Here is a 461,373-nt window from a genome sequence, read left to right on the forward strand (position 1 = left end):
AAGATGTAGCTATCGGGTCCAAATTGCCGTCCACGCGGCATTGCCACATGACTTCCATTGTGCTGGCATTTACGCAAGATAACAGGCAACCCCATTTACTTGGGTCATCCAGATCGCGGCCATCGTTAGGCAGCGGAATACGGAACTCGGCACCACAGAAGATACGAGTAGTGTAATTAATCGCCGCATCAACCGGGTCGCACTTGTCGGTGAATATGCCGTGGAAACCCTGGACGTTAGGTAGATCGATAATTTTGTCGCACTCCATCGTATCCATGCGGATACGTGCCAGACGCGAATGAATCTTGTCATTGATGAACATCCAGCGGCCATCGTAGGTGCCGTCCTTGTAACTGGCCGTTAGATGGTGCGTATCACCAGTGGTATACCGCAAACTGCCATCGGGCTTAGTACCGATGATCGCCTTGGATTCATTGGTAATGCCCCACCCCACCATGCAATCAATATTGAATACCGGAATATGCTTAAAGGTACGACCGGAAGGAAGGCCTAATATCCGCGCGTCGCCACCGTGTCCTGAACTGGTAAAGGCATAGTATTCATCCAGTAGACCAGGCGCTATTTCGTGTCCTCCTCCAGCAATTGGCTTTACCGCACTTTTGGGTTTCGCCGTTGAAACATCGTCTTTACAACCGATCAAACCAAGCGATACACCGGCGCCAGCCAGTCCCAACAAGGCACTCTTGCCCATAAAGTTGCGGCGCGTTGCCTGCTTCGGCGTATCACCATCCATATGGTTTTTTTCTTTCATTTCCATCTGCTGTTTTCCCGTTTAATCTGGCCGCCAAATTGAATCCGCATCAGGCGAAGCGGTCGGATCGCCGTATACTTTTTTCCTGAATATTGGCAATGCGTCATTCGATAAAAAATGTTATAAATCACCTTGTGCGGATAGCATCAAAATTTTGAATGCATACATGAATCGCAGCGCACTCTTGATTTCCGCTTCCCTGTTGATGTCTCGATTGTCACCGGAACACATCAGAAAAAACAGGCTCAAAAGCCGTGGAAAAAGCCAGAGCAGATTTGTCTCAGAAACACACAAGACCATATGCGAAATTTTTATGGCAACGGTTTACTAAGCATTATTTCTAGTTAGTAGACATCGATAGCTAGCTACCAAAACATCAATACCGGGTGCATTGAACTACCTGCATCAGGAATAGATGACGGAGGAAAGCAGCCTTTTCATCGACCACTTATCGATCAATCGCCGGGCAATTCGATTTCTACCGGTACTGGAGAAAGTGTTCCGCAGGCATAAACGCGCATTGGCGGGATTGCGCATTGGATTGTCTATCGGGCAACCGGAACTCATCGAAGCACTGGAGCGCGTCAAGAACAGCTTCAATTTTTACCCTCATAATCGGTTGGCGATTGCCGGTGCTATTGCTTCCTACGAGGACGAAGCGTGTTTCCAAAAAACCTGGAGCGCTATTATCGAAAATCGGAAGGTGCTGGTGCAAGGCATGCGCGCACTTGGATTTAATGTGTTGCCGTCAACAACCAATTTCATCTTCGCTTGTCATTCATCTCATGACGCTGGCTGCCGGTTTTCCGAATGCTCCATTATCGTGCGCCACTTCGACCAGCCGCGCATCTGCCAATATCTACGCATCAGCGTCGGCAATCCGTCCGAATGCGCTGCACTGGTCAATGCGCTTGCAGCATTGACTCAGTGTCGAGTACTGCTTTGCGAACGCCCCACGCAAGAGGGGGCCGCGCATATAAGGTGACAAACGCGGCCAGGACCTCGCCATATATGACAATTGGTCTGGTATTTTTTCGACAGTCTGCCCCTTTTTTTTACGCCGGATTTCTTTAAAATCACACCATGTTTTTAGACCTCAATGTTAGTAGTTGGAACGTCAACAACACTACTTTCAAGCGATACTTTTACTATAAGGCGATAAAAATGGTGCACTCTGTCACGAAGTTAGATTTGGTCTGCCCAGCCGGCAGCCTACCCGCTTTGAAGGCTGCAGTTGATAACGGTGCTGATTGCGTTTATTTAGGTTTTCGTGATGCGACCAACGCGCGGAACTTTGCCGGCCTTAATTTCGACGATGCCGCCATTGCAGAAGGAATCCGTTACGCACGCAACAGGGGGCGTAAAGTAATGGTCGCTCTGAATACATACCCGCAACCAACCGGATTGGCGCTGTGGCGTACCGCTATTGATCGCGCGGCACGTCTTGGTGTCGATGCCGTGTTCCTCGCTGACCTGGGGCTTATGGAGTATGCAGCAACAACCTATCCCAACCTGCAATTGCATCTTTCCGTACAAGGTTCAGCGACCAATTACGAGGCAATCAATTTTTACCATGAGCGCTTTGGCATTACCCGTGCCGTCTTGCCGCGCGTACTATCGTTGGCGCAAGTAGAACATGTACTGAAAAACACGTCGGTAGAAATCGAAGTATTTGGCTTCGGCAGTCTGTGCGTCATGGTCGAAGGCCGTTGCGCGCTCTCGTCCTACGTAACCGGTGAAGCACCGAACACCCATGGGGTCTGTTCGCCGGCCAAAGCCGTGCGCTGGGAACAAACTCCGAAGGGGCTCGAATCTCGCTTGAACGGCATATTGATCGATCGCTATGCAGATGGAGAAAATGCAAGCTATCCGACGCTGTGCAAGGGGCGATTCGACGTGGGTGGTGAAAATTATTATGCCATCGAGGAGCCGACCAGCCTCAATACGCTAGAACTTTTGCCGCAACTGATGGAAATGGGCGTGCGCGCCGTGAAGATCGAAGGCCGCCAGCGCAGTCCAGCGTATGTAGCCCAAGTAACGCGGGTATGGCGAGAAGCCATCGACAGCTGCTGCGAAAGCGTCCAGCGTTATTCGGTGAAGCCGACCTGGATGACCGAGATGAACAAGGTAGCGGAAGGACAACAACATACATTAGGTGCTTATCACCGCTCATGGAAATGAACACGCACAAATTGACGGAAAAGCCAACGATGAAGCTCGCATTGGGACCATTACTGTACTACTGGCCACGCGACACAGTGTTTCGTTTTTACGAGAACATTGCTAGCACAGCGATCCATACCGTTTATCTCGGTGAGGCAGTGTGTTCGCGTCGGCACGAGCTGCGCCTGTCCGATTGGCTGTCGATTGCCGAGCGACTGGTAGCGGCGGAAAAGGAAGTCGTACTATCTACGCTGCCGTTGATTGAATCCACATCCGATCTGATTGTGCTGCGCAAGATTGCCGATAATGGCCGCTTTCTGGTAGAGGCGAACGACATGGGAGCAGTTCGCTGCCTTGCCAACAAGGTCCCATTCATTGCCGGCCCACACCTGAACCTCTTTAACGCCTCTTCGCTGAAGCTGATTGCACGTCTTGGTGCGAAGCGCTGGGTAATGCCACTTGAATTAGGCCGCGAGGATCTCACGCATATGATGCAAGACATCCCCACCGGCCTTGAAACCGAGGTATTCGGCTATGGCAGGATGCCGCTTGCTTATTCAGCACGCTGTTTCACTGCCCGCCATCACAATTTACCCAAAGACGATTGCCGTTTCAGCTGTATGGATTACCCGGATGGCTTGTCGTTGCGAACGCGGGAAAACCAGCCGTTCCTCGTATTGAACGGTATTCAGACGCAGTCGACCAGGGTGTATAACCTAATCGATGAAATGCAGTCGATGGATAATATTGGCGTTGACGTAGTGCGTATTAGTCCGCAGGCACAGCATACCGAAAAAGTGATCGGCTTGTTCGATGAAGCCATCAGACAGCAAGTGACTCCTGCGGAGGCCTTTGAACAGACGAAAAACTGGATGCCAGATCAGCCGTGCAATGGTTACTGGCACGGCAAGCCGGGCCTGGAACAGATGGTCGCGTAAATACACAAGAATCAACACTGGACCGGTTCAAACTCTTTACCCAAACACCTCGCACGATGGCTGCTTCGCAATCGAAATCTCGCCAGCACGGTACGTACAGCAAGAATAATAGGGCTTACCAAAAAAAGAACGTGGGCCTGTAAAGACCTGTACATGCCAACCCGCCCAGCCCGCCTAGATTATTGCCAGTATTTATTGGCGAATCCGATTAAGCACACGATCACAAATTTTGCCGATCATGTAGGAAATATGAATCTCGATGCCATCAATCTATTTTTGCGGGATGAAAAGATGACGCTCCGCTTGGTGTGGGACAACGTGGGAGGGGAACTTGATTGTGGCGCTGCCAACAGGTTGTGCAGCGTTCGATGACACGATTATTGACAAAGATTTTTCGCACAAAATCGAACAGGTGAGGCGCCAGTACAGTGGTAATTCGCACGAAATTACCTTACCCGTTTTCACAAAATAAAAGGACAAGATGCATAAACGATTGCATCCGCACAGACGATCACATCACTTTATCAAAATAACGCTAGACCGCATTGCGCATATGCCAGCAATGCGTCCTACAACAGGATCAGGAAATGTGGATTTGACATGAAAAAAATACTCCAATGGATATGCCGTTTCAATGCAGTGGATCTAACTGCTTTGGTAAGCTTGCATGGATGGGCTTATTCACATGCACTAATATCGCCTGCTATAGAAATGTGCTTGCGCTCGATCCCTATGATCCAACCAGACAACTCCTGCTGGAAGCAGTTATCGCAAGACCAAGATAACGCAGTGCCAACAATATCGGTTTTGCGACACCATTCGGTGGAGAATGAGTATGCGTAATGACCTGATGCAGCCTGCAACATCTCCCTTTCATCCCTCGGCAAATCGGAAGCGTTGCCAACAGCACTTTGAGGCATGTCGAACAAAATCTTTTCATCAAGGTGAACAGATATATTGTGCCCGCGCATCTGGAATTTCTTGGCGCGTGATCAGTGGATCTGTTCGACTAAATCGAATGGCTAATGATGGAAAAATGCTGTTCGCAAATTTGGCTGTGGAAGGTGATCTGATTGGTGCCGAGACATTATTAATGGGACGCTATGAATTTGGGGCCGTTGCGCTTTCCGATTGCGAACTGGAACCTTGGCCAGATGGTGCATCGAGTGCGTCCCGGGATTCTCTTTTGCACATCCTGGCCGCATCAGAACGTCGAACCGCGGATGTTGTTGCTTTAAGATCAGGGCCCGCAATTGATCGGGTAACGCGATTAATCGTAATGATTGCGCAGCGCGATGAAAACGAAGACTTATGCTTTACATTGCCGAAAGGACAGGACATCTCAGAAATTACTGATCTTACGAAAGAAACTATTTCCAGGACTATTTCCAGTCTGAAACATGATGGAATTTTGCGGAAAAAAGAAATTCACGGTCACGCTAACTATCGAAATTACACCTTTTGCAGCAGCATCGCCTTATCTGTTAATGATGGCAACAATCAATAGTTTCACATTTCCAACACGTTCACATATCCGCAACGAATAAAGTTAGAGTTGGGCCTTTCATCACAATCATTTTCCACATGACAAGTGTGAGAAGCTGTCTTGCAATAATTCTTGCGCACGTGCAGGTCGATATGATTGATGCCCATCCATTAACGTTTCAACCCTCTGCGTGGCTATCAAAAAAAATGAATAAATCGGTATTTTCTTAGTATATTTTTCTTCTTCGTCAATCTGGCCGTACGCAGATCCTTGACCTATTCCGGCTTCCTCTTGCCAGTGCCTTGCGCGGCTGAAACCAGCTTTCCCAGAATTTCGACGGCGGCCTCAATACGCGCATCCCAAGGATGCCCGTAATTAAGACGAATGCAGTTGGTAAACGCTCGTTGCGCAGAAAACATCGGTCCAGGAGCAATGCTGATGCCAAACGATAGCGCCTGTCGGTGGAGATCCAACGCGTTCACGGCGCCGGGTAACTCCAGCCACAGAAAATAGCCGCCATTGGGCCGTGTTGCTCGCGTACCCACTGGAAAATACCGTATCACTGCCTGCATGAATTCGTTTTGCTGGACGGACAGAGCATGACGCAACTGCCGCAGGTGCCGGTCATATCCCCCCTTCGCAAGGTATTCGGCCAGGGCCAGCTGTGCCGGTGCAGAGGTGGACAAGGTAGTCGTCAGCTTGTGACGTGCGACTGCTTTCCGATATCTGCCTGGCACCGCCCATCCTATGCGATACCCGGGTGCCAGGCACTTCGAAAAGGATGAGCAGTGCATGACCAGCCCCTTGGTGTCGAATGCCTTTGCCGGAACTGGTCGCTTGTTTCCGAAATACAGTTCACCGTACACATCGTCCTCGATCAGCGGCACATCGTGCCGCGTCAGCAGTTCCACCAAGTCGCGCTTCTTTTCGTCCGGCATCAAGCTGCCCAGAGGATTCTGAAAGTTCGTCATCAACCAGCATGCCTTCGGCTGATGCTTGATCAAGGCCGACTCCAACGCGGTCAAATCGACCCCCTCGCGCGGATGGGTCGGCACCTCTACCGCCCGCAACCCGACACGCTCAAGCGCTTGTAATGCGCCATAGAACGCTGGTGATTCAATAATCACAGCATCCCCCGGCCGCGTCGCTGCCATCAGACACAAATTCAATGCTTCAAGCGCGCCATTGGTGATGACGATATCGTCGGTATGGACTTGGAGCCCGTCCACCAGATATCGCAAGGCAATCTGGCGGCGAAGGCCAGCATTGCCGGGCGTTAGATCGTCTACCGTGCTCCATGGGTCCATGCGCTGCACGCTCGATGCCATTGCCCGCGCCAACCTCGGTAGGGGAAAAAGTAGCGGGCTCGGGAATGCCGATCCAAACGGCACCACATCTCGGGTTTGCGTTGACTCCAACACCTCGAACACCAACTCGCTGACATCGACCGGTCTCGACTGCTCATCCGAGGGAATCGAAATGTCTGGTTCCTGTGGCAACACAACAGATCCGGCTGTCACGTAATAACCCGAGCGTTCGCGAGCCCGGATCAAGCCTCGTGCCTCAAGCAAGTAATAGGCCTCGAAAACGGTCGACGGACTAACCCCCCTACTCATGCTCGCCCGACGTACGGATGGCAACCGGTCGCCAAATTTCATCACCCCGGTCCTGATCGATTGTGCGATGTCATCTGCTAACGCTTCATACAGTTTCATGTTGCTCATTCTGCTTTCAAAATTAATTGCTATGCACTGTTTCTAAGGAGAACTACTGTACTGCCGTCTTAGTCTGTCTCAAATTAGAGGGTATACGATACTGTAAATTCCCATTTCAACAGTACATGAATTTCCAAAAATAAACAATCTGATCTGCTATTTATGATTCTTACTGAATCTGTTTTTTTTATGCGGATAGTATATTCTTTTGAGGTCATCATCAATCCCAGACTGTGAGAAAAAAATGTTTGGATTCAGCGCACTTGACCTTGCCCGCATTCAATTCGGCTTTACGATTTCGTTCCATATTATCTTTCCCGCAATCACCATTGGGCTGGCAAGCTATCTGATGGTGCTGGAGGCATACTGGCTGCGCACCTGCCAAGGGCTCTATCGCGACCTCTATCATTTTTGGTCGAAGGTATTTGCAGTCAACTTTGGCATGGGGGGTGGTATCCGGCCTTGTGATGGCCTATCAGTTCGGCACCAACTGGAGTGTCTTCTCCGATTTCGCCGGCAGCATTACCGGGCCGCTGCTGACCTATGAGGTGCTGACCGCATTCTTTCTCGAAGCCGGCTTCCTGGGAGTGATGCTGTTTGGCTGGAGTCGAGTCGGCCCCCGTTTGCATTTCTTTTCCACTGCAATGGTCGCGCTGGGAACCCTGATTTCGGCAACCTGGATTCTGGCGTCGAACAGCTGGATGCAGACGCCGCAAGGCTTTGAAATTGTCGACGGCCGCGTGATTCCCACCGATTGGCTGCAAGTCATTTTCAATCCGTCGTTTCCTTACCGCCTCGCGCACATGAGTGTGGCTGCGTTCCTTGCGACCGCGCTGTTAGTCGCTGCATCGTCGGCCTGGCACCTGTTGCGAGGCAACGATAATGCGGCGGTCCGGAAAATGCTTTCGATGGGCCTGTGGATGATCCTGCTTGTCGCGCCGCTACAGGCAGTGATTGGTGATTTTCACGGATTGAATACGCTGCGGCACCAGCCGGCAAAGATTGCGGCGATGGAGGGACACTGGGAAAACAAGGGGAATGCGGGCACGCCGTTGATCCTGTTCGGATGGCCGGACATGGCGCGGGAAGAAACCCGCTTTGCCCTGAAAATTCCGCACTTGGGCAGTTTGATTCTGACGCATAGCTGGGATGGAAAAATTCCCAGCTTGAAGGAATTTGCGCCGCAGGACAGGCCCAATTCGACCGTGGTGTTCTGGTCGTTCCGGCTCATGGTAGGACTCGGATTGCTGATGATTGCACTTGGCCTCTGGGGAACCTGGCTGCGCCGGCGCGGAACGCTGTGGCGTTGCCGTCCGTTTCTTCACTTTGTCGTATGGATGGGGCCATCCGGATTGCTGGCCCTACTGGCGGGTTGGATCACCACCGAGATGGGGCGGCAGCCCTGGACGGTCTACGGATTGCTGCGCACGGCCGATGCTGTGTCCGCGCACGGGGCGATACAGCTTGGCGTGACGTTGAGCATTTTCGTCCTCGTGTATTTTGCCGTCTTCGGCACCGGCATCGGCTATCTGCTGCGCCTGATCCAGATTGGGCCGATATTGCATGAAGGCGAACGCGCCAGCGAGGGCGGCCCGGGCCGGGAACGACAGCCTATGCGCCCGATGTCGGCGGCGAGCGAGCACGATGCCGATGCACAACATTCAACGATAAGGAGCTGAGCCATGGGAATCGATCTTCCGCTCATATGGGCTGTCATCATCTTGTTCGGCATCATGATGTATGTAGTGATGGACGGTTTCGACCTCGGCATCGGCCTCCTCTACCCGTTTTTCAAGAACAAGGAAGACCGCGACGTCATGATGAATACCGTCGCGCCGGTCTGGGATGGCAATGAAACCTGGCTGGTGCTGGGAGGAGCCGGTCTGCTGGCCGCTTTTCCGCTGGCGTATGCGGTGGTGCTCAGTGCGCTCGCTCTGCCGCTGACACTGATGCTGGTGGGATTGATCTTTCGCGGGGTCGCGTTCGAATTCCGTTTCAAGGCGCGCGAGCACGAGCGGCATTTCTGGGACAAGGCGTTCATCGGCGGCTCATTCGCGGCCACCTTTTTCCAGGGTGTCGCGCTGGGTGCATACATCCAGGGCATCCCGGTTTCAAACCGTGCTTATGCCGGCGGTCCGCTTGACTGGATATCGCCGTTCTCCATCTTCACCGGCATCGGCCTGGTGGTCGCGTTCGCCCTGCTCGGCAGTACCTGGCTGATCATGAAAACCGAGGGCAACCTGCAGCAGCGCGCTTACCGCATCACGCGCTGGCTGGCGTGGATACTGCTGGCTGTGATCGCCGTGATCAGCGTCTGGACGCCGCTTGCCGACGACAGGATTGTACAACGCTGGTTCAGCTTCCCCCACTTGCTGTGGTTCGCACCGGTGCCCTTGCTGGTCGTGGCAAGCACCTATATGCTGGTGCGCGCCGTATCCAGAAAAGCACAGGTCGCGCCATTTCTGTTTACCCTGGCGCTGGTGTTCCTCGGTTACAGCGGCCTGGGCATCAGCTTGTGGCCAAACATCATTCCGCCTTCGATTTCGATCTGGGAGGCATCCTCGCCACCGCAAAGCCAGGGATTCACGCTGGTCGGCGCATTGCTGATCATTCCGGTTATTCTTGCCTATACCATTTGGGCATACTACGTCTTTCGCGGTAAGGTTAAGCATGGCGAGGGCTATCATTGATGGCGCCGGATCAGCATAATCCCTGGTGGAAAAAGCTGGGCTGGCTGATTTTCATCTGGGCCGCAAGCGTGGCTGCGCTGGGTCTGGTCGCCTACGGCATGCGGCTCTTCATGAGGGCGGCAGGCCTGACGACCTGAGGCTGGCCGCTGCATATTTCGATTAACCCATTATTAATTTTCTAAAATGAGCCGATTCTGGAGTCCCGTGGTAAGCAGCCTTACCCCTTACGTTCCGGGCGAGCAGCCCAAGCTGCCGAACTTGATAAAACTGAATACAAACGAAAATCCTTACGGACCATCGCCCAGGGTATTGGATGCCATCCGTTCGGCGGCTGCCGATACGCTGCGGCTGTATCCCGATCCAGGCGCAAGCGCACTGAGACAGACACTGGCCGATTATCATGGAGTAGACCCGACTGAAGTCTTCGTCGGAAACGGTTCCGACGAAGTGCTGGCGCTCGCGTTCATGGCTTTGCTCAAGCATGAAGCGCCGTTGCTTTTCCCCGATATTACTTACAGTTTTTACCCGGTCTATTGCAAACTTTACGGTATCGAATGCCGGCAAGTTCTGCTGAACCACAACATGGAAATTCGTCCTGACGACTACCGGCAAGCTTGCGGCGGAATCATCTTTCCGAACCCGAACGCGCCGACCGGCATCGCCCTGCCGTCAGCCACGATCGAAATACTGCTGGCCCAGCATCCCGATGTCGTTGTGGTGGTGGACGAAGCCTATATCGATTTCGGCGGCGAAAGCGTCATCCCATTAATCCGCCGTTATCCCAATCTGCTGGTGGTGCAGACCTTGTCCAAGTCGCGCTCCTTGGCGGGATTGCGCGTCGGATTGGCTATCGGGCAGCCGGAACTCATCGAAGCACTGGAGCGCGTCAAGAACAGCTTCAATTCTTATCCGCTTGACCGACTGGCGATGGCAGGCGCTATCGCTTCTTACGAAGATGAAGCGTATTTCCAAAAAACCTGCAACGCTATCGTTGAAAATCGGGAGCTGCTGGTGCAGGGACTGCGCGCGCTGGGATTTCAGGTATTGCCGTCAAGCGCCAATTTCATCTTCGCCAGCCATCCATCGCATGACGCCGGCCGGCTGGCTGCCGGCTTGCGTGAACGCGCGATCATCGTGCGTCACTTCGAGCAGCCGCGCATCCGCCAATATCTGCGCATCAGCGTCGGCAGCCCGCCCGAATGTGCTGCGCTGGTGAGCGCATTGGCGGAGCTGGTCCGCGGTTGAACATGGCGCTGCTGATGACCCAAGCCAGTCGTATTACTTGCTAAGAAATGAAGTTAGCAGCAGCGCTACCGGAGCAAACGCTACAAAGACTCGTAGCAACAAGGCAATCAAAGGATGGGTCTTGTGCGACTCGATGAAATATCGCGCTACCAGAGTCCCTTTTATCCAGATGATTAGCGCGACAAGTAGCGGCATCCAGGGCGCATGCCCGAATAGGTTCCCAAGCACCAGGCTCACAAAGGTCAGCGCCAGCAAACCCAGCCAGGGGAGGACAAGGGGGAGCATATTGTCGTTTGTTCTGTTCATGACTCAAGCCAGCACGTAAAACAGCGAAAAAATAATCAGCCAGATGATATCGGTCGCATGCCAATAGCTGGCCAGCGCTTCCAAACCATCATGCTGCCCGGCCGAATAAGCGTTCATCGACATGCGCACCAGGACCCAGAGCATGCCGCCGATTCCCCAGCATGCATGGATCAGGTGATTGAAGCTCAGGTAGTAATACACCGCATAGAAGATGCCGGAACTGCCGTCGATCCCATGCGCCAGGTTCCAGCCGATTTCATGAAACTTCATGAGCGGATAACCAAGCGCGGTGATGATGGCGGCGACCAGCCATCGCCGCGATCGCTGCATGGTCCCCGCGCGCATGGCGGCGACAGAGCAAGCGATAAAGAAACTGCTGGTAACCATCAGCACCGTATTGATTGCACCTGCGGTGGTCCAGATTGCCTCCGGCCCCTTTTTGAATGCCTCCGGATAATTTAACCGGGCGACAAAATAGATCACGAACATCACGGTAAACTCGACAAATTCGCAGCTAATGCCAACCCAGATGCCCGTGGTGCCGGGGATGCGGCCGGTGCTTTTTACCGCTGCCTCCGGCATATACGTCGATTCCATCATCATGCTGCGATACTCCTGTCATATCCGGTACGGGCCACGGAATGTTGCCTGCAAAGTCAGCGCGGCACAAAAAAACTTGCTTTTTCTTTCACGCGGACGCTGTCATCGTTGATTGTCTTCAACTCGAAGGCAATCTTGTTTGGGCCTGACGCACCTTTACCGTGTGTAACGCGGACAGTCGCAGGTATTGAACGCGATTCCGCACCTTGAAGTTCCACTTCGTCCGAGGTCGTCAATGCAATGCCATCAATACCGGATACGACGATCCTGTAGCGGTGTGCGATCTCATCGGTATTCATGATATGCAAGCGGTAAACATTTTCAATCGCGCCGTTCTCCACTTCGCGCGCCATGCTGCCGCGATCGCGAATCACATTCATCTTGAGCGGCGTGCGCGTCAGAAGCGAGCCAAAAAACACCACTACTATCGCGACCAGGATCACGCTATATATCAGTACGCGGGGGCGCAATGTATGCTGTCTGATTTGCTTTAGCGAGAACTTGTTTTTCAGCGCATTTTCTGATGTAAAACGCACCAATCCACGCGGTGCACCGATTTTATCCATCACGGAATCGCAGGCGTCCACGCAAGCGGCGCAGCCGATGCAGTCATGTTGCAAGCCGTTGCGGATATCGATGCCAGTCGGACAAACCTGCACGCACATAGAACAGTCGATGCAAGCGCCTTGCGCTGTTTGTTTCTCTACCGTCTTGCTGAGAGGGCTGCGCGGCTCACCGCGGACTTGGTCGTAACTGACGACCAAGGTGTCATGATCGAACATCGAACTTTGAAAGCGCGCGTAAGGGCACATGTGGCGGCAGACCTGCTCCCGCATCCAGCCGGCATTGCCGTAAGTGGCAAATCCATAGAACAGTATCCAGAACGATTGCCACGGCCCGAGCGCCAGCGCCACCACCTCGGCAGCAAGGGTATGAATCGGCGTGAAGTAGCCAACGAAAGTAAAGCCAGTCCACAATCCGAGAGCTGCCCAGAGCGCATGCTTGGTCGATTTTTTGGCAAATTTGGAAAGCGACCACGGTTGCTTGTCGAGGCGCATGCGGGCGCTGCGCGTGCCTTCTATCTTGCGCTCGATCCACATGAAGATCTCGGTATAGACCGTCTGTGGGCAGGAAAAGCCACACCAGACGCGGCCCGCAACCGCGGTAAAAAGAAAGAGCGTATAAGCGCAGATAATCAGCAGCAATGCCAGATAAATAAGATCCTGCGGCCACAAGACGACACCAAACAGATAAAACTTGCGCGAGCCGAGTTCGAATAGAACGGCTTGCCGATCATTCCATGACCACCACGGCAACCCATAGAACACCAATTGCGTCAACCATACGCATACCCAACGCCAGTTGGCATAGCGGCCTTTCACCTCGCGCATATAAACATTTTCGCGGGACTCAAACATTTTGATGACTGAAACGGTTGTGGCAGGTTGGCTCATTGCTGGCACTCGCTAAGCATGATTAATTTGTTCGCATCCACCTGAAGGGCACTGCCCCTTCAGGTACTCTTGTGTCTCATGACGCTGTTATCTGCGCTGGAACAGGGGCAGCGGTTGATCGACAGCCCCCTGGTACTGCACCGTGTAACGGCTGAAACTTTTGAGCGCATCGTCGATGTTTTTGTCGGCTCGCACGGCAAATGCGTCGAAACCGCAGCGGCGCATGTAGTTGAGTTGATCGCGTAACACGTCTCCGATGGCGCGCAGTTCGCCTTTCCATCGGTAGCGGGTCCGAAGCAGGTAGCCGATGCTATAGCCACGCCCGTCGCGAAACGATGGAAAGTCGACCGCAATCAGATCCAATTCGCCCAGTTGCACCGTACGCGATTCAAAGTCGTCGTCTGGAGAAATCCAGATGGCCCTCGGTTTCGCTGAGGCATCGTTTGGATCTAAGTCATTCCAACGGGAGAATGGCAGAATTTTCTGCGTTGTCAGCTGGCTGCCTGCCGCTTCCGCTTCCGGCACAATGACCCACCGGTCTTCGATCACTCGTGGAGTGCCATCGATAATTTTGATGATGTTTGCCATATGCCGTTTCGTTATGCCATAGCTTTGGGCTGGCCATAAATACCGACCTTGAACGGGTCCAGGCCCACGCGCGTCACCGTATCGATAAATGGCTCATCTTGTACCCGCAGTTTGCAGTAGGTGGTGACGATCCGCTCTATGACGCCGGGCATTTCTTGTGCTCGGAATGAGGGGCCGATGACTCTACCCAACATAGAACTATTGCCCTGCGCTCCACCTATAGTGACCTGGTACCACTCCTCACCGTCCTTATCCACGCCGAGAATGCCGATATTCCCCATGTGATGATGTCCGCAGGCATTAATACAGCCCGAAATATTCAAGGATAGGTCGCCCAAGTCGGAAAGAAAATCCAGGTTATCGAACTGTTCAGTAATAGCTTGTGCAATCGGAAGTGACCGCGCATTTGCCAGCGAACAGTAGTCACCACCGGGGCACGCGATCATGTCAGTTAGCAACCCTAGATTAGGCGTACCCAACCTGGCGTTGCACGCCAGCTGCCACAGCGCGTACAGATCTGCTTTTCGAATGTCCGGGAGGATCAAATTTTGTTCGTGGGCAACACGGATTTCGCCGAAGCCGAAGCGCTCTGCCCAATTTGCGACGAACTCCATCTGCTCGGCAGTAACATCGCCTGGAGGGATGGCTGCGCCTGGCTTGGTCGACAGCGTCACGCAGACATAACCTGCCACTTTATGTGGTCTGGTATTTCGCTTTACCCATTGTGCGAAGCGGGGATTCGTCGCCAACTGCGCCTGGAACGATGCATCGTCGCCGATGGTTCGGTCATATCGGGATTCTTCAAAAAAATGCGCAACGCGTTGATATTCGGTTTCGGTCAACGTCGACGGGCCATCTTTAAGGTGTGCCCATTCCTCTTCGACTTCCTTGGCAAACACATCGGCGCCCAGTGCCTTGACCAGGATCTTAATCCTTGCCTTGTACTTGTTGTCGCGCCTGCCATAACGGTTGTATACCCTCAGCACGGCTTCAAGGTACGAAAGCATATGTTGCCACGGCAATTCCTCACGGATCGGCGAACTCAGTATTGGGGTGCGGCCCAGTCCGCCACCCGCAAACAAGCGCAACAACTTGTCGCCCGATGCATTCTTGTGAAGATAAATGCCAACGTCATGCATCCGCACGGCGGCGCGGTCTTGTGCCGATGAGGAAAGCGCGATTTTGAATTTACGCGGCAGGAAGGCGAATTCGGGATTCAGGGTCGACCATTGGCGCAAGATTTCCGCCAATGGTCGCGGATCGATCACCTCGTCATTCGCGACCCCGGCAAACTGTTCTGTCGTTATATTGCGTACGCAGTTGCCGGAAGTCTGGATCGCATGCATCTGCACCGTAGCCAGTTCGGCCAGAATATCCGGCGTCTTCTCAAGCTTGATCCAGTTGTACTGAATGTTCTGACGCGTCGTGAAATGACCATAGCCGCGATCATAGGTGCGTGCGATGTATGCGAGCATCCGCAGCTGTTTGGATGACAGCACGCCATACGGAATGGCGACGCGCAGCATATATGCATGCTTTTGCATGTACAGACCGTTCTGCAGCCGCAGTGGCAGAAATTCCTCTTCACTCAGCTCACCTGAAATTCTTCTGGCAACCTGATCCCGAAATTCGTCTACACGTTCATTGACCAGCAAGGCATCATAATCGTCGTATTGGTACATGGGTTTTCCTATCGACCTGGGTCGGAAACGATGATTGGCTTGCAGCCTAGCGCCCTCGGAATTCAACAGGCGTCTCCTGCTTCCCCCGTGCGACAGCCAGTACCAATTTTCAGGACTGGCTCTTCCGCTGTGCCGTTTTCTTGTTGATGTCCGTATTTTCACCGCAACACGGCATAAAAAACAGATGCAGTAAGTAGATGAAAAACCAGATCAGATTCATCTCAAAAGTCAACATGACATATACGCGGCACTTTTATGGCAACGATTAATGGCAACGATTTGTGGCACATTGCGTCTAGTTCACAGATGTCTGGCGTTACCAAAACATTCAGCTGTGGGAGTGAACAGAGGTATTTCACCCAAGTATTTAGAAGAAAGTCGTGTGCTGGTCATACATCAAAAGTGCATTCTTGATTAGATAGCCGATCTCAGCAGATCACGCAGGCATGACCACACGCATAGAAAAATAGACGGACGTAAGTTAATACGTGGGTATATTTTGGTGAATTCGACTGGCGTTGGAACACTTGGTCGTGCAGCACAAGTGCTTAATTTGGATGAGTAACTGATGTTACGCACCTTCACCATGGTGGAAAACAATGTCCACGAAAAATACGAAAGGCACGAAAAAAGGGGGAATCGATAGCGCAGGAACAGGTGCTCACGCTGAAGAAAGCATTCGGAGTTGCCTATTATTGGCATGAGTATATTTCATATACGCAATTAATATATGCGGGGAATGCCATAAAAATGATGATACTCCATACATTATAAGAAACCCGTTGTGTTGCGACGCATGTGCATTCCTTGCACGGACAATGCGCAACATCGGCACATAACAACAATCAATATGTCTGGCGAATGGAAAGCGACCACATGACCGAAGACAACGGGAACAAGAAACACCCGTCTGGCTGGTCGATGTTGGCTACACCTGCGTCTATGGCCCCGACATCGCGCCGGATGGCAATGTGCCCGAGCTGAACGCTTGCGCGGGGCGATCAAGCGGCTCAATCCTCTGGTTTCGCTAGCCGCTCGTGAAGATGTGTTGCAGCAAGTGTTGAATCTGGATACGCCGGTACTGCTGGCGGCCAATCGCCAGTTTCACCGCTTGTTGATCAACGGTGTGCCGGTGCAATATCAAAAGGATGGCGACGCATCGGGTGAAATTCGAGGCGATTTTGTGCGGAGTGGGCGTAAATTCTTGTATCAGGTGATCAGGTGTATTAGTGGCTATTAAAGCAATGCAAAACGGGCCGCAAATGCGGCCCATTTTATCTTGTTCACATGCTGTTTTTATTTTACAGCTGCTGCTTTTTTAACGCCTTGTGTAAACTGGTCCGATACTTTGACGACTTGCGCTTCTGTTGCTTCGATAGCTTGTTTGGTGGCGTTGTTGACTTGCTCGTAGCCGGCATGTGCGTTAGCGACGGACGATTTCATCATTGCAACCACGTTTTCAGAACCGGCTGGTGCGTTCTTTGTGATGCTTTCTACCAAAGCGTTTACTTTGCTCTGAACTTCGGCAACTTGTGCTTCGGCGATCTTGGTGAACTCCGTTTTTGTGGAGGACACGATGTCCGTCAACTGGCGGCTGTAGGCAGCGACTTTTTCAGAATTTGGTTTGGCGTATGCAGTTGCCAGCGCGAAGAAAGCTTGTGGGTCTTTAGCGGCCAACAAATCTTTTGCTGCAGCTGTGGAGTCTGCGGCAGATGCTTTGGCAACTGCCATATTCAATTCAGCGATCTTTTCCGTTCCTTGAACCGCTATGTTCGCCAGCGCGCTGAGTGCAGCGAATTGTGATTCGAAAAATGCTTTGCTGGCAGCTGTGTATTGGTCTGTGTTTGAAAACATGATTTTCCTAAAAAGGGGTTTGACTACATTGGTACCGGATGCGGCTTGTGCTTCGCAACATTTGCTACTTTTACATAAAGAAATCTCACTGCTTTGATCTGCGACAAATTAAGAACAGATTCCCAATGCGCCAAAGAATGCATATGCTGACTGTGCGATTGGCCGGTTGGGAGGTGTTCTCTATGATGCGATCGAAGCAGCCAGGAAAATTTTTTGCCGGTAACAACGCGGGTGTATGCGATTCATAGAATATGAGCAACCCTTTACTACAGATGCTTTCAAGGCAATATTCAATTCCTTCTATTGCCAAAAACGTGTTTCAAGAAGCCCAAAAAACACCATAAACCCGCGTTTCTACCCGTGAGAGCGTGTGTTTTTGTTGTTTAATCGTTTTTTAACGTTTATTTACATTCGGCATCTTTGGCAGCACTCTTTAGAGCATGCTCACAATGAGAATAAAGGCGTACTTAGATACCCCTCCTAAATGCGTTGCATGTCAGGATGATTGAGCCGGCCAAATTAGCATTTAAAGCACCAAAAGCGCCAGGCAACGGCCCTCTTTGCCTGTCAATTGACTTGGAGGTGGGCGTAAAGGACGAACGTATCCATAGCTTTGCTGCAGTGCGGGGTGATAGCGGGATTTCTTTTGTATTCCAGACCGGCGATCTGCAGAATGCGCTGCTGCAGCTGGATGATTTTGCCGATGCGGTGGCTTTTCTGCTTGGACACAACATCATTGCATTCGACTGGCCGCATCTGTCAACGGCCAAGCCCGATTTGCGCCTGTTAAGGCTACCGTTAGCAAATACTTTGCAACCTAATCCATCGGCATTTTCACGCGATCTTATCGAAAAATAGTAGAAATCAACGGAGTATATTTAATTATCGCAATAAACATATGCGGTAAACGCCATGAAAATTGCAATACTCCATATACTATAAAAAATATCGTAGGGGCAGGCTGCCAACCTGCCCTCTCAGGTTGGTCGCGCAAGGGCAGGTTTGGAACCTGCCCCTACGAATAGCCTGCTGCACCATGAAGCCATCGCGCCGATGTGATAGTCTATTTGCCCTTGTCTCTTCCACATAACGTGTGACTATGTTGCGAATTAATAATGAATAATCAGCAATGAAATCGAGCGATCCCATGCGGACAAAACATTTTCTATCGGCAATCTCGTTGGCAATCTTATTGGCAACATTGACTTATTCTGCCGCAGCCTACGAGCGCCCCTTTCCATCGAATGCCAAACGCGGGACAATGACGCCTGCAATTTATCCGGCCATCATCATCGATGGCAAGCAGCGCATGCTGTCACCGGGTGCGCAAATTTTTAATACCAATAATACGATCGACATGCCTGACACTTTGCGCGTCAGCAATGTGGCAGTGAATTTCACCGAGAACAATCAGGGCCAGATCCACCGGATCTGGATGCTGAACCCGCAAGAAGCCGGCAAGCCTTTGCCGGCCCAGAACCGCTAGAACCTTACAAGCCCAATTCGCACAAAATTCGCACAAAGCCACTCCATGCAAAAAAAAGTATTCATCAAAACCTTTGGCTGCCAGATGAACGAGTACGACTCGGACAAGATGGCCGACGTACTCAACGCCTCCGACGGCATCATCAAGACCGACATCATCGAAGATGCCGATGTAATCCTGCTCAACACCTGCTCGGTGCGCGAAAAAGCGCAAGAAAAAGTATTTTCCGACCTCGGCCGCATTCGTGAATTGAAACTCGCCAAGCCCAATCTGGTGATCGGCGTCGGCGGTTGCGTCGCGTCCCAGGAAGGCGCGGCGATTCTGAAACGCGCGCCGTATGTGGATGTGGTGTTTGGCCCGCAAACCTTGCATCGTTTGCCGGCGCTGATCAATCAACGCCACGCCACCGGCAAATCGCAAGTCGACATCAGCTTTCCTGAAATCGAAAAATTCGATCATTTGCCGCCCGCCAAAGTGGATGGCGCAACCGCCTTTGTATCAATCATGGAAGGCTGCAGCAAATATTGCAGCTACTGCGTGGTGCCTTACACCCGCGGCGAGGAAGTGTCGCGCCGTTTCGATGACGTGCTGACCGAAATCGCCGGCCTGACCGAACAGGGCGTGAAGGAAATCACGCTGTTAGGCCAGAATGTCAACGCGTTTCGCGGCGTGATGGCCGACGGCGAGCTGGCCGATTTTGCACTGCTGATCGAAACCATCGCAGAATTTCCCGGCATCGAACGCATCCGTTTCGTCACCAGCCACCCGAAAGAATTCACCCAGCGCTTGATCGATACCTATGCCAAGGTGCCGAAACTGGTCGATCACTTGTATCTGCCGGCCCAGCATGGCTCCGACCGGATTCTGGCGGCGATGAAACGCGGCTACACCGCGCTGGAATACAAGTCGGTAGTGCGACGCTTGCGTGCAGTGCGGCCGAATATCGCGATATCAAGCGACTTCATCGTCGGCTTCCCCGGCGAGACCGAGGCTGATTTTGAAATCTTGATGCAGCTGATCGACGATATCGGCTTTGACAATAGTTACAGCTTCGTCTTCAGCGCCCGCCCCGGCACGCCGGCTGCCAACCTGCAAGACGACACGCCGCATGAAGTCAAGCTGGCGCGCCTGCAACGGTTGCAGGCTGTTATCAGCGACAACACCAAACGCTATAGCCAGCAAATGATCGGCACCGTTCAGCGCATCCTGGTCGAAGGGCCGTCGGCCAAGAGTCCCGCAGAAATGCAGGGCCGCTCGGAAAACAATCGCGTCGTCAATTTCGACGGCGGCCCGGATGGCGCACGTCTGATCGGCCAGCAGGTCGATATCGACATCACGCACAGCTACACCTATTCACTGCGGGGCGAATTGGTCGCCACAGCATCCACACCGATCCAGCAAAGCGCCATTTGAAAACCAAATCTCCCTCCCCTTCGCAGCATTTCCTGCCGGAACCGCTCGACAATGCGCGGCTGGCGCATTTGTGCGGTCCGCTCGACGAAAACCTGCGGCAAATCTCGGCAGCATTGGATGTGACGATTTTCCGGCGCGGCGACCGTTTCGTGGTTGGCGGCGCCAACGGCGAACGTGCGGTCGCGATCCTGGAACAGTTTTATGCCGCTGCTACAAAACCGATTTCAATTGACGAAGTCCAACTGGCGCTGGTCGAGCAACGGGCAAAACTGGTCGCAAAAGAAATCAATCCGGCTACCGATGCACTCACCTCGGCGATGGTGGAAACCACGCAAGACGCCACTGAAAGCCCGGCACTGAAGACGCGTCGCGCCGATCTGCGCGGCCGCACGCCGCACCAGAACTTGTACCTGAACGCAATCCTGGCGCACGACATCACTTTCGGCGTCGGCCCGGCCGGCACCGGCAAGACTTATCTGGCGGTGGCTTGCGCGGTCGATGCACTGGAGCGCGACGCGGTCAAGCGCATCGTGCTGACGCGCCCGGCGGTCGAAGCCGGTGAGCGTCTCGGCTTCCTGCCCGGCGACATGGCGCAGAAAGTCGATCCTTACCTGCGTCCGTTGTACGACGCGCTATACGATCTGCTGGGTTTCGACAAAACCCAAAAGCTGTTCGAAAAACAAACCATCGAAATTGCACCGCTGGCGTACATGCGCGGCCGCACGCTGAACCACGCTTTCATTATTCTCGACGAAGCGCAAAACACCACGCCCGAGCAAATGAAAATGTTTCTGACCCGGATCGGCTTCGGCAGCAAGGCCGTGGTCACCGGCGACGTCACCCAAGTCGATTTGCAGCGCGGCCAGAGAAGCGGCTTGAACGATGCGCTCGGCGTGCTGAAAGACGTGCGCGGCATCGCTTTCTCGCATTTCACCAGTATCGATGTGGTGCGCCATCCGCTCGTCGGGCACATTGTCGATGCCTACGAATCCGCCAGCAGCCTGGAAGTCGAGCTGCATAAATACGCCCCCGCCAATCATGCCCGCAAAAAATAAACTCGCGCTGTCGGTGCAGTATCCCGACCCGCGCCTGAAAGATATAGTCACCCGCCCCAAACTGCGGCGCTGGGTGCAGGCAGCGCTGTTCGCTCCGGCCGAACTGACGATCCGCTTCGTCGATGCGGCAGAAGGCTGCACGCTGAACCGCGATTATCGCGGCAAGGATTACCCGACCAACGTACTGACTTTTGCGTATACCGAAGACCAGGATGCCGAAATCACGCAGGCCGACATCATCCTGTGTACCGACGTGCTGGAGCGCGAAGCTGCAGAACAGGGCAAGTCGGTCACTGCCCACACCACGCACCTGATCGTACATGGCGTGCTGCATGCGCAGGGTTACGATCACGAGAACGAGGAAGAAGCGCAGGAAATGGAAGCCATCGAAACCGAAATCCTCGCCGCGCTGGGTTTGCCCAACCCGTATGCCGAGGGTTGATGCCAGTCAAATTTAACCGGCAAATTTAACCAGGTATAACGGGGCTTTTGGCGTCCCGTTACATTTGTTGTATCCTATGCCGATCGAAACAACGGCTAATCGCCCCTTATGCAAGATCAACTTACCGGCGTCAGAGTCCCTGACGCCAAGCCTCACCGGTCATTGTTTGAACGCCTGACCGCCCTGATTTCCCCCGAACCCGAAAGTCGCGCCGAACTGCTGGAAGTCTTGCACGACGCGCATGAACGCAACCTGATCGACGCCGATGCACTCTCGATGATCGAAGGCGTGTTCCAGGTCTCGGATCTCTCGGTACGCGACATCATGATTCCGCGCTCGCAAATGGACGTGATCGACATCACCAGGCCGATCGAGGAATGGATGCCGTACGTGTTATCGACCGCGCACTCGCGCTTTCCCGCCATCGAAGGCGAACGCGACAAAGTTGTCGGCATTCTGCTGGCCAAGGATTTGCTGCGCTATTACGCGGAAGAATCATTCGACGTGCGCGACATGTTGCGTCCGGCAATCTTCATTCCCGGATCAAAGCGCCTGAATGTGTTGCTGCGCGACTTCCGCGCCAACCACAACCACATGGCAATCGTAGTCGATGAATACAGCGGCGTGGCCGGCCTGATTACGATTGAAGACGTGCTGGAACAGATCGTCGGCGACATCGAGGACGAATACGATTTCGATGAAGAAGAAGACAATATTCTTTCCATCAAGCATGGCGCTGACGGCCCGCGCTGGCGCGTCAAGGCGCTGACCGAAATCGAACAATTCAATGAAGCGCTGGAAAGCCAGTTGGCCAATGAAGACGTCGATACCATCGGCGGCCTGGTTGCCAACCACCTCAGCCGCGTGCCGCGCAAGGGCGATGTATTCAATATCGAGAACCTGCGTTTTGAAGTGCTGCGCGCCGACGCTCGTCAGGTCCACGTCTTGCTGGTGGAAAAACTGCCGTCAGTTGATCTCGACGAAGCCGATTGAGATAATCTGAATTTATAGGGGGTATATGGAAAAAACCATAGCCTCCCGCATACATCCAGAGCAATTCTAAAAATACATAGTCGTGTATAAAATACGTAGGATGGGTGAAACCCATCGCATATTGAACATGCAAGATGGGTTTCACCCATCCTACGACGCCACTTTCTCCAGCTTGGCAATTCCCAAATCCAGCAACTTGATTCCCACTTGGCGGCCGAAATTGATTTGCGCCCGCGCATTGGTGCCGCTGCCTTCGATGTTGATGATCACGCCTTCGCCGAACTTGGCGTGCGCAACCGATTCACCGATGCGCCAGCCGTGGTCAGGCTTGCTGATGCTTTGCGCAATCCGGTTGGCTCCGGTTTGCGGCGCATCGATCCAGGCCGCCTTCGGTTGGGCGAACCATTGCGGCTGCACTTTCACCTGCGGCGACAGCCATTTCAACGCATCTTCGGGCAGTTCCTCGAAAAAACGCGATTTCACGTTGTAGCGGATTTGGCCGTGCAGCATGCGGGTCTGCGAAAAAGTCATATACAGGCGCTTGCGGGCGCGCGTGATGGCGACATACATCAAGCGCCGCTCTTCCTCGACGCCGCCCTCTTCCCTGGCACTATTCTCATGCGGGAACAGCCCTTCTTCCAGACCGGTGATAAAGACTGCATCGAACTCCAACCCTTTAGCCGAATGGACCGTCATCATTTGCAGCGCGTCTTGTCCGGCCAGCGCCTGATTCTCGCCCGCTTCCAGTGACGCGTGCGACAGGAAAGCCGACAGCGGCGACATCACGGTCGGCAACGCCGCATCGGCGTCGAAAATTGTGATGCCATCGGCGGTGGTAATTGCTGCACCCGCCACCGCTTCCACATTAGGGCCAAGGAAAGCCGGCGCGTCGTGGCCGAAACCCTCTTCGGCGACGAACAGGGAAGCGGCGCTGACTACTTGCTCCAAATTCTCGATCCGGTCCGCGCCTTCTTTTTCTTTCTGGTAGTGCGTCAGCAGACCGCTGGCGTCCAGTACGATTTTGACCATTTCCGGCAAAGGCAGGTTCTGCGCCTCGAAGCGCGCGGCTTCGATCAATTGGATGAAAGCGTTGAGCGACGACCCTGCTTTGCCCGCCACATAAGGCACGGCGGAATACAGCGAAATATCGTATTGCTTCGCTGCATCCTGCAATTGCTCCAGCGCACGCGCACCAATGCCGCGGGTCGGGAAATTCACCACCCGCAGGAAAGCCGAATCGTTGTGCAAATTGTCCAGCAATTGTAAATAGGCAATTGCGTGCTTGACCTCGGCGCGCTCGAAAAAGCGCTGGCCGCCATACACCTTGTATGGGATACCGGCCGAAAACAACGCATGTTCGATCACCCGCGATTGCGCGTTGGAGCGGTACAGCACCGCAATTTCGCTGAGTAAGCCGCCTTCATTGATCAAGCTCTTGGATTCTTCGATAATCCAGCGCGCCTCTTCCAGGTCTGAGGTGACTTCCTGAATCCGCACCAGTTCGCCATGCCCGGCATCGGTGCGCAGATTCTTGCCCAGGCGCTTGCTGTTATGGGCGATCAGCGCATTGGCGCTGTCGAGGATATGGCCGTGCGAGCGGTAATTTTGTTCCAGCTTAATCAGATTCTGCACGTTGAATTCGCGCTCGAACGCAGCCATGTTGCCGACATTGGCGCCCCGAAATGCGTAAATACTCTGATCATCATCGCCGACCGCAAACACCACATTGTGCGGCCCGGCCATCAGCTTCAACCACTTGTATTGCAAGTCATTGGTATCCTGGAATTCATCGACCAGAATGTGCTTGAAGCGGGCTTGATAATGCTCGCGCAGCGGTTGATTACGACTGAGCAATTCATAGCAGCGCAGCAATAATTCAGCGAAATCGACCACACCTTCGCGCTGGCACTGATTTTCATAAATCGCGTACAACTCAGCCATCTTGCGCTCATGCGGGTCGTGCGTTTCCATCTTGTCGGCGCGCAAGCCCTGATCCTTGGCGCCGTTGATGAAGTACATCAAGCTGCGCGGCGGATATTGCTCTTCATCGACATTATTGGCTTTCAGCAAGCGCTTGATGACCGACAGTTGATCGGAAGAATCGAGAATCTGAAACGTCTGCGGCAGGCCGGCGTCGTGGTAATGCGCGCGCAACAGCCGGTTGCACAGGCCGTGGAAAGTGCCGATCCACATGCCGCGGGTCGGGTTTAACAAATGCGTCGGCAGCATCGCGGAGAGCCGCGCGGTCATTTCTTTCGATGCTTTATTGGTAAAAGTCACTGCCAGCAAACCGCTAAGCGACACTTGCTCGCTCTGGATCAGCCACGCGATGCGGGTGGTCAGCACCCGCGTTTTGCCGGAGCCGGCACCGGCCAGAATCAGCGCGGATTGGGCCGGCAGCGTGACTGCGGCGAGTTGTTCGGGATTGAGGTTTTGGAGAAGTTTTTGCATCCGCCGATTATAAGCCGGATGCGGCAGACGAAAGAATCAAAGCCATGATGTGATTTATAAAAATAGGGAGTATCACTATTTTCATGCCATTATCTGCATACATTTATTGCCTATATAAAATATACTCAAGCCCCGTAGGATGGGTGAAACCCATCGCATAGTAAACTTACAAGATGGGTTGCACCCATCCTACGGTATTCCTACGCATCCTAAACGCTTTCCTTCAACAAGCGCAGCAAGGCTGCCGTGTCCATTCTTCCTGCTGCGTCGCCGCCATCGAGCAGGCTGTCGGCCAAGTCCCGTTTCTCTGCGTGCAAGGCGAGAATTTTTTCTTCGATGGTGTCTTGCGCCACCAGCCGATAAATCGTGACCGGCCTTTGCTGTCCCATGCGATGGGCGCGGTCGGAGGCCTGGTCTTCCACCGCCGGGTTCCACCATGGATCGAGATGGATCACGTAATCGGCGGCGGTCAAATTCAAGCCGGTGCCGCCAGCTTTCAAGCTGATCAGGAATATATCGCCCTCGCCGGCCTGGAACGCATTCACGCGTTTGATGCGCTCTGCGGGCGGGGTGCTGCCGTCCAGATATTGGTAACTGATACCTTTTAGGTCCAGCCATTCGCGCACGATAGCCAGATGGTCGACAAACTGGCTGAACACCAGCGCCTTGTGGCGATTCTCCAGCAATTCTTCGACGACATCAGCCAACGCGGCCAGCTTGCTGCCGGGCACGTTGTAATTCTTGAGCACCAGTTTCGGGTTGCAGCAGAAACGGCGCAGCTTGGTGATTTCGGCCAGCACATGCATCGCCTGGCCTTCGCCGGGTTTCAGTTGGGCGATTTTATCGAGGGCTTCCTGACGCAGCGCTTCGTACAAATGGCGTTCTTCGTCGCTCAGTTCGACTAACAATTTAACTTCCGTGCGCGAGGGTAATTCGCTCAAAACCTGGGTCTTGGTACGGCGCAAGATGAAAGGTTGAATCAATTTTTTCAAATGCAAACGTGCCGGTTTGTCGCCGCGTTCAATCGGATTGCTGAAGCGCTGGGCGAAGCGTTCCTTGGAACCCAGCAAGCCGGGATTGATGAAGCGAAACAGATTCCACAATTCGCCCAGATGGTTTTCCACCGGCGTGCCGCTGGCGATCATCTTGAAATCGGCGCTGAGCGCCATCGCGGCCTGACTGCGTTTGGTGGCGGCGTTCTTGATTACCTGCGCTTCATCCAGCACCACGCTATGCCAATGCCGGGCGCTGAAACTTTCCGTGTCCGACTGCAACATGCCGTAGCTGGCGATGACCAGATCGAACGGCCCCAACTCTGCCAGCGAGCGGTTGTTGTGATACGCCCGCACCTTCAGCGTCGGCGCGAAACGTGCCACCTCGGCTTGCCAGTTCATGGCCACCGAAATCGGCGCCACCACCAGCGCCGGGCCATTCGGTGCGCGCTCCAGCAACAGCGCCAGCGCTTGCACGGTTTTGCCCAGTCCCATATCGTCGGCCAGACACGCGCCGACACCCCAGCGCGCCAGTCGCGACAGCCATTGGTAGCCGTCTAGCTGGTAATCGCGCAACTCGGCTTGCAAGGTTGATGGCAACACCGGAATGTAGTCGGCCAGCGAGTCCAGTTTTTCGACATGTTCGCGCCAGGCAGCATCGGCTTTCAGCTCGCCCACTTCAGCGGCCAATTCGGCCAGTGCCGGCGCGGCCAGCGGATTAATACGGACGCCATCTTTGCCAACCGGCTCGCCTAAGGCGCGCAACTCTTCCAGCCGTTTGCGGAAGGCGTCGGTCAGCGCCAGATAATCGTTCTCGCCCAATTTCAGGAAGCGACCAGACGCCCCATCCATTAGTTGCAGCAGTTCGCGCAAGGCCAGCACCCGGCCATCGTCAAGCGTGATGTCGCCGCCCGCCACGAACCATTCACCCTGCCTTTTGATCGTCAGCCGCATTTGCTTGAGGGAACGGCTGCCTTTCAGACGGAAGCGCTCACCCTCCGGCCAGACCAGTTGCAGCGTGTCTTCCGGCAGGATTTTGAGTTCGCCCAATAATTCCAAACAGAGTTCGGGATGCAGCAACACCCACTCATCCCCGTTATCTTCGGCTTCGGCCAGCGTCGGGCAGGAATCCTTCACCTGCTGCAGGCGTTTCTTTTCCTGCTTCAGATTGCGACTGGCTTGCACCGCGCTGCCGCCCTGCTCGCCCAGCACATTGGCGGCACCTTTGCCGGGCGCAAACCAGCCGCCATGTGCCAGCGGACGCACCAGAAATTGCAGACGCAAGCCTTCTTTCAACGGCAGCAAGTGGGCGAATAAGGTGGCATCGGCATCAATGGTGGCGATGTGCGCCGCCAATTCCGGCAAATCGGAATGAATCGCCAGATGCGGCGCGATGGCGGCGATCACATCCACCAATTGCGCCTTGGCAGTGGCCGGCACCGTCAAGCCGCGGCCCAGGATGCCGGCAATCTGCAGGATTTCCGGATTAGACGTAAACACCGCCAGTCGGGTCGGCGTTTCCTTGCGCCAGATGGTGGGCGTATCGGCGCTGATGAGAGGATTCAGTTGCAGGCTGATCTGGCCGTCTTGCTCCTTGAGTTGCAGCGCAACTTCGCCTTTGACGATATCGATCCCCACCTCGGGCGCATCGAACCAGAACACCGCCGGATGGCCGATCAGGTAAGGCAGCGCTTTTTCGCCATCCAATTCGTACCCGCCGCCGTAGTAACTGGCATACGTTTTGTCGACACAGGCAGAGATGCGCTTGTCCTGCTCGCTGATGCCGGGCAAAGCATCTTGCTCCTGCGTCAAACGTCGCAACGCTACTGCGCGGCCCTTGCTCCAGACGCCTTTGGCGCTGCGCTTTTGTTCGCGTGGCTCCAGCTTGATGTGGTTCGGATGCGATTCAAGCAGCCAGGCGATGCGCACATCGCTGCCGCTAACTGCCGCCGCAGCAGCGTCGGGCTTGAGCTTCGCCAGCGCCGTCAATGCGCGTTGCCAGGTTTCTTCGCGCTGCAATGCGGCGACCAGCGGTTGGAATTGATGTTCCGCGTGCCAGTTCGGCAGCTTTTGGATCTCCGCATATTGCCGCTGCAGCAGCGCATCGAGTTCGGCAGCAATCCACGCGTAGCCTGACTGCAGGCACGCGTCGCGCATCTGCAGCAGTTTGTCGTGCATCGGTGGATTGTGCGGTGCATCCTGCCAGTACAACGCGAGTCCTTCAAACAGGACATCGACCGTTTTTTGCGGGCGCACCGACGGCGGCACGCTGTTCAACGGCACGCCTTGCGCCAGGTGATTGACCAAAGGTTGCAGCACATCATAGGCGAAAGAATTGTACTGTTTGGCCCCGTCATCGACCTGTTCCTTGGCGCGTTTCAGGCTGGCGGCATCTTTTTTGGCCAGCATTGCCACGGTGTACAACAAGCCGATCAACCCGGGCAAAAATAGCTTGCGCTTGCCCGCCTGTACTTTCAGCGCCTTGATAAAGACTTCGGAAATCTCGCTGGCGAGCGCAAAATTTCCTCTGAAAATTGCCAGCGCGATCAGCGATTCAGGCTGGAAATGGGTCCGCATCTTTTGCTGAAACAACTGCAATTGCGCGATATCGCCCCGCAATAGCGCTTGCCAGCACAACAATTCCAACAAAGGCGGCCAGTCTTTGGAAAATGCTTCGAAACGCATGCATGCATAATCATAGGCAACGCGGCAATCATCCAGAGTCCAGTTAGCGCGAGAAAACATATCGGCAAGCAGCATCGCCTGCGCCTGATTATCCAGCGTAGCGAACAAAGTGATGCCGTCGTCGCTGCCAAAAAAAACACTGCCGGGCAGCGCTTGCGCGGGTGTTGCCGCATGGAAGAATTTGTCACGCCAGAGTATCAACTCTTCCCTGTTTCCTGCCACCGCCGAGAACACAATCTCGCGCCGGCAAAATGCGGCGTCAGTAGCTTTCCAGTAGGTGTATTGCTGATGCTGTTTCAGTAACGCACGCGCACTTTCAACCCAACTTTTGAGCCGGCCACTTTGCTGGAGTTTTAGTAAAAGCGGCATGCGCACATCGTCGCGCGCCACATAGCCTTGCCCGATTTCCTGGCGCACCAGCGCAGCCTTGCACAAGCTGGCGAGGCAATCCTTGATCTGCTGGATATCGTATGCGCCATCTGTTGCTGCCTTCTGGTGAAGCAGTTGCAACAGTTCCATCAGCCGCGTCTGGCCGATTGGCGCGTCGAACAGCGCCAGCGCGTACATTAAAGGTAACCCGTCGGCAGAAAGTGCGGTGAGATCGGTCATCGGATGAATAGAACTAAAAATTTGAGCTTACGCATGTTCATCATGAAGCAAAACAGTGTCCACGAAAAAAGTGGCAATCGATAGCGCTGGCGCCCAAGCTGCGCTTCGGCGCAGGCCAAGTATTGATATGAGTATATTTTATAACCGCATTAGATATATGCGGAAAATGCCATGAAAATTGTGATACTCCATTTTTTTCAAAAAATTACGCAACTATTCAGCCGACATGGCAATTAAGAGCGAAATGGTACGTTTTTGGTGGAGCGCACCCGGGCGCGATCAACGGCTGCAGTCTGGCGACTACTCTCGTAGGGGCGGGTTCCAAACCCGCCCTTTTGCCGTCAAAGTACAAGGGCGGGTTTGGAACCCGCCCCTACGAACACTCCGACTCTCGCCATCAGGCGGGAAAAAGGATCGTTCATAGTGGGCTGAATAGTTACGAAAATAATTGTATTCTGGGGCCTGTTCGTGCTTTTCGTGTCTTTCGTGGACAATGCCGTCTTGCAAAATGATTCAGACAGGCTCCTGGCCATTGAGCGTTGCGTGATGAAACGACAGATGGTCTTCCATGAAAGTGCTGATGAAGTAGTAGCTGTGGTCATAGCCTGGTTGACGGCGCAATGTCAGCGGTTGATGCGCCGCTGCGCAGGCCGCTTCGAACGCGTGCGGCAGCAACTGTTCCGCTAGAAACTGGTCGTTCAAGCCCTGATCGATCAGAATGCCTCGCGGGAAAGGCGTGGTGCGCGCTTTCATCAATGCGCTGGCGTCATATTGTTGCCAGCCTGCAGCGTCCGGGCCCAGATAATTACCGAAAGCCTTTTGCCCCCACGGACATTGCGTCGGTGCCGCAACCGGCGCGAAAGCCGAAACCGATTGAAATAGTTTTGGATGGCGTAGCGCCAGCACCAGCGCGCCGTGACCGCCCATCGAGTGACCGAAGATGCCGATTTGGTCGGGACGGGCCGGAAAATTCTGCACGATGATATCGCGCAATTCCTGCACGATATAGCTTTCCATCCTGAAATGCGCATTCCACGGCGCTTGCGTTGCGTCCAGATAAAAACCGGCGCCGTTGCCGAAATCCCAGCTGTCGGCAACGCCGGCAATACCGGTGTTGCGCGGGCTGGTGTCTGACGCCACCAGCATGATGCCGTGCTGGGCGGCGAAGCGCTGGGCCCCGGCCTTGATCATGAAAGTTTCTTCGGTGCAGGTCAGCCCGGCTAAGAAGAACAACACCGGCACCGGCCCATCCTTGGCTTGCGGCGGTTGGTACACCGAGAACCGCATCGGCAAGCCGATGGCGCTCGATGCATGTCGATAAAACCCTTGTACGCCGCCGAAGCAGGCATGTTCGCCGATGCGCTCTAACGTTGGCATGGCGGCCTCAGTAGATGACGACCGAACGGATCGATTCGCCGCTCTTCATCAAGTCAAAGCCTTCGTTGATGCGTTCCAGCGGCAGGCGGTGGGTAATCAAGTCGTCGATATTGAGCTTGCCTTCCATGTACCAGTCGACGATTTTCGGCACGTCGGTGCGGCCGCGTGCGCCGCCGAAGGCAGAACCTTTCCAGACCCGGCCGGTGACCAATTGGAATGGCCGGGTGCTGATTTCTTCTCCTGCTGCCGCCACGCCGATGACAATCGACTGGCCCCATCCTTTGTGGCAGCATTCCAGCGCCTGCCGCATGGTATGGACGTTGCCGATGCATTCGAAGCTGTAATCGGCGCCGCCATCGGTAATCCCGATGATGGTATCGACCACGTTTTCGACTTCATGTGCATTGACGAAATGCGTCATGCCGAATTTGCGCGCCATTGCCTGCCGCGCCGGGTTGATGTCAACTCCGATGATCTTGTTGGCGCCCACCATGCGCGCCGCCTGAATCACGTTCAGGCCGATGCCGCCCAGGCCGAACACCACCACGTTCGCGCCCGCTTCGACTTTAGCGGTAAACAACACCGCACCAACGCCGGTCGTCACGCCGCAGCCGATGTAACAGACCTTGTCGAACGGTGCATCTTCGCGAATTTTGGCCAGTGCGATTTCCGGCACCACGATGTAATTTGAAAAGGTCGATGTGCCCATGTAATGGTAAATCGGTTTGCCGTCTATCGAGAAGCGGCTGGTAGCATCCGGCATCAGGCCGCGGCCTTGGGTCGAGCGGATTTTCTGGCACAGATTGGTCTTTTGCGACAGGCAGAATTTGCATTCGCGGCATTCCGGCGTATACAGCGGAATCACATGATCGTCTTTTTTCAGGCTTTTGACGCCGGGGCCGACTTCCAGCACGATGCCAGCGCCTTCATGCCCGAGGATCGCCGGGAAAATGCCTTCCGGGTCCGCGCCGGACAGCGTGTAGTAATCGGTATGGCAAATCCCGGTGGCCTTGATTTCTACCAGGACTTCGCCCTCGCGCGGGCCGCCCAGTTCGACTTCTTCGATCGTCAGCGGCTGTCCCGCTTTCCAAGCTACTGCGGCTTTGGTTTTCATTCTATTTTCCCGTTGAAGTTCAGATCAATCGGTGATTGTAGCCGTTTGGACCGGTTCCAACAGGCGTCAACCCGGCGATGCGGTGTCGACTAACGCGTAAATAGCTCCGTCGCCGACGCACCACGCCGGCGTCTATGCCCCGCCAAAATTGACGCTCGCCACAAGAAAAAGTATGCTACGGCACCGTAAATCTTCGTGTTGCAGCGACCCATCAAGCAGTCGGAAAAAACAGCTTGAACGGCGCAAGCTGCGCACTGTACTTTCGCGTGGCGGACGCCGCCTTCTGACAGGCATCGGCATGGCGACGACAACCGTCAGCGATTGCTTCTGACGATCTGGCAAGCACGGCGCAAGATTGCGTGCTGTGTGCATCCAGCCTCCTTTCATCTAAGAAAAACAGGAAATCAATGAGCTTTTTAATTGTGATTGCAGCACTTTTTCTGCTGATGTTCGCCGCTTACCGTGGCTATAGCGTCATTCTGTTTGCGCCAATTTGTGCGTTGCTGGCAGTGGCATTCACCGACCCGTCTTATGTCTTGCCGATGTTTAGCGGCATCTTCATGGAAAAAATGGTGGGGTTCGTGAAACTGTACTTCCCGGTATTCATGCTCGGCGCAGTGTTCGGCAAGGTCATCGAGCTGTCCGGCTTTTCAAAGTCGATCGTGTCATCGATTATCCAGTTGGTGGGCCGGGAACGGGCCATGTTGGCTATCGTGCTGGTCTGCGCGGTGCTCACTTACGGCGGCGTATCGCTGTTCGTGGTGGTGTTTGCCGTGTATCCGTTTGCCGCCGAAATGTTCAGGCAAAGCGATATTCCGAAACGCCTGATCCCCGGCACCATCGCGCTCGGCGCATTCACCTTCACGATGGATGCGCTGCCCGGAACGCCGCAAATCCAGAACATTATTCCCACCACTTTTTTCAATACCACTACCTGGGCTGCGCCTTGGCTGGGGGTGATCGGTTCAATATTTATTCTGGTTATAGGCATGAATTATTTAGCATGGCGGCGCAGGCAGGCGGTCAATGCAGGCGAGGGTTACGGTAGCGGCCATATCAATGAGCCGGAGCCATTCGAAAAAGAGCAACTGCCGCATCCTTTGCTGGCCATTACGCCGCTGATCCTGGTCGGTGTACTGAACAAATATTTTACCGTTGCGATTCCCGAATATTTTGGCACGACCTTTATCGTTCCCATCCCGGCACATCCGCTGACTGTCGAAGTATCGAAACTGGTTGCGATCTGGGCGGTGGAAGGCGCGCTGCTGGTCGGGATTTTGACGGTGATGGCATTCGCCTACAAGCAAGTCCTTGCGAAATTTTCCGAAGGCTCGAAAGCAGCGATTGGAGGCGCGTTGCTGGCATCCATGAACACCGCTTCCGAATACGGATTTGGCGGCGTCATCGCCGCGCTGCCAGGGTTCGTGGTGGTGTCCGATGCGTTGAAAAGCATCCCCAATCCGCTGGTCAACGAAGCCATCGCGGTCACCGTGCTGGCCGGCATCACCGGCTCGGCATCGGGCGGCATGAGCATTGCGCTGGCGACCATGTCGGATCTGTTTATTCAAGCGGCGAACGCTGCCAACATACCGCTCGAAGTCTTGCACCGGGTCGCTTCGATGGCGAGCGGCGGCATGGACACCCTGCCCCATAACGGCGCGGTAATCACGCTGCTTGCGGTTACCGGCCTCACGCACAAGACTTCGTATCGCGATATTTTTATGGTGACCTTGATTAAATCTGCAGCCGTTTTCGTGGTTATAGGGGTGTATTACGTATTTGGGATTTATTAACTGATGTTATGTACGACGCATACAAAACAGGAAAAGCAAGGCCGTAAGGCGCAATTCGTAGGGCGCAATAAGCGCAGCGCATTGCGCCGTATGTTCTATATATACCTACAAGTGTATTTTTTAATACTGCATGTGAAACATGCGGAAAAATGCCTGTTTTAAGTGATACTCCACTTTTTTTACAAAACCATGAAAGCTGTATAGCGTAGCTCCTAATCCTTGCGCTGCCAGCATGCGGCGCAATGCGCTGCGCTTATTGACGCCCTTGTATGCTGATTTATAAGATGTTTGGTGTTTGTTTGGATAGGCGCCAAAGACATCGGAAGGAGCGCGCAGCGCGACTGCAGAGGTCTTTGGCGCGCCGCCGCAAAATGCAAAATGCACTACCGCGCTAAAACCGTGAAATATCAATTAGCGGAGCGATAAGCATTTTCACTCCAGTATTTGCTTTTTTGCTTCGTGGAGGAAGTCCATCCCAAGATGATCAACTCCTTGGCAATAAGGCGGTTCATGATGCCGTGTCCAACGAGCAAAACAGGTCCCTCTTTAGCAAGGACAATAAGCGTTTGGGCAGCGCGTTTAGCGCGGACTTTCGTGACTTGAACCGAGTCAGAACCCCGCGAGTAGCCGATTAGCCAAAGTAGACGGAAGAATGCCGCCCAAACGAAAGGGGGCAAGCGGGGAAAGTGCCAAAGAGCAAACGGAAGCTGCGCCTCACAAAACACGGCGTCTGTAATATGTACGGTATGGCCCAGCGCCCGCACAGACGATAATGCTCTAGATGCGGTGCTCGCAACGATGATGGCAACCGAATTAGCCAGAGTCAAACTGGCAATTGGTATGTGCTCATGTTCCACCTCGGAAAGATTGTAGTGCTCAATCCATTGCTTCATTTCTGCCGGCGTAATCCAGCCTATTTGATCCAAGACCGGTTTGCCGTGTCGCATGAGGATAATTTCCATTGCAGAAAAACCTTTCACTTTCCTTCTTTGCTGGCTACCAAAACTCGATATACAGCACGGTAGGTTGAGTTGATGGTTAGAAGCTTCCAGCTACCCGATTAAGCGATTGGTAAGCGGACTCAAATTCCTCGCCACCATTCAAGCGTTTTATAAAACCAAGAAGTCCCAAGCTACCCGTCTTAGCGAGCCAAGGGCGAAGCTCATGTCCAGCCGCTGAATAGAGCGGATGCATTTCTGGTTCGCCCTTCGCTTTGCGTTCAATGTTCTTGTCATCGCCGTATTGGTGAACTGCGTCGAGCCACTGCCACAATGACTTGAAGGTATGCAATTCTTCGCGCGTTGGGCGAGGGATGCTGGATGCGACGAGGAATTGCCAGTGTTTTTCAGAGTGTTCCGGTGCCTCGCTTACCGCAACTGCCACGCCTTCATCAAACCATTGCGGCATATACCACCATGCGCTAATGGTCAAACGGGAACGCATTTCAGCGTGTGACCATTCGTGCGCGAGGAAATGCCAGTTCAGCCCTCGAGGTGAAAGCAAGATGCGATCACCATAAACCTTCGCTACGGAACCCCGCCCTCCGAATGCTTCGTAGCATTTTTCGCTGATACATGCATGAACTATAGGGCGTGAATTCACACTCCCGTATGTGGCGCGTATGACGTTTTCTGCTTTTTCCATCGCATCGCGAAGCTTTACCCGTGTCGCCTCGTCTGCGCCAGTCTCGACATAGATATTTGGGGTGATCGGGGTCAAACCAAAGCTTTCTGGCGTAAGGAGTTTGCCTCCTTGAAGAACGCCACATCCGCCGATGAGGCTTGCCAATAGTAGAAAAACAATGATTTTCAAATGATGCATAGGTGGGCAGGTGGGCTGGATTGACGAGAAGGCTGCTAGTTTAGACACACGCCCGAGGAAGTCGCTCGGGTTCTGATCACAGGTAAAGATTTACAAGGCCGTAGGGCGCAATAAGCACAGCGCATTGCGCCGCATGTTCTACATATACCTACAAGTGTATTTTTTAATACTGCATGTGAAACATGCGGAAAAATGCCTGTTTTAAGTGATACTCCACTTTTTTACAAAACCATGAAGGCTGTATAGCACAGCTCCTAATCCTTGCGCTGTCAGCATGCGGCGCAATGCGCTGCACTTATTGACGCCCTACGGTTAGGTGTTACGGCCTTAACGCAACACTACAATCGACATTGGACTAATCCGGACAATTCGTCACTCTTGTTTTCATTCCGTTTTGTATGTGATCATTTCCATCTGCGGCACCGGCAGATTCCGAAAGAGCGCAATACGTGCCACCAGGCCCTATGACTTTCGTCATCTTTCTCCTATCTGCCAAAGTGTATGTTTCCGTCGTCGTGGAGCGAGGCTTCGCCGCAGCAACGAGCGCCTTTTCAAATCTCGATTGTGTCGTATCGGCGCTGGGATTTGATAAAGTTGGAAAAGCTTTACGTAGCTCGCGATCAATTTTTCCGATGTCGCGCTTGGCGTTCATAATCATGCGATCTACATGAATGGCTTCCACTTCTGCCGTCGAGGATAGTTCCCTTTTCTCGACGTTGACGTGCGGTGCGATGGTGTTCGCCGTTGGCACGGTTATCGCTCGCGATACAGTACCGCTTGTTGCTGGAGATTGTTTTCTTATGGCCTGCAATTGAGATGTATGTGGTATTCCAGTGGCTTGAATTTTTTTGGATACATTCTCATTTTTATGTGGCGGGATGAGAAGCACCGTTAGTGTGCCAGGAGCTGCTTTTGGTAAACTCGAATTGCGAGTTACGGTCGGCAAAAAATAAATCGCAAATAGATGCAGACAGATCGTCACGGACAACAGGGTAATTTGGCCCATTTCGTTCTTCTCTTCGTTGTAAGTTGTTGCCATTAAATATAATCACCTTTCCGTAATGGTGAGTGTGGTTTCATAAAACGAAGATAGTAAGCACTTCAACTCATATTTTCTCTCGCTATTTCGCGATAATCAGGTTTATCTCGTTGCCCGTTGGGCTAATAAAACGTTAGCCCAACCGTGCTAGCGATTATTCATTGAGAGTTTTCTCTGTATTGACACCAATGTGCGTCGCCTAATCCATCCGCTCGCAAGACGGATAGCTAACCAGTAAGGCGCAAATAACATTTTTGTCCGTGTATTTGGGCAATACACGAAAGTCTCGGTCCGAAGGGTGCGCATGTCTTTTGGATATTCGATCACCTGGAATCGTAGTACCAACTTTGCGACATTAGGATTATCGAATAATCGGAATTCCTGGGCGTTAGAAATTTCGTAAATACTCAAATCTGGCCGCCAGAAGCGCCCTACCAGACCTAACGAAGTTTCATGGTTATTTCGCCGAAGTAAAGTGAACGCATCAAACCCAAAGGGCGAAGGCTTTTTATTGTATTGATCTTTGCGGAATATTTTTCCGATCTTTAATGGCAGCTCACGAACGGATAAAAGCACATCGGCAACCCGATCGGCCCGCATATCAAGCGTGGAAACTGCAGCAATAATTTCTTCAGACTTCGCACTTATGGCACCTGATTCGTGAACTTCGTAAAAGCTAAAAAATGGAAGAAAAGATGAGCCTGAGATACATTCCAAACTCTCTTTCCTCGTGACAAAACCAAGAATCTTCATGAAATTTTTTTCACAGGTAGTGTTTTCTGTGGAAGGACGGTAGGTTGGGTCACAAATTTGGCTATTTTGAGGCGTTAAACAAATCCGCAAATTCCCGCGCCGCCGCTGCCGGATCGTCGGCCAGATAGATGCTGCTGATCGCCGCCACCATGTCGGCCCCGGCAGCTACCAGCGGCGCAGAATTTTCCTGCGTCATGCCGCCGATCACCACGCTGGGCAGCGGGATTTCCGCCTTCGACTGCGCCAAAATATCAATCGAAGTGGTAAGCGGATATTTTTTCACCTTCGAAGCATAAAAACCACCGTAAGCGACGTAACTGGCGCCGGCCAGATGCGCCGCGTGCGCCAGTTCCAGGCTGCCGTAACACGATGCGCCGACGATTTTATCCGGGCCAACCGCTGCGCGCACCGCTGCCACCGCCGCATCGGTGCCGCCGACATGGATGCCATCGGTATCGAGTTCCAGACACAGCGCGACATAATCATTGATGATGAAAGGCCGGGCGTAGCGGCGGCACAGCGCTTGCAACGCAGCGGCCTGAATCCGGCGTAGTTCCGGGCCGGCGGTTTTGTGGCGATATTGCAGCAGCGCCGCGCCGCCCTGCAATGCTTGCTCGGACACCCGCAGCAAGCGTTCGGTGTCATCCCAATCGGGTGTGACGATATACAGTCCGTTCATGGCTTTTCTTTACTATCAAGGGGCGCGCCAGCCTGTTGCTGCGCCGCGCCGGTCATGTTAAATATACACAATACTGTATTTTTATGAGTCGCTTTATATATATGCGGGAAATGCCATGTTATATGGCATACCCCCCACTATTTAGTATGTCTGCGTGGACACAAGTGGGTGCCCACGCTACGCTACTTGTAGGTGCGAATTTATTCGCATTCTTAACTGTTCCATGCGAATAAATTCGCACCTACAGCGCTACTTCTATGCAACGCGTCCCGCCATCGGCGACGATGGCGACGCTGCAAAACGTTTGGCGATCCGTCCGGCCAGATACGCGTGGCGTCCGGCCTGTACGCCCAGCTTCATCGCTTGCGCCATGCGGATCGGGTCGCGCGCGCCGGCAATCGCGGTATTCATCAGCACGCCGTCGCAACCGAGTTCCATCGCGATTGCGGCGTCCGATGCAGTGCCGACGCCGGCGTCGACGATCACCGGCACTTTCGACTGCTCGATGATCAGCGACAGATTCCACGGGTTCAGGATGCCCATTCCGGAGCCGATCAGGGACGCCAGCGGCATGATGGCGACGCAGCCGATTTGCTCCAGCATCTTGGCCTGGATCGGATCGTCGCTGCAGTACACCATTACGTCGAAACCATCAGCAACCAATATTTCAGCCGCCTTCAGGGTTTCCGGCATGTTGGGGAACAGGGTTTTTTCGTCGCCCAGCACTTCGAGCTTGACCAGCTTGTGGCCGTTCAGTAATTCGCGCGCCAGTTGCAGCGTGTACACCGCATCTTTCGCGTTGTAGCAGCCGCCGGTATTGGGCAGGATGGTGAACTGCGACGGCGGCACGAAATCCAGCAGGCTGGGCTCGTTTGCATCCTGGCCGATATTGACGCGCCGGATGGTGACGGTGACGATGCCGGTGCCGCTGGCGTCGACCGCGGCGCGGGTTTCTGCAAAATCGCGATATTTGCCGGTACCAACCAGCAGGCGTGAATCATAAGTTTTGCCGGCGATGGTCAAGCCATCGACGATTACGTTGTTGTCTTGCATTTCAATATCTCCACAAAAAATTCTACAAGTTACCCGCCGCCGATTGCGCGCACGATATCGACCCGGTCTTTCGGCTGCAACAACCGTTGCGACCACTGCTGGCGCGGCACCACTTCACGATTGATGGCTACCGCGATGCCCTTGCCGGCCAAATCCAGCGACGCTATCAGCGCCTCCAGATTGTGCGCGGCGGGCACCGGATGCGGCACGCCGTTGAGTTCGATTTCAATCATTGCAACCTCGCTCCAAATTTCATTGCTTGCGGTAAATTTCTGCGCCGTTTTTAATGAACTCGACCGACTTGATTTCCATCCCTTTCTTCAGAGCGGCGATTTCGCTGATGCCTTGATTGGCTGCGTATTCGCGCACTTCCTGGGTGATTTTCATCGAGCAGAAATGCGGGCCGCACATGGAGCAGAAGTGTGCCACTTTGGCCGAATCCTTGGGCAAGGTCTCGTCGTGGAATTCGCGCGCCTTGTCGGGGTCGAGTCCGATGTTGAACTGGTCGTCCCAGCGGAATTCGAATCGTGCCTTGGATAAAGCATTGTCGCGGATTTGCGCGCCCGGGTGGCCCTTGGCTAGATCGGCGACATGGGCCGCGATTTTGTAGGTAATGATGCCGTCCTTGACGTCGGCTTTGTTGGGCAAGCCCAGATGTTCTTTCGGTGTCACGTAGCACAGCATCGCGGTGCCGTACCAGCCGATGGTAGCCGCGCCGATGCCGGACGTGATGTGGTCGTAACCCGGTGCGATGTCGGTGGTCAACGGCCCGAGCGTGTAGAACGGTGCTTCGCTGCACTGATCCAATTGCAGATCCATGTTTTCCTTGATCAGATGCAGCGGCACATGGCCGGGGCCTTCGATCATCACTTGCACGTCATGTTTCCAGGCGACTTGCGTCAGTTCGCCGAGGGTTTTCAGTTCGCCCAATTGCGCTTCATCGTTGGCGTCATAAATCGAACCGGGCCGCAAGCCGTCGCCGAGACTGAAGGCGACATCGTAGGCTTTCATGATGGCGCAAATGTCTTCGAAATGCGTGTACAGGAAAGATTCTTCATGGTGCGCCAGACACCATTTGGCCATGATCGAGCCGCCGCGCGAGACGATGCCAGTCAGGCGCGAGGCCGTCATCGGCACATAGCGCAGCAGCACGCCGGCGTGGATCGTGAAGTAATCGACGCCCTGCTCCGCTTGCTCGATCAGGGTGTCGCGGAAAATTTCCCAGGTCAGGTCTTCGGCCTTGCCGTTAACCTTTTCCAGCGCCTGGTAGATCGGCACGGTGCCGATCGGCACCGGGCTGTTGCGGATGATCCACTCGCGCGTTTCATGAATGTGCTTGCCGGTAGACAAGTCCATCACGTTGTCGCCGCCCCAGCGGATGGCCCAGGTCATTTTTTCGACTTCTTCGCCGATGCTGGAGGTGACCGCCGAATTGCCGATGTTGGCGTTGATCTTGACCAGGAAGTTGCGACCGATGATCATCGGCTCGATTTCCGGGTGGTTGATGTTGGCGGGAATGATCGCGCGGCCGCGGGCAATTTCATCGCGCACGAATTCCGGCGTGATTTCGGCTGGGATCGATGCGCCGAACGACTGGCCCGGATGCTGGCGGCCCATCAGGTCGGCCAGCTTGTTGCCCATCGGACCGGAGGCTTTCAGTTCTGCCAGGTATTCGCGACGCCGCAGGTTTTCGCGGATGGCGACAAATTCCATTTCGGGCGTGATGATGCCTTGTCGGGCGTAATGCATCTGCGTGACATTTTTACCGGATTTGGCACGGCGCGGCTTGCGTTGCAGGTTGAAGCGCAACTCGGCCAGTGCCGGATCGTTCAAGCGTTCAACGCCATATGCGGAACTGGGGCCGGATAATTCTTCAGTATCGGCGCGCTCGGCAATCCATGGGCCGCGTACCGATTCCAGACCGGAGCGAATGTCAATCTTGGCAGCCGGATCGGAATACGGGCCGGAAGTGTCATATACATAAATCGGCGGATTTTTTTCTGCACCGAATGAGGCTTCGGTATCGGATTGGCTGATTCTGCGCATCGGCACCCGGATATCGGGGCGCGAACCCTCGATATACACTTTGCTGGAATTCGGCAACGGCTGGATTGCGGCTGCATCTACCGTGGCGGTAGCGGACAGGAATTTCGGATTGGCGTTCATTTTGGCTCCTTTGTATTTCTTTAAAGAAGCCAGCTAAGGAGGATGGGAGCGGTAAAGGTGGAATCACCTTGTGAAATCTCTCAAGCTTCCCTTCGCTGGCATTATCCAGATCAGGTTCGGAGGGTGTTTCTCACCCGATTGCCGCATGCTGCAACTTCTTGCGACTTGCGACAGTCAGGACCCCTAGCATTACGCTGCCTTGACGGCAGCGCGGTTTGAATTATAACGTTTTCAGGATGATTGGGCTTTCGATTTACTCAACGGCCTGTTTGTTTTCCGTGCCAAGCGTGAAAGCAACCGCCTGGTTGCGGCCTGTTTGTTTAGCGCGGAACAGCGCTGCGTCGGCACTGTCGAGCAGTTGAGTAGGGTCGCAATCGGTGTCCGGCACGAAAGTGCAGAAACCGATGCTGACAGTGAGCAGATCGGAGGTACTGGATTTGTTGAGGGGTATGGCCAGATTCAATATCGCACAGCGGAGTTTTTCGGCAAAATCGGCAGCACTTATCTGGGATAGGCTGGGCAATACCAGCACGAATTCCTCGCCGCCATAACGCGCCGCCACATCGGTAGCACGCGACAACTGCGACTTCAAAGCCCTTGCCACCCGTCGCAGTGCCCGGTCGCCTTCGATATGCCCGTAGTAATCGTTGTATTCCTTGAAGTGGTCAATATCCACCACGAACACCGACAGTGGCTGATGTTCCCTTTTGGCATGACCCAGCGCGATCTTGTAGTGCCCATCGAAAAAGCGCCGGTTATAAATTCCGGTCAGGCTATCGGTGATGGTTTCCAGCCGCAATGTCTCTGAATGCGAGCGCAACACTTTTTCGCGCTTGATCGACGTGCTGGAGTCACTCACCTGGATCAGGCAACAACGCTCGCCCAAGCGGGAGAGAATCGGCGTGATGGTGATCGATTGATGCATCCGGAGCCCGGATTGCTGCATCTCGGCGCTGTCGTATAGCGGCAACGGGCAGCGATGCAGCGCGTTCGACAGTACTGCCGGCATGCCGTAGGTCAGCGTATTTTTGATCGCGGCCAGAAACGCCGGCGTCAATGGTTCTGCAAACACGCCGGCGAGTTGCGCATTGATGGCATCGGCCGGATCAATATTGCTGCGCTTGATGATCCATTGGTTCCACAGCAGGATATTGCCGTTGGCATCGACAATGATCAAACCGAGATTGACTGCATTGAAGAGCAGCTCGATATCAAAGCGGTTTGGCTCGGTTGCGTTCATCACAGGCCGTCGATAAAGCGTTGAATTTGCGTCACCAGGTTACCGAGAGAAGTCGAACTCAGCAGAAAAATAAGATGACCCTCAGTATGCCGTTTCTCGATCGCCAGATCGATATGCAGCAACAGAATATAGGGTTGATCGCTGTTATCGGTAATCCTGTGCAAAATATCGGGCAGCGATTCGACCGTGTAGCTGGGCAGCGAGCTGTCCATGCTAATGCTGAGCATATCGGCCATCGCCGACAGGCAGGCATTCAAAATGATGTTGCCAAGTTCACACATGGCTTCCTGCTCGAAGTCGGCCAATTCCTCCAGGCTCATTTGCGAGCCCATCATGTCGCGCACGATTTCGAGAGTATTTTCTTCAGTGAATAACAGCACCGCATCGGCATCAAACGGGCCGCTGAAATGCTGGCTGACTGCGCTGAACTTAACATCGCTCTGCGCCAACAACTTGGCATCGACTTCATCCGACTTGATGATTTCTACCGACGGCACCGACAGCTTGACTTCGTCGCCGACAATCTCGCTCAGACTGGATGCGGCGCGACCGGCACCGACATTGAATATTTCGGTCAGTGCGTCCAGATGCAAATTGGAGAGTAGATTCACTGGGCGCCTGCAAAATGACCCAAGGCCTGGGCAATGGATTTTTCCGTGACTGGCTTGGCAACAAAAATAATGCCCAGCAAACTGGCGCGGGCCTGATTGGCTTCCTGGATGTTGGCCGAGAACATCACCATCCGCAGCGCCGGATATTTGGCCAGAATCTGCTCTGCCGCATCGTGGCCGGAAATCCCCGGCATGTTGATATCCATGGTGCAATAGTCAGGTACATCCTGATCTATCAACGCAATCGCTTCCGTACCGCTAGCCGCCTCGGAAATGATCCAGGCCGGACGCTGTGCCAGCACATGGGCTCGAATAATCATTCTTGATACCTTGCTATCGTCCACGATAAGCAGCTTTTTTACGGTTCCATCCAGTGTCATGGCAGTTCTTAGTTGATATTGGCGCGATTATTTTACATCAGTGCCTCATTGCAATATAGCCCAAAAGAAAGGTTCAGCGTATTTTCTATCCGACGTTCACTCAATCCGGCAGGCTGCTAACCTTTATAATGCGCATTTACGCAAACTCACACGCCAAATCATGGAATTAGCCAAGTCTTTCGAGCCCGCCGACATTGAACAGTTCTGGCGCACAGAGTGGGAACAGCGCGGCTACTTTGCCGCGACAATGGATGCGGGCAAACCGTCATTCTCGATCCAGCTACCGCCGCCGAACGTGACTGGCACCCTGCACATGGGGCACGCGTTCAACCAGACCATCATGGACGGCTTGACGCGCTACCACCGCATGCGCGGCTTCAATACCGCCTGGATTCCGGGCACCGATCACGCCGGCATCGCAACCCAGATCGTGGTGGAACGCCAACTCGACGCGCAAAAGATTACGCGCCACGACCTGGGCCGTGCCAAATTCCTGGAAAAAGTGTGGGAGTGGAAAGAAAAATCCGGCTCCAGCATCACCGGCCAGATGCGCCGCCTGGGCGCGTCGGCCGATTGGAAGCGTGAATATTTCACGATGGACGAACCGCGCTCCAAGACGGTGACCGATGTCTTCGTGCGCCTGTTCGAACAAGGCTTGATCTATCGCGGCAAGCGGCTGGTGAACTGGGACCCGGTGTTGGGCACTGCGGTGTCCGACCTGGAAGTGGTGTCGGAAGAAGAAGACGGCAGCATGTGGTACATCCGCTACCCATTGGCCGACGGTTCCGGCCACTTGACGGTGGCAACCACGCGGCCTGAAACCATGCTGGGCGACGTCGCGGTGGCGGTCGATCCGACCGATGAACGTTACGCCCACCTGATCGGCAAGATGCTGGTGTTACCTCTGTGTGGCCGCGAAATCCCGATCATCAAGGATGAATACGTGGATAAGGAATTCGGCACCGGTTGCGTGAAGATCACGCCGGCGCACGATTTCAATGATTATCAAGTCGGCCAGCGCCACAACCTGGACAAGATCAGCATCCTGACGCTGGACGCGAAGATCAACGAATACGGTCCGGCTGTCTATCAGGGCATGGATCGCTTCGTTGCGCGCAAGCAGATCGTCGCCGACCTCGACGCCCAGGGTTTGCTGGAATCCGTCAAGCCGCACAAGTTGATGGTGCCGCGGGGCGACCGCACAGGCGTGGTGATCGAGCCGATGCTGACCGACCAGTGGTTCGTCGCGATGAGCAAGGCCGCGCCGGAAGGCACGCATTTCCCCGGCAAATCGATTGCCGAAGTGGCGCTGGAAAAAGTCGCGAATGGCGAAATCAAGATGGTGCCGGAAAACTGGACCACTACTTACAACCAGTGGCTCAACAACATTCAGGACTGGTGCATCTCGCGACAATTGTGGTGGGGTCATCAGATTCCGGCATGGTATGACGAAGACGGCACAATTTATGTCGCCAAGACCGAAGCCGAAGCGCAAGCCCAGGCCGGCGACAAAAAAATCACCCGCGATGAAGATGTGCTCGATACCTGGTTCTCCTCCGCGCTGGTGCCGTTCTCCACGCTAGGCTGGCCGGAAGAAACGCCAGACTACAAAATGTTCATGCCGTCATCGGTGCTGGTGACCGGCTTCGACATCATCTTCTTCTGGGTTGCGCGGATGGTGATGATGACCACCCACTTTACCGGCAAAGTCCCATTCAATACCGTCTATGTGCATGGTCTGGTGCGCGACTCCAGCGGCCAGAAGATGTCGAAATCGAAAGGCAATACGCTCGATCCGATCGACCTGATCGACGGCATCGATGTCGAGTCGCTAGTTGCCAAGCGCACTACCGGCTTGATGAATCCGAAGCAGGCCGACAGCATCGCGAAGGCCACACGTAAGGAGTTTGCCAGCGGCATCCCGGCCTACGGCACCGATGCGCTGCGCTTCACGATGGCTAGCTACGCGTCGTTGGGACGCAACATCAACTTCGACCTCGGCCGCTGTGATGGCTATCGCAATTTTTGCAACAAACTGTGGAACGCCACCCGCTTCGTGCTGATGAATACCCAGGGGCATGATTGTGGGCTTGAGAGCCAAGTTGATGGCGTTTGCAAGGATGATTACCTCGACTTCTCGCCAGCCGACCGCTGGATCGTGTCGCAACTGCAGCGCACCGAAGCCGACATCGAAAAAGGCTTCGCCGATTACCGCTTCGACAATATCGCCTCCAGCATCTACAAGTTCGTCTGGGACGAATATTGCGACTGGTATCTGGAAGTAGCGAAGGTACAAGTCCAACACGGCACAGAAGCACAGCAGCGCGCCACCCGCCGCACCTTGTTGCGGGTGCTGGAAACGGTACTCCGCATCGCGCATCCGATCATCCCGTTCATCACCGAAGCGTTGTGGCAAACAGTAGCGCCGCTGGCCGGCAAAGTGCTGAATCCCGCCGGCGACTGCATTATGCTGCAAGCCTATCCGCTGCCGCAGCCGCAAAAAATCGATGAACAGGCCGAAGGCTGGATGACGCAACTCAAGGCGATGACCGACGCCTGCCGCAACCTGCGCGGCGAGATGCAATTGTCGCCGGCACTGCGCGTGCCGCTGATCATGGAAGCCGCCGATGCAGAAGGCAAGGCGCAGTTGCAATCGTTCGCGCCGTATTTGCAAGCGCTGGGCAAACTGTCCGAAGTGCTGGTGGTGGATGCGCTGCCGGAGTCGCCGGCACCGGTATCGATCGTCGGTACAGTCAAGCTGATGCTGAAGGTGGAAATAGATGTTGCCGCCGAACGCGAGCGTCTGAGCAAGGAAATGGCGCGACTGGAGGGCGAAATCAGCAAGATCAACAGCAAACTGGCCAACGAAAGTTTCGTCGCCCGCGCGCCGACAGCCATAGTTACGCAGGAGAAAGAACGCCTGTCAAATTTTTCCTCAACCCTGGAAAAACTGCGCGAACAGCGTGCCAAACTGCCGATTGAATAATCCGGGAGCGCCGAGCAAACGCTCGGCGCTTTCAGTACGCAATCAGACGAAAGTGATACCCATCCCCGCCAGGTCCACGGCTGAAAACGCGGTGGACCAGGTCTGCCCGGCCTCGATCGGGATGGCTGCGGCCCAGGCGCCGGTGGCGACGATTTCCCCGGCCCGCAATGGCGCGCTCTGTGGCTGCATCTGCAATTGCTGGTGCAGATGCAACAGCGCATGCACCGGGCTGCCCATCACATCCGAACTATAACCGGCGGCGCGCAACCAACCGCCGCAGGATAGCGAGACGCTGGCATCGGACAGCATCAGGGCCAGATTGCGGCGTGATGCCGGCGACAGCAGACGCGCTTCGCCAATCAGCAGCGCGCCGTGCAGGCCGAAGGCGGCAATCGCATCGACTGCGGTAAATTTCCAGTCCGGGTATGGACAGATGACAATTTCCAGGCCGTGCGCCATCCATTCGATGCAATCAACCAGCGCATCCAGGTCGGCATCTGCTTCCGGCGTACGGCCCAGACGAAATACCACCGACGCTTCCAGACGCGGCTGTAAAGCGCCGGCCAGGCTCTGGACGCCATGATTTTTTTTCGAGGTGCGCACGGTGGCATCGAACAGCGGAGCCCAGATCAGCGTGCCGCTGGTCACGCTCGGGCCGTGTTCGGGACCGAGCTTGCGGTCGATGAAGCCAATCCGGCGCCCGATGATAGTTTCGCCCTGAGCAATGCGGGCGCTACTGATGCTGTGCGCAATATCGTAGGCATCTTGCAGCGACAGACTGGCGTCGGACGACAACGGCGCAATCAGCCGCGACATGGCGCGTGCATCCAATAATTGATGGGCGTAACGGTTGGCGAGGGAAGACATCAACATGGCATTGGCTTGTAAGACAAACGCTGCTCGGCCTTATATTCTCAGCGTCATTGCGAGTTTATGCAAGAGCGGCGATACGCTAACTAATAAAAAACGCGACCATTCAGCCGGCCATGTACGCCCGCTGTCAGGCGACAGGAACAGGAGCAGGAGCGCGGCGCAGGGGCAGGTTTCAAACTCGTCCCTGGCGCAAACATAAAATCAGCGCAGCTTTGGAAACTGCCCTACGTAAGAATAATACTTGGAGTATCATAAAAAACAGGTATTTTCCCGCATTATTTCAGTGTGACTTGAATAATACAAACTGCAGTATCAGGATTCAGGCGGCTCCATCGCAGCCCATTGCTCGCCGTTTGGCCCGACGCTGGGCGCTGCGAGGCCGAAGTGGGCATAGGCGGCAGGCGTGGCGATGCGCCCGCGCGGGGTGCGCTGCAGAAAACCTTGCTGTATCAGGTACGGTTCCAGCACATCTTCGATGGTGTCGCGCTCCTCGCTGAGGGCGGCCGCCAGATTGTCGACCCCGACCGGGCCGCCGCCGAATTTGAACAGTACCGCTTCCAGCAGCTTGCGATCCATCACATCAAAACCGACCTTATCGACATCGAGCATTACCAGCGCTGCGTCGGCGATGCTTCCGGTGATATCGCCATTGCCCTTGACTTCGGCATAGTCGCGCACCCGGCGCAGCAGGCGGTTCGCGATGCGCGGCGTGCCGCGCGAACGCTTGGCGATCTCGAACGCGCCGTCGTCCTCGATCGGCGCTTTCAGCAGCGCTGCGCTACGCAGCACAATCCGCGTCAACTCGGCGGCGGTATAGTATTCCAGCCGGGCGACGATGCCGAAACGGTCGCGTAAAGGATTGGTCAGCATACCGGCGCGGGTGGTCGCGCCCACCAGCGTAAACGGCTGCAAATCCAGCTTCACGCTGCGCGCAGCCGGACCTTCGCCGATCATGATGTCGATTTGGTAATCCTCCAGCGCCGGGTACAGGATTTCCTCCACTACCGGCGACAGCCGATGGATTTCATCGATGAACAGCACGTCGTTGGCTTCCAGGTTGGTCAGGATCGCCGCCAAGTCGCCGGGACGCTCCAGCACCGGGCCGGAAGTCTGGCGCAGATTGACCCCCATCTCGCGTGCGATGATGTGCGCCAGCGTAGTCTTGCCGAGCCCCGGCGGGCCGAACAGCAGCGTGTGGTCGAGCGCTTCGCTGCGGTTGCGGGCGGCCGTGATGAAAATTTCGAGCTGGCCGCGAATTTTTTCCTGGCCGACATATTCGTCCAGCTGCTTGGGGCGCAACGCACGCTCCATCGCCTCCTCGACATGCGAGACGGGGGTGGTGGCGATGATGCGCTGTTCGGTAAAACTGTCGGTCTGGATGCTCATGGAATACTTTTAACCTTTGGATAAAGCCTTCAGAGCCAGCTTGATGCCATCCGAGACGCCGCTGCCGGCTGGAATCTGCTTGGTGGCTTGCAGCGCTTCCTTGTCCGAATAACCCAGCGCCAGCAGCGCGTTGAGGATATCACTGGCCGAGTCGGCTACCAATATGCCACCGGCAGCGCCGAGATCGGCACCGAGTTTGCCTTTGAGTTCCAGCAGCAGCCGTTCGGCGGTTTTCTTGCCGATGCCTGGCACCCGTGTCAGACGACCGGCTTCCTGCAGCGTGATGGCTTGCGCCAGATCGGCCACCGACATGCCGGACAGAATCGACAGCGCCATGCGCGCGCCGACGCCGGTAATCTTGATCAACTGCTTGAAGACAGTGCGCTCTTCGGCGCTGCCGAAGCCATATAACAGGTGCGCATCTTCGCGCACCGTCAGATGGGTCAGCAGCACCACCTTCTCGCCCAGCGCGGGCAGATTGTAAAAGGTGCTCATCGGCACGCTGACTTCGTAGCCGACGCCGTTGCAATCGATCAATAGTTGGGGCGGATTTTTCTCAAGCAAAATGCCGGAAAGACGACCTATCATGAGGAGTGCTTTCGAAAACAGGTGGGAAAAGAATAAAAATAACAGCGGAAATTGGAAAGAATCATACTGCACAGACCGTAGCCAGCGCAAATAAACTGTATAAATACACAGTAGGGCTGAAGCGTCAAAATTACGCCGGAACGACGCTTCAGCCCACCAGCCGCCCGCCTTTGACCCGCAAGCCGCGCTTGGCCAATGCCGGCGCCAGCTTGCCCAACATCGCCAGCGCTTCGCCGCAATGCGCATGACAAATCGCCACCCCCAGCGCATCGGCCGCATCCGGTCCGGGCAGGCTGGGCAACAGCAGCAAGCGCTGCACCATATCCTGCACCTGCTCTTTCTTGGCCTTGCCATGGCCGACTACCGCTTGCTTGAGTTGCAGCGCGGTGTATTCGGCCACCGCCAGGTCGGCGCTGACCAGCGCGCAAATCGCTGCGCCACGGGCTTGCCCGAGCAACAGAGTCGATTGCGGATTGACGTTGACGAATACTTTTTCGATCGCCGCACAATCCGGCTGATACGTCGCAATCACTTTGGCGACGCTATCGAAGATGACTTTAAGACGCTCCGGCAGACTGGCGTCGGCGGTCTTGATGGTGCCGGAAGCAATATAGGCCAGCTTGTTGCCCTGCTTGTGGATGATGCCAAAACCGGTGATGCGCAGGCCGGGATCAATGCCGAGGATGCGCATCTCAGGCCTGATCAGCCGGCGGCACTGGAATCCGGCGCAATTCAACCGCATTGAAATCCGGCGGCGCATCGAAATCAATCGCTTTCGGCAACAGAAAGGAAGGCAGAATTGTGGTCAGTATCGCGTACACCAGCAAAGCGCCGTACAAAGTATCCGGCACCGCAAAACGCTCGCGCAAGATGCCCGCCAATACCAAAGTAAAGATCAGGGTCGGCATCAAAGTGATCGACACATGCAAACTGCTGCGGAAGGTTTCATTGAAAATGGCGCGCCGCTGCCCCCATACGATCAGCACCCGTAACGGCAGCACCACCGCAGTGATGCCGACGCCCAGCAACAGCGCTTGCCAACTCAATGCTTCAACCGGCACCCCGATGCCGCCATGAAAAAAATAGAACGGCAAGAAGAAGGAAGCAAACAGCTTTACCGCATGCATCATGCTGTCGGACACCAGCGAAGGCATGCGCTCGCGCAACTGACGCGCCAGGAAGCCGGCCAAAAATGCGCCGACCAGGTAATACACGCCCAGTTCCTTGGTGATCGAAGCGGCGATCACACCCATCAGCACCAAAAAAGTGAATTCCGAACCGGGCGCATACGGCAGCACGATGCGGCCGAACAACAGGAACAGGAATGGCATGACGAAAACCATCGCCAGCATAATCGCCGACGACAGCGCCAGATTTCCGACCGAATCCGATTGTAATGCGACGAACATCAATGCCAGCGCCAGCAATTCGCTGGTGATGGCTTTGAGCGTGACCCAGAATCGCTCCGAATCGCTTAAGCCAAATTGTGATAGCGAATCCAGGATGAAACCGGTCGACGGAATAAATAGCGCCAGCGCCACCAATGTTGCCGCCTGCCACGACAGCGCAAGAAACTGCATGCCAAGCAAGGCGCAGGCAGTCACAATCAACAGCGTCAGCAACAAATGGGTAAAAATCGGCCATTTGTGCTTAACCAAGTCGCTCAGGCTGACTTCGAGTCCGGCGAACAGGAACAAGGATGCGATACCGAATACCGACAGCAGCGTCAGGGTTTTGTCATGCTGGTAATCGCCGCCCCACAGCGAAACCACGATGCCGAAGAACAGGCAAGTAACAGGTCCCGGGATGCGAAAGCGCTGCAGTGCTTTCGGCACCACCAGAATGCCCAGCAGCAGCCCCAGATAAATCATCGGCTGCACAAATGACGCCGGCAGGTTTAATTCCATGGAATGGAATTAAATTAATGACGGAAATGACGGATGCCGGTGTACAGCATGACGACGCCACGCTCGTTGGCAGCGTCGATCACTTCCTGATCGCGCATCGAGCCGCCCGGCTGAATCACGCAGGTTGCGCCGGCGTCGATGACGACATCCAGACCATCGCGGAACGGGAAGAATGCATCCGACGCCACGGCAGACCCGATCAGCGACAAGCCGGCGTTCTGCGCCTTGATGGAAGCGATACGGGCCGAATCGACCCGGCTCATCTGACCCGCGCCGACGCCCAGCGTCATGCCGTTGGCACAGAATACGATCGCGTTGGATTTGACGAACTTGGCGACGCGCCAGGCAAACAACATGTCTTGCATTTGCTGCGGTGTCGGTTGCAGTGTGCTGACGACCTTGATATCGGCAATGCCGACATTCTTGGCGTCCGGCGATTGCACCAGCAAGCCGCCGCCGACGCGTTTGATTTCGAATGGATTCAAGCTGGTGCCCAGCGGGATTTCCAGCAAGCGGACGTTCTGTTTCGCGGCAAAAATCTGTTTTGCTTCGGCTGTGAACGAGGGCGCGATCACCATTTCGACGAATTGCTTGGCAATCGCCTCGGCCGCCTTGCCGTCGCAGGCGCAATTGAAGGCGATGATGCCGCCGAAGGCCGAAGTCGGATCGGTCTGCAACGCCTTCGAATACGCTTCCAGCGCATGCGCGCCGACTGCCACGCCGCACGGATTGGCATGTTTGAGAATCACACACGCAGCGGAATTGGCCGATGCGTCGAAAGTTTTTACGCATTCCCACGCGGCATCGGCGTCACCGATATTGTTGTACGATAATTCCTTGCCCTGCAACTGGGTGTAATTAGCCAGCGCACCGTCGAACGGGTTCAGGTCGCGATAGAACGCAGCGGACTGGTGCGGGTTTTCGCCATAGCGCATTTCCTGCACCTTTTCGGCATGGATGTTGAGCGTTTGCGGATAGGCGCTGCGGGTTGCGTGCGCTTTGTCGGCACCCAGGCTGGTCAGGTAATTGGTGATTGCGCCATCGTATTGGGCGGTGTGGGCGAATACTTTCTTGGCTAGCGTGAACTTGGTGTCGTAGCTGACTTCGCCGTTGCCGGCTTTTAATTCCTCTAGCACAACGCTGTAATCGAGCGGGTCGCAGATGACGATCACGTCTTTGTGATTCTTGGCTGCGGAACGCAGCATGGTTGGACCGCCGATGTCGATGTTTTCGATTGCATCTTCCAGAGAGCATTCTTGCTTGGCAACGGTTTGCTGGAACGGGTACAGATTGACCACCACCATGTCGATGGTCGGAATGCCGTGTTGCGCCAGCGCGGTTACGTGCTCGGGAAAATCGCGCCGCGCCAGGATGCCGCCATGCACTTTAGGATGCAGCGTCTTGACGCGGCCATCCAGTATTTCGGGGAAGCCGGTGTAATCGGCCACTTCGGTCACCGCCACGCCATTGTCGGCCAGCAGTTTGGCGGTGCCGCCGGTGGACAGGATATTGACGCCCATGACCGACAACGCGCGCGCGAAATCGAGTACGCCAGCTTTGTCGGAAACGGATAGGAGTGCTTGTTTGATCATGATGAGGTTCTCTGAATCTGAAGCGGCCGTAGTGGCCGTGATGGTCTATGGGGCCGTAATGGTCTATGGGGCCGGAGTGGTCTAAGTGGCCGGGGTGGCCAAAGCGGCTAATGTGAAGGCGGCAGCAAGTTAATAATCTAATAATCTAACTAAGAAGCTAGCCGCGCCCCTCACGTTATCCGCCGTGGATTACAACAGCCCGTGCTGCTGCAACTTCTTGCGCAAGGTATTGCGGTTGATGCCGAGCATGGCGGCAGCCGACGATTGGTTGCCTTCGGCACGCGCCATCACGACCGTCAACATCGGTTTTTCGACGCTCAACACCACCATGTCGTACACGTTCGACGGTTGCAATTCGCCCAAGTCGTCAAAATATTTTTCAAGGCTGTGCTGGACGACTTCCTGGATGCTTTCTTTGCTCATGCTTTTTCTTTTAACGTGTTGATATTTTTGAATAACTTATTTTTAAACTTAATTAGTGCAGGGTGTATTTTTTAATATCGCAATGAATATACGCGGGAAACACCTTATTTTTTCATATACTCCAGCAATATTTCGAACTGGCAAGAACTCCGATGCAGCTTCAAGCTGCCAGCGCGGGTTCGGAGAGGCCATATTGTAACCGCTCGCCATACGCCAATTGCGCCTCAAAAAATGTATTCAGCGCATCCAGTTGCGCCTCAATCGACTCGATCCGGTTCATGCTCTGGCGAAAAACCTCACCGCCGGGCAAGTCGCGCACATACCAGCCGATATGCTTGCGGGCGGTGCGCACGCCCAGATAATCGCCATAAAACGCATAATGGGCGCGCAAATGCGCGATCATCAACGGTTGCACCTCGGTCACCAGCGGCGCCGGCAAATGGCTGCCGGTGCGTAAAAAATACTCGATCTCGCGGAAAATCCACGGCCGGCCTTGCGCCGCGCGGCCTATCATCACCGCATCGGCCCCGGTGGCATCGAGCACGAAGCGGGCTTTTTCCGGGGTCGTGATGTCGCCGTTAGCCACCACCGGAATCGACACCGCCGCTTTTACCGCTGCAATCGTGTCGTATTCCGCCGCGCCGCTATAACCGTCGGCGCGGGTGCGTCCATGCAGCGTCAGCATCGCAATCCCGGCCGACTCCGCCATTTTGGCAATCGTCAGCGCATTCCTGTTTGATCTATCCCAACCAGTACGAAACTTTAGCGTCACCGGCACATCCACCGCCGCCACCACCGCATCCAGAATCCGTCCAACCAGTTTCTCGTCTTGCAACAGTGCCGAACCGCACCAACTGCTGCAGACTTTTTTCACCGGGCAACCCATGTTGATGTCGATGATCTGCGCCCCGCGTTCGACATTGAACCTGGCGCAATCGGCCAGCATGGTTGGATCAGCGCCGGCGATCTGGACCGCTTTCGGCTCCATTTCGCCGGCGTGATTGATGCGGCGCGACGATTTTTCGGTCTGCCACAGCTTCGGGTTCGAGGCCGCCATTTCGGACACCGCATAACCGGCGCCGAGTTCCTTGCACAACTGACGAAACGGCCGATCGGTCACTCCCGCCATCGGCGCGACGAATACATTGTTGCGCAGCAAATAAGGGCCGATATGCACGATGGGCGAGTGGGAATGATTAGGGGGACGCTATTCTATACGAATTATGCCTACAAAATAAGCATAATCAGGGAACGCGCTGATCAACCTCGTCCAGCGCCATCGCATCCAGGTGCGCGACTTCGCCCCAGGACACCAGCCGTAGCGTATCGGCTTCCAGGCGGAAGCGGTTGACGCTGGCATTCAAGATCGGGAAGTTGCGCGGCGTCGAAAGCGGCAGCGCGAGGGCGGCGCGGTATGCGCATTCCAGCACGCCGCCGTGCGCCACCAGCGCGATCTTTTGGCCCGGATATTGGCGCGCCCAATGCAGTATGGCAACCATGATGCGCGCATAAAAATTACGGAAACTCTCGCCGATGCGCGCCCCAGGCGGAAAAACCGCGTCGATATCGCGCGCTTGCCAGGCAGCAAAAGCAGCCGGATAGCGCTGGCTGATTTCGCTGTAGTACAAGCCTTCGAACGCGCCGTAACAGCGCTCGCGCAAGCCGGAGTCGCTGACGACTTCGGACTTTAATCCCGATTGCTGCACAGCTACCGCCTGCGCGGTTTGCCGTGCCCGCTGCAAGTCGCTGCTGATGATGGCCGCCAGCGGCTCATCGCGCAACGCCTGCCCCAACGCATCGGCCTGCGTCTGGCCTTGGGTGTTAAGTGCAATGTCACAATGCCCCTGCAGGCGCTTCGTCGCATTCCAGTCGGTTTCGCCGTGCCGGATCAGCAGTATTTCAGTACTCTTGCCCATACTTCCTTTATTTTTCTTGCCGTAGGATGGGTAAAACCCATCGCATTTGACGGCCGATCATGATGGGTTTCACCCATCCTACGGAGCCGCCAGTTCAGGCGACAGCGTATAAGTGCCGCTGATGCTGGCTTGCGCCAGAATATGACCTTCCATCGCCGCCAGTGCTTGCTGGGCGGTAAAGCTACCTTCGACCAGCAAATGGACGCTATCCAGCGCATACACGGTAAAAATATAGTGATGCACAATCGAATCGTTCCACGGCGGACAGGGACCGTCGTAACCATAATATTCGCCTACCATGTCCTGATCGGCAGCGAACCAGCCGGTGTAATCGTTGATGCCCTGACGCGCCCCGCGCAGAGCTTCCGGCCCCGGCTTGCCGCGCGCCAGCACGCCATCGCAGAATTCGCCCTCGGCAAGCGCCAGCATGGCCGGCGGCAGATCGACCAAGGCCCAGTGGAAAAAATCGACTCGCGGCAGATCGGCCGGAACCTTGCGCCCCAGCTGATTCACATCGTCACCTTGTGAAGGCGCATCGCGGTCATGGCAAATCACCACTAGCGACTGGGTGCCGGGCGGCACGTCGCGCCAGCCCAGATGCGGATTTTTATTGTCGGACAAGGCGACATGGGCCTTGGTATCGATTTTACAAAATGCAAATTTGGCAGGAATGGCGCCACCGTCCTTGAATGAATCGCTCCAGAGTTGCATGATTACTCCTTCATTATCGTTGCCAGGTTTGGATTGCTTCATACCAACATACCTATTACTGTATTTTCATGATCGCATTAAAATACAGCGGAAGAACCAGTATCTTCGGGCATACCCCACTAAAAATAGGTCTTACACAGAAGCATCAGATGGCCGGCCTGACCTGTAGCCAAAAAGTTACCGGCCCGTCGTTGGTCAGCGTAACTTCCATGTCGGCGCCAAAGCGCCCGCTTTCCACCAGCGGATGCCACAAACGCGCCTGCGCCACAAAATAATCGAACAGGCGACGGCCCTCTTCGGGTGGCGCAGCTGGCGTAAACGACGGCCGGGTGCCGGATTTGGTATCGGCTGCCAGTGTGAATTGCGGCACCAGCAATAAACCGCCCTGCACTTGCGCCAAGCTCCGGTTCATCTTACCCGCATCATCGGAAAACACGCGGTAAGCGATCAATTTGGCCAGCAGCGCATCGGCTTGCTTGATGCTGTCGCCGCGCTCGGCGCACAGCAATACCATCAAGCCGGCATCGATGGCGCCGACGGTGACCCGATCGACCACCACGCTGGCATGCGACACCCGCTGCAACAATGCGATCATCGCGGCAACCTCTACGCCAGCGTGACGCGGGCAAACTTGCGCTTGCCGACTTGCAGCACCATGGTGCCAGCTTCGACTTTCAAGCCTTTGTCGGAAATCATATTGCCGTCAATCCGTACCCCGCCCTGCTCCACCATGCGCAGCGCTTCCGAGCTGGAGGCGCACAGATTGGCCTGTTTCAGCAACTGGCCGATACCCAGCGGCGCGCCGCTTAATGCTACCTCTGGAATGTCGTCCGGAATGCCGCCCTTGGAGCGGTTGACGAAATCCGCCAGCGCATCAACGGCTGCCTGCGCCGAATGGAAGCGGGCCACGATTTCCTGCGCCAGCGTCACTTTGACATCGCGCGGATTCTTGCCAGCCGCGACAGCATCCTTGAAGCCGTCAATCTCAGCCAGCGAGTGGAACGACAGCAGCTCGTAATAACGCCACATCATTACATCGGAAATGCTCATTACCTTGGCGAACATGGTATTGGCCGGCTCAGTGATGCCGATGTAATTATTCTTCGACTTCGACATTTTTTCGATGCCGTCCAGCCCTTCCAGCAGCGGCATGGTCAGGATGCACTGCGGCTCCTGGCCGTAATCCTTTTGCAGTTCGCGCCCGACCAGCAGATTGAATTTCTGATCGGTGCCGCCGAGTTCGAGGTCGCTTTTCAAGGCCACCGAATCGTATCCCTGCATCAGCGGGTACAGAAATTCATGCACTGAAATTGGCGTGTTGGCCTTGAAGCGCTTGCTGAAATCGTCGCGCTCCATCATCCGCGCCACCGTCGAATGCGAGGCCAGCTCGATCATGCCGCGCGCGCCCAACGGGTCGCACCATTCGGAGTTGTAGCGGATTTCGGTCCTGGCCGCATCCAGCACCAGACTGGCCTGCTTGAAGTACGTCATCGCATTTTGTTCGATCTGCTCTTTCGTCAACGGCGGGCGCGTCACGTTGCGCCCGGACGGGTCGCCGATCATCGAAGTGAAGTCGCCGATCAAAAAAATCACGTTATGACCCAGATCCTGCAACTGGCGCATCTTGTTCAGCACCACGGTGTGGCCCAGATGCAGGTCGGGCGCGGTCGGGTCCAGCCCGAGCTTGATGCGTAGCGGTATGCCGCTGCGTTCGGCGCGCGCCAGTTTTTGTGCGAATTCAGCTTCGATCAGCAGTTCGTCGGCACCGCGCCGGGTGATGGCAAGCGCTTCTTGCACCATATCCGACAACGGCAACGCTGTGCTTGGTCCGGAAGAATTTGCATGATCGGCTGGAGCTTGGTCTAGGGCAGATTGGGATTGAACGTCCATGTTTTAACTTTGTTTCACTTTCAAAAGGCTAATGAGTGCTTCCGACTTTGTTATAATGCTTGACTATTTTCCACCTTGCCGCTAGTCAATAGCAAGGCAGCAAGAAAACGTACTTGCACTGCATTTACACAAAATTCACACCAACCCGACAAATTTTAACTGATTAGATGCAACCAAATCATAAATACCTGAGCCTCGGCTCGACCGGCAAGCTGTTGCTGGGCACCTCCCGCAAGACCCGAATCATCTCGGCCACCGGTCTATTTCTGGCAGCATGCGCATTCGGCGCAATCGGTGTCGCGCCGCTCGCACCGGACGCCTCCGACCTACCGGTCAGTTTGATCGAACAGCAAATAACGCTGCCCAACCTGTCACAGCAAATCGCGGCGCTCGAACAAGCCTCCCCCCAATATTACATGCGTGAAGAAAAAGTCCGTACTGGCGATACGCTGGCGACTTTACTGGAACGGCTCGGGATCAACGATGCGGCAGCGGAGAATTTCATCAAGTCCGACAGCACCGCACGCAGCGTGATGCAATTGCGCTCCGGCAAAAGCGTGCAGGCGCAAACCAATGGTGACGGCAGCCTGCAATGGTTGCGCACCACCGTCGTCAGCGGCAGCGACAACCCGGTCAAGAACCTGGTGATCGCGCGCAATGGCGACAACTTCAAGGCTGTGGAAGAAACCGCTGCCATCCAGATGCGGGTTGAAATGCGCTCCGGCCTGATCAATTCATCGCTCTTTGCCGCCACCGACGGTGCCGACATCCCGGACACTATCGCAACCCAAATGGTCGACATGTTCTCGACCAATATCGACTTTACCTCCGACTTGCGCAAGGGCGACCGCTTCAATGTGGTCTATGAAACTTTCTGGCAAAACGGTGACTTCGTGCGCACCGGCCGTGTGCTGGCGGGCGAATTCGTCAACAATGGCAGCACCTACCAGTCGGTCTGGTTCCAGGAACCGGGCAGCAAGCAAGGCGGCGGTTATTACGGCTTCGACGGCAAGTCGCTGAAAAAAGCTTTTCTTAAATCTCCGCTCGCATTTTCCCGCATCTCATCGGTCTTCTCGATGCGCAAACACCCGATTTTGGGCCAGTGGAAGCAGCACAAGGGCGTCGATTTCGCCGCGTCGAGCGGCACCCCGATTCGCGCCTCGGGCGATGGCGTGCTCGATTTCGCCGGCACTCAAAACGGCTATGGCAACTTCATCCTCATCAAGCACTGGAACAATTATTCCACCGCTTACGCTCACATGAGCCGCTTGGCGCCCGGCATGCGCAAGGGCAGCAAGGTCAGCCAGGGCGACGTGATCGGTTATGTCGGCTCCACCGGTTGGGCTACCGGCCCGCATTTGCATTACGAATTCCGCGTCAACAATGTAGCGATCAATCCGATGTCGGTCGATGTGCCGAACGCGCAACCGATGACGACGGCCCAGTTGCGGCAATTCCGCAACGTTACCGGCGACATCATGCATCGCTTCGCTTTGATGCAGCCGCAGGAAAACCCAGTCAAACTGGCGTCCATCGATTGATGTGATTGCTTGTACGCAGCAACAACAAACGGTTACTGAAGCACTTCAGTAACCGTTTTTTTAATTAGAAGCTGGTGTTACGCACAAAAAATTCTGTCCACGAAAAACACGAAAGACACGAAAAAAAATTCTCTGCCATAGTCGAAAGAAAGATTTTTGCATTCTTTCGTGCTTTTAGTGTCTTTCGTGGACAATGCTTTGCATGTCTGCATCAGTTCCATAAGTCCTATAGATATCAGCCAAAAATGCGCCCTCCTCTTATGCCCAAACCCTGCCCCGATAGTCTGACCATTGGCCTCATGTCCGGCACCAGCCTGGATGGCGTGGACGGCGTGCTCGCCGCTTTCGCGGCCGATGGCAACAGTAGCAATGGCCAGATCCGTTCCATCTCAAACGCTTACATCCCGTTTCCGGATGCGCTGCGGGCCGAATTGCTGGCCCTGCAAAAGGCGGGCCACAACGAAATCGAGCGCGAAGCGCACAGCGCCAATGCGCTGGCGCACCATTACGCAGCCTGCGTGCAACAGTTGCTGGACAGCGCCGGCAACAGCGCTGGCGAGATTAATGCGATCGGCGTGCATGGGCAGACCATCCGGCACCGGCCCGAGCTGGGCTTTACCCGCCAGACCAACAATCCAGCCCTGCTGGCAGAATTGACCGGAATCGACGTGATCGCCGACTTTCGCAGCCGCGACATCGCAGCCGGCGGCCAGGGCGCACCGCTGGTGCCGGCCTTCCATCAAGCCGCATTCGGCCAGGCCGGCGAGATCCGGGTGGTGGCCAATATCGGCGGCATCAGCAACATCAGCATACTCGACAATAGTGGCAATATCGGCAATACCGGCGATCGCGTTACCGGCTTCGATACCGGTCCGGGCAATATGCTGCTCGATGCATGGATCGCGCGCCACCGGGGTTTGCCTTACGACGCCGACGGCGCCTGGGCCGCCAGCGGCACGGTGATTGCCGGGCTATTGCAAGCGCTGCTGCAGGAACCGTATCTGGCAGCGCCGCCGCCCAAGAGCACCGGGCGCGACCTGTTCCATCTGGCATGGCTGGATGACAAACTGCAAGCTTTCCCCGCCGTGGCGGCTGCAGACGTGCAAGCGACCCTGACCGCGTTCACCGCCCATTCCCTGGCCGACGCCATTGCGCGCTACGCCGGCGGCGCGGCGGCAGTCTATCTGTGCGGCGGCGGCGCTTACAATGCGCAACTGGCGGCGCTGTTGGCAACAGCCCTGCAGGCCCGCGCGCAGCACGCGCGTGTGCTGTCAACCGAGGCGCTTGGCGTAGCGCCCAATCAAGTCGAAGCGCTGGCTTTCGCATGGCTGGCGCAACGCTTCCTGCAACGCCAGCCCGGCAACTTGCCAGCCGTCACCGGCGCCAAAGGATTGCGTGTGCTGGGCGCACTTTACCCACGCTGAAACAATTGCATTTTAATGTGTACTGCTATGTGTGTTTTTGAAGTCACAATATTTACATGCGCAAATAATAGATTTTTACTGCATACCCCCTGATAATTTTAAAACTAGAAAACTATCGAGGCTGCGTTTTTGGGCTTCGCAAGCGCAGCGCCAACCTACGAAGCAGACCACAATCTCGTAGGGGCGGGTTCCAAACCCGCCCTTTCGCCGCCAAAGTGGAAGGGCGGGTTTGGAACCCGCCCCTACAACCTGAACAGGTCCACAATTATTGGTTCACATCGCATCAAAACCGTTCGGACATTAAAAAAGGACGCTTTCGCGTCCTTTTTGCGTTCTGCGCAGAAACTCAGGCAGAAAATGAAGAACCGCAACCGCAGGTGCTGCTGGCGCCCGGATTCTTGATCACGAACTGGGCCCCTTCCAGATCATCCTTGTAATCGATCTCGGCTCCGACCAGATATTGGTAACTCATCGAATCGATCAACAACTGCACCCCGTTCTTGGACATCGTGGTGTCGTCTTCATTGACGACTTCGTCGAAAGTGAAGCCGTACTGGAAGCCAGAGCAGCCGCCGCCCTGCACGAATACGCGCAGCTTCAGATCGGGATTGCCTTCTTCGGCTATCAGGTCAGCGACTTTTTGTGCGGCGCTGTCGGTGAAAATTATCGGCGCAGGCATTTCGGTAACAGCATTCATTTCAGACTCCTACTTAGGGACAATATAAGACGATTATAGACGTTCACCGCAACTCATGCTTTGGACGCGGCCAGCTTAAGTATTGGCTCTTCTGCTAGCTGCTCCACTGACTCTGCTGCCGGTTGCCCGTGCGTCAGTCTGCCGGCGACCAGCGCGCCACCATGCATTTCCAGGGTTTTGTAAAACACATCGCCAGTTATGCGGGCTTTCGGCTGCAATTCAAGCAGCTCGCTAGAATGCACCGCACCGATAATCTCGCCGTTGACCACCAGATGCGCGCCGCGCACCTCGCCGGTGATTCTGGCCAGTTCGGAAATCACCAGCATGCTGGTCTGGCCGGGTTCCGCAATCACGTCGCCGTTGATCTTGCCGTCGATGCGCAAACCGCCCTTGAAATGCACATCGCCCTCGATAGTGGTCGTTACGCCGATCAGGCAATCGATAGTATTACTGGGCTTACGTTTGAACATGCCGCACCTCCTTTACAAATTGGCAGACTGATGGGCCAAGATCTTGCCCTGCTCCAGCACCCGCGCCTCGACTGTTTTTACCACTGCGCCGGCAGGCAACTTCAGCACCCCGTCGATGCGCTGATAATGCTTGAATTGCAGCTTGAATCTGGCAGCTTGCGCCGATTTTTGTTCCGGGTAAAGCAGCACTAGCTCCTTTCCCGCCAGCGACAGCGTCACCGCCAACTGCAAAGTGCCTGAAAAATCACGCACAGCGCGGCCGCCCTGCATTGCCAGCAAGCGGTAACGCAATTGACCGGGCCGCGCCATTTCGAGTGTCAAGCGACGGATACTGATGCCGGCCGGACCCGTTGCGGTGGGCAGCAGACTCTCGAAAAAAGCCAGGTCTTCCTTCATCTGCGCATTGGCAGCGCTCAGATTTTTCACCTGCAACGCCAGTTGCTGCTGTGCCGAACGCTCAATATTCAAGCTGGAATCGGCCGCATCGGCAATCGCCGACAAGCGGTCGCGCTCGCTGGTCAACTGCCGGACTTGTTGCTCCAACTCGGCAATGCGCTGCCGCGACGCACCGGGATCAAAGCCGGTGAAGCTTCGCCCCAGATCGTAAGCCAGCAAGGCCATGACGCCAGCCAGACCGATTGCGACTGCGGCAATCAGGGTTTTCAACGACCAGTGCAATTGACGCTTGATGGTCATCTTCGAGGCCGACACCGACAGCCGCTGAGATCGTAACTTACGCTTCAATGGAACGCGATCCGGATTGCTGTATCAATCACTCACCTCAAGCATCAATTCAAGGCAATACCGGCACATGCAGCAAACCCGTCGTCTCAGCCACATTGAACATCAGATTCATGCATTGCACCGCTTGCCCGGATGCGCCCTTGACCAGATTATCCTGCACCACCAGCACCACCACCATATCGCCGTCGTCGGGCCGGTGCAGCGCCAGACGCAGCATATTGGAAGCGCGGGTGGAGCGGGTTTCCGGATGGCTGCCGAACGGCATCACATCGACGAACGGCTCATCCCGGTAGGCATCCTCGAACAACGCTTGCAACGCTTGATTGTCGATTTCTTTGGTCAGGCGGGCGTACAGGGTCGAATGCATGCCGCGTATCATCGGCACCAGATGCGGCGAGAACAGCAAGCCGACTTTTTCTGTGGTCATGCGCTGCAATTGCTCCACCGTTTCCGGCTTGTGGCGATGGCCCGAGACGCCGTACGCCTTGAAGTTGTCGCTGGCTTCGGCGAACAAGAAACCGATTTCCGCCTTGCGGCCCGCGCCCGAGACGCCGGATTTGCAATCGGCGATCAGGTGCGACGCATCGACCACACCAGCCTTCAGCAAAGGATAAAAACCCAGTTGCATGGTGGTCGGATAACAGCCGGGGTTGCCGACGATACGCGCGCGCGCAATCGCCGCACGGTGCAATTCCGGCAAGCCATACGCTGCTTCCGCCAGCAGACCCGGGCAGCTATGCGGCATGCCGTACCATTTTTCGAACTGCGCGGTGTCCTGCAGCCGGAAATCGGCCGCCAGATCGATCACCTTGACGCCCGCATCCAGCAACGCTGGTGTCTGCGCCATGGCGACGCCGTGCGGAGTGGCGAAGAACACCACATCGCACTCGGCCAAAGGCGCTGTTTCCGGCGCCGAAAATGCCAGCGACACGCGCCCGCGCAACGACGGATACAGTTCCGCCACCGGCAAGCCGTTTTCCTTGCGTGAAGTAATAGCGGTGAACTGCACTTCCGGGTGCGTCGCTAACAGGCGCAACAATTCGACGCCCGTGTAGCCCGTACCGCCGACGATACCGACTTTGATCATGTTTTTTCCTGGGAATGCTTGAACTTGGGCCCATATTTTAACAGCCGAAGCTTACATCGCAATCACCCGGGAAGTGCAGTCGGACAGCCGCAAAGATACATTTTCTGTTCTCTGGCAGGTGTGCGGCAGGGAATTCATGCCGGTCATAGGCATAGCGATCGCGCACAAACGCCCCAGCATTAAAAAACCGGGGCATTCACGCCCCAAGTCGGACTTTATTTTATCGGCACAGCACCAAGCTATCCGATCTGAGCGCCACGCGGCTTGAACTGCTTGTCGCTTATACGAAACTTGTTGCGCCGGTCGCCCATCAACAAACGCAGATCCGCGATGCTCAAATTGGTGACCTCATGCATCCGAATTAACAGTGACGCACCAACCGGTATCCTGCGGTGACGAATCTTGCTGATCATCGGTGGCGCCACCTCCAGCGCACGTGACAGAGCGGCGTCGTTTTTCAGATTGAGTTTTCCGATGACCGATGCTAACAAGTTATCAGGGGCGTATTGAATTTGATCAGGTAGATTTTGAATATTCATACTGGCTCCTCTTACTCTCTCACTATGGGTTGAAGTAACCCAATTGTGATCAATTGTAACAATGAGTCTTTTGATAACTCGCAATACAAATCGCGTAAAACAGCAAGCGCTGTTAATAAATATCAGCTAAAAAGTCAATCACATCTTGCAAAAGATGTGCACAAAGCGTAGCCCAGGTCGGGCTGTTGGCTATTTACGACAGCAAGGCGCTAGATCGCGAGATTATGACGGATGAAGGGTGCTGGAAAAGCCTGGCGGAAAGTCGGGAAATTGGGTGGCGGCGCAGGCTTAGGTAGGGCGTAATAAGCGCAGCGCATTGCGCCGAATGCGCAAACCACAAGCGCCGTCGGTGTTGCGGCACACCGACATACGGCTTTTTGCATGGCGACGCTCAATCATCGGCGCAAACGAAAAAACACCCCACGAATGGGGTGTTTCGGTTTGTCGCCGGTCATGCAGCGCAATACGCTACGCCATTGCGCCGTATGTGGGCTTAAACAGCTGCAACATCAAAGCCAGTTTTAGCCTTTGTGCAATTAGTACCAGTAGTAATATATTGCCAAGTAATGTTGGCGGTATCGACAGTGCCTGTAGCCGTAATTACACAACTGTTTAATGTGGAATTTCCAGTTAGTATGAATATTGCTGTGGTAGAGGTAAATGTTCCGCGTGTAACAGTAATTGCATCTTTTGCCGCTTTTGTCGGCATGGTTATGCCGATCAAAGTATCGGTATTACACTTAGTAGCATCCCCTGCGTTTTCTTGTATGCAAATTGCCGTTGTTGTTTTAACCGAATCAATTGAAGCGACGCCATCCTGGAATTTCGCACGAGTGACGTAATCTTGATACTGCGGAATTGCCACCGCCGCCAAAATACCGATAATCGCAACAACAATCATCAATTCGATCAGCGTAAAACCGCGTTGTGCGCTCTTCATTATTTTCATCGATTTCATTTTATTTCTCTCTGTGGTTAGCAATGCTGACAGTCGGTCTGCCATGCTTACCTATTAGCAAATGTTGTGCCAAAGCAAAAAGCGGCTGATTACAACGTTTTCTGCTTAAAAAATGTGCGCAACAGGAATATTTTTGTCGCTGGCTGACAATAATTGTCAATCCCGGCATGGATTGTCAGATTGTCACAGCACCCGAAGCAGGCTTCACCGGTCTTGGCTGGATGCGCTGCGCCTTGCGAGACCGGTGCACATAAAATAAACATGGGGGTATGCCATTAAATATGCGACTTCCCGCATATTTTTAAAGCGGCGCGAATAAATACATGACAGGGTATTTGTTGCGGCTTGAACACATTCATTATTAGTACGCGTGCAAGCGTCATTCGTTGAACAGTTTGGCGTGCGTGCCTGCACGCACAAAGTTGATGGCGTTGCCCTCGACCTGATAGATCACCAAAAAGTCGCCGCCAATATGGCATTCCCGGCAATCGGTCCAATCGCCCTTGAGCGGGTGATCCAGCCATTCCGGGCCGAGCGGCGCATCGTTCGCGATCAGCAACAGCATCGCCTCCTTGAGACGGATCATGTCGTAGCGCCCCGAGCGTGAAAGGCTGTCCCAGTCTTTGAGGAAAGACTTGGTGTAATCCGATGCACGTGGGAGCGGGGGCGCTTATTTGCGACTGTTCTTTTCGAGGTCATCGAATAGCGCGTTAGCGGCGGCAAAGCCGGTACGGCGAGAGGTCAACATGGCACGAGACTCTTCCATAGCCGCACGGGTCTCCTCGTTTGGCACCTTGAGTTCAAGCGGAAATGCCTGATCGACGACCACGCGGCGTAAAAACAGACGGACAGCATCGGACACCGTCATGCCCATTGCAGCAAGCGCCTGGGTCGCTTGCGCTTTCGTTTCATCGTCCACCCGGACGTGAAGCATTGAAGTTTGTACAGTCATGATTTGATCCTCCTATGGATTTTTCCATAGTGTATCTCATATGCGATACAGTCAAGTCGTTTGGGCTGCTTCAAGGCGCGGGATATCAATGAAGAGATGCATTAATTAACCGGCGCATCAGAAGTGTTTGCAAGTCCCGTTTCTGGTCGCAAATGACATGAATAATAATTCGACTATTTGCAACTTCCACCGCATAGATGATGCGGTTTTTGCTGGTCAGCATTTGACGATAATTTGTTATCCCCAGTGCCGCAAGGTCTTGGCACACGGCACCGGCATAGGGCTGATCTTCAAGAATTGACACTGCATGCCTGATTTGGTCAGATGCAGTTTTCCAGACTTGCTTCGACCAATTTTGAACCACATAGCCTTTCAGTTCCTTGATGTCTGCTTTGGCGTTATTGGTGAACCAGGATTGATAAGTCACTCCGGCGTTCCATTGACGCCATCCATGTCTTCATCGAGTTCTGCAAATACAGACTGCGCCGAACTGAATTCACCGTGTTCAACTTGCTGCCTGCCCAGCGCCAATATTTTAAGTAGTGCGATTGTCTGCTGCGTTTGTTCCCAACTATGGATGTCCTGAACCACACAGGTAGCCTCACCATTTTGGGTAATGATAATGGGTTCGCGTGTTGCCGTGATTTCAGCAATAACTTTGGCAGAATTATCTTTAAAATAACTTATTGGCTTGATTTGCTGTGAGTAAAGCATGATGTTGCTCCAGGGTGTAGGTGGGCATACAAGTCACTTTAAAGACCGAATTAAGTCTTGTCAATGCATGCTTGCTCACGGCGGAGCACGTAGCGCCGGATGATTGTGATGCACGGAAACCTTCTATTCGCGTGGTGCTTTTTTATATAGTCCATGCTTACGCCTGAATTTGCGCAATACAACAAATGGGTTTACCGAGCCCCGCAATATTGATGGCGATTGTGGTCTGCATAATCGGCGCAATGCGCTTCGCTTATTGACGCCCTACTTTTAGGATGGGCGTTCACCTGTCGATTAGCGCATGCGCTATCAAAGAATGTGCAACAAATATTGGCTTTATTTCAAGCTGAACTGCATTTCGGTGCCGGCCAGATCGAACACATCGCCATCCTGCAGCGCTTGGGCTGTGGTGCCTATGGTTTGACCGTTGACAGTCGGCCGGCGGTCGCCTTCGATGTGGGTAATTGCGTAGCCTTGCGGGCTGCGGGTGATGACGGCGACCTGGATGCCGGGGCGGCCGATGGTGGTGAGCGCCTTGGTGAGGTGCATTTCCTTGCCGCTGCCGGTGCCGCTGATGATTTTAATGCTGGCTGGGCGGACGCCGTCGTCGTGCATTTCAGACGGGTTGTAGACCTGCGTGTTTTGTGCGTCTGGTATGACTTGCGTTAGGGTGTTGACGGCGTCGCTGGTATCGGAGTGATTGGCTGCGCTGCTGTCGCGTTGTTGCACTTGGACCTGGGTCTGGTATTTGATCCGGTATCTGGCCAGTTCGATGACGTCGCCATTTTGCAGGAAATGCTTTTTGACCGGCTGGCCGTTGACCTGAGTGCCGTTGGTGCTGCCCAGGTCTTCCAGGAAGGAGTCGTCCTGTATGGTGGTGATAACGGCGTGCTGACCGCTGATGGCGAGGTTGTCGATGACGATGTCGTTGCTGGGTCGGCGTCCGATGGTGATGCGCTCTTTCGAGAGCGTCATTTCCTGCAATACCGCGCCGTCTGCCATGAGAATGATTTTGGCCATGCTGTTTCTCCTGCGATCTATCTGATTCCTAGTAGCCCATTATGGGGCGTAGCCGTGATTGTCGCGTGCTTTCATCAAAACTACCGAGACATTATCCTGCCCGCCATGCGCATTGGCGCAGGCGACCAGTTGCGCGCAAGCGTACGGCAAGTTGGACCGGTTGGCATGCAGCAGACCGGCGATCTGTTGGTCCGGCACCATTTCGGTCAAGCCGTCCGAACATAACAGCGCGATGTCGCCGGCTTGAAAATCGTGGTCGTGCAGTTCGACTTCGAGCAGCGGATCGACGCCCAGCGCACGGGTGATGATGTTGCGGTTTCTGGACAGCGCCGCCTGCCCGGGCGTAATCAGGCCGGCCGTGATTCGCTCCTGCAGCAGCGAATGGTCGCGGGTCAGTTGTTGCAGCGTGCGCCCGCGCAGCCGGTATAGCCGCGAATCGCCGACGTGGGCGACGCTGAGCGTGTTTTCATACTGCAGCGCCAGCACCAGCGTGGTGCCCATGCCGCGGCAACCGATTTGGCTGTGGGCGGCCTGCAGGATGCGGGCGTTGGCCAGACCGATTGCGTCCCGCATCCAGCCATGCAGATGCTGCCGCACTTCGACCGGGGCAGTGTTTGCGTGGTTCAGCAGAATGCCTTCCAGCGCCTGTTGGATGATGGTCACGGCCATGCCGCTAGCCACTTCGCCGGCCAGATGACCGCCCATGCCGTCAGCCAGCAGCGCGAAGCCACAACCCGCGCATGCCGGACTGATGGCGACCGCGTCTTCATTGTGGCGGCGCACCTGACCGATATCGGTCAAGGCGGCGAATTCGAGGTTGCTGTGTGCTGGCTCTGGGGTCATCGGGACAGTTTAGCTAAAAAATGCAAGCGGAAGACACAATAATCTGCCAGCCAAGGGCTGGGCGTCAATAGCGGCCGGGAATGAGTGTTCTTGTAGGATCGCACCCGGGCGCGATCAACGTCTGCAGTCTGGCGACTGCTTTCGCGCCCGGGTGCGCTCCTACAGAAACCACTTCGGTTTAGAAGTCTCTTATAGCGTGCTGAATAATTACTGCCTAATTATTATAGGGGGTATATGCAAAAAATATGATGTTGCCGCTTTGTTTAATTGTGATATTAAAAATACACTTATATGTATATATCGTACAGCAGGCATTGTCGGGCCAAAATAAAACGGGAAGCCGCAGCTCCCCGTTGTTACTTCCGTTACTTCCAGCAACTATGAATTACAGCATTGCCTTGAGCAAACGCGCCATTTCTGACGGGTTTTTGGTGGTTTTGATGCCGCAGGCTTCCATGATGTCGAGCTTGGCTTGCGCAGTGTCGGCGCCGCCGGAGATCAGCGCACCGGCATGGCCCATGCGCTTGCCGGCAGGTGCTGTCACGCCGGCGATGAAGACCACTACCGGCTTCTTCATGTTTTCCTTGATCCAGTAAGCCGCATTGGCTTCGTCCGGGCCGCCGATCTCGCCGATCATGATGACTGCATCGGTGTCTGGATCGTCATTGAACATCTTCATGATGTCGATGTGCTTCAGGCCATTGATCGGGTCGCCGCCGATGCCGACTGCCGACGATTGGCCCAAACCGAGTGCGGTCAGTTGGCCGACTGCTTCATAGGTCAGCGTGCCGGAGCGCGACACCACGCCGATACGGCCTTTCTTGTGGATGTGGCCTGGCATGATGCCGATCTTGATTTCGTCCGGTGTGATCAGGCCTGGGCAGTTCGGGCCCAGCAGCAACGTTTTGCTGTTGGCTTTTGCCATGCGATCTTTCAGGATCATCATGTCGCGCACCGGGATGCCTTCGGTGATGCAGATGGCCAGATCGAGTTCGGCTTCAACCGCTTCCCAGATCGCTGCTGCCGCACCGGCTGGCGGTACGTAGATGACGGAGACTGTCGCGCCGGTGGCGGCTTTGGCGTCGGATACGCTGCCAAAAATCGGGATGCCTTCGAAATCTTCGCCGGCTTTTTTCGGATGCACGCCAGCTACGAAGCAGTTCTTGCCATTGGCGTAATCGCGGCAGCCACGGGTGTGGAACTGCCCGGTCTTGCCGGTAATGCCTTGGGTGATGACTTTTGTATCTTTATTGATCAGGATCGACATATAGGTTCCTTGTGCGATGTTTTAGGCGTTGGCGGCAGCGACGGCTTGCTTGGCTGCATCTTCCATCGTGTCGGCGGCGAGGATAGGCAGACCGGAGTCGGCCAGCATTTTCTTGCCGATGTCTTCGTTGGTGCCCTTCATGCGCACTACCAATGGCACATCGAGCGACACCGCTTTGGCGGCTGCGATCACGCCTTCGGCGATCACATCGCAGCGCATGATGCCGCCAAAGATGTTGACCATGATGGCTTTCAAGCCCGGGTTTCTCAGCATCAGCTTGAAGGCTTCGGTCACTTTCTCGGCTGTCGCACCACCGCCGACGTCGAGGAAGTTGGCCGGTTCGCCGCCGAACAATTTGATCGTATCCATGGTGGCCATCGCCAGACCGGCACCGTTGACCAGGCAGCCGATGTTGCCGTCGAGCGAGATGTAGGCCAGGTCAAATTTGGATGCTTCGACTTCGGCTGGATCTTCTTCGTCCAGATCGCGGTAAGCGACGATTTCGGGTTGACGGAACAGCGCGCTGTCGTCGAAGTTGAACTTGGCGTCGAGCGCGATAACTTTGCCGGAGCCGGTCAGAATCAATGGATTGATTTCGGCCAGCGAAGAATCGGTTTCCCAATACGCTTTGTACAAACCTTGCAACTGCGTGCGGGCGTCGGCAAGCGATGCTGCCGGTACGCCGATTTTGGTGGCGATATTGTCAGCTTCGGCGTCAGTCAGGCCGACGCTAGGGTCGATGGCGACTTGGTGGATCAATTCCGGGTGGCTTGCGGCCACTTCTTCGATGTCCATCCCACCTTCGCTGGAAGCCATCAGGACTACGCGCTGGCTGACACGATCGGTCACCATGCTGACGTACAGTTCTTTCTGGATGTCGGCGCCTTCTTCGATCAGCAGCCGACGTACTTTCTGGCCTTCTGGGCCAGTTTGATGCGTGACCAGTTGCATGCCGAGGATTTGGTTGGCGTATTCGCGTACTTGTTCGAGCGTTTTAGCGACTTTTACGCCGCCGCCCTTGCCACGACCGCCGGCATGGATTTGCGCCTTGACGACCCACACCGGACCACCAAGGGTTTCGGCTGCTTTAACTGCTTCATCTACGGAATTGCACGGAATACCGCGCGGAACCGTGACTCCGAACTTGCGGAGAATTTCTTTGCCCTGATACTCATGGATTTTCATGCGAGGTTCCCTTCAGACGCTTAGGTATGGATAAAAAACTATGGATAAAACTAACTGGCTGGATTGCCTGGGATATCTGCTGGCGAGGTGGCGGCCCAGCGTGGATAGTATTTCGCGACCGCCGCACCATCGGTACGTAATGCATGGCAGCGGTCGAGTTGAAATGGTTTTTGGCTTTGCGGGTCGGCACCATCGCCATCGCGGGTATCGAGCACCTCGCCGGCAAACGCCTGGATCGCGGCAGTCGGCAGAATCTGCGCCAGTTCCGTCAGATGGGTGCAGCCGTGCGTGCCTGACAGCAGTTGCTTGAGCTGATGCCGAAAACCGGACAGCAGATTCAATCCGACCATTTTCTGATAATCGGGGCCAATCGTGTTGCAATAACTGGGATAAGGCACGGCGTCGGAAACCGCTTCGGCCGCAACGATATTGAACTCGATGTCAATCGTCAGGCGCAGCCAAAGTTCATGGATCGGCGTATTGGCCGGGCGCACGCCGGAAGCGAGCGGGATGTCGCGGGTCTTGACATCGGTAATGCAGGCGTCGATGTCCCATAGGCCATCTTCGCGTGCAAACGCTTCGATACGAATGGCGCGCGTGTGCTTGCGGATGCGCGGGACAGCGGGTGGTGAAAGGGGCATAGGGACCAATGCCGAACAAATCGGCGAAATTAATCAAGCCGCAATTGCGTGCGTTACCGCAGCTTCTACGGATTTGTACGATAGCAGCCGCTCATGCGGCACTGCAATAAGCGGAAAAGTGTAGCACATTGAGACAGTGTTACAGAATAATGCTTATTATCATGTCGAATATTGAGTTGCATAAAATACCGTAGTTTTATCGGCCTAAGACCCGCGCATCGACCCGCTCCACAGACAAAAATTCAGGCTTTGATCAGGGTCCTGAGGATGTCCACCAACACCACCGGCAGCCGCTCGGGATGTTGCAACACCGCGTAGCGTCCAGGTCCGAACACGCTGGCCAGATACTGCGGGGCCTGGCGGTCGACCGTCAGGCAAAACGGATGGATCGCCTGCAACCTAGCTTCGGCCACCGCCTGGCGCATGTCTTCCACGCCGTAGCGGCCTTCGTAATGATCGACATCGTTCGGCTTGCCATCGGACAGCACAATCAGCAGGCGGTGCTGGGCCGGGCACGTATTGAGCGAGGCCGTCAGATGACGAATGGCGGCCCCGGCGCGGGTATAGCGTTGCGGTTCCAGCGCCGCGATACGGCGTTCGATCAGGGTGCCGGGGCTCTCGTCAAAACCTTTCAGCGGCCACAGCGCCACGTTATGCGGGCCTTCACCGGAAAACGCCTGGATGCAGAACGGATCGCCCAGCACCACCAGCGCGCGATAGACCAGCAACAGCGCTTCTTTCTCGACGTCGATGATGCGCAAATCCTGCGTCACCCAGCCGTCGGTCGAGCCGCTGATATCGATGAGCAGCGCAATCGCGATATCGCGCCGCGCCGGCCGCGCCGACTGATACCAGCGCTCTTGCAACGGCAAGCCGGCGCGCCGTTCGGCGTAACCATTAACAAAGGCGCTAATATCAATCTCATCGCCATCCGGCTGGCGACCTTGGCGCACCCGACGCGGACGCAAGCCTTCGAAGCGGCGCAAAATCAGTTGCAAGAGCGCATGGCGTTTCTGCAGCACCGCTTCGGCCCAAGCCGGGTCGCCTTGAGCGGGCGCCTGGAGCCGCACAATCGCGCCCTGTCGATGGTAACCGCCGATGCGGCAATCCCATTCCGGATACACGATTCCCGCAGCGACCTCAGCAGCAGGCGCATGCAATATTGCACGCCGCTCCAGCGCATCATCGCAAACCAGGATTTCCGGCGCTGGTCGCGGCGTAGAGATCAGGCGCGCTTCGGCCAATTCGGACAGAGAATCGGCCAGGTCGCCCGGGTCTGCGCTGTCGTCGCGATCGGTCGGGCGCTGCAAACCCATCGGATCTTCCACATGTTGCTGCGGATCGTCCATCTGCAGCATCCACATGCCCTGTTCCTGCTGATCATCTTCATCCTCGCGCGGTTCGCGTACTTCCGGCCGGCGCGCTAACTTTGCCTGACGTTGCGGTTTGGCTGATGCATCCGCTGCCGGTTCGCTGCCGCACTGCAATTGCTGCTGCCCCGACGCCAGCACAGTCGCACCCAGCCACAGACCTTTGCGCATGCCGCGATAGTGCGCATCGATGGTTGCCATTTGTTGTGCCGTGGCAATTGCCCAGGCCAGCGAATCGGCAGCCGTAGATGCCAGCACCAATGGTGCCGGAATAACCGCAGGAAATGCGCACAGCACGCGCGCATACATGTCTTCAATAGCTCGTTCCGGCGCATTGAGCAGCGCCGGTCGCGGGCGTTCTGACAATGTGGCGCGACGCAGCGCTAGTAAATCCGGCACGACGCCGGGGAAATCCCTGGCCAACGCATGATCGACTGCTGCGGCTTCGCTTAAGCAAAACAAATCCTGCACCAGTGCGTTTGCCATGCAAGGCGATGCGGTGCCAGTGCTAGTGTTGCGCAGCGCACGCCCGGCCTGCTGCAAGGCGAGAGCGCGGAATGTCGCCAAGGTCGCCAATGCGGCCGGATTGCCAGGCACCAAGCGCAGCGGAAGGAAAATTTGCGTGCCGTCATGGGCCGGCAGCGCATACGGCTCGATCAAGTGGCTAGCCGTGCGCTTGAACAGTCGCGCTAGCGCAGTCTGCGGCGCAGGCAATTGCGCCACGCGCAAGCCGATATGACGGCCGTATGCGGCCGCCAACAACAGTTCCAGCCGGTGCCGATATGGCAGCAAGGTATGGGAATCAGGCTGATCGCGGTCGCCTCGCTGCCATAACCGCGACACGAATACGGTCGCATGGCGGGCCGCGTCGATGATGAGTTCTTCTGGTTCGGCCATGGCAGTAGGATGGGTGCAACCCATCTTGTAAGTTCAATATGCGATGGGTTGCACCCATCCTACGGCTGCTCAATCGATCAGCACTGCATCGACCAGGTCGCGCATCGCGGCAATCATGCCGGGATCGTCTGACAGCGGCGATACCAGACCGACATAACAGGCCAGACGCGGCGCAATGCCGTTGGCGATCAGGCGTGCGGTGGCGACCAGCAAGCGCGGGCTGGGTACTTCAGCCAGGCCACGGTCGCCAAGATGGCGAATGCGGCCGGCCAGCGCGACCAGATCGTGCACTATCGCGCGGTCGGCACCGCTTTCATGGACGATGATGTCGACTTCGCGCTCTGCTGGCGGGAAATCGAATTCCAGCGCAACGAAGCGCTGCCGCGTGCTGGGTTTTAAATCCTTGGAAACATGCTGGTAGCCCGGATTGTAGGAAATCACCAGCTGGAATCCGGGCGCTGCCTCGATATGTTCACCGGTCTTGTCGACCGGCAAAATCCGGCGGTAATCAGTCAGCGGATGGATCACAACCACCGCATCCTGACGCGCCTCGACCACTTCATCGAGATAACAGATCGCGCCCAATCGCACCGCTCGCGTCAGCGGCCCATCCTGCCAAACGGTGCCATTGTCCCGAATTAAAAAGCGCCCAACCAGATCGGCAGCCGACAGATCATCGTGACATGACACCGTCACCAGAGGACGCTTGAGACGCCAAGCCATATGCTCGATAAATCGGGTTTTGCCGCAGCCGGTGGGGCCTTTCAGCATCACGGCCAGACTACGCAAATGACACTGCGTAAATATGCTGATTTCATCGCCCAGCGGCAGATAGTAAGGTTCAATGCTGGCAGGCTGGAGTTGCGGGTGAGTTTGAGAGTAAAGCAAGCTCTGGCGCGTATCGGCCAATCTGCAGCTTGCTTCTGCCAAGCCTTCCATCGCTTATATTGCCGCTGGTGCCGGCACCACATTGAGCGCATCACTGCTGAGTTTTGGAGCGCTACGAAAAAAATCCCAGATGAACAGGCCTGCGCCAAGCGTAAACATCGTGGCGGTCGTAATCAACATCAAAAAGTGCACCTGCAACTTGAGTTGCGTATCCAGGTAACCCAGGCCAAGAATACGCTCCAGATACACCTGGCCGATACCGGCGGTGCCAAACGACAGCACCATGCCGAACATGCCGGCAATTTGCAGCCAGAAAGCCCCGTAGCCGATACTGCTGCCTTCCACCCGGCGATTGTTGGTCAGGCTGGGCAGCGCATAAGTGATCATAGCCATTACAATCATTGCATACCCACCGTAGAACGCCCCGTGGCCATGCATCGCCGTCACCAGTGTGCCGTGGGTCCACTTGTTGACGTCAGGCAAGGTGTGCGCCAGCCCGAGCAAGCCAGCGCCAAACACGGTAAATACCGCACTGCCTATGGTCCAGTGCACGGCCAGCGCATTAGGATGAGACAGCCCCGAGCGGCGCATCGCAAAATAGGCAAACATCGCCATCCCGAGCAATGCCAGCGGTTCCAGCGCGCTGAAAAAACCCCCAATCGGAAGCCAGTAATGCGGTACGCCAATCCAGTAATAATGGTGGGCGGTGCCGATGATTCCTGCCAAAAAAACCAGGCCGACGATGACGTACAGCCATTTTTCCATCACTTCGCGATCGGCGCCGGACAGGCGTATCAGCAGGTACGCCAGCAAGCCGCCCTGAATCATTTCCCACACACCTTCCACCCACAGATGGATGGTCCACCAGCGGTAAAAGATGGCTACCGTGTAATTATCGTACTCAACCAGGGCTGGCAAATACAGTAATGCCGCCAGCGCCAGACCAGCTACCAGCACGCCTTCGGTGACGGTCCAGCGCCCTGCCTGCCTGATCGTCATCAGGATGTTGTAAAGGAACAGCAACATCACAATCACAATCACGATTTTCAGCGGAAACGGCTGCTCCAGCAACTTGTTGCCGGCAGTCCAGCCGAACATATAACCAACTACGGCGGTCACGCCCATCAGCGTCCAGGCCACCAGTTGCACATACGCGAGTTTGGTACTGTAGATTTCACCGCGCGATTCTTCCGGCACCACGTAATACGTCGCTCCCATGAAGCCGGTTAAGGTCCAGACAATCAACAAATTGGTGTGAATCGCCTTGACCTTGTCGAATGAAAGAATATTCAACAACGGGTCCGGGCCAAGGTATTTTGACGCAGCAAGCAAGCCAAACACCAGCTGCAAACCGAACAGACACATGGCAACAGCAAAATACCAATATGCAACGGATTGTGAGCGATAGCGCATGGCAGCTCCTATTTCAAAGTTTCTAAATAAGCAACGAGAGTGTCGATTTGTTCGGGTGTGAGGTCAGTCGCGAAGCTGCTCGGCATAAAGGACTGGCCGTTGGCCGAATACATCGGGCCGGTGACAAGATACGCGCTGGGTTTGGCGATCGATTCGCGAATATAGTCGGCAGGGGTTTTGGCGCTGCCTTTGTAATCGGGCGAAGCAATGACTGTGGCAGCATGCGCCCCCAGCCCAGCCAGCGAAGGTCCGGCCAGATTCACCCCGGGAGAAACCGAGTGGCAAGCAAAGCAAGCAGGCGGCGTAGATTTGAACAAAGCTTCACCCTTGGCAACCGGTTCCGAGGATGCGGCGACTGCCTTAGTTGGCTGGCCGACATCCGAGCCGGGAATCGCGGCCCCCGACACGATAATCGGGCGAGGCGGCCAGCCCTGATTGTCAATGTGGCCAACCCAGTCGAGGAAAGCGATGACATTGTCGATGTCCGCCGTGCTCAGATTCGGATTTGGCATCAGCCGCCGATGATTTTGCTCCGAATAGAATTTCGATGGATCTTTCAGGAAAGCCTGCAAATAAGGTGCGCCGCGCTGCTGCGTGATCTTGGTCAGATCCGGCGCGTAATATGCACCCTCGCCCATCAAGGTATGGCAATTGATGCAATTGTTGTTGTGCCAGACGTGTTTGCCGCTGATTACCGCAGGTGTAATTTTTTCTGCATGGGTCAGTTCGCTAAAGCGGGTATGGCTGTGAACCGTCATGACGATGAATAGCACGGCCGTGGCGGCAGTGCAAAGAATGAAAAAAAGCCGTCCTTGTCGTTTAGTCATCGCGGCCATCCTTTTTTTTATTGAAACCAGGGCGAATCACAAGCAGCCTGACAGGCAGATTTACACGCTAATACCACTCCAGTTGCTAATTGAAATTACTGCCGCATAGCCGACCGCCAGCACCATCAGTGCCAGAACTACCATGCTGAAAATTTTGAGGGGTGGGAAAAACCGGGAAGTGCGACTTGTCATGGTTGTCTCCATTTCGGTCGGGGGTAAATCTATGCGCTACATTAATATCAATTCGACATTAACTGTTTTTTCGTCGCATGAAATTTGACAAATATCAAAAAAGCAATGAAAAAGACAATCGAAACAACTGTTCAATAACTGGGGTTATGCACGGTCCACTAAAAACAGGAAAGGCACGAAAAAGATGGGAATGAAGTGCCTCGGAACAGCTGTCCAAGTTGCCAATCGAAGGTTCGGCACATTTTCAATACTAGCTTTAGTATATTTTGTTATCGCAATGAATATATGCGAAAAACTCAATAAAAATGGTAATACTCCTTGTTTTTTCACAATTCAATGGATTCTGAATCCTGTTTGTGCTTTGGTGTCTTTCGTGGACATTGTTTTTTGCCGATGGAATCGCCGACCGTTTGCTGGGCTGTTTTTGAAAAAGCCGAGCAGACGCTCGGCACTCCCACACTCCCAGTTACTCGCCGCAATCCCGAATTAATCGTCGCAATCGACAACGCCGCGCATGGCGGCCTGGATGGCGCGATGGGAGAAACCGCGCTGCTGCATGAAGCGCATCTGCTTGGCGCGTTCGGTGGCATCGGTAGCAGGAGTGCCAAACTTTTTGCGCCAGACTGCGCAGGCGCGCGCGACCTCATCCACAGCCAGTTCCGTCTTGATTTCGGTCAGTGCCTCGCCGCCAATGCCGTGGCTCTGCAATTCAGCGAGGATGCGGCTGTTGCCGTAACGTGCCGCACGCCGATTGATCAGGGCTTCGGAAAATCGGGTCTGCGACAACCAGTTTTGCGCTTCCAGAAAATCCAGCAGAGCTTCGATATCATCGGATGCTTCTGCGTAGCGGGCGAGCTTGCGCCCCAACTCCGCACGACTGTGCTCTCGCATAGACAGATATCTAAGCGCACGCGCTTTCAGGCTGATTTTTAATGCGGCCATGATTTTAAATCGGCAAAAGCCGGCGCGTAGGATGGGTGAAACCCATCATTTGCGTTGATAGCGATTGAAAAGTGATGGGTTTCACCCATCCTACGAAACTGTATGTTGTGCTTCGCAAGTTCAGCGCCAACGCTTGTGCTACGGCGCCAACCATTCTCTCGTAGGGGCGGGTTCCAAATCCGCCCGCGCACTTTGGCGGCAAAAGGGCGGGTTTGGAACCCACCCCTACGGACACTCATACTCCTGACAACAGGAAGCGCGTTAAGGCTGCACTGGTTCCGCGTCCTTATCCTTATCCTTGCCCTTGTCTTTATCCTTGTCTTTGTCCTTGGCTTTTAACTTGGCTTGGACATCTGCAGCAATCGGCGGCAACTCCCGCACACCTAGCGATACCCGTACCTTGTTCTCGATTTCGCGCGACAGTTCGGGGCGCTCTTTCAGGTAACTGCGGGCATTATCCTTACCCTGTCCGATGCGTTCGCCGTTATAACTGTACCAGGAACCGCTCTTTTCAACGATCTTGGCATCGGCACCGAGATCGAGTATTTCACCTTCGCGTGAAGTGCCTTCCCCATACAAAATATCGAAATGCGCTTCCCTGAACGGTGGGGCAATTTTGTTCTTGACGACCTTGACCCGAGTTTCGTTGCCGATGACTTCATCGCCGGACTTGATCGATCCGGTGCGACGAATATCCAGTCGCACCGATGCGTAAAATTTCAGCGCATTGCCGCCGGTCGTGGTTTCCGGGTTGCCGAACATGACGCCGATCTTCATGCGGATCTGGTTGATGAAGATCACCAGCGTATTAGTACGGTTGATGCTGCCGGTCAGTTTGCGCAGTGCCTGCGACATCAGTCGCGCCTGCAGGCCTGGCAGCGAATCACCCATGTCGCCTTCGATTTCGGCGCGCGGCGTGAGTGCTGCGACCGAGTCGATGACGATCAGGTCAACGCTGCCGGAACGCACCAGCGCATCGGTAATTTCAAGCGCCTGTTCACCGGTATCCGGCTGAGAAATCAGCAAATCCGACAGGTTAATGCCCAATTTTTTGGCGTAACCGACATCCAGCGCGTGTTCGGCATCGATAAAGGCACAGGTGCCGCCGAGCTTTTGCATTTCTGCAATGACTTGCAGGGTTAGCGTGGTTTTGCCGGAGGATTCCGGTCCGTAAATCTCAACCACGCGGCCGCGTGGCAAGCCGCCGACACCCAGTGCAATATCCAGGCCGAGCGAACCGGTGGAGACCACCTGCACTTCTTCGACCACCGCGCCATCTTCCATGCGCATGACCGAGCCCTTGCCAAACTGTTTCTCGATTTGGGCCAACGCGGCAGCGAGGGCTTTGCTCTTGTCCGTAACGGGAGCGGCTTTCTTATCGTCCATAAGTTTCTTTCAGCAGTGAGGGCGCGGTTGCAGCGTACAGTATTCGCGGTAATGATCGAGTTGAATTATGTCACAAATAGTACTGTATAAAAAAACAGTGAAAATTGCAAGTAAATTTCGATCCCGGTAATCATACTTGAAACTGGAAGCCCGCTGCGCCTTGCTGCCGGGATTGAAACGCAATAGACTGTAAGTCATATCCTGCGAGCATCAAGGCGTTCATTTTCGCTGCGGCTCGCTCATGTTCCTGCTTACTTTTTTATGACTAATTAAAAACCATGCGTATCCTGCTTGCGGAAGACGATAGTGTGCTCGCCGATGGTCTGACCCGTTCTTTGCGTCAGGCCGGTTATGCGACCGATTACGTGCAAAACGGTCTGGAGGCCGATTCTGCCTTGTCCACTCAGGATTTCGATCTGCTGATTCTGGATCTCGGCCTGCCCAAGATGCCGGGCCTGGAAGTGTTGCGGCGTCTGCGCGCCCGCAATTCGCATTTGCCGGTATTGATCCTGACCGCAGCCGATTCGATCGAGCAGCGCGTCAAGGGACTCGATCTGGGGGCTGACGATTACATGGCCAAACCGTTCGCGCTGTCCGAGCTGGAAGCTCGGGTGCGCGCACTCACACGACGCGGCGCCGGCGGCGGCCCGACTGTCATCAAGCATGGCCCGCTGACCTATGACCAGGTTGGCCGTACTGCCTACATCGATGAACAAATGCTGGACCTTTCGGCGCGCGAACTCGGTTTGCTGGAAGTGCTGCTGCAGCGCACCGGACGCCTGGTTTCCAAGGATCAGCTGGTAGATCATCTGTGCGAATGGGGCGAAGAAGTCAGCAATAACGCGATTGAAGTCTACGTACATCGCCTGCGCAAGAAAATCGAGATCGGCGGGGTACGCATCGTAACGGTGCGCGGCATCGGCTACTGCCTTGAAAAATTCCCTGAGACGCCCAACGCCAATACTCCCGGCGCTTCCGGCAACCCTGCTGCATCGACGCCGCGCTAGCACCATCATGATCCAGTCCTGAGCTAGCTATGAGCGACGCTAGAAAAGTGGACGCCAGTGCTGCCGATACCGCATCGACTGCATCACATTCATTGCCCGCTACGCCAGCGGCCCAGCCGATTGAGCCGATCCAGCGCTCCTTGTTCGGTGAAATCCTGGACTGGATGCTGGTGCCTTTATTGCTGCTGTGGCCGATGAGCATCGCCATCACTTACATCGTCACCAAATCGATCGCCAACCAGCCGTTTGATCATGCACTGGAAGACCGGGTCGCGGTGCTGGCGCAGCAAGTCAAGCAGGTGAACGGCAAAGTCGTCACGCAAACCAGCGCCGCTTCACGCGACATGCTGCGGGCCGACGATATCGATTACGTGTATTTCCAGGTTCAGGGACCGCATGCGGAGTTCATCGAAGGCGACCGCGACATGCCGGTGCCGGCGCCGCAGGACGCGGAGAAACCTCTGCCCGGCATCATCGCATTTCGCAACGATACGATGCACGGGACAGAAATTCGGGTCGCCTACACCTATGTCGATTTGTACCGCTGGCAGTCGCAATCGAATATAACCGCCTCGAAAGAAACGGCAACGGCGCTGGTGCAGGTCGGTGAAACTCTGGACAAACGGGCCCAGCTTGCCAATGAAATCATCAAGGGCGTGATCATGCCGCAGTTCATCATTCTGCCAATCGCGCTGGCGCTGGTCTGGCTGGCGCTGTCGCGCGGGCTGCTGCCGCTGGCGGAACTGCAGCAACGCATTCGCAACCGGCGGCTGGACGATTTGAGCCCGATCGACTCGGGCCAGGTGCCGGAAGAAATTTCGCCGCTGATAAATTCTTTCAATGACATGCTGGTGCGGCTATCGCAATCGACCGAGATGCAGAAACGCTTCATCGCCGATGCCGCGCACCAGATGAAAACGCCGCTGGCGGGGATGCGCATGCAATCCGAACTGGCTCTGCGCCAGACCGATCAGGATGAAATCCACCGTTCGCTGCTGCAATTATCGAAAAGCTCGGAATCGGCCACGCGCCTGGTCAATCAATTGCTGGCGCTGGCACGCACCGAAAACCAGACCCCGGCCGCCAAACCGTTCGAGCCGCTGGAATTGTCGGAACTGGCGCGCAATGCGGTGCAGGACTGGGTGCAAACCTCTTTTGCCTATCGCATCGACCTGGGCTTCGAGTCGCCGGGGCACCCGATCATGATCAGCGGCAATCCGCTGATGCTGCGCGAACTGCTCAACAATTTGATCGATAATGCGCTGCGGTATACGCCGCCGCAAGGCTACGTCACCGTACGCGTGCGCAGCGACGCAGACAATGCGCAAGCGTTTCTGGAAGTCGAAGATACCGGGCCGGGCATCCCTGCCATCGACCGCAGCCATATTTTCGAACGCTTTTACCGCATCCTGGGCAGTAATGTCGAAGGCAGCGGACTCGGCCTGGCGATCGTCAAAGAGATCGCCCTGCAACACGATGCAGTAATCGATATTTTCGACAATCCGCATCAGAACGATCCGAAATTTCCCGGCAGCCTGTTTCGCATCACTTTGCACATGAAACCGCGCCCTGCCATCGACATGATCGAGGATCTGGGCTGATATGGCACGCCCCAGCCGGCAATTCGCACCGCGCGCCAATCACTGGCGCGCCACCAAGCGCCTGACAGCGGTGCTGCTCCTGACGTGGCTGATCGTCACTTTCGGTAGTATTTTTTTCGCCCGGGAACTGTCCGGCCTCACCCTGTTCGGCTGGCCGGTGTCGTTTTACATGATGGCCCAGGGCGTGCCGTTAATTTACGTGGTCATTCTAGGCATCTATGCCTGGCGCATGCGCACCCTCGACCGGCGTTGCAGGAGCGAAGACTGATGGCGGACAAGGCTTTCAACCGAAAGCTCCGGCGCTATTATTCCTGGTACACCCTGGGTCTGATCCTGTTCCTGGGCGCACTCTCGATTCTGGAATTCGAAGGTGTGCCGCGGGCCTGGATCGGCTATCTGTTTTTGTTCGCCACCATCGCGCTGTATGCCGGCATTGGCGTGATGAGCCGGACCTCCGATGTGGCGGAATATTATGTGGCCGGACGGCGCGTGCCGGCCATGTTCAACGGCATGGCGACCGCTGCCGACTGGCTGTCGGCGGCCAGTTTCATCAGCCTGGCCGGCGGCCTGTACTTGCAGGGTTTCGACGGCATGGCGTATATCGTCGGCTGGACCGGCGGTTATTGCCTGGTCGCCTTGCTGATCGCACCTTTCCTGCGCAAATTCGGCCAGTACACTATTCCCGACTTTTTGGCGGCACGCTACAGCGGCTACCACGGCGGCAACCCGGTGCGAATCCTGGCGGTGATTGCCACCGTTCTGGTCTCATTTACTTATGTAGTGGCGCAAATTTACGGCGTCGGCCTGATCACATCGCGCTTTACCGGAGTCGATTTTTCGGTCGGAATATTCCTCGGGCTGGCCAGCATCCTGGTGTGCTCCTTCATGGGCGGCATGCGCGCCATCACCTGGACCCAGATTGCGCAATACATCATCATGATTGCCGCCTACATGATCCCGGTGTTCTGGCTATCGGCCAAGCACACCAGCGTGCCAGTGCCGCAAATCGCTTACGGCGCAGTATTGGCGAAAATCGGCCAGGCCGAAAAAAAGCTGGAAAACGATCCGAAAGAACAGCAAGTGCGCACCATCTTCAAGCGCGTCGCCGCCGATTACACACAGAAAATGGAGGCGCTGCCGGCCTCGCTGCAGCAAGGCCGCGCCGTATTGCAGAGCCAGGTTGATCGCCTGAAAAAAAACGGCGCGACCCTGATCGATATCAAGATCGCCGAGCGGGCATTGTCGAGCTACCCAAAAACCAGCGAAGAAGCCCACAGCCTTTGGAGCCAGGCGCGGCGCCATAATCTGGCGCGGGCCGACTCCATCCTCGACCATAGCACGCCCTTTCCGGCCCAGGATGCGGCTGCCTCCGACATCAAGCGCAACAATTTCCTGGCACTGGTGTTTTGCCTGATGGTGGGAACCGCCGCCTTGCCGCACATCCTGCTGCGCTACTACACCACGCCATCGGTGCAGGAAACGCGGGCTTCGGTGTTCTGGTCGCTGTTTTTCATCATGCTGATCTACATCACCATCCCGGCGCTGGCGGTACTGGTGAAATATGAAATCTATACGTCGCTGGTGGGCACCGCCTTCACCAGGCTGCCGGCGTGGGTGTCGTACTGGGCCAACATCGACAAGATCGCGCCGCTGATCTCGATCATCGACATCAACCATGACGGCATCGTGCAACTGGCCGAGATCGCCATCGACGGCGACATCATCGTGCTGGCCACGCCGGAAATCGCCGGGCTGCCGTATGTGGTCTCCGGCCTGATCGCTGCCGGCGGTCTGGCGGCGGCATTATCGACTGCCGACGGCTTGCTGCTGACCATCTCAAACGCGCTGTCGCACGATATTTATTACAAAGTGCTGGACCCGAGCGCATCGACCCAAAAACGTCTGACGATTTCCAAACTGTTGCTGGTGGTGGTGGCGCTGGTGGCCGCCTATACCGCATCGCTGAAACCGGGCGACATCCTGTCGATGGTGGGCGCCGCATTTTCAATGGCGGCTTCGGCGCTATTTCCCGCACTGGTGCTGGGCGTGTTCTGGAAGCGCGCCAACCGGCAAGGCGCCATCGCCGGCATGGTCACCGGCTTTGCCGTATGCGTGTATTACATAGTGCATACGCATCCGGCTCTGGGCGGCAGCAGCGCCGGGCTATGGTTCCATATCGCGCCGATCTCGGCCGGCGTGTTCGGCGTGCCAGCCGGAATGCTGGCGCTGATTGTCGCCAGCCTGGCGACACCGCCACCCACGCAAGAAACGCTAGTCTTTATCGACCATATCCGCGCGCCTTGACCGCCCTCTCCCCCAACCCCTCTCCCGCAAGCGGGAGAGGGGAGCGAAATGAGTCGCTACACGATTTTCACATTAAATTGCAGCGGAAATGAAAAAAACGGCAGAACGAACAAGTTTCGTTCTGCCGTTTTTTATGCTTATTGACGTGCAATTACATGGGCTGAGTATAGCCAAAAATTACATTATTTCCGCATATAAACAGAGCGCCTTTAAATATACTATGCCAACAACCGGTAGGGGCGGGTTCCAAACCCGCCCTCGCACTTTGGCCACGAAAGGACGGGTTTGGAACCCGCCCCTACTTGCTCAACATCACAGCACGATGGTTTGCGCTTCGTCGCCTTGGCGGGCGCGAATGGTGCCGATCTGGCTGACGGTTTCGCCGGCGGCTTGCAGTTGGGCGATGGCGGCGGCAGCGTTCTGTTGCGAGACGATCACGACCATGCCGATGCCGCAGTTGAAGACGCGGTGCATCTCGGCATCGGCCACATTGCCGTGCTGTTGCAGCCAGGTAAACAACGGCGGCATGGTCCATTTTGCGCGATCGAGCTCGGCTGTCAGGTGCGGCTGCAGCACGCGCGGCACGTTTTCGACCAGGCCGCCGCCGGTGATGTGCGCCATGCCCTTGACTTCCATGGAGGCGATCAGCGCCAGCAGCGGCTTGACGTACAAGTGCGTCGGTTCCATCAGCACGTCGGCCAGTTTGCGGCCGTGGAAATCGCTGTCCAGGTCGGGCTTGGCGATTTCGATGATCTTGCGCACCAGCGAGTAACCGTTGGAATGCGCGCCGGACGAGGCCAGGCCCAGCACCACGTCGCCGGGGATGATCGTGCTGCCGTCGATGATTTTCGATTTTTCCACCACGCCGACTGCAAAGCCGGCCAGATCGTATTCGCCGTCCGGATACATGCTCGGCATTTCAGCGGTTTCGCCGCCGATCAGTGCGCAACCGGACAATTCGCAGCCCTTGGCGATACCTTTGATGACATCGGTCGCGCTCGCCACATCGAGCTTGCCGCAGGCGAAATAGTCGAGAAAAAACAACGGTTCGGCGCCCTGCACCAGGATGTCGTTGACGCTCATCGCGACCAGGTCAATGCCGACCGTGTCGTGCCGGTTCAGGTGAAAAGCCAGTTTCAGCTTGGTACCCACGCCATCGGTGCCGGACACCAGCACTGGCTCCTTGAATTTTTTGCTAATTTCAAACAGCGCGCCGAAGCCGCCGATACCGCCCATCACGCCTTCGCGCATGGTGCGTTTGGCAAACGGCTTGATCGCTTCGATCAGCGCATCTCCCGCATCGATGTCAACACCGGCGTCGCGGTAGGAAAGGGAAACGTTTGGAGTCGAGTTCATGGTGTGATTGGCGGCAGAGGCGGTAAAATAAAGGAATGTGACCGCGTCAAACAGGCGCGGCAAAGTGGTATTTTATCAAATTGACCCGAACCGACACCCATTTAATGCCATTTCCCTTCACTTCCGAGCAAAAACAATCCGCAACCTGGCTAGCGCTGGGGATATTACTGATCGTCCTGCTGATCTTGCTGGGGCCGGTTCTGACCCCGTTCATTGCGGCGGCGATTCTGGCGTATGCGCTCAACCCGGGCGTCGACTGGCTCGACCGCAAGCGCATCGGCCGCTTCAGGCTGCCGCGCCCGGTGGCGGCATTGCTGGTGATTGCGCTGCTGTTTGCCACACTGCTGGCGCTGATCCTGATCGTGGTGCCGGTGTTGCAGAGCCAGTTGCCGCTGTTGCGCGAAAAAATACCGGCCTTTCTGGCGCAGGCAAATAATTTTCTGAGCCCACGTCTGACGGCACTGGGAATTCACGTCAATCTGGATATCGATGGCCTGAAAGAACTGGTGTCGTCGAAGATGGCCTCCAGCGGCGACCAGATCTGGGGTACCCTGCTCACCTCGGCCAAACAGGGTAGTTCGGCGGTGCTGGGGTGGACCGCAATGGTGCTGCTGATTCCATTCATCCTGTTCTACCTATTGCTGGACTGGCATCGAATTTTGACATCCACCTTCAGGCTGATACCGCGCCCGTGGATCGACAAAACCCGCGTGATCTCGAACGATGTCGATGGCTTGCTGGCGCAATACCTGCGTGGGCAATTGCTGGTGATGCTGATTTTGGCAGTGTATTACTCGGTGAGCCTGATGCTGGCGGGCTTTGACGTTGGGCTGCCGGTCGGCATCATCACCGGCTTGCTGGCTTTCATTCCCTATCTGGGCTTCGGACTGGGCCTGATACTGGCGCTGATTGCAGCGGTACTACAATTCGACGGCTTGCACGGCTTGCTTCTGGTGGCCTTGATTTACGGAATGGGCCAAGTGATCGAAAGCTATTTCCTGACGCCGCGCCTGATCGGCGAGCGCATCGGCCTGCATCCGCTGGCGGTGATTTTCGCGCTGATGGCGTTCGGTCAGCTGTTCGGTTTTGTCGGCATCCTGCTGGCGCTGCCGATGGCGGCCATTTTTTCAGTCGCGATCAAGCATGTGCGCGCACATTATTTAGAAAGTAGCTTTTACAACCAATGATGCGGCAACTACTACTCGATTTAGGGGCGGAAAAACCGCAGACCTTCGATAACTTCTTCGTCGGACAGAATCCCGAACTGGCCGAGCGCCTGCAGCAAATCGTGGCGCGCGTCTCCAGCGAACGCTTCGTATATGTCTGGGGCCAGCCCGGCGCCGGCAAAACCCATCTGCTGCGTGCGGTGGCGGAAGCGGCCGCGCCCACTGCGCGTTTCATTACATCCGAAGCCGACGCGGCAGCCTTCCAGTTCGACCCTGGCGTCACGCTGTATTTGATCGACGACTGCGACCAGTTATCCCCCGCGCTGCAAATCGAAGCCTTCAACCTGTTCAATCAGGTGCGTGAGCACGGCACTGCGCTGGTGGTCAGCGGCAACCTGCCGCCAGCCACCCTGACGGTGCGGGAAGACTTGCGCACCCGGCTCGGCTGGGGCTTGATTTACCGCCTGCATGAACTCACCGACGAAGAGAAAATTGCCGCCCTGAACCATTCCGCCCAGATGCGCGGCCTGAGTTTATCGCCTGGCGTGCTGCCGTATTTGCTGACACACACCGAGCGCGACATGCGCTCGCTATCGACCATTCTGGACGGTCTGGATAAATATTCCCTGGAAACCCAACGCCCGATTACCTTGTCGCTGTTGCGCAGCCTGCTGCAACTGGGACAACTTGAACCTCCGGAAAGCGCACCGAAAGCACCATGAATTTAGCCCTGTTTGACCTCGATCACACCCTGATTCCGATCGATTCCGATTATGAATGGGGGCAATTTCTGGCCCGCATCGGCGCGGTAGACCCTGCCGCATTCGAGCTGCGCAATGCCGCCTTCTTCGTCCAGTACCAGGCCGGCACGCTGGACCCGGTCGAATACCTGGAATTCGCACTGGGTACGCTGGCGCAATTTTCGCGCCGGCAACTGGACGACTGGCATGCGCAATTCATGGCCGAAGTGATCCTGCCGGTCATCACGCCGGCAGCGCGCGACCTGCTGAAACGCCATCAGGACGCCGACGATCTGGTGGCCATCATCACCGCCACCAACCGTTTCGTCGCCGCGCCGATTGCCAGAGCGCTGGGAGTGCGGCATCTGATCGCAGCCGAGCCGGAAACCCGGCCCGACGGCACCATCACCGGCAAACTGATCGGGATTCCGAGTTCAGGCGCCGGCAAGGTGCGCCATACCCACGACTGGCTCGCTGGCATGGGGAAATCCCTAGCCAGCTTCGATCAGAGCCATTTTTACAGCGATTCGCAAAACGATATTCCGCTGCTGTCGGCCGTCACCCATCCGGTGGCGACCAATCCCAATGCCATACTGGAAGCGCACGCCAGAGCGCTCGGCTGGCCCATCCTGAAGTTATTCCATGATTAAAAAATACATCCGTAAAATATTGGGCATGCACAAGACCGATGCCGCCGGCAACAACATGGAGGCGGACACGCTCGGCCCGAAACAGCACGGCATCGACCCGGCGCTTTTATCGAACAACGCGATCCGCGTCACGAAAACCCTGCAGGACGCCGGCTTCAAGGCGTATGTGGTGGGCGGCGCGGTGCGCGACCTGCTGCTGGGCGTAAAGCCGAAAGATTTCGACATCGCCACCGACGCCACCCCGGAGCAAGTCAAGCGTTTATTCAGGCGCGCCTTCATCATCGGCAAGCGGTTCCAGATCGTGCATGTGATGTTCGGCCAGGATTTGCTGGAAGTGACCACCTTCCGCGGCCCGGCCGCAGTCGAGTCGCCCAAGGACGAGCATGGTCGCGTGCTGCGCGACAATACCTTCGGTGCCCACCACGAGGATGCGGTGCGGCGCGATTTCACCATCAATGCGATGTATTACGATCCGGCAACCCAGACCGTGCTCGACTTTCACGGCGGCATGGCCGACATCCGCAAGAAAACGCTGCGCATCATCGGCGTCCCGGAGGCGCGTTTCCGCGAAGATCCGGTGCGCATGTTGCGGGCGGTGCGCTTCGCAGCCCGGCTGCAGTTTTCGATCGACCCCACCACCGCCGCGCCGATTGCGGTAATGGCGCCGCTGATCAACAACGTGCCCTCGGCCCGGGTATTCGACGAAATGCTCAAGCTGCTGTTGAGCGGCCAGGCGCTGGCCTGCCTGAAACGCTTGCGATCGGAAGGCTTGCATCACGGCTTGCTGCCCTTGCTCGACGTGGTGCTGGAACAGCCGATGGGCGAAAAATTCATCACGCTGGCGCTGGCCGCCACCGACGAGCGGGTCAAGCTGGGCAAACCGGTTTCGCCCGGATTTCTGTTTGCATCGCTGTTGTGGCATCAGGTGCTGGAGAAGTGGACTGCCTACCAGGCCGCCGGCGAAAATCCGATTCCCGCCTTGCATCTGGCCGCCGACGACGTGCTCGACACGCAATCCGACAAGCTGGCGATTCAGCGCAAGATCGGCTCCGACATGCGCGACATCTGGGCCATGCAGCCGCGCTTCGAGCGCCGTGTCGGCAAATCGCCCTACAAACTACTGGAGCATCCGCGCCTGCGCGCCGCTTACGACTTCCTGCTGCTGCGCTGCGCTTCCGGCGAAATCGATGCCGAGATCGGCGTATGGTGGACCAGCTTCATGGCCGCCGATGGCAACGAGCGCGAAGTATTGCTGACCGCAAAACCGCGCAGTGCCAGCGCGCCCGACGGCGCAGCAAAACGCGGCGCATCACGCGGCGGACGCGGCCGCAAGAAAGTCATCGGCAGCACCGAAAGCGCGCAGTGACATTGCAGCCGCCAATGCAAGCTTACATTGGCCTGGGGGCCAATCTGGGCGATGCGCGCAGTCAAGTGCTGCGCGCCATCGAACAACTGCAAACCCTGCCCGATACCCGTGTCAGCGCGCAATCGAGCCTGTTTCGCAGCGCGCCGATTGACGCTGCCGGCGACGATTTCATCAATGCGGTGGTGCAACTGGAAACCCGCTTGCCAGCCGCCGAACTGCTGCTGGCGCTGCAAGCGATCGAACAGGATTTCGGCCGCCAGCGCCCGTATCCGAATGCGCCACGCACGCTCGACCTTGATCTGCTGCTGTACGGCAACCAGACGATTGCCAGCGCGACGCTGCAAGTGCCGCATCCGCGCATGACACAGCGCGCCTTCGTGCTGATCCCGTTGCTGCAAATCGACCCGCTGATCCAGATCCCGGGCCACGGCGCCGCACATCAGTTCGCGCCGGCAGTGGCGGATCAGGTCATTCAGAAGATCTGACGCGAGCACAGTGTAAAAATATACTTTTTGGCTACTATTTAGCCGGCATGGCAATTAAGAACAAAATGGTGCGCTCCACCAAAAACCACTTCCTTCGGAAGTCTCATATGGCAGGCTGAATAGCTACTATTTTTTAAGATATACATCTAGTATTTTTTGAAGCACTCAAAATACATGCGGAAGATGGTATGTTTTAATGCATACCCCATTAATATTTCTTGCATCACCAAAACGTTTCAGGCGACACCATGCCAAATTCCATCACACTGCAAACTGTCAGCCTGCTGTTCTTTTCGAATATTTTCATGACCATAGCCTGGTACGGTCATCTGAAAAACTTGGCCAGCAAGCCGTGGTGGATCGCGGCGTTGGTGAGTTGGGCGATTGCGCTGTTTGAATACATGCTGCAAGTGCCGGCCAACCGCATCGGTTATACCCAGTTCAATCTGGCGCAACTGAAAATCATGCAGGAAGTAATTACACTCGTGGTGTTTGTGCCGTTCGCCATGCTGTACATGGGCCAGTCGTTCAAGCTCGATTTCGTTTGGGCGGGTCTGTGTCTGGTGGGCGCGGTGTATTTCATTTTTCGTGGTTAAGGTGCGCAACAATATTGCTGCGCAGTACCAAGTCCGCGCCAGGGCGCTACACTATTGCAACCAGGTTTTGTAACTTAAAGGATTTTTATGGCTAGTTATTTGCAAGGAAAAGACATGGCCGCTGCCGGCACACCGACGGCTGCCGCCAAACCGGTCGCGACCAAGGCTGTCACGATTCCATCGCTGAACGCGATGCGCGCCGCGGACCAGAAGATCAGCATGCTGACCTGCTACGACGCCAGCTTCGCGGCTCTGATGGATAGCTGCGGGGTCGAAGTGCTGCTGATCGGCGATTCGCTCGGCATGGTGTGCCAGGGCCACCATTCGACCCTGCCCGTCACGGTCGCTGACATCGCCTACCATACCGCCTGCGTCGCGCGCGGCAACCAGGCGGCCATGGTGCTGGCCGACATGCCGTTCGGCAGCTACGCCACGCCTGAATCGGCATTCAACAACGCGGTGCAATTGATCCAGGCCGGCGCCCACATGGTCAAACTTGAAGGCGGCGCATGGCTGGCCGAGACCGTGCGTTTCCTGACCGAACGCGCGGTACCGGTCTGCGCCCATCTTGGTCTGACGCCACAATCGGTGCATCAGTTGGGCGGCTACAAGGTGCAAGGCAAGACGCTGGAAGCGGCTGACACGCTCAAGGCTGACGCACTGGCGCTACAAGCCGCCGGCGCCGCACTGCTGGTGCTGGAAGCGATTCCCGCCGCGCTGGGCCGCAAAGTGACCGAATTACTGGCGATCCCAACTATCGGCATTGGTGCCGGGCCGGATTGTTCCGGCCAGGTGCTGGTAATGCACGACATGCTGGGCGTATTCCCGGGCCGCAAGGCGCGCTTTGTGAAGAACTTCATGGACGGTCAAACCAGCATCGGCGCGGCGGTGCAGGCGTATGTCGCGGCGGTCAAGGATAAATCGTTCCCGGCTGCCGAACACTGCTTCTGACAGCCATGAAAGCACCATGCCCCCTCCCTTGCAGGGCGCACATTCGCTTGCAAGCGAATGCCGTTCAGCAGGCGGGCAGCATGCTGCCCGAAACCCCTGCTTCCCCCCCCAACCCCTCTCCCGCAAGCGGGAGAGGGGAGCGAAATGAGTCGCTGCGCGACTTTCACATTAAGCGCCGCTAGCCGATGGGAATGTTGGAGGCCACCGGCGCTGCGTTCGCGCTGCTGTTTTCGGGCGACGCCGCGCTGTGGCAAATTATCTGGGTATCGCTCAAGACTTCCATCGTCGGGCTGGCGATTGCCACCCCGATCGCACTGCTGGCCGGCTATGCGCTTGCCAGTAGCAACTTTCGCGGCCGCCGCATCCTGATCTGGCTGGCGCAAGTGGCGCTGTCGGTGCCCACCGTGCTGATCGGCCTGCTGCTCTACATGATGCTCACGCGCCAAGGGCCGCTGGGCGATTTGCAATGGCTGTTTTCGCAGTCCGGCGTCATCGCCGGGCAAGCAATCATCGCGCTGCCGGTGCTGATCGCGCTGACGCTGGCTGCGGTGCAGGCGGCCGATCCGCGTCTGGCGGAAACCGCCATCACGCTCGGCGCCTCGCGTCTGCGCGTGATGCTCACGCTGCTGCATGAAGTACGATTCGGCGTGATGGCAGCCGTCATCAACGGTTTCGGCCGGGTGATTTCGGAAGTCGGTTGCGCGATGATGGTCGGCGGCAATATCGCCGGCGCCACCCGCACCATTACCACGGCAATTGCGCTGGAAACCAGCAAGGGCGAATTCGCTCAAGGCATTGCGCTGGGCCTGGTGCTGATCGCGATTGCGCTGGTGATCAATGCCGCGCTGATGCTGCTGCAGGGCGACGCGCAGCGGCAAGGGCAACGGTAATGACACTATGACGCTACTTCTGCAACTGCGGCAGTTGCGCAAGCGCCACGGCCAGCGCATCGTGCTCGATATCGATAGCTTTTCGATCGCCAGCGCCAGCGCCTATGTGCTGACCGGCGTCAATGGGGCCGGAAAAAGCACGCTGCTGCGCATCCTGGCAGGGCTGGAAACCGCCGAATCCGGCGCGCTTGCCCTGCTCGGCGAATCTATGTCCATGCCGATGTCGCTGACGCCCTACCCCACCGCATTGCGCGCCGCGATCATTTACGTGCACCAGCATCCAGTCATGTTTGCCGGCAGCGTCGCGGCCAATATCAACTTCGGCCTGAAGCTGCGCGGCAATTCCAGAGTATTGCGCGCCAAGCAAACCGCAGAAGCAATGGAGTGGGCGGGCGTCGCGCACTTGCGCGACAACCTGGCAACCACTTTATCCGGCGGCGAAAAGCAGCGCGTGGCACTGGCCCGGGCCCGCATCCTGAAACCCCGACTGCTGTTGCTGGACGAGCCCACTTCCAACCTCGACGGCGCCGCGCGCGAACAAGTGATCGAGCTGATTCCAACCCTGCTGAAAGAGGGCAGCAGCGTAATCATGGCCTGCCACGACCGCGACCTGATCGCGCTGCCGCAAGTACAACGCCTGAAATTACGGGATGGCCGGTTGCAGGTGTATTCATAGTCGGCCGGCTCTGCAATTGAAATATACCCGGCAATGTATTTTTTGAGGCCGCATGTAATCATGCGGCTATAGCATCAATTATTGCTATACTCCAATGGATTCCCATGAAGAGTAACTGTTTTTAGCAAGTAAATACGCACAATGTGTGCGATTAAATTGAGCCGCGTGAAATCCGCATTGCAGAGCTGACCGATCCCGGCAAACGGCAACTGCTGCGCTGGGTCTTCACCGATCCCGAAAAACTCCGCCCTGAGAAATCCAACGCCGCCATCATAGCCGAGGCCGCCAGCCAGTTTTCCAGCCTCGCCAAAGCCATGCGCGCACGCGGCACTTGGACGGCCAGCGGGTTGCGCGGATTTTGAATAGCACAAACATCTTTGAGGCGTGGTCGGACGAGAATTGGATCAACGAAGGCGCAGCGGTACGGGTTTCGCTGGTGTGCTTTGGCACACAGCATTCCGTAATTCATCAATCGGTGAATCAATCCGAGCCAAGTATCGGATTACGCGATAAATCGGCTAACTCACCCTGCCAAATCCGGCTCGACGGCCAGCCCGTTTCCGCTATCCATTCAGACCTTACTGGTAGTGCGCAGGCTGAGGCGCTGGACTTGACCAGTGCACGACCGCTGGCAACCCACAAGAATCGTTCGTTCTTCGGCCTCTGTCAATCCGGGCCGTTCAAGGTCGACACGGCAACCGCATTGGTCTGACTGAAAGATACCGGCAATCCGAATAGTCGCCCCAACAGCGACGTGCTGCGGCCTGTCTATAACGGCTCTGACATTACTCGGCGCTGGGCTGGCAACAGGGTGGTGGATTTCGCCGGAAAGAGCTGACCGACGCTGCCGATTACATTGCACCATTCACCTATGTGGAGACACATGTAAAGCCGCTACGGGCAGATAATCGGGAGGCTATTCGCCTTGAAAGCCACTGCCGATCTCAATGGCTGGCGGGGAAAATGGCTCAACCCGGAAGGTTGGCTGGAGTGGGTAATCACGCAGGAAGAAGGAAAACCTGGTTTCCCGAGCGCCCGGTCGCTAAGCCGGAACAAGCTGTGACATGGAAGAAGCGCACTCTGACCAACCTCTGCAACGAAATGCCAGCCAGACTGAATGCGGCATGAAAGCCTCGACAAAGCCGTCGCCGTCGCCTACAACTGGCAGGATTACACACCGGAAATGCCAGACGATGAAATTCTGCGCCGCTTGCTTGCGATGAATCTTGCGAGAACCAAAGCAGCCGCATAACAATTACCAGCAAATACATTTGTCCACGAAATACACGAAAAACTGGACAAATATGGGACCGGATTTTGGTGGTTGGGCTAGGTTTTGTAGGTCGGGTTAGCGGCTTCATCGCTGAACCTACAAAACTGCCCCGACATTTGCGGCTGAGAATGTCGGGTTACGCACTCGCTAACCCGACCTACCGATTTCGGCTCGTTCTGCTGGTGAAGTGCGTAACAGAAGGTTTTTGTGGTATTTGAGATCAACGCAAAGCGCTTGTACCCACATCGCCCACATCCGGGCAAGGAAGCCAAGCGCTATCAAGTTGAGGAATTCCGTGCATTGCTAGAATCAGAAGGAATCAAACCATGAACAACACCATGACCTATAAGGGCTACGGTGCCCGTGTTGAATTCGATCCCCTCGATGCTGTTTTTGTGGGTCGCGTTCTCGGTATTGTCGACATCATCAGCTTCCACGGCGAAACCGTCGCCGAACTGACCTCCGATTTCCATAATGCAATCGACCATTACCTGGCAGATTGCAATGCCGCCGGTCGCCAGCCGCAAAAACCAGCGTCCGGCAAAATAATGCTGCGCGTTCCGCCGGAAGTGCATGCCGCTGCCGCCATCGCTGCCGAGGCATCCGGCAAAAGCTTGAATCAGTGGGCTACTGAAGTGCTGGATCACGCCGCCCACGTGTAGCCTTCATTATTTAATACGCCACACTGTATTTTTACATGCCGCAATGAATACATGCGGTCATAGCATAGTTTATTGATATACCCCCCGTAAAAACCATTATTTCACAGCACTAGTTGATAGCGGTCAAACACCGTCGCCAGCCTTTGCGCCAGTACTTCGGCTGAATCGACTTCCATCCCGAGTTCGCGCAACAAGCCGTCCTGCAAGCCATACACCCAGCCGTGCACCGTCACTGGCTGGCCGCGTTCCCAGGCATCTTGCAGGATGGTGGTCTGGCATAGATTGGTGACTTGCTCGATCACGTTCAATTCGCACAAGCGATCCTGCTGCGCACGGCTGGGCAAGACATCGCCGAAATATTTCTCATGTTTCTGATGCACATCCTGCACATGGCGCAGCCAGTTGTCGGCCAGGCCGATGCGGCGGCGCGTCAATGCTGCATGCACTCCGGAACAGCCATAGTGGCCGCAAATGATCACATGCTTGACGCCCAGCACATCGATGGCAAACTGCAGCACCGAAAGACAGTTGAGGTCGGTATGCACCACCACGTTGGCAATATTGCGATGGACAAACAGTTCGCCCGGCAGCAATCCGAGCAGTTCATTGGCCGGAACGCGGCTGTCGGAGCAGCCGATCCACAAATATTCCGGCGACTGCTGCGCTGCCAACTTCTTGAAATAATCTGCATCCTTGGCCTTGATGGCATCAGCCCAGGCTTGGTTATTCAGAAAAAGCTGGCTGGGCGAAAGGTCGGTTTTTGGTTCTAGCATCTGTCACTGCTCCTGAAAAAATATGACAGCCAGCATCAATTCAGCGGCTGGCACAGTATATTGCGCGCACATATTTTATCGGAATGGGCAGCCTGACGCAGGCAAATTCAAACCCGGTCGTCGGGTCCAGGCTCCGGCAACGGATCTGCCGGCTGCAACGGCAGTGCAAAACGCCGCATGAAACGCCGGTCGATTCCATCCTTCCAGCGCCACACCCAGTCGCCCTGCCACACCAACCCGTGCCAGCAAGCGATTGCATGGCGCGCCCCGGTTGTCAGCAGCGATAAATAATCGCGCTGCGGCCGATGCTCGATCAAGGGTTCGCCAAATACTTGATGCAGCAGGTTTTGCGCCAATATCGGCCCCTGCCGCACCGCAAACACGCCGGCTTTCGGGCGCGACTGCTGCGGATTGCTGGCAATATCGCCGGCGGCAAACAGTTGCGGATGGCTCACCGATTGCAAATGCTGGTTGATCTGCACGAAGCCGCCGTCCACCGTCGCCACTCCAGACTGCGCCAGCCACGGCTGCGCTGCTGCGCCGGTGGCCCAGAGCAGATGATCGAAAGACGCGGTGCTGCCATTATCAAAGTTGAGCCGTCCCGGCGTCACCGAACTTACGCTGGTCCCGGTCAGCAACGCGACTCCGGCAGCTTCCAGATGGCGTGCCGCCAGACGCGCGGCGCGGCGTGGATAAGCAGGCAGCAGAGCGGTACGCGTGACCAGCGACAATTTCACCAAACTGCGCCGGGTCCGCAAACGATGCGCCATGGCCAGCGCCATTTCGACCCCGCCGGCGCCGGCGCCGACCACCACGATATGGATCGGCCGCTGCAGCGCAGCGCTGGTCTGTTCCAGTGCATGCCATCGCTGCAGGAAGACATCGATCGGCTTGATTCCCAGCGCGTGTTCAGCCGCGCCCGGCACCAGCGCCAATGGCGGCGTCGCACCGATGTCAAGCGACACCAGATCGAAGCGCCACTCCCGGCCCTGTGCCATGGCAACATTGCGCTGCAGGTCGATCTGATCTACGCCGACCTGCACCAGCTCGATGCCGGCACTGTTTGCCAGCGGCCGCAAATCGACATGACATTCCGAACTGCGGTAATGCCCGGCGACCAGTCCCGGCAACATGCCGGAATACGGCGTCATGACATCGCGCGACAGCAAGGTTATTTCCAGCCTCTCACGCCACAATGCGCGTTGCAGGCGCAACGCCTCCAGCACGAACAGATGCGCATGGCCGCCGCCCACCAACAACAATCGCTTTCGCATCACGCCCCTGATTTTTTCAAAAAATGCCGTACCGCAATGCATTCTGTCGCAAACGGATAACCCGGGACAGATGCGTCACCACCTTACAACGCATTTCCCCAGACTCCGGATAACGGAAACAGAAGGTAACAATTTCTTTCAATTGGGCCTGTAACCGGCAGCAGCTTTATGACGATTCAGAGTAGAAAAGCTTCTGAATCAGGGCCAGGATAGCACCCGGCCCTAGCGCGAAGCCGAGTCCGCATTTCCAAGCTGCGCAGCGCCAAGCAGCAGGCGCTTGAGCGCATTGTCCAGCGGTTTTTCACCCAGCCAGATCTTTAACAACGCGTGATAAAAATTCTCATCAGGAATAATGTCGCCGATGTTTTTGCCATTGAGCTGCATCTGCGTGCCAATTCCCGGCAGCCAGTCGGTGGTCAGTACATCACCTTTTTTCAGTTCCGGTACTGAGGCGAACAATTCACCGAACTTCATCAACGGGCCGGTGATTTTCATCAGTTCGGCACGGTCGGAATTTTGCCTGATGCCGGCCATGAAGCCGCGTCCAAACTCATCGTTGCTGACATCCCGCAGCATCACGATTCTGACCCGTTTGGGGCCGGCCGCCGCCAGCACTTCAGGCACGCTGGTCTCTTTACCGGCCAGATACAATCCTGCCACATAGACTTTGAAAACCAGCTTGGAGCGTACGCCCAGGCCATTCAGATGCAGTTGCTGCTTGCCTACCGTGACTGCGTCATCCATGCTGACGCCAGCGCTTTCGGCAGCAAAACTTAGAGAACTAAAACAGGATAGACAGGATAGGGCTAATGCCAAAAACAACGATGATTTAATCCCAGGAAGAAAATGCATGTTCGCTCCACTCTGTTTGTCAAAATTGCACAAAAGTAAAAATCAGAACGTTCATTCTATTATGAGTGCGAGCACAAATCGGCCAAATGCGCCATGTGGAATACGCCACTCAGAATACGGAATGCTGCATCATTTCATTACATGACATAGATGCACGATGAAAACGCGAATTCACCTGACATTGGTGAATTTTTAGTTGATTACGTGCATTCTTTGGCAAAATATCCCGGTTTGCACAAAATTAGAGAATCAAATCTAAAACCGCTACAACCGAATACGTACCAGCATCAGCCGGTCTCTGTGGCGGAATCCGCATAATCGCCCTTCGCCATACAGGCCGCAGCCGTAAACAATACGTCAGTGGAGGAGTTCAGCGCCGTTTCCGCCGAATCCTGCACAATACTGATGATGAAGCCGATCGCCACCACCTGCATGGAAACCTCGCTGGGGATGCCGAACAGGCTGCAAGCCAGCGGGATCAGCAACAAGGAACCGCCCGCGACCCCGGACGTTCCGCAGGCGCAAATCGACGCCACCACACTGAGCAAAATTGCAGTCGGAATATCCACCGCAATCCCCAGCGTATGGACTGCCGCCAGGGTGAGTACTGTGATGGTGATTGCTGCGCCGGCCATATTAATGGTCGCGCCCAGCGGGATCGAGACTGAATAGGTGTCTTCATGCAAGCCAAAACGCTCGCAGAGTTGCAGGTTTACCGGAATGTTGGCGGCGGAACTGCGCGTGAAAAACGCGGTAATCCCACTCTCGCGCAAGCAGGTCAAGACCATCGGATAGGGATTGCGGCGAATCTGCCAATAGACGATCACCGGGTTTATCACCAGAGCAACAAACAACATGCAGCCAACCAGTACCAGCAACAGTTGCAGATAGCCCAGCAGCGCACCGAAACCAGATTCGGCCAGAGTCGAGGCAACCAGGCCGAATATTCCCAGAGGAGCAAAGCAGATCACCACCTTGACGATGTACGACACGCCGTCGGAGAGGTCACCAAGCACGACCCGCGTGGTATTGCTGCCATGCCGAAGTGCGATGCCCAGCCCAACGGCCCAGGCCAGGATGCCGATAAAGTTGCCTTTCACTAAAGCGTTGACCGGGTTATCGACCACGCTGAGCAACAGTGTCTTCAAAACTTCAGTAATGGTGCCCGGGGCTGCGACCGCGACATTATCGGCGACTAGCACCAGTGTCGACGGAAACATGAAACTGGCGATGACTGCCACCATCGCGGCGGCGAATGTGCCCAGCAGATAGAGCAGCAGAATCGGCCGAATATGCGTTTTCTGGCCTTTTTTATGGCTGGCAATCGAAGCCATCACCAGGACAAAAACCAGAATGGGCGCTACCGCCTTCAACGCCGAGACAAACACACTACCGATGAAGCCCACGGATACCGCAGCGACAGGAAAGACCAGAGCAAACAAAATCCCGGCGATTAAACCGATGATGATTTGCGTTACAAGGCTGGTACGTTTAATCAGATTCAGAAAAAATTGTTGCGCATAAAACATGGCAGGAATCACTAACTTTAAAAGTTTTTAAAACGTAGCGGGGGCAATCCGGACAAGGCAAAAACGGGCAAAAACGACAAGGGCGTAGGGCGCAATAAGCGCAGCGCATTGCGCCGAACTAGCTCAGACGAAAAAACACCCCACGAACGGGGGTTTCTATCAATCGTCTAGTCATACGGCGCAATGCGCTACGCTTATTGCGCCCTACGGCTACGGGCTATGACGAAAGAGATTCAGAAAACTACTCAAAAAACCCCTTGACCTTGTCCATCCAGGATTTGCTTTGCGGGCTGTGCTTGGCGCCGCCTTCCAAAGTCAGGCGTTCGAATTCACGCAGGCTGGCTTTCTGGGCTTCCGTCAATTTGACCGGTGTTTCCACCACGACGTGGCAAAACAGATCACCCGCATAGCCGGAACGCACTCCCTTGATACCCTTACTGCGCAAACGGAATGTCTTGCCCGACTGGGTGCCTTCGGGAATCGAAAACGACGCCTTGCCGCTGAGAGTCGGCACTTCGATGTCGCCGCCCAACGCCGCCTTGGTGAATGAAATCGGGATTTCGCAATGCAGGTCATCACCATCACGCTGGAATACCGCGTGCTGCTTGATGTGAACTTCGACATACAAGTCGCCCGACGGGCCGCCATTGGTGCCGGGTTCGCCGTTGCCGCTGGAGCGAATCCGCATGCCTTCGTCGATACCGGCCGGAATTTTTACTTCCAGCGTCTTGTTGCGCTTGATCTTGCCGGCGCCACCGCAGGGTGGGCAAGGATCGGTAATAGTCTTGCCGGTGCCATGGCATTTCGGGCAAGTTTGCTGAATACTGAAAAAGCCTTGCTGCATGCGCACCTGACCATGCCCGCCGCAGGTAGAACATGTGCTCGGCGACGTCCCGGCCTTGGCGCCGCTGCCGTGGCAAGTTTCGCAGGCGTCCCAGGTTGGCACCCGGATGGTGGTGTCGAAGCCGTGCGCCGCTTGCTCCAGCGTGATTTCGAGGTTGTAGCGCAAATCGGCACCGCGATAGACTTGCGGCCCGGCACCGCGTCCGCCGCGAGCGCCGCCTCCGAAAATATCGCCGAAGATGTCGCCGAAGGAATCGCCAAAACCACCTGCGCCGCCGCCACCGCCGCCGCCCATGTTTGGGTCCACGCCGGCATGGCCGTAACGATCATAGGCGTCGCGTTTTTGCGCGTCCGACAACATTTCGTACGCTTCCTTGACTTCCTTGAACTTGCCTTCTGCGGTCTTGCTATCCGGATTGCGGTCCGGATGATGCTTCATTGCGAGCTTGCGATACGCCTTCTTGATGTCTTCCTCAGACGCATTTTTCGCTACACCCAGCACTTCATAAAAATCACGCTTCGCCATCTTTTTCCAACCTTTTACTCAGAGCTATTAGTTATTCCAATTTGCATTAAAAAGGAGAGCAAAACAAAGTCAAACACCAGCCAAATACAGCACACAGTGTTTTCAACGCTGCCATCGTTTGTGCCATCTTAATGCGAATGGGAATATGCAAAAAGCCGAGTCAGCATCGCTTGCGCTTTTGCATGAACTCGGCAAGCCATTGCGGCGCATTTGCTGCCTACTCCGCCCGACAGGGGATTACTTGTCTTTGACTTCCTTGAAATCGGCGTCGACTACATCATCTTCCGCCGGTTTTCCTTCTCCATTTGCGCTACCCGCACCTCCGGCTGCGCCGCCAGCGGCTGCACCTGCTGCTGCCTGTTGCGCTTGCATGTCGGCATACATTTTCTCGCCCAGCTTTTGCGATGCGCTCGACAGTGCGGCTGTCTTGGCGTCAATGGCAGCCTTGTCATTGCCCTTGAGCACTTCTTCCAGCTCCTTGATCGCCGCTTCGATTTGCTCTTTTTCACCGGCGGCAAGCTTCTCGCCATACTCGCCCATCGATTTGCGGGTCGAGTGTACCAGTGCATCGCCCTGATTGCGGGCATCTGCCAGCTCTCTGAGCTTATGGTCTTCTTCCGCATTCAACTCGGCGTCTTTGACCATCTTCTGGATTTCTTCCTCGGTCAAGCCGGAATTGGCCTTGATCGTGATCTTGTTTTCCTTGCCGGTCGCCTTGTCTTTTGCGCCGACATGCAAGATACCGTTGGCGTCGATGTCGAAGGTGACTTCAATCTGCGGAGTACCGCGGCTTGACGGCGGGATACCTTCCAGGTTGAATTCGCCCAGCGCCTTGTTGCCGGCAGCGATTTCGCGCTCACCCTGGAATACCTTGATGGTAACTGCAGGCTGATTGTCTTCGGCGGTCGAAAATACCTGGCTGAACTTGGTCGGGATCGTGGTGTTTTTCTGGATCATCTTGGTCATCACGCCGCCCATGGTTTCAATACCCAGCGACAACGGCGTCACATCCAGCAACAACAAATCCTTGCGCTCGCCCGACAATACCGAACCTTGAATCGCAGCGCCGACAGCCACCGCTTCATCGGGATTGACGTCTTTGCGTGGTTCCTTGCCAAAGAATTCCTTGACCTTTTCCTGCACCATCGGCATGCGGGTCATGCCGCCAACCAGGATGATGTCATCGATATCCGTAACCTTGACGCCGGCATCCTTGATCGCGATGCGGCATGGCTCGATGGTACGGATGATCAACTCTTCAACCAGGGATTCCAGCTTGGCACGGGTCATCTTCAGGTTCAAATGCACCGGTGCGCCGTTGGCCATCGCGATGTACGGCTCGTTGATTTCGGTTTGCTGGGCGGAAGACAATTCGATTTTTGCGCGTTCGGCGGAAGCCTTGATGCGCTGCAATGCAATTGGATCTTTTTTCAGATCGAGGCCGTTGATCTTCTTGAACTCGTCGATGATGTAATCGATGATGCGCTGATCGAAATCTTCGCCGCCCAGGAATGTATCGCCATTGGTGGATAGCACTTCAAACTGTTTTTCGCCATCGACATCGGCGATTTCGATAATTGAGACGTCAAACGTGCCGCCGCCCAAGTCGTACACGGCAATCTTGCGATCGCCCTTTTCTGTTTTGTCCAGACCGAACGCCAGCGCTGCCGCAGTCGGTTCGTTGATGATGCGCTTGACATCCAGACCGGCAATGCGTCCGGCGTCTTTAGTTGCCTGACGCTGCGAATCATTGAAGTACGCTGGCACCGTGATGACGGCTTCGGTAACTTCTTCGCCGAGGTAATCTTCAGCGGTTTTTTTCATCTTGCGCAAGACTTCGGCGGAGATTTGTGGTGGCGCCAGCTTCTTGCCGCGCGTGGCGATCCAGGCGTCGCCGTTGTCTGCCTTGATAATCGAAAAAGGCATCAGGCCGATGTCTTTTTGTACTTCTTTCTCGTCAAACTTACGGCCAATCAAACGCTTGACGGCGAACAGGGTATTAGTGGGATTCGTGACTGCTTGGCGCTTGGCCGAAGCGCCAACCAGAATCTCGCCGTCTTCCTGATACGCAATGATGGACGGCGTGGTGCGCGTACCTTCGGAGTTCTCGATTACTTTCGGTTTGCCGTTTTCCATAACGGAAACGCACGAGTTGGTTGTACCCAAGTCAATACCGATAATTTTGGCCATGATGTTTCCCTTTTAAGCTGAATGACTGAAATCTGATGAATGCAACTATGTGGTGAAAAACGCCATTTTCAAGCATTTTTGACCACTATTTTGATTGATTATTTGCCTTGCGATACCGTTACCAGCGCGGGGCGCAGCAAGCGGTCGGAAATCATATAACCTTTTTGCAACACGGTAACTATGGTGTTGGCTTCTTGCTCGGCCGGCACCATCGATATGGCTTGATGGCGAGCCGGATCGAGTTTGTCGCCCGGCTTTGGCGATACTTCAGTCAACTTGTTTTTCTCGAACGCGGTGGCAAGTTGTTTCAGTGTCATTTCGACACCTTCCTTGAGCGAGGCGACCGATGGCGTTTCGATTGCCAGCGCCATTTCCAGGCTATCTCTGACTGGCACCAGCAACTCGGCAAAAGCTTCAATGGCGAATTTGTGCGCCTTGCTGACGTCTTCCTGCGCGCGACGGCGAATATTTTCGGCCTCCGCCTTGGCGCGTAAAAACGCATCCTGCATCTCGGCAATTTTGGCTTGCGCCGCTACAAGTTGTTGCTGCTGCTCCAGCGCCGCATCGCCGGCAACTTGCTCGCCACCTGCTGCTGATGTTTCCTCCCCTGCTTGTAAAGGTTCCAACGTATCCATTTTTTCTGTTTGTTTCTCTGCGTTTTGCATCCAAAGCCTCCGACGATCAATAACGTAATTTCAACACCCGAAATAAATGGGGCTATCCGGATCAGATTCAAGGGGCGCTGCAGTCCGCGAAAGGCATGAAAATAATGCAAGCTTCCGTGCCTTGTCGCGGACCATGTGCAATATCAGTTGGTATATGGAGTATGCATAAAAACACATGTTATTCCGCATGTATCTAAAGCAACTTGAAAAATACTGTCATTTTTACTATGAAATTGCACCCAAACGTTTCGATTCTGCACGGGAAATCGCAGCGGCGGCCTGTTGCGCATCGGGTGACGCTGCAGTGCTCCCGGTAGGCCAGCCGCTGGCATGCTGCAAGACGATATCGGCCAGCGCATCCACCCATACCGCGGACTCGTTGAGGCAGGCAATATAGTTGAATTCGTCTCCGCCGGCGGCCAGAAAGTCGCGGCGCGCTTCGATTGCTATTTCTTCCAGCGTTTCCAGGCAATCGCTGGTGAAGCCGGGGCACATCAGGTCAACTCGCTTGACGCCTTTTTTTGCCAGCTTTTGCAACGTTGGCGCGGTGTACGGTTGCAGCCATTCCGCTTTGCCGAAACGTGACTGGAAGGTGACCAGATATTGCTCTTGCGTCAACCCCAGCGCTTGCGCCAGCAGGCGTGCGGTTTTGTGGCATTCGCAATGGTAAGGGTCGCCCAAACTCAGGGTGCGCTTCGGCACACCGTGAAAGCTCATCACCAGTTGGTCCGGGCGGCCGTTGATCTGCCAATGCGCCAGCACCGATTGTTTCAGGGCGTTGATATAGCCGGGATAGTCGTGATAATGCTTGATCAGGCGCAGTTCCGGAATGTTGCGCACCTTGCGGTAATACGCAAATACCGCGTCGAAAACGGATGCCGTGGTGGTGGCTGAATATTGCGGATAAGCGGGCAAGACCAGGATGCGCTCGCAGCCATCCAGCTTCAACTTGTCGAGTACCGCTGGCAGCGAAGGATTGCCGTAACTCATCGCATACGCCACTTGCACTTGGTGACCGCGCTGGCCCAAAGTGCCTTGCAACAATTTGGCCTGCTTTTCGGTGTGAACCTTCAGCGGCGAGCCTTCCTTGGTCCAGATGGTCGCGTACTTGGCCGCCGATTTGCCGGCGCGCAGCGGCAGGATGATGCCATTGAGAATGCACCACCAGACTATTTTTGGAATTTCGACTACGCGGCTGTCCGACAGGAATTGCTTCAGGTAAGGCCGCACCGCAGCAGCGGTCGGCGCCTCGGGCGTACCGAGGTTTACCAGCACGACGGCGGTTTTAGGCAGCGTGCCGTGCGTGTAGGGCGGTTCTGATTGAAAAGACATGTCGGATGATTTCTGGTGATGGGTTGAACGAATAATGTGCGTAGGATGGGTGAAACTCATCACTTATCAAGTCTGCAAGATGGGTTGCACCCATTCTACTTTTAAAATAACGGGGGTATTTTTTAATACCGCAATCAATCATTGCGGAAAACAAGTGTTTTTATCACATACTAGGCGCAGTTAAAGTGCCAGCAATTCCCGCGCATGCTTGCGGGTGGTGGCGGTAATTTCAATCCCGCCCAGCATGCGGGCGATTTCTTCTATGCGATCTTTTGCTTCGAGTGCATTGATGCGGGAAAGTGTCCTGCCGTCCTGATTCGCCTTGCTGACCTCGAAATGCTGATTGGCTTGGCTGGCGACTTGCGGCAAGTGCGTCACGCACAACACCTGCCGGTCCTGGCCCAGGCGTTTCAACAGACGGCCAACCACTTCGGCCACGCCGCCGCCGATGCCGCTATCGACTTCATCGAAAATCAGCGTCGGCGTCAAAGTGGCGCTGGAAGTGATGACCGAAATCGCCAGCGAGATGCGCGCCAGTTCACCGCCTGACGCGACTTTGGCTAAAGGGCGCGGCGCAGTGCCGGCATGGCCTGCCACCAGAAACTCCACCTGTTCCAGCCCATAAGCGGCTGGCTCGCAGGGGTTCAATCCCACCACGAAGCGCCCGCCGGCCATGCTCAAATCCTGCATCGCGGCAGTCACCGCATCCCCCAGTATCTTGGTGGCTTTGCTGCGGGCTTTGGACAATTTTTGCGCCACTTGCAAGTATGCAGCCTTGATTTTTTCTTCCTGCGCCCGCAGCGCATCGAGGTCGCTGGCGTCCGCCAACTGCTTCAATTGCACCGACAGCGATACGAATTCGCCCGGCAAGTCTTCCGGCGCGACGCGGAATTTGCGGGCGCTGGAATGCAGCGCTTCGAGCCGCGCATCGACTTCGCGCAGGCGATTCGGGTCCAGCTCAACCCGGCTCAGGTAATCGTTGAGCGCGGACACCGCTTCCTGCAATTGAATACGGGCCGGTTCCAGCAATTCCAGCACCGGTTTCAGCGTGCCGTCGATGTCGGCCAGTTTGCCCAGTTTCTGGTTCAGGCTGGAGAGTTGCGACAGAATCGGGTGGTCGGATTCGGAAATCGCGTCCAGCGCTTCCTGCGCGCCTTCGATCAGGCTGGCGGCATGCGACAGACGGCTGTGTTCGGTGCTGACTTCGTCCCATTCGCCCGGTTTGGCGGCGAGTTTTTCCAGTTCGCCCACCTGCCATTCCAGCCGCTCGCGCTCCAGCAGCACGTTTTTGGCGTCTTTTTCATAGGTTTCGCGCTGTTTGGCAATGCCGCGCCAGTCTTTGTAGGCCGCAGCCACTTCCCGCGCCTGCGTCAGCAAACCGGCTTGGCTGTCGAGCAGAACGCGCTGCGCGTCGGGTTTCAGCAGGGACTGGTGGGCGTGCTGGCCGTGAATATCGACCAGCATTTCACCGATTCCGCGCAATTGGGAGGCGGTGGCGGCGATGCCGTTGATGAAGGCCTTGGAGCGCCCGGCGTTGTCGATCACGCGGCGCAGCAACACCGCGCCCTCTTCACTCTGGAATTCGTTGGCGTCCAGCCAGGCGACCGTTTGCCCATTGACCGCGAACTCGGCGCTGATATCCGCCTTGGACGCGCCTTCGCGCACCACGCTGGCGTCGCCGCGTCCGCCCAAAGCCAGCGCCAAAGCATCAATCAGAATCGATTTACCGGCACCTGTCTCGCCGGTAAATACCGAAAAACCGGAGGAAAATTCCAGCTCGATCGAATCGACAATCACGAAATCACGGATGGAAAGTGTACGTAGCATGGTGAGACCTGAAGAATGTAAGACTGGCTGCTGCATTGGCGTGAAAACCGCAATTTAACGCAATTCAGCGCAATTTAAGTTAACTGCCCTTCGGCCGACGGATATTCGTTCCAGTGCAACTTCTCGCGCAGGGTATCGTAATAATTCCAGCCTTGCGGATGCATGAAGGTGATGCGGTGCGCGGAACGCTTGATATGGATACGGTCGTGCAGCAATATGCTGGCAAACGACTGCATGTCGAAGTTGACGCTGGTATCGCGGCCGCTGACGACTTCGATCATGATTTCACTTGAATCGGGCACCACGATCGGACGATTCGACAACGCGTGCGGAGCAATTGGCACCAATACGACGCCGCCCAGGCTGGGATGCAGCAATGGCCCGCCGGCCGACAGCGAATACGCGGTCGAACCGGTCGGCGTGGAAACGATCAAGCCATCGGAGCGCTGGTTGTACATGAAGTGACCATCGACCTCGACCCGCAACTCGACCATGCCGGCGCCGGCCCCGCGCGACACCACCACATCGTTGAATGCCAGGGCGGAAAAGATATTTTCACCATCGCGCATCACACAACCTTCCAGCAGGCTGCGAAATTCCGTCTCGTAATTTCCTGCCAGCATGTCAGCCAACACCGGCAGCATGCCATCGATCGGAATATCGGCCATGAAGCCCAGCCGCCCCTGATTGATCCCAATCATCGGCACGTCATAGGGCGCCAACTGACGTGCGATGCCGAGCATGGTGCCGTCACCGCCGACCACAATCGCAACATTGGCATGCTGGCCGATTTGTGTCGGCGTCATTGCTTCGAAACCGGCCAATTCAATATCGCGCGCGGTTTCTGCTTCCAGCACCACGGTATACCCTGCGTCATCGAAAAAATGGGCAATCTGGGACAGCGATTGCGCGATGCCGGGAGCTTGGGGCTTGCCTATAACAGCGATTGTTTTTGGCGCTAAAGGCATATTGAGTTGGGCTGGAGAAGGGAGGACGAGGTTCACAGATTAGAACATAATTCAGCCATCTCTTGAAGAATGTGAAAGTTAACGACGTTGAACACTCCAATCAAAGCTGTGCTGTTCGACCTCGATGACACCCTGTGGCCAATTGTTCCAGTGCTAGAACAGGCTGAAAAAGTGTTACACGGGTGGCTGCTCGCGCACGCGCCGGCAGTGGCCGAGCGCTATTCGATCGACCTGTTGCGCACCCGGCGGCAAGCGCTGATGCAGACTGAGCCGCGTTACCAGATCGACCTCTGGGGCTTGCGCCATGCAACACTTTGCGAGGCATTCCGCCAGGTAGGCGCAGATGTTGCTCTGGTGGATCATGCGATGGTGTTTTTTTCCACTGCCCGCAATGCGGTCACGCCCTTTGCGGATGTGGTGCCGGGGCTGACCAAGCTCAATACGCGGCTGGCGGTAGGTTCGATCTCGAACGGTTTTGCCGACTTGCAAGCTATCGGCATCGCCCACCATTTCCAGGCCTCGATTGCAGCGCACCGTTTCGGTCGCGCCAAACCCGATCCGCAGATTTTTCATGCGGCCTGCGCAGCCCTCGAAATCCAGCCGCAGCAAGCGGTGTATGTCGGCGACGACCTGATGCTGGATGTGCAGGGTGCGCAAAATGCGGGAATGCATGGCGTCTGGATGAACCGTTTTGAGCGCAGTCTGCCCGAACAGTGCCGTCCGGACGCGGTCTGCACCACTCTGCACGAACTCGACCGCTGGCTGATTGACGCGATGGGCGCATAATATTGCTGGTGGCAACTTGTGAGTTGTATCCGTTGTTCCGATGTCGCTGTTCCAATCCCTGTTTCCATCCATATATCAACTTGCTTCCTATAAACCTATGCAATTCGATATTCGCGCACAAACTCTGCTCAAGGCCCTGGTCGAACGCTATATCGCCGACGGCCAGCCAATCGGCTCGCGTGCCTTGTCGAAACTGTCGGGGCTGGATTTGTCGCCGGCCACCATCCGCAACGTCATGTCAGACCTGGAGGAGATGGGCTTCATCGCCAGCCCGCACACCTCGGCCGGCCGGGTGCCAACGCCGCGCGGCTACCGGGTTTTCGTCGACACCCTATTGACGTTGCAAGCCTTTGACGAAGCCGCGGTCGAGTCCCGGATGCAAACTACGCTGTCCAGAAAATCGCCGCAGAAAATCATTGCCAATGCCGCCCAGGTGCTGTCTTCCCTGTCGCAATTCGCCGGCGTGGTGCTGACGCAGCGGCATGAATCGGTGTTTCAGCAGATCGAATTTTTGCGCCTGTCCGATAAACGGGTGCTGCTAGTCATCGTCAGCCCGAGCGGCGATGTGCAGAACCGCCTGCTACTGACGGACGTTGATTACACGCCGGCGCAATTGGTGCAGGCCGCCAATTACATCAATCAAAATTACGGTGGACTGAGCTTCGACGAAGTGCGCGGGCGGCTGCAAAACGAATTACGCAGCCTGCGCGACGACATGACGCGCCTGATGCAGGCCGCGGTGGAAGCCGGCAGCGAAGCGATGGCGGATGACAGCGAAGATATGGTGATCGCGGGCGAGCGTAACCTGCTGCGCGTAAGCGATCTGGCCGCCAACATGAATTCGCTGCGCAAACTGTTCGACATGTTCGAGCAGAAAACCAGCCTGATGCAATTGCTCAATATTTCCAGCAAGGCCACCGGGGTCCAGATTTTCATTGGTGGCGAATCGCAACTGATGCCGATGGATGACACCAGCATCGTCACCGCGCCCTATGAAGTCAACGGCCGCGTCGTTGGCACATTAGGCGTAATCGGGCCGACCCGCATGGCGTATGAGCGCGTGATACCGATGGTGAATATCACGGCCAAGCTGCTGTCGCATGCGTTGAGTCATTAACATTAAGTCATTAAGTTACGCACGTTGCATTGAAGATTTGAAGCACAGTAGGATGGGTGAAACCCATCGCATATCGAACTTACAAGATGGGTTTCACCCATCCTACGCACTGCATTACTTGGTGCGATGCGGGCAATCGGTCTTGATGCAATTGCTGTACAGCGCCAGCGCATGCTCGGAGATATGAAAACCGCGTTCAGCAGCAATTTTTTGCTGACGTTTCTCGATTTCTTCATCGTAGAACTCTTCCACCCGGCCGCAGTCCAAACACACCAAATGGTCGTGATGCGATCCTTGGTTGAGTTCGAATATGGCTTTGCCGGTCTCGAAGTGGTTGCGATTGAGCAACCCAGCCTGTTCAAATTGTGTCAGGACTCTATACACAGTAGCCAGACCGACATCCATATTTTCAGTCAGCAATATCTTGTATACATCTTCGGCCGTCAGGTGGCGCACTGCACTATTCTGAAAAATATCGAGAATTTTCAGACGCGGCAAGGTTGCCTTGAGCCCGCTGGCTTTTAAATCACTGGGGTTTTTGTTCATGGTTGTCGTAAAACTAAATCCGGTTTGAAACCCCGTCCCTTGGAACGGTACGAAAGTTGAAATCATAACGTGGACTGACAATGCATGCATCCGATATGCAGGGCCGCGATGAGTTAACCAGCCGCTTCAGGTAAGATTCGGGCAGTTCTGTTTTATCATTATGTGTTTTAGCACAATTGAATTGAGATACCTTATGCGATTGCTGCACCCCCACTTCACCCGCGCCCCATCTTCCCTTGCCTTGCTGCTGATCGGCAGTTTGTGCTTGGTGCTAGCAGGATGCGCCTCCAAGAATCCACTGATGGATGATGCGCCTGCGGCCAAGGCAAAGACAACGGATGCAGCCCCGGCCAAAACCGCTGCGGCGGAACCGCTTGACGCCGCCACCGGCACCCGAACCAGCGGCCCGACCGGGATGGCGCGTGTATTGGGCGCTTTCTCGCCCTACAAGATCGATATTCAGCAGGGCAATTTCGTCTCGAAAGAAATGATCTCCCAACTCAAGGAAGGCATGACGCACGATCAGGTGCGCTTCGTGCTGGGGACACCGATGTTGAGCGATATTTTTCACGACGACCGCTGGTATTACCCATTTCGCATGCAAAAAGGCAACGGCGAAGTCACCGCCAGCCGCGTGACGGTGTACTTCAAAAATGATCTGGTGGAACGCTTTGAAGGTGGCGATTTGCCTACCGAAGAGGATTATCTGTCGCGCATAGCGGGCAACCCGCCAAAAGACAAAGCGCCCGAAGCCGCTGCACCCAAAGCCGCTCCCACCAGCGCCGCTGCCCCAAAATAATTACCCGAAAATCGCATGAACCAAATGAAAATCGCCGTCGCCGGCGCATCCGGCCGCATGGGCCGGATGCTGATTGAAGCCATCCACAACGCAGTTGACGCCACCCTAACCGGTGCGCTGGACATCGCGCAAGCGCCTGACATTGGCACCGATGCCAGCGCTTTTCTGGGCGCACAGCAAGGCGTATTAATCGAATCCGATCTGGCCAAGGGCTTGGCCGGCGCGGAATACCTGATTGACTTCACCCGCCCGGAAGGCACGCTCAAGCATCTGGAATACTGCGCTGCACACGACATCAAGATGATTATCGGGACTACCGGTTTCGATGAAGCCGGCAAGGCCGCGATTCTTGCCGCGTCGAAGAAAATCGCCATCATGTCCGCGCCCAACATGAGCGTCGGCGTCAACGTGACGATGAAGTTGCTCGAAATGGCCGCTAAAAGTTTTGCCGAAGGCTACGATATCGAAATCATCGAAGCGCATCACCGCCACAAGGTGGATGCGCCGTCCGGCACTGCGCTGAAGATGGGCGAAGTCATCGCCAGCGCGCTCGGCCGCAATCTCGATGAATGCGCGGTATATGCGCGCGAAGGCGTCACCGGCCCCCGCGACCCGTCCTCGATCGGCTTCGCCACCATTCGCGGCGGCGATATCGTCGGCGACCATACGGTGCTGTTTGCCGGCATTGGCGAGCGCATCGAAATCAGCCACAAATCGTCCAGCCGTGTGACCTATGCGCACGGATCGTTGCGGGCGGCGCGTTTTCTGGCCGATAAATCCACCGGTCTGTACGACATGCAGGACGTGCTCGGACTGCGCTAGGCTTGCATCCGCATGCCGGTTTGGCCGATGACTTCCGTTGAACTTCAATGACTACCGGCAAAAATCCACAGCGCGCCACGATTGTCGCGCTGCTCGGGACCATAGCGCTGCATCTCGCACTGATTGCAGCGGCGGCGATCTGGCTGACACCACCAGCTAAACCGGATCAGCGCGATCCAATTCTAATAGTCGCCCTGCACGCCCCGGCTTTAGCTGCATCGCCCGCGGCAGCCGTAGCTTCCGCCGCAGCCGCCAGCAAGCCGAAAGCAACACCGCAAGCCAAAAACAGCGCGCCACCGAAACGGCCAAAATCCGTGCCAAAAATTGTGCCGCAACAAAAGGCGCAGCCCCGACGACCGACTGCTGCACAGGTTCCAGACAATTTGAACCAGTCGCGGATATTGGCCGCGCCTTCCGCACCACCGCAGCCGCAGTCGCAACAACAAAGCGCTCCGTCCGAGTCGTCTTCAACGCAAAATTCCACGCCAAACGCGCCGCCGGCAGCCGCTCCTGAAGCGCCGCCGATTACTGCCAAAACCGGCGTTGCCAGTGTTGCCAGCGTCACCAGTATGACGATTCCCGCCGCCTATGCGGCCCGCAATCGCAAGCCCGATTACCCGCTGATGTCGCGCCGATACAATGAGCAAGGCACCGTTGTACTGCGCGTACTGGTCAATGCCGGCGGCACTGCCGGTGCCGTGCACATCAAGCAATCCAGCGGTTATCCGCTGCTCGATCAGTCCGCGCTTGCGGCGGCACGAGACTGGCGCTTCGCCGCTGCCACACAAGACGGAAAACCCGTTTCCCAGTGGTATGAAATTTCCATTCCCTATACACTGCGGGATTAATCTATCTTGACTCAAAAACCATGAATCAAACCCTCGGGCTTGCCCACTATTGGTCGCAAGGCGATGCTATTAGCCACGCGGCCGCCTATGTCTTGTTGCTGATGTCGATTAGCAGCTGGTATTACATCCTGTCCAAAGCGTGGAGCGCATGGCGCGTCCGCAAGGCCGCTTCAGCGCTCCCAGGTTTCTGGAAAGCGCCCACGCTGTCCGACGCCGTTACCGTCATCCGGCAGCAAGATAGTGAAAATATTTTCACCCCGCTCGCCACGCAAGGCGTCGAGGCTGCCAATCTGCACCAGCAAACCGACGCTGCCGCTTCGCTCAATACCGCCACCGATCCGAGCGAACTGATTACCCGCACCTTGCGCCAGGAAATCAACCGCGTTTCGTCGCGACTGGAAAATGGTCTGACCCTGCTGGCCTCGGTCGGCTCCACCGCCCCTTTCATCGGCCTGTTCGGCACCGTGTGGGGGATTTACCATGCGCTGATTGCAATATCCGCAGCCGGCACCATCCAGATCGACAAGATTGCCGGGCCGGTCGGCGAATCGCTGATCATGACCGCGCTCGGGCTGGTGGTAGCGATTCCGGCCGTGCTGGCATATAACGCATTCACCCGCATCAACCGGCTCACGCTGGCCGAACTCGATGCCTTTGCCCACGACTTGCACGCCTACCTGACCACCGGCGCACGGGTCGGAAAATAAATCGGTAAATAAACCGCAATCTTCACCCTACACTCTGGAGTACCCCATGACATTCGGCGGATTCAACGACAACCGACACCCGGCCCCGATGGCAGAAATCAATGTCACGCCGATGGTGGACGTGATGCTGGTGCTGCTGGTGATTTTCATCCTGTCGGCGCCGCTCTTCACCCATGCGATCAAGCTCGATCTGCCGAGCGCACAGTCGGCGGCAGCGCCCGAGAAGCCCGAGACGATTTCACTTTCGATCGATGCCGCCGGCAAGATTTTCTGGAACAATCAAGCCATCGATCAGGCCGGACTGCCGGCCAAATTTGCAGCCGCAGCGCAGAAGCAGCCGCAGCCCGAGTTGCAACTGCGCGCCGACAAGGAAACCCGTTACGAAGTCATCGCGCAAGTCATGGCGGCAGCGCAAAGCAACGGCCTCTCCAAGCTCGGCTTCGTTACCGATGCAAAAGCGGCAGAATCAGGGCAATGAGTAAGGTAATGAATCAGGAAAAATCACGTACGGCATACTGCACTACGTATTTTTTAAATACCAATTAAATAGTGCGGAAGATGCCATGTTTGTTGACATACTCCCGTAAATAATATCAACAGAAAGAGAGCCGCAACATGCCGACCGTGAAACTGAACGGTGAAGCCATCACCAACTGGGAGGCTTTCCACAACGAAAGCCAGCGCGTGTTCGGCTTTCCCGACTTTTACGGCCGCAACATGAATGCCTGGGTCGATTGCATGAGTTATCTGCGCGACGATGACAGCATGTCAACATTCCATCTGAAGCCGGATGAAGTCTTGCGTATCGAAGTGCAGCACGCCGATCTTTTGCGCGCGCAGGCGCCTGAAATTCTCGACGATCTGGCTTTTTGCATCGAAGCCATCAACGACCGCTACGCCGATTACGGCGAAAAACCGGCGCTGGAACTGATCCTGCTCTAAAGTCCCTCTCTCGCAAACGGGAGAGGGGAGCAAAATGAACCGGTATAATGTGCGGTTCACAGCCACTTAAAGCCGGACCCGTCATGCAAGAAAAATACAGCCCCGCCGACGTCGAAACATCCGCCCAATCCCACTGGAAAGCGATCGACGCCTACAAAGCGGTCGAACACGACCCGCGTTTCCCGAAAGGCAAGTATTACGCCTGCTCGATGCTGCCCTATCCGTCCGGCAAGCTGCACATGGGCCATGTGCGCAATTACACCATCAATGACGTGATGTACCGCTATCTGCGCATGAACGGCTACAACGTGCTGATGCCGATGGGCTGGGATGCGTTCGGCATGCCGGCTGAAAACGCCGCGATGGCCAACAACGTGCCGCCGGCGCAATGGACCTACGCCAACATCGCGCACATGAAGCAGCAGATGGAATCGATGGGGCTGGCAATCGACTGGTCGCGCGAAATGACCGCATGCACGCCCGAATACTACAAATGGAACCAGTGGATGTTCCTGAAGATGCTGGAAAAAGGCATCATCTATCAAAAAACCGGCACCGTGAACTGGGACCCGATCGACCAGACCGTACTAGCCAATGAACAAGTGATCGACGGTCGCGGCTGGCGCTCCGGCGCGCTGATCGAAAAGCGCGAAATTCCGATGTACTACGCCAAGATCACCGATTACGCCGAAGAACTGCTGGATTACGTCGATAACAAACTGCCCGGCTGGCCCGAGCGCGTGCGGCTGATGCAAACCAACTGGATCGGCAAATCGACCGGGGTGCGCTTCGCCTTCCCGCATGACATCCAGGACGCCGATGGCAAGTTGATTCAGGACGGCAAATTGTGGGTATTTACCACCCGCGTCGACACCATCAAGGGCGTGACTTTCTGCGCAGTGGCGCCGGAACATGCGCTGGCCGTTTTCGCCGCGAAAGACAATCCCGAGCTGACCGAATTCATCGCCGAATGCAAGCTGGGCGGCGTGGCCGAAGCCGACATGGCGACCATGGAAAAGAAAGGCATGCCGACCGGCCTGTTCGTCACCCATCCGTTGACCGGCAAGCTGATCGACGTCTGGGTCGGCAATTACGTACTGATTACCTATGGCGACGGCGCCGTGATGGGCGTGCCGGCGCATGACGAACGCGATTTCGCGTTTGCGCAAAAATACCTGCTGCCGATTCAGCCGGTGATTGCAGTTGAAGACAAAATATTTTCTACTGAGGTCTGGCACGACTGGTATGGCAACAAGGAAATCGGCCATTGCGTGGATTCCGGAAAATACGACGGCCTGGCGTTTCAGGAAGCAGTCGATGCGATTGCCGCCGACTTATCCGCACTCGGTCTGGGCGAAAAGAAAATCACGTACCGGCTGCGCGACTGGGGCATCTCGCGCCAGCGTTACTGGGGTACGCCGATCCCGATCATCCACTGTGCCGATTGCGGCGCGGTGCCGGTGCCTGAAAAGGATTTGCCGGTGGTGTTGCCGGAAGACTGCGTGCCGGACGGCAGCGGCAACCCGCTCAACAAGCACGCGCAATTCCTGCATGTCGATTGCCCGCAATGCGGCAAACCGGCGCGGCGCGAAACCGACACCATGGACACCTTCGTCGATTCGTCCTGGTATTACATGCGCTACACGTCGCCCGGCGCAAGCGCCGGCATGGTCGATGCGCGCAACGATTACTGGATGCCGATGGACCAGTACATCGGCGGCATCGAACATGCGGTGATGCATCTGCTGTATGCGCGTTTCTGGACCAAGATCATGCGCGACTTCGGTCTCGTGAAGTTCGACGAACCGTTCGTCAACCTGCTCACGCAAGGCATGGTGCTCAACGAAACCTATTACCGCGAAGAGGAAAGCGGCAAGAAGACCTGGTACAACCCGGAAGATATCGAGCTGGAACTGGACGAAAAAGGCCGTCCGCTGGCCGCCAAACTGCAATCCGATGGCCAGCCAGTCGCCATCGGCGGCACCGAAAAAATGTCGAAGTCGAAAAACAACGGCATCGATCCACAAGCCCAGATCGACCAGTACGGTGCCGATACTGCCCGCCTGTTTACGATGTTCGCCTCACCACCGGAACAAACGCTGGAATGGTCCGGCAGCGGCGTCGAAGGCGCCAACCGCTTCCTGCGCCGGGTGTGGGCGTTTTCCTATGCGCAATCCGGCCGGCTGACAGTGGCAGCATCGACCAATTGGGCCCAACTGAACAATGCGCAAAAGACCCTGCGCCGCGAAATCCACAAAATTTTGCAGCAGGCCGATCACGACCTCAAACGCATTCAGTACAACACCGTGGTTTCAGCCTGCATGAAAATGCTGAATACGCTGGAAGCCGCCAAGCTCGATGACTGCGCGGCGTCCAATGCGGTCATCTCAGAGTGCTTGTCGATATTCCTGCGCGTGCTGTATCCGGTCGCGCCGCACATCACGCATGCCTTATGGCAGGAACTCGGCTTTGCCGATGTGCATGGCGACATCCTCAATGCAGCCTGGCCGCAAGTCGATCCGGCCGCGCTGGAACAAGCTGAAATCGAGCTGATGATCCAGGTCAATGGCAAGCTGCGCGGTAGCATTACCATGCCCCGGGATGCCGACAAGGCGACGGTAGAAGCCGCCGCTCTGGCCAATGAGAATGTCCAGCGCTATCTGGATGGCACGCCGAAAAAAATCATTGTGGTGCCAGGCAAGCTGGTCAATATCGTTGCCTAATCTTATTGTCTTTCGGAAAAATCCATGATGCCAGCTCGCCCTGCACTACTGAAATACGCCCTTGGCCTGCTGCTGGCCGCAATGCTGTCCGCCTGCGGCTTCCATTTGCGCGGGGCCAGTGATATGGCAATGCCGTTCAAGACGATTTATCTCGGCTTTGCGGACACGTCCACTTTGGGTAATGCACTCAAGCGCAATATCCGGGGCGCCGGCAATACGGTCGTGGTGCCCGACGCCAAGGAGGCAGAGGCGATTCTGGACGTGTTGTCAGAAACGCGCGAAAAATCTGTGCTGTCCCTCAATAGCCAGGGCCGGGTACGCGAATACACGTTGATTTATGTGTTCAAATTCCGCGTCCGGGATGGCAACAGCAATGAATTGCTGCCGCCCACCGAGATCAGGCTGGCGCGCGACATCAACTACGACGACTCGCAAACGCTGGCCAAGGAAAGCGAAGAAGGCATGCTGTATCGCGACATGCAGAGCGATCTGGTGGCGCAAATACTGCGGCGGCTGTCCGCTATCCAAATCCCGCTATGAGGGCATCCGATGCAGTTGCGATCTGATGCAATGGATGCGCATTTAGCCAAGCCGCTGGCGCCGCTGTATGTCGTCACCGGCGACGAGCACTTGCTAGCGCTGGAAGCGGCAGACAAAATCCGCAAAGCGGCGCGCGCCCAGGGCTTCTCCGAACGCGAAGTGCTGACGGTGGAGCGCAACTTCAAGTGGGGCGAATTGCTCGCCGCCAGCCAGTCGCAATCGCTGTTCGGCGACAGGAAATTGATCGAACTGCGCATCCCGACCGGCAAGCCGGGCAAGGACGGCGGCCAAGCGTTGCAACAGTATTGCGCTGCCGTGGGCGGCCACACCGGGGCCGATACCGTCACAATAATCTCGCTGCCGAAGCTCGACTGGGCTACGCAAAAAGCGGCCTGGGTCAACGCCTTGCAGCAAGCCGCCGTATATATCGATATTCCGCTGGTCGAGCGCGCGCAACTGCCGGCCTGGATCGGCATCCGGCTGGCCGCGCAGCAGCAAAGCGCCGACCGTCACAGCGTGGACTTTATCGCGGACCGGGTGGAAGGCAATCTGCTGGCGGCCCACCAGGAAATCCAGAAACTCGGCCTGCTGCATCCGCCGGGCAAACTGAGTTTCGAGCAGATCCAGGATGCGGTGCTGAATGTGGCGCGCTACGATGTGTTTAAGCTGAACGAAGCGATGCTGGGCGGCGATGCGCTGCGACTGGTGCGCATGGTGGAAGGCTTGCAAGGCGAAGGCGAAGCGCTGCCGCTGGTGCTGTGGGCGGTCAGCGAAGAAATCCGCACCTTGCTCAAGCTGAAGTCGGGCATAGAACAAGGCCGGGCGCTGGGCCAGTTGCTCAAGGAATACCGAATCTGGGGCCCGCGTGAAAAATTGATGCAGCCGGCGCTGCGACGGCTGTCGCTGAAAACGCTGGAAGCCGCGCTGCAAGAAGCGGCACAAGTCGATAAGATGATCAAAGGCTTGCGCGCCCCGGCATTTTCCGGCGACGCTTGGGATGCATTACTACAATTGGGCTTGAAAGTGGCACGCGGTTATTAAGAAAACGCAGCAATCAATAAGTAGGGCGGGTGCAACCCGCGCAAAATCCGAGTGTACGCGCGGGTTGCACCCGCCCTACGGTACTTCGTATTAATTGCAGTATTTTTTATAACCGCAACTTTATATGCGGTAACTGCCATAAAAATGATGGTACTCCCTATTTTTTACGAAATGCATTGTGTTCTGACACCTGTTCGTACCTTTCGTGTCTTTCGTGGACAATGCCGTAGCAATAGCCATTAAGAAAACGCTTCAAAAAAAGAGATCATGGATATCAAACACTACATGCACGACCTTGGCCAAAAGGCCCGGACCGCTTCCCGCGCCATGGCCAAAGCCGATACTGCCGCCAAAAATCAGGCGCTGCTGACGATTGCCGGCGCCATCCGGCGCGATGCCGCATTGCTGCGCGCCGCCAACCAACAGGATATGGCGGCGGCACGCGCCAGCGGCCTGACTGACGCAATGCTGGATCGCCTGAACTTGTCCGACCAGGCGATTGCGACTATGGCCGAAGGGCTGGAGAAAATCGTCTCGCTGCCCGACCCGATTGGCGAAATTTCCAACCTGAAGTATCGCCCGAGCGGCATCCAGGTCGGCCAGATGCGGGTGCCGCTGGGCGTGATCGGCATCATTTACGAGGCGCGCCCGAACGTGACGGTGGACGCTGCCGGTTTGTGCATCAAGAGCGGCAATGCGACCATCCTGCGCGGCGGTTCGGAAGCGATTCGCTGCAACCAGGCCTTGGCAAAAATCGTCCAGGAAGGGCTGGCTGCGGCCGGACTGCCGCAGGACGCGGTGCAAATCGTCGAGACCACCGACCGCGCCGCAGTGGGCGAACTGATCACCATGCCGCAATATGTGGACGTGATCGTGCCGCGTGGCGGCAAAGGCTTGATCGAGCGCCTGATGCGCGAATCCCGCGTGCCGATGATCAAGCATCTGGACGGCATCTGCCACGTCTACATCGACGACAAGGCGGACATCGAGAAGGCCACGGCGGTTGCCTTCAACGCCAAATGCCACCGCTACGGCACCTGCAACACCATGGAAACGCTGCTGGTAGCACGCGCACTCGCGCCAGTGATATTGCCAAAACTGGCGGCACTGTATGCCGGCAAGGAAGTGGAATTGCGCGCCGACGATGCGGCCCGCGAAATTCTGGCCGGCTACCCGCATCTGGCTGCCGCCACTGCTGAAGACTGGGAGACCGAATATCTGGCGCCGATCCTGGCGGTCAAGATCGTCGAAGACATGGAGCAAGCCATCGAGCACATCAACAGGTATTCGTCCCGACATACCGACGCCATCATTACCGAAGATTATTCGCGCGCGATGCGCTTTCTGCGCGAAGTCGATTCGGCTTCGGTGATGGTAAATGCATCAACCCGTTTTGCCGACGGTTTCGAATATGGCCTGGGTGCGGAAATCGGCATCTCGAACGATAAATTGCACGCGCGCGGCCCGGTCGGACTGGAAGGCTTGACCTCGCTGAAATACATCGTGCTCGGCCACGGTGAAATTCGCCAATAAAATACATCGTAAAACGCGTGCCTTAAAGGTCACACCCAAGTCATACCGGCAAACAATTAACAAGCTCTATAAGGAATCCGCATGCTCTGGATCAAATCGCTGCACATCGTCTTCGTCGCTTCCTGGTTCGCCGGCCTGTTTTATTTGCCGCGTATCTTCGTCAACCTGGCGCTGGAAACCGAACCGATTGCAACCACTCGCCTGATCATGATGGCGCGCAAGCTGTACCGTTTCATGACCATTCTCGCTATTCCCGCAGTGATTTTCGGCCTGTGGCTATGGCTGGGTTTCGGGATTGGCAAGGGCCCGGGCAATGGCTGGCTCCATGCCAAACTGGCGGTGGTGGTGCTGATGCTGGGCTACCATCACTCCTGCGGCCGGATTCTGAAGAAGTTCGAACTGGGGCGCAACACGCGCAGTCATACCTGGTTCCGCTGGTTCAATGAAATCCCTGTGATCGCCTTGCTGGCGGCCGTCGTATTGGTGGTTGTTAAACCATTCTGAACCTCTAGCTGGAGCCTGCCATGACCAATACTTGTGAATATTACTTCTCGCCGCAATCGCCTTTCGCCTATTTGGGCCATGCGCGCTTTGCCGCGCTGGCAAAAAAATACCGGGTGCAGATTGACCTTAAACCGTGCGACTTGGGCAAGGTGTTCAGCCTCTCCGGCGGGCTGCCGCTGGCCAAACGTGCGCCACAGCGCCAGGCGTACCGGCTGGTCGAATTGCAACGCTGGAGCGATCATCTGGAGTTGCCGCTCAATCTGCAACCGAAATTCTTCCCGGTCGCCGACAATGCCGCAGCCAAGCTCATCATCGCAACACAATTAGCGCACGGCACCGAGGCGGCGATGGTGCTCGCCGGCGCGATCATGCGGGCGGTATGGTCTGAGCAGAAAAACATCGCAGACGCGGATACGCTCGCCGGCATTGCGGCGGAATGCGACCATGACGGCAAAATGTTATTGAAATCCTCCGAGACCGCCAGTGTTCAGGCACAGTTCGACCGTTTCACCGACGATGCGATTGCCGCCAACGTATTCGGCGCGCCGTGGTATGTCGTCAACGGCGAAGGATTCTGGGGCCAGGACCGGCTGGACTTCGTCGAGCGGGCATTTTTGAAATAAACGAAAACGAGAATAATGTAGGGTGCGCCATGCGCACCATCACTGCAGTGGCAGCCGGTGCGCATGGCGCACCCTACCATTTCAGCATGGCGCACCCTCCCATTTCATATAGAGCAGCGCCAACCACCGGGGTTGGCGCTGCGCCTGAATAATTTTGCAACATAACGGATAAAGGGTTCCCCATGGCACATTCCTATTTTTGTCCTTGCCCACGCGGCCTGGAAGCAGCATTAGCCGAAGAACTGCTCGAAATCGGCCAGCAATACACACCGACGCTCAAGGTCCACAATCAGGTTCCCGGCGGCGTCCATTGCTCGGGCGAACTGACCGATGCCTACCAGATCAACCTGCATTCGCGCATCGCTTCACGCGTGCTGATGCGCATGGCGCACATCAGTTACCTGAATGAAAACCATATCTACGACCTGACGCTGGCGCAGGAATGGGAAGACTGGTTTAGCGTCGACCATACGATCCGGGTCGATGTCACGGCGATCAAGTCGCCGCTGCGCAGCCTTGAATTCACCACGCTGAAGATCAAGGATGCGATTTGCGACCGTTTCCGCGACCAGTTCGACAAGCGGCCATCGGTCGACACCCACAACCCGGACATCCGCATCGTCGGCTTTCTCGATGCGCGCCATTTCACGCTGTATCTCGACACTTCCGGCGAGGCCTTATTCAAGCGCGGCTGGCGGCTCGATACCGGCGACGCGCCGCTGCGCGAAAACCTGGCAGCAGGATTGTTGCGGGTGGCCGGCTGGAAACCCGGCATTCCGCTGTTTGACCCGATGTGCGGTTCCGGCACTATCCTGGCCGAAGCGGCGCAAATGATCGCCGGCATTCCACCCGGCTCCCGGCGTTCGTTCGCCTTCGAAAAATTCCACGGCTTCGATAACGCCGCCTGGCTTGCCATCAAAGGCAACGTCAAGCCACATCCGCTGCCGACTGAACCGAGCATTTTCGGCAGCGATATTTCCGGCGACGCGATTGCGATGACGCGCGAAAATCTGCGCAACGCCGGCATCCTGTTCGAGGTGCCGCTCAAACAAATTGAAGCGCAGGAAATCAAACCGCCTACCGAAATTCCCGGCATCCTGCTGACCAACCCGCCGTACGGCGAACGGATCGGCGTGCGCGGCGACAGCACCATCGAAGCCGATGAAATGACCGGTTCTTTTTACAGCGCATTTAGCACCACCTTGAAGCAGCGTTTCGCCGGCTGGAAAGTATTCCTGTTCTCAGCCGACCTGACCGTGCCCAAAATGCTGCGCTTGAAAGAAGCGCGCAAGACGCCATTCTTCAACGGCGCGCTGGAATGCCGGCTGTTCCGCTTCGATATGGTGGCCGGCTTTAACCGGCGCGAAGAAGCCAAACCCAAAGAACATTGAGGCAGCGCTTTTTTCCGGATATTTTGATGCTTAAAATATACTGAATAATGTATTTTTGAAGTGCTGATGAAATAGTGCGGGGACATGGCAATATTTGCATATACTCCCATGTAATTATCTATATTTGCAGCTATTCAGCCGACCTGCTAATGCAGATAGAAGTGGTGCTGCAGCTCTGTAGGAGCGCACCCGGGCGCGAAAGCAGTCGCCAGACTGCGGACGTTGATCGCGCCCGGGTGCGCTCCTACAAAAACCACTTCAGTTTAGAAGTCTCATATATCCGTCTGAACCGTAACGTATATTTTTAAAATTGGGCGAACGGTTCGGCAGCAGCCCGAACCGGCCCTGTCAGAAAGAATCCCCACCATGTCATCTGAAACCAGCCCTCCTCCAGCCATAAACCGGGCCGCGCTGCTGGGCTCCGGCGGTCTGGCATTGATGCTGGCTGCGCTGTCCATGCTCGGTCCGTTTTCGGTCGACACCTACTTGCCGGCTTTCCCCAGCATGCAGGCGGCGCTGCAAGCCAGTCCGATGGAAGTGCAGCAAACGCTCACTGCCTACATGTTTTCGTTCGCCGTCATGATTCTGTGGCATGGCGCGTTGTCCGATGCTTTTGGCCGGCGCAACATCATCCTCGGCGCGCTGGTGGTGTTCGCGCTGGCCTCGCTCGGTTGCGCTGCTTCTCACAGCGTTGAATATTTGTGGGCGTTTCGCATCCTGCAGGGCATGTCGTCCGGTGCCGGCGTGGTGATCGGCCGCGCCATCATCCGCGACCTGTATACCGGCGCTCCGGCGCAGCGGCTGTTGTCGCTGGTGACGATGATTTTTTCGATCGCGCCGGCAATTGCTCCGCTGATTGGCGGCTGGATTGTCCTGTTGCTGGACTGGCGCGCGATTTTTCTGTTCATGTTCGCCTACAGTGCGCTGCTGCTGTGGTATTGCTACCGCAATTTGCCGGAATCGCTGCCGCCTGAAAATAGGCAACCGTTTAATCTACGATTTTTATCGGTGAGCTACCAAAAAGTTTTTCGCTCGCTGCCATTTCATTTCAAGGCGGGCACGCTTGCTTTCAATTTTGCCGGCTTGTTTTTGTATGTTGCTGCGGCACCGGTATTCATTACCCAACATCTCGGATTGAGCACGAGTCAATTCGGCTGGCAATTCATTCCCACCGTGGCAGGGATTTTTCTGGGCGCGTTTAGCGCCAACCGGTTGGCCGGCCGCATCACCATCCCGCAGCAGGTTATGGTCGGATACGCCTTTTTAGTCGGTGCCGGCTTGTTCAACGTGGCATACCATCTATTCTTCCCTCCAGCATTGCCGTGGTCGGTGCTGCCTCTGATGCTGTATACCTTTGGCATGTCGGTCGCGGCTCCCGGAGTGATGCTGATGGTAATGGATCTGTTTCCGGATATTCGCGGCATCGTCGCTTCCTGCCAATCCTTCTTCCAGACCATGCTGGCCGCTTTGGTTGCCGGCATCATCGCACCGCTGCTCAGTGCGTCGGTACTCTGGCTGGCGCTCGGCCAACTCGGTTTTGCCCTTGCCGGGCTAAGCTGCTGGCTGGCCGGCCGCCGTTATCGCACCAAATCTGCATACCCCAGTCTGAACGTCTGAGAAACGGATCAAGAACAAAATAGTGCGATTTTGTAGGAGCGCACCCGGGCGCGAAGCAGTCGCCAGACTGCAGCCGTTGGTCGCGCCCGGGTGCGCTCCTACAAGAACCACCTCGGTTTGGAAGTCCCTTATAGGAGACTCAATAGTAGCGAAGCTTAGCCAAAAAACAGATAAGTCACCGCCACCGCCGCGATAAAACCGACCAGGTCGGCAAACAGTCCGCACTGGACCGCGTGGCGCGTATGCTTGATGCCGACCGAACCGAAGTACACCGCCAGTACATAAAACGTGGTTTCGGTGCTGCCCTGTATCACCGAAACCAGATGACCGGCGAACGAATCCGCGCCTTCGGTTTTCATGGTGTCGATCATCATTCCGCGCGCGCCGCTGCCCGACAGGGTTTTCATCAATGCGGTCGGCACCCCATCGACAAACCGGGTGTCCCAGCCGATGCCGGCTACTGCATACCTGATGGCATTCATCAGCAAATCGAGTGCGCCGCTGGCCCTGAGCACGGCAATCCCGACCAGCATCGCGACCAGATACGGAATAATCCGCACCGCGGTGGCAAAACCTTCCTTGGCGCCGTCGATGAAAGCGTCATACACATTGACCCGTTTCAGCGCTGCGCCACCGATAAACACCACCACCAGCAACAACAGCAGGAAATTGCTGATCAACGAAGATTGCGCCTGCATCTGCGCTGCGGATAAATGCGCAAACCACAACGTCAACCCGCCCACCAGCAGACTTAACACGGCCATGTAAGTCAGAATCACGCGATCGAATAAGTTAATTTTCTGCACCAGCGCCACCGCAATAAAACCGAACAGGGTCGAAATATAGGTCGCGATCAAAATCGGAATGAAGACATCAGTCGGGTCGGCAGCGCCGAGCTGGGCCCGATAGGCAAAGATGGTGACCGGAAACAGCGTCACCGATGCGGTATTGATCACCAAAAACAGGATCTGCGCATTGCTGGCTGTATCCTTGTCCGGATTCAGCGTCTGCAGTTCCTGCATCGCTTTTAATCCCATCGGCGTGGCGGCATTATCCAAACCCAGCATATTGGCCGCAATATTCATCGTCATCGCGCCGAGCGCCGGATGATTGGCCGGAATAGCCGGAAATATCCGGGCGAACAAAGGATTCAGCGCGCGCGCCAACGCCGCCATGAATCCGGCGTTCTCGCCGATTTTCATAATCCCGAGCCAAAGCGTCATCACGCCGGTGAGCCCAAGCGAAATTTCAAACGCTGTTTTGGAGCTATCGAACATCGCCCTGACAATCGCAGAAAAAATATCAAGCTGGCCAAAAAATACCGCTTGCACGCAAGCGGTAAGAAAAGCCACGATAAAAAAACTGATCCAGATAAGATTGAGCATGGACGCGGCTAGGCTTTCATCGGAGCGAAGACCGGGGTAGGAAGCCCAATCACTGAAATGGTCATTACATGGCTTGTTTTGCTCTGCCTATTCATGCAACTACTTCCCAGCCAGCTCATTAGCGATCATTTCCGCCTGCTTCATTACCGTCTCTGTGGCCAGCAACTGCATATCAGGTGGATAGCCAAATTGTCTCAGTGTTCTCTTGACGATCACTTTCAACTTGGCCCGGACGCTCTCCTTAATAGTCCAGTCTATCGACGCATTTTCGCGTACTTTTTGGGTCAAAATCACGGCTAATTCACGCAATTTATCTTGCTGCATCAGCTCTTTGGCGCTGTTATTGCTGGCAACTGCCGTATAAAACGCATACTCAAAATCCGTTAAGCCAAGCGCTTTTGCCTCATCATCAGACGCGACAATTTCTTTACTGATTTTGATCAGCTCGTCCATCACTTCGGCTGCGGTCAGTATTTTATTGTGGTATTTCTTGATGGCGTTTTCCAGCATTTCCATCAATGATTTACTTTGCACCAGGTTCTTTTTAGCTCTCGCCTTTAACTCGTCGTTAAGCAATTTTTTGAGTGTTTCCAGCGCGACATTTTTATGCTCCATGCCTTTAAGTTCAGCCAAAAACTCATCCGACAAAATCGAAATGTCAGGCTTCTTGATCCCTGCTGCATCAAATACATCGATTACCTGTTCAGACACGAGTGCTTTATCAATTACCTGCCGAATCGTTGTTTCTATCTCTTCATTGCTACGACCTGAACCAACGCTGTCAAATTTTGACAATCGTGCTTTTACTGCCTGGAAGAACGCAACTTCATCTTTGGCATCCATCGCCTGCTCATGAGGAATAGCAATTGCAAAAGCTTGGGATAAAGCGGTGACCTGATTGATATAACGTTTCTTGCCCTCATCCAAGCCTAAAATATGCTCTTCGGCCGCTAGGATCAAAGACAGTTTTTGAGACGTATCTGCTGCAAAAAAATCTTCATAAGAAAACCCGTGATACATGGCAGACACCACTTCGATTTTCTCAAGCATCACTTGTACCGCTTGTTCTTGCGCTAAAGTCGGATCACCTTTGCCTCCCGCGTCCGAGTAGAACGACAAGGCTTGCTTCAGGTCAGACGCAATCCCCAGATAATCCACCACCAAACCACCAGGCTTATCTTTATAAACTCGATTGACCCGTGCAATTGCCTGCATCAGGCTATGCCCCTTCATCGGCTTATCGATATACAGCGTGTGCATACTAGGCGCGTCAAAACCGGTTAGCCACATATCTCGCACAATCACAAGCTTTAGCGCGTCATCACACTCTTTCATTCGATCTGCCAAGGTTTTACGCTGCTGCTTGGTAGTGTGATGTTTAGCGAGTTTAGGGCCGTCCGACGATGAAGCCGTCATCACCACTTTGATCATGCCTTTATTCAAATCATCGGAATGCCATTCGGGTTTCAGCTTGATGATTTGTTCATATAAATCAGCCGCAATGCGACGCGACATACTCACGATCATGGCCTTGCCAGAAAACACCTCTTGCCGTGCTTCAAAATGATGCACTATATCTTGCGCAATATTCTTGATGCGGTTTTCGCTACCGACCAAAGCTTCCATTTGTGTCCACTTGGCCTTGGCTTTTTGGGTTTCGTTTAATTCGTCTTGTTCCAGCTCCTCGTCCAGCTCAGCAATCATCTTTTTCCCTTCGTCGCTTAATGCAACTTTGGCCAGACGGCTTTCGTAATAAATACGTACTGTCGCACCGTCTTCTACTGCTTGAGCAATATCGTAAATATCCACATAATTGCCAAATACGGCAGGCGTATTTACATCCGTATTTTCAATCGGTGTGCCGGTAAATCCCAAATAGGTGGCATTGGGCAAGGCATCGCGCAGGTACTTGGCAAAACCGTACACTACTTTTTTACCGATTACTTCACCTTGAGCAGTCTTCTCATCTATGATTTTGGCTTTAAAACCGTATTGGGTGCGATGCGCTTCATCGGCAATCACCACAATATTTCTCCGGGGTGAAAGCTCTTCAAACACATTGCCTTCTTCCGGCTGAAACTTTTGGATGGTAGTAAAAATCACACCACCTGAAGCGACACTCAACAGGCTTTTTAATTGTTGCCGGTCTTCAACCTGCTTAGGCTCCTGCCGCAACAATTGCGACGAAGCCGCGAACGTATCAAACAACTGATCATCCAGATCATTGCGGTCGGTAATCACCAACACCGTAGGGTTATCCAGAGATAACACAATTTTGCCGGTATAAAACACCATTGACAAGGACTTGCCACTGCCTTGGGTGTGCCATACCACGCCAGCCTTTTGGTCGCCTTTGGGTTGTGTCCTGACACTGGGAACGCCATAACTTTCCGGCGATTGTTGAATACAATGCGCATCCGCTTGACTGGCAGCGCGCAAGGTGGACGCCACAGCTGCATTCACCGCGTAATACTGGTGATATGCGGCCAGCTTCTTGACCGTGCTGATGCTAATCATGCCGGTTTGCAGGTCTTCTTTTTTTGATTTTTCAAACACCACGAAATGCCGAATCAAGTCCAGCAACGTGACCTTATTCAACATCCCATAAATCAAGGTTTCAAGTTGACTGATCAGAGGCGATGCCTCCAATTTGCCATCCGCAGTTTTCCACGCCATAAAGCGACTTAGACCCGCCGACAACGAACCCGTTTTAGCTTCCAACCCATCAGAAATCACCAGCAACGCGTTATAGGTAAACAGGCTGGGAATAGTCTCCTTGTAGGTTTGCAACTGATTGAATGCCGATTTAATCGTCGCGTTTTCAGCGGCAGCATTTTTAAGCTCAATCACCACCAGGGGTATGCCATTCACAAACAGCACCAGATCCGGGCGCTTGTTCTGATTGTTTTCAATCACCGTAAATTGATTCGCCACCACAAACTCGTTGTTATCAGGCGTGTCAAAATCAATCAGCCACACCAGATCGCCACGATCATTACCATCACGCTGATAACTTACTTTCACCCCTTCGGTGAGCATGCGGTGAAAGTTTTCATTATTGGCGAGCAGTTCAGGAGAATGAATCCGTTCGACTTCTTTAATCGCTTGTTGCTGTGCCGCCAAAGGAATCGATGCGTTAATACGCCGTACCGCCGTCCGCAGGCGGTCAACCAGCACTACCTCGTCGTAACGACACCGCTCCGGCCGTTCTCCGTCAGGCGCAATGTCGGGTGCATATACGTGGTCATAGCCCAGTTTTTCAAACAGTTTGATCGAGAAGGCTTCAATGGCGTTTTCCGTTAATTTATTCACGCTACTTCTCTTTCTTTTTACTGGTGACCTGTTTCACGACTTTGTCAAAATCAGACAGATGGTTTTTATCCTGCACCACACGAAACGTCTCATACTCATGCGCGGCTTTCAGCTTGGCTGTTTCTGTGCTGATTTTTCCTTTGTCGGCGAGAATGGGATAGTTAGATAGTTCCAGAAAACCATCCAGAAATTTCACCCAATCAGCCATATTCATTACGATTTGTCGTTGCGCCCGGTTCTCTGCCAAATCCAGATACGCCGATACAATTCGTTCAAGTTCTTTAATGTGCTTTTCGTGCAGATAGTTCTTGGCAACGCTGGTGTCGCTTTTTAGAATCTTGCCCTCCGGCCCGTTTTTCCAAGTGGTCAGCCCCATATTCGGCAATGTGGCATCGGCGGCTTGGTAAATGATTTCCGCTGAGGTTTTGCCGGTTATCGCCCAGTGCAATTTGTTTTGTACTGTTGCGAAAAAATCTTGCGTCAGCGGCGCGTTTTTATCGTAATCCAGCGCCAACGCATAGATGTCCGTAATCTTCTGATAAAACCGCCGTTCACTGGCGCGTATCTCGCGTATGCGCTCCAGCAATTCATCGAAGTAATCCTTGCCAAACACTTGATTGCCTTGTTTCAGGCGATCATCATCCAGCACAAAGCCCTTGATGATGAATTCCTTCAGGGTTTGGGTTGCCCAGATGCGAAACTGCGTGGCTTGGTAAGAGTTGACGCGATAGCCAACCGAGATAATGGCATCGAGATTGTAGAAGCGCGTATTGTATTTTTTTGCGTCGGCGGCAGTGTGTTCCAAAATGGAACTAACTGAATTTTCGTCCAACTCGCCCGAATCAAAAATATTCTTTAAGTGCTTGGTGATAGCTGGACGCTGCACCCCAAAGAGCGTTGCAATAGAATTTTGCGTTAACCAGACGCTGTCGTCTTGTAAGTAAACATCGACTTTGATATCGCCACCTGCAGAGGTGTACAGCAAGAAATTGGATTGTTGCGAGGTGTCTTTTTTACTCATTTTTGCTCCTCATCTAATTCTTCCGATTGCGCTGCGCTTTCAGCAAATGTCAGGTATTCGGTTTTATAAGCTTTGTGATCCACCGCAAATAGAATTTCACTGGCGGTAAAAGAATAATCACCCATTTCAAATTCGCCGAAAGACTCATCCCAAGAGTCGTTAAAGTCTGTCGCTTCAAGATAGTCAAGTTGCGCTTCTGCTTGCGCGATGGCCAGTGAAGGTTTTTCATCTTCTCTTCTACCCTCAAAGGCGCGAATCAGAAAAACCGCCACGACCAAGGTGCTATCGATAAGAAACTCGCGTGTGAGCAAATCGACTTTATCGTTGCGCTCCCTGAGTTCTTCCAGTGATTTACCGTGCGATGTCGGGCTTATTTGGTTCCTGAGATTTCCTATCTCTTGCCCAATGTTTGCCAGCGACCCGGAAACTTTATTGACTAAATCATCATTCGAATAGCCGAGAGAGCAAAAGGCTTTTTTTAGCACACCGTTAATGCTTGGAGCGGCAGGCAACGGTTCACCTCGGGCATGGCAAATTTCCTTGCCTATGGTTTCCAGCAATGCCTTGGCGTTTTCCAATGCGAGACTAAAGTCCGATATCAGCGCCGCCTCCATGCGATCAATGTAGGTCGAGAGTCCCGACCAGTGCGCATATTGCTCTATCGCTAACCGTATTTTTTGCATCAGTGTTTCACTCGCACTTCACCGCTCATCAGCTTGGGCAGCAAGCCATCTCGCAGCTTTATCAGTAATTTAATTTGTTTGGAATTCGCAATCGATTTATTCAACAAAGGCTCTATTTGGCTAGTCATTAACTCAAGCTCATCAGGCTTCGGCACTAAGACCATCGCCCTATCTAAATCACTTCTTTTAATATGCCCCATCGTCGTAGCATGGCTTGCGGAAATAGCGATGAACTCTTCCAAATGATGTCTGCACCAAAAGTAGTAAAACCATTTCGGATAATCAACCGAGGTCACCTTAAACAAGTGTTGATTAAGAATGGATTTTTCACCATCCCAAATTTTCACCATTAATGATGCTGACCAAGCAAAAATAACATCACCATTTTCGACAAAATATTCAGGTTTTACGTCAGTTGATGCCCAGTCTGAAGAGTCAGAAATGCCACTACCCAGGTCTTTAATCTTCAAAACAGGCAATCTATCAATGGAATTTTTTGGCGGATATTTCTGGCAAGCCAAACCATTCAGAAAATGCGCAATCCCGCTTAAGAATTTTGCTTCCCACCCTTCCCGAGCATCTTCCACAAACCATTGTCTGAACAGTGTTTCGGCCATCGCTTCTAGGGTTTTGTTTTGGCGATGCAACAGATCGATTTTATCGTCCAGACTGCTGAGGACGGCGGAGATGGCTTTCTGTTCGGGGAGGGCCGGACATAATGCAGGTAAAAGATGAATGTGATTTCTATTTAATGTTGGATTTGAAGAACCGACGTCATAACGTTCAAACTCAAATTTTTTTAGATAGTAATAGATGAAAAAGGGATGATTCCCATGGAAATCTTTAATCCAAAGCGTAGTGTCATGTGGCCAAAAATCTTCCCTCAAATAGAATACTGAACCGAGCGTCCCCTTACGACCAATAACTACCCCAGGTCCATTTACCTTGCTGGCATTATGGTAACTCTTGATGCCAGATGATGAGACGACAGGGTAGCTGCCTAAGCTTTGCTCCTTTTGGGTGATATCGAAACCTCTTTGAAAGGTGACGATTTCCCCCAACTTACCTTCTCGCCATTCACTCATAACTCAACCTTTTGCAAATTTTTCCTAATCGCATCGTTGAGTGCTTCTTCTTCATTTACTTGCGCTTCAAACTCGGCTTTGAGGGCAGCGAACCGTTCAGAAAAATTGAAATCATCTTCTTCATCGGGCAGTCCGACATAACGCCCCGGAGTCAGCACATAGTCCAACTCCTTTACACGCGCAATGCTGGCGGAACAACAAAAGCCTTTTACGTCCTCATAATCACCTTCGGGGTTGCGCCAATTGTGATAAGTGTCGGTAATTTGCTTCAGATCGTCGGAGGACAGTTCGCGGGTACGGCGATTGATCAGATGCCCCAGGTTGCGCGCATCGATAAACAAAATCTCTCCGCTGCGATTCCTGAATTTACCATTCTTCCGATTGCGGCTCATGAACCACAAGGCCGCTGGAATCTGCGTGTTTAAAAACAACTTGGCAGGCAAATTCACGATGCAGTCGATCAGGTTGCCATCTTCAATCAGCGCTTTGCGAATATCGCCTTCGCCACTGGATTTGGAAGTGAGCGCACCTTTGGCCAGCACCACGCCGGCTTGGCCATTTGGCGCGAGATGGAAGGCAAAGTGCTGCAACCAGGCAAAGTTGGCATTGCCTGCGGGCGGCGTGCCATATTGCCAGCGACCATCCTTGCGCAGCAATTCGCCGCTCCAGTCGCTGACGTTAAACGGTGGGTTGGCGATGATGTAATCGGCTTTGAGGTCTTTGTGGGCATCATTTAAAAACGAGCCTTCATTGTTCCATTTCACCTGTGAGCTATCGATGCCGCGAATCGCGAGATTCATTCGCGCCAGGCGCCAGGTGGTCTGATTGCTTTCTTGCCCATAAATGGAAATATCGTTGATGCGGCCTTGATGTTCTGCGACGAATTTTTCTGATTGCACAAACATGCCGCCAGAACCGCAGCAAGGGTCGAACACCCGGCCGTGATAGGGTTCCAGCATTTTCACTAACAGTTCAACGATGCTGCGCGGCGTGTAAAACTGTCCGCCTTGCTTGCCCTCGGCAAGCGCAAACTCACCAAGGAAATACTCAAATACATGACCCAGCACATCGGCACTGCGAGCTTTGGCATCGCCCAATGCGATGTTACCCACCAGATCAATCAGATCGCCCAAACTGGTTGGATCAAGATTTTGCCTGGCAAACACCTTGGGTAATACGCCTTTCAACGAAGCGTTTTCTTTTTCGATAGCATCCATCGCGTCATCGACAAAGACGCCAATATCAGGTTGCTTTGCATGGGATAGTAAAAACGACCAGCGCGCATCCGCAGGAACGAAGAACACGTTCTCGGCTTTGTATTCATCTTTGTCTTCGGGGTCAGCGCCGGCATATTCGCCTTCGCCCGCTTTCAGCTTGGCAAAATGCTCTTCAAACGAATCGGAAATGTATTTTAGAAAAATCAATCCAAGCACGATGTGCTTGTACTCGGCGGCATCAATATTTTTCCGCAGCTTGTCGGCGGCCTTCCAGAGTTGCTTATCTAACGGTTCTTCTTTTACTGCTTTTTCTTTAGCCATGTTGTTTTCTAATATTAATTTTTCGTGCGGGTCGATTGAGATAACGGAGCGCTAAGGTGTGTAGTCTGTTTCTCTGTATAACTTTTACTAACTTCACGTCCGGTTTGGCTACCCTGCATAAGCTCTGTCAAGGGCTAATTCAGCAATATTATCCCTGAAAAAATTACCCATAAAGCACGAATACTAGCAAGATGAGAATAATTCGATCACCTCTTTACAAGCCAAAGACGACACGCTATCTGCCCCAAACCAGCCTTGCATGAAAAGCGACAAAAACCGCGAGTGAAGCATTGTGTCTGGATGTACCCAAGGCAAATTCTGCAGATCTAGGCCGCGATGATACGCTTTCGGATTCACGTATACCCACGCCAGTCGCATGAAATTGTTGCATATAAGGCGGGTATCGGTGATAATTGCGGACGCGTTGCCGGGATGGCGGAATAGGTAGACGCACGGGACTCAAAATCCCGCGGTGGAGACACCGTGCCGGTTCGATTCCGGCTCCCGGCACCAACAGAATGTTTTATACTGTATCGAGTAGTCTCAAAACCCGCATGCCTCCCAGCATAGCGGGTTTTTTGTTGTCTCACGCAGTTGAGCCCGATACCATGAGATACCAACATTTTATTGGTATCTCTGTTGGTACTAATAAAAACCCAAAAACGAGATACCAACATCGCGACCGATTTTGAGACTTTCAATATAGATTGTTGTAATTATGATGCAAAGGCTGTTTTCGGTTCTCCAAAATACATTCTAGAAATGATTTTTGTGAATTTCGCCTAAATATGAGTTTTGAGAATAGCGTCAGGCGCCATTTAAGTTGGTTCACCGTTCCACTGCGCCCCAATCCCTACAGTCACCCATATATCTATAAAAACGGCATTAACTGCGATTATGTTTATTCATCGCATCGAGCCGGGCCGTAAGTTCAGGCGACTTCAGGGATTCGGCGTAATGCGCGCGCAGTACGGTCTCTTCAGCAGTACCCTCCGCCATCGCCATCAGATCGGCTTTTATGGTAGTGACCACCTTGGGTTCGCACGCGAGAATACCGTCCACATATGCGCGCACAGTGGCGTCGAGTTCGTCGGTTGCTACCAGTTCGCTTAGAAAACCTATGCGCAACATCTCTTGATCGCCAATGGTCTGCGCGGTGAGGAATAATTTTTTGGACGCAGCAAGGCCCAATACCGTGACGTAGCGCCGAATTCCGCCGGGGTAATAATGCAAGCCGATGCGGGATGCCGGCATCAGCATGCGACTGCCGTGCAAGCCGATACGAAAATCGCAACAAAGCGCCAGATCGGTGGCGCCGCCATAGACGCTGCCGTTCAGCACGCACAGGGTCGGCAACGCAAACCGTTCGAAATGGTCCAGCATGTCTTCAAAGCGGCTGTCGAGCTGGTCACGGATCGCGCCCAACGTGTAACCGGAGCTAAAGGTTTTTTCTCCGGTGCCAGTGAGGATTAGCAGGCGCAATCCGGGCGTCGTTTCCAACTGCGTCAGGTATTGGCGAATCACGTCTGAATCTTCCGGCGCGATGCGGTTATGCTGACGCGGCCGGCGTAGAGTGATCGTCGCCACCGCACCGTCCAGCGTGAGGCCAGGTGCTTGGTCTTGCATCAAATCGGACATCATTTTCCTCGCTTACTGGTTTCGTCGCCGGTCTCGGCCGGCATCACAAGTTTGGTACGGGCGCGCTTACTCATGCAGGCCCCATTAAGGTTTCGGGTAGCCAGGTGGCGATGCCTGGGAACACTGCCAGCAACACGATGAAGACCAGCATGATGCCAACGAATGGTAAGGCGCCCATCATGATGTCCCGCAATGGAACTTCAGGCGCGACGCCGCGGATCACAAACAGATTAAGTCCCAGCGGCGGATGGATAAGACCGATTTCCAGATTGATCGTCATCATCACGGCGAACCAGACTAGATCTATATTGCTGTGGATTAGCACTGGAAGAATCACCGGCATGCTCATCAGGATAATTGAGACCGCCGGCAGGAAGAAGCCGGCAATCAGCAAGAACACATTCAGGATCAGGATAAGTTCCCAGTTGCCGAGATTCCAGCTGAACATCCATTCCGCCAGGCTTTGCGTGATGTACAGGTAGGACATCATGTACGCATACACTGCAGCGCCGGCCACGATCATCAGGATCATGCAGGATTCGCGCACAGCTTCGCGCATGATGAGCCAGAGTTCAGTCAAGCGCCAGGTCCGGTACACCACCACTACCATCACCAGCGCCAGGAAGGCGGCAATCGCAGCCACTTCGGACGGTGTGGCAAAGCCGCCGTACATCACCACGGTCACCGAGATGATGATCGCCAAAAAGGGGAGAATGCGAATCAATCCTGACATTTTTTCGCTAAGCGTGTAGCTTTCGATGACTTGCAGCGGATTGTTGCGCAGTTGGCGGTAGCTGCTGGCCCAGGCATAGGCGGCGAATATCGTCACCAGCATGATGCCGGGAACGACGCCGGCCAGGAACAAGCGCGCAATCGAGGTGTGGGTGACAATGCCGTAAATAATGAAGGTCAGCGATGGCGGAATCAGGATTCCGAGCGTGCCGCCGGCGGCAATTGCACCGGTTGCCAACCGCGGTGGGACGTTACGCCGGATCATTTCGGGAATGCCTACGCGCCCGATCGCAGCGGCGGTGGCAGGACTGGAGCCGCACATCGCGGCAAACAAGCCGCAGCCAAAAATATTGGCAATGACCAGGCCGCCTGGTATTTTGCACATCCAGCGATGCAGCGAATCGTACAAGTCCTTGCCGGCACGCGAAGCGCCGATGGTGCAGCCCAACAGAACGAATAGCGGTATGGTCAGCAGCGCAAAATTGGACAGTTCGCCTACAAAGGTATTGGGGATCGTTGACAAGCCGCCGGCATCGCCAAAAAAATACAGAAAACCAATGGAAACCAGGATCAACCCGAACGAGATCGGGATACCGGAAAACAGCACGGCGAATGTAACGGCAAACAGCAAAGCGCCAATTTCTAGTTCTGACATGATGCTGCCTCCTTGTGATTGGCATCGCAGCGCACGCAATACTCCGCATCCTTGCTGCTTGCTACTTGATCCTTGCTATTTACCTTCTGAGGCTCGCTGCTAACCTCCTGGTGCATGCTGGTCACATACTGCAAGGCGGTCATGAACATGCCGACCGGAATGGTCGCGTATTTGGGCCAGGACAGCGGCTGCCAGATTCCCAGCGCCCGCTCGCCTGTGACGAAAGCGTGCTGCGCCATGCGCAGCCCTTCCCATCCGAGGTAAAGGCAAATCAGGCATCCGGCCAGCTTGGCGATAAACGCCAGCTTATGCTTGACGCACTCAGGCAGGATAGCGTCCAGCAGATCCATCTTGACGTGGCCGCCGGTTGCTAGCGTGTATGGCGAAGCAAGGAAAATTGCGCCGATCATCAGTTCGATCGAGAGTTCCAGTTCCCATGAATTCTGCATGCCGATACTGCGCTTGACCACCATCCAGGTGATGATCAGCGTCGCAGCCAGCAGCAGCCCGGCAGCGATCACGGCCAGAACGGTACTGGCGCGTGCTACCCAGCGATTAAAATAATGCATTTGTCGTCTCCGTATTTATTCTGGTTGAAACGGACTCGAACGGTCCGTCCAGCTTATTTTGCGAACCCTATTTGCTGAGCTTTTCCACTGCTTCCAGCAAGCCTTTGGCTTCTGGACTGATGCTGGCGTAATCGACCCAGGCGGTTTTCTTAGCCAGATCCAGCCACTGCTTGTACTCCGCCTGCGTCATTTGATGCACATCGACCTTGGCTGACTTGAATTTGGCGACGACCTCAGCCTTGAGCTTGTCCTGCTCAGCGTTAAAGTTGGCCTGGGTAGCGTCGGCGGCCCGTTCGAATATTTTCTTCTGCGCCGGTGTCAGCGCATTCCACGCCTTGGTCGACATGACCAGTGGCTGGAACACCACGAAGATCGTGTAGTCGCCACCCAGCGTCGCATACTTGACCTGCTCATACAGGCGCATGCTCATGAAGGTTTCATACGAGGTCATCAGGCCATCCAGCACACCGGTCTGCATCGCGTTGTACAGCTCGGTGGACGGCATAGCGAAAACCGATGCGCCGGCCTGTTTCAGCATGGTGTCGAGGGTGCGGTCGGCACCGCGGAATTTCAGGCCCTTGACCGTATCGGGCGTGGTAATCGGGCGCACGCGATCGGCAATACCGCCTTCGGTCCACCACCATGTCAGGATATGAAAACCCTGCTTTTCGGCGACCGCCTGCAGCCGTTTTTCATAGTCTGTGCCCTTGAAGCGCATCGCATCCTGCACGCTATTGATTGCTCCCGGCAAAATCGTAATGGAAAACTCAGGGGCCTTGCCGACCGCGTAAATCAGCGGAAAAATCGATAGGTCGACCGAGCCACCGGCCAGCGCATCGATCTGCTTGAGTGGATTGCTGATGAGCGAGGCGCCCGGATAAATCCGGAACTTGAAGGAAGGATCGTGCTTGACCACTTCATCGACAAAGTGGCGCGCGCCTTTGTCGCGACCGTCGCCCTGCGGCCATTGATGCGTCAGTTTCAGTGTGTCGGCATGCACACTGCCCAAGGTCAGGACAGCCGTTGCCAGTAATACTAGGTTCTTGAATTTCATGTTTGTCTCCGTTCATGTTATTCATATCGCTCACACGATCGACGGACAACTTATCCGTCGTCGCACTCGCGGCGTTCAACTGCTTTGGTATACCACTTTTTTTATTATTAATTCCCGTATCGCTTCCGGCGACAGGCCGTAAGCTGCCAATACTTCTTCGGTATGCTGGCCAAACAACGGGGGTGCGCTGCGCACCGAACCCTGCGCGGTTCCAGGCATCTTGATCGGCAAGGCCACTTGCTTCAGCATCCCCAGCAACGGATGGTCGACCGTCTCGACGAGCTTGCAGGCGATGACCTGTTCGTCGACAAATACATCTTCGAGCGTATTGATCGGCCCGGCAGGAATGCCAGCCTTGATCATCAAAGGCGTCCATTCCATGCGGGTCTTCTTGCCCAGGCTGGTTTCCAGCAATTCTTTCAGCACCAAGCGGTTTTGCATGCGCTCGGCATTGGTCTTGAAGCGCGGGTCTGTCGTCAACAACTGCAACCCCAGCACTTCGCACAGGCGAACCCACATGTCCTGGGTGGCCGGCGCCAGATTGAGCGGACCGTCGGCGGTATCGAAGGTGCCGTAAGGCGCGATGACCGGATGCACATTACCGCAAGGCTGCGGGATATCGCCGACGCTCAGATAACGCTGGCCCTGGACGCTGAGCAAACCGAGCAGGCTGGCCAGCAACGAAGTTTCCACATGCTGGCCAAGACCGCTGCGCTGGCGCTCTATATACGCGGCCAGCACGCCAATCGCTACCCACATGCCGGCGGTGAGGTCGCCGATCGCAGTACCAACGCGGGTAGGGCCAGATTCCGGTGTTCCGGTCAGGCTCATGAAGCCCGAATAGCCTTGCGCAATCTGGTCAAAACCGGGCCAGTCGCGCGCTGGACCGGTGCTGCCAAAACCGGAGATGGAGCCGTAAATCAGTTCGGGGCGGACAGCGCAAAGTTCTTCGTAGCCCAAACCCATGGCCGCCATGGTGCCCACTTTGAAGTTTTCGACCACAATATCCGACTTCAACGCCAGCTCTTTAATCAGCGCCAGCCCTTCCGTTTGACGGAAATCGACACCGATACCTTTTTTGTTGCGGTTGGCACTAAGATAATAAACGCTTATGTCTTGATCGAACGGTCCCCACTGACGGATCATGTCGCCGTTCGGAGTGGGTTCTACCTTGATGACTTCGGCTCCCAGATCTGCCAGGATCATGGAGCAAAATGGTCCGGACAATGCACGGGTCAGGTCGAGTACCTTGATGCCGGAAAGGGGTAGTTTCATGTTAGCTTGTCTCCTAGATTAGTCTTTTATGTCTTTTCAAGGATTCTAGGCAGTAATCTAGATAGTTTGAAATACTGTTTTCTGACCATTGCATAAGATTATCTTATGGCCAAAACTGGAGACGCATCGGAAGGTGTCCCATTGCGATAGCCCAGGAGATCCACTTGAACCTGAAACAGCTGAATTATTTCGTCAAGATCGTGGAAGCGCAGAATATGACGCGCGCCGCCGAAGGGCTGCACATTGCGCAACCGGCATTAAGCCAGCAAATCACGTTGCTGGAAGACGAATTGGGAGTAGCGCTGCTGAGCCGCAGCTCGCGCGGCATCCAGGCGACGCAACAAGGTGATTTGCTGTACCGGCATGCCAAGACCATCCTGCGCCAAGTCGACAATACCCGCATCCTGCTTTCGAAAAAAGAAGGCGACGTGACAGGCAACGTCTCGGTTGGCATGCCATCCAGTACCGCCAAGCTGCTGGCACTGCGTTTGATGCGCTGTGTTAAAGAGCGCTATCCCTCCATCGTTTTGGAGATCGTCGACGTTCCCAGCGCCGATCTGACTTCGCTGGTGAGGCATGGGCGCGTGGATTTTTCGCTGGTGCCAGATCCTCAGAAACCCAAGGACATGAGTTTTTTTCCGTTGTTCCGCGAAGAGCTGTATTTAATGACCTATCCGGGTGTTGTCCCCGGGACGAGGGCAGTTTCCTTTAAAAAAATCGCCGAATTTCCTCTGATTCTGCCGAGTGCACCCAACACCTTGCGCTCCCGGCTGGAGCACGCGTTCTTAAAGTCTAATCTGAACTTCAATTTATTTGGCGAGGCCAGCACTTCGGCCATCTTGATTCCAGCGGTCCGGGCCGGATTTGCAGCGACGATTCTGCCTTACTCGGCGGCCCATGAAGAAATTTTGAATCAGCAAATTGAAATGCATTCGATCGGAGCAGGCTTTGCGCGCGATGTGTATCTATGCTCTAGCAATACCCTTCCTGTATCTCCGGCAACTACCACGGTCATCACGCTGTGTAGGGAGGTGTTGCAGGACCTCGTAAGTAGCGGCACATGGAAGGGTTGTAAACTTCTACATTGACACGTATAGGCATTAGACCTGTGCGCTCCACCATACCAAGCCATCGGTGTTGTTGCACGGATATCGGTCTGGTCGAGGGCTCCCCCTCCCCCGAGAATAACGGTATCCGTGCAACAACGCTCTCCTGCAATGGTGGGTATCGGCTTCATCATCATTGGGGTAGTCGTCACAATCTGCTTTCGAAGTCATCTGCCCACTGACTGGGCAGCGGCGGCCCCGTGTAGCCACTATCGGCCAGCACGCTCAGGACTTGTAGCAGGTTCGCGGCGCACCTTTGCGATCCGTGACCTACACCGTTGTAATGGCGATGGCGTGCTGCAACGTTACCGTGAGCACGAGCGGCTTTTCATTTGCAATTAATTTAAATCGAAAAACGCGTCAAACGCGAGCCGTAACAACTAGGTGACGCGACATGGATAGAAACGCGGTAGACGCTAAAGAGTGCTAGTTTTCAGAGACGTCACGCGGACACCGCGTCAGCCGTAACTCTTGGCGCACGCCCAATTTTGGCAAGAACAAATTATTCAAGAAAGTCTCTCAGCAGCTAAATTCGACCACTAGGAAATCAATGAACGCGCGCACCTTCGCCGGCAGATTGCGCCGGCTTAAATAATATACATACAAGTCGGCCGGCGGCAGCGAATATCCCGGCATTACCTCCTTGAGACGACCGCTAGCGAGGTATTTTGCTACGTCCCATTCGGAGCGTTGCACGATGCCGTGGCCATCCAAAGCCCAATTCATTACAACGTCGCCGTCGTTGCTCGATACAGCGCCCCTTACCTTGACCAGTTCAACCTTGCGGCCCTTTTCGAGTCTCCAAGTGCCGTACACATCATCGTTCTGTCGGTGAAGTATGCAACGGTGGCGATGCAACTCGGCAGGTGTCTGCGGCTCGCCTGCTTTTTTCAAATACGCTGGCGAGGCGCACAAGAAACGCCGGTTCGACATGAGCTTGCGTGCACTGAGTCGCGTGTCAGGCAGTTCGCCAAAACGGATCGCAAGGTCGTAGGCCTCCTCGACCAGACTGATCGGCCGGTCGGTCAACTGCAGTTCTACTTCGACTTCTGGATGAGCGTGCGCGAACCGCGACACCAAGGGCGCAATTCGGGTGCGACCAAACCCCGGAGTGCCGTTCACCCGTAACAAGCCTTTCGGAGCGACTCGTCCGCTTGACACAGATTCCTCCATATCGCGGATGCTGCCCAGGATCTGCGTCGCCTGGGCCAAGTAGCTCTCACCCTCGCTTGTCAGGCTGATGCGGCGCGTAGTGCGGTTGACCAGGCGCACGCCAAGGCGCTGCTCCATCATCATCAGGCGCTTTGTGACGGCCGGCGGCGTAAGGCCGAGTTGGCGCGCAGTTGCCGACATACTGCCCAGCTTGGCAAGCAGCACAAAGAACGACAAGTCTGGTGCAGTTTCAATTTTCACTTGAAGTTAATAATGGTTTCAATTGAGGTGAATTATATCTTCATGTTTGAAGAGTAAGCTTGGCACATGCACTGCAAAACCAGCCTCGTCCATAACCCTAAAAGACACTTCATGAGAATCGTTGAAATCCGCGAAAAAACTGTACCTATCAGTTCCCCAATCCGCAACGCCTACATCGACTTCAGCAAAATGACGTTGAGCTTGGTCGCGGTAGTGACCGACGTCATCCGCGATGGCAAACCAGTGATCGGCTATGGCTTTAATTCGAACGGCCGCTACGGCCAAGGCAAGTTGATGCGTGAACGCTTCATTCCGCGTGTGCTAGAAGCGGACCCTGCAAGCCTGATCGACGACAGTGGTGCCAACCTCGACCCGCACAAAATCTGGAACTGCATGTTCACCAATGAGAAGCCGGGCGGCCACGGAGAGCGTTCGGTCGCGATCGGCACCATCGACATGGCGGTCTGGGACGCAGTTGCCAAGATCGAAGGGAAGCCCCTGTTCCAGTTGCTGGCCGATCGCTATGGTAATGGCACGCCAGACCGGAAGATCTTTGTCTATGCAGCCGGCGGCTATTATTACCCGGGCCAGAGCCACGACAAGCTGAAGGACGAAATGCGCAGTTACATCGACCGCGGCTACACGGTGGTCAAGAAGAAAATTGGCGGTGCCTCGCTCGACGAGGATTTGCGCCGCATTGATTCTGTGCTCAGCGTGCTGCAGGACGGCCAGAAGCTGGCGGTCGATGCCAACGGCCGCTTCGACCTCGATACCGCCGTGGCCTACGCCAAGGCGCTCTCACAGTACGACCTGTTCTGGTACGAAGAGCCGGGTGATCCGCTCGACTTCGAGCTCCAGGCGACGCTGCGCAATTATTACAAGAATCCGATGGCGACCGGCGAGGATCTGTTCTCCATGCAGGACGCACGCAATCTGATTCGTTACGGCGGCATGCGCGCGGACCGCGACTGGCTGCAGTTCGATTGCGCCCTGAGCTACGGTCTGGTTGAATACTTGCGCACGCTGGACATGCTGCGTGAGCACGGTTGGTCACCGAAACGCTGCATTCCCCATGGCGGCCATCAGATGTCGCTCAACATCGCAGCCGGCCTTGGCCTCGGCGGCAATGAATCCTATCCCGACCTGTTCCAGCCTTACGGTGGCTTCCCGGATGGCGTCGTGGTCGACAACGGTCATATTCTCCTGCCAGAACTACCGGGTATCGGCTTCGAAGGCAAGGCTGATTTGTATCGTGAGATGGTCAAGCTGGCTGAGTAACAGCCGCTCGCAATATCGCTGAACAAGCCAGCCAAACGAAGCCGGCGAGATTATTTCGATTCATCTGGATGAGACGCGCATGAACGCGCAACGCATTAAGACGTTGCTTCTACGCTATACATCCAAGTCCTCGTCGGCATCACGGCCGGTGTCCTCCTGGGTCACTTTTGCCCCGCCATCGGGGGCGAGCTCAAAACGCCAATGAAAACCATTCCCACCGTGATTACACGAGATATAAATGTATTGAACAATTAGTACGATTGGCAACACACTTACTTCCCATCACATAGTCCTACCTCACAGCAGGTAATTTTTAACGAATATTGCTAGATGTCAATATGCAACCACATCAAGTCGCTACCATAACGACTTGCATGCCTGGGCTTGGAAGATTGAATTAGCAATCTTGGCAAGCAATCGGAGACGTTATACATAAAACAATAACAATAGGCGGCACTACCGGGGCTGGCGGTCGGGAAACATACCAGCACCAATTCAGAAGCCCGCAACCACAAGGTTCGCGGGCTTTTCATTTCTGAAATTCCCTTTGATGATTTTTGGCTCATAAGTTGCACGTCACCCGCATGATGCTGGCCCGCGATACGCCATAAGTCCGAGACAAGGCACTTACGCTGGTGTCCTGGTTGCGCCTGTCGAGGATATCAACGCGTTGGCAGTTGTCTTGGTTGGGCGGCCGAGCGTCTTGCCTTCAGTTTTGGCTCTGGTCAAGCCGGGCTGGGTGCGCTCCGCCAGAAAATCCAGCTCGATCTTAGCCACAGCGGCCAGCATATTGAGCATCATTTTTTCTGCAGGCGAAGCAAAATCCATTTCGAACACGCCAATGAGCAGACATTTTTTAGGTAAATCAGATAACGTAAAGATCAACATATTCATGCACCGGCATCGCTTCCAGTGCGGCCTGGTCGAGCGATGCATCGAGGATGGTCTTTTGCTGCTTGGCCGGGAATCGGCGTGCCAGGTTGGTCTTGAACTTGGCTTCCAGCAGCGGGATACCATCGATACGGCGACGCGCATGGCCGATCGGGTATGCAACGACAACTTCATCAAACTTGCTGCCGTCCTTGAATTCGACCGTCAATGCATTGGCAATCGAACGCTTGTCAGGATCATGATAATCGGCAGTGAAAGCGGGGTCTTCGACGCACACGATCTGGTCGCGCAGCAGGTCGATGCGAGCATCGACGGCAACGCTGTCTTCATAATCGCCGGCAGTCAGACGACCGAAGATCAGTGGCACCGCAACCATGTACTGGATGCAATGATCGCGGTCAGCCGGGTTGTCGAGCGGGCCTTTCTTGTCGATGATGCGGATGCAGGCTTCGTGGGTGCGTATCGTGATCTGCTTGATGTCTGCGACCGATTTGCCGGCTTGCGCCAGTTGACCATGCAGCGTCATCGCCGCTTCCACCGCGGTTTGCGAGTGGAATTCGGCCGGGAACGCAATCTTGAACAGCACGTTTTCCATCACGTAAGAACCGTATGGGCGCTGGAACTTGAACTTGTTTCCTTTGAACAACACATCGTAGAAACCCCAGGTCTTGGCGGAAAGCGCCGATGGGTAACCCATTTCGCCGGTCTTCGCCATCAAGGCCAGGCGCACCGCGCGCGAGGTGGCGTCGCCGGCGGCCCACGATTTGCGCGAGCCGGTATTCGGCGAGTGGCGATAGGTACGCAGCGATTGGCCATCGACCCAGGCCAGCGACACCGCGTTCAGGATTTCTTCGCGGGTCAGGCCCATCATTGCCGCCACCACCGCGGTGGACGCGACCTTTACCAGCACCACATGGTCGAGGCCTACCTTGTTGAACGAATTTTCCAGCGCGATGCAGCCTTGGATCTCATGCGCCTTGATCATCGCAGTCAGCACCTCTTTCATCAGCAGCGGTTGTTTGCCGGCGGCCACCGCATTGCGCGACAGCCAGTCGGCGGTGGCGAGGATTCCGCCCAGGTTGTCCGACGGGTGGCCCCATTCGGCCGCCAGCCAGGTATCGTTGAAGTCGAGCCAGCGGATCATTGCGCCGATGTTGAACGCGGCTTGCACCGGGTCGAGCTGGAATTGGGTACCGGGTACCTTGGCGCCATTTGGCACCAAGGTACCCGGCACGATCGGCCCCATCAATTTGGTGCAGGCCGGATATTCCAGCGCTTCCAGGCCGCAGCCGAGCGTGTCGATCAGGCAGTTGCGCGCAGTGGTGTATGCAATGTTGGAGTCGACTTTGTAATGCATGACGTAATCGACGATATCGATGATTTCCTGATCGAATTCGGTACGAACGTTGGAGATGTGTGCTGACATGCTGATTCCTTTTAATTGAAAAATTAAAGAGTTATCTAAGCTAAGGCTGCAGTTCACGAAACAGTTTAAGCCCAAGGAATAATTGTGTGTAATGGCCTGCATTTGAAACTGAGCAAACATGTATTCAGCGGTTTTTTCGAGCAGTAATAACTGCATCTATCCCCTGTTGCCACCAATGCGTTTTGCCCCAAACCACAGACTGCGGCTGACCCAGATCAGAATCCATGGAACCGTGATGACGCGAACGGTTGCGCCGCCGATCTGTGTCACCGGAAATTTCCGTATTCATTATTATTTTGCGCCCCTCGCAATGCAGGCTGTGATGCCTGGCTCACACCCGCTCCAGCACCACGGCAATGCCCTGCCCCACGCCGATGCACATGGTGCACAGAGCGTAACGCCCGCCGCTGGCGTGTAGCCGGTTCACGGCGGTGGTGACCAGGCGCGCGCCGCTGGCGCCGAGCGGATGACCCAGCGCAATCGCGCCGCCCCAGGCGTTGACGCGCTGGTCGTCGTCCCGCAGGCCGAGCAAGCGCAGCACCGCCAAACCCTGCGCGGCAAAGGCTTCGTTGAGCTCGATGACGTCGATCTGATCAAGGGTGAGGCCGGTGAGGGCCAGCACCTTCTGCGTGGCCGGTGCCGGGCCGATGCCCATGATGCGCGGCGGCACACCCGCAACTGCCATGCCAACTATCCGGGCCTTGGGCACCAGACCATTGCGCACAGCCGCGTGCTCGTTGGCAAGCAGCAACGCGCACGCGCCATCATTTACGCCGCTGGCGTTGCCGGCGGTCACCGTGCCATCGGGCCGCACCACGCCTTTGAGTTTGGCGAGCGTCTCCAGGCTGGTTGCGCGTGGGTACTCGTCCTGACTCACGATGACGGGCTCACCCTTCTTCTGCGGAATGATCACTGGCACGATCTCGCGCGCCAGATGGCCGGCCTGTTGCGCAGCAACGGCATTGCGCTGGCTGGCCAGGGCCATGCGGTCCTGTGCCTCGCGCTCGATCTTGTATTCGGTGGCGACGTTTTCGGCCGTTTCAGGCATGGAGTCCACTCCATACCTGGCCTTCATCAGTTTGTTGATGAAGCGCCAACCGATGGTGGTGTCATAAATTGCGTTGGCGCGGCCAAAGGCGGTCTCTGCCTTAGGCATGACGAACGGTGCACGACTCATACTTTCCACACCGCCGGCAATCATCATCTGCGCCTCGCCGCTCTTGATCGCACGCGCGGCTGTGCCAACCGCATCCAGACTTGAGCCACACAGGCGGTTGAGCGTGACGCCCGGCACCTCGAATGGCAATCCGGCCAACAGGCTGACCATGCGGGCAACGTTGCGATTGTCTTCGCCGGCTTGGTTGGCACAGCCATAGATCACGTCAGTCACGGCCAGCCAGTCCACGTTGGGATTGCGTTCCATCAGGGCTTTGAGTGGAATCGCACCCAGGTCGTCGGTGCGCACGCTAGAGAGTGCGCCGCCGTAGCGGCCAAATGGTGTGCGGATGGCATCGCAGATGTAGGCTTGGTTCATGCTGTGACTCCTTGGAATTTGAGAGAGATATTTTTGTGCACTGTGCGGTCAGTCCATCAGTACGGCCAGGTTTCCTTGCGCAAAGCTGCCGCCGCTGCATCTGGCCAGTTCATCCATACCGGTCTGCAGCGCGGCCGCACCCTGCTGGCGAGCCCAGAACACTGGTCCGCCTTCCCAGCGCGGGAAGCCGTAGCCTTGCACCATCACCACGTCAATATCGGTAGCGCGACTTGCCACGCCTTCGACCAACAACAACGCAGCCTCATTGACCATGGCCAACAGTGCGCGGCGCTGTATCTCCACATCACGCAGCAAACGACGTCCGATACCGCGCTGGGTGGAGGCCTGTTCGATGATGCCGCGCACCGTCTGGTCGGTGGTTGCGGATCGCTTGCCCTCCGGGTAGATGTAGTAGCCAGCGCCGGCCTTCTGACCAAATCGCCCCTGCTCGCACAGGTGATCAAGGATCGCGACATAGCGTTCATCGGGGTTGCGGGTGGCCGCTTGGGCGCGGCGCATGCGCCAGGCAATATCCAGGCCGGACAGGTCGGCCACGGAAAACGGCCCCATGGCGAAGCCAAAAGCCTGTAGCGCAGCGTCAATTTGTTCGGGCCAGGCACCATCTTCGAGCATGAACTCGCATTGCTTTCGATAGGCGTTGTAGATGCGGTTGCCAATGAAGCCGAAGGCGTTGCCCGTTACCACCGGCTGCTTGCCCAAGCGCTTGGCCAGATCCATGCCGGTAGCCAGCACATCCGGTGCGGTCTGCTCACCACGCACCACTTCCAGCAGTTTCATGATGTTGGCCGGGCTGAAGAAGTGCAGACCCAGCACATCCTGGGGGCGGGATGTCGCTTGGGCGATGGCGTCCACATCCAGGTAGGAGGTATTGGTGGCGAGCACGGCACCCGCACGCGCATGGGCGTCGATCTTGGCAAAGACCGCATGCTTGACCGCCATCTCTTCGAACACGGCTTCAATGATCAGATCGGCGCGGCGTAGCTGTTCCCAGTCGGTAGTCGGCGTAAGGCGGGATTCGTTGGCCGCCGCCTGGGCCGCCTTGAGCTTGCCGCTGTCCACGCGGTTTTTGTAGTGCTCGCGGATGCGCTCGCTGCCGCGCTGCAACGCGGCTTCATCCTGTTCCACCAGCAGCACGTCCATGCCAGCGTCGAGGACGCTGATGGCGATGCCAGAGCCCATGGTGCCGGCACCGATGATGGCGACCGTTTGCACAGGCCGGGGCGTTGCCTGAAGCGCCTTCGGCAGCTTCATCGCTTCGCGCTCGGCAAAAAATTGATGGCGCAGCGCGAAGGCTTCGCGCGAAATCCGAAACTGCTGAAATGCCGAACGTTCGTTTGCCAGCGCATCGTCAAAAGGCAATTGAACTGCGGCCCGAATCGCCTCAATCGCAGCCATGACCGCAGGGCGGCGCTTGCCGGTACGCAAGGCGGATTGCACGGCAGATTCAATGATTGCCAAATCGTCCGAAGGTACCGACGCATCGCGGATGCGGCACTTGCGTCCAGCCAGTGAGCGGGCATAGGCGATGGCAGCAGCCCGCAGGTCGGTACTCACCACGTCGTCCACGAGGCCCAACTCCAGCGCTTTGCCACTAGAAATACGCTCGCCGCTACAAATTATTTGTATCGCACGCGCCACGCCGACACGCCGCGGCACACGCTGGGTGCCGCCCGCGCCCGGAATGATGCCCAACCTCACTTCGGGCAGGCCGACTACGGTATTGACCGCCGCGACACGCCCGTCACAACCCAGCGCCAGCTCGAAACCACCGCCCAACGCAGCGCCGTGCAGCGCAGCCACAACCGGCTTGGAGCAAGTCTCGATGGCCGCGATGACGGTCGGTAGCTCCGGCACCGCCAGTGGTTTGCCAAATTCGCGCAAGTCCGAACCAGCAATGAAAGTGCTCCCCGCGCCGATCAGCACTCCTGCAAGCAGATCGGGCGTCGTCTGCAAAGTGGCAATGGCCTGCAGCAGGCCGCGTCGGACTTCAAGCGAACCGGCGTTGACCGGAGGGTTGTTGATGATAACAACGAGCACGTCACCATCACGCTCGGTATGGACTATCGGCTCCAACAGAACCTCACTCGCGCTCATAGTGCGCCAACCAGTTCCGGCACTGCGACGAACAAATCCGCCACCAGGATATGGAATTCGCTGCCGGTATGCAGTGCACTTCCTTTTAACGAAGCGTTGTCGTGTTCAGCAATGATGAGTACGGCCATGATGTGTTCCTAATATGTTCCCGATAAGCAGGATCAAGTGAGCGTTAAACGCATTCCAAATACTGTATTTGGTATATTTTGTATAACCAATAAATATATGCGCAAGATGCCATAAAAATTATGATACCCCCTATTTTTTTAAGAAACGTATCGGATTCCGGAAACGGCAATGGCTTCGCTCGCCACGCCCTTTTCCTTCAGGCGCGCGGCCTCTTCGATAGCAATCTCGTCAAACGAGTTCATGCGCATCTTGACGTTGGCGATCTCGACACCGCTGTTGTCCGACTTGATCCAAACCTTGAGTGTTGTAGTCGACCACGCATTTGACGGGGACTAATATGGCACGTCCCAGAATCAGCGCATGCACATCATGTGTGCCCTCATGGGTGTTGACCACTTCCAGGTTGACCAGATGGCGTATGACGCCAAACACTGGAAGGATGCACGGTTGGGACTTATGGTCATCACAGTCTTTCAATAATAAAAGGGGAAAAAACAGCTCAGTCGCGCCGCATCAACTCGCGGCCGATGATGAGTTGCTGTATCTGCGTAGTGCCCTCGTACAAGCGCAATAGCCGCACATCACGGTAGAAACGCTCTACCGCGTATTCGTTGATATAGCCTGCGCCGCCATGCACTTGAACGCCGCGATCAGCCACACGACCGACCATTTCGGTGCAGAACATCTTGGAGCACGAAGCGCGCATGCTGACATCCGGATCGCTTTGACCCTCTGGTTTGGCGTCATAGCGTTTGGCGCAGTCCTGCACCATGGACCACCCGGCGTACAGTTCGGCCTGGCTGTCAGCCAGCATGGCCTGGACTAGCTGGAAGTCGCCGATGCGCTGGCCGAATTGTTTGCGCTCCCGGGCGTAGGCCACCGACTCGTTCAGTACCCGTTGCGCTACGCCACAGGACAGCGCCGACACATGCAAGCGTCCACGGTCGAGTACTTTCATTGCAGTCTTGAAGCCTTTGCCGGGCACGCCGCCAATGATATTGGCGGCCGGGACCCGCACGTTCTCCAGAATAACGTCGCAAGTCTTGGTGCCGCGCTGGCCCATCTTCTTGTCAGCCTTGCCGAGGCTGAGACCGGGCAGATTGGACGGCACGATGAACGATGAAATGCCACTGGCACCAGCACCACCGGTGCGCGCCATCAGCGTAAATGCGCCGGCACGCGGCGCGTTCGTAATAAACCGTTTGACGCCATTGAGCACATAGAAGTCGCCATCCAGATCGGCTTTGGTATTCAGCGCGGCCGCATCGGACCCTGCATCAGGCTCCGTGAGCGCAAACGACATAATCAATTCACCACTGGCCACACGCGGCAAAAATTCATGCTTTTGCGCTTCGGTACCATCCATCAAAATACCCTGCGAGCCGATGCCCACATTGGTGCCGAACACCGAACGAAATGCCAGCGCGGTCTGCCCCAGCTCGAAGGCCACCTGGCACTCCTGACTCATCGACAGGCCAATGCCGCCGTATTCTTCGGGGATGGACAGGCCGAACAAGCCCATCGTTTTCATGTCCTCGACGATATCTGCAGGCACCTCGTCGAGTTCCTCCACGATGTTTTCAGCAGGCACCAAACGCTCGTGGATGAAGCGCTGGACGGTGGCGAGCAAGAGCTCAAAGGATTCGTTATCTAGTGACATGATGGATGATCCATTCGTAAGTGGTGGTGGGGCGTCAGCGGTGTTGGAACACCGGCTTGCGTTTATTGAGAAAAGCGGCCATGCCTTCGTGTGCGTCAGCGCTGGCAAAGCGCGCATGCAGCTGACGCCGTTCGAATCCGATGCCTTCGGACAGCGACGACTCGTAAGCACGGTTGACCGACTCCTTGATCGCCAGCAGCGCACACCCCAAAGCATCCATCAATGCATGGTTGATGGCATTCATCTGCTGCGGCCGATTCAGCGTAATCATGCCGCCCCGACCGATGGTTTCTACCAGAACTAGGGAATCTTCCATGATTGTTGTCTTCGGGTGTGGTTTGGTGAGATGTGACATGGAACTTCAGATTGCACCGTCGATAAGCATTTGGCGCAGCTTGAATTTCTGGATCTTTCCGGTCGGTGTGCTGGGCATCGCTGCACGCACGATCAGGCGCTCGGGGATGTATTGAATGGCGACCTTCTGTGATTTCAAGAATTCCACAATCGAAGGCAGGTCGACGCATTGACCCGATTTTGGAACAACGATTGCACAGGCCCGCTCACCCAACCGCTGGTCGGGGTAAGCGACGATGACTACCATTTCAATGGCAGGATGCCGGTACAACATCGTTTCGATCTCAACTACCGGAATGTTCTCGCCGCCACGAATGATCACGTCCTTGCTGCGCCCGGTAATGCGGATATAACCCTGCGCATCGATGCACGCCTGGTCTCCTGTGTCGAACCAGCCGTCGGCATCGGTAGCGTTGAACTGTGGGCGATGCAGGTAGCCACCAAAGTTCGAGCAAGAGCGCAGCAGCAACTGGCCTGAGATGCCAGGCGGAAGTGCAGCACCATCAAAATCCACCACCTTCACCTCCACACCGGGAAGTGGGCAACCGTCGCTATTGACTGAGCGCTCATCGTCGTCATCCAGCTTCGTCAGCGTGACTGCCCCATTTTCGGTCATGCCCCAGGCCGAGATGATTTTGGTTCCCATTGCCTGGCGCGCCTGTTCGACCAATGGCCCCGGAATCGGGGCTCCAGCACAGAGGAAGGTGCGCAGCGTGGGGACTGCGCTACCGGATTCCGCCACCGTCTTGGCCAGGTCAGTCAGGAACGGGGTTGAGGCCATAGTGAAAGTGACGCCATGTTCACGTATCAGCTGCACAGCTTTCCTGGGTTCCCATATGTCCTGCAATACCGCACTGGCCTTGAGCATGATGGGCATCAGCAGCCCGTACATGAAGCCCGTCTGGTGCGACATCGGTGATGCCATCAATATCACGTCATCGGAACCCAAGTACAGTCGTGCTGCATAAGGGATGATGTTGGACATGGTTGTGTTGGCGGTGTGCATCACGCCTTTTGGCTCACCCGTGGTGCCCGAGGTGTAGATCAGTTGCGTGATGTCGTCCGGGCTCGGACGGTGACGACTCAGGATGTCCTGCGCATCAGACTCCTGCTCCCATTTCGGGCCGCTGAGCAGAGACTCAAAGCTGTTGGCGCCACTACCGCCCACGATCACGACATGCTGGAGATCAGGCAAGCTCGGCTGTAAAGCCGTCACCATCTCTTCGTAGTCGAATCCGCGAAATATCTTGGGCGCAATCATGACCTTTGCAGCCCCATGCTTGAGCATGAACGACAGCTCGTGTTCGCGGAAAATGTGCATCAACGGATTCATCACCGCGCCAATGCGCGAGCAGGCCAGATATGTCAGCGTGAACTGCCACCAGTTGGGCAACTGGCACGACACCACGTCGTTACGGCCTACGCCCAGGCGCGACAGACCAACGGCTATGCGGTCGGCCATGGCAGCCAATTCGCGGTAAGTGAAGCTCGTGGTTGCGCCACCGTCAACCTGTACGGCCGTAAGTGCGACTTTGTCAGGAGCGACCTCTACACAGGCATCCAGATAGTCGTTGATCGTCCTGTCGTGCCAGAGCCCTTGCGCAATGCTCGCCGCACGGCGCGGCGGAATCAAAACAGCATCGAATTTCATGGTTTGTCTCCTTTAATTGTTGTGTGTTTTATTGCCGTGCCGGAGGCAGGGTTACACCGGAACTGCCGCACGTCCGGCACGAGTGCGGGCAACAATGGTTTTCATGATTTGAGCGGTACCGTCACCGATCTGAAAGCCCAGCACATCCCGTAGCCGTTGCTCCATCAGTCCGTGGTCATAGCCGCCGTGACCGAACATCAGCAGGCACTGGTGTATGACGTCGTAAGCCAGCTTGGGCCCCCACCACTTGCACATCGCGGCTTCGGCGGTGTGCGGCGCACCCTTGTCCTTGAGCCAGAGTGTTTGCAGGCATAGCAGCCGTGCAGCAGTCACCTGCGTGTCGAAATCTGCAAGCGGGTGCGACACACCTTGGAATGCAGACAGGGGCTGGCCAAATGCCTGCCGTTGGGCGACATACTCCCAGGTCTCTTCCAGTGCAACACGAGCCACCGCCAGCACCTGAAGTCCAATCAGGGCACGGGAAAAATCAAATCCTTGCATGACTTGCACGAAGCCCTTGCCCTCCTGTCCCAGCAGGTGATCGGCGGGCACCTTCACGTTCTCAAAAAACAGCGAGCCACGGCCAATGGCGCGCTGACCATGACAATCGAAGCGGTTGCGAGTGATTCCTGGCAAATCCATCGGCACCAGCACCGCAGACACGCCATGCGCACCAGATTCGACCGAGCCGGTGCGGGCGAACACCACGGCGGCATCGGCCTGATCGGCTGCCGAAATTGAGGTTTTTTCACCGTTGAGCACGTAGTGGTCGCCGACGCGCTCCATCTTCAGGCGCAGATTGGCCGCATCGGAACCACCGCGCGGCTCGGTCAGCGCAATCGCAAGCAGCGCCTCACCCTGAGTGAGCTTGTCCAACCAGGGCTTAACAACTTCCAGTTTCCCGTGTTGCGCAAGAATCTGTCCGTTGAGCGAGGCCAGCAAATTAATATAGGAAATACTGAGGTCGGCGCGCGCGATTTCTTCGTGAATCACGCCCGCTGCCAGGCAACCCAACCCTTGTCCACCATACTGCTCCGGCAATTCAGGCGCGATGAAACCCATCTCGCCCATCTCACGCATCAGTGCGCGATCCAGAACGCGAGTTTTGTCGCGTTCAAGAAAGCCCGGTGCCACGCGCCCGGTAGCAAAGCGACGGGCGTGTTCAGCCAGTGTCGCGAGGTCATCGTCAATGTAGGGATTCATCATGTTTCCTGTTTGGATTCAAAAGGCAAGAGCTGGGATACTTTGGCCGACTGGCCTTATTTAGCGTACTTACGGAAGTCAGGCTTGCGCTTTTCTTTCAGCGCATTAACGCCTTCGCGCGACTCTTCTGTGTCGTAGTACAGCTTGAGCGCGTACATGCCCAAACCGGCGATGCCGCTTTGGTGGGCAGTGTCGGCATTGAAGCTGCGCTTGGCAATCGCAATGGCCGTGGGACTGCGTTCACCAATTTCTTCGCCCCACTTCTGCACTTCAGCGTCCAGCTGGTCATGCGGCACGCAGACGTTGGCCAAGCCCATTGCCACCGCTTCGGCACCGGAGTAGCGACGGTTCAAGTACCAGATTTCGCGCGCCTTCTTTTCGCCGACCACGCGCGCCAGGAAAGCGGTGCCGTAGCCGGGGTCGACCGAGCCCATCTTGGGGCCAACCTGGCCGAACTGCGCCTTGTCAGAGCAGATGGTCAGGTCGCAAATCGTGCACAGCACGTTGCCGCCACCGATGGCGAAACCTTGCACGCGGGCAATTACCGGCTTGGGCACGTCGCGGATGGCGGTATGCAACTCTTCCATCGGCAGCCCGATGGTGCCGCGGCCGTCGTAGTTGCCATTGTGGGCAGACTGGTCACCGCCAGTACAGAAAGCGCGATCACCCGCGCCAGCCAGCACGATCGCGCCAACGTTGCGGTCGTAGCCAGCCTTGTTCAGAGCCTTGATGATTTCGTCGCAGGTCTGGCCGCGAAACGAGTTCATCTTTTCAGGACGGTTGATCGTGATCCAGGCAACTGTGTTGCGCACTTCGTAGAGGATGTCTTCGAATTCCATGGTGTTCTCTCTTGAATAGGGTTGTGAAAGTGACCGAACGACTTAGCCGTGCATGGTCAAACCGCCGGACACGCTAATAACCTGGCCGGTGATGAAGCTGGCATCGTCGCTGGCGAAGAAGACAATCGCGCTTGCCAAATCATCTGGTTGGCCGAGGCGGCCGAGCGGAATGGCGCTCTTGAAGGCTTCGATCAGCTTGGCCGGATCACGGGCACCTTCGGCCACACTAGCCAGCAGGGCGGTGTCGGTCGGACCCGGGCACACCACGTTGACGGTGATGCCTTGGCGAGCATGTTCACGTGCCAGTGTCTTGGACAGAGCAACCAGACCACCCTTGCAGGCGGCATAGACTGCTTCACCCGAAGAGCCGCCACGTGCCGCATCCGATGCGATGTTGATGATGTGACCGTACTTGCGTTCGACCATGCCTGGCAGCACCGCGTGGTGCATGTGCAGCGCGCCGGTCAGGTTGATGGCGATCAGTTTGTCCCACTCGGCAGGCACGGTCTTGACGAAGGGCTTGAAAACATCCCAGCCGGCGTTGTTGACCAAAATATCAATCGGGCCGAGTTGAGCCTCGGTCGCGGCGACAGCGGCATCGACCTCAGCCCGGTTGGTGATGTCGCATTTGAACGCCGCCGCCATGCCGCCGGCCGTGACGATGTCGGCCACCACGCTCTGCGCAGCTTCCTGGTTCATGTCAAACACCGCGACACGCGCACCCTCTTGCGCAAAACGCCGGCAGGTAGCGCCACCGATACCACCGCCGCCGCCAGTCACGATTACTGTCTTTCCGTCAAATCGTTGCATAGTTTTCTCCACCAGAGTTATCAAGGTTGGTATCCTTACGCGCCGCGGTCGAAACTTACCGCATATACGTCAATACATTTACATATATTATTTTACGATTAGTGTTTATGCAAGCACTAAATTGAAGAATTATATGCAAATATATTTACGTATTATTCATATAATAATTATTTTCGTAATAGATAAATTACTGGAGAATCCATGAAACACCCAGACAACTCGATCACTACAACGCGCATGGAGTTGGCTAACAGGCTGTTCTTCCGTTTGTATCAATGCGCAAACATGTTGCATAAAACAGGTACCCGGGCAGTTGAGGACCTAGGTCTTACCACGCAACAGTGGGCTGTTCTTGGCGCTCTATCGCGCCCAGAAGCGGAAGGTGGAATGAGCGTGGGGGATCTGGCGCGCTACCTGTTGGTAAGTCGGCAAAATCTGTCCGGATTGATCAGCCGGATGGAGCGCGACGGCCATCTCAGCAGCGACCCGGACGGACGCGACCGGCGCTCACGGCTAATCACCATGACCGAATCAGGCCACGAGGTCTGGAACAACAAAGCGATACCGAGAATCAATGGCTACTATGAGCAGGCGCTCACGGATTTCTCAGTCAGTGATATGACCCACACCCTGCATTACCTGCTCAAGTTGCTGGATAACATGAAGCGACTGGACGGCGACGTTCCAACAGGCGACGGAAATGATGCAGTATGAAATATAAATGGCGTTCCCATTGGGAATTCCAGGCGTTGCAGCATCGGATGGCCGAGATGGCGCTGCACATTGAACAAGCGCGTTCGATGCGTTATCTGACTGCGGTCAGTTGTCTGGAACAGGGTCCTGCGTTGCGCAGGCGGACCATGTCAGCGGCAAAAGTCGTGGTTGGCCAGGCTTGTCGTTTTGTGGGACAGCAAGCGGTGCAACTTCATGGCGGAATGGGGGTCACGGATGAACTCGATGTCAGCCATTACTTTAAACGCCTGATGGCGATAGAACTGCAATTTGGCAGCACCGATCATCATTTGGAATTATTTGCCCGCCAACTGAGCTGACGATCAGATATTGATCGCAGCTATTTTAAATATGATTCACCCCTGCTACCTTGCACCGAGAGGGGAGAATCCAAGCTTATTCGACTAACCTTCCTTGCCATCAAGGCGCGCTCTGTAGAGATACGGGCCATAGATAATCAGGAAGAATACAAATGCCGCCGACCAGCTCGCTGCGGCCACAACCAGCGCACCATCTCGCAATCCGGTGGTATTGATGGCGGCGCAAAACCGCGCGACGACACCAATTTGTATCAATACATACATCAATACTTCATTACGGCCCGCTTTCAGCGGTCTTCCGGTATGACCAAGAGTGGTGCGGGTCATCATGCCCATGATCAGTCCTGCCATCGAGCCAATCGCCAATACATGGAAGGCGGAATTTGCCGGAACCACTTGCAGGGCCGCCAAAGCGATAAGGATAAAGCCGCAGGGAATCCACCCATACGACAGATGCAAAATCCATAGCAATGGGTGTTGCAAAGTCTTATACGGCTTCCATCCACCCAGCCGCAACAGTTGCGAACAGGCTGCTGCAAACGCCAATGCGGCGATCAACCGCGGGGGAAAGGTGAAAATCCATGCCAGGCTTGCCAATGCAGTCAATGCAATGGTCAGGCGGTCACGTTTAGAATTAACAAGGGGCTTGGCTGTGGGAACAGTGCTGGATGTAAAGCCAGGAATTACGCGCCCGCCGATCACGGATTCGATCATCACAACAATCAGAATAGCGGCCTGTATTATCAGTACGGTTGAGGTGGTAATCCAGCCCAGAGCCGCAAGATGAAAGAGTATGTTGACGGTTGTGAGCAGGCTGAGCAAGCCGATTAAAAACATATTGCGCTTGTTGCCAGAGCGTTGCAGTACGCGGTATATGGGCCAGGCTGCAAGCGGCAGAAATAATATATCCACCAGCGCCGCGACCAAGGCCGGAGCGCTCAACATGGCAATGCGCCCTGCCAGCCAGACGCCGGCAAGCAGCGCCAAATGGCCTCTGCGCGGAGTCCACAAACCGGTCCAGTTGCGCCCGGCGGTAAACAGAAAGCCGATAATTACCGCTATCGCAAAGCCGAACACCATTTCGTGCATGTGCCAGTTGACGGTTATATTTGCCAAGCCGGACATCTGGCCGAAATATTTTGCCAGCCACAGCGGAATGCTGACAGCGGCAAAGGCTGCAGCCAACATATAAAAAGGCCGAAACCCCAGCGCCCACAATGGATGGTGTGTCGGCGACGATTTCCCTGGTCGCAACACCTTGGGTTCATCAATAGTCATAAGCGCCATATTGCCCCGCATTTAAAGATATAAATTATATGAATCTTATATTGTGGCTTTGAATAAAGCAACTAATGTTACGCATATGTGCTGTCACGAGAAAAATGAACCAATATTGAAGCAGCTTTTGGTGGTTGGACTAACGCTTTGTCAGATCAACATTATGCGCATAATGCTGGGCTTCGCAAGCTCAGCGCCAAGCTACTAACTGCGGCATGTATTTATGAATACGCATTATATATATGCGGGAAATGGCATGTTTTTGCCTATACTCCAACATATTTCTTGAGCGCACAGGTTGGAATAACGCTTTGCCAGCCCAACATTGCGCCGAGATTTTTCAAGAAATTGCTACCCCTGCTTTTCAGCGCCGCCGGTAGCGACGCCGTGTTCAACAGCAAATACCGCGGCCTGCACACGACTGGATAAATTCAGCTTCTTTAAAATATTTTGCACATGTATTTTCACCGTGCTTTCGGCAACATTCAGAGAGCGCGCGATGTTCTTATTGCTCTCGCCGCGCGCCAGGCAGGCAAGAGTTTCTTTTTCACGCGGCGTCAATATATCGAGTTCGGAGGGCAGAACTTTGGGTTGCACAGCATTGCCACCTTGCCATTGCGCCACCAGTTTGGCCGTCATCGCTTCGGCGATTACCGGCTCGCCTGCTGCAGCGCGCCGGATTGCGCGCACCAGAAAATCGGTATCGATATTTTTGATCAGATAACCGCGTGCGCCCGCCTGCAAGGCCGCAGCCAAATCTTCGGCGTCTTCCGATACGGTCAGCATGATTACCGCCGTATCGGGACGATCCTGCAATAGTAGTTGCAGCGTTTCCAGGCCGGAAATACCGGGCATATTCAGGTCGAGCAAGATTACGTCAGGCTGCAACTGTCTGGCGCGCTTGACACCTTCCACGCCATCGGCCGCTTCGCCGACGACGGTAAAATCCGCATGGCGCTGCAACAGCGAGCGGATGCCGCTGCGAAACAAATTGTGATCATCAACCAACAGTACGCTGATAGGATTGGTAGGCGTGATAGGCGTAATAGGAGCGGCGGTCGGGTTATCCATGGGAATCTTTGTAGGGAGTAATCATGCTGCCAGACGCTGTTCGTGCGGCAAATGCAGTACGACGGTGGTGCCGGAACCGGGCACGGAGGCAATATCAAACGCAGCGCGGAGGCGTTGTGCACGTTCGCGCATGATGTTGATGCCGACATGGCTTTCACCCTTTTGTCGCAAGGTTTCCGCATCGAAACCAATACCGTTATCGCGAATGGTCAAGGCAAAATCCTTCTGGTCCGACAAACTGACTTCGACATGGCTGGCTACCGCATGCTTGCGAATATTCGAAAGCGCCTCTTGCACGATGAACAGAATCTGCAGCTGCTGTTCGCGCGGAAATGGCGCACCATCGACATCGGCGACAAATTCGGCGGTAATACCGGTCTGACGGCGGAATTTATCCACTGTTGTCTGCAGAGACCGCACCAGATCGCCTTCGGCTAAACGGCTGCGGAAATTGAGCAATAATTCGCGCACATCTTCATAACTCTCTTTCACCCCGGCCTGCAATGCAGGCACGATTTCGGTGACTTCCTCGATATTGCCCTGTTGCAGCGAATCCTCCAGCAGTTGCACCTGAATATTCAGGAACGTCAGTCCTTGAGCGATGCTGTCATGCAATCCTTGCGCCACCATATTGCGCTCTTCGGAGATTGCCATTTCGCGCTCGCGCATGGCGAGCCGCAGGTTTTCAATCGCCACTCCGAGCAGTTGACCCAGCGTAGCGAGCAAGTCAGTTTCATGTTGGTTGAAGGTTTTCACTTGCCGGAAATGCATATTAAAAAATCCGAGATGCTGATCGCGAGCGTAAATATGAAACACCGATACTGTGGCAAAACCTTCCCGATGGCATAGCAATTGCTGCGCCGCATCCATCTGTTGCAGATTATGTACAACCGATACGCCTTTTAATGCAGCCTCGCCACACAAACAGTCACCGACTTTGAGGCAGTGCTCCGTTTCCACCATTTTTTCGGAAATCCCCTTATGCACCACCATGTGCAAGTTGCCCCGAATCGGGTCCAGTATCCGCACCGAACCGCCGTCAGCCTGGAAATAGCGGCTGATTCGGTCCAGAAAGCCTTCGCAAATGGCTTCCACCGGCTGCGGCACCTGCAGGAAAGCGGCAATATCGTAAAGCAGCGCCAACTTTTGATTCTGTTCGGCCAGCGCTGCCGTTTTTTCCTGAACACGGCTTTCCAGACTGCTGTACAGATTTTCTAGGCGGTCCGCCATATGATTGAATCCCTCGCTCAAGCGGCCGAATTCATCGTGGCTCTCTACCGGCAAACGCACGCTGAAATCCTTGTCCGTCATGCGCCGCATGCCGTCATACAGGCGCGTAACCGGCTGGATGATTAACAGGAACATCAGGTAAATTACGATCACAGTGCCAGTCAGCGCCAATGCCACCAGTCCCAGTTGCGACGAGCGCAGCCAGAAGGTGCGTTTTTCACTGTCTTTTTCGATCATTTTTACCAGCGCATCGACACTCGCCACGTAATCATCGACTTGCGGGTAATAACGCTGCCAACTCGCTTCTCGTTCAGGATTCTGCTGGGACAGCATGATGTTCACCAGAGGCAGCAACTTTTGATGCCACTGCGCCGAAACAATATTGAACTCGGCATGAATCTCGGCGGCGGGCGGCAAAAACAGCGGGCGCTGCGGATCGCCTTTTTGCAACAGGGAAAACTTGGCTTCGATCGTCTGCAGTTGTTTATCCACCAACTGCCGGGTACCCACGGGCTCCGGCTCATTCACCCAGCGCGATAACACCATGGACAAACGATAGCTCTGCATGCGCAGACTGCCGGCTTCATTGATTGCAGCAGAACTGCCTTCGAGCTGCCACGACAAAAATAGCGTAGCGCCGATTGCCATCAGGGCCAGAACCAGAAATCCCAGCAATACGCTAACGATTTTGGTGGAAAGTTGCTGCCAGGCAGGCAGGATGGTGTCGAGTGTCATGGGGTGCAGATTACGCCATTTTTGGCATAAGTCATCACCCATGCCAAGATCTGCTCGCGCCGCGCCAGGTCAAGCCAGGCAAGCTGGCGCGACAGCAACGGTGGCGCAGCATCGGACGCCACCGCCACGATGTCGATATCGTCCAGATACAGCGCCGGCTTGCCCAGGGCCGGGCGATGAATTTCCAGCTTCGGAATCGGCTCGCGCTTGAATCCCTCCACCAGCGTCAGATCGGCAGCAGACAAGCGCGCCAACTGCTCGGCCAGAGTCGGCTCGGGAGCGCCGCGCAATTCATGGATCAGCGCGAAGCGGTAAGGCGAAGCCAGCAAGACTTCGGCTGCGCCGGCAGCGCGCAAGCGTGCGCTATCCTTGTGCGCCGGTTCCAGCTCCAGATCGTGATGGCTGTGCTTGATCACGTTCACCCGCAAGCCTTGTGCGGCCAATTGCGGCAACAGGTATTCCAGCAGCGTCGTCTTGCCGCTGCCGGACCAACCCACAATGCCTAATACCCGAGATGTCATGGTGTGTCTTGTCGTGTCTTGTCGTTAAAGTGAGTTCAGGCGCAGGATGCTCCGGCAGCCGTCTTGTTGTAATCCGTCTTGTTGTAATCCGTCTTGTTGTAATCCGTCTTGTTGTAATACCGCAGTCAACAAACTGTCCATGCAGTTTTGCAAGGCTTTTCAAAAATTGGTTTTTCGGTGCGTGCCTTTTGACGGCGGGTCCAGCGGGCAGACCAGCGGCAAGAACTCCTGCTGGCGTGGAGAATATGCCAGCAACGCGCCGGTTTCGATATCGAAATACCAGCCGTGCAGCATCAATTTTCCTTCTTCTGCGCGGCGCTTCAACCATGGATATGTCAGCAGATTATCGAGCGAATGCAAAATGCTCGCCATCTCGCACGCCTTGTGCTGGGCCTCTGAAGACTTGTGTGCAAGATCGCGCAATACCCGGTCCCGCACCGGTTCGGCAATGCGCATCCAGCGCGCGACGAAATTGGTCTCTGGCGCAATTTCGGACGGCGACAGCAAAGCCCGGATGCCGCCGCAGCGCGCATGGCCCAGCACGATGATGCGCTTGACCTCCAGATTGCATACGGCAAACTCGATGGCGGAACTGACTCCGGGCGGTGCATCCTCGGCGCAAGGCGGTACCAGATTGGCAATATTACGCACGATAAACAGATCGCCAGGGTCGCTGCCAGTCAGCAGCATCGGGTCCACCCGTGAATCGCAACAGCCAATCAGCAAGGTGCTTGGGTTCTGCGATTCGCGCAAACTATCGAACAGCGTTTGCTGATCGCTGAAGTATTGCTGTTGGAAACGGTGGTAACCGCGCACAAACTTTTCGATATCATTCATATTTTTGCCACATCCTGTTTGTGCGATACGCTAAGGCGACTACCAGCTGCATGCCCGGACATGCAGTCAACGCAGTCACGCAGGTCTCAATCGCGGATCAATGACACAATTTTATTGCATCAGACCGGCCGTGCCTGTCGGCATGAAGGTTTAGCCAAGCTAGTTATTTAGGTGTAAAGCGTACTAGAACAGCGCAGCGCAGGCTCGCCATAATTTTTTGGTGGCTGCAGAAAAATAGAATAATTGGAGTATAGCTAAAAAACACTGGTTCCCGCACGATATAATTGTGGGACTAAAAAATACAATGTGCAGTATTTAAAAAGAAAAGCCACACTCAAGCTTTGCGCAGTCGTGTGCAGATTGCATAGGAAATGCGTGCGCAAAAACAGGTGCAAAGTGCACAGAAAAACATTCTATTGCCAAAAAACAAGAAAAACTTGCATGGACTGCCACAATGGCAGACATAACCGCCTGCTGCCAAAACGGCACAAGGACACAAGGAAAATAATGCCTGATCTTGCTTCGAAACCTGTTTCACCTTCTTCTATCGAAGCTGCCCATAAAAAGCTTGATTTCAATACCGCATCCAAGAAATTACCGATCCCGGCATATTTGCAAAAAATCTATTGGTGGGCGTATGTCCATCCGCGTGCGGTCAGAATTTTCGAACGCGAATGGCTGGTCAACCTGATCCTGTTCGGCAATTATGCAAAGCTGCGCAATGCAGCCCTGGATGAAATCGGCCGGCCGACCAGCGGCCGCACGCTGCAAGTGGCCTGTGTCTATGGCGATCTGACCCCGCGCCTGTGTAAGCGCCATGCCGGCAATGCGACACTGGACGTGATCGACGTGCTGCCGATCCAACTCCAGAATCTGCAGCGCAAGCTGGCACCTGATTCCAACGTTTCGCTATTCCAGCGCGACTCGGCGGCGCTCGGCTTTGCCGATGGCAGCTATGATCGGGTGCTGATTTTTTTCCTGCTGCACGAACAACCGGAAGAGGTACGCCGCGGCACCTTGGCTGAAGCATTCAGGGTCGTGAAGCCCGGTGGAAAAATCGTCATAGTCGACTACCATCGCCCAGGCAAATGGAATCTTCTGCGCCGTCCACTACAGGCGCTATTAAGACGTCTGGAGCCTTTTGCGGACGATCTTTGGCAGCACGATCTTGCGTTCTATTTCCCGCAAAACATCAAGCCATCCAGCCTGCGCAAGCAAACCTTTTTCGGCGGACTGTACCAAAAAATCGTCTTGACGCGTTAAAGAACATGCAAAAACGTGCGGGAACGTGCACGAAATCAGCGCATCGCAGCATTGTCCAGACATGATGATTATTTAAAAAATCGGGAGTATAAGCAATAATGCCATCATTGCCGCATATTATTATTGCGGCATATAAATATACAATAGTGTGTATATAAAAACCTGCAGACGACTGCGTAACAATCGTGTGCAGGTTATTGGATTATTGCACCAGCGGCGTGTCCGCACCTTCGAGCGTGACGCCTTGCACGTCAGCCTTGCCAACCAAAATTTTCAGATACTGATGCACTGCGCTTTGCCACGCCTGTCGCGTCAACTGATCGGCGATTTGCGACTTGACCGCCTCAAACGGCAATAATTCGCCCTCCACGCGGCGCATCACTTGCACGATATGCAAGCCAAAACGGGTTTCCAGCAAGCGCTCGCCCATCTCGCCGGATGCCAGGCGAAACACGAAATCTTCAAATTCAGGCACCGTCTGACCGCGTGAGAGCTGACCCAGATTGCCGCCCATTGCGCCGGAAGAACAGTTCGAATATTCCTTCGCCAATGCATCGAAACGTTCAGGATGGACGTGCAACTCGGCCAGAATGGCTTCTCCGGTGTCGCGCAGCAACTCCAGCGTGACAGACGGCGTGACCTGAAACAGTATATGGCGCGCTTCGACCATTTCGCCGTTGCTAAACAATGCCGGCTGGTTGCGGTAAAAAGTGGCGCAGGTCGCTTCATCGGCTTCCGGCACCCGCACTTCTTGCGCGAACAGGGCTTCGACGCGGGCGTCATCATCCTCTGCGGCAATCTCCAGGCGGTCGGCTTCTTGCAGCAGCAAGGTGCGCAAGATCAATTCGTTTACCGCTTGCTTGACTGGATGCTGTGCCTGTTGGTGATGCGGCAGCTCTTGCTCGATGGCATGGTCGGTGATTTCAACGCCGTTGACTGAAATACTCATGGTATTTGCCTTTCAGTAGGGATTGGCGTGCGCCGTGCAATATTGCCGCAGCGCACACACACATAATTTAACGAGGGCGCACCAGTTGGAAAGCGCGGCCGAGATAAGTAACCGCACCGAAACCGCTCCAGACATGCACCAGACGCGTGAATGGGAAAATCAAGAACAGCGACATGCCCATGAACAGATGCAGCTTGAATACCAGCGGAGCATCGACAATGAAGGAAGCGGCGTCGCCCCGGAAGGTCACGATATGCTGGGCCCAAGTCACCAGCAGCACCATCATGTGGCCATCCATGTGGCCGGCGGAAGCGAAGATCGATGACAATCCCAGCAACAGGGTGACCAGTATCCACAGTATGACGACCTTGTCCTTGATGGTGGTGACGGCCATGATGCGGTCATTGGTGAAGCGCCGCACCAGCAGGATCAGGATGCCGATCAGGCCCAGACTGCCCATGATGCCGCCGGCTACCATGGCAACCAATTGTTTGGTGCCATGCGCGATGCCGAGTGCCTCCCAGACCCAAAGCGGGGTTAGCAAACCTGCCGCATGACCGAAGAACAGGCCGATGATGCCGATATGAAACAGGATATTTCCGGTACGCAAGTTGCCGGTGTGCAGCATCTGGCTGGAGTCGGATTTCCAGCTGTATTGCTCGCGATCAAAACGAATCAGGCTGCCAAGCAGGAAGATGGCCAGCGCGATGTAGGGGTAAATCCCGTAAATGAATTGGTGGAAATATTCCATGATGTACTCCTTTTTTGATGCACAAACGCATCACTATTTTGTCATTGGATCAGCGGGCAGCTTTGAGGTTGCCGGTGGTCCCTTTTGGATAGAAGTTGATCGGTTGCGCACCGCCGACATGGGTTTGCAGCAAGGGTTCCACGCCATCGGCGCCGGGGCCGAAGGTTTCCAGCGCTTCATCCATATTGCGCACCGGTGGCTCGGTCAATTCTTCGGCGGCAATCGGGCTCAATTGCTGCAAAACATCGAAGACGCCGGAATACGGGCTGCCGTTGGCTGCCAGCTTGCGGCCGATGTGCGCCAGCACATGAATCGCGTCCGACAATAAGCGCGCCGCTTCCTGCTCGTCGACTTGCGACAAAAATTCCAGGAACAGCGGAACGAAATCAGGCAAATCCTCACCGGTCATGTCCAGACCGTGTTTTTTGTACTCTTCCATCAAATCCACCATCGCTTGCCCGCGATCCCGGGATTCGCCATGGATATGCTCGAACAAGTGCAGCGAATGCGATGGGTTGCGGTCGAACGTGGTGACATAACGTTCCTGCAGCGTGATCAAATCGTGCGTCGCCAGCATATCCAGCAACGGGCGCAACGGCGCGTGCATCAGCGGTGTTTTTGCCAGTTCCGCTTCGAGTGTGGGTAAATTCTCCAGCAACGCAGGCTCGGGATAGAGCAGCAGCGCGGATAAAATCTGGAAGTGTTGCATAGCGTTTCCTTCATGGATAATCAGAGCGGGGCCAGTGCCGGGCGCAAGCGCCCGACACTAGGCAGTCCTAAAAAACGTTTTCTTCGCGCTTTTTACGGGATTTCGGCATCGCCATGAAAATCGCCGATCCCTGCTTTTTCTTGCCGAACAAGGATGGCTCGCTGACACCGTCGGAACAACCGTTGCCGAAGGTGAAGCCGCACGAACCTTTTTCGTTGAAGCTGTCTTCTGCCATTTCCTTGTGGCTGCTCGGGATCACGAACCGGTCTTCATAGTTGGCAATCGCCATAATGTGGTACATGTCTTCGACTTCTGCCTTGCTCAATCCGACTTGCTGCAACACTGTCAGGTTTTCAACCTTGTCCACCGTCTTGCTGCGCATGTAAGCCCGCATCGCCAGCATCCGGTCCAGCGCGCTGATGACAGGTGCTTCCTTGCCGGCAGTCAGCAGATTGGCAAGATATTTGACGGGAATACGCAAGCTCTTGGTATCTGGAAGAATGCCGTTCAAACCCATTTTTCCGGATTCGGCTGCAGCCTGGATCGGCGACAGTGGCGGGATATACCAGACCATTGGCAGCGTGCGATATTCCGGATGCAGCGGGAATGCGACTTTCCACTCTTTCGCCATTTTGTAGACCGGCGATCTTTTAGCCGATTCCAGCCATGAATCGGGGATGCCCTGTTTGCGCGCTTCCTCGATCACTTCAGGCGAATGCGGGTCCAGGAACAAATCCAGTTGCGCTTCGTACAGATCCTGCACATCCGCCACCGATGCCGCCGCTTCGATCTTGTCGGCGTCGTACAGCAGGACGCCTAAGTAACGGATACGGCCGACGCAGGTTTCAGAACAGACGGTAGGCTGGCCGGCTTCGATACGCGGATAGCAGAACGTGCATTTCTCGGCCTTGCCGGAAGACCAGTTGTAATAAATTTTCTTGTATGGGCAGCCGGAAATACACATGCGCCAGCCGCGGCATTTATCCTGATCGATCAGCACGATGCCATCGTCTTCGCGCTTGTAGACCGAGCCGGATGGGCAGGATGCGACACAGGTCGGATTCAGGCAGTGTTCGCACAGCCGCGGCAAATACATCATGAAGGTGTTCTCGAACGTGCCGTACATCTCTTTTTGCATGTTGTCGAACAGCTTGTCCTTGCTGCGCTTGGCGAATTCGCCGCCCAGATCGTCTTCCCAGTTCGGACCCCAGACGATCTTGTCCATGACCTTGCCGGTGATGACCGAGATCGGACGTGCGGTCGGTGGCGTTTCCGACAAAGGCGCGTTCTGCAAGCGCTCATAGTCGTAGGTGAACGGCTCGTAATATTCGTCGATCTGCGGCAAATTCGGGTTGGCGAAAATATTGGCCAGGATTTTCAGACGGCTGCCTTGACGCGGCTCGATCTTGCCGGCGGCGTTACGACGCCAGCCGCCATTCCATTTATCCTGGTTTTCCCATTCTTTCGGATAACCGATACCCGGCTTGGTTTCAACGTTGTTGAACCACGCGTATTCCACGCCATCGCGGCTGGTCCACACGTTTTTGCAGGTGACGGAACAGGTATGGCAGCCGATACACTTGTCCAGGTTCAGCACCATGCCGATTTGTGCTCTTATTTTCATGCTTTACTCCAGATATTCCGCTTCCGTAGGATGGGTAAAACCCATCGGCACTCAGCGGACGATAATCTCGATGGGTTTCACCCATCCTACGGTGACTACGCGATTTCTTTCAGCGGGCCTTCCAGCCACTCCACATTCTTCATCTTGCGAACCAGCACAAATTCATCGCGGTTGGAACCGACCGTGCCGTAATAGTTGAAGCCATACGACAACTGCGCATAACCGCCAATCATGTGGGTCGGCTTGGTGACGATACGCGTGACTGAGTTATGGATACCGCCGCGCTTGCCCGACATCTCCGCACCTGGCACGTTGATGATTTTTTCCTGTGCGTGATACATCAGGGTCATGCCTTCCGGCACCCGCTGACTGACCACTGCGCGTGCTGTCAGCGTACCGTTGACGTTGAAAACTTCAATCCAGTCGTTATCGACAATGCCGGCTGTCTTGGCATCGGTTTCCGACAACCATACGTGCGGACCGCCACGGGACAGCGTCAACATCCGCAAGTTGTCCGAATAGGTCGAGTGAATGCCCCACTTCTGATGCGGCGTGATGAAGTTCAGCGCGATTTCCTTGTTGCCGTTGGGCTGCGCACCCAGCATTGCCGCCGTGGTTTTGGTATTGATCGCCGGTTTGTAGACACACAAACCCTCGCCGAAATCACGCATCCACAGGTGATCCTGATAGAACTGCTGACGGCCGGTCAGAGTGCGCCATGGGATCAGCTCATGCACATTGGTATAGCCGGCGCTGTAGCTGACTTCATCGCTTTCCAGGCCTGACCAGGTCGGCGATGAAATGATCTTGCGCGGTTGTGCCTGCACATCGCGGAAACGAATCGAATCATGTTCGCGTGGCAGCGCCAGATGGGTATGATCGCGCCCGGTCATCTTGGATAACGCATCCCATGCCTTGACCGCCACATGGCCGTTGGTTTCCGGCGCCAATGACAGAATCATTTCTGCTGCATCGATCGCCGTATCCAGACGCGGCTGGCCTTTCGATACGCCCTCTTCCAGCACCGTGCGGTTGATACCGCGCAACACCTCGACTTCATGTCCGGTTTTCCAGCCGATACCCTTGCCACCGTTGCCGATACTTTCCAGCAATGGGCCAATCGATGTGAATTTCTTGTACACATCACGGTAATTGCGCTCGACTACGGTCATGCTCGGCATGGTTTTGCCTGGAATCGGTTCGCATTCGCCGGCGCGCCAGTCTTTCGGGTCGAACGGTTGTCCCAGTTCGCCGGGAGTGTCATGCATCAGCGGCGACAGGATCAAATCCCTTTGCGTACCCAGATATTCGCCACCAATTTCGGAGAATTTCTCAGCCAGGCCTTTGTAGATTTCCCAGTCCGATTTCGACTGCCACAGCGGCTGTACAGCTTCCGACAATGGATGAATGAACGGATGCATGTCGGACGTATTCAAATCGTCCTTTTCATACCAGGTTGCTGTCGGCAACACGATGTCGCCATACAGGCAAGTGGTCGACATGCGGAAATCCAGTACCACCATCAGATCGAGTTTGCCTTCTGCGGCCGGACGCATTTTTACATCCTTCGGTTTGACGCAGCCGTCTTCATCGCTCATCAAGGCATTTTGCGTACCCAGCAAATATTTCAGGAAATATTCGTGACCTTTGCCGGAACTGCCCAGGATATTCGAGCGCCAGACAAACATATTGCGCGGGAAGTTGGCAGGATTGTCCGGATCGTCGCACGAGAAATTCAACTTGCCAGCCTTGATTTGTTCTACCGCGTAATCCGCCACATCCATGCCGGCAGCTTCCGCTGCGCGGGTAACTTCCAGTGGATTGGTTTCCAGTTGCGGCGCGGATGGCAGCCAGCCCATGCGTTCGGACTTGGCGTTGTAATCGATCAATGCCATCTCGGCCATCTTGCCGTCCGCCGATGGCGACAGGATTTCCGCTGCATGCAGTTTTTCGTGGCGCCACTGGCTGGTGTGGGCATAGAAGAACGAAGTGCCGGCCATTTGGCGCATCGGACGATTCCAGTCGAGTGCGAACGCCAGTGGCGTCCAGCCGGTTTGCGGCCGCAGTTTTTCCTGGCCCACATAATGCGCCCAGCCGCCGCCGGATTGGCCGACGCAACCGCACATCATCAACATATTGATGATGCCGCGATAGGTCATGTCCATGTGATACCAGTGGTTCAGTCCGGCACCGACAATCACCATGCTCTTGCCGTGCGTCTTGTCGGCATTTTCAGCGAACTCGCGCGCAACCGTAATCACATCGGCCGGCTTGACGCCGGTGTGCTTCTCTTGCCAGGCCGGCGTGTACGGTACATCGTCGGCATAATCCACCGCAACATTGCCGCCACCCAGACCACGGTCGATGCCGTAGTTGGCGAGAGTCAAATCGTACACGGTGGTAACCAGCGCGGTGCTGCCGTCTGCCATGTGCACTTTCTTGACCGGCACATTGCGCAGCAACATATCGCTGGCGTCCTTGCCGCCGAAATAGGCAAATCCGACTGGCAGTACTTCGTCGCTGCAGTCGATCAAAGACAAGCGTGGATCGATCACACGGCCGCTAGTGCCGGTTTTCATTTCCAGATTCCACTTGCCGGATTCGCCCCAGCGGAAACCGATCGAGCCGGCCGGCGCGCAGATATCGCCGCTGGCGTCATCAATGACCAACGTTTTCCATTCCGGATTATTGGTTTCGTCTAAATTGTTGTCCAGGTGCGAGGCGCGGAGGAAGTACTCCGGCACCAGTGCGCCGTTTTTCTCTTTCAGCAGCACCAGCATCGGGAAATCGGTGTATTGCTTGGCGTAGTCGCGGAAATAGGCGGATTTTCCGGTAACGTGATATTCCTTGAGGATCACATGGCCCATCGCCATCGCCATCGCGGCATCGGTGCCTTGCTTCGGTGCCAGCCAGATATCGCTGAACTTGGCCATCTCGCCAAAGTCGGAAGATACGGCGACTGTTTTGGTGCCCTTGTAACGCACTTCGGTATAGAAATGGGCATCGGGTGTGCGCGTCATCGGCACGTTGGAGCCCCACACCATCAGATAGGTCGAGTTGTACCAGTCTGCCGACTCCGGCACGTCGGTTTGCTCGCCCCATACTTGCGGGCTGGCTGGCGGCAAATCGCAATACCAGTCGTAAAAACTCAGCGCCACGCCACCGATCAAGCTTAAATAACGGGTGCCGGAAGCATAGCTAATCATCGACATGGCTGGAATCGGCGAAAAACCGACGATACGATCCGGGCCGAATTTCTTGATCGTGAAAGCATTGGCGGCGGCGATGATCTCATTGGTCTCATCCCACTTGGCCCGCACAAAACCGCCGAGCCCGCGTATCGATTTGTACTGTTTCGAGCGCTCCGGGTCTTGGCTGATGTATTCCCAGGCCGCAACAGGCGCCATGGTTTTGCGTGCTTCACGCCACATTTCCATCAGGCGGCCGCGCACCATTGGGTACTTCACGCGCTGGGCCGAATAGACATACCAGGAATAGCTGGCGCCACGCGGACAACCGCGCGGCTCATGATTCGGCAAATCAGGACGGGTACGCGGATAATCGGTTTGCTGGGTTTCCCATGTAATCAGGCCGTTTTTGACATAGACCTTCCAGCTGCACGAACCAGTGCAATTCACACCGTGGGTTGAGCGAACGATCTTGTCGTGCTGCCAGCGCTGCCGATAGGAATTTTCCCAAGTACGGTCTTCGTTGACGACTGCGCCGTGCCCATTGGAAAAAGTTTCCTTGGTCTTGCTGAAGAATTTCAAACGATCCAGAAAGTGACTCATGGTCTCTCCAAACATGCGCCTGACAGGCAGGCGCTAATCATTAAAACTGCTAATCGGGAATGTGTAACTATTATTCTAAACAGGGAGCCCGCCTCTTACCATTCGCAAGAAGTCGGACTCCCACAGGTAGTCCGAACTACTCCCTAGTTCTTAATGACTAGTTTTGCCGGACTACCTTTCAGTGCGCTACTGCTATTAGCAGGGCATTTCTGCATTCTTACGGGAATAAAACCACCAGGTGACAACCACGCAGGTAACGTAAAAACCGATGAAACACCATAACGCCGCATCTGGCCCGCCCGTCAGTGCAATCGAGGTGCCGTAACTTTTCGGTATGAAAAATGCACCGTAGGCAGCAATCGCAGAAGTGAAGCCCAGTACTGCAGCACCTTCTTTGTTGGCGTCCACAATTGCCTGAGCTTGCGCTACCGCGTCCTTGCCTGCTTCACGCTGGCGCTCGGTCAGAAAAATCACTGGAATCATGCGAAAAGTCGATGCGTTGCCAACGCCAGTACCGGCGAACAGCAGCATGAACATCCAGAAGAAACCCCAGAAATTGCCCGTGTTGCCGGCTTCTGGCAGGAAGTTGATAACCCCGATTACGGCTGCGATCATGACAATGAAAGTCCAGAACGTGACCCTTGCGCCACCCAACTTATCTGAAACCCAACCGCCTGCAACACGGGTCAATGCGCCAACCAATGGGCCAAGAAAGGCATATTGCAACGGATTTACATCGGGAAACTGGGTCTTGATCAACAAAGGAAAACCTGCCGAATATCCGATGAAAGATCCAAAAGTGCCGACATACAGCCAGCACATCAACCAGTTATGCTTGCGCTTGAAAATCACCGCCTGATCGGCAAAAGATGCTTTGGCAGAAGCAATATCATTCATGCCGAACCAGGCGGCCAAGGTGGTGATGACAATGAACGGCACCCAGATGAAACCAGCATTTTGCAGCCAGAACTGCTTGGTCTGACCGGCCTTGGCCCAGACTTGCGGCTCGCCGCCCAGCGCACCGAAGACGCCGGCAGTGATTACCAACGGAACCACGAATTGCACTACCGATACGCCGAGATTGCCCAGACCGGCATTCATGCCTAGCGCGTAACCTTTTTGTGACTTAGGAAAAAAGAAACTGATGTTTGCCATCGAAGATGCAAAATTACCGCCGCCGAAACCACACAACAGAGCCAGTATCAACATGGTGGGGTAACCGGTATTGATGTCTTGCACCGCAAAGCCGATGCCAATCGCAGGGATCAGCAACGACGCAGTGGAAATGGTGGTCCACTTACGGCCACCAAAAATAGGCACCATGAACGAGTAAAAAATCCGCAACGTTGCACCCGACAAACCCGGCAAAGCGGTCAGCCAGAACAGCTGATTGGTGCTGTACTTGAAGCCGATATTCGGCAGATTCACAACCACTACGCTCCATACCATCCAGACCGCGAAAGCCAATAGCAATGCCGGAACGGAAATCCATAAATTACGATTTGCGATCGAACTTCCCTGGCTTTTCCAGAAGCTTTTTTCTTCCGGCTCCCATCGATCAATGACATGAGTACTCATCTTTTTCTCCTGATTCACTATTAAGGAACGCGCGCCAAGGCAGCACCAGCCACCCTGGACTTAATTACGCTTAATCACAATTTATGCTGCGAGAGCGACGACCTTCTTGCTTGGCTCTTGCTGCGGCTTGAACGAGAAATACATCCAGACCAGCGACACGCACACCGTCCCGTACAACAACATGAACGTACTGGAACGCACACCTGTCAGATCGACTAACGCGCCGAACATGATCGGCAGGAAGAAGCCGCCCAAGCCACCAGCCAGACCGACAACGCCAGAGACGGCACCGATGTTGTGGGTAAAATCGTTACCAATGAATTTGAAAACGGATGCCTTGCCGATCGCCATTGCGACGCCGACGATGAACAGCAGAATGGTGAACATCGTTGATGACAGACCGATATGAAGATTCACATCGCCGGTAACGGTCTTAATGACCAGATTCGTTTGCGGATAAGACAACAGGAAGAAGCAAACCCAGCACACCCACATCACCGCCCAGGTGACCTTGTGAGCGCCGTATTTATCGGAAATCCAGCCGCCCATCGCGCGCAACACACCACCCGGCAACGAGAAGCAGGCTGCCAACAATGCCGCCAGCTTCAGATCAAAGCCATATTCGGCTACGTAGTACTTGGTCATCCATAGCGCCAGGCCGACATAGCCGCCGAACACCACCGAGTAATACTGGCAATAACGCCAGACGCGCGGATCTTTCAGCACCTTCAACTGATCCGAAAACGAGACGTTTGCGCTGACCTGATGCGACTTGTCCGTAAAGGAAAAAAACCAGAACAGCAGCGCTGTAATGAACATGGCTACCGCGTACACCTTGGGCAACATTTGCCAGCCGAATCCAGCGATAATCGCCGGAGCCACAAATTTGGTCAGCGCGGCTCCCGAATTTCCAGCGCCAAACACGCCCATCGCCAGACCTTTACGGTCCGAGTTGAACCAGCGCGCAACATAAGGCGTACCGACCGAAAACGAACCGCCGACCAGTCCGACAAATAGCCCCAGCACCAAAAAATGCCAATATTCTGTGGCGTAGCTCATCAGGTAAATCGGTGCGACGCAGATCATCATCAGCCAGAAGAAAACCACGCGGCCGCCGAAGCGATCGGTCCAGATGCCAAGCGGCACGCGCACCAACGAACCCGTGAGGACAGGAGTAGCTGCCAACAAACCGAACTGGGTTTCATTGAGTCCCAGTTGTGTCTTGAGCGGAATGCCCAGGACTGCGAACATCATCCACACTGCAAAACAAATGGTGAATGCGAAAGTACTGCCAACTAATACAGAAAGCTGCTTATTCTTGATTTCCACGATACCCCTCCATAGACGCACAATCCAACACACCAAGCTTATGGCTTGCATCGCTAAAGGGCTACTGGTCGAAGGGTTATTCCGGCAAGGCAATCTGCCTAAGCGGCTTCTCCGGAGTATCTAGCCAGTCGTGACACGTTATAGGTCAAAAGGGGTAGAAGGAGGATGACGGCTTTCCGCATATTGCTGCAATGTGTAGTAGCCGTGGGAGAATAGGCGGAAATCAGCAAGGAACTTCTTTTTTCCATTCTGTGCGCAGATCATTTTTTAGCATCAAAACTAAAGCTGCGTAATCTTCAGACGCGCTATTTCGACAAATCGGTTTTTGATAGAATCTCTCTCACTCTGTAAAAAATGCGTCAAAAACCATGAATAAACCCAAAATTAAACCCCAGGATTTCCTTTCCAAGCTCGCTTTATTCAATCAAATGGGACCGCAGGAACTGGATCGCATCGCAAGTGGCACCTCAGAAATGCATGTGCAGCGCGGAGAAACGCTGTTTCAACGCGGCGACGTCTGCACCGGCTTTCACACCGTCATCTATGGACAGGTCAAGCTTGCATTTACTTCTTCGCAAGGCAGCGAAAAAATAGTCGAAATCATTGGTCCCGGCCATAGTTTTGGCGAGGCTATTATGTTCATGGACAAGCCCTACATCGTTGCCGCCCAAGCGCTGGCTGACACTCTGCTGCTGCATATCTCCAAGTCAGCGGTACTGGCAGAACTGGAACGGGACCCGCTGTTTGCGCGCAAAATGCTAGCCGGCCTGAGTCGGCGTTTGCATGGTTTGATTTGTGACGTAGAAGCGTATTCTTTATATTCCGGCACCCAGCGTGTTATCGGCTACTTACTGCAGCACGGTGCAGATGCAGATACGCAGGTCAATGGGCAGGAAATCGTATTGCCGTTTAGCAAGGCGGTGCTGGCATCCAGACTCAATCTGACACCCGAACATTTTTCGCGCATTCTGCATGACTTGTCAGAAAACCAGCTGATTAACGTCAGCGGAAAAAATATTACCATTCTGAATATCGAGAAACTGCGCAACTATGAGGGATAGCAGCCCGAAGGATAAAAACAAGGCATAGCAGCGCGCTTATTTCGTCGCAAGACTATGCGCTGCATGCAGTTTGATGCGTCGATACATGCGTGTTGCGCCAATCAGGTTTACCAGCAGCCAGCATGAAGACATGGCAAAAGCAAGTCCGGCGACATGCGTCAAAACACCCGGCCACTGCACCGCTGCCAGTAATATGAGCAGCGCTGCCAGATGGGCAAAAAATTGTTTGGTAGTCACGCTATCAGGCAAGACCTGCTTCACGTTGGGCACAATTCCGCGCTGTTTTATTGTGCTTTGCAAGTGGTACCACACCAAAAATGGCACGATCTTGTAGAGCATGCCATTGATTACCGAGTAAGCAAATCCGACAATAAATAGCACCCCCAAAAACAGTGCGTACGAAGGAGCGACCGTAATCTGCGGCATCAAGCGCCCGGCAATCCAGAGTACAGCACAGACAATTAAACTTGCCATGCCAGTACGCCAGAACATCACAGCAACATCCGGCTTGGGACGTTTTCTGAACCATAACAAGTACAGGGTAGTCAGCCCGAACAGCATGAATCCGAGCGCAACAAGAATTGACATCGCGGCATTCCAGCCATTGGTCTGCTGCCGCGCTAGCGCATCGACAGCCGACCAAACCAGCAATAGCAGAAACAGCACTGGCGCCAGCCAACGCGTCAAATAAGGTGGATACAGCGGCGTCACCTGAAACATCGGCACCACCTGATAGGCGACCCCGACGACCAGCAAGCCGACCCATCCAAGCAGGCCCCAACGGGCATGCAAATTCGTCAATTCAATCAGCGGCAGCCCAAGCGTCCAGGCAAACGCGCTGGCAAGCGTTGCGCCCAGTATGACGGTACCAAGCAGCGCAATGAGCGCCAGGCGAATTGCCCAAAGCGTGGCGCTGGCATCGGGCACCCGCCACAGGCCAACCACACTCGCACCCAGAAGCCATAGAAAAGCTGAACCAAGAAACAGCAGCGCCAGTTTAAAGAGTAGCGGTTGTGCCAGTAAAAAAGCACTGGCCAATGCGGCAGTGCCGACTGCCAATAAAAAATGTACGATCCCGGCGGTCAACTCCGCACGCGGCAGGTGGACGCCGGCCACCACGGGCAGAATCTGAACCAAGGCTCCGATCATCGCAGTGACCAGAAATCCAAGCGCCAACAAATGCGTCAATGCCAGCGTCAAAGGAGACCAACGGGATTCCAGTGCCTGTGGGCCATACCAAATAAGCAAAAGAGAAGCAAGAATTGCAAACGCGGGTGCCGTCAAAAAAAATCGCAACGGGACTGACAGTGGTGGTGCTTGATCAAACGATAAAATACGCTGCATCAGACCTTGTGCCAAATCAGTATTTCGTAGAGATAATCCGGGCGGGAGTGGGTCTCGTGCGCAAAGCCATTGTTATCAAGAATGCGATACAGCGGACGTGGCTCGCGGTCGATCACCATACGCAAACGCTGGCCCGGAGCCATCAGCGAAATCGCATCGAGTACGCGCTCCATGGGCTCGGGCGGCTCAAGTCCGCAGACGTTTAATTCGATCTCATTATTCACGGCCTCAGTCAGCCTTATCCAGAGACGCAATCACACTATCGATGTGATCCATGGCATCTATGATTTCATGACATTTGGAAGAAAGTGCCCTGTCCGTCATTGGATACAACATGCTTTCTTCTTTCATATTATGCTGCTGCAGCATGATATTCAGCGTTTCCGCATAACCGAAAAAATTCGACGCATTCCGCTCTACTATGGCGTCGTCCATCTGCTCCATCAACTCCAGCATTTGTTTATGCTCGGTACGCATGACGCTAGTCGGACCATCCGTGTTGCCAGTTGCATTTTCAAAGGCTGGAAACAGTATTGCTTCTTCCATCGTCAAGTGGTGCAACTGTGCTTCGCTGAAATGCTGAAATGCAGCTTTCGCCTGCTCCCAATTGCCTTGATCAACACTATGCTCGGCTGCCGCAAACAGTTGATCGCAACGCTTATGATCAGTACCCAAGTATTCACTAATCGTTTTCATGATATGCACCCTAGTGGACGATAGGTCATTCTCACATCAAGCCTTGCCCCATCTCATTGATCTATATTAAGGATTCATAGGCTAATGGCAGTCTAGAATGACCGGGCTGATACGGAATTCCCCTTCGCATGGCCACCCTGCCCTACGCCATATTCGACATCAACCGGTGTATTTTGCAGATAGCTTTTAAATCATGCGCAAATTGCACTAATTTTAATCATACTCCCCTAATTTTATGATATGTCAGAAGTGCTCAGGGCAGATGAAGCACGTCGAGCGTGGCTATCGCCGCCCGTATAACGGGATCGTCATCGTGGTTTTAACCGGTTGCAGCGCGAATAATCGCCCTGCCTTAAATCAATATTAAATCAGTCTTTATCAAGTAGCAGTGCCTGTTCGAGTTATTCGTGCAGGCCGGCAACAACAAGGATCATTGTGCTGCAGATCGCATTACCACACCCTTTACGCAAATTTAAACTCAAAGATACATTGTTGCTGCCGATCGTCCAGGGTGGCATGGGCGTCGGCATCTCGGCGCACCGCTTGGCGGGCAGCGTGGCAAAGCTCGGTGCAGTCGGCACTATTTCCAGCGTCGACCTGCGCCGTCACCATCCGGATCTGATGGCGCAAACCCACCGTTCGCGCGACAAGGCATTGATCGATAGCGTCAACCTGATTGCGCTGGATCGGGAAATCAAGGCGGCGCGCGTGCTGGCCGATGGCCGTGGCATGCTCGCCGTCAACGTCATGCGTGCGGTGTCCGAATATGCATCCTCGGTGCGCCAGGCATGCGCCAGTGGCATCGACGCATTAGTAGTAGGCGCCGGTTTGCCGCTGGATTTGCCGGAACTGACTGCACACTACCCGAAGGTCGCGCTGATTCCGATTCTGTCCGACGTGCGCGGCATCGCGCTGATACTGAAAAAATGGATGCGCAAAAATCGTTTGCCCGACGCCATCGTGATTGAAAACCCGCGTTATGCAGGCGGACATCTGGGCGCGGCAAGTCCGCAAGAGGTAGCCGATCCGCATTTCGCATTTTCTACCGTACTCGAAGGCACACTGGAATTATTCAAGCAGCTTGGTCTTGAGCGCGAACGCATTCCGCTGATTGCTGCCGGCGGCATCAATAGCCACCAGGAAGTGCGCGAGCTATCCGCTCTGGGCGCGAGCGCAGTCCAGCTCGGTACGCCATTCGCGGTAACGAAGGAAGGTGACGCCCATCCCAACTTCAAGAAGGTTCTGCTAGAAGCCCGGCCGGAGGATATCGTGACCTTCATCAGCAACACCGGATTACCAGCGCGCGCGGTACGCACGCCGTGGCTGGCCAACTATCTGGACAAGGAAGCGAAGCTAAAAGGCATCGCCAAGGCCAAGCCCTGCACGATGGGCTTCGAATGTCTGGTCCAGTGCGGCTGGCGTGACGGCATCGCCAAGGCCGGCCAGTTCTGCATCGACACCCAGCTCGCTTTCGCCATGAACGGCGACATCAAACGCGGCTTGTTTTTCCGGGGCTCTGAAGAATTGCCCTTCGGCAGTGCGATCAGATCGGTACAAGAACTGATGCAGTACATGCTCACAGGACAAAGGCCAGCCGATCTGAAGACCCAATCGCTGGAACAGCATCTGCAGCCAAGCTGACGCGCATCGTGCCGTCAATACGCATTCACCGCCACCGCTACATTGCCACTGATAAATTGATCATGACGAATACAACCGTTGATATTTTGCCCGAAGCCACAGCGGCAGCAGCAGCAACTGCAACCGCTGCTACAGAAAAAATGGAATTGGTCTGCCCTGCCGGTAGTTTGCCGGCGCTTAAAGCAGCAGTCGACAACGGTGCCGATTGCGTCTATCTGGGCTTTCGCGATGCCACCAATGCGCGCAACTTTGCCGGCCTGAATTTTGACGATGTCACCATCGCCACCGGCATTCGTTACGCGCATGACCGGGGTTGCAAAGTGTTGCTTGCACTGAATACCTATCCGCAGGCGTCGGGCTGGCAGAAATGGCACACTGCGATTGATCGCGCCGCCCATGCCGGCGTTGACGCCGTGATTCTGGCCGACCCGGGATTGATGCAATACGCGGTATCGCATCATCCAAACTTGCGCCTGCATCTTTCGGTGCAAGGTTCTGCCACCAATTTTGAAGCGATCAATTTCTATTACGAGCACTTTGGCATAGCCCGTGTGGTGCTGCCGCGGGTGCTGTCGCTGGCGCAAGTGGAACAGGTAAGCAAGAAAACGCCGGTTGAAATTGAAGTGTTCGGTTTTGGCAGTTTGTGCGTGATGGTGGAAGGCCGCTGCGCGCTATCGTCGTATGTCACTGGCGAAGCGCCGAACACGCACGGCGTCTGCTCGCCGGCCAAATCGGTACGCTGGCAACAAACGCCAGTAGGACTGGAGTCGCGCCTGAATGGGGTGCTGATCGACCGTTACGCCGATGGCGAAAACGCCGGTTATCCAACCTTGTGCAAAGGCCGCTTCGATGTCCGCGGCGAAAACTATTACGCGATTGAAGAACCCACCAGCCTGAACACGCTGGAATTATTGCCGCAATTGATGCGCATGGGCGTGCGCGCAATCAAGATCGAAGGGCGCCAGCGCAGTCCTGCCTATACCGCACAAGTGACCAAAGTTTGGCGCGAAGCAATCGATAGCTGCCGCGAAAACCTGCAGCGCTATTCGGTAAAGCCGGTCTGGATGACGGACTTGGACAAGGTGGCCGAAGGACAACAACACACATTAGGGGCGTATCACCGCCCTTGGAAATAATTCCATTTCTAAATCAACCGTGCACTTTGTCGGTTTCGCCAGTCGTACTTACTGTACATGCGTACTGTCTGCGCTTCACCTTCGCGTTCACGATTGATGGTAAAAAGGAATAACTGCACAGGAGAATGCATTTTGAAACTTGCTTTAGGTCCGATACTGTATTACTGGGGACGCGATGATGTATTCAAGTTCTATGAAACCATTGCCAACTCCGCCGTCGATATCGTCTATCTGGGCGAAACGGTGTGTTCGCGCCGCCATGAATTGCGCCTGTCCGATTGGCTGACTATTGCCGAACGCCTGCGTGCTGCCGGCAAAGAAGTAGTGCTGTCGACGCTGGTACTGATCGAGTCCGGCGCGGACACCGCCACCTTGCGCAAGATCACCGAAAATGGCGCATTCACGGTCGAGGCCAACGATATGGGCGCGGTGCATTGTCTGAGCGCCAAAACGCCTTTCATTGCCGGACAGCACCTTAATTTATATAACCCACCTTCGCTTGAACTTGTCGCCGGTCTGGGTGCCAAACGCTGGGTAATGCCGCTTGAAATGAACCGCGATGATCTGGCGCAGATGCAGGCCGGCAGGCCGACCGGAATGGAAACCGAAGTATTCGCTTACGGCCGCATGCCGCTGGCATTTTCGGCGCGCTGCTTTACTGCACGCCACCACAACCTGCCGAAAGACAATTGTCAATTCGTCTGCATGGATTATGCAGACGGACTGATGCTGCAAACCCGTGAGAGCAAAGATTTTCTGGTACTCAACGGCATCCAGACCCAATCCGCGCTGGTCTACAATTTGATCAATGAGCTGACGCAGATGCGCGTGTTGGGAGTGGACGTGGTGCGCATTAGCCCGCAATCCCAGCACACCGAGGAAATCATCACACTATTCCATGCGGTGCTGGCGCAACAGGCGTCACCAACCGAGGCGATGGAAACGATGCGTACAATAATGCCGGATCAACCCTGCAACGGTTACTGGTATGGAAAACCGGGTCTGGAATTGCTGGTCGCGTAATCATGAATGGAAGAACGGCTCGACTCCGCCTGAAATCGTGACCTGCGCGTCAGTTCGTGCGCAGCAGATTTTTAGAGGAGCTTTAGCTTTATGTATTACTGTGATTACGGTGAAAAATTCAACAGCATCAGCCATTTGATCGGCGCGGTATTGGCTGCGATCGGATCAGTGCTGCTGATTGTGCTGGCCGCGCGTCTGGGCGACCCGTGGAAAATCGTCAGCTTCAGCATCTATGGGGCGATGCTGCTGACCCTGTATGTCGGCTCCACGCTGTATCACAGCGCACGCGGGCCAGCCAAGGATGTGCTGCGCAAGTTCGATCACTGCGCGATTTACCTGTTAATTGCCGGCACCTATACCCCTTTTGTGCTGGTAACGCTGCGCGGCGCTTGGGGCTGGTCCTTGTTCGGCGCGGTATGGGGCTTGGCAGTGCTGGGAATTGTGCAGGAAATCTGGTTCGCCAAAGGGGCGCGCCTGTTGTCGCTGGTGATTTACGTTCTGATGGGATGGCTGGCGCTGGTCGCGATTATGCCGCTGATATCAGCGCTGACAATGGCAGGATTTGCCTGGTTGGCGGCAGGCGGTCTGCTGTATACGATTGGCATTATTTTTTATGTGTACGACACAAGAATACGCCATGGACATGGCGTCTGGCACCTGTTCGTTCTGGGCGGCAGCGCTTGCCATTACTTTGCCGTATTGCTTTACGTAGTATAAAAATTGGGAGTACTCATGCATCAAAGCCGTTATGTAATACCAAAACAAGTGGGCAAATTGCTGTCGCTGCTGCCCGCATATCCGGGTTCGTTCTTATTCGTCACCGCACTCAATCTGGCGCTTTTAAAGAACTTGCCGGCCGATGTGCGAGAATCGCTTGTCGATAAAAAAATGCGCATTACGGTGCGCGATGCGCAATTGTCATTCGACTTTCAATGGATGCACAAGAGCTTTTCCGCCTGCCGCAACATGGGCGAGGCCGATCTGACCATCAGCGCCAGCGCGCACGATTTTCTGTTGCTGGCGCAGCGCCAGGAAGATCCCGACACCTTGTTTTTCAGCAGACGGCTTTCGATGGAAGGCGACACCGAGCTGGGTCTGTTGATGAAGAACACCATCGATGCGATTGAACTACCGGTTTTTCACCTGAGCCAGTTGTCACCGGAAAACGTGATGGCGCGCATGAAGGCGAAACTGAAAGCGTGATTTTGGCTGCAACAGCAGCGCAGGTTTTTAGAATTTCTGAAGGGAAGGATTTTTTCATGCGTGCGAAAGATGCCGCGAAAGATGCTGCGAAAACTGCAAATCTACCGCTGGTCTACTCGTGCTCCGGCTGTTCCAGCGCGGCGCAACTGGCCAACCACGTCGCCTTGCAACTCGATAGACGCGGCGTGGCCGAAATGTCGTGCATCGCCGGTATCGGGGGCGACGTACCGTACCTGCTGAAAATTGCACAATCCGGGCGCCGCATTATCGCGCTCGACGGTTGCGCACTGGCGTGCGCCAGGAATTGCCTGTCGCGGCACGACATTGCGCCGGATAGTTATCACCAACTGCAAGAATACGGCGTCAAAAAACGTCTTCATGAAGATTTTGACCCGGTGCAGGCAGAGACCGTAATCGACCGCGTGGTGGCGGATCTGAAGCCCTAATTAACTGTGGTTGCGAATTTGTCCGCGGGAAAAGAGCAACAGTGCATAACATCAGCTACCAAGGCGCACATACTCCCTATTAAATTTTAAAAATACGCCATTTTCCGCATTATTTCATTACGTGTATTAATAATACTTATTGCAGTATATTAATACTATGAAATCAAAGGCGCCAAAGATTATTCTTCTCTGAACAGGCGCAACAGGGCGTTTCTATCGGCGCAGAAGTGCAAAGCAATTTTGCATTACCCGATAATCGCTGCCTGCCGGGTCAGCGCCACACCCACGATGTAGGCAAATACCAGCATTGCACTGATAAATGCAGCCACCCGAACCGTCTTGGTTTTGCCGCGTTTTAACGCGATGGTGCCGAGTCCGATATAGGCCACCAATGCGATGACTTTGGCCGTCAGCCAGTTCTGCACAAACGGATACTGGCCGCTCCAGAACACCATGATCAGCGCGCTGGTGAGCAGCAAGGTGTCGATGACATGTGGCGCAATTCTGACCCAGCGCCGCTGCAGGGTCGGCGAATCCACTAGCATCCAAAATCCGCGCAGCAAAAACAAACTGCCGCTGAGTGCGGCACAGGTGACATGGAAGTGTTTAAGAGCAAGGTAACTCATGGGGAAGGTCTCGATTTTGCCGACTTCAGTAGAGTTGCAACGCGCAGATAAGAATCCAGGCACAACATTGAGATGCAAGCCCTGTCGGCAGGGCTTTGCTGGTTAAATCTTGAATTTGCGAATGCGTGCAGCCCGTTAAGCCGGCGAACCCTGGCGGAACACCAGAACCGGGATCGTCGAATGCGCCAGCACTTTTTGCGTTTCGCTGCCGACAAACAATCTGCTCAACCCTTTGCGTCCATGCGAAGCCATGAAAATAACGTCGCAATTGTGTTTGACGGCAACGCTGATGATTTCTTCATGCGGGCTGAACGATTGGCGCACGTAAGTTTCACACAGGACATTCGCTGCTTGTGCCGCATCCGCTATTTTCCGGACGTGCATTTGCGCCATTTCGTGCATTTTTTCTTCATAGTTATTCGCGTCCACCGTAATCGAGCCATCGGTCAACGGCGTGTATGGGTAGGGCTCGGCTACCGACAAACCGACAATTTTTCCACCAGTGGACTGCGCGAATTCGATCGCCGCATTAATTGCCTGATCGGACAAGGATGAACCATCCGTTGGCACCAGAATCGTCTTGAACATATTCTTACCTTCCCTGTTATGACATCGATTATGCAGGCGTATTGGGTTAGGGGTTAGCAATCACATCACGCCCTGCTTTGGCTACGCGTTAGTGTAAATCAAACGCACTACAGCAGCCAAGCGGTACCATTTTTAAATGCAGACAGGCTGGCAAGCTATCGATTACCCGTCACCTGAAAATCGATGACGATTTCGCCCGGTTCACGCGATACATAGGCAATCTTGACGCCAGCACCATAATGTCCATTGATTTGCGCCAGCAGCGGCAGTGGGTCATGATCGTTACAGAAGCGCATGGTTTCGCCCGGCTGCAAGGCTTCCAGCGCGCCAAAAATCGCTGCGTGCCGAAAACGCTTGGCGACGCCGCGTGCATCGAACGGATAAATTCCCTGGGCTATGGTTGGCAGTGAACAATCGTGGGCCATGATAAAACTCCTTTTAAAACGATGAATAAAAAATACGGGAACAGACCGACAGCTACAGCGGCCTGCTCCGGACTGGGACGATCAACCTTTGACCGGACGTACTGCCGATACTGTTTTTTCCTGAGCGCGCCTGGCTCCGGTGAGTAATCGCAGCGCAAAAAATGCCAGGAAAAACACCCCTATCGAAAACACGATATCGCCAGGCACCCGCATCCATACGAATGTTTCCATCAGATGTGAATGCACCACTTCGGCCGAACGTGCGTACCACACGCCCTGGGTAATGCTGGCCCAGGCTTGATAGATACCTGACGGCACCAGTGAGATGAACACCATCATGCCAAGACCGATATTAAGCGACCAGAACATCGGCTGCAACAGCTTGTCGGACCAGGCGGCCCGATCCGACAGACCGCGCAGGCAGAACAGCAGCAAGCCGATGCCCAACATTCCATATACGCCGAACAATGCGGCGTGGCCATGGGCCGCCGTCAGGTTCATGCCTTGCATGTAATACAGTGCGATCGGTGTATTGACCGCAAAACCCAACAAACCCGCGCCGATCACATTCCAGAAACCCACGGCAATGAAGCACAGGATCGGACATTTGTAGGTCTGCACCCAGGGCGCAGCCTTGGAACGCTGATAGTTGCGATATGCCTCAACGCCGATCATTGCCAAGGGAACTACTTCCAGCGCCGAGAACATCGAGCCGATAGCGATCACCGAAGTCGGGGTGCCGGTAAAGTACAGATGATGCAGCGTACCCAGAATGCCGGCGAACAGGAACACGATGGTTTCCAGCACGATCGCGGTATTTGCGGTCGCAGCGTGAATCAATCCAAGACGCGTGAACAACAGTGCAATCACAGCGGTGGCAAACACTTCAAAGAAGCCCTCTACCCACAGATGCACCAACCACCAGCGCCAGTACTCGACAATCGAGTAATGCGTGTCCTGCCCCCAGACCAGCGAAGTCGCATAAAAACCGCCAATGCACAGCGCCGCCAGGAAAACCATCGCAATCAAGCCACGGCTTTCAGAAGGCTTTTTGAGCGCCGGCAGCAAGCCACGGCCCAGCAAGAAGACCCAGAACAGCAGGCCGATAAACAGCAAGATTTGCCAGATGCGACCCATGCTGGTGAATTCGAGCCCCTGATTGCCGATCCAGAAACCGAAATCGGTTCCCAAATGCTGCAAGGTGCCGATCCAGCCGGATACCGTAGAGCCGACCACGATGAATAGCAATGCATAGAACAGCAGATTGACGCCCAATTTCTGGTATTTCGGCTCATGCCCGGAGATTGCCGGCGCAATATACAGACCGGTGGCCAGCCATGCGGTGGCGATCCACAATACAGCGAACTGGGTATGGATGGTCCGACTCACGACAAACGGCAGAATTTCGCCTAATGGGTAACCGAAGAAGCTGGTGCCTTCCACCGCATAGTGTGCGGTGATTACACCCATGCCGACCTGGGCCAGAATCAATCCGATCACTACGAAGAAATATTTCTTGGTGGCGCGCATCGATGGCGTCGGCTTCAGGTCGAACAGCGGATCGGCCTTGGGCGGCGTAGGATCGCTTGCTTCCTTGTTGACCGAATGATAGAAAATCATCCCGGCAATCGCTGCGATCATGAAGATCACACTGGCAATCGACCAGATGCCGGCGCCGGCAGTCGGCGTATTGTCCACCAGCGGTTCGTGCGGCCAGTTGCTGGTGTAACTCAGATCCGATTCGCCAGGACGATCAGTGGCGGCCGACCAGGCGCTCCAGAAAAAGAAGGCGGTCAATGCTTGCCGATCCGCCGGATCTTGCAGCGAACCGGGATTCATCGCATATTGCTCGCGCAATGCGTCCAGCGATTTGTCGTCGCCAAACAAGCCGGCATAATGCCGCGCAACCTGTTGCACCGCTGCGGCCCGTTCCGGCGTCAGCGTAACCACGCCGTTCTCGGCGTCATAAGTATTGCGGCGCATCTCGACCTTCAGCAGACCGTTGAGTTGCCCTTGCTGTCCAACATCCAGTTGCTCGAATGTGTTGCCGAAATCCCGCTGCGCCCAGACTTCACGCAATGCCAAAGCTTCCCGATGCAGCCAGTCGGCAGACCAGTCCGGCGCCAGATAACTGCCATGTCCCCACACCGATCCCAATTGCTGACCGCCGGCAGACAGCCAAGCTTTCTGCCCGCGCTGCACCTGCCCTGCTGAAAAAACCACTTCGCCCTTGGTACTGACGACCTGATTGGGAATCGGTGGAGCCTTAACGTAAATCTCGGACCCGACCCAGCCTAATACGGCGAAGGAAAGAACACAGATTATGGCTAGCCAAGTCCAAAGTTTGCGCGTTGCGTGCATGGCAAATATCCTTTTTCAATTGAATTGAACAATATTTCGGATGAAAAATTATGGGCTTGGTCGCCCGATAAGATGTATTTTATATGCACTTTTTTAAAGATGCAATTAGAATGCATCTTTAACGAGAATCAGTTTAATGGCGTGTGCTGGAGTGGTAACATGATCCGCTGGGATTTCACCATTTTCATCGCGCTGTCGGCGATCTCCATTTCAAGCTGTCCAGCAAGAAAAAAGAGTAACCAGGCCTAAGCCCGGGCCGGCCTTTCCAGCAATTAACGGATATCAAGAGATGCTACAAATGGACGCATTGACGATCCTGATCATCGAGCCGCATGCGGGAATGCGCACCAGCTTGCGCGACATGCTCAAGCAGGGTGGCATGATTAAAATTGATTATTCCGTCGGAGCCAGCGCTGCCATTCGGGCATTCAAGAACCGGAGTTACGACATCGTGTTGTGCGAGTACGATCTCGGCGAAGGACAAGACGGGCAGCAGTTGCTGGAGGATTTGCGACACCATAAATTGATCTCGCTGTCGACGGTATTCTTCATGGTGACGGCCGAACGCGCTTACGAAAAAGTGGTAAGCGCCGCCGAACTGGCTCCGACCGATTACCTGTTGAAGCCCTTTGCCGCCGATGCACTGCTGGCGCGGGTGGAGCGCGCCATCGAGCGGCGCAATATATTCCTGCCGGTACATGCGTTGATGGAGCTTGGCAATCTGCGTGCTGCCATTGCCGTCTGCATTGAAGGGGCCGCCAAATACCGTCGTCATATGGTCGATTTCATGCGCCTGCGCGCCGAGTTACACGTGGCGCTGGGGGAGCCGGTGGAAGCCGAACAGATGTATGCGCAACTGCTGGCCACCCGTGCCGTCGCCTGGGCCCGGCTGGGCCTGGCAAAATCCCTGTACCTGCAGGGGCGGTTTACCGAGGCGGAAAGCAACTTGCAGGCACTGGTAACGGAGAACGGTAAATTTCTGGATGCCTACGACTGGCTGGCCAAGACGCATGTAGCAATTGGCCAGCTGGAATCAGCCAAGGCCGTGTTGCAGGATGCCGTCACCGTATCCCCGCACGCGATCCGGCGCTTACGCAAACTGGGCGAAATCGCACTGGAAACGGGCGACGCCGAGACTGCCGAGCGCAGTCTGCGGCAAGTCATCAGCAAAGCGCGTTATTCGGACTTCCGCGACCCGGAAGATCACGCGCGTCTGGTGCAGAGCCTGCTCAAGAAAGGCGATACGGTGCAGGCTACCGCGGTCATCCGCGATCTAGACAAATCGATGGGTGGGCTGAATAAAACGGCAGTCTGCCGGGCAATATCTAGTGCGATGGTGTACTCCCACACAGGTGATGAAGCGCGCGCCGCACAAGCGTTGGGTGAAGCCGTCAGTGCCTGTCGCGATAGCATCGGCATGTCGAGCGATCTCAAAATTGAACTGGTGCGCAGTTGCCTGGAAAGCAAGCTGGAAGACGGTGCCTCGGAAGTGATGCTCGATGTGATGCGCAACGCGCCGAGCGGCCCGGTGATGGAAAAGGCGATGCGCGTCTTTGCGCAGGCCGGACGGCAAGAGATGGCTGAAAAACTGGTGCAGGACAGCCGCCGCCAAGTCATCGAACTGGTGGCCGCAGGTGCGGAGAAAGCCAAACACGGCGATTATCGTGGCGCAGTGGCATTCATGTTAGAGGCTGTTGACAAATTGCCCGACAATCCGCAGGTTGTTTTCAATGCCGCGTTGGCAGCACTTAAATGTCTGGATAACCTGGGCTGGGAGGATGCACTTGGCCAACAGGCACATTCCCTGATCGAGCGTGCGCGGATTCTGGACCCGGCTAACCCTCGGCTGGCACCACTGACCAGCCTTTATCACGACATGCTGAAAAAATATGGCATCCGGCCTGGCCGCAGCGCGGAAGCGCCAATATCGGCCGCTTAAGCGCGTATTGCGGCAGCCAACCCTACAATGTTCGCACGTGGAAATGTTCGTGTGAGTCTGCAATCCGCATCGTCAAGGCTTGCGCAAAGAAGCTTATCGCCAGTTTAATTGGTGTTTCCAAGTTTCTATGCCAATAACATATATAATAAATACTGCATTATGCATGTTATGCAGCATCACTCTTTAACAGGCTTGGATCCAGCAATGAGATTAACTGCTTATACCGACTACACATTACGCACCCTGATGCACTTGGGCCTGAATCGGGATAAGTTGGTAACGATTCAGGATATAGCCAATATTCACGGCATCTCCAAGAATCATTTGATGAAGGTAGTGCATCAACTGGGCTTGACCGGGATGGTGGAAACCGTACGCGGCCGTAACGGCGGACTGCGGCTCAACAGAGAGCCGGCAGATATCAATATTGGGGAAGTGGTACGCAACACTGAAACCGATTTTTTCATGGCTGAATGTTTTTCACCCGGAAACTTCCAGTGCAGCTATGCCGCAGATTGCACGCTAAAAGGCGTGTTGCATGCTGCTACGGCAGCGTATCTGGAGGTGCTCGATGGCGTTACACTCGAAAATTTAATCAAAAAAGATAGCCGCTACGCCAGCCAAGTCTGCGTGGCCAGCCAAACTACCAAGCTCAAATCGATACGCATCTACCCGACCAAGTCAGAGGCCTGAGAACGACTTTGGTAGCAGCATCGGCGCCTTCGACACCACAATCCGGCGCCCAATAAAAAATGCCGTTTCCCCGTAAGGAGAAACGGCATTTTTATGCCGCGCATCCGGTTGAAGGTTATCGCTCAGCTATCGCATCCACCACGCACAGGGCTGTCATGTTGACAATCCGGCGCACGGTGGCCGACGGCGTCAGGATATGCACCGGTTTGGCGCAACCGAGCAGGATCGGCCCGATCGCGACGCCATTGCCTGACGCTGTCTTCAGCAGGTTATAGGCAATATTGGCGGCATCGATATTCGGCATCACCAGCAAATTGGCGTCGCCGGTCAAAGGCGAATCCGGCATCATCGCTTTGCGCAAAGCCGAATCAAGCGCGACATCGCCATGCATCTCGCCGTCGATTTCGAGATCAGGTGCATTCTTTTGGATAATGGCCAGCGCGGCGCGCATTTTTAGCGCCGACTCGCTGTTGCTGGAGCCGAAATTCGAGTGCGACAGCAGCGCGGCGCGCGGATGCAGACCGAAACGACGCATCTCTTCAGCAGCCAAGATGGTGATTTCCGCCAGCTGTTGCGCAGTCGGATTCTCGTTGACGTGGGTGTCGACTAGAATCAACTGAGTTTGCGGCAGGATCAGGCAGTTCATCGCCGCATACACATTGACCCCTTCGCGCTTGCCCAGAACCTGATCGATATAGTGCAGGTGCAGGTTAGTGGACCCATACGTGCCGCAAATCATGCCGTCGGCATCGCCTTTGTGAATCATCATGGAACCGATCAGGGTGTGACGACGGCGCATTTCCAGCTTTGCGTACTGCTCGTCCACACCTTTGCGCCGTGACATTTTATGAAAGGTTTGCCAGTAATCCCGATAACGCTCGTCAAAATTGGGATTAATCACTTCGAAATCGTCATCCAGTTTCAGGCGCAAGCCGAATTTCTCAATCCGTTGCGCCAGCACCGATGGCCGGCCCACCAGGATCGGTTTGGCCAGCTTTTCATCGACGATGATCTGAACTGCACGTAGCACGCGCTCCTCTTCGCCCTCGGCAAAGACGATGCGTTTTTTGCCAGAAGGGGCTTTTTTCGCGATCTGGAACAACGGCTTCATGAAAGTGCCGCTGCGATACACGAATTGCTGCAAGCGCTCAACGTAAGCCGGCATGTCCTGAATCGGACGCGCGGCAACACCGGATTCTGCCGCCGCCTGGGCTACCGCCGGAGCCACTCGGGTCATCAGACGCGGATCGAACGGCATCGGAATCAGGTATTCGGGGCCGAAGGACAGATTACGGATGCCGTAAGTGGTAGCCACCACATCTGATTGTTCGGCTTGCGCCAGTTCGGCAATCGCATGCACCACCGCGATTTCCATCTGACGCGTGATGGTGGTCGCGCCGCAATCGAGCGCACCGCGGAAGATGTACGGGAAGCACAATACGTTGTTGACCTGGTTCGGATAGTCGGAACGGCCGGTAGCGATGATTGCATCGGGGCGCACCGCCTTGACTTCTTCCGGCAGGATTTCCGGGGTCGGGTTGGCCAGCGCCATCACGATCGGTCTGGCCGCCATGCCAGCCACCATTTCCGGTTTCACGACGCCGCCGGCAGAAAGACCCAGAAAGATATCCGCGCCCGGCATCACTTCAGCCAGTGTGCGGGCACTGGTCGGCTGTGCAAAACGGGCCTTGTCCGGGTCCATCAGTTCAACCCGGCCCTGATACACCACGCCAGCCAGATCGGAGACGAAAATATTTTCAATCGGGAAACCGAGATCGACGATCAGGTCGAGGCAGGCCAGCGCTGCAGCGCCGGCGCCGGACACCACCAGTTTGCAGTGCTTGATATCTTTACCGACTACTTTCAAGCCATTCAGAATGGCGGTGCAGACGATGATCGCAGTGCCGTGCTGATCGTCGTGGAAAACCGGGATCTTCATCCGGTCGCGCAGCTTGCGCTCGATGTAGAAGCATTCCGGCGCCTTGATGTCTTCCAGGTTGATGCCGCCGAAAGTCGGTTCCAGCGCGGCGATGATATCGACCAGTTTGTCCGGATCGAGCTCGTTGATTTCAATGTCGAAGACGTCGATGCCGGCAAACTTCTTGAACAGAACGCCCTTGCCTTCCATCACCGGTTTGGACGCTAGCGGGCCGATATTGCCCAGGCCGAGCACTGCTGTGCCGTTGGTGATGACAGCCACCAAATTGCCGCGTGCGGTGTATTTGAAGACGCTGGCCGGATCGGCGACAATTTCTTCGCAGGGCGAAGCCACGCCGGGAGAATAGGCCAAGGCCAGATCGCGCTGGTTGGACATCTGCTTGGTAGCGGTAACGCTGATCTTGCCAGGAGTCGGAAATTCATGATATTCAAGTGCTGCCCGGCGCAATTCCTGACGCCGCGCCTCCTTTTGATCCAATGTCGATTCCATGCTCTACGGCCTTTCTGTTTTTTTAAAGCTTACCGAAAGCTTACGATTCTAGCAGAGCGGGTGCGCAGACTTTATACGTATTTGTACTAGTCTTATGTGGTTTGAACATAAATCAGCAGCGCCGACTACAGATTAAGGCTGCAATTTTGCAGAAGTGCGTTCCTTGCAACTTCGCCGCAAATACACTCGATTAAACAAAAATATAGGGAGTATATGAAAAAATATGCATATATCCGCATTAATTATATGATGTACGTAAAATACACAATATAGTATATTTTTCGCTACGGAACCGCTATTTTCCAGTAAGCAGAAATCGCTGCTTTTTGCGCGTCTTTGGATTGCAACGGATTCAACTGATACCGGTCCCGTTGTTTGCTAAGATAGATGTTCCCCACAGCCGCTAGATATAGCCTGGGATAACTTTCTTCGGTTTCAAAATTTCGAAATTCCTTTAAAAAAACCTAAAGTTTTCTAAAGAGGGCCCGCTAATGTCATGGGAACCTCTGGTACTTTCTATTACGTTTCCCAACTTAGCCATAACAGCCTTAAATTCATTTCATGCAGTTGTTTGAGCTTCAAAACTGTGGTGATGCGATTTCTGCTTGTATGGACATACCCCATTGCTCATTGTTTGTAAGACAAACAATGACGCGCATGCTGCCGCCCAGACTTACGAAAAATAGCAAAGAGAGCCTATTTACCGGCGCTAATTAAAGCATCACTATTCAGATTATCTGCAACATGAAGAAAATTCTATTTCAACTGGGGGGCAACATGACAGAAAATGATTTAATTGCCGAGATTCGTGATGCCAACCTGAGTTACTTGATGCTTGCACAGCAAATGATTCGGTTTGATAAAACTACTGCAATTTTTCGCCTAGGTTTGAGCATGGAAATTGCGGATCTCATTGATGGATTAAGCAATGCCCAAATTCTCAAACTTGCGAACGCAAACATGATGTTGGCTCGTTTCCGTTTTGACGACAGTGCCATTCTGATGATGCTGACAAATCACAACAAGGAACGCTCACAAGCCCAATCGCATGCCGCAATCTTGATGGCAGGACAACCTATAGAAGAGATAATGTAGCCACGTTGGTATTAACATGGGTAGTTATCACTAAGGAACGAGTGCAAAATGATTTGTGTATTTGTTCCGCCCGGACGAACGCGTTGCTGCTCTCGCTATGACTCTTACAACCGTCCTGCATCGCATCCTGCCAGAAGCGTCCAAATCGACAACTAATCTTTTACATATTTTTAAAAATACAACCATTATGGCCAAGAAAAGCGTCATAACCGAAGCTAATGAAATTAAGATTGCGATCGAACTCATTAACTTAGGGGCGCGACTTCAATTGCTTGAGACCCAAACCTCACTTTCGCGCGAGCGTTTGCTGAAGTTATATAAAGAGATCAAGGGTTCTTCACCACCAAAAGGGATGCTACCCTTCTCTACTGACTGGTTTTTAACTTGGCAACCAAACATTCACGCATCACTATTTATCAATATTCATAAATATCTTATTGATCACGCTGGGGTCTCTGGTGTGATGGCTTTGACTAAAGCGTATAAGCTTTATCTTGAACAGATACAATCTCATACTAAGTCGGGTGAGGAACCGGTGTTTTCTTTAACCCGTGCATGGACATTGGTACGTTTTTTTGATAGCAAGTTGCTTACGACCGCATGCTGCGTCAAATGTGGTGGTAATTTTATTGTGCATACACTTGATTTAAGTAACGACTATGTGTGCGGTCTTTGCCATATCCCTTCACGCGCCGGAAAAACCAAAAAAATCAAAGAAAGCGAATCGATATCCGCGATATCAGATACATCGCAGACTTGATCACCGCAAGGGAATGTATTTTGATTAATAGGGGTTCGTTTTCTACTCTTGCAAGAAACGCTAAATGTTTTGTTAAAATTCCGGCTTCTCAGGCCCTTTTCATTCAATTTATCAGTTTTATTTTCGTATTTATATTGTTTGCCAGCATTGGGCTATTATTTAGCATACGCAGTAACATCATACTAGCCTCCTTGATTCAGGGCGCTGTAGCAATGTCTCTCTCTTATCGCCATCAGATGGCTTCATGGTGGTGGCCGATACAATTCATCTTCCCTTGCGCAATAGTACTGACGCTTGCGCTGCAAATTCCATCCGGATTTTTCCTTGTTTTTTTTATATTTTTACTTGGGTTCTTCTGGACAACTTTCCGTACCCAAGTTCCGTTTTACCCATCAAGCGTCAAAGTTTGGGAATCAATTGAAAAACTGCTCCCTCATGACAAGCAGATTCGGATGATAGACATTGGCAGTGGCTTGGGTGGGGTAATCCTGCATCTGGCTGTGCGACGCCCTGAAAGTATATTCATTGGCATTGAATTGGCACCTCTGCCTTGGCTACTGAGCGCGTTGCGTGCTGCATTCAGAAAAAGCTCTGCGCGCTTTATACGAGGCGATTACGGCCATAGATCCCTTACTGAATATGACGTGGTCTTTGCCTATCTATCACCAGCGGCAATGTCAACCCTGTGGCAAAAAGCTGTTCGTGAAATGAAGCCTGGAGCACTATTGCTTAGTTATGAGTTTTCAATCCCCGAAGCAAATCCCAGCATCATTATCTCTTCAGAATGTGGTGGGCCCAATCTTTACGGCTGGCACCTGTAAAGAACTTTTTTGTTTCGTTCTAGTAAGATTTTTACTCAAGTTTGTGTAGTATGTGCCGTTCACAGCACCATTAAAGCTTTATTACGTCCATAGGCAGTCTGTAGCTGCAAGTCACGTTTTTACATCAAAAATGGTGATGTGTTAATAGATCCCTTTGCCCCGACTTGATTGCTGGAGAGTCCCAACGTGTTAGTAATTTTTGGATACATCATTGTTATCGCCTCCGTTTTTGGTGGCTTTGCCATAGCGGGTGGACATCTAGCCTCACTTTTACAGCCAGTGGAGTTATTGATGATTGGTGGTGCCGCTAGTGGAGCATTCATCGTTGGCAACAATAGCAAAGCAATCAAGTCAACCATTAAGGCATTACCTACTGTATTCAAAGGCTCAAAATACAATAAAGCCCTATACATGGAATTAATGTCCTTGCTTTTTGAAATATTAAGCAAAGTCCGCAAAGAGGGGTTGATGTCTATTGAAGGTGATGTTGAAGTACCGGAGCAAAGTCCAATTTTTAACAAATACCCGAATATTCTCAATGATCACCACATCGTGGAGTTCATGACGGATTACTTAAGATTGATGGTTTCTGGAAATATGGACGCCTTCCAGATCGAAAACCTGATGGACAATGAACTGGAGACGCATCACCACGAAGGCGAAGTTGCTGCAAACTGCATTGCTAAAGTTGGAGACGGCTTACCAGCTTTCGGTATTGTTGCTGCAGTCATGGGTGTAGTACATACAATGGCATCTGTGGGCCTACCTCCTGCCGAGTTGGGCATCCTGATTGCAAATGCGTTGGTAGGAACATTTCTGGGCATTTTGCTAGCATACGGATTTGTGGGTCCACTAGCAGGACTGTTGGAACAAAAACTGCAGGAGTCTTCAAAAATACTGCAGTGTGTAAAAGTAACCTTACTCGCTAGTCTGAATGGCTACGCCCCTGCACTGGCAGTTGAATTTGGCAGAAAAGTATTGTTTTCAACTGAGCGCCCAACTTTTATTGAGTTGGAAGAGCACGTCAAGCAAACCAAATCAAAATAAACATAAGTTTTTTCAGGAATTGATATGGCTGATGACGCACCACGCCCAATAATTGTTAAGCGTATTAAAAAAACTATAGGCGGTCACAATGGAGGGGCCTGGAAAATAGCTTATGCTGACTTTGTTACGGCTATGATGGCATTTTTTCTTTTAATGTGGCTCCTTGGCTCCACCTCAAAAGGCTCATTACAAGGTATTGCCGAATATTTCCAAACACCACTTAAAGTAGCAATGGCAGGTGGCTCTGGGAGCGGCGATAGCTCAAGCATTTTGCCAGGCGGAGGCAAAGACCTGACTCGGCAGGATGGCCAAATCAAACAAACTCGTATTGCTGCAGAAAAGAAAAAATATGACCTGAAAGATGCAGAAAAAGCACTTGAAAAAATTGATGCAAGTCGACTGAAAGGCCTAAAAAATCTTATTGATGCCAACATAGCAGCTCACCCGGTGCTGAATCAATTCAAAAATCAATTATTGCTGGACATTACCACTGAAGGTTTGCGAATTCAAATTGTTGACGAGCAAAACAGACCCATGTTTTCTTCTGCAAAAGCTGATCTGAAACCATACACCAAGGTAATCCTGCACGAAATTGGTGCAGTTCTGAATCAAGTCCCAAATAAGATAAGTTTGTCTGGGCATACTGATTCAGCCCCCTATTCAAGCGGAGAAAAAGGGTACAGCAACTGGGAACTCTCAGCTGATCGTGCCAATGCATCCCGCAGAGAATTAATTGCCGGCGGCATGGAGGAATCAAAAATTGTCCGCGTAGTTGGACTTTCTTCCGCAGTGCTTTTCGATAAAAAAGAACCTCTGAATCCTATTAATAGACGCATCAGTATTATCGTGATGAACAAGAAAGCTGAAGAAACCGCCACTAGGGATGGCGGTGTTATCGAAGTGGCGAATGAACCGTTAAACCAGCAAGAATTTACCAAAACAATTAAAAACTGAACCTTTACGTTCTTTCTTATATTGTTTTTTGCCAAGAACAGGATAAATGCATGGCAAATAATAAAATATTGGCGCCACAACTTAAAGACCTGCTATCCGATGTTTCTAATCATGGCAATCAACATCTTTTGGAAGTAGAAGTTGACTTGATTCAGACTACGAACTTGCTTGGAGAAGCAATTGACAAACTGGTTAATAGTTTTACATCAATTAACGAAGCAGTAAATTTCCAGCAAGAAGCCGTCAATCTGCTTCTTGCTGGAAAACGGCCATCGCCCGAAGATATCGAGCGTCTGAAAAAAATTCATTTAGAAATTGGAATGCATGTTAATGAGGCAGTTACCAGCATGCAGTTTCAGGACATGACGAATCAATTGATTGGCCGAGCGGTAAAGCGTGTGGTAGCACTCAGAGACGCGCTGGCTTCACTGGGCAATACGGGTGCTCAAATGATCCCTGAGAGTGGCGGTGAAGAAATTATTGCATTCTTGAACGGAATAAATAATGCATTAGTTGTACGAAATATTGAGCTTGAAGGTGCGCTACGTAAAGTAGTCAATCAAAGCAAAATGGACAGCGGTGATATTGAATTGTTTTGATGGCCTTGATTTTTATAGCGGCTGATATTTGACCTGTAGATATGCGAAGAAAGTGAAATAAAAATGGGTAAAACAATACTTGCGGTAGATGATTCAAGCTCACTAAGACAGATGGTCTCCTTTAGTTTGAAAGCTGCCGGATATAAGGTAATTGAAGCTGTAGATGGTCGTGATGGACTCGACAAGGCAAAAAACCAGATAGTTGATTTAGTTTTGACTGATCAAAATATGCCGCGCATGGATGGTTTGGCCCTCATTAAGGCATTACGTGAATTAGAGAGTTACCAGAAAGTACCAATTCTGATGCTAACCACGGAGTCGAGCGGCGAAATGAAAGCACAAGGACGAGCGGCAGGCGCGAACGGTTGGCTGGTTAAACCATTTGATCCTCAACGCTTGATAGAAGTGGTAAAGAAAGTGATCGGCTAGTGATCTACTCACCGATCAACGCTATGGCAATCTTGTAAAAGAAAAAAGGCAAAGGCCAATAATGACTATTGATATGAGCCAGTTCTTTCAGGTTTTCTTTGACGAGGCAGAAGAACTGCTTGCAGAAAAAGAGCGCTTACTTCTTGAAGTTGATTTGGCAAACCCCGATAAAGAATATCTAGATGCCATTTTTCGTACTGCGCACTCCCTCAAGGGAGGAGCCTCAACTTTCGGTTTTACCGATATGGCGGACATAACGCATGTACTTGAGTCCCTGCTCGATAAAATTCGCAAGGGTGAAATGACATTAAAAACAGAACATGTGGACGCATTCCTCGCTGCTAAGGATGTTCTGAAAATGCAACTTGATGGTCATAGAAATGGCGCGAAGGTTGATTTGGATGCTGTTGAAGAGGTTCGTACCAGATTGGCATTGCTTTCGCAAAATATTAAACCGAACACGCCATCGGTAGGTGCAGCACCCATTCATGTGATCCCGGCTGAAACACTTCGCCCAAACAAGGGTAAACAGCTTCACAAAATTCATATCGGTCTGCCCAGCATGCCGGAACGCGACTTAAAGTCGCTGGCAGCTGAATTGGCCTTGCTCGGAGAACTGGAACAAACACCACCCGACACACAGCCAGTTGTTTTCACCCTGCTCACAGCGGAGGACACAGAAGAAATCATATCCATTTGTGCTTTCATACTGGACCCTGATGACCTGAAAATATCGGAAGAATCTGTTTCCTCAAATGCAGACGCGACACAATCAGAGAATGACAATGGTTACGGATTCTTCGACTCGATGGCCGAGTTAGGCATAAATACTGAGAAAAGTTCGCCAAATCGGCCTTCCGAACTTACTCAAAACATTTTGGATAATGTCTCCGCTACTCCGAGCGTAGACCTGGATGAAACCGCGCCCGAAAAAAAGCATGATTTCAAATCGCGTGAAACAGAAAAAATCCATGTCAATCACGAATCGTCATCAATTCGCGTCAGCATTGAGAAAGTAGATCAACTGATCAACCTGGTGGGAGAACTGGTCATCACCCATGCAATGATTGAACAACGCATAGACGGACTTGATCCGATTGTGCATGAACGCTTGTTAAACAGTGTCAATCAGTTGACCAGAAATACACACGACCTCCAGGAAGCCGTCATGTCTATCCGCATGCTGCCTATGGACTATGTATTCTCCCGATTTCCACGCATGGTAAGGGACTTGGCAGGCAAGCTCAGTAAAAAAGTTGAATTCATTACGCACGGAGCGTCAACCGAACTCGACAAAGGCTTAATTGAACGAATTGTCGATCCTCTGACGCATCTGGTGCGTAATAGTATTGACCACGGCATAGAAACAACCGATATCCGTCTGGCTGCAGGTAAGAATGAAACTGGAAAACTTTCACTTTCTGCTGGCCATCGAGGAGGAAAAATCGTCATTGAGGTTAGTGATGATGGTGGTGGCCTCAACCGTGAAAAAATTCTAGCTAAGGCAACGCAACAGGGATTAAATATTCCTGATGGTATTTCGGATGCGGAAGTCTGGCAATTAATTTTCGCGCCTGGGTTTTCTACTGCAGAAATAGTCACGGATGTATCGGGACGCGGCGTCGGCATGGATGTCGTCAAACGGAACATTACAGCCATGGGCGGTATTGTCGAAATTCGCTCCGCCAAAGGTTTAGGCACCGCAATTACTATCTCATTACCTTTAACCCTGGCGATTCTGGATGGAATGTCCATTAAAGTCGGTGATGAGATATATATCCTACCGCTCAATTTTGTCGTTGAATCTCTGCAACCGATACCGGGTGACATCAAGGAAATCAGCGGTCAGGGACGTGTCGTCAAGGTTCGGGGCGAATATCTGCCATTGATTGCGCTCTACCAAATATTTGCAATTACTCCACGCTATACCGATCCATCTCAAGGAATAATTGTAATTCTTGAAACGGATGGTCAAAAAATTGGTTTATTAATCGACGAACTTATCGGCCAGCAACAAATCGTCGTTAAAAATCTTGAATCGAATTATCGTAAAGTGAGTGGCATTTCCGGTGCCACCATACTTGGCGATGGCGGAGTGTCCTTGATACTTGATGTAGCAGCACTTTTTTTGTCACATCAAAAACAAAGCGCCGAATCGATGGATTTTTGAAAGCCAACTATTATCCTGAAAAACATAATCCATATTTAATGGCTCTCGCTCATCTTCTATATTTAACAAAAATAGGGAGATAAGATTCAACACTAATCACATATTTAGTCAAAGGACGAATGCCAAGTCTGCTAAATATTGAAGAATACCTACCATGGAGACGTTGTTCTTACTATTTTTACAGGACTGCATAATAAGCAGATATCAAAAAATTAAAAAAATGAGGGGACATATATGAATCTGCGTAATCTGCGTATTGGCAATCGTCTTAATTTAAGTTTTGGCACCATATTAGTGATGTTCATTATTGTTTTATCCGCAGCAACTTTGATGACGAAAAGAAGCAGAACTGAATTGATTGGCGGATTTAACGCAATCAATGAAAAAGTGGCTCTGGCTTCAGCGATGAAAAGTGCTTTACTCGAAGGCGGTATTGCCATGCGCAATATCGGTCTGCAATCTGACCTCCAGAAGATGCAGTCCGAGTATGAAGAAGTTAAAAAACAACGTAAATTGTATATCGGCATGCAAGGCAAACTTGCCGCCATCGGCCTTACGGATGATGAACAGAAACTCATTCATAATCTGACCAAAATAGACAATGAACTTGATGCTCATGTCAAAGAGGTGATTCGAGCAGTACAAGCCTTCGACAGTGATCGAGCCATTAGTGTCATTACGTCCAGCGTGAACCCCTTAAATCATCAGGCTGTAGCTGAAATTAATAAACTTATTGATGCTCAACAGATCAAGAGTCGCCAAATAATCGACCGTAATGTCGCGACCGGAAACAATCTGATGTATATCGTAATTGCGATTGGAATGATTGCTCTGGCGTTCGGTGGCATATTCTCATGGCTTATCACCCGCAGTATCGTATTGCCTTTAAAGTCGGCGCTAGGTGTCGCAAATCACGTCGCAACAGGAGATTTGACAACCGCCATCGAAACCAGTGGAAAAGACGAGATAGCGCAGTTACTTGATGCACTCAAGCTCATGAATACCAGCTTGATCAGCACGGTAGGAAAAGTCCGCCACGGCACCGACACCATCGCCGTCGCCTCGCACGAAATCGCTTCCGGCAATGCCGACTTGTCCTCGCGCACCGAATCCCAGGCCAGTTCGCTGGAAGAAACCGCCAGCTCGATGGAACAACTGACTGGCACCGTAAAGCAGAATGCCGATAACGCGCGCCAAGCCAACCAACTGGCCGCCACCGCCTCCACGGTGGCAGTCAAAGGCGGCCAGGTGGTGTCGCAAGTGGTCGACACCATGGGCTCGATCAAGGCCAGCTCGCGCAAGATCGCCGACATCATCAGCGTCATCGACGGCATCTCGTTCCAGACCAATATCCTGGCGCTGAATGCGGCGGTCGAAGCAGCCCGCGCCGGCGAGCAGGGGCGCGGCTTTGCGGTGGTCGCCACCGAAGTGCGCAACCTGGCGCAGCGCAGCGCCAGTGCCGCGAAGGAAATCAAGACCCTGATCGACGATTCGGTACGACAAGTCGATCAGGGCAGCAAACTGGTGGACGACGCCGGCCACACCATGAATGAAATCGTCAGCTCGGTCAAACGGGTGGCCGACATCATGAGCGAGATTACCGCCGCCAGCCAGGAGCAAAGCGACGGCATCGAACAGGTCAACCAAGCCATCGGCCAGATGGATGAAATGACGCAACAGAATGCGGCGCTGGTGGAACAGGCGGCGGCGGCTGCCGAAAGCCTGCAGGATCAGGCTGCGTCGCTGGCGCAGGCGGTCAGCGTTTTCAAGCTGGGCAGCGAAACTTCGGCGATGCTGTTGCAGCGTGCGCCTGCGGCAAAAATTCCGGCGCCTGCCAAAACCGTCTCAAAGCAAAAAGCCATCACGGCTACAGCCGCGCCAAAATCTGGAAAAAATCCGGCTGGCGCGAACAGTGACGAGTGGGAAGAGTTCTAAACCAGAGCACGAGCAGGACCGCCGTTACATGTGAGAAAGGGAGCCTTCGGCTCCCTTTCTGGTTTTGCTCTCAAAAACTATGTTATCAATCTTTGAATTCTAATAATACAACGTGCCGTATTATTAAAAGCCCAATGATTATATGTGGCAATATACCTATTTCTCGGCATACTCCCATATTAACGTGCGTGCCGGACCGGATACAGAACCGACATCGGAACTTAGGAATTCGCTTGAATTTGAATCCTCAAATAACTCGATGGATTTATCGAAATCCATGGGCTGTCAACTGCAGTTCAGGGCAATTCTTTATTTGGATTTTGCATTATTGAAAGCCTCGACGCCTGCCATGATCTCTGCCTTGGCTTCGTCCGGGCCTGCCCAGCCTTCAATTTTTACCCATTTGCCCTTTTCGAGATCCTTGTAATGCTCGAAAAAATGCTGGATTTGATTCAGGCGTAATACATTCATATCTTCCGGCTTTTGCCAGTGGGTGTATATCGACAGGATCTTGTCCACCGGTACCGCCAATACTTTGGCATCTTCGCCGCCGTCATCCGTCATTTTAAGTACGCCAATTGCACGGCAACGCACCACCACGCCTGGAAAAAGCGGGAATGGTGTAATCACCAGCACATCAACCGGGTCGCCATCACCGGCGATAGTGTTTGGAACATAGCCATAGTTGCAGGGATAGTGCATGGCGGTGCCCATGAAACGGTCAACAAAAATCGCGCCAGATTCCTTATCCACCTCGTACTTGATCGGATCGGCATTCATCGGGATTTCTATAATAACGTTGAAATCGTTGGGTAAATCGCGGCCGGCAGGGACTTTATTCAGGCTCATGGTGTTTTCTCAGAAAGTTTAGAAATTTGATTGGCGAATAATTATAGCGATTTTCAGCAGTAAATTTTGCATTGCAACATAGCAGGCTTACATTCCGATTACAGCATGGTGGCCAGCGCGCAAAGACGGTAATGTGTCGCTGCCTGCTCGGTCTGATTCAAGGCGTCATGCAGTTGCGCCAATTTCAGATGTGCTTCACGCACCAACGTCGCTTCAGTCGCATCCGACAGGGCCTGCTCCAGATAGCGTTGCGCCTTGCCCCATAATTTTTGCTTTAAACACAACGCCCCGAGCGTGAGCACAAGCTCGGCATCGGTTGGACGTTTTTTGATCCAGGCTTCGCAATATTCAATCTGGGCCAGCAATGCAGGATCACCTTTGGCAGCGGCAGATTCGCGATATGCGCGTACCAGGCGCGCATCCCAATCAGCACTCAATGCTTTCTCCACCACTTTGCGGGCATCGTCATGTAAACCCAGGATATTAAATGCGGTGGCAGCACGCACCGCGACAAACGGTTTTTTCTGATCTTCGTCGGGAATATTCCACAACACACGACGGATCGAGTCCGCATCATGGCTGCGATTTGACAGTGCATCAGCATATGCCAACTCGCGCAGACGACCAGACAATGCAGGATGCAATACTTTATTCCTGTCCAGCAATTGCACCAGGCGCAATACTTCAGGCCAATTCTTAGCCTGTTGATTGGCCTTCAGCGCCAGGCGTAACGCATGAATATGCCGGGTACCGCTGGTATTGAGCTCTTTTACCGCCTCCAGAGCAGCTTCAGATTGATGGTCATCGACTAGCAATTCGATGGTTGTCATAAGGCGGGCAGTATTGAGCGACAGATCATGCTGCGTCATGGATAGCCAGGCATCGCGCCGTTCAGGCTGGAGCATTCTGTGCGCGGCCCGAGCACCGATCAAAGCTGCCAAACCGGCATTATCCGGCAAATTTTCAGCCAGCTTAGCTGCTTTTTGAGCTTGGCCAAAACGACCTTCAAATAGTGATTTCAGGGCATCGCGCAGGGCTTGGTTACCGTCATGCTCACGCCGCGCCTGGCGATAAGCAGCAACACGCCCGGGCATTTTCTGCGTCATGCGAATAGTGCGCAGCAAGAAATACAGCGACAGGAACAGCAGTGTAATCAGCAGCAGAAAAAAATTCAGCGACAAATCAATCCGGTACGGCGGATAGAACAGCACGACGTTACCAATATTAAAGCGTGCGGCAACAGCAAGGCCCACGGCAATGGCCAACAATAAGAGAAGCCTGAGAAACAATCCCATATATTACCGCTTCGCTTTGTAGTTACGCACTGCGTTAAGGCTGTTAGTCAGGGTCGGCATCTCAATTGACAAGTTGCTGCCCTGCACTTGCTTAAGCAATGCTTGCACAGTCTGCGTGCGCTTGGCGCGGGTATCGAAGTATTTGGTTATGGCGTCTTGCGAAGCGATCATGTCGCTGCGAAATGCGGATTCGTTACGCGACAATAGCGCCAACCGGGCATTCAGCAAGCGCAGCTTGAGGTTTTCCCTGGCGTAATATTCCTGCGTCGGCGATAGCAATAGCGCCTCGGGCGATTCCACGCTACGTATGCGTACCAACTGCTGCAAATCGCCCCACATCTCGGTTGAAACTTTTTGCCATACATCCTCTAATTTCAGCATCCATTGCGCGCCAACACTTTGATTGACTGCGCTATCTGCCTTGGCTGCCTTGACATTCTTAGGCGCTGCTGATCTTGGCTTCGGTGTTGGTGGCTTTTCATCCGCTAGCAAGGGTATCGTGTCGATTTGTGCGATGACGCTGTCAAGACGCAACGCAATCCCGGTCAGATCCAGGTTGGGCAGGGATTTCAGCTTTTCGAGGTCGCTTGCAATGGCGCGGCGTATCTGGATAAATTGCGGCTTGTCCGAACTGGACAAACGCGTATCGGCATTTTGCAAGGCAATTAAGGCGCCTGACACATTGCCAGCCAATTGCAGTTGCTGGCTGGCAGTAGAGAGGACCTGTTCGATTTCGGCCAGAGCCCATTCATCGCGGGTCCTGGAAAAAGCTTGATACAGTTGTTCCAGTGCCAGTTGCTGGCTCTGTGCCTCCACCTGTTTGCTTTCCAGTACATTTACCTTGGCTTGTATTTCTTTCAAGCTTTCCAGGCTTGTCTTGGCCACTAACCTGGTTTCACTATTGATAGAGTCGGCACTTTGCAGGCGACGCGCGAGCTCTTCGCGCAAATTGCCAAACTCTGTTTTCGCGGTCCACCACTGCGCTGCGATTAAAAGCAGTAGTACCAGTAATCCAATCGGCAGCAGCAATTGCATCAATTTATTGCCCTTGGCCGCAGCGGCAGGCTTGGCTGACGGATTATTTTCCAGAGGTTTCGGGGTCTCATTCATGGCTGGATTGTAACGCGGCTAGCAGTGGTTCGTCGCCTGATCCGGTCAGGGTGACATTGTCGAAACACAAGTTTTTGGCAACTTCCGCAATACGGCTATGCGGAACGATCAGGTGTTGCTGTTGCATTTTTACAACGCTTTCTGTGCCTGCAAGCCGTTCAACCATGGCTAACAGGATGCGCAAAGCTTCGGAGCTGGTGATGATCCAATCGCATTCGACATCCAGCAATCTCTGCAGTTGCTCCAGAACTGCCGCACTCGGTTCCGGAGCGCTGCGCCGGTAAGCGGCAACCTGGGTGACGCTGGCGCCGCTCTGGCGTAACGCGTCCGCCAACAATTCACGCCCGCTCTCGCCGCGCACGATCAGCACCTGGCTGCCGCGCAAGGCCTCGATATCCAGCACTTCCAGCAAAGTTTGCGAATCGGTTCGCAGCGGGTCACGCGGACAATGAATGGTGGCATTGGCGTCACTCACGCCATGCTCGGCCAAAGCGGCCCGACTACCCTCTCCCACCACCGCAATAGCGACTTGCGCCGGCCAATGCGACAGATGGGAAAACGCGGCATGAATCGCATTCGGGCTCACGAACGCCACCATCGAGAACTGCGTCAGATCGGCCAGCGCCGCTTGCAATGCGGTGGTATCCGGCAATGGATGAATTTCCAGCAAGGGGAATATGGCGGCGGCACGGCCCATGGCCGTCACTTGCTGCGCAAGCGCCCCGGCCTGCGCAATCGGGCGGGTAATGACGACCGGCTTACGCACTTTATTCATTCCACGTCGTCTGAAGCGCACGCTGCAAGTATCCCTGCTGCATCTTGCGCAGCCAGTGCTTCAGCCACCTGGCGGCCGAGAGCCTCCGGCGCATCGGCGGGGCCAAATGCCTCTGCTGTTGCCATCCGCTGGCCGTCCGGCGTAGCCACCATCGCACGCAAGCGCAAGGTAGTCCCGTCCAGCGTAGCAAACGCAGCCAGCGGAATCTGGCAACTGCCGCCGAAGACCCGCGATACTGCGCGCTCGGCCAACACGGCCTGGGTCGTTGCCTGGTGCGCCAGCGGCGCCAGCCAGGCTTTCAGGTCGGCGCGCTCGGAATGGATCTCGATTGCCATCGCGCCTTGTCCGGCTGCCGGCAAGCTTTGCTCCGGTTCCAGCACGCAACGGATGCGCGCAGCCGCACCTAGCCGCATCAAGCCCGCAGCAGCCAGGATAATTGCTGCGTATTCGCCGCGGTCGAGTTTGCCCAGCCGGGTATCGAGATTACCGCGCAATGGCCGTATCACCAGATGCGGGTAGCGGGCGGCGATCAAGGCTTGCCGGCGCAAACTGCTAGTGCCCACTACGGCACCGTGCGGCAGCGCGTCCAGCGACGCGTAATCGTTGGAGACGAAAGCATCGCGCGGATCTTCGCGCTGCATCACCGCTGCCAGGCAAAAACCGTCCGGCAGGGTCATCGGCATATCCTTGAGCGAATGCACGGCAAAATCGGCCCGCCCTTCACTCATGGCGACTTCCAGCTCCTTGATGAACAAGCCCTTGCCGCCCACTTTTGACAATGCGCGATCAAGAATCTGGTCGCCGCGCGTGGTCATTCCTAGAATTTCGATGCTGCACTGCGGATATAATTCGGATAAACGGGAGCGCACATACTCGGCCTGCCACATGGCTAGACGGCTTTCGCGCGATGCGATTATCAACTTGGAGGGAGAGGATAGTTTCAACACGGGCTCTTTCGATGAATTATTTTCTATGGATTTTCTACGGATCATTTCGATTTAAAAGGCTTGGATGAATGCTCAAATCCATGCCATTGCGCAAATGCTTGAGGCCAAATGTTATCACGCGTCCACTTGCCATTCATGGCTAAAGGCCATTTCCATCACCAGATCAAAACGGATTGCATTCGTTCACCATGGCTAAAAAAACCACCAGTAACAGTAACGGGCACGCCGCCAACAAAAAGACCGTCGACAAGGATGCCCCGCTCAAGGATGACATAAGGCTGTTAGGCCGCCTGCTAGGCGATGTGCTGCGCGATCAGGAGGGCGATGCTGTCTACGATGTGGTGGAAACCATTCGCCAGACCGCAGTACGTTTTCGCCGCGATGCAGAAACCCAGTCCGGCGCCGATCTGAATAAGCTGCTCAAGAAACTCACCCGCGATCAGACCATTACGGTGGTGCGCGCTTTTTCCTACTTCTCGCATCTGGCCAATATCGCTGAAGACCAGCATCACAACCGGCGTCGCCGCGCACATTTACTGGCCGGTTCCGCGCCGCAACAGGGCAGCGTCGCCTTTGCCTTGTCCAGGCTCGATGATGCCGGCGTATCCGGCGATGCCGTTCGTGATTTTTTCAAGCAGGCATTGATTTCACCGGTATTGACCGCGCATCCAACCGAAGTGCAGCGCAAAAGCATTCTGGATGCGGAGCGCGAAATCGCCCGCCTGCTGGCCGGGCGCGACCATCCGATGACACCCAAAGAGTTGGCCGGCAATACCGAACTGCTGCATGCGTGCGTCGTCACCTTGTGGCAAACCCGCATGCTGCGCAACTCCAAACTGAGCGTTGCCGACGAGATCGAGAATGCGCTGTCCTACTATCGCATCACATTCCTGCACGAGTTGCCTGGCTTGTATAACGATATCGCAACCGAAGTCGCCACCCAGTTCCCATCCCATGCCAAACCGTCCGACACTCCGGCCTATCTGCAGATGGGCAGCTGGATCGGCGGCGACCGGGATGGCAATCCGAACGTCAATGCCGACACCATGCAGCATGCGCTGGGACGCCAATCTACCACCATCATCGAATTTTACCTGGGCGAAATTCATCTGCTCGGGGCAGAACTCTCCAGTTCTGCTGCGCTGGTTGAGGTCTCACCGCAACTGCAAGCGCTGGCGGATGCCTCGCCCGACACTTCGGCCCACCGCGCCGATGAACCTTACCGGCGCGCCCTGGTTGGCATCTATGCACGGCTGGCTGCAACCGCACGCGCGCTGGGCGTAACCAACATCCTGCGCCATGAAATCGGCCACGCGGCACCCTACTCGGCAGCTACCGAACTCACCTTTGACCTCAACATCGTCGCCGAATCGCTGAAATCGCATCATGCCGCCGCCTTGATCAAGCCGCGCCTGTCGTGCTTGAAGCGGGCCACTGAAATATTCGGCTTCCATTTGGCCACCCTGGATATGCGCCAAACTTCAGACGTGCATGAAATCGTTCTGGCCGAACTGTTCGCCCATTCCGGGGTGGAAAAGAATTACACCGCACTGCGCGAAGAACAAAAAATCGCCTTGCTGCGCCAAGAGTTGACCCAGCCGCGCCTGATGTATTCGCCCTACATTGCCTACTCGGACCAGACCAATTCGGAATTGTCGGTGCTGCGTGCGGCACGCGAGATCCGGCACCGTTTCGGCGACCGTGCGATCCGCAATTACATCATCTCGCACACCGAAACCGTGTCCGACCTGCTCGAAGTGCTGCTGCTGCAAAAGGAAACCGGCTTGCTGCGTTCGCAATCGGACCCCGATGTACTGCCGGCAGGCGAAGCCAGGCACGACCTGATGGTGATTCCGCTGTTCGAGACCATCCCCGATCTGCGCCGCGCTGCCGCGATCATGCAGGAATTGATGGCGCTGCCGGAATTTGCCCGGCAACTGGCGCAACAAGGCCAGCTGCAAGAAGTCATGCTGGGCTATTCGGATTCCAACAAGGATGGCGGCTTTCTGACTTCCAACTGGGAACTGTACAAGGCTGAAAACGCGCTGGTCAAAGTATTCGATCACGCCGGCGTCAAGCTGCGCCTGTTCCACGGCCGCGGCGGCACGGTAGGGCGCGGCGGCGGCTCCAGTTACGAAGCGATCCTGGCGCAACCGCATGGCACCGTCAACGGCCAGATCCGCTTGACGGAACAAGGCGAAATCATCGCCTCCAAGTTCTCGAATGCCGAAATCGGCCGCCGCAACCTGGAGCTGCTGGTAGCTGCGACGCTCGAAGCCAGCCTGATGCCGGCCATATCGGATTCGGACGCACGCCATACCAAAAAGCTGCAGGAGTTCGAACACGTGATGGGTGAGCTGTCCGAACGCGCGTATGCGGCCTACCGCAATCTGGTATACGAAACGCCGGGCTTTACCGATTATTTTTTCTCGGCCACGCCGATTGCCGAGATCGCCGAACTCAACATCGGCTCGCGCCCTGCCTCGCGCAAATCGACCCGCCGCATCGAAGACTTGCGGGCAATTCCATGGGGCTTCTCCTGGGGCCAGTGCCGTTTGCTGCTGCCGGGCTGGTATGGTTTCGGCAGCGCCGTATCCGAATGGATGAACGATGGCGATGAAAAAGCGCAAGCCAAGAAAGTCGCCACTCTGCGCGCGATGTTTCGCGAATGGCCGTTTTTTGCCACGCTGCTGTCGAATATGGACATGGTGCTGGCCAAAACCGACCTCGCAGTCGCCTCCCGCTACGCCGGACTGGTAGCCGACAAAAAGCTGCGCACCAGCGTTTTCAACCGGATTGTGGCGGAACACGAACGCACCACGCAATGTCTGGAAACCATCACTGGCGCCACCGAACGGCTAGCCGGCAATCCCTCGCTGGCGCGCTCGATCCAGAGCCGCTTCGCCTATCTCGATCCGCTCAATCACTTGCAGGTCGAACTCATCAAGCGGCACCGCGCCGGGGCCACCGATCCCGACAAAATCGACCAGCGCGTCCATCGCGGCATCCATTTGTCGATCAACGGGATTGCGGCAGGGTTGCGCAATACCGGTTGAGCCAGTAGCGTAGGCCTCCGTGCCTGCGGCCCGGCCGCAGGCACGGAGGCCTACGCTACTTAATATTGCCAACTGCACTTTTCACTTTATCCATTCTGCAAAATACGACGTTTTGCACACTCCCGATTCGGCCGCCATGACCTCAATGCACTGGGTAATAATTTGTACTGCGGCGCTGTTTGCCGGCGGCTTGAATGCGATTGCAGGTGGCGGCAGTTTCTTGACCTTTCCCGCCTTGGTGTTTGTCGGCGTGCCGCCGATTATGGCGAACGCAACCGGAACCACCGCATTACTGCCGGGATACATCACAGGCGCGCTGGCCTTCAAGGACGATCTCGGCAGTCTGCGTTGCATGACCATGAAAAAGCTGATCGTGTTCAGTCTGATCGGCGGCCTGATCGGAGCGTCGCTGCTGCTGGCGACTTCGGATGCCGGCTTTCGCCGCATCATTCCGTGGCTGCTGCTGGCGGCAACCTGCCTGTTTGCGTTTGGCGGAAAACTGGCTAACCGTTATGCAAGCGCTGCCGGATCAGCCGGTTTTGCGCCGGACTCGGTCTGGCCGTCGATTGTCGTGTTTCTGGTGGCCATTTACGGCGGCTATTTCAACGGCGGCCTCGGGATTCTGTTGCTGGCGGCGTTTGCGCTGCTGGGCGAAACCAACATGAACAGCATGAATGGCTTGAAAAATATTGCGTCCGCCGTGTTGACGGCAATCTCGGTGCTGGTCTACGCGGCAGGCGACGCCATCAACTGGCCGCTGGCATTTGCCATGATGGCCTGCTCCACGCTCGGCGGTTATATCGGCGGCAGGCTGGCGCGCAAAATGCCGGCCAAGGCGGTGCGCACGGTGGTAATCATTACCGGCGCTGTGATGACAGTAATTTTCTTTCAGGGATAAAGAATATACATTGCACTGTATTTATACTTACCGCATGGTATATATGCGGGAAATATGGAGTTTTTTGGCATACTCCCTGTATTTCAATAACCACATTAATCAGCGCACCAGTGCCCTGAGCACCGGCCATTGGCGGCGTGAAATCGGCAAGCGCTCTGCCACATCGCGCAGAATCACTTGCCAGAAATCCCCGCCTTTGCCCTGCTCGTCGCCCTCCAGCCCCTGCAAGCCGGTAGCGCGTTCTACGCCGCAGATAGCGCTGCGCGCTACCAATGCATTGCGATGCACGCGCACGAATGTGGCAGCCAACTCGTGCTCCAGCGAGACCAGCGACGCCTCGATCAGATATTCACGCGCCTTGGTATGCAGGGTCACGTACTTCAATTCGGCTTTCAGGTACAGCACATCATCGATCGGCACCAGCACGACCCGGCTGCGTTCCTGTACCGAAAAATGCTGGCGCCGGACTTGTTCTGGATGGTCGGCGGCGGGCGGCAGCTCCTCGCTGCGGTCGAGCATGGGTACCGGCTTGAAGCGCTGAAAACGCTTGAGCGCATCCGCCAGACGGGATGCGCGCACCGGCTTCAACAGGTAATCGAGCGCCTGCACCTCAAAAGCGTCCAGCGCATATTCCTCGTGCGCGCTAATGAAAATAATCGCCGGCGCCTGCACGCCGGTCAAATGTGCCTGACGCGCCAGTTGCGCAGCCAACGCTATCCCGCTCATGCCGGGCATCTGCACATCCAGCAACAGAATATCGGGCTTGCTCCGGACAATGCCGATCAGCGCCTGCGCGGCGTTATCGGCTTCGCCGACGATCAGATGCGGGCATTCTGCGGCGATATCGGCCAGCAGAGTGGTCAACCTTACGCGCGCCGGAGCTTCGTCATCGGCAATGAACAAGCGCAATTTGCTGCTCATGCTGGACTCTTTACATAAGGAAAACGCAGCTGCACCTCGAATTTCCCCGCCACCACGGCGGTGGATAATTGCGCTTCGACATCGAATAACAGCGCCAGCCGCTCGCGGATATTGACTAGCGCCATGTTGTTGCCGGCCTTACCGCCAGCGATCGTGTCCTGTCCATGATAGGGATTGGTGATGACGATTTGAATCCGGTCGATCGAGCGGTTCAGACGCACCGAGATCAGGCAAGGCGCGGATACCGGCTCGACGCCGTAGCGCACCGCGTTTTCCAGCAACGGTTGCAGCAACAGCGCCGGCACTTGCGCCCGGCGCAGCGTCGCATCGCTGACGTTGCCGCGCTCCCAGCGCACCTGCAGGCGCTGGCCCAGGCGAATTTTCTCGATCGACAGGTATTGGCGGCATAACCGGATCTCTTGTTCCAGGCTGGTCATGTTGCGGGTGTCGCGCATGAATACGCGAAACAGGTCAGCCAAATCCTCCAGCGCGGTTTCGGCCTGGCGCGGCGCGGTGCGGATCAGGGACAATACCGCGTTCAGGCTGTTGAACAGGAAATGCGGCCGGATGCGCGCCTGCAACGCTTGCAAGCGCGCCTCTGCCAGAGCCGGCGAAAAGGCGCGGGTACGCAGCTCGAAGTAATGCTGCAGCACAATGCCGAACAAGGCCGCCGCCAGCAAACCGCCCGGCACCGTCAAATGGGGGAAACTGCTGGCGAACCAGTCGAAGGATGACAAGTAGCGGATGATGGCCGCCGTCACCAACGCCGGCACCAGCATGCACAGAATGCGCTGCGCCCACAGGCGAGTGTGGCGCACCGCCCGTAACTGGCGCAGGCTGCACAGCATGAAAAGCGACCACAGGCAAGCCAACTCAATCACGATCGTCGATTCGACGAAATCGATCAAGCCCGCCTGCATGCCGTCATTACGCAGGATGACGGCAGTCAGGATCGCCAGATTGACCGCCAGCATCGAGCGAAACACCACGCCGATATTGCAACAGTCTGGAATGACCGTATCGATTGCTGCACTGGCACTGCGAGGAACCGTAAATAGCGACATAGGCGAGCGTTAATCCGATGCAGAAAAAGTAAGAACCGGCTTCATGGAAGATATACTACTTAATGTATTTTTATAATGCGCATGATAATAATGCGGAAATATGCTTGTTTTTAAGCATACCCCCGCACTATTAATAAATTCCTGAGTACAAATTAAACGCGGCCTGCTGGCTGGACTTATTTCCGCCTGTTATGCACAAGTCCTGCAACTCCTATTTATAATCGCAGGATTCCCCAAGACCAAAACCTGGACCCAATTATGACAGCACAACTCTCCAAAAAAAGCGAAGCGTGGTCAGCGCGTTTCTCCGAACCGGTATCCGATCTGGTCAAGCGCTATACCGCTTCGGTGTTTTTCGACAAGCGCCTGGCCCAGTTCGACATCGAAGGTTCGCTCGCGCATGCCGAAATGCTGTGCGCCACCGGCATCATCAACCCGGCCGATTATGCTGAAATCCAGCGCGGCATGACGCAAATCCGTGCCGAAATCGAGGCCGGCCAGTTCGAATGGCTGCTCGACCTGGAAGACGTGCATCTGAACATCGAAAAACGCTTGACCGAACTGGTCGGCGACGCCGGCAAGCGCTTGCACACCGGCCGCTCGCGCAACGACCAGGTCGCCACCGACATCCGCCTGTATCTGCGCGCGGCGATTGACGACATCACGGCGCTGCTGCACGCGTTTCGCCTGGCGTTGCTGGACCTGGCCGAACAACATGCCGACACCATCATGCCGGGCTTTACCCACATGCAAGTGGCGCAGCCGATCACTTTCGGCCACCACATGCTGGCCTATGTCGAGATGTTCAGCCGCGATGCCGAGCGCATGGCCGACTGCCGCCGCCGCGTCAACCGCCTGCCGCTGGGCGCGGCCGCGCTGGCCGGCACCACGTTCCCGATCGACCGCGAACGCGTCGCCAAAACGCTCGGCTTCGATGAAGTCTGCCGCAATTCGCTCGACGCAGTGTCCGACCGCGACTTCGCCATCGAATTCTGCGCTGCCGCCGCATTGGTGATGACGCACGTCTCGCGCATGGCGGAAGAACTGGTGATCTGGATGAGCCCGCGAGTCGGCTTCATCGACATCGCCGACCGCTTTTGCACCGGTTCGTCGATCATGCCGCAAAAGAAAAACCCGGATGTGCCGGAACTGGCGCGCGGCAAAACCGGCCGCGTCAATGGTCACCTGATCGGCCTCTTGACCCTGATGAAAGGCCAGCCGCTGGCGTACAACAAGGATAATCAGGAAGACAAGGAACCGCTGTTCGATACCGTCGATACCCTGACCGATACGCTGCGCATCTTCGCCGACATGGCAACCGGCATTACGGTGAAGGCCGACACCATGCGCGCGGCCGCGCTGCAAGGCTTCGCCACCGCCACCGATCTGGCCGATTATCTGGTCAAGAAAGGTTTGCCGTTCCGCGATGCACACGAAGCGGTAGCCCGCGCGGTGCGCACTTGCGTCGATCGCGGCTGCGACCTGACCGACCTGACGCTGGACGAACTGCGCGCTTTCTCCGGCTTGGTCGAGGCAGACATCTTCGCGGTGCTAACGCTGGAAGGCTCGGTCGCCGCCCGCGACCATATCGGCGGCACCGCGCCCAAACAGGTGCGTGCAGCCATCGCCCAGATGCGCAATTTGCTCAACTAAGACAGGCATCAACTGGCAGCAGCACTTAATACGCAGCAAAGCACGCAGCACCCAGCCAGCCAGGCAGGGAATCTGATCGCACCGATCACATCCCCTGCTTGGCATCGCTGCGCAAAGGCCGCATTGCGGTCGCGCAAACACTCTCGTTTGTCAAGAAAATCTGCCCATTTTGCTGCCCTTGCGCAAGCATCGTAAGTAGTATCGCGTATCCATGGCTGCAACAATTCATGCGACCATTTCGCGCTTGACATGAAAATTACTAAAGTGAAGCATGCGGCGCTAATTCACAAAGTGAAATGTCATATACTGGCCCGCAAATAAAATGCCGCGCCGGAGCAATATTGCGCATCAGGCATTAACCGTTCATTCCAAACAGGAGACAACCACCATGTCGTTTTTACTTTTGCTGTCGCGAATCATTGACAAATTCAATGATAAAGTCGGGTTAGGCGTCAGCTGGGCGCTGCTCATCGCAGTCCTTATCTGTAGCGGCAATGCCCTCATCAGATATACCTTCGATATCAGTTCCAACGCATGGCTGGAAATCCAGTGGTATCTGTTCTCTGCCATCTTCCTGTTGGCGACTTCGCATACCTTGCACCGCGATGAACACATCCGCATCGACGTCATTTCCGGCCGACTGCCAAAACGGGTTCAGGTCTGGGTCGACATCTTCGGATTCGCCGTTTTTCTGTTGCCGATCTCGCTGATCATCCTGTATTACGCCATTCCCTACGTATATGAATCGATCCAGGGTCAGGAACTCTCCAGCAATGCCGGCGGCCTCATCGTTTGGCCAGCCAAACTGCTGATCCCGATCGGGTTCCTGATGCTGACCTTGCAAGCCCTCTCCGAACTGATCAAACGCATCGGTTACCTGATGGGCAAAGTCGATGCCAGCGCATTCGAACGCCATGTAGCGACTCCCGAAGAAGAAGTCGAGGCCATCAAGGCCGCGAACAAGATCAACTAATTGGCTCAAGACGGCTCAAGACAGGTTAAAAAATGACAGAATTCATCATCATGAACATCGCGCCGATCATGTTCGGCGCGCTGGTAGTTTTTTTGCTATCGGGTTTCCCGGTGGCCTTTGCGCTGGCCGCCAACGGCCTGTTTTTCGCCTTTATCGGCATCGAATTCGGCTTGATCAAGCCGGAACTGCTGCAAGCGTTGCCGAACCGGATTTTCGGCATCATGCAAAACGACACGCTGCTGGCGATCCCGTTCTTTACCTTCATGGGGTTGATACTGGAACGCTCCGGCATGGCCGAGGATTTGCTTGATACCATCGGTCAACTTTTCGGGCCTTTGCGCGGCGGCGTTGCCTTTGCCGTGATTTTTGTCGGTGCCTTGCTGGCAGCGACGACCGGCGTGGTGGCGGCATCGGTGATTTCGATGGGTCTGATTTCCCTGCCGGTGATGTTGCGTTACGGTTACGACAAGCGGCTCGCCAGCGGCGTGATTGCAGCATCCGGCACGCTGGCGCAAATCATTCCGCCCTCGCTGGTATTGATCGTCATGGCCGACCAATTGGGCCGCTCCGTCGGCGACATGTACAAGGCTGCATTCGTGCCTGGCCTGTTGTTGACAGCAATGTATGCGGGCTATGTAGCGGCTGTTGCAATTTTCAAACCGAAAGCATTGCCAGCGCTACCACCGGAAGCACGCAACCTGAGCCAGCCCAACGGTGACAGCGGCGCCAGATCCCTGTTTGTCCTGATTGCCGTTGCGATTGCCGCGTCTTACGTTGGCGCCAAGTATTATGCAAGCGGCCATCCGAATGCACCTGCAGATGAAATCGCTGCAGTGGGCGTGGCAATCGGTGTGGTGGGCTCGTTCATACTGGCACTGATCAACCGCGCACTCAAAATGGGGCTGCTGTCGCGTATGGCTGAGAAAGTCGTATTCGTGCTGATCCCGCCGCTGGCATTGATTTTCCTGGTATTGGGCACTATTTTCCTTGGCATTGCGACCCCCACCGAAGGCGGCGGCATGGGTGCGTTCGGCGCTATCGTCATGGCATTGATGAACCGCCGCTTGTCATGGGACTTGCTCAAACAGGCAATGAATTCAACTACCCGTCTGTCCTGCTTCGTTATCTTTATTCTGATCGGCTCCAGCGTGTTTTCGCTGATCTTCCGCGGCATGAATGGCGATTTATGGGTGGAACATTTGCTGACATCCCTGCCGGGCGGCCAGATGGGTTTCCTGATCGTGGTGAATATCCTGTTTTTTGGACTGGCATTCTTTCTCGACTTCTTTGAGCTGGCGTTCATTCTGGTGCCGTTAGTCGGACCCGTGGCTGAAAAAATGGGAATCGACCTGATCTGGTTCGGCATACTGTTGAGTGTGAACATGCAGACTTCCTTCATGCATCCGCCGTTTGGTTTCGCCCTGTTCTACCTGCGCTCTGTGGCGCCCAAGGAAGTCAAGACCAGCGATATTTACTGGGGGGCGATTCCATTCGTGTGTATCCAGGTCATCATGGTGGGACTGATCATCTTTGTCCCGAGTATCGTGAATATTGGCCAAGCCGAGGATATGCACAGAAAATTAAATCTCAGTATTGAAATTCCCACTGCATCCGAACCAGCATCGGAATCCGTGCCACCCGCATTTACCTTCACTAAATAAGCAACAGCGCACCCCCAATAAAAAACCCTGCAGATGCAGGGTTTTTTTATTTCTAACGAGAATTATTTAAATCCTTATAACACGCTAATTCGTTATTTCAACGCGCGGGTTGCGTTAAAGCGATCGAAAGTACCTTCTGCAACATTGAACCATTGGCCCTCATTGTTGCGGAATACTTTCCAGTCGTCATAGACTTTCTTGAATTTCGGATTCTTTGCCGATTCTTCGGTGAAAGTTTCCTGTGCAGCCTTGAAACAAGCATCCATGACTGCGGGTGGGAATGGCTTGAGTTTGATTCCAGTTTGCAGCAAACGCGCTAATGCAGCTGGATTTTTGGCGTCGTATTTGGCCTGAATATCGACATGCACTTCCATTGACGCAGTTTGAACAGCTGCCTGATACATCTTGGGCAGCTTCTCCCATTCTTTTTTGCCCATGTAAAAAGAAAATTGCGTGCTACCTTCCCACCAGCCGGGATAGTAATAGAATTTCGCGACCTTGTTAAAGCCCAGCTTCTCGTCATCGTAAGGGCCAATCCATTCGGCTGCATCGATCGTGCCTTTTTCCAGCGCAGGATAGATATCGCCGCCAGCAATCTGTTGCGGCACAACACCAAGCTTGGACAACACACGACCGGCAAAACCCCCAACGCGGAATTTCAAGCCATTGAGATCGGCAACTGTCTTGATTTCCTTGCGGAACCAACCACCCATCTGCGTACCACTGTTACCACCGATGAAGTTGACGACATTGTATTCAGCCATCAGTTCACGCATCAATTTCATGCCATTGCCATGCAGCATCCAGGCGGTCTGCTGACGCGAGGACAGGCCGAACGGTACAGACGTATCAAATGCCAGCGTAGGATCTTTGCCGAAATAGTAGTAAGAGCAGGTATGCCCCATCTCAATGGTGCCGGCCTGCACAGCATCGAGTACCTGCGTACCGGGAACGATTTCACCGGCAGCAAAAACACGAATGTTGAACTTGCCATTGGTGAGTTCCTTTATCCGGGCAGCAAACAACTCGGCACCGCCGTACAGGGTATCAAGACTTTTGGGGAAGCTCGAAGCCAAGCGCCAGTTCAGCGTGGGTGTGGACTGCGCCAGAGCAGGTGCAGCGATTGCACCTGCTGTTGCACCTACGGCTGCTTTTTTAAGGAATGAACGTCGTTCCATTTTGTCTCCTGAGGAATTGAACAGCAAAAAAACTGTTAAGCCGAAATCAGTGACCGCACATCGGGCACCCAATCAGTTTCTGTGTAACAAATTGTAGGGGGTGAATACGAATGCAGCAATACAAAGTCTCGCTGCGATGCAGCACGCAGCATCTGTTTCAAATATCGACATGAAATAAATTCACCATTGCAATTGGTGAATATACGGATGCAAGCTGAATACTAAAAATATGCGCAATAGGCTCGATTGAATGCTTATTCAGCTACCCGCAAATGCCAAATATTTTCATGTGGAGCATGCCCGGAATCGGTATACCTGGCGCTCCTGAACCCGCATATTTCAATCTCGATTCCACACATGCTTCGGATCGCGGCTTGTATGCGCCAATCTGCAATAAGCCCTTGATATCAGGCGGAAGATCCATTGCTTCGAAAAAAATCCCCGCACTTCAGTGCAGGGATTGGTATTAAGAGCTGACGCAAAACACTGCTTTTTTCACATCCTAATGGATTGCAGTTGCTGATCTTGCCATCACTTCAGGGGACGCACAAAACTAAAGCGATCAAAAGAGCCTTCTGCGAGATTGAACCACTGACCCTGATTGTTGCGGAACACTTTCCAGTCGTCATAGACCTTCTTGAATTTCGGATTCTTTGCCGCTTCTTCGGTGAAAGTTTCCTGTGCCGCCTTGAAGCAAGCCTCCATGACAGCGGGCGGGAACGGTTTGAGTTTGACTCCACTTTGCAACAAGCGCGCTAATGCAGCGGGGTTTTTAGCATCGTAATTGGCTTGCATGTCCATATGCGCTTCCAGCGATGCCGTTTCAATCGCATCCTGGTACAACTTCGGCAGCTTTTCCCACTCTTTTTTGCCGATGTAAAAAGACAACTGCGCGCCGCCTTCCCACCAGCCTGGGTAATAATAAAATTTTGCAACCTTACTGAATCCCAGCTTCTCGTCATCGACCGGGCCGACCCATTCGGTCGCGTCGATGGTGCCTTTTTCCAGCGCCGGGTAGATATCACCGCCGGCAATCTGTTGCGGCACCACGCCGAGCTTGGACAACACACGGCCGGCGAAACCACCCACGCGGAATTTCAAACCTTTCAAATCATCCACTGTCTTGATTTCTTTGCGAAACCAGCCGCCCATCTGGGTGCCGGTATTGCCGCCCATGAAATTGATGATGTTGTACTCTGCCAGCACTTCGCGCATCAATTTCAAGCCATTGCCATGCAGCATCCATGCGCATTGCTGACGCGAGGTCAAGCCAAACGGCACTGCCGTGTCAAATGCCAGTGTTGGGTCCTTGCCGAAATAATAATAAGAGGCGGAATGACCTATTTCAACGGTGCCAGCCTGCACCGCATCGAGCACCTGCGTGCCGGGAACGATCTCACCGGCGGCAAAGATGCGAATATTGAATTTGCCTTCAGTAAGGTCTTTTACGCGTGCGGCGAACCGTTCTGCAGCGCCATATAAGATAGGCAGGCTTTTGGGAAAGCTCGATGCCAGACGCCAGTTCAGGGTGGGCGCAGCTTGCGCCAGAGAAGGAACTGCAATTGCACCAGCCGCGGCACCTACTGCGGTTTTTTTAAGAAATGAACGTCGTTCCATACTGTCTCCAAAGAATTGAACATCGAAAAAATCATTAAACCCGGCCACCCCGCCGATCTGGCACTCTGACACACCTATTCAGTGCGCTTGTGTACTTGTTGCGCAGGAGATTATAAGCATAGAGTCGGCGCGTAACGCCAGAAAATCATGCCGCGATGCAACATGAAAAATAGCTTAGATGGGCGAATTGGGCTAAATCTTAGCCGCCGGCTACCATCATTTGCTCGATCAGAATGGAGCCGGTTTGTTTCGAGCCGCGCACCAGAGTGTCGGCACCGACCGCCACGATTTGTTGGAATATATCTTTCATGTTGCCGGCAATAGTGATTTCCTCCACCGGATACGCAATCACGCCATTTTCCACCCAGAACCCGGAAGCGCCACGCGAATAGTCACCCGTCACATAATTGGTTCCCTGCCCCATCAGCTCGGTCACAAGCAGGCCGGTGCCCATCTTCTTCAGCATCGCCTTGAAATTATCGGTGCGCTTGGTCAGCTTGGATGTCAGCGACAGATTATGCGAACCGCCGGCGTTGCCAGTGGTTTGCATGCCGAGCTTACGGGCCGAATAAGTAGACAGGAAATAACCCTGCAGCACGCCATCCTTGACCACGTCGCGCCGGTGGGTCTTGACGCCTTCGTCGTCGAACGGCGAAGAACCGACGCCGCCAATGACGTATGGATCTTCCAGAATCTGGACATGCGACGGAAACACTTGCGTGCCCAGTGAATCGAGCAGAAAAGTCGATTTGCGATACAACGCCCCGCCCGACACCGCTTGCACAAAAGCGCCCAGCAAGCCCGCTGCCAGCGGCGCTTCGAACAATACCGGGCACTTGCGGGTATCGAGCTTGCGCGCACTCAGCCGCGCCAATGCACGCTCTGCCGCATAACGGCCGATATCCTCCGGCTTGGCCAGTTTTTTTGGATTGCGCATCGACGAATACCAGTCATCGCGCTGCATGTTGCCACCCTTGCCGGCGATTGGAGACACTGAAATGGTATGGCGGGAATACGGATAGCCACCGATAAAACCACGGCTATTGGCTGAAATGAAATGCGACTGTTGCACATACACGCCAGCGCCTTCGCTGTTGGTAATGCGCTTGTCGACCGCAAACGCCGCTGCTTCGGTGCGCTGCGCGAGCAAGACGGCCTGCTCCGATGAAATCGTCCACGGATAGCACAGGCGCAAATCGCGCGGCGCCATTTCCAGCATGTCGGCTTCGGGCAAGCCGGCGCAATCGTCTTCCGCGGTAAAGCGGGCAATGTTGTAAGCCGCTTCCACGGTGGCGCGCAAGGCTGCTTCCGAGAAATCGGAACTGCTGGCATTGCCGCGTTTTTTGCCGATATACACGGTCACGCCCATGCCTTTATCTTTGTTCTGTTCGATGGTCTCGATCTTGCCCTTACGCACGGACACGGACAGACCGCTGCCTTCGCTGAAGTCGACCGAGGCGTCCGATGCTCCGGTCTCAAGGGCGATGCGCAATACATCTCGCGCTAACTGCTTTAATTGGTCTTGGCTGTGAATGAATAGGGAGTCGCTCATGAGCTGTTTTCTTCGGATGGTCGTATAAACAGTTATGATAGCAGTCGTTTACAGAATGGCTCACTGCCCTACCTCAATTCATTATGCCAAATCCAAACCGAGGCGCTTGCGGCTTCCAGACCAGCGAATTCGAACAAGAATACGACCGCCCATCCAAGTCGCAACTCAAGCGTGATATGACCGCCCTGCAAAAGCTGGGCCAGGAACTGATCGACCAGCCACGCGACCGCGTCAAGCGTGTGCCGATGCCGGAAGATGTCAAAGACGCGATTCTTGATTGCCAACTGATCAAGGACCATGAAGGCCGCCGCCGCCAACTGCAATATGTCGGCAAAAAAATGCGCTCGCTGAATGAAGAAGAACTCGCCATCATCCAGCGCGCGATGGACGGCTGGAAAGGCTTGTCCAAAGCCGATACCAGCGCCATGCATGCACTGGAACGCCATCGCGAACGGCTGCTGAAAGACGATGCCGCGCTGACGCTGTTGCTGCAGCAGCATCCGGAACTTGAGGCGCAACACTTGCGCACGTTGATCCGCAATGCGCGCAAAGAACAGGCCGAGAACAAGCCGCCTAAAGCGTACCGCGAGATTTTCCAGATACTCAAACAACTGCAAACCCAGGCCAAGACCTCTGAGCAAGACGATCAGGACGAGCAGAATGACGACGACGAAAATAAATAACCCTGATCAGTTGCGCATCGGGTTGGTTTCGATTTCCGACCGCGCTTCCAGCGGCGTCTATGCAGATCAGGGAATTCCGGCGCTGCGCGACTGGTTTTCCGCCGCATTGACCAGTCCATGGCAGATGGAAACCCGACTGATACCCGACGAACAGGCCGCGATTGAAAAAGCCTTGATCGAACTGGTCGACGTATTGCACTGCGATTTGGTACTGACCACCGGCGGCACCGGCCCGGCCAAACGCGACGTCACGCCAGAAGCAACGCTGGCAGTCGCCACCAAGGCAATGCCCGGATTCGGCGAACAGATGCGCCAGATCAGCCTGAAGTTCGTGCCGACTGCGATCCTGTCGCGCCAAATCGCGGTGATCCGCGAAACCGCTGACCACGCGGCATTGATCATGAATCTGCCCGGCCAGCCGAAATCCATCAAGGAAACGCTGGAAGGCTTGAAAGACGCCGACGGCAAACAACTTATTGCCGGCATCTTCGCGGCGGTGCCCTACTGCATCGACCTGATGGGCGGACCGTACATCGAAACCGATGAAAACGTCTGCAAGGCATTTCGCCCGAAATCCGCGATCCGCGCTAAGACACCCATCGCACCCATCGCATAAATTGTCAGGAGTCCCGCGCATACGCGGGAACGATGACTGTTTTTGCGCACGCCATCTCCCTGCGACCACGAAGAAGGTTCCAACCATGACACTAGAAACCATTGAAATCGAAACCGCTCCGAACCCGAGCGTATCCGTCATCTGGCTGCACGGCCTGGGCGCAGACGGCAATGACTTCGTGCCGATCGTGCGCGAACTGGATTTGACTGGCTGTCCTCCGATCCGCTTCGTATTCCCGCATGCAACAGCGATACCGGTGACCATCAATGGCGGCTATGTGATGCGCGCCTGGTATGACATTCTCGGTGCCGACATCGCCAAGCGCGAAGATGAAGCCGGCCTGCGCAAGTCGCAAATATCGGTCGAAAATCTGATAGCCAAAGAAATCGCACGCGGCACGCCCGCCAATCGCATCATCCTGGCCGGATTTTCCCAGGGCTGCGCGATGGCACTGCAAACCGGCTTGCGCTATCCGGAACCACTGGCCGGCTTGCTGTGTCTGTCAGGCTACGTTCCTTTAAGCGGCGTCACCGCCGCAGAACGCCACCCGGCCAATCAGCACACGCCGATCTTCATGGCGCATGGCCGCGCCGATCCGGTGATCCCGATTCCGCGTGCGGAACAATCGCGCGACTTGCTGACATCGCTTGGCTATAGCGTCGAATGGCATGAATACATGATGCAGCACGCGGTGTGCACAGAAGAAATCGATGACATCGGCGCTTGGTTCAAACGCGTTCTAGCCTGATTCAAGCGATAAAAAAATGCCACCAGAAGCTTGCATGCGGCTGGTGGCATTCGGTATGTTGTGCAGAACATACTTGATAATGTATTTTTAAATGCCGCATAATAATATGCGGAGATGGCATGGTTTTAAGCCATACCCCCCTAAGAATCAACGCTGCACCGGAGCCTTCAGCGTCTCCAGATCGATCTGCACCGTCTGATCCCCGCCTGTCATCCAGATCTGTCCATCTTGAATCGTGCATTGCAACTGCATATTGCGCTGCGCCAGCTTTTGCAATGCCTGGCTGGTTGCTGCCGGCACATTGAACACCGTCAAATTCTTGGCGCGCTCCAGGCGGCTGCCGATCTGGTTCCACCAAATGCTGCTGTTGCTGGCGTAGCTATAGACCACCACTTGCTCGGCACGCCCGCAGGCTTTGAGCAATCGTTTGTCATCCGGCTGGCCGACCTCGACCCAAAGCTCGATTGCGCCGGTCAAGTCTTTTTGCCATAAATCCGGCTCTTCGGTATCGAACAAACCCTTGGTAAAAGTCAGCGCCTCGTGTGCATGGCGGGCAAAGGCCAGCACCCTCACCATCATGCGTTCGTCGGTTTCGGACGGATGGCGGGCGATAGTCAGGATTTGCGTTTCGTAAAAATTGCGGTCCATATCTGCAATTTGCAGGTCGGCCTTGTAGATGGTTGCTTTGATAGCCATTGCGTCGCTTAAAAATAGGAGGCGGGATACCGGGCGCTAGGCGCACCCGGTGAAAGTTACTTGAAAACCACCGTCTTGTGGCCATTGATCAAAATGCGGTGCTCGACGAACCACTTGACTGCGCGCGCCAGCACCACCGATTCGACATCGCGCCCGACCGCGGTCAGCGTGCTGGTATCCATCGCATGATCGACCCGCGCCACATCCTGCTCGATGATCGGGCCTTCATCGAGGTCGCCGGTGACGAAATGGGCGGTGGCGCCGATCAGTTTCACGCCGCGCTCATGCGCCTGGTAATACGGCTTCGCGCCCTTGAAGCTGGGCAGGAAAGAATGGTGGATATTGATCGCCCGCCCCTTGAGCGCGTCACACAAAGCCGGCGACAAAATCTGCATGTAGCGCGCCAGCACCACCAGGTCGATCTGGTGGGTTTGCATGAGGTCCAGCACGCGCGCTTCCTGCGCTTGCTTGGCTTGTTCGGATGCGCCCAGCGCCAGCGGCAGATGATGAAATGGAATGTTGTAGCTGGCCGCGAGCTGATAAAAATCCATATGATTGGACACGATGGCCGGGATTTCAACCGGCAGCAGGCCGCTCTTGTAACGGAACAGCAAATCATTGAGACAATGGCCGATCTTCGAGACCATCAGCATCATGCGCGGCTTGAGGCGGGCATCGAACAATTGCAAATCCATGTGCCGGGTTGCCGCCAGTGCCGCAAAGCCGTGGCGCAGCGTGGCATCGGTAACGCCGGCATCTTCGGCGGCGAAATGCACCCGCATGAAAAACAGTTGCGACGAAGCGTCGCCGAATTGTGCGGAATCGATGATGTTGCAGCCGTGATCGGCCAGAAAACCGGAAACGCTATGGACGATCCCGCGCTGGTCGGGACAAGACAGGGTCAGAATATATTCGGGATGCATGAGGGTGATGTGGTTGCGAACTGAAGTTACAAACTTAATTTCGAACTTAATTACCAACTTAAGTTACGAGTGAAATCGCGGCGCCCATGCGCCGTGCAATAGCCGTCTATTGTCGCACGCCGGACCTACCAGCAAGGCCGTCCCACACAGCCCAACCGCTTCAAGCCCTCTGCACGCCGTCGGACAGGCCAAGCACTGCCTTGAGCGCCTGGCTGTACATGCCGGTCAGATTGTCCATCGTTTCCAACAAACGCTCGCTGGTGGTGGCGACATTCCTGGCTGCGGTATTCGGAACGCTTCCGCCATTGAGCGCCTGTTCCAGAAACAGCCACTGGTTTTTGGCCAGGGCAAGCTCGCGTTTGATTGCATCAGAGGACAAGGGCGCCGCTTCGAGCGTGGTCATCGCATTCTTGAATTCCTGGCCAAATTTATCGAGATCAGGCTTGGTATTGTTCAGCAATGCGCCGAAATACAGCCGTGCCATGCGTTGCGACAACATCCGCTGACGGCCGGACAGGTTGACAATTTTAGCGGTAGGGATGTTTGCCTGCAGCTGAAAGGCGATGGTCAGCTTATCCGCCGCCGCCACCAGTGCATCGGTAATCTGGTGCGCCGCAGCCACATTATCTCTGCTGGCCGGCTTACCCAGCGCCACACCATAGCGACGATACATTTCGGTTAGGGTCGCCAGTCCGGCCTTCAGTTCCGGCGTGTGCGCACCCTTGCCCAGAAATTGCAAGGCGTCTTCATAACGCTTTTGCGATTGCGTGATCTGCTCAAGGGCTTTCTCGGGCAATATTTTCAGCGCCTGCTGCGCGTACGCCTTGCCCATGCGCTCGGCCAGATAGCGCAAGCGGCCTGATTCATTGATCAGTGCGCCGGCATACGGCAACGCAGCCGGGTGCGCACCAAACGCAGCAGCCGGTTCCGCCGCAGCAGCGCGCAACGGCAAGCTCGATGCGATGCATCCAATCGATAACAGCAGGCTTGCAAGGGTCAGAACATTGGGTCGCAACATAATCTTGATTGCATTGGAAATCAGGCTTTTGATCGGTGCCGAAGCAATTTATTTTTTGCCCAGCATGCGGTTTTTATTTAAAAAATTTAACATTTTCTAAAATTTCTTGCGGGCAAATTTTAGCGCGCGTCACCATCCGACACAAGTTGAAATAGTCCGGCGGCGCTTTAAAGGCTCTTTCGTTGCCGCGCACCAAACCGGCCCCGATACATTCGCGCACGTAAAAAATCGCGCAGCCTGTTTCCAGGCTGCGCGATTTTCGATTCGGGTTATGCGGATTAAGACGATACGGCAGCACCAGTTTCCTTGACCGCCGAAATGGCCGATGCAGCGGACGCGCCGCCGACTTGCACGTCGCCAATCAGTTGCCCACCCTCTTCGATCACAATCTTGCCATAGCGGATCTTGCCAGTGACCTTGCCGGTGGCATAGATCACCAGTTTGACGCGCGCCGTCAGATCACCATTGAATTCGCCCCGGATTTCAGCAATATCGATTTCCGCCGAACCCTTGAAAGCGCCGTTTTCAGCAATCTGTATCACGCGGGAATCCATCGTCGCCTCGACCCGACCCTCGACCACCAGAGTGTCGCAATCGGTGATCTCGACCCCTTTGAGCTTGATGTTCGGGCCGACTATCAGCTTGCTGCCAACTTCATTGGTACTGGCGTTTGAAGTGTTCATATTGTGAGAAGTTGTCGAGGAGACTGGATTGACAGCATTAGGCGCCCTGGGAATATTCAGGCTGCCACCGGAGGTAATGCCGCTGGCGGCACCAAGAGGCGAATTAAGCTTGCTGCTGCTGATTGGAGAATTGTCGGGGCTAGTGGGATTGCGCTTACCAAAAAGCGATTGGGAGCGAAGCATGTCATTTCCTTCAGGGGCTCTGGACGGTTAGCAAGTGTCCTGTCATGTTTGCGCAACGCATTTACAATCCAGGACGCTAGGGAATTATGGCTATCAACTCTGGCATCGCTACGTCGCATTACGTTAATACTGTGGGTGCAAAAATCGATTCCACAAACGCAAGCAACGCAACTCTGCACCAGAGTGGCGGCCCGTAACAAGTATATCAAGCGTGCAACTGCACTGCTGTTTGTCTGTCATATGCGTTAATAGTTCCTGAGTTTTTACGTATTTTCAAAATAGAACGACCGTGCAAATTTACGTTATAGTAAACCCACAATTTTGACTAGAGGAGACTAAACATGAACATCACTGCCTTGCAAAACCAACAATTCCACCTTGCCGCTCGCCCGGTCGGCATGCCCAAACCCAGCGACTGGCAATTTACCAGCGAAGTGGTGCGCGACATCGCCGATGGCGAAATCGTGGTCCAGACGCTTTATCTGTCGCTCGACCCTGCGATGCGCGGCTGGATGAACGAAGGTAAATCCTATATCCGCCCGGTCGCGATCGGCGAAGTGATGCGCGCTGGCGGTATCGGCCGCGTGATCGCCTCTAAATCACCGAAATTCGCGATCGGCGACACCGTTTCTGGCGGCCTTGGCGTGCAAAGCTACTGGGTCGGCGCGGCCGAAGACAAGACTGCCGGTTTCTATAAAATCGATCCGGCACTGGCGCCGCTGCCAAAATATCTGAACGCGCTCGGCATGCCCGGCATGACCGGCTATTTCGGCTTGCTTGAAGTCGGCCAGCCGAAAGCCGGTGAAACCGTGGTGGTCTCCGGTGCCTCCGGCGCAGTCGGTCAGACCGTCGGCCAGGTCGCCAAGCACAAAGGCTGCCGCGTGGTCGGCATCGCCGGCGGCCGCGAGAAATGCGATTTCGTGGTCAATGAACTCGGATTCGACGCCTGCATCGATTACAAGAACGATGCGTTGAAAGATGGCTTGAAACAGCATTGCCCGAACGGCGTCGATATCTATTTCGACAATGTCGGCGGCGAAATCCTCGACACCGTCCTGACCCAGATCAACCTGAAAGCCCGCATCATCATCTGCGGCGCGATCTCGCAATACAACAACACCAGCGCGGTCAAAGGGCCGGCCAACTATCTCTCCTTGCTGGTAAATCGCGCCCGTATGGAAGGCATCGTCGTGTTTGACTACGCCGACCGCTACCAGGTCGGGATGAAAGAAATGGCCAAATGGATGAAAGAAGGCAGCTTTAAAACGCGCGAAGACATCGTCTTTGGCCTGGAAAAATTCCCGGAAGCTCTGCTGATGCTGTTTGAAGGGAAAAACTTCGGGAAACTGGTACTGCAGGTGGCGCAGGAATAAACCGCATCAGTGCTGCTAATCAGGACTTGCGAAAAGTAGGGTGCGACGCGTTGACGCGCCGATGGCGCGCAAAAAATTCCAGCATCATCTTGCTGGCATCAGGCCCGGCCGGGGAATTGAACGCCAGGCTGCCGTCGCCGCCACTCCACGCATGCTCCAGGTGGGCAATCCGGGTAACTCTCAACAGCAGCTTCTTGCGCAGGTAAAAGTCACCAATTTCATACGCGCGGCCCGGGTTTCTGCTGCCAACCCGCCCGGCCGGCTTGGCTACGACTGGCACCGCACTCTCTGCCGCCAAACGATTCAAAAGCAAGGATTGCTGCACCAACTGCGTCTGATTGATCGGACGCACAATTTTATCGCCCTGCCCCTGGATCAGAATTGTCGGCATTGCGGGAAACTCAGGGTGCTTGTGAAAAACTTCAGCGATGGCACTGCCGACACGATTGTTCGCGCCATGCTGCATCACGCCATAGGCACCGATCAGACTATGTCCGGCACCAAACATCGGCCCTGAATGCAGTCCGACCGCGGCAATCAGGTGCGGATGATTCAGCGCCACAATGTTGGCCATCGCCGCACCAGCCGATATGCCGCAAATATAAATGCGCGTCCTGTCAATCGGGTATTTTTCAGCTACTTTTTCTATCATCCCCACGATCATTTTTACATCGCCGCCACCGTCCTGGGTCGCTTTGTCGTACCACTTCCAACACCGATGCCGATGCGTGCGCAAGGATTGCTCCGGATACAGTACCGCGTAACCTTTTTGTTCGGCGCGCTGATTCATGCGCGTGCCTTGCGAAAATTCCGGTGCCGTTTGTTCGCAGCCATGCAGCATCACGATCAGAGGCCAAGTCTTTTCCTGTTGCTGGTCACGCGCCAACTGCGCCGGGAATCGATCGGGAAGATACAAGTAATAGCGCATCCGCCGCAGCGGCATCATCCCGCCATCGGCTAAGGATGAATAATAGGAAGCCAGCCATTTGCCGGGCAACTGGCTCGATCCAGCCTCCGCTTTTGAATTTTTTTGTGCTGACGGCACCCGCATTTTACTAGCTGCCCGAGTGCTAACCAGCGGTGCACTCACCCGCTTGACGGCCCTGGATTTGCGGATAGCCTTGGATTTCGGCTTGACGAGCAAGCTCTTGAGCAATTTTTTGGCCTGGCTCCGTTGCACTCTTCCCGCGCGCGCCAAACCGCTCAACCAAAGGCGACTGAGTCCCTTTAACATCGCGTGCTCACAATAGATCGCAGCTGCATCATTCCATACACAAATGTTGCGCATCCACATTTAATACTACAAAGAAAAATCGTCATCTTTATTTCCTCCATTTGTTATAAAGCATACCAGCGAAGCCTGAAAATTTCAGGGCGCTAAATGCATAAGACTGGAATTGATCAAGTAGTTTCCTCGTGACAATGAGACTCGCCTGTTTGCATCATCAATACTTATTCAAAGCAGAATAAAACAACATCAGTTTTTGTTTTCTTATGTTCGGAACCGAACAGACTTAGCTCCAATTACAGGATCACATTGACGTCTTAAACAGGAGAAACATCATGAACAAAAACCAGATTAAAGGTGCTGCAAAAGAAAGTGTCGGCAAAGCACAGGAAGCAGCAGGTAAATTGGTTGGAAGTGAGAAGCAGCAAGCTAAAGGGCTGGACAAACAGATTACCGGAAAAGTGCAGAAAGCAGTTGGCGATGTGGAAGAAAAAATCAAATCTAAAATGAAACCTACCTGAACAGTGCATTGTCTAACCGATACCACTTTTGAATGGAAGTTATAAAATTTACGCCAATAAATAGAAAGTAGAAGTATTCAACAAAAATAATTCCGAGATTGTTGCCCTACAAGAAAAAAACGTTGCACAGAATCTAAAGGAGATTCAAATGTATATAGGCGTCGGAACCATCATACTAATTATTATTTTGATTCTAATTTTCAATTAAAAATCTCCTGTTATGCACGCCTGATGGGAGAAGGACGATCCACGAAAAATGAAGGATAGAAAATTTGATATGCATATTTGATACGTATAACAATGTCATCCAATACAAGGTGCAAGCACTGAGTACATTAAAGTGGCAGAAATGCACCTGCGTTTGCTAGCCAACGTCTGTTGCTAGCCGAGCGCAACAGCCCAATGATTGGGCTATAAATTCCGTTCGTGCGGTCATCGTAAGCAGCGCTTCCATCCGCGTAAATTACGGAACCTTTTGCATGAATGCATCGGCCGGTCTGCCTATATCGGCTTGATTTTCGGCCTTCATAACGCATGCGATAGTCTTGCTTGTCCCCCTGATTGTGTCGCCAATCGCATTGCCCCTCTGACACATCACGAACGCACGACGCTTGCCACCCAGCCAAGCGACTGATCCATCCAATCTTCTTTTTTGTTCTTCGGGCTTACATGTGCGTTGACAGAGGCAACTCGCGTCCATGTGGTGTGACTGAAAACGGTTTGTGGACTTATCCCTATTTATGTAGAATGTTCACTATTTTCAAGGAACATGCGAGGTTTGCCATGCAAGAAGAATGGAATCAACTGGCGACCAATCTACTCAAGTCGGAAATGGCTCGCGCAGGTCTGGGCTATGAAGAATTGATCAGCCGTTTGCAGAAAATCGGCATCGAAGAAAGCTACAAGGGCATTGCCAACAAAATCAATCGTGGCGCATTCAGCTTTGCTTTTTTTATGCAATGCATGAAAGCATTGGGCGTTACGGATGTGAGATTGTAAAAACGCGTTGGCTAGTTCTGGATTAAAGAATAGTTTTTCTCCCAAAGCGAATACGTAAATTAAATATAAAAATGGAGTATGTACAGTGTCAAAGTATTCTCACCTCAGTCAGGAAGAGTTGATTAGCCTGCTTGAACAGCGCGATGCAGAACTAAAACTCGGCTTAAATTGGGAACGCAATTCCAATGAGCATGAAAGTGCTTTGAATGACGACTTTATTGCGCTGGATTTAGACACTGCCTTATCGTTTGGCGCCAGCCCTTACGATAATCTCCTGATTGAAGGAGATAACTTCGACGCCCTGCGATACTTAAAGAGAGCCTACACAGGGCGGGTCAAATGCATTTATATTGATCCTCCTTACAACACAGGCAATAAAGATTTTATCTACAACGATAATTACGTTGATAAGGACGACAATTTCAAGCATTCAAAATGGCTTGAATACATGTATCGGCGCTTGTCACTGGCAAAGGATTTATTGACCCATGACGGCGTGATTTTCGTCTCTATTGATGACAGTGAGTACGGATATCTGTCGGTGCTTATGGATGAAATATTTTCTAATATGCGGGTGGGCACATTTGTTTGGAAACGCCGTAGCGGCGCCAATGATTCTACCGGCTATTTCACCAGCACCGATCATGAATACGTGCTGTGTTATGCGAACGCCGGATTCTCATTTCAAGGCATTGACAAGGATTTTTCATCCTATAACAATTATGACGATGGATCTTCCGATCCCTGGAAACGCGGCGACTTAACAAAAGCACATACGTATAAAGCCAGGCCGAATTCCTTTTATCCGATTCAAAATCCCGACACCGGCGTCTGGTATCCGGCCAATCCACAGCGGGTATGGGGCCCCATATCTGAAATGTTTATAAAGCCAGGAAAAAAAGCGCCTAAGACGACCATTGAGAAATTGATAAAAAATAATAAAGTGTTGTTCCCGGAAGAAACCAGAATCGTTCAGTATGCATCCATAAATGAATTGATCGATGCAATCCAGTCTGGCACTTCGCCGCAATACATACGGGAAAATCTTTTTGATTCCGATAAAGAGAATCAGGCCTATCTGAATTTTTGGGTGAATAAGCCGATTGGATATGGATCGCCAGGATATAAGCGGAATTTATCCGAAGTAAAACGGACAGAAAAACCGCTGTCCACCTGGATCGTTTCGCCGTCGGACAAATCTGCGCAGGATAATGCCGTGACCTTTATGGAATCCGGTATGACGCAGGAAGGCACGAAATTGATTCAACAAATGCTGGGCAGCAAGGCATTCAGCTACCCCAAGCCGCTATCCCTGATTAAAAATTTGGTAAAACAATCCACTGGTGACGGCGATATCGTCCTGGATTTCTTTGCCGGCAGCGGAACTACAGGACATGCGGTACTGGCGCTCAATGCAGAAAGCGACGATGAGAGAAAGTTCATTCTCGTATCGACCACCGAAGCAACCGAGTCTGATCCAGAAAAGAACGTATGCCGCGACGTTACCCGCCAGCGACTGGTCGCGGCAATTGACGGCTATTCCTACAAGACCAAAACAAAGCAAGAATCAATTGATGGCGTCGGCGGAAATTTTGCATATCTCGTTACCCGCCGCATCGATGTTGGGCACCTCCATGCTGAAATTCAACATGAACAAATCTGGCATTACATTCAACAATTTTATGGTTATGGCTTGCAAGCTTTTGCGCCTTATCAGCCGGTGCAATCGACAGACACAGACCAGGCTCGCCTGATCTATGCGCCGGAAGTTAATGAAATAGCCTTAAAGACTATTGTTGAATTAATGGAAAAACAGTCTGCCGTAGTGGTGTATTCATGGCAGCCGGAACTGTTAAAGGAGCGGATATTGTCAGAGCATGTGAACTTTGAAAAAATCCCTGATTTTCTTGTGAAGAAATTCGGAAAGAATTCCGAGAGGAACACATGATGAGGAACGCATGACGCCGATAAAAATAAACCTGGCAGATTTTTAATATCGATCTGATGACGGGATACTAACGATGATTGCCGATACAGATTTGGTGTATGTGGAGTTAAACAAGGCTGAACTGGATGCGTGCATCGATATAGCGCAACATCTTTCAGCACATATCGTAGACAGAAAGGATTTGCACGAGAGAGATGACCTGGAACGCTTCATCAACGTTCTGATGGGGGAAGTTGCGGAGCAAATGGTCATCAAGTGGTTGACGAGTGCGGGAAAGATCGCCGAATCTACGGTGGATAAGAAATCCGGTCAACCCGATCTCGGTCATGATGTGCGGGTATTCAGGCGTACAGACGGGTCTGAAGCATTTTGCTCCGTGAAGTCATCCTTGTCCTTTAAATTGGATGTGAATGGCATTCTAAATATCTGCAAGATGGCCACGAAAAAATCCGAACTCAGGGATATCAATATCCAAGTGTATTTCTGGCTCTCCACGGAACCAAAAAACGGGGAAAGTCGCGTGACCGTACCATCATTGAAACAGGCTGCAATTATCGGTTGGTTCACTAAAAACGAGCTTATGGGATTTGCCGCATACAAACATGAACCGGGTAGAGAGGCGCCAGTCGAAATTCTGCGAACAGCGAGATCAATGGACTCATTGCTGCATTATTTGAAGTAATTGGCGCTTAAATTCTGGTGCAGCGACTACATAATTCAGGTTATGTGCGCTATCACACGGAACTGCGGCGAATCGTAGTAGACAATCTTTACATTGAGTGGAATTTCGAAACCTGCTCAACCGCTACAGCAGTATGCGGTGCGTTTGAGAAAGTCCAACCATTACGGGAATGCGCGATGTCAGCTACCACCACAAAGTTTTCCACTTTGCGCCTCATCACTGCAACAGTCTTAATCATTTTTTTCTGTGCAGGTACGGCATTCGCCATCGTCGGCTGGATGCCTGGCGCATCCGGGCTTCCTGCTGATATCGCCGCTGTCCAGGAATAAGAATGGAAATTGCAATCGGTAAGCAAAGCAAGTTGGCATAATAATTTTCCAACCTTTCAAGAGGCAAAAAAATGAGCTTAATAATCAGCTTGATTGTGTATCTGGTTGTATTTGGATTGATCTGGTGGTTAATCGGCATGTTGCCGTTGCCGTCACCAGTTGGGCAAATCGTGCGCGTGCTCTTCATCATTTTGTTAATCCTGATCATACTGTCGGTGGCTGGCATTCTGCCTGGCGTAACTGTGCCGCTGATACGCTGGTAAAGCGATAAATTGTGCTTTTTGCCGATCCTGGCGGATTATCGCCGGGACGGCATTGGACGCACACAACAGACGCTCTATCCGAGCCCGAACCAATTGGACAAAGGCTTGCATCATGAGCGCCGCATTTTCTGCCGTGATTACGCCGCAAGGCTGGGAATTTGACGCCCCCGATTCACGCTCGTTGCTGGCGTCGGCACAACTGGCAGGCATTCGCTTGCCCAGTTCCTGCCGAAACGGCACCTGCCGCACTTGCATCTGCCGTCTGCTCAACGGGCGCGTCAGCTACCGCATCGAGTGGCCGGGGCTGAGTGCGGAGGAAAAGGCAGACGGCTTTATTCTGCCCTGCGTCGCCTATCCGGAATCAGACCTTGTCATTGATGTGCCCGGCGCTGTACGACTTACTGCCTTCCGATAGATCCGCTGCGCGGTGCACACTGTAACCAGTAAAAAATATCGGCGATATTCCACAATCCACAATCCACATCGGGATGCCATTTGCTGGTAGGTGCGAATTTATTCGCATCAGTCGCATGGAATCGTTAAAAATGCGAATAAATTCACACCTACGCCGCTGTTGTTTCAACGTGAAAAGACCTGATTTTGAACAGAGTATCTACAAGACAGTGCCACTTCGCTCTTAATTCGCACGCTGGCTGAATAGTTGCAAAATTTTTCAAAAATACGGGAGTATAGTTAAAAACCATATATCTACCGCATATTTATATTAAATAATAAATTTTACTGAATACAGTATATGAATATTCATTCAATGCTGCAGCCCATTACCTTGGCAAATCCCCATCGCCAGCAAATATTTCCTGAACGTTCTATAATTTCAGTAATTCCTGAATATTCAATAATCCAAATCAAGAAAAACGAAAAATTATGGACACACTCAGCCCGCTGACCCAGCGCTTCATCCTCCATTTCGGCGAAATGGGCAGTCGTTGGGGCATCAATCGGACCGTCGGACAGATTTATGCGTTGCTATACGTGCAGGGCAAGCCGCTGAATGCGGACGAGATTGTGGAATACCTGTCGTTTTCGCGCTCCAATGTCAGCATGGGACTCAAAGAGCTGCAATCGTGGCGGCTGGTGAAGTTGTTGCACCAACCGGGCGACCGGCGCGAATATTTCGAGCCGCCGAAGGATATCTGGGACATTTTCAAGGCATTGCTGGAAGAACGCCGCCGGCGCGAGATTGAGCCGACGCTGTCGATGCTGCGCGATGCGTTGCTGGAAAATCCAAGCTCCGAGAGCGACAAGATTGCGCAGCAACGGATGCGCGAAATGTATGACCTGATCGAACTATCGACTTCCTGGTTTGATGATGTGCAGAGGTTGTCACCGGAAACCCTGGCGTCCCTGATGAAGATGGGCTCCAAAGTAAAAAAGCTGCTCGATGTGCGCGACAAATTCCGTATAGGCAGCAGCGAGGACAAGACCGCCGTGCCGGATGATGCCCGCGAATAATCGATGACCAAGCTTACCTCACCGCGCTGGCGGCGCTGGCCGCGACTGACACGCTTGCCGCTGGCGGTTGAAATTGCATTAGCCTTGCTGCTCAAGATCGCGATTTTATTTGCCTTGTGGCAGGCCTTTTTTTCCCGTCCGCAAACCAAGCACATGCTGCTGCCTACCACGCAGGTGGAACAACACTTGCTGGCGGGCGCATCTTCAGGTTCTTCTGCGCTGGAAGATGCGCACGCGGCGCATTCAAACCCCTCATCCCTATCCCAACCCAAGGCGCAACATGGCTCCGATTGAAGCAGTCGTCAACCTGTCGCGGCTGCAGTTCGCTGCCACCGCGATGTATCATTTTCTGTTCGTTCCGCTCACGCTCGGTCTGGCGTGGATATTGGTCATCATGGAATCGGTCTATGTGATGACCGGACGCGAGATTTATCGCGACATGACCAAGTTCTGGGGCAAGCTGTTCGGCATCAATTTTGCGATGGGCATAACCACCGGCATTACGCTGGAATTTCAGTTCGGCACCAACTGGTCGTATTACTCGCACTATGTGGGCGACATTTTCGGCACCCCGCTGGCGGTCGAGGGCATGATGGCTTTCTTCCTGGAATCGACTTTCGTCGGGCTATTCTTCTTCGGCTGGACCCGCTTGTCCAAGGTGCAGCATCTGGGCGTGACCTTTCTGGTGGCGCTGGGGTCGAGCCTGTCGGCGGTATGGATTCTGATCGCCAACGGCTGGATGAATAATCCGGTCGGTGCCGAATTCAATGTCGAAACCATGCGCATGGAATTGGTCAGCATCACGCAGGTGATCCTCAATCCGGTAGCGCAAGTGAAGTTCGTGCATACGGTGGCGGCCGGTTATGTGGCGGCCTCGCTATTCGTGCTGGGCATTTCATCGTATTACCTGCTGAAGGCGCGCGATACCGCGTTCGCGCTGCGCTCGTTCGCGATTGCCGCCGCTTTCGGGCTGGCTTCAACGCTGTCGGTGATCGTACTCGGCGACGAATCGGGATATACCGCCGGTGAAGTCAACAAGGTGAAAATGGCTGTAATCGAGGCCGAATGGGAGACCGCGCCAGCGCCGGCTGCGATTACGGTCTTTGGCTTACCCGACAACAAGACTGAGCGCACCGATTATGCGGTCAAGATTCCGTATCTGCTGGGCCTGATCGGAACCCGCTCAACCGACCAACAGATTACCGGGATCAAAGATCTGAAACTGCAGCATGAGGTGCGCATCCGCAATGGCATGCGCGCTTACGCCGCCCTGACGCGTCTGAAGTCGGGCGACAAATCGCCGGCAGCGCGCGCCGCCTTCGAGCAACTGAAAGGCGATCTCGGCTTCGGCCTGCTGCTGAAGAAATACACGCCGAACGTGATCGATGCCACTCCGCAGCAAATCAGGATGGCGGTCGACGATACGATCCCGAAAGTCGCGCCGCTGTTCTTCGGCTTTCGCCTGATGGTCGCGCTGGGTTTGCTGTTCCTGTTCATCTTCAGCGCCTCGTTCTATTTCCTGATCCGCAAGCGGCTGGCGAAGCAGCGCTGGCTGCTGAAACTGGCGCTGTTCAGTATTCCATTGCCGTGGGTGGCAATCGAGACCGGCTGGATGGTGGCGGAATACGGCCGTCAGCCGTGGACCATTTCCGGCGTGCTGCCGACCCATTTGTCGGCCTCGACGCTACAAACGTCCGACCTGTATTTCAGCCTGGCCGGTTTCATGATTTTTTACACGGTGCTGCTGGTCATCGAACTGATCCTGATGTTCAAGTACGCCCGGCAAGGACCGAGCAGCCTGCATACCGGCAAGTACCATTTTGAACAATCTGAACCATCCAAAGCTTAGGGGCTGCCATGTTCGATTATGAAACCTTGAAAGTCATCTGGTGGGGCTTCGTCGGTGTGCTGCTGATCGGCTTCGCGCTGACCGATGGCTTTGATTTCGGGGTCGGCATGCTGCTGCCCTTTCTGGGCAAAAACGATACCGAGCGCCGCATCATCATCAATGCGATCGGCCCGACCTGGGAAGGGAATCAGACCTGGTTCATCACCGCTGGCGGCGCACTGTTTGCCGCTTGGCCGCTGGTGTATGCGGCAGCATTTTCGGGCTTTTATATTGCGATGATGCTGCTGCTGTTCTCACTATTCCTGCGCCCGGTCGGCTTCGATTATCGTGGCAAAGTGGCTGATCCGCGCTGGCGTAATGCGTGGGACTGGGGATTGTTCACCGGCGGCGTGGTGCCGCCGCTGATCTTCGGCGTCGCGTTCGGGAATCTATTGCTGGGCGTGCCATTCCATTACGACGACAGCATGCGGCTGGAATACATCGGCGGCTTCTTTGGCTTGCTCAATCCGTTCGGGCTGTTGGCCGGAGCGCTCAGTGTGGCGATGCTGGCGATGCATGGCGCGGCGTTTCTGCAGGTAAAAACGGATGGCGTGGTCGCACAGCGGGCGCGCAAGGCCGCTGCCATCGCGTCGCTCATCACATTTGCCCTTTTCGCGCTGGCGGGAGTCTGGATCGCCACCGGCATCGAAGGCTTCCGCATCGTGGCGATGCCGGACATGAATACCGCCTTCATGCCGACAGCCAAGATAGTCGAACTGGTGCGTGGCGCCTGGATGGACAACTATGCGCGCTGGCCCGCGATCTGGGCGTTGCCATTGCTGGGTCTTGCGGGTGCCATGATGTGCCTGTTTTTTACCGCGTCCAAACGCGCGCTGCCGGCTTTTCTCAGCAGCGGCCTGTCGGTGGCGATGGTGATCCTGACTGCGGGCGCCTCGATGTTTCCGTTCGTGATGCCGTCTTCGCTGGACCCGAATAGCAGCCTGACCGCGTGGGATGCGGTGGCCAGCCACAAGAGCTTGGGCATCATGTTCTGGATCGTGGTGATCTTGCTGCCGATCATCATTTTGTACACCGGCTGGGTCTATCGCATCGTGAGCGGCAAGATCGATGAGAAACATATCAGCGACAATGAACACACCGCGTACTAATTAGGAGATCATCATGTGGTATTTCAACTGGATTTTAGGGATCGGCCTGGCGCTGGCTTTCGGCATCATCAACGTGATGTGGCTGGAAGCGAATTACGCTTTCGGCGAGCGCGACGAGGATCAAACCCAGCACAGCTTCGAGCGCGCAAGCGGCGAGCATGAAATGCAAAGCCACCGGGCAATAAAAAAACGTTAATTACTGTTGGAATTTGAATCTTGAACCACCAAAAAATGCATCCGAAAGAGCATCAAACAACATCGCTGGCATTGTTTTGCAAAGTCGTCGATAACTATGGCGACATTGGGATTTGCTGGCGTTTGGCACGGCAACTGGAGCAGGAACATGGCATCACCGTCACCTTGTGGGTGGACGATTTACGGAGTTTTCAGCGGATTTGTCCAGAAGTCGCACTCGACCGCGAGGAACAACAGATCGGTACTGTGACGGTGCGCTATTGGCGCGATCAAAATGGCGTATTTGCAGCCAGTGATGTTGCCGATATCGTGATTGAATTTTTTGCCTGCGACATACCGCCTGCGTATATTGCGGCGATGGCACAGCGTACGCCGCATCCAGTGTGGCTGAATCTGGAAGGCCTGAGCGCGGAAGAATGGGTGGAAGGTTGTCATGCATTGCCATCACCCCAACCACTGTCTTTGACAAAGTATTTTTTCTTTCCTGGCTTTACCAGCAAAACGGGCGGCCTGCTGCTCGAATCCGGATTGCAACAACAGCGCCAGACATTTCGCCATGATCACGCGGCAATGGCAGCTTTTCTCGGGCAATTTGGCGTCACGCCAGCAGAGATGGCAACTCTGAAGGTGTCCTTGTTTTGCTATCCGCAGGCACCGGTTGCGGGATTATTTCAGGCATGGCAAAAGAGCGAGACAGCGATACTCTGTCTGGTGCCAGAAGGTGTTGCCGTCGATGCAGTTGAAACATTTCTTGGGCAAGCTGCGAAAGCGGGGGCAACGGCGACCCACGATGCTTTAACCGTGCGCGTGCTGCCTTTTATTCCCCAGCCTGATTACGACAAACTGTTATGGGCATGCGATCTCAATTTTGTGCGGGGAGAAGATTCCTTCGTCCGCGCACAGTGGGCGGGTCAACCGTTTATCTGGCATATCTACCCGCAAGACAAAGATTTGCATCACGTTAAATTGAACGCATTTTTGCAGCGCTACGCAGCAAAAACAGAGAGCTTGAGCGAATTTTCTTTAGGCTGGAACGCTGCAACGAAAACCACAGTGGATTGGGCCGAGACATGGCCATTGCTTGAAGCCGACATGCAAAAAATTGCCCTAATGTCTACAGATTGGCAGCGCCAATTATGGGAAAATGGCGACTTGACATCCAATTTACTGCAGTTTGCCGAAACAGTTCGGTAAGGAATATTCAAAATATGGGTTAAAATGCACGGTTAAATTTTACGCATTTTAAAATTCAATCAAACGTAGGCTTACGGCGCTTTTTGCCAGCAGGCTACCAATGATTTTTGTGCAACCACCTTTTTACGTATATTCGCTATGAAACCTGCAAAAGAAATTCGTGTTGGCAACATTATCATGGTTGACACTAAGCCTATGATCGTCTTGCGCTCTGATGTCAACGGCTCGAGTCGCACGGGCTTCACCTATAAGTGGAAGATGAAGAATCTTCTGACAAATAGCCCTCTGGAAAATGTTTTTAGGGGTGACGACAAGTTTGAGGTAGTGGTACTCGACAAAAAAGCGGTGACCTATTCTTATTTCGCTGATCCGCTGTATGTGTTCATGGACGCAGACTATGAACAGTTTGAAATTGAAGGCGAGAACCTGGGTGATGCGCTGCACTACCTGAAAGACGGCATGGAATGCGAAGCTGTTTTTTACGACGGCAAAGCAATTTCGGTCGAACTGCCAACGACTATCGTTCGCCAAATCGTGTACTCGGAACCAGCAGTTAAAGGCAACACTTCGGGCAATGTATTGAAAGAAGCCAAGATTGAGAATGCAATCGAAGCGCATCGCCACATCGTTCCAGTGCCATTGTTTGTCAGCCAGGATGACATGATTGAAATTGATACGCGCACCAACGAATTCAAAAAAGTAGTACGCAACTAATTTCATCGAACAAAAAAAAACGCTGCGATTTTCCGCAGCGTTTTTTTTCGTTCATTTTCCGGTAAAACACCAGTTCCGGACCACGGCACCAGATGTCGGACGCCTGCCACTATCGCAGTTTTGTAGGTTGGGTTAGCGGCTTCATCGCGTAACCCGACATTTTCGGCTGAGAACGTCGGGTTACGCTATCGCTAACCCAACCTACGATGTACCGAATTGCAATTACAGTACCTTGGCAATCGACGCGATAACGTAACCAATATTGCGCGTATTCAACGCAGCCACGCAGATGCGGCCGGTATCGACTGCATACACCGAAAACTCTTCGCGCAGGCGATTGACCTGGGGCTTGGTCAGACCGGAATACGAAAACATGCCGCGCTGCTTGATCACGAAATCGAAATCGTTGGATGGCGCTGCTTCCTTCAGATTCGACACCAGCAATTGGCGCATTTCACGGATACGCAGCCGCATGCCGGCCAGTTCCTGCTCCCATAGTGTGCGCAGTTCCGGTGTTGCTAATACGGTGGCAACCACCTGACCGCCGTGGATGGGCGGATTCGAGTAATTGGTGCGAATTACGCGTTTGAGTTGCGACAGCACGCGCGCTGCTTCCTCGGTGCTGGCTGCGACAATACTCAGTGCGCCAACCCGTTCGCCATACAAGGAGAACGACTTGGAAAATGAGTTCGCCACAAACAGCGGACCGCCCGCAGCGGCAAAGCGGCGCACCACTTGACCGTCTTCTGCGATACCGTCGCCAAAGCCCTGATACGCCATGTCGAGGAAAGGCACCAGGCCGCATTGGGCCACGACGGCAATGACTTCATCCCACTGCGCATTGCTCAGATCGGCACCGGTCGGGTTGTGGCAGCATGCATGCAGCACCACAATCGCGCCGGCAGGCATCGATTTCAGCGCAGCCAGCATGCCGGCGAAATTGACGCCACGCGTTGCTGCATCGTAATACGCGTAGTTATTCACGACAAAACCGGCCGACTCAAACAGCGCACGGTGGTTTTCCCAGCTCGGGTCACTGATCCAGACTTGCGCGTCCGGGGCAAAGCGTTTCAGGAAATCGGCACCCAGCTTCAAGGCGCCGGTGCCGCCGATGGCTTGCGCGGTCACCGCACGTTTTTCTTGAATAACCGCGCTATCGGCACCAAATACCAGTTCCTGCACCGCTTTGTCGTAAGCTGCCAGGCCGTCGATTGGCAAATAAGTGCGTGGCGCGAATTTTTCCATCAGGATCGCTTCGGCCTTGCGCACGCATGCCAGCAGCGGAACTTTGCCGTTGTCATCGGAATACACGCCGACGCCCAGATTGACCTTATTAGGGTTTTGATCAGCATTAAAAGCGTCGGTTACGCCAAGAATCGGGTCGCGGGGCGCCAGCGCGATAGCGGCGAATAGGGAGGCAGAAAGAGGTGAGTTCATCGTGATAACATCAAAAGTTGGCAGCGAAAGCACCGAAAGCGCTTCTCAGTACTTCTCAGCATTTCTCGCAGCGGGGTTGAATGGTGCAGAACAAAGCGAAGATATCCGCCAAGCACCATAAACAGTTAACAGTCACCAATTTTACCAAAGGTCGCTATTCATGGCTGAACTATCCGAAGTTTCCCCTCAAATTGATGAATCCAAAATCGTCACTTTTCCGGATTCTCCGTATCGCCTGTTCCAGCCTTTCGCGCCGGCCGGCGATCAACCGCAGGCCATCGACAAGCTAGTCGAAGGCATCGAGGACGGCTTATCGTTCCAGACCTTGCTCGGCGTAACCGGCTCGGGCAAGACGTACACGATGGCCAACGTCATCGCCCGCATGGGCCGGCCCGCCATCGTATTTGCGCCGAACAAGACGCTGGCGGCGCAGTTGTACAGCGAATTCCGCGAGTTTTTCCCGCAGAATGCGGTCGAATACTTCGTCAGTTATTACGATTATTACCAGCCGGAAGCCTACGTGCCGCAGCGCGATTTGTTCATCGAAAAGGATTCGTCGATCAACGAACACATCGAGCAAATGCGCCTGTCCTGCACCAAATCGCTGATGGAACGGCGCGACGTGATCATCGTCGCCACCGTCTCCGCCATCTACGGTATCGGCAACCCGAACGAATACCATCAAATGATCCTGACCTTGCGCGCCAAGGACAAGGTCAGCCAGCGCGACGTGATTGCGCGCCTGATCCAGATGCAATACACCCGCAACGAGATCGATTTCGGCCGCGCCACTTTCCGCGTGCGCGGCGACACCATCGACGTGTTTCCGGCCGAGCATGCGGAATTGGCGATCCGGATTGAAATGTTCGATGACGAAATCGAAAGCCTGCAACTGTTCGATCCGCTGACCGGCCGCGTGCGCCAGAAGATTCCGCGTTTCACCATTTATCCCGGCTCGCATTACGTGACGCCGCGCGCCACCGTGCTGCGCGCGGTCGAAACCATCAAGGATGAATTGCGCGAGCGGCTGACTTTTTTCCGCAAGGAAAACAAGCTGATCGAAGAACAGCGCATCGAGCAACGCACCCGCTTCGACCTGGAAATGATGGCCGAAATCGGCTTCACCAAGGGAATTGAAAATTATTCGCGCCATTTGAGCGGCGCGCAGGCTGGCGAACCGCCGCCGACGCTGGTCGATTACCTGCCGGCGGACGCGCTGATGTTCCTGGACGAATCGCATGTGCTGATCGGCCAGTTCAACGGCATGTACAACGGCGACCGGGCGCGCAAAACCAATCTGGTCGATTACGGTTTCCGGCTGCCGTCGGCGCTGGACAACCGGCCGCTGCGCTTCGACGAATTCGAATCGAAAATGCGCCAAACCGTGTTCGTCTCGGCCACTCCGGCCGCTTACGAGACAGCCCACGCCGATCAGGTGGTGGAACAAGTGGTACGTCCGACCGGCCTGATCGATCCGATGATTCTGGTGCGGCCCGCCAGCAGCCAGATCGATGATTTGACCAATGAAATCAGCGACCGCGTCAAGAAGAACGAACGGGTGCTGGTGACCACGCTGACCAAGCGCATGTCCGAGCAATTGACCGAATATTTGAGCGACAACGGTTTCAAAGTACGCTATTTGCACAGCGATATCGACACCGTCGAACGGGTCGAAATTATCCGCGACTTGCGCCTGGGTACCTTCGACGTGCTGGTCGGCATCAACCTGCTGCGCGAAGGGCTGGATATTCCAGAAGTCTCATTAGTGGCGATTCTGGATGCCGACAAGGAAGGTTTTCTGCGTTCCGAACGCAGCCTGATCCAGACCATCGGCCGCGCCGCCCGCAACCTGAACGGCATGGCGATTCTGTATGGCGACAAGGTGACCGATTCGATGCGGCGGGCGATTGACGAAACCAATCGCCGGCGCGAAAAACAGGTTGCGTTCAATCTCGCCAACAACATCACGCCGGTCGGCATCAAGAAACATATCCGCGACATGATCGACGGCGTCTACAGTCCACAGGAAGCACGCGAAGAGATGCAGGTGGCGCAAGAACACGCCAAATATGAAGCGATGAGCGAGAAACAGGTCAGCCGCGAAATCAAGCGACTGGAAAAGCTGATGCACGATCACGCGAAAAATCTGGAATTCGAACAAGCCGCGCAAGTGCGGGATCAGCTCAGTGTGCTCAAAGACCAAATATTCGGTGCCCACGGAACAGACAATATCGTGTCAATGAACGGATAATATACTCACATCCGTATATTCAGCCTCCGCAATATATATATGCGGAAAGTGGCATGTTTTAAAAATTAAACCGGGAGTATGATTACTTCTCCAGTAAATGCAGCGGAGCAAACAATGCCTGCATCTGCGCGTGTGCGATGAAAGACAGGTTGTACGGATGCTCGGACAATACCTGCGGAAAAGCATTGATCACCGGCAACGGTTGCAAGCACTCGGCGATTTTTCCCCACAGCACTAATGTTGGAGCCGGTACATTTCGCGCTTCGGCCCGCGCCGCCAATGCCTGCAAAACCACGTCCAGAAAAGGCAGCCAGGCGCGCGCATCTTTGACTGGGCCACTTCGGCCCGAAACACCAGCGATGCATTCAGTAGCAAAAAAACTTGCGCCAGCATATTGCGCTACAAGCCAGCCAGTGTTTGCCTTCGACCTGTCTGGCATCTGGGGCTGCTGCCGAGCCAGCTCTTCATCGAGCGCATCAGCCGCCCTTCCGTCCCGCTCAGATAACCGGCCAACGCGGCGCGACCGTATTGCACGCTGTCGTCTTCGGCGTTAATGAAAATCGCCGACGGCAAAGTCGGCTTGCCATCCTCCAGCGCCAACAATGCCGGCTGGCCGGGACGACTCCAGCCCACGGTGGATTTGGATGTTACCAAATCAACTCCGCATGCGTTTGCCATAGCACTCTTATCAACACAAAGGGCGCACATGAAAAGCCATCCATCGGCTGTTGTCTTGAGCCATTGCATCGCGATTTCCCGAATCGGCAACTCACCCTAACTGCCCCTAGCCACTCCACGAAGACACGCTGCCAACGTTACCAAGAATTTTTTGTTGACAATTCTCAAGATTCATTAGTGCAAAATTGTTATCTTATTAGTATGCATTTATGACAACTATAAATCGCAATTGCTAACAAATCCACGAAGACTGAATAGATATCCAGTTAGCCGTTTGAAGCATCAATGCATTGTCAATCGTAATTTTCTTATAAATAATCAGGGAGAAATCACATGGCAACAAATTATCAACTCAAACCATTCCGCTTCAATCTCGACGACTTGAATTTTATCCGGGATCAGATTAACTTCCGTCCATTGTTCGATGCGGATGGCAACGCAATCATCAACTGGGAGGGCACAACTGCCATTTTTGATGCACAACGCAATGGCTACAACACGACGGGTATGAACGCAACGGATGCAATCGCTGCTTACGGACATTCCTATGCGTCCGTTACCGCAGCACAGGGCCTGCGTGAAGTTACCGGTTTTAACAACAATTTGCATTTGGTAAATTCAGCTTGGGGTGCAGTAGACCAGCCGTTTCTGCAAAGAATCACGGCGAACTTCACCAATTACGTACAAGCTTTGCATGCCGGTGATTCAGGAGCTTTTTATGCTAATAAAATTGGGTTGACGGGCAATACTGCTGCCACTCCGGACTACATTAAGTCCGCAGATAATCCTAATACCAGCGTGAGCGAAGCACATCCCGGCATCGACGTGATCGATTACACCCCGCGCATGATCAGCCAGTTAACGACGACAGCTGGTGCGACATTCACGCTAACTGATGGGCACATCACGAAGGACGCGAATGGTTTTACCTCAGTTGCTGATTACGGCATGCTAGAAACATTGGGGCAGCAAGATAAGCAGAATGCGGATAACCATGAATTCTTCATCGGCGCAATCAACCCTGGCGTGGCACCGGCCAATGGCTGGCTGGCATTATTTGGTCAATTTTTTGATCATGGCCTGGATTTCATCGGCAAAGGTGCTGACGGTACAAAAATAACTATCCCTTTAGCCATGGATGATCCCATGTATGGGGTAATTGGTCCGGATGGTCGACCTGCGACAACAATTACCATTTCCCGCGCTGATGTCAGTGGCTTTGATGCTAATGGTAAAGCGCAATGGGTTAACCATTCATCGCCCTATATCGATCAAAGCCAAACTTATGGCTCTAACGAGCAGGTGACGCAAATCTTGCGCGAATGGGTAAAAGACGTAAACGGTGACTACCATGCGGGTGCTGAGATGCTCGATGGTATCACCGCAGTCACCGCATGGAAAAATGCATTTGGCGAAATGACCCATGCCACGTTGCCAACTTTGAATGAGTTACGCGCGCATTTAGTCGCAACAGGCCGTGATGATCTTACTTGGGAAGATGTGCTAAACCTGCGCGACCGTGATGCTAGCGGGCATGTAATCGATTCCGATCTGATTACGGCCGGCGTGCAAAGCACGCATAGTGGGCAAGCCTTATTGTTGGATATGAATCCGCATTTCAACACAGCACATCTATCAAGTGCAACGCAACTGGCATTGCACGATTTGGGAATTGATCCCGGGGTTGACGGTACATATGCCCTAGGAGGCCCTCCTGGCGCAATCACATTGGGCACTATCATTGACTTTCGCACCTTTGGCCCAATGGCTGGCGGTACTCCACAGAATAACGCACTAGCCGCCGAAGTATTGCTCGAATCCGTAGGCGACCACTACATTGCAGGCGATGGCCGCGTAAATGAAAACATTGGGCTAACCACGATTCACCACGTGTTCCATGAAGAGCACAACTATCAGGTTCGCAACATTGAAAATTCCATTTTGGCGCAAGACGCGCGCGCGGTTATTTTGGGCGATACATCTCATTCTGTAGCGCACGATTGGCAAATCAATACAGGTATCCTGGACGCCAACGGCAATTATCTGGATAGCGATGGCAAGATCGCATGGAACGGCGATAAAGTTTTCGATGCCGCCAAACTGACGGTGGAAATGGAATATCAGCATACTGCGGTTGACCAATACGCCCGCTCCATTACCCCTGATTTACCAGAATTTGTGGGCTACAACAGCGGCGTCAATGCCACCGTTTCTCTGGATTATGCGCAGGTGGCTTTCCGCTTCGGTCATTCCACGCTACGTGAATCCATTGACACTATCGATCCTACAGGTGGCATCACTGGAAAAGTAATGAGCCTCGCGCTGGAACAAGCGTTCCTTAGCCCGCAGCTTTTTGCCAGCACAGGTGCTGCTGCTATTGCTCTAGGTATGACGCATCAACAAATGAACGAGGTAGATGAATTTATTACGCCGGCATTGAATCAAGGCTTGCTGGGTCAACCACTGGATTTAGCCGCAATCAATATCGCACGTGGACGTGATGTTGGCATTCCCACCCTCAATGATTTCCGCACCGCGATTAACTTAACCGCCTATACCAGTTGGTCGGATTTTGGTGCCAATATGATTCATCCGGATAACTTGGTGAACTTTATTGCCGCTTATTCGTTTGATGGTGATGTGGCTAAAGCACACGCCATTATCGGACTGGAAAATGGTTCAATAATAGATGGTGCCACAGCAGCAATGGGCTACACATTTAATGACGCGATCGCTTTCCTGAGTGGCGGCGACCAGGGGTATACCAAAATCGATAGCTGGGTAGGCGGGCTTGCCGAGGCCCATGTGCTGGGTGGCTTACTGGGTGAAACCTTCAATGCCGTGTTTCTGGATCAGATTAACCGTTTGATGGATGGCGACCGATTCTATTACCTGTATCGCTTGAACAACATGCAGATGGGCGATGAAATTGCCAATGCGCAGTTCAAGGATATTATCGAGCGCAATACGGGGCTTGAACACCTGAACGGTAGTGCATTCTCTTATGCGGATCAGTATTTTGATCTCTCCCAAAACGCATCTTCGCTTGCAAACGCTGGGAACGAACACAAGTATGGCGGCGATGCAACTGGCACAAATGGCGCGCTCGACCTTCACCCTACGCTAGGGATTTACACCGATGGTGGCAATAGCACAAATGCAAATGGCTCGGTTGTTACGGTCAGTGGCGTGCAATACATTCGCGATGTTCGAACAGTTTTGGCTGGCACTGATGCGCACCCGGTTAACAACATTACAAGCACAAATCTCGATGGCACTCCCGACTCTGGCGCGTACTCCAACGAAGTATTGGTGGGCACTGACAATAACGACCTCATTTACATGCGTGGGGGTGACGACACAGCTTATGGTGAAGGTGGCAACGACATCATCTACGGCGGCGCAGGAATTGACCGTTTGTATGGTGGCGATGGCAATGACGTGATCTACGGCGGTGATGGCCCTGATCTGATCGACGGCGGTAATGGCGATGACATTCTCTGGGGTGAATCCAGCGCTTCTGCTATGGCGGGGGTTGACCAAATCATCGGCGGTGCAGGCAATGACATTATCCATGGTGGTGTAGGTATTGACAAAATTTCCGGCGGTAGCGGCGATGACGTGATCTATGGCGAAGGCGATACGGATGCCTTCACTCACGGCGGCGACGGCAATGACTACATCGACGGCGGCATGGATGGCGACGTGTTGTGGGGCGATGATGGCGACGATTTAATTGTCGGTGGTGACAATCAGGATATCGTGGCGGGCTTGAATGGCGATGATATTTTGCGCCCAGGCAATCCCTCATCCGCCATGGGTGGCGGGCCGGATGAAGTGCTTGGCGGAGATGGCGCCTCTGACTTGGGTAATGGTGGCGTTGGCGTTGGTTTCGACATGATTGACTTCAGCGACTATGTGCTAGCGCCAGCAGGCGGCGTAACTGCAAATTTTGCAACGCAGCAGAACCCGCTGGTGGCCATTGATGGCACTACGCCTTTCCCGGCTTGGGTTGGCATTGAAGGCTTTATCGGCTCGCGTAATAACGATACCGCCATTGGCGACGCCAATGCAAACTGGCTCATAGGGGGTAGCGGCAATGACACCCTGACAGGTGGAATCGGCAACGATGTCATCATCGGTGATGGCATCCGTCTGGATAGTTTGATTGGCACTTATGCTGGAACTTACACCAACGAGTTTGATGGTGCTACGCATCGTGCCCTTGGTTTTATGCAACACAACGGCCTGCTAGACCAAGTAGGCCCAGGCTTTGACAAGCACTACACCGAAATGCTGAAATCGGAAATGTTCAAAGACCTTGAACTCGGCTATGGCGCAAGCAAGACACTTATGGGCGGCGGCACGACTGGTGATGGAGGTACGGCTGGCTTGTCTGACACGGCCGTGTTCACGGGAAATCGCGCTGATTATACGGTCGAGAAAATAACCTTCGCTACGGCACATCAAGGCGACATCACCGCCTATAAGATTATCGACAGCGTTGCTGGTCGTGACAATACGGACGTAGTGGTTGGCGTTGAAAACTTCAAGTTTGCTGATGGCTCATTGAACACGTTACAGCTGCTCAATATTGCCCCTGTCATTACCTCCAACGGTGGTGGCGCGACTGCGGCAATAGCAATGGCAGAAAATACTATAGCAGTCACCACTGTAACGGCAACAGACGCAAATAATATTCCCGTCAACACGCAAACGCTCACTTATTCTATTAATGGCGGTGCAGATGCTGCTCGGTTTGCAATTGACGCAAGTACAGGTGTTTTGAGTTTTGCAAATGCCCCTAATTTTGAGGCACCCACTGACACAGGAAGCAACAATGTGTACGACGTCATCGTCCAGGTCAGTGATTCCATAACGATTGACACGCAAGCGCTTGCAGTAACGGTGCAAAACGTCAATGAGGCTGCAACAGGTGCGCTCCACATCAGTGGCTACACAAGCACTAATAATGCGGCAAGTCTGACCGCAACAAACACTATTGCCGACCCTGATGGCATGACTAACTTTACACAATATCAATGGCAACGATTAGCTGGCGGCACTTGGGTAAATATCGCAGGCGCCACAGCAGCTACGCTTAACAATCAGTCCAATACTACCGTGCGTGTGGTGTCTAGTTATTCTGATCCATTTGGGGCAAATAACTTCATTTCAGATGAAACCGCATTCATCACTGGAAACAGCAACAATAACAACATCGTTGGTACTGCAGGAAATGACGTCATGTTGGGCCTGGGCGGCAACGACACTCTGACCGGTGGCGCTGGAAACGATGTGGTCGATGGTGGCGCGGGCAATGACAAACTGGTTGCAACTGTCAACGACGGCAACGATGTCTTCCTCGGTGGCACTGGTACAGATAGCTACGATTTATCAGGCACTACAGCTAATGCAACGATCAACCTCACTTCAGGTGTAGCTTCCAGTGCACAGACTGGTGCTGATACGCTGGCCGGTATTGAAAATGTGATCGGAAGTTCTGGCAACAACACTATTACAGATGGTGCTGGCAGTAATCAACTCGATGGAAGATCCGGTAGCGATACTTTTATCATGACAGTTGATCATGCCAGAGATGACATTAACGCCGGGACCGGAAACGACACCGTTGACTACTCAGCTTTTGCTGCTAACTTGAGCGTTACGCTGAATGGCAATAGTCAGGCTATTGTCATTGGTACAGATACGAGCACTTTGAACTCTGATCGAATCACAGGCATCGAGAACTTTATCGGAGGTTCAGGTAACGATCAAATTGTGGGTGATATTCTGGCCAATTTGCTAAATGGTGGTGCTGGCAATGACACCATTACCGGCGGACGAGGAGCGGATATATTGACGGGTGGATTGGGTAGCGATATTTTTGATTACAACAACACTAATGAGTCTGGTATGGGTGCTGCAGCACGTGACCTCATCACTGATTTTTTAAGTGGCACTGACAAGCTTGACTTCTCCAGTATTGATGCCAATACGGGGGCAGGTGGAAATCAGGCATTTACCTTCAATGCGGCCGCTGGTGCAGGATTTACAGCAGCCGGACAGCTGGTGTATCACTATGAAGGATCGGGTGCCAATGAAATTACCGTGATCGATGGCAATGTGAATACTAATCTGGGGGCCGACTTCCAAATTGCTTTAATTGGTCACCATGATTTTGTACCTCAGGATATGGTCCTCTAAATCCTAGGCAAATATTCCGATTCTGACGCGATATTGACGCCGGGTGTGAATAGTAATACAGGGCCTGCCGACGGCTGCTGGCAGGCCCTGTTTATTGCATCCCAAAATTCATCAGAGACCCGTAAAATTATCGTTAATTTGATGAGTAAATAAAAAAATAGCTTTACCCCAGGTATTCATTGCCACTTTAAAATACTCGATATAAATTAAAAGGCAGATTCAACTACGAAGTGCAACGGTATCTAGTTTTTAATGGGAGTATCTTCAAGCCAGTTGCACTTCATACCTGAATCCGCGGCATGTTTTAAAATTAATCAGGGAGTATGCTTATTTCTCCAATAAATGCAGCGGTGCAAACAATGTCTGCATCTGCTCATGGGCGATGAAAGACAGGTTGTATGGATGTTCGGACAACACCTGCGGAAAAGCATTGATCACCTGCAACGGTTGCAAGCGCTCGGCGATTTTTCCCCACAGCACTAATGTTGGAGCCGGCACATTTCGCACCTCGGCCCGCGCCGCCAATGCCTGCAAAACCACGTCCAGAAAAGGCAGCCAGGCACGCGCATCCTTGACCGGCGCCACTTCGGCCCGAAACACCAGCGATGCATTCAGTAGCAAAAAACCCTGCGCCAGCATATTGCGCTGCAAGTCAGCCAGCGTTTGCACCAGCGGCGAGCCCATCGCACGCGCCTTCAAAGCCACTTGCGCCATTGCTGCGCCCGACGTATTTGCCACTTGCAACTGACCGTCTGCCACCAGCAGCATCTTGATGAAATTACGCAGCGAAGTCGCCTTGTTCACCGGCTTCGATAAACCGCCGTCCGGCAGCGCCGACCACAAACCCGCCACCGCGCCATCCATAAAACACACGCCAGTCGCACTCCCGGCACGCGGATACGGCCCCTCGCCCACCAGCACAAAACGCACCGCATCCAGCGGTTGCGCAAAGGCCGCGAACAAACGCCCTTGCGTCGGCAGATACGCGCTGCTTGCCAACGCCGGCAAATATCCAGCATCGGTGCGCGCCACCGCCCGCAAGCCGTCACGCAATATCGGCTGCCAGGACGCATGCGCGCCAGTCAGCGCATCCAGTATTGTTGCAGGAATATTAAATGTCATAGGCAACCCAAGAACAAAAGCGGTCCACGAAAAACACGAAAGTCACGAAAAAACCAATCAAATACATTCTGACATGCCGTCCTTTCGTGTTTTTCGTGCCTTTCGTGGACAAAAAAAATAACAACGCAAGACGGGCAATTTATCCAAACTTACGCTGCGCATCCAGCGCCAATCCGGCGCCGATGCTGCCGAAGCGGTCGCCTTCGACTTGTCTTGCATCCGGCACCACGGAAGCGATTCTTTCCCGCAACAACCGCACGCCGCTGGAGCCGCCGGTGAAGAATACGGTATCGACCGCGGCGGCCGTTATGCCGGCGTCGCGCAGCAGACTGGCGACGGTGTTTTCAATGTTGCCGACCAGGCCGTGAATGGCGGCCTCGAAATCGGCCAGGTGAATCGCCAGCGTCTGGGGCGGCGACATGCGGTCGAGATCGAGCTGAATCAGATCGGCGTCCGATAACGCAATTTTGCCCAGTTCCATCTGGCCGGCCAACCAATGGCCGGCGCGCTGGTCGATCAGTGCATGCAGGCGGTCGAGCCGGTCACGCGCCATAGCATCGCGATAAATATCCTGCAACTGAGCCCGGGTTTTTTGGGTGTAGGCAAGATTGATGTTGTGCCAGGTGGAAAGATTGAAATAAATGCTGGACGGTATCGTGCTGCCGTTATTCAGAGCACTGCCATAACCGAGCAGCGGCATCGCGCACGCCAGGCTCAGATATTTGTCGAAGTCGGTGCCGCCCAGATGAACGCCGCCGGTAGCCAGAATATCGCTTCTGCGGTCGACCTTGCCGGCGCGCTGCGGCGACAAGCGCACCAGTGAAAAATCGGAAGTGCCGCCGCCGATATCGGCAATCAGCACCAGTTCCTCCCGCGCAATCTGCGATTCATAATCGAAGGCGGCGGCAATCGGCTCAAACTGGAAATCGATTTCGCTGAAACCGACCATCTGCGCAACTTCGGCCAGCGTATCCTGCGCCAGCCGGTCGGCGGCCGGATTGCCGTCCACAAAAAAGACTGGCCGGCCCAGCACCGCCCGGCTGAATGTGCGCCCGGCCGCGCATTCCGCGCGCTGTTTCAGCTCGCCGATGAATTGCGCCAGCAGCGACTTGAACGCCATCGCGTTGCCTAGCACTTCGGTCTGGCCCTCCATCAGGCCGCTGCCGAGCAAGCTCTTCATCGAGCGCATCAGCCGCCCTTCCGCCCCGCTCAGATAACCGGCCAGCGCGGCGCGACCGTATTGCACGCTATTGTCTTCGGCGTTGAAGAAAATCACCGACGGCAAAGTCGGCTTGCCATCTTCCAGCGCCAGCAAGGCCGGCTGACCAGGACGACTCCAGCCCACGGTGGAATTGGATGTTCCGAAATCAACTCCGCATGCATCTGCCATGGCGCTCTCATCAATCCAAAGGGCGCACATGATAAGCCATCCACCGGCTGCTGTCTTGACGCATCGCAGCGCGAACTGCCGAACGGCCAACTGTGCCAACGCTGCCAACGTCACCAACGTCTCATTTACCGGCGCTTGCCCAGCTGCAATACCGCATCGTTGACTGGGGCACTTCCAGAGATTCATCACGCGAGGCCGAGGCAATTTCGCTCATGATGATGCTCACTTCTTGTAAACAGTCGTTTTATCGACGATCCCAACGTGTATGTTTCGTCGACTTATAAACATCACGCGTATTCGCCATTTACCTCTCCATTTACCTCGCCTTTTAGCTCTGCATCAAGCACAATCCCGCTTGGCTTTCGCGTTTCTCAAGAGCATCATTAGAGGCTGATATTTCTTGTTCTATGAAATTTTGGGTTAGCGCACTAAATTGACAGTACCACCTATGACAATCGTTGCTTTTTTTGCAAAATTCAGGCTAATATGAAAATTTGGGTACAACTCTTGGTTACCATCGGGATCTCGCTGATTGTTGTCTGGTCAGGCGTGATCATTTGGCAAAATTATGTCTCTCGCGAAGTCGCCGTTGATCAGGCGCGCGGTTTTTCCCTTAGCATGCATGAAGTCACCATGGCCGGACTCACCAGCATGATGGTCACCGGCACGGTAAAAGACCGTGCCGTCTTTCTCGACCAAATCAAGCAACTCAATTCCATCCGCGATGTGCGTGTCATACGCGGCGATGGTGTCAGCAAGATGTTCGGAGTCGGCACAGCCAAGGATATATCCACTCCGGACGCACTCGAAAAACAGGTGCTGGACACTGGCAAAGAAATCATTCGCGTCGAATCCGACAGCAACGGCGAATATCTGAGGGCGGTGCGCCCGACTCTGGCCCAAAAAAATTACCTCGGCAAGAATTGCATAATGTGCCACCAGGTGCCAGAAAATACTGTGCTGGGTGTCGTCAGCATGAAAATCTCGCTGGACGAAGCCAACGCGGCCTTGTCCAGGCAGCGCCTCAAATTGATTCTCGCCGCCATTCTCACTTGCATTCCGGTGCTGCTCCTGATCTACCCTTTCATTCGCAAAGTCGTCACGCAGCCGCTGGAAGCGGGAATACGGATCGCCAATGGCATCGCCGCCGGCGATTTGACGCAGGAAATCGAAGTTAACTCGACCAACGAAATGGGGAAACTGCTGCAAGCGTTGAAAGACATGAATGGAAGTCTGGTGCGGATCGTGGGCCAAGTGCGCCAGGGAACCGATACCATTTTCAGCGCTTCCAGCGAAATCGCCAGCGGCAACGCCGATCTTTCCTCCCGTACCGAATTACAAGCCAGCTCACTGGAAAAAACCGCTTCCTCGATGGAAGAACTGACTTCCACCGTCAAGCAAAATGCCGCTAATGCGCACCAAGCCAACCAGCTTGCCATGTCCGCATCGGAAGTCGCGGTCAAAGGCGGTGCGGTCGTCTCGCACGTGGTCGACACCATGGAATCGATCAATGCTTCGTCCAAAAAAATTGTCGATATCATTGGCGTGATCGATGGCATCGCGTTTCAGACCAATATTTTGGCCTTGAATGCCGCAGTGGAAGCCGCCCGCGCCGGCGAACAGGGGCGCGGCTTTGCGGTTGTCGCCGCCGAAGTGCGCAGCCTGGCGCAACGTTCGGCCGCAGCCGCAAAAGAGATCAAGGGCCTGATCGGGGACTCGGTCGAAAAAGTCGATACCGGCAGCGCGCTGGTGCATCAGGCCGGCGCCACCATGACAGAGATCGTCGACAGCATCCGACACGTCACCGACATCATGGGCGACATCAGCACAGCGAGCAACGAACAAACGGCAGGCATCGAGCAAGTCAACAACGCAATTATCGAGATGGACAACGTCACCCAGAAAAATGCCGCGCTGGTGGAAAAAGCCGCCGCTGCAGCACAATCCCTGCAGGACCAGGCAGGTCACCTGGAACAGGTCGTCAGTGTCTTTAAATTGGAAGTGAAGCATGACGAGGTAAATAGTTAAGTATTGGTTTGAATAGATTTACCTTCCGGCATTCGAGGAGTCCCGATGAATTCTGATGAACAAGCCATTCGCAATCTCGTCGCGCTTTGGCACAGCGCGACCGCTGCCGGTGATATTGATACCGTTCTCAATCTGATGGCTGAAGACGTTGTCTTCCTGGTGGTAGGACATCCGCCGATGCGAGGTCGCAGTGCGTTCGAAAGCGGGCTTCGCGCTCTGCTCGCCAAGCATCGCATCGAGTCCACTGGCGACGTGCAAGAAGTCGAAGTTTCAGGCAGCCTCGCCTACTGCTGGACGAATCTCAAGGTCCGAATCATCCCGCTCTCCGGTGGAAGTGCTACCGTCCACACTGGCAGCGCGATGTCTATTCTTCGCAAGCAGGCGAGTGGCGCGTGGGTAGTAGTGCGGGACGCCAACATGTTGTCTCCGGCAGCGTGAGCCCGACCATTCCAGGCGAGAGTCGCAACGTGAAAACTAAGCCCTAATTTTTTAAAGCGTTGTTTGCGTTACTCATAAGCATTTTTATTTCGGCGCAGTCGCTTGCCGATAATGAAATTTCCAGTTTCGCCTTGGTGCAAGACGATGGTTCGCTGAAAATTAGCGGAATTCTCATACACTTGTACGGCGTCTACATTCCGCCCACCGATCAAACCTGCGTTACTTTCATTAGACCGGTAGCTGGTGGGAGCGGCGCATCTTTAGCCCTCGATTTTAAGATCGGCAGTGACTTTGTGCGCTGCCAGCAAAAATTTTCAAGTTTGTACGGCGAAATACACTGGTGGCGTCTTAAGCTAGAATGTGGCCCGGCTCGTGCCCAAGCTGCGAGTCTACGACGGAAATTTTAGGAGACCATGATGCAGTTAATTCTTTCGGCCGGATCGATCCTGGTCATTGTGTTGTGGGGCCTGCTGGCGCCAGCCTCCCTGAGCGGGGTGTTCGACCAAGCGCTCGTATTCATCACCCGCAACTTCGGTTGGCTTTATCTCTGGGTTGTGCTGGGACTCGTGATCTTGGCGATCATACTGGCCTTCAGCCGCTACGGTGACCTGAAGCTCGGCGGCGAAGACGACGAGCCCGAGTTCTCGATTGGCGCCTGGTTCTCAATGCTGTTCGCCGCCGGCATGGGCATCGGACTGGTGTTCTGGGGCGTGGCCGAGCCGATCTCGCATTTCGGCGCAGCGCCGCCCGGCCTCGTCGCAGGCACACCCGAGGCGGCCAACGCCGCCATGCGCTACAGCTTCTTTCACTGGGGACTGCACCCGTGGGCGGTGTACAGCATCGTCGCACTGGCGATCGCGTTCTTCCAGTTCCGTCGCGGCGGCGCGGCGCTCGTCAGTACCGCGGTCGAAGCGCTGCCGTGGCGCTTCGCGCAGCATGCCTCGGTGCTGGTCAATGTGCTGGCGGTGATCGCCACTGCGTTCGGTGTGGCGGCATCGCTAGGCATCGGCGCATTGCAGATCAACAGCGGCTTGCACGCGGTTTTCGGTTTGCCGGTAAGCAATGCATCGCAGGTCGGCATCATCGCGGTAACGACTGCGCTGTTCCTCGTCTCGGCGGTAACGGGTGTCGAGCGCGGCATCAAGTGGCTGTCCACCTTCAACTTGCTGGTAGCGGCCGCACTTGCGTGCGCGGTTTTTGTGCTGGGGCCGACGGTGGCGATCATCGATACTTTCACCAACACGCTGGGCAGCTACATGAGCGAATTCGTGCGCATGAGCCTGCGCATGACGCCGTTCCGCGACAGTAGCTGGGTCGGCGGCTGGACCGTTTTCTACTGGGCCTGGTGGATCTCATGGTCGCCTTTCGTCGGCTTGTTCATCGCGCGCGTGTCGCGTGGACGCACGATCCGCGAGTTCATCATCGGTACTGTTCTCGCGCCTACGCTGGCGGCTTTCGTCTGGTTTTCGGTGTTCGGCGGCACCGCGTTGTACATGGAGATCTGGCAGGGCGTGCCGCTCGCCGAAGCGGTGAAAACCGATGTGTCGACGGCGCTGTTCGCGATGTTCAATGCGCTTCCAATGGGCGGCCTGATGTCGGGCGTGGCCACCGTGCTGGTACTGGTCTTTTTCGTTACGTCAGGCGACTCGGCCACGCTGGTGCTGGGCATGATGAGCACTGGCGGCAATCCAAATCCGCCAGCCCGGGTCAAGGTGCTGTGGGGCTTGCTGGTCTCCGGCATCGCGATCAGCCTGCTGCTGGCGGGCGGCTTGAAGGCGGTGCAGACGGCGACGATTGTGTTTGCGCTGCCCTTCACCATCGTCATCGTATTGATGGCGGTATCGTTGTGGCGCGGAGTACGAGAAGATTGGCGGGAAGAACAGCGGCAAGAGAAGCTGCTGCGCCGGCGCATGCGCGAGATCGCCTCGAAGCAAACCGAGTTGGAGCGCTGACATGGCAGTCGAATTGTTACTGGTGCTTGGCAAAAGCTTCCTATTCGTGCTGGCGGCGATCCTGCCGATCCTCAATCCCGCTGCGACTGCACCATTTTTCCTCGGCCTGACCGAGGGTGCGTCGGCCGCCACGCGGGCGCTGCTGGCACGGCGCATCGCGCTCAACGTATTGGCCCTGCTGGCGGGTTCAATGCTAGTCGGCTCCTACGTGCTGGCTTTCTTCGGTATCTCGCTGCCAATCGTGCGCATTGGCGGCGGAATGATCGTGGCCGCGAACGCATGGCGGTTGCTCAACGCCAGCGCTGTCGGCGCAGATAATCGCACCGAGCTGGCCGAAGCCTTCACCGCCGAACAGGCCAGCAGCAAGGCCTTTTACCCGCTGACGTTCCCGATCAGCTGCGGCCCGGGGTCGATCGCGACAGCGATCACGGTCGGCGTTGCGCTGCACGACGAAAATCTGCCGCTGTCACTGGCGCGCACGGGCGGCGGCGTACTGGCGCTGCTGGTGATCGGCTGCGTGCAGTACCTGGCGTTCCGCTACGCCCAGCGCCTGCTTAAGCCGCTGGGTGAAGCTGGCACCGTCATCTTCCTGCGTCTGTCCGCCTTCATCCTGCTGTGCCTGGGCGTACAGATCGTCTGGGACGGCGCCAGCGAACTGCTGCGTAGCGTGCTGCTGGCGCCGGGCGCCAGTTGAACGAGTCGCGCTGCATGCTCCCGCGCCGTCGAGGCATCGCCTAGCCAATTGGCCCGGCGCGGAATCAACCGGCCAGCCAATGTGGCACATGACATCAGAAGAAGTATGAATAGCGATGGGCCTGCCGACGACTGCCGGCAGGCCCCTTTTGATGCATCCATCAACACATCCGTGAATACCTCCAACCTCCGTGGAAATTATATTTACTATGATGGGTATATCTAAAAACATGTAGTTTTCCGCATATATCTATTAGTAATATAAAATATACTCCATTAATTTTGAATAGGCTTCGAACCTTCGCTGGCACTTTGGCAGCGGTTCCGAGGCACTCCATTGCCACTCTTTTTTCGTGCTTTTCGTGTCTTTCGTGGACAAATGCTTAACGCCAGTGCTTAAAAAAACCGCCGCTTGTTGCCAAGCGGCGGTTTGTGGAGGTTTAAAAAACGCAGGCCAACTTTCGGCCGCTGCTTTTAATCGCTGCTATTGGCAAATCCAAGCAACTGCAGCAGGCTGGTGAACAAGTTGAAAATGGTCACAAACAGCGTCACTGTCGCCATCACGTAGTTGGTTTCGCCACCGCGGATGATTTCACTGGTCTGGTACAGGATCAGGCCCGACATCAGCAATACGAAGACTGCCGATACCGTCAGCGACAATGCCGGAACCTGCATGAAAATGCCTACCAGTCCAGCCAGAAACGCGACCAGAATACCGACCGTCAAAAACCCGCCCATGAAGGAAAAATCGCGCTTGGAAACCAGCGCATAGGCTGACAGCCCCATGAATATGGCTGCGGTGCCGCCCATTGCCATCATCACTGTCTGGCCGCCGTTAGGCAACTTCAGATACATGCTGATGATCGGCCCCAGCGTGTAACCCATGAAGCCGGTCAGGGCAAATACCAGGGCGACGCCGAGACCGCTATCGCGGTTTTTGGTGACCAGATACAGTAGCCCGAAGTAACCCACCATCGTGATGATGAGGCCAGGATGCGGCAATCCCAATGCGATAGAGGCTCCAGCGGTTAATGCACTGAAAGCCAGGCAGACGGAAAGCAGCATGTACGTGTTGCGCAGCACCCGGTGCGCAGAAGCGTCCAGTCCCAGCGTGGCTGACGAAGCCGACGTAATATTGGTACGCATGTCATTAAATCGATTATTCATGTTTATTCCTTTTTGATAATTTCAAACAAATTCAGGCAAATTCCGGTAACGGCATCGTGTGCTTCGTGTGCGAAAACGACTTCGCCCGAGACAAAAGCCGCTGCACCGTGTAAGCCGCCCGATGGATCGCACGGTCAATTGTCGCATTTATAGTATGCCCTGTTTCTGTAACGACGATATCAGGCAGGCCCGGCACGCTCAACTTGATCAGGCAACGCTTGTCGGCTCCACCCTTTGGGCCATTTACATCGCTGATATGGACCGTCACGGCACGAATATTGTGCCGAATCCTGTTTAGCGCAAAATCCAGCCGACGTGTCGCATAATCGCGTAATGCACGGCTCGTTTTCAAACCTTTGGCAACGCCCTTGGCAACAATAACTGGCTTCATTGTGGACTCCTGTCGTTATTCACCAGTTCATGCTATTGGGTTTCTACCTCATGTAAAAGCGAAGATAACATGAATATTACTTCATAAAAACTGAACTATGAAATCAACTGGATTAAATTTTCACCACCTGTACTACTTTTGGGTGGTCGCCAAGGAAGGCGGCGTGACGCGCGCCGCCGAGCGGCTCGGGGTCGCGGTGCAGACCATCAGCATGCAGCTCAGCCTGCTGGAGCAATCGATCGGAAAGTCTTTGCTTACTCAGCAAGGCCGCCGGCTGGTGCTGACCGAAGCCGGCAGAATGGCGCTGGGTTACGCCGACCAGATATTCTTGCTCGGCGAACAAATGCAGGAAGCGCTGGCCGAAAACGATATCGGCCGCACCATTCGTTTAACGGTGGGCATTTCCGACGCCCTGCCGAAACTGGTCGCCTACCGCTTGCTGGAAGCAGTGCTGCAGATGCCGGACCGGGTCAGGCTGACGTGTTATGAAGGCAAGTTCGAGTCCTTGCTGGCCGACCTCGCCTTGCACAAGCTTGATCTGGTGCTAACCGATCGCCCTGTCAGCCCGGGCACCAGTTTGCGGGTGTTCAGCCATTTGCTAGGCGAATGCGAGATCATGCTGTTTGGCATCCCCGCTCTCGCACAGAAATATAAAGAGGGCTTTCCGGCCAATCTGAACGGCGCGCCGCTGCTGATGCCCACCCGCAATAGTGCGGTTCGCGGCCAAGTCGATCAATGGTTTGAACTGAACGACCTGCATCCGGAGATCGTCGGCGAATTTGAAGATAGCGCACTCCTCAAGACTTTCGGGCGCAGTGGGCTGGGCTTGTTTCCGGCCCCATCGTTGCTGGCCAAGGACATCGAAGTGCAATTCGGCGCCGTGCCCATCGGAGATTTGCCGGGTGTGCAGGAACAGTTTTACGGCATCCTGACCGAAAGGAAAATCAAGCATCCTGCGGTGGAAGCGATTCTCTCGGCCGCACATGCGAGCTTTGTCAAACCGGTCTGAGCACGTAAATGCGTAGTTGATGGTCGAATTCGCCTTTGCGCTTACAACTTGTTACAGGGCTTACGCATTGATGCTGGCGCTGTCCGGCGATTCGGACTTTAATAGAATCATATCGGAAGAAAACCAAGGAAACCAACGTGAAAAAGTATCTCACCTTTGCAGCCGGATTATTGACTTGCGCCAGCCTGATGCTGACTAGTGTGCCGGCGTTCGCCCGCTCCGACGTCAGTGTTGGCATAAATATTGGTATTCCGGGCATTTATCCGGGAGCGGTGTATGTGGAACCGCAGCCGGTCTATGTTGAACCGCGGCCGGTGTACGTACAACAACAACCGCGCGTGATCTATACCCAGCCGCGTCCGCTTTATATAGAAAGGGGTCCGGTGTATTACCAGGGGCGGCAATGGGAGGATAGGGAATATCGCGGTCGCCACTGGAAAGACAAGGAACATCGTGGCGGCCATGAGAAACATCGTGGTCATGACCGCGACGATGATTGATAAGCGCCTTTGATTGGATGCATCAGGGTGCATAAAGTTACCCACATCTTTTGTGGATAACTTTGTGTGTAACTATAATTCAAAGTTTCAAGTTATTGAATATAAACGATTTATATTGATTGTCTATAAATCAGGCACTTGTACTAACACTTGTACTAAAGATGTTGAGCAGCGTCGGAAAGTATATAACTGCCGCATTTGTCAAGAGGTCCAGCCATGAAAACATTAGCAAAACGTTTGGCACTTTGTCTCATTACGCTATCCACCTTGGGCGGCTGCGCAGTATATGGACCGCCAAGCTATCCAGCCACCTATTACGACACAGACCCTTACAGCCAGCCGCAGCCGGTATATGCAGCGCCGCCCGTTTATGCAGCGCCGATGTATGTGGGGCCACCATTATTCCTCAATTTCGGATTTCGATCCGGCGGCGGTCATCGTGGACATGGGGGTGGCTTTCGCGGCAATGGTGGCGGTCGCGGCTTTGGTGGCGGCGGTCGCGGTCACAGGTAAGCAGTCACACTCTGCATTTACCGTAGTTGCATCACGATTACTGAGATGCATCTACGGGCGCGGCAACTGGCGCCGGTCGCGCGCGTTACCCCAGTCGCACAAACCCAATTCCGATATATGGTGCATCTCGCCATTGCGGTCTACGCTGTAATTCTTGAAAACGATTTTTTCATGCAACTGCGCGTTGGATGAGATCCGGGTGTATTCAAACAGCACACTGCGCACCACCTCGGCACCGGCACAAAGATGGCTGCCGTGTCCGATCCAGGTCGGGCCTACGATCTTGCAGCCAGCCTCGATATGCGAACCCGAACCGATATACACCGGTCCCTCGATAACCGTGCCTTCCCAATCGATGCGGGTATTGAGCCCGACCCAAAGCCCCTCCTCGATCTGCAATCCCGGCATATCCATCTGCGCCAAGCCGCCCGTCATGACGCTTTGCGAGACCGACCAGAAATCCTTGACGCTACCGATATCGATCCAGTTGAAACGGCGATTCTGCGCATAGAACGCGCCTCCTTGCCGCGCCAGTAACGGGAATAATTCCGAACCGATATCAAACACCTGGCCCGACGGGATCAGATCAAGCACTTCCGGCTCGAAGATATAAATGCCGGTACTGACATGGTTGGACAGCGCGTCTTGCTGCCGGGGTTTTTCCTGGAAGGATTGAATCCGGCCATCGGGGTCGGCCACCACCACCCCATAGTCAGGCACTTTATCCCACGGCACTTCCTTGGTGATGATGCTGGCTAGCGCGCCCTTGCGCTTGTGTTCGAACAGTGCCGACTGGATATCGAGGTCGATCACTGCGTCGCCGCACAGAACGATCGTGGTTTCATCGAAGAAGCCGCCAAATTCCTGAATCTTCTTCATGCCGCCAGCCGAGCCGAGCGGTTGCGGCACCACTTCGCCGGCGTCGTTGGTATAGCCTTCGAACGAGTAGCCGATATGGACCCCGAACTGATTGCCGTCACCAAAGTATTCTTCGATCTTGTCGTGCAGATAACTGACGTTGACCATGATTTCGCGCACGCCATGCTGTGCCAGATGCTTGATCAGATAGGCCATTACCGGCTTGCCAAGGATCGGAATCATCGGTTTCGGCAAATCGTAGGTCAAAGGCCGCACCCGTGTACCCTTGCCGGCAGCCAGAATCATTGCTTTCATGAATTCCTTTCAGGAGCGTTTTTTTGTGCGCTTTGCGCGGTGTGCGTCGATTGTTGCAGGATCGCGGCGACCTCGGTGTCATCCACCGCGGTAAAGTCGCGGTAAAACTGGCTTACCGCACGGAAATCGGCCACTGTCAGCAGGCACACCACCGCATCGGCAAAAGGCGCCACGGCCTTGATGCTCTCGGGAGGTGCGACGGGAGTAACGCAAATGAGTGTGTCGGGGTTTTGCAAGCGGACTGCCTTAAGCGCCGCAATCATGGTCGAACCGGTTGCGATGCCGTCATCCAGCACCAGCACGATGCGCCCCTGCGCACTGATGGCGGGCCGGCGCGGCAGGTACGCGCTGCGGCGTTTTCGCATCAATTCCATCTGCTGCTGTTGTTCCGCTGCCAAGCTGGTGGCGTCGATGTCGCTGACATCCACCTCCAGGTTCATAGTGGTGTTGCCGGCTTCATCGATCGCACCGATCGCATATTCCGGATTGCCGGGCGCTCCCAGTTTGCGCACCAGCACGATATCAAGCTCGCCACCCAAACGTTCAGCAATGATCTTTCCCATCGGCACCGCTCCGCGCGGAATGGCGAGAATGAGCGGATTACATCCTCGATATGCCTGCAGGCAATCAACCAGTTTTTCTGCAGCATCTGCGCGGTCTGCGAAGCCTTGAAACGGTGTATGCATGGCGCTTGATCTCCTTCACACCAAGAATAGTGGCGACAAACCAGACTGTGTTGCGCATCCTCAAACCCGGCGCAAGCAGATGGACAGGTTGCGGGCGAGTCGAGTCTAAGCCGAATGCCAGCGGGCCAGCGGACGTATACCACCGCGCTATCCTTCAGTTTTTTGGAGGATAAAAAAATCCGGCCTGAGCCGGATTGCTTGTTTTGAAGTTCAAATTTTTCAAGTTCAAATCAAACCGCATCCGGCCCGGTTTCGCCGGTGCGGATGCGCACCACTTGCTCGACATTCTGGACAAAAATCTTGCCGTCGCCGATTTTGCCGGTGCGCGCCGCCTTGATCACTGCATCGACCACATTTTCAACCACGCTATCGTCGACCACGATTTCGACCTTTACTTTTGGCAGAAAGTCGACCACGTACTCGGCGCCGCGGTACAGCTCGGTATGGCCTTTCTGGCGGCCGAAGCCTTTGACTTCAGTTACGGTCAGGCCGGCGACGCCGACTTCAGCCAGCGCTTCGCGGACTTCATCCAGTTTGAACGGCTTAATGATGGCGGTAACTTGTTTCATGGGGGCTCCTTTAGGGTATTGTAAAAACGGTGTAGTGGATGATTATTCGGAAAAGCGGGAAGTAATAGGATAGCGCCAGTCGCGCCCAAACGCTCGGTGCGTGATGCGGATGCCTACCGGTGCCTGACGCCGCTTGTATTCGTTGATTTTGATCAGGCGCGTGATGCGTTCCACGTCTTCCTGGCGGTAGCCTGCAGCGAGAATCTCGGCAATGCTCAAATTCTGCTCCATATACATCTGCATGATGGCGTCCAGTATTTCGTAAGGCGGCAATGAATCCTGATCGGTCTGATCGGGCCGCAACTCGGCCGATGGCGCACGGGTCAGAATACGGCTTGGAATGACGTCCGACAGAGTATTGCGATAATCGCACAAACGGTACACCAGCGTCTTGGCGATGTCCTTGATCACCGCGAAGCCGCCCGCCATGTCGCCGTACAGGGTGCAGTAACCGACCGCCATTTCGCTTTTGTTGCCGGTGGTCAGCACAATCGTGCCGTGCTTGTTCGACAGCGCCATCAAAATGGTGCCGCGGATGCGGGCCTGAATGTTTTCTTCGGTGGCGTCTTCCTTGAGTCCCTTGAATTCCTCGGCCAAGGTAGTACGGAAAGCGTCAAAGCAATCGTTAATCGGAATTTCATCGTAGCGCACGCCGATCCGGCGCACCATTTCACGCGAATCCAGCCACGAGATATCGGCCGTATACGGGGACGGCATCATCACCGTGCGCACGCGGTCGGCGCCCAGCGCATCGACTGCAATCGCCAGCGTCAGCGCGGAGTCGACTCCGCCCGAGAGGCCGATAAGCACGCTGGGAAAGCCATTCTTGCCGACATAATCGCGCACGCCCAGCACCAGCGCCTGATACACCTGGGCCTCGATTGGCAACGCATTGGCGACATGGCTGCTCTGCGGCACGCCATCGACGAATTCGATTACTTGCAACGCTTCTTCGCAATGTGGCAATTGCGCGCAAACGCCACCGGCGGCATCCATCACGAACGAATTTCCGTCAAAAATCAGTTCATCCTGGCCACCGACCAGATTCGCATACACCAGCGCCAAGCCTTGCGCGCTGACGTTTTCGCGCATCACATCAAAGCGCACGTCCTGCTTGTTCATGTGATAGGGCGAACCGTTTGGAATCAGCAGCACTTGCGCACCTGCAGCCCTGGCGCGCAACGGCGCATGCGCAGACCAGGCGTCTTCACAGATATTGATGCCGAATGCAACACCTTTTACCTGGAACACCAGCGGCGTGTCGTCCGAAGAAAAATAGCGCTGCTCGTCAAACACGGTGTTATTCGGCAATGCGAACTTGCAATAGGTCGCCAGCACCGCGCCATTGACCAGCACCGAGGCCGCGTTGTACTGCGCGCCATCGCGCATGATCGGATGGCCGACTACCACATGCAAGTCCTGGAACTGGGCCAAATCGGCTGCCAGCGCCGCGAACGTTGCAGCGGTTTTTGCGTAAAATGCCTGACGCAGCAGCAAGTCTTCCGGCGGATAACCGACCAGGGATAGCTCGGGCGTAAGCACGATATCGGCGCCCTGCACGGCAGCGCGGCGGGAAAAATCGAGGATTTTGGCACGATTGCCGGCCAGGTCTCCGACGATGCTGTTGATTTGGGCAATGGCGACTTTAACTGTCATGATAAAAAATAATGGAATCCGGCGAATGATGCTGCAGCAATTGCACAGCGCATGAGTTATTTAACTGATATTACGTATTGTCCACGAAAGACACGAAAAGCACGAACCGACCTCCGTACACAGTGTATTTCGAAAAAACAGGGTGTATCACCATTTTCATGGCATTTCCCGCATATATTGATTGCGACTATAAAATATACTCCAATCAATATGGGACATGCGCCGCAGCCTCACTTGAGCCTGAAGCACTTGTTCCGGCGCATTCCATTGCCACTTTTTTTCGTGCCTTTCGTGTTTTTCGTGGACATTGTTTTTCCACATGATGAACATACAGAACCGCAGTTATTTAAAATTGAATGTGGGCCGGATCAATAAAATCAGGCACAAAAAAAGTACGGAAAAAGGCGAATGAACCTATGAATTATCGCACGCGAATCATCTCTTCCCTGTCGGAGGTTGGCCAACACGATTGGGATGCGTTGGTGCAACTGCAAACCGACGCCAACCCTTTCCTGTCCTTCGCCTTCCTGGACGCGCTGCATGCGACCGGTTGCGCCAGCTTTGATACCGGCTGGAAGCCGCAATACCTGACGCTGTGGCAAGACGATGCGCAGGAAAATGCGCAACTGGCGGCGGCGCTGCCGCTGTATGCGAAATTCCATTCCTACGGCGAATACGTGTTCGACTGGGCCTGGGCCGATGCCTACCAGCGCCACGGCCTGGAATATTACCCAAAGTTGCTGGCGGCGATCCCGTTCACCCCGGTTACCGGCAGCCGCTTGCTGGCGCGCGATGCTGCGGCCCGCGCGGCGCTGATACAGGCATTGCGCGCCTTGCAGGTCGACAGCGCTGTATCGTCCTGCCACATCCTGTACCCGCCGCAAACCCAAGCCTTGCAGCTGGAGCAAGCCGGCTACCTGTTGCGCACCGGCGTGCAATTTCACTGGATCAATGCCGGTTATCGCCATTTCGACGATTTCCTGTCCACGCTGGAGCACAAAAAGCGCAAGAACATCCGTGCCGAGCGGCGCAAAGTCGCTGAAGCTGGCATCACTTTTCGGCATATTGCGGGCAGTTGCGCGACCGAATCGGACTGGGCGTTTTTCAACCGCTGTTATGCCAACACGTATGCCGAACATCACTCTTCGCCCTATCTGAATTTGGAATTTTTCCTGCGCATCGGCGCTGCCATGCCCCACAACATTCTGCTGATCGAAGCGCTGCGCGACGGCCGCCCGATTGCCTGCTCGCTATTGATCCACGATCAAAACACCCTGTACGGCCGTTACTGGGGCGCGCTGGAACATGTGCCGTGCCTGCACTTTGAAACCGCGTATTACCAGCCGCTGGAATTCTGCATTGCGCACCGCATCGGCTGCTTTGAAGGCGGCGCGCAGGGCGAACACAAGATGGCGCGCGGCTTCCTGCCGCAAAAAACCTGGTCGGCGCACTGGCTGGCGCACCCGGCATTTGCCGATGCAATCGAACGTTTCCTGACGCGAGAAAGCGGCGGCATCGAGGCGTATATGGATGAATTGAACGAACGCAATCCGTTCAAACCGGCGCAGACCCGGACGCACCAAACCTGAAGGTTACATTGGGCTAATTCCCTTTAACGTGAAAGTCGCATAGCGACTCACTTCGCTCCCCTCTCCCGCTTGCGGGGGAGAGGGCGGCCATGGCGCTTTCATGTGTTGGAGTGACATTTTCGCCATGGCCGTTAGGGCTTGCCGTAGTTCATTGGCATAAACTGCAACCGCTCCCAGGGGAATCCATTCAAGACAGCGTAGGAAGGTTTGCCGCCGAACAGCGCGATATAGGGATCAATTTGTCCGAGCGCCGTGTAGGATTTTGGATTTTGCGCCCGAATCGAGATTGCGCCCGCCTTGTCCCATACTACGAAACCGTATTTCTGCGCCGCTTTTGCAATGATTTTGCCGGCAGTGGTCATGCCAAGCGCGTCAACATTGACGGCAGGGTCAAGACGAAAGCGCAGCCCTTCCGGAATGCGATTCGGGGCCAGCCCGGGGTTCCATCCGTCGGAGCGCTTGGCCGGCCAGGAGAACACGTTGTAAGACTCCGTTTCGACCAGAGAAATACCGATCGCATGGCGAATTTCGCCACGGCGCAATTCTTCCGCCGTGATTTGCCCGCCGATGAATGGCAATCCGGTCGCGGTAGTGCCATACGGGCGAGACCAGGTTCCATCGCTAGTGTTGGTGTTTACCATCTTGCCGCCCCAGCACCCCTGCCACTGCCCCGCCACATTGCGCGTTACCCAAAATTCCCACAGCGTATTTGTGGATGGCTGATAAATTGTCATCTCGGCATCGGTGCCGTTGGCGGGCACAGCGTAAGACGGTATCGGCACCGCTGTCCACTGCGCCTCCAGTGCCGTTTCAGGATAGGTTTTGTTCTGACAGTTCCAATAAGCCACCTTTGTGGTCGGCGTGTTTGCAGCTGCGATAAAGACCGGGCTGGCGTATGACCATGTGTTGATGTTGACCGTGCCGTAATAGGCCTGTTTCTGGCGCAGGAAATCGGCGACGAAACCGGCCGAGTTGGCGTGTAGCGGTGCATTGAGCGGGAGCGCCGAATACCAAAAGCTGGTAGCTGCAAATACCGCGTCTGTCAGCACGGGTGCAAAAATTGAAACGCCGGCTGATTGCGCACCGCCGGGGAAATTGGCATCGCCATTCACCAATGCACGCACGACAGCCTGCCCCGTCCATGCCGGCGCGGCGGAACAACTTGCGGTCGCGCTATTGCCCGTGCTGCTTCTCAACGCCGACTGGCAAATCGTCGCTTGATTGGCGTCTCGAATTGTCACGGTGCCGCTTGGTGTACCGTTCATCACCTGTGAATCGGTAGCGACGACGGTGGAATATGTCAGCGATATTCCTGGCGCTAGCGGGTTGGGGCTGGCGGTCAGCGTCACGGTGATGGGGCTGACGGTGACGCTTGTATTGACGCTATTGCCGCTGGTCGCAGTAGCAGTGATGACGGTACTGCCGACCGCAATGGCTTGCACAACTCCGGTTGCGGCATCGATGGTTGCCACGGCCGGATTACTCGAGCCCCACTTTGCCGCTGCCGATTCAAGCGACGCAACCGCAGCCGACATCGTGATCGGCTTTCCGACGATCATATAAGGATCTTGCGGCGATATCGTCACACTTGTCTCCGCGGCCTGCGATTGCCTACTTAAAGTTGACGTCTCTTCCGCCAGAAGCTGAGCGCCAGCCCCACCTGAAGCTGACGTCTCTTCCGCCAGAGGCTGAGTGCCAGCAGTGAGATCCTCGCCGCTTCCACCGCCGCAAGAGGATAGCCCGATACTGAGCAGCAGCATCATTGACCAAGTGATCAAGACGCGAAATCCATAAGCATAAGAAACGTTGCGCGGCATGCTGATACCTCTTGAGTAAAATTTGTCTTATTGACCGCCCTCCGATGAATCCAATTGTTTGGAAGGTCGACATTGAGATATTGGCGTGAGACTACCTCTTCAGCATCACCCTTCATTGCGGGAACGCAAGGAAGGGTGATGCTGAAAAATTCCAATGCTGCAAAAACCTGCAACATTCTAAAGAAACTTTTGAAGCAAACTGTTCTCTGCCGTTAAAAAAACAAGCGTCAATACGCTCTGCTGCCAATCAATGAATCAATTCTCAATAAGCCGCATATAAAATATGTCGCACCTCGCATCTCAACTAGACAGGAATACCCATGGACCAACAATTTGAAGACGGCTTGCGCATGCGCAAGCTAGTAATGGGCGACACTTTTGTGGAGAAAGCGTTTGCCGGCGTCGATAGTTTCACTGCGCCGCTGCAGGATTTCGTCACGCGCAACGCCTGGGGCACGGTCTGGTGTCGCGACGGGCTGGACCTGAAAACCCGCAGCCTGATGACGCTCTCGATGCTCACGGCGCTGGGCCGTGCGCATGAAATCCGGGGCCATGTACGGGGCGCGGTCAACAACGGCGCCAGCATGAAGGAAATCCAGGAAGTGCTGCTGCACGCCAGCGTGTATTGCGGCATGCCGCTGGCAATCGACGCATTCCGCTCGGCGCACGAAGTGCTCAAGGAAATGGATATGATCCAGAATGCATTGCCATAAAAGCAGGGGTATTTATGAAGCCACTTTATTTATATGCGGAAAGTATCACAATTTTAGCTATATACCAGGCAGTATAAAATATCCACTGACACTGCGGCGAGCAACCGACGGATGCAACAGCCATCACTTTTACTTATAGCCCTATCCCGATTCAATATTTCCCACCGGGGACCCATCGTCCTACACTGTGTTTCACAGCAGTGCCAGTACCAACATGAGGCGGCCAAACACCATGGCCATAGCGCTCGCACCTTACCGGGTGTCTGCGCATATCCAATCACTTTGGATTACCAATCCAAAAACGCATTGGGTAGTCAACTCAGCGTGGGAACTGCTGGTTTATTTTTCACCCTCCTCCGCCACACTTAGTTACAACACTTACCGCTACGCCATCGCGACGCCCCGCTCCAGAGGTTATGATGCGCCATCATTAACGCGCAAACGGATGGATCGCATGGACCTCAAAAAACTCGCCAATCTCCTGACCGTACTCGGAATTGTATTGCTGCTGGCGGCAATTGCATGGTGGGTCAATTTTTATTCCCCGATCATGAAAGACCTGAATGCGCCGCTGTCGGACGCACTGGATTGCCTGTATTCGAACGCCGGCGCTTGCAACCTGGCATCCGGCATTACCCAGCTATTGGGCAAGACTCCCTACAACCCGACGCTATTCCTGGCCGGTGCCGGCGCAACCTGCGCCGGCGTGTTGCTGCGATTGACGGCCAAGTCGCCCCGATAAATTGCTCCGATGAACGTGCTGCATTTATCTTAAAATTAAGCAAAATCGAACACCGGGTGATTCAGCCCACCATGCAATGAATGCGGAAAGAATAGTTAACATGTCCGATTCTAAAATAGGCACTTCACCCTTGCGCCTCGACCGCTTGAACCAGGTCATCGCATCCCATATCGCCGATGGGCTGATCCCCGGTGCGGTGATGCTGATTGCGCATCGCGGCAAAATCGTCCATCAACAGGCACTCGGACGGCAAGCGCCGAATGACGCGGCGCCGATGCGAATGGACTCGATTTTCCGCATTTTTTCGATGACCAAACCGATCGTCTCGGTAGTGGCGATGATGTTGGTGGAAGAAGGCCGCGTGCTGCTGAGTCACCCGGTATCGCGCTATTTGCCGCAGTTGGCCAATCTACAGGTTGGCCTGACCCTGAGCGGGTCGGATGGCCAGCCGGCGCTGGGCTTGGCGCCCGTGCAGCGCGAGATGACGGTGCAGGATTTGCTACGCCACACGGCAGGTCTGACCTACGGCATCTTCGGTGCATCGCTGGTGAAATCCAGTTACAACGCAGCCGGCATCGGCGGCCCCGACATCACCAATCAGAGCTTGATCGAAAAGCTCGGCACCCTGCCGCTGGAGTCTCAGCCCGGCACCACTTGGGAGTACAGCCGCGCCACCGACGTGCTGGGCGCGCTGCTGGAACGGTTATGCGGCAAGCCGCTCGATGCAATCTTGGAGGAACGCATTTTCGCGCCGCTGGGAATGCACGACACCGGATTCTGGGTGCCACCCGAACAGCAGCACCGTCTGGCCGAAGGCTTTGCGATTGATCCGGTCACGCTGCAGGCAGTGCATCTGCTGAACGTGCGCGAGCGGCCGCAATTTTTGTCCGGCGGCGGCGGGCTGGTGTCAACCGCGCACGATTACTGGCGTTTCGCCAACATGCTGCTGCGCGGCGGCGAACTGGACGGCGTGCGCATCCTGTCACGCAAACTGGTGGCTCTAATGACCAGCGATCATCTGGCCAGCCTGCCGCACGCAAAATCCGGCGCCAATTATTTGCCCGGCCCCGGCTACGGCTTCGGACTTGGCTTTGCGGTACGCACCGCCGCCGGCGAATCGACGATCCCGGGTTCAATCGGCGACTATCACTGGAGCGGCCTGGCAGGCACTTATTTCTGGAACGATCCGCAAGAGCAACTGAGCGCGATCTGGATGGTGCAAGCGCAGGAACAGCGCGAATATTATCGCCAACTGTTTCGCAACCTGGTCTATGCAGCGTTGCCGGACTGAAGAATTGAAGTAGTACGGCCAATCTCCGGCACGCTCGTCTTACAACAGTAACGAAACCCCACATTCAAAAATACCTGATGCCCACCCATACCTTCCTCTGGCACGATTACGAAACCTTCGGCTTGCAAACGCGCCGTGACCGTCCTGCCCAATTTGCCGCTATCCGCACCGATGCCGAGCTCAATGAAATCGGTGAACCGATCATGCTGTACTGCCAACCGGCATCGGACTATTTGCCCGATCCGCAGTCGTGCCTGATTACCCACATCACGCCGCAACACTGCCTGCAAAACGGCGTGCCGGAACATCAATTCGCCGCTCAGATCGAACAAGCGTTCAGCCAGGCCGGCACCATTGGCGTGGGCTATAACACGATCCGTTTCGACGATGAAATCACCCGTTTCCTGTTCTGGCGCAATCTGATTGATCCGTATGCGCGCGAATGGCAAAACAGCTGCGGGCGTTGGGATATTCTCGACATGGTGCGCACCACCTATGCATTGCGCCCGGACGGAATCAACTGGCCGCAGCACGAAGACGGCCGCCCCAGCTTCCGACTCGAACAGCTGACTGCCGCCAACGGCATCAGCCATACGGCCGCGCACGATGCCTTGTCGGATGTGCGCGCCACCATCGCTTTAGCGCGCCTGATTCGTCAGCATCAGCCCAAGCTGTTCGAGTTCTGCCTTGCCCTGCACAAAAAAGAGCGCGTCTCTGCCGAAATCGGCTGGCCGCTGCAAAAACCCTTCTTGCACGTATCCGGCATGTTCGCCGCCGAGCGCGGCTGCATCGCTCCGATGTGGCCGCTGGCCGCGCATCCGGGCAACAAGAATGAAATCATCGCCTGGGATCTGACATACGATCCGGCAGAATTAGCCACGCTGGACGCCGCCATCATCCGCCAGCGCATGTTCAGCAAGACTGAAGATTTGCCGGAAGGCATGACGCGACTGCCGATCAAAACCATCCACCTGAACAAATCGCCGGTCGTGATCGGCAACCTGAAAACTCTGTCGAGCAAGATGGCCAGCCACTGGGGCATCGACATAGGCGCCGCGCAGCAATACGCCGCCACCGCCGCCAGCCTGCCCGACTTGAGCAGCATCTGGCGCGCAGTTTTCCAGCGCCCCGAGGCAGAAGCAGTCATCGATGTGGATGAGGATCTGTATGGCGGCTTTGTCAGCAACGAAGATCGCCGCACTCTGAACCGCTTGCGCACGCTGAACCCGGAACAGTTGGCAAGCACGAAAGTCAGCTTCGCCGATGCCCGGCTGGAAGAACTGCTGTGGCGCTACCGCGCCCGCAACTTCCCGCAATCATTTTCACCCGAAGAAACCGCAAGCTGGGAAGCGCACCGCGCCGCGCGCCTGTTCGACGGTGTCGCCGGCGCGCGCACGATAGATGCCCTGTTTGGCGAAATCGATACATTATCGGAAAGCGCAGACGAACACGGTGAAGAAACCCTGGGCGCACTGTATGACTACGCTGAAATGATTGCCCCGGTACGACGTTAAAACACGGCTGAACAATTCCCGTTATTTGATAATAAATATGGGAGTATGCCGATAAGTAGTGCAATAGCCGCTTTATTCTACTGCAGTGTTAAAAATACATGCTCGTGTATACTTTTTGACATAGAAAGCACAGGATGCGCGCAAAAATGCCGTCAAGCGCAAGGTAACTCTGCTATAATTTTGGACTTTTGCAGTACCCGTATTGCAAAATAGACCGAACAAGGAAAGGTGGCAGAGTGGTCGAATGCACCGGACTCGAAATCCGGCATACGTTTATAACGTATCCAGGGTTCAAATCCCTGCCTTTCCGCCAAAATATCAAGGTCTTACGAAAGTTTTTCCTTAAAGAAAAAGCCCCGGAAACGGGGCTTTTTTTCGTCTGTATGGGGAAAATCTGCCAATACTTCTATTTTGACTTCCTGCCAGCGGCGTTTAATGGTCCGCTCTAAAAGCTTGATGTGCACATGAAAACCATGCGCAAGACAGCTTCTTAGTCGCAACGCTTGCTCGCCGGCATCCTCATTTCAGCCAAAAGCGAACGCGATTTGCGCCATGTCAGTATTCAAGCGAGGGGTCAGTATTTTTACCCGACAACACTGTCTTATATTAGTGTCCTTTGACCTAAAGGAAATAATATGCAACTCAAAGATAAAGTCGCCATCATCACGGGTGCGGCTAGCGGCATCGGCAAGGAAATCGCCTGCGAATATGCACGCCAGGGCGCCAAGGTTGTAATTGCGGATCTGGCGCTGGAAGCGGCAAGCGCGACTGCCAATGAAATTATCCAGGCCGGCGGCAAGGCGATGGCAGTAGCGATGGATGTGACGAATGAAGCGCAAGTGGATCAGGGCGTCGCGGCGGCAGTCGCAGCGTTCGGCGGCGTCGATATCCTCATCAGCAATGCTGGCATCCAAATCATCAGTCCGATTGTCGACTTCGGTTTCGAGCAATGGAAAAAAATGCTCGCCATTCATCTCGATGGGGCGTTTCTGACGACCCGTGCCTGTATGCGCGAGATGATCAAAGCCGGCAAAGGCGGCGCCATCATTTATATGGGTTCAGTACACTCGCATGAAGGTTCCCCCTTCAAGAGCGCTTATGTCGCGGCCAAGCACGGTTTGCTCGGGCTGGCCAAAGTCGTGGCGAAAGAAGGTGCGAAAGACCGTATCCGCGCCAACGTAATCTGCCCCGGCTTCGTGCGCACGCCTCTGGTCGATAAGCAAATTCCGGAACAGGCGGCGCAACTGCATATCAGCGAAGCCGACGTCATCAAAAACGTGATGCTGAAAGAAACCATTGATGGCGAATTCACGACGACGCAAGATGTGGCGCAAACAGCTCTCTGGCTAGCGGCGTTCCCATCGACGGCGCTCAGTGGCCAGTCTATTGTCGTCAGCCACGGCTGGCACATGCAATAGAGCAACACGGCAGCGCTGTCGCCAGCGCTCACTTTCACCCCTCTGCAGTACGCTGCCTTTTTGCGAGCGGCGGCAACTCATGCAGCACCAGGCCCGTCTCTTCCGAGACGGCGGTGAGCCAGCCGGCGTGCTCAATGGCGCGCATCGCATCTTGATACCCCTGATCCCAGCGCCAGGCGATCGAACCCTGCGAGAAATTGATATCTTTCGAAGCCATGTGCCAATCGCGGCCGCCGTATGGCAGTCGTACAACATGCATGGTGCTGGTGCAGCCGAGCGCGGCCAATTCCTCGACCCCGGCATCGGACTTGGCACGCTCGGGCAATAAGGCGTAGAACTCGCGCAACTTGTTCTGCAAGTTGTGGGTACGCTGATAATCTTCGATATGACGCTTGGAGCGCGAGGCGAACATGACGTCCTTTTGCCGCGTCTGCACTTCATCGAGTGTGGTCGGGTCCGGCCCTTCGGCGCTCCACAAATCGACCATGAAACACAAGGAATCGACATGCGGCAGATCGTCGAGCACCGTTTCCAGCGGTGTATTTGAATACAAGCCGCCATCCCAGTACAGTTCGCCATCAATGCGCACCGGTGGGAAACCCGGCGGCAAGGCACCGCTGGCACGGACGTGGTCGGCGCTCATGACTTGCTGGGTGTTATCAAAACTAGCCAGTTCACCGGTCTTTACTTTCATCGCATTGACGGTCAGACGAATGCCGCCAGGCGCATTCAAATAATCGAAATCGACCAGATCGTCCAGCGTGTCGCCCAAGGCCGCCGTATCGTAAAAACTGGCCGCTTCCGGCGCCACCACCAAGCCCGTTGGAAACAAACTGAAAAGACGCGGCGTGAAGAAGCCGGGCACACCGCGCAGTACCGTATCGAGGCTGGACAACCAAACATTGGAACGCCGCTGCGCATCGGGTATCCGCGCCAAATCGATCCCGTCCTGGTGTGATACCCGGTCCCAAAACTGTTTCAGGCGTTGCAAGCGCGTCGCATGATGGTTGCCGGCAAGGAGAGCGGCATTGATGGCGCCGATCGAGGTGCCGACGATCCAGTCCGGCACCAGATCGTGTTCGTGCAGCGCTTGATAGACGCCAGCCTGGTATGCCCCGAGCGCACCGCCGCCTTGCAACACTAAAACGATACGCAAGCCTTCGGGATTCAATTTATTTATTGGTTTCATCAGGACGTTTCAGTGAAGAGGAATAAGGGTGTCGGTCTGGGCGACACGTTGTGGCAAAGAACGCCGGGCCGGGCGCAGATCATACGGATTCAAGCATGCCAAGTCGGTGTCAAAAATCTGCCACCAACGGCGATTACGATATCACGTTCAGTCTTTGTAGCGGCCAGACCGGTCACCCTGTATTTTCCAATGCAGGTATGAACCTGAAGCAATCTGGGTGATTTTCTGGTGCGGATTAATCGGGTTGAAAGAGAGCGAATTTAATGGTTTAATTTTAAAGTATTAAGTAACTGATGTTACGCAGCCCGCAGAGCCTGTAGTTCGGCATAGGCTTGGCGGGTTGCTTTGATAAAGAGCTTTGCTCTTATCGCAAAATGGTTTGTTTTGAGCTTTATATTCAGGCACTCCAGTTTGAATACGGCATAAATTGACATGAACACATGGTTGTTTTGCGTGGTTATTCTGCGTGTGGGCGATCTCGCCAGCGCGGCGTTGGACTTCAATGATTTGTGGAACACTTCCACTTTCCACCGTTTTTTGTAAAGAGCAGTTATCTTCTCGCCATCACACGTCAAATCGCTGCACACCAGTTTCAACAAGCCCGCGCTGTCGTCTTTGTTCGTAAAGGCCTGGCGGACTAAAAGCACTGCATTTGCATAGCCTTTTAACCAACCGCGTACCGCCTGTTTATCCGATAATTCCAGTGCATCTATCCGTACAAAGCGACCTTGTGGTTTGTCTTCCCCGCTCAGCGCAACCAAGCGATTGTCCTTGAGCGCAGCAATTAAATGCTTCTTCTTTTTTACGATGAAATCAAAGTTTTTCACTGAGCCGAACCAGCTATCCATCAATACATAACGGAATTTCAGTGTATTATTGACAATTTTTTCGATAAAAACCGTGTCAGGTGGTCGTGACTCATGTCGCCATCAACCATCGCAGACAACCCTGTCGCCGTCGCCCATCCAAACGTGCTTATCAAATAATCCGCGTACAACTCGAGTTCAGCTTTTTTCATTTCCATACATTAACAATTTCTACCGGGGCCTGCGTAACATCAGATAGTATCTCCAATAATTATTTTTATGATATTTTTTGCAACCATCTATCCTAGATAACACCCCTTCCTTGAGTGCATCAATTCGTGCAGTGTCACAAGCTAAGATATTGGCCTAGGCATCGCCCTGCGTAGTAGTTCGCCGACTACAACCATCTCCGGGATACGTAAAGTAAAGCTGTCAATCGCCGATAGCAACTGGTCTCGATGCAATGCAATCGGTGGCGCGATATTGGGTAGAGGAACCATCAGACTTGCTAACTCTGCTGCCGCGACAACGACATCTTCCCGGAGACGGGCTGCCGCCGCGTCTATCGCACGAAACTCAGGCATTACGATTACTGCGGCAAAGCTGATCATGTTCGGCCAACGGGCCAGATGACGATAAAGGCTTGGCCAGATTCCTGACTCCTTCGATTCCCCGCGTCCAGCGAGCAGCAACACCAATTCGCGAACAGCTGGTTCCATGTCCTGTGGATTGATCATAGCCGGCAATAATGCCAGTACTCGCGGCGCAGACCAACTGCGCACACCCAGGCGATCGGTCGTATTCGCAGAGATTCCATGCAGGTGAAGTGCCAGGCATCGGAGGGCCAGAATATTGATCGGATTCGCACGACCATAAGCATCGAGAATGGCCGTGATCGTCGTTTCGTCAGCCTCCATAATTCCAGCAACGCGCAATGCCGCGCGCGGAATTGCGCGAATGGACGGGATGTCTGCGCGGCAGGCAAACTCCTTCGCCCGCTCCTGGACTATGCCAGCAGCCAGAACAGGTTTCAGCAACGCCCACGCCCATTCGAGGGCGCCCGGTATGGTTGCCAAGTGGCGGTAAATCAGTGCCACCATGGGCACGCCACACAGACTTTTGATCTCATCATAGATCGCGCGTGTATTGCCGCTGGCCTCGGCCTCCGATAATTCGCGGAGCATGCCGTCCGTCGGGCTGGCTTTGGCCGTATTTTCGGTCATCCAATTTCTCCTTGATACGTTGCGGTTGCAACGTGGATTTTGGCGAGATAATCTTTGAGAATATGGAGCCTATTTTGTGGCTGTTTCGTATGCCATCTTTGGAACAACGATGCGTCTTTCATTCAGCTGGACTGGACCATGGCACTGTGGCACGCGTGCCGGACACTTGTGCTACGACCTCTGGCGTTCTCCTTGTCGCATCGAAAGCGGTATAAACCCAAGGTCGGGCACGCCTGTCTTCCTGCTGAAACTGATCGATAGACGCAGCCATATTTAAGGTTTGAGTAATTTCGTCCAGACCATTCAGTAAAGCCTCGCGCTGCGTGTCGGGGAGCGTGAACTCAATTGGGCCCGTGGGAGCGGTGAAAATTCTACATGCTTGCAGATCAACTGCCACTGTGGCTCCGGTCACTGCGGCTCTGGCCAACGCATCAATTTGGCCGCATTCAAGCCTGATCGGCAGTACGCCATTTTGCAAGCAGTTACCGTAGAAAATATCGCCGTAACTTTGTGCGATGATGCAGCGAATACCAAATTCTTCAATTGCCCATACCGCCATTTCGCGCGAACTGCCGCAGCCAAAATTTGCTCCCGCTATGAGTATCTTCGCCTTTCGGAATGGCTCTCGGTTGAGGATAAAGTTTGTATCCTCGCTGCCGTCAGGCAGGTAACGGATTGCCTCGAAGGCCCATGGTGCAAACTGGCCTCGCTTGAGTTTGGCGATCCGTTCGATGCGCACGATGATATCGGTGTCGATGTTGTCCTGCATGATGGGCGCGGCATAGCCCTCGACGACAGTAATTGGCTTCATAAAGGATATCCAATCATTTCGGGGTAAGCGATAGCGCCGGCGATAGCGCTGGCGGCAGCGACTGCGGGGCTGGCCAGGTGCGTCATCGCCCCCGGCCCTTGGCGTCCGACGAAGTTGCGGTTCGATGTTGATACGCAACGTTGTCCCGAAGGTACCAGGTCGCCGTTGGCACCCACGCACATCGAACACCCGGATTCACGCCATTCGAATCCTGCAGCGATAAAAATTTTGTCCAGTCCTTCAATTTCGGCCTGGCGTTTTACAGCCAAGGAACCGGGCACGACCCAACCTGTGACGTTGGTAGCGATGTGGCGTCCTTTGACGACTGCAGCTGCTGCTTGCAAGTCAGACAGGCGACTGTTGGCGCAAGAGCCGATGAAGACGCGGTCAATCCGGATCTGGTCGATACGCTGGCCGGGCTGGAGCTGCATATACGCGAGTGCGCCCATGAGCTGGGTCCGTCGCGCGACATTGGTTTCCAACGATGGATCCGGCACTGTCGCATCAATCGGCGCGACCTGCTCCGGACTGGTGCCCCACGTGACTTGAGGTTTGATGTTGCCTACATCAATCTCAACTTCCTTGTCGAACACCGCATCGCTGCCTGATACAAGCTGTTTCCAGAGGGCGACAGCGTGCTCGAATTGCTCTCCTTGTGGTGCAAAATCGCGACCATGTAGATAGTCAAATGTCACCTGGTCCGGTGCGATCATGCCGATCTTGGCACCCAGTTCAATCGATAGGTTACACACGGTCATGCGGCCTTCCATATCGAGCCTGTGGATGGCCTCGCCGGCAAATTCTACCGCGTAGCCCGTGCCCGCTGAGGTGCCAAGTACGCCAATCGCGTACAAAATCATGTCTTTGGCACCGACTCCGGCGCGCAGCGTTCCATTGAAATTGATGCGCATGGTTTCAGGGCGGCGCTGCCGAATGGTCTGTGTTGCCAATACGTGCACGAGTTCGGACGAACCAATACCCCAGGCAATAGCGCCAAATGCGCCGTGCGTGCAGGTATGGCTGTCGCCGCAAACGATGGTTAGTCCAGGTAGAGTTAATCCGAGCTCGGGTCCGATCACATGCACGATCCCTTGGCGTCCGTCATTGATATCAAAGCGGGCAATCTTCATGCGCGCGGTTTGTTCACGCAAGGTATTGATCATCACTGTGCTCCACTCCTCGTCGCCCGCAGTACTCCCGGGTCGGGTCGATATCACATGGTCGAGTGTGGCAAAGGTAAGCGCAGGATTGCGGATGTCGATCCCGCGCTGTTCCAACTGCGTGATCGCGGCTGCGCCAGTCAGTTCGTGCATCAAGTGACGGTCAACATGCAGCAGGCTGACACCACCAGGTAATTCAGCAATTTGGTGGATATTCCACACCTTCTCAAATAGTGTATTTGCCATCTCAATTCACCTTCTGCGCATAACGTCGTTCGAACTCCAAAATCTCCGGAAATCCCATTAGCTTGTGCAGCTGATCCATGCTGTAGGAAGGCGTGTCAAGGCCAACCGTTGAGCGCTCTGATTGCAGGAACTGGTAGCCTGCGGCCAGCGCCGCAGTAGCTACCCCCATTCCCAGAGCCGGGTAGATGGCGATATTGAAACCCCACTCATGCAGCGTGTCAGCCTTGATTTCCGGAGAAAGTCCGGTTGGTACCATATTGGCCAGCAGCCAGCAGTCAATTTCGGTACCGACGCGGCGAAACTCGTCGGCTGATTCGGGTGATTCGACAAAAATGATATCGGCGCCGGCTTTAGCATAAGCGTTGCCGCGTTTGATCGCCTCATCTAGCCCAAGACTGGTGCGTGCATCGGTACGCGCGATGATCAATGTGTCGTCACTGCGCCTCGCTTCCACCGCAACTTCTATTTTTTTTAGCATGTCTGCCATTGGAATCACTTGGCGGCCAGGCGTGTGGCCGCATTTTTTAGGCGACTCCTGGTCTTCAAACTGGATTGCCTGCACCCCCGCCGCTTCATAGCCGCGCACCGTTCGGCGCAGATTGATCAGACCGCCAAAGCCCGTGTCCGCATCGGCGATCAGGGGTTTGCTGATGCCTTCGGCAATTGTGGCCGCGCGTCCCACCATATCGGTGTATGTGACTAGTCCGGCGTCGGCTACACCGAGATAGGAGCCGGAGACGCCATAGCCGGTCATGTAGAGTGCTTTGAAATCGAGCTGGTCTGCAATACGGGCAGAGAACATGTCAAATACGCCCGGCGCGATAACAAACTCGCCGGCGGTCAGGATTTGCTTGAGTGACTTCGTTGTGCTCATGTGTCGGTTCCAATTAATTAGGCGCTACGGCGCAGGTATTTGTCCCACTGCAGCAAGCCGAGGCTCACTGCAGTGGCGAAGAGAAAAAGCATGACCGCCAGCGCCATGATTGTGGGCGAGTCATTGCGGTCGATCGCACGCATCAGCAAATGACCGATGCCACGCTGCGAGGCAAACATCTCACCGAGCAGAGTGCCAAGAAGGGTCAAGGAAAAACCGATGCGCAAGCCAGCCACGATTTCGGGTACAGCCGCCGGGATCAGTACATACGCAGCACCTTGCCACGCTGTCAGCCGGTGGGTTCGGATCGAACGCATGTAAACTGGGCGAATGTTGCGCACTGCGGTCATCGTAAATATCACCATCGGAATGATCCCGTGGATTGCACCGAACGCGATTTTGGCGGAAATTCCCAGTCCGAACATAAGCAGGATAATCGGATAGAGGGCGATTTTCGGAATGGAGTACAGAGCGATGAGCAGCGGTTCGAACACATCGCCAGCCAAGCGGCGTGAGCCGAGTAGTACACCGATGAAGGTGCCGCCTATCAGTGAAATGCATAGAGCAACTCCGAATGCCTTGCTGGTTTCAGCGAGGTGATCGCCAAATTCGGCGTCACTGATTTCGATCCAAATTTGCCCGAACGTGCGCATCGGATCGGGCCAGACCGTAGCGCCGAAAAACCAGCTGGCGAGCGTCCAGAGACTCAGTATTGCCACTATCAGCAGCACAACATCGCCCCAACGCGGAGAACTGGCGGTCGCTTGCATTTTTGATTGCAGTTTGGTCTGGGATGTCATGCCATCTCCTTTAGCACACGGCGTTGATACAGACGCTGTTCTGCAGTGTGCAACAGAAGATTGAGCGTGCCGACAAAGACCAGCAGCAACATCATCAGTCCGTACATCGTCGGGTTATCAAAATTGTTGTACGCATAGGCGATTTGATAGCCAAAGCCTGCGCCAGACAACACAAACTCCCCACCGATTACGGCGATAAAGGAATAGACGATAGAAAGCTTGATGCCGGTAAAAACAAATGGCAGGCTGGCGGGCAAGGTAATCAGGCAAACCTCTTGTATCCTGCCCATGCGTAGCATGCGGGCGGTACGCAGCAGGACATTGGGTACGCGCTCAAGTCCATTTAGCGTATTGACTGCCATCGCCACCACCGCAAACAGAAAACCAAGCGCAACCAGTGGCCAGCGATTCAGGCCCAGAAGCACAATGAGCATCGGATATAGCACAAAGATTGGCACGGCGTAATAGGACAAGAGCAATGGGTCAAGCACGCGCCGCACCCTTGGCAGCTTAAAGAGCAATACGCCGAATAGAAACCCGAATACCACAGCCAAAATGACGGCAAGGCTGGCGGCAGACAGTGTAAGTAAAATATCTGTTTTATAAGTGCCAGCGATCAAAATGTCCCATGCACTGCGTACCATCTTTGACGGAGGAATGAAGGACACAGGGTTGATCCATCCCAGCCGACTGGCTACTTCCAGCAGCAGCACGCTGAACACCACAACCGCAATGCGCAGCAAGATGACACGATGCGCTAACCATGCCTGCATCATCCTGCTCTGCCTGGCAGGAGCAGGATGGACAATCGCGATCGCTGTCATGACTTTATCCTTAGTGCCTTGATCGACTCTTCACGCAACATGCCCCATATTTTCGCTTGCAAGGCGCCGTAACGCGGATCCATCGCGGTCTGGGAATCACGCTCGCGGCTCCAGCCGGTTTCGACGATATCGATAAACGTACCGGGAAGTGACGACATGACCCCAATCCTGTCAGACAGAAGAACGGCCTCATCGATCGAGTGCGTGATGAGCATGACGGTGGAGCCAGTGTCGCGCCAAAGCTTGAGTGTTTCCTCGCCCATCAGCAGTCGCGTCTGTTGATCGAGCGCACCAAACGGCTCGTCGAGCAGCATCAGGCGTGGTCGCAACACCATCGCTCGGGCGATGCATACGCGCTGGCGCATGCCGCCCGAAAGTTGAGATGGATAGACGCGAGCAAAGCTGGACAGTCCCATGAACGCCAGCGCATGGTCGACACGCTCCTTGATTTCATTTTCCGGCAGACCGCTGCGACGTACACCAAAAGCGGCGTTATCAAAAACGTTAAGCCATGGAAAGCTGGCGTCTTCTTGGAATACCACGGCTACCCCGTCCGGCACCTCGCCGGTCACCGGCTTTCCCTCAAAATGGACGGTACCGCTGGACGGTGCACACAGTCCAGCCAGCAAATCAAGCAATGTCGATTTTCCACAGCCGGATGGTCCCACAACGGAAAAAAATTCTCCCTCGCGCAAATCGAATGTGACTGGGCCAAGCGCGTGAAATGGGAGGCCAGTATCACGCGCGGTGAAGGTCCTGGTTGCTTCATTGATGGCGACGTGCGTCTTGGTATTGCTAGCCATTGCGGAATGCACGGCAGCCCCTCCTGTCGCAAGAGAAGTCATCTTATCCATCCTCATTTACGCTGGTCGGCAGGGAGTTGATTCTCATCAACTATTTTGGACCAATCGAATGGGCCAGGCTCAACTGCCTTTACAAGCACAAGGCCGGACAACATGGTGTTCATTCCCTCGTAGTCAAGTTTGCCCGTACTCCAATAGGTTCCTTTTGATGCGAGGATTTCATTGATGGACATCTTTACAATGTCCGCTGACATTTTGTAGTGTTTCGCAACAATGTCGCCTGCCTCACTCGGATTCTTTAGAACGAATTCGACGCCCTTGCGGCGTGCGGCGATGATCGCCTTGATGACACCCGGATTTTTCTTGAGGTAATCAGTGCGTACGACACCGACAGTCTGGGTGGCATTGGGGATCACATCAGTCGATTTGAATACCATTTTTAGGCTGGCTTTTTCGCGGCTGTAAACTGGTTCCGTCGTATAAATCACATCGATTGCACCCTCGCGCAGAGAGGTAATTGCTGCAGACAGACTACCCACGGCTTTGCGGTCCACATTCGGCAAAATGCCAGCCTTGCTCAAGGACATCGTCGACACCATGTCGGTCACCGATTTCGGGCTGCTGTAGCCGAGCTTCTTACCTTTCAGGTCTTTGATCGAATTGAGCGGAGAATCAGCATTCGCGACCCAATAAATGTCGGCCAAACTCAGCACACCACCGTGCACGATGGTCAGTTCTACCCCTTGCTTGAATGCTGCAATTGCAGCCGGAAGCGCGACCTCGCCGTATGGGATCTCGGACGCCATCGCGTTGCGCACCGTAGTGCCACCGCCCTGTGAAGTGATAAATCCAGTGACATCGATGCCAGCCTCTTTGAAATAACCTTTTTCCAGTGCCACGGCAAAGGGGACGCCGTACATACCGTCAGCCCAATGGGTTACCGTCAGATTTACTGCGGAGGCGGAAGTACCCATCGCGGTGAAGGAAAGGAGCCAGCATGCTGCGGCTGCATGAAAAGGGCGAGTGAGTTTCATTGGTGTGTCTCCTATTGAAATTAAAGGTAAATTTTGCTGACCTTGCAAGCTCGAAAGCTTTAGTCATTTTTATATTATTTTTCGCGTACGGCACAACTTGATGCATGAACCTAAACCACAAGTAAGAACTGCCGAGAGTCCCGAGCAGGCTACTTTTAACGGGGAGTTGATGGCTTTTTTCCATTGAGAACTACTGACTCTGCTGGCGACGTAGCCATGTGCTTGCGTGGCCACCGAGAGCACGTTTCAATTCAATTTCTGCGAAATCGACCGCAGCAAGAAGTCGGTTGAGATCGATGCTGGTGGCGAAGCCGCTCTGCTCCGCCATCAGCACCAAATCTTCTGTTGCAAGGTTGCCAGCCGCACCTGGTGCAAACGGGCAGCCACCAATGCCACCTGTGCTGGAATCAAAGCGGCGAACGCCCACTTCAAGCGCAGCCCAGGCATTGGCGACTGCCATGCCACGCGTGTCATGCAGGTGTATTGCCAGTTGCGAGAGTGGAATTGCATTCGCCAATGCGGTCATCCGCTCCTTGACGTCCAAAGGCGAAGCCGCACCGATGGTGTCGGCAATCACGATTTCATCTGCGCCAGCTTCTCGCATGCTGACCGCCAGCGCCACCACGCGTTCGAGTGCCGGTGTGCCCTCGAACGGACACCCGAAGGCAACGGCAATATAGGCGCGCGTGCGCAAGCCATATTTGCGTGCTTGGCGTAGCGTCTGTTCACTGGCTGTGATGGCACCCGCCAAGCTCATGTTGATGTTCTTTTGGTTCATCGTTTCGGTGACTGACAGCACCACTGCAATTTCCTTAGCTCCTGCAGAGTATGCACGTTCCAGTCCCTTCAGATTCGGCACCAGAACCGAAGTACGCAGGTCGGGAAATGTGAAATTAATCTGCTGCAGCAGATCGGCAGCATCTGCCATTTGAGGGACCGCTTTGGGAGAGACAAAACTGGTCGCTTCGATGCTAGCCACGCCAGCTTCGCGCAACAGGGAAATGAGCTTTAGTTTCGCTTCAGTTGATATCTGTACTGTCTGATTTTGCAATCCATCGCGCGGTGATACGTCTGTAATATAAATAGGTTCCATGATCGTGCATCCTTAACCTATGGCGCCAGTCAAGCGCAATTGTTTCATCGTTTCTTGCGAGTAGCCCAGCAGGCTTTCAAGGACGTCGCTTGTGTGCTCCCCCAAGTCGGGCGGGCGTACATAGCCGGTCTGCTTTGATGCCGAAAGTTTCATTGGATTACCGGGCATGCGCACTTTTTTTCCGGACGCCAGCGTCACTTCCACAACCATGTCTCGCGCTTGGATCTGCGTATCGTTGAGGGCCTGCTCAAGATTATTTACTGGTCCACAAGGAATGCGTGCCGCTTGCAACTTTTCGAGCCAGTAAATGGTCGATTCCGTCTTCAACTTTGCATTAATGATGGCTTCGATCTCCGCTTTGGCCGCGTAGCGTACTGGCTGCTGCAGGAATGCGGGGTTGCGCAATGCTGGTAGGTCCATAGTATTGACGAAACGTTCGAAAAACGCATCGCCGATACAGGCGACAATGACGTGACCGTCGCTGGTTGTAAAACTATTATAGGGAACGTGCACAAAGTGACTGTTACCAATGGCTGTTGGAACAATGCCCGACATTAGGTGCATGGTGGCCATGTAGTTGAGCATCGAGATCTGGGCGTCAAGCATTGAAACGTCCACATGCTGACCGATTCCGGTCTGGTCGCGTTGCACGATCGCAGCCAGTACGCCCATGGAACCGAATATGCCGCCGCACAAGTCGCCAATCGGTATGCCGCTACGCGTCGGTCCATCAGCCTCTGTGCCAGTGATGGACATGCCCCCGCCCATGGCCTGGACGACTTGGTCGAAAGCAGGGCGATGAATTTCTGGCCCGGTCTGGCCAAAACCTGTTACCGAGCAGGTAATGATGCGAGGATTAATCTCGGATAGGGAAGCATAGTCAATGCCAAGGCGTTCAGTGACGCCGACGCTAAAATTGTCGTAGACAATATCTGCCTTGCGGACCATGTCAAAAAAAACGGCCTTGCCGGCTTCTGTCTTCAAGTCAACACACACGCTTTCCTTGTTACGGTTGAGTGTCAGGAAGTAAGCACCCATGCCATCGATGGAATAGTCAGTATCCTGCTCGAGTAGTCGGCGTGTGCCTTCGCCGCTGCCCGGTGGTTCCACTTTGATGGTGCGCGCCCCGAGGTCTGCCAATAGCATGGTGCCGTATGGGCCAGACAGCATGTGGGTAAGGTCCAATACCGTGATGTGTTCGAGTGCCATTATGTGTCTCTAAGGTTGAGGTTTTATCTTCTCTTTATTCTTAGCATGGAGCGTGCCAGCCTTATATATTTTTCTAAGTAATTGATTTTAATGTTTTTTTCACTTTAAAAATTTATGCAGCATGTTTCATGCAACAATATTGCAACAATATTATGTGTCACTGACACGAATTTATTCTATGGCTGAACGTTTAATAACTTCCACTGCCCTTCCTCGTGTTTGCTTCCTGGCGTATCGCCATATCGCACAATTTGCCGGTCCTATCATTGCCGAATATGCGCACAAGGCCGATATCGAAGTCGTCGAGGGTGCGTTTGACGTAGCGCTGTCGATTGCCCGCGAACGTATTAAGTCTGATTCGGTTGACGTTTTTATCAGCGCCGGCTCTAACGGTGCGATTCTGCGAAAAAATATACGCATTCCGGTCGCCATTATTCATCTCGATGGCTTTTCATTGTTGCAGGCCCTGATCAGGGCGCGAAGCATGTCAACACGGGTAGGCGTCGTCATGTACGGGCGCACCATTCCAGAACTTGAGGATGTCAAGGACCTCCTTAAGCTTGATGTCGCTCAATTTGCCTATGAGACACCTGACGATGCGCGACGTTGCTGCGTGCGGCTCAAGGAGGATGGTTTCAATGTGATCGTGGGTTCCAGCGTTGTCGTCGAAATTGCGGAAGAGCAAGGTCTTTCCGGTATTCTGGCCTACTCTCTAAACGGTATTCGGCGTGGCTTTGACGATGCAATTGAACTTGCCCGCGTGAAGAGACTGGAGTCTGGCCGCTACCAGCAGCTCAACGGCGTGCTCGGTAATTTGCAGGATGCGGTGCTCGCGGTTGATCGGCGACATAGGGTGATCGCAATAAATTCGCGCATGCAGCAACTTTTGAATAAGGTGGACACCGTGCTGTTGGGCAAGCCGCTCGATGCAATTGAGCCGGAACTGTCATTAATCCAAACCATGGAAAGCGGGGTAGAGGAGCGTGCAATGGTGCTGCGCTTCGCGCGACGCGACTGGATCGTAAACCGTACACCGATCCGTGAATACGGCGATATTGTCGGCGCGGCATTGACACTATATGACGCGCAAGTGATTGCCGATGCCGATACGAGGTTGCGCATCCAACAGCGCAAGCGTCAGATCGCAGCAAAATACAGCTTTGACGATTTAATTGGTAACAGCCTATTGTTCAAACGCGCGGTGCATACCGCGCGACGTTTTGCGCAAACCGATCTTACCGTGCTCATCGCAGGCGAGAGCGGCTCCGGCAAGGAGTTATTCGCGCAAGCGATCCACAATGCAAGCGCACGTGCCGGCCAACCTTTTGTCGCACTTAATTGTGCAGCATTCCCAGAGGCTTTACTGGAGAGCGAATTATTCGGCTACGAGGAGGGTGCATTTACGGGATCACTGCGGGGCGGCAAACGCGGCCTATTCGAAACGGCTCACACAGGTAGTCTGTTCCTTGATGAAATTGGCGATATGCCGCTCTCGCTGCAAACACGCTTGCTGCGGGTGCTACAGGAGCGCGAAATTATCCGGGTAGGCGGCGTCACCACCATTCCAGTCGATGTGCGTGTGATCGCAGCCACACACCAGCCATTACAGGAAATGATCGCTGAACGCAGTTTCCGTCAGGATTTGTACTATCGTATCAACACGCTGCGGCTGAGGCTTCCCGCATTACGGGAGCGGCCGAGCGACATTGCTCTGCTGGCACAAACGCTCGTGGGACGCTCGCTCAGAAAGCTGTCCAGTGAACTTGATGCGGAGTCCGTATTGAATCCATTGCTGCCTTATCTCGCAGCCTATGCATGGCCAGGGAACGTACGAGAATTGGAAAACATCGCTGACCGGATCGCTGTCTACGTACTGCAGTTCGATGATATTGGATCGATCAATTATGTTGGGTTACGCGAAGATTGTCCTGAATTATTTTTGCCGGATCAGTTCAATGTACAAGGCGACGTCGATATTCTTAAAGTACGTTTAATTGATGCCCTGAAACGTAGCAATGGAAACCGGACGGCCACCGCTCAAAAACTCGGCATCAGCCGCTCAACATTGTGGCGTTGGATGAAGGAACAAGATCTGGACTAGTGGCTTCCCATGTAGAGTGAATTTATACAAGTGACAAAAATGTTTCATCGCTGGCCGGTGGCAACGCCGTAGATGCTGTCATCGCGGCCGCGGCCACGCTCACGGTGGTCGAGCCGATTTCCTGTAGTTTGGGCAGCGATACCTTCACCATTGTATTGGAGGGCAAGCAATTGCATCGTCTCAATCAATGCCTTTTATATTAAGGTTGTAATTCAGCACACTTATTGCATGTACGGCAAGCGAAGTCGACAAAGTGCACAGTTAATTTAGAAATGGAATTACGCACGTTTTTACCCACGCCGCGCATGCGTACATCGGATATCCCCGTTCTCTGCGATTACCACAGGGACAAACCGTTATGTTTTCACTTCATCAAAAAACAATGGAGCACCGCGCCGCTTATCCCATCACAACATCGGATCAGCTTGTTTATAGCAGTATGAAGCGGTTTTAATCCCGTAGGTTTTTAGGAGAACAGCGATGCGCACCATGAAAGCAGCAGTATTCATCCGTCCGGGCAAGATCGCCCTCGAAGAAAAGCCAATACCCGCTGTCGGTGCTGGCGAAGCGTTAATCAAAATCACCACCACCACAATCTGCGGCACCGACGTGCATATCCTCCAGGGAGAATATCCGGTGGAGGCAGGGCTCACTATTGGTCATGAGCCGGTGGGCGTGATTGAGGAATTAGGCGCGGGCGTCACTGGATATACAGTCGGGCAACGGGTTATCGTCGGTGCGATTACGCCGTGCGGACATTGCCATACTTGCCTCGACGGTCATAAATCCCAGTGCGGCGGTAAGGCGGGCGGCGGCTGGCGCTTTGGCAATACGATTGACGGCTGTCAGGCGGAATATCTGCTGGTGCCGGATGCAATGTCGAATCTCGAACCGATTCCGGACGGGCTCACCGATGAACAGGTGTTGATGTGCCCTGACATCATGAGCACGGGTTTCGGCGGTGCCGAAAGCGGCGGGATCAAGATCGGCGACACGGTGGTGATTTTTGCACAGGGACCGATCGGCTTGTGTGCGACAGCCGGCGCAAAACTCAGGGGCGCAAGCCTGATCATCGCGGTGGATGGCGTGGATGCGCGACTGGAAGTGTCGAAGAAGCTGGGCGCCGATGTCACCATCAACTTTACCAAGACTGATCCGCTTACCGAAATCATGCGCCTGACCAACGGGCGTGGCGTCGATGTCGCGATTGAAGCTTTGGGCACACAACAGACGTTTGAAAGTTGCCTGCGCGCGCTCAAGCCAGGCGGAACGCTCTCCAGTCTTGGGGTGTATTCCGGCAAAGTCACCTTGCCGCTCGATGCCTTTGCCGCCGGACTGGGCGATCACAAGATCATCACCACACTCTGCCCCGGCGGCAAAGAACGCATGCGCCGGTTGATGAATGTGGTGGCTTCGGGTCGGGTCGATTTGGAACCCATGGTCACGCATCGATTCAAGCTCGATCAGATCGAGGAAGCCTATGAATTATTCGCAAACCAGCGCGATGGTGTATTGAAGGTTGCGATCACAATGTAACCATGCTGAACGGTTAATTGTTAAGGCTGTCCAGCGGAATTAAAATCTATCAGCTGCAAATCGCGGTCTTGCATGCCAAGACCGCCGGTTCAAGGAATGGGCGGCGCGCCGGTTTGAGTATTGGCTGTGATGCGGCTGGCTGGAAACTTAACTGTGAGGGAATGGCAATGCATAAGCGTTCTTGGTCATACTCTTTGCACTGGTTGAGATGCCTGCTGTTGATCTGGATTGCGGGTATTTCTGGTATTGCGGGTGTTGCGCACGCCGCAATGGCGGAGTCCGATCCGGCTGCGGCACTGCGCGCAAAATACGCGTCGCTAAAGGCGCAATTGCAGCAAAATCAATTCAAGCGGCCACTGGTTCTCGATTCCGCTGAAACGCCGGACCGTTTGAAGGGCGACATCTACGCGATCGTCGATTACCCGTTTGGCGCGGTGAATACTGGCTTGAATAATCCGGATCACTGGTGTGACGTGATGCTGCTACACATCAATACCAAATATTGCCATCCGATGGCAGGGCCGTCCGGCACCACCCTCAGACTCCATGTCGGCAGGAAGACACCCGAAGAACTGGCCGCCGCGCCGCGGCTCGACTTCAATTACAGCGTCGTTGCAAAAACTGCGGAATATGTTGAAATCATGCTGAGTGCCGAAAACGGGCCGCTGGGCACCAGCGACTACCTTATCCTGCTGGAAGCGGTAGCGCTCCCGAACGCCAAAACGTTTTTGCATCTGACCTATTCTTACGCAATGAATATTGCCGCACGGCTGTCCATGCAAACGTATCTCGGCACTATCGGCAGCGACAAAGTGGGATTCACCGTGATTGGCAAGCAGGCCAGTGGCCAGCCTGAATATATCGGTGGGGTGCGTGGCCTGGTGGAGCGCAACACGATGCGTTATTACCTCGCAATCGATACCTTTTTAGAGGCTGCCAGTGCCGCCCCGACAGCGCAGTTCGAGCAACGCTTACAGAGCTGGTTTACGGCTACCGAGCGCTATCCGCGGCAGTTGCATGAGATGGATCGGCAACAGTATATCGAGATGAAACGGGCCGAATATGTGCGGCAGCAGACGGTGCATTAGCAGGCAATGCCGTTATATGAATCTCACTGAATAACACGGCATAAGAGCATCTTGATACCAAGATGCTATCGTGGGCCAGCATCATTTTGGCTTGCATTGGGGGGATCGTCAGTGGTTGCCGAGACTGGCCCGGTTTGCTGTTTCACCGCCTCGAACGTGGTCTTGCTGGCCGGACAAGGCGCTGCATCGCATCTTTGTCCGGCCCGGCCATCAAGAAGATTGCAGCAGCCCTGTCAGCCGGCTTCGTAGCCGCGCGGCACCTCATCGCGCTGGACCTGTGCGGGCGCAAGGCGTAATGCGTAATAGAGCACCGTCAGCAGCACCAGCCATGCCGGTCCGACCACCAGCGCAACGCGCGTGTCGGGAAAATACGCCATCAAACCGATCACCAGTGCCAGGAAGGCCAGCGCGATCCACGAGCCATACGGCCAGAACGGCATGCGGAAAGCGAGTGCCTTACGCTCTGCCGGCGACAGCGACTTGCGAAATTTTATTTGCGTCACCAGAATCACGCCCCAGGTCCAGACTGCGCCGAAGGTCGAGATCGAGGTCACCCACATGAACACTTTTTCCGGCACCAGGTAATTCAGCAGCACGCCGAACAGCAGTGCTGCCATCGACAGCAAGATCGCGCGGCGCGGTACGCCGCTGTCGGTGGTCTGGGCGAACATGCTCAGCGCCTGGCCTTGCTGGGCCAGGTTGTAGAGCATGCGGCCGGTGCTGAAGATGCCGCCGTTGCAGGACGACAGCGCGGCGGTGAGCACGACGAAGTTGATGATGCCGGCGGCAGTCCTGATGCCCAGTCGCTCGAATGTCATCACGAAAGGGCTGCCTTGGGTGCCGATTTCGTTCCATGGATAGATCGACAGGATCACGAACAGCGCGCCGACATAGAAAATCAGGATGCGCCAGAATACCGAGTTGATCGCGTCCGGGATCGACTTCTTCGGGTTGGCCGCTTCGCCTGCCGTCAAGCCGATCATTTCCACGCCAAGATAGGCGAACATCACCATTTGCAGCGACATCAGCACGCCCTGGGCGCCGTTCGGGAAGAATCCACCATGCGCCCATAAGTTGGAGAAGCCGAGCGCGACGCCGTGGTTGCCAAAACCGAACACGATCATGCCGGTGCCGCCGATGATCATCAGCACGATGGTGACGACCTTGATCAAGGCGAACCAGAATTCGAATTCGCCATAGGCTTTGACTGCCAGCAAATTGACCGAACCCATCGCGCCCAGCGCGGCAAGCGCCCAGATCCAGCGCGGCACATCCGGAAACCAGATGCCCATGTAGATACCGACCGCGGTGATTTCGGCGATGCAGGTGACCAGCCATAAGAACCAATAGTTCCAGCCGGTCAGGTAGCCGGCCAATGGCCCGATATAGTCCTGCGCATAGCGGCTGAACGAACCGGCCACCGGATTATGGACCGCCATTTCGCCCAGCGCGCGCATGATCATGAAGATGACGGCGCCGCCGATAATATAGGACAACATGATGCCGGGGCCCGCCATTTTGATCGCATTGGCCGAACCCAGAAACAGGCCGACACCGATCGCCGCGCCCAGTGCCATGAGGCGGATCTGACGCTCACCCAAGCCACGCTGCAGGCCTTGTTTACTCGCTTTCATTGATGAATCTCCTGTTTTATTTGAATCGATGGCTGATTGAATAGCCACGCCTCTAAGGGCTGAATTGACTGCGTCGAGACGCCATGTCAGGCTTGTTGTGGTAACGCAAGGGATGCCTGTTGCCTCTCATCGGCCCCAGTCACATCCATAGGGAGCAAGCGACAAACCAGCGCTGGCTGAGTCACACTGGTGTAAACGATCACACCAGTTCTGCGATCAATTCGATTTCGACGCAGGCGCCCATCGGGATTTGCGCGACGCCGAATGCGGAACGTGCATGCTGACCTTGTTCGCCGAAGATTTCGACTATCAGTTCGGATGCGCCATTGGTGACCAGGTGCTGCTCGATGAAGTCGGGGGTTGAATTGACCAGGCTCATCACCTTGACGATGCGTTTGACGCGGTTCAGATCACCGCCACAAGCCGTTTGCAAGGTCGCCATCAGGTCGATCGCAATGGCACGTGCAGCCTGTTTTCCCTCTTCGGTGGTGATGTTCTTCCCGAGTTGGCCGACCCATACCTTGCCGTCTTTTTTCGCGAGATGCCCGGATAGGAACAGCGTGTTGCCGGCTTGCGCGTACAGCACGTAGGCTGCAGCAGGGGCCGCCACTGGGGGCAGTTCGATGTTGAGCGCTTTCAGTTTTTCGTAAAACGACATACTTTTTTCTCCTAAAAAATAATAATGTCATTCCAACGGAAAGGCTCAGGATCAACAACACCTTGAATCCAGCGGGTTTTTAACAACCCTGGATTCCAGCCTGCGTCGGAATGACGGATTAAACAAATTTACCGATTTTTTTCAACCACGGACCGCACCGATGCGTTGCTCACGAACGCAGGAATCCGGGCTTCACAAAGGCCCTGTCCAGGCAGGGCAGCCTCAAAAACCTAGTGCAACACCTTTTGCGGCAAGGTGCTGACGTCAAGCGTAATGGTATCCATCGAGATGGCGCTGCGGGACCCGGATGCAGCGCCGCTGCGGTTCTTGCGCGCGTTGGACGCCATATCAAGCATCGGCGTAGTTCAGGCGGGGATTGCCACGCTCACCGATAACACCGCTACCCAGAATGACGATACGCATAGAGACCTCAGTTTAGCAAAACCAGATTAACCGCCATGATATTGTGAATACACTAGTAATTGTTCACGTATAAGTCGAAAAACTCAGTAAAAAATCATGAAAATTAAAAGAAAATAGACATGTTGCCTGAATACACTCGACCTGAATATTTTATGAAATTGGTTGATGGCAGGAATGTGGCCGGGATGCAGATCCAGTCGGCGACAGGAAGATGTATTGGGCGAAGTTGGTCCTATCCATGCGAAGCGGGGTCAGCGTCGATCGGGTTGGGCAGTCAATGGAAAGGGCGGGCACCGTTCACGAACTGACGGCCGTAGCACATCGCGGGCAATGGAATGAGGAAGTAACGATCAAGTCGGGCCGAAGCGCAAAGCTTCGGCGGCTATCGGCATCCGGCGTTTCGGCAGGCCGGACGCAGCTGCCGGCGATTAAATATACCCACCCTATGTATTTTTATCTAGCGCAATACATTTATGCGGAAAGTGGCATGATATTGCACATACTCCTGTTATTTTAAAAAAACAGGTATCTATTCAGCCTGCTATGAGGTTGATATCCAAGTGACTGCTTTATGTCATTGGCGGTTGTATTGACGCTGTTTTTGATGTTAGGCCGCTGGGGCCCTGTGTCCCTGTAGGGAGGGAACATTGCCTTGCAAGGCAATGTCGTTACGCAGGCGGATTGCATGCAATCCGAAACCCCTGCTGCACCGCAGCCGTTTGTGTGCTGCAGAAAATGGATCAGAAATGAAGGTTGTCTGAGGTGCAGCAGGGGTTTCGTGGGGCACTGCCCCGCGCCTGCGTAACGGTATCCGCTTGCAAGCGGATATGCGCCCTGCAAGGGAAGCGAGTTCCTTCATTTCCCATTTTTTGCAGCACACAAACGGGTACCCGAAGGGCAAGTCTGCGGTCGCCTTTCTTTTGCTTACTTTTCTTTGGCGAAGCCGGTGTGTGTCAAGGTAGCTGTCGGGCTACCCCGACAAAGCATCCACGAAGAGTACAGCGATTAATTAAGTCGTCGACTTTGCAGTCACCCTCTCCCCAACCCTCTCCCGCAAGCGAATCGCATGGCGATTCGGGCACCAGGGAAGGCCATGCCGGGCAAGGGGGTATTCGTAGCGAGGTGAACAGTTACAAAAACAGCAGGCAGCTGCACCGCCGCGCAAATGCGTCTTGCCAGCACCGCGCTTGATCCATCCCAGCTTTTCTGCATTTGCACCGATGACGCTCAAAGTGCCGCGCTATAATCCGCGGCCATGAGGAACATTCTGAAAACCAAGCCGCTGTTTATCTGGATCGCCTGTTTTGCGATACTGCTGAACGCGCTTGCGCCTTCGATTTCCCATGCGGTTACAGCCTGGGGCAGCGCGCCATCGTCACCGATAATGGAAATCTGCACCATGAATGGCGTCCAGTCCATGGCCGCGATGCCAGGCCAGTTGGCCGGCGACCATTCCGGCCCAGGCGACACTGGCGCCAGCGAACACTGTCCGTTCTGCCTGCCGCACGGCGGCAGCATCGGGCTGCTGCCATCCGACTTGCCGGTGCTTCCGATCATGGCCGGCCATGATTTATTCCCGCACCTGTTCTATCACGCACCGTATCGCCTGTTCTCCTGGACGGCTGCCAATCCACGCGGCCCGCCGCTGGCTTCCTGATTTCACTCTAGTTTCTCTCTAGTCCGCTCCGGGTGCAGTTCTGCGCACTCGCCAGAGCGCTGTGGATTTCTCAACAGGAAGCAAAATCATGTCTCGCATTTGCGTGCGCATTCGGTTCCGGCCGAGCTGTGCGCGATACGGATATGCACTCTCGTATGGCTACTTTCACTTTCGTTTCACCGACTACGCATCTGCGCGGCATAGCCCTGAAATCCTTGCTGACGCTGGTGCTGCATGGCGCGCTGCTGTACTGGACGTTGCAAGCAATGCCCGGTCAAGCGGTGCTGCCGCAAACAGTGCCGGTGCCGATTCAGGCCGTGCTGATCCCGCTGCCACGGCCCGCAATTCCGGCTCCGACTACGCTGCCACGGCCGCTGCCCAGCGCAGTTCCGGTTTTACGGCCAGTCGCACGTCCGGCTGCACGTCCGAAGCCACACAGCGCGCCCAAACCCGCACCGGTAACGCTCCTGACTGCCGCCAGCGGGATCACGGCGATGGCAACCGCGCCGGCAGCACCGGCGACTCCTGTTGCAGCCGAGCCAGTGGCCGTTGCAGTGGCCGCACCTGCTCCACCCACCTTGGAACCGGCCCGCTTTAATGCCGATTACCTGAACAATCCTGCGCCGTCGTATCCGCTATTCTCGCGCCGCAACCGCGAACAAGGCACCGTGCTGTTGAACGTCAAGGTCAGTGCGCAGGGCAAGGCCGAACAGGTGCAGGTCAAGCGCAGCAGCGGCTTTGCCCGACTCGATGAAGCGGCGCTGGAAGCGGTGCGGCAATGGCGCTTCGTGCCGGCGCAGCGCGGTCCGGTGGCGGTCGCCGCCAGCGTGGTAGTGCCGATTGTGTTTCGACTGGACTCCTGAGTTTTTTACCTTCTTTTTATTTGCCTTTTATTCTTAATTTACTGGAATCAAACCCATGATCATTCCTCTGAAACCTTTATCGGCGGCGCTGCTGGCAGCCTGTGCCGGCGGCGCTTTCACACCGGCAGCACAGGCGGCAGGTAACACAGAAAGCGACACCCAACTGCAGGAAGTCGTCGTGCAAGGCGGTTCTACTCCCGGCGTACCGAAAGAATTGCCGGCCGTGGTGGAGGCCGTCACCCGCCAGCAAATGGCAGACAGCATCAACGTGATCAATACTGAAGATGCGCTCAAGTATTTGCCGTCGATACAAATCCGCAAACGCTTCATCGGCGACACCAACGGCATCGTCGCTTCGCGCTCTTCCGGCACGTTGTCCAGCGCCCGTTCGCTGGTGTATGCGGACAATCTGCTGTTGTCCAACTTGCTGGGCAACAGCTACAGCTACCCGCCGCGCTGGGGCATGGTCACGCCCGAGGAAATCGAGCGCGTCGATGTGATTTACGGGCCGTTCTCGGCGCTGTATCCGGGCAATGCGATGGGTGCGGTAATCAACATGACAACCCGCATGCCCGACAAGTTTGAAGCGCACGCCAAGGCGCAAGTGTTTGACCAGCACTTCAAGTTATACGGTACCGACGAGAGTTATTCCGGCAAGCAGTTCAGCGTCGCCTTGGGCAACCGCGCCGGCCCGTTGTCGTGGTGGATCAATGCCAACCATCTCGACAGCCACGGCCAGCCGATGTCGTATCTGACGCAGCCGCTCTCGACTAAAACTGCGCAGCCCGGCGACACGCAGGTCAGCGGCGCGCACACCGATTTGGATACCAATGGCAATCCGCGCACCATTCTGGGCGCTACCAGCATCGCGCATACGATTCAGGATCAGGCCAAAATGAAACTGGCGTATGACATCAGCCCGACTCTTACTGCCAGCTATACGCTGGGTTTGTGGCAGGGCGATAACACGACTGACGTCGCGTCCTATCTGAAGGATGGCGCTGGCAATCCGGTGTATAGCGGCAATGTGAATTTCGCTGGCAAGCAGTACACACTCAAAGATACCGACCTGAATCCCGGCAGCTCCGAACAGCAACACTGGATGCACGGCCTGTCGCTGGCCACCCACAGCGGCGGCAGCTGGGATTGGGAAGCGCTTGCCAGTGTGTACGATTACAGCCGCGATCTGTCGCGTGCGCCGACGACGGCCTTGCCGGCTGCGGCCAGCGGCGGTCCCGGCAGCTTGACCGATATGAGCGGCACCGGCTGGCGCACGCTGGACTTGCGCGGCACCTGGCGTCCGAGTCCTGCGCATGAAGCCAATTTTGGCTATCACTTCGATCAATACCAGCTCGATACGCAAGTCTCCAGCACGGCCAATTGGACCAGCGGCCCGGCAGTAAGCCGCACTTCGGCGTTTGCCGGCAAGACCGAAACCCAGGCGCTGTATGCGCAAGATGCCTGGCGCTTTGCCAAAGACTGGAAAGCCACTGTAGGCGGCCGCTGGGAAAACTGGCAAGCGTTTGACGGTGCGGTATCCAACGCGGCCAGCACCTTGCCGTTCGCTGCGCGCAACGAAACCTTTTTCTCGCCCAAGCTAGCTTTGTCATTTCAACCAGCACCGGCCTGGGCTTTGCGCGCTTCGCTGGCGCAGGCGTATCGGATGCCATCGGTGGCCGAGTTGTATCAGGGCAGCATCAGCAACAATGCCATCGTCAAAAACGACCCGAATCTGAAACCGGAGCAAGCGTTGTCGGGCGAATTGACGGCAGAGCGCGAGCTGGGCAACGGCGTGCTGCGCATCAGCTACTTTCAGGAAAACGCCAGGGATGCGCTGTATTCGCAAACCAACATGACGGTTTCGCCGACCATCACCAACATCCAGAATATCGACGGGATTCGCACCCGCGGGCTGGAACTGGCATATCAGGGCGTAGATGTCGGCTTGCGTGGTCTGGATCTGACTGGCAGCATCACGTACGCCAATTCGATCGTCACCCAAAACGACGCCAATCCGGCCACCGTCGGCAACAAACAGCCGCGCGTGCCGGACTGGCGCGCTACCGTCAGCGCGACTTACCGCCAGAATGCGCAACTATCGTATGCGCTGGCCGCGCGCTACAGCGGGCGGCAATTCAATACGCTCGACAATAGCGACAGCAACGCCGACACCTATGGCGGCACCAGCAAATTCTTCGTGCTCGACCTGCGCCTGCGCTACAAGGTGGACCGTCAATGGAGCGCCGCCGTCGGCATCGACAACCTGACCAACCAGCAGTATTACGTGGCGCACCCGTACACGCAGCGCACGCTGTCGGCCGAACTCAAATACGATTTCTGATTAAGGATTTTCATGATTCTCTCTTTGATCCGCTCTCTGATCCACTCTCTATTACGCATCCCTTTGATCTTCTGCCTGACGCTGCTGCCGCTGGCAGCCCAAGCCCAAGCCCAAGGCGGCCATGAACATCAACCGGCCAAGGCTACAAAAAAATCCGCGCTAGCCATTGGCGCAGCCTTTGCGCCCGATGGCGCGCTATGGGTAGTTGGGCTGGATGCCCAGGCACATTTGGAATTACGCATCAGCCGCGACGACGGCCATAACTGGCAAGCGCCGCGCCTGCTCGATACCGGCGGCGAAGCGGTGGCGGCCGATGGCGAGAGCCGCCCCAAGCTGGCGTTCGGGCCGCAGAATCAGGTAGTGGTGGCCTACACCACGCCGTTGGGAAAACCGTACACCGGCGCGATCCGGCTGTTGCGCTCAATCGATGGTGGCGCGACTTTTGCAGCGCCGGTCACCGTGCATCACGACCGTCAAATCATCACCCACCGTTTTGAGTCAATTGCATTCGACGCGCATGGCCGGCTGCATACGGTCTGGGTCGATAAACGCGATCTGGAATTGGCAAAAATTGCTGCCGTAAAATCGGGCGACGGCAAGCTCGCCTATCGCGGCGCGGCGATTTACCATAATGTTTCGACCGACGGCGGAGCCACTTTCGGGCCGGACACCAAGGTCGCCGATTACAGTTGTGAATGCTGCCGCATCGCGCTGACTCTCACACCAGATGGACAAGTTGCCGCGTTATGGCGGCATGTGTTCGCGCCGAATATCCGCGATCATGCATTTGCGATATTGCGCGACGCATCTGCAACAAGCGCCCCGGCCAAAGCGCCGGTCCGCGCTACTTTCGACAACTGGGCGATTGATGCTTGTCCGCACCACGGCCCCAGCCTGACGCCGGCTGCGGATGGCGGTTATCACGCGGTCTGGTTCGGCGAGAAAACTGGCGTGGCGCAAGTACGTTATGGCCGACTGGATCAAGACGGCAAACCGGTTGGCGCAGTGCTGGCGTTGCCGGACGAGCAAGCCGAACATGCCGATGTGCTAAGTGACGGCAAGCGCGTGGCGATTGTCTGGCGCAGTTTCGACGGCAGCGGCACCAACCTGAAGGCCTGGATATCCGACGACGACGGCGGCCATTTCACGCTCAAACAATTGGCGCGCACCACTGCCAACAACGATCAGCCGCACTTGCTGCGCAAAGGCGCGCAACTGTTTGTGCTTTGGAACCTTACCGGAGAACTCCATGTTGAAGCACTATAAATATTGGGCCGCCTTGTTGCTGACTCTCTCGATGCTGCCGGTACAGGCCGCGCCGCAGAAAATCGAGGCGTTCGATGCGCAGAGCTGGCAGCGCTTCCAGACTGAATTGCCACGACCGTCCGCCGTGGTTTTTTCCACCACAGATTGCACCCATTGCCCAGCCGCCATCGCAGCCGTGGCGCAGCAGCTAAAAAAAGGCAAGAAGCAGATTCCGCTGATCGTGGTGGTGATGGATGGCGACCAGCATCCGGAGCTATTGCAAGACCCGCATTACCGCCAGGCCAGCCGCCTGTTCGTGTTCAACGGCCAGACCGCAGCGCTGCAATATGCGGTCAACCCGAAGTGGCGCGGCATCACGCCGTATGTGGCGCTGCTGCCCCAAAACGGGGCTGCAACGCTGATTACCGGCACGCCCTCGCAGCAGGAATTCGAACATTGGATCGCAGCGGGAGAAAAGCCATAGGAGTACGAAGCGTAGCCGAGACAGCGCCGTAGGTGCGAATTTATTCGCATCAGTTCGTATGAAATCGTTAAAAGTGCGAATAAATTCGCACCTACAAGCAAATGGCATCCCAATGTGGAGTATCGCCGCCCCGCTGTTTTAGTCACTACAGAGCGCCGGAGAACACCCTGCAAACTGATTATTTGCGACTCAGGAGCGCACCCAGCAAAAGTCCGACGCCGGCCGCAATCGTAATCGCACGCAATGGATTTTCTTTCACGTAATCTTCTGTCGTGACTACCATTTCCTTGCCGGCGACGACTGTGCACGCTTGCGCTTCCTGGGCCTTGACCAGCGCCGTATCGAGCAAACCCATGCCGCGGCTGCGTACTTCCTCGGCTTTTTCGCCGGTCAGTGTAGCGGCAACCTGGAGCAGCGCTTGCGCGTCCGCGACCAGGGTTTTCACGTCTTTGCTGATGGCTTTAAAATTTGATTCCAGCATGATCCACTCCTCAAAATAAATACGATATCAATCTAAATATACTGCCACTGATTGGTTCTGTGGTCGAACCGGATAGGCGCACCGGCGTTTCCTGTGCGCCGCGTCAAAATGCAAGTGCGTAAGCTGTCAGGCCAGCAAATCGCGCATGTCGTCAGCATGTTCTTCTTCCATTGCCATGATGCCGACCAGCATTTGACGCGTGGTCGGATCGGTCTCGCCGATTTGTTCGATCATCTGGCGATAGGCTTCGATGGCGATGCGCTCGGCGATCAGATTGGCCTTGATCATGGCCTGAATGTCGTCCGAGTCGTCGTACTCTGCGTGACTGCGTTCGATCAGCGTGGCGGGATTGAAATCGGGGCTGCCATTCAATTGCACGATGCGCTCCGCCAACAAATCCGCATGGCCTTGTTCCTCCAGCGCGTGCTGCAAGAATTCAGCCTTGATCGGCCCGTTCTGCGGCCCGGCTGCCGTGTAGTAATGACGTTTGTAGCGCAAGACGCAGACCAGTTCGGTAGCCAGCGCGCCATTGAGCATCGCAATCATTTCCTCGCGATTCGCCCGGTAGCCGACTGTCACGGCGCCATCATCGTAATTTTGGGCTGCGGCCCTGATTGCGGCAGTGTCGATACCGGCGTGTAGTGGTTGTTTAATTTCTGTCATGATTTTCTTTCAGTGTTTAATTGTCAAGAATACATCTGAATGACAAGACGCGCACATCCATGCGACAGTTGTCAAAGCGCCGCTATGGATGCGCTGGGTTCACGACACTAAGTTATATACGGTGCGGTGTATTATTTTCCACCGCAACATATACATGCGCAAAACAGGTTATTTTGTAAATTTTCATTGGAGTATATCCAATAGTGCATAAAATATGATGAAAATCAACAATTTTTCGGACGTTTTGTCAGGTCTCAAAACTTAATTATCGCGGTGCAATCTTGCCGCCATCGTCAGAAAGAATGATCTCGACGCGCCGGTTCAATTGGCGACTCTGTGCCGTGTTATTGGCAGAGACCGGGTAAGCCTCGCCATATCCGCGCACAGCGACGCGGTCAGGGGCCACGCCCAGTTCCTGCAAGGCGCGGCGCACTGCGGTGGCACGGCGTTCAGACAATTGCTGGTTATACGAAGCTTCGCCGGTGCTGTCGGTAAAACCTTCCACCAGCACGGTACGTTGCGGATTTTGCTGCAAAACATCAGCCAACTTTTGCGCAGTACGCATGCCATCCGGAGTCAAGCGCGCCTGGTCGGTGCCAAACAATACATCGCCTAAGGTAATGACTATTCCGCGCTCAGTTTTTTTTGCGGCCAGATCAGCCAACTGCGCTTCCAGTTGTGCCGCCCGCGTTTGCGCTTCCTGTGTTTTGCGCTGGGCTTCGGCTGTCTCGCCCTGTGCTACCTGGGCTGCCAGCTTGGATTGTTCAGCGTTCATTGTGGCCCGGTTGGCCTCATTCGTGCGTTGGTCCAAACGCATTTGGTCGCGTTCCTTGCCGGCTACAGCAATGCCGGCTTCCGCAGATTTCTGTTTCGCAACTTCTTGCGTCAGTGCGATTTTTTGCTTGGCAAGGTAAGCCAGCTTATCTATTTTTTCAGCGCTATCGTTATGGCTGGCCGCTGCATTGGCTTGCTCCAGCGCTGCACCGGCTTGCCGCATTTCCCCTGGTGCGTAGCTCGCGACTTTTGGGTTGTTTTGCGCTGCCATAAAATCACCGCGCGCCTGTTCCAACAAACTGGTGGTTTTTGGCACGGAGCTGCAAGCACCGACGAGGGCGGCAATGGCTAAAAGAGCGGGTGTAAAGGGAATTTTTTTCATGATGAAATCCTTTGTTTTGCGGCGGCGTCCTGTATCAACGCGGCTGAATGTTGGTGACATTGCGTTTGATCTGTGTTTGATGCGTGTTCTTACTTACTGGTGCGGTTCAGTTCTTCACGCAAGACCCTGATGTCGTCTTGCAAGGCGTCTGCCGCCGTTTGTGCTTTGGCCGAGTTGGCTTTGCTTTGCGCCAGTTTGGCGTCGGCCTGGGCCTGGGTTGCCAAATCATTTGCCAGCTTGTAATTTTTGTCCGCCATCGCTTTATTAGCCAAGGCCATTTTTTCACGCGCCGAATTCATTTCGGCCGGCGCAAATTCTGCACCGCCGGCACCGACGGCATTGTCGACAGCCGCATTGGAGACAGCCACAGATGCGGTCGCCGGCGTCTTCATGCTGCTGCAACCGACAGTCAGAACCACTACTGTGCAGCACAGAACTGTTAGCAATTTTTTTGAATTTCTTGTCATCATTTCTCTCCGGTGAACTTTTCAATCGGGCCAGGTATTGCCCTCGATGTATGATGTTATAAACCCTGTTTTCAACGAGATCAGTACGCAAACGCACATAGGCCAGTTCTTGTGCGCAATCACTGCTTGATGTGGCCAGACCATAATAATGGTTGGGCTGTGTGCGTCAACGCACATAAAATAGCCTCCATTTCGTCTAATCTGATGTACTCCATTGATTCATTACTGAAAGATTCCTGCCATGAATATCACCTTAAGTCTGGTCCCGGTCGTGTCCCTTATCGCCGGCATATTGATCCTTATCATTCCCCGTCTGTTGTCGACGATCGTGGCCATTTATCTGATCATGATTGGCCTGGTAGGATTGTTTGACGTTGGTCACTTTCTGCGATAAATCATGAATATGCCGCGCCGCACGAAAATAGCGCTCGCCGTTGTCGGCAGTCTGATTGTTGTTCTTGCGCTCACGCTGGTGGTGCTGCTCAATTTTGACTGGAACCGCGCCAAGCCGTGGCTCAATGCGCGCACCAGTGAAGCGCTCGGCCGACCGTTCGCAATCGCCGGCGACCTTTCGCTGACCTGGGAACAGCAAGCCGGCGGGCAAGCTGCGGGTCCGATCGAGCCCGATCAAGGTTGGCGCAGCATAATTCCGTGGCCGCATTTGGTGGCGCAGGACGTTCACATCGGCAATCCACCAGCCATGACAGCGCCAGCCTCGGCTCCGTCGGGTAAAGGCGCTGGCGCACCGCCGTCGGTCGAGATTGCAAGCATCCGGCAATTCTCCTTTTCGCTGAATCCCTTGGCATTACTGGGAAAAAAGATCGTCATCCCCGTCCTGCGTTTCGATTCGCCCGTGGTCAGCTTGCGGCGCGACGCCGATGGCAAGAACAACTGGACTTTCAAGAAAGACGAGAAGGCCTCGCCCTGGCAGCTGGAATTGCAACGCGTCGTTTTTGCCAAAGGCAGCGTCCATCTGGTCGACGCCATCAAGCATGCCGATGTGACGAACGATATCGACACGCTCGATTCGGACCCGCGTTATGGCGTAGCGTGGAAATTGCGCGGCAAGTTCAACGGCGAAACAGTCAGCGGCAACGGCCGCGCCGGCGCCGTGTTATCGCTGCAACACCAAACCGTGCCCTATCCGATCATGGCCAATCTGCGCATGGGACAAACCGTGATCGCGGTCGAGGGTACGCTGACCAAGCCGACTGATCTGGCGGCAATCGACATGCGTTTGAAAGCATCCGGCGCGAGCATGGCGCGACTGTATGCACTGACCGGCATCGTCATGCCGGAGACGCCGCCATTTGCCACCGAAGGCCATTTGATCGGCAACCTGAGCCTGCAGGACAGTCGCTGGATTTACGAAAAATTCAGCGGCAAGGTCGGCTCCAGCGATATTGCCGGCAGCCTGGAATATCAATCGAAACAACCACGCGCGCTGGTATCCGGCACGGTCGTGTCGCGCTTGTTGCAATTTTCCGATCTGGCGCCCCTGATCGGTGCCGACTCGAATACCAGCAAGGCCAAACGCGGCGCAGAGGCGGTCCAGCCGACCAACAAAGCATTGCCGGTCGAACCTTTCAAGACGGAACGCTGGACCAGTATCGATGCCGACATACAATTTAGCGCCGAAAAAATTGTTCGCAATAAGGAATTACCGATCAACAAACTGACCACGCACTTGCGCTTGCAAGACGGCGTGGTGTCCTTGTCGCCGCTCAATTTCGACATGGCGGGAGGCAGCCTGAATTCGGACATCACGCTCGACGGTAGCGGGAAAGCCGGCAAGAATGCGATCAAGGCGAGCATGAAAGTGACGGCCCGTCATTTGAAGCTGAAACAATTATTTCCCACTTTGCAACCGCTGCAAGCGAGCGTCGGCGAAATCAATGGCGACGCATCCTTGAGCGCAGTCGGCAATTCAGTGGCCAGCTTGCTGGGCGCGTCCAATGGCGAAATCAAGACCCTGATCAATCAAGGCACGATCAGCAAGCTCTTGCTGGAAGAAATGGGATTGAATATCGGCAACGTGATCCTCACCCGTCTGGTGGGCGACAAGCAAGTCAAGCTCAATTGCATGGCGACCGATTTTGGCGTGACCAGGGGTTTGATGCAAACGCGCAGTTTTATCATCGATACCGACGATGCCATTCTGGATGTCAGCGGCAACATCAATTTGGCGCAGGAACAATTGGATTTGACCATCAAGCCCAATAGCAAGGGGCTGCGCGTGTTCTCGCTCAGAGCCCCGCTGTATGTGCGCGGCAGCTTCAAACAACCGAGCGTGAGTGTTGACAAGGGCGTATTGGCCATGCGGGCGGGCGGTGCAATTGTGCTGGCAGCCTTGGCGCCGATCGCGGCCCTGATCCCTTTGATTAATACCGGGCCGGGAGAAAACAGCGAGTGCGCCAAGCTATTGGCAGATGCGCACGTCAAGCCGGTGGCGCCGCCGCCGGGCAAGACTTACCGTAGCAAAGTCAAACCCAGCGCCCAGTAAATCGATAGTCCCCTCCTTGCTTGGTTGCTGTGCAGCTTGTGAACAAGCTGCACAGCAACCAATCCATACTCTTTCTCTGTGCGGTAACGCAAAATCTAATTCGCCGTTCCGGTGATAATATCAAAAAGTCAATTTTAATGCCGCACCAAAAGGTGCTGCGCTGCATCTTTTTCTGACTCAATTCAATGCGATGGTCGATTTACGGGAGCGCCAAAATCGGAATTTCTGATAACTGACAACACCACGCGCCCGCCGTAATCCGCTTCATTCAGATTCGTCGAATAGAAAGAAACGTCAAAATTGAAACCAGACCGCACATCCCTACGCGATGCGTTAGCTTACTTACTTGGCTTCAAAAAGGCATTGCTGTCCAGCGGCATTTTCGGCCGGCAAGCATATGAAGAGCTGCCGCTGCGCGCAGAATTATTCAGCGCCTTGCAGATGGAGCAACACGGACGCATTCTGGCCAACGCACACAAGCTCAGCACTGGACGTGGACGCGACCAATTGTTAGCGCGCCTCGCCGATAATGAAAACATCATCATCAATACCTGCAATCAGTTGGCCGAGGCAATCAAGGCTGGCCGGCAAATGACCCATGCGTCGGAATGGCTACTCGACAATTTCTATCTGATCGAAGAACAAATTCGCACCGCCAAGCGGCATCTTCCGAAAAATTACAGCAGGGAATTGCCACGTCTGCTACGCGGCAACACCAAAGGCAGGCCACGCGTATACGACATCGCACTGGAAACCATTGCACACGGCGATGGCCGCGTCGATCCTGAAAGCCTGTCCCGCTTCGTCGCCGCCTACCAACAGATCACGACACTCAAGCTTGGCGAACTGTGGGCGATCCCGATCATGCTGCGCCTGGCGCTGATCGAAAACCTGCGGCGCGTCGCCGCCCGGCTGGCAATAACCCGCTTCAACCGCGACCTGGCCTATTCCTGGGCCGACAAAATGGTGGAGGCCGTCGAAAAGAATCCTAGTGATCTGATCCTGCTGGTGGCCGACATGGCCCGTTCCGAGCCGCCGATGGACAGTGCATTCGTGGCCGAACTGGTGCGGCGTCTGCAAGGGCAAAGTCCGGCGCTGACGCTGCCGCTTACATGGCTGTCGCAACATCTGGCGAATTCCGGTCAAATCATCGAACTCATGGTCCAACTCGAAACACAGCAGCAAGCCGCCGACCAGGTGTCGATTAGCAATAGCATCTGCAGCCTGCGCTTTCTCAGTGCAATGGATTGGCGCGAATTTGTCGAAACCATGAGTGTGGTCGACCACACCTTGCGCAAAGACCCGGCCGACGTCTATGCGCGCATGGATTTCGCTACGCGCGACCACTATCGACATGTGGTGGAAAAAATTGCCAGCCACAGCCGCCTGTCCGAAGTTGAAGTCGCCGACAACGCGATTGGACTCGCCAGTGCCAATATGGCCCATGCCGGAGCCGAAGACCGCAGCGCACATGTTGGTTATTACCTGATCGGCAATGGCCTGCCAGAATTGGAAAGTTCGGCAGCTTTCCAATTGCCGCTACTGGAAGCGCTGCAACGGGCCACCAGAGGCGCACCGTTAATGGTCTATCTTGGCAGCATATTGTTGTTCACCCTGGCCGCCACCGGCGTCATCGTTTTTAAAGCCGCTGCCGATGGCGTGGACGAATGGCTGCTGGCCCTGGTCGGATTGATCGCACTAGTGGCCACCAGCCAGCTTGCGCTATCCATGGTCAACTGGTTCGCCACCTTGATCACCCTGCCCTGCCCGCTCCCGCGCATGGATTTTTCTGATGGTATTCCACTTGAATCGCGCACGCTGGTGGTGGTGCCGACGATGCTCATCTCGACCCAAAATATCGACGGCCTGACCGAGGCGCTTGAGGTCCACTTTCTTGCCAACCGCGACGACAGTTTGCACTTTTGTCTGCTGACCGATTTCACCGATGCGAAAACAGAAACGATGCCGGCCGACGGAGTCTTGCTGGAATACGCGAAAAAAAATATTGATGTATTGAATCAGAAATATCGCCCCACCAATGGCGACAATTTTTTGTTATTGCATCGGCCGCGGCGCTGGAACGCACAGGAAAAAACCTGGATGGGTTACGAGCGCAAACGCGGCAAGTTGGGCGACCTCAACGCCTTCTTGCGCGGCGGCGCGGCCGATGCGTTCGCGCTGATCGTTGGCAACACCGACGGCCTGACCAATGTCAGGTATGTGATCACGCTCGACACCGATACCCATTTGCCACGCGACACTGCACGGCAATTCGTGGCCACCATGGCGCATCCATTGAACCAGGCGCAATTTGACGAAACACGCCGCTGCGTGTGCGAAGGCTACGGCATCCTGCAGCCGCGGGTGGCGGTCAGCTTGCCCAGCGCCGAGGCATCGCGCTATGAACTGCTATGCGGTGGCGAAGCAGGTATCGATCCGTACACGCGCACCGTGTCCGATGTCTATCAGGATCTATTCGGCGAAGGTTCTTTCATCGGCAAAGGGATTTACGATGTCGACGTATTCGAACATGCGTTGAACGACCGCATGCCGGAAAACCGCATCCTCAGCCATGACCTGCTCGAAGGATGTTATGCACGTGCCGGTTTATTGAGCGATGTGCAACTCTATGAAGAATATCCATCCTGCTACAGCGCCGACGTCAGCCGTCGCCGGCGCTGGATACGCGGCGACTGGCAACTCGCATCGTGGCTGCTGCCGAGCGTACCCGGCGCACGCGATGCCGCGACCGGCAAGGTCCGCCGCTACCGTAATCCGCTCTCGGCATTGTCGCGCTGGAAGCTGTTCGATAATCTGCGCCGCAGCGTCGTACCGTTTGCGATGATGGCATTATTATTGACAGGCTGGAGCGTCTTGTCGTCAACCTTGTCCTCCGCCTGGTTCTGGAGCGGTGTGGTGCTTGGCATCGTGCTGATTCCATCGGTCTGCGCATTCATCTGGAACCTCGTACGCAAGCCAGTCGATGTGCTGTTCCGTCAGCATTTTTCGGCATTACTGCGCTCGTCCACCCAGCAATTTATCCATGCTGCCCTGACGCTGATCTTCCTGCCGTATGAAGCCTGGTTCACCCTTGACACAATCATCCGAACCCATTGGCGGGTCCTGGTCTCGCACCGGCAACTGCTGGAATGGAATCCATCCAGCGCGGCTAGTCGCAACTCAGGTCCTTCAAACTATGTCTTTGGGCTAGTTTCCTATTATCGATCGATGTGGATCGCACCGGTGGCAGCGCTGGCGAGCGCTGCCTGGCTGACCATGAACAATCTGGTTGCAATGGAAGCGGCTGCGCCGATCCTGCTGCTGTGGTGGGCCTCACCCATAATTGCGTACTGGATCAGCCGGCCGATCGCGCGCCGCAGCGCACATTTGTCCGAGGAGCAGACGCTGTTCCTGAAATCGCTGTCGCGCAAGACATGGCACTTTTTTGAAACCCACGTCGGCCCGGAAGGCAACTGGCTGCCGCCCGACAATGTGCAGGAACATCCGGTGGCGATAATTGCGCGCCGCACCTCGCCCACCAACATCGGCCTGTCGCTGCTTGCCAATCTGGCCGCGTACGACTTCGGCTACATCCCGGCCGGGCAATTAATTGAACGGTCCCAAAACACCTTGCGCACCATGGCTGCGCTGGAACGTTATCAGGGTCATTTCTACAACTGGTACGACACGCAATACCTGACGCCGCTACATCCGATTTATGTCTCGGCGGTGGACAGCGGCAACCTTGCCGGCCACCTGCTTACGCTGGCTCCCGGTCTGACCGGATTGCTCGATACACCGATCCTCGGTAATCGCGTATTTTCCGGCATTCGCGATACCTTTGAAATCCTGCGCGCCATTGCAGACGCTGCAAATAGAACGCAGCCGGGCATCTTGGTCCAGTTCGAGAAAGTCTTCGAGTCAGCCTGCCAGGCTGCACCGAGCACACTGATGGTCAGCCACGATTGCCTGGAACGACTGAGCCACTGCGCTGCGAACTTCGTTACCGGCCTCGACCCCGTACCCGATTTGCCGATCAACGTATGGGCACGCGCCCTCGCAAGCCAGTGCCGTGAAGCGTTAAATGAACTCAGCTTCCTGGCGCCGTGGACACAGATTCTCGAACCTGGCGATTGGCTCGGAGACTTCCCCGAACTGGGCCAGATTCCAACGCTGCGCCAGCTGGCGCGACTCCATGCCAATCTGACGCCGGCATTTGAACAGCGGCTTGCCGGGCACGCCAATCCGCAACAGGCGCACCGCATGTCCGCTCTCCAACAACTGGTGTCCGATGGCAGCCGCCGCGCTGCCGAACGCATACTGTTGATCGACCAGCTGGTGCTGCAATCGTTAGAGTTCGCACGCATGGAATACGGCTTCCTGTACGACCCGGCCACGCACCTGCTGGCGATCGGTTACAACGTCACCGAGCGACGCCTCGATGCCAGCTGCTATGACCTGCTGGCATCCGAAGCAAGATTAACCACCTTCGTCGCCATCGCGCAGGGACAATTACCGCAGGAAAGCTGGTTCGCACTCGGACGCCAACTCACCATCGCCGGTGGCAAACCAATCCTGTTGTCGTGGAGCGGGTCGATGTTCGAATACCTGATGCCGCTGCTGGTGATGCCGACGTTTGAAAACACCCTGCTCGACCAGACCTATCATTCGGCAGTGGCACGGCAGATCGAATACGGCATGCAGCGCAGCGTGCCGTGGGGCATTTCGGAATCGGGCTACAACGCTTTCGATGCCAACCTGAATTATCAGTACCGTGCATTCGGGGTGCCGGGCCTGGGCTTCAAGCGCGGGCTCGGCGACGACCTGGTGATTGCACCGTATGCCTCGATGATGGCATTGATGGTGGCGCCCGAAAAAGCATGTAGCAACCTGCAGCAATTGTCGGCCCAGGGATTCGAAGGCGAGTTCGGTTTCTATGAAGCCGTCGATTACACGCCGTCACGTCTGCCGCGCGGGCAGACCAATGAGGTGATTCGTTCGTTCATGGCGCATCATCAGTGCATGGGATTCCTGTCGTTGGCATATCTGCTACTCGACCGTCCATTGCAAAAACGTTTCGAATCCGATCCGCTGTTCCAGGCCACGATGTCGCTGCTGCATGAGCGCGTGCCGAAAGCCTCCGCGACCTATTCGAATACAACCGAGTTGGCCGACATCCGCACCGTATCGACCACGCAGGAAATGCAGATGCGTGTGCTGCAGCGGCCCGACTCCCGTACACCGGAAGTGCAACTGTTGTCCAACGGTCGTTACCATGTGATGATCTCCAGCGCCGGCGGCAGCTACAGCCGCTGGAACGACCTGTCGATCACCCGCTGGCGGGAAGACTGCACGCGCGATAACTGGGGCACGTTCTGTTATGTACGCGACCTGGAAGACGGCCGCTATTGGTCGACCGCCTTCCAGCCGACACTGACGCAGCCGCAGAATTACGAAGTAATCTTCTCCGAAGGCCGCGCCGAATTCCGCCGTAGCGACAACAACTTCAACATGCACACAGAAATCGTAGTGTCGCCGGAAGACGATATCGAACTGCGCCGCACCCACATCATCAATAGTTCGCGCCAGAGCAGAACCATCGACATCACCAGCTATGCAGAAGTGGTGCTGGCGCCGGCCGCCGCCGATGCGGCGCATCCAGCGTTTTCCAACCTGTTCGTCCAGACTGAAATCATCCATTCGTCCCGCGCCATCCTGTGCACCCGCCGTCCGCGTTCTGCAAATGAAAAAATGCCGTGGATGTTCCATCTGATGGCGGTGCATGGCGCCGACATCGGCGCGGTATCGTATGAAACCGACCGCATGCAATTCATCGGCCGCGGCAATACCGTCGCTGCGCCACAAGCGATGCAGGACGCAGCGCCGCTGGCGGGCACCGAAGGTTCGGTGCTCGATCCGATTGTCGCGATCCGTTATCAGATCACAATCGGCGCAGAACAGACGGCCACCATCGACATGGTGACCGGCGTCGGAGAATCGCGCGCACTCTGTCTCGATTTGATCGAAAAATATCAGGACCGTCATCTGGCAGACCGTGTGGTCGAACTGTCGGTAGCCCACAGCCAGGTGGTGCTGCGCCAGCTGAACGCCAGCGAAGCGGATGCGCAACTATATGGACGTCTGGCGAACTCGATCATTTATGTCAATCCGCTGTTGCGCGCCGATGCCAGTGTCCTCATACGCAATCAACGCGGACAGTCAGGCTTGTGGAGCTACGCAATTTCCGGCGACCTGCCGATCGTGCTGGTGCAGATCAAGAATCAGAAAAATATCGGGCTGGTGCGCCAGTTGGTGCAGGCGCATGTGTATTGGCGCTCGAAAGGGCTGGTGGTCGATCTCGTGATCTGGAACGAAGAACATGCCAGTTACCGGCAGGTCTTGCAGGAACAGATCATGGGGCTGATTGCATCCATCACCGGCGCCCATGCGATTGATATTCCGGGCGGTATTTTCGTGCGGCTAATCGATCAGATCCCCAACGAAGACCGTGTGCTGCTGCAGTCGGTGGCACGGGTTTTTCTGACCGATAGCCGCGGCACACTGGCCCAGCAGATCAACCGCCGCGACCTGGTGGTAGTGCGCGTGCCCCGCCTGAGTCCGGTACGCAGTCCGTCATCCGCAATCCACGAGGTCGCACCCTTGCCGAAGCGCAATCTGATCCTGTCGAACGGCATTGGCGGCTTCACGCCGGATGGACGCGAATATGTAATCACCACCGCAGCCGGCCAAGTTACGCCTGCGCCGTGGGTCAATGTGATGGCCAATCCGCAGTTTGGCAGCGTCATTTCCGAAAGCGGACAAGCGTACAGCTGGGGCGAGAACGCGCATGAATTCCGTCTGACGCCATGGGCCAATGATCCGGTCAGCGACGCCGGCGGCGAAGCGTTCTATCTACGCGACGAAGAGACCGGACTCACCTGGTCTCCTACTGCGCTGCCCCGTCGTGGCGAAGGCGAGTATGTCACGCGGCATGGTTTCGGTTACAGCGTGTTCGAACATAGCGAAGACGGTATCGCATCCGAGCTGACCGTGTATGTCGCAGTAGATGCAGCGGTCAAATATTCGGTGCTGCGCATACGCAACGATTCCGACACGATACGCAAGCTATCCGCCACCGGTTATGTCGAATGGGTGCTGGGCGACCTGCGTCCAAAATCATTGATGCACATCATCACCGAAACGGACCCGGCAACCGGCGCACTGTTTGCGCGCAATCCGTACAACACTGACTTTACCGAGCGCACCGCGTTCTTCGATGTCGATACAACGTCGCGCACCATCAGCGGCGACCGCAATGAATTCATCGGCCGCAACGGATCGTTGCAAAATCCCGCCGCGATGGCGCGGGTACGCTTGTCCGGCAAGGTCGGCGCCGGTCTCGATCCATGTGCTGCGATCCAGGTGCCGTTCGAACTGGTCCAGGGACAACAGCGCGAAATCGTCTTCATGCTCGGCATGGCCGATACCCGCCGCACCAATGTCGGCGATCTGGTGCAGCGTTATCGCGGCGGCGCCGCAGCGCAGCATGCGCTGGAGGCCGTGCATGCCTACTGGAAGCGTACGCTTGGTGCGGTACAAATCGAGACGCCGGACCAATCTCTCAATGTCCTCGCCAACGGCTGGCTGATCTACCAAACCATCGCCTGCCGCTTGTGGGCGCGCAGCGGTTACTACCAGTCCGGCGGCGCATTCGGCTTTCGCGACCAGTTGCAAGACACCATGGCGCTGGTCCATAGCGAGCCGAAACTGGTGCGCGAACATCTGCTGTTGTGCGCTGCGCATCAATACATCGAAGGCGATGCCCAACACTGGTGGCATCCACCGACCAGCCGCGGCGTCCGCACCCATTGTTCCGACGATTACCTGTGGCTGCCGCTTGCGTTGTATCGTTATGTGATCAGCACCGGCGACACTGGCGTACTCGGTGAAGCCGTGCACTTCATCGAAGGCCGTCCGGTCAATCAGGATGAAGATTCTTACTACGACCTGCCGAACCATTCCGAACAGATAGCCACGCTGTATGTGCATTGCGTGCGTGCGATTGAAAGAGGATTGAAATTTGGCGTGCATGGCCTGTCGCTGATCGGCTCCGGCGACTGGAACGATGGCATGGACAAGGTCGGCGAACACGGCAAAGGCGAAAGCATCTGGCTCAGTTTTTTCCTCTATGAAGTGCTGATGCGTTTTGCTGAAGTCGCCACGATCCATAAGGACCCGACGTTCGCCGACCGTTGCCATGCCGAAGCAGCCCAACTACGTCAGAATATCGACAAAAACGGCTGGGATGGCGAATGGTATCGCCGGGCGTATTTCGATGATGGGACACCGCTTGGTTCTGCGCAAAACGCCGAATGCCAGATCGATTCGATTTCGCAAAGCTGGTCGGTACTGTCCGGCGCCGGCGATCCGGAACGCTCAAAGATGGCGATGCTGGCAGTCGATCGCCGGCTGGTGCGGCGTGAAGACGCGATCATCCAGTTGCTCGATCCTCCGTTCGACAAATCCGATCAGAATCCCGGCTATATCCGCGGCTATGTTCCAGGCGTACGCGAGAACGGCGGGCAGTACACGCATGCGGCGATCTGGACCGCGATGGCGTTTGCCAAGATGGGCGACAACGTGCGTGCCTGGGAATTGCTGCAAATGATCAATCCGGTCAACCATGGCAAGACTGCCCAGGATATTGCCACCTACAAGGTAGAGCCTTATGTGGTTGCCGCAGACGTGTATGCGGTATCGCCGCACGTAGGTCGTGGCGGCTGGAGCTGGTACACCGGATCGTCGGGATGGATGTACAGGTTGATTGTGGAGTCGCTGCTGGGCTTGAAGCTGAAAGGCGACAAGCTGATTATCACGCCGTGCCTGCCGGATGACTGGAGCACGTATGGTTTGCATTATCGGTATCGCGACACGATGTACAGGATCGTGGTGACGCAAAGCAGGGACCATGGGGTGAAGGACGCTGTAAAAGTGGATGGCTTTCTGCAGATGGATGGAATGATAACGCTGGTTGACGACAAGCGAGAGCATGCGGTGGAGATACTGGTGCATGCGGGTAGCGTTAATGCATAGTTAATGCATTAAGGAACGCTGAACCAGTAACCGGTCTTCAAGAATCCTGCGACTCCAATCGTTTGCAATCGGCGCTGATGACGCCAACCATGATCCAGTTATCGATCACGCGCAGCGCGCGCCAATCGATCATGGCGGCCAGGGTCGAACCATCTTTGCGGCGCAAGTCCGCCGTTTGCATGTGCGTCGACTCGCCGGCGATGAGCGCATCAAAGATGCGCGCCAAATCCTCGCTGCTGCCGACGCCGAGATCGGCCAGATCCACGGCGAACAACTCGGGCCGGCTATAGCCTGACATGCGGCAAGCCGTTTCATTGACGTCGACCACGCGCAGGCTGACCCGATCGAGCAAACACACACCCTGATCGATCACATCCATGGCGCTGCGAAAACGGATTTGCTCCGGGTCCGGACGCCTGCGGTCGGTGACCTCCATGCCGATTCCGCGATAACCGATAAAGCGGCTGGCCGAATCGAACATCGGCTCCCCGCTTACTTGCAGATATTGCGTGGTGCCATCGGCATTGCTGCGACTGTAGACGAAATCCAGGAAAGGACGCCGCGCTGCAATGTTGGCGTCCAGCAGCGCGCGCTCGGCCGCATTCCAGCGCCCCGCCAACACCGCGCTGGCCGCACCCGGCATACCGTTCGCTTCGATCCCGAGCATGTCAAAAACCGGGCCGGAGATTTTGGTAAATAGTCCTTGTGGGTCTTGCTCCCAATACCAGTCCGATGACAGTTCGGTAAAACTCTTGAAACGAGCCTCGCTCTGGCGCAATTCGACGGTGCGCTCCTGCACCGTCTGTTCCAGCACCTTGTTGTAATTGCCCAGCTTTTGATACAACAGCCGCACTTCCAGCATGTTGTGGATGCGTGTTTGCACTTCGATCAAATCGAATGGTTTGCTGACGAAATCTTTGGCGCCCGCTTGCAGGGCGCGCAGCTTGTGGCCTGGTTGCGCGGTGATGACCAGCACCGGCAGATAACCGTCCGTCTCGATTTCCTTCAAGCCTTCCATGACCTGAAATCCATCCATGTCGGGCATTTGCAAATCGAGCAAAATGAGGTCATAGCGATGCGCCAAATGCAAGGGACAGACCGCGCGCGGGTCCATCGTCGATGTGATGCGCTGGTAACCTGCATTGCGCAGCATTTGTTCCAACAGCATCACATTCGTTTTTTGATCATCAACGATCAGGATGCTGGCGTTTAGAATCTCGGATGCTTCAAGCATTGCGTTCCCTCTATTGATTTGGCCTGGAAAGAGTTTTATTTTCCAGGCCACTATTCTCACCCTCTCCCTCTGGGAGAGGGTTGGGTGAGGGAATCCGGTTCTAACTTTATTTGTTCCGGATCAAAAAAATCGTCCACCTGTTATTCACTGATGTTACGCACTGTCCACGAAAAACACGAAAGACACGAAAAAACTGGCAATGAAGTGCGTCGGAACAGCTGCCAAAGTTGGCCAACCGAGGATGCGGTACATTTCAAATAGTGGCCTGGGTATATTTTGTTATCGCAATTAATATATGCGTAAAATGCAGCAAAAATAGCAATACTCCTTGTTATTATCACCTCGTATAACTGTTCAACCCACAAGGCGAGGACTGTTTGATCCCCTCTCCCACTTGTGGGAGAGGGTTAGGGAGAGGGTCTTAGCAAACATTCCGGCCGCGTTATATGGCAATGCAATCAAGGTTGAGCCTTGTTTTGACCACCTTGCTTATTGCGAGCACCCTCTCCCCGGCCCTCTCCCGCACGCGGGAGAGGAGGCATCCATAGGGGGCTAAATAGTTATCACATCGTTATGTTCTGATTCATGTTCGTGAGTTTCGTGCCTTTCGTGGACAATGTTTTCCACCAAACTGCACTGCGTCACATCAGTTATCCGGCGGCATTACCGTTCCGCTTCACTTGCCAAGCCATTTTCGGCCGCATAATGCAATGCGACATCAAGCGCATCCATAAACGCGCTGACCTCGATTGGTTTTGTCAAATAGCGGAAAAACCCGGCCTTCAACCCCTTCTCGATGTCGCGCGGGACAGCGTTGGCCGACAGTGCCATGACCGGGATGTGAGCGGTTACCGGGTCTTCTCGCAAAATTTTCAAAGCGCCGAAACCACTGATGCCAGGTAAATTGATGTCCATCAAAATGACGTCCGGCTGATGCATACGTGCCAGCTGGATGCCCAGATGACCATCGATGGCCGTCAGCAATTTCAAATCGCTGCGCCGCCCAATCAATTGTTCGACCAGCACCAAATTTGCCGGATTGTCTTCGACATAGAGCAGCGTGCGCTGGAACGACAATGCCTGCGCTGCCAGTGGGTCCGGCGCATTCAGGCCGCTCTCGCCGCTGCCGCCAAACACCAGCTCCGGCGCGCCGGATGCGGGAAATTCGACCCAAAACACGCTGCCGACACCTACATTGCTTTCGACGCCAATTTCACCGCCCATCAACTCGACCAGTTGCTTGGTGACGACCAGGCCGATGCCGGTGCCTTCTTCGGTACTGGACTCTTGCCCAAGCCGATTGAACGGCTGAAATAGTTGCGCCAACTGTTCCGATGCCAGGCCGGCGCCGGTATCGTTGACGCTTAAGCGCACCCGATTTTCGCCGCGCACCACGCATTCGACCATGACTGCGCCGCCGACCCGGTTATATTTGATCGCATTCGACAACAGGTTGATGATCACTTGCTTGACTCTGGTCCGATCGGCATGGACATAGAACGGATGATCGAAATGGGGGAACGTCATCTGTATCCCGCGCTGCTGCGCCTGCGGCTCGATCATGGCCTGACAGTCTTGCAGCACTTCGGTGAGCGACATCGATTCTTGCGACATCGTCACTTTGCCCGATTCGATCATTGCCAGATCGAGGATTTCATTAATCAGGCGCAGCAGATACCAACCGGCTTGCAAAATCTGGTCGATCGACAGTTTCTGCGCCGGTGATGGCGGTGGCGTCTCGGATGCCATCAACTGCGCAAACCCGAGCACCGCATTGAGTGGCGTGCGCAATTCATGGCTCATGCTGGACAAAAATTCCGATTTCGCCAGATTGGCTTTTTCCGCGGCCGCTTTCGCACTTTCCAGTTCAACGTAATTTTCCTGCAGCGCATGCTCGAATTGCTTGTGGTCGGTAACATCGCGTGCCGCCGCGAACACGCCTTGCAAATTGCGGTCGCGGTCATGGAAGGTGGTGGCGTTGTACGACACCACCGTTTCCTTGCCATCCCGGGCGTGCGCGGTCAACTCATAGTTGGTCACCTTGCCATCGCGCAGCACACGCGTGATGGCCGCCTCGGCCCGCGCCGGATCGGTAAAATAATTCTTGAACGGAGCACCAATCAATTCATCGCGGGTGCAACCGGTCAGCGCTTCCATCTGGTGGTTGACGTCGCTGATGATGCCGCGCGGATCGGTGGTTATGATGGCGTCGATATTCGATTCAATCAGTGAGCGCGTGTAGAACTGCTGATCGCGCAAACGCTGGTCAAGCAGCGCCTGCTCCGCTTCGACTTGTTTGCGCGCGGTGTTATCGGTGCCAATCAGCAGGTAACCGATCACCTTGTCTTTTGCGTCGCGTAGCGCGGTGACGGACACGATCGCCGGCAAGCGGCTGCCATCTTTGCGGATATAGGTCAGTTCATAAATATCTTCGATGCCGCGTGAAGCCTTGAACACCAGCGCTTCAAAGCCCGGCTCAATCGGAGTGTCCCATTCCAGGCTCAGGGCCGCTGCCCGCGCGATCACTTCTTGCGCATCCGAAATGCCTGCTGGCGTGATCTGGTCCACCACATCCGCCGCCGTATAACCGAGCATGCGTTCGGCGCCGACGTTGAAAATCTGAATCACGCCTTGGGCGTCAGTGGCAATACTGGAGAAATTGGCGCTGTTGAAAATAGCATCTTGCAATGCGCCCGCTTTCAGCAATGGCTGCCGCAACTCTTGCAATTCCTGTTCGGCCGCCAAACGGCGGCGTATCACCCGCCGTATCCGCACATACAGCAGCGCCAGGAACAGCAGCAGCAAGCCGATGCTGGCCGCGATGACCTTGACCGCGATAACGGATTGCACCGCAGCATTCCACGCGACACCACCGACCAAAAGCAGAACGCCCAGGGTCATCCCGAAACCGATCAAGATCAGTCGCTCGATCGACGTTGTTTCCATTTTGTGCATAATTTTATACGTTGATTAGATTGCAACTGAATTACAAAAAGCGCTAGCCTCGGTGCAAACAAGGTGACCGCGCAGCCGCAACGCCGGCAAGGCGCGGCATCCGGCATTTGATGTCGAGGTTCTGCGTCGTCAGACCGACCGGCCTTGGAGCTGACGCACATCCAGCAACAAGCGCGCAAATTCTTTCTTGACGACGTCATAACATTCGCAGGCATGCTGTTCCAGGCCGGACCGGTCCAACACGGTGATATGGCCACGCCGATAGCGGATAAAACCGCAGCTTTGCAATTTCCCGGCTGCCTCGGTCACACCTTCGCGCCGCACGCCCAACATATTGGCGATTAATTCCTGGGTCATTGTCAATTCATTCGAGGGCAAACGATCCAGTGTTAGCAGGAGGAAGCGGCTCAATTGTTGCTCCACCGAATGATGACGATTGCACACCGAGGTCTGCGACATTTGCGTGATCAGCGCATGGGTATAACGCAGCAGCAGACGCAGCACCGGTCCGGCCCGATAGAATTCTTCCATTAAGATGTGCGCCTTGAGGCGATAGCCGTAGCCGCCTGTCTGCACCACGGCGCGACTGGGCGTGGTGTCGCCGCCCATGAAAAGAGAAACCCCCAATATGCCCTCGTTGCCAACCCCGGCAATTTCAGACGAGCCGCCGTTTTCGAGCAAGTAGTGCAGCGAGACGATGGACGTGGTTGGAAAATAGACGTGCTGCAACTTGCCGCCGGACTCATAGAGTACGTCGCCGAGCAGCATCGGAATCAATTCCAGATGGGGCGACAGGCGGTCGAATTCAGTGTCGAGCAAAGCTGCCAGCAGATGATTTTGATTCGGATCATGCATACAGGACATATCAGAGTTCCTGCTTTTAATCTTAACTAGTTGGAAGGTACAAGGCGTCCGAAAGAACGCCACGGCCGACAGGGTAACACGCCTACCCCGTCCGTCTGTGCTGCATTGCACCTTGCGCATTTTTGTCTGTGCGTTACCACACATTACAAAACTGGAGCGGCGCCAAAAGGCAATATTGCTGTGTGTGTTGGCGCACAGACATGGATGCATCTAAACCATAATCTTGTGTCATCGCAAAGCCACACCACAGCATCGCATTTGCGTTCTGCCGCGACGGGGTCGCCAGGATAATCTCTTCAATCACCAAACCAGGAGTATAAAAATGAAAAATCTTAAAATTGTATCCACACTGATCGCCGCACTCATGTTGACCACTGTCGTCGGTTGCACCACGACAACAAAACATGAAACTACCGGCCAATATATCGATGACACTGTGATCACGACCAACGTCAAGGCCGCGATCCTCAACGAACCGACCTTGAAGGTAGCTGAAATCAATGTCGAAACCTATAAGGGCGCAGTGCAACTGAGCGGCTTTGTGAGTTCCCAAGACAACGCCACCACAGCCGTGAAGGTAACGAGTGCAGTCAAAGGCGTGAAATCAGTCAAAAACGATATGCGTCTGAAGTAGTCGCACGACTGGCGCGCGCAGCGCCGGCCATGGATGGGATGGCAGTACCCGGTACTGCCATCCTATTTTGATTCTTACGAGGGAGTTCAACATGAAACTGATAAAAAAATTAGCAATACATACGGTGGCTATCGCCTTCGTGCTTGGCTTGACGGCTTGTTCCGGCATGTCGCGGCAAGATAAAAATACCGCAGTCGGCGCCGGTGCAGGCGGCGTCCTTGGCGCCGTATTGACTGGCGGCAGCGCAATCGGCACGGTGGGCGGTGCAGCAGTCGGCGGTGTGATCGGCAATCAAGTCAAGCATTAAGCTTGCACCTGATCACAGGACGGCTTAGCTAACGCGCCCGTTCCTGTGTCTTTGGTAATTTCATAATGAATGTACGTATTGCGTTGTCTGCGAAGCACACAAAAAATTTGATGGAGTATGCCGTTAAAAGCAATACTTCCCGCATATATTCATTAGATTTTAAAAAATACAATTGGCAGTATATACATACGCGGCAGCGAGCATGGCCGCACTCCATGGCAGCATGCGGCGCAATGGTGTAGCAGGGGTTTCGTGGGGCATTGCCCCACGCCTGCGAAACGGTATCCGCTTGCAAGCGGATATGCGCCCTGCAAGGGCTGCGCTTATTGACGCCCTGCGGCGGGCCTTGAAACCCATCGTCCAGATGGGTTTCAATCATTGCTAAAGACCGCGCCCTTTGATGAGGCGCAGCAATATCATAATCACGGCTACTACCAATAAAATATGAATGAAGCCACCGATGGCGGTAGACGTGACGAGGCCAAGCAGCCACAGAATGATCAAAACGACAGCGATTGTATAGAGCATGATTTTTCCTTTTTATAAGTGGTGCTTATGTGCGTACCAACATGTGCGTGCCAACCCGTTTCAACGCACTGCGTGAGCCAGCATAAAACTGCTTCCCATGAAAATGATTATCCGCCAGCGTATCCCCCGGGTCTGTACGCTGACGTACACACCGGACATATTTCAAAGTATTTCCCAGCAGCCGGTCACCCAGGATTGCATGCGCAGCACGGCAGGCGGCGCTGGAAAAAGAAGCGTCGGCCTACCGACGAAAAAAAGCCGTTCAGCTTTTGACTGAACGGCTTTCCGCTTGCGCGGATTGCTGGCAATGCGTGAAAACTTATTTCGTTACGGTGCGCGTGCCGACGACTTCCACTGTGACGCGGCGGTTTTTGGCGCGGCCTTGCGCCGTTTTGTTATCGGCAAGAGGCTGTGCTTTACCCTTGCCTTCGGTGTACACGCGCGATGCTTCGATGCCTTTGGAGATCAGGTAAGCCTTGACCGCTTCCGCACGGCGAATCGACAGTTTTTGATTGTAAGTATCGGAGCCGATGGAATCGGTATGACCGACCGTGATCATCACTTCCGTGTCCATGCCTTGCAGCTTGTTCAACAAATCATCGAGGGCGGCCTTGCCTTCAGGCTTGACCGCCGCTTTGTCGAAGTCAAACAAGGCTTCCGCAGCGAACGTGACTTTTTCAGACACCGGCACCGGTATTGGCAGCGGCGCCACCGGCTCGGGTGCAGCGGCAACAGTAACCGGTTCCGGCATCACCGCCAGCGGCGCGGGGGCCGCCGTTTTCCCGCCGAACTGATACAGCAGGCCGACCGAAACCAGATCGATATCGCCTTTGTTGCCGACCGCATCATCGATCCGGTAACGTTCCACCTCGGCGCGCATGGCGAGAGATTCGGTGAAAGCGTATTGCAGTCCCAGGCCAACTTTGAGGTTCGTAGCGCGCTTGCTGGGGTTCGGGTTGACCACATTGACTGCGCCGGTTCCGCTGAACGAGTCTCTGGCTTGGGCGTAATTCACGCCGACCCGGCCAAACGCAGAAAATTTTTCGGTGATCGGCAGCATCCCGACCAGGTCGAGATTCAAGCCTTTGACCTTGCTATTGCCGTTCAGTGTTCCCTGGCCCGTGGTCGCCGCGAAACCGAACTTTCCCAAATCAAAATAGCCGCCTTCAAGGGAAAAATTCTTGTTGAGCTTGTACCCGCCATAAATTTTATAGCCGGTGTCGCGATCGTCATCGTCGATCGAAATTCCGGTGAAACCACTTCCCTGCAGGCTGCTGCCGATTCTCGCGTCATCGATTTTCGCTCTTGACTGGCCAACGTTGGCCCCGGCGTACCAGCCGGAATCTTGCGCCACTGCGAATGGGCTGGCGATGACAGCGAATGCCAGCAAACCCAGCGTCCCTGAGGCTCTTGCTAATTTCATGTTTTTCTCCAGGAGGATTTAAAATCTCTTGCTCCTATTGCAAACGCAACATGAGCAATATTTGTCAGTCCCTTGATAAAGGCCGGCAGAAATGACTCTGCCGGCCTTTGCCTTTGATGCCTCAAGCCTTCTTACTGGCAAGTAGACGGTGCGCTTGAATTACCCGGCACGGAAACGACATTACCGTTCAATACAAACGCGCCATCCGTAGACGCCCCAGCAAACAATCTGCCACAAGAGGTTGCGCCGATCAGCATCGAAACGTCATCACTGGCCAGTACATTGCCCTGCCAAACAGTGTTGGTTCCAAGCGTTGCGGCACTGCCGGCCCACCACCAGATGTTGGAGGCCTTGGCGCCGCCGACCAGGAGGATACGATCGGCGCCGCTGCCTGGCGTGCCGATCGTGCTTGATGACTGGAAGACGAAGACGGCATTCGGGTCGCCTTTGGCGTCGAGCGTGACATCACCGGTGATCGAAATCGACGTCAGGGATTGATAAACGCCAGGCACGAAATAATTATCTCCCTGCACCAAAGCACTCCCGGCCGAGTTTCCTAAAGTAGTGCCAGCCGGTATCGCGGTGGCTCCTGCCAATATAGCGGGAGAGAGGGCGATATACGCTGCTCGCAAATCCGCCTTGACAGCGCCCGAAGTGACTCCTGCATCTGGAAATAAAGGGCTGGCTACCACTCCATTGAGGGTTGGCGCGAAACCATTGCAAAGGCCAAAAGTTCCAGCAGCTAAAACGGACTCACCATTACAGGTAGCATTTGGGTCCAGCACCACATTCCCGTTAATCGTGGTAGCGCCGGCATTAGTTACTCCGGCAGTAGACGCAATCGCGTACGGAGCCGCCAATCCAAGATTTACCGACGGGGCGCCAGCAGCGGCGACAGTTGCGGTCTTGAAGGTCCATACATAGTTGCAGCCGATTGGGGTGCCGGCAGCGCTTGTGACCGTACCCTGGATGACCGCCGTATATTCGGTATTAGCCAGCAGAGCTGATGATGTCTTTAAGGTCGCTACTTTGGCGTCATAGATCACCGACGCTGGTATCAGGGCAGCGCCGCCCACTCGCGCCAGAGTAAAGGTTCCGGGGTTGATCGTTGCGGCGTTCATCACCAGACTGAAAGTGGCAGTGATCGATTTTCCGTTGCCGGCGACGCCAACCGTGCTGGTCGTCACAAGCTGCTTACCATTAACGGGATCGGACGTAGTTACCGTGGGTACTGTTATGTTTCCCGAGGCTGCAGTACATGCAGCGCCTGGGATGATCGCACCCGTTGGCGGAACGAAGATGGCTGCGGCGAGTGGGTCAACGACACCCGCGCCCAGAATCGGATCTCGGCCTTGATCGCTTCCGCCGCCGCATCCGGCCACGAGTGCTGTCATGAGTAATGCTAAAAACCACATGAACGGTTTCGCATAGCGTTGCTGATTTTTCATTTGTGTTCCCTGTGTTTCGATACCAATCCGGCGCCGAAAAATTTCGGTCTGACCGCTGTTTTTGTCGCTATTTTTTGTCGCTATTTTTTACAGTTGCGTCGTGCTTCACAGACGGATTGACCCCACTACGGCACCGGTTGTGCAACATCGCGCAGACAGGCTTTGGCGCAACTATCCGTCACGCATCCGTTATCCGGGTTTCGGCCGGGAAGTTCTGTTCGCTGCCGCACATACGGAGAAAAAATATTGTTTTGCGTAACATGGCCGTCCTGCCGGAATCGTCGAATGACGAAATCGAACGGCTCTTCAATGATGGAATCGTCAGAAAATTATTACCGGGAGAGATAATCTTGGATATCTGCAGCGTGATTTTCATGAAAATTCATGCAAATAATCGGGAACAAACAGGTAAAACTAAAATACATGCAAGCAATTTTTGGTCACCAGTGGCTTGGCTTTTTAATGATTGCATGTCAACCGAGGTTAGAACGCTCGGTAAAAAAACCCGCATCAGCGCTGGGCTTGAGGCGGGTTTATGGACTTCCATCCAGTTCAATCTCTTGGTCAGGGAATCATTCCAGATTCTTTCCAAGGATGGAATTTTTTCGGCGCATTAATGCTTGTGACCGCGGCGCATTAATGCTTGTGGCCGCAAGCGTGAGCGTCGGAGGCGGCGGTCATGGGAGTCGTGCGTCCGGCATCGGCGCTATAGCCGGCGGCCTCCAGACGCGCCAGGTATTCAGCCCAGAGATCAGTCTGGTTGGCGCCCAGCCAATACAGGTAATCCCAGGCGAAGATGCCGGTATTGTGACCATCGGAAAAATGCGGCTGCACCGCGTAGTTGCCGACCGGCTCCAGCGCCGTCAATTCCACCTCGCGTTTGCCGGTTTGCAGCACTTCCTGCCCCGGGCCGTGACCGCGCACTTCGGCCGACGGCGAGTACACGCGCAGCAATTCGAACGGCAGCACGAAAGCAGCGCCATCGTTAAAAGTAATTTCCAGTACCTTTGATTGCTTGCGCACGGTCAATTCGGTCGGAATCGGAGTTGCTGCGGCCTGTTTCGATCCAGCCATGATTTCAGCCATGATAATTATCCAGTTATTGTCCAGTTTAGTTAGATTAGAGAAGCCAGCCGGGCCCGGATCGCGGTGCGCAAGGTCGGCAGCAGATCTCTGCGCTGCGCCAGGGTTTCGGGCGCTGTTGCGCGTTGCGCCTGGGCCCAGACCGGGGCGGGAAACTGCGCATCGTCCTCAAAACGCGGGATCACATGCCAGTGCAAATGCGGCACCATGTTGCCCAGGCTGGCCAGATTGATCTTGTGCGGCTGCATCACGTCGCGCACCGCAGCTTCGACTTGCCACACCGCCGCCATCAGCGAATTGCGCTCTGCCAGCGGCAGATCCGTCATTTCCTGCACATGACCGTTCCAGATCACGCGGCAAAAACCGGGATAGCCGGCATCATCCACCAGCACCACGTGCCAGTGAGCCGCAACATGCACGACTTCACCGCCCTGCAAAGAACATAATTCACAATCGATCTGCATCGTCAAGTCCGGTCCTTATACTGCTTCTTATACTGCTTCTTATACTAATACGCGCTCGATACCGCCTGCATTAGCGCGGGCGACGTATTCGGGCATCCAGTTCTGGCCCAGCAAATGCTTGGCCAGTTCGATCACGATGTAATCAGCATCGGTATCGCTATCGTCGTCGTAGCGCTTCAACCCTTGCAGGCAAGATGGGCAACTGGTCAGAATCTTGACTTCGCCGGTGAAACCATCGGCGCGCAGCTTGTCGGCACCCTTGACCATCTCTTCTTCCTTGCGGAAACGAATCTGGGTCGCGATGTCCGGGCGGCTGACCGCCAGCGTGCCGGATTCGCCGCAGCAACGATCGTTTTTCTCGATCTTGACGTTGTCCACGGTGCTGATCAAGGCATTGATGGTCTTGCCCGAATCTTGCAGTTTCATCGGGTTGTGGCACGGCTCGTGGTACATGTAGCGGGTGCCGGCCACGCCTTCCAATTTGACGCTTTTCTCCAGCAGGTATTCATGGATGTCGATGATCCGGCAACCTGGGAATATCTTGTCGAACTCATAGGTCGCCAGTTGATCGTAGCAAGTGCCGCACGACACGATCACGGTCTTGATATCGAGATAATTGAGCGTATTGGCCATACGATGAAACAGCACGCGATTGCTGGTCATCATTTTTTCGGCCTTGTCATACTCACCGTTGCCGCGTTGCGGATAACCGCAGCACAGATAACCCGGCGGCAATACGGTCTGCACGCCGACGTGCCACAACATCGCTTGCGTCGCAAGTCCTACCTGCGAAAACAGACGTTCCGAGCCGCAACCGGGGAAGTAGAACACCGCTTCGGTATCCGCCGTAGTGGTTTGCGGGTCGCGGATGATCGGCACGATTTTATCGTCTTCGATATCGAGCAACGCGCGCGCGGTTTTCTTGGGCAGATTGCCGGGCATCTTCTTGTTGATGAAGTGGATCACCTGTTCCCTGACCGCCGGTTTGCCGACGGAAGCCGGTGGCGCTTTGGTCTGCTTTTTAGCGAATTTTTTCAGGATGTCGTGACCCAGGCGCTGCGCCTTGTAACCCCAGCCAATCATCACTTGTCGAGTAGCGTTGATGGTGGCCGGATCGGTGGCGTTGAGAAAGAACATCGAGGCAGCGGTGCCGGGATTGAACTTCTTCTGTCCCATCTTGCGCAGCAGGTTGCGCATGTTCATCGACACCTCGCCGAAATCGATATCGACCGGGCATGGTGTTACACACTTGTGGCACACCGTGCAATGGTCGGCCACATCGGAAAACTCATCCCAGTGCTTGATCGAAATACCGCGCCGGGTTTGTTCTTCATACAGGAAGGCTTCCACCAGCAGCGAAGTCGCCAAAATCTTGTTGCGCGGCGAGTACAGCAAATTCGCCCGCGGTACATGGGTGGCGCACACCGGTTTGCACTTGCCGCAGCGCAGGCAATCCTTGATGCTATTCGAAATCGCGCCGATATCGCTTTGCTGCATGATCAGCGATTCGTGGCCCATCAGGCCGAACGACGGCGTGTAAGCGTTGCGCAAATCGGCCCCGGCCAGCAGCTTGCCCTTGTTGAAGCGGCCTTCCGGATCGATGCGCTGTTTGTAATCACGAAATGCGTCGATTTCAGTGTCGGTCAGGTATTCGATCTTGGTGATGCCGATACCGTGTTCGCCGGAAATCACGCCGCCCAGCGAACGCGCCAGCGCCATGATGCGGCTCACCGCTGCGTGGGCATCTTGCAGCATCTGGTAATCGTCGGAATTGACCGGGATATTGGTATGCACATTGCCGTCGCCGGCGTGCATGTGCAGCGCCACGAAAACGCGCCCGCGCAGCACGCGCTGATGGATTGCAGTGCACTCATCGAGGATCAATTTGAATGCAGCGCCGCTGAATATCTGGCGCAGCGCGGCGCGCACTTCCTGCTTCCAGGACACGCGCACGGTGCGATCTTGCAGCACATGAAATACCAGTGCATCCGGCTGCGCAATCAAACGTTGCGCAAACACGGGTGCCAGTTTTTCCAGGCCGAGCGTAAGCAGAATATCTCTCGATTGCGCCAGCGGCTTATCTATGTTTTCCAGCAAATAAGTCCAGCGCGCATGGGCCAGATCGAGCAATTCCATAGCCTGATGGGCGCGGTCTTCCAGCATTTCCGCATCGGGAATCGCCTCGCCTTCGGCATCCTCGCTCTTGCCGAGCGGCAGATTGCCGGCAGCGAAAAAACCGCGCAAGGCATCGATCAATTGCAGCTTGTTGCGAATCGACAGTTCGATATTGATATGCTCGATGCCATTGGTGTATTCGCCCATCCGGTCCAGCGGGATCACCACGTCTTCATTGATCTTGAAGGCGTTGGTATGCTTGGAAATAGCGGCGGTGCGGGCGCGGTCGAGCCAGAATTTCTTGCGCGCTTCAGGCGACACCGCGACGAAACCTTCGCCGACGCGGGTGTTGGCGATGCGCACCACTTCCGAGGCCGCTTGCGCGACCGCATTTTCGTCGTCGCCTACGATGTCGCCGAACAAAGCCATTTTCGGCAATACGCCGCGCTTGGATTTGGTGGCGTAGCCAACCGCACGCAAATAGCGCTCGTCCAGATGTTCCAGGCCGGCCAGCACTGCGCCGCCTTTTTTGGTTTCGGCATCGAGATAATCCTTGATTTCGACGATGCTCGGAATCGCGTCGCTGGCCTGACCGAAAAACTCCAGGCACACGGTGCGGGCGAATTTCGGCATTTTGTGCAAAATCCAGCACGCCGAAGTAATCAATCCGTCGCAGCCTTCTTTCTGAACGCCCGGCAAACCCGACAGGAATTTATCGGTTACATCCTTGCCCAAACCTTCCTTGCGAAATTTGCGGCCTTCGATCTCCAGCATTTCGGTTTTGAACGGTGTACTGCGCCCGCCTTTGGCCCCCGGATGCGACCATTCGAGCTTGAATTTCGCCATGGGCTGATCATGAATCTTGCCCAGATTGTGTTCAATGCGCGTGACTTCGAGCCAGTCGCCATTCGGGTCAACCATGCGCCACGAAGCTAAATTATCCAGCGCCGTGCCCCACAACACCGCCTTTTTGCCGCCGGCGTTCATCGCGACATTGCCGCCGATGCAGGATGCTTCAGCCGAAGTCGGATCGACCGCGAACACGAAACCGGCTTGCTCGGCGGCGTCCGAAACGCGCTTGGTGACTACGCCCGCGCCTGAATAAATGGTTGCGTATTCGCGATCCACGCCGGGCAGCGTGCGCATTTCAACCGCGCCCAGTTGCTCCAGTTTTTCGGTATTGATGACGGCCGAAAAAGGTGTCAGCGGAATCGCGCCGCCGGTATAACCGGTGCCGCCGCCGCGTGGAATGATGGTCAGACCGAGCACGATGCAGGCTTTGACCAGACCGGCCATTTCGTCTTCAGTATCGGGCGTGAGCACCACGAACGGATATTCGACGCGCCAGTCGGTGGCGTCGGTCACATGCGACACCCGGCTCAAACCGTCGAACTTGATATTGTCTTTCTCGGTATAGCGCCGCAGCTCTTTGGTGGCGCGTTTGCGCAAGTCGTAGGTGCGATGGAAATCCTCGGCAAAATCGGCCACCGCCTGGCGCGCCGCTTTCAGCAGCGCCTCCACGCTGACGCTGCGCTTGACCGCCTCGGCGTCGCCGGCATCGGCCAAGTCAGTGGTGACGCGACGGCGCTCGACTTCGGCCAGGCGATGGTTCAGCGCATCGATCAGGCTCTGGCGCCGCTTGGGGTTGTCCAGCATGTCGTCTTGCAGATAAGGATTGCGCTGCACCACCCAGATGTCGCCCAGGACTTCGTACAGCATCCTGGCGGAACGGCCGGTCTGGCGCGCGCCGCGTAGCGTGTCGAGCAGCTTCCAGGCTTCTTCGCCGAGCAAACGGATGACGATTTCGCGGTCGGAAAACGAGGTGTAGTTATAAGGAATTTCGCGCAAACGGGTCGGCGCAGCGCCGGGGCCGGCGGGCGCGTCTGAGAGCAAGGCTTGGATGTGTGCTGGGGCGTTCATGGCGTGGTGTTGGACTGACACTAAAAAAGCATTTTAGCGTATCGCGCCGCAGCACGTCGCAACAGCCTTACGCTTCATACGCCTTAACGCGGTTTGCCTGGAGTTTGGACCGGGCCTCTACATGATCTATTTATAGGTGGAGTATGCATTAAAACATGGCTGTTACCGCATACAATACAAGCGCATACATTTTATACCTGACGCTGTATATAAACTGCTACTAAGCCAGCCAGAGTGCGATTTGGCGCCACACGCCATTGGGTACACTGAGCAGCAGCCAGGTCACCGTGATGTAGCGGCAGAATTTACCCAGCGCCATATATGCAGCGCAAGGCCAGAACGGCAAGCGCAGCCAGCCGCCCAGGGTGCAAATCGGGTCGCCCACGCCGGGCAACCAGGCCAACAGCATCGTTTTCGCGCCGAAACGACGCAACCAGCCGAACCAGCGGCTTTCCCGCTCTTTTGCAAATACGCTCTTGGCGCCATAGCCGATCCAGTAATTGACCATGCCGCCGAGCGTATTGCCGGCGGTAGCCACCAGGATGACTTGCCAGAACAACGCAGTATCGGCCTTGATCACCGCAAAAATCAGCGGCTCCGAGCCCAACGGCAGCAAAGTCGCAGCGATAAATGCGATCACAAAAACCGATGTCAGCCCGATTTTTGGTAGCGCCAGAACGCCTAATAGCCAAGCGATTGCAGATTCGATCATGAAAGACTTTGGACGGTCGCGAAAAAAACGTCCATTATAATAAGCGACCAGCAATGACCACTTGGCATTTTTCACATCCACGTCATGGCTTGGCGCCTATCCGCGCTGATGCCAACTGCGCACCCGACCGGCCACCAGCCCTGTTCGAGCCGGATTGCGAACCAGATGATGCCGCACCCAAATCGACGCCACCCAAACATAATGAATACCGACTACCTGAAGAAAATCCTGACTGCCCGCGTCTATGACGTAGCCTCTGAAACCCCACTGGAATTCGCGCCCACTCTGTCTGAGCGCATGGGCAACAAAATTTATTTCAAGCGCGAAGACATGCAAAGCGTGTTCAGCTTCAAGCTGCGCGGCGCTTACAACAAGATGGCGCACTTAACGCCAGAACAATTGAAACGCGGCGTAATTTGCGCCTCGGCCGGCAACCATGCACAAGGCGTCGCATTGGCGGCGGCAAAGCTCGGCTGCAAGGCGATGATCGTGATGCCCACCACCACGCCGCCGGTCAAGGTCGAGGCGGTCAAGGCGCACGGCGGCGCACTGGTTGAAACCGTGTTGTTCGGCGAGTCCTTCACCGATGCCTGTGACCACGCGCTGACGCTGGAAAAGAAGCACAAGCTGACCTTCATCCACCCGTTCGACGATCCGTATGTGATCGCCGGCGCTGGCACCATTGGGATGGAAATCCTGCGCCAGCATTCCGGCCCGATCCACGCCATTTTCGTCGCCATCGGCGGCGGCGGCCTGATTGCCGGCGTAGCCGCGTATGTCAAGCAAGTGCGCCCCGACATCAAAATCATCGGCGTCCAAACCATCGATTCCGACGCCATGGCGCGCAGTCTGAAAGCCGGCAAACGCATCACGTTGCCCGATGTCGGCCTGTTTTCCGACGGTACTGCGGTCAAACTGGTCGGCGAAGAAACTTTCCGCCTCGCCCAGCAATATGTGGACGAAGTGATCCTGGTCGATACTGACGCCATCTGCGCCGCGATCAAGGATGTATTTACGGATACCCGCAGCATTCTGGAACCGGCCGGCGCATTGGCAGTAGCGGGCGCAAAAGCCTACATTGCACGCGCCAAGGCGGACAAAAAGCCGCTCAAGAACGAAACCCTGGTGACCATCGCCTGCGGCGCCAACATGAATTTCGACCGCCTGCGCTTCGTCGCCGAGCGGGCCGAAGTCGGCGAAGCGCGCGAAGCGGTGTTCGCCGTCACTATTCCAGAAGAGCGCGGCAGTTTCAAGCGCTTCTGCGAACTGATCGGGGAACGCAATGTGACCGAATTCAACTACCGCATCAGCGGCGAAAAAGAGGCGCATATCTTCGTCGGCATCCAGATCGCGAATCGCGACGAAGCCGACAAGATCGCCAAAAAATTCGAGAAACACGGCTTCAAGACGCTCGATTTGACCGATGACGAACTCGGAAAATTGCATATTCGCTACCTGGTCGGCGGCAAAAGCCCGCTGGCGCAAGACGAATTGCTGTACCGCTTCGAATTCCCCGAGCGGCCCGGCGCACTGTGTCGGTTCTTGTCCTGCATGGCGCCGAACTGGAACATCAGCCTGTTTCACTACCGCAACCACGGCGCCGATTACGGCCGCATTTTGATCGGCTTGCAAGTGCCGAAGAAAGAAATGAAAGACTTTCGCGCATTCCTGAACACGGTCGGCTACCGCCATTGGGATGAGAGCGAAAATCCAGTTTATAAACTGTTTTTGGGATAATTTTAGGATAATTTTAGGATAAGCATTGATGCACACGCCCTCCACGCCGGACCAGTCGCCACTGGGCAAACCCGCCAGTTACCAGGCCGAATACGCACCGGCCTTGCTGTTTCCGATCGCCCGCCAGGGCAAAAGGGATGAACTGGGGCTGGGGCCAGAGTTGGGCACCCTGCCCTTTTTCGGCCTCGACATCTGGAATGCTTACGAATTATCCTGGCTCAATCTGCGCGGCAAACCGCAAGTGGCGATTGCCACCATCACGGTGCCGGCCGATTCGCCCAACATCATCGAATCCAAATCCTTCAAGCTGTATCTGAATTCCTTCAACCAGACCCGGCTGGCGGGCACCGATGCGCTGCTGCACTTGCTGCACACCGATCTGTCGGCAGGATTCGGCGCGCCGGTGCAGGTTGCGCTGACCCTGCCGGAATCTTTCGGGACGCTGAAATTCGGCGAACTGGAAGGCCAGTTGCTGGACCGGCTGGATATTGAAGTCAGCGATTACACACCCAATCCGGCGCTACTTAAAACCATCCCCAACACAGCGCCGGTGCAACAAACGCTGGTGTCGCATCTGCTGAAATCGAATTGTCTGGTAACCGGCCAGCCGGACTGGGGCAGCGTGCAGATACGTTATTATGGCGCGCCAATCGATGAAGAAGGCTTGCTGCGATATTTAATCGGATTTCGCACCCACAATGAATTTCATGAGCAATGCGTGGAGCGGATTTTTATCGACATTCTGCGCCAATGCAAACCGCAAAAACTGGCGGTGTATGCACGTTACACGCGGCGCGGCGGACTCGACATCAACCCCTGGCGCAGCAATTTCAGCGCCGGCACACAAGCATTGAACTTACGCAATGCCCGCCAGTGACGCCGGCATTGGCGTCCAATAATCGAAATATCGAAGCAGTCGAGGACAGCACGCAATGACATGGTTCGCAACAAATTTTCTCAGGCAATGCAAGGCGGCAGCCAGCGGTTGCGGCCTTGCTGCGGTGCTGCTGGCCGCGTCCTGCAGCGCGACGGCGGCAGACAACCCAACTGAAAACGTCGAAAACCTCGGCTGGTGGCAGCAAACCAGGAACATGGTGCGCACCAAAGCCGAAGCAATCAACGATCAGGGCAAAACCAGCCTGTTCCTGTCCGGCTACGCGCATCACGGCAGAACCACCTACACGCCTGAACGCATCAGGGAATTCAACGAAAACGCCTGGGGCTTGGGCTACGGCAAAACCCTGCGCAACCCGGATGGAAATGAAGAATACCTGTTCGGGATGGCGATTTCGGATTCCCACTACGACCCGCAACTCATGGCCGGCTACGCCTACCAGTGGATCTGGCCGGTCGCTGGCAGACTGGAGGTCGGCGCCGGCTGGACTGCAATGCTCGTTAGCCGCACCGACACCTGGGGCGGCCTGCCGTTTCCGGCCGTCTTGCCGGTGGCCTCGATCGGTACCCCCGATGCAAAACTGATGGCCGCCTACATACCGCGCATTTCGAACAACAAGGGCAATGGCGACGTATTGTTCCTGTTCGGACGCATTAATTTCAACTGACTGATGTTGCGCACGTCCCTAATCGAAAAAATATGTCCACGAAAAACACGTGATATTTCAGTAATGCAGGCCTGCATACTGATAAATAACAGTCAAAAGAATTGTCATGCAGTTTTTCGTGCTTTTCGTGTTTTTCATGGACAAGTACTTAACATCTGTTGCACATCATTACTCACGCTGCAAAGAAGCTTATAATCGCCGTCACATGGACCGATTGTGCATTGCACCATTACTATTTGCATCATGACAAATCTCGCAAAAATATTGCCACCGAACAATGTCGTGCTCGACCTTGAAGTCTCTAGCAAGAAAAGAGCTTTCGAACAAGTCGGCCTGATTTTTGAAAATAATTGCGGTATCGCGCGCTCCAACGTATCCGACAACTTGTTCGCGCGGGAACGCCTGGGCTCGACCGGTCTCGGCCATGGCGTGGCGGTGCCGCACGGCCGCATCAAGGGCTTGAAAGCGCCGCTAGCCGCTTTCGTGCGCCTGGCCGAGCCAATTCCTTTCGAGTCCCCCGATGGACAACCGGTTAAATTGTTGATTTTCCTGCTGATTCCGGATCATGTGACACAGCAGCATCTGGAAATCCTGTCGGAAATAGCCGAGATGTTTTCCGATGATGCGATTCGTGCGGCGCTCACCGCTGACCCCGACATGGCATCCGTGCACCAACGCATAGTCTCCTGGGAACCACAACAGCAAAAAATTGCCGCCTCCCGCTAGCAGCTAACCGCCAACATTCCCAGCTTGCTGCCCCCCTTTCAAACCAGCACCCATTCCGACCATGCCACCAACAATGCCTCTCACTATTCAGCAACTGTTTGACGACAACCGTGAAGCACTGGAGCTGGGATGGTTTGCCGGCTTCTCCGGCAGCGAACGACTGATATCCGGCGACGCCGCCTCGGCGGCGGACCAGGTCGGCCATCTGAACCTGATTCATCCGGGGCGGATTCAAGTGTTCGGGCATCAGGAAATCGAATATTACAAAAATCTCAGGGTGCAGTCGCGCGACTATCAAACGCACGAACTGATGGCGGGCGAGCCGCCGGCGCTGATCATTGCGCAGGGGCTGGAAACACCAATCGACATCATGGCCGGCTGCGATGAGAAAAACATCCCGTTGTTTTCCACTCCCTTGCCGGCCGCGCAGGTGATCGATTATCTGCGGGTCTATTTGTCCAAAAAACTCGCGCAACACATCACGATGCACGGCGTATTCATGGATGTGCTGGGAGTCGGCGTGCTCATTACCGGCGAGTCGGGGCTCGGCAAAAGCGAGCTGGGGCTGGAACTGATCTCGCGCAGCCACGGCCTGGTAGCGGACGACGCGGTCGAATTTTCGCGCATCGCGCCGAACATGATCGAGGGCCGTTGCCCCAAGTTGTTGCAAAACCTGCTGGAAGTGCGCGGCCTGGGCTTGCTGGACATCAAGACGATCTTTGGCGAGACGGCGGTGCGCCGCAAGATGCGGCTCAAACTGATCGTGCACCTGGTGCGCCGCGGCGTGCTGGAAGATCATATGGACCGGCTGCCGTTCGAATCGCAGACCGAAGACGTGCTGGGACTGCCGGTGCGCAAGGTCATCGTTCCGGTGGCGGCAGGTCGCAACATCGCGGTCTTGCTGGAGGCGGCGGTACGCAACACCATCCTGCAATTGCGCGGCATCGATACGCTGGAACAATTCATGGAACGGCAGCGCAAGGCGATGAGCGAAGATTGACGTTATGATGGAAAGACTAAACGTCTCCCCCATCTCTTTTCCTCTTCCTCTATAAAATCATAGATCCATGCGCATTATTCTCATTACCGGAATTTCCGGCTCCGGCAAATCGGTCGCACTGAATGCGCTGGAGGACGCCGGCGTGTATTGCGTCGACAACCTGCCGCCGACCCTGCTGCGCGCTCTGATTGCAACTCTTAGTGCAGAGGGCGTCGATACTGCAGCGATTGCCATCGATGCGCGCAGCGCCAAATCGTTCGCTGCGCTACCGGCCGACATCGAGCGCCTGAAAAGCGAAGGGCACGACGTCAAGGTCTTGTTTCTGACGGCCAAAACCGAATCGCTGATCACACGATTTTCCGAGACGCGCCGCAGCCACCCGCTGTCGCACCGCGCCGATTTTGGGCAAGGCGCGCAACGACACAGCACCCTGGAAGAATGCATCCGGGAAGAGCGTGAAACATTGGTAGCCTTCGAAGGCTACAGTCAGGTAATCGACACTTCCGGCATGAGTGTCAACAAATTGCGGCTGTGGATCTCCGATCTGGTCGAAATCAAGGGCACACCGCTGACGCTGCTATTCGAATCGTTTGCCTTCAAATTCGGCGTCCCGCTGGATGCCGACCTGGTATTTGACGTGCGCACTCTGTCGAACCCGTTTTACGACAGCAACCTGCGCGCGCTGACGGGCCGCGATGGGCCGGTCATCGCCTTCCTGGATGCAGAACCGGACGCCGCCGACCTGTTCAACGATATTCGCAATTTCGTCGAAAAATGGCTGCCGGCCTTCAAGAAAAATAACCGCAGTTACCTGACGGTGGCCATCGGCTGCACCGGCGGTCAGCACCGCTCGGTGTATATGGCCGAACAGCTGGCACAATACTTTGAACACGCGGAGCACGTGGTATTGCGCCATCGAGAACTTGGACCACGACCAGAGAAAGTGGCAGTATAGGTAAAAACACTGTATTTACCGCATATATTCAGTGTATTTTGTAAAATACAATATACGGTATATTTTTTATCTCAGCCAGTTTGCAGCGCTTTCGCGGCCGCGCCGAACAACGCCAGCAGCAGTTTCTTGACCGGTGCCGGCAGCGGTGCATCAGCCAGTTGGCTCTGTGCATACCAGACGTGACTGCCCTGTCCTGCCGGTGTCAAACGGCGCGCCAGCCTGACCCGATACGGCGTGACCTGCAACTTGAAGTGGGTAAAACCGTGGAAAAACGACGGCAATGGCTGGCAAGACGCGATGCTGCCGAACGGCGCGACGATGCGGGCGACCGATTGCGCAAACTGTGCCGGGTCCGGCAACTGCTCCGGATTCAGCGCGGTTTGCCCATCCACTTCCGGCAACGATAGCAGGCCACCCCAAATTCCATTGTCCGGACGCAACTGCAACAGCACCTGATCTCCGTCGGTAATGATCAGCATCGCGGTCTGCTTATGCGGTACCGGCGGCTTCGGTTTGCGCATCGGCAATAACGCAACCCGATCGCTGGCATACGCCACGCAGCGCGACATCAACGGACATCTGCCGCAGGCCGGTTTGCTGCGCGTGCATAGCGTCGCCCCTAAATCCATCAAACCCTGGGTGTAAGCCTCGATGCCACACTGTGGCAGCAAGGCTTGCGCGCGCAGCCAAAGCGCATCTTCCACCGGTTTGGCGCTGGGATAACCTTCGATCCCGAAGGCGCGCATCAGCACGCGCTTGACGTTGGCGTCCAGGATGGCGGCCCGCACCCCTTGCGAGAATGCGGCAATGGCGGCGGCGGTGGAGCGGCCGATGCCGGGCAATTCGGCCAGCAAGACGGGATCAGCCGGGAAAACCCCGCCATACTCCGCCACCACGCGCTGCGCGCAGCGGTGCAAATTGCGTGCGCGCGAATAATAGCCGAGGCCGCTCCAGTGCGACATCACGGCTTCAGAAGACGCGGCAGCAAGGGAAAACAGGTCGGGAAAACGTATCAGGAAGCGGTTGTAATAAGGAATCACTGCGGCAACCTGGGTCTGCTGCAACATGATTTCCGAGAGCCAGATGCGGTAGGCGTCGTGCGTGTTTTGCCATGGCAGCAGATGGCGGCCGTGTTCTTTTTGCCATCCGATCACGCAGGCGGAAAAGCTCGGATCGATGAAATCATCGATCTGCTGCCTATCAGTATCAGCATTGGCGCCGGCGTCGGCTTTCGCGTATTTGTACAACTATGCAGCCTGCAGCAGCGGTGCGGCGCCAGTTGCCAAGGCTGCCATCAGTGCGTGTTGCAATTGCAGCATGGTGTCTTTATGTACCTGCAAATCAATCTGGATTACCTCGATGGCCTGGATTTTTTCTTCCAGGCTATCGGTCGCCAGATGAATGCGCTGCATCGATTGCAGGCGCCGTTTCAACTGACTCTTGTGCTCGCGGATCTGGGCTTCGAGCGGCGCCATGATGACTTTCAGCCAGGCTTCAACGTCGCGGTTGGCCTGCAAGAAGCTGTGCTTGACGCGCGAGACGATCGAGTCGAAGAATTTCTGCATCAGCACTACCTGTGGCGTGGTCATGATGGCGGCGGCGCCGAACTGCTTTTGATACACGGTCTCGATCAGCTCGATTTCATTGCAGTATTTTTGTAGCGAGAACGGCATCGGCATCGATACCGCCAGGCCGTGTTCGGTCGAAAATTTACGGTACATGACCGTCATCATTTCGGTAATTTCTTCGGTCTTTTGCCCGGATAGCGCCAGATGGTGTTTGGCTCGGCCAAAAAACACCCGCACCGCCTGGCGCAAGCCGATAGAAAAATTACTTTGTTGCATCGCATCGCGCGCGCTCAGGATGTCTTCCTTGAGGATTTCCATGCCGAGGTTAGTGAACACTTCCATCGACAGGCGCGTAAAAACCGCACGCGTGCCCTGCAATTTCAGCAAGCTTTCATCGAATTCCTTTTTCTCGACGTCGATGCGCTGCATCATGTGTTCGATAACCCTGCGATTCTTGCCGCGCAGGTTTTTCAGCTCCATCAGTTGCTCCGTGACATTGCGCGCACGCGTCGACAACACCGTCAGGTGCTCCGCAGTCATCGACTCGATGTCAGCCGTCAACTGGGCTCGGATGATTTCTTTTTTAGCCGGAATCAGCGCGTTCGCCAACGCATCCTCCAGCGCCGGCAAACGGCTCCTGGCCAGCAATTGCGGGTCGCGGTTGATTTTGCCAACCAGCCCTTTTTGTGCCGACACCGGAAAGACCTGCTTATCCGGCAATGCCAGCATCTGTGTAACGCTCTCAATCTGCCGCTCGATTTGCCGTTCCACCTCTTCCGGGCTGCGCAGTTCATCCCACATGCTGTCGATTTTGTTGAGCACTACCATGCGCCCAGGGCCGGAACCGATATGGTTGCGCCAGACCTCGATGTCGCTCTTGGTAACGCCGGTATCGGCGGCCAGCACGAACAGCACCGCGTGGGCGTTCGGAATCAGGTTCAGCGTCAGTTCAGGCTCGGTGCCGATCGCATTCAGGCCCGGCGTATCGATGATGATCAAGCCCTGTTTCAGCAGCGGATGCGGAAAATTCACGATCGCGTGCCTCCAGCGGGAAATTTCGACCTGCCCTTGAGCATCGACCGTCAGGCCGTCATCCGGATTGGCGGCGTCGAACAAGCCATACCTGATCGCTTCCTCGACTGGCACGCGCTTGGTCAGGCTGACCTGCTTGAATGCCTCCAGCATACCGTCGGAGGATGAAATATCCAGCGGCAGCACGGTCCAGACCTTGCTTTGCCCCTTGAAATCGCTGGTGGAAAGGATTTCGGCCCGGGTTTCGATCGGCAACAGGCGGATCGACGGCGGAAAAGTTTCGTCGTACAACAGTTCGGTCGGGCACATGGTGGTGCGGCCAGCCGAAGATGGCAGGATGCGCTGGCCGTAATCGGCAAAGAAAATCGCATTGATCAGCTCCGACTTGCCACGCGAGAATTCGGCCACGAAAGCGATCGACAGCTTGTCATCGGCCAGCTTGCCCAGCAAGCGGGTGATGCGCTGTTCGCTGGCGGTATCCGACAATTGCGACTGCCCGGTCCATGTGCGGTAGCGTCCCAGCGCCACCGTCACGCCGGCGCGCCACTCACTGTAAGCTTCGAATTTTCTGACCAGATTGCTCATGTTGCTCCAAATAAATCTATTTGATTGCGCTCAATCTAGCACTCTCGCTTACTTTTGACAATTTACACAGTAAAACGTCGAACGCTGTCCCTGCTTGATCTGCCGGATCGCCCCGCCGCAGACCCTGCAAGCCACACCGCGACGATCATAGACGCAATACGACTGCTGAAAATATCCGCTTTGGCCGTCGGCACCGATGAAATCGCGCAAAGTGCTACCGCCCTGGATGATCGCGGCGGCCAGTATGTCGCGGATCGCTTGCGCCAGTTTCTCGTAGCGGGCCAGGCCGATGCGGTGGGCCGGCGTTTTCGGATTGATGCCGGCTCGAAACAGACTTTCGGAAGCGTAGATATTGCCCACGCCCACCACGATATCGCCGGCCAGCAACACTTGCTTGATCGCCGCCCGCCGCAGGCGAGTCTGCCGGTACAGCAGCTGGCCTGAAAAGTCGGAGCCGAAGGGTTCCACCCCCAAGCCGCGCAACAACAGATGCTGCTCGACCTCGCCGTCCTGGGCCGGGTGCCACAATACCGCGCCAAAGCGGCGCGGATCGGTCAGGCGCAACAACTGGCTGCCAACCTGCAGATCGAAATGGTCGTGTTTTTGCGGCGCACTTCCCAAGGGCAGGATGCGCAAATGGCCGGACATGCCCAAGTGGATGATCAGCGTGCCATGCGCGAAACCGATCAACAGGTATTTGCCGCGTCGCCCGGTCAGGCCGATGGTGCGCCCACATAACAGTGCAGGCAGATCGTCGGGGAAAGGCCAACGCAAGCCGGCGCGGCGCAACACCACGCCGGTTACGATGTGTCCCTCCAGATAAGGTGCAACGCCGCGGCGGGTAACTTCAACTTCAGGCAGTTCTGGCATGATGGTCTCAATCCGAATAAGCACGCACAATACACAAGTTCCGCAGACAATGCTCAACCCATGGGGATGTGGTTGAGGGTAAAATCGTCGCTCGCACCCCAGTACCCTTGCCAGGATTAATCACTTGAAAAACACCATCGTCATTGCAAGTCTTGCGCTCATGCTATCCGCATGCGCGGCTTTGCAGCCTGAATCCACCACCCTGCAAGAGCAAGTTGTGGCCGAAGCTGCTGCCGAACCGGCCACCGGCAGCGTGCCGCTTGATCCGCCAGACATGGGCGAACCCGGCGCCGAGCCAGACCGGGCGGACAATAAAGACGCGCTACCGGCGACCGTGCTGACGAATGAAATTCTGTTCAAGCTGATGGCGGCCGAAATCGCCTTTCAACGCGGCCAGTGGCAAGCTGCCTACATTACCACCCTGGCCGTGGCCCAGGAAACGCGCGACCCACGCATCGCCCGGCGCGCGGCGGAATTTGCGATGAGCGTGAGCCAACCGGCCGAAGCCCTGTCGGCGATCCGGCTGTGGCGCGAACTGGCGCCGCACTCGGAAGAAGCGACCCAGTATTACCTCGGGTTGGTAATCCTGTCCGACCAACTGGCGCAGGCCCAGCCCCTGCTCGCAGAGCGGCTCAAGGCAGCCAGCCCGCAAGAGCGCGGCGAACTGATCGTCCAGATTCAGCGTCTGCTGCTGCGTGCCAAAAATAAGGCCAGCGCCTTCGACATGCTGGAGCAATTGCTGGCGCCTTACGCCAGCTTGCCGCAGACGCCGCTGGCACTGGCGCAAGGCGCACTTGCCAAGGGCGACCGGGAACGCGCCTTCGAGGAAGCCAGCCGCGCACTCAAGGCCGAACCGGACTCTGAATTGGCGGCGCTGACGCTGGCCCAGATGAGCGCCGACCAGAACGCTTCGGTTGCAGTGCTTACGCAGTTCCTGGACAGTCATCCGCAAGCGCGCGAAGTCCGCATGGCGTATGCGCGCATCCTGGTCGAACAAAAGCAGTTCGAACTGGCGGGCGGGCAGTTTGAAACCCTGCTCAAGGCGCAACCGCATGATCTGGGAGCAATTTACGCGCTGGGTATTCTGGGGGTGCAGGCCCACGATCTGGGCAGTGCCGAAAAATACCTCAGTACTTATATTGCAGCGCTGGAAAACATGCCGCGCGAGCAGCGCGATCCGACCCAGGCGCTGATGATCCTGGCCCAGATCGCCGAAGACCGCAATGACAGCGCAGGCGCGCTGCGCTGGCTGGAAAAAATCGCGCCGGGCGAACTGCAGAGCCCGGCCTACTTCAGCGCATTGCTGAAACGGGCGCAACTGATCGCCAAACAAGGCGACTTGCCGGCTGCCCAAAGTCTGCTGAAGGATTACGCCAGCGAGAACGCCCAGCAGCAGGCACAGATCATCCTGGCGCAAGCACTGATCCTGCGCGAAGCAGGCCAGCACCGCAATGCACTCTCGGTTCTGGAGGCCGGCCGCAAGCGCTTCCCGGACAATACCGAACTGCTGTACGACGCCGCAATGGCTGCAGAAAAACTGCAGCAGTACAAGCAAATGGAGACTACGCTACGCCGCATCATCAAGCTCGAACCCCAGAAACAGCACGCCTACAATGCGCTCGGCTACTCGCTGGCGGAGCGCAATCTGCGCCTGCCGGAAGCCCGTACGCTGATCGCCCGGGCACTGGAACTGGCGCCGGAAGATCCGTTCATCATGGACAGCATGGGCTGGGTCGAATTCCGGCTAGGCAATTTCAAGCAAGCCGAGGCCCTGTTGCGCCGCGCCTACGCGCTGCGGCCGGACGTTGAAATCGGCACCCATCTGGGGGAAGTGCTGTGGATGAGTGGCAAAAAAGACGAGGCGCAACAACTGTGGCGCGCCGCACTTGTCAAGGAACCGGCTAACGCAATACTGAAAAGCACGCTGACCAGACTCAAGGTACAGCTCTAAAGCTGATTCATGGAAACAATATACTACATACCGTATTTTTCAAACCAGCCTAAAATAATGCGGGAAAAGCTCTGTTTATTGCCATACTCCAATACCATACAATCATGCTGAATAAACTCGGAAGCCCGGCGCGGCACTATGTGCTGGCCTGCGGGCTGGCGCTGCTACTGGCCGGCTGCGCCAGCCCGCCCAGTTTGCCCGGCAGCGCGGTCGACACCGTAGGCACCGTCGCCGCACAGAACTATCACGCCGCAATCGAACTCAGCGGCCGGCTCTCGGTACGCTATCAGCGCAATGGCCAGGACGAAGCGCTGCATGGTAGTTTCGCGTGGTCGCAAACCGCCACGCGTACCCTCGTCACGCTACTGTCGCCGCTCGGACAAACCCTCGCCACCATCGAATTGACGCCACAAGGCGCTACCCTGATCCAGCCCGGACAAGCCCCGCGCAGCGCCGCCGACGCCGATGCGCTGGCCGCCGACGCTTTCGGTTGGCCGCTGCCGGTAGCCAACCTGCGCAACTGGCTGCAAGGCTATACGCTCGATACGCACGGCCGGCGCATCGCTGCTGCAGGCAATGATGGCACCATCCGCACGCCCGACGACTGGCAGATCCACTATCCGGCCTGGCAGGAAAGCGACAGCGGACCCGACTACCCAAAACGCATCGACCTTGCGCGCCACACTGCCCAAGCCGGCGAGATCGCGATTCGCATCGTCATCGATAGCTGGCAGCCGCTACCGTGATGACGGTAGCGACAATACCAACGATAGCAACGGCGCGCACACTGAAAAACTGTCCGGCCCCGGCCAAGCTGAACCTGTTTTTGCACGTTACCGGACGCCGCCCGGACGGCTACCATTTGCTGCAAACGGTATTCCAATTGCTCGACTTTGGCGACACGCTGCACTTTGCACTGCGCGACGACAGCCGAATCGAGCGCAGCAATGCCTTGCCCGGCGTACCGCAGGATTCCGATCTGACCGTGCGCGCAGCCCGCCTGCTGCAAGCTGCCGGCAGCGCAAAACTGGGCAAGCCGCTGGCGGGCGCCGACATCGCGCTGGAAAAACGCTTGCCAATGGGCGGTGGCCTGGGGGGCGGCTCGTCGGACGCCGCCACCACCCTGATGGCGCTGAACCATCTTTGGCAAACCGGTTTCAGCCGAACCGAACTGATGACGCTCGGTTTGCAACTCGGCGCCGACGTGCCTTTTTTCCTGTTCGGACAAAACGCCTTTGCAGAAGGCGTGGGCGAAGTTTTGAGTCCAATCGACACCCCCGTTTGCTGGTATGTTGTCATCGAACCCGGCGTATCCATTCCCACCGCAGCAATATTTAATGCAAAGAATTTGACAAGGGATACAAATCTGGTCAAAATATCGAACTTTTCAAAGGCACCAAAAAACTTTGGAAAAAACGATCTGCAAGCGGTAGCCACCGAGTTGTTTCCTGAAGTTTTTAATGCCATAGAGTGGCTAAAAAAATTCGGAGATGCTAGAATGACCGGCTCAGGTTCATGTGTGTTCTGTTCAGTAGAGCAAGAACATCAGGCCAGCGAAGTACTGAAAATGGTACCGCCGCACTGGAGAGCATGGAAAGCCAGGGCCATCGCGCAACATCCGCTGACGGATTTGCTCAGAACGCAGTAAGGAATTGGTTTGACGTTGAATATGATGGTAAATTTTTCACATACAAGACGGCAGACAATCGATCGTGTAGGGGAGTCGCCAAGTTGGTTAAGGCACTGGATTTTGATTCCAGCATTCGAAGGTTCGAGTCCTTCCTTCCCTGCCAGTAAGTCACATAAAGCAAAAACGCATATAGTATAAAAGCTGCCGACGTAAGACTAATCCAGTCCTGCGTCGGTGGCTTTTAATCCTTTTAACGACTGCAATTAGGCATTATTCCATGGCACTCGAAAACTTGATGGTATTTGCCGGCAACGCCACGCCGGATCTCGCTACTGACGTATGCAAACAGCTTGGCCTTTCCTTGGGAAAGGCCAGCGTCACCAAGTTTTCAGACGGTGAAGTAATGGTCGAAATCAACGAAAACGTGCGCGGCAAGGACGTCTTCGTGCTGCAATCGACCTGCGCGCCGACCAACGACAATCTGATGGAACTGATCCTGATGGTCGATGCGCTGAAACGCGCATCGGCCGGCCGCATTACTGCCGCCATACCGTATTTTGGCTATGCCCGCCAGGACCGTCGCCCGCGCTCGGCGCGGGTCGCGATTTCGGCTAAGGTAGTGGCCAACATGCTGGAGCAAGCCGGCGTCGGCCGAGTCCTGATCATGGACTTGCATGCGGACCAGATCCAGGGATTTTTCGACATCCCGGTCGACAACATTTACGCCTCCAAGATTTTACTGGGCGACTTGGTAAAGAAAAATTACGACGATCTGATGGTGGTTTCGCCCGATATCGGCGGCGTAGTGCGCGCCCGTGCGCTGGCCAAACGCCTCAATTGCGATCTCGCCATCATCGACAAGCGCCGTCCGAAAGCCAATGTGTCCGAAGTGATGAACATCATCGGCGAAGTCGAAGGCCGCAACTGCGTGATCATGGATGACATGGTCGATACCGCAGGAACCCTGACCAAGGCGGCCGAAGCGCTGAAAGAGCGCGGCGCCAAAAAGGTGCTGGCTTACTGTACGCATGCAGTACTGTCCGGCCCGGCCATCGAGCGCATAGTAAGTTCGCAGATAGATGAAGTGGTCGTAACCGACACCATTCCGTTGTCGGACGCAGCAAAAGCCTGCAGCAAGATCCGCCAATTATCCTGCGCTCCCCTGCTGGCGGAAACCTTCCGCCGCATCACCAAGGGCGATTCGGTGATGTCGCTGTTCGTGGAATAAGCAAAACTACACATCAAGTTCAGCCCGGTCCAAACCCGGGCTGAACATAATATTAGGGCATGGCAAACGCTATGCCCGCACTTGGAATCCCCTGGTCGCGGGGGATTTATACCGCAAGGCATTGCCTTGCATTATCTGGAGCTTCAAAATGAAAGTTATCGCATTCAAACGCACTCTGCAGGGGACCGGAGCGAGCCGCCGCCTGCGTATTACCGGCCAAACACCTGGTATCGTCTACGGCGGCACCGAGCCTGCAATCAGTCTTACGCTGGATCACAATGCGCTATACCACGCATTGAAAAAAGAAGCATTTCACGCTTCGATCCTGGATCTCGAAATCGACGGCAAAGTTGAAAAAGTCTTGCTGCGCGATTTCCAGGTGCATGCTTTCAAACAACTCGTGTTGCATGTCGATTTCCAGCGCGTCGATGCGAACCAGAAGATCCACGTCAAGGTGCCGCTGCATTTCATCAATGCAGACATCGCCCCGGTCGTCAAACTGTCTGCCGGCATCATCAGCCACGTCATGACAGAATTGGAAATTGCCTGCCTGCCAGCCAACCTGCCTGAATCGATCACCGTCGATTTGTCAACACTGGAAGCCGGCGAATCAATTCACTTGTCTAGCATCGTGTTGCCAGAAGGCGTGAGCGCTATCGTGCATGGCGATGATCAAACCGTCGCAACCGGCACCATTCCTGCCGGCACGGTCGCCAGCACAGAGACAGAAGTAGTTGTCGCTACCGAAGAAAAGCCAGCAGCCTAAGTTTTAAGCTGTTGCATTATTCGGCTGCTACAGCCGGGTACAGGAACCCGTCATTCGTGACGGGTTTTTTATTGTCTTAAAAATTGTAACTATTCACCATTCTCTCTCTCGCGTGCGGGAGATGGAATGCAAACAGTCGTTACCTAGCAGGCTGAACTGTAGCTAAAAATTGTTATTATGTGGAGTATGGCAAAAAACATGCAATTTACCGCAATTATATAAAGCGACTTTAAAAATACTCATCGTTTATTTTCATATCTATCTGACCTGATCCAGCCGCTGCCGGCACAACCAATTGGACGCAACCCCCTTCCTCCGGGATAATCGCTGTTTTGCTCTAAAACCATACCATGTCCATCCGCCTCATCGTCGGCCTCGGCAATCCTGGGCCAGAATACGAACAAACGCGCCACAATGCCGGCTTTTGGCTGCTCGACAATCTGGCCAATTCGGTGGCGCACTGCCGACTGCAACGCGAATCACGCTTTAACGCACTGCTGGCGAAAACCAGCATCGCCGGGCAGGAAGTGTGGCTACTGGAACCGCAAACCTTCATGAACCGTTCCGGCCAGTCAGTCGGCGGCTTGGCGCGGTTCTACAAAATCTTGCCGGACGAAGTGCTGGTGGTGCATGACGAACTCGACATTGCCCCGGGCCTGGCCAAAATCAAGAAAGGCGGCTCGTCCGGCGGCCATAACGGTTTGAAGGATATCAGCGCCGCGCTCGGCAGCCAGGATTACTGGCGCTTGCGGATCGGCATCGGTCATCCGCGCGCGCTGAATTTACAGCAAGATGTAGTCGATTTCGTGCTGCACCGCCCGCGCAAAGAGGAACAAATGCTTATCGATGAAGCCATCGCCAAAAGTATCGATGCCATCCCGCTGCTGTGCGAAGGCAAATTCGAAGCCGCCACGATGCAACTACATACCACCAACTGAGAACTTCGCCGAAGCGCCTCTACGCCTGACCCAAAACCCCTTCATCAAATCTAACAGCAGGCGGTCACGGCGCTTTCATTCATTGGGGCGGCATAATAACTGCCGAACCTCTCAAGCAACAGAGCGCGCGATTGCTATTTCTTCGCATCGTTCGCCGAGTCTTGGATTTTCTCCCCTGCTTTTTCGATTTCCTGGCCTGCTTTCTGGGTCGTCTCATCAATGCTCTTGCCGGCGCGTTCGGCCGGGCCTTCTGGCTTTTGGCAGGCCGACAAGCCGGCCAGCAGAATGATGGCGGCGAATGCTGTAGCTATGGATTTGCTTGCCTGATTCATTTTTTTCTCCTTTGTGATGAATGAAACCCATGTCCCGCCCCGCCATCGAGACAAGTAACGACTGAATGGCGAACAGGGAGGAAGTGAGGCGGCCTAAGCTGCTCCGCTGCAAGCGCAGCAGGGCAACCTGAGACTGTCGATCATACTGGAAAAACGGTATAAAAATGCCGATCAAAAAAGCTTCAGGGCGCCTCGCAGGCGAATGCCTCGACTGCCGGCGCCGCTGCCGGCGGCCCGACCAGTTCCGCCAGTCCGCGGCAACTGCCGTCCCAACAGATGCTGTAATCGGCCACATAATCCGAGCGCGCCAAATGCAGCCGGTCGAGCGGCGCCAGCGGCGGCCGGTAATGCCAGACGCCATCCGCCAGCACCGCATCGGGCGGCGGCTCCATGCCGGCGCCGGAGCCGCGGATGCGCGCCTCGATCAACTGCAGGCGGGCGCCGTCCACCGTTTGCATCACCCGGTAATCCTCTTCCCAGCGGATTTTTTCGATCGAATGGGTCCAGGCCAGGGTGAATTCCTGCAACGGCAGGCTCACCACCAGTCCTGCCGCCGCCAGGCAAACTCCGATCATGCAATCGCTAGCCGACGCTTTTGCCAGACATGCCAGATCATGAACGCCAGCGCCATCGCGAAGCCGATCTGGTCGGTCAGCGGCACCGCTGCCACCAGCATCAGCGCGGCGACACCAGTAAACACCCGTTCGTGTAATTTCAGCGGCGCCAGCAGATAGCCGACTGCGGTGGCGCCCCACAAGGCGATCGCCAGCAACGCTTTGCCGACGATATAGATTACCGCTACCGCGGTCCACTCACCCTGCAGCATCAGCGCCGGCGTGTAGACCGCCATGTACGGAATCACGAAACCGGCGATCGCGATCTGAGTCGCCTTGATGCCGATTTTCATCGGCGACGCCTTGGCGATAGAAGCCGCGGCAAACGCCGCCAGCGCCACCGGCGGCGTCAGATCGGCCATGATGCCGAAATAGAACACGAACATGTGCGAGACGATCAGCGGCACGCCCAAACTGAGCAATGCCGGTGCGGCAATCGAACTGGTGATGATGTAGTTCGGAATGGTTGGAATCCCCATGCCCAGGATCAGGCATACGATCATGGTCAGGAACAGCGACAGGAACAGGCTTTTTTCGCCTACCGTCAAAATGAAGCCGGCAAAACTGGAGGCGGCGCCGGTCAGCGTCAGCACGCCGATAATGACGCCGACGATGGCGCAGGCCACGCCGACCGGCAGCGCCTGCTTGGCGCCATCGATCAGGCTGGCGCGGATCGTGCGCAAGGTGTCGCGGCCGCCCTTGACCCGAAAGCACACCAGCACCAGCAGCGCAATCACCGCCAGGATCGCATAAATGCCGAACTCGAAGAAGGTCGCCGCAGCCAGACCCAGCCCGACCCAGAACACGTAGCGAAATGCCATGCTGGACACGCGCGCCGCCACCGCCGCACCGAGAATCAGAATCGCGGTCAGCGCCAGTCCGGTCAGGCCGGCGAACATCGGCGTGAAACCGTGGAACAGCATGCCGACCAGCGCCGCCAGCGGCAGTACCAGATACCAGCTCTCTTTCAGAGCCTTGAGCGGACTCGGACACTGGTCTTTCGGCAGGCCGACCAGGCCCATGCGGCCCGCCTCCAGATGCACCATCCAGAACGCGGTCACGTAATACAGAGTCGCCGGAATCACCGCCGCCTTGACGATTTCCACATATGGCACGTTCAGCGTCTCGGCCATGATGAACGCCACCGCGCCCATCACCGGCGGCATAATCTGGCCACCCATCGAGGCGGTTGCTTCGACCGCGCCGGCAAACACCGAGCTGTAGCCGAAACGCTTCATCAGCGGGATTGTGAACTGGCCGACGGTCAGCACGTTGGCGACGCCGGAGCCGGAAATGGTGCCCATGAAACCGGATGAAATCACCGCTACCTTGGCCGGTCCGCCCTTGGCCTGGCCGACCAGACCGAGCGCGATCGAATTGAACAACTTGATCATGCCGGCATGTTCCAGAAATGCACCGAACAGGATGAACAAGAAAATATAGGTGGCCGACACCATGATCGGGATGCCGAGAATACCCTCGGTACCGAGAAACAACTGGCTGACGATCTGATCAAAGCCGTAACCACGATGCCCGAGTGGCGACGGCAGATATTGCCCGAATAAGCCATACAGCAGAAACGTGCCGCACACGATCGGCAGCGCCCAGCCGAGCATGCGGCGGGTGGCTTCAAATACCAGCACGATCATGATCGCGCCGACTACCAGATCGGCGCTGCTCGGATCGCCCGAGCGCTGAATCAGGTCGCCCTCGAAAACCCAGTGATAGAACGACAGTCCGAAGCCGGTCGCCCCCAGCAGCCAGTCGTACCAGACGACCGAAGTCAGCTTGCCGCTCTTGAAAGCGGGGTAAATCAAAAAGGTCAGCAACAGCAGAAAACCGACATGCAGCGAACGGATCGTTAGCGACGACAACGGGTGAAAAGCGGCGACGATCAATTGATACGTCGAGAATGCCAGTGCGGCCGCAATCAGGATCTTCAGCGCAGTGCCGCTGAGTGTGCGTTGCGCGCCATGTTCCTGGAATTCTTCGGCAGGGGTATGAAGGGAAGACATTTTTACGGGGCTCCTGAGTACGTGATCGGGGGAAGGTATGACTGCCCTCCCCCGTTATACCTGCTACCTACTTATTTGATCAGGCCGATTTCGCGGTAGTACTTCGTAGCACCCGGATGCAGCGGCAGTGGCATGCCGACCAGCGCAGTTTCCTTGCTGATCGACTTGGCTGCGGCGTGCGCCGCCACCAGATGATCCAGGTTTTCAAACATGCTCTTGGTCATTTTGTAGACGGTGTCGGTCGGTACCCCTTCATGCGTTACCAGGAAGTTCTGCACATACGCGGTCGGCACGTTGCCGGTCTGGCCTTCATAGGTATTGGCCGGCACCACGCCGGACTGGTAGGCCGGATCGCCGACTTTGGACACAACGTCGGCCGGAATCGGCACGACGACGATCTTGACCGAGGTGGCGAGGTCGCGCAGCGACGACACACCCAGACCAGCCGACTGCAGCGTGGCATCGAGTTGGCGATTCTTCATCAGCTCCACCGATTCGCCGAACGGCAAGTATTCCACTTTGGCGAAATCTTTGTAAGTCAGGCCGGCGGCCTTGAAAATTGCGCGCGCGTTCAGTTCGGTGCCGGATTTCGGCGCGCCGACCGCGATGCGCTTGCCCTTCAGGTCAGCCAGAGTTTTGATGCCGGAATCGGCCGATGCCACGATCTGGATATAGTTCGGGTAAATGCCAGCCAGACCGCGCAGTTTTTTGAGCGGCGTCTTGAAACCGGCTTCGGCATCACCCTTCCAGGCGTCCGACAGCGAGTCACCCAGCGTGAAGCCGAGTTCCCCGCGACCGGCTTGCAACAGGTTCAGGTTTTCGGCGGAAGCCTTGGTCGCCTGCACCGAGGTTTTCACGTCCGGCATCGCCTTCACGTAAATCTGCGACAGCGCCACTCCCATCGGGTAATACACGCCGCTGGTACCGCCGGTGAGCACATTGATAAATTGCTGCTGGGCCTGAGCCGGGCCGGCCGCCAGCATTGCGACACCAGCCAACGCCAGCAGTCCGCGCAAAATTTTATTTTTCATTATTGTCTCCTAGAGTTGATAAACCAGGCAAAAGCCTATCTGCATTCTACTGGCAGAAACCGCGCCATCAAGATGAAAAAGTAGGATCACGCCCGCGGAGCAGATCAGGGTTCGCCGATCCGCATGATCTTCAATGCATTGGTGCCGCCGGCCTGCCCCATCGGGTCGCCCCAAGTGACGACGATCAGGTCGCCGTTTTGGACGATCCCTTTCGCCAGCAGCAATGCTTCGGTCGCCTTCAACACTTCTTCGCAATCATTCGATGGCACTATTCCCAGTGTGCGCACATTGCGGTACAAGGCAACCTTGCGTTGCGTTGCAACACTGGAGGTAATGGCAAAAATCGGAATGTCGATGTTGTTGCGGCTCATCCAGAGCGCGGTCGAGCCGGATTCGGTCAAGGCCGCAATTGCCTTGACCCGCAGATGGTATGCAGTAAACAAGGCGCCGTACGCAATCGATTGATCAATGCGGGTGAAGGTCAGATTGAGGAAATCGGCATCGAGCTTGCAGACATCCGATTTTTCCGCTTCAACGCAAATGGCGGCCATTGCGGTGACTGTTTCAATCGGATATTTGCCCACTGCAGTTTCTGCCGAAGTCATCACCGCATCGGTGCCATCGAGCACCGCATTGGCGACGTCCGATACTTCGGCCCGCGTCGGGATCGCATTGACGACCATCGATTCCATCATTTGCGTGGCGGTGATGGTCAGTTTGTTGGATGCACGCGCCATTTTTATCATGCGCTTTTGCAGCCCGGGTACTGTCGCGTTGCCGACTTCCACTGCCAGATCGCCGCGGGCGACCATGATGCCGTCGGAGGCATCGATGATTTCCTGCAATACCGGAATCGCCTCGGCGCGCTCGATCTTGGCAATCATCAGCGGCTTGTGCCCATACGCTTCGCCGGCGCTGTTCGCCAGTTGCCGCGCCATTTCCATGTCGGTGGCATTTTTCGGGAACGACACCGCGACATAATCTGCCTGGAAACGCATCGCAGTCTTGATGTCTTCCATATCCTTGGCGGTCAGCGCCGGAGCAGACAGGCCGCCGCCCTGGCGATTGATGCCCTTGTTGTTCGACAGTACGCCGCCGGTTTTTACCGTGGTGTGGATCGCGCTGCCGATCACCTTGTCCACCACCAGCACGATCAAACCATCGTTCAGTAACAGCACATCCGCCGGCTTCAGGTCGCGCGGCAATTCTTTATAGTCGAGGCCGACACGCTCCTGGTTACCCAGTTCGCAGGCGGCATCAAGGATAAATTGATCACCATCATTGAGTTCGATCTGAGCGTTCTCGAACTTGCCGACCCGAATTTTAGGTCCTTGCAGATCGGCCATGATGGCAACTTCACGCCCGCAGGCTGCAGCTGCCTGACGCACCAGGCTGGCACGATCAATCTGATCCTGTGCCGTGCCGTGGGAAAAATTCAGGCGCACCACATTCACTCCAGCCGCAATCATCCGGATCAGGGTATTCAGATCGCTTGAAGCGGGGCCGATGGTGGCAACTATTTTGGTGGCGCGGGTCAGGGCCATTTCGAAATTTCCTTTAAATTAGCTGAAGCAACACTCTCACTGGCAGTGAGAGTAAATCGTGCTTTAAATGTAACGAATATACGTAAAATTTATTATTCGCCGGGGCAGCTTCCAAACCTGCCCCGGTGGATCAACCAAGGGCGGGTTTGGAACCCGCCCCTACGATGCCGATCGCCGTCTCCCATCTTTGCATCAGCGCCTGCGCCTGATCGCGGCTGATTGCAGGTTCGAATACACGGTCAACGCGCCAGTGCGATTCCAGCTCTGCGGTGTTGCGGTATATGCCGACTGCCAGGCCGGCCAGGTAGGCGGCACCGAGCGCGGTGGTTTCAGTGACTTGCGGCCGGATCACCGGGATGCCGAGCAGGTCAGCCTGAAATTGCAGCAATAACGCATTGGCGCAAGCGCCGCCATCGACCCGTAATTCGGTGATCGGCGACGCTGCATCGCGCATCATCGCCCGCAGCAGCGCGGCACTCTGGAACGCGATCGACTCCAGCGCCGCACGCGCGATATGGGCGACCGTGGTGCCGCGGCTGAGGCCCAGAATTGCGCCCTTGGCGGACGGTATCCAGTACGGCGCGCCCAGGCCGGTAAAGGCGGGCACAAAGACCACGCCATCGGAATCCGGCACCGAGGCAGCAAGCGCTTCGATGTCGGCCGAATCCTGGATTGCCTTGAGGCCGTCGCGCAACCATTGCACCACTGCGCCGCCAATGAAGACGCTGCCTTCCAGCGCATATTGTTTGTTGGCGCCAATCTGGCAGGCGGCGGTGCTGATCAGTCCATTGTGCGAGTCAGCGCAAGCGTCGCCGGTATTGAGCAGCATGAAGCAACCGGTGCCGTAGGTATTCTTGGCCATGCCGGGTTTGAAGCAGGCTTGTCCAAATAGCGCCGCTTGCTGGTCGCCGGCAATGCCGCTGATAGTCACCGACTGGCCTAGCCACTGCGGATCGGTGGCACCAAACAGGTGGCTCGATGGATGCACTTGCGGCAGCACCTCGGGCGGGATATTCAACCATCGCAGCAATTCCTGATCCCAGCAGCCCTCGTGGATATTCCACAGCATGGTGCGCGAGGCGTTGGTCACATCGGTGACGTGCAGACGTCCGCCAGTCAGATTCCAGACCAGCCATGCATCGACGGTGCCGAATGCCAGTTCGCCGCGCTGGGCGCGCTCGCGTGCGCCGCTGACTTGGTCGAGTATCCATCGCAGCTTGGTGGCCGAAAAATACGGATCCAGCACCAGGCCGGTCTTGCGGCGGATGCTGTCGGCCAGTCCTTTGCTGCGCAACTCTTCGCACAATGCTTCGGTACGGCGGTCTTGCCAGACAATTGCGTTGAAGATCGGTTTGCCGCTGCTGCGCTCCCACACCAGCGTGGTTTCGCGCTGGTTGGCGATGCCCAGTGCGGCCAATGCATCGGCCCTGATACCGGCCTTGGCCAGCACCGCCCGGCAGGTCTGGAGCTGGCTTTGCCACAGATCCATCGGGTCATGTTCGACCCAGCCCGGCTGGGGAAAGTGCTGTTTGAATTCCTGCTGTACTGCGGCAACGATTTCGCCGCTATCTTTGAACACGATGCTGCGTGAACTCGACGTGCCCTGATCCAATGCCAGCAAATACGCCATGGCTATTCCAATCGGTCAAAAACTGTAACTGAGGTTACCCACTGTCCACCAAAGACACCAAAAGCACGAAAAAGTCTTCATAACGAAATCCTGTCGGCGGTTGCTTTCAGATAGCAACTGAAATCTGATCACACTCTAATCGGTACCCACAACCACCATCCATCTTTTTTCGTGTCTTTCGGGTTTTTCGTGGACCCAGCCTTTACCACGATGAATGTGCGTCAGTTACTCAAATTTGATTGTCCTAGCTTCGATAAGATGCTTGTTCTATTGCTGCGTCATCAGCCATTCCTGCAATCGCGCGACATGCTGCGGCTGGCAATACAAGCCACATTTGGTTCTGCGCCAGAGGATATCTTCGGCGCTGCGCGCCCATTCCACCTCAAACAGATAGCGCGCCTCCTGTTCGTACATGCCGGGCGTCAACTCCTCACCCAGATCAGAACATTTTTTTGCGGTACCCAGCATGCGACTGGCGCGGCTGCCGTAACAGCGCGCATAGCGTTGCGCCAGCTTACCCGGCAGCCATGGATACTGGGTGCAGAATTCTTCCGAAAAACGCGCAAAGTCATAGGTGTCAACCAGCACGCCGGCTTGCTGCAGGTCGCCGCCCGGCAACGGTGCAGCAGAGGTCCAGTCCGGCGCATGGAGGTCCAGACGCGGCAGCAGCATGGCCAGCGCTTCTTCCGCTAGCTTGCGGTAGGTGGTGATCTTGCCGCCCCATACATTCAGGAACGGTGCATTGTTTTCGTCGCATTCGAGCAAATAATCACGCGTCACTGCAGAGGCGTTTTGCGCGCTGTCGTCCAGCAGCGGCCGCACCCCGGAATAGGTCCAGACCACATCGGCCGCAGAAATCTGTTTGGTGAAATAACGGTTGACCATCGCACACAGGTAGCGCACTTCGTCGTCGCTGATGGTCACCTTGCCGGGATCGCCGGTATATTCCAGGTCGGTGGTGCCGATCAGGGTGAACTCGTCCTGATACGGGATCGCGAAGATGATGCGTTGGTCGGGGTTCTGGAAAATATACGCGTACGGATGATCGAACAGACGCGGCACGACGATGTGGCTGCCTTTGATCAGCCGCAGCCCATGCGTATTTTTGACGCCAAAGGCTGTGTTGGCGAATTGCCCAGTCCAGGGGCCGGCCGCATTCACGATGGCGCGCGCGCTGACCTCGATGCGGCCATGTTGCTGGCTGTCGAGCGTGGCGCGCCAGCCTCCGTCTTCCTGTCGCACCTGCACGCATTTGGTGCGGGTCAGGATGTTGGCGCCGCGTTCGCTGGCGTCCAGTGCATTGAGCACCACCAGCCGCGCATCGTCGACCCAGCCGTCAGAATACACAAAACCCTTGCGGTAATTACCCTTCAGCGGCGCACCTGCGACGTGCTGGCGCAGCGACACGCCTTCCGATGCCGGCAGGAATTCGCGGCGCGCCAGATGGTCATACAGGAACAATCCGGCACGTATCATCCAGGCCGGCCGTTGTCCGGCATCGTGCGGCATCACGAAGCGCAGCGGCCGCATGATATGCGGCGCGGCGCGCAACAGCACTTCGCGTTCCTGCAAGGCCTTGCGCACCAACTTGAATTCAAAGTACTCGAGATAGCGCAAGCCACCGTGGATCAGTTTGGTGCTGGCCGACGAGGTATGCTGGGCCAGGTCGTGCTGCTCGCACAGGATCACGCGCAAGCCACGGCCTGCCGCATCACGTGCGATGCCCGCACCGTTGATGCCGCCGCCGACGATCAAAAGGTCACAGTCCTGTTGCGCTTGCTGCCTGGGTGTCGATTGCATCATGATCCTGGAGACGACGACGGGCCGCTTATGCGCTTCGATAAGTCGATCTGTTGCTTGTGATTTTTCATGTGCCTGCCATGCGCTTAAAATCAAAAATAATACTTTTTTATTTATTTTACCTACGTTCGAGAATATCGATTATGGCCAGCGGCGCATCGGCGGAGGATTCTGACGCAAAAAATACACATGGCTGTATTTTTAACTACGCTTTATTTATAAGCGGCATCATGGGTATTTGTTCTTATACTCCCACTATTTATCAGTACTTATTAAGTGGTTTGAATATCAAGCGTCGCAATCAGGCCTGAAGCACAGACCTCACCAGCATCCGGCTGGCGCCAGATGCCAGTCGAGTTCAGACCAATCACGGCTCTGGAAATTTCAATGTCATCCGAAAATTCACCATCCATCTGTTGCGGCAAGATACCTCCATCAAGCGCAGTATTTCGAAGAAACTATTCTATGCAGCAGTTCCTGATCGCTACCGGGCCGAAGTTGTTGGCTTGGAAACGTTGACAATTTGATGCATTTGCGCTGTGAATCGGGTGGCCGGTTGCACTTCGTGCATGAATCCGCGGTACACTTGCCAAAATTTAACTCAAACCAACAGTTGAGTGCAGTGAGCAGTTTTAATTGGCTCATATATTGGCGATAACTAACTAACAAGGCAATCTATGCTTTACGAACTTCACGAAATGCGACGCTCTTTCCTAGGCCCACTTACACAATGGGCGGAAGCATCTGCCAAACTTTTATCAAATCCAATTTCGCCGCTAGCGCATACGCCACTCTCTCAACGCCTCGCCGCTGGCTACGAGTTGATGTTTCGCATCGGTAAAGATTACAAGAAGCCGGAATTCAAACTTGATCCAGTCTTAATCAATGGCAAACCAGTCGATATTCTGGAAGAAATCGCAGAAAAAAAATCTTTTTGCCAGCTGATTCATTTCAAAAAAGATCTGAATGACAAGGAAATCGCTGCATTAAAACAGCCGAAAGTGTTGTTGGTAGCGCCGCTATCGGGGCATCACTCCACTTTGCTGCGCGACACAGCACAGAAACTGTCAGAAGCACACGATGTCTACATCACCGACTGGATCGATGCGCGCATGGTGCCGCTCTCCGACGGTCCATTCCATTTGCATGACTATATTTATTATGTGCAGGACTTCATCCGGCTATTGAGCCCTGACCTGCATGTGATTTCAGTCTGTCAGCCAACGGTCCCTGTGCTTGCCGCCATCGCGTTAATGGCAACCGCAAATGATCCGTTATTGCCCAAGACCATGACAATGATGGGCGGACCGATAGACGCCCGGAAATCTCCCACCAGCGTCGACAACCTGGCCACCGAAAAGAAATTTTCCTGGTTTGAAAATACAGTGATCTACAGCGTGCCGCAAAATTATCCGGGCTCTGGCCGCAAGGTTTATCCGGGCTTCTTGCAACATGCCGGATTTGTTGCGATGAATCCTGAGCGGCACGCGCAAAGCCACTGGGATTTTTATATGGATCTGGTAAAGGGCGACAACAGCTCGACTGAGAATCATCGAAAATTCTACGATGAATACAATGCTGTGCTGGATATGCCGGCCGAGTACTACCTGGATACCATCAAAACCGTTTTCCAGGAGTTCAGTTTGCCGCTAGGCACCTGGGAAGTCGAAGGAAAACTGGTACGTCCGCAAGACATCAAAACGGTTGCCTTGTTCACGGTCGAAGGCGAACTGGACGATATCTCCGGCGCCGGCCAGACCGAGGCAACGCAAGAATTGTGCAGCGGGATTCCGGAGTCGATGCGACTCGAATTCGTAGCCCCGGATTGCGGTCATTTTGGGATTTTTTCAGGTCGCCGCTGGCGCGAAATAGTTTATCCAAAAATTGCCGAATTCATTAAAGCACAGGCCTGAAACTGCAATCGGCTAACCGGCAACAAAGCTTAGCAAACCAGAAAAGCCGTTTCCTGATACGAGGAAACGGCTTTTTTATTTGAAGCTGTCGGCGTTTGCCCGATAATGACGTTTTATGCCATTGAAACCTGCCGTGTCGAAGCCAGCCTCCAAATCACTCGCGGATCTAATCGAAGATATCCTGCCGCAAACCCAGTGCACTAAATGTGGTTATCCCGCCTGTCGTCCTTATGCGGAAGCGATTGCCAGCTGCACCGCCGATATTAACCAATGCCCGCCGGGTGGCGCCGAGGGCGTCCGCCGGCTGGCGCAATTGCTCGGCAAACCGGCAATTGCGCTCAATCCGGCCAACGGTCTGGAGCGGCCGCGCCCGGTTGCGGTAATTGATGAAGCGCTGTGCATCGGCTGCACTTTATGCATCCAGGCTTGCCCGGTGGATGCGATCGTTGGGGCGGCCAAACAGATGCATACCGTATTGCCTGACCTGTGCACCGGCTGCGATTTGTGCGTTGCGCCGTGCCCGGTCGATTGCATTGCAATGGTCAGCGTCACCGGCACCCGCACCGGCTGGAATGCCTGGTCGCAAGCGCAGGCCGATGCGGCACGCGCGCGCCATGACTTCCGAACCAATCGCTTGCGGCGCGAAAAGGCAGAAAACGAGGCCCGGCTCGCGGCCAAGGCAGATGCAAAACTGAAAAGTGTGGAAGCCGAGTTGAGCGTCACCGAGCAGGAAAAGGTCGAGCAAGCCAGGAAGAAGGCCATCATCCAGGCCGCCATCGCACGGGCGCAAAAAAAGAAAGAAGAAATGGCTGCAGCAGCAAATGCAGATAGCGCTCGATCGACACCACCAAAAAATTGATGAACACCCTAAAACGCCGTGAAATTTTTACCCGCTTTCGTAACGCCAACCCGCATCCAACCACGGAACTGGTATACAGCACACCGTTCGAGCTGTTGATTGCAGTCATGCTGTCGGCGCAAGCGACCGACGTTTCAGTCAACAAGGCGACGCGCATATTGTTTCCCGTGGCTAATACTGCGCAATCGATTTACGCACTCGGCGTTGACGAATTAATTCCCTATATTCAATCGATCGGGCTGTACCGCACCAAGGCCAAAAACGTGATCGAAACATGTCGCCTGCTGCTGGCCGACCACGGCGGCAAAGTGCCATGCACGCGGGAAGCATTGCAAGCGCTTCCGGGCGTTGGGCGCAAAACCGCCAACGTGATGCTGAACACCGCATTTGGGCAGCCGACCATGGCGGTCGATACCCACATTTTCAGGGTGTCGAACCGTACCGGCATAGCGCCCGGCAAGAATGTCGATGCGGTTGAGCAAAAATTATTGAAAGTCATTCCGAAGGAATTCATGCTGGATGCGCATCACTGGCTGATCCTGCACGGCCGCTACACTTGCACCGCGCGCAAGCCGCAATGCTGGAACTGCCTGATTGCCGACTTGTGCGATTACAAGTCGAAAACGCCCACGCCAAAAGGGGCTTGATTCCTTACCGCCACGAGCAAATTTAGCCGCAGCAAAGCCGCGTACAATGTGCCGACTTCATAGCCTTTCAAAATATGTACACACCCTCGCAGCACGACGTTCGGCGCTTCTTTTGCGACACTTACCGCAAGCAGCATGCCAACCAGATATTGACCCCGCTGGAAGCGATTGCGGCTGACTGGATTAACCAGCACCCTGAATATGCGGCGGTGCTGGCCGATCTGGATGCCGCTTTGGCAGCCGATTATTCGGTGGAACAAGGCCAGAGCAACCCCTTCCTGCACCTGTCGATGCACCTGTCGATTGCCGAGCAAGTCTCCATCGACCAGCCGCCAGGAATCCGCGCCGCGCATCGCATCCTGGTGCAAAAGCTGGATTCGGAACATCAAGCGCAACACCAGATGATGGAGTGCCTGGGTGAAATGCTATGGGCTTCGCAACGCAGCGGATTGCCGCCCGACGGTGCCGCGTATATCGCGTGCGTCAAGCGGCGGGCATCGACATAATCATCCTGCGGTCCGCCATAAAAAAAGCCACGTTAGTCGTGGCTTTTTTCATGACGCAATTACAAAAATCCGGCAGCGCGCTTATTTGCGCAACACCAGCGAGCCTGGCAGACTGTGCAGATACGCTGCGATATTTTTGATGTCCTGACGCGACAAGGGTTTGACTTGCCCGCCCATGATCGCGTTGCCGCGGCCGTTGGGGCTTTCGCTGCCGCGCTGGTAGCCTACCAGCGCGTACTCCAGATAGCTCTTCTGCTGTCCGGCCAATTTGGGGTAGCTCGGATCGATCGGCGCATTGAAATTCGCACCATGACAGGCAGCGCAAGAATATTTTACAGTCAAGGCCTTGCCGGCAGCGATATCGTCGGCCGCGAAAACGCTGGAACAAGTCAGTGTCGAAGCGAACACCAGCGCCAAAGAAAGAGTGGTTTTCATAGTGGGCTCCGGTTATTTCTGCTGTGCATAGTAAGCTGCCAGATCGGCGATGTCCTGATCCGACAAGCTGCCTGCAACACCGCGCATCGACGGGTGCTTGCGTTCGCCTTTTCGATATTGGATCAGCGCATTTTCAAGGTATTTCTGCGATTGACCGCCAATCATCGGGACTTGATAAACATCGGGAAAAGCAGTTCTGTAACCGGGAATGCCGTGGCATCCGATACACATGGCATTTTTGTTTTCGGCTGCTTTCGGATCACCAACCAGATCCGCTGCTGCAACACCGCTGGCAACACCCGCCAGTGCGAGAAGTGCGAAGAATTTTTTCATGATAATAGGATAGAAAGTACACAGATATTATTCGGATGTGCGGCAGATGATGATGGCTCTGCGCACACTATTCATGTTTATATCACCCGAAGAATTTTTTATATTTATGCCGAACATCAACGGTCTCCTGCCGGCATATTAAGAACAATATGGCTGTCAATTTTTTGATTATTCGCCATTTGTTCCCCGGGTGATTATCACCGATTGTGAAGTTTGCTGCTCGGCACCCCTAGTTGGCAATAAAAATGCCAGCGGCGCGGCGCTGAAGCGGCGCCAGACCAGCCGCAACACCATGCGCCGCACGCGTGCCGGAACGTTGCGCGCCCGCATAGCAAGCGCCAGAGCGCAGCTGAATGCGACGCCCACATTCAGTGCGCCAATACTCGCCACGCCCGCGGCCGCCAGCCAGAACTGGCTCGACAGCACAGTCTGCCACCCCAAGCTCGCCACGGCGGCCGTCAGCGTGCCGGTCGACAGCGTGACGTGCCGCACGTCCAGCGGCAGCCCGAAAAATTGCGCCAGTACCGGCGTCATCCCCAGCAGTACGCCGATGGCGAGGTTGCCGGCCACGCCGGCAATGTGTTGCTCAAGCCACAACGCGCAACGTGCGGCACGGGTAGCGCCCACCACATGCACCAAGCGGCGCTGATAAGTCAGCGATTCGCGCAATCGACGCAACGCAAACCAGTTGTCGGCATAACCTGCCGCCAGACTGGCCAGCCACAGCAAGACTCCGGTCAGCGCGGCGTATAGCGGAGTTGGGCCTAGCGCGGACAAGGAGTGCAGGCTGGCTTGAGCCTGGTCCGCTGTCAGGATCGGAGCGCCGGAAAACAACGCTACGCCGATCGATATCACGACCATGGCAGGGATCACCGCCATCAGATTGCCGAAGATGGCAGCCGATTGCGCGCGCAGCACCAAGACAATTTCCTGCGCCAGCGCACGCAAGCTATCGACGCTGTCGAGCTGACCCATTTTGGCAGCCAGCGCCGGGGCGGTAACTGCCGGCTGCTTGGCTGCAAGAACGCCGCCCACGGCCTGGATCAGGATGAAGCTCAAGGCATAATTCAGGGATGCGAACAGGCCGACAAAAAAACCCGCCAAGCCGATGCCTGCCAGCAAAAACTTGATGCAAACGGTAAACGCAAGCACCACGCCGCCGCGATAGGCGCACTGCCGCATGGCGCGGTAAGCCGCTTTGTCGCGTGCGATATATTGTTCGCCACGATCTGTGTTGCGCTCCACCATTTTCCTTGCAAGCAATGAAAAACTGCGTTGGAACAGGCCGAACAAGGATGATTTCTTATGATACGCATTGATCAGATCAACCAGCAGCGCCTGCATCTGTCCGGCGCCTTGCTCCGCATCGGCGGCAGCCGAGCGCATCTCGATCAGACGCGACATGCGCGCCAGTTGCGCCCGCATGCGCTCGACGCTGTAGACCAGCCCGACCGAGACGCCGAACTCGTCCAGATGGGCATAGATCTTGTCGGTCCGGGCTTGGCAGACGGCAATCAACATGCGCACGCTGCGCAATACCGCGAGGTCCGGCTGCTGCGCCATCAGATAAACTTCCAGCTCGCGTCGAAGCGCCATGAACGGCGTCGCCGACAGCGGCGTGCGGGGCAAAATCCGATGCCGGAAGCCGGCACTGATGCCGGTGGCCACGACATCCGTTACCAAATGGGTCAGTGCTTCGTCGATTTGTTGCGCATAAGTATGGTTAATGCCATCGTCGCCGCACAATTTCCAGATCCGCGTCAATGTGCCCGCATCGAGCTCCGATAACCACAGGGCGTCGGCAGGATCGGGGAACATGGCGGTGATCAGGTGCGACAGATCCATCCTGGTGGGCATCGCCGGCAGCAGTTTGCTTACCAGGTGTTCGTACAATTCGCCGAAGAAAGCCAGCTTGCCAGGCAAGCCGGTAGCGCAAAAAAGCTCGGGGCCGGCGGCCTCGCGCAAACTTTTTTGCAAAGTCAGCTGCACCAGGCGACGCTCTTCGCGATGCCCATCCAGCCAGTCCAGCAAATACAACAAGCGCTGATTCTTGACGCTGCGCCAGACCGCGTTGCCCTGCAGCGTCACTTTCGGCGCATGCCGCAGCCATTCCGCCACATCCATCAGCCAATTGGCGCGCTCTTGCCAGCGCGCATCCGGATTGGCCCGATGCATCAGGGTTTCCACCCGATGCTGAAATTGGGACGGGTTTTGTGCCAGATGATCGGCGCCGTGACGAAACCGGCGCCACATCACCCTGATTTTTAGTAATGTTACTTTCATATTCTTAGTTCGCTTTTACGGGTGCTTTGAATTGTTCAATATGGCAACTTGTGCAAATTTAAAATGCAGGAAAGAATCTTCTGAATGCCACGCCCGATGGTGCCGTTTTAGCGCTGTTGCATGACGCCTTGGCAGGGGCATTCGATTCTCCCTTATACTGAAATCCGATTTCATTCTGATGACACAAGACTATGCGACACAACAACCGCTTCGAAGGTTCCCAAAGCTACGTCGCCACCGACGACCTGAAACTGGCCGTCAATGCGGCCCTGACACTGCAACGCCCGCTGCTCATCAAAGGCGAACCGGGCACCGGAAAAACCATGCTGGCGGAGGAAGTTGCCGCCGCGCTGGATATGCCCTTGTTGCAGTGGCACATTAAATCGACCACCAAGGCGCAGCAGGGATTATATGAGTACGATGCGGTGTCGCGCCTGCGCGATTCGCAACTGGGCGACGAGCGCGTGCGCGACATCCACAACTACATCGTCAAGGGCGTGCTGTGGCAAGCCTTCACCGCCGACCGGCCGGTGGTGTTGCTGATCGACGAGATCGACAAGGCCGACATCGAATTCCCCAACGATCTGCTGCGCGAACTCGACCGCATGGAATTTTACGTCTACGAAACCCGCGAAATGGTGCGTGCCATCCATCGGCCGCTGGTAATCATCACCTCGAACAACGAAAAGGAATTGCCGGATGCCTTTTTGCGCCGCTGTTTCTTCCACTACATCAAATTCCCCGACAAGGACACGATGCAACAAATTGTCGATGTGCACTTCCCGGCGCTCAAAAAAGATTTGCTGGCGCAAGCGCTACAAACCTTTTATGAAGTGCGCGAAGTGCCGGGCCTGAAGAAGAAACCGTCCACCTCGGAATTGCTGGATTGGCTCAAACTGCTGCTGGCCGAAGATATCCCGCCGCACGCGCTGCACAGCAAGGACGCCAAAACGATCGTGCCGCCGCTACATGGCGCATTGCTCAAAAATGAGCAAGACGTGCATTTATTCGAACGTTTAGTATACATGTCGCGCACCAACCGGTAATAAAATATAGGGGAGTATGTACATAAAGCATGCCCTTACCGCATAATTTACATGCGGAAACTAAAAATACATCAAGTAGTATACTTACTCCCAATGTACATGCCCCCACACATGCCGATTTCGCTCACAGGTACGCACGCGACGCTGCGGTTTCTAGGATTATTGTGCTGATTGATTTTTTCTTTACGCTGAAAAACGCCAAAATTCCGGTCTCGATCAAGGAATTCCTGCTGTTGCTGGAAGCGCTGCAAAAAGGCGTGATCGGCACTTCGGTCGACGATTTCTACTATCTGTCACGCACCCTGCTAGTCAAGGACGAAGCGCATTACGACAAATTCGATCAGGCTTTCGGATTGTATTTCAAAGGCATCCACACGATTTTCGAGAAAAATGCCGAGATCCCGCTCGATTGGCTGATGAAGCGCATCGAGCGCGAATTAACGCCGGAGCAGAAAGCGGCAATCGAAAAGTTCGGCTACGACAAGCTGATGGATCGGCTGAAGGATTTGCTCAACGAGCAAAAGGAGCGCCACGAAGGCGGCAACAAATGGATCGGCACCGGCGGCACGTCGCCGTTCGGCCACAGCGGCACCAACCCGGAAGGCATCCGCATCGGCGGCGAAAGTCGTAACCGCAGCGCGGTCAAGGTGTGGGAAGCGCGCGCCTATCGCGATTACGACAGCGAGCGCGAACTCGGCACCCGCAACATCAAGGTCGCGCTGCGGCGACTGCGCAAATTCGCCCGTCAAGGGGCGGAGGAAGAACTGGCGCTGGACGCCACCATTCACGCCACCGCCAACAATGCCGGCTTTCTTGACATCCGGATGCAACCGGAACGCAAAAACAATATCAAGGTGCTGATGCTGCTGGACGTCGGCGGCACCATGGACGACCATATTGCGCGCACCGAAGAACTGTTTTCTGCTGCCAAAACCGAATTCAAGAATATGGAATTCTTTTATTTCCATAATTGCGTCTACGATTATCTGTGGAAAAACAACCGCCGCCGCCACGCGGAACGCTTCCCGACCTGGGATATTTTGCGCAAATATCCGGCTGACACCAAGCTGATTTTCGTCGGCGACGCCACCATGAGCCCGTATGAAATCCTGCAACCGGGCGGCTCGGTCGAATACAATAACGCCGAAGCCGGCGCCGCCTGGCTGCAGCGCTTCACCCAGGCCTTCCCGAAATTCATCTGGCTCAACCCGGAACCGGAAGGCTTATGGCAATACCGCCAATCGGTCGCCATCATGCAGCAGTTGATGAGCAACCGCATGTTCGGACTCACCATCGACGGCCTGGAACGCGGAATGCGGCTGTTGAGCAAGTGACCGTATTCATGCGTATTCATGCGTATTCATGCGTATTCATGCGGCGCAATGGTGAAGCAGGGGTTTCGTGGGGCAGTGCCCCGCGCCTGTGGAACGGTATCCGCTTGCAAGCGGATATGCGCCCTGCAAGGGCTGCGCTTATTGCACCCTACACATTGCGCCCTACACAGAATTTTCATTAAAATGTTGGCGCACAACATAATCCTGCAACACACCATTTCAGTCTTTAAAAAGTATCGCCCACCGCATGGCAACTAAACAATCCGAATACAACGAATCCTCCATCCGCGTGCTGAAAGGCCTGGAACCTGTCAAACAGCGTCCAGGCATGTACACCCGCACCGAAAACCCGATGCACATCGTGCAGGAAGTCATCGACAATGCTTCCGACGAAGCGCTGGGCGGCTTCAGCAAGACCATTCTGGTCACCATCAATGCCGATAGCAGCGTCAGCGTCGAAGACGATGGCCGCGGCATCCCGGTCGGGCTGCATCCGGAAGAAAATGTGCCGACCGTCGAAATCGTATTCACCCGGCTGCACGCGGGCGGCAAATTCGACAAGGGTAGCGGCGGCGCCTATGCATTCTCGGGCGGCTTGCACGGCGTCGGCGTATCGGTCACTAACGCCTTATCTTCCCGGCTGGAAATTACGGTCTGGCGTAAGGATGATCAAGGCAATGGCGTGCATCAAATGGCGTTTGCCGACGGCGACGTGATCGAACCGCTGATATCGCGCCCGGCTTTTCGCGAAGGAAAAAAATCCGGCACCCGCGTCACCGTCTGGCCTAATCCTAAATATTTCGATTCTCCCAATATCGCGCTGGCCGACTTGCAGCGTTTGCTGCGCTCAAAAGCGGTGCTGCTACCGGGTGTCAAAGTCACGCTGGACAACGCCAAGACCGGCGACAGTCAAACCTGGCAATACGATCAAGGCTTGCGCGGCTACCTGATGGAATCGCTGGCGCAAACTTCCAGCGGCGAAACCCTGATCCCGCTGTTTGAAGATGCACAACATGCGAGCAGCGACACCGAAGGATTTGCCGAAGGCGAAGGTGCGAGCTGGGTGGTAGCCTGGACCGAAGACGGTAGCGTAGTGCGCGAATCGTATGTGAATCTGATCCCGACTCCGGCCGGCGGCACCCACGAATCAGGCTTGCGCGAAGGCTTATATGGCGCGGTGAAAAGCTTCGTCGACATGCATTCGCTGCTGCCGAAAGGTGTCAAATTGTTGCCGGAAGACGTATTTGCCCGCGTTTCCTTTGTGCTGTCGGCCAAGGTGCTCGATCCGCAATTCCAGGGCCAGATCAAGGAAAGATTGAATTCCCGCGATGCAGTCAAGCTGGTGTCGAGTTTCACCAAACCGGCGCTGGAGTTGTGGCTCAATCATCACGTCGAATACGGTAAAAAACTGGCCGAACTGGTGATCAAACAGGCGCAATCGCGGCTGCGCTCGGCCCAAAAAGTCGAGAAAAGGAAATCCTCCGGCGTGGCAGTGCTGCCGGGTAAATTGACCGATTGCGAATCCTCCGACATTGCGCGCAATGAAATTTTCCTGGTCGAAGGCGATTCCGCCGGCGGCTCGGCCAAGATGGGGCGCGACAAGGAATTTCAGGCGATTCTGCCCTTGCGCGGCAAGGTCTTGAACGCGTGGGAAACCGAGCGCGACCGCCTGTTTGCGAACAACGAAATTCACGATATTGCAGTGGCAATCGGCGTCGATCCGCATGGCAGGAACGATGCGATTGATTTCAGCAGCCTGCGCTACGGCAAAATCTGCATTTTGTCCGATGCCGACGTGGATGGCTCGCATATTCAAGTGCTGCTGCTGACGCTGTTTTTCCGCCACTTTCCACAACTGATCGACCGCGGCCACATTTGCGTGGCGCGCCCACCCCTGTTCAGAATCGATGCGCCGGCGCGTGGCAAGAAACCGGCACAGAAAATCTATGCGCTCGACGATGGCGAACTGACCGCAATTGAAGACAAGTTGCGCAAGGAAGGCATCAAGGATGGCGCGTGGACCATTGCGCGCTTCAAGGGTCTGGGCGAAATGAATGCCGAGCAATTGTGGGAAACCACGATGAACCCCGATACCCGCCGCCTGTTGCCGATCACGCTCGGCGCGCTGGACGTGACTGACTCCGAAGCGCGCTTCCACATGCTGATGGGCAAAGGCGAAGCCGCGTCGCGCCGCGCCTGGATCGAAGAGCACGGCAACGAAGCCGAAGCCGATATCTAACAAGAAAAACCATGACCGACCAAACCACGCTATTTGAACCTGCCTCTGCCGACGACGAAACCCTGACGCTGGCCACTTTCGCCGAACGCGCCTATCTCGATTACGCGATCTCGGTCGTCAAGGGCCGTGCGCTGCCCGACGTTTGCGACGGCCAGAAACCGGTGCAGCGCCGCATTTTGTATGCAATGAACGAACTGGGCCTGAACGCGGCCGCCAAACCGCGCAAATCGGCGGCCGTAGTCGGCGACGTGCTGGGCAAACTGCATCCGCATGGCGACCAATCGGTGTATGACGCGCTGGTGCGGATGGCGCAGGATTTCTCGTTGCGCTACCCGCTGATCGACGGCCAGGGCAATTTCGGCTCACGCGACGGCGATGGCGCGGCGGCGATGCGGTATACCGAAGCGCGGCTGACGCCGATTGCCAAATTGCTGCTGGAAGAAATCGGCATGGGCACCATCGATTTCCAGCCCAATTACGACGGCTCAACCGAAGAACCGATGCTGCTGCCGGGCCGCTTGCCTTTCGTGCTACTGAACGGCGCGTCCGGCATCGCGGTCGGCCTGGCGACTGAAATCCCGTCGCACAACCTGCAGGAAATCGCCCGTGCGTGCGTGGCTCTGATCCGCAATCCCCATCTGAGCCATGCCGAATTGATGGAATTCGTGCCGGGACCGGATTTCCCCGGCGGCGGGCAAATCATCAGCGCGCCACAAGCGCTGTCTGAGATGTACCAAAGCGGACGCGGCAGCATGAAGGTGCGCGCTTGCTGGAAAATCGAAGACCTGGCACGTGGTCAGTGGCAGGCAGTCATCACCGAACTGCCGCCGGGCACTTCGTCGCAAAAGATTCTGGAAGAAATCGAAGAACTGACCAACCCGAAGGTCAAACTCGGCAAGAAAACGCTGACGCCGGAACAGGCCAATTTGAAGCAAAGCGTGCTGTCGATGCTCGACACGATACGCGACGAATCCGGCCGCGCTGCGCCGGTACGTCTGGTGCTGGAACCGAAATCCCGGACCCAGGATCAGGCCGCATTCATGCAAATGTTGTTAGCGCACACTTCGCTGGAAACCAGCGCCTCGCTGAATCTGGTGATGATCGGCGGCGATGGCCGGCCGCGCCAGAAAGCACTGGGCGAGATCCTGCGCGAGTGGATAACATTCCGCTTTGCCACGGTAACGCGCCGCACCGAGCATCGCTTGCGCCGTGTCGATGAGCGCATCCATATCCTCGAAGGGCGGGAAGCGATCCTGCTCAACATCGACAAAGTCATCAAAATCATCCGCGCATCGGACGAGCCAAAACCAGCGCTGATCCAGGCGTTTTCGTTGTCCGACCGCCAGGCCGAAGACATCCTGGAAATCCGTCTGCGCCAATTGGCGCGGCTGGAATCGATCAAGATTCAACAGGAACTCGCTACGCTGCGCAGCGAGCGCGCCGGCTTGCAGGAATTGCTCGACAATCCTGCGGTCTTGAAAAAATGCATCATCAAGGAAATCGAAGCCGATGCAAAGCAGTTTGGCGACCCGCGCCGGACCCTGATCGAAGCCGCTGAAAAAGCGGTGATGGAACAGAAAGTGGTGGATGAAGCGGTCAGCATCGTGATTTCACGCCAGGGCTGGATACGGGCCCGCACCGGCCACGGCCACGATGCGGCGCAATTCGCCTTCAAGACCGGCGATGCGCTGTATGGCATCTTCGAATGCCGCACGGTCGACAACTTGCTGGCGTTCGGCTCCAACGGCCGCATCTATTCGGTGCCGGTCTCGGCCCTGCCGAACGCGCGCGGCGACGGCATGCCGATCACCGCTTTTATCGAACTGGCTAACGGGTCGCACATCCTGCATTATTTTGCCAGTGCGGCGGATGTGACGCTATTGCTGACCTCGGACGCCGGTTACGGCTTTACCGCGCAAACAGGCGACATGATCAGCCGCAATAAAGCCGGTAAAACCTTCGTCAAACTGGAAGACGGCGACACCCTGCTGCCGCCTTGCATCGTTAAAAACGATGACAACGCGATCGCCTGCCTGTCGGAACATGGCCGCTTGCTGGTGTTCGGCCTGACTGAAATCAAGTCGCTCTCCAGCGGCGGACGCGGCGTAATCATGATGGCACTGGAAGACCGGGAAAAACTGTTGACTGCGCAGACCATCAATCAGAATGGACTGATCGTCACCGGCATTGGCCGCGGCGGCAAAGCCCAGACCGTGACACTGAAAGCCACCGCTCTCGTAGCCCACATCGCCAAACGCGCGCGCAAAGGAAAAGTGCTGGAAAGCAGGATCAAAGCAGTTGCCCTGGAACCGGCAGCTTGACGATTGACTGGTATTTTCGCTGGAGTATATGCATAAATATGCCTATCTCCGCATATCTTTATTGCGCATAAGAAATATACCGTATTGAGTATATATGGAGTGCTGCAGCAGGCGGTTGTGCTGAGAAAGCCCCAGCGGGGGCGTTGGTCACGGCAACCGATTAGCTCAGAGGCTGTCCGGCAAACGAAATGGATGCCTTGTTAGGTGTCCATTTTTTTCTATTCAGATGGCCAAAGGCATCGGGGACGACTGTCGCAGAATAGCCAGTACCGCACATTCATCGACAGTAGAGCGCAAGGGGGTCGCGCCTCGTGGCCGGCAGCATGGCGCCAGGGAATCGTTTGGTATTCCGCTCGCGCAGAGATGGCGCTATCGGGCAAGTGAAAAGCCAGCCTATCGAGTAGTAATTCCATTAGGCGCTAACGTCGCCATATTGACGTTTCCAGTGATGTATTTCTCCAGGAATAAGGAGGCCGGTTTCCCGTGTCTGACTGACGGTAACGGATTCCTGTTTTAAGACGATATGCGTTTTGGCTTCCGGATCAAAGTAATTTGCATGCTTCATCAAAATCGAGGCGGGGGCTGCGCGGAAAAAGTTTAATCGGATCTCCATAGCCCAGGTTGCACAGGAAGTTGGTCTTGATGTGGCTGTCCGGAAAATACTCATACTCGAAGTTCAATCGCTTCGTGCCCGGGAAGAATTCATGGTCCACTTTCGTTTGGTCGAACCCGGACATCGGACCACAGTCCAATCCGAGGGCACGCGCCGCGATCATGAAGTAGGCTCCCTGCAGCGAACTGTTCCGCCTGGCAGTGACCTCGGCGAGTTCCGGCGTGTCGGCGAACCAGGCGCGTGCGTCCACGTGAGGAAATAGTTTTGGTAATTGCTCAAAGAACTTACCATCGTAGCCGATGATGGCCGTGACCGGCGCCGCCATGGTCTTTTCCACATTGCCCGGCGCCAACGCCGGCCGTAGTCGCTCTTTAGCTTCTGGCGTGCGCAGGAATAAAATTCGCGCCGGAGAACAATTTGCGCTGGTCGGTCCCCATTTCATGATGTCATAGAGTCGACGTAAGACATCGTCGCTCACCGGCTTATCCAGCCAGGCGTTGTGGGTACGCGCCTTGAAAAATAAAAGGTCAAGCCCGTCTTCGTTCAGTTGGTTGCTCATGGTAATTCCATAAATTTTGGTTAGACTTGCCGATGCCCCTGCCCTAAAAGTATAGTTGGCATGAACCAAAATGAAATGACTTTCTTCATGAATCAGTCACACAGCGGAATGGCGTCGGCTGTGGTCCGCAGTATCGACCCGTGCACGCACCTCCTGCGCAAGGTGTTGAGATTGACGAGTCGCAATTCACGCAACATTTAGCAAACATGGCGCGGATCAGTGTCGATGAGCTGCAACAGTTAATGGCGACTGGCGAGAAACCCGTGATTGTTGACGTGCGAGGGTGTCCGCGATTTTGTGTAATCGGAAAATTGCTTAATGCTGCGGCATACGCACATAGATTTCAGTATTTTTGACTCTTTCGTGCTTTTCGTGTCGTTCGTGGACAGCGCAATGGCTTCATGCAATCGCCCTGCATTGGTGTCACTTACGTAGTGAATCCAGTTGTTCGTTCTTGGTCGCGACCTCTTGTGCCTTCGTGTAGCTCTCGATCAGCAACTGATACTCGGGGAATATTTTGGTGTAAACCTCAGCCCACTGGAGTGCATTCTCGCGGTAGTGATCACCGGGATCTTGCACAGCGTCGCCATCTTGGCCAGCGCGGCGGCATCGGCATGTCGTTAATGGTCTGGAACAGGCCGCTCTGGTTCTCTTCTGCTAGTTCAAGCGCGGCCAGCGCGTCACGCACTCATCTGGCCGAACCGGCCGCTGTTGAAATCCTGCATCGCCTGCGTGATTTCGTCCGATGTGTTCATCACGAACGGCCCGTAGGCGACCACTGGCTCGTCGATCGGCTCTCCGCTCAGCAGCAACACCGTGGCATCACTGCTGGCTTCCAACGAGATGTCGGTGCCGTCCCGCTCCAGCATCACCATCTGGGCCTCGTGCGCCGCTTGATTGCCGTTTACCAGCACGCTGCCGCGCAGGACAATCAGCCCGAGCGTCCGATTCTCAGGCACGCTCAGTTCGGTGTAGCCACCCTGCTTCAGGCGCAGATCCCACACGTCGATCGGCGTGAAAGTATGCGCAGGCCCATGGTGACCTTCGTAATTGCCTGCAATGACGCGCACGCGACCGGCTTCGTCAGGCAACGCTACTGATGGAATGTCGCCGTCCAGCACGGTCTGGTAGCCCGGCGCGGCCATCTTGTCCTTGGCCGGCAGATTGACCCACAATTGCACCATCTCCAGAGTGCCACCATTGCGGGTGAACTCCTGCGAATGGAATTCCTGGTGCAGGATGCCGGAGGCGGCAGTCATCCACTGGACGTCGCCAGGACCGATGCGCCCACCACTGCCGGTAGAGTCGCGGTGCTCCACTTCTCCCTGGTAAACGATGGTCACCGTTTCGAAGCCGCGATGCGGGTGCTGGCCCACGCCACGGGGACTGGTTGCCGGTGCGAACTGAGTCGGTCCGGCATAATCCAGCATCAGGAAAGGGCTGATGTGCTGACCTAAAGTGTGGTGCGAGAATAGCGTGCGCACCGGGAAACCATCGCCGACCCAGTGCTGCTTGGGGCTGCTGTAGACGCCGAGAATCTTTTTCATGTCGTGCTCCTTGCTTGAGACCAATCTGATGTGATTGGGATGATATAAGTGTAGTTTTTACCTGATAATTGCGCTAGATAGCCTGATTCATACTCAGCGTCCTATATTCAGAACAATGGGGAAGACATGACACGAGACCTCAATGACCTCTTTTTCTTTGCCCAGGTGGTCGATCATCATGGCTTTGCACCCGCAGGGCGGGCATTGGGCATCCCTAAGTCAAAGTTGAGCCGGCGTATCGCGCTGCTGGAGGAGCGGCTTGGAGTGCGCCTTATCCAGCGCTCGACACGAAGCTTCTCGGTCACTGAAATAGGGCAAAGCTATTACAACCACTGCAAAGCGATGTTGGTGGAAGCCGAAGCGGCGCAGGAAGCCATCGACATGAACCGCTCCGAACCGCAAGGGATAGTGCGGCTGACCTGCCCGGTTGCCTTGCTCCACTCCCGCGTGGGAGTCATTCTGGCCGACTTCATGGCCGATAACCCACGGGTGTCCGTGCATCTCGAAGCCACCAACCGCCGCGTCGACGTGATCGGCGAGGGTATCGATGTGGCGATCCGGGTACGCCCGCCGCCGCTGCAAGATAGCGATTTGGTGATGAAGGTGTTGGGCGAACGCAGATGGTGCCTGGCAGCGAGCCCGGGTTTGCTGCAAAAATACGCCGTACCCGAAGTGCCGGCCGATTTGAATAACTTGCCGAGCCTGGATCTGGGGCCGCAGCAAGCCGAGCATGTGTGGCAGCTTGCGGGGTCAGCAGGCGCAGTGGCGGCAATTCGTCACATCCCGCGCCTTGTCACCGACGATATGATTGCGTTGCGCCTGGCTGCGATCGCAGGCGCGGGAATCGTCAGCCTGCCGACGATGATGCTGACTGACGAGATCAGGGACGGCAAGCTGGTGCAATTAATTCCCGACTGGGCGCCGAAAGGGGGCCTCATCCACGCGGTATTTCCTTCCAGACGCGGACTGCGTCCTGCGGTTCGCTTGCTGATCGATTGTCTGGCTATGCGATTCCAGCAATTGGACGAAGACTAGTTCCCGGATTTTGGCGGCGATCTGCGGCACAGCGGATAAATGCGGACGCAGGGCGTCCGCACGCACATCTTAAAACTCTTCCCACTCGTCAGCCTTGCCTGCTGGCGCATTGACGATTCTTTTGACTTGCAGCGAACCGTTGGCGGCCGGCGGCGCAAGGGTCTTCCGGTTGCGTATTGCGAGGCCGGCATTGGCATCAACCTTGGCCAGCGGCGCCACCGCCAGCGCATGAATTTGATTGAGCTTGAAAATGCCGACAACTTGCGACAGATTGCCGGCCTGATTCTGCAACGATGCGGCGGCGGCAGCAGCTTGTTCCACCAGCGCCGCATTTTGTTGCGTGACCTGATCCATCTGGCTGATGGCTTGATTGATTTGCTCGATGCCGGAAGTCTGTTCCTGGCTGGCGGAACTGATCTCGCCCATGATGTCTGTGACCCGTTTGACGCTCTCCATGATCTCGCTCATGGTGGCGCCGGCCTGGTCGACCAGCCTGGCGCCCTGGTCCACTTTATCTACCGAGTCGCCAATCAGTGTCTTGATTTCCTTCGCGGCACTGGCGCTGCGCTGCGCCAGGCTGCGCACTTCGGTTGCGACTACTGCAAAGCCACGGCCCTGCTCACCGGCGCGGGCCGCTTCGACTGCAGCGTTCAGGGCCAGGATATTGGTCTGGAACGCAATGCCGTCGATGACGCCGATGATGTCGACGATCTTGCGCGACGAGGCATTGATCGAATCCATTGTATCGACCACTTGCGCCACCACCGCGCCGCCCTTGGCGGCAACCTCCGATGCGGATGCTGCCAACTGGTTGGCCTGGTGCGCATTGTCGGCATTCTGCAGCACGGTATTGGTCAATTCTTCCATTGAGGAAGCAGTTTCTTGCAGCGAACTGGCTTGCTGCTCGGTGCGCGACGACAAATCCATGTTGCCGGCTGCAATTTGGTCCGATCCGGTAGCGATGGTGTCGGTGCCGGTGCGCACCTCGCCGACGATCTTCACCAGGCTATCGTTCATGTCCTTCAAGGCTTGCATCAACTGCCCGGTTTCATCCCTGGAACGGACTTCAATCTGCTGCGTCAAATCGCCTGCGGCAACGCCACGCGCAATCTTTACTGCTACCTCCAGCGGGCGTGAAATGGCGCGCACCAGCCAGATGCCGACTATCGCTGCCAGCAACAAGCCAAACAGGATGCCGGCGATGCAGCTAATGAACACCCAGTGATAGATGGTTTGCGATTGTTCAAACTCTTGTTTAGCGCCATCGATCTGATGCTTGATCAGCGCATTGATGTCGGCTTCGACCGGGATGAACAGTTGCGTTATCGGCCCATTCAGAATTTCGGCGGCCAGTTGCCCGCTCCCCGCCCGCAGCGCTGCGACTGCCGGCAACAAGCCATCGGCCACGAATTTATTGCGATTTTCCGTAAATTGATCGGCGATTTTTTTATCTTCCGCAGTGCGCACGTGGGCCTGGTATTCGCCCCACACTGTGCCAATAATTTGTATATTGGCTTCCACCAGATTCATTTGCTTGCCAAGCGCGGCCAAGTCCCCTGTCACTGCTTTGGCAATGATCAACTGGTTGGAGTCAATCAATCGGATCACCTGATCAAGTTGCCCGGTGGATATCAGTCGATCGGCATACAGCGACTTCATCGCGTCATTGGCGAAACCGAGGCTGACGATGCCAATCACGCCGCCGATGATCAATTGAAAAGACAAAAAAGTAATCACGAAAATCAAGCGTGATTTGATGGTGAGATTCTTTAGCATGTATGCATCCTAAATATTGACGGGCACCAATCAGGTGCAAAATTACGTTGAAAATTTTAACCACCGGCACACTTTTTCAGTACTACTTTGTTATTTTCGATCAGACCGGCAATGTTGAGGATGTCCCCGCTACGGGTTGATCATCTGGCTATCATTGCCGGTTATCAACTATGCCTTAAGGGTCTTTCGGTGTCACTTTTTATTTCCGGGTGAGCGCGCATACGCAGCGGAAATGCTTGTAAAAATTACTCTTAACTCAAATTAAGAGTGGGAGTATGCTTAAAAACACGGTAGTTTTCGCATTATATTAATGCACCATCAATAATACATATGCAGGTATAAATAAAATGGGCCTGCGGCACGCCGTTTGACGTGCCGCAGGCCCATTTGATAACGCCAGTTGTTGCGGCTGGCGTTATTACCGCATTTACATGCTGGCCGCGATCAGCTTGCCCAGGATGGCGACACCCTCGCGGATTTTTTCCGGCGGCACGGTCACGAAACTCAGGCGCAACGTATTCGCTACAGGCGCATTGGCATAGAACGGCGCGCCCGGCACGAAGGCGACGTTGTGCGCGATCGCTGCATCCAGCAGCTTCTTGCTGTCGATGTGTTTCGGCAAGGTAACCCAGATGAACATGCCGCCTTCCGGACGGGTCCAGCGCACATCGGACGGGAAAAATTCTTCCAGCGCGGCCAGCATGGCCTGGCATTGGCCGGCGTACAGCGCGCGTATGGTCGGGATGTGTTTATCGAGGAAGCCATCCTTGATGACTTCATACACCGCCATCTGCGTCAGTTGTGCAGTATGCAAATCGGCTGCCTGTTTGGCCTGCTCCAGCTTGCGCACCAGCGGTTGCGGCGCCACCACATAACCGAGCCGGATGCCGGGCGTGAGTACCTTGGAGAACGAACCCATGTAAATCACGCCATCCGGATTCATATTCAGCATCTTCGGCTTCGGCTCGGCGCGGTAACTGAGCGCGCCGTAAGGATCGTCCTCGATCAGCGGCAAACCCAGACGCGCGCAGGTTTCCACCAACTCCTGGCGACGCGCAACCGACAGGCTGCGGCCGGTCGGATTCTGGAAGTTCGGCAATGCGTACAACATGCGCGCATCCTTGCCCATTACGGCCACCGAAGACGGCACCAGACCGGCATCATCGGTGTCGACCGAGACGAATTCCGGGCCATAGACAGAAAATGCCTGCAACGCGCCCAGATAGCTGGGCGTTTCAACCAGCACCCGACTGCCCTCGTCGATCATCACCTTGCCCAGCAAATCCAGCGCCTGCTGCGAGCCCGACACCATCAGCACCTGATCCGGCACAATCACCGAACCCGGAATCGACAGCGAATCGGCAATCCACTCGCGCAGCGGCTGGTAACCGTCGGTCGGGCCGTATTGCAATGCCACTCGTCCCTGGCTAGACAGCACTTTGTCGAAGGCGGCGCGCATCTGCTCGATCGGGAAAGTCGCCGGCGACGGCAGGCCGCCGGCAAACGATATGATTTCCGGGCGCATCGTGATTTTCAGAATTTCACGGATGGCCGAGCTTTCCAACTGTTGTGCGCGTTGGGCAAAGTGCCATTGGATCGGGTTCGGGTTTTCAATTTTCATTTCGTCTCTTTGGAGTGATGGCACTTGCCACCGGGTCGGGCCGGCTTGTGGCTGGCGCTCAGGGCGGCATTGGGTAAATGCCGCCGCTTCGGATCGGACGTGCCGGCACCAGGCACGAGTAATAGTTATTGCGTTATTGCGGCTTTAAGCGATTTCCGCGATCAATTCGATTTCGACGCAAGCGCCCAGCGGCAATTGCGCTACGCCGAAGGCCGAACGCGCATGCTTGCCCTGTTCGCCAAAAATCTCGCCGATCAGTTCGGAGGCGCCATTGGTCACCAGATGCTGCTCGGTATACTCGCCGGTCGAATTGACCAGGCTCATCACTTTGACGATGCGGGTGACGCGGTTCAGATCGCCGCCGCACGCGGCCTGCAGCGTTGCGATCAGGTCGATCGCCACCGCGCGCGCGGCCAGCTTGCCCTCTTCGGTCGAGATATTCTTGCCCAATTGACCCACCCACACTTTGCCGTCTTTCTTGGCAAGATGGCCGGACAAGAAAACGGTATTGCCGGTTTGCGCAAACATCACGTAGGCTGCCGCCGGCGCTGCGACCGCAGGCAGTTCAATGTTGAGTGCGGCGAGTTTTTTGTAAAAAGACATGGTATTCCTCATTGGATTCAAAAAATGGAGCGATTTTCTTGTGAATGGTGTGGGTTACTGCGTCGCAGCTGCGCAGTCCTTTTCATCCATTATGCCCTTGTGTGCCGGTGATTATCTCAAAACGCCGGCATTGCTGCCAAACATTACTGCCAGATCGCCAGCGAAGAATATACCGTCAGCAGAATCATCACCACGCAAAACACGCGCTGCCATTTAGGTTCCTTCAAATGATGACGCAGTGTCGCGCCGGTGCCGGCCCACACCACGATGCAGGGCAGATTGATCGCGCAAAAGACCAGGCAGAACAAAGCGATGGCAAGCCACACCGGCTGCAGCGCCGGCAAAAAGGCCGCAACGCCGGTCAGCGCCATGACCCAGGCTTTCGGGTTGGCGAACTGAAATAGCGAAGCTCCCAGAAACGACATCGGTCTGGCATCCGCAGAAGTATTGTGTTTAAAAGCAATCGAGCGCAGCTGCCAGGCCAGATACAGCAGATAAGCCGAACCCATGACCTTGAGCCCGGTATGTGCGGCCGGCACTGCCAGAATCAGGCTGCCGATACCGACCGCGCACAGCAACAACATCACGCCGAAGCCGAAGGTCACGCCCAGCATGTGCGGGATGGTGCGCTTGAAACCGAACACGATGCCGGACGAAGTCAGCATGATGTTGTTCGGCCCCGGCGTGATGGACGAGACGAAAGCGAACAGGGCTAGCGGAAATAGAGGCTCCATGATGATTCCTTATCCGACCGATGCGTATGCAGTGGTGTCTTCTGTCGATTGCCGATCAGCAGCCTGCAGCGACGGCAGGAAATCGATACGGCTGAAGCCCTGGTCCGCCTCAATCACCACATGCCGTCCAGCGATCAATGCCAGGGTATCGCCATCGAACAGCCAGTAATCGTTCTTGTCTCCTGCAATGGTGACCCAGACGCGGCCGCAATCGACCTGCAGCGTCAGCGCGGCATCGGCGCTGACAGAAATCAACTGACCCGGCTGCAAAACCAGGAAATCATAGACTTCGATGTTTTTCATGCTGACTCCTTGAATGGGTTTGATGTATGCTAATCGAAAAAACCAATACAGTACCAGTACAGTTGACCAGATAAATTGAAGACTGTACTGGCAATATGACCAATACACAGGAAAGCGCGATGGATAGGCAACTCACCCGAGACTCAGGCACTTCGCTGGTAAACCAGATCGTGCGCTCGGTCGAAGCGCGCATTGAGGACAAGCTGCTGCGCACCGGTGCGCGCATGCCGTCGATCCGCCAGTATGCTGACAGCAGTGCGGTGTCGCGCTTTACCGTGGTCGAGGCGTACGACCGGCTGGTGGCCAACGGTTATCTGGAATCGCGCCGCGGCTCCGGCTTTTATGTGCGGGAACGCTCGCCGCTGCTGGCGGCGATCGATCCGAATCACCCGCCCCGCAGCGCGCCGCCGCAGCTCGATGTGGCGTGGTTGGTGCGCAGCATGTTTCGCCCGACGCCGCCGCAAAAAATGCCCGGCATCGGGCTGCTGCCGCATGATTTTCTGGACGGCGAGCTGATCGCCAATGGCTTGCGCGCGGTCAGCCGCCAGCACCAGAACTTGCTGCTGCATTACGGCACGCCGCAAGGATTTTTACCGCTGCGCCAGCAATTGCAGCTGAAACTGGCGGCGCTGGAAATCGCCGCCACGCCGCAACAGATCATCACCACCTCCGGCGTGACGCAGGCGCTGGACCTGATCGCACGCCAGTTCACGCAGCCGGGCGACACCATCTTCGTCGATGATCCGGCCTGGTTCCTGATGTTCGGCTCATTCACGATGCTGGGCGCCAAGGTGATCGGCATCCCGCGCCTGCCGGACGGCCCCGACATCGCCCAACTGGCGGAACTGGCCGCGCTGCACAAACCCAAGCTGTTCGTGATCAATTCGGTGCTGCACAATCCAACCTCGACCTCGCTCTCCAGCGCCAAGGCGTTTCAAGTGCTGAAACTGGCCGAACAACACGACTTCATCATCGTCGAAGACGACATCTATTGCGACATGCACCCCGGCAGCAACGTGCAGCCGGCCACCCGCATCGCCTCGCTCGATCAGCTGAACCGGGTGATTTACCTGGGTGGCTTTTCCAAGACGCTGGCGGCCAATCTGCGCGTCGGCTTCATCGCCACCTCGCGCGAGCGGGCCCAGCAATTGTCGGACCGCAAGATGCTGACCGCGCTGACCACCAGTGAAATCGGCGAGCGCGTGGTCTACAAGATCCTGTCCGAAGGCCATTACCGCAAACACACCGAGCGCCTGCGCAGCCGGCTGGACGCGGTACGCGACCAGAGCATCAAGTGGCTGGAAAGCATCGGCATGACTATCGACATCAGCACCCCGGCCGGCATGTTCGTCTGGGCCGACACCGGCTGCGACACCAATGTGCTGGCGGAAAAGGCGATGAATGAAGATATCCTGCTGGCCCCCGGCTGCCTGTTCTCGCCCAGTCAGCTGCCATCGCGGCGCATGCGCCTCAACGTCGCCACGCTGTCCGACCCGGAGGTGCGGGCGTTCCTGGAACGGGAAAGTGGGGCTGCGCCGCACGCGGGCTTTCCCAGCAATGGATAGTTGGCGAGTATATTTAAAACACTACGTAACATAAGCGGAAACAGCACTGTTTCAGACTATACTCCATTGGTATATGGATTGCGCTGCGGGCACTGAAAAATTGCAACGATTCGTAATATTTTTGAACTATCGACGGGAATCGACTCAAATAATTACACGCTGCCAATTTTAGAATTGGTGGGCGCGAATGTATTTATTCGTTTATTTTTTATAGAGGTGATCTCATGAAAACAATACAAAAATTGGCAGTTAATACGATCGCTGTGGCAGCATTTCTAGCGCTGGCCGGGTGTTCCGGCATGTCGCGGCAGGATAAAAGCACGGCAGTTGGCGCAGGTGTTGGTGCGGTGGGCGGTGCGGTGCTGACTGGCGGCGACGCGCTTGGGACAGTCGGCGGCGCCGCAGTCGGCGGCGTCATCGGGCATGAAGTGAACAAACCCAGAAGATAAGCGAAAAACGCCTGCGGTAGAAGCGTGTGCAGGAGGCAAGGCCGCAGACCTTGCCTCCTGCTCAACTTCTTGATGAACTTCTCAAATTAAGCTGCAGGCTGTCCCAGCACCCGTCGGATAGTGCCGGCCAGATCTTCGGCCACGAATTTAGCCACGTAGGCATCCGCGCCGACGCTTTTGACGTGCTCTTCGTTGGTCGAACCCGTCAGCGAGGAATGAATCACCACCGGGATCGATCTGAAGCGCGGGTCCTGCTTGATTTTTCGGGTCAGGGTAAAGCCATCCATTTCCGGCATTTCCAGATCGGTCAGCACCAGCGCAACCTTGTCTTGCACCGTCTTGCCCTCGGCCAGTGCGGCGTCGGCGATGGTCTGCAGGCGCTCCCAGGCTTCCTTGCCGGTCTTGGTCATGATGAACGGCGCACCCATCGCGTTCAGCCCATGCTCGATCAGAGTGCGCGCCATCATCGAGTCGTCTGCCGCCAAAATCACCGCACCGGGCGGCAACGCTAAGGCCGGACCGACAGTGCCGGGATTGATATCCACCTGAGTTGCCGGCATGACATCGTGCAGGATCTGCTCCACGTCCAGCACTTGCGCCAGGCGAGTGCCGTCGATGTCGCCATCGAGTCGGGCAATGCTGGTTACCATGCCGCCCACCATGCTCGACTCGGCCGACAACACCTGACTCCATTCCAGCCGCACGATCTCTTCCACGGATTCGACCGCAAAGGCTTGGGTGGAACGCGCATATTCGGTCACCAGCAGAATATTCAATCCGCTCTTTGGCGTGCAGCCGACAATCGCCGGCAGGTCGATCACCGGGATGATCTGGCCGCGAATATTCGCCACCCCCATCATGTGCGGCAGCGCGCCGGCGACGCTGGTAATGGTCGGCATCGCGAGAATTTCACGCACTTTGAAGACGTTGATGCCGAACAGTTCGGAGCGATCGGCATTGATCGCGTCCCCCAATCGGAACAGCAGCAGTTCAAACTTGTTGTTTGCTGTCAGATTGGTTCTTTCATCGACTTCCTGCTGCACTGTACTCATATATCCACCCCTGGCGCTGTATGCAATTGACGTTTATTAAAGATTATTGTGGTTGCTGCTGACATTGAACGGAGTTGTCTTCCAGCACTAAAGTATCGCTGAAAATTCGTGATTTATAACGGATTTTTTAAGCATATCTTTAACGAAACAACGCAATTCCTGCAAATCTCCGGGCGCGCAGCACGCTTCCCGGCAAGCTTGCGCTGTGCAATTCGGCCTATCGCCGCAACAGCGCCGGCGCTTTGTCTTGAAATCAATTTCATCACCCCCATTTTTGCACCATCTATTCAACAAAGTTCCACCACGAGGTATACATGACTGTTTCCGAAAAGCAAACCCTGGGATTCCAGGCCGAAGTCACGCAACTGTTGCAGTTGATGATCCATTCCTTGTACTCCAACAAGGAAATTTTCCTGCGCGAATTGGTATCGAATGCGTCGGATGCGTCCGACAAACTACGTTACGAAGCGATCCATAACGCCGATTTGTTCGAGAACGATCCGGAACTGAAGATCAAAATCACTTTCGACAAGGCGGCGCGCACGATTTCGGTCTCCGACAACGGCATCGGCATGAGCCGCGACGAAGCGATTGAACATCTGGGCACGATTGCCAAATCCGGCACAAAGGAATTTTTCGGCCGCCTGTCTGGCGACGAGCAAAAAGATGCAGCGCTGATCGGCCAGTTCGGGGTCGGCTTTTATTCCGGCTTCATCGTGGCCGACAAGATCACGGTCGAAACCCGCCGCGCCGGCGCGCCAGCCAGTGAAGGCGTGCGCTGGGAATCTACCGGCGCCGGCGACTTCAGCGTCGAAGCTATCGACAAGCCATCGCGCGGCACCGACATCACGCTGCATCTGCGCGAAGGCGAGGACGAGTTCCTGTCATCCTGGAAACTGAAAACGATTATCCGCACCTATTCCGACCATATCCCGCTGCCGATCCTGATGCCGAAAGAGGAATGGGACGAAGAGAAGAAGGAAACCGTCGTCAAGGATGAATTCGAAACCGTCAATCAAGCCAGCGCACTGTGGGCGCGCAGCAAGTCCGACATCACGCCGGAACAGTACGACGAATTCTACAAACACGTATCGCACGATTTCCAGGCACCGCTAATCCATACCCACAACCGGGTCGAAGGCCGCAGCGAATACACGCAATTGCTGTACATCCCATCGCACGCGCCGTTCGACATGTGGGACCGCAACAAGCGCGGCGGCATCAAGCTGTACGTGAAGCGCGTCTTCATCATGGACGATGCCGAACAACTGATGCCGGTCTACCTGCGCTTCGTCAAGGGCATCATCGACTCCAACGACCTGCCGCTGAACGTCTCGCGTGAAATCCTGCAAGAGTCGCGCGATGTGAAAGCAATCCGCGAAGGCTCGACCAAGCGCGTGCTGGGCATGCTGGAAGAAATGGCGAACGCCGACGAACAAGAGAAAAAAGACCAGTACGTGACTTTCTGGACCGAATTTGGCCAGGTTCTGAAAGAAGGCATCGGCGAGGACGCCGGCAACAAGGAACGCATCGCCAAACTGTTGCGCATGGCCTCCACCCAGAGCGACAGCGACCAGCAAAATGTCTCGTTTGCCGATTATGTGGCGCGCATGAAAGAAGGCCAGGACAAGATTTATTACGTCACCGGTGAATCGTATGCAGCCGCCAAGAACAGCCCGCACCTGGAAATTTTCCGCAAGAAAGGCGTCGAAGTATTGATTCTGTCCGACCGCGTCGATGAATGGATGCTGTCGTTCCTGACCGAGTTCGAAGGCCGCGAACTGGTATCGGTAGCCAAAGGCGGCCTCGATCTGGGCGCGCTGGAAGACGAAGCCGAGAAGAAGCAGCATGAAGAAACCCAGACCGAATACAAGGACTTGGTTGAAAAAATGAAGGAAGCGCTGACCGACAAGGCCAAGGAAGTGCGCGTCACTTTCCGCCTGACCGATTCGCCGGCCTGTCTGGTAGCGGACGAACACGAACTCTCCGGCAACCTGCTGCGCATGTTGAAGGCAGCGGGACAAGCGGCACCAGAATCGAAGCCGATTCTGGAAATCAACCCGAGCCATCCTCTGGTGCAACGCCTGAAGCTTGAAGATGCCAAGTTTGCCGACTGGGCCAACCTGTTGTTCGATCAAGCAGCGCTGGCAGAAGGCGGCCAATTGGCCGATCCATCAGGCTTCGTCAAGCGCTTGAACGCGATGTTGCTGGACATGGCAAGCAAGTAATAAGTTAGTGTCGAATAGGGGTATGCCGGCCATGTCGGCATACCCGTCGTTGGATTCCTTCCTGCGCTCTATTCTGTGCGCAATATCTCGGTTTTCTGGATGGCAATAGGCTGCTATTGGCAGAAATCGGCCATTTCTATTTTTCTGGCAACCAGACATTTGAATTTAGCCTTGACACACGCAATGACGCCATCAATGTAACGCCAAACTTATCAAGTCTCTTGATCTACTAGAAAAGCGTTCCAGTGCTTGAAGTGTTTCACGATAATCTAGCATTGTGCGCACATACAGTTTGATGTCAAAGTTAGCACTGGTGCGGCTTATGGAGGGTCAAACTAAGGTACTTATCAGTCTTCCAACCTGTATACCGGCTCATCCTATCTGTATAGGTACCAGTTAGCCTTAATTCCGGCGAGGCCATCGGCAGCACACATGAAAAAAAATCATATCAAACAATATCTAAGATGCATTACGCCAACGATAGGCGATCCAACTTTCTCTTTGTTGAAATCACATCTGCTTTTTGAGGAACTTCTACGCGCACACTTGAATCGGGTTCTTCCCCATGCCAACGCTCTGGATGGAGCAAGGTTTACTTTCGCCCAACTCTTGGCGGTTGCCAGGGCGGTTAGCTCAACAGTGGCATCGGACCACTGGATATGGAAAGGGATTGCGGACCTAAATAAGTTGCGGAATCTACTCGCGCATGACATCCAAGCAAGCTCTTTCAACGATAAGATGAAAGCATACATCGAGTTCGTTATAACTAGTATCGGTGTCCCGTTGCCGCCCGCATCAGCACGAATTGAGGAAGGGTTTCCAAGCACTAACCCAGAGCCTCATTACTTGGCAGTCGATATAGCAACAATCGGGCTTTATCACCATGCTGCGTCAGTCCTTGGCTTTGATGTAGGTGTCATGCTTGCTGATGATGTGCAACATACGAGCACTATTCATGTACCCGAACCGAAGTCCGGGTAAGGTCGCAATACGGTCTAACTTTTCATTCCAGCGTACGCCAGCCAGGTAGTGCGGGTGAAACCCGCGCTACTCTAGCGCTAGGTGGGTTTCACCCACCCTACTAAGCTGTATTTGAGGCTTGTGCGACTGGTCCGCTCAGGGTCGGAACCAACCCATTACATCTGCGCCGCACCGGCCTTGAAAACGATGGTTTTTCTCACACACCCCATCCATGTCCATGCAGCGTGCGCCGACAAGGCCAATGCGCGTCACCTTTCGTTTGACCTATTCGCCGGCCTGTCCGGCAGTCTGTCGCGCATGTTGAAGGCGGCAGGAATGTGGAGGAAAATGTAATTATTCAGTTCGCTATGGAAAATCTTTAAACCGAAGCAGTTTCTGTAGGAGCGCACCCGGGCGCGATTCCCCCCGTAGCTATTCGCAATCCGGTCGCGCCCGTGTGCACTCCTACAAGACGCGCCATTGCACTTCACTTTTGATTAATATGCGACTGAACAACTACAGGAAAGCCATGCTTCTCATAATCGTTGGCTTGGTCGTCGCGGCGGCTGCAAGCCTCTACGGAAAATTCCGCTGGGAATCGGGCACGCGAGGACTGCGCGACCGGATCGAAGCCGCCAGACTTCCGATCGAGCCCAAGGTCTTCGATAGACATGAACTGGAGAATCTGCCCGCACCGGTTCAGCGCTATTTTCGCGCCGTGTTGCAGCATGGGCAGCCGATCGTGGCCGCCGTCAGCGTGGAGCACATCGGAACTTTCAACATGGGCGAGACGGACGAACGGTGGAAACCGTTCAGCTCCACCCAGCGCGTGGTCACCCGTCGCCCCGGCTTTGACTGGGACGGCAGCATCGCGATGCTGCCCGGCCTGCCGGTGCGGGTGCATGACGCCTACGTTGCGGGCGAAGGCATCCTGCATGCGGCGGTGCTCGGGCTGGTATCCATGGTTAACCTGCGCGGCACGGGCGCAGTGGCACAGGGCGAATTGATGCGATTTTTTGCCGAAGCCGCCTGGTACCCGACCGCGCTGCTGCCGAGCCAGCACGTACTCTGGGAGGCCGTCGACGACCATTCCGCCCGCGCCACGCTGAAAGATGGCGACCTCACGCTGACGCTGCTGTTCCGCTTCAATGAAGACGGACTGATCGACACCGTGCGCGCCGAAGCGCGCGGCCGGACGGTAGGCGGCGCAATGGTGCCCACACCTTGGCAGGGCCGGTTCTGGAATTATGCAATGCGTGATGGCATGCGCGTGCCCTTGGACGGTGAAGTAGCCTGGTTGCTGCCGGAAGGACCGAAACCCTACTGGCGCGGGCACATCACCAAACTGCGCTACGAGTTCGCACAATGACCGAAAACAGCCGAATCACACATTGCTTAAAGGCCTTGGGCCGCATATGGTAAGGCGCCAATACATGGCAGCCCAGTAACAAGTTAGCGTCACACTGCAGGTATGCCTGCCATGTCGGCATACCCGAAGCGGTATTTGCACTACCGCGTTCTTTCATCGGCAGGAAATATTTCTCCTGCAGACTCCCAATAAAATCAAATCGGCCGGCGACGTCTGTCAATATTGCTGCGCAACAAAAACTTATTCAAGTAATACCATATGTTGCTGATATCATAACTGGCCAATTACAATTATTGTCTCCCTGAAAGCAATGTATGCGTCTGAACACGCCCATCAACGATACCGAATGCCATTTGCAAGATGGTCATGCCATCATTTCCAAAACCGATTTACAGGGCAATATCCACTACGTTAATGCGTATTTCGCTGAAGTCAGCGGCTTTTCGGAAGCGGAGTTGATCGGCGCGCCGCAAAACATCTTGCGCCATCCGGATATGCCCGAGGAAGCTTTTGCCGATATGTGGCGCTGCATCAAAGCCGGCTTGCCCTGGACTGGAATGGTAAAGAATCGTTGCAAAAACGGGAATTTTTACTGGGTATTTTCGACTGTGACGCCGGTGATAGAAAACGGCGTGCCGGTGGGCTATATGTCGGTGCGCGCCAAACCGAGCCGCGAGCAGGTTGTTGCCGCAACCAAACTGTATAAGGAAATCCGGGAAGGCAATCCAAACCGGCTCGCCATCAGACATGGCAGCGCCACCGCAACCGGATTGCGTAGCAAGATTGCTGCCATCCGAGGCATGCCACTGGATTGGCGTATCGGGCTCAACATTGCTCCATTGTTGTTGATTATTGCTGTTCTAGGGATGCTGGCATGGACTGGCGGCAATAACGTCCGCACCGAGAGCAATGGCTGGGTGGCCGGCATCGCCACGCTCGCCATCGCGCTCACTCTGTACCTGTGGTACAGCTTGCATGCAAACGTCATTGCCCCGCTGGCGCTGGCAATCGATACTGCCCACGCCTTGGTCGGCGGCGATCTGACGCAGCAAGTCAATATCGAACGCAACGATGACCTGGGAAAATTGTTACGCGCGTTGGGGCAACTCAGCATCAACATGCGCGCCATCATCGGCGACTTGCATAGCAATTTGGACCAGATCATCGTCGACACCAGTGAAATCGCCAGCGGCAATATGGACTTGTCGGGTCGGACCGAATCGCAGGCAGCCAGCCTGGAAGAAACCGCATCCAGCATGGAAGAACTGGCGTCAACCGTATTGCAAAACGCCGACAATGCGGCCCAGGCCAATGCGCTAGCCGGCGCCGCTTCCACTATCGCGGAAAAAGGCAGCGTGATCGTATCGAGTGTAATCACGACCATGGGCGATATCAGCCTGTCTGCCCGGAGGATAGGCGATATCATCGGGTTGATTGACGGCATCGCGTTCCAGACCAATATCCTGGCATTGAACGCGGCGGTAGAAGCCGCCCGCGCCGGCGAACAGGGGCGCGGCTTTGCGGTGGTGGCCACCGAAGTGCGCAATCTGGCGCAGCGCAGTGCCAGTGCCGCGAAGGAGATCAAGGTGCTGATCGACGACTCGGTCACTAAAGTGGATGCCGGCACCGCTCTGGTCGATCAGGCCGGAGCAACCATGAATGAGGTCATGTCCTCGGTCCAGCGCGTTGCCCGCATCATGGGCGAGATATCCTCGGCCTCGCGCGAACAAAGTGCCGGCATCAGCCAGGTCAATGATGCGGTCACACAAATGGATGAAGCTACGCAGCAAAATGCGGCGCTGGTCGAACAGGCTGCCGCTGCCGCCACGAGTCTGGAACACCAATCGGCCAAGCTGATGCAGGCGATTTTGATCTTCAAATTGTAAGGAGCGTTTTCAGGCCGCGCCCAGCCCAAAATGGTGTCGCGGCAATCTGAATAATGCGCAAGGCCATCTGATACTGGGATCGCTCGCAGCCGCTAACGGCGCGGTTCCAGTAAAATTGCCAGGCGCGTCGGCTCCCAACTACGGCAAGATCGAACCGGGAATAGCGACGAAAAACCCATTCAAGCGGGATCGAGCAGTTGATCCGCCCAACCACGGAACTGAAAAACCATGTCCATCTCCAACTTTGAAGACTTGCTGCAAGCGGCAGCGCAACAACCCGACCCGCAGCGCTTGCTGTTTGTGTTCGCGAAAAAAGAATTGCCGGACGACCATGTCGAAACGGAAGCACAAAATTTCCAGGCCGGCTTGGGCGGCGCATTGACTCCGGTCGTGTGCGTGGACAAGACGCTGGATGCACTGAGTAATTTTGCCGCTCTGGTGCAGGAATCGGAACAGACCGGGCAGCACTGGGATGTGGTGCTGGTCGCTTGCCTGTCGGGCAAGAACGGCATCATGCCGAGCGCGTCCGAAGCGGATCAGGGCTTGAAAAAAATGGTCAGCGCAGTACAGACCGGCGCCAAACTATCGCAGTTTATCGCCTTCGACCGCGCCGGCGATCCGCTGCAGTTCGCCTGATGCACAAATAAATACTGAACGTTGTATTTTTTAATACCGCATGAATATATGCGGTAATAGCATTGTTTTTGCTGATACTCCGGCATAAACCAGCTATCTCGCGGCGCTTACAAGTTCACGTCTGGGCACTGCAGAAAGAAATCAACAGCCCTGGAACATCGAAGCGCCGATCAATGGGTAACCCGTATCGTACGGCCGGACGACAGCAAACGTACCCGGTCGCCGGCACGGAAAAATTCATCGGCGTCCTGGGTGACGGCGCGCAAGCTGCCGTTATCAAGCTTGACGGTGATTTCCAGCCCAGGCCGGTTCACCATATTGGCTTCGACATTCTGACCCACCAGACCGCCGGCGACCGCTCCGATGATGCCGGCCACAATCGCGCCATTGCCGCCGCCGATGCTGGAGCCGGCCGCAACCGCACCGACTGCGCCGCCGGCCAGTTGGCCGACGCCGCTGGAGCCTTTGTCGATCCGCACTTCGCGCACCGACTCGACCACGCCCAGGCGTATGGTTTGCTCGCCCTGCGCTTGTCTGCTGCTGTAAACATTGGCGGAATTCGGCGCCACCGCGCATCCGGCCAGCGCGGTCAAACTGACCAAACTGGCGACTAAAATCTGTTTTTTCATGTTGTGGGCTCCGCTTGGATTGATGATGCAAAATTGTGTACTTATTTATTTTACCGCTTCCAGTCGGACGACTTTTGCGCCAACCGGCAGCAGAACGCGCTATCTGACCGACTTGCTATAAAATCCATCTCCACTCCATGCCTGCGCACATGGCCGCTCACCCATTAAGAAAAATTATGAAACTAGTACGTTACGGCCGTCCCGGCAAAGAAAAACCAGGTTTGATCGACGCCGAAGGCAAATTGCGCGATCTGTCGGGCATCATTGCCGACATCGGCAATGATCAATTGTCCGACAAGGCACTAGCCAAACTGGCAAAACTGCAGCCGGACACGCTGCCGCTGGTGCGCGGCAATCCGCGCTTCGGCGTGCCGCTGGCGCAAGTCGGCAAGTTCATCGCCATCGGCCTGAATTACGCCGATCACGCGGCAGAAGCGGGCTTGCCGAAGCCACCTGAGCCGATCATTTTCATGAAAGCCACGTCCTGCCTGTCCGGTCCGGACGATCCGATCATGCTGCCCAAAGGCTCGAAGAAAACCGACTGGGAAGTGGAGCTGGGCGTGGTCATCGGCAGCAAGGCGCAATCCGTCACCGAAAAGGATGCGCTGCAATATGTGGCCGGCTATTGCGTGGTCAACGATGTGTCGGAACGCAAATATCAACTGGAACTCGGCTCGCAATGGGACAAGGGCAAGGGTTGCGACACTTTCGGCCCGGTCGGTCCGTGGCTGGTGACGCGCGATGAAGTGCCGAATCCGCAGCGGCTGAACCTGTATCTGGACTTGAACGACGAACGGATGCAGACCGGCAGCACCAAAACCATGATTTTTTCGATCGCCAAACTGGTCAGCTATGTCAGCCGCTTCATGACGCTGATGCCGGGCGACATCATCACCACCGGCACCCCGCCGGGTGTCGGCATGGCGCTGACGCCGCAACGTTTCCTCAAGCCGGGCGACCGACTGACGCTGGGAATTGCCGGCTTGGGCGAGCAGCAGCAAGAAGTGATTGCTTATCAGAAACCGTGAGTTAGTCGCAAAAACTTGTGGTTAGTAGTGCAGGCCTCCGTGCCTGCACTACTTTATTCAGCGTCCGGTTGATTCTCGGGCGCTGCAGCGACAAATGCACCCTGTTCCATGCAGGCAGCGCGGATGCGCAACAGGGTCGGCATTGCGCTTAAATTGCAGTCAACGCGCTCGGCATTGTATATCTGCGGAATCAGACAGCAATCGGCCAGCGTCGGCGTTTCGCCATAACAATACGTTCCCACCCGCGCATCGGCGGACAGGGTTTGTTCCAGCGCCGCCAAGCCTTGCTCGCACCAGTGGCGATACCAGGCGTTTCTATCTTCCTGCTCCACCTTCAACTGCCGCGCCAGATAACGCAACACGCGCAAATTGTTGAGCGGATGGATATCGCAGGCAATCGACAACGCGATGCCGCGCACATAGGCGCGCGCCAGCGGCGTCGGCGGCAAGAGCGCCACCGCCGGGTAGGCTTCTTCCAGATACTCGATGATGGCAAGCGATTGCCTGAGCACCGGAGCAGATGATTCGGCCTCGGACTCGGCTCCAGATTCGAGCCCGCTGTCGTCGATCAGCACCGGCACCAGCGCCTCCGGATTGCGTTGCAGATATTCGGGCGAGAATTGCGCGCCGCCCTGCCGCAGCAGATGCACCGGAATTACATCGTAAGCCAAGCCTTTCAGATTCAGTGCGATGCGCACCCGGTACGAAGCTGAGCTGCGGAAATAGCTATACAGTTTCATGGCAAGGGCACCTCATTATGCAAGGGGTATAGTAAAAAATTGTGCGTTTACCGCATAGTTTCATTGACTTGCAAAAAATACATGCAATAGTATATTTTCCACGCAAAAACACGCGGGGGCCGGCAATCACACGATTCTGAGCGATAACGATTCCAGGCCAGCGATCCCGCCTTCCAGCAGATCGCCCGGCACCACTGCCGCCACGCCGGCCGGAGTGCCGGTAAAGATCAGATCGCCCGGCTGCAATGCATAAAATTTCGAACAATGCGCAATGATTTCAGGAACGCTCCAGATCAACTGGTCCAGCGTGCTGTGTTGGCGCACTGTGCCATTCACTTTGAGTTCGATGCGCGCATTGGCAGCCAGCGCGCACTGCGACACCGGATGGATCGGCCCGATCGGTGCTGAACCATCAAAACCCTTGCCGGTACACCACGGCCGGCCCAGTTTCTTGGCTTCACTTTGCAAATCGCGGCGCGTCATGTCCAGCCCGACCGCGTAACCCCACACATGCTGCAAGGCAGCATCGGCGTCGATGTCCTGGCCGCCTTTGCCGATGGCGATCACCAGTTCGATTTCATGCTGCAAGTCGGCAGTCTGGGTCGGATATGCCATCTGCCCTACCGCACCAATCGGCACCGGCAGCACGGCGTCCGCCGGCTTCATGAAGAAAAATGGCGCTTCGCGGCCGGTTCCGCCCATCTCCTGGGCGTGCTCGACATAGTTGCGCCCGACACAATAAATGCGATGGACCGGGAAAAAGACGGAATCTCCGGCTACCGGTACGGCGGCAGGAGCAGGTGGCGGAAAAACGAATTGCATCGGAGCTCCTCGAAAGGGCAGAATTTATCTGACTGCAGATAAGAAAATACCGGCTCAATACTTCCGGCAAAGACGGCTGAAAATAACTTGTATCACAGCATGATGGCTAGCGCCTTATAATAAGCGCCAGAATCACAAAGCATCGTGCGTCCACTATTTTTATTCAAAGTTCAATAATGACCAACAATTTCAGCTGGTGTGTGCGTGTCTATTATGAAGACACCGATGCCGGCGGTGTCGTGTTTTATGCCAATTACCTGAAGTTTTTCGAACGCGCACGTAGCGAATGGCTGCGCGACGCCGGCGTCGGGCAGCAATCGTTGATGGATACTGACGGAGTCATGTTTGTCGTCACCAGCACTGCAGTCGATTATCTTGCTCCCGCAAAACTCGACGATGAACTCAAGCTGACGGTCGTGGTCGAAAAGCTGGGACGGGCCTCGGTGCAATTCGTTCAGCAAGCCTGGCGCGGTGAACAGTTGATGACCACCGGCCGGATCAAGGTCGCTTGCGTAGATGTGAAATTGTTCCAACCGCGCCCGATACCAGCACGCGTTCTGTTGAAAATTACGCCATAAAACATATTGCGACGATATTGCGCTGCCTCAGGCAGCGTGTCCGCCCACCGATGAACCAGCCCCAAACACAACATAATCCATGACTGTCACTCAAGATCTCTCGTTCTTCGCCCTGATTACCAACGCATCCGTCATCGTGCAACTGATCATGGCCTTGCTGTTGGCCGTGTCACTGATGAGTTGGACCTACATTTTCCGCAAAACGTTTGCCATCAGGGCGGCGCGCGCGCAAACCGAAGAATTCGAGCGCGCCTTTTGGTCCGGCGGCAATCTGAGCACGCTGTATCAGGATGCAACTTCCAACCGGCGCCAGAGCAATGGCGAAACCGGCGCGCTGGAACGCATCTTCACCGCCGGCATGGGCGAATATCTGAAGGGGCAAGCGTCCTACACCAAAAAAGACATCACCGACGCCGGCGCGATGCTGGATGGCGCCCGCCGTGCGATGCGCGCAGCCTTTCAGCGCGAAATGGATGCTCTGGAATCGCATCTGGCCTTTCTGGCATCAGTCGGTTCGGTCTCGCCCTATGTCGGCCTGTTCGGCACCGTCTGGGGCATCATGAATGCGTTTCGCGGGCTGGCCAACGTGCAGCAGGCCACGCTGTCGGCGGTGGCGCCGGGGATCGCCGAAGCGCTGATCGCCACCGCGATCGGCCTGTTCGCAGCGATTCCGGCGGTAGTCGCTTATAACCGGTTCTCGCATGACATCGATCGGCTGGCAATCCGTTTTGAGAGCTTCGTCGAGGAATTCTCGAACATCCTGCAACGCCAGGCGCACTAAGGAAAGCCCATATGACCACGTCAATCTCAGGCTCGATGCGCGGCGGTCGCGCCCGCAAGTTCAAATCCGAAATCAATGTCGTGCCCTACATCGACGTGATGCTGGTGCTGCTGGTGATCTTCATGGCGGCAGCCCCGATGCCGAACCCCGGCATGGTGGATTTGCCGAACGCCGGCAAATCGGCGCTGCCGCCGAGCCAATATATCGAAGTGATTCTGAAAAAAGATGCCAACGCACAAATCCGCATCAATGCCCCAAGCCAGAACAGCGCCGGGGGCGACGCCACCACTGCAAAAAACCACCCGGTGCTGCTGGAAAATTTACGCGAACTGCACCAGCAATATCCTGAGATGCCGCTGATGATTTCAGCCGAAAAAAACATCATTTATGACGATGTGGTGCAAGTCATTTCAGACGCAAAAAAAATCGGCATCAATCGCGTCGGACTCGCGGCCAAACAGTGAAAGCCGTCATAAATCCATGAACGAATCGACGCCCTATTCCGTTCCACATGAGCCCGGCCGCTGGCGCGCCTTCGCTCTTGCTGCGGTGGTCCACGTGGCACTGTTCGCCTTCCTGTGGTTCGGCATCCGCTGGCAAAACGAAAAACCGCTTACGGTCGAAGCTGAAATCTGGAGCCCGAACACGCAGGAAGCCGCACCCGTAGCTGTGCAGAAAATACCGGAACCGCAACCAGAGCCCCAGCCAGAACCAGAACCGCCAATCGAAAAAGTGGTTGAAAAACCGGCGCCCATACCTGAGAAACCGGCGCCCATACCTGAGCCGCGTCCCGTGGTTGCAACGCCGCCGGTAGTAAAACCCGATATCGCACTGGAGCAGGAAAAAAAACGCAAGGCACGGCAAGAGCAACAGGAGCGGGAGCAAGAACGGCTGGAGCAAAAGCGCCATGAAAAAGACCTCTTGAATGAAAAGCAGGCACAGAAGGAAAAAGAAGCGTTGCAGCGAAAAGAAGTACAGAAAGAAAAAGACGCGTTAAAGCAAAAAGAAGCGCAGAAAGAAGCGCAAAGGGAAAAAGACGCGGCACAGGCTGAGCAAGAAAAAGCGCTGGCACAGAAAAAACGCGAAGAAAAAGAAGCCAGCAAGATTGCCGCCGCGGCGCAGGAAAAAAAGCACAAGCAGGAACTTGCCAAACAGGCCGCGCTCGCTGCGGATGACGCAAAACTTGCCAAATTGCGCGATGCAGAGATGCGCCGCATGACGGGAGGAACCAGCAGCGCCAGCGGTAGCGGCGGCGCCGGCACTGCCGCCAAATCGCAGGGCAATCGCGGTGACCCGGGGTATGGCGACCGCATCAAGGGGAAAATTAAATCGAACACGATCTTTAACGTGCCCAACGACCTGAATGGCAATCCTGCCGCAGTCTATGAAGTCAACCTGCTTCCCGACGGCTCCATTCAGAGCCTAAAATTGCAGAAATCTTCCGGCGTGCCCGGCTTTGACGACGCAGTCAAGCGCGGCATAGCAAAGTCGGAACCGTTTCCAAAAGATAAATCGGGACAGGTTCCATCCAGCTTCGAATTGACATACAAACCGAAAGACTAATGACCATGACGAAAAAAACCTTACTGCGCGCCGCCATGGCGATGTGCCTCACCGTGTCGGCCTTCGCGCATGCCCAGTTGCGGGTCGAAATTTCCGGCGTAGGCGCCAACCAGATACCGGTCGCCCTCGCCTCCTTCGCCAACGAATCGATCGCGCCGCAACAGGTCAGCGCCATCATCAGGGACGACCTGACCCGCAGCGGCATGTTCAAGATCATCGACACCGGCAGCGTGCTGTCGGAGACGTCGTCCGTCAATCTCGGCGACTGGAAATCGCGCGGCGCCGATGCGCTGGTGGTCGGCAGCGTGCAGCGACTGGCGGACGGCCGCTTCGATGTCCGCTACAAATTGCTCGATACCGTTAAATCGGCGCAACTCTCAGCCTTGGCGCTGGCAGCGCAACCGCAATTCACCCGGGTCACCGCGCACAAGATCGCCGACGATATTTATGAAAAACTGACCGGCAGCCGGGGCGCTTTCTCCACCCGTATCGCGTATGTCACCAAGGCCGGCAACGAGTACCGCCTTGAAGTGGCCGATGCCGATGGCGAAGGCACCCAGATTGCCTTGCGCTCCAAAGAACCGATAATCTCGCCTGCATGGTCGCCGGATGGGACCAAGGTGGCTTATGTGTCATTCGAGGCCAAAAAGCCGGTGATCTATGTGCAAAACCTGATCACCCGCCAAAGAACCGTGCTGGCCGGCTTCAAGGGCAGCAACTCCGCTCCGTCATGGTCGCCGGATGGCAGCAAACTGGCGGTGGCGCTGGCGCGCAACGGCCTGACCCAGGTCTACAGCATCAGCCAGGATGGCAGCAACGTGCGTCGCCTGACCAACACCAATGGCATCGATACCGAACCGCAATTCTCGGCTGACGGCCAAAGCATCTATTTCACCAGCGACCGCAGCGGCGGCCCGCAGATCTACAAGATGGGCGCCAACGGCGGCGAGGCACAGCGCGTCACTTTCAACGGCACCTACAACATCAGTCCGCGCATCTCGCCCGATGGCAAACTGTTGGCCTATATCTCACGCCGCAATGGCCAGTTCCAGCTATACGTTCTGGACCTCGCCAACGCACAAGAACAACGACTGTCTGACACAGCCAAGGACGAATCGCCGAGTTTTTCAGCCAACAGCAAGTACCTGATGTACGCAACCGAAGCCGGCAATCGCGGCTCGCTTGCGGTGGTATCTGTTGATGGCCGTGCCAAATACCGCCTGACCACCAGGGCCGGCGATATCCGGGAACCCACTTGGGGTCCTTTCATGAAATAATGTTTTTATCAACGTTTTACATTTTACAATCAGGGAAATCCAATGCGTACACCAATTACCTTTACTATCATCGCCGCCAGTATCCTGTTACTGGGTGCCTGCAGCTCAACTCCCAAATTGAGCGACAAGGTGCCGGTAGAAGATCGCAGCGACATATCCAGGGCAGGCACCGGGCAGGTTGACCCGCGTACCGTCAGCACTGTCAACGCCGGCGCCACCGACCCGTTGAATGATCCGCAAGGCGTTCTGGCCAAGCGCAGCGTCTACTTCGACACCGACAGCTACGTCGTACAAGGAGAATTCCAGCCGGTAGTCGGAGCACATTCCAAATATCTGGTCAAAAACAACGCGCGCAAGATCATCATCCAGGGCAACACCGATGAACGCGGCGGACGTGAATACAATCTGGCTCTAGGCCAAAAACGTGCCGAAGCAGTACGCAAGTCGCTGTCCTTGCTAGGGGTGCCAGAGTCGCAAATGGAAGCCGTTTCGCTGGGCAAGGAAAAACCAAAAGCGTCCGGCAGCGACGAAGCATCATGGGCTGAAAACCGCCGCGCAGACATCGTCTACCCATAAAACATAGACTATGAAAACGCCCATCCACTCCACACTCGCTGCGGCCTTGATGGTCGTTTTCATCTATGCCGCAGTGCCGGTGCCGGCCCACGCCGGCCTGTTTGACGACGACGAAGCACGCCGTGCCGTGCTTGACCTGCGCAGCAGGATCGATGCCAGCAATGCCCGCATCGATAGCAAGGCCGATAAAAGCAGCGCGCTCGACCTGGCCAATCAGAACGAACAACTGCAAACTGAAATCGCAAAGCTGCGCGGACAAATCGAGCTTTTATCCAACGAACTGGCCAATGCCCAGCGTCGGCAAAAAGATTTTTACGTGGACCTCGATAACCGCATGCGCAAACTGGAACCGCAAAAAGTGACCGTTGACGGCAAGGAAGCCAGCGTCCAGCCGTCCGAACAACTGGCTTATGACGCCGCACTGGCAATCTTCAAGGCCGCTGACTACAAGCGGGCCGGCGTAGCGTTTTCCGACTTCCTGCGGCGCTATCCGCAATCAGGCTACGCACCATCGGCCCAATACTGGCTGGGCAACGCATACTATGCGCAGCGCGACTACAAGAACGCGATTGCAGCGCAACAGCTGGTAGTACAAAATTATCCGGACAATCCCAAGGCCGCCGATGCGATGCTCAATATCGCCAGCTGCTATACGGAGTTGAAAGATAAGACCAATGCCAAAAAAACGCTGGATAAACTGATTGCGCAATATCCGGACTCCCCTACCGCGCAAACCGCCAAAGAGCGCTTGAGCGCACTTCATTAGCGCAACAGGCTGGCATCAAGTGCAGCTTTCTTTATAAATAACGCCCGGCGCATTTGACAGAATCCGGGCACTTACTTATAATTGCGTTCTTCGGGTCGTTAGCTCAGCTGGTAGAGCAGCGGACTTTTAATCCGTTGGTCGCAGGTTCGAATCCCGCACGACCTACCACGAATACTGCAATACTTTAGTACCGCAATAATTTAAAAAGTCTTGCTCTTGCAAGATTTTTTATTCCCCGAAACAGAAAGGGAATAGCAACATTTTTAGGTCGTTAGCTCAGCTGGTAGAGCATCGGACTCTTAATCCGTTGGTCGCAGGTTCGAATCCCGCACGGCCTACCAAGAATACCAAAAAGCCCACGTGACTTACGTCCCGTGGGCTTTTTGCTTTCTGATCCCGCTCTAATCACTTCGGAAAATGTAACTGTAACGCGGCGGTTCATTTGAGACAGATTCGCGGTCTATTTGAGACATCGAATTTGCTATTTATTTGAGATTGACCACAGAAACTGTAACGCGCCGAATGCTTTCGTACTGATTTACGCTTGCTTCTGCACTTACAAAATCTGAAAAATGGTGCAATGCCTACGCAATGCACCCATCTCGAAGCAACCATGGCATAGGACCAATGCTCTACGGCATTACAATACGCCGCAGCGCCACCTTCGCCCCTCGGAACCCATGCTGACACTTGCTTCGATTTTTACCACTACCGCGCTGCTCAGCCTCGGGATGTCTCTGCTGCTGGGGTCGCTGCTGCGCACGGCGGTGCCCGGGGTGCGCGAATGGTTTGCAGCCAACGTCGCAGTGATCGTTGCGCTGCCTTTGATGGTGCTGCGCGGCACGATTCCGGACTTCATCTCTATCGTCGTCGCCAACACCATACTTTCAATGTCGGGGGTCTGCTACTACGCCGGTTGCGCGCGCTTTCTGGGCCGGCCGCCGCACTGGAGCCGGCTGCTCGCGGGTACCGCACTGCTGACCATGGCGATGGTAGCCTGGCGTTACGTGAGCGATAACATTCCGATGCGGGTGCTGGCAAGCACGCTATTTAACAGCTTCGTCTGTATTGCCGTAGCGGCTCTGCTGCTGCGCCATCGCCCCTCCGATCGCAGGCCCTACAACTACTGGTTTGCAGCGACTCTGGCACTGGCCTTTGCGCTGTCCCAAGTGGTGCGCGGGCTTTACTTCATCACACTGGCGCCGCAATCAGGCGCGCTGATGTTCGGCAGCATCTGGAATATTGCGCTGCTGACGATTGGCGCGGTCATCATGCCCACCATGACCATGGCTGCTGTAATGATGATCCATGACGCCATGCTGGCCAAAGTCGAGGATGCCGCCAATCACGACCACATGACAGGTGCGCTATCGCGCAAACGGCTTGAAGCAGTGGCGCGAGAGCAGATCGTGCTGGCGGAAAAATATGGCCGGCCGCTGTCGCTGTTGCTGATCGACCTGGATCATTTCAAGCGCATCAACGACACCCACGGCCACGCCGGCGGAGATGAAGTGCTGCGCGAATTCGTTCGCATGTCGCGCGCCTCCCTGCGCGACGGCGACGCAATGGGCCGGCTGGGCGGCGAGGAGTTCGGGATACTGCTGCCCGATACCAGCACGGCAGGCGCATTGGCAATCGCGGAACGATTGCGCGAACAGTCGGAACGGCATCTGATCTCGGGCGCATTTGGCAGCTGCCATTACAGCATCAGTATCGGCATCGCCAGCTCGCTGGGCGGCGAAACCTTCGATGCCCTCAGCGTACGCGCCGACCGGGCGCTATACACCGCCAAGAATTCCGGGCGCAACCGCGTGCTTGCAGACAGCCAGCCCGCCGACGACCGAGTCCTTTCAGCCTAGGGCGAGACCTTCATGACTGCATGGGCGCATTCCTCAATGCGCCCCTCCGGCATCCACCGACCCGTGCGACTTGATCGGCTTGGCCATCCAGACAAAACCTATCAGCAGCAGGAACATGATGGCCGAGATCCAGAAAATATCGGCAGCGGCCATGGTGCTGGCTTGCACGCTCATCAGGCGATCAATCGCTGACAACGCTTGCCCGTCGCTCAGGCCCTGACTGGTCATGCCTTGCACCGCCTGCTGGAAAGCCGGATTGTGCGGCCCCGAGTATTCCGCCAATTGCGCGTGATGCAAAGCGGTGCGGCTATCCCACAGCGTGGTGGAAACCGAAGCGCCAATGCCACCGAACATGATGCGCACGAAGTTCGACAAGCCGGACGCCGCCGCCATTTTGTCGTGCGGCTGTCCCGATAAAATGATGGAACTGAGCGGGATGAAAAACATCGACATCGCCGCCCCCTGAATCAGGGTTGGAATCATCAATGCCATTGTGTCCACCTCGGGCGTGTATCGGGAACGCAAATAAAACACCAGCGCAAAGATGATGAAGGCACACGACGCCACGATACGACTATCGGTCTTTGGCAGCAATTTGCCGATAATCGGCGACATCACAATGGCGAGTATGCCAACCGGCGCCATGATCTTGCCGGCTTCGGTTGCGGTGTAGCCGATCTGGGTCTGCAGCCACAGCGGCAATATCACCAGACTGCCGAAGAACAAGCCATAGCCGACTGAAATCGCGATCACGCCGGAGCTGAAATTGCGGCCCTTGAACAAGGATAAATCCACCACTGGATGATCGTCGCCCAACTCCCAAATGATGAAATAGATAAAGCCGACCAGCGCCACGGCCGCCAGCAAAACAATCTCACCGGAGTTAAACCAGTCCAGTTCCTTGCCCTTGTCGAGCATCAATTGCAGCGAACCGACCCAAATAACCAGCAATGCCAGACCGATTTTATCGATTGGCAGGCTGCGGGTAACAGACTCCCGCTCACGATAAATCATCCATGTCAGCCACAGGGTGAATGCGCCAACCGGAATATTGATATAAAAAATCCACGGCCAACTGTAATTGTCTGAAATCCAGCCGCCCAAAAGCGGCCCCATGATGGGCGCCACCAACGTGGTCATGCCCCACAACGCCAGCGCCATCGAACTTTTCGCAACCGGGTAACTGGCTAACAGCAGCGTTTGCGACAAGGGAATCATCGGCCCGGCCACCGCACCTTGCAACACGCGTGCGGCGATCAAGGTTTCGATATTCGGCGCCAGGCCGCACATCCAGGAGGCAATCACAAACAACAAGATCGACGTCATGAACAGGCGAACCTGGCCGAAACGCACGGTCAGCCAGCCGGTCAGCGGTACCGAAATCGCGTTGGCAACCGCAAACGAAGTGATGACCCAAGTGCCCTGCTGCGGTGAAATCCCCATGTCGCCGGAGATGGCAGGAATCGACACGTTGGCAATCGATGAATCGAGCACGTTCATGAACACGGCCAGCGACACGGCCAAGGTACCCAGCGCTAACTGGGCACCGGTGAGCGGCTGTATGGCGGGGTGAATAGGTGAGCTCATAGAAACAATCTGGTTGCCTTAATTAATCAAAAAACGTCAATCAAAAAACGTCAATCAAAAACGCTGGCAGAACGCCCTGCGCAATCGGGTTCAATGCGTTCAATGCACTGCAGAATTGGCACTACTGCCCACGTTGGCGGCGATGATGCCGGCAATGCGGACATCCGCTTGCTGCGCGACGGCGTCGAATACGGTAGTTTTATAGGCTGGCTCGGTGCGCGCAAGTCCGGTCGCTGGCAACGGCGCGCCTTTCTGCTGGGCCACTGCCACCCTCACCTGCATCGACAAACCCAGCCGCAGTGGATGTTCTGCCAGTTCCTTCGGATCGAGCGCGATGCGCACTGGCAGACGCTGCACAATCTTGATCCAGTTACCGCTGGCATTTTGTGCCGGCAACAGCGCAAATGCGGAGCCGGTGCCGGCGGAAAAACCGGCAACTTTGCCGTGGTAGACGATTTTGCTGCCATACACATCGGCTTCCAGCGTCACCGGCTGACCGATGCGCATGTGGGCAATCTGCACTTCCTTGAAATTGGCATCCACCCACAAGGCATTGAGCGGCACAATCGACAGCAACGGCGTGCCGGCAGCCACCCGCTGCCCCAACTGCACCGAGCGCTTGGCAATATAGCCGGTCAACGGCGCCGGCAAGGTGGTGCGCGCATAGGCCAGATACGCTTCCCGCACGCGTGCTGCGGCACGCTGGACGTTTGGATGTTTTGCCACGGAAGTGCGGTCGGTCAAGGCGCGATTCGATGCCAATTGCTCGCTTGTCGCCAGCAATGCCGAGGTGGCGCTCTGCAGCGCGCTGCGGGCATGTTCCAGTTCTTCCTTGGATACCGCGCCGGTGCCGACCAATTGCTGACGGCGCGCCAGATCCGCCTTGGCCCGCGCAACTTCGGCGCTGCGCTGCGCCACGCCCGCACTCAGCGCGCCGTTATTTGCATACAGCACGCGCACTTCGCGAATGGTCTGCGCCAATTGCGCATCCGCCTGGTCGAGAGCCAATTTGGCATCGCTGCGGTCAAGTTCGATCAGCGGTTTGCCGGCTTGCACCAGTTCGGTATCGTCCGCATGGATAGCCACCACGGTGCCGCCGACCTGCGGCGTAACTTGCACCACATTGCCGGCGACATAAGCATCGTCGGTGCTCTCGAAATTCTTGGCGTTCAATATCCACCAGACCAGATAGGCGATGAGAACGATTGCCAGCACCAGCGTGACCACAATCAATGGGCCACGGCGTTGGTTTCTGGCGGGGGCAACGGATACAGCTTGACTCGGAGCGTTCATGACGCGGATTCCACAAAAGTTAAATAAAAATAAAGAGGATCTGAGCAGGTTTTGCAACCTGTTTATTACATGCATGAGTATGTTAAATAATTGCCTATCTTCCGCATTATTTCAGTGATTTTTTAAAAATACTCCCGATATATTGCGTATTACAAGGCGTGCTGATTAGCGTCGAAACCGCCGCCCAGCGCCTTGATCATGCCGATCTGCACCTCGGCGCGACGCACCTGCAGATCGAGTGCCAGCTTGCGCTGCGTCAGCCAGATCGATTCGGCCGCCAGCACCTGCAGCTTATTGGCGGTACCGACCTGCCAACGTTGCTGCGCCAGCGTCAAGTTCTGTTGCGCGGCGCGCAGCGCGACGTCCTGATTCTGCAATTGCCGGTCCGATGCCCGCAACGATTGCAGCTGGTCAGCCACCTCATGCAACGCTTGCGTCAGGCTTTGGTTGTAATTTGCGACAGCGCCGTCATAAGCGGCGACCCGACCCTTGAGCTGGGCCCGCAACTGGCCGCCCTCGAAAATCGGTAGCCGGATTGACGGGCCGATGCCGACGATACTGCTGCCGCCATCAAACAAATTCGACAAGCCGAGACTGGACAATCCGGCAAAACCCAGCAAATTCACATTCGGATAAAACTGCGCGCGGCTACTGTCGATATCGCCCTGCGCCGCCTCCACATGCCAGCGCGCTGCAACGATGTCGGGCCGACGCCCCAGCAAAGCCAGCGGCAATTGCGCCGGCAATTGAAACGCTTGCGGTTCCGATAACTCCGGCACCCCCGGACGCGCAATCCTCTGGCCGCGATCCGGGCCCTGACCCATTAAAGCGGCCAGTTGGTTGCGCGTGAGTCCGATGGCTTCCTGCCATTGCAACTGTTCGGCGCGCAAGGCTGCGCTTTGCAGTAGAACTTGTTGCGCATCACTATCCATGTCCAATCCGGCGGCAATGCGTTGCTGCGTCAAGCGATCGACTTGCTGATGCAAGGCTTGCTGCTGCCCGGCCAGATCGAGTTGCGCCGATTGGCGCGCCAATTGCACCCACGCCTGCGCCACGGCCGCAGTCAGTACCAGCCGCGCGCCATGCAGCTCGGCTTCCGCCATTTTTTCCTGCGACAGCGCGGAACGCCATTCGGCTGCATGCTTGCCCCAGAAATCGAATTCATAGGAAAAATTCAGCGCCAACTGGTTATCGCTTTGAAAGCTGCCCTTCAAGGGTGCGGGAACCATGCCGTTTTCCGTAAAGCGCTGGTAGGTGCTGTCAAAACTGGCGCCGACGGTTGGCAGCGCAGCACTGCGCACGGCCTCGGCCAATGCGCGGCTGGCGCTCACGCGGGCTGCGGCAATCGCCATTCCAGGGTTGCCGGCCAGCGCCTCATCGACCAAGCCCTGCAAGGGCGCGCCGCCAATCGTGCCGGCCCAGGGTGCACCGACTGCCGGCCACGCCCCGCTACCGTCAGACAGCGTGCCGGCGGCATAATCGCTCGCGGCGTTTTGTCGGGCGCTAGGGCCGATGCCCTGAAAATTAGCGCAGGAAGAAAGCAGGATGGCGCTGGCACTTGCGGCCAGAATGCGTTTTGAAATGAAAGGAGTCATATCGCGCTATTTAAGTTGTTTGGTCAATTATATTTTTAAGCGTTGTCAGATATTGTTATTGACCAATAATTTACGCAGCAGGCACTTTAGAAAGCCGACTTCCTCGGCACTGAAGCCGGTAAAAAGACGGTTCAGCATATCGACATAAATGACCGGCATTTTTTGCGCCAGCGCATCGCCGGCCGGCGTCAGGCTCAGCAGAATCTGGCGACGGTCATCCGGGTTCGGTTTGCGCTCTATGATCTTGTGCGCTTCCAGCCGATCCAGCGTACGTTTCATGGAGGCCGCATCGATATAAACTTCGCGCGCCAGATCGGCCGCAGAAGAATATTTGCCGGTCGACAACATGTAGATTATGCCGCCCTGGGTATGGGTGATGTCGCAACCGGCCAGCGCCTCATCAATCGACTTCGCCAGCAGCGAACGGGCACGCGAGAGGAGAAAACCGACGCTATCGTCGATCCGATATTTCTCCAAAGTAAACAAAGGGGAATTTTCTTGCATATCGCCGCCAGAAATTAATTGACCAGGCAAGAATATACGCGAAAAGAAAAAAAGCTGCTGGCGATGGCTTATTGGCGGCAACGGCAGCAACAGCAGTACAGCGGCATGGCTACAATAGCGGTAGCGCGCTGGAATATTATTCCATTACATCAATCGTGAACGCGAAGTGCATGATTGATTTAAAAACGGAATTAGACCACCCACAACGGCCCTTCTTCCATCAGAGCAATCTGTTCGCGCAATTCCAGAATCCGGTCCTGCCAGTAGCGCTGCGTGTTAAACCACGGGAACGCCACCGGAAAAGCCGGATCATCCCAGCGCCGCGCCAGCCAGGCCGCATAGTGAATCAGGCGCAGGGTGCGCAGCGCTTCCACCAAATGGAGTTCGTGCGGATTGAAGTCGCAGAAATCTTCGTAGCCGACCAGCAAATCGGCCATCTGGCGCGACCGGTCGGCGCGCTCGCCGGACAGCAGCATCCAGAGATCCTGTATCGCCGGCCCCATCCTGCTATCGTCAAAATCGACGAAATGCGGGCCGGCATCGGTCCACAACACATTACCGACGTGGCAATCGCCGTGCAAACGCAGCATGTGTGGCGCACCGGCACGCTCATAGCAGCGCTGCACGCCTTCCAGCGCCTGCACCATGACGCTGCGGTACGCGGCCAGCAAATCGGGCGGAATAAAGCTGTGCGACAGTAAATATTCTTGCGGTGCGGTACCGAAGCTATGGATATCCAGCGTCGGACGCGCCTGATACGTCTGCAGTGCGCCCACGGCATGAATGCGGCCGATGAAACGCCCCATCCATTCCAACGTAGCGCGGTCCTCCAGTTCCGGCGCGCGACCGCCGTGTCTGGCAAATACCGCGAAGCGAAAGCCGTCGAATACGTGCAGCGAAGCACCGTTTACAACCTGCGCGGGCACCACCGGAATCTCGCGCTCGACCAGTTCCTGTACGAACGCATGTTCTTCCAGTATTGCAGCGTCGTTCCAGCGCTGCGGACGGTAAAACTTGACCACCAGCGGCGGCGCTGCATCCATGCCGATCTGGTACACCCGATTTTCATAGCTATTGAGTGCCAGCATGCGGCCATCGCCCTGCAGGCCGACGCTTTCGAGCGCATCCAGCACGCAGTCGGGAGATAATGTCGCAAATGACGTAATGTTTAAAGGTTTCATAAATACATTGTACGGTTTATGGCGGTTTCTCCGATGTCGCTGTTTCCGTCGCTTAATCCACATCGCCGCTCGTCGGCACATGAGCCAACGCGTTACACTGCGGATCTTGCCGCTTTCACCCTGACAGAAAATCCTTATGCAACTCGACGACCCGTTATCCGATAAAGAATTCAAGGAGCTGGACCAGTTCCTGCTCTCCGACCGCTGCGCCGAAGATGGCATGACCATGGATTCGCTGCATGGTTATTTAACCGCACTGGTGATCGGGCCGGAAATGGTGCTGATGCCGGAATGGCTGCCGAACGTATGGGGGCCGGAACAGAAAAAAGCGCCCGCATTCAAGTCTGAAAAAGAACTGGAACGCATCACCGGCCTGATTGCGCGCGTGATGAACGAAATTGCAGTGACGCTGGAAGTGGCCCCAAAGGAATTCGAGCCGCTGTACTGCGAATATGAATTTGAAGGCCGCTCGGTGATCGACGGCGAAGCCTGGGCCTGGGGATTCTGGGAAGGCATCCAGCTACGCGCACAGGCGTGGGAACCAATTTGGTCATCCAATATCGCGGCTTTGGCGCGCCCGATTTACCTGCTCGGCGCAGAGGAAATCGAAGAAGAAGAAATGGTGCTGGTGGACGACCCGCTCAAGCGCCATAAACTGGCAATCGAAGTCGAGGCGGCGATTCCGGAAATCTACCGCTTCTGGTTGCCGCACAGAAAATCGGCAGTCGCGCCCATCAAACGCGAAGCGCCCAAGGTAGGCAGAAACGACTTGTGCGCCTGCGACAGTGGCAAGAAATTCAAGAAGTGCTGCGGCGCGGAGCCGGCTGCTGAAAACAAGACTGAATGAGCGGTTGCCGCCCATCAAAACGAGATAGCGCGGTTATGTAGATACTCTGCTCATAACCACGTTTTTTTCAGGTTGAGACAGCAGCGCCGTAGGTGCGAATTTATTCGCATGGAATAGTGAAGAATGCGAATAAATTCGCACCTACACAATGGCATTTCAAATATCCACACCGCCAAATAACTGCTCAGTCCGCACCAAGAAACTTCCAAACCGAAGTGGTTTTTTGTAGGAGCGCACCCGGGCGCGAAAGCAGTCGCCAGACTGCAGCCGTTGATCGCGCCCGGGTGCGCTCCTACAACATTGCACCATTTCGCTCTTAATTGTCTTGCTGGCTGAACAGTTACGCCGCCAATAAAAAAATATGGAGTATGCCGATTTATAAGGCAATTCCCGCATTATTTTATTACAAATTGTAAAATACACTGATCCAGTATATTCAATTTACGCAACCCGAACCAGATGACTGCAAGCGAGAAGCGCGATACCGCTTATTCCTTGATGAAATGCTTGCGGTAGTAGCACAGCTCTTCGACCGATTCCAGAATATCGGCCAGCGCGGTATGTTTTTGATGCTTCTTGAAGCCGGTGGCAATTTCTGGTTTCCAACGCTTGCACAGTTCTTTCAGTGTCGATACGTCGAGGTTGCGGTAATGGAAGAATGCTTCCAGTTTCGGCATGCCGCGCGCCATGAAACGGCGATCCTGACAAATCGTATTGCCGCACATCGGCGATTTGCCGGCCGGCACAAAATGCTTCAGAAAATCGATCAGCGCAGATTCGGCATCCGCTTCGCTTATCGTAGATACCTTGACCCGCTCGATCAGACCGGAGCGGCCATGCGTGCCTTGGTTCCACTTATCCATGCCTTTCATGGTTTCATCGGATTGGTGAATCGCAAACACCGGGCCTTCGGCCAGGATGTTGAGTTGCGCATCCGTTACGACGACTGCAACTTCGATGATGCGATCCTTATCCGGGTCCAGACCGGTCATTTCCATATCAACCCAGATCAGGTTAAATTCGTTCGGACGCACAGCAACGGCCGGTTTGTCGGATGATGTTGGTAATTCAGTGGCTTGTGACATAATTCTTCCTTTAGCAAGACGCCATTTTCTCACAGGAACAGAATGTATTCACTCGCGTTTTCAGTTTTGTTCGTCAGCTTCCTGCTGCTCACTTTAGTCGTGCGATTCTGGCTGGCATCGAGGCACATCCGGCATATCCTTGTGCATCGCAGCGCGGTGCCGACTGAATTCGCCGGCAAGATCCCGCTCGCGGCCCATCAGAAAGCAGCTGATTACACCATCGCCAAAACCAAGTTCGGCATCGTAGTGCTGCTGGTGCATGCGGCGGTCCTGATCTGTTTCACCCTTTTGGGCGGCCTGCAATGGCTATCGAGCGCGGTATTTAATGTCACCGGTATCGGCATGATTTACCAGATCGGCCTGATTCTCGCATTTGCCCTCATTTCCAGCCTGATCGACCTGCCTTTCGACTATTACAAGCAGTTCGTGCTGGAGCAGCGCTTCGGCTTCAACAAGATGCGCCTGCATCTGTTCATTGTCGACATGCTGAAAAACACGCTGATCGGCGCAGCCATCGGTCTGCCCTTGCTGTGGGTAGTGCTGATGCTGATGGAAAAATCGGGCAGCCTGTGGTGGCTCTATACCTGGCTGGTCTGGAGCGGTTTCCAGTTGCTGATGCTGGTCCTGTACCCCACCGTGATTGCACCGCTATTCAACAAATTTACGCCATTAGCCGATGCAAGCCTGGTGCAGCGCATCGAAGGATTGATGCAGCGGGTCGGCTTTGCAGCAAAAGGGCTTTATGTGATGGATGGCTCCAAGCGCAGCGCCCACGGCAACGCCTATTTTTCGGGCTTCGGCGCTGCCAAACGCATTGTATTTTTTGATACGCTGCTGTCGCGCCTGGCACCGGAAGAAATTGAGGCGGTGCTGGCCCATGAACTCGGACATTTCAAGCTGAAGCACGTAACTAAACGCATTGCCGTGATGTTTTTGGTGTCGCTAGGTTTCCTGGCGTTATTGGGCTACCTGAAGACGCAGACCTGGTTTTATACCGGTTTGGGGGTTGATCCGATGCTGCTGGCCGGCACCGATGCGATGGCGCTGATCCTGTTCATGCTGGCGTTGCCGGTATTTACCTTCCTGCTGTCGCCGCTGACTTCGATCACTTCGCGCAAACACGAATTTGAGGCCGATGCCTTTGCGGCAAAACATACCCAATCGCAGGATTTGGTCTCGGCACTTGTCAAACTTTACGAAGACAACGCATCCACCCTGACGCCAGACCCGCTGTATTCGGCCTTTTATGATTCGCATCCGTCAGCGAGCGTGCGCATCAGTAAGTTACTTTCAACTTAAATAAGGTGAAGCACATGATGAACACCAATACTTTGCTGCAAAAAAAATGCGCTCCTAATGCAGCGGCGCTGAGCGCAAATGAAATCACCGAATATCTGACTGCGATCAGCGGCTGGCAACAGGATGGCCCGCGCATCGCCAAGACATTCAAGTTCAAGGACTATTATGAAACGCTCGCTTTCATCAAGGCGATTGCCTATGTCATCCATGCCGAAGACCACCATCCGGAACTGACCGTCACTTACAACCACTGTCTGGTGAAATTCGATACCCACACGGCAAACAACGGTCAAGGCGGCATTTCGGAAAATGATTTTATCTGTGCTGCGAAAATCGATGCGATTTTCGAGCAAACCTTTTCCTGATCGAGCGCCACTGAATGACAATTTCATGACACTTCAATCCGGCACCGTGATCGCCGCGCATGGCAGGCACTATCTGGTTGACGCAAATAACCTCAAGCTCCAATGCGTCACTCGGGGCAAAAAAAGCGATGTCGCGGTGGGCGACATCGTCAACCTGAAGCTGACCTCCGCCAACCAGGGCGTGATCGAATCGATAGCCGAGCGCAAGACCTTGCTATACCGCTCGGATCAATACAAATCCAAGTTGCTGGCAGCCAATGTCACGCAACTGTTCATCGTGGTGGCCACTGAACCCGGCTTTGCCGATGACCTGATTTCGCGCTCGCTTGTCGCTGCAGAAGCGGCCGGCGTCACAGCCCACATCGTGCTGAATAAAACCGATGTGGTTGAAGCACTGCCGAAAACACGGGAGCGCCTGAAAGCCTATGCATCGTTGGGTTATCCGATCCATGAAGTATCGGCACGCACCCAGCCGGATGCGGCTTGTGCGACGCTGCAGCCATTACTGGACGGACAATCGACGATTCTGATCGGCCAGTCCGGGATGGGTAAATCGTCTTTAATTAACCTGCTGGTACCTGATGCAGAAATTGCCACGCGCGAAATTTCAGCCGCACTCGATACCGGCAAGCACACGACCACCTTCACCCGCCTGTATAGCACTGACGGCAACACCGCGATCATCGACTCGCCGGGATTTCAGGAATTTGGCCTTTATCATTTGAGCGAAGGAATGCTGGAACGCGCGTTCGTGGAATTTGCGGCGTATCTGGGCCAGTGCAAGTATTACAATTGTCATCACAACAACGAGCCGCACTGCGCGGTTCAAGCCGCAGTAACAGCGGGGCAGATTGCCGAAATGCGTTACGCGTTATACCTGCAATTAGTACATGAGTCGTCTCAGACGCTTTATTAACCGCTGAATTTGGACAATCTGAGATTCGTGCGAGAGGTCCCAGTTAAGGGTTTTTTTATAATTAATCCCTTATAATTAAAACAGACACACAACTACGGCGGCAGGCGACATGCTTGCTGCCGCTTCTATTTATGACAATCAAACCAATCAAACACTTCCTGCAGTTTTCCGACTTTTCGCTGGCCGAGTTCGAGCATGTAATCGAACGCACCCGCATCATCAAACACAAGTTCAAGAATTACGAGCCGTACCACCCGTTGATGGATCGCACGCTGGTGATGGTGTTCGAGAAAAGCTCGACCCGCACCCGCTTGTCTTTCGAGGCCGGCATGCAACAGCTTGGCGGTGCGGCAATCTATCTGAACACGCGTGATAGCCAACTCGGTCGCGGCGAACCGGTGGAAGACGCCGCGCAAGTGGTATCGCGCATGTGCGACATCATCATGATTCGCACCTTCGGTCAGGACATCATCGAACGCTTTGCGAAAAACTCCCGCGTTCCCGTCATCAACGGCCTGACCAATGAGCACCATCCTTGCCAGGTATTGGCCGATATATTCACCTACATCGAACATCGCGGCTCCATCAGCGGCAAGACCGTAGCCTGGATCGGCGACGCCAACAATATGCTGTATTCATGGCTGCAAGCGGCCGAAGTGTTCGGCTTTCACGTCAATGTCTCGACACCAAAAGGTTACGACATCGACCAGAGCCTGGTGTCTGCCTCGAATACGCGCTACACGCTGTTTGGCAATCCTTCCGACGCATGTGAAGATGCACATCTGGTTACCACCGATGTCTGGACCAGCATGGGCTTCGAGGCTGAAAACGCGGCGCGGCTGCAAGCGTTTGACGGCTGGATTGTCGACGCTGAAAAAATGCGCCGGGCAAAATCGGATGCACTATTCATGCACTGCCTGCCGGCGCACCGCGGCGAAGAGGTCTCTGCAGAGGTAATCGATGGGCCACAGTCGGTAGTCTGGGATGAGGCTGAAAACCGGCTGCATGCACAAAAGGCTTTGTTAGAATATCTGGTACTAGGGAAAGTCTAATTTTTCTGCATTGAAACTCGACCGTTGCAATGCGTAATTCCACACCGAATTTAACTCATTAGATTAATAGATTAACAAAAAGGTTGCTTATGTCTGACATCAAAAAAGTTGTGCTCGCCTACTCGGGCGGCCTGGATACATCGGTCATTCTCAAATGGCTGCAAGATAACTATCAATGCGAAATCGTCACTTTTACAGCAGACCTCGGCCAAGGTGAAGAGTTGGAGCCGGCACGGCTGAAAGCCATCAAGTTCGGCATCAAACCGGAAAATATCTATATTGATGACGTGCGTGAAGAATTCGTGCGCGACTTTGTTTTCCCAATGTTCCGCGCCAACACAGTGTATGAAGGCGAATACCTGCTGGGTACCTCCATCGCACGCCCGTTAATCGCCAAACGCCTGATCGAAATCGCGCGCGAAACCGGTGCCGACGCCATCTCTCATGGCGCCACTGGCAAAGGCAACGATCAAGTTCGCTTTGAGCTCGGCGCCTATGCATTGATGCCGAATGTAAAAATCATCGCCCCTTGGCGCGAGTGGGATTTATTGTCACGCGAAAAACTGCTGAAATACGCAGAAGATGCCGGCATTGAAATCGACATGAAGCACAAGAACGGCGGCGCCCCTTACTCAATGGATGCCAATCTGCTGCATATCAGCTTCGAGGGTCGGCACCTTGAGAATCCAAGTGCAGAAGCCGAGGAATCCATGTGGCGCTGGACCGTCAGCCCGGAAGCCGCACCAGATGCAGTAGAGTATTTGGACGTGGAGTTTGAGAAAGGCGACATCGTAGCGCTGAATGGCAAACGCCTGTCGCCGGCACAAGTATTGACGGAACTCAATCGCCTGGGTGGAAAACATGGCATCGGCCGCCTGGACTTGGTGGAAAATCGCTATGTCGGCATGAAATCGCGTGGCTGCTATGAAACCCCAGGCGGGACCATCATGCTCAAAGCGCATCGCGCCATCGAATCCATCACGCTAGATCGAGAAGTAGCGCATTTGAAAGATGACCTGATGCCACGCTATGCAAGCATGATTTATAACGGCTACTGGTGGGCTCCGGAACGCGTTGCATTGCAAACCTTGATCGATAATACCCAACAAAGTGTCAATGGTTGGGTACGTATTAAGCTGTATAAAGGTAATGTAATTGTTGTATCGCGCGATTCCAAGACGGATTCATTATTCGACATGAACATAGCAACCTTTGACGAAGATGGTGGTGCCTACAATCAAGCCGATGCAGGAGGTTTCATCAAATTGAATGCATTGCGCATGCGAATCGCAGCCAATGCAAGGAACCGCCGCAAAATTTAGGTTATTACAATAGCGTCTACCAGATGACGCTGATGTTAAAAGATCCGCTTAGAGCGGATCTTTTAACATCAGCGTCATTTACAACTACCTCGGCATTCAATACCAGCGTCCTAACATTCCCCTGTTGCGCCTGCCTGTTCCTGTCCGATCACAATAGAAGAAATTTTTTGCTCGTCCATGGTCTTTTTGCGCCTTTAGTAGGCATCATAAAAGCGATGCCAGCGGCAGAAGCCTTAAAAAACTGATTGCAGTAATGTGAACCATCCATGATGAGGCGCTTATTACTGCGCGATGCACATGACATGGAGTGGACTTGCATCAAAATCCGCAGCAATCCACACTGTACAATTTGTGTGCACTGATTTCTGGCCGGTTTTGGTTCTTGCGGGCGTATTGCCTATTTTCTGAAAGCGGATGCGGAGTCATGCTGCGGGGGTTTAGTGCGGTAGTTGAGCAAGCGGCGTTGAATACTGAAGGGTATTTACGCGTGGGTGCGCATAAAAAAACCCCCATACGATGAGTACGGGGGTTTTAGGAATAACAGCCTGACGATGACCTACTTTCACACGTGTTGACGCACTATCATCGGCGCGAAGTCGTTTCACGGTCCTGTTCGGGATGGGAAGGGGTGGTACCGACTTGCTATGGTCATCAGGCATAACTTGTAACATCGTTTGCTACTGCGTATATCGTATTTCTACGAGTGTGCATGTCAGCAAGCGACGCAATCTGGAAGAAGTAAAGGTATATTATTTTTTGGGTTGTGACTACCAAAGTTGGCAAACACAAGTGTTACACATTGATTTCTATAACCTGCCAAGGTTATAGGGACAAGCCTTACGGGCAATTAGTACTGGTTAGCTTAACGCATTACTGCGCTTCCACACCCAGCCTATCAACGTCCTGGTCTCGAACGACCCTTCAAGGAGCTCAGGGCTCCAGGGAAATCTCATCTTAAGGCAAGTTTCCCGCTTAGATGCTTTCAGCGGTTATCTCTTCCGAACTTAGCTACCCGGCAATGCCACTGGCGTGACAACCGGTACACCAGAGGTTCGTCCACTCCGGTCCTCTCGTACTAGGAGCAGCCCCCTTCAAATTTCCAACGCCCACGGCAGATAGGGACCAAACTGTCTCACGACGTTTTAAACCCAGCTCACGTACCACTTTAAATGGCGAACAGCCATACCCTTGGGACCGGCTACAGCCCCAGGATGTGATGAGCCGACATCGAGGTGCCAAACTCCCCCGTCGATATGAACTCTTGGGAGGAATCAGCCTGTTATCCCCAGAGTACCTTTTATCCGTTGAGCGATGGCCCTTCCATACAGAACCACCGGATCACTATGTCCTACTTTCGTACCTGCTCGACTTGTCAGTCTCGCAGTTAAGCACGCTTATGCCATTGCACTAACAGCACGATGTCCGACCGTACCTAGCGTACCTTCGAACTCCTCCGTTACACTTTGGGAGGAGACCGCCCCAGTCAAACTGCCTACCATGCACTGTCCCCGATCCGGATAACGGACCAAGGTTAGAATCTCAAACAAACCAGGGTGGTATTTCAAGGTTGGCTCCACGCAAACTAGCGTTCACGCTTCAAAGCCTCCCACCTATCCTACACAGATTGGTTCAAAATTCAATGCAAAGCTACAGTAAAGGTTCATGGGGTCTTTCCGTCTAGCCGCGGGTAGATTGCATCATCACAACCACTTCAACTTCGCTGAGTCTCGGGAGGAGACAGTGTGGCCATCGTTACTCCATTCGTGCAGGTCGGAACTTACCCGACAAGGAATTTCGCTACCTTAGGACCGTTATAGTTACGGCCGCCGTTTACTGGGACTTCAATCAAGAGCTTGCACCCCATCATTTAATCTTCCAGCACCGGGCAGGAGTCACACCATATACGTCCACTTTCGTGTTTGCATAGTGCTGTGTTTTTATTAAACAGTCGCAGCCACCAGTTTATTGCAACCCTTTCATCCTTCCCCCGCAGGGGGGTCAAACTACCAGGGCGTACCTTATCCCGAAGTTACGGTACCAATTTGCCGAGTTCCTTCTCCCGAGTTCTCTCAAGCGCCTTAGAATACTCATCTCGCCCACCTGTGTCGGTTTGCGGTACGGTCTCGTATGACTGAAGCTTAGAGGCTTTTCTTGGAACCACTTCCAATTGCTTCGCGAACAAGTCCGCTCGTCTCAACCCCTTGAATTACGCTGCCGGATTTGCCTAACAGCCTTCTACAAGTCAAGAACCGGCACTTCCAACCGCCGGACAACCTTCTGTGATCCGTCCCCCCATCGCATCATACGACGGTGCAGGAATATTAACCTGCTTCCCATCAGCTACGCATCTCTGCCTCGCCTTAGGGGCCGACTCACCCTGCTCCGATGAACGTTGAACAGGAAACCTTGGGCTTACGGCGTGGAGGCTTTTCACCCCCATTATCGCTACTCATGTCAGCATTCGCACTTCTGATACCTCCAGCATCCTTTACAAGACACCTTCGCAGGCTTACAGAACGCTCTCCTACCATATCCTTACGGATATCCGCAGCTTCGGTGACTGGCTTAGCCCCGTTACATCTTCCGCGCAGGACGACTCGATCAGTGAGCTATTACGCTTTCTTTAAAGGATGGCTGCTTCTAAGCCAACCTCCTGACTGTTTTAGCCTTCCCACTTCGTTTTCCACTTAGCCAATCTTGGGGACCTTAGCTGGCGGTCTGGGTTGTTTCCCTCTTGACGCCGGACGTTAGCACCCGACGTCTGTCTCCCACGCTCGCACTCATCGGTATTCGGAGTTTGCAATGGTTTGGTAAGTCGCGATGACCCCCTAGCCATAACAGTGCTCTACCCCCGATGGTGATACGTGAGGCACTACCTAAATAGTTTTCGGAGAGAACCAGCTATTTCCAAGTTTGTTTAGCCTTTCACCCCTACCCACAGCTCATCCCCTAATTTTTCAACATTAGTGGGTTCGGACCTCCAGTGCGTGTTACCGCACCTTCATCCTGGCCATGAGTAGATCACTTGGTTTCGGGTCTACACCCAGCGACTAAATCGCCCTATTCGGACTCGATTTCTCTACGGCTTCCCTATGCGGTTAACCTTGCCACTGAATGTAAGTCGCTGACCCATTATACAAAAGGTACGCAGTCACGGAACAAGTCCGCTCCTACTGTTTGTATGCACACGGTTTCAGGATCTATTTCACTCCCCTTCCGGGGTTCTTTTCGCCTTTCCCTCACGGTACTGGTTCACTATCGGTCGATATCGAGTATTTAGCCTTGGAGGATGGTCCCCCCATGTTCAGACAGGATTTCTCGTGTCCCGCCCTACTTGTCGCAAGCTTAGTACCACAATAAACATTTCGTGTACGGGGCTATCACCCTCTATGGCAGCCTTTTCCAAAGCTTTCCACTATGTCTACTGCTATTGCTTGCAGGCTCTTCCCATTTCGCTCGCCGCTACTTTGGGAATCTCGGTTGATTTCTTTTCCTGTAGCTACTTAGATGTTTCAGTTCGCCACGTTCGCTTTGCACACCTATGTATTCAGTGTGCAATGACCTTTCGGCCGGGTTTCCCCATTCGGAAATCTGCGGATCAAAGCGTGTTTGCTCGCTCCCCGCAGCTTATCGCAAGCTACTACGTCCTTCATCGCCTGATATCGCCAAGGCATCCACCATGTGCACTTATTCACTTGTCCCTATAACGTTGGCTTCTAACCCGATAGTGCTGTTCATGCACGGATTAAAAACCGGTTATAGGATATTTCTATGAGTATTACTTTAGCGTTTGCCGTATTGCAAGGAATTTGTATTTAAAACATCTTAACAAACTCACTTTTAATACTTTTTTGATTTGATACAATCACAACCCATCAAGTCATACAGGTCTATCCATGTGCACGTCTGGCATTGCTGCCGCGATATTGCTATCAACGTGCGCATCGATTTATCCATACTCCTTGATAAATCTTTACTTCTTCCAAATTTTTAAAGAACGAAACAGCTAATGGCTTAAGAAACCAAACCTGAATTTTTCATGCACTTCTTACTTTCGCATGGGTGACTCAGGTTTGTATTCTTGATCAATTACGTGGTGGAGGTTGACGGGATCGAACCGACGACCCCCTGCTTGCAAAGCAGGTGCTCTCCCAGCTGAGCTAAACCCCCCAGATATGCGCACTTACAATCAACACATAATCTTTGTCGTATGGTAGGTCTGGTTGGACTCGAACCAACGACCCCTGCGTTATCAACACAGTGCTCTAACCAGCTGAGCTACAGACCCGCTTGGATCAGTGCTTGGTCAGCTCTGCGCTGTTGCCTGTGCGGCCTTTCTTGCACAACGCACACGCCGGCAGTCCAATTACTGTTCATTGCTGCTCTTCTTTTTCATAACAGTCGATAAGTGTGAACACTTGACTTGGGCACATACTCTAGAAAGGAGGTGATCCAGCCGCACCTTCCGATACGGCTACCTTGTTACGACTTCACCCCAGTCACGAATCCCACCGTGGTAAGCGCCCTCCTTGCGGTTAAGCTACCTACTTCTGGTGAAACCCGCTCCCATGGTGTGACGGGCGGTGTGTACAAGACCCGGGAACGTATTCACCGCGACATGCTGATCCGCGATTACTAGCGATTCCAACTTCATGTAGTCGAGTTGCAGACTACAATCCGGACTACGATACACTTTCTGGGATTAGCTCCCCCTCGCGGGTTGGCGGCCCTCTGTATGTACCATTGTATGACGTGTGAAGCCCTACCCATAAGGGCCATGAGGACTTGACGTCATCCCCACCTTCCTCCGGCTTGTCACCGGCAGTCTCATTAGAGTGCCCTTTCGTAGCAACTAATGACAAGGGTTGCGCTCGTTGCGGGACTTAACCCAACATCTCACGACACGAGCTGACGACAGCCATGCAGCACCTGTGTTACGGCTCTCTTTCGAGCACCCTCTGATCTCTCAAAGGTTCCGTACATGTCAAGGGTAGGTAAGGTTTTTCGCGTTGCATCGAATTAATCCACATCATCCACCGCTTGTGCGGGTCCCCGTCAATTCCTTTGAGTTTTAATCTTGCGACCGTACTCCCCAGGCGGTCTACTTCACGCGTTAGCTGCGTTACTAAGTCAATTAAGACCCAACAACTAGTAGACATCGTTTAGGGCGTGGACTACCAGGGTATCTAATCCTGTTTGCTCCCCACGCTTTCGTGCATGAGCGTCAGTGTTATCCCAGGGGGCTGCCTTCGCCATCGGTATTCCTCCACATATCTACGCATTTCACTGCTACACGTGGAATTCTACCCCCCTCTGACACACTCTAGCCATGCAGTCACAAATGCAGTTCCCAGGTTGAGCCCGGGCATTTCACATCTGTCTTACATAACCGCCTGCGCACGCTTTACGCCCAGTAATTCCGATTAACGCTTGCACCCTACGTATTACCGCGGCTGCTGGCACGTAGTTAGCCGGTGCTTATTCTTCAGGTACCGTCATTAGTAACCCTTATTAGGAGCCACCGTTTCTTCCCTGACAAAAGAGCTTTACAACCCGAAGGCCTTCTTCACTCACGCGGCATTGCTGGATCAGGGTTGCCCCCATTGTCCAAAATTCCCCACTGCTGCCTCCCGTAGGAGTCTGGACCGTGTCTCAGTTCCAGTGTGGCTGGTCGTCCTCTCAGACCAGCTACTGATCGTGGCCTTGGTAGGCTTTTACCCTACCAACTAGCTAATCAGATATCGGCCGCTCCACGAGCACAAGGTCCTTGCGAATCCCCTGCTTTCCTCCGTAGATCGTATGCGGTATTAGCGCAACTTTCGCTGCGTTATCCCCCACTCGAGGGTACGTTCCGATATATTACTCACCCGTTCGCCACTCGCCACCAGAGCAAGCTCCGTGCTGCCGTTCGACTTGCATGTGTAAGGCATGCCGCCAGCGTTCAATCTGAGCCAGGATCAAACTCTTCAGTTTAATCTCTGTTTTATGTCATTGCTGACATGGTCCGTTTTACCAGACCGGTCGCTCACTCAAAATACTGACAGGCTCTTCCTGAAGTTGCCTCCAAAAAAATCCTATTCTTCTTCTGTGCGAGCATTTGATATTTTAAGTTCACCCCAAACGCTTGCGCGTCTGACGTGGCGCCTTCATCAAGTGCCCACACTTATCGACTGTTAGTTGTTAAAGATCTTTCTTTTCTCCGTCAGCTCTGGTATCTTCACCCGGGCCAACCAGACTGCAAAGCGTTTTGTTTGCAGCACTGAAGAGGGCAGATTATGCAGCGTTTTTCTTACTCAGTCAACATTTCTTTTCCGTCCCGCACCGCGCAAACTCCAACTCCCTGCACTCCGCGTTTCGTCCAATTCCGTCAACTTCCGCTGCCACTTCTCTTCCTGCCTTTACCCCGCCTCTCAGCGGGAGCCGAACTATATCAAACGTTGCGGAACTTTGGCAAGCGCTTTTCTAAAAATGCATGCATCCCTTCCTTTTGGTCGGAAGTGGCGAACGTGCTGTGGAACATACGGCGCTCATATTGAATACCGTCTGCAAGCGACGATTCATAGGCGCGATTGACAGATTCCTTGATCATCATGGCAATCGGCAAAGACATGGAAGCAATCACGGTTGCTGCTGCCAATGTTTCTTCCATCAGTTTATCAGCGGCCACTATGCGCGAAACCAACCCTGCCCGCTCGGCTTCAACGGCATCCATCATGCGTGCGGTCAAGCACATATCCATGGCCTTAGACTTGGACACTGCACGTGGCAGGCGCTGCGTACCGCCAGCGCCGGGCATGGTGCCAAGCTTGATTTCAGGTTGCCCGAATTTGGCCGTATCGGCTGCAATGATGAAATCACACATCATTGCCAACTCACATCCACCGCCCAGTGCATACCCGGCCACGGCTGCAATCACCGGTTTGCGTATTCGCCGGATTTGCTCCCAATTGCGCGTAATGTAATTGCCTTTGTAGGCATCCATATAAGTGTAATTTGACATCGCGCCAATATCGGCACCAGCGGCAAACGCTTTATCGCTACCAGTAAGAATGATGCATCCTACATTTTCATCATCATCGAACTTTGACAGTGCGTCACCAAGCTCATCCATCAGCTGATCATTTAGTGCATTTAATGCCTTCGGCCTATTCAATTGAATCAAGCCTACTTTGCCATGCATTTCAACGAGAATATTTTCGTAAGTCATATCACCCCTTAGTGAAAGTAAAAAATTTATCGCCCCGATAACTTGAAAGGCAGTTTCGGCAGTAACACCCACATCGTGCCGCGCTGTTTCATGCTCCCTGCTTTCTCACCCGCTTCGGCACCGAAACCCCAGAAAAAATCCACCCGCACCGGATTCTTGATTGCGCCTCCAGTATCTTGGGCTAGCATCAGGCGCTGCAGCGCGATTGCACTATTCGGTTGCGTTGTTGCCAAAAAAACTGGCGCACCCATGGGGATGAATTGTGCATCTACCGCAATCGAGCGTTGCGGGGTCAGTGGTAAGCCCATTGCGCCTTTTGGTCCCACTTTTGGATCAGGCAATTTTTCTTCCCTGAAGAAGACATAGCTTGGATTGACATTGAATAACTCCGTTTTGCGGGATGGGTTGGCTGCGGCCCAGCTCTTGATGCCTTGTGCAGAAGCCTGCTCAAGCTTCAACTCGCCTTGATCGACCAAGTATCTACCAATCGATTTATAGGGGTATCCATTCTGCTCAGCATAAGCGACGCGCACCGTTTCTTTTTCATCCATTAATTGCACGCGCCCGGAGCCTTGCACCTGCAGAAAAAATGCCTCGACAGCATCATCGACCCAAAACAGTTCCTTGCCGGACAGAGCGGCGGACTGCACCAGTTCAGCGCGCGCAGGATAAGGGATTACCTTTTTGCCGACAAGGCGCCCGCGCAAACGCATGCCTTTGAGCTCCGGGTATACGCCAGCTAAGTCGATAATGAGCAGATCGTCCGGCACACGATGCAAAGGAGTCTGATAAGGGCCGCCGCGTTTGCGCGAACCGTGCAATAACGGCTCGTAATAACCGGTCACTAGGCCCTGTTCGCTGCCGTCGGCATTCAAAACCTGATGGGGCACGAAAAACGCCTCAAAAAATGTCCGTATCGCAGTTACATCGGAAGCATTCACGTCCCGTGCAATAGTGCATGGTTCACGCCAGTCTTCTTTTTTGACCAGCACCTGGCAAGAAGTCAGGAACGCCGGCCACGCCTGACGCAAATCATCCTGCTCCCAGCCAGATAAGGCGGCAAAAGTGGTCGGCTTGAGCGTTTCCTGCACTTTTTCTATGGGCTTGACGGATGGCACGCCAGGCTTGATGGGAGGCTTGGCCTGTTGTGTTGTGGTGCAAGCGCTGATTGTGAATGCAACCAGAACTGCAGTTACGAGTAAACTAAAACGTGTAAATAACATTTGAAGAGTGTGCCATGTGGCTATTGATAGTTGAAGCAGGCTGCGCGATGCTGATATTGGTGTTTATTGTCTGGTGGACGATGTTTTCAGGCCGCAAACCGCCGCCACTGTCCACACCCGAAAAACCGACACGCAAGGAAGATGAAACGCGCTGAAATCAATGCAAGGCGCGGGGCAAGCACAGGACGAACTCCGGTATCTTGACCTCAAATTGTTCACCGTCTTCGGCCACACAGAAGTACTCCCCAGTCATGGACCCCTGTGGAGTGGCAAGCGCAGTGCCGCTGGTATATTCGAACTGCTCTCCGGGCGCCAAGAACGGTTGATGACCAACCACTCCGAGGCCGCGTACTTGTTCGACATGGTTATTTCCGTCCGTGATGATCCAATGCCGTGAAATCAATTGCGCTGCTATCTTGCCTGTATTCTGGATAGTAATAGCATAAGCGAACACATAACTGGCGCGATCCGGCTCCGACTGCTCTGCCAAATACTGTGTATTTACTGAGACGGTGAACTCATAAGCTGCCATATTAATTCCTTGAATGTAGTCGATACGCAATCGATGTGTATTTGTGCAATTTTTGCAATCCTGCGGTTGCCAATAAATAGTCCATTGCACACCAAAACAGACTGTGACGCAAGGCATGCCGGGTGCTACGGGGTAAAATGGCGGGTCTTTTCTAAACGGTTTTTTCTAAAATATATCGTCATGCCTACTTACCGCATCGCTCCGAGCATCCTTTCCGCCGACTTCGCACGCCTAGGCGAAGAAGTACGCAACGTCATCGCTTCTGGTGCAGACATCATCCACTTTGACGTGATGGACAACCATTACGTTCCCAATTTAACCATTGGCCCTTTGGTTTGCCAGGCTATTCGCCCGCATGTAACAGCAATAATCGATGTGCACCTGATGGTCAAACCGGTGGACCGTATCGTGCCAGATTTTGCCAAAGCCGGTGCAAACATCATCACGTTTCATCCAGAGGCATCAGAACATATCGATCGCACCCTGCAATTGATCCGCGACAATGGTTGCAAAGCGGGACTGGTATTCAATCCAGGCACGTCCTTGCACTATCTGGATCATGTGATGGACAAGTTAGACATCATTTTAATCATGTCGGTCAATCCCGGCTTCGGTGGCCAATCTTTTATCCCGGAATCTCTGCAAAAAATTGCCGAAGTTCGCCGGCGCATCGATGCCTACCAGTCATGCCATCCCGGCCGTGAAATCCTGCTTGAAGTCGACGGTGGTATCAAGGTTGAGAATATCGCCGCTGCAGCCAAAGCCGGTGCGGATACCTTTGTCTCCGGCTCGGCCATCTTCAGCCAAACCGATTACAAGGCCGTGATCGATGCGATGCGCCGCGAACTAGCCGCCGTATGAAATCAGCAAATGCTCTTCTGTTTGGCGATATCCGCGCTGCCATCATCGACCTCGACGGCACCATGCTCGATACTGCAGCCGATTTCCATGTCGCCATCAACCGCATGCGTGACGAATTTGCGCTGGCGCCACTCGGCATCGGCAGCATCAAGGAATTCGTCGGCAAGGGTACGGAAAACCTGATCCGGCGGGTGCTGGCAGTCGATTTCGACGCGCCCGCGGCCGAGCGTCATTTCGAGCCGGCAATGGCGTCCTATCAGCGCCATTATCTGGCGATCAATGGTGATTACAGCAGTCTGTATCCTGGTGTTGTCGCCGGCTTGGAGAAATTGCGCATCGATGGCATACGACTGGCTTGCGTGACCAATAAGCCGCTGGCCTTTGCTTTGCCGCTGCTAAAAAAAACTCGGCTGCATGACTATTTCGAAGTGATTTACGGCGGCGATTCTTTTGCCAAAAAGAAACCAGACCCGATGCCCTTGCTGCAAGTTTTCGCCGATTTCTCCATTGATCCGCAGCAAGCGGTGGCCATTGGCGACTCTTCCAACGATGCGCAAGCCGCGCGTGCGGCCGGTTGCCGTGTTTTGAATGTTCCATATGGCTACAATCATGGGCAATCTATACAAGACGCTGATTCGGATGGTATAGTCGAAACGCTGCTGGAGGCAGCACAATTGATAGCAGCACAGCGCGCAACATACCGAGCAACACATCGTTTTCCCACTGCATCCATTCTTCTATAACGTCATGTTTCTCGTCAATAAACGTCCCGTCACGCAAGCAAGCCAGATTGAGGCTTGGCTTTGGCGACGCTGGCAATCCTGGACTGCATAATCCCTGATCTGCCGTTGCCTATCCCATCCGGGCAACCACGTTGTATAGACAATTTATAGACGCGCCACTCATTGTTACTAACTAATGGCGCGTCGGAGAATCGACATGACCGAACTTGAATTCAATTCACTGGCCGCCCAAGGCTACAACCGTATCCCGCTGATTGTCGAAGCACTGGCCGACCTGGAAACGCCGTTATCGCTGTATCTCAAACTGGCGCAACAAAACAATGTCGGCAAGAATTCGTTCCTGCTCGAATCCGTAGTCGGCGGCGAGCGTTTCGGGCGCTATTCCTTTATCGGCTTGCCGGCCAATACCCTGTTGCGCGCAACCGGCATGCGCACGGAATTGGTCAAGGATGGCGCTGTCATCGAAACCAATGACGGCAATCCGCTCGATTTCATCGCGCAATTCCAGTCCCGTTTCAAGGTTGCGCTACGGCCCGGCATGCCGCGTTTTTGCGGCGGTCTGGCCGGGTATTTCGGCTACGATGCGGTGCGTTACATGGAGCCGCGTCTGGCGCACAGCACGCCGAAAGACGACCTCGGCTTGCCGGACATCCAGTTGCTGCTGACCGAAGAATTGGCGGTAATCGATAACCTGTCCGGCAAGCTGTATCTGATCGTATATGCCGACCCGACCAAGCCGGAAGCGTACAGTCAAGCGCGCCAGCGGCTCAAGGATTTGCGCAATCTGCTGCATCGCCCTGTAGAAGCACCGGTCACCGGCAGCAGCGTGCGCACTGAAACTGTCCGCGATTTCAAGAAGGATGATTATTTAAAGGCAGTTAATACCGCCAAGGAATACATCTTCGCCGGCGACTTAATGCAAGTGCAGATCGGCCAGCGCTTGCGGAAACCTTATGTCGATTCGCCTTTATCGCTATATCGCGCGCTGCGCGCATTGAATCCATCGCCGTACATGTATTTCTACAACTTCGGCGACATGCAAATCATTGGTTCATCGCCGGAAATCCTGGTGCGCAACGAAAATCTCAGCGCCCATCTGCAGAAAATCACGATTCGGCCGCTGGCCGGCACCCGCCCTCGCGGCGCCACGCCGGAGCAGGATGCGGCGCTGGCGAAAGAATTGCTGGCCGATCCGAAAGAAATCGCGGAACACGTAATGCTGATCGACCTGGCGCGCAACGATATCGGCCGCATCGCCGAAACCGGTAGCGTCAATGTTACCGACAAGCTGGTGATCGAAAAATATTCGCATGTGCAGCACATCGTCTCGAATGTCGAAGGCTTGCTCAAACCCGGATTGTCGAATCTGGACGTGCTGAAAGCGACCTTCCCTGCCGGCACCCTGTCCGGTGCACCGAAAGTACGGGCGATGGAAATCATCGACGAACTGGAGCCAGTCAAGCGCGGCATCTACGGCGGCGCCTGCGGCTACCTGAGTTTCGGCGGCGAAATGGATGTCGCGATTGCGATTCGCACCGGCATCCTGAAAGACGGCATGTTGTACGTTCAGGCGGCGGCCGGCATCGTCGCCGATTCGGTGCCGGAAATGGAATGGCAGGAAACCGAAAACAAGGCGCGCGCCGTTTTACGCGCCGCCGAACAAGTGCAAGATGGCCTGGACGGGGAGATTTGACATGCTGCTGATGATCGACAATTACGATTCATTCACCTACAACCTGGTGCAATATTTCGGCGAACTGGGCGAAGACGTGCGCACCTTTCGCAACGACGAAATCACGCTGGACGACATCACCGCGCTGCGGCCGGACCGCATCTGCATTTCACCGGGACCGTGCACTCCGGCAGAAGCGGGGATTTCGGTGTCGCTGCTGCAGCACTTTGCCGGCAAGTTGCCGATTCTCGGCGTCTGTCTCGGGCACCAAAGCATCGGCGCCGCTTTCGGTGGCAAGGTAGTGCGCGCCAAACAGATAATGCACGGCAAGACTTCTCTGATCGCGCACACCGGCGTCGGCGTGTTCCACGGTTTGCCCAGCCCATTCACCGTGACCCGCTACCACTCGCTGGCGATAGAACGCGCTTCGCTTCCGAGCTGCCTGGAAGTCACCGCCTGGACCGATGACGGCGAAATCATGGGCGTGCGTCACAAGACGTTCGATATCCAGGGTGTGCAATTCCACCCCGAATCCATTTTGTCCGAACACGGCCATGCGCTGCTGCGTAACTTTATCGAAGGAAAAGCATGATGCCGCACACTTCAGAATTCACGCCGCAGGAAGCGCTGCTGCGCTGCATCGAACACCGCGAAATTTTCCATGACGAAATGCTGTCGCTATTTCGCAAAATCATGAGCGGCGAAATGTCGCCGGTGATGATTGCGGCGCTGACAATCGGCTTGCGCGTGAAAAAGGAAAGCATCGGAGAAATCACCGCCGCCGCCCAGGTGATGCGCGAATTTTCGACCAAAGTACCGATGGCCGACACCACCAATTTGCTCGATATCGTCGGCACCGGCGGCGATGGCGCGCACACATTCAATATCTCGACCGCCTCAATGTTCGTCGCCGCAGCCGCCGGAGCGCGCGTGGCCAAGCATGGCGGGCGCAGCGTATCGTCGTCTTCCGGCAGCGCCGACGTGCTGGAAGCGCTGGGCGCAAACATCAACTTGAAACCGGAACAGATCGCGCAATCGATCGCGCAAACCGGCATCGGCTTCATGTTTGCTCCGAACCATCATGCGGCGATGAAACATGCGGCTCCGGTACGCCGCGAACTAGGCGTGCGGACAATTTTCAACATCCTGGGACCGCTGACCAATCCGGCCGGCGCACCGAATATCCTGATGGGCGTGTTCCATCCCGATCTGGTCGGAATTCAGGTGCGCGTGCTGCAACGCCTCGGCGCACAACGTGCGATTGTGGTTTGGGGGCGCGACAATATGGATGAAGTTTCGCTCGGCGCGGCCACCATGATCGGCGAACTGATCGATGGCGAAATTCGCGAATACGAAATCCATCCGGAAGATTTTGGCCTGCAAATGGTCGCCAGTCGCAATTTGAAAGTCGCCAATGCGGCCGAATCGAAACAGAAAATTTTTGAAGCGCTGGAGAATCAGCCCGGCGCGGTGGCTGACATCGTCGCCCTGAACGCCGGCACTGGACTGTATGCGGCCGGAATCGTCGCATCGATCGAGGACGGCCTGCAACAGGCGCGCGCGGCGATGGCATCCGGCGCGGCACGCAAGAAGCTGGACCAGTTCGTCGCCGTAACGCAGCAGTTAGGCGCTGCCGCATAATTATGCGATTGCACATGCAACAAACATACTGCATTGTGTAATTTTTAATGCCGCATATAAAACATGCGGAATATTGGTTATTTTTACCTATACTCCATTAAATACCGCTGTTTAAAGGCAGCATGAAAACTGAGTAAAACCATCATGTCCGATATTCTGAACAAAATCCTGGCGGTCAAAGTCGATGAAGTGGCAGCCGCCAAGAAATACCGCGCACTGGCCAGCCTGCGGCGCGAAGTCGAAACCGATACCGCAGCGCGTAATGACTTGCGCGGCTTCGAAGCAAGTCTGCGCGCGAAGATCAAAACCGGCGGCGCTGGCGTGATCGCCGAAGTCAAAAAAGCGTCGCCCTCCAAAGGCGTGATCCGCGCCGATTTCCATCCGGCCCAGATTGCTGTCAGTTATGCGACCCACGGTGCAGCCTGCCTGTCGGTGCTGACCGATGTGCACTTTTTCCAGGGTGCGCCCGATTACCTGAAAGCCGCGCGCGCCGCTTGCGCATTGCCAGCCTTGCGCAAGGATTTCATGATCGACCCGTACCAGATTTACGAGGCACGTTCGTGGGGCGCGGATGCGATTTTGCTGATTGTGGCAGCACTCGATCACGGTTTGATGGCGGAATTGGAAGCCTGCGCGGTGGAACTCGGCATGGGCGTGCTGGTGGAAGTGCACAACGGCATCGAGTTGGATGCGGCACTCAAGCTTAAAACGCATCTGCTCGGCATCAATAACCGCAACCTGCGCACTTTTGAGACTTCACTGCAAACCACGCTCGACCTGTTGCCGCGGATTCCACCCGACAAACTGGTGATTACCGAATCCGCGATCCATACGCCGGACGACGTCAAGCGCATGCGCGACGCCCAGGTACACGCGTTCCTGGTTGGCGAAGCCTTCATGCGCGTCCCGGAACCGGGCGTAGAATTAAGGCGTCTGTTCGCTTAAAAACACCCCAGTTCAGCGAGCGCAATCCAGCATCGGGAGCCGCCATGCGCACCTTGCAAAATGCACTGATCGCCAGTAGCGCGGCCGTGTTGTTCGGCTGCAGTTCGCTTTCAATGTTGCTACCGCAATCATCGGTCACTCCGCCCCAACCCGCCGCCAGCGCAAACCCGACAATGAGCCCGTCCCAGGCCCGTCATCTGGACGCGTACAAGATCGACGTCGCCCAGCATATTTTGACAGCCAATTCCGGCCACACCTTCAGCGGCCAATTGCCGCCGATGCTGCCGGCCATCGTGGTGGTCAGCATCGGCATCGACGCCAATGGCAAGCTGAGCCAAGCGGTAGTGCAGCGTTCGCGCGATCCTGAAGCCTCGCGGGTGGCGCTGGCCAGCCTCAGACGCGTCGGCCCTTACCCGAAACCGGCCCGGCTGCTGCACTCCGGCAGCAAGATGCTGGAATTCTCCGAAACCTTCCTGTTCAACGCCGATTACAAGTTCCAGCTGCGCACGCTGGCTGGGCCGCAATGAATTTTAAAGTAGGCAGTATGCCAATAAACAATGCCATTACCGCATATAAACAGTGCGAATATTAAAAATACTCCAGAATTATTTGCAAATATGAAGTAGTTCAGGCCTCCGTGCCTGCAACCAAATGCAGGCACGGAGGCCTGCACTACTAATCAAGAACTGTCTGCAACCACGCCGCGCGTTTGCGCGCAATCGCCAGCGGCTTCGGTTCGGCCCGCAAAGACCATTGCGGCGCAGAATCGCTGGCCAGCGTGACATCAAATGCCATCAGCACATCGCCCCGGTAAGCATGCAGCACGACCGCATCGCCGACACGGTAGCGCGACAACAGTGCATCCAGATTGCTTGCCGTCACCCGCAAACCGTCCAGCGCCAGCAGTAAATCTCCGGCCGACAAGCCGCCTTGATGCGCGGCGCCGCCTTCATACACGTTGGCGATCTTGCAGAAACTGCCATTGCGCACGCTGCGCAGGCCGAGGTCCGGCTTGTCTTTATGCCGTCCGTCCGACAGGCTCACGCCAAAAGGCACGAGCAATTTCGCCAATGGCACATCCTCGGTGCCGCGCACATAACGCTCAAAAAAGCGCTTCAGCTTGAGGCCGCTGACTTCGTCGACGATGGCTTCAGCTTCCGGTTCAGTAATTCCGGTCAGCTTGCCGGCCTGTTTGCCACGCGTATAAAAATCCTGGCCGTAACGCAGCCACAGCGCACGCATCACGTCATCCAGCGATTTTTTGCCTTTGGTTTCAGTACGGATGGTCAGGTCCAGCGCCAAGGCGATCAATGCACCCTTGGTGTAATAGCTGACAATCGCATTCGGCGCGTTTTCGTCCTGGCGGTAATACTTGCTCCAGGCGTCGAAACTGGATTCGGCCACGCTTTGCTTGCTGCGGCCGCTGCCGCGCAATACATTGTTGATCGTCTTCGCCACCAGTTTGAAGTAAGCCGACTGGTCGATTGTGCCGCTGCGCAGCAACATCAGGTCATCGTAATAACTGGTGAAACCCTCGAACAGCCACAGCAGCGAAGTGTAGTTTTCCACCTGCAAATCATAGGGTGCGAACGCCGCTGGTTTGATGCGCTTGACGTTCCAGGTATGGAAATATTCGTGACTGCACAAGCCGAGGAATGTGCGATAGCCATCGCTCATCTGCTGTGGCACTGCAGTGCTCGGCAAGTCGGCGCGGGCGCAGATCAGCGCGGTCGATGCGCGATGCTCCAGGCCGCCATAGCCGTCGCCCACCGCCGTCGTCAGGAATACGTAACGCGGCATAGGCGCACGCTTGCGCTGCGGGTCGAACAGCGCGATCTGCGCGGTGCAGATTTTCTTCAGATCGACGGTTAGCCGTGCCAGATCGAGGTTTGGCACTTGCCCGCTGATGACGATATCGTGCGGCACGCCGTGCGCCTTGAAAGTCGCTAATGCGAAAGTTCCCATTTCGACCGGATGATCAATCAGCGCATCGTAATCATCGGCCATATAACTACCGAAGCCATAACGCAGCGCGTTAAGTTCCGGCAAGCTGGTCGCAACCCGCCAGTCGGCATATCCATCACCGTCCGGACGAACAATTTCGACAATGTGCTGCGCCGTCTCCTGCCCCGCCACGCACAAGAACACGCTGCTGCCGTTGAAAAATCCGTGGGTCTGATCCAGATGGGCCGCACGTACCGATTGATCCCACGCATAAATTTCGTAATGCACAGTCAATGGACCGGTGCACACCACCGCTTGCCAGCTGTGCTTGTCCAGCTTGCGCAACGCCACCTTCTTGCCGCCAGCCTCGGCCCGGATTTGCACGATGTTGCGGGCAAATTCACGCATCATGTAACTGCCCGGAATCCAGGCCGGCAAGCTCAGAATCTGTCCTTGCGCATCGGGTGCCGGCACCGTCAACACGACGCAGAACAAATGTGCGGCAGGGTCGCCTGGAACAATACGGTAACTGATCGCGCTCTTCATTTCAGTCTTCATCTCAACTTTCATTTCAACCTCTCACGTTGCCGGCAATGACCGTCAATGCCAACAAGACCACCACCGAGCAGGTCAGGATAAAACGCATGCGCAGGAACCACTGCGGCAAGCCATACCATCCGAATACATGCTTATCGACCTGATAGGCGCCGATAAAACCGGCCATCAGGACCGCAAAGCCGAAACCGCCCACGGTAGTCGCAAACAGCGAAATGATCGTCGGCACCACGCCCCACAACAATACTTTCTTGGTCTGCTCAATCGACAGATGGGCGGAAACCAGCGCGCCGCCCCAGTGGATGCCGCCGAGGAAGGACAGAATCGCAATGCTATAAGCCAGTTGCCCGCGCATGAACACCCCAATCCAGTCTGTCTGCACGTTCCAGCTAGCCAGCGTGAACAGGGCAAATGGAATCAGGCCGGCAAAACCGAGGACGTGCGCAAAGCGCTTATTCAGAAAATGCGTATTCATGGAAGGAATTGGGCTGCGCCGGCGCGATGCCGGGCCAGCGCCACATTGAGCGAGTTGGTCAGGCTGATAGTGTAACGGGGATTACTGATAAACAACATGCCGCATGGTGGATGCGGCATGGGGGACAAAGATAAACACAAATTGCGACCGCGCTGCAGCGGCGCACATCAATCGGTATTTATTTGATCGCAGCCAATTTGGCTTCCAGCCCCTGTGCGTCGATGGCGCCAGGGATGCGCGTGCCGTCGGCAAAGAAGATAGTCGGCGTACCGGTCACCTTGAGCTTCTTGCCCAGCGCAAGAACTTTTTCATGCGGGGTGCTGCAGGCCGCTGCCGCAGCGGGCGCCACTTTGCCATTCAGCATCCAGTTATCCCACGCCTTGGAGCGATCCGCACTGCACCAGATATCGCGTGCTTTTGTGATCGAATCTTCTGACAGGATGTTGTAGAGGAAGGTGTACACCGTTATGTTGTCCACCTGCTGCAAGGTTTTGTCGAAGCGTTTGCAATAGCCGCAATTGGGATCTTCGAACACCGCAATCACGCGCTTGCCATTGCCCTTGACTACCTTCATCGCAGAAGCCAGCGGAAGGTCGGAGAATTTGATCTTGCTCAGTTCGTCAACCCGGGTCTTCGTATAATCCTGATAGGTTTTGGTGTCCAGAATACGGCCGATGAAAAGATACTTGGCCTTCTCATCGGTGTACAGGATATCGCTGCCGATACGGACTTCAAATAAACCGGAATAAGGCGTCTTGGTCACCGAATCCACTTTTGCATCCTGCCCCAAACGCGGTTCGATCATTTTCTTTATTGCTATTTCCTGACTGGTCTGGGCCACAGCCCAAGCCGATGACAGTGCCAACATGGCTACAAGTGCCAACTTATGCATTTCATTACTCCGAATTGATTGTGTTACGGCAGGAACACTGCCTGAATTTCTAGAATATCTATATTGATTACTTGCTGCCTAAAGCATGCGATATCAAATGACGCTTTATGACCGGAAATTTGTCGATCAAGTTCAATCCGGCATTCAGAACCATGCGTACCGGTGCAAAATCAGTCGCAAAAAGTCGCGCCAGACTATCGGTCGCCAATTGCATCAGCAGGATGTCTTCCTTGCGGCCGCGCGCATAACGCGCCAGCACGCGCGCATCGCCGCAGTCGCGGTGCGCTTCGCGCGTTGCGACTGCTTCCAGCAATCCGGCAACATCCGCAAAACCCAGATTCATCCCATGTCCAGCCAGCGGATGCACCACATGCGCCGCATCGCCCACCAAAGCCACGCGTGGAGCGACAATCGCATGGGGGCGAATCAATGCCAGTGGAAATGCTTTCACATCCTCCGGCTGAACCGGGCGCAACAGCCCCAGTTTCTCGCCGCAGAACACATTCAAGCGCGCCGCGATCTGGGCCGGCGACTCGCGCATCAAAATTTCCGCCAGCGCCTCCGGCGCCGACCAGACCAGCGACACACGCTGACCCGGCAGTGGCAACAAAGCCACGATCCCTTCGGTGGCGGTAAACCACTGATAGGCCACCCCATGATGCGGCTTGTCACACTCGAAATTGGTCACCACGCCGCGCTGACCATACGACCGGTAATCGATCCCGATATCGCACTGGTTGCGCACCCAGGACTGGCCGCCATCGGCTCCCACCACCAGCGACGCGCACAGTGTCCCGCCATTTTCCAGCGTGATCGTGGCACTCTCGCTAGTATTGCGCAGCGCTGTCGCACGGCCCTGCACGACGCGCACTCTGGGTGCGAATTTCAGCGCCGAATCCAGCGCCGCATTCAGATTGCGATCTTCCACAATCAACGCCAGCGCACCGACGCGCGCGCCATATGCATCAAAGCCGAGCAAACCGGAATGCGTGCCGCCATCACCTTGCACCACCATTTCATCGACAGCCGCGATACGCGATGCATCCAGCGCATCCCACACCTTGAGCGACGACAGCAACACATGTGCGACATGGTTCAATGCATACACCCGCGCATCCCAACCCTGCGTCAAAGCAGATGGATCTTTGGTTGGCGCTACCGCAGGACCAAGTAGCGCAACGCTCAAACCCGCCTGCGCAAAACCCAATGCAGTCGCCTTGCCAATGACGCCATTGCCAACGACACAAACATCACTTTGTATCGGGAACGTGGGCGAAGCAACGACTGAAAATGAAGATGAAGTATTCATGGACGGATTATAACGGCTGCATGAAAAAGAAAATTAACGATCCACTTTGCTTATTGAAAATTCTTTTGCTATAATTCGGCTCCTTGGCCTGGTAGCTCAGTCGGTAGAGCAGAGGATTGAAAATCCTTGTGTCGGTGGTTCGATTCCGCCCCGGGCCACCAAGAAAAAGCATAAATATCAAAGGATTACACGCTTCGGCTTGTAATCCTTTTTTACTTTCTGGTCTCCTACATATCTCCGTGTAGCCACTGTGTAACCCGATTCAATCAACAGCAGACTTCCTTCGGCGTTAAAAATGTTTGCTCTTGGCCTGGTAGGCAGCGCACGTCCATGCGCACCGGATTCGGCATCGGCATTTGCCAGCTTGGTCTCGGTCGTTGCAACCCCAATCTGGTTTCAGTAAGTGCGGCCAGCAGCAGACCTTGGACGTTTTTAGCATTTGTATGTGGTTACCCTGGGGCGTATCCAATACAAACGGCGCACTTGATATCATTGCGTACACCGCACATGAACTCTAGCCTTATGAATCCAAGAATAACTTTGTCGACCGCCTTCTTGCTTACCGTGCCTCCTTTGCTCTGGGCGGGCAATGCCGTCGTCGGTCGAATGGTGCATGAGTGGGTACCTCCAATGACCTTAAACCTGTTGCGATGGGTCATTGCACTGGTCATCCTGTTGCCGCTGGCCGGTTCAATCCTCCGTCCCGGCAGTAGCTTATGGGCCTGCTGGCGGCGCTTTGCATTGCTGGGGTTACTTGGAATAGGTCTTTACAACTCACTTCAGTACCTTGCCCTGCAGAGTTCCACGCCGATTAACGTGACCCTGGTCGCGGCCGGCATGCCAGTCTGGATGCTGCTCGTTGGAAAAATGTTCTTCAGTGCGAAGGTCGGGCGCAAGCAGATGATCGGCGCCATTTTGTCGATAGCCGGAGTGTTGTTGGTGCTCAGTCGCGGCGAATGGCACCAGTTGCTGGCGATGCATTTGGTGTCGGGCGATCTCTTCATGATAGCCGCGACTATCGCATGGTCCTTTTACAGCTGGTTGTTGACACTGCCGAAAGAACCGAAGGATATCCGCAGCAACTGGGCGGCTTTTCTTCTGGCCCAAGTCGCGTTCGGCGTAGTGTGGTCGAGCGTGCTTACAGCGGGTGAATGGACGCTTAGCAATCCGCATATCGTCTGGAGCTGGCCGCTGGCGGCAGCGCTTCTGTATGTCGCGGTCGGGCCGGCAATCATCGCCTTTCGCTGTTGGGGTGCAGGAGTGCAGCGCGCGGGGCCAACTATTGCAGGCTTCTTCAGCAATTTGACACCCCTTTTCGCGGCAATAATGTCGTTGGCATTTTTAGGGGAAATGCCGCATCTTTACCATGTGGTCGCCTTCGCTTTGATCGTCGGAGGAATTGTGTTTTCATCAATGCACTGAGATGTCAGCTGCTTGTAATAATCCGAACAATCAACATTCACGGCAATACCGGGCGCATCGTCTGGTAATCCGACTCGGCCACCCCTGGGTGCGATACCCATTCTTTTTATGTTGGAAATACCGAGCGCTTCATCATGGTTGTTTGAGTAATTTGTCAAACGCACACAATGGCGATAGAGGGAATTTGGCATGGATTGGAGAAGGCAATAGCTCGCCCCTAATGAAATACCTCCCTGAGATGTCAGTCTCTGATTTTGAGCAACAAATTACGGTCTAATCGCAGCAAGGGCTAATTTCCAGGCAAGTTGTTGGCTCTACTGATCTTTCATAGACAGCTTCACATACCGAAATAGTGCCAATGTTTGAAAACGGAAAATTGGAAGCTAAAAGAACTGGAGAAGCCCTTGGGTGATACGAAAAAGAAGTCGACGCCAGTAATACGCAATCAATGTATTTTCTTGGGATCGTGCTTTTTGAAGGTAAGATCGCAAAAAATAATCCTGCAAGAGCTATTGAGATTTTGGAAGAAATTAAAGGAGTGCCATTGTCCCGCTGTCCATACAGGCATTTTTCGATCCAAATGAGATCCTGCCAAAATGGGTTCCGGAAGCGATGATAGCAATCATCGGCGAAGCACAAAAATCCGCACAATTAAGTGTGGAACTCCGTGCTGTCGATATTTTTTAAACCTATTTGGCGACGCCGTACTTCTCGCCGTACTTTTCGATGACAAAATCGATGTCCTTGTCACCTCTTCCGGAGAGGTTGATCAGGATGGTCTGGTCCGGACCTGAATCCTTGGCCAGTTTCATGGCAAAGGCAACGGCATGGGCACTTTCGATGGCCGGAATAATCCCTTCCACGCGGGACAGTTCAAAAAAAGCGTTGATGGCTTCGCTGTCGCTGGCGGTGACGTACTGAACGCGATTAATGTCCTTCAGCAGGCTGTGCTGAGGCCCTACGCCGGGATAGTCCAGGCCGCTGGCTACGGAATAGACCGGCAGCGGTTCTCCCTGATCGTCCTGAAGCAGATAAGACTTGAATCCGTGGAGGATTCCAGGCTTTCCCAAGGAGAGCGTTGCCGCATGGTTCCCATCCTCAAGGCTGAGACCGGCAGGTTCCACACCGTAAATGCTGACCTGTTCATCTTCTAAAAATGCGGTGAAAAGGCCAATGGCGTTAGACCCGCCACCCACGCAGGCGATGATATTGTCGGGAAGTTTGCCGGTTTTTTCGAGAAACTGTTCCCTGGCTTCAATCCCGACCACCTTCTGAAAATCCCTGACCATCATCGGGAACGGATGAGGTCCCACCACCGATCCGATTGCATAAAACTGACTGATCGGGTCTCCGAGGTAGGCTTCGAAAGCGGCGTCGACCGCATCCTTCAGGGTCTGAGTTCCGCGTGTGACAGGCACGACGTTCGCTCCTAGTATCTTCATTCGGGTCACATTGGGTTTTTCTTTTTCAATATCGATGACACCCATGTAAATGTCGCATTCAAGGCCCACAAGAACCGCTGCTGTGGCAAGTGCAACCCCATGCTGGCCTGCTCCCGTCTCGGCAATGAGCTTCTTTTTGCCCATCTTTTTAGCCAGAAGAGCCTCTCCAAGACAGTGATTGATTTTATGAGCACCTGTGTGATTTAAGTCTTCTCGTTTCAGGTAAATCTGCGCTCCGCCGATTTTTTTTGACAGATTTTTTGCATGGAATATCGGGCTGGGTCTGCCCACAAAGTCCTTGAGAAGGACGCAAAGTTCCTTCTGGAACTCTGTGTCATCCTTGATTTTGTGATATTCCGCGGTAATTTCATCCATGATTTTTTGCAGCTCGAGAGGTATAAAACTTCCACCGTACTCGCCAAAATAACCATTCTCATCGGGCAATGCAATTGATTTGATGTCAGAGCTCATAAGTTTTAAGATATTCTTTCCCAGTATTTTCATACCGTTATTTAATTTTTAAAAATTCAAATCAATATTATCAAACGGATTGCTCGGAAAGAAGCGATATTAGCTGATTGTTATGCCACTGTTTTGCGCATTGTTGACGCCGACGCCAGATTGATCCATGTGCCGACATTTCATTGACGCAACTACAATCCTTGCAATTCGTTACCATCTTTGTTTTTTTTGAGATTGAAGGTAGGTCAGCCCAACATCGACATCTGGCTGGGTCCATGCGCGACTGACGCCGACGATCAGAATCCCCGGCTTCGCACACGAGTTACTTACGCGACGATACATCCCAAGATGGCATTTCGTTCCAATCTCATATACAAAATATCCTGGTTTTCGAAAACTACCGAGCCACAAGTCTTCCTTGCGGTTACAAAGTACGAGCGCATAAGTATTGTTTCGTAAATTCAGGAAGATTAGCCTGATGTTTGTGCCAATCAAGGCCCTGCACCAGGGTTATCTCTTAGCGGCCATAAAAAAAGAAGACCACTAAAAATTAGTGGTCTTCTGTCGCGTATCAAGTACCCGGATCGGGCGTCTTTCGAACCGAGTCTTAATTGGACATCAGAACCGGCACTGTCATGTGCCGAAGTATGTAACGGGTGCCAGCGCCACGGCTAACAAACGGCAGCCCGATATGACCATGGGCGCCCATGACCAGCAGGTCGGACCCGAAGTCGGCGGCCCGGTTGAGCAGCATGTCCATGATGCCGATGTCGTTGACCAGCATGATTTCCGATTTGGCCTGGATGCCGTGGCAGGCAAGATGACGGGTTACTTCATTACTACTGTTACGGGCATCTTCGGTGGTGGTGGAGAACGACATTACTGTGGCGTCATCACAGCCTTCCATTAGTGGCAGAGCATCGTTGAGCGCGCGGGCAGCCTCGCGGGCGTTGCTCCAGGCGATCAACGGGCGCTTGGCCACTTCAGAGAAAGTTCCGACGTAAGGCAGGATCAGTACCGGCCGGCCGGAATTGAGAACCACTTCCTCGACCAGATCAGCCGGCACATAAGACTTGGCCGCTTCGTCATGCTGGCCCATTACGACCAAATCGGCATGACGCGCCAGATCGGTGATGTGGCGCAGCACTTCGGCTTCGCTACCACGATTGATGTCGTGCCATTCGGCCTGCGGCAGGCCGGCAGTGGCTTTCTCGAATGCAGCTTTGCTGGCCTCGGCAACTTCGGTGTATGCCGCAGTAGGCCAGGTAGAGACCGTGCCCACCTGTTGCGATGGAGCCAGTTGTCCAAACACGCCTATCAGTCGTGCCTGATGCTGGCGCGCCAGCGATGCCGCGAGTTCCAGCCTTGATGCAGTGCGCTTGCCTTGGTCCAGGTGAACCATCAAATTCTTCAGTGACATTTTTCATTCTCCGCATCGTCAAAAAAACTATTTTCAGATAACCCTAAATGTATCTACCTATCGGCCGGTATCGAATCCGCGTGGTCTTGATTCGTCTCCCGGCTTCGATGTGTCAGTATATTCAAGTTCTATGATGCGGTGGAATTAAGTAAGTCTGAAGAACAGACTTGAAAATGTTTTTGCGTTGAAACTGTTGGCTACAGATGGATTTTAATGCGGTTTATTCTGCGATTGCGTGCCCATCATGATGCGATCACAGTACGCGATCGCCATTGCGGAAAGCAGGAAAACCACATGGATGCCAGTCTGCGCCAGCAGCGTCTTTTCATCATAGGCTTTAGCGTTGATGAAAGTTTTCAGCAAATGGATGGATGAAATGCCGATGATCGCCGTCGCCAGTTTCACTTTCAGTACTGACGCGTTCACATGCGACAACCATTCCGGTTGATCCGGATGGCTTTCCAGATTCATCCGCGACACGAAAGTCTCGTAGCCGCCAACGATCACCATGATCAGCAGGTTGGAAATCATCACCACGTCGATCAGGCCCAGCACCACCAGCATGATCGTGGTTTCATTCAACTTGCTGGGTCTGACCATGCCGTCGATCGTGACGGCATCCAGAATATGTTTGAGCGCTGCCTCATTGCCGAACACAGCGCCGATAAGGTCGGACAATTCGACCCAGAAATGGAATACATAGACGCATTGGGCCAGAATCAGGCCGAGATACAGCGGTAGTTGCAGCCAGCGCGTCATGAAAATGAAATTCGCCAGCGGTTGGATTAATTTCCTGGAGGTGGTATCAGAATTATTAGAAATTTTCATGAAGCCTTGCTTTCTTAGTGTACGAAAAAATGCGTTCCGGCATTTTACACGGGCAAACCATCCCTTCGCGCTCCAGGCCAACTAATGTCTTGGGCGTTAATCAGCTCAGCTGACAAGGTGTGATTATTTTTTTGCAGCAACGTTTGATGCGACTGCCGGCGTAAGTCTCTGTTAAATCAATCCAACATCCCGCATCCGGTAAAATAGCGCCTTAATTCCATTTGCAAAGCACATATCATGAGTCTCCAATGCGGCATCGTCGGCCTGCCTAACGTCGGTAAATCCACCCTTTTCAACGCGCTCACGAAAGCCGGCATTCCGGCCGAGAATTATCCGTTTTGCACCATCGAACCCAACGTCGGCATAGTCGAAGTGCCGGACCCGCGCCTGACTGCATTGTCAGCCATCGTCAAGCCGCAGCGGGTGCAAAATGCGATTGTTGAATTTGTCGATATCGCCGGCCTGGTGGCGGGCGCATCCAAGGGCGAAGGTCTGGGCAACCAGTTCCTCGCGCACATCCGCGAGACTGACGCGATTGTCAACGTGGTGCGCTGCTTCGAAGACGACAACGTGATCCACGTCGCCGGCAAGATTAATCCGCTGGACGATATCGAAGTGATCCAGACCGAACTGGCGCTGGCCGACATGGGCACGGTCGAAAAAGCGATTCATCGCGAACACAAGAAAGCCCGTTCCGGCGACAAGGACGCCGCCAAGCTGGTTGAATTGCTGGAACGCATCATGCCGCATTTGAACGAAGCACAACCGGTGCGCGCGATGGGGCTGGACGCGGAAGAAATGCTGCTGATCAAGCCGATGTGCCTGATTACCGCCAAGCCGGCGATGTATGTGGCCAACGTGTCCGACACCGGCTTCACCAACAACCCGCTGCTGGATCAACTGACTGCCTATGCGGTATCGCAAAACGCGCCTATCGTTGCCATTTGCGCCTCGATCGAAGCTGAAATTGCCGATCTTGACGAGGAAGACAAGGCTGCCTTTTTGGGTGACATGGGGCTGGAAGAGCCTGGCCTGGATCGACTGATCCGTGCTGCCTACAAGTTGCTCGGCCTGCAAACTTACTTTACTGCTGGAGTGAAAGAAGTGCGCGCCTGGACCATCCACGCGGGCGATACCGGACCGCAGGCAGCCGGCGTGATCCACACCGATTTCGAACGCGGCTACATCCGCGCCCAGACCATAGCGTATGAAGACTTCATCACCTACAAGGGCGAAGCGGGCGCCAAGGAGGCGGGCAAGATGCGCGCCGAAGGCAAGGAATATGTAGTCAAGGATGGCGATGTGCTGAATTTCCTGTTCAACGTCTGAATCGAACCCCTTGTTTCAGTCGATTTCCTGATGCTTCAAAAATCTCAGGAAACGCTCTTAAAGCCCAGTTTTTACTGGGCTTTTTTAATAGGGTTAAAAAGTTACGCATAAAATTCGATATACAGCAGGCACGAGTAACAGCATCCATCCACAGCGAAATTTGGACCACAAGGAAATCCCCTTATGACCCGTGATACATCTGCATATAGACAAGTGGTTGTCGAGTCCTTCATCCCGGCAACTTCCACTGGAAAACGTAGTTTGGTGCAGATACGGCCGATCCATGGGCAAGCATTTTCCAGCACGCTGTTGGTGCAGTGTTCCAGGCGGCTGACTGACATCGGTCGATTTCCGCTGGGCACTCAATTTTTGCTATTGGCAAAAATGACCGATCGCCTGGGCGGCACGCCTTTTTTATATGCGTACCACGGCGATCCGGATATTGTCGTCACGCATGCCCAAGCGATAGCATTCATATCCGAATTCAAACGTGGCCGTATCTGATTCTCAAGAGTTTTAAATAATGGAAGTGGGGACCGGCGCAATCCTGATAATTAAATATACTCCCTATAAAAAATTTAAAACGTGCATTTCTCCGCATATATTTAATGCGGAATTAAAATTTACTACCCACTAGTATAATAATAGGTCTACTGGCGCAAGGCACTTGCCGCAGCCGCCAACGCGGTGATGCGGGCCCAGTCGCCGGACAGCATCGCGTCTTTTGGCGTCAGCCACGAACCACCGACGCAGGCCACATTTTTGCAGGCAAGAAATTGCGCTGCGGTCGCGATTGAAATGCCGCCGGTCGGGCAGAACGTGATGTCAGGCAACGGCCCGGCGATCGCATTCAACATGCCGATGCCGCCGGCCGGCACCGCGGGAAACAGCTTCAACTGCTGAAAGCCAAGCTCGCGCGCAGCCATTACTTCGGATGGGGTCATGACGCCGGGCAGCAAGGGCAAGCCACTTCTCTTCGCGCCTTCGACCAGCGCCGCAGTCAATCCGGGCGAAACGCCGAATACCGCACCGGCGTCGCGGGCTGCGGCAAATTCCGATGCTTGCGTCAAAGTGCCGACACCGACTATCGCTTCCGGCACTTGCTCCGCTATTGCGCGAATCGCAGCCAGCCCGTGCGCGGTGCGCAGCGTCACTTCCAGTACGCGGATGCCGCCGGCGACCAAGGCGCGCGCCAGCGGTACCGCATGGGCTAAATCGTCGATTGCGATGACTGGGATCACGGCTGAAGTGCGCATGATTTCAAGGATGGTAGGCGACATTTTCATATTGGTTTTTTGATCAGGTGATCTTCATCGTTGAATGGTTCGGCGTCCAGCACGTCGGGCTTATGTTCACTGGCAACTTGCAGCAATGGCAGCGGCAATGGAATCGGCAAGCCGAAGGTGGTTGCGCCCTCCTCTGCTGCACTCACCGCGGCACGGAACATGCTGAACAACTCGCGCCCCATGCCGATATGATTCGCCGATAAATCCGCACTGGCTTGAGCCCGCGCAGCCCATTGTTCGGCTGGCACCAGCGCCTCCAGCACGCCGTTTTCGGCGTCGATGCGGATGATGTCGCCATTCATAACGCGGCCCAGCGGACCGCCAGCCAGCACTTCGGGCGTGACGTGGATTACGGCCGGCACTTTGCCCGATGCACCAGACATGCGGCCGTCGGTTACCAGCGCGACATGGCGGCCGGCATCCTGCAAATTTGCCAGCGCCGGCGTCAGCGCATGCAGTTCCGGCATGCCATTGGCGCGCGGTCCCTGAAAGCGCAGCACCGCGACAAAATCACGATCCAGTTGGCCTGCCTTGTAAGCATGCATGAACGCTTCCTGCGAATCGAACACGATTGCAGGCGCTTCCACCGAGCGATGCTGCGGCTTGACTGCGGACACTTTCATCACCGCACGGCCGAGATTGCCGGACACCAGTTTGATGCCGCCATCGCTGGAAAACGGTTGATCAATGGCGCGCAACACCTCCTGATCGCCGCTGACAGTTGCGGCAGGTTTCCACATCGCCGTTTGATCTGGCTGCAGGAATGGCTCGCTGCAATGAGCCCGCAAGCCATGACCCAATATCGTCGTCACATCGTCGTGCAACAAACCCGCATCCAGCAATTCGCGGATCACGAAACCGGTGCCGCCAGCGGCGTGGAAATGGTTGATATCGGCGTCGCCGTTGGGATAAATTCGGGTCAGCATCGGAATCACGGACGACAACTGGTCAAAGTCATTCCAGTCGATCACGATGCCGGCCGCTTTCGCGATGGCCACCAGATGCAATGTGTGATTGGTCGATCCGCCGGTTGCCAGCAAGCCGATGATGGCGTTCACAATCGATTTTTCATCCACCAAACGCCCTACCGGCGTGTACTCCTTGCCGTGTTCGGCAATCTCCACCGCACGCTGCGCAGCGGCCACCGTCAGCGCATCGCGCAAAGGCGTATTCGGCGTGATAAAAGCAGCGCCCGGCAAGTGCAAACCCATCACGTCCATCAAGAGTTGATTGCTGTTGGCGGTGCCGTAAAAAGTGCAGGTGCCGGCTGCGTGATATGACTGCGACTCGGCTTCCAGCAGCGCCTCGCGGTCGACTTTGCCTTGTGCGTACAGTTGGCGAATGCGGGCCTTTTCCGGATTCGACATGCCGGAAGTCATCGGTCCGGCCGGGATGAACACCGCCGGCAAATGGCCGAAATGCAGCGCGCCGATCAGCAGTCCAGGAACGATTTTGTCGCACACGCCGAGGTACACCACCGCATCGAACATGTTGTGCGACAGCGCAATCGCGGTCGCCATCGCAATCGTATCGCGCGAGAATAAAGAGAGTTCCATGCCGGGCTGCCCTTGCGTGACGCCATCGCACATCGCCGGCGTGCCGCCGGCAAATTGCGCCACCCCGCCGGCAGCACGCACCGCATCCTTGATCAGTTGCGGAAAGCGTTCGAAAGGCTGATGTGCCGACAGCATGTCGTTATAGGCAGACACGATCGCTACCGAAGGCTTTTTCTGCTGTTTCAGCACCAGCTTGTCGTTGGCCGGGAACGCGGCAAAGCCATGCGCCAGATTAGTGCATGACAAACTGCTGCGCTGGACAGTTTCCAGGCGCGCTGCTTCCAGCCGATCCAGATAGGCCGCACGATAAGGCGCGCTGCGCGCAATGATGCGCTCGGTGACAACAGATACAACAGGATGAAGTGACATGATGCGATCCTTAAATTTCTGATTGCGTAATATTACTACAAAATAGCGCAATGAATCTTCAACAAATGCGCAATAAGCATGCGACGATTGACTGCCAATAATTACCATTAAACGTTCTGAAATATAAGTAAAGTACTGGGGCAATACATTAAATCAATGCATATTGCATGTAGTATATTTACCTAAAATTCCTGTATAGTTTAATTTCTCACCACTATTCCCCCCCCTATTTCGATGAATTCTATTCAGGTCGCGTTTGACCAGCCGATGCAAGTCGGCGAATGCCCGCTCTGGCATCCGATTGAGGCGGCGTTGTACTGGGTCGACATCGACGGATATGCGGTGCACCGGCTGCATCCGGCAACTGGCGCGCACAACAGTTGGCAGATGCCGGCCGAGCCAGGTTGCATTGCACGCAATGCGACGGGCGGATTGATTGTCGCGTTGCGCAGCGGATTCTTCCATCTGAACACGGACGACGGCACATTGCAGGCAATAGCAGCCGCGCCTTACGACACAGCGACGACGCGCTTCAACGATGGGCGTTGCGATGCGGCAGGACGCTTCTGGGCCGGCTCGCTGTATGAGCCACGCGACCGGCAATTGGGCGCCATGTATTGCCTCGATCAAGGCAGAATACATACGCATTGGAGCGGCGTCACGGTATCGAACGGCCTGGCATTCAGCCCGGATAACCGCACGCTGTATCACGCCGACACTACCGCACATTTGATACGCCGTTATGCATTCGACCTGGAACACGGTGCGGCCAGCGCGCCGCAGGTTTTCAGGCAATTCTCCAGCGACAAGCTGCACAATTACGGCGGCCGCCCCGACGGTGCCGCAGTCGATAGCGAAGGCGCTTATTGGTGCGCGATGTTTGACGGCGGACGCCTGCTGCGACTGTCGCCGGAAGGCGACATCCTGCGCGAAATCCCGCTCCCCTTGCGCTGTCCGACCATGATCGCTTTTGGCGGCGCGGATTTACGCACCTTGTATATCACCAGCGCGCGGCACAATCGTGCTGCGGCAGAACTGGCAGAATATCCATGGTCCGGCTGCCTGCTGTCGATGCGCGTGGAGGTGCCGGGCCTGCCTGAACATGCTTATATCGAATAAATTCAAAACACTTTTTAAAAACGCTTGATCCGATTAATTTACGCAAACCATAAAATGACTCTTAACGATTTCGACTTTGTCCTGTTTGGCGGCAGCGGTGATCTGGCGATGCGAAAATTGCTCCCCGCCTTGTTTTCATGCGGTCTTGCCGGCAGCTTTCCGGACACCGCACGCATTATTTGCATCGGCCGCAATGACTGGAAGCAGGAAGATTTCCACCATGAAATCGACAAGAATGCAAAGATCCATCTCAAAAATGCTCCTGACGCAGCATCCTGGCAGGCATTCCTGAACCGTGTCGTCTATGTGCGCCTGGACGCCGACGACCTCGGCAGTTATCCAGCGCTGGTTGCGGCGCTACGTGACGATGCAGCGATCACGCGCGTGTATTACCTGGCTACGCCACCGGGCCTGTTTTCCAAGATTTGCAGCAATCTTGCCGCATCCGGATTGGTGCATAAAAACTCCCGCGTGGTCCTGGAAAAACCGCTGGGTCGCGACCTGGCCAGCGCCAAACAGATTAATGCTGAAGTCGGCTGCGTGTTCTCGGAGTCGCAGATATTTCGCATCGATCATTACCTGGGCAAGGAAACGGTACAGAACCTACTGGCACTGCGTTTCGGCAATGTACTGTTCGAGCCGCTATGGCGACGCGAATGGATTTCCGACGTGCAAATCACCATCGCCGAAGATTTGGGCGTGGGCACTCGGATGGGTTATTACGATACTTCCGGCGCATTGCGCGACATGCTGCAAAACCATTTGCTGCAACTGCTATGCATCGTCGCCATGGAGCCGCCAACCTCGATTGCCCCCGATGCGGTGCGCGACGCCAAACTCCAGGTGCTGCATTCCCTGCGCCGCTTTACGCCGACCACGCTGGCGCAAGATGTGGTCCGTGGCCAATACCGCGCCGGTTACATTGAAGGCGTTGCGGTGCCCGGTTATCGCGAGGAAGACGGGGCCGATCCGCATTCACGCACCGAAAGCTTCGTTGCCTTGAAAACGGAAATCGATAGTTGGCGCTGGGCCGGCGTGCCGTTTTATTTAAGAACAGGAAAGCGCATGCCCGACCGCCTGGCGGAAATCGTGGTGCGTTTCAAGTCGATTCCCCATTCGATTTTTGCCCAGGCCAGCAGCAGTTTTCAGCCAAACTGCCTGGTCATCCGACTCCAGCCGGATGAAGGACTTACGCTGCATTTGATGGCTAAAACACCCGGCGACAGCATGCGCTTGAAGCCGGTTGAACTGGAGATGGATTTCCTCGAAACCTTCCGCGCACCGCGCATGGAAGCTTATGAGCGTTTGCTGCTGGATGTATTGCGCGGCCAGCTCACGCTGTTCATGCGCGGCGATGAACTGGAGGCGGCATGGGAATGGATCGAACCGGTCCTGAACTACTGGGAGCAGAACGAAACCGAGCCGCTTCCGTATACTGCCGGCACTTGGGGGCCTCCTGCTGCCAGCGCCTTGATCGGCCGCAATAGCCTGCAGTGGCGCGAAGAAGTCTTGCCGCAATCCTGAAAGAACAACATGCTGCTTGAATCGATACGAACGCAACTCGGCGCACTCTCCAAATCGGAGAAAAAAGTCGCGCTCGCGATACTTGCACATCCGGAAACCACGGTCGCCGAAAACATTACGGCGCTGGCCAAAAACGCACAAGTATCGGAACCGACAGTGGTGCGTTTCTGCCGCTCGCTTGGCTACGATGGCTGGCATGCATTCAAGCTCAAGCTGGCGCAAAACATTGCGCTGGCAATGTCGGGGGCGCCCGAATCGCTAGCGCAGGATGATCTTGCGGCCGATCTCGTCAACAAGATTTGCAGCCGCTCGATCCACACTTTGCTCGACTTGAGGAACCATCTGAAGCCGGAGACGATTCAGCGCGCGCTGGATATTTTGGTGCAATCCAACAAGATAGAATTTTATGGTCAAGGCAGCTCCGGCATTGTCGCCGCCGATGCCCAGCATAAGTTTTTCCGCTCCGGCGTACCGACCGTCGCCTATGCCGACCCGCACATTCATAGCATCGCGGCCACGCTGCTGAAAGAAGGCGATACCGTGGTCGCGATTTCGCAACGCGGCAACAGCACTGCCCTGCTGCACAGCGTGGAATTGGCGCGCAAAGGCGGCGCCAGCATCATCGCACTGGCCCCCAGCGGTACGCCGCTTGCCGCACTGGCAACGGTGCTGATTCCGATCGACATCAGCTTCAATATCGATCCCTATACGCCGATCTCCGCACGATTGGCGCACCTGGTCGTGATTGACATTCTGGCGGTGGGCCTGGCGCTGAAACGCGGGCCGGAATTCCGCCAGAAAATGCAGGGAGCGCAAAAGGCCTTGCAGGAATTCGATATCCGGCTTGATTCATTCATAAGCTGAAAACAACCAGCAAAAAATCTAATGAAATCTAATAGCACCATGGCGACACTGACCGCACTAAATTTCTACCCAATCAAATCCTGCGGCGCGATTGCATTGACCGAGGCGACCTTGACGCCTGCCGGCCTGATGCACGACTTCATCTACGACCGCGAATGGATGGTAGTGGATATGCAGGGCAACTTCATGACGCAACGCGAACATCCGGCGCTGGCGCGGATTACGCCGCGCATCTATGCCGATCAACTGAAACTGCGCGCGCCCGGGATGCTGGAGCTGGAGATTCCGCTCGATCTGCCCGACACGGAACATGCGCCGACCATTACCGTGCGGGTCTGGGACGATACGCTGACGGCCTACGATTGCGACGCCGTTACGGCGCGCTGGTTTTCGCAGGTATTGGAGGTGCCGTGCCGGTTGGTGCGCTTTCATCCGCACGCCAGCCGCGTCACGAACACCCGCTGGACCGCACATGCCGATGTGCCGGCGCTGTTTTCGGATGGTTATCCATTCCTGCTGATCTCGCAAGCATCGCTGGCCGACCTGAACCAGAAACTGGCTGCGCAGGATCGCGCGCCACTGCCGATGAACCGCTTTCGCCCGAATCTCGTGATTGATGGCGTGGAAGCGTTTGAGGAAGATTACATCGAAAGTCTGCGCATTGGCGAGGCTACATTAAAACCGGTAAAACCCTGTGCGCGCTGCCCGATACCGTCGGTCGATCAGGCCACCGGCATTGTCGGCCCAGATCCGCTGGACATCTTGCGCAGCTATCGCGCCAATCCCAAGGTCGATGGCGGCATCACGTTCGGCATGAATGTGATCCTGCAACAGGGAAAAGGTCAGATTGTGCGACAGGGGCAGGAAGTCGAAATTACGCTGGCATTTTGATTTTCTGTAACAATTTCCCGTGTCGGATTTACGGTTTGTTATCTGAAGTATAATCGCGCCGTTTCCTGAAATCGAAGCAGTATCTGGCTTTTTTGGGGGGGAAGTGCCGAAATGTGTTGCCAGTCAGCGCACTGGCTTATCAGTCGCTTTGTGGCATATAAACATTCGGCCCGACAACAACTTAGGAAGAATCCATATTAGATGACAAGCAACCAAATATCACTCAATCCGTCTTCAATTGCTCGCGTTTTGGGAGTAGTGGCTTTGTTTCTAGTTCTTGCCAGCACTGCAGGACAGTTGACGGTTTACCTGACCGGGCATGAGCGGGTGTATGGGCTGGTCCGGCTGTTTAACGTCGGCACTGAGTTGAATCTCCCGGCCTTTTTCTCTACGTTTCTGCTGGTCTTCGCGGCGCAGCTTCTGGCGGTCATCACCGTATTGGAAAAAAAACGGCAAGCTTCTCACGTTTTGCATTGGACGATCCTTTCATTCGGATTCTTGCTCATGGCTGTTGATGAAGCAGTTACCCTGCATGAAATGCTGGTTGAACCAATGCGCACGCTGTTGGGCGATGGCAATCTCGGTGCCTTTCATTTCGCCTGGGTCATTCCTGGCATCGTACTGGTGCTGGTTCTCGGACTGTACTTCCTGAAATTCCTGTTGCATCTCCCTGCGAAAACGAGGTTCACTTTCCTGATAGCTGCAATCATCTACCTCGGCGGAGCCATCGGTTTCGAGCTTATCGGCGGGCGCTACGCTGAATTGCATGGAACACACAATTTGGCCTACAACATGATTTCAACCATTGAGGAAAGTCTCGAGATGGCGGGCGTTATTATTTTCATCAGGGCGCTGCTGATATATATCGCCGGCAACTATAAGGAAGTGCGATTCCGGTTTGATGAAGTCAAGGCCTGACCAGGCGCTGCGCCAGTGCGGAACTGAAACGAAAAAAGGAGAGATTTTCAATCTCTCCTTTTTTCACAGCAAGCGCTGACTTTTAATCCGCAAGCGCTTAACTTGCCTTCAACTCCGCCTGTAGCCGCTCATACTTGGCTTGCAGTTGCTCTTTGGTCTCGCGCCGGTCCGGGTTGAACGGGATGCAGCTTACCGGGCAGACTTGCTGGCATTGCGGCTCCTTGTAATGGCCGACGCACTCGGTGCATTTGTCAGGGTCGATCTCGTAGATCTCCGGCCCCATGTAAATCGCTTCGTTCGGGCACTCGGGCTCGCACACGTCGCAGTTGATACAGTCATCCGTTATTATTAAAGCCATAAAACACCTCTTTTTACCGCTGAAATTCGACTTGCGCCGCAGCGGCCTGCGACTCAATCAAACTCAGCCAAACTCAATCAGGCTCTTGCTTTTGTTCCGTTAATTTGGATTGTAGCCATTTCTCGACCGAAGGGAAAACGAACTTGGAGACGTCGCCGCCCAGGGTCGCAATCTCGCGCACGATGGTGCCGGAAATGAACTGGTACTGGTCGGATGGCGTCAGGAACATGGTTTCGACATCCGGCAGCAGGTAGCGATTCATGCCGGCCATCTGGAATTCGTATTCAAAGTCTGACACTGCGCGCAAACCACGCACGATGACGCGCGCATCGTGGCGGCGCACAAAATCCTTCAGCAAGCCGGAAAAACTCTCGACCTGCACGTTCGGATAATGGCCCAGCACTTCGTTGGCAATTGACAGCCGCTCATCCAGAGCAAAAAACGGACTTTTGTTTTTGCTGTCGGCGACCCCGACAATCAGCTTACTGAATAAGCTCGATGCACGGCGCACTAGATCTTCGTGACCGCGCGTGAGCGGATCGAATGTTCCCGGATATACAGCAATAACCATCGACTTTCCCTCGAAATATCAACCAAATTGAACGCGCATTATGCCTCATAAAACATGCCAAACAGGACTGCTTAGTGCTTAATTCTTGCGCTGCAGCAAATGATAGAACACCATTCCCGCCTCTCCTTGCCGAATCACCTGCCACGGCGCCAGCCATTCCGGCGGGCTGTCCTGCGTTAGCGCGATCTCGGATTCGGCATAAATGATACCGTTTTCGGACAATAAGTGTACGCACAGCGGCAAAATCCGCGCCAGCCATTCTTGCGCATAGGGCGGATCGAGGAAAATCAGGTCGAAGCGCTGGGCGCCGTCCGGCGTGCTGCCGGCGAGTTTGTGCGCCACTGACAACGCATCGCCGCGCAGAATACTGACTTGCGCAGCTTGCAGCTTGTCCTTGGTGGCCTGGAGTTGTTGCGCTGCGGGGGTATGTTCTTCCACCATCAAGACGCTGGCCGCGCCGCGACTGGCCGCCTCGAAACCGAGCGCGCCGGTGCCGGCAAACAAATCAAGACAATGCAGCCGGCTCCAGCCGCCATTAAGCAAAAAATGCAGCCAGTTGAATACCGTTTCGCGCACCCGGTCCGGAGTCGGGCGCAGACCTGCCGCGTCCAGCACCATGAGAGGCGTGCGTTTCCACTGACCGCCGATGATGCGCACTTGTTGCGCCGGACCGCTGCGAGGGCGGCCCGGCGCAGTTTGTTTGGTCTTGCCGGAATATTTTTTCTGTGGCTGCATGTATATTAAATATGAGGGGTATATGAATAAATGCTGCAATTACCGCATTATTCTATGCAATTAAATAAATACGGTATTGAGTATATATTTAATCAATCACAATATTACATACAAAAAATTCAGTCCACGAAAGACACGAAAAAAATTCTCTGCTGCTGCCAAAGGATGCTGTTGTGCATTCTTTCGTGCTTTTCGTGTCTTTCGTGGACAATGCTTTTCATGTCTTATATGCACCGTGTGTAACAGCAGTAGATCAGTATCAAATTATTTTTGCTGATCTACGCCAACCACCACCGTGACCAGTTTGTCGAGCGCCACTTTGCGTGCGAATGCGGCCCGGATGTCGGCCGTCGTAACTTTGGCAATGTTGGCAGTCCAGGTATCGAGGTAATCCAGCGGCAACCGGTAATAACCGATGGCGGCGATATTGTCGAGAATCTTGCGGTTATTGTCGATGCGCAAGGCAAAACCGCCGACCAGGTTGTCCTTGGCGGCCTTCAGTTCAGCCTGGCTCGGGCCATCTTGCAGGAAGGCGTCCAGCGTGCTGCGCACCACTTTCAGTGCGTCATCGGCCTGCGCCTTGCTGGTCTGCAAGCCGATCTGGAACGGTCCGGGCTGCGCCATCGGGCTGAAATAACTGTAAATGCTGTACGACAAACCGCGCTTTTCGCGCACTTCGCGGGTCAGGCGCGAGACGAAGCCGCCGCCGCCCAGAATGTAATTGCCCACCATCAGCGTGAAGTAATCCGGATCGCTGCGTTGCAGCGCCGGCGCGCCGATCAGGATATGCGCTTGCGAGGCTGGATGCGGAATACGCAATTCTTCTGCGTGGGCTGGCGGCACGTCCGGCATTGCCGGCAGCGCAGCAGCGCTATGCGGCAAACGTTGCGTCAACTGCTGGGCAATCGCATCCGCTTCGGGCCGGGATATGTCGCCGATCAGTGCGATCACCGCGCGGTCGGCGACGTAATGGCTGCGATGAAACTCCAGCACATCGGCACGGCTGATGGTGGCGACCGAATCGACGCTGGCTTGCTGTCCGTACGGATGATTGCCGTACAAGGTCTTCCAGAACGCCTTGTCGGCAATCACTTCCGGCTTGGTCAGCTCCTCCTTCAGATGGGCGATGGTGCGCGCCTTGTCGCGGGCCAGGATGTCCTCCGGAAAACTCGGCTGCGCCAGCAGGCGCGCCAGCAGCGCCAGCGAGGCATCACGCTCGGCCGGGCTGGACAGGGTGCGCAAACTTACGCCGGCGCGCTCGCTGCCGGCAGCACCGCCGCGTTGGGCTGCGGTATCGGCGAAGGCGTCAGACACTTGCGCCTCGGACAGCGCCGGCTCAGTTGCCACCGCCAGCACGCCGCGCGCCAGCATGCCGTTGGTGAATGCCGCCAGGCCGGCTTTGCCAGACGGGTCGCGGCGTGCGCCGGCATCGAACTCGACGCTGACATCGAGCATCGGGATCGTGTGGTTTTCGACAAACAGCACGCGCGCGCCATTTTCCAGCGTCCAGTTCTGGATTTGCAGCGCAGCGTAGGCAGGAACAGTGCCAATCACGAAACTGATGGCGACCCATATCGGAAATAAAATGCGTTTCATATTTTTCTCAATTTTTTGCATGTTGGAGTGTGCGCGGCAAGCACCATTTCGATCCTGGGCAGACTGCAGCCACAGTGAGTTTCTCGATGCCATCCGGGCTGACGTTTAGCAATGCGTGTCTATTGCAGGGCTAGCACGTCAGTGCCGCAGCCCCTTCACTTCGGTGGCCTGCGCCGGTTTTTCCGACAGCGGCAGCGGCTCCAGCGTGGCCACCGTCAGCGCATCATCAATGAAATAGCGTTGTGCGACCGCCTGCACTTGTTGCGAAGTGACCGCCCGCAGTTTTTCGATGATGCGGTCGATCTGCTTGTACGACACGCCGGTCATTTCCATCATGCCGATTTCCATCGCCTGTCCGAACACCGAATCGCGTTTGTAGATCTGGCCGGCAATCAGTTGCGTCTTGACCCGTTTGAGTTCCGCTTCGGGCACGCCTTCGCGGCCGATGCGCTCGACTTCGGCGCGCAAGCGCGCTTCCAGTTGTACCGTGGTGGTGCCTGCGCTCGGCGTACCTTCCAGCGTAAACAGTACCGGGCCGCGGGCATTGCTGAAATAGCCGGCGCCGACTGCGTTGGCGACCTTGTCGGCACGTACCAACTGCGCATTCAGCCGCGCATTGTCGTAGCCGTCGAGCACCGCCGACAGCACATCGAGCGCATGCACATCGTCATCTTTTTCCACATCGCGCAAGGTCGGCACCTTGAAGGCCAGCACCACGAAAGGATTTTCGGCCGGCGCCTTGACGGTCACGCGCTTGATGCCGCGTTGCAGCGGTTCTAGTTGCGGCTTGCGTACCGGTAATACCTTGGCGGGGATTTTGCCGAAATATTTTTCGGCCAGCTTGACCACTTTGGCCGCATCGACATCGCCTGCGACCACCAGCGTCGCATTATTCGGCGCATACCAGCGGTCATGCCAGGCTTTGGCGTCCTGCACCGTCATCTGCTGCAAATCGTCCATCCAGCCGACAATCGGATGGTGATACGGATGCGCCACGAAAGCTGCGGCGTCCAGGGCTTCACCCACCAGCGCCATCGCCTGATCGTCGGTGCGCAGGCGGCGCTCTTCCATTACGACCCTGATTTCCTGCGCAAACTCTTTCTTGTCGAACACCAGATTAGCCATGCGGTCGGCTTCCAGCGCCATCACTGCTTCCAGCTTCGACTTTCCGATTTGCTGGAAATACGCAGTGTAATCCTTGCTGGTGAAAGCATTTTCGCGCCCGCCCAAAGCCGCCACTCGCTCGCTGAATTCGCCCGGCTTGAGGGTTTTGGTGCCCTTGAACATCATGTGTTCCAGCGCGTGCGCGACACCGGTGGTGCCATTGAACTCATCCATCGCGCCGATTTTGTACCACACCATCTGCGCCGCGGTCGGGGCCCGATGATCTTCCTTGACGATGATTTTCATGCCGTTTTTCAGCATGAATTCCTGCGCCGGCTGTGCCAGTGCGAAAACTGGCGCCAGCGCCAGCAGCCCGGCTGAAACAAGAAGTCGAAATTTCATAGTTGTCTGCTCTGTTAGAATGCGGTTGATTGTATCTCCTTGCATGTTCCATCGCTACAGACCCCCATTCCCATGTTTAGTTTCTTCAAGAAAAAACCAAAACCCGAGGCCGCTATACCCCAGGTGCCGCCGGTAGCTGAACTCCGGGAGCAGACATTGCCGCCGCCTGCACCAAGGCTAGAACCGGAGCCAGTCGCTAGCGCCAGTTTGGCTGCAGTGCCAGCGATAGCGTCAGCTACCGAGCCGGAAGCAAAACGCACCTGGTTGGCCCGCCTGAAATCCGGCCTGTCGAAAACCTCCAACAACCTGACAATGCTGTTCGTCGGCGCCAAAATCAACGACGACCTGTATGAAGAACTGGAAGCGGCGCTGCTGATGGCCGACGCCGGCATGGAAGCGACCCAGTTCCTGCTTAACGCGCTGAAAAAGAAAGTCAAAACCGAAAAACTCACCGAGGCCGCGCAGGTCAAGACTGCTTTGCGGGCGCTCTTGATCGAGATGCTGACGCCGCTGCAAAAACCGTTCGAACTCGGCCGCCATCAGCCGTTGGTGATGATGATCGCCGGCGTCAACGGGGCCGGCAAGACCACTACCATCGGCAAATTGGCCAAGCATTTACAGGCCCACGGCCAGTCGGTGTTGCTGGCCGCCGGCGATACTTTCCGCGCCGCCGCACGCGAGCAATTGGCAGTCTGGGGCGAGCGCAACAATGTCAGCGTGATTTCGCAAGAATCCGGCGACCCGGCCGCCATCGCATTCGATGCGGTGCAATCGGCACGCGCACGCAGCGTCAATGTGGTGATGATCGATACCGCCGGACGGCTGCCAACCCAGTTGCATCTGATGGAAGAACTGAAGAAAATCAAGCGGGTGATCGGCAAGGGATGCGAGGGCGCACCGCACGAAATATTGCTGGTGATCGACGGCAATACCGGCCAGAACGCGCTGACTCAGGTCAAGGCTTTCGACGACGCGCTGGGCCTGACCGGCTTGGTGGTGACCAAGCTGGACGGCACCGCCAAGGGCGGCATCATCGCCGCGGTGGCAAGAAACCGCCCGATCCCGATTTACTTCATCGGCGTGGGCGAAAAGATTGAAGACTTGCAACCGTTCGATGCCCGCGAATTCGTCGATGCGATATTCGATTGAGCGTTGTCTGAATCACATCCTAAGCAAATTCGAAGTAAGTTCCGAATAACACCCAAGCAGGCACTGCGCACAACCATGATCGCGTTCCAGCACGTTTCCAAACGCTATGCGCACGACGTCACCGCACTTAGCGACATCACCCTGACAGTCACCAAAGGCGAACTGGTATTTTTGGCCGGCCCATCCGGGGCCGGCAAATCCACCCTGCTCAAACTGCTTGCCGCCATTGAGCGCCCGAGCAGCGGCCAGGTCACGCTCAACGGCCAGGATATCGGCAAGCTTAAACGCGCCGGACTGCCTTATCTGCGTCGCAATCTGGGCTTGATTTTTCAGCAACAACGACTACTGCAAGACCGCCATGTGCTGGCCAACGTGATGCTGCCGCTGATCGTCACCGGCGCATCTTCGGCAGAAGCCGAGAAGCGCGCACTAGCGGCGCTGGACAAGGTCGGGCTGCTGGACCGGGCCAAATCGGAGCCGCAAGCACTGTCCGGTGGCGAACAACAACGTGCGGCGATCGCGCGCGCAATCGTCAACCGGCCACAACTGATTCTGGCCGACGAGCCGACCGCCAACCTCGACCGCGACAGCGCCAACCAGGTGCTCGAAGCGCTCAAGGCGTTTCACAGCGCCGGCGTGACCTGCCTGATTTCGACCCACGATGAACAATTTCTCGATAGCGCCACACGCGTAATTTACCTGCGCCAAGGTCAATTAATCGAGACCTGGCGCAAGGAAACAGCATGAAAATCTGGCTGCGGGAACATCGTTTCGCCTTGACTGACGCGCTGCGCAAACTTATCAGGACACCCGGCAGTTTCGCCTTCAACGTGCTGGCGGTGGCGATTGCGCTAGCCTTGCCGATCGCCGGTCTGACCTTGCTCGAAAACATTCGTCCGGTCACGCAGCAACTGGCGGTGGAACCTGAAATCAGTCTTTTTCTGGCGGCCAACACGCCGGCCGAACAGGCGCGCGCACTGGCATCCGGCATCCGCAACACGCTGCCGCCGACCAGCAAAAAGTCCCGGATCGAATTCGTCCCGCGCGAGCAAGCGCTGGACGCACTCAAAGAAAAAACCGGATTGGCCGATGCGCTGGCCACACTGGGCCAGAATCCATTGCCGGACGCCTACATCATCCGGCTGTCGAATACCGATGCTAGCGCAGTCGATGCGCTGGCCGAGCGCCTGAAAGCGTTGCCGGGCGTCGAGACGGTGCAAGTTGATTCGGACTGGGTCAAGCGGCTGGCAGCAATGCTGCAAATAATGCGGCTAGCCCTGCTGCTGCTGGCGGTGACGCTGGGCGTGGTGGTGATGGCAGTGGTGTTCAATACAGTGCGCCTGCAAGTGCTGACGCAACGCGAAGAAATCGCGGTCTCGCGCCTGCTCGGCGCCACCGACGCCTTCATTCATCGGCCGTTTTACTATACCGGCGCACTGCTCGGCGTATGCGCCGGCGCGGTGGCGCTGGGCGCGGTGGCGCTGGCGCTGCAACCGCTCAACGTAGCGATTACAGAATTTGCCCGGCTCTACGCATCGGAGTTCCGCCTTACTGCGCTGGATCTATCCACCACGCTGTCGCTGCTGGCGATCAGCGCCGCGCTGGGCCTGTTCGGAGCCACCCTGTCGGTACGCAGGCATTTGGCGCAACTTCCTTAGCACTTTAAAATATACTGGATGATGTATTTTTTAAGATGTTTTATATCATTGCGGAAAAAGCAGATAAAAACGATATACTCCGCTTTTTATAATTTATGAGATTTTTTTACGGAGCGTAATCCGACCATAAAATCTTGATGCTGCGCAATTAGTAGAACTAATTCGTCTCTATACTTTCTAACTGTGTAATTACCTGTTTGACTGGCAATAAAGATTGACACTCGATGCAACTAAAACCCAATTTAGCACTCTCCTATAGAGAGTGCTAAGATATCAAAAGAACTTGTTTGGCATGCCGCAAAGCAATTTCACCATCAGTAATGTGAGGAGAAAAATGAAAGTACCAACCACTCAATCTCAGTCTGTCGCGCCAGCGTTGGTTGCCAATAGCAATAATGCACTCGCGCTGGGATTTTCGGGTAGCTTGGGCAATATCGACGCTTACATCTCGGCAGTCAATCGCCTGCCTATGTTAAGCCACGAAGAAGAAATGTCGCTGGCGCGCCGTCTGCGCGAGCAAAACGATCTGGCTGCAGCGCAGGATATGGTGCTGTCGCATTTGCGCCTTGTGGTATCGATTGCACGCGGCTATCTGGGCTACGGCCTGCCGCACGCCGACCTGATCCAGGAAGGCAATATCGGCTTGATGAAAGCGGTCAAGCGCTTCGATCCCGACCAAGGCGTGCGGCTGGTGTCGTATGCAATGCACTGGATCAAGGCTGAAATGCATGAATACATCCTGAAAAACTGGCGGCTGGTCAAGGTTGCAACTACCAAGGCGCAACGCAAGCTGTTTTTCAATCTGCGCAGCCACAAGGAAGGCCTGGGCGCGATGACGCCGAAGCAGATCGATGCGCTAGCCGCAACCTTGAATGTCAAGCGCGAAGAAGTCATCGAGATGGAAACGCGTCTGACCGGTCGCGATATTGCACTCGAACCACAGACCGACGATGACGAGGACAAGTTCGCGCCGATTGCCTATCTGTCTTCGGAAACTACCGAGCCCACCAAGGTTCTGGAAGCGCAACAAACCGACCGGCTGCAATCTGAAGGGCTGCAAACGGCACTGGGCACGCTGGACGCCCGTTCGCGTCGCATTGTCGAAGCACGCTGGCTTGCCAATGACGATGGCTCTGGCGCCACCCTGCACACGCTGGCCGACGAATTCGGCGTCTCTGCCGAGCGCATCCGCCAGATTGAAGCTGTCGCACTGAAAAAGATGAAGGGTGCGCTGGTGGCGTATATCTGATCGCTGGCTCCTACTTTAAGGCCCAGCTTCAACGTTAAAAAAGCGCTCTTCGGAGCGCTTTTTTTCGTTGCGACGGTCATCATTTCAACATGCATTATTTCAGCAGCAATTTCAAGTCGCTGGCAATCGGTGCCGCACCTTGTCCGTGCCGGATGAACAGGCGCATCCGGCCCTGCGGATCGAACACGTAGCTACCGGCGGTATGGTCCATCGTGTAGCTGCCTGGCTCCTTGCCCGGCGCTTTTTGATAAAAAATACGGAAGTCCTTGGCTATTTTTTCGGTGGCAGCCTGGTCGCCAACCATGCCGAGAAAGCGTGGATCGAAGGCCGGCACATATTGCGCCAGCAACGCTTGCGTGTCGCGCTCCGGGTCAATCGACACAAACAACACTTGCACGCGGTCCGACAACGGACCCAACTCTTGCATGACACTCGCCATTTCCGCCATGGTGGTCGGGCAGACATCGGGGCACTGGGTGTAACCGAAGAAAACCACAACGGCTTTACCCTTGAAATCGGCCAGAGTCCGAGCTTTGCCATGATGGTCGGTCAGCGCAAAATCCTTGGCGTAATCGATCCCGGTGATGTCGGTATTCTGGAAGGCAACCTTGTCAGCAGATACCAGGCTCTGCAAGCGTTCCGACAGCGGTTTGTCGCCGCAGGCGGTCAGTGCCAGAGTGGCAGTAAAAAGAGTAATCAGAGTACGTGAGGCGGAAATTAAGCGCATGGATTCAAAATGGAAAATAGTGATCGACCAACAGGGCTGCAAATAACAGCGACAGGTAAATAATCGAATAAGCAAATGTCTTACGCGCCAGCAGGTCATTGTAATGGCGATAAATTTGCCACGCGTACCACAGAAAAATAGCGCCCAATATCAGCGCGCTAAACAGATAAATCAAACCGCTCATGCGCACCGCATAGGGCAAAGTGGTGGTGGCAACCAACACAATTGTATACAACCAGACGTGAAAACCGGTGAATTCCATGCCATGCGTAATCGGTAGCATGGGCAATCCCGACTTTGCATAATCATCGCGCCGGTACATGGCAAGCGCCCAGAAATGCGGGGGCGTCCAGACGAAAATAATCAACACCAGCAACCATGCCTGCATCGGCACATCATTGGCTATCGCGGCCCAGCCGAGCGCAGGCGGCATCGCACCGGACAAGCCGCCGATGACGATGTTTTGCGGTGTCGCCGGCTTCAGGATAATGGTGTAAATCACAGCATAGCCGACGAAGGTGGCGAAAGTCAGCCACATCGTCAATGGGTTGACCAGGTTGTATAAAACCAGCATGCCGATGCCGCCCAGAACGCCGGAAAAAACCAGCGTTTGCGGTACCGTGATAGCACCGTTGGCCGTCGGGCGACGTGCAGTGCGTGCCATGCGCGAATCGATTTCACGCTCCACCAGGCAGTTGACCGCAAATGCCGCGCTTGCCAGCAACCAGATGCCGGCAGTGGCAGCGATGACGACTTTCCAGTCCGGCAAATCCGGGGTGGCCAGGAACATGCCGATCACCGCGCAAAATACGGCCAGTTGTGTGACGCGCGGCTTGGTCAGCGCTAGATATTGGGCCAGACGGTTTTGAGAAGCGATAAGGGTTGTCATTAGGCAGAATTTAAAAGGATGATGACCGCATATGCGCTGCGCCAGGCAAGGTTTGGGATGAGATGGTTGCCTTGTAGTTTAGCATCACCAGCAACAGTACGAGCAGCGCGGCGCCGCCGTTATGCAGTACAGCAATAGCTAGCGGCCAGTTCAGGAATATGGTCGAAAGTCCTGTCGCAAATTGTAAGCCGACAACAATCAACAGCCAGCGTGCGATCTGGCGCAAGGCTGCAATCTGCAGAGCGCGATATCCAACCCAGGCAATGCAGCCGATAACTATAAATGCGAAGTTGCGATGCATCCAGTGGATCGCGGTCAGAGCCGAAAACGGCAGGTAATCGCCGGCAGCAGTCTTGCCAAGATGCCGCCACAGCGTGAAGCCATGCTCGAAATCCATCGGCGGTATCAGCGCGCCATGGCACAGCGGGAAATCGGTGCAGGCGAGCGCGGCGTAGTTGGTGCTGACCCAGCCGCCCAGAGCGATCTGCAAGAATAGCAACACTAGTGCAACAATTGCTGGCAGACGCAACGTCGCGGCACGCGGGTCTGGCACAACTGGCGCGCTTTGGCGCGCTGCCAGCCAGGTCAACAAGGCCAATAGCGTCATGCCAAGCAAAAGATGGATGGTCACGATCACCGGTTGCAATTTCAACGTCACCGTCCAGGCACCGAACGCGCCCTGCAGGCAAACAAAAAACAGCAGCCAGGTCGGCAAGCCCGGGTGAAAAGCGCTCGCCGGATTACGTTCAGAACGAAGCCACAAGCGCCAGGCAATCAGCATTAGCGCAATGATCAGTACCCCAACACCCATCGCCAGATAGCGGTGCACCATTTCAATCCAGGCTTTCAACACGGTCACCGGACCATCCGGCATCAAGGTCTGGGCCGCATGAATATCGGCATGCGCCAGGAATG

At 55.1% G+C, this 461,373-nt stretch carries 407 protein-coding genes, 8 tRNA genes, 3 rRNA genes, 13 pseudogenes and 1 riboswitch (2 of these 432 cut by a window edge); of the genes and pseudogenes, 200 read left to right on the forward strand and 231 right to left on the reverse strand.

Going from position 1 to position 461,373, the window contains the following annotated elements; genetic code table 11:
- On the reverse strand, window positions 1-778 hold the beginning of the coding sequence (gene nosZ / locus KGFNPO_RS11205) for a TAT-dependent nitrous-oxide reductase (RefSeq protein ID WP_472631362.1). Its footprint begins 1,154 nt before the window's first position; the window shows 778 of its 1,932 coding nt (coding positions 1-778); its start codon is at window positions 776-778; the stop codon falls past the left edge of the window.
- Window positions 779-1,187: 409 nt separating this feature from the next.
- Between nosZ and KGFNPO_RS11210 the strand changes: the two genes are divergently transcribed.
- The 5 genes and pseudogenes from KGFNPO_RS11210 to KGFNPO_RS11230 all read left to right on the forward strand — a co-directional run bounded on the left by KGFNPO_RS11210 (window position 1,188) and on the right by KGFNPO_RS11230 (window position 5,380).
- On the forward strand, window positions 1,188-1,757 hold the full coding sequence (locus KGFNPO_RS11210) for an aminotransferase class I/II-fold pyridoxal phosphate-dependent enzyme (protein ID WP_472631363.1): 570 nt from the start codon (window positions 1,188-1,190) through the stop codon (window positions 1,755-1,757).
- 179 nt (window positions 1,758-1,936) lie between these two features.
- Entirely contained in the window at window positions 1,937-2,953 is a 1,017-nt protein-coding gene (ubiU, locus tag KGFNPO_RS11215; protein ID WP_472634457.1) for a ubiquinone anaerobic biosynthesis protein UbiU, read from the forward strand.
- Between the two features lie 29 nt (window positions 2,954-2,982).
- On the forward strand, window positions 2,983-3,873 hold the full coding sequence (locus tag KGFNPO_RS11220) for a U32 family peptidase (RefSeq protein WP_472631364.1): 891 nt from the start codon (window positions 2,983-2,985) through the stop codon (window positions 3,871-3,873).
- A gap of 153 nt (window positions 3,874-4,026) precedes the next feature.
- Window positions 4,027-4,315 (forward strand): annotated as a pseudogene (locus tag KGFNPO_RS11225) (IS701 family transposase); the annotation flags it as partial.
- 393 nt (window positions 4,316-4,708) lie between these two features.
- On the forward strand, window positions 4,709-5,380 hold the full coding sequence (locus KGFNPO_RS11230) for a Crp/Fnr family transcriptional regulator (protein WP_472631365.1): 672 nt from the start codon (window positions 4,709-4,711) through the stop codon (window positions 5,378-5,380).
- Between the two features lie 254 nt (window positions 5,381-5,634).
- Here the strand turns inward: KGFNPO_RS11230 and KGFNPO_RS11235 are convergent, their stop codons facing one another.
- Window positions 5,635-7,074 (reverse strand): aminotransferase-like domain-containing protein, encoded by a 1,440-nt coding sequence (locus tag KGFNPO_RS11235; RefSeq protein ID WP_472634458.1) that lies wholly within the window; start codon window positions 7,072-7,074, stop codon window positions 5,635-5,637.
- A 244-nt stretch (window positions 7,075-7,318) separates the two neighbouring features.
- Between KGFNPO_RS11235 and KGFNPO_RS11240 the strand changes: the two are divergent.
- From KGFNPO_RS11240 to hisC, 4 genes and pseudogenes are all read left to right on the forward strand, one after another.
- Window positions 7,319-8,753, forward strand: a pseudogene (locus tag KGFNPO_RS11240) (cytochrome ubiquinol oxidase subunit I).
- A 3-nt stretch (window positions 8,754-8,756) separates the two neighbouring features.
- On the forward strand, window positions 8,757-9,764 hold the full coding sequence (cydB, locus tag KGFNPO_RS11245) for a cytochrome d ubiquinol oxidase subunit II (protein WP_472631366.1): 1,008 nt from the start codon (window positions 8,757-8,759) through the stop codon (window positions 9,762-9,764).
- Complete coding sequence (locus KGFNPO_RS11250; RefSeq protein ID WP_472634459.1) at window positions 9,764-9,901, forward strand: DUF2474 domain-containing protein; 138 nt, start codon at window positions 9,764-9,766, stop codon at window positions 9,899-9,901. Before cydB (KGFNPO_RS11245) ends, KGFNPO_RS11250 begins: the two co-directional genes overlap by 1 nt.
- A 46-nt stretch (window positions 9,902-9,947) precedes the next feature.
- Complete coding sequence (gene hisC, locus KGFNPO_RS11255) at window positions 9,948-11,009, forward strand: histidinol-phosphate transaminase (protein ID WP_472631367.1); 1,062 nt, start codon at window positions 9,948-9,950, stop codon at window positions 11,007-11,009.
- Window positions 11,010-11,042: 33 nt separating this feature from the next.
- Here the strand turns inward: hisC and KGFNPO_RS11260 are convergent, their stop codons facing one another.
- The 5 genes from KGFNPO_RS11260 to KGFNPO_RS11280 form a co-directional block, all read right to left on the reverse strand.
- Window positions 11,043-11,294, reverse strand: coding sequence for a hypothetical protein (locus KGFNPO_RS11260; RefSeq protein WP_472631368.1), 252 nt, complete (start codon window positions 11,292-11,294; stop codon window positions 11,043-11,045).
- Between the two features lie 24 nt (window positions 11,295-11,318).
- On the reverse strand, window positions 11,319-11,918 hold the full coding sequence (locus KGFNPO_RS11265; protein WP_472631369.1) for a cytochrome c oxidase subunit 3 family protein: 600 nt from the start codon (window positions 11,916-11,918) through the stop codon (window positions 11,319-11,321).
- Between the two features lie 53 nt (window positions 11,919-11,971).
- Window positions 11,972-13,333 (reverse strand): cytochrome c oxidase accessory protein CcoG, encoded by a 1,362-nt coding sequence (ccoG, locus tag KGFNPO_RS11270; protein ID WP_472631370.1) that lies wholly within the window; start codon window positions 13,331-13,333, stop codon window positions 11,972-11,974.
- A 123-nt stretch (window positions 13,334-13,456) separates the two neighbouring features.
- Entirely contained in the window at window positions 13,457-13,957 is a 501-nt protein-coding gene (locus KGFNPO_RS11275; RefSeq protein ID WP_472631371.1) for a DUF934 domain-containing protein, read from the reverse strand.
- 11 nt (window positions 13,958-13,968) lie between these two features.
- Window positions 13,969-15,639: a nitrite/sulfite reductase gene (locus tag KGFNPO_RS11280; RefSeq protein WP_472631372.1), complete on the reverse strand. Its 1,671-nt coding sequence runs from the start codon at window positions 15,637-15,639 to the stop codon at window positions 13,969-13,971.
- 854 nt (window positions 15,640-16,493) lie between these two features.
- Between KGFNPO_RS11280 and KGFNPO_RS11285 the strand changes: the two are divergent.
- A pseudogene (locus KGFNPO_RS11285) lies at window positions 16,494-16,828 on the forward strand (type I restriction endonuclease); the annotation flags it as partial.
- Window positions 16,829-16,935: 107 nt separating this feature from the next.
- Here KGFNPO_RS11285 and KGFNPO_RS11290 read toward each other — a convergent pair.
- The gene (locus KGFNPO_RS11290; RefSeq protein ID WP_472631373.1) at window positions 16,936-17,493 is read right to left on the reverse strand and encodes a phasin family protein; all 558 of its coding nucleotides are present in this window, start codon (window positions 17,491-17,493) and stop codon (window positions 16,936-16,938) included.
- Window positions 17,494-18,069: 576 nt separating this feature from the next.
- On the opposite strand from KGFNPO_RS11290, the gene KGFNPO_RS11295 reads away from it, so the two are divergent.
- The 6 genes from KGFNPO_RS11295 to KGFNPO_RS11320 all read left to right on the forward strand — a co-directional run bounded on the left by KGFNPO_RS11295 (window position 18,070) and on the right by KGFNPO_RS11320 (window position 22,882).
- Window positions 18,070-18,351: a hypothetical protein gene (locus tag KGFNPO_RS11295; protein WP_472631374.1), complete on the forward strand. Its 282-nt coding sequence runs from the start codon at window positions 18,070-18,072 to the stop codon at window positions 18,349-18,351.
- A 322-nt stretch (window positions 18,352-18,673) separates the two neighbouring features.
- Window positions 18,674-18,979, forward strand: coding sequence for a hypothetical protein (locus KGFNPO_RS11300; protein ID WP_472631375.1), 306 nt, complete (start codon window positions 18,674-18,676; stop codon window positions 18,977-18,979).
- Window positions 18,980-19,024: 45 nt separating this feature from the next.
- Complete coding sequence (miaB, locus tag KGFNPO_RS11305) at window positions 19,025-20,392, forward strand: tRNA (N6-isopentenyl adenosine(37)-C2)-methylthiotransferase MiaB (protein ID WP_472631376.1); 1,368 nt, start codon at window positions 19,025-19,027, stop codon at window positions 20,390-20,392.
- Window positions 20,389-21,447 carry a PhoH family protein gene (locus KGFNPO_RS11310; protein WP_472631377.1) on the forward strand — a complete coding sequence of 353 codons (1,059 nt, stop codon included), beginning with the start codon at window positions 20,389-20,391 and terminating at the stop codon, window positions 21,445-21,447. Before miaB ends, KGFNPO_RS11310 begins: the two co-directional genes overlap by 4 nt.
- Window positions 21,431-21,889, forward strand: coding sequence for an rRNA maturation RNase YbeY (ybeY, locus tag KGFNPO_RS11315; protein WP_472631378.1), 459 nt, complete (start codon window positions 21,431-21,433; stop codon window positions 21,887-21,889). Before KGFNPO_RS11310 ends, ybeY begins: the two co-directional genes overlap by 17 nt.
- 108 nt (window positions 21,890-21,997) lie before the next feature.
- A complete protein-coding gene (locus KGFNPO_RS11320) occupies window positions 21,998-22,882 on the forward strand; it encodes an HlyC/CorC family transporter (RefSeq protein WP_472631379.1) in 885 nt (294 codons plus the stop codon).
- A 150-nt stretch (window positions 22,883-23,032) separates the two neighbouring features.
- On the opposite strand, the gene KGFNPO_RS11325 is transcribed toward KGFNPO_RS11320, so the two are convergent.
- The 4 genes from KGFNPO_RS11325 to KGFNPO_RS11340 form a co-directional block, all read right to left on the reverse strand.
- Window positions 23,033-25,333, reverse strand: coding sequence for a UvrD-helicase domain-containing protein (locus KGFNPO_RS11325; protein WP_472631380.1), 2,301 nt, complete (start codon window positions 25,331-25,333; stop codon window positions 23,033-23,035).
- A gap of 209 nt (window positions 25,334-25,542) precedes the next feature.
- Window positions 25,543-29,619 (reverse strand): DEAD/DEAH box helicase, encoded by a 4,077-nt coding sequence (locus KGFNPO_RS11330; protein WP_472631381.1) that lies wholly within the window; start codon window positions 29,617-29,619, stop codon window positions 25,543-25,545.
- 513 nt (window positions 29,620-30,132) lie between these two features.
- Complete coding sequence (gene fghA / locus KGFNPO_RS11335; RefSeq protein ID WP_472631382.1) at window positions 30,133-30,996, reverse strand: S-formylglutathione hydrolase; 864 nt, start codon at window positions 30,994-30,996, stop codon at window positions 30,133-30,135.
- Window positions 30,997-31,003: 7 nt separating this feature from the next.
- Complete coding sequence (locus tag KGFNPO_RS11340) at window positions 31,004-32,110, reverse strand: S-(hydroxymethyl)glutathione dehydrogenase/class III alcohol dehydrogenase (protein WP_472631383.1); 1,107 nt, start codon at window positions 32,108-32,110, stop codon at window positions 31,004-31,006.
- 407 nt (window positions 32,111-32,517) lie between these two features.
- Between KGFNPO_RS11340 and KGFNPO_RS11345 the strand changes: the two genes are divergently transcribed.
- The gene (locus tag KGFNPO_RS11345; RefSeq protein ID WP_472631384.1) at window positions 32,518-33,903 is read left to right on the forward strand and encodes a GntP family permease; all 1,386 of its coding nucleotides are present in this window, start codon (window positions 32,518-32,520) and stop codon (window positions 33,901-33,903) included.
- A gap of 120 nt (window positions 33,904-34,023) precedes the next feature.
- On the opposite strand, the gene KGFNPO_RS11350 is transcribed toward KGFNPO_RS11345, so the two are convergent.
- The 12 genes from KGFNPO_RS11350 to KGFNPO_RS11405 all read right to left on the reverse strand — a co-directional run bounded on the left by KGFNPO_RS11350 (window position 34,024) and on the right by KGFNPO_RS11405 (window position 43,645).
- Entirely contained in the window at window positions 34,024-34,287 is a 264-nt protein-coding gene (locus KGFNPO_RS11350; protein WP_472631385.1) for a hypothetical protein, read from the reverse strand.
- 23 nt (window positions 34,288-34,310) lie between these two features.
- A complete protein-coding gene (locus KGFNPO_RS11355) occupies window positions 34,311-34,883 on the reverse strand; it encodes a histidine phosphatase family protein (protein ID WP_472631386.1) in 573 nt (190 codons plus the stop codon).
- Window positions 34,884-34,941: 58 nt separating this feature from the next.
- Complete coding sequence (locus KGFNPO_RS11360) at window positions 34,942-35,724, reverse strand: hypothetical protein (RefSeq protein ID WP_472631387.1); 783 nt, start codon at window positions 35,722-35,724, stop codon at window positions 34,942-34,944.
- Between the two features lie 355 nt (window positions 35,725-36,079).
- Window positions 36,080-36,763: a hypothetical protein gene (locus KGFNPO_RS11365; protein ID WP_472631388.1), complete on the reverse strand. Its 684-nt coding sequence runs from the start codon at window positions 36,761-36,763 to the stop codon at window positions 36,080-36,082.
- 147 nt (window positions 36,764-36,910) lie between these two features.
- A complete protein-coding gene (locus KGFNPO_RS11370) occupies window positions 36,911-37,516 on the reverse strand; it encodes a hypothetical protein (RefSeq protein ID WP_472631389.1) in 606 nt (201 codons plus the stop codon).
- A 61-nt stretch (window positions 37,517-37,577) separates the two neighbouring features.
- Window positions 37,578-38,195, reverse strand: coding sequence for a thiamine phosphate synthase (gene thiE / locus KGFNPO_RS11375; RefSeq protein ID WP_472631390.1), 618 nt, complete (start codon window positions 38,193-38,195; stop codon window positions 37,578-37,580).
- A 255-nt stretch (window positions 38,196-38,450) separates the two neighbouring features.
- On the reverse strand, window positions 38,451-39,248 hold the full coding sequence (locus tag KGFNPO_RS11380) for a thiazole synthase (RefSeq protein ID WP_472631391.1): 798 nt from the start codon (window positions 39,246-39,248) through the stop codon (window positions 38,451-38,453).
- 29 nt (window positions 39,249-39,277) lie between these two features.
- Window positions 39,278-39,481 carry a sulfur carrier protein ThiS gene (gene thiS / locus KGFNPO_RS11385; protein ID WP_472631392.1) on the reverse strand — a complete coding sequence of 68 codons (204 nt, stop codon included), beginning with the start codon at window positions 39,479-39,481 and terminating at the stop codon, window positions 39,278-39,280.
- A 19-nt stretch (window positions 39,482-39,500) separates the two neighbouring features.
- A complete protein-coding gene (gene thiC / locus KGFNPO_RS11390) occupies window positions 39,501-41,414 on the reverse strand; it encodes a phosphomethylpyrimidine synthase ThiC (RefSeq protein WP_472631393.1) in 1,914 nt (637 codons plus the stop codon).
- Between the two features lie 70 nt (window positions 41,415-41,484).
- Window positions 41,485-41,609, reverse strand: a riboswitch (TPP riboswitch).
- A gap of 58 nt (window positions 41,610-41,667) precedes the next feature.
- Entirely contained in the window at window positions 41,668-42,654 is a 987-nt protein-coding gene (locus KGFNPO_RS11395; RefSeq protein ID WP_472631394.1) for a sensor domain-containing diguanylate cyclase, read from the reverse strand.
- Window positions 42,654-43,265, reverse strand: a complete 612-nt coding sequence (locus KGFNPO_RS11400) for a chemotaxis protein CheC (RefSeq protein WP_472631395.1) — start codon at window positions 43,263-43,265, stop codon at window positions 42,654-42,656. The genes KGFNPO_RS11395 and KGFNPO_RS11400 overlap by 1 nt, the downstream gene beginning before the upstream one ends.
- Window positions 43,262-43,645: a response regulator transcription factor gene (locus tag KGFNPO_RS11405; RefSeq protein ID WP_472631396.1), complete on the reverse strand. Its 384-nt coding sequence runs from the start codon at window positions 43,643-43,645 to the stop codon at window positions 43,262-43,264. Before KGFNPO_RS11405 ends, KGFNPO_RS11400 begins: the two co-directional genes overlap by 4 nt.
- A 160-nt stretch (window positions 43,646-43,805) precedes the next feature.
- On the opposite strand from KGFNPO_RS11405, the gene KGFNPO_RS11410 reads away from it, so the two are divergent.
- The gene (locus KGFNPO_RS11410; protein ID WP_472631397.1) at window positions 43,806-46,631 is read left to right on the forward strand and encodes a valine--tRNA ligase; all 2,826 of its coding nucleotides are present in this window, start codon (window positions 43,806-43,808) and stop codon (window positions 46,629-46,631) included.
- Between the two features lie 42 nt (window positions 46,632-46,673).
- Here the strand turns inward: KGFNPO_RS11410 and KGFNPO_RS11415 are convergent, their stop codons facing one another.
- The 12 genes from KGFNPO_RS11415 to tyrS all read right to left on the reverse strand — a co-directional run bounded on the left by KGFNPO_RS11415 (window position 46,674) and on the right by tyrS (window position 57,827).
- Window positions 46,674-47,504, reverse strand: a complete 831-nt coding sequence (locus KGFNPO_RS11415; protein WP_472631398.1) for a 2-keto-4-pentenoate hydratase — start codon at window positions 47,502-47,504, stop codon at window positions 46,674-46,676.
- 312 nt (window positions 47,505-47,816) lie between these two features.
- Window positions 47,817-48,890, reverse strand: a complete 1,074-nt coding sequence (ruvB, locus tag KGFNPO_RS11420; protein ID WP_472631399.1) for a Holliday junction branch migration DNA helicase RuvB — start codon at window positions 48,888-48,890, stop codon at window positions 47,817-47,819.
- A 9-nt stretch (window positions 48,891-48,899) separates the two neighbouring features.
- The gene (ruvA, locus tag KGFNPO_RS11425) at window positions 48,900-49,478 is read right to left on the reverse strand and encodes a Holliday junction branch migration protein RuvA (protein ID WP_472631400.1); all 579 of its coding nucleotides are present in this window, start codon (window positions 49,476-49,478) and stop codon (window positions 48,900-48,902) included.
- Between the two features lie 148 nt (window positions 49,479-49,626).
- Window positions 49,627-50,169, reverse strand: coding sequence for a crossover junction endodeoxyribonuclease RuvC (gene ruvC, locus KGFNPO_RS11430; protein ID WP_472631401.1), 543 nt, complete (start codon window positions 50,167-50,169; stop codon window positions 49,627-49,629).
- A gap of 1 nt (window position 50,170) precedes the next feature.
- A complete protein-coding gene (locus KGFNPO_RS11435; RefSeq protein WP_472631402.1) occupies window positions 50,171-51,385 on the reverse strand; it encodes a cation:proton antiporter in 1,215 nt (404 codons plus the stop codon).
- Window positions 51,386-51,399: 14 nt separating this feature from the next.
- Window positions 51,400-52,977, reverse strand: a complete 1,578-nt coding sequence (gene purH, locus KGFNPO_RS11440) for a bifunctional phosphoribosylaminoimidazolecarboxamide formyltransferase/IMP cyclohydrolase (RefSeq protein ID WP_472631403.1) — start codon at window positions 52,975-52,977, stop codon at window positions 51,400-51,402.
- Window positions 52,978-53,166: 189 nt separating this feature from the next.
- Window positions 53,167-53,400: a Fis family transcriptional regulator gene (locus KGFNPO_RS11445; protein ID WP_472613109.1), complete on the reverse strand. Its 234-nt coding sequence runs from the start codon at window positions 53,398-53,400 to the stop codon at window positions 53,167-53,169.
- A 160-nt stretch (window positions 53,401-53,560) separates the two neighbouring features.
- Window positions 53,561-54,577, reverse strand: a complete 1,017-nt coding sequence (dusB, locus tag KGFNPO_RS11450; protein ID WP_472631404.1) for a tRNA dihydrouridine synthase DusB — start codon at window positions 54,575-54,577, stop codon at window positions 53,561-53,563.
- A gap of 67 nt (window positions 54,578-54,644) precedes the next feature.
- Entirely contained in the window at window positions 54,645-55,316 is a 672-nt protein-coding gene (locus KGFNPO_RS11455) for a histidine phosphatase family protein (RefSeq protein ID WP_472631405.1), read from the reverse strand.
- A gap of 78 nt (window positions 55,317-55,394) precedes the next feature.
- A complete protein-coding gene (locus tag KGFNPO_RS11460) occupies window positions 55,395-56,027 on the reverse strand; it encodes a YbhB/YbcL family Raf kinase inhibitor-like protein (RefSeq protein ID WP_472631406.1) in 633 nt (210 codons plus the stop codon).
- 145 nt (window positions 56,028-56,172) lie between these two features.
- The gene (gene dtd / locus KGFNPO_RS11465; protein ID WP_472631407.1) at window positions 56,173-56,622 is read right to left on the reverse strand and encodes a D-aminoacyl-tRNA deacylase; all 450 of its coding nucleotides are present in this window, start codon (window positions 56,620-56,622) and stop codon (window positions 56,173-56,175) included.
- An 11-nt stretch (window positions 56,623-56,633) separates the two neighbouring features.
- Window positions 56,634-57,827, reverse strand: coding sequence for a tyrosine--tRNA ligase (gene tyrS / locus KGFNPO_RS11470; RefSeq protein WP_472634460.1), 1,194 nt, complete (start codon window positions 57,825-57,827; stop codon window positions 56,634-56,636).
- A gap of 257 nt (window positions 57,828-58,084) precedes the next feature.
- Between tyrS and KGFNPO_RS11475 the strand changes: the two genes are divergently transcribed.
- Together KGFNPO_RS11475 and KGFNPO_RS11480 are read left to right on the forward strand one after the other, a co-directional pair.
- On the forward strand, window positions 58,085-59,458 hold the full coding sequence (locus KGFNPO_RS11475) for a peptidoglycan DD-metalloendopeptidase family protein (protein WP_472631408.1): 1,374 nt from the start codon (window positions 58,085-58,087) through the stop codon (window positions 59,456-59,458).
- A 245-nt stretch (window positions 59,459-59,703) separates the two neighbouring features.
- On the forward strand, window positions 59,704-60,882 hold the full coding sequence (locus KGFNPO_RS11480; RefSeq protein WP_472631409.1) for an anhydro-N-acetylmuramic acid kinase: 1,179 nt from the start codon (window positions 59,704-59,706) through the stop codon (window positions 60,880-60,882).
- Window positions 60,883-61,228: 346 nt separating this feature from the next.
- On the opposite strand, the gene erpA is transcribed toward KGFNPO_RS11480, so the two are convergent.
- The 22 genes and pseudogenes from erpA to recA form a co-directional block, all read right to left on the reverse strand.
- Window positions 61,229-61,579, reverse strand: coding sequence for an iron-sulfur cluster insertion protein ErpA (gene erpA / locus KGFNPO_RS11485; protein WP_472613117.1), 351 nt, complete (start codon window positions 61,577-61,579; stop codon window positions 61,229-61,231).
- A 53-nt stretch (window positions 61,580-61,632) separates the two neighbouring features.
- Window positions 61,633-62,049 carry a bactofilin family protein gene (locus KGFNPO_RS11490; RefSeq protein ID WP_472631410.1) on the reverse strand — a complete coding sequence of 139 codons (417 nt, stop codon included), beginning with the start codon at window positions 62,047-62,049 and terminating at the stop codon, window positions 61,633-61,635.
- A 12-nt stretch (window positions 62,050-62,061) separates the two neighbouring features.
- Entirely contained in the window at window positions 62,062-62,793 is a 732-nt protein-coding gene (locus tag KGFNPO_RS11495; protein WP_472631411.1) for a DUF6776 family protein, read from the reverse strand.
- Between the two features lie 49 nt (window positions 62,794-62,842).
- A complete protein-coding gene (gene argC, locus KGFNPO_RS11500; protein WP_472631412.1) occupies window positions 62,843-63,880 on the reverse strand; it encodes an N-acetyl-gamma-glutamyl-phosphate reductase in 1,038 nt (345 codons plus the stop codon).
- Window positions 63,881-64,119: 239 nt separating this feature from the next.
- On the reverse strand, window positions 64,120-64,419 hold the full coding sequence (locus KGFNPO_RS11505; protein ID WP_472631413.1) for a hypothetical protein: 300 nt from the start codon (window positions 64,417-64,419) through the stop codon (window positions 64,120-64,122).
- A 493-nt stretch (window positions 64,420-64,912) separates the two neighbouring features.
- Window positions 64,913-65,377 (reverse strand): pilin, encoded by a 465-nt coding sequence (locus KGFNPO_RS11510; protein WP_472631414.1) that lies wholly within the window; start codon window positions 65,375-65,377, stop codon window positions 64,913-64,915.
- Between the two features lie 379 nt (window positions 65,378-65,756).
- Window positions 65,757-65,966: pseudogene (locus KGFNPO_RS11515) on the reverse strand (type II toxin-antitoxin system YafQ family toxin); the annotation flags it as partial.
- Window positions 65,967-66,047: 81 nt separating this feature from the next.
- Window positions 66,048-66,329 (reverse strand): type II toxin-antitoxin system RelB/DinJ family antitoxin, encoded by a 282-nt coding sequence (locus KGFNPO_RS11520; RefSeq protein WP_472631415.1) that lies wholly within the window; start codon window positions 66,327-66,329, stop codon window positions 66,048-66,050.
- A gap of 85 nt (window positions 66,330-66,414) precedes the next feature.
- Complete coding sequence (locus KGFNPO_RS11525) at window positions 66,415-66,756, reverse strand: type II toxin-antitoxin system RelE/ParE family toxin (RefSeq protein WP_472631416.1); 342 nt, start codon at window positions 66,754-66,756, stop codon at window positions 66,415-66,417.
- The gene (locus KGFNPO_RS11530) at window positions 66,753-67,043 is read right to left on the reverse strand and encodes a type II toxin-antitoxin system Phd/YefM family antitoxin (RefSeq protein ID WP_472631417.1); all 291 of its coding nucleotides are present in this window, start codon (window positions 67,041-67,043) and stop codon (window positions 66,753-66,755) included. Before KGFNPO_RS11530 ends, KGFNPO_RS11525 begins: the two co-directional genes overlap by 4 nt.
- 336 nt (window positions 67,044-67,379) lie before the next feature.
- Entirely contained in the window at window positions 67,380-68,063 is a 684-nt protein-coding gene (locus tag KGFNPO_RS11535; protein WP_472631418.1) for an FHA domain-containing protein, read from the reverse strand.
- A 39-nt stretch (window positions 68,064-68,102) separates the two neighbouring features.
- Complete coding sequence (locus tag KGFNPO_RS11540; RefSeq protein WP_472631419.1) at window positions 68,103-68,906, reverse strand: Stp1/IreP family PP2C-type Ser/Thr phosphatase; 804 nt, start codon at window positions 68,904-68,906, stop codon at window positions 68,103-68,105.
- 385 nt (window positions 68,907-69,291) lie between these two features.
- Window positions 69,292-70,173 (reverse strand): succinate--CoA ligase subunit alpha, encoded by an 882-nt coding sequence (gene sucD / locus KGFNPO_RS11545; protein WP_472613126.1) that lies wholly within the window; start codon window positions 70,171-70,173, stop codon window positions 69,292-69,294.
- A 21-nt stretch (window positions 70,174-70,194) separates the two neighbouring features.
- The gene (gene sucC, locus KGFNPO_RS11550) at window positions 70,195-71,358 is read right to left on the reverse strand and encodes an ADP-forming succinate--CoA ligase subunit beta (RefSeq protein ID WP_472631420.1); all 1,164 of its coding nucleotides are present in this window, start codon (window positions 71,356-71,358) and stop codon (window positions 70,195-70,197) included.
- Between the two features lie 50 nt (window positions 71,359-71,408).
- Window positions 71,409-71,999 carry a DUF2889 domain-containing protein gene (locus KGFNPO_RS11555; protein ID WP_472631421.1) on the reverse strand — a complete coding sequence of 197 codons (591 nt, stop codon included), beginning with the start codon at window positions 71,997-71,999 and terminating at the stop codon, window positions 71,409-71,411.
- Window positions 72,000-72,241: 242 nt separating this feature from the next.
- Window positions 72,242-74,266, reverse strand: a complete 2,025-nt coding sequence (locus KGFNPO_RS11560) for a nitric oxide reductase activation protein NorD (protein WP_472631422.1) — start codon at window positions 74,264-74,266, stop codon at window positions 72,242-72,244.
- A 69-nt stretch (window positions 74,267-74,335) separates the two neighbouring features.
- Window positions 74,336-75,205 (reverse strand): AAA family ATPase, encoded by an 870-nt coding sequence (locus KGFNPO_RS11565; protein ID WP_472631423.1) that lies wholly within the window; start codon window positions 75,203-75,205, stop codon window positions 74,336-74,338.
- Window positions 75,206-75,208: 3 nt separating this feature from the next.
- Window positions 75,209-76,567 carry a cbb3-type cytochrome c oxidase subunit I gene (locus KGFNPO_RS11570; RefSeq protein WP_472631424.1) on the reverse strand — a complete coding sequence of 453 codons (1,359 nt, stop codon included), beginning with the start codon at window positions 76,565-76,567 and terminating at the stop codon, window positions 75,209-75,211.
- Between the two features lie 8 nt (window positions 76,568-76,575).
- Window positions 76,576-77,394 carry a c-type cytochrome gene (locus tag KGFNPO_RS11575; protein ID WP_472631425.1) on the reverse strand — a complete coding sequence of 273 codons (819 nt, stop codon included), beginning with the start codon at window positions 77,392-77,394 and terminating at the stop codon, window positions 76,576-76,578.
- A 60-nt stretch (window positions 77,395-77,454) separates the two neighbouring features.
- Entirely contained in the window at window positions 77,455-77,586 is a 132-nt protein-coding gene (locus KGFNPO_RS11580) for a hypothetical protein (protein ID WP_472613133.1), read from the reverse strand.
- A 486-nt stretch (window positions 77,587-78,072) separates the two neighbouring features.
- Complete coding sequence (recX, locus tag KGFNPO_RS11585; protein ID WP_472631426.1) at window positions 78,073-78,528, reverse strand: recombination regulator RecX; 456 nt, start codon at window positions 78,526-78,528, stop codon at window positions 78,073-78,075.
- A 261-nt stretch (window positions 78,529-78,789) separates the two neighbouring features.
- Window positions 78,790-79,914: a recombinase RecA gene (gene recA, locus KGFNPO_RS11590; protein WP_472631427.1), complete on the reverse strand. Its 1,125-nt coding sequence runs from the start codon at window positions 79,912-79,914 to the stop codon at window positions 78,790-78,792.
- A 278-nt stretch (window positions 79,915-80,192) separates the two neighbouring features.
- On the opposite strand from recA, the gene KGFNPO_RS11595 reads away from it, so the two are divergent.
- From KGFNPO_RS11595 to KGFNPO_RS11610, 4 genes are read left to right on the forward strand one after another with little or no spacing between them, the layout of a single operon-like run.
- Complete coding sequence (locus KGFNPO_RS11595; RefSeq protein WP_472631428.1) at window positions 80,193-80,921, forward strand: response regulator; 729 nt, start codon at window positions 80,193-80,195, stop codon at window positions 80,919-80,921.
- Window positions 80,922-80,950: 29 nt separating this feature from the next.
- Window positions 80,951-82,522, forward strand: a complete 1,572-nt coding sequence (locus KGFNPO_RS11600; protein ID WP_472631429.1) for a sensor histidine kinase N-terminal domain-containing protein — start codon at window positions 80,951-80,953, stop codon at window positions 82,520-82,522.
- A 1-nt stretch (window position 82,523) separates the two neighbouring features.
- Complete coding sequence (locus KGFNPO_RS11605) at window positions 82,524-82,790, forward strand: DUF4212 domain-containing protein (RefSeq protein WP_472631430.1); 267 nt, start codon at window positions 82,524-82,526, stop codon at window positions 82,788-82,790.
- A complete protein-coding gene (locus KGFNPO_RS11610) occupies window positions 82,790-84,826 on the forward strand; it encodes a sodium:solute symporter family protein (RefSeq protein WP_472631431.1) in 2,037 nt (678 codons plus the stop codon). The genes KGFNPO_RS11605 and KGFNPO_RS11610 overlap by 1 nt, the downstream gene beginning before the upstream one ends.
- 312 nt (window positions 84,827-85,138) lie before the next feature.
- On the opposite strand, the gene purM is transcribed toward KGFNPO_RS11610, so the two are convergent.
- A complete protein-coding gene (purM, locus tag KGFNPO_RS11615) occupies window positions 85,139-86,182 on the reverse strand; it encodes a phosphoribosylformylglycinamidine cyclo-ligase (RefSeq protein WP_472613140.1) in 1,044 nt (347 codons plus the stop codon).
- A gap of 104 nt (window positions 86,183-86,286) precedes the next feature.
- Between purM and KGFNPO_RS11620 the strand changes: the two genes are divergently transcribed.
- The 13 genes from KGFNPO_RS11620 (at window position 86,287) to KGFNPO_RS11680 (ending at window position 95,637) form a co-directional block, all read left to right on the forward strand.
- Window positions 86,287-87,369, forward strand: a complete 1,083-nt coding sequence (locus KGFNPO_RS11620; RefSeq protein WP_472631432.1) for an AI-2E family transporter — start codon at window positions 86,287-86,289, stop codon at window positions 87,367-87,369.
- The gene (gene hda, locus KGFNPO_RS11625; RefSeq protein WP_472631433.1) at window positions 87,369-88,070 is read left to right on the forward strand and encodes a DnaA regulatory inactivator Hda; all 702 of its coding nucleotides are present in this window, start codon (window positions 87,369-87,371) and stop codon (window positions 88,068-88,070) included. Before KGFNPO_RS11620 ends, hda begins: the two co-directional genes overlap by 1 nt.
- On the forward strand, window positions 88,067-88,738 hold the full coding sequence (locus tag KGFNPO_RS11630; RefSeq protein WP_472631434.1) for a histidinol-phosphatase: 672 nt from the start codon (window positions 88,067-88,069) through the stop codon (window positions 88,736-88,738). Before hda ends, KGFNPO_RS11630 begins: the two co-directional genes overlap by 4 nt.
- Window positions 88,731-90,104, forward strand: a complete 1,374-nt coding sequence (gene pcnB, locus KGFNPO_RS11635; RefSeq protein ID WP_472631435.1) for a polynucleotide adenylyltransferase PcnB — start codon at window positions 88,731-88,733, stop codon at window positions 90,102-90,104. The genes KGFNPO_RS11630 and pcnB overlap by 8 nt, the downstream gene beginning before the upstream one ends.
- 14 nt (window positions 90,105-90,118) lie before the next feature.
- Window positions 90,119-90,589, forward strand: a complete 471-nt coding sequence (gene folK / locus KGFNPO_RS11640; protein ID WP_472631436.1) for a 2-amino-4-hydroxy-6-hydroxymethyldihydropteridine diphosphokinase — start codon at window positions 90,119-90,121, stop codon at window positions 90,587-90,589.
- 248 nt (window positions 90,590-90,837) lie between these two features.
- Window positions 90,838-91,185 carry a DMT family protein gene (locus KGFNPO_RS11645; protein ID WP_472631437.1) on the forward strand — a complete coding sequence of 116 codons (348 nt, stop codon included), beginning with the start codon at window positions 90,838-90,840 and terminating at the stop codon, window positions 91,183-91,185.
- Window positions 91,186-91,272: 87 nt separating this feature from the next.
- Window positions 91,273-92,136: a 3-methyl-2-oxobutanoate hydroxymethyltransferase gene (gene panB / locus KGFNPO_RS11650; RefSeq protein WP_472631438.1), complete on the forward strand. Its 864-nt coding sequence runs from the start codon at window positions 91,273-91,275 to the stop codon at window positions 92,134-92,136.
- Window positions 92,137-92,321: 185 nt separating this feature from the next.
- The gene (locus KGFNPO_RS11655) at window positions 92,322-93,026 is read left to right on the forward strand and encodes an ABC transporter permease (RefSeq protein WP_472631439.1); all 705 of its coding nucleotides are present in this window, start codon (window positions 92,322-92,324) and stop codon (window positions 93,024-93,026) included.
- A 7-nt stretch (window positions 93,027-93,033) separates the two neighbouring features.
- Entirely contained in the window at window positions 93,034-93,702 is a 669-nt protein-coding gene (locus KGFNPO_RS11660) for an ABC transporter ATP-binding protein (protein WP_472631440.1), read from the forward strand.
- Between the two features lie 358 nt (window positions 93,703-94,060).
- Window positions 94,061-94,414 carry a hypothetical protein gene (locus KGFNPO_RS11665; protein WP_472631441.1) on the forward strand — a complete coding sequence of 118 codons (354 nt, stop codon included), beginning with the start codon at window positions 94,061-94,063 and terminating at the stop codon, window positions 94,412-94,414.
- Between the two features lie 213 nt (window positions 94,415-94,627).
- The gene (locus KGFNPO_RS11670; protein ID WP_472631442.1) at window positions 94,628-94,765 is read left to right on the forward strand and encodes a hypothetical protein; all 138 of its coding nucleotides are present in this window, start codon (window positions 94,628-94,630) and stop codon (window positions 94,763-94,765) included.
- Between the two features lie 54 nt (window positions 94,766-94,819).
- The gene (locus tag KGFNPO_RS11675) at window positions 94,820-94,954 is read left to right on the forward strand and encodes a hypothetical protein (RefSeq protein ID WP_472631443.1); all 135 of its coding nucleotides are present in this window, start codon (window positions 94,820-94,822) and stop codon (window positions 94,952-94,954) included.
- A gap of 347 nt (window positions 94,955-95,301) precedes the next feature.
- Entirely contained in the window at window positions 95,302-95,637 is a 336-nt protein-coding gene (locus tag KGFNPO_RS11680; protein ID WP_472631444.1) for a type II toxin-antitoxin system HicB family antitoxin, read from the forward strand.
- Window positions 95,638-95,738: 101 nt separating this feature from the next.
- Here the strand turns inward: KGFNPO_RS11680 and can are convergent, their stop codons facing one another.
- From can to KGFNPO_RS11730, 10 genes are all read right to left on the reverse strand, one after another.
- Window positions 95,739-96,410 carry a carbonate dehydratase gene (gene can / locus KGFNPO_RS11685; RefSeq protein WP_472631445.1) on the reverse strand — a complete coding sequence of 224 codons (672 nt, stop codon included), beginning with the start codon at window positions 96,408-96,410 and terminating at the stop codon, window positions 95,739-95,741.
- Between the two features lie 107 nt (window positions 96,411-96,517).
- Window positions 96,518-97,684, reverse strand: coding sequence for an FAD-dependent oxidoreductase (locus KGFNPO_RS11690; protein WP_472631446.1), 1,167 nt, complete (start codon window positions 97,682-97,684; stop codon window positions 96,518-96,520).
- 222 nt (window positions 97,685-97,906) lie between these two features.
- Window positions 97,907-98,536, reverse strand: a complete 630-nt coding sequence (locus tag KGFNPO_RS11695) for a chalcone isomerase family protein (protein WP_472631447.1) — start codon at window positions 98,534-98,536, stop codon at window positions 97,907-97,909.
- Window positions 98,537-98,823: 287 nt separating this feature from the next.
- Window positions 98,824-100,065 carry a serine/threonine transporter SstT gene (gene sstT, locus KGFNPO_RS11700; protein WP_472631448.1) on the reverse strand — a complete coding sequence of 414 codons (1,242 nt, stop codon included), beginning with the start codon at window positions 100,063-100,065 and terminating at the stop codon, window positions 98,824-98,826.
- Window positions 100,066-100,306: 241 nt separating this feature from the next.
- Window positions 100,307-101,434: a molecular chaperone DnaJ gene (gene dnaJ, locus KGFNPO_RS11705; protein ID WP_472631449.1), complete on the reverse strand. Its 1,128-nt coding sequence runs from the start codon at window positions 101,432-101,434 to the stop codon at window positions 100,307-100,309.
- A 237-nt stretch (window positions 101,435-101,671) separates the two neighbouring features.
- Window positions 101,672-103,624: a molecular chaperone DnaK gene (dnaK, locus tag KGFNPO_RS11710; protein ID WP_472631450.1), complete on the reverse strand. Its 1,953-nt coding sequence runs from the start codon at window positions 103,622-103,624 to the stop codon at window positions 101,672-101,674.
- 98 nt (window positions 103,625-103,722) lie between these two features.
- Entirely contained in the window at window positions 103,723-104,289 is a 567-nt protein-coding gene (gene grpE, locus KGFNPO_RS11715) for a nucleotide exchange factor GrpE (protein ID WP_472631451.1), read from the reverse strand.
- Between the two features lie 225 nt (window positions 104,290-104,514).
- Window positions 104,515-105,621, reverse strand: coding sequence for a ferrochelatase (hemH, locus tag KGFNPO_RS11720; RefSeq protein ID WP_472631452.1), 1,107 nt, complete (start codon window positions 105,619-105,621; stop codon window positions 104,515-104,517).
- Between the two features lie 180 nt (window positions 105,622-105,801).
- Complete coding sequence (gene recN, locus KGFNPO_RS11725) at window positions 105,802-107,448, reverse strand: DNA repair protein RecN (protein ID WP_472631453.1); 1,647 nt, start codon at window positions 107,446-107,448, stop codon at window positions 105,802-105,804.
- 74 nt (window positions 107,449-107,522) lie between these two features.
- Entirely contained in the window at window positions 107,523-108,416 is an 894-nt protein-coding gene (locus KGFNPO_RS11730; RefSeq protein WP_472634461.1) for an NAD kinase, read from the reverse strand.
- 87 nt (window positions 108,417-108,503) lie between these two features.
- Here KGFNPO_RS11730 and KGFNPO_RS11735 point away from each other — a divergent pair, with 87 nt between their 5' ends.
- Together KGFNPO_RS11735 and hrcA are read left to right on the forward strand one after the other, a co-directional pair.
- Window positions 108,504-109,202 carry an HAD family hydrolase gene (locus KGFNPO_RS11735; RefSeq protein ID WP_472631454.1) on the forward strand — a complete coding sequence of 233 codons (699 nt, stop codon included), beginning with the start codon at window positions 108,504-108,506 and terminating at the stop codon, window positions 109,200-109,202.
- 97 nt (window positions 109,203-109,299) lie between these two features.
- Window positions 109,300-110,319: a heat-inducible transcriptional repressor HrcA gene (hrcA, locus tag KGFNPO_RS11740; protein WP_472631455.1), complete on the forward strand. Its 1,020-nt coding sequence runs from the start codon at window positions 109,300-109,302 to the stop codon at window positions 110,317-110,319.
- Between the two features lie 114 nt (window positions 110,320-110,433).
- Here the strand turns inward: hrcA and fur are convergent, their stop codons facing one another.
- Window positions 110,434-110,865 carry a ferric iron uptake transcriptional regulator gene (gene fur, locus KGFNPO_RS11745; RefSeq protein ID WP_472631456.1) on the reverse strand — a complete coding sequence of 144 codons (432 nt, stop codon included), beginning with the start codon at window positions 110,863-110,865 and terminating at the stop codon, window positions 110,434-110,436.
- 193 nt (window positions 110,866-111,058) lie between these two features.
- Here fur and KGFNPO_RS11750 point away from each other — a divergent pair, with 193 nt between their 5' ends.
- The 15 genes from KGFNPO_RS11750 to KGFNPO_RS11820 all read left to right on the forward strand — a co-directional run bounded on the left by KGFNPO_RS11750 (window position 111,059) and on the right by KGFNPO_RS11820 (window position 124,955).
- Entirely contained in the window at window positions 111,059-111,664 is a 606-nt protein-coding gene (locus KGFNPO_RS11750; RefSeq protein ID WP_472631457.1) for an outer membrane protein assembly factor BamE, read from the forward strand.
- A 15-nt stretch (window positions 111,665-111,679) separates the two neighbouring features.
- Entirely contained in the window at window positions 111,680-112,486 is an 807-nt protein-coding gene (gene dapB / locus KGFNPO_RS11755; protein WP_472631458.1) for a 4-hydroxy-tetrahydrodipicolinate reductase, read from the forward strand.
- Window positions 112,487-112,533: 47 nt separating this feature from the next.
- Window positions 112,534-113,334, forward strand: coding sequence for an energy transducer TonB (locus tag KGFNPO_RS11760; RefSeq protein WP_472631459.1), 801 nt, complete (start codon window positions 112,534-112,536; stop codon window positions 113,332-113,334).
- A gap of 20 nt (window positions 113,335-113,354) precedes the next feature.
- Entirely contained in the window at window positions 113,355-114,041 is a 687-nt protein-coding gene (locus KGFNPO_RS11765; protein WP_472631460.1) for a MotA/TolQ/ExbB proton channel family protein, read from the forward strand.
- Between the two features lie 46 nt (window positions 114,042-114,087).
- Window positions 114,088-114,519 carry an ExbD/TolR family protein gene (locus KGFNPO_RS11770; protein ID WP_472631461.1) on the forward strand — a complete coding sequence of 144 codons (432 nt, stop codon included), beginning with the start codon at window positions 114,088-114,090 and terminating at the stop codon, window positions 114,517-114,519.
- Between the two features lie 137 nt (window positions 114,520-114,656).
- Window positions 114,657-114,983 (forward strand): barstar family protein, encoded by a 327-nt coding sequence (locus tag KGFNPO_RS11775; RefSeq protein ID WP_472631462.1) that lies wholly within the window; start codon window positions 114,657-114,659, stop codon window positions 114,981-114,983.
- Between the two features lie 83 nt (window positions 114,984-115,066).
- On the forward strand, window positions 115,067-117,706 hold the full coding sequence (gene leuS / locus KGFNPO_RS11780; RefSeq protein WP_472631463.1) for a leucine--tRNA ligase: 2,640 nt from the start codon (window positions 115,067-115,069) through the stop codon (window positions 117,704-117,706).
- Window positions 117,707-117,730: 24 nt separating this feature from the next.
- The gene (locus KGFNPO_RS11785) at window positions 117,731-118,246 is read left to right on the forward strand and encodes an LPS-assembly lipoprotein LptE (protein ID WP_472631464.1); all 516 of its coding nucleotides are present in this window, start codon (window positions 117,731-117,733) and stop codon (window positions 118,244-118,246) included.
- 9 nt (window positions 118,247-118,255) lie between these two features.
- Entirely contained in the window at window positions 118,256-119,287 is a 1,032-nt protein-coding gene (holA, locus tag KGFNPO_RS11790) for a DNA polymerase III subunit delta (RefSeq protein WP_472631465.1), read from the forward strand.
- A gap of 267 nt (window positions 119,288-119,554) precedes the next feature.
- A complete protein-coding gene (locus KGFNPO_RS11795) occupies window positions 119,555-120,820 on the forward strand; it encodes a glutamate-5-semialdehyde dehydrogenase (protein ID WP_472631466.1) in 1,266 nt (421 codons plus the stop codon).
- 81 nt (window positions 120,821-120,901) lie between these two features.
- On the forward strand, window positions 120,902-121,324 hold the full coding sequence (locus tag KGFNPO_RS11800) for a CopD family protein (protein ID WP_472631467.1): 423 nt from the start codon (window positions 120,902-120,904) through the stop codon (window positions 121,322-121,324).
- A gap of 20 nt (window positions 121,325-121,344) precedes the next feature.
- The gene (locus KGFNPO_RS11805) at window positions 121,345-121,947 is read left to right on the forward strand and encodes a DsbA family protein (RefSeq protein ID WP_472631468.1); all 603 of its coding nucleotides are present in this window, start codon (window positions 121,345-121,347) and stop codon (window positions 121,945-121,947) included.
- Window positions 121,948-121,976: 29 nt separating this feature from the next.
- Entirely contained in the window at window positions 121,977-122,099 is a 123-nt protein-coding gene (locus KGFNPO_RS11810; protein ID WP_472631469.1) for a hypothetical protein, read from the forward strand.
- A gap of 30 nt (window positions 122,100-122,129) precedes the next feature.
- The gene (locus tag KGFNPO_RS11815) at window positions 122,130-123,338 is read left to right on the forward strand and encodes a THUMP domain-containing class I SAM-dependent RNA methyltransferase (RefSeq protein WP_472631470.1); all 1,209 of its coding nucleotides are present in this window, start codon (window positions 122,130-122,132) and stop codon (window positions 123,336-123,338) included.
- Window positions 123,339-123,704: 366 nt separating this feature from the next.
- Window positions 123,705-124,955, forward strand: coding sequence for a multidrug effflux MFS transporter (locus KGFNPO_RS11820; protein ID WP_472631471.1), 1,251 nt, complete (start codon window positions 123,705-123,707; stop codon window positions 124,953-124,955).
- A 155-nt stretch (window positions 124,956-125,110) separates the two neighbouring features.
- Here the strand turns inward: KGFNPO_RS11820 and KGFNPO_RS11825 are convergent, their stop codons facing one another.
- The 6 genes from KGFNPO_RS11825 to KGFNPO_RS11850 all read right to left on the reverse strand — a co-directional run bounded on the left by KGFNPO_RS11825 (window position 125,111) and on the right by KGFNPO_RS11850 (window position 133,979).
- Window positions 125,111-126,340: a nucleoside recognition domain-containing protein gene (locus KGFNPO_RS11825; RefSeq protein WP_472631472.1), complete on the reverse strand. Its 1,230-nt coding sequence runs from the start codon at window positions 126,338-126,340 to the stop codon at window positions 125,111-125,113.
- Window positions 126,341-126,439: 99 nt separating this feature from the next.
- Window positions 126,440-129,652 carry a type I restriction endonuclease subunit R gene (locus tag KGFNPO_RS11830; RefSeq protein ID WP_472631473.1) on the reverse strand — a complete coding sequence of 1,071 codons (3,213 nt, stop codon included), beginning with the start codon at window positions 129,650-129,652 and terminating at the stop codon, window positions 126,440-126,442.
- Window position 129,653: 1 nt separating this feature from the next.
- Window positions 129,654-130,673 (reverse strand): virulence RhuM family protein, encoded by a 1,020-nt coding sequence (locus KGFNPO_RS11835; RefSeq protein ID WP_472631474.1) that lies wholly within the window; start codon window positions 130,671-130,673, stop codon window positions 129,654-129,656.
- Entirely contained in the window at window positions 130,670-131,356 is a 687-nt protein-coding gene (locus tag KGFNPO_RS11840; RefSeq protein WP_472631475.1) for an abortive infection family protein, read from the reverse strand. The genes KGFNPO_RS11835 and KGFNPO_RS11840 overlap by 4 nt, the downstream gene beginning before the upstream one ends.
- Complete coding sequence (locus KGFNPO_RS11845) at window positions 131,356-132,441, reverse strand: restriction endonuclease subunit S (RefSeq protein WP_472631477.1); 1,086 nt, start codon at window positions 132,439-132,441, stop codon at window positions 131,356-131,358. Before KGFNPO_RS11845 ends, KGFNPO_RS11840 begins: the two co-directional genes overlap by 1 nt.
- On the reverse strand, window positions 132,438-133,979 hold the full coding sequence (locus KGFNPO_RS11850) for a type I restriction-modification system subunit M (RefSeq protein ID WP_472631478.1): 1,542 nt from the start codon (window positions 133,977-133,979) through the stop codon (window positions 132,438-132,440). The genes KGFNPO_RS11845 and KGFNPO_RS11850 overlap by 4 nt, the downstream gene beginning before the upstream one ends.
- A 426-nt stretch (window positions 133,980-134,405) precedes the next feature.
- On the opposite strand from KGFNPO_RS11850, the gene KGFNPO_RS11855 reads away from it, so the two are divergent.
- Window positions 134,406-134,492, forward strand: a tRNA-Leu gene (locus KGFNPO_RS11855).
- Window positions 134,493-134,864: 372 nt separating this feature from the next.
- Here KGFNPO_RS11855 and KGFNPO_RS11860 read toward each other — a convergent pair.
- The 5 genes from KGFNPO_RS11860 to KGFNPO_RS11880 all read right to left on the reverse strand — a co-directional run bounded on the left by KGFNPO_RS11860 (window position 134,865) and on the right by KGFNPO_RS11880 (window position 139,902).
- Window positions 134,865-135,617 carry an enoyl-CoA hydratase/isomerase family protein gene (locus tag KGFNPO_RS11860; RefSeq protein WP_472631479.1) on the reverse strand — a complete coding sequence of 251 codons (753 nt, stop codon included), beginning with the start codon at window positions 135,615-135,617 and terminating at the stop codon, window positions 134,865-134,867.
- Window positions 135,618-135,687: 70 nt separating this feature from the next.
- Complete coding sequence (locus KGFNPO_RS11865; RefSeq protein WP_472631480.1) at window positions 135,688-137,004, reverse strand: TRAP transporter large permease; 1,317 nt, start codon at window positions 137,002-137,004, stop codon at window positions 135,688-135,690.
- Window positions 136,992-137,573 (reverse strand): TRAP transporter small permease, encoded by a 582-nt coding sequence (locus KGFNPO_RS11870; protein WP_472631481.1) that lies wholly within the window; start codon window positions 137,571-137,573, stop codon window positions 136,992-136,994. The genes KGFNPO_RS11865 and KGFNPO_RS11870 overlap by 13 nt, the downstream gene beginning before the upstream one ends.
- 67 nt (window positions 137,574-137,640) lie before the next feature.
- Window positions 137,641-138,627, reverse strand: coding sequence for a TRAP transporter substrate-binding protein DctP (gene dctP, locus KGFNPO_RS11875; RefSeq protein ID WP_472631482.1), 987 nt, complete (start codon window positions 138,625-138,627; stop codon window positions 137,641-137,643).
- Between the two features lie 75 nt (window positions 138,628-138,702).
- Window positions 138,703-139,902, reverse strand: coding sequence for a CaiB/BaiF CoA transferase family protein (locus KGFNPO_RS11880; RefSeq protein WP_472631483.1), 1,200 nt, complete (start codon window positions 139,900-139,902; stop codon window positions 138,703-138,705).
- A 164-nt stretch (window positions 139,903-140,066) separates the two neighbouring features.
- Here KGFNPO_RS11880 and KGFNPO_RS11885 point away from each other — a divergent pair, with 164 nt between their 5' ends.
- The gene (locus tag KGFNPO_RS11885) at window positions 140,067-140,990 is read left to right on the forward strand and encodes a LysR substrate-binding domain-containing protein (RefSeq protein WP_472631484.1); all 924 of its coding nucleotides are present in this window, start codon (window positions 140,067-140,069) and stop codon (window positions 140,988-140,990) included.
- Between the two features lie 537 nt (window positions 140,991-141,527).
- On the opposite strand, the gene KGFNPO_RS11890 is transcribed toward KGFNPO_RS11885, so the two are convergent.
- Window positions 141,528-142,421, reverse strand: coding sequence for a LysR family transcriptional regulator (locus tag KGFNPO_RS11890; RefSeq protein ID WP_472631485.1), 894 nt, complete (start codon window positions 142,419-142,421; stop codon window positions 141,528-141,530).
- A gap of 111 nt (window positions 142,422-142,532) precedes the next feature.
- On the opposite strand from KGFNPO_RS11890, the gene KGFNPO_RS11895 reads away from it, so the two are divergent.
- A complete protein-coding gene (locus KGFNPO_RS11895; protein WP_472631486.1) occupies window positions 142,533-143,699 on the forward strand; it encodes a mandelate racemase/muconate lactonizing enzyme family protein in 1,167 nt (388 codons plus the stop codon).
- 627 nt (window positions 143,700-144,326) lie between these two features.
- On the opposite strand, the gene KGFNPO_RS11900 is transcribed toward KGFNPO_RS11895, so the two are convergent.
- The 12 genes and pseudogenes from KGFNPO_RS11900 to badH form a co-directional block, all read right to left on the reverse strand.
- Entirely contained in the window at window positions 144,327-144,500 is a 174-nt protein-coding gene (locus tag KGFNPO_RS11900; protein ID WP_472631487.1) for a hypothetical protein, read from the reverse strand.
- A 64-nt stretch (window positions 144,501-144,564) separates the two neighbouring features.
- Window positions 144,565-146,016 carry a bifunctional 2-methylcitrate dehydratase/aconitate hydratase gene (locus KGFNPO_RS11905; RefSeq protein ID WP_472631488.1) on the reverse strand — a complete coding sequence of 484 codons (1,452 nt, stop codon included), beginning with the start codon at window positions 146,014-146,016 and terminating at the stop codon, window positions 144,565-144,567.
- Window positions 146,017-146,347: 331 nt separating this feature from the next.
- The gene (gene pcaF / locus KGFNPO_RS11910; RefSeq protein WP_472631489.1) at window positions 146,348-147,550 is read right to left on the reverse strand and encodes a 3-oxoadipyl-CoA thiolase; all 1,203 of its coding nucleotides are present in this window, start codon (window positions 147,548-147,550) and stop codon (window positions 146,348-146,350) included.
- Between the two features lie 48 nt (window positions 147,551-147,598).
- The gene (locus tag KGFNPO_RS11915; protein WP_472631490.1) at window positions 147,599-149,665 is read right to left on the reverse strand and encodes a 3-hydroxyacyl-CoA dehydrogenase NAD-binding domain-containing protein; all 2,067 of its coding nucleotides are present in this window, start codon (window positions 149,663-149,665) and stop codon (window positions 147,599-147,601) included.
- Window positions 149,662-149,793, reverse strand: a complete 132-nt coding sequence (locus KGFNPO_RS11920) for a hypothetical protein (RefSeq protein ID WP_472634549.1) — start codon at window positions 149,791-149,793, stop codon at window positions 149,662-149,664. The genes KGFNPO_RS11915 and KGFNPO_RS11920 overlap by 4 nt, the downstream gene beginning before the upstream one ends.
- Before the next feature lie 159 nt (window positions 149,794-149,952).
- Window positions 149,953-150,133 (reverse strand): annotated as a pseudogene (locus tag KGFNPO_RS11925) (electron transfer flavoprotein subunit beta/FixA family protein); the annotation flags it as partial.
- A 160-nt stretch (window positions 150,134-150,293) separates the two neighbouring features.
- Entirely contained in the window at window positions 150,294-151,454 is a 1,161-nt protein-coding gene (locus tag KGFNPO_RS11930) for an acyl-CoA dehydrogenase family protein (RefSeq protein WP_472631491.1), read from the reverse strand.
- Between the two features lie 34 nt (window positions 151,455-151,488).
- Window positions 151,489-151,656: pseudogene (locus KGFNPO_RS11935) on the reverse strand (enoyl-CoA hydratase-related protein); the annotation flags it as partial.
- A gap of 159 nt (window positions 151,657-151,815) precedes the next feature.
- Window positions 151,816-153,459 (reverse strand): cyclohexanecarboxylate-CoA ligase, encoded by a 1,644-nt coding sequence (gene aliA, locus KGFNPO_RS11940; RefSeq protein WP_472631492.1) that lies wholly within the window; start codon window positions 153,457-153,459, stop codon window positions 151,816-151,818.
- 51 nt (window positions 153,460-153,510) lie between these two features.
- Window positions 153,511-154,662, reverse strand: a complete 1,152-nt coding sequence (aliB, locus tag KGFNPO_RS11945) for a cyclohexanecarboxyl-CoA dehydrogenase (RefSeq protein ID WP_472631493.1) — start codon at window positions 154,660-154,662, stop codon at window positions 153,511-153,513.
- 56 nt (window positions 154,663-154,718) lie between these two features.
- A complete protein-coding gene (badI, locus tag KGFNPO_RS11950) occupies window positions 154,719-155,501 on the reverse strand; it encodes a 2-ketocyclohexanecarboxyl-CoA hydrolase (RefSeq protein WP_472631494.1) in 783 nt (260 codons plus the stop codon).
- A 42-nt stretch (window positions 155,502-155,543) separates the two neighbouring features.
- A complete protein-coding gene (badH, locus tag KGFNPO_RS11955) occupies window positions 155,544-156,311 on the reverse strand; it encodes a 2-hydroxycyclohexanecarboxyl-CoA dehydrogenase (protein WP_472631495.1) in 768 nt (255 codons plus the stop codon).
- A 201-nt stretch (window positions 156,312-156,512) separates the two neighbouring features.
- On the opposite strand from badH, the gene KGFNPO_RS11960 reads away from it, so the two are divergent.
- Complete coding sequence (locus KGFNPO_RS11960) at window positions 156,513-157,025, forward strand: MarR family winged helix-turn-helix transcriptional regulator (protein WP_472631496.1); 513 nt, start codon at window positions 156,513-156,515, stop codon at window positions 157,023-157,025.
- Window positions 157,026-157,034: 9 nt separating this feature from the next.
- Window positions 157,035-157,363 (forward strand): annotated as a pseudogene (locus tag KGFNPO_RS11965) (acyl-CoA dehydrogenase family protein); the annotation flags it as partial.
- An 84-nt stretch (window positions 157,364-157,447) separates the two neighbouring features.
- Here the strand turns inward: KGFNPO_RS11965 and KGFNPO_RS11970 are convergent.
- From KGFNPO_RS11970 to KGFNPO_RS11990, 5 genes are all read right to left on the reverse strand, one after another.
- Window positions 157,448-158,641, reverse strand: a complete 1,194-nt coding sequence (locus KGFNPO_RS11970; protein WP_472631497.1) for an NnrS family protein — start codon at window positions 158,639-158,641, stop codon at window positions 157,448-157,450.
- Window positions 158,642-158,992: 351 nt separating this feature from the next.
- Window positions 158,993-159,712, reverse strand: a complete 720-nt coding sequence (locus tag KGFNPO_RS11975) for a response regulator (protein WP_472631498.1) — start codon at window positions 159,710-159,712, stop codon at window positions 158,993-158,995.
- 21 nt (window positions 159,713-159,733) lie between these two features.
- Window positions 159,734-161,677: a type IV pili methyl-accepting chemotaxis transducer N-terminal domain-containing protein gene (locus KGFNPO_RS11980; RefSeq protein WP_472631499.1), complete on the reverse strand. Its 1,944-nt coding sequence runs from the start codon at window positions 161,675-161,677 to the stop codon at window positions 159,734-159,736.
- Window positions 161,674-162,198, reverse strand: coding sequence for a molybdopterin-guanine dinucleotide biosynthesis protein B (mobB, locus tag KGFNPO_RS11985; protein WP_472631500.1), 525 nt, complete (start codon window positions 162,196-162,198; stop codon window positions 161,674-161,676). Before mobB ends, KGFNPO_RS11980 begins: the two co-directional genes overlap by 4 nt.
- Before the next feature lie 159 nt (window positions 162,199-162,357).
- Complete coding sequence (locus KGFNPO_RS11990) at window positions 162,358-163,035, reverse strand: carbonic anhydrase (protein WP_472631501.1); 678 nt, start codon at window positions 163,033-163,035, stop codon at window positions 162,358-162,360.
- A 507-nt stretch (window positions 163,036-163,542) separates the two neighbouring features.
- On the opposite strand from KGFNPO_RS11990, the gene rquA reads away from it, so the two are divergent.
- Window positions 163,543-164,298, forward strand: coding sequence for a rhodoquinone biosynthesis methyltransferase RquA (gene rquA / locus KGFNPO_RS11995; protein WP_472631502.1), 756 nt, complete (start codon window positions 163,543-163,545; stop codon window positions 164,296-164,298).
- A 202-nt stretch (window positions 164,299-164,500) separates the two neighbouring features.
- On the opposite strand, the gene KGFNPO_RS12000 is transcribed toward rquA, so the two are convergent.
- From KGFNPO_RS12000 to KGFNPO_RS12030, 7 genes are all read right to left on the reverse strand, one after another.
- Window positions 164,501-165,247 (reverse strand): peptidylprolyl isomerase, encoded by a 747-nt coding sequence (locus KGFNPO_RS12000; RefSeq protein ID WP_472631503.1) that lies wholly within the window; start codon window positions 165,245-165,247, stop codon window positions 164,501-164,503.
- Between the two features lie 67 nt (window positions 165,248-165,314).
- Window positions 165,315-165,998 (reverse strand): respiratory nitrate reductase subunit gamma, encoded by a 684-nt coding sequence (narI, locus tag KGFNPO_RS12005; RefSeq protein WP_472631504.1) that lies wholly within the window; start codon window positions 165,996-165,998, stop codon window positions 165,315-165,317.
- Window positions 165,999-166,047: 49 nt separating this feature from the next.
- The gene (gene narJ, locus KGFNPO_RS12010) at window positions 166,048-166,707 is read right to left on the reverse strand and encodes a nitrate reductase molybdenum cofactor assembly chaperone (protein WP_472631505.1); all 660 of its coding nucleotides are present in this window, start codon (window positions 166,705-166,707) and stop codon (window positions 166,048-166,050) included.
- 67 nt (window positions 166,708-166,774) lie between these two features.
- Complete coding sequence (narH, locus tag KGFNPO_RS12015; RefSeq protein WP_472631506.1) at window positions 166,775-168,331, reverse strand: nitrate reductase subunit beta; 1,557 nt, start codon at window positions 168,329-168,331, stop codon at window positions 166,775-166,777.
- A 95-nt stretch (window positions 168,332-168,426) separates the two neighbouring features.
- Entirely contained in the window at window positions 168,427-172,122 is a 3,696-nt protein-coding gene (locus KGFNPO_RS12020) for a nitrate reductase subunit alpha (protein ID WP_472631507.1), read from the reverse strand.
- 195 nt (window positions 172,123-172,317) lie between these two features.
- Window positions 172,318-173,700: a NarK family nitrate/nitrite MFS transporter gene (locus KGFNPO_RS12025; RefSeq protein WP_472631508.1), complete on the reverse strand. Its 1,383-nt coding sequence runs from the start codon at window positions 173,698-173,700 to the stop codon at window positions 172,318-172,320.
- 81 nt (window positions 173,701-173,781) lie between these two features.
- Window positions 173,782-175,080, reverse strand: a complete 1,299-nt coding sequence (locus KGFNPO_RS12030; protein WP_472631509.1) for an MFS transporter — start codon at window positions 175,078-175,080, stop codon at window positions 173,782-173,784.
- Between the two features lie 317 nt (window positions 175,081-175,397).
- On the opposite strand from KGFNPO_RS12030, the gene KGFNPO_RS12035 reads away from it, so the two are divergent.
- Window positions 175,398-176,090 carry a Crp/Fnr family transcriptional regulator gene (locus tag KGFNPO_RS12035; protein WP_472631510.1) on the forward strand — a complete coding sequence of 231 codons (693 nt, stop codon included), beginning with the start codon at window positions 175,398-175,400 and terminating at the stop codon, window positions 176,088-176,090.
- Window positions 176,091-176,126: 36 nt separating this feature from the next.
- Here the strand turns inward: KGFNPO_RS12035 and KGFNPO_RS12040 are convergent, their stop codons facing one another.
- From KGFNPO_RS12040 to KGFNPO_RS12050, 3 genes are all read right to left on the reverse strand, one after another.
- Window positions 176,127-177,338 (reverse strand): hypothetical protein, encoded by a 1,212-nt coding sequence (locus tag KGFNPO_RS12040; RefSeq protein WP_472631511.1) that lies wholly within the window; start codon window positions 177,336-177,338, stop codon window positions 176,127-176,129.
- A gap of 95 nt (window positions 177,339-177,433) precedes the next feature.
- Complete coding sequence (locus KGFNPO_RS12045) at window positions 177,434-177,658, reverse strand: DUF2249 domain-containing protein (RefSeq protein ID WP_472631512.1); 225 nt, start codon at window positions 177,656-177,658, stop codon at window positions 177,434-177,436.
- 4 nt (window positions 177,659-177,662) lie between these two features.
- Complete coding sequence (locus tag KGFNPO_RS12050) at window positions 177,663-178,130, reverse strand: hemerythrin domain-containing protein (protein WP_472631513.1); 468 nt, start codon at window positions 178,128-178,130, stop codon at window positions 177,663-177,665.
- A 435-nt stretch (window positions 178,131-178,565) separates the two neighbouring features.
- Here KGFNPO_RS12050 and KGFNPO_RS12055 point away from each other — a divergent pair, with 435 nt between their 5' ends.
- The 6 genes from KGFNPO_RS12055 (at window position 178,566) to KGFNPO_RS12080 (ending at window position 183,579) form a co-directional block, all read left to right on the forward strand.
- Entirely contained in the window at window positions 178,566-179,771 is a 1,206-nt protein-coding gene (locus KGFNPO_RS12055; RefSeq protein WP_472631514.1) for an NAD(P)H-dependent flavin oxidoreductase, read from the forward strand.
- Between the two features lie 140 nt (window positions 179,772-179,911).
- A complete protein-coding gene (gene ubiU / locus KGFNPO_RS12060) occupies window positions 179,912-180,907 on the forward strand; it encodes a ubiquinone anaerobic biosynthesis protein UbiU (RefSeq protein ID WP_472634462.1) in 996 nt (331 codons plus the stop codon).
- A 132-nt stretch (window positions 180,908-181,039) separates the two neighbouring features.
- A complete protein-coding gene (gene ubiV, locus KGFNPO_RS12065) occupies window positions 181,040-181,930 on the forward strand; it encodes a ubiquinone anaerobic biosynthesis protein UbiV (protein ID WP_472631515.1) in 891 nt (296 codons plus the stop codon).
- Window positions 181,931-182,020: 90 nt separating this feature from the next.
- On the forward strand, window positions 182,021-182,647 hold the full coding sequence (gene trhA / locus KGFNPO_RS12070) for a PAQR family membrane homeostasis protein TrhA (protein WP_472631516.1): 627 nt from the start codon (window positions 182,021-182,023) through the stop codon (window positions 182,645-182,647).
- A gap of 15 nt (window positions 182,648-182,662) precedes the next feature.
- Window positions 182,663-183,133, forward strand: a complete 471-nt coding sequence (ubiT, locus tag KGFNPO_RS12075; RefSeq protein WP_472631517.1) for a ubiquinone anaerobic biosynthesis accessory factor UbiT — start codon at window positions 182,663-182,665, stop codon at window positions 183,131-183,133.
- Window positions 183,134-183,189: 56 nt separating this feature from the next.
- Window positions 183,190-183,579: a putative zinc-binding protein gene (locus tag KGFNPO_RS12080; RefSeq protein WP_472631518.1), complete on the forward strand. Its 390-nt coding sequence runs from the start codon at window positions 183,190-183,192 to the stop codon at window positions 183,577-183,579.
- Window positions 183,580-183,824: 245 nt separating this feature from the next.
- On the opposite strand, the gene KGFNPO_RS12085 is transcribed toward KGFNPO_RS12080, so the two are convergent.
- The 4 genes from KGFNPO_RS12085 to KGFNPO_RS12100 form a co-directional block, all read right to left on the reverse strand.
- Window positions 183,825-184,205: a SirB2 family protein gene (locus KGFNPO_RS12085; protein WP_472631519.1), complete on the reverse strand. Its 381-nt coding sequence runs from the start codon at window positions 184,203-184,205 to the stop codon at window positions 183,825-183,827.
- Between the two features lie 135 nt (window positions 184,206-184,340).
- Window positions 184,341-184,793 carry a universal stress protein gene (locus KGFNPO_RS12090; protein ID WP_472631520.1) on the reverse strand — a complete coding sequence of 151 codons (453 nt, stop codon included), beginning with the start codon at window positions 184,791-184,793 and terminating at the stop codon, window positions 184,341-184,343.
- A 155-nt stretch (window positions 184,794-184,948) separates the two neighbouring features.
- On the reverse strand, window positions 184,949-185,218 hold the full coding sequence (locus KGFNPO_RS12095) for a DUF2249 domain-containing protein (RefSeq protein ID WP_472631521.1): 270 nt from the start codon (window positions 185,216-185,218) through the stop codon (window positions 184,949-184,951).
- 81 nt (window positions 185,219-185,299) lie between these two features.
- Entirely contained in the window at window positions 185,300-187,579 is a 2,280-nt protein-coding gene (locus tag KGFNPO_RS12100; RefSeq protein WP_472631522.1) for a nitric-oxide reductase large subunit, read from the reverse strand.
- Between the two features lie 289 nt (window positions 187,580-187,868).
- Here KGFNPO_RS12100 and KGFNPO_RS12105 point away from each other — a divergent pair, with 289 nt between their 5' ends.
- On the forward strand, window positions 187,869-189,518 hold the full coding sequence (locus tag KGFNPO_RS12105) for a tetratricopeptide repeat protein (protein ID WP_472631523.1): 1,650 nt from the start codon (window positions 187,869-187,871) through the stop codon (window positions 189,516-189,518).
- A 204-nt stretch (window positions 189,519-189,722) separates the two neighbouring features.
- Complete coding sequence (locus KGFNPO_RS12110; protein WP_472631524.1) at window positions 189,723-190,211, forward strand: RrF2 family transcriptional regulator; 489 nt, start codon at window positions 189,723-189,725, stop codon at window positions 190,209-190,211.
- A gap of 115 nt (window positions 190,212-190,326) precedes the next feature.
- Here KGFNPO_RS12110 and KGFNPO_RS12115 read toward each other — a convergent pair whose 3' ends face one another.
- Window positions 190,327-192,639, reverse strand: coding sequence for an NADP-dependent malic enzyme (locus tag KGFNPO_RS12115; protein ID WP_472631525.1), 2,313 nt, complete (start codon window positions 192,637-192,639; stop codon window positions 190,327-190,329).
- Window positions 192,640-193,416: 777 nt separating this feature from the next.
- On the opposite strand from KGFNPO_RS12115, the gene flhD reads away from it, so the two are divergent.
- The 10 genes and pseudogenes from flhD to KGFNPO_RS12165 all read left to right on the forward strand — a co-directional run bounded on the left by flhD (window position 193,417) and on the right by KGFNPO_RS12165 (window position 202,449).
- Window positions 193,417-193,734, forward strand: a complete 318-nt coding sequence (gene flhD, locus KGFNPO_RS12120; protein ID WP_472634463.1) for a flagellar transcriptional regulator FlhD — start codon at window positions 193,417-193,419, stop codon at window positions 193,732-193,734.
- A gap of 187 nt (window positions 193,735-193,921) precedes the next feature.
- Window positions 193,922-194,494 carry a flagellar transcriptional regulator FlhC gene (gene flhC / locus KGFNPO_RS12125; protein ID WP_472634464.1) on the forward strand — a complete coding sequence of 191 codons (573 nt, stop codon included), beginning with the start codon at window positions 193,922-193,924 and terminating at the stop codon, window positions 194,492-194,494.
- A complete protein-coding gene (locus KGFNPO_RS12130; RefSeq protein ID WP_472631526.1) occupies window positions 194,491-195,315 on the forward strand; it encodes a class I SAM-dependent methyltransferase in 825 nt (274 codons plus the stop codon). The genes flhC and KGFNPO_RS12130 overlap by 4 nt, the downstream gene beginning before the upstream one ends.
- A 186-nt stretch (window positions 195,316-195,501) precedes the next feature.
- On the forward strand, window positions 195,502-196,362 hold the full coding sequence (gene motA / locus KGFNPO_RS12135) for a flagellar motor stator protein MotA (protein ID WP_472631527.1): 861 nt from the start codon (window positions 195,502-195,504) through the stop codon (window positions 196,360-196,362).
- Window positions 196,363-196,386: 24 nt separating this feature from the next.
- Window positions 196,387-197,316 carry a flagellar motor protein MotB gene (gene motB, locus KGFNPO_RS12140; RefSeq protein ID WP_472631528.1) on the forward strand — a complete coding sequence of 310 codons (930 nt, stop codon included), beginning with the start codon at window positions 196,387-196,389 and terminating at the stop codon, window positions 197,314-197,316.
- A 50-nt stretch (window positions 197,317-197,366) separates the two neighbouring features.
- A complete protein-coding gene (locus KGFNPO_RS12145; RefSeq protein WP_472631529.1) occupies window positions 197,367-197,915 on the forward strand; it encodes a chemotaxis protein in 549 nt (182 codons plus the stop codon).
- 63 nt (window positions 197,916-197,978) lie between these two features.
- Window positions 197,979-198,344 (forward strand): response regulator, encoded by a 366-nt coding sequence (locus KGFNPO_RS12150; RefSeq protein WP_472631530.1) that lies wholly within the window; start codon window positions 197,979-197,981, stop codon window positions 198,342-198,344.
- A gap of 61 nt (window positions 198,345-198,405) precedes the next feature.
- Window positions 198,406-200,514, forward strand: a complete 2,109-nt coding sequence (gene cheA, locus KGFNPO_RS12155; RefSeq protein WP_472631531.1) for a chemotaxis protein CheA — start codon at window positions 198,406-198,408, stop codon at window positions 200,512-200,514.
- A gap of 297 nt (window positions 200,515-200,811) precedes the next feature.
- A pseudogene (locus KGFNPO_RS12160) lies at window positions 200,812-201,234 on the forward strand (MCP four helix bundle domain-containing protein); the annotation flags it as partial.
- 78 nt (window positions 201,235-201,312) lie between these two features.
- On the forward strand, window positions 201,313-202,449 hold the full coding sequence (locus KGFNPO_RS12165; protein ID WP_472634465.1) for a methyl-accepting chemotaxis protein: 1,137 nt from the start codon (window positions 201,313-201,315) through the stop codon (window positions 202,447-202,449).
- A 309-nt stretch (window positions 202,450-202,758) separates the two neighbouring features.
- Here KGFNPO_RS12165 and ppa read toward each other — a convergent pair whose 3' ends face one another.
- The 5 genes from ppa to hemC all read right to left on the reverse strand — a co-directional run bounded on the left by ppa (window position 202,759) and on the right by hemC (window position 207,470).
- Complete coding sequence (gene ppa / locus KGFNPO_RS12170; RefSeq protein ID WP_472613224.1) at window positions 202,759-203,298, reverse strand: inorganic diphosphatase; 540 nt, start codon at window positions 203,296-203,298, stop codon at window positions 202,759-202,761.
- A gap of 98 nt (window positions 203,299-203,396) precedes the next feature.
- Window positions 203,397-204,593 carry a heme biosynthesis HemY N-terminal domain-containing protein gene (locus KGFNPO_RS12175; RefSeq protein ID WP_472631533.1) on the reverse strand — a complete coding sequence of 399 codons (1,197 nt, stop codon included), beginning with the start codon at window positions 204,591-204,593 and terminating at the stop codon, window positions 203,397-203,399.
- Between the two features lie 3 nt (window positions 204,594-204,596).
- Window positions 204,597-205,703: a uroporphyrinogen-III C-methyltransferase gene (locus tag KGFNPO_RS12180; RefSeq protein ID WP_472631534.1), complete on the reverse strand. Its 1,107-nt coding sequence runs from the start codon at window positions 205,701-205,703 to the stop codon at window positions 204,597-204,599.
- On the reverse strand, window positions 205,696-206,478 hold the full coding sequence (locus tag KGFNPO_RS12185; RefSeq protein ID WP_472631535.1) for a uroporphyrinogen-III synthase: 783 nt from the start codon (window positions 206,476-206,478) through the stop codon (window positions 205,696-205,698). Before KGFNPO_RS12185 ends, KGFNPO_RS12180 begins: the two co-directional genes overlap by 8 nt.
- A complete protein-coding gene (gene hemC, locus KGFNPO_RS12190; RefSeq protein ID WP_472631536.1) occupies window positions 206,475-207,470 on the reverse strand; it encodes a hydroxymethylbilane synthase in 996 nt (331 codons plus the stop codon). Before hemC ends, KGFNPO_RS12185 begins: the two co-directional genes overlap by 4 nt.
- 143 nt (window positions 207,471-207,613) lie before the next feature.
- On the opposite strand from hemC, the gene ppc reads away from it, so the two are divergent.
- A complete protein-coding gene (gene ppc, locus KGFNPO_RS12195) occupies window positions 207,614-210,481 on the forward strand; it encodes a phosphoenolpyruvate carboxylase (protein ID WP_472631537.1) in 2,868 nt (955 codons plus the stop codon).
- A gap of 145 nt (window positions 210,482-210,626) precedes the next feature.
- On the forward strand, window positions 210,627-211,379 hold the full coding sequence (locus KGFNPO_RS12200; protein ID WP_472634466.1) for a sulfite exporter TauE/SafE family protein: 753 nt from the start codon (window positions 210,627-210,629) through the stop codon (window positions 211,377-211,379).
- A 99-nt stretch (window positions 211,380-211,478) separates the two neighbouring features.
- Here KGFNPO_RS12200 and KGFNPO_RS12205 read toward each other — a convergent pair whose 3' ends face one another.
- Together KGFNPO_RS12205 and KGFNPO_RS12210 are read right to left on the reverse strand one after the other, a co-directional pair.
- Window positions 211,479-212,300: a LytR/AlgR family response regulator transcription factor gene (locus KGFNPO_RS12205; RefSeq protein ID WP_472631538.1), complete on the reverse strand. Its 822-nt coding sequence runs from the start codon at window positions 212,298-212,300 to the stop codon at window positions 211,479-211,481.
- Window positions 212,297-213,364, reverse strand: a complete 1,068-nt coding sequence (locus KGFNPO_RS12210) for a sensor histidine kinase (protein ID WP_472631539.1) — start codon at window positions 213,362-213,364, stop codon at window positions 212,297-212,299. The genes KGFNPO_RS12205 and KGFNPO_RS12210 overlap by 4 nt, the downstream gene beginning before the upstream one ends.
- Window positions 213,365-213,622: 258 nt before the next feature.
- On the opposite strand from KGFNPO_RS12210, the gene argH reads away from it, so the two are divergent.
- The 3 genes from argH to KGFNPO_RS12225 all read left to right on the forward strand — a co-directional run bounded on the left by argH (window position 213,623) and on the right by KGFNPO_RS12225 (window position 217,651).
- A complete protein-coding gene (argH, locus tag KGFNPO_RS12215; protein ID WP_472631540.1) occupies window positions 213,623-215,017 on the forward strand; it encodes an argininosuccinate lyase in 1,395 nt (464 codons plus the stop codon).
- Window positions 215,018-215,405: 388 nt separating this feature from the next.
- Window positions 215,406-215,990 carry a TRAP transporter small permease subunit gene (locus tag KGFNPO_RS12220; RefSeq protein WP_472631541.1) on the forward strand — a complete coding sequence of 195 codons (585 nt, stop codon included), beginning with the start codon at window positions 215,406-215,408 and terminating at the stop codon, window positions 215,988-215,990.
- A 32-nt stretch (window positions 215,991-216,022) separates the two neighbouring features.
- Window positions 216,023-217,651: a TRAP transporter large permease gene (locus KGFNPO_RS12225; protein ID WP_472631542.1), complete on the forward strand. Its 1,629-nt coding sequence runs from the start codon at window positions 216,023-216,025 to the stop codon at window positions 217,649-217,651.
- A gap of 92 nt (window positions 217,652-217,743) precedes the next feature.
- Here KGFNPO_RS12225 and KGFNPO_RS12230 read toward each other — a convergent pair whose 3' ends face one another.
- From KGFNPO_RS12230 to pmbA, 3 genes are all read right to left on the reverse strand, one after another.
- Window positions 217,744-218,829 carry a TRAP transporter substrate-binding protein gene (locus tag KGFNPO_RS12230; protein ID WP_472634467.1) on the reverse strand — a complete coding sequence of 362 codons (1,086 nt, stop codon included), beginning with the start codon at window positions 218,827-218,829 and terminating at the stop codon, window positions 217,744-217,746.
- A 531-nt stretch (window positions 218,830-219,360) separates the two neighbouring features.
- The gene (locus KGFNPO_RS12235; RefSeq protein WP_472631543.1) at window positions 219,361-220,446 is read right to left on the reverse strand and encodes a TRAP transporter substrate-binding protein; all 1,086 of its coding nucleotides are present in this window, start codon (window positions 220,444-220,446) and stop codon (window positions 219,361-219,363) included.
- A gap of 199 nt (window positions 220,447-220,645) precedes the next feature.
- Window positions 220,646-221,998 (reverse strand): metalloprotease PmbA, encoded by a 1,353-nt coding sequence (pmbA, locus tag KGFNPO_RS12240; RefSeq protein ID WP_472631544.1) that lies wholly within the window; start codon window positions 221,996-221,998, stop codon window positions 220,646-220,648.
- 83 nt (window positions 221,999-222,081) lie between these two features.
- Here pmbA and yjgA point away from each other — a divergent pair, with 83 nt between their 5' ends.
- From yjgA to KGFNPO_RS12255, 3 genes are all read left to right on the forward strand, one after another.
- A complete protein-coding gene (gene yjgA, locus KGFNPO_RS12245; RefSeq protein WP_472631545.1) occupies window positions 222,082-222,681 on the forward strand; it encodes a ribosome biogenesis factor YjgA in 600 nt (199 codons plus the stop codon).
- On the forward strand, window positions 222,659-223,297 hold the full coding sequence (mog, locus tag KGFNPO_RS12250) for a molybdopterin adenylyltransferase (RefSeq protein ID WP_472631546.1): 639 nt from the start codon (window positions 222,659-222,661) through the stop codon (window positions 223,295-223,297). Before yjgA ends, mog begins: the two co-directional genes overlap by 23 nt.
- Before the next feature lie 85 nt (window positions 223,298-223,382).
- Window positions 223,383-224,045 (forward strand): alpha/beta hydrolase, encoded by a 663-nt coding sequence (locus KGFNPO_RS12255; RefSeq protein WP_472631547.1) that lies wholly within the window; start codon window positions 223,383-223,385, stop codon window positions 224,043-224,045.
- A 147-nt stretch (window positions 224,046-224,192) separates the two neighbouring features.
- Here KGFNPO_RS12255 and KGFNPO_RS12260 read toward each other — a convergent pair whose 3' ends face one another.
- The 5 genes from KGFNPO_RS12260 to KGFNPO_RS12280 all read right to left on the reverse strand — a co-directional run bounded on the left by KGFNPO_RS12260 (window position 224,193) and on the right by KGFNPO_RS12280 (window position 227,548).
- A complete protein-coding gene (locus KGFNPO_RS12260; RefSeq protein WP_472631548.1) occupies window positions 224,193-224,741 on the reverse strand; it encodes a YaeQ family protein in 549 nt (182 codons plus the stop codon).
- A gap of 56 nt (window positions 224,742-224,797) precedes the next feature.
- Window positions 224,798-225,664 (reverse strand): formyltetrahydrofolate deformylase, encoded by an 867-nt coding sequence (gene purU, locus KGFNPO_RS12265; RefSeq protein ID WP_472631549.1) that lies wholly within the window; start codon window positions 225,662-225,664, stop codon window positions 224,798-224,800.
- Window positions 225,665-225,824: 160 nt separating this feature from the next.
- Window positions 225,825-226,682 (reverse strand): type IV pili methyl-accepting chemotaxis transducer N-terminal domain-containing protein, encoded by an 858-nt coding sequence (locus tag KGFNPO_RS12270; protein WP_472631550.1) that lies wholly within the window; start codon window positions 226,680-226,682, stop codon window positions 225,825-225,827.
- 73 nt (window positions 226,683-226,755) lie between these two features.
- Window positions 226,756-226,980, reverse strand: a complete 225-nt coding sequence (locus KGFNPO_RS12275) for a hypothetical protein (RefSeq protein WP_472631551.1) — start codon at window positions 226,978-226,980, stop codon at window positions 226,756-226,758.
- Window positions 226,961-227,548: a bactofilin family protein gene (locus tag KGFNPO_RS12280; RefSeq protein WP_472631552.1), complete on the reverse strand. Its 588-nt coding sequence runs from the start codon at window positions 227,546-227,548 to the stop codon at window positions 226,961-226,963. Before KGFNPO_RS12280 ends, KGFNPO_RS12275 begins: the two co-directional genes overlap by 20 nt.
- A gap of 341 nt (window positions 227,549-227,889) precedes the next feature.
- On the opposite strand from KGFNPO_RS12280, the gene KGFNPO_RS12285 reads away from it, so the two are divergent.
- On the forward strand, window positions 227,890-228,921 hold the full coding sequence (locus KGFNPO_RS12285) for an NADP-dependent oxidoreductase (protein WP_472631553.1): 1,032 nt from the start codon (window positions 227,890-227,892) through the stop codon (window positions 228,919-228,921).
- Window positions 228,922-228,940: 19 nt separating this feature from the next.
- Here KGFNPO_RS12285 and KGFNPO_RS12290 read toward each other — a convergent pair whose 3' ends face one another.
- Window positions 228,941-230,155, reverse strand: coding sequence for an extracellular catalytic domain type 1 short-chain-length polyhydroxyalkanoate depolymerase (locus tag KGFNPO_RS12290; RefSeq protein WP_472631554.1), 1,215 nt, complete (start codon window positions 230,153-230,155; stop codon window positions 228,941-228,943).
- Window positions 230,156-230,484: 329 nt separating this feature from the next.
- Here KGFNPO_RS12290 and KGFNPO_RS12295 point away from each other — a divergent pair, with 329 nt between their 5' ends.
- From KGFNPO_RS12295 to KGFNPO_RS12355, 13 genes are all read left to right on the forward strand, one after another.
- Window positions 230,485-230,670, forward strand: coding sequence for a CsbD family protein (locus KGFNPO_RS12295; protein WP_472631555.1), 186 nt, complete (start codon window positions 230,485-230,487; stop codon window positions 230,668-230,670).
- A gap of 705 nt (window positions 230,671-231,375) precedes the next feature.
- Entirely contained in the window at window positions 231,376-231,669 is a 294-nt protein-coding gene (locus KGFNPO_RS12300; protein ID WP_472631556.1) for a DUF6471 domain-containing protein, read from the forward strand.
- A gap of 85 nt (window positions 231,670-231,754) precedes the next feature.
- Window positions 231,755-233,617 (forward strand): site-specific DNA-methyltransferase, encoded by a 1,863-nt coding sequence (locus KGFNPO_RS12305; RefSeq protein ID WP_472631557.1) that lies wholly within the window; start codon window positions 231,755-231,757, stop codon window positions 233,615-233,617.
- A gap of 73 nt (window positions 233,618-233,690) precedes the next feature.
- Entirely contained in the window at window positions 233,691-234,299 is a 609-nt protein-coding gene (locus KGFNPO_RS12310) for a hypothetical protein (RefSeq protein WP_472631558.1), read from the forward strand.
- 400 nt (window positions 234,300-234,699) lie between these two features.
- The gene (locus KGFNPO_RS12315; protein ID WP_472631559.1) at window positions 234,700-234,891 is read left to right on the forward strand and encodes a Thivi_2564 family membrane protein; all 192 of its coding nucleotides are present in this window, start codon (window positions 234,700-234,702) and stop codon (window positions 234,889-234,891) included.
- 112 nt (window positions 234,892-235,003) lie between these two features.
- Window positions 235,004-235,306 carry a 2Fe-2S iron-sulfur cluster-binding protein gene (locus KGFNPO_RS12320; RefSeq protein ID WP_472631560.1) on the forward strand — a complete coding sequence of 101 codons (303 nt, stop codon included), beginning with the start codon at window positions 235,004-235,006 and terminating at the stop codon, window positions 235,304-235,306.
- Window positions 235,307-235,776: 470 nt separating this feature from the next.
- Window positions 235,777-236,364 (forward strand): GbsR/MarR family transcriptional regulator, encoded by a 588-nt coding sequence (locus KGFNPO_RS12325; RefSeq protein ID WP_472631561.1) that lies wholly within the window; start codon window positions 235,777-235,779, stop codon window positions 236,362-236,364.
- 3 nt (window positions 236,365-236,367) lie between these two features.
- Window positions 236,368-236,658, forward strand: a complete 291-nt coding sequence (gene cydP, locus KGFNPO_RS12330; RefSeq protein ID WP_472631562.1) for a cytochrome oxidase putative small subunit CydP — start codon at window positions 236,368-236,370, stop codon at window positions 236,656-236,658.
- Complete coding sequence (locus KGFNPO_RS12335; protein ID WP_472631563.1) at window positions 236,645-238,213, forward strand: cytochrome ubiquinol oxidase subunit I; 1,569 nt, start codon at window positions 236,645-236,647, stop codon at window positions 238,211-238,213. Before cydP ends, KGFNPO_RS12335 begins: the two co-directional genes overlap by 14 nt.
- Before the next feature lie 8 nt (window positions 238,214-238,221).
- Window positions 238,222-239,361, forward strand: coding sequence for a cytochrome d ubiquinol oxidase subunit II (gene cydB, locus KGFNPO_RS12340; RefSeq protein WP_472631564.1), 1,140 nt, complete (start codon window positions 238,222-238,224; stop codon window positions 239,359-239,361).
- Window positions 239,362-239,374: 13 nt separating this feature from the next.
- Window positions 239,375-239,557: a cytochrome bd-I oxidase subunit CydX gene (cydX, locus tag KGFNPO_RS12345; protein WP_472631565.1), complete on the forward strand. Its 183-nt coding sequence runs from the start codon at window positions 239,375-239,377 to the stop codon at window positions 239,555-239,557.
- Window positions 239,558-239,592: 35 nt separating this feature from the next.
- A complete protein-coding gene (earP, locus tag KGFNPO_RS12350; RefSeq protein ID WP_472634468.1) occupies window positions 239,593-240,750 on the forward strand; it encodes an elongation factor P maturation arginine rhamnosyltransferase EarP in 1,158 nt (385 codons plus the stop codon).
- A 138-nt stretch (window positions 240,751-240,888) separates the two neighbouring features.
- Window positions 240,889-241,464: an elongation factor P gene (locus tag KGFNPO_RS12355; RefSeq protein WP_472631566.1), complete on the forward strand. Its 576-nt coding sequence runs from the start codon at window positions 240,889-240,891 to the stop codon at window positions 241,462-241,464.
- Window positions 241,465-241,686: 222 nt separating this feature from the next.
- On the opposite strand, the gene KGFNPO_RS12360 is transcribed toward KGFNPO_RS12355, so the two are convergent.
- Entirely contained in the window at window positions 241,687-242,901 is a 1,215-nt protein-coding gene (locus KGFNPO_RS12360) for an amino acid aminotransferase (RefSeq protein ID WP_472631567.1), read from the reverse strand.
- 160 nt (window positions 242,902-243,061) lie between these two features.
- Between KGFNPO_RS12360 and uvrB the strand changes: the two genes are divergently transcribed.
- The gene (uvrB, locus tag KGFNPO_RS12365) at window positions 243,062-245,152 is read left to right on the forward strand and encodes an excinuclease ABC subunit UvrB (protein WP_472631568.1); all 2,091 of its coding nucleotides are present in this window, start codon (window positions 243,062-243,064) and stop codon (window positions 245,150-245,152) included.
- 82 nt (window positions 245,153-245,234) lie between these two features.
- Here uvrB and KGFNPO_RS12370 read toward each other — a convergent pair whose 3' ends face one another.
- Both KGFNPO_RS12370 and KGFNPO_RS12375 read right to left on the reverse strand, forming a co-directional pair.
- Window positions 245,235-245,591: a uracil-DNA glycosylase family protein gene (locus KGFNPO_RS12370; protein ID WP_472631569.1), complete on the reverse strand. Its 357-nt coding sequence runs from the start codon at window positions 245,589-245,591 to the stop codon at window positions 245,235-245,237.
- 5 nt (window positions 245,592-245,596) lie between these two features.
- A pseudogene (locus KGFNPO_RS12375) lies at window positions 245,597-245,830 on the reverse strand (Hsp70 family protein); the annotation flags it as partial.
- A gap of 333 nt (window positions 245,831-246,163) precedes the next feature.
- Between KGFNPO_RS12375 and KGFNPO_RS12380 the strand changes: the two are divergent.
- Window positions 246,164-252,037 (forward strand): peroxidase family protein, encoded by a 5,874-nt coding sequence (locus KGFNPO_RS12380; RefSeq protein WP_472631570.1) that lies wholly within the window; start codon window positions 246,164-246,166, stop codon window positions 252,035-252,037.
- 327 nt (window positions 252,038-252,364) lie between these two features.
- On the opposite strand, the gene KGFNPO_RS12385 is transcribed toward KGFNPO_RS12380, so the two are convergent.
- Together KGFNPO_RS12385 and KGFNPO_RS12390 are read right to left on the reverse strand one after the other, a co-directional pair.
- Entirely contained in the window at window positions 252,365-253,159 is a 795-nt protein-coding gene (locus KGFNPO_RS12385) for a uracil-DNA glycosylase family protein (RefSeq protein WP_472631571.1), read from the reverse strand.
- Between the two features lie 139 nt (window positions 253,160-253,298).
- Window positions 253,299-254,549, reverse strand: a complete 1,251-nt coding sequence (locus tag KGFNPO_RS12390; RefSeq protein ID WP_472631572.1) for an Hsp70 family protein — start codon at window positions 254,547-254,549, stop codon at window positions 253,299-253,301.
- A gap of 486 nt (window positions 254,550-255,035) precedes the next feature.
- On the opposite strand from KGFNPO_RS12390, the gene KGFNPO_RS12395 reads away from it, so the two are divergent.
- The 4 genes from KGFNPO_RS12395 to KGFNPO_RS12410 all read left to right on the forward strand — a co-directional run bounded on the left by KGFNPO_RS12395 (window position 255,036) and on the right by KGFNPO_RS12410 (window position 259,661).
- On the forward strand, window positions 255,036-256,577 hold the full coding sequence (locus KGFNPO_RS12395; RefSeq protein ID WP_472631573.1) for a methyl-accepting chemotaxis protein: 1,542 nt from the start codon (window positions 255,036-255,038) through the stop codon (window positions 256,575-256,577).
- 45 nt (window positions 256,578-256,622) lie between these two features.
- Window positions 256,623-257,015, forward strand: a complete 393-nt coding sequence (locus KGFNPO_RS12400) for a YybH family protein (protein ID WP_472631574.1) — start codon at window positions 256,623-256,625, stop codon at window positions 257,013-257,015.
- Between the two features lie 416 nt (window positions 257,016-257,431).
- A complete protein-coding gene (locus KGFNPO_RS12405; RefSeq protein ID WP_472631575.1) occupies window positions 257,432-258,967 on the forward strand; it encodes a BCCT family transporter in 1,536 nt (511 codons plus the stop codon).
- A 1-nt stretch (window position 258,968) separates the two neighbouring features.
- Entirely contained in the window at window positions 258,969-259,661 is a 693-nt protein-coding gene (locus KGFNPO_RS12410; protein WP_472631576.1) for a MarC family protein, read from the forward strand.
- A 473-nt stretch (window positions 259,662-260,134) separates the two neighbouring features.
- On the opposite strand, the gene KGFNPO_RS12415 is transcribed toward KGFNPO_RS12410, so the two are convergent.
- Together KGFNPO_RS12415 and KGFNPO_RS12420 are read right to left on the reverse strand one after the other, a co-directional pair.
- Window positions 260,135-260,827, reverse strand: a complete 693-nt coding sequence (locus tag KGFNPO_RS12415; RefSeq protein ID WP_472631577.1) for a Bax inhibitor-1/YccA family protein — start codon at window positions 260,825-260,827, stop codon at window positions 260,135-260,137.
- 31 nt (window positions 260,828-260,858) lie between these two features.
- Entirely contained in the window at window positions 260,859-261,218 is a 360-nt protein-coding gene (locus KGFNPO_RS12420; protein WP_472631578.1) for an HPF/RaiA family ribosome-associated protein, read from the reverse strand.
- Between the two features lie 97 nt (window positions 261,219-261,315).
- Between KGFNPO_RS12420 and nhaR the strand changes: the two genes are divergently transcribed.
- The 3 genes from nhaR (at window position 261,316) to KGFNPO_RS12435 (ending at window position 263,240) form a co-directional block, all read left to right on the forward strand.
- On the forward strand, window positions 261,316-262,227 hold the full coding sequence (gene nhaR / locus KGFNPO_RS12425; protein ID WP_472631579.1) for a transcriptional activator NhaR: 912 nt from the start codon (window positions 261,316-261,318) through the stop codon (window positions 262,225-262,227).
- A 137-nt stretch (window positions 262,228-262,364) separates the two neighbouring features.
- On the forward strand, window positions 262,365-262,727 hold the full coding sequence (locus tag KGFNPO_RS12430) for a PXPV repeat protein (RefSeq protein WP_472631580.1): 363 nt from the start codon (window positions 262,365-262,367) through the stop codon (window positions 262,725-262,727).
- Between the two features lie 216 nt (window positions 262,728-262,943).
- Window positions 262,944-263,240, forward strand: coding sequence for a hypothetical protein (locus KGFNPO_RS12435; RefSeq protein WP_472631581.1), 297 nt, complete (start codon window positions 262,944-262,946; stop codon window positions 263,238-263,240).
- Window positions 263,241-263,291: 51 nt separating this feature from the next.
- Here KGFNPO_RS12435 and KGFNPO_RS12440 read toward each other — a convergent pair whose 3' ends face one another.
- The 4 genes from KGFNPO_RS12440 to KGFNPO_RS12455 all read right to left on the reverse strand — a co-directional run bounded on the left by KGFNPO_RS12440 (window position 263,292) and on the right by KGFNPO_RS12455 (window position 267,324).
- A complete protein-coding gene (locus KGFNPO_RS12440; RefSeq protein WP_472631582.1) occupies window positions 263,292-264,413 on the reverse strand; it encodes a sugar phosphate nucleotidyltransferase in 1,122 nt (373 codons plus the stop codon).
- The gene (locus KGFNPO_RS12445) at window positions 264,410-265,099 is read right to left on the reverse strand and encodes a phosphoribosyltransferase (RefSeq protein ID WP_472631583.1); all 690 of its coding nucleotides are present in this window, start codon (window positions 265,097-265,099) and stop codon (window positions 264,410-264,412) included. The genes KGFNPO_RS12440 and KGFNPO_RS12445 overlap by 4 nt, the downstream gene beginning before the upstream one ends.
- A 230-nt stretch (window positions 265,100-265,329) precedes the next feature.
- On the reverse strand, window positions 265,330-265,668 hold the full coding sequence (locus tag KGFNPO_RS12450; protein WP_472631584.1) for a P-II family nitrogen regulator: 339 nt from the start codon (window positions 265,666-265,668) through the stop codon (window positions 265,330-265,332).
- A gap of 42 nt (window positions 265,669-265,710) precedes the next feature.
- Complete coding sequence (locus tag KGFNPO_RS12455; RefSeq protein WP_472631585.1) at window positions 265,711-267,324, reverse strand: NAD+ synthase; 1,614 nt, start codon at window positions 267,322-267,324, stop codon at window positions 265,711-265,713.
- 416 nt (window positions 267,325-267,740) lie between these two features.
- Here KGFNPO_RS12455 and KGFNPO_RS12460 point away from each other — a divergent pair, with 416 nt between their 5' ends.
- Window positions 267,741-268,913, forward strand: coding sequence for a GNAT family N-acetyltransferase (locus KGFNPO_RS12460; RefSeq protein ID WP_472631586.1), 1,173 nt, complete (start codon window positions 267,741-267,743; stop codon window positions 268,911-268,913).
- Window positions 268,914-269,044: 131 nt separating this feature from the next.
- Here the strand turns inward: KGFNPO_RS12460 and KGFNPO_RS12465 are convergent, their stop codons facing one another.
- Window positions 269,045-270,499, reverse strand: a complete 1,455-nt coding sequence (locus tag KGFNPO_RS12465) for an Ig-like domain-containing protein (protein ID WP_472631587.1) — start codon at window positions 270,497-270,499, stop codon at window positions 269,045-269,047.
- Window positions 270,500-271,050: 551 nt separating this feature from the next.
- Between KGFNPO_RS12465 and KGFNPO_RS12470 the strand changes: the two genes are divergently transcribed.
- The 6 genes from KGFNPO_RS12470 (at window position 271,051) to KGFNPO_RS12495 (ending at window position 276,408) form a co-directional block, all read left to right on the forward strand.
- Window positions 271,051-271,443 (forward strand): carboxymuconolactone decarboxylase family protein, encoded by a 393-nt coding sequence (locus KGFNPO_RS12470; RefSeq protein WP_472631588.1) that lies wholly within the window; start codon window positions 271,051-271,053, stop codon window positions 271,441-271,443.
- A gap of 454 nt (window positions 271,444-271,897) precedes the next feature.
- On the forward strand, window positions 271,898-272,185 hold the full coding sequence (locus tag KGFNPO_RS12475; RefSeq protein WP_472631589.1) for a hypothetical protein: 288 nt from the start codon (window positions 271,898-271,900) through the stop codon (window positions 272,183-272,185).
- Window positions 272,186-272,285: 100 nt separating this feature from the next.
- Window positions 272,286-273,476 carry a serine hydrolase domain-containing protein gene (locus KGFNPO_RS12480; RefSeq protein WP_472631590.1) on the forward strand — a complete coding sequence of 397 codons (1,191 nt, stop codon included), beginning with the start codon at window positions 272,286-272,288 and terminating at the stop codon, window positions 273,474-273,476.
- A 77-nt stretch (window positions 273,477-273,553) separates the two neighbouring features.
- The gene (sbcB, locus tag KGFNPO_RS12485) at window positions 273,554-274,990 is read left to right on the forward strand and encodes an exodeoxyribonuclease I (protein WP_472631591.1); all 1,437 of its coding nucleotides are present in this window, start codon (window positions 273,554-273,556) and stop codon (window positions 274,988-274,990) included.
- A gap of 222 nt (window positions 274,991-275,212) precedes the next feature.
- Window positions 275,213-275,303: transfer RNA gene (locus tag KGFNPO_RS12490), tRNA-Ser, on the forward strand.
- A gap of 322 nt (window positions 275,304-275,625) precedes the next feature.
- On the forward strand, window positions 275,626-276,408 hold the full coding sequence (locus tag KGFNPO_RS12495) for a 3-hydroxybutyrate dehydrogenase (RefSeq protein ID WP_472631592.1): 783 nt from the start codon (window positions 275,626-275,628) through the stop codon (window positions 276,406-276,408).
- Window positions 276,409-276,442: 34 nt separating this feature from the next.
- Here KGFNPO_RS12495 and KGFNPO_RS12500 read toward each other — a convergent pair whose 3' ends face one another.
- The 12 genes and pseudogenes from KGFNPO_RS12500 to KGFNPO_RS12555 all read right to left on the reverse strand — a co-directional run bounded on the left by KGFNPO_RS12500 (window position 276,443) and on the right by KGFNPO_RS12555 (window position 288,480).
- Complete coding sequence (locus KGFNPO_RS12500) at window positions 276,443-277,597, reverse strand: patatin-like phospholipase family protein (RefSeq protein WP_472631593.1); 1,155 nt, start codon at window positions 277,595-277,597, stop codon at window positions 276,443-276,445.
- Window positions 277,598-277,893: 296 nt separating this feature from the next.
- Window positions 277,894-278,615, reverse strand: a pseudogene (locus tag KGFNPO_RS12505) (transposase).
- Between the two features lie 141 nt (window positions 278,616-278,756).
- Entirely contained in the window at window positions 278,757-279,626 is an 870-nt protein-coding gene (locus tag KGFNPO_RS12510) for a hypothetical protein (protein WP_472631594.1), read from the reverse strand.
- A gap of 118 nt (window positions 279,627-279,744) precedes the next feature.
- Complete coding sequence (gene leuD, locus KGFNPO_RS12515) at window positions 279,745-280,437, reverse strand: 3-isopropylmalate dehydratase small subunit (RefSeq protein ID WP_472631595.1); 693 nt, start codon at window positions 280,435-280,437, stop codon at window positions 279,745-279,747.
- The gene (gene leuC, locus KGFNPO_RS12520; protein WP_472631596.1) at window positions 280,434-281,843 is read right to left on the reverse strand and encodes a 3-isopropylmalate dehydratase large subunit; all 1,410 of its coding nucleotides are present in this window, start codon (window positions 281,841-281,843) and stop codon (window positions 280,434-280,436) included. The genes leuD and leuC overlap by 4 nt, the downstream gene beginning before the upstream one ends.
- A 1-nt stretch (window position 281,844) precedes the next feature.
- Window positions 281,845-282,717, reverse strand: coding sequence for an isocitrate lyase/PEP mutase family protein (locus KGFNPO_RS12525; RefSeq protein WP_472631597.1), 873 nt, complete (start codon window positions 282,715-282,717; stop codon window positions 281,845-281,847).
- A gap of 17 nt (window positions 282,718-282,734) precedes the next feature.
- A complete protein-coding gene (locus KGFNPO_RS12530) occupies window positions 282,735-283,517 on the reverse strand; it encodes an ABC transporter permease (protein WP_472631598.1) in 783 nt (260 codons plus the stop codon).
- Window positions 283,514-284,341 carry an ABC transporter permease gene (locus KGFNPO_RS12535; protein WP_472631599.1) on the reverse strand — a complete coding sequence of 276 codons (828 nt, stop codon included), beginning with the start codon at window positions 284,339-284,341 and terminating at the stop codon, window positions 283,514-283,516. The genes KGFNPO_RS12530 and KGFNPO_RS12535 overlap by 4 nt, the downstream gene beginning before the upstream one ends.
- Complete coding sequence (locus tag KGFNPO_RS12540; RefSeq protein WP_472631600.1) at window positions 284,338-285,144, reverse strand: ABC transporter ATP-binding protein; 807 nt, start codon at window positions 285,142-285,144, stop codon at window positions 284,338-284,340. Before KGFNPO_RS12540 ends, KGFNPO_RS12535 begins: the two co-directional genes overlap by 4 nt.
- A 53-nt stretch (window positions 285,145-285,197) precedes the next feature.
- Window positions 285,198-286,178, reverse strand: a complete 981-nt coding sequence (locus KGFNPO_RS12545) for an ABC transporter substrate-binding protein (protein WP_472631601.1) — start codon at window positions 286,176-286,178, stop codon at window positions 285,198-285,200.
- 190 nt (window positions 286,179-286,368) lie between these two features.
- A complete protein-coding gene (locus tag KGFNPO_RS12550) occupies window positions 286,369-287,271 on the reverse strand; it encodes a hydroxymethylglutaryl-CoA lyase (RefSeq protein ID WP_472631602.1) in 903 nt (300 codons plus the stop codon).
- 12 nt (window positions 287,272-287,283) lie between these two features.
- On the reverse strand, window positions 287,284-288,480 hold the full coding sequence (locus KGFNPO_RS12555) for a CaiB/BaiF CoA transferase family protein (protein WP_472631603.1): 1,197 nt from the start codon (window positions 288,478-288,480) through the stop codon (window positions 287,284-287,286).
- Window positions 288,481-288,658: 178 nt separating this feature from the next.
- On the opposite strand from KGFNPO_RS12555, the gene prpR reads away from it, so the two are divergent.
- The 4 genes and pseudogenes from prpR to KGFNPO_RS12575 all read left to right on the forward strand — a co-directional run bounded on the left by prpR (window position 288,659) and on the right by KGFNPO_RS12575 (window position 293,205).
- Window positions 288,659-290,581 carry a propionate catabolism operon regulatory protein PrpR gene (prpR, locus tag KGFNPO_RS12560; protein ID WP_472631604.1) on the forward strand — a complete coding sequence of 641 codons (1,923 nt, stop codon included), beginning with the start codon at window positions 288,659-288,661 and terminating at the stop codon, window positions 290,579-290,581.
- Between the two features lie 50 nt (window positions 290,582-290,631).
- A pseudogene (locus KGFNPO_RS12565) lies at window positions 290,632-290,766 on the forward strand (gamma-glutamyltransferase); the annotation flags it as partial.
- 295 nt (window positions 290,767-291,061) lie between these two features.
- Window positions 291,062-292,117 carry an NAD(P)-dependent alcohol dehydrogenase gene (locus KGFNPO_RS12570; protein ID WP_472631605.1) on the forward strand — a complete coding sequence of 352 codons (1,056 nt, stop codon included), beginning with the start codon at window positions 291,062-291,064 and terminating at the stop codon, window positions 292,115-292,117.
- 167 nt (window positions 292,118-292,284) lie between these two features.
- On the forward strand, window positions 292,285-293,205 hold the full coding sequence (locus tag KGFNPO_RS12575; RefSeq protein ID WP_472631606.1) for a hypothetical protein: 921 nt from the start codon (window positions 292,285-292,287) through the stop codon (window positions 293,203-293,205).
- A gap of 233 nt (window positions 293,206-293,438) precedes the next feature.
- Here the strand turns inward: KGFNPO_RS12575 and KGFNPO_RS12580 are convergent, their stop codons facing one another.
- From KGFNPO_RS12580 to KGFNPO_RS12595, 4 genes are all read right to left on the reverse strand, one after another.
- The gene (locus KGFNPO_RS12580; protein ID WP_472631607.1) at window positions 293,439-294,839 is read right to left on the reverse strand and encodes an amino acid permease; all 1,401 of its coding nucleotides are present in this window, start codon (window positions 294,837-294,839) and stop codon (window positions 293,439-293,441) included.
- Window positions 294,840-295,038: 199 nt separating this feature from the next.
- Window positions 295,039-295,497 carry a RidA family protein gene (locus KGFNPO_RS12585; RefSeq protein ID WP_472631608.1) on the reverse strand — a complete coding sequence of 153 codons (459 nt, stop codon included), beginning with the start codon at window positions 295,495-295,497 and terminating at the stop codon, window positions 295,039-295,041.
- 230 nt (window positions 295,498-295,727) lie between these two features.
- Entirely contained in the window at window positions 295,728-295,853 is a 126-nt protein-coding gene (locus KGFNPO_RS12590) for a hypothetical protein (RefSeq protein ID WP_472631609.1), read from the reverse strand.
- A gap of 1,294 nt (window positions 295,854-297,147) precedes the next feature.
- Complete coding sequence (locus KGFNPO_RS12595; RefSeq protein ID WP_472634550.1) at window positions 297,148-297,339, reverse strand: hypothetical protein; 192 nt, start codon at window positions 297,337-297,339, stop codon at window positions 297,148-297,150.
- On the opposite strand from KGFNPO_RS12595, the gene KGFNPO_RS12600 reads away from it, so the two are divergent.
- The 5 genes from KGFNPO_RS12600 (at window position 297,257) to KGFNPO_RS12620 (ending at window position 302,510) form a co-directional block, all read left to right on the forward strand.
- Window positions 297,257-297,577 carry a DUF2946 domain-containing protein gene (locus KGFNPO_RS12600; protein ID WP_472634469.1) on the forward strand — a complete coding sequence of 107 codons (321 nt, stop codon included), beginning with the start codon at window positions 297,257-297,259 and terminating at the stop codon, window positions 297,575-297,577. The two genes, KGFNPO_RS12595 and KGFNPO_RS12600, sit on opposite strands and share 83 nt — an antisense overlap.
- 155 nt (window positions 297,578-297,732) lie before the next feature.
- Complete coding sequence (locus KGFNPO_RS12605; protein ID WP_472631610.1) at window positions 297,733-298,440, forward strand: energy transducer TonB; 708 nt, start codon at window positions 297,733-297,735, stop codon at window positions 298,438-298,440.
- Window positions 298,441-298,495: 55 nt separating this feature from the next.
- Window positions 298,496-300,781 (forward strand): TonB-dependent receptor, encoded by a 2,286-nt coding sequence (locus KGFNPO_RS12610; RefSeq protein ID WP_472631611.1) that lies wholly within the window; start codon window positions 298,496-298,498, stop codon window positions 300,779-300,781.
- Between the two features lie 12 nt (window positions 300,782-300,793).
- Window positions 300,794-302,047, forward strand: coding sequence for a sialidase family protein (locus KGFNPO_RS12615; protein ID WP_472631612.1), 1,254 nt, complete (start codon window positions 300,794-300,796; stop codon window positions 302,045-302,047).
- Entirely contained in the window at window positions 302,031-302,510 is a 480-nt protein-coding gene (locus KGFNPO_RS12620; protein ID WP_472631613.1) for a thioredoxin domain-containing protein, read from the forward strand. The genes KGFNPO_RS12615 and KGFNPO_RS12620 overlap by 17 nt, the downstream gene beginning before the upstream one ends.
- 178 nt (window positions 302,511-302,688) lie before the next feature.
- Here KGFNPO_RS12620 and KGFNPO_RS12625 read toward each other — a convergent pair whose 3' ends face one another.
- The 4 genes from KGFNPO_RS12625 to KGFNPO_RS12640 form a co-directional block, all read right to left on the reverse strand.
- Entirely contained in the window at window positions 302,689-302,991 is a 303-nt protein-coding gene (locus KGFNPO_RS12625; RefSeq protein ID WP_472631614.1) for an ElaB/YgaM/YqjD family protein, read from the reverse strand.
- Between the two features lie 126 nt (window positions 302,992-303,117).
- Window positions 303,118-303,654, reverse strand: a complete 537-nt coding sequence (locus KGFNPO_RS12630; RefSeq protein WP_472631615.1) for a ferritin-like domain-containing protein — start codon at window positions 303,652-303,654, stop codon at window positions 303,118-303,120.
- A gap of 265 nt (window positions 303,655-303,919) precedes the next feature.
- The gene (locus KGFNPO_RS12635) at window positions 303,920-304,810 is read right to left on the reverse strand and encodes an OmpA family protein (RefSeq protein WP_472631616.1); all 891 of its coding nucleotides are present in this window, start codon (window positions 304,808-304,810) and stop codon (window positions 303,920-303,922) included.
- A gap of 89 nt (window positions 304,811-304,899) precedes the next feature.
- A complete protein-coding gene (locus KGFNPO_RS12640; protein WP_472631617.1) occupies window positions 304,900-305,277 on the reverse strand; it encodes a DUF4398 domain-containing protein in 378 nt (125 codons plus the stop codon).
- Between the two features lie 241 nt (window positions 305,278-305,518).
- On the opposite strand from KGFNPO_RS12640, the gene KGFNPO_RS12645 reads away from it, so the two are divergent.
- From KGFNPO_RS12645 to KGFNPO_RS12655, 3 genes are all read left to right on the forward strand, one after another.
- The gene (locus tag KGFNPO_RS12645; RefSeq protein ID WP_472613293.1) at window positions 305,519-305,671 is read left to right on the forward strand and encodes a DUF3096 domain-containing protein; all 153 of its coding nucleotides are present in this window, start codon (window positions 305,519-305,521) and stop codon (window positions 305,669-305,671) included.
- A 3-nt stretch (window positions 305,672-305,674) separates the two neighbouring features.
- Window positions 305,675-307,780 (forward strand): AsmA family protein, encoded by a 2,106-nt coding sequence (locus KGFNPO_RS12650; protein WP_472631618.1) that lies wholly within the window; start codon window positions 305,675-305,677, stop codon window positions 307,778-307,780.
- A gap of 300 nt (window positions 307,781-308,080) precedes the next feature.
- Window positions 308,081-316,873 carry a glycoside hydrolase family 94 protein gene (locus KGFNPO_RS12655; protein WP_472631619.1) on the forward strand — a complete coding sequence of 2,931 codons (8,793 nt, stop codon included), beginning with the start codon at window positions 308,081-308,083 and terminating at the stop codon, window positions 316,871-316,873.
- 37 nt (window positions 316,874-316,910) lie between these two features.
- Here KGFNPO_RS12655 and KGFNPO_RS12660 read toward each other — a convergent pair whose 3' ends face one another.
- From KGFNPO_RS12660 to KGFNPO_RS12675, 4 genes and pseudogenes are all read right to left on the reverse strand, one after another.
- The gene (locus KGFNPO_RS12660; RefSeq protein WP_472634470.1) at window positions 316,911-317,309 is read right to left on the reverse strand and encodes a PAS domain-containing protein; all 399 of its coding nucleotides are present in this window, start codon (window positions 317,307-317,309) and stop codon (window positions 316,911-316,913) included.
- Window positions 317,295-318,107 (reverse strand): annotated as a pseudogene (locus KGFNPO_RS12665) (response regulator); the annotation flags it as partial. The pseudogene KGFNPO_RS12665 and the gene KGFNPO_RS12660, both read right to left, overlap by 15 nt.
- Window positions 318,108-318,770: 663 nt before the next feature.
- Entirely contained in the window at window positions 318,771-321,053 is a 2,283-nt protein-coding gene (locus KGFNPO_RS12670; RefSeq protein WP_472634471.1) for a hybrid sensor histidine kinase/response regulator, read from the reverse strand.
- Between the two features lie 138 nt (window positions 321,054-321,191).
- A complete protein-coding gene (locus KGFNPO_RS12675) occupies window positions 321,192-321,926 on the reverse strand; it encodes a Crp/Fnr family transcriptional regulator (protein ID WP_472631620.1) in 735 nt (244 codons plus the stop codon).
- A 322-nt stretch (window positions 321,927-322,248) separates the two neighbouring features.
- Here KGFNPO_RS12675 and KGFNPO_RS12680 point away from each other — a divergent pair, with 322 nt between their 5' ends.
- Window positions 322,249-322,560, forward strand: a complete 312-nt coding sequence (locus tag KGFNPO_RS12680) for a BON domain-containing protein (RefSeq protein WP_472631621.1) — start codon at window positions 322,249-322,251, stop codon at window positions 322,558-322,560.
- 91 nt (window positions 322,561-322,651) lie between these two features.
- Window positions 322,652-322,867 (forward strand): glycine zipper 2TM domain-containing protein, encoded by a 216-nt coding sequence (locus tag KGFNPO_RS12685; protein WP_472631622.1) that lies wholly within the window; start codon window positions 322,652-322,654, stop codon window positions 322,865-322,867.
- Between the two features lie 381 nt (window positions 322,868-323,248).
- On the opposite strand, the gene KGFNPO_RS12690 is transcribed toward KGFNPO_RS12685, so the two are convergent.
- Window positions 323,249-323,395: a lmo0937 family membrane protein gene (locus KGFNPO_RS12690; protein WP_472631623.1), complete on the reverse strand. Its 147-nt coding sequence runs from the start codon at window positions 323,393-323,395 to the stop codon at window positions 323,249-323,251.
- A 97-nt stretch (window positions 323,396-323,492) separates the two neighbouring features.
- On the opposite strand from KGFNPO_RS12690, the gene KGFNPO_RS12695 reads away from it, so the two are divergent.
- A complete protein-coding gene (locus tag KGFNPO_RS12695) occupies window positions 323,493-323,672 on the forward strand; it encodes a hypothetical protein (protein ID WP_472631624.1) in 180 nt (59 codons plus the stop codon).
- A 42-nt stretch (window positions 323,673-323,714) separates the two neighbouring features.
- On the opposite strand, the gene KGFNPO_RS12700 is transcribed toward KGFNPO_RS12695, so the two are convergent.
- Window positions 323,715-324,818: an OmpA family protein gene (locus KGFNPO_RS12700; RefSeq protein ID WP_472631625.1), complete on the reverse strand. Its 1,104-nt coding sequence runs from the start codon at window positions 324,816-324,818 to the stop codon at window positions 323,715-323,717.
- Between the two features lie 131 nt (window positions 324,819-324,949).
- On the reverse strand, window positions 324,950-326,212 hold the full coding sequence (locus KGFNPO_RS12705; RefSeq protein WP_472631626.1) for an ice-binding family protein: 1,263 nt from the start codon (window positions 326,210-326,212) through the stop codon (window positions 324,950-324,952).
- Window positions 326,213-326,616: 404 nt separating this feature from the next.
- Here KGFNPO_RS12705 and KGFNPO_RS12710 point away from each other — a divergent pair, with 404 nt between their 5' ends.
- Window positions 326,617-326,883: a hypothetical protein gene (locus KGFNPO_RS12710; RefSeq protein WP_472631628.1), complete on the forward strand. Its 267-nt coding sequence runs from the start codon at window positions 326,617-326,619 to the stop codon at window positions 326,881-326,883.
- A 19-nt stretch (window positions 326,884-326,902) separates the two neighbouring features.
- Here the strand turns inward: KGFNPO_RS12710 and KGFNPO_RS12715 are convergent, their stop codons facing one another.
- The 4 genes from KGFNPO_RS12715 to KGFNPO_RS12730 form a co-directional block, all read right to left on the reverse strand.
- On the reverse strand, window positions 326,903-327,340 hold the full coding sequence (locus KGFNPO_RS12715; protein WP_472634472.1) for a gamma-butyrobetaine hydroxylase family protein: 438 nt from the start codon (window positions 327,338-327,340) through the stop codon (window positions 326,903-326,905).
- A gap of 41 nt (window positions 327,341-327,381) precedes the next feature.
- A complete protein-coding gene (locus tag KGFNPO_RS12720; protein ID WP_472634473.1) occupies window positions 327,382-327,813 on the reverse strand; it encodes an HIT family protein in 432 nt (143 codons plus the stop codon).
- Window positions 327,814-327,852: 39 nt separating this feature from the next.
- The gene (locus KGFNPO_RS12725; RefSeq protein WP_472631629.1) at window positions 327,853-331,848 is read right to left on the reverse strand and encodes a DUF3683 domain-containing protein; all 3,996 of its coding nucleotides are present in this window, start codon (window positions 331,846-331,848) and stop codon (window positions 327,853-327,855) included.
- Between the two features lie 220 nt (window positions 331,849-332,068).
- Window positions 332,069-332,560 (reverse strand): YqaA family protein, encoded by a 492-nt coding sequence (locus tag KGFNPO_RS12730; protein WP_472631630.1) that lies wholly within the window; start codon window positions 332,558-332,560, stop codon window positions 332,069-332,071.
- 201 nt (window positions 332,561-332,761) lie between these two features.
- Between KGFNPO_RS12730 and ilvA the strand changes: the two genes are divergently transcribed.
- The 6 genes from ilvA to rapZ all read left to right on the forward strand — a co-directional run bounded on the left by ilvA (window position 332,762) and on the right by rapZ (window position 338,540).
- The gene (gene ilvA, locus KGFNPO_RS12735; protein ID WP_472631631.1) at window positions 332,762-334,297 is read left to right on the forward strand and encodes a threonine ammonia-lyase, biosynthetic; all 1,536 of its coding nucleotides are present in this window, start codon (window positions 332,762-332,764) and stop codon (window positions 334,295-334,297) included.
- Between the two features lie 28 nt (window positions 334,298-334,325).
- Complete coding sequence (gene queF, locus KGFNPO_RS12740) at window positions 334,326-335,174, forward strand: NADPH-dependent 7-cyano-7-deazaguanine reductase QueF (protein WP_472631632.1); 849 nt, start codon at window positions 334,326-334,328, stop codon at window positions 335,172-335,174.
- Window positions 335,175-335,229: 55 nt separating this feature from the next.
- Window positions 335,230-335,859 carry a hypothetical protein gene (locus tag KGFNPO_RS12745; RefSeq protein ID WP_472631633.1) on the forward strand — a complete coding sequence of 210 codons (630 nt, stop codon included), beginning with the start codon at window positions 335,230-335,232 and terminating at the stop codon, window positions 335,857-335,859.
- Window positions 335,860-336,102: 243 nt separating this feature from the next.
- The gene (locus tag KGFNPO_RS12750) at window positions 336,103-336,585 is read left to right on the forward strand and encodes a PTS sugar transporter subunit IIA (RefSeq protein WP_472631634.1); all 483 of its coding nucleotides are present in this window, start codon (window positions 336,103-336,105) and stop codon (window positions 336,583-336,585) included.
- A gap of 61 nt (window positions 336,586-336,646) precedes the next feature.
- Entirely contained in the window at window positions 336,647-337,585 is a 939-nt protein-coding gene (gene hprK / locus KGFNPO_RS12755) for an HPr(Ser) kinase/phosphatase (RefSeq protein WP_472631635.1), read from the forward strand.
- 67 nt (window positions 337,586-337,652) lie between these two features.
- Entirely contained in the window at window positions 337,653-338,540 is an 888-nt protein-coding gene (gene rapZ / locus KGFNPO_RS12760; RefSeq protein WP_472631636.1) for an RNase adapter RapZ, read from the forward strand.
- A 71-nt stretch (window positions 338,541-338,611) separates the two neighbouring features.
- Here the strand turns inward: rapZ and mutY are convergent, their stop codons facing one another.
- The 3 genes from mutY to mutM are packed head-to-tail and all read right to left on the reverse strand — an operon-like array spanning window position 338,612 to window position 342,595.
- The gene (gene mutY / locus KGFNPO_RS12765; protein ID WP_472634474.1) at window positions 338,612-339,730 is read right to left on the reverse strand and encodes an A/G-specific adenine glycosylase; all 1,119 of its coding nucleotides are present in this window, start codon (window positions 339,728-339,730) and stop codon (window positions 338,612-338,614) included.
- A 57-nt stretch (window positions 339,731-339,787) separates the two neighbouring features.
- Entirely contained in the window at window positions 339,788-341,725 is a 1,938-nt protein-coding gene (locus KGFNPO_RS12770) for a dynamin family protein (RefSeq protein ID WP_472631637.1), read from the reverse strand.
- Window positions 341,726-341,773: 48 nt separating this feature from the next.
- Window positions 341,774-342,595: a bifunctional DNA-formamidopyrimidine glycosylase/DNA-(apurinic or apyrimidinic site) lyase gene (gene mutM / locus KGFNPO_RS12775; protein ID WP_472631638.1), complete on the reverse strand. Its 822-nt coding sequence runs from the start codon at window positions 342,593-342,595 to the stop codon at window positions 341,774-341,776.
- Window positions 342,596-342,719: 124 nt separating this feature from the next.
- Here mutM and KGFNPO_RS12780 point away from each other — a divergent pair, with 124 nt between their 5' ends.
- From KGFNPO_RS12780 to pth, 7 genes are all read left to right on the forward strand, one after another.
- Window positions 342,720-344,546, forward strand: a complete 1,827-nt coding sequence (locus tag KGFNPO_RS12780; RefSeq protein ID WP_472631639.1) for a tetratricopeptide repeat protein — start codon at window positions 342,720-342,722, stop codon at window positions 344,544-344,546.
- A 104-nt stretch (window positions 344,547-344,650) separates the two neighbouring features.
- Window positions 344,651-345,292 carry an outer membrane lipoprotein LolB gene (locus tag KGFNPO_RS12785; protein WP_472631640.1) on the forward strand — a complete coding sequence of 214 codons (642 nt, stop codon included), beginning with the start codon at window positions 344,651-344,653 and terminating at the stop codon, window positions 345,290-345,292.
- The gene (gene ispE, locus KGFNPO_RS12790; RefSeq protein WP_472631641.1) at window positions 345,292-346,194 is read left to right on the forward strand and encodes a 4-(cytidine 5'-diphospho)-2-C-methyl-D-erythritol kinase; all 903 of its coding nucleotides are present in this window, start codon (window positions 345,292-345,294) and stop codon (window positions 346,192-346,194) included. The genes KGFNPO_RS12785 and ispE overlap by 1 nt, the downstream gene beginning before the upstream one ends.
- Before the next feature lie 68 nt (window positions 346,195-346,262).
- A tRNA-Gln gene (locus tag KGFNPO_RS12795) sits at window positions 346,263-346,339 on the forward strand.
- 114 nt (window positions 346,340-346,453) lie between these two features.
- Window positions 346,454-347,404, forward strand: coding sequence for a ribose-phosphate pyrophosphokinase (locus tag KGFNPO_RS12800; RefSeq protein WP_472631642.1), 951 nt, complete (start codon window positions 346,454-346,456; stop codon window positions 347,402-347,404).
- A gap of 148 nt (window positions 347,405-347,552) precedes the next feature.
- The gene (locus KGFNPO_RS12805; protein WP_472631643.1) at window positions 347,553-348,170 is read left to right on the forward strand and encodes a 50S ribosomal protein L25/general stress protein Ctc; all 618 of its coding nucleotides are present in this window, start codon (window positions 347,553-347,555) and stop codon (window positions 348,168-348,170) included.
- 350 nt (window positions 348,171-348,520) lie between these two features.
- Window positions 348,521-349,108, forward strand: a complete 588-nt coding sequence (gene pth, locus KGFNPO_RS12810; protein ID WP_472631644.1) for an aminoacyl-tRNA hydrolase — start codon at window positions 348,521-348,523, stop codon at window positions 349,106-349,108.
- Window positions 349,109-349,242: 134 nt separating this feature from the next.
- Here the strand turns inward: pth and KGFNPO_RS12815 are convergent, their stop codons facing one another.
- The 8 genes from KGFNPO_RS12815 to KGFNPO_RS12850 all read right to left on the reverse strand — a co-directional run bounded on the left by KGFNPO_RS12815 (window position 349,243) and on the right by KGFNPO_RS12850 (window position 358,499).
- A complete protein-coding gene (locus KGFNPO_RS12815) occupies window positions 349,243-349,440 on the reverse strand; it encodes a hypothetical protein (protein ID WP_472631645.1) in 198 nt (65 codons plus the stop codon).
- 182 nt (window positions 349,441-349,622) lie between these two features.
- Entirely contained in the window at window positions 349,623-350,015 is a 393-nt protein-coding gene (locus KGFNPO_RS12820; protein WP_472631646.1) for a DUF1850 domain-containing protein, read from the reverse strand.
- Window positions 350,012-352,069 carry a TRAP transporter permease gene (locus KGFNPO_RS12825; protein ID WP_472631647.1) on the reverse strand — a complete coding sequence of 686 codons (2,058 nt, stop codon included), beginning with the start codon at window positions 352,067-352,069 and terminating at the stop codon, window positions 350,012-350,014. Before KGFNPO_RS12825 ends, KGFNPO_RS12820 begins: the two co-directional genes overlap by 4 nt.
- A 71-nt stretch (window positions 352,070-352,140) precedes the next feature.
- Window positions 352,141-353,100, reverse strand: a complete 960-nt coding sequence (locus tag KGFNPO_RS12830) for a TAXI family TRAP transporter solute-binding subunit (protein ID WP_472631648.1) — start codon at window positions 353,098-353,100, stop codon at window positions 352,141-352,143.
- Window positions 353,101-353,204: 104 nt separating this feature from the next.
- Entirely contained in the window at window positions 353,205-354,638 is a 1,434-nt protein-coding gene (gene pyk / locus KGFNPO_RS12835; RefSeq protein WP_472634475.1) for a pyruvate kinase, read from the reverse strand.
- Window positions 354,639-354,774: 136 nt separating this feature from the next.
- Entirely contained in the window at window positions 354,775-356,274 is a 1,500-nt protein-coding gene (glpK, locus tag KGFNPO_RS12840) for a glycerol kinase GlpK (RefSeq protein ID WP_472631649.1), read from the reverse strand.
- Window positions 356,275-356,541: 267 nt separating this feature from the next.
- Window positions 356,542-358,074 carry a glycerol-3-phosphate dehydrogenase gene (glpD, locus tag KGFNPO_RS12845; RefSeq protein WP_472631650.1) on the reverse strand — a complete coding sequence of 511 codons (1,533 nt, stop codon included), beginning with the start codon at window positions 358,072-358,074 and terminating at the stop codon, window positions 356,542-356,544.
- Between the two features lie 272 nt (window positions 358,075-358,346).
- Window positions 358,347-358,499 (reverse strand): hypothetical protein, encoded by a 153-nt coding sequence (locus KGFNPO_RS12850; protein ID WP_472631651.1) that lies wholly within the window; start codon window positions 358,497-358,499, stop codon window positions 358,347-358,349.
- Between the two features lie 252 nt (window positions 358,500-358,751).
- Here KGFNPO_RS12850 and KGFNPO_RS12855 point away from each other — a divergent pair, with 252 nt between their 5' ends.
- The 4 genes from KGFNPO_RS12855 to KGFNPO_RS12870 all read left to right on the forward strand — a co-directional run bounded on the left by KGFNPO_RS12855 (window position 358,752) and on the right by KGFNPO_RS12870 (window position 361,999).
- The gene (locus KGFNPO_RS12855; RefSeq protein ID WP_472631652.1) at window positions 358,752-359,987 is read left to right on the forward strand and encodes a polyhydroxyalkanoate depolymerase; all 1,236 of its coding nucleotides are present in this window, start codon (window positions 358,752-358,754) and stop codon (window positions 359,985-359,987) included.
- Between the two features lie 115 nt (window positions 359,988-360,102).
- Entirely contained in the window at window positions 360,103-360,846 is a 744-nt protein-coding gene (gene rsxB, locus KGFNPO_RS12860) for an electron transport complex subunit RsxB (RefSeq protein WP_472631653.1), read from the forward strand.
- Entirely contained in the window at window positions 360,846-361,493 is a 648-nt protein-coding gene (gene nth, locus KGFNPO_RS12865; protein ID WP_472631654.1) for an endonuclease III, read from the forward strand. Before rsxB ends, nth begins: the two co-directional genes overlap by 1 nt.
- A 74-nt stretch (window positions 361,494-361,567) precedes the next feature.
- A complete protein-coding gene (locus tag KGFNPO_RS12870; RefSeq protein WP_472631655.1) occupies window positions 361,568-361,999 on the forward strand; it encodes a DUF1841 family protein in 432 nt (143 codons plus the stop codon).
- Window positions 362,000-362,080: 81 nt separating this feature from the next.
- On the opposite strand, the gene KGFNPO_RS12875 is transcribed toward KGFNPO_RS12870, so the two are convergent.
- The 3 genes from KGFNPO_RS12875 to KGFNPO_RS12885 all read right to left on the reverse strand — a co-directional run bounded on the left by KGFNPO_RS12875 (window position 362,081) and on the right by KGFNPO_RS12885 (window position 365,050).
- Entirely contained in the window at window positions 362,081-362,434 is a 354-nt protein-coding gene (locus tag KGFNPO_RS12875; protein WP_472631656.1) for a c-type cytochrome, read from the reverse strand.
- Between the two features lie 12 nt (window positions 362,435-362,446).
- Window positions 362,447-362,767: a c-type cytochrome gene (locus KGFNPO_RS12880; RefSeq protein ID WP_472631657.1), complete on the reverse strand. Its 321-nt coding sequence runs from the start codon at window positions 362,765-362,767 to the stop codon at window positions 362,447-362,449.
- 168 nt (window positions 362,768-362,935) lie between these two features.
- A complete protein-coding gene (locus tag KGFNPO_RS12885) occupies window positions 362,936-365,050 on the reverse strand; it encodes a site-specific recombinase (protein ID WP_472631658.1) in 2,115 nt (704 codons plus the stop codon).
- 191 nt (window positions 365,051-365,241) lie between these two features.
- On the opposite strand from KGFNPO_RS12885, the gene KGFNPO_RS12890 reads away from it, so the two are divergent.
- From KGFNPO_RS12890 to parC, 4 genes are all read left to right on the forward strand, one after another.
- The gene (locus KGFNPO_RS12890) at window positions 365,242-366,096 is read left to right on the forward strand and encodes an AAA family ATPase (protein WP_472631659.1); all 855 of its coding nucleotides are present in this window, start codon (window positions 365,242-365,244) and stop codon (window positions 366,094-366,096) included.
- 164 nt (window positions 366,097-366,260) lie between these two features.
- A complete protein-coding gene (locus KGFNPO_RS12895; RefSeq protein ID WP_472631660.1) occupies window positions 366,261-367,430 on the forward strand; it encodes a vWA domain-containing protein in 1,170 nt (389 codons plus the stop codon).
- Between the two features lie 247 nt (window positions 367,431-367,677).
- Complete coding sequence (locus KGFNPO_RS12900) at window positions 367,678-369,669, forward strand: DNA topoisomerase IV subunit B (protein WP_472631661.1); 1,992 nt, start codon at window positions 367,678-367,680, stop codon at window positions 369,667-369,669.
- An 11-nt stretch (window positions 369,670-369,680) separates the two neighbouring features.
- Entirely contained in the window at window positions 369,681-371,990 is a 2,310-nt protein-coding gene (gene parC / locus KGFNPO_RS12905) for a DNA topoisomerase IV subunit A (RefSeq protein WP_472631662.1), read from the forward strand.
- 542 nt (window positions 371,991-372,532) lie between these two features.
- Here parC and KGFNPO_RS12910 read toward each other — a convergent pair.
- The 3 genes and pseudogenes from KGFNPO_RS12910 to KGFNPO_RS12920 all read right to left on the reverse strand — a co-directional run bounded on the left by KGFNPO_RS12910 (window position 372,533) and on the right by KGFNPO_RS12920 (window position 374,709).
- A complete protein-coding gene (locus KGFNPO_RS12910; protein WP_472631663.1) occupies window positions 372,533-373,162 on the reverse strand; it encodes a malonic semialdehyde reductase in 630 nt (209 codons plus the stop codon).
- A gap of 423 nt (window positions 373,163-373,585) precedes the next feature.
- Window positions 373,586-373,717, reverse strand: a pseudogene (locus KGFNPO_RS12915) (hydrolase); the annotation flags it as partial.
- 125 nt (window positions 373,718-373,842) lie between these two features.
- On the reverse strand, window positions 373,843-374,709 hold the full coding sequence (locus KGFNPO_RS12920) for a pirin family protein (RefSeq protein ID WP_472631664.1): 867 nt from the start codon (window positions 374,707-374,709) through the stop codon (window positions 373,843-373,845).
- Between the two features lie 126 nt (window positions 374,710-374,835).
- Here KGFNPO_RS12920 and KGFNPO_RS12925 point away from each other — a divergent pair, with 126 nt between their 5' ends.
- The gene (locus KGFNPO_RS12925) at window positions 374,836-375,744 is read left to right on the forward strand and encodes a LysR family transcriptional regulator (RefSeq protein ID WP_472631665.1); all 909 of its coding nucleotides are present in this window, start codon (window positions 374,836-374,838) and stop codon (window positions 375,742-375,744) included.
- A 69-nt stretch (window positions 375,745-375,813) separates the two neighbouring features.
- Here the strand turns inward: KGFNPO_RS12925 and KGFNPO_RS12930 are convergent, their stop codons facing one another.
- The 5 genes from KGFNPO_RS12930 to KGFNPO_RS12950 all read right to left on the reverse strand — a co-directional run bounded on the left by KGFNPO_RS12930 (window position 375,814) and on the right by KGFNPO_RS12950 (window position 380,781).
- Window positions 375,814-377,520, reverse strand: coding sequence for a methyl-accepting chemotaxis protein (locus KGFNPO_RS12930; protein WP_472631666.1), 1,707 nt, complete (start codon window positions 377,518-377,520; stop codon window positions 375,814-375,816).
- A gap of 427 nt (window positions 377,521-377,947) precedes the next feature.
- Window positions 377,948-379,141: an aminotransferase-like domain-containing protein gene (locus tag KGFNPO_RS12935; protein ID WP_472631667.1), complete on the reverse strand. Its 1,194-nt coding sequence runs from the start codon at window positions 379,139-379,141 to the stop codon at window positions 377,948-377,950.
- 144 nt (window positions 379,142-379,285) lie between these two features.
- A complete protein-coding gene (locus KGFNPO_RS12940) occupies window positions 379,286-379,744 on the reverse strand; it encodes a RidA family protein (RefSeq protein WP_472631668.1) in 459 nt (152 codons plus the stop codon).
- Window positions 379,745-379,887: 143 nt separating this feature from the next.
- Entirely contained in the window at window positions 379,888-380,478 is a 591-nt protein-coding gene (locus KGFNPO_RS12945; RefSeq protein WP_472631669.1) for a LysE family translocator, read from the reverse strand.
- 9 nt (window positions 380,479-380,487) lie between these two features.
- Complete coding sequence (locus tag KGFNPO_RS12950; protein ID WP_472631670.1) at window positions 380,488-380,781, reverse strand: DUF2917 domain-containing protein; 294 nt, start codon at window positions 380,779-380,781, stop codon at window positions 380,488-380,490.
- Between the two features lie 119 nt (window positions 380,782-380,900).
- Here KGFNPO_RS12950 and KGFNPO_RS12955 point away from each other — a divergent pair, with 119 nt between their 5' ends.
- Together KGFNPO_RS12955 and KGFNPO_RS12960 are read left to right on the forward strand one after the other, a co-directional pair.
- The gene (locus KGFNPO_RS12955) at window positions 380,901-382,346 is read left to right on the forward strand and encodes an aminotransferase-like domain-containing protein (protein ID WP_472631671.1); all 1,446 of its coding nucleotides are present in this window, start codon (window positions 380,901-380,903) and stop codon (window positions 382,344-382,346) included.
- Between the two features lie 224 nt (window positions 382,347-382,570).
- Window positions 382,571-382,795 (forward strand): glycine zipper 2TM domain-containing protein, encoded by a 225-nt coding sequence (locus KGFNPO_RS12960; RefSeq protein WP_472631672.1) that lies wholly within the window; start codon window positions 382,571-382,573, stop codon window positions 382,793-382,795.
- Between the two features lie 86 nt (window positions 382,796-382,881).
- Here the strand turns inward: KGFNPO_RS12960 and KGFNPO_RS12965 are convergent, their stop codons facing one another.
- Window positions 382,882-383,847: a chemotaxis protein gene (locus KGFNPO_RS12965; RefSeq protein ID WP_472631673.1), complete on the reverse strand. Its 966-nt coding sequence runs from the start codon at window positions 383,845-383,847 to the stop codon at window positions 382,882-382,884.
- 314 nt (window positions 383,848-384,161) lie between these two features.
- Between KGFNPO_RS12965 and htpG the strand changes: the two genes are divergently transcribed.
- From htpG to KGFNPO_RS12990, 5 genes are all read left to right on the forward strand, one after another.
- Complete coding sequence (htpG, locus tag KGFNPO_RS12970) at window positions 384,162-386,075, forward strand: molecular chaperone HtpG (protein ID WP_472631674.1); 1,914 nt, start codon at window positions 384,162-384,164, stop codon at window positions 386,073-386,075.
- Between the two features lie 432 nt (window positions 386,076-386,507).
- On the forward strand, window positions 386,508-387,056 hold the full coding sequence (locus KGFNPO_RS12975; RefSeq protein ID WP_472631675.1) for a hypothetical protein: 549 nt from the start codon (window positions 386,508-386,510) through the stop codon (window positions 387,054-387,056).
- A gap of 508 nt (window positions 387,057-387,564) precedes the next feature.
- Window positions 387,565-388,404 (forward strand): DUF6920 family protein, encoded by an 840-nt coding sequence (locus KGFNPO_RS12980; RefSeq protein WP_472631676.1) that lies wholly within the window; start codon window positions 387,565-387,567, stop codon window positions 388,402-388,404.
- 314 nt (window positions 388,405-388,718) lie between these two features.
- Window positions 388,719-390,290: a methyl-accepting chemotaxis protein gene (locus KGFNPO_RS12985; RefSeq protein WP_472631677.1), complete on the forward strand. Its 1,572-nt coding sequence runs from the start codon at window positions 388,719-388,721 to the stop codon at window positions 390,288-390,290.
- 228 nt (window positions 390,291-390,518) lie between these two features.
- Entirely contained in the window at window positions 390,519-390,926 is a 408-nt protein-coding gene (locus KGFNPO_RS12990; protein ID WP_472631678.1) for a ribonucleotide reductase subunit alpha, read from the forward strand.
- 170 nt (window positions 390,927-391,096) lie between these two features.
- Here KGFNPO_RS12990 and KGFNPO_RS12995 read toward each other — a convergent pair whose 3' ends face one another.
- On the reverse strand, window positions 391,097-391,555 hold the full coding sequence (locus KGFNPO_RS12995) for an outer membrane lipoprotein (protein ID WP_472631679.1): 459 nt from the start codon (window positions 391,553-391,555) through the stop codon (window positions 391,097-391,099).
- 176 nt (window positions 391,556-391,731) lie between these two features.
- Here KGFNPO_RS12995 and KGFNPO_RS13000 point away from each other — a divergent pair, with 176 nt between their 5' ends.
- Window positions 391,732-392,583, forward strand: a complete 852-nt coding sequence (locus KGFNPO_RS13000) for a fumarylacetoacetate hydrolase family protein (RefSeq protein ID WP_472631680.1) — start codon at window positions 391,732-391,734, stop codon at window positions 392,581-392,583.
- A gap of 53 nt (window positions 392,584-392,636) precedes the next feature.
- On the opposite strand, the gene maiA is transcribed toward KGFNPO_RS13000, so the two are convergent.
- Window positions 392,637-393,323, reverse strand: a complete 687-nt coding sequence (maiA, locus tag KGFNPO_RS13005) for a maleylacetoacetate isomerase (protein WP_472631681.1) — start codon at window positions 393,321-393,323, stop codon at window positions 392,637-392,639.
- Window positions 393,324-393,449: 126 nt separating this feature from the next.
- On the reverse strand, window positions 393,450-394,145 hold the full coding sequence (locus tag KGFNPO_RS13010) for a fumarylacetoacetate hydrolase family protein (RefSeq protein ID WP_472631682.1): 696 nt from the start codon (window positions 394,143-394,145) through the stop codon (window positions 393,450-393,452).
- A 176-nt stretch (window positions 394,146-394,321) separates the two neighbouring features.
- Between KGFNPO_RS13010 and ybgC the strand changes: the two genes are divergently transcribed.
- From ybgC to KGFNPO_RS13060, 10 genes are all read left to right on the forward strand, one after another.
- The gene (gene ybgC, locus KGFNPO_RS13015; protein ID WP_472631683.1) at window positions 394,322-394,723 is read left to right on the forward strand and encodes a tol-pal system-associated acyl-CoA thioesterase; all 402 of its coding nucleotides are present in this window, start codon (window positions 394,322-394,324) and stop codon (window positions 394,721-394,723) included.
- Window positions 394,724-394,802: 79 nt separating this feature from the next.
- Window positions 394,803-395,504, forward strand: a complete 702-nt coding sequence (gene tolQ / locus KGFNPO_RS13020; protein ID WP_472631684.1) for a protein TolQ — start codon at window positions 394,803-394,805, stop codon at window positions 395,502-395,504.
- A gap of 11 nt (window positions 395,505-395,515) precedes the next feature.
- Entirely contained in the window at window positions 395,516-395,968 is a 453-nt protein-coding gene (locus tag KGFNPO_RS13025) for a biopolymer transporter ExbD (RefSeq protein WP_472631685.1), read from the forward strand.
- 16 nt (window positions 395,969-395,984) lie between these two features.
- Window positions 395,985-397,067: a cell envelope integrity protein TolA gene (gene tolA, locus KGFNPO_RS13030; protein WP_472631686.1), complete on the forward strand. Its 1,083-nt coding sequence runs from the start codon at window positions 395,985-395,987 to the stop codon at window positions 397,065-397,067.
- Window positions 397,068-397,072: 5 nt separating this feature from the next.
- A complete protein-coding gene (gene tolB / locus KGFNPO_RS13035; RefSeq protein WP_472631687.1) occupies window positions 397,073-398,344 on the forward strand; it encodes a Tol-Pal system beta propeller repeat protein TolB in 1,272 nt (423 codons plus the stop codon).
- Between the two features lie 42 nt (window positions 398,345-398,386).
- Window positions 398,387-398,920 (forward strand): peptidoglycan-associated lipoprotein Pal, encoded by a 534-nt coding sequence (gene pal, locus KGFNPO_RS13040; RefSeq protein WP_472631688.1) that lies wholly within the window; start codon window positions 398,387-398,389, stop codon window positions 398,918-398,920.
- A gap of 10 nt (window positions 398,921-398,930) precedes the next feature.
- The gene (gene ybgF / locus KGFNPO_RS13045) at window positions 398,931-399,686 is read left to right on the forward strand and encodes a tol-pal system protein YbgF (RefSeq protein WP_472631689.1); all 756 of its coding nucleotides are present in this window, start codon (window positions 398,931-398,933) and stop codon (window positions 399,684-399,686) included.
- Between the two features lie 92 nt (window positions 399,687-399,778).
- Window positions 399,779-399,854, forward strand: a tRNA-Lys gene (locus tag KGFNPO_RS13050).
- A 97-nt stretch (window positions 399,855-399,951) separates the two neighbouring features.
- Window positions 399,952-400,027, forward strand: a tRNA-Lys gene (locus KGFNPO_RS13055).
- Window positions 400,028-400,366: 339 nt separating this feature from the next.
- Window positions 400,367-401,545, forward strand: a complete 1,179-nt coding sequence (locus KGFNPO_RS13060) for a GGDEF domain-containing protein (protein ID WP_472631690.1) — start codon at window positions 400,367-400,369, stop codon at window positions 401,543-401,545.
- Window positions 401,546-401,578: 33 nt separating this feature from the next.
- Here KGFNPO_RS13060 and KGFNPO_RS13065 read toward each other — a convergent pair whose 3' ends face one another.
- The 5 genes from KGFNPO_RS13065 to KGFNPO_RS13085 all read right to left on the reverse strand — a co-directional run bounded on the left by KGFNPO_RS13065 (window position 401,579) and on the right by KGFNPO_RS13085 (window position 407,705).
- Window positions 401,579-403,132: a DHA2 family efflux MFS transporter permease subunit gene (locus KGFNPO_RS13065; RefSeq protein ID WP_472631691.1), complete on the reverse strand. Its 1,554-nt coding sequence runs from the start codon at window positions 403,130-403,132 to the stop codon at window positions 401,579-401,581.
- 99 nt (window positions 403,133-403,231) lie between these two features.
- On the reverse strand, window positions 403,232-404,425 hold the full coding sequence (locus KGFNPO_RS13070; RefSeq protein WP_472631692.1) for an EmrA/EmrK family multidrug efflux transporter periplasmic adaptor subunit: 1,194 nt from the start codon (window positions 404,423-404,425) through the stop codon (window positions 403,232-403,234).
- A 149-nt stretch (window positions 404,426-404,574) separates the two neighbouring features.
- Window positions 404,575-406,020: an efflux transporter outer membrane subunit gene (locus KGFNPO_RS13075; RefSeq protein ID WP_472631693.1), complete on the reverse strand. Its 1,446-nt coding sequence runs from the start codon at window positions 406,018-406,020 to the stop codon at window positions 404,575-404,577.
- 45 nt (window positions 406,021-406,065) lie between these two features.
- Complete coding sequence (locus KGFNPO_RS13080; protein WP_472631694.1) at window positions 406,066-406,524, reverse strand: MarR family winged helix-turn-helix transcriptional regulator; 459 nt, start codon at window positions 406,522-406,524, stop codon at window positions 406,066-406,068.
- A gap of 191 nt (window positions 406,525-406,715) precedes the next feature.
- Window positions 406,716-407,705 carry a serine/threonine protein kinase gene (locus KGFNPO_RS13085; RefSeq protein WP_472631695.1) on the reverse strand — a complete coding sequence of 330 codons (990 nt, stop codon included), beginning with the start codon at window positions 407,703-407,705 and terminating at the stop codon, window positions 406,716-406,718.
- Between the two features lie 136 nt (window positions 407,706-407,841).
- Between KGFNPO_RS13085 and KGFNPO_RS13090 the strand changes: the two genes are divergently transcribed.
- Window positions 407,842-408,552, forward strand: a complete 711-nt coding sequence (locus KGFNPO_RS13090) for a UPF0149 family protein (protein WP_472631696.1) — start codon at window positions 407,842-407,844, stop codon at window positions 408,550-408,552.
- 488 nt (window positions 408,553-409,040) lie between these two features.
- Here KGFNPO_RS13090 and orn read toward each other — a convergent pair whose 3' ends face one another.
- Window positions 409,041-409,637, reverse strand: a complete 597-nt coding sequence (gene orn, locus KGFNPO_RS13095) for an oligoribonuclease (protein ID WP_472631697.1) — start codon at window positions 409,635-409,637, stop codon at window positions 409,041-409,043.
- A gap of 42 nt (window positions 409,638-409,679) precedes the next feature.
- Between orn and KGFNPO_RS13100 the strand changes: the two genes are divergently transcribed.
- From KGFNPO_RS13100 to KGFNPO_RS13120, 5 genes are all read left to right on the forward strand, one after another.
- A complete protein-coding gene (locus KGFNPO_RS13100) occupies window positions 409,680-410,936 on the forward strand; it encodes a M48 family metallopeptidase (protein ID WP_472631698.1) in 1,257 nt (418 codons plus the stop codon).
- Between the two features lie 14 nt (window positions 410,937-410,950).
- The gene (locus KGFNPO_RS13105) at window positions 410,951-411,301 is read left to right on the forward strand and encodes a 4a-hydroxytetrahydrobiopterin dehydratase (protein ID WP_472631699.1); all 351 of its coding nucleotides are present in this window, start codon (window positions 410,951-410,953) and stop codon (window positions 411,299-411,301) included.
- A gap of 25 nt (window positions 411,302-411,326) precedes the next feature.
- On the forward strand, window positions 411,327-412,217 hold the full coding sequence (rsgA, locus tag KGFNPO_RS13110; RefSeq protein WP_472631700.1) for a ribosome small subunit-dependent GTPase A: 891 nt from the start codon (window positions 411,327-411,329) through the stop codon (window positions 412,215-412,217).
- 131 nt (window positions 412,218-412,348) lie between these two features.
- Entirely contained in the window at window positions 412,349-413,269 is a 921-nt protein-coding gene (gene argF / locus KGFNPO_RS13115) for an ornithine carbamoyltransferase (RefSeq protein WP_472631701.1), read from the forward strand.
- An 89-nt stretch (window positions 413,270-413,358) separates the two neighbouring features.
- A complete protein-coding gene (locus tag KGFNPO_RS13120) occupies window positions 413,359-414,591 on the forward strand; it encodes an argininosuccinate synthase (RefSeq protein WP_472631702.1) in 1,233 nt (410 codons plus the stop codon).
- A 543-nt stretch (window positions 414,592-415,134) separates the two neighbouring features.
- Here the strand turns inward: KGFNPO_RS13120 and rrf are convergent.
- The 7 genes from rrf to mltA form a co-directional block, all read right to left on the reverse strand.
- Window positions 415,135-415,247 (reverse strand): 5S ribosomal RNA (rrf, locus tag KGFNPO_RS13125).
- 170 nt (window positions 415,248-415,417) lie between these two features.
- Window positions 415,418-418,292 (reverse strand): 23S ribosomal RNA (locus KGFNPO_RS13130).
- Between the two features lie 393 nt (window positions 418,293-418,685).
- Window positions 418,686-418,761, reverse strand: a tRNA-Ala gene (locus tag KGFNPO_RS13135).
- Window positions 418,762-418,802: 41 nt separating this feature from the next.
- Window positions 418,803-418,879, reverse strand: a tRNA-Ile gene (locus KGFNPO_RS13140).
- 152 nt (window positions 418,880-419,031) lie between these two features.
- Window positions 419,032-420,564, reverse strand: a 16S ribosomal RNA gene (locus KGFNPO_RS13145).
- Together the 16S, 23S and 5S rRNA genes with 2 tRNA genes alongside form the textbook arrangement of a ribosomal RNA operon.
- Before the next feature lie 457 nt (window positions 420,565-421,021).
- Window positions 421,022-421,798 (reverse strand): enoyl-CoA hydratase, encoded by a 777-nt coding sequence (locus KGFNPO_RS13150; RefSeq protein ID WP_472631703.1) that lies wholly within the window; start codon window positions 421,796-421,798, stop codon window positions 421,022-421,024.
- Window positions 421,799-421,824: 26 nt separating this feature from the next.
- Entirely contained in the window at window positions 421,825-423,021 is a 1,197-nt protein-coding gene (gene mltA / locus KGFNPO_RS13155; protein ID WP_472631704.1) for a murein transglycosylase A, read from the reverse strand.
- A 14-nt stretch (window positions 423,022-423,035) separates the two neighbouring features.
- On the opposite strand from mltA, the gene KGFNPO_RS13160 reads away from it, so the two are divergent.
- Window positions 423,036-423,176: a hypothetical protein gene (locus KGFNPO_RS13160; RefSeq protein ID WP_472631705.1), complete on the forward strand. Its 141-nt coding sequence runs from the start codon at window positions 423,036-423,038 to the stop codon at window positions 423,174-423,176.
- Window positions 423,177-423,178: 2 nt separating this feature from the next.
- Here the strand turns inward: KGFNPO_RS13160 and apaG are convergent, their stop codons facing one another.
- The gene (gene apaG / locus KGFNPO_RS13165) at window positions 423,179-423,553 is read right to left on the reverse strand and encodes a Co2+/Mg2+ efflux protein ApaG (protein ID WP_472631706.1); all 375 of its coding nucleotides are present in this window, start codon (window positions 423,551-423,553) and stop codon (window positions 423,179-423,181) included.
- A gap of 180 nt (window positions 423,554-423,733) precedes the next feature.
- Between apaG and rpe the strand changes: the two genes are divergently transcribed.
- The 7 genes from rpe (at window position 423,734) to KGFNPO_RS13200 (ending at window position 429,942) form a co-directional block, all read left to right on the forward strand.
- Window positions 423,734-424,414 (forward strand): ribulose-phosphate 3-epimerase, encoded by a 681-nt coding sequence (gene rpe, locus KGFNPO_RS13170; protein WP_472631707.1) that lies wholly within the window; start codon window positions 423,734-423,736, stop codon window positions 424,412-424,414.
- Window positions 424,411-425,157, forward strand: a complete 747-nt coding sequence (locus KGFNPO_RS13175) for a phosphoglycolate phosphatase (protein ID WP_472631708.1) — start codon at window positions 424,411-424,413, stop codon at window positions 425,155-425,157. Before rpe ends, KGFNPO_RS13175 begins: the two co-directional genes overlap by 4 nt.
- A gap of 196 nt (window positions 425,158-425,353) precedes the next feature.
- A complete protein-coding gene (trpE, locus tag KGFNPO_RS13180) occupies window positions 425,354-426,850 on the forward strand; it encodes an anthranilate synthase component I (protein WP_472631709.1) in 1,497 nt (498 codons plus the stop codon).
- 1 nt (window position 426,851) lies between these two features.
- Window positions 426,852-427,421: an aminodeoxychorismate/anthranilate synthase component II gene (locus KGFNPO_RS13185; RefSeq protein WP_472631710.1), complete on the forward strand. Its 570-nt coding sequence runs from the start codon at window positions 426,852-426,854 to the stop codon at window positions 427,419-427,421.
- Complete coding sequence (gene trpD, locus KGFNPO_RS13190; protein ID WP_472631711.1) at window positions 427,418-428,470, forward strand: anthranilate phosphoribosyltransferase; 1,053 nt, start codon at window positions 427,418-427,420, stop codon at window positions 428,468-428,470. Before KGFNPO_RS13185 ends, trpD begins: the two co-directional genes overlap by 4 nt.
- Before the next feature lie 144 nt (window positions 428,471-428,614).
- Window positions 428,615-429,415, forward strand: a complete 801-nt coding sequence (trpC, locus tag KGFNPO_RS13195) for an indole-3-glycerol phosphate synthase TrpC (protein ID WP_472631712.1) — start codon at window positions 428,615-428,617, stop codon at window positions 429,413-429,415.
- A 44-nt stretch (window positions 429,416-429,459) separates the two neighbouring features.
- The gene (locus KGFNPO_RS13200) at window positions 429,460-429,942 is read left to right on the forward strand and encodes an energy transducer TonB (RefSeq protein ID WP_472631713.1); all 483 of its coding nucleotides are present in this window, start codon (window positions 429,460-429,462) and stop codon (window positions 429,940-429,942) included.
- Between the two features lie 148 nt (window positions 429,943-430,090).
- Here the strand turns inward: KGFNPO_RS13200 and KGFNPO_RS13205 are convergent, their stop codons facing one another.
- From KGFNPO_RS13205 to KGFNPO_RS13225, 5 genes are all read right to left on the reverse strand, one after another.
- Complete coding sequence (locus tag KGFNPO_RS13205) at window positions 430,091-431,905, reverse strand: M61 family metallopeptidase (protein WP_472634476.1); 1,815 nt, start codon at window positions 431,903-431,905, stop codon at window positions 430,091-430,093.
- Window positions 431,906-431,930: 25 nt separating this feature from the next.
- The gene (locus KGFNPO_RS13210) at window positions 431,931-432,389 is read right to left on the reverse strand and encodes a DUF3429 domain-containing protein (RefSeq protein ID WP_472631714.1); all 459 of its coding nucleotides are present in this window, start codon (window positions 432,387-432,389) and stop codon (window positions 431,931-431,933) included.
- The gene (locus tag KGFNPO_RS13215; protein WP_472631715.1) at window positions 432,386-432,508 is read right to left on the reverse strand and encodes a hypothetical protein; all 123 of its coding nucleotides are present in this window, start codon (window positions 432,506-432,508) and stop codon (window positions 432,386-432,388) included. Before KGFNPO_RS13215 ends, KGFNPO_RS13210 begins: the two co-directional genes overlap by 4 nt.
- Before the next feature lie 59 nt (window positions 432,509-432,567).
- The gene (locus KGFNPO_RS13220) at window positions 432,568-433,281 is read right to left on the reverse strand and encodes a DsbC family protein (protein WP_472631716.1); all 714 of its coding nucleotides are present in this window, start codon (window positions 433,279-433,281) and stop codon (window positions 432,568-432,570) included.
- A gap of 67 nt (window positions 433,282-433,348) precedes the next feature.
- Complete coding sequence (locus KGFNPO_RS13225) at window positions 433,349-434,590, reverse strand: FAD-dependent monooxygenase (RefSeq protein WP_472631717.1); 1,242 nt, start codon at window positions 434,588-434,590, stop codon at window positions 433,349-433,351.
- 85 nt (window positions 434,591-434,675) lie between these two features.
- Here KGFNPO_RS13225 and KGFNPO_RS13230 point away from each other — a divergent pair.
- Window positions 434,676-434,751 (forward strand) — tRNA-Phe (locus KGFNPO_RS13230).
- Between the two features lie 361 nt (window positions 434,752-435,112).
- Complete coding sequence (locus KGFNPO_RS13235; RefSeq protein ID WP_472634477.1) at window positions 435,113-436,012, forward strand: DMT family transporter; 900 nt, start codon at window positions 435,113-435,115, stop codon at window positions 436,010-436,012.
- Between the two features lie 689 nt (window positions 436,013-436,701).
- Here the strand turns inward: KGFNPO_RS13235 and trpB are convergent.
- The 3 genes from trpB to KGFNPO_RS13250 form a co-directional block, all read right to left on the reverse strand.
- Window positions 436,702-437,925, reverse strand: a complete 1,224-nt coding sequence (gene trpB, locus KGFNPO_RS13240) for a tryptophan synthase subunit beta (RefSeq protein WP_472631718.1) — start codon at window positions 437,923-437,925, stop codon at window positions 436,702-436,704.
- Between the two features lie 598 nt (window positions 437,926-438,523).
- Window positions 438,524-439,336: a universal stress protein gene (locus KGFNPO_RS13245; protein ID WP_472631719.1), complete on the reverse strand. Its 813-nt coding sequence runs from the start codon at window positions 439,334-439,336 to the stop codon at window positions 438,524-438,526.
- Between the two features lie 210 nt (window positions 439,337-439,546).
- A complete protein-coding gene (locus KGFNPO_RS13250; protein ID WP_472631720.1) occupies window positions 439,547-440,164 on the reverse strand; it encodes a YqhA family protein in 618 nt (205 codons plus the stop codon).
- A gap of 237 nt (window positions 440,165-440,401) precedes the next feature.
- Here KGFNPO_RS13250 and ychF point away from each other — a divergent pair, with 237 nt between their 5' ends.
- Together ychF and KGFNPO_RS13260 are read left to right on the forward strand one after the other, a co-directional pair.
- On the forward strand, window positions 440,402-441,493 hold the full coding sequence (gene ychF / locus KGFNPO_RS13255; protein ID WP_472631721.1) for a redox-regulated ATPase YchF: 1,092 nt from the start codon (window positions 440,402-440,404) through the stop codon (window positions 441,491-441,493).
- Window positions 441,494-441,676: 183 nt separating this feature from the next.
- Window positions 441,677-441,997 carry a hypothetical protein gene (locus KGFNPO_RS13260; protein ID WP_472631722.1) on the forward strand — a complete coding sequence of 107 codons (321 nt, stop codon included), beginning with the start codon at window positions 441,677-441,679 and terminating at the stop codon, window positions 441,995-441,997.
- A 146-nt stretch (window positions 441,998-442,143) separates the two neighbouring features.
- On the opposite strand, the gene eda is transcribed toward KGFNPO_RS13260, so the two are convergent.
- Complete coding sequence (gene eda / locus KGFNPO_RS13265; RefSeq protein WP_472634478.1) at window positions 442,144-442,773, reverse strand: bifunctional 4-hydroxy-2-oxoglutarate aldolase/2-dehydro-3-deoxy-phosphogluconate aldolase; 630 nt, start codon at window positions 442,771-442,773, stop codon at window positions 442,144-442,146.
- A gap of 2 nt (window positions 442,774-442,775) precedes the next feature.
- Entirely contained in the window at window positions 442,776-444,704 is a 1,929-nt protein-coding gene (gene edd, locus KGFNPO_RS13270; RefSeq protein ID WP_472631723.1) for a phosphogluconate dehydratase, read from the reverse strand.
- Between the two features lie 234 nt (window positions 444,705-444,938).
- On the opposite strand from edd, the gene KGFNPO_RS13275 reads away from it, so the two are divergent.
- The 5 genes from KGFNPO_RS13275 (at window position 444,939) to KGFNPO_RS13295 (ending at window position 450,020) form a co-directional block, all read left to right on the forward strand.
- Complete coding sequence (locus tag KGFNPO_RS13275; RefSeq protein WP_472631724.1) at window positions 444,939-445,823, forward strand: SMP-30/gluconolactonase/LRE family protein; 885 nt, start codon at window positions 444,939-444,941, stop codon at window positions 445,821-445,823.
- A 54-nt stretch (window positions 445,824-445,877) separates the two neighbouring features.
- Window positions 445,878-447,347, forward strand: coding sequence for a glucose-6-phosphate dehydrogenase (gene zwf, locus KGFNPO_RS13280; protein ID WP_472631725.1), 1,470 nt, complete (start codon window positions 445,878-445,880; stop codon window positions 447,345-447,347).
- Between the two features lie 9 nt (window positions 447,348-447,356).
- The gene (locus tag KGFNPO_RS13285) at window positions 447,357-448,211 is read left to right on the forward strand and encodes an SIS domain-containing protein (RefSeq protein ID WP_472631726.1); all 855 of its coding nucleotides are present in this window, start codon (window positions 447,357-447,359) and stop codon (window positions 448,209-448,211) included.
- A 39-nt stretch (window positions 448,212-448,250) separates the two neighbouring features.
- Window positions 448,251-449,102, forward strand: a complete 852-nt coding sequence (locus KGFNPO_RS13290) for an MOSC domain-containing protein (protein WP_472634479.1) — start codon at window positions 448,251-448,253, stop codon at window positions 449,100-449,102.
- A gap of 201 nt (window positions 449,103-449,303) precedes the next feature.
- On the forward strand, window positions 449,304-450,020 hold the full coding sequence (locus KGFNPO_RS13295) for a hypothetical protein (RefSeq protein WP_472631727.1): 717 nt from the start codon (window positions 449,304-449,306) through the stop codon (window positions 450,018-450,020).
- Window positions 450,021-450,117: 97 nt separating this feature from the next.
- Here the strand turns inward: KGFNPO_RS13295 and KGFNPO_RS13300 are convergent, their stop codons facing one another.
- The 5 genes from KGFNPO_RS13300 to KGFNPO_RS13320 all read right to left on the reverse strand — a co-directional run bounded on the left by KGFNPO_RS13300 (window position 450,118) and on the right by KGFNPO_RS13320 (window position 454,786).
- Window positions 450,118-450,378, reverse strand: a complete 261-nt coding sequence (locus KGFNPO_RS13300) for a YfhL family 4Fe-4S dicluster ferredoxin (RefSeq protein ID WP_472631728.1) — start codon at window positions 450,376-450,378, stop codon at window positions 450,118-450,120.
- Window positions 450,379-450,451: 73 nt separating this feature from the next.
- On the reverse strand, window positions 450,452-450,949 hold the full coding sequence (gene coaD, locus KGFNPO_RS13305; protein ID WP_472631729.1) for a pantetheine-phosphate adenylyltransferase: 498 nt from the start codon (window positions 450,947-450,949) through the stop codon (window positions 450,452-450,454).
- Between the two features lie 78 nt (window positions 450,950-451,027).
- Complete coding sequence (rsmD, locus tag KGFNPO_RS13310; protein WP_472631730.1) at window positions 451,028-451,684, reverse strand: 16S rRNA (guanine(966)-N(2))-methyltransferase RsmD; 657 nt, start codon at window positions 451,682-451,684, stop codon at window positions 451,028-451,030.
- A 264-nt stretch (window positions 451,685-451,948) separates the two neighbouring features.
- On the reverse strand, window positions 451,949-453,280 hold the full coding sequence (locus KGFNPO_RS13315; protein WP_472631731.1) for a M16 family metallopeptidase: 1,332 nt from the start codon (window positions 453,278-453,280) through the stop codon (window positions 451,949-451,951).
- Between the two features lie 138 nt (window positions 453,281-453,418).
- Window positions 453,419-454,786, reverse strand: a complete 1,368-nt coding sequence (locus tag KGFNPO_RS13320) for a M16 family metallopeptidase (protein WP_472631732.1) — start codon at window positions 454,784-454,786, stop codon at window positions 453,419-453,421.
- A 72-nt stretch (window positions 454,787-454,858) separates the two neighbouring features.
- On the opposite strand from KGFNPO_RS13320, the gene ftsY reads away from it, so the two are divergent.
- The 4 genes from ftsY to rpoH all read left to right on the forward strand — a co-directional run bounded on the left by ftsY (window position 454,859) and on the right by rpoH (window position 458,842).
- Window positions 454,859-455,935, forward strand: a complete 1,077-nt coding sequence (ftsY, locus tag KGFNPO_RS13325) for a signal recognition particle-docking protein FtsY (protein ID WP_472631733.1) — start codon at window positions 454,859-454,861, stop codon at window positions 455,933-455,935.
- A 75-nt stretch (window positions 455,936-456,010) separates the two neighbouring features.
- Complete coding sequence (locus tag KGFNPO_RS13330) at window positions 456,011-456,682, forward strand: cell division ATP-binding protein FtsE (protein WP_472631734.1); 672 nt, start codon at window positions 456,011-456,013, stop codon at window positions 456,680-456,682.
- The gene (ftsX, locus tag KGFNPO_RS13335) at window positions 456,679-457,593 is read left to right on the forward strand and encodes a permease-like cell division protein FtsX (RefSeq protein WP_472631735.1); all 915 of its coding nucleotides are present in this window, start codon (window positions 456,679-456,681) and stop codon (window positions 457,591-457,593) included. The genes KGFNPO_RS13330 and ftsX overlap by 4 nt, the downstream gene beginning before the upstream one ends.
- A gap of 334 nt (window positions 457,594-457,927) precedes the next feature.
- Window positions 457,928-458,842, forward strand: a complete 915-nt coding sequence (rpoH, locus tag KGFNPO_RS13340; RefSeq protein WP_472613436.1) for an RNA polymerase sigma factor RpoH — start codon at window positions 457,928-457,930, stop codon at window positions 458,840-458,842.
- Window positions 458,843-458,936: 94 nt separating this feature from the next.
- On the opposite strand, the gene KGFNPO_RS13345 is transcribed toward rpoH, so the two are convergent.
- The 3 genes in view from KGFNPO_RS13345 to KGFNPO_RS13355 are tightly spaced (at most 10 nt apart) and all read right to left on the reverse strand, a layout consistent with a single transcriptional unit that may run on beyond the window.
- Window positions 458,937-459,569: an SCO family protein gene (locus tag KGFNPO_RS13345; RefSeq protein ID WP_472631736.1), complete on the reverse strand. Its 633-nt coding sequence runs from the start codon at window positions 459,567-459,569 to the stop codon at window positions 458,937-458,939.
- Between the two features lie 4 nt (window positions 459,570-459,573).
- Window positions 459,574-460,458, reverse strand: coding sequence for a heme o synthase (gene cyoE, locus KGFNPO_RS13350; RefSeq protein ID WP_472631737.1), 885 nt, complete (start codon window positions 460,456-460,458; stop codon window positions 459,574-459,576).
- A gap of 10 nt (window positions 460,459-460,468) precedes the next feature.
- Window positions 460,469-461,373: the 3' portion of a COX15/CtaA family protein gene (locus tag KGFNPO_RS13355; RefSeq protein ID WP_472631738.1), read on the reverse strand. 211 nt of this gene lie beyond the right edge of the window; the window shows 905 of its 1,116 coding nt (coding positions 212-1,116); its start codon lies off the right edge, out of view; it ends in the stop codon at window positions 460,469-460,471.

Source organism: Gelidimonas diazotrophica (assembly GCF_055694025.1).

Bases quoted from the DNA above. Each gene is read 5' to 3' on its own strand.
- KGFNPO_RS12545 (WP_472631601.1), bottom strand. From the start codon at position 286,178: ATGAAACTCACTCGCCCTTTTCATGCAGCCGCAGCATGCTGGCTCCTT.
- KGFNPO_RS12995 (WP_472631679.1), bottom strand. From the start codon at position 391,555: ATGAAAAAACAGATTTTAGTCGCCAGTTTGGTCAGTTTGACCGCGCTG.
- KGFNPO_RS11340 (WP_472631383.1), bottom strand. From the start codon at position 32,110: ATGAAAACCAAAGCCGCAGTAGCTTGGAAAGCGGGACAGCCGCTGACG.
- KGFNPO_RS11540 (WP_472631419.1), bottom strand. From the start codon at position 68,906: ATGACCCCAGAGCCAGCACACAGCAACCTCGAATTCGCCGCCTTGACC.
- pal (WP_472631688.1), top strand. From the start codon at position 398,387: ATGCGTACACCAATTACCTTTACTATCATCGCCGCCAGTATCCTGTTA.
- trpB (WP_472631718.1), bottom strand. From the start codon at position 437,925: ATGAGCTCTGACATCAAATCAATTGCATTGCCCGATGAGAATGGTTAT.
- KGFNPO_RS11480 (WP_472631409.1), top strand. From the start codon at position 59,704: ATGCGCCCTCCTCTTATGCCCAAACCCTGCCCCGATAGTCTGACCATT.
- KGFNPO_RS12495 (WP_472631592.1), top strand. From the start codon at position 275,626: ATGCAACTCAAAGATAAAGTCGCCATCATCACGGGTGCGGCTAGCGGC.
- panB (WP_472631438.1), top strand. From the start codon at position 91,273: ATGGCTAGTTATTTGCAAGGAAAAGACATGGCCGCTGCCGGCACACCG.
- KGFNPO_RS12985 (WP_472631677.1), top strand. From the start codon at position 388,719: ATGCGTCTGAACACGCCCATCAACGATACCGAATGCCATTTGCAAGAT.
- KGFNPO_RS13235 (WP_472634477.1), top strand. From the start codon at position 435,113: ATGAATCCAAGAATAACTTTGTCGACCGCCTTCTTGCTTACCGTGCCT.
- leuC (WP_472631596.1), bottom strand. From the start codon at position 281,843: ATGGCAAATACACTATTTGAGAAGGTGTGGAATATCCACCAAATTGCT.
- thiE (WP_472631390.1), bottom strand. From the start codon at position 38,195: ATGAACGGACTGTATATCGTCACACCCGATTGGGATGACACCGAACGC.
- KGFNPO_RS12050 (WP_472631513.1), bottom strand. From the start codon at position 178,130: ATGAAAACGATTAGTGAATACTTGGGTACTGATCATAAGCGTTGCGAT.
- KGFNPO_RS11460 (WP_472631406.1), bottom strand. From the start codon at position 56,027: ATGCAACTCTGGAGCGATTCATTCAAGGACGGTGGCGCCATTCCTGCC.
- cydX (WP_472631565.1), top strand. From the start codon at position 239,375: ATGTGGTATTTCAACTGGATTTTAGGGATCGGCCTGGCGCTGGCTTTC.
- mltA (WP_472631704.1), bottom strand. From the start codon at position 423,021: ATGTTATTTACACGTTTTAGTTTACTCGTAACTGCAGTTCTGGTTGCA.
- KGFNPO_RS12000 (WP_472631503.1), bottom strand. From the start codon at position 165,247: ATGAGTATTTCAGTCAACGGCGTTGAAATCACCGACCATGCCATCGAG.
- ppa (WP_472613224.1), bottom strand. From the start codon at position 203,298: ATGAGCCTGAATAAAGTCCCTGCCGGCCGCGATTTACCCAACGATTTC.
- pmbA (WP_472631544.1), bottom strand. From the start codon at position 221,998: ATGAGCGACTCCCTATTCATTCACAGCCAAGACCAATTAAAGCAGTTA.
- KGFNPO_RS12890 (WP_472631659.1), top strand. From the start codon at position 365,242: ATGCGACACAACAACCGCTTCGAAGGTTCCCAAAGCTACGTCGCCACC.
- dctP (WP_472631482.1), bottom strand. From the start codon at position 138,627: ATGAAATTCAAGAACCTAGTATTACTGGCAACGGCTGTCCTGACCTTG.
- KGFNPO_RS12530 (WP_472631598.1), bottom strand. From the start codon at position 283,517: ATGACATCCCAGACCAAACTGCAATCAAAAATGCAAGCGACCGCCAGT.
- purH (WP_472631403.1), bottom strand. From the start codon at position 52,977: ATGATCAAACAAGCACTCCTATCCGTTTCCGACAAAGCTGGCGTACTC.
- queF (WP_472631632.1), top strand. From the start codon at position 334,326: ATGCACACGCCCTCCACGCCGGACCAGTCGCCACTGGGCAAACCCGCC.
- KGFNPO_RS11975 (WP_472631498.1), bottom strand. From the start codon at position 159,712: ATGGATAACCCGACCGCCGCTCCTATTACGCCTATCACGCCTACCAAT.
- mutM (WP_472631638.1), bottom strand. From the start codon at position 342,595: ATGCCAGAACTGCCTGAAGTTGAAGTTACCCGCCGCGGCGTTGCACCT.
- aliA (WP_472631492.1), bottom strand. From the start codon at position 153,459: ATGAAATTCGATGCTGTTTTGATTCCGCCGCGCCGTGCGGCGAGCATT.
- KGFNPO_RS12900 (WP_472631661.1), top strand. From the start codon at position 367,678: ATGGCAACTAAACAATCCGAATACAACGAATCCTCCATCCGCGTGCTG.
- KGFNPO_RS11850 (WP_472631478.1), bottom strand. From the start codon at position 133,979: ATGGCTAAAGAAAAAGCAGTAAAAGAAGAACCGTTAGATAAGCAACTC.
- htpG (WP_472631674.1), top strand. From the start codon at position 384,162: ATGACTGTTTCCGAAAAGCAAACCCTGGGATTCCAGGCCGAAGTCACG.
- KGFNPO_RS12750 (WP_472631634.1), top strand. From the start codon at position 336,103: ATGACAAATCTCGCAAAAATATTGCCACCGAACAATGTCGTGCTCGAC.
- tolA (WP_472631686.1), top strand. From the start codon at position 395,985: ATGAACGAATCGACGCCCTATTCCGTTCCACATGAGCCCGGCCGCTGG.
- KGFNPO_RS11595 (WP_472631428.1), top strand. From the start codon at position 80,193: ATGCGTATCCTGCTTGCGGAAGACGATAGTGTGCTCGCCGATGGTCTG.
- KGFNPO_RS11920 (WP_472634549.1), bottom strand. From the start codon at position 149,793: ATGGCCGTACTCATCATTGCTGAACACGACAACGCTTCGTTAAAAGGA.
- KGFNPO_RS13075 (WP_472631693.1), bottom strand. From the start codon at position 406,020: ATGACTCCTTTCATTTCAAAACGCATTCTGGCCGCAAGTGCCAGCGCC.
- KGFNPO_RS11275 (WP_472631371.1), bottom strand. From the start codon at position 13,957: ATGGCAAACATCATCAAAATTATCGATGGCACTCCACGAGTGATCGAA.
- pcnB (WP_472631435.1), top strand. From the start codon at position 88,731: ATGATTAAAAAATACATCCGTAAAATATTGGGCATGCACAAGACCGAT.
- KGFNPO_RS12420 (WP_472631578.1), bottom strand. From the start codon at position 261,218: ATGAAGCCAGTTATTGTTGCCAAGGGCGTTGCCAAAGGTTTGAAAACG.
- cydB (WP_472631366.1), top strand. From the start codon at position 8,757: ATGGGAATCGATCTTCCGCTCATATGGGCTGTCATCATCTTGTTCGGC.
- KGFNPO_RS13285 (WP_472631726.1), top strand. From the start codon at position 447,357: ATGCTGCTTGAATCGATACGAACGCAACTCGGCGCACTCTCCAAATCG.
- KGFNPO_RS11840 (WP_472631475.1), bottom strand. From the start codon at position 131,356: ATGCAAAAAATACGGTTAGCGATAGAGCAATATGCGCACTGGTCGGGA.
- KGFNPO_RS12370 (WP_472631569.1), bottom strand. From the start codon at position 245,591: ATGCCAGACAGGTCGAAGGCAAACACTGGCTGGCTTGTAGCGCAATAT.
- KGFNPO_RS12615 (WP_472631612.1), top strand. From the start codon at position 300,794: ATGATTCTCTCTTTGATCCGCTCTCTGATCCACTCTCTATTACGCATC.
- KGFNPO_RS12830 (WP_472631648.1), bottom strand. From the start codon at position 353,100: ATGAAAAATAAAATTTTGCGCGGACTGCTGGCGTTGGCTGGTGTCGCA.
- rpoH (WP_472613436.1), top strand. From the start codon at position 457,928: ATGAAAGTACCAACCACTCAATCTCAGTCTGTCGCGCCAGCGTTGGTT.
- purM (WP_472613140.1), bottom strand. From the start codon at position 86,182: ATGAACTCGACTCCAAACGTTTCCCTTTCCTACCGCGACGCCGGTGTT.
- KGFNPO_RS11250 (WP_472634459.1), top strand. From the start codon at position 9,764: ATGGCGCCGGATCAGCATAATCCCTGGTGGAAAAAGCTGGGCTGGCTG.
- sucD (WP_472613126.1), bottom strand. From the start codon at position 70,173: ATGTCGATCCTGATCAATAAAGATACAAAAGTCATCACCCAAGGCATT.
- KGFNPO_RS11765 (WP_472631460.1), top strand. From the start codon at position 113,355: ATGAATCAAACCCTCGGGCTTGCCCACTATTGGTCGCAAGGCGATGCT.
- KGFNPO_RS12960 (WP_472631672.1), top strand. From the start codon at position 382,571: ATGAAAACAATACAAAAATTGGCAGTTAATACGATCGCTGTGGCAGCA.
- KGFNPO_RS13060 (WP_472631690.1), top strand. From the start codon at position 400,367: ATGCTGACACTTGCTTCGATTTTTACCACTACCGCGCTGCTCAGCCTC.
- KGFNPO_RS11730 (WP_472634461.1), bottom strand. From the start codon at position 108,416: ATGCCTTTAGCGCCAAAAACAATCGCTGTTATAGGCAAGCCCCAAGCT.
- KGFNPO_RS12635 (WP_472631616.1), bottom strand. From the start codon at position 304,810: ATGAAAAAAATTCCCTTTACACCCGCTCTTTTAGCCATTGCCGCCCTC.
- KGFNPO_RS11220 (WP_472631364.1), top strand. From the start codon at position 2,983: ATGAAGCTCGCATTGGGACCATTACTGTACTACTGGCCACGCGACACA.
- ftsY (WP_472631733.1), top strand. From the start codon at position 454,859: ATGTTTAGTTTCTTCAAGAAAAAACCAAAACCCGAGGCCGCTATACCC.
- KGFNPO_RS12625 (WP_472631614.1), bottom strand. From the start codon at position 302,991: ATGCTGGAATCAAATTTTAAAGCCATCAGCAAAGACGTGAAAACCCTG.
- KGFNPO_RS13330 (WP_472631734.1), top strand. From the start codon at position 456,011: ATGATCGCGTTCCAGCACGTTTCCAAACGCTATGCGCACGACGTCACC.
- leuD (WP_472631595.1), bottom strand. From the start codon at position 280,437: ATGAAGCCAATTACTGTCGTCGAGGGCTATGCCGCGCCCATCATGCAG.
- ruvB (WP_472631399.1), bottom strand. From the start codon at position 48,890: ATGAGCATCCAGACCGACAGTTTTACCGAACAGCGCATCATCGCCACC.
- rsxB (WP_472631653.1), top strand. From the start codon at position 360,103: ATGCCATTGAAACCTGCCGTGTCGAAGCCAGCCTCCAAATCACTCGCG.
- KGFNPO_RS11815 (WP_472631470.1), top strand. From the start codon at position 122,130: ATGGCACATTCCTATTTTTGTCCTTGCCCACGCGGCCTGGAAGCAGCA.
- KGFNPO_RS12445 (WP_472631583.1), bottom strand. From the start codon at position 265,099: ATGCATACACCGTTTCAAGGCTTCGCAGACCGCGCAGATGCTGCAGAA.
- KGFNPO_RS12670 (WP_472634471.1), bottom strand. From the start codon at position 321,053: ATGGAAACAACGTCGATCGAGCGACTGATCTTGATCGGTTTCGGGATG.
- recX (WP_472631426.1), bottom strand. From the start codon at position 78,528: ATGGCCGCATTAAAAATCAGCCTGAAAGCGCGTGCGCTTAGATATCTG.
- KGFNPO_RS12455 (WP_472631585.1), bottom strand. From the start codon at position 267,324: ATGACAGTTAAAGTCGCCATTGCCCAAATCAACAGCATCGTCGGAGAC.
- KGFNPO_RS12085 (WP_472631519.1), bottom strand. From the start codon at position 184,205: ATGAGTTACCTTGCTCTTAAACACTTCCATGTCACCTGTGCCGCACTC.
- aliB (WP_472631493.1), bottom strand. From the start codon at position 154,662: ATGAATCCCTACATTGACGATGACCTCGCGACACTGGCTGAACACGCC.
- KGFNPO_RS13300 (WP_472631728.1), bottom strand. From the start codon at position 450,378: ATGGCTTTAATAATAACGGATGACTGTATCAACTGCGACGTGTGCGAG.
- KGFNPO_RS12945 (WP_472631669.1), bottom strand. From the start codon at position 380,478: ATGGAGCCTCTATTTCCGCTAGCCCTGTTCGCTTTCGTCTCGTCCATC.
- KGFNPO_RS12825 (WP_472631647.1), bottom strand. From the start codon at position 352,069: ATGTCTTCCCTTCATACCCCTGCCGAAGAATTCCAGGAACATGGCGCG.
- KGFNPO_RS11835 (WP_472631474.1), bottom strand. From the start codon at position 130,673: ATGAGTAAAAAAGACACCTCGCAACAATCCAATTTCTTGCTGTACACC.
- KGFNPO_RS11810 (WP_472631469.1), top strand. From the start codon at position 121,977: ATGCGCACCATCACTGCAGTGGCAGCCGGTGCGCATGGCGCACCCTAC.
- KGFNPO_RS11960 (WP_472631496.1), top strand. From the start codon at position 156,513: ATGAAACACCCAGACAACTCGATCACTACAACGCGCATGGAGTTGGCT.
- KGFNPO_RS11800 (WP_472631467.1), top strand. From the start codon at position 120,902: ATGCTCTGGATCAAATCGCTGCACATCGTCTTCGTCGCTTCCTGGTTC.
- flhD (WP_472634463.1), top strand. From the start codon at position 193,417: ATGACAGAAAATGATTTAATTGCCGAGATTCGTGATGCCAACCTGAGT.
- pth (WP_472631644.1), top strand. From the start codon at position 348,521: ATGTCCATCCGCCTCATCGTCGGCCTCGGCAATCCTGGGCCAGAATAC.
- KGFNPO_RS11770 (WP_472631461.1), top strand. From the start codon at position 114,088: ATGACATTCGGCGGATTCAACGACAACCGACACCCGGCCCCGATGGCA.
- earP (WP_472634468.1), top strand. From the start codon at position 239,593: ATGCATCCGAAAGAGCATCAAACAACATCGCTGGCATTGTTTTGCAAA.
- nhaR (WP_472631579.1), top strand. From the start codon at position 261,316: ATGAAATCAACTGGATTAAATTTTCACCACCTGTACTACTTTTGGGTG.
- KGFNPO_RS12205 (WP_472631538.1), bottom strand. From the start codon at position 212,300: ATGAGCAGCAAATTGCGCTTGTTCATTGCCGATGACGAAGCTCCGGCG.
- KGFNPO_RS12475 (WP_472631589.1), top strand. From the start codon at position 271,898: ATGGACCTCAAAAAACTCGCCAATCTCCTGACCGTACTCGGAATTGTA.
- KGFNPO_RS12390 (WP_472631572.1), bottom strand. From the start codon at position 254,549: ATGGCAGATGCATGCGGAGTTGATTTCGGAACATCCAATTCCACCGTG.
- KGFNPO_RS11660 (WP_472631440.1), top strand. From the start codon at position 93,034: ATGACGCTACTTCTGCAACTGCGGCAGTTGCGCAAGCGCCACGGCCAG.
- KGFNPO_RS12320 (WP_472631560.1), top strand. From the start codon at position 235,004: ATGAGCGCCGCATTTTCTGCCGTGATTACGCCGCAAGGCTGGGAATTT.
- KGFNPO_RS11325 (WP_472631380.1), bottom strand. From the start codon at position 25,333: ATGCAAAAACTTCTCCAAAACCTCAATCCCGAACAACTCGCCGCAGTC.
- KGFNPO_RS13080 (WP_472631694.1), bottom strand. From the start codon at position 406,524: ATGCAAGAAAATTCCCCTTTGTTTACTTTGGAGAAATATCGGATCGAC.
- KGFNPO_RS12180 (WP_472631534.1), bottom strand. From the start codon at position 205,703: ATGAATGAGACCCCGAAACCTCTGGAAAATAATCCGTCAGCCAAGCCT.
- KGFNPO_RS11905 (WP_472631488.1), bottom strand. From the start codon at position 146,016: ATGTCAGCACACATCTCCAACGTTCGTACCGAATTCGATCAGGAAATC.
- KGFNPO_RS12450 (WP_472631584.1), bottom strand. From the start codon at position 265,668: ATGAAACAAGTTACCGCCATCATTAAGCCGTTCAAACTGGATGAAGTC.
- hda (WP_472631433.1), top strand. From the start codon at position 87,369: ATGCGGCAACTACTACTCGATTTAGGGGCGGAAAAACCGCAGACCTTC.
- cyoE (WP_472631737.1), bottom strand. From the start codon at position 460,458: ATGACAACCCTTATCGCTTCTCAAAACCGTCTGGCCCAATATCTAGCG.
- KGFNPO_RS12175 (WP_472631533.1), bottom strand. From the start codon at position 204,593: ATGGGATTGTTTCTCAGGCTTCTCTTATTGTTGGCCATTGCCGTGGGC.
- ruvC (WP_472631401.1), bottom strand. From the start codon at position 50,169: ATGCGCATCCTCGGCATTGATCCCGGCCTGCGCATCACCGGTTTTGGC.
- KGFNPO_RS13185 (WP_472631710.1), top strand. From the start codon at position 426,852: ATGCTGCTGATGATCGACAATTACGATTCATTCACCTACAACCTGGTG.
- KGFNPO_RS12955 (WP_472631671.1), top strand. From the start codon at position 380,901: ATGGATAGGCAACTCACCCGAGACTCAGGCACTTCGCTGGTAAACCAG.
- fur (WP_472631456.1), bottom strand. From the start codon at position 110,865: ATGAACAAAAACCCCAGTGATTTAAAAGCCAGCGGGCTCAAGGCAACC.
- leuS (WP_472631463.1), top strand. From the start codon at position 115,067: ATGCAAGAAAAATACAGCCCCGCCGACGTCGAAACATCCGCCCAATCC.
- glpK (WP_472631649.1), bottom strand. From the start codon at position 356,274: ATGGCGTATTTGCTGGCATTGGATCAGGGCACGTCGAGTTCACGCAGC.
- dapB (WP_472631458.1), top strand. From the start codon at position 111,680: ATGAACCAAATGAAAATCGCCGTCGCCGGCGCATCCGGCCGCATGGGC.
- eda (WP_472634478.1), bottom strand. From the start codon at position 442,773: ATGTCGCCTACCATCCTTGAAATCATGCGCACTTCAGCCGTGATCCCA.
- KGFNPO_RS11580 (WP_472613133.1), bottom strand. From the start codon at position 77,586: ATGACAAGTCGCACTTCCCGGTTTTTCCCACCCCTCAAAATTTTCAGC.
- KGFNPO_RS12870 (WP_472631655.1), top strand. From the start codon at position 361,568: ATGTACACACCCTCGCAGCACGACGTTCGGCGCTTCTTTTGCGACACT.
- KGFNPO_RS11260 (WP_472631368.1), bottom strand. From the start codon at position 11,294: ATGCTCCCCCTTGTCCTCCCCTGGCTGGGTTTGCTGGCGCTGACCTTT.
- ispE (WP_472631641.1), top strand. From the start codon at position 345,292: ATGACGGTAGCGACAATACCAACGATAGCAACGGCGCGCACACTGAAA.
- KGFNPO_RS13090 (WP_472631696.1), top strand. From the start codon at position 407,842: ATGCAACTCGACGACCCGTTATCCGATAAAGAATTCAAGGAGCTGGAC.
- hemH (WP_472631452.1), bottom strand. From the start codon at position 105,621: ATGTCTTTTCAATCAGAACCGCCCTACACGCACGGCACGCTGCCTAAA.
- KGFNPO_RS13345 (WP_472631736.1), bottom strand. From the start codon at position 459,569: ATGCGCTTAATTTCCGCCTCACGTACTCTGATTACTCTTTTTACTGCC.
- KGFNPO_RS12875 (WP_472631656.1), bottom strand. From the start codon at position 362,434: ATGAAAACCACTCTTTCTTTGGCGCTGGTGTTCGCTTCGACACTGACT.
- tolQ (WP_472631684.1), top strand. From the start codon at position 394,803: ATGACTGTCACTCAAGATCTCTCGTTCTTCGCCCTGATTACCAACGCA.
- KGFNPO_RS11880 (WP_472631483.1), bottom strand. From the start codon at position 139,902: ATGAAACTACCCCTTTCCGGCATCAAGGTACTCGACCTGACCCGTGCA.
- KGFNPO_RS12580 (WP_472631607.1), bottom strand. From the start codon at position 294,839: ATGAAAGCGAGTAAACAAGGCCTGCAGCGTGGCTTGGGTGAGCGTCAG.
- KGFNPO_RS12105 (WP_472631523.1), top strand. From the start codon at position 187,869: ATGCTACAAATGGACGCATTGACGATCCTGATCATCGAGCCGCATGCG.
- KGFNPO_RS12575 (WP_472631606.1), top strand. From the start codon at position 292,285: ATGCATAAGCGTTCTTGGTCATACTCTTTGCACTGGTTGAGATGCCTG.
- KGFNPO_RS13105 (WP_472631699.1), top strand. From the start codon at position 410,951: ATGATGAACACCAATACTTTGCTGCAAAAAAAATGCGCTCCTAATGCA.
- KGFNPO_RS12570 (WP_472631605.1), top strand. From the start codon at position 291,062: ATGCGCACCATGAAAGCAGCAGTATTCATCCGTCCGGGCAAGATCGCC.
- KGFNPO_RS12815 (WP_472631645.1), bottom strand. From the start codon at position 349,440: ATGAATCAGGCAAGCAAATCCATAGCTACAGCATTCGCCGCCATCATT.
- yjgA (WP_472631545.1), top strand. From the start codon at position 222,082: ATGCCAAATCCAAACCGAGGCGCTTGCGGCTTCCAGACCAGCGAATTC.
- KGFNPO_RS12385 (WP_472631571.1), bottom strand. From the start codon at position 253,159: ATGACATTTAATATTCCTGCAACAATACTGGATGCGCTGACTGGCGCG.
- KGFNPO_RS11280 (WP_472631372.1), bottom strand. From the start codon at position 15,639: ATGTACCAATACGACGATTATGATGCCTTGCTGGTCAATGAACGTGTA.
- KGFNPO_RS12690 (WP_472631623.1), bottom strand. From the start codon at position 323,395: ATGCTCTATACAATCGCTGTCGTTTTGATCATTCTGTGGCTGCTTGGC.
- KGFNPO_RS11565 (WP_472631423.1), bottom strand. From the start codon at position 75,205: ATGGAAGGCTTGGCAGAAGCAAGCTGCAGATTGGCCGATACGCGCCAG.
- orn (WP_472631697.1), bottom strand. From the start codon at position 409,637: ATGTCACAAGCCACTGAATTACCAACATCATCCGACAAACCGGCCGTT.
- KGFNPO_RS11555 (WP_472631421.1), bottom strand. From the start codon at position 71,999: ATGCCCCTTTCACCACCCGCTGTCCCGCGCATCCGCAAGCACACGCGC.
- KGFNPO_RS12185 (WP_472631535.1), bottom strand. From the start codon at position 206,478: ATGAATAAAGTGCGTAAGCCGGTCGTCATTACCCGCCCGATTGCGCAG.
- KGFNPO_RS12355 (WP_472631566.1), top strand. From the start codon at position 240,889: ATGAAACCTGCAAAAGAAATTCGTGTTGGCAACATTATCATGGTTGAC.
- ybeY (WP_472631378.1), top strand. From the start codon at position 21,431: ATGCCCGCAAAAAATAAACTCGCGCTGTCGGTGCAGTATCCCGACCCG.
- KGFNPO_RS12910 (WP_472631663.1), bottom strand. From the start codon at position 373,162: ATGAGCAACCAACTGAACGAAGACGGGCTTGACCTTTTATTTTTCAAG.
- KGFNPO_RS12395 (WP_472631573.1), top strand. From the start codon at position 255,036: ATGAAAATTTGGGTACAACTCTTGGTTACCATCGGGATCTCGCTGATT.
- KGFNPO_RS12440 (WP_472631582.1), bottom strand. From the start codon at position 264,413: ATGAAAGCAATGATTCTGGCTGCCGGCAAGGGTACACGGGTGCGGCCT.
- KGFNPO_RS12980 (WP_472631676.1), top strand. From the start codon at position 387,565: ATGCTTCTCATAATCGTTGGCTTGGTCGTCGCGGCGGCTGCAAGCCTC.
- fghA (WP_472631382.1), bottom strand. From the start codon at position 30,996: ATGCCAACGTTAGAGCGCATCGGCGAACATGCCTGCTTCGGCGGCGTA.
- KGFNPO_RS13225 (WP_472631717.1), bottom strand. From the start codon at position 434,590: ATGAATACTTCATCTTCATTTTCAGTCGTTGCTTCGCCCACGTTCCCG.
- KGFNPO_RS11490 (WP_472631410.1), bottom strand. From the start codon at position 62,049: ATGTTCAAACGTAAGCCCAGTAATACTATCGATTGCCTGATCGGCGTA.
- KGFNPO_RS12415 (WP_472631577.1), bottom strand. From the start codon at position 260,827: ATGAATAATCGATTTAATGACATGCGTACCAATATTACGTCGGCTTCG.
- KGFNPO_RS12660 (WP_472634470.1), bottom strand. From the start codon at position 317,309: ATGGAGGTCACCGACCGCAGGCGTCCGGACCCGGAGCAAATCCGTTTT.
- trpC (WP_472631712.1), top strand. From the start codon at position 428,615: ATGTCCGATATTCTGAACAAAATCCTGGCGGTCAAAGTCGATGAAGTG.
- KGFNPO_RS13070 (WP_472631692.1), bottom strand. From the start codon at position 404,425: ATGAACGCTCCGAGTCAAGCTGTATCCGTTGCCCCCGCCAGAAACCAA.
- KGFNPO_RS12705 (WP_472631626.1), bottom strand. From the start codon at position 326,212: ATGACAGCACTCGTGGCCGGATGCGGCGGCGGAAGCGATCAAGGCCGA.
- KGFNPO_RS12165 (WP_472634465.1), top strand. From the start codon at position 201,313: ATGTATATCGTAATTGCGATTGGAATGATTGCTCTGGCGTTCGGTGGC.
- KGFNPO_RS11690 (WP_472631446.1), bottom strand. From the start codon at position 97,684: ATGCGAAAGCGATTGTTGTTGGTGGGCGGCGGCCATGCGCATCTGTTC.
- KGFNPO_RS11915 (WP_472631490.1), bottom strand. From the start codon at position 149,665: ATGAGCGCGAGTGAGGTTCTGTTGGAGCCGATAGTCCATACCGAGCGT.
- coaD (WP_472631729.1), bottom strand. From the start codon at position 450,949: ATGGTTATTGCTGTATATCCGGGAACATTCGATCCGCTCACGCGCGGT.
- tolB (WP_472631687.1), top strand. From the start codon at position 397,073: ATGACGAAAAAAACCTTACTGCGCGCCGCCATGGCGATGTGCCTCACC.
- KGFNPO_RS12550 (WP_472631602.1), bottom strand. From the start codon at position 287,271: ATGGAACCTATTTATATTACAGACGTATCACCGCGCGATGGATTGCAA.
- KGFNPO_RS12095 (WP_472631521.1), bottom strand. From the start codon at position 185,218: ATGGCCCACGATTGTTCACTGCCAACCATAGCCCAGGGAATTTATCCG.
- KGFNPO_RS12280 (WP_472631552.1), bottom strand. From the start codon at position 227,548: ATGCTTCGCTCCCAATCGCTTTTTGGTAAGCGCAATCCCACTAGCCCC.
- sucC (WP_472631420.1), bottom strand. From the start codon at position 71,358: ATGAAAATCCATGAGTATCAGGGCAAAGAAATTCTCCGCAAGTTCGGA.
- KGFNPO_RS11870 (WP_472631481.1), bottom strand. From the start codon at position 137,573: ATGCATTATTTTAATCGCTGGGTAGCACGCGCCAGTACCGTTCTGGCC.
- KGFNPO_RS11820 (WP_472631471.1), top strand. From the start codon at position 123,705: ATGTCATCTGAAACCAGCCCTCCTCCAGCCATAAACCGGGCCGCGCTG.
- sbcB (WP_472631591.1), top strand. From the start codon at position 273,554: ATGCCCACCCATACCTTCCTCTGGCACGATTACGAAACCTTCGGCTTG.
- KGFNPO_RS13295 (WP_472631727.1), top strand. From the start codon at position 449,304: ATGACAAGCAACCAAATATCACTCAATCCGTCTTCAATTGCTCGCGTT.
- KGFNPO_RS12310 (WP_472631558.1), top strand. From the start codon at position 233,691: ATGATTGCCGATACAGATTTGGTGTATGTGGAGTTAAACAAGGCTGAA.
- nth (WP_472631654.1), top strand. From the start codon at position 360,846: ATGAACACCCTAAAACGCCGTGAAATTTTTACCCGCTTTCGTAACGCC.
- KGFNPO_RS13120 (WP_472631702.1), top strand. From the start codon at position 413,359: ATGTCTGACATCAAAAAAGTTGTGCTCGCCTACTCGGGCGGCCTGGAT.
- ruvA (WP_472631400.1), bottom strand. From the start codon at position 49,478: ATGATAGGTCGTCTTTCCGGCATTTTGCTTGAGAAAAATCCGCCCCAA.
- KGFNPO_RS11900 (WP_472631487.1), bottom strand. From the start codon at position 144,500: ATGATGCTCAATATGCTGGCCGCTGTGGCTAAGATCGAGCTGGATTTT.
- KGFNPO_RS12745 (WP_472631633.1), top strand. From the start codon at position 335,230: ATGACATGGTTCGCAACAAATTTTCTCAGGCAATGCAAGGCGGCAGCC.
- hrcA (WP_472631455.1), top strand. From the start codon at position 109,300: ATGCAATTCGATATTCGCGCACAAACTCTGCTCAAGGCCCTGGTCGAA.
- KGFNPO_RS11680 (WP_472631444.1), top strand. From the start codon at position 95,302: ATGAACAACACCATGACCTATAAGGGCTACGGTGCCCGTGTTGAATTC.
- KGFNPO_RS11760 (WP_472631459.1), top strand. From the start codon at position 112,534: ATGACTACCGGCAAAAATCCACAGCGCGCCACGATTGTCGCGCTGCTC.
- KGFNPO_RS13210 (WP_472631714.1), bottom strand. From the start codon at position 432,389: ATGAATACGCATTTTCTGAATAAGCGCTTTGCGCACGTCCTCGGTTTT.
- KGFNPO_RS12880 (WP_472631657.1), bottom strand. From the start codon at position 362,767: ATGAAAAAATTCTTCGCACTTCTCGCACTGGCGGGTGTTGCCAGCGGT.
- KGFNPO_RS11980 (WP_472631499.1), bottom strand. From the start codon at position 161,677: ATGACACTCGACACCATCCTGCCTGCCTGGCAGCAACTTTCCACCAAA.
- KGFNPO_RS12650 (WP_472631618.1), top strand. From the start codon at position 305,675: ATGAATATGCCGCGCCGCACGAAAATAGCGCTCGCCGTTGTCGGCAGT.
- maiA (WP_472631681.1), bottom strand. From the start codon at position 393,323: ATGAAACTGTATAGCTATTTCCGCAGCTCAGCTTCGTACCGGGTGCGC.
- KGFNPO_RS12255 (WP_472631547.1), top strand. From the start codon at position 223,383: ATGACACTAGAAACCATTGAAATCGAAACCGCTCCGAACCCGAGCGTA.
- KGFNPO_RS12080 (WP_472631518.1), top strand. From the start codon at position 183,190: ATGCGTGCGAAAGATGCCGCGAAAGATGCTGCGAAAACTGCAAATCTA.
- KGFNPO_RS11695 (WP_472631447.1), bottom strand. From the start codon at position 98,536: ATGCATTTTCTTCCTGGGATTAAATCATCGTTGTTTTTGGCATTAGCC.
- KGFNPO_RS12720 (WP_472634473.1), bottom strand. From the start codon at position 327,813: ATGCAGATCGATTGTGAATTATGTTCTTTGCAGGGCGGTGAAGTCGTG.
- grpE (WP_472631451.1), bottom strand. From the start codon at position 104,289: ATGCAAAACGCAGAGAAACAAACAGAAAAAATGGATACGTTGGAACCT.
- KGFNPO_RS11505 (WP_472631413.1), bottom strand. From the start codon at position 64,419: ATGAATATTCAAAATCTACCTGATCAAATTCAATACGCCCCTGATAAC.
- KGFNPO_RS11825 (WP_472631472.1), bottom strand. From the start codon at position 126,340: ATGCTCAATCTTATCTGGATCAGTTTTTTTATCGTGGCTTTTCTTACC.
- KGFNPO_RS12680 (WP_472631621.1), top strand. From the start codon at position 322,249: ATGAAAAATCTTAAAATTGTATCCACACTGATCGCCGCACTCATGTTG.
- argC (WP_472631412.1), bottom strand. From the start codon at position 63,880: ATGATCAAAGTCGGTATCGTCGGCGGTACGGGCTACACGGGCGTCGAA.
- KGFNPO_RS13065 (WP_472631691.1), bottom strand. From the start codon at position 403,132: ATGAGCTCACCTATTCACCCCGCCATACAGCCGCTCACCGGTGCCCAG.
- KGFNPO_RS11265 (WP_472631369.1), bottom strand. From the start codon at position 11,918: ATGATGATGGAATCGACGTATATGCCGGAGGCAGCGGTAAAAAGCACC.
- dtd (WP_472631407.1), bottom strand. From the start codon at position 56,622: ATGATCGCATTGTTGCAGCGGGTGTCGCATGCCAGCGTGGTGGTCGAT.
- dnaJ (WP_472631449.1), bottom strand. From the start codon at position 101,434: ATGGCGAAGCGTGATTTTTATGAAGTGCTGGGTGTAGCGAAAAATGCG.
- KGFNPO_RS11535 (WP_472631418.1), bottom strand. From the start codon at position 68,063: ATGGCCAAAATCATTCTCATGGCAGACGGCGCGGTATTGCAGGAAATG.
- KGFNPO_RS11860 (WP_472631479.1), bottom strand. From the start codon at position 135,617: ATGTCCGATTTGATGCAAGACCAAGCACCTGGCCTCACGCTGGACGGT.
- KGFNPO_RS13085 (WP_472631695.1), bottom strand. From the start codon at position 407,705: ATGAAACCTTTAAACATTACGTCATTTGCGACATTATCTCCCGACTGC.
- KGFNPO_RS12940 (WP_472631668.1), bottom strand. From the start codon at position 379,744: ATGTCTTTTTACAAAAAACTCGCCGCACTCAACATTGAACTGCCTGCG.
- badH (WP_472631495.1), bottom strand. From the start codon at position 156,311: ATGCAACGATTTGACGGAAAGACAGTAATCGTGACTGGCGGCGGCGGT.
- KGFNPO_RS12700 (WP_472631625.1), bottom strand. From the start codon at position 324,818: ATGAAATTAGCAAGAGCCTCAGGGACGCTGGGTTTGCTGGCATTCGCT.
- uvrB (WP_472631568.1), top strand. From the start codon at position 243,062: ATGGCTGAACTATCCGAAGTTTCCCCTCAAATTGATGAATCCAAAATC.
- KGFNPO_RS12110 (WP_472631524.1), top strand. From the start codon at position 189,723: ATGAGATTAACTGCTTATACCGACTACACATTACGCACCCTGATGCAC.
- KGFNPO_RS11620 (WP_472631432.1), top strand. From the start codon at position 86,287: ATGCCATTTCCCTTCACTTCCGAGCAAAAACAATCCGCAACCTGGCTA.
- KGFNPO_RS12260 (WP_472631548.1), bottom strand. From the start codon at position 224,741: ATGGCTATCAAAGCAACCATCTACAAGGCCGACCTGCAAATTGCAGAT.
- KGFNPO_RS11775 (WP_472631462.1), top strand. From the start codon at position 114,657: ATGCCGACCGTGAAACTGAACGGTGAAGCCATCACCAACTGGGAGGCT.
- flhC (WP_472634464.1), top strand. From the start codon at position 193,922: ATGGCCAAGAAAAGCGTCATAACCGAAGCTAATGAAATTAAGATTGCG.
- KGFNPO_RS13025 (WP_472631685.1), top strand. From the start codon at position 395,516: ATGACCACGTCAATCTCAGGCTCGATGCGCGGCGGTCGCGCCCGCAAG.
- KGFNPO_RS12645 (WP_472613293.1), top strand. From the start codon at position 305,519: ATGAATATCACCTTAAGTCTGGTCCCGGTCGTGTCCCTTATCGCCGGC.
- KGFNPO_RS12225 (WP_472631542.1), top strand. From the start codon at position 216,023: ATGACAGAATTCATCATCATGAACATCGCGCCGATCATGTTCGGCGCG.
- ubiT (WP_472631517.1), top strand. From the start codon at position 182,663: ATGCATCAAAGCCGTTATGTAATACCAAAACAAGTGGGCAAATTGCTG.
- hemC (WP_472631536.1), bottom strand. From the start codon at position 207,470: ATGATCCGTAGAAAATCCATAGAAAATAATTCATCGAAAGAGCCCGTG.
- rsgA (WP_472631700.1), top strand. From the start codon at position 411,327: ATGACACTTCAATCCGGCACCGTGATCGCCGCGCATGGCAGGCACTAT.
- ybgC (WP_472631683.1), top strand. From the start codon at position 394,322: ATGACCAACAATTTCAGCTGGTGTGTGCGTGTCTATTATGAAGACACC.
- KGFNPO_RS12785 (WP_472631640.1), top strand. From the start codon at position 344,651: ATGCTGAATAAACTCGGAAGCCCGGCGCGGCACTATGTGCTGGCCTGC.
- KGFNPO_RS12235 (WP_472631543.1), bottom strand. From the start codon at position 220,446: ATGGAACGACGTTCATTTCTTAAAAAAACCGCAGTAGGTGCCGCGGCT.
- KGFNPO_RS11415 (WP_472631398.1), bottom strand. From the start codon at position 47,504: ATGTTGATGTCTTCCCTCGCCAACCGTTACGCCCATCAATTATTGGAT.
- ppc (WP_472631537.1), top strand. From the start codon at position 207,614: ATGGCTAAAAAAACCACCAGTAACAGTAACGGGCACGCCGCCAACAAA.
- KGFNPO_RS12730 (WP_472631630.1), bottom strand. From the start codon at position 332,560: ATGATCGAATCTGCAATCGCTTGGCTATTAGGCGTTCTGGCGCTACCA.
- KGFNPO_RS11365 (WP_472631388.1), bottom strand. From the start codon at position 36,763: ATGGCAACAACTTACAACGAAGAGAAGAACGAAATGGGCCAAATTACC.
- argF (WP_472631701.1), top strand. From the start codon at position 412,349: ATGACAATCAAACCAATCAAACACTTCCTGCAGTTTTCCGACTTTTCG.
- KGFNPO_RS13000 (WP_472631680.1), top strand. From the start codon at position 391,732: ATGAAACTAGTACGTTACGGCCGTCCCGGCAAAGAAAAACCAGGTTTG.
- KGFNPO_RS13215 (WP_472631715.1), bottom strand. From the start codon at position 432,508: ATGCCGCATCCACCATGCGGCATGTTGTTTATCAGTAATCCCCGTTAC.
- KGFNPO_RS11320 (WP_472631379.1), top strand. From the start codon at position 21,998: ATGCAAGATCAACTTACCGGCGTCAGAGTCCCTGACGCCAAGCCTCAC.
- KGFNPO_RS12715 (WP_472634472.1), bottom strand. From the start codon at position 327,340: ATGGCTGGATCGAAACAGGCCGCAGCAACTCCGATTCCGACCGAATTG.
- cydB (WP_472631564.1), top strand. From the start codon at position 238,222: ATGTTCGATTATGAAACCTTGAAAGTCATCTGGTGGGGCTTCGTCGGT.
- KGFNPO_RS11655 (WP_472631439.1), top strand. From the start codon at position 92,322: ATGGGAATGTTGGAGGCCACCGGCGCTGCGTTCGCGCTGCTGTTTTCG.
- KGFNPO_RS11510 (WP_472631414.1), bottom strand. From the start codon at position 65,377: ATGAAATCGATGAAAATAATGAAGAGCGCACAACGCGGTTTTACGCTG.
- KGFNPO_RS11455 (WP_472631405.1), bottom strand. From the start codon at position 55,316: ATGGGCAAGAGTACTGAAATACTGCTGATCCGGCACGGCGAAACCGAC.
- KGFNPO_RS11990 (WP_472631501.1), bottom strand. From the start codon at position 163,035: ATGAATGATATCGAAAAGTTTGTGCGCGGTTACCACCGTTTCCAACAG.
- rquA (WP_472631502.1), top strand. From the start codon at position 163,543: ATGCCTGATCTTGCTTCGAAACCTGTTTCACCTTCTTCTATCGAAGCT.
- trpE (WP_472631709.1), top strand. From the start codon at position 425,354: ATGACCGAACTTGAATTCAATTCACTGGCCGCCCAAGGCTACAACCGT.
- KGFNPO_RS13250 (WP_472631720.1), bottom strand. From the start codon at position 440,164: ATGAAAATTTCTAATAATTCTGATACCACCTCCAGGAAATTAATCCAA.
- KGFNPO_RS12535 (WP_472631599.1), bottom strand. From the start codon at position 284,341: ATGACAGCGATCGCGATTGTCCATCCTGCTCCTGCCAGGCAGAGCAGG.
- KGFNPO_RS12725 (WP_472631629.1), bottom strand. From the start codon at position 331,848: ATGAACGCCCCAGCACACATCCAAGCCTTGCTCTCAGACGCGCCCGCC.
- KGFNPO_RS11520 (WP_472631415.1), bottom strand. From the start codon at position 66,329: ATGACTGTACAAACTTCAATGCTTCACGTCCGGGTGGACGATGAAACG.
- KGFNPO_RS12335 (WP_472631563.1), top strand. From the start codon at position 236,645: ATGGCTCCGATTGAAGCAGTCGTCAACCTGTCGCGGCTGCAGTTCGCT.
- KGFNPO_RS12685 (WP_472631622.1), top strand. From the start codon at position 322,652: ATGAAACTGATAAAAAAATTAGCAATACATACGGTGGCTATCGCCTTC.
- hisC (WP_472631367.1), top strand. From the start codon at position 9,948: ATGAGCCGATTCTGGAGTCCCGTGGTAAGCAGCCTTACCCCTTACGTT.
- KGFNPO_RS12035 (WP_472631510.1), top strand. From the start codon at position 175,398: ATGAATAAACCCAAAATTAAACCCCAGGATTTCCTTTCCAAGCTCGCT.
- KGFNPO_RS12400 (WP_472631574.1), top strand. From the start codon at position 256,623: ATGAATTCTGATGAACAAGCCATTCGCAATCTCGTCGCGCTTTGGCAC.
- hprK (WP_472631635.1), top strand. From the start codon at position 336,647: ATGCCACCAACAATGCCTCTCACTATTCAGCAACTGTTTGACGACAAC.
- KGFNPO_RS12145 (WP_472631529.1), top strand. From the start codon at position 197,367: ATGGCAAATAATAAAATATTGGCGCCACAACTTAAAGACCTGCTATCC.
- mobB (WP_472631500.1), bottom strand. From the start codon at position 162,198: ATGACATCTCGGGTATTAGGCATTGTGGGTTGGTCCGGCAGCGGCAAG.
- KGFNPO_RS12555 (WP_472631603.1), bottom strand. From the start codon at position 288,480: ATGGCACTCGAACACATCACGGTATTGGACCTTACCCACATGCTGTCT.
- parC (WP_472631662.1), top strand. From the start codon at position 369,681: ATGACCGACCAAACCACGCTATTTGAACCTGCCTCTGCCGACGACGAA.
- narJ (WP_472631505.1), bottom strand. From the start codon at position 166,707: ATGCAACACTTCCAGATTTTATCCGCGCTGCTGCTCTATCCCGAGCCT.
- KGFNPO_RS13205 (WP_472634476.1), bottom strand. From the start codon at position 431,905: ATGAAGAGCGCGATCAGTTACCGTATTGTTCCAGGCGACCCTGCCGCA.
- KGFNPO_RS11970 (WP_472631497.1), bottom strand. From the start codon at position 158,641: ATGACTATTGATGAACCCAAGGTGTTGCGACCAGGGAAATCGTCGCCG.
- KGFNPO_RS12965 (WP_472631673.1), bottom strand. From the start codon at position 383,847: ATGAGTACAGTGCAGCAGGAAGTCGATGAAAGAACCAATCTGACAGCA.
- KGFNPO_RS12405 (WP_472631575.1), top strand. From the start codon at position 257,432: ATGCAGTTAATTCTTTCGGCCGGATCGATCCTGGTCATTGTGTTGTGG.
- KGFNPO_RS12410 (WP_472631576.1), top strand. From the start codon at position 258,969: ATGGCAGTCGAATTGTTACTGGTGCTTGGCAAAAGCTTCCTATTCGTG.
- KGFNPO_RS12290 (WP_472631554.1), bottom strand. From the start codon at position 230,155: ATGTTAAAGGGACTCAGTCGCCTTTGGTTGAGCGGTTTGGCGCGCGCG.
- purU (WP_472631549.1), bottom strand. From the start codon at position 225,664: ATGCATCCCGAATATATTCTGACCCTGTCTTGTCCCGACCAGCGCGGG.
- KGFNPO_RS12200 (WP_472634466.1), top strand. From the start codon at position 210,627: ATGCACTGGGTAATAATTTGTACTGCGGCGCTGTTTGCCGGCGGCTTG.
- sstT (WP_472631448.1), bottom strand. From the start codon at position 100,065: ATGTTTTATGCGCAACAATTTTTTCTGAATCTGATTAAACGTACCAGC.
- KGFNPO_RS11405 (WP_472631396.1), bottom strand. From the start codon at position 43,645: ATGACACTGGATGGAACCGTAAAAAAGCTGCTTATCGTGGACGATAGC.
- KGFNPO_RS12920 (WP_472631664.1), bottom strand. From the start codon at position 374,709: ATGAAAAAGATTCTCGGCGTCTACAGCAGCCCCAAGCAGCACTGGGTC.
- KGFNPO_RS11235 (WP_472634458.1), bottom strand. From the start codon at position 7,074: ATGAAACTGTATGAAGCGTTAGCAGATGACATCGCACAATCGATCAGG.
- zwf (WP_472631725.1), top strand. From the start codon at position 445,878: ATGACTCTTAACGATTTCGACTTTGTCCTGTTTGGCGGCAGCGGTGAT.
- narI (WP_472631504.1), bottom strand. From the start codon at position 165,998: ATGGAATATTTCCACCAATTCATTTACGGGATTTACCCCTACATCGCG.
- KGFNPO_RS12675 (WP_472631620.1), bottom strand. From the start codon at position 321,926: ATGTCCTGTATGCATGATCCGAATCAAAATCATCTGCTGGCAGCTTTG.
- KGFNPO_RS11445 (WP_472613109.1), bottom strand. From the start codon at position 53,400: ATGAGCAAAGAAAGCATCCAGGAAGTCGTCCAGCACAGCCTTGAAAAA.
- KGFNPO_RS11210 (WP_472631363.1), top strand. From the start codon at position 1,188: ATGACGGAGGAAAGCAGCCTTTTCATCGACCACTTATCGATCAATCGC.
- KGFNPO_RS11805 (WP_472631468.1), top strand. From the start codon at position 121,345: ATGACCAATACTTGTGAATATTACTTCTCGCCGCAATCGCCTTTCGCC.
- KGFNPO_RS13150 (WP_472631703.1), bottom strand. From the start codon at position 421,798: ATGACTTACGAAAATATTCTCGTTGAAATGCATGGCAAAGTAGGCTTG.
- KGFNPO_RS12595 (WP_472634550.1), bottom strand. From the start codon at position 297,339: ATGGACTGGACGCCATTCATGGTGCAGATTTCCATTATCGGTGACGAT.
- KGFNPO_RS12025 (WP_472631508.1), bottom strand. From the start codon at position 173,700: ATGAGTACTCATGTCATTGATCGATGGGAGCCGGAAGAAAAAAGCTTC.
- KGFNPO_RS11530 (WP_472631417.1), bottom strand. From the start codon at position 67,043: ATGCTTTACTCACAGCAAATCAAGCCAATAAGTTATTTTAAAGATAAT.
- KGFNPO_RS11230 (WP_472631365.1), top strand. From the start codon at position 4,709: ATGCGTAATGACCTGATGCAGCCTGCAACATCTCCCTTTCATCCCTCG.
- KGFNPO_RS13160 (WP_472631705.1), top strand. From the start codon at position 423,036: ATGTGGCTATTGATAGTTGAAGCAGGCTGCGCGATGCTGATATTGGTG.
- KGFNPO_RS12885 (WP_472631658.1), bottom strand. From the start codon at position 365,050: ATGAAAGTAACATTACTAAAAATCAGGGTGATGTGGCGCCGGTTTCGT.
- KGFNPO_RS12855 (WP_472631652.1), top strand. From the start codon at position 358,752: ATGCTTTACGAACTTCACGAAATGCGACGCTCTTTCCTAGGCCCACTT.
- trhA (WP_472631516.1), top strand. From the start codon at position 182,021: ATGTATTACTGTGATTACGGTGAAAAATTCAACAGCATCAGCCATTTG.
- KGFNPO_RS12695 (WP_472631624.1), top strand. From the start codon at position 323,493: ATGAAAATGATTATCCGCCAGCGTATCCCCCGGGTCTGTACGCTGACG.
- KGFNPO_RS12590 (WP_472631609.1), bottom strand. From the start codon at position 295,853: ATGCTTGATATGGCGTCCAACGCGCGCAAGAACCGCAGCGGCGCTGCA.
- KGFNPO_RS12800 (WP_472631642.1), top strand. From the start codon at position 346,454: ATGGCACTCGAAAACTTGATGGTATTTGCCGGCAACGCCACGCCGGAT.
- KGFNPO_RS11380 (WP_472631391.1), bottom strand. From the start codon at position 39,248: ATGCAAGACAACAACGTAATCGTCGATGGCTTGACCATCGCCGGCAAA.
- KGFNPO_RS12950 (WP_472631670.1), bottom strand. From the start codon at position 380,781: ATGAAAAACATCGAAGTCTATGATTTCCTGGTTTTGCAGCCGGGTCAG.
- KGFNPO_RS12935 (WP_472631667.1), bottom strand. From the start codon at position 379,141: ATGAAAATTGAAAACCCGAACCCGATCCAATGGCACTTTGCCCAACGC.
- KGFNPO_RS11570 (WP_472631424.1), bottom strand. From the start codon at position 76,567: ATGCGCTATCGCTCACAATCCGTTGCATATTGGTATTTTGCTGTTGCC.
- KGFNPO_RS12510 (WP_472631594.1), bottom strand. From the start codon at position 279,626: ATGACCGAAAATACGGCCAAAGCCAGCCCGACGGACGGCATGCTCCGC.
- tyrS (WP_472634460.1), bottom strand. From the start codon at position 57,827: ATGGTGCAAGAAGCGCTTGCCATCACCCGGCGCGGTGCCGACGAACTG.
- KGFNPO_RS12230 (WP_472634467.1), bottom strand. From the start codon at position 218,829: ATGGAACGACGTTCATTCCTTAAAAAAGCAGCCGTAGGTGCAACAGCA.
- ubiU (WP_472634462.1), top strand. From the start codon at position 179,912: ATGGAATTGGTCTGCCCTGCCGGTAGTTTGCCGGCGCTTAAAGCAGCA.
- KGFNPO_RS12220 (WP_472631541.1), top strand. From the start codon at position 215,406: ATGTCGTTTTTACTTTTGCTGTCGCGAATCATTGACAAATTCAATGAT.
- KGFNPO_RS11395 (WP_472631394.1), bottom strand. From the start codon at position 42,654: ATGAACGCAACCGAGCCAAACCGCTTTGATATCGAGCTGCTCTTCAAT.
- KGFNPO_RS12115 (WP_472631525.1), bottom strand. From the start codon at position 192,639: ATGGAATCGACATTGGATCAAAAGGAGGCGCGGCGTCAGGAATTGCGC.
- holA (WP_472631465.1), top strand. From the start codon at position 118,256: ATGCAGTTGCGATCTGATGCAATGGATGCGCATTTAGCCAAGCCGCTG.
- KGFNPO_RS11930 (WP_472631491.1), bottom strand. From the start codon at position 151,454: ATGTCACTAGATAACGAATCCTTTGAGCTCTTGCTCGCCACCGTCCAG.
- narH (WP_472631506.1), bottom strand. From the start codon at position 168,331: ATGAAAATAAGAGCACAAATCGGCATGGTGCTGAACCTGGACAAGTGT.
- KGFNPO_RS12975 (WP_472631675.1), top strand. From the start codon at position 386,508: ATGAAAAAAAATCATATCAAACAATATCTAAGATGCATTACGCCAACG.
- KGFNPO_RS12470 (WP_472631588.1), top strand. From the start codon at position 271,051: ATGGACCAACAATTTGAAGACGGCTTGCGCATGCGCAAGCTAGTAATG.
- rapZ (WP_472631636.1), top strand. From the start codon at position 337,653: ATGCGCATTATTCTCATTACCGGAATTTCCGGCTCCGGCAAATCGGTC.
- recN (WP_472631453.1), bottom strand. From the start codon at position 107,448: ATGCTACGTACACTTTCCATCCGTGATTTCGTGATTGTCGATTCGATC.
- miaB (WP_472631376.1), top strand. From the start codon at position 19,025: ATGCAAAAAAAAGTATTCATCAAAACCTTTGGCTGCCAGATGAACGAG.
- thiS (WP_472631392.1), bottom strand. From the start codon at position 39,481: ATGATTGAAATCGAACTCAACGGCGTGCCGCATCCGGTGCCCGCCGCG.
- ftsX (WP_472631735.1), top strand. From the start codon at position 456,679: ATGAAAATCTGGCTGCGGGAACATCGTTTCGCCTTGACTGACGCGCTG.
- KGFNPO_RS12925 (WP_472631665.1), top strand. From the start codon at position 374,836: ATGACACGAGACCTCAATGACCTCTTTTTCTTTGCCCAGGTGGTCGAT.
- KGFNPO_RS11475 (WP_472631408.1), top strand. From the start codon at position 58,085: ATGCAACCAAATCATAAATACCTGAGCCTCGGCTCGACCGGCAAGCTG.
- KGFNPO_RS13315 (WP_472631731.1), bottom strand. From the start codon at position 453,280: ATGAAACGCATTTTATTTCCGATATGGGTCGCCATCAGTTTCGTGATT.
- recA (WP_472631427.1), bottom strand. From the start codon at position 79,914: ATGGACGATAAGAAAGCCGCTCCCGTTACGGACAAGAGCAAAGCCCTC.
- KGFNPO_RS11895 (WP_472631486.1), top strand. From the start codon at position 142,533: ATGAGAATCGTTGAAATCCGCGAAAAAACTGTACCTATCAGTTCCCCA.
- KGFNPO_RS12500 (WP_472631593.1), bottom strand. From the start codon at position 277,597: ATGAAACCAATAAATAAATTGAATCCCGAAGGCTTGCGTATCGTTTTA.
- KGFNPO_RS13010 (WP_472631682.1), bottom strand. From the start codon at position 394,145: ATGCAATTCGTTTTTCCGCCACCTGCTCCTGCCGCCGTACCGGTAGCC.
- KGFNPO_RS11675 (WP_472631443.1), top strand. From the start codon at position 94,820: ATGCGGCATGAAAGCCTCGACAAAGCCGTCGCCGTCGCCTACAACTGG.
- KGFNPO_RS11845 (WP_472631477.1), bottom strand. From the start codon at position 132,441: ATGAGTGAATGGCGAGAAGGTAAGTTGGGGGAAATCGTCACCTTTCAA.
- KGFNPO_RS11435 (WP_472631402.1), bottom strand. From the start codon at position 51,385: ATGGAATTAAACCTGCCGGCGTCATTTGTGCAGCCGATGATTTATCTG.
- KGFNPO_RS11410 (WP_472631397.1), top strand. From the start codon at position 43,806: ATGGAATTAGCCAAGTCTTTCGAGCCCGCCGACATTGAACAGTTCTGG.
- can (WP_472631445.1), bottom strand. From the start codon at position 96,410: ATGCTAGAACCAAAAACCGACCTTTCGCCCAGCCAGCTTTTTCTGAAT.
- KGFNPO_RS13260 (WP_472631722.1), top strand. From the start codon at position 441,677: ATGACCCGTGATACATCTGCATATAGACAAGTGGTTGTCGAGTCCTTC.
- KGFNPO_RS12285 (WP_472631553.1), top strand. From the start codon at position 227,890: ATGAACATCACTGCCTTGCAAAACCAACAATTCCACCTTGCCGCTCGC.
- KGFNPO_RS11345 (WP_472631384.1), top strand. From the start codon at position 32,518: ATGAGCTTTTTAATTGTGATTGCAGCACTTTTTCTGCTGATGTTCGCC.
- KGFNPO_RS12210 (WP_472631539.1), bottom strand. From the start codon at position 213,364: ATGTCGCTATTTACGGTTCCTCGCAGTGCCAGTGCAGCAATCGATACG.
- KGFNPO_RS11575 (WP_472631425.1), bottom strand. From the start codon at position 77,394: ATGACTAAACGACAAGGACGGCTTTTTTTCATTCTTTGCACTGCCGCC.
- mog (WP_472631546.1), top strand. From the start codon at position 222,659: ATGACGACGACGAAAATAAATAACCCTGATCAGTTGCGCATCGGGTTG.
- KGFNPO_RS13220 (WP_472631716.1), bottom strand. From the start codon at position 433,281: ATGCATAAGTTGGCACTTGTAGCCATGTTGGCACTGTCATCGGCTTGG.
- rpe (WP_472631707.1), top strand. From the start codon at position 423,734: ATGCCTACTTACCGCATCGCTCCGAGCATCCTTTCCGCCGACTTCGCA.
- KGFNPO_RS12990 (WP_472631678.1), top strand. From the start codon at position 390,519: ATGTCCATCTCCAACTTTGAAGACTTGCTGCAAGCGGCAGCGCAACAA.
- apaG (WP_472631706.1), bottom strand. From the start codon at position 423,553: ATGGCAGCTTATGAGTTCACCGTCTCAGTAAATACACAGTATTTGGCA.
- KGFNPO_RS12640 (WP_472631617.1), bottom strand. From the start codon at position 305,277: ATGACAAGAAATTCAAAAAAATTGCTAACAGTTCTGTGCTGCACAGTA.
- KGFNPO_RS11360 (WP_472631387.1), bottom strand. From the start codon at position 35,724: ATGCATCATTTGAAAATCATTGTTTTTCTACTATTGGCAAGCCTCATC.
- KGFNPO_RS12820 (WP_472631646.1), bottom strand. From the start codon at position 350,015: ATGATCGGAGTTTGCCTGGCGGCGGCAGGACTGGTGGTGAGCCTGCCG.
- KGFNPO_RS11560 (WP_472631422.1), bottom strand. From the start codon at position 74,266: ATGGCCGAACCAGAAGAACTCATCATCGACGCGGCCCGCCATGCGACC.
- KGFNPO_RS11330 (WP_472631381.1), bottom strand. From the start codon at position 29,619: ATGACCGATCTCACCGCACTTTCTGCCGACGGGTTACCTTTAATGTAC.
- motB (WP_472631528.1), top strand. From the start codon at position 196,387: ATGGCTGATGACGCACCACGCCCAATAATTGTTAAGCGTATTAAAAAA.
- rsmD (WP_472631730.1), bottom strand. From the start codon at position 451,684: ATGCAGCCACAGAAAAAATATTCCGGCAAGACCAAACAAACTGCGCCG.
- ybgF (WP_472631689.1), top strand. From the start codon at position 398,931: ATGAAAACGCCCATCCACTCCACACTCGCTGCGGCCTTGATGGTCGTT.
- erpA (WP_472613117.1), bottom strand. From the start codon at position 61,579: ATGAATGCTGTTACCGAAATGCCTGCGCCGATAATTTTCACCGACAGC.
- KGFNPO_RS12805 (WP_472631643.1), top strand. From the start codon at position 347,553: ATGAAAGTTATCGCATTCAAACGCACTCTGCAGGGGACCGGAGCGAGC.
- KGFNPO_RS12270 (WP_472631550.1), bottom strand. From the start codon at position 226,682: ATGTTGCGACCCAATGTTCTGACCCTTGCAAGCCTGCTGTTATCGATT.
- KGFNPO_RS12325 (WP_472631561.1), top strand. From the start codon at position 235,777: ATGGACACACTCAGCCCGCTGACCCAGCGCTTCATCCTCCATTTCGGC.
- KGFNPO_RS13100 (WP_472631698.1), top strand. From the start codon at position 409,680: ATGTATTCACTCGCGTTTTCAGTTTTGTTCGTCAGCTTCCTGCTGCTC.
- KGFNPO_RS13290 (WP_472634479.1), top strand. From the start codon at position 448,251: ATGGCGACACTGACCGCACTAAATTTCTACCCAATCAAATCCTGCGGC.
- KGFNPO_RS12620 (WP_472631613.1), top strand. From the start codon at position 302,031: ATGTTGAAGCACTATAAATATTGGGCCGCCTTGTTGCTGACTCTCTCG.
- KGFNPO_RS11290 (WP_472631373.1), bottom strand. From the start codon at position 17,493: ATGTTTTCAAACACAGACCAATACACAGCTGCCAGCAAAGCATTTTTC.
- KGFNPO_RS12315 (WP_472631559.1), top strand. From the start codon at position 234,700: ATGAGCTTAATAATCAGCTTGATTGTGTATCTGGTTGTATTTGGATTG.
- KGFNPO_RS12585 (WP_472631608.1), bottom strand. From the start codon at position 295,497: ATGTCGTTTTACGAAAAACTGAAAGCGCTCAACATCGAACTGCCCCCA.
- KGFNPO_RS13175 (WP_472631708.1), top strand. From the start codon at position 424,411: ATGAAATCAGCAAATGCTCTTCTGTTTGGCGATATCCGCGCTGCCATC.
- KGFNPO_RS11645 (WP_472631437.1), top strand. From the start codon at position 90,838: ATGCCAAATTCCATCACACTGCAAACTGTCAGCCTGCTGTTCTTTTCG.
- folK (WP_472631436.1), top strand. From the start codon at position 90,119: ATGCAAGCTTACATTGGCCTGGGGGCCAATCTGGGCGATGCGCGCAGT.
- cydP (WP_472631562.1), top strand. From the start codon at position 236,368: ATGACCAAGCTTACCTCACCGCGCTGGCGGCGCTGGCCGCGACTGACA.
- KGFNPO_RS12295 (WP_472631555.1), top strand. From the start codon at position 230,485: ATGAACAAAAACCAGATTAAAGGTGCTGCAAAAGAAAGTGTCGGCAAA.
- KGFNPO_RS12150 (WP_472631530.1), top strand. From the start codon at position 197,979: ATGGGTAAAACAATACTTGCGGTAGATGATTCAAGCTCACTAAGACAG.
- ilvA (WP_472631631.1), top strand. From the start codon at position 332,762: ATGAATACCGACTACCTGAAGAAAATCCTGACTGCCCGCGTCTATGAC.
- KGFNPO_RS11785 (WP_472631464.1), top strand. From the start codon at position 117,731: ATGATGCCAGCTCGCCCTGCACTACTGAAATACGCCCTTGGCCTGCTG.
- KGFNPO_RS12610 (WP_472631611.1), top strand. From the start codon at position 298,496: ATGATCATTCCTCTGAAACCTTTATCGGCGGCGCTGCTGGCAGCCTGT.
- KGFNPO_RS12435 (WP_472631581.1), top strand. From the start codon at position 262,944: ATGAAAACATTAGCAAAACGTTTGGCACTTTGTCTCATTACGCTATCC.
- KGFNPO_RS12100 (WP_472631522.1), bottom strand. From the start codon at position 187,579: ATGCACGCAACGCGCAAACTTTGGACTTGGCTAGCCATAATCTGTGTT.
- KGFNPO_RS13200 (WP_472631713.1), top strand. From the start codon at position 429,460: ATGCGCACCTTGCAAAATGCACTGATCGCCAGTAGCGCGGCCGTGTTG.
- KGFNPO_RS11370 (WP_472631389.1), bottom strand. From the start codon at position 37,516: ATGAAGATTCTTGGTTTTGTCACGAGGAAAGAGAGTTTGGAATGTATC.
- prpR (WP_472631604.1), top strand. From the start codon at position 288,659: ATGGCTGAACGTTTAATAACTTCCACTGCCCTTCCTCGTGTTTGCTTC.
- KGFNPO_RS12480 (WP_472631590.1), top strand. From the start codon at position 272,286: ATGTCCGATTCTAAAATAGGCACTTCACCCTTGCGCCTCGACCGCTTG.
- glpD (WP_472631650.1), bottom strand. From the start codon at position 358,074: ATGCAATCGACACCCAGGCAGCAAGCGCAACAGGACTGTGACCTTTTG.
- edd (WP_472631723.1), bottom strand. From the start codon at position 444,704: ATGTCACTTCATCCTGTTGTATCTGTTGTCACCGAGCGCATCATTGCG.
- KGFNPO_RS12630 (WP_472631615.1), bottom strand. From the start codon at position 303,654: ATGACAGAAATTAAACAACCACTACACGCCGGTATCGACACTGCCGCA.
- KGFNPO_RS11795 (WP_472631466.1), top strand. From the start codon at position 119,555: ATGGATATCAAACACTACATGCACGACCTTGGCCAAAAGGCCCGGACC.
- KGFNPO_RS12380 (WP_472631570.1), top strand. From the start codon at position 246,164: ATGGCAACAAATTATCAACTCAAACCATTCCGCTTCAATCTCGACGAC.
- KGFNPO_RS11610 (WP_472631431.1), top strand. From the start codon at position 82,790: ATGGCGGACAAGGCTTTCAACCGAAAGCTCCGGCGCTATTATTCCTGG.
- cheA (WP_472631531.1), top strand. From the start codon at position 198,406: ATGACTATTGATATGAGCCAGTTCTTTCAGGTTTTCTTTGACGAGGCA.
- KGFNPO_RS12090 (WP_472631520.1), bottom strand. From the start codon at position 184,793: ATGTTCAAGACGATTCTGGTGCCAACGGATGGTTCATCCTTGTCCGAT.
- KGFNPO_RS11750 (WP_472631457.1), top strand. From the start codon at position 111,059: ATGCGATTGCTGCACCCCCACTTCACCCGCGCCCCATCTTCCCTTGCC.
- pcaF (WP_472631489.1), bottom strand. From the start codon at position 147,550: ATGAACCAAGCCTACATCTGCGATGCCATCCGCACACCATTTGGCCGC.
- KGFNPO_RS13320 (WP_472631732.1), bottom strand. From the start codon at position 454,786: ATGAAATTTCGACTTCTTGTTTCAGCCGGGCTGCTGGCGCTGGCGCCA.
- ychF (WP_472631721.1), top strand. From the start codon at position 440,402: ATGAGTCTCCAATGCGGCATCGTCGGCCTGCCTAACGTCGGTAAATCC.
- ccoG (WP_472631370.1), bottom strand. From the start codon at position 13,333: ATGTTTGAGTCCCGCGAAAATGTTTATATGCGCGAGGTGAAAGGCCGC.
- KGFNPO_RS12030 (WP_472631509.1), bottom strand. From the start codon at position 175,080: ATGCAAGCCATAAGCTTGGTGTGTTGGATTGTGCGTCTATGGAGGGGT.
- KGFNPO_RS12605 (WP_472631610.1), top strand. From the start codon at position 297,733: ATGGCTACTTTCACTTTCGTTTCACCGACTACGCATCTGCGCGGCATA.
- KGFNPO_RS12930 (WP_472631666.1), bottom strand. From the start codon at position 377,520: ATGCTAAAGAATCTCACCATCAAATCACGCTTGATTTTCGTGATTACT.
- KGFNPO_RS12360 (WP_472631567.1), bottom strand. From the start codon at position 242,901: ATGAACTCACCTCTTTCTGCCTCCCTATTCGCCGCTATCGCGCTGGCG.
- KGFNPO_RS11600 (WP_472631429.1), top strand. From the start codon at position 80,951: ATGAGCGACGCTAGAAAAGTGGACGCCAGTGCTGCCGATACCGCATCG.
- KGFNPO_RS12540 (WP_472631600.1), bottom strand. From the start codon at position 285,144: ATGGCTAGCAATACCAAGACGCACGTCGCCATCAATGAAGCAACCAGG.
- KGFNPO_RS12020 (WP_472631507.1), bottom strand. From the start codon at position 172,122: ATGAGTCACTTTCTGGATCGTTTGAAATTCTTCAGCAAGACCAAGGAA.
- KGFNPO_RS12770 (WP_472631637.1), bottom strand. From the start codon at position 341,725: ATGAGCAATCTGGTCAGAAAATTCGAAGCTTACAGTGAGTGGCGCGCC.
- KGFNPO_RS11605 (WP_472631430.1), top strand. From the start codon at position 82,524: ATGGCACGCCCCAGCCGGCAATTCGCACCGCGCGCCAATCACTGGCGC.
- KGFNPO_RS13275 (WP_472631724.1), top strand. From the start codon at position 444,939: ATGAATTCTATTCAGGTCGCGTTTGACCAGCCGATGCAAGTCGGCGAA.
- badI (WP_472631494.1), bottom strand. From the start codon at position 155,501: ATGGAATTCGAAGACATCCTCTACGAAGTGCGCAACACAGTTGCCTGG.
- KGFNPO_RS11865 (WP_472631480.1), bottom strand. From the start codon at position 137,004: ATGTCAGAACTAGAAATTGGCGCTTTGCTGTTTGCCGTTACATTCGCC.
- thiC (WP_472631393.1), bottom strand. From the start codon at position 41,414: ATGAACGCCAATCCGAAATTCCTGTCCGCTACCGCCACGGTAGATGCA.
- KGFNPO_RS11630 (WP_472631434.1), top strand. From the start codon at position 88,067: ATGAATTTAGCCCTGTTTGACCTCGATCACACCCTGATTCCGATCGAT.
- dnaK (WP_472631450.1), bottom strand. From the start codon at position 103,624: ATGGCCAAAATTATCGGTATTGACTTGGGTACAACCAACTCGTGCGTT.
- KGFNPO_RS12460 (WP_472631586.1), top strand. From the start codon at position 267,741: ATGAATTATCGCACGCGAATCATCTCTTCCCTGTCGGAGGTTGGCCAA.
- ubiU (WP_472634457.1), top strand. From the start codon at position 1,937: ATGGTGCACTCTGTCACGAAGTTAGATTTGGTCTGCCCAGCCGGCAGC.
- argH (WP_472631540.1), top strand. From the start codon at position 213,623: ATGACAGCACAACTCTCCAAAAAAAGCGAAGCGTGGTCAGCGCGTTTC.
- KGFNPO_RS13245 (WP_472631719.1), bottom strand. From the start codon at position 439,336: ATGTCACTGAAGAATTTGATGGTTCACCTGGACCAAGGCAAGCGCACT.
- KGFNPO_RS12525 (WP_472631597.1), bottom strand. From the start codon at position 282,717: ATGAGCACAACGAAGTCACTCAAGCAAATCCTGACCGCCGGCGAGTTT.
- trpD (WP_472631711.1), top strand. From the start codon at position 427,418: ATGATGCCGCACACTTCAGAATTCACGCCGCAGGAAGCGCTGCTGCGC.